This is a genomic window from Pedobacter sp. AC212, assembly GCF_979258625.1.
The window spans coordinates 57,672-519,044 of record NZ_OZ409870.1; the positions used below are offsets into that span (position 1 = coordinate 57,672).

Annotated in this window: 411 protein-coding genes, 2 tRNA genes and 1 pseudogene (2 of these 414 running past the window's edge); 182 read left to right on the forward strand and 232 right to left on the reverse strand. The window is 37.7% G+C overall.

Annotated elements, in window-relative coordinates; translation table 11 throughout:
- Nucleotides 1-741 carry the 5' portion of an exopolysaccharide biosynthesis polyprenyl glycosylphosphotransferase gene (locus ACZZZC_RS00225; protein WP_463484290.1) on the reverse strand. Its footprint begins 663 nt before the window's first position, so 741 of the gene's 1,404 nt are visible here — the first part of the coding sequence; it begins with the start codon at nt 739-741; its stop codon lies off the left edge, out of view.
- Between the two features lie 144 nt (nt 742-885).
- Nucleotides 886-1,536 (reverse strand): response regulator transcription factor, encoded by a 651-nt coding sequence (locus ACZZZC_RS00230; RefSeq protein ID WP_463484291.1) that lies wholly within the window; start codon nt 1,534-1,536, stop codon nt 886-888.
- 430 nt (nt 1,537-1,966) lie between these two features.
- Between ACZZZC_RS00230 and ACZZZC_RS00235 the strand changes: the two genes are divergently transcribed.
- Complete coding sequence (locus tag ACZZZC_RS00235) at nt 1,967-2,722, forward strand: sensor histidine kinase (RefSeq protein WP_463484292.1); 756 nt, start codon at nt 1,967-1,969, stop codon at nt 2,720-2,722.
- Here ACZZZC_RS00235 and ACZZZC_RS00240 read toward each other — a convergent pair.
- The 4 genes from ACZZZC_RS00240 to ACZZZC_RS00255 form a co-directional block, all read right to left on the reverse strand.
- Nucleotides 2,719-3,279, reverse strand: coding sequence for a serine acetyltransferase (locus ACZZZC_RS00240; protein ID WP_463484293.1), 561 nt, complete (start codon nt 3,277-3,279; stop codon nt 2,719-2,721). The genes ACZZZC_RS00235 and ACZZZC_RS00240 overlap by 4 nt on opposite strands.
- Nucleotides 3,280-4,419 (reverse strand): glycosyltransferase, encoded by a 1,140-nt coding sequence (locus ACZZZC_RS00245; protein ID WP_463484294.1) that lies wholly within the window; start codon nt 4,417-4,419, stop codon nt 3,280-3,282. It abuts the gene before it with no gap.
- Nucleotides 4,420-4,746: 327 nt separating this feature from the next.
- On the reverse strand, nt 4,747-6,354 hold the full coding sequence (locus tag ACZZZC_RS00250; RefSeq protein ID WP_463484295.1) for a gliding motility protein RemB: 1,608 nt from the start codon (nt 6,352-6,354) through the stop codon (nt 4,747-4,749).
- A gap of 90 nt (nt 6,355-6,444) precedes the next feature.
- Nucleotides 6,445-7,836, reverse strand: a complete 1,392-nt coding sequence (locus ACZZZC_RS00255; RefSeq protein ID WP_463484296.1) for an undecaprenyl-phosphate glucose phosphotransferase — start codon at nt 7,834-7,836, stop codon at nt 6,445-6,447.
- A 159-nt stretch (nt 7,837-7,995) separates the two neighbouring features.
- On the opposite strand from ACZZZC_RS00255, the gene ACZZZC_RS00260 reads away from it, so the two are divergent.
- The 9 genes from ACZZZC_RS00260 to ACZZZC_RS00300 all read left to right on the forward strand — a co-directional run bounded on the left by ACZZZC_RS00260 (nt 7,996) and on the right by ACZZZC_RS00300 (nt 19,663).
- A complete protein-coding gene (locus ACZZZC_RS00260) occupies nt 7,996-9,306 on the forward strand; it encodes an oligosaccharide flippase family protein (protein ID WP_463484297.1) in 1,311 nt (436 codons plus the stop codon).
- Entirely contained in the window at nt 9,299-10,216 is a 918-nt protein-coding gene (locus ACZZZC_RS00265) for a glycosyltransferase family 2 protein (RefSeq protein ID WP_463484298.1), read from the forward strand. Before ACZZZC_RS00260 ends, ACZZZC_RS00265 begins: the two co-directional genes overlap by 8 nt.
- Nucleotides 10,213-11,622 (forward strand): O-antigen ligase family protein, encoded by a 1,410-nt coding sequence (locus tag ACZZZC_RS00270; protein ID WP_463484299.1) that lies wholly within the window; start codon nt 10,213-10,215, stop codon nt 11,620-11,622. Before ACZZZC_RS00265 ends, ACZZZC_RS00270 begins: the two co-directional genes overlap by 4 nt.
- Nucleotides 11,615-12,721, forward strand: coding sequence for a glycosyltransferase family 4 protein (locus ACZZZC_RS00275; RefSeq protein WP_463484300.1), 1,107 nt, complete (start codon nt 11,615-11,617; stop codon nt 12,719-12,721). The genes ACZZZC_RS00270 and ACZZZC_RS00275 overlap by 8 nt, the downstream gene beginning before the upstream one ends.
- Nucleotides 12,722-12,780: 59 nt before the next feature.
- The gene (locus tag ACZZZC_RS00280; protein ID WP_463486336.1) at nt 12,781-13,719 is read left to right on the forward strand and encodes a class I SAM-dependent methyltransferase; all 939 of its coding nucleotides are present in this window, start codon (nt 12,781-12,783) and stop codon (nt 13,717-13,719) included.
- Nucleotides 13,716-14,957, forward strand: a complete 1,242-nt coding sequence (locus tag ACZZZC_RS00285; RefSeq protein ID WP_463484302.1) for a glycosyltransferase family 4 protein — start codon at nt 13,716-13,718, stop codon at nt 14,955-14,957. The genes ACZZZC_RS00280 and ACZZZC_RS00285 overlap by 4 nt, the downstream gene beginning before the upstream one ends.
- A complete protein-coding gene (locus ACZZZC_RS00290; RefSeq protein ID WP_463484303.1) occupies nt 14,958-16,064 on the forward strand; it encodes a DUF1972 domain-containing protein in 1,107 nt (368 codons plus the stop codon).
- Nucleotides 16,065-16,249: 185 nt separating this feature from the next.
- Nucleotides 16,250-18,565 carry an SLBB domain-containing protein gene (locus tag ACZZZC_RS00295; protein WP_463484304.1) on the forward strand — a complete coding sequence of 772 codons (2,316 nt, stop codon included), beginning with the start codon at nt 16,250-16,252 and terminating at the stop codon, nt 18,563-18,565.
- 3 nt (nt 18,566-18,568) lie between these two features.
- Complete coding sequence (locus ACZZZC_RS00300) at nt 18,569-19,663, forward strand: hypothetical protein (protein WP_463484305.1); 1,095 nt, start codon at nt 18,569-18,571, stop codon at nt 19,661-19,663.
- Nucleotides 19,664-20,558: 895 nt separating this feature from the next.
- Here ACZZZC_RS00300 and ACZZZC_RS00305 read toward each other — a convergent pair.
- The 40 genes from ACZZZC_RS00305 to ACZZZC_RS00500 form a co-directional block, all read right to left on the reverse strand.
- On the reverse strand, nt 20,559-22,265 hold the full coding sequence (locus ACZZZC_RS00305) for a capsule assembly Wzi family protein (RefSeq protein WP_463484306.1): 1,707 nt from the start codon (nt 22,263-22,265) through the stop codon (nt 20,559-20,561).
- Nucleotides 22,266-22,276: 11 nt separating this feature from the next.
- On the reverse strand, nt 22,277-23,962 hold the full coding sequence (locus ACZZZC_RS00310; protein ID WP_463486337.1) for a capsule assembly Wzi family protein: 1,686 nt from the start codon (nt 23,960-23,962) through the stop codon (nt 22,277-22,279).
- A complete protein-coding gene (locus ACZZZC_RS00315) occupies nt 23,959-24,609 on the reverse strand; it encodes a hypothetical protein (protein ID WP_463484308.1) in 651 nt (216 codons plus the stop codon). Before ACZZZC_RS00315 ends, ACZZZC_RS00310 begins: the two co-directional genes overlap by 4 nt.
- Nucleotides 24,610-24,620: 11 nt before the next feature.
- Nucleotides 24,621-26,555, reverse strand: a complete 1,935-nt coding sequence (locus ACZZZC_RS00320) for a polysaccharide biosynthesis protein (protein ID WP_463484309.1) — start codon at nt 26,553-26,555, stop codon at nt 24,621-24,623.
- Nucleotides 26,556-26,600: 45 nt separating this feature from the next.
- Nucleotides 26,601-27,140, reverse strand: coding sequence for a PglD-related sugar-binding protein (locus ACZZZC_RS00325; protein WP_463484310.1), 540 nt, complete (start codon nt 27,138-27,140; stop codon nt 26,601-26,603).
- 1 nt (nt 27,141) lies between these two features.
- Nucleotides 27,142-28,116: an MraY family glycosyltransferase gene (locus ACZZZC_RS00330; RefSeq protein ID WP_463484311.1), complete on the reverse strand. Its 975-nt coding sequence runs from the start codon at nt 28,114-28,116 to the stop codon at nt 27,142-27,144.
- 382 nt (nt 28,117-28,498) lie between these two features.
- Nucleotides 28,499-29,626: a mannose-1-phosphate guanylyltransferase gene (locus ACZZZC_RS00335; RefSeq protein WP_463484312.1), complete on the reverse strand. Its 1,128-nt coding sequence runs from the start codon at nt 29,624-29,626 to the stop codon at nt 28,499-28,501.
- Nucleotides 29,613-30,545 carry a GDP-L-fucose synthase gene (gene fcl / locus ACZZZC_RS00340; protein ID WP_463484313.1) on the reverse strand — a complete coding sequence of 311 codons (933 nt, stop codon included), beginning with the start codon at nt 30,543-30,545 and terminating at the stop codon, nt 29,613-29,615. Before fcl ends, ACZZZC_RS00335 begins: the two co-directional genes overlap by 14 nt.
- A 98-nt stretch (nt 30,546-30,643) precedes the next feature.
- Nucleotides 30,644-31,771, reverse strand: a complete 1,128-nt coding sequence (gmd, locus tag ACZZZC_RS00345; RefSeq protein ID WP_463484314.1) for a GDP-mannose 4,6-dehydratase — start codon at nt 31,769-31,771, stop codon at nt 30,644-30,646.
- Nucleotides 31,768-32,667 carry an NAD-dependent epimerase/dehydratase family protein gene (locus ACZZZC_RS00350; RefSeq protein ID WP_463484315.1) on the reverse strand — a complete coding sequence of 300 codons (900 nt, stop codon included), beginning with the start codon at nt 32,665-32,667 and terminating at the stop codon, nt 31,768-31,770. The genes gmd (ACZZZC_RS00345) and ACZZZC_RS00350 overlap by 4 nt, the downstream gene beginning before the upstream one ends.
- 2 nt (nt 32,668-32,669) lie before the next feature.
- Nucleotides 32,670-33,416: a glycosyltransferase family 2 protein gene (locus ACZZZC_RS00355; RefSeq protein WP_463484316.1), complete on the reverse strand. Its 747-nt coding sequence runs from the start codon at nt 33,414-33,416 to the stop codon at nt 32,670-32,672.
- On the reverse strand, nt 33,416-34,462 hold the full coding sequence (locus tag ACZZZC_RS00360; RefSeq protein WP_463484317.1) for a glycosyltransferase family 4 protein: 1,047 nt from the start codon (nt 34,460-34,462) through the stop codon (nt 33,416-33,418). Before ACZZZC_RS00360 ends, ACZZZC_RS00355 begins: the two co-directional genes overlap by 1 nt.
- Complete coding sequence (locus tag ACZZZC_RS00365; protein ID WP_463484318.1) at nt 34,459-35,613, reverse strand: oligosaccharide repeat unit polymerase; 1,155 nt, start codon at nt 35,611-35,613, stop codon at nt 34,459-34,461. The genes ACZZZC_RS00360 and ACZZZC_RS00365 overlap by 4 nt, the downstream gene beginning before the upstream one ends.
- Entirely contained in the window at nt 35,614-36,435 is an 822-nt protein-coding gene (locus ACZZZC_RS00370) for a glycosyltransferase family 2 protein (RefSeq protein WP_463484319.1), read from the reverse strand.
- Between the two features lie 2 nt (nt 36,436-36,437).
- Nucleotides 36,438-37,523, reverse strand: coding sequence for a glycosyltransferase WbsX family protein (locus ACZZZC_RS00375; protein WP_463486338.1), 1,086 nt, complete (start codon nt 37,521-37,523; stop codon nt 36,438-36,440).
- Nucleotides 37,520-38,074, reverse strand: coding sequence for an acyltransferase (locus ACZZZC_RS00380; protein WP_463486339.1), 555 nt, complete (start codon nt 38,072-38,074; stop codon nt 37,520-37,522). Before ACZZZC_RS00380 ends, ACZZZC_RS00375 begins: the two co-directional genes overlap by 4 nt.
- A gap of 284 nt (nt 38,075-38,358) precedes the next feature.
- Nucleotides 38,359-39,663: a glycosyltransferase gene (locus tag ACZZZC_RS00385; protein ID WP_463486340.1), complete on the reverse strand. Its 1,305-nt coding sequence runs from the start codon at nt 39,661-39,663 to the stop codon at nt 38,359-38,361.
- Nucleotides 39,644-41,002, reverse strand: a complete 1,359-nt coding sequence (locus ACZZZC_RS00390; protein ID WP_463486341.1) for a lipopolysaccharide biosynthesis protein — start codon at nt 41,000-41,002, stop codon at nt 39,644-39,646. Before ACZZZC_RS00390 ends, ACZZZC_RS00385 begins: the two co-directional genes overlap by 20 nt.
- Nucleotides 40,989-42,140: a dTDP-4-amino-4,6-dideoxygalactose transaminase gene (rffA, locus tag ACZZZC_RS00395; protein ID WP_463486342.1), complete on the reverse strand. Its 1,152-nt coding sequence runs from the start codon at nt 42,138-42,140 to the stop codon at nt 40,989-40,991. Before rffA ends, ACZZZC_RS00390 begins: the two co-directional genes overlap by 14 nt.
- A gap of 11 nt (nt 42,141-42,151) precedes the next feature.
- Nucleotides 42,152-42,790, reverse strand: coding sequence for an acetyltransferase (locus tag ACZZZC_RS00400; RefSeq protein ID WP_463486343.1), 639 nt, complete (start codon nt 42,788-42,790; stop codon nt 42,152-42,154).
- Complete coding sequence (locus tag ACZZZC_RS00405) at nt 42,787-43,896, reverse strand: ATP-grasp domain-containing protein (protein WP_463486344.1); 1,110 nt, start codon at nt 43,894-43,896, stop codon at nt 42,787-42,789. The genes ACZZZC_RS00400 and ACZZZC_RS00405 overlap by 4 nt, the downstream gene beginning before the upstream one ends.
- A gap of 101 nt (nt 43,897-43,997) precedes the next feature.
- A complete protein-coding gene (locus ACZZZC_RS00410; RefSeq protein WP_463486345.1) occupies nt 43,998-45,113 on the reverse strand; it encodes a Wzz/FepE/Etk N-terminal domain-containing protein in 1,116 nt (371 codons plus the stop codon).
- Between the two features lie 128 nt (nt 45,114-45,241).
- Nucleotides 45,242-47,710 (reverse strand): SLBB domain-containing protein, encoded by a 2,469-nt coding sequence (locus ACZZZC_RS00415; RefSeq protein WP_463486346.1) that lies wholly within the window; start codon nt 47,708-47,710, stop codon nt 45,242-45,244.
- 87 nt (nt 47,711-47,797) lie between these two features.
- Nucleotides 47,798-48,934, reverse strand: a complete 1,137-nt coding sequence (gene gmd, locus ACZZZC_RS00420) for a GDP-mannose 4,6-dehydratase (RefSeq protein WP_463486347.1) — start codon at nt 48,932-48,934, stop codon at nt 47,798-47,800.
- A gap of 639 nt (nt 48,935-49,573) precedes the next feature.
- Nucleotides 49,574-50,854 carry a nucleotide sugar dehydrogenase gene (locus ACZZZC_RS00425; RefSeq protein ID WP_463486348.1) on the reverse strand — a complete coding sequence of 427 codons (1,281 nt, stop codon included), beginning with the start codon at nt 50,852-50,854 and terminating at the stop codon, nt 49,574-49,576.
- 1,377 nt (nt 50,855-52,231) lie between these two features.
- Nucleotides 52,232-53,092 carry a glucose-1-phosphate thymidylyltransferase RfbA gene (rfbA, locus tag ACZZZC_RS00430; protein ID WP_463486349.1) on the reverse strand — a complete coding sequence of 287 codons (861 nt, stop codon included), beginning with the start codon at nt 53,090-53,092 and terminating at the stop codon, nt 52,232-52,234.
- Nucleotides 53,093-53,152: 60 nt separating this feature from the next.
- Nucleotides 53,153-54,016 carry a dTDP-4-dehydrorhamnose reductase gene (rfbD, locus tag ACZZZC_RS00435; RefSeq protein WP_463486350.1) on the reverse strand — a complete coding sequence of 288 codons (864 nt, stop codon included), beginning with the start codon at nt 54,014-54,016 and terminating at the stop codon, nt 53,153-53,155.
- Complete coding sequence (rfbC, locus tag ACZZZC_RS00440; protein ID WP_463486351.1) at nt 54,009-54,557, reverse strand: dTDP-4-dehydrorhamnose 3,5-epimerase; 549 nt, start codon at nt 54,555-54,557, stop codon at nt 54,009-54,011. Before rfbC ends, rfbD begins: the two co-directional genes overlap by 8 nt.
- Entirely contained in the window at nt 54,557-55,609 is a 1,053-nt protein-coding gene (gene rfbB, locus ACZZZC_RS00445; RefSeq protein WP_463486352.1) for a dTDP-glucose 4,6-dehydratase, read from the reverse strand. The genes rfbC and rfbB overlap by 1 nt, the downstream gene beginning before the upstream one ends.
- Before the next feature lie 474 nt (nt 55,610-56,083).
- Entirely contained in the window at nt 56,084-56,647 is a 564-nt protein-coding gene (locus tag ACZZZC_RS00450; protein ID WP_463486288.1) for a DUF3109 family protein, read from the reverse strand.
- A gap of 2 nt (nt 56,648-56,649) precedes the next feature.
- A complete protein-coding gene (locus tag ACZZZC_RS00455; protein ID WP_056850842.1) occupies nt 56,650-57,423 on the reverse strand; it encodes a DUF3108 domain-containing protein in 774 nt (257 codons plus the stop codon).
- Nucleotides 57,424-57,573: 150 nt separating this feature from the next.
- Nucleotides 57,574-58,104, reverse strand: a complete 531-nt coding sequence (locus ACZZZC_RS00460; RefSeq protein WP_463484337.1) for a DUF2480 family protein — start codon at nt 58,102-58,104, stop codon at nt 57,574-57,576.
- 66 nt (nt 58,105-58,170) lie between these two features.
- Nucleotides 58,171-60,258: a peptidylprolyl isomerase gene (locus tag ACZZZC_RS00465; RefSeq protein WP_463486353.1), complete on the reverse strand. Its 2,088-nt coding sequence runs from the start codon at nt 60,256-60,258 to the stop codon at nt 58,171-58,173.
- 221 nt (nt 60,259-60,479) lie between these two features.
- The gene (locus ACZZZC_RS00470) at nt 60,480-61,052 is read right to left on the reverse strand and encodes an LptA/OstA family protein (RefSeq protein WP_463484339.1); all 573 of its coding nucleotides are present in this window, start codon (nt 61,050-61,052) and stop codon (nt 60,480-60,482) included.
- A complete protein-coding gene (locus tag ACZZZC_RS00475; RefSeq protein WP_463484340.1) occupies nt 61,052-62,365 on the reverse strand; it encodes a hypothetical protein in 1,314 nt (437 codons plus the stop codon). The genes ACZZZC_RS00470 and ACZZZC_RS00475 overlap by 1 nt, the downstream gene beginning before the upstream one ends.
- A complete protein-coding gene (locus ACZZZC_RS00480; RefSeq protein ID WP_463484341.1) occupies nt 62,346-63,080 on the reverse strand; it encodes a type III pantothenate kinase in 735 nt (244 codons plus the stop codon). The genes ACZZZC_RS00475 and ACZZZC_RS00480 overlap by 20 nt, the downstream gene beginning before the upstream one ends.
- Before the next feature lie 144 nt (nt 63,081-63,224).
- The gene (locus tag ACZZZC_RS00485) at nt 63,225-64,205 is read right to left on the reverse strand and encodes a DUF6427 family protein (protein ID WP_463484342.1); all 981 of its coding nucleotides are present in this window, start codon (nt 64,203-64,205) and stop codon (nt 63,225-63,227) included.
- A gap of 182 nt (nt 64,206-64,387) precedes the next feature.
- Nucleotides 64,388-65,377: a glycosyltransferase family protein gene (locus ACZZZC_RS00490; protein ID WP_463484343.1), complete on the reverse strand. Its 990-nt coding sequence runs from the start codon at nt 65,375-65,377 to the stop codon at nt 64,388-64,390.
- A gap of 20 nt (nt 65,378-65,397) precedes the next feature.
- A complete protein-coding gene (locus ACZZZC_RS00495) occupies nt 65,398-66,252 on the reverse strand; it encodes a UDP-2,3-diacylglucosamine diphosphatase (RefSeq protein ID WP_463484344.1) in 855 nt (284 codons plus the stop codon).
- 460 nt (nt 66,253-66,712) lie between these two features.
- On the reverse strand, nt 66,713-69,223 hold the full coding sequence (locus ACZZZC_RS00500) for a YfhO family protein (protein WP_463484345.1): 2,511 nt from the start codon (nt 69,221-69,223) through the stop codon (nt 66,713-66,715).
- Nucleotides 69,224-69,352: 129 nt separating this feature from the next.
- On the opposite strand from ACZZZC_RS00500, the gene ACZZZC_RS00505 reads away from it, so the two are divergent.
- The 4 genes from ACZZZC_RS00505 to ACZZZC_RS00520 all read left to right on the forward strand — a co-directional run bounded on the left by ACZZZC_RS00505 (nt 69,353) and on the right by ACZZZC_RS00520 (nt 72,859).
- Nucleotides 69,353-70,435 (forward strand): alginate lyase family protein, encoded by a 1,083-nt coding sequence (locus ACZZZC_RS00505; RefSeq protein ID WP_463484346.1) that lies wholly within the window; start codon nt 69,353-69,355, stop codon nt 70,433-70,435.
- Nucleotides 70,436-70,500: 65 nt separating this feature from the next.
- Nucleotides 70,501-71,007, forward strand: a complete 507-nt coding sequence (locus tag ACZZZC_RS00510; protein ID WP_463484347.1) for a GbsR/MarR family transcriptional regulator — start codon at nt 70,501-70,503, stop codon at nt 71,005-71,007.
- Between the two features lie 104 nt (nt 71,008-71,111).
- A complete protein-coding gene (locus ACZZZC_RS00515; RefSeq protein WP_463484348.1) occupies nt 71,112-71,927 on the forward strand; it encodes a thiol-disulfide oxidoreductase DCC family protein in 816 nt (271 codons plus the stop codon).
- A 5-nt stretch (nt 71,928-71,932) separates the two neighbouring features.
- The gene (locus ACZZZC_RS00520; RefSeq protein WP_463484349.1) at nt 71,933-72,859 is read left to right on the forward strand and encodes a TIGR01777 family oxidoreductase; all 927 of its coding nucleotides are present in this window, start codon (nt 71,933-71,935) and stop codon (nt 72,857-72,859) included.
- A 536-nt stretch (nt 72,860-73,395) separates the two neighbouring features.
- Here ACZZZC_RS00520 and ACZZZC_RS00525 read toward each other — a convergent pair.
- From ACZZZC_RS00525 to ACZZZC_RS00545, 5 genes are all read right to left on the reverse strand, one after another.
- Nucleotides 73,396-73,650, reverse strand: coding sequence for a DUF4834 family protein (locus ACZZZC_RS00525; protein ID WP_463484350.1), 255 nt, complete (start codon nt 73,648-73,650; stop codon nt 73,396-73,398).
- Between the two features lie 115 nt (nt 73,651-73,765).
- Nucleotides 73,766-73,963, reverse strand: a complete 198-nt coding sequence (locus tag ACZZZC_RS00530) for a YwbE family protein (RefSeq protein ID WP_463484351.1) — start codon at nt 73,961-73,963, stop codon at nt 73,766-73,768.
- A gap of 54 nt (nt 73,964-74,017) precedes the next feature.
- Entirely contained in the window at nt 74,018-76,060 is a 2,043-nt protein-coding gene (uvrB, locus tag ACZZZC_RS00535; RefSeq protein WP_463484352.1) for an excinuclease ABC subunit UvrB, read from the reverse strand.
- A 339-nt stretch (nt 76,061-76,399) separates the two neighbouring features.
- Nucleotides 76,400-78,772 (reverse strand): M1 family metallopeptidase, encoded by a 2,373-nt coding sequence (locus tag ACZZZC_RS00540; RefSeq protein WP_463484353.1) that lies wholly within the window; start codon nt 78,770-78,772, stop codon nt 76,400-76,402.
- A gap of 14 nt (nt 78,773-78,786) precedes the next feature.
- Nucleotides 78,787-79,371 carry a HupE/UreJ family protein gene (locus ACZZZC_RS00545; RefSeq protein WP_463484354.1) on the reverse strand — a complete coding sequence of 195 codons (585 nt, stop codon included), beginning with the start codon at nt 79,369-79,371 and terminating at the stop codon, nt 78,787-78,789.
- A gap of 243 nt (nt 79,372-79,614) precedes the next feature.
- Between ACZZZC_RS00545 and ACZZZC_RS00550 the strand changes: the two genes are divergently transcribed.
- Complete coding sequence (locus ACZZZC_RS00550) at nt 79,615-80,121, forward strand: DUF6702 family protein (RefSeq protein ID WP_463484355.1); 507 nt, start codon at nt 79,615-79,617, stop codon at nt 80,119-80,121.
- Between the two features lie 134 nt (nt 80,122-80,255).
- Nucleotides 80,256-81,512 (forward strand): DUF7033 domain-containing protein, encoded by a 1,257-nt coding sequence (locus ACZZZC_RS00555; RefSeq protein ID WP_463484356.1) that lies wholly within the window; start codon nt 80,256-80,258, stop codon nt 81,510-81,512.
- Between the two features lie 5 nt (nt 81,513-81,517).
- Here the strand turns inward: ACZZZC_RS00555 and ACZZZC_RS00560 are convergent, their stop codons facing one another.
- Nucleotides 81,518-83,452: a glycoside hydrolase family 172 protein gene (locus ACZZZC_RS00560; RefSeq protein WP_463484357.1), complete on the reverse strand. Its 1,935-nt coding sequence runs from the start codon at nt 83,450-83,452 to the stop codon at nt 81,518-81,520.
- Between the two features lie 188 nt (nt 83,453-83,640).
- On the opposite strand from ACZZZC_RS00560, the gene upp reads away from it, so the two are divergent.
- The 5 genes from upp (at nt 83,641) to ACZZZC_RS00585 (ending at nt 86,671) form a co-directional block, all read left to right on the forward strand.
- On the forward strand, nt 83,641-84,288 hold the full coding sequence (gene upp / locus ACZZZC_RS00565) for a uracil phosphoribosyltransferase (RefSeq protein ID WP_463484358.1): 648 nt from the start codon (nt 83,641-83,643) through the stop codon (nt 84,286-84,288).
- Nucleotides 84,289-84,352: 64 nt separating this feature from the next.
- Nucleotides 84,353-84,679 carry a low molecular weight protein tyrosine phosphatase family protein gene (locus ACZZZC_RS00570; RefSeq protein ID WP_463486354.1) on the forward strand — a complete coding sequence of 109 codons (327 nt, stop codon included), beginning with the start codon at nt 84,353-84,355 and terminating at the stop codon, nt 84,677-84,679.
- 27 nt (nt 84,680-84,706) lie between these two features.
- Nucleotides 84,707-85,396, forward strand: a complete 690-nt coding sequence (locus tag ACZZZC_RS00575; RefSeq protein ID WP_463486355.1) for a YjjG family noncanonical pyrimidine nucleotidase — start codon at nt 84,707-84,709, stop codon at nt 85,394-85,396.
- 21 nt (nt 85,397-85,417) lie between these two features.
- Nucleotides 85,418-85,936, forward strand: coding sequence for a hypothetical protein (locus ACZZZC_RS00580; protein WP_463486356.1), 519 nt, complete (start codon nt 85,418-85,420; stop codon nt 85,934-85,936).
- A gap of 36 nt (nt 85,937-85,972) precedes the next feature.
- Complete coding sequence (locus tag ACZZZC_RS00585) at nt 85,973-86,671, forward strand: hypothetical protein (RefSeq protein WP_463486357.1); 699 nt, start codon at nt 85,973-85,975, stop codon at nt 86,669-86,671.
- Here ACZZZC_RS00585 and ACZZZC_RS00590 read toward each other — a convergent pair.
- On the reverse strand, nt 86,668-87,567 hold the full coding sequence (locus ACZZZC_RS00590) for a hypothetical protein (RefSeq protein WP_463486358.1): 900 nt from the start codon (nt 87,565-87,567) through the stop codon (nt 86,668-86,670). The two genes, ACZZZC_RS00585 and ACZZZC_RS00590, sit on opposite strands and share 4 nt — an antisense overlap.
- A gap of 109 nt (nt 87,568-87,676) precedes the next feature.
- Between ACZZZC_RS00590 and ACZZZC_RS00595 the strand changes: the two genes are divergently transcribed.
- The 6 genes from ACZZZC_RS00595 to ACZZZC_RS00620 all read left to right on the forward strand — a co-directional run bounded on the left by ACZZZC_RS00595 (nt 87,677) and on the right by ACZZZC_RS00620 (nt 93,404).
- Nucleotides 87,677-88,996, forward strand: a complete 1,320-nt coding sequence (locus tag ACZZZC_RS00595; protein ID WP_463486359.1) for a flippase — start codon at nt 87,677-87,679, stop codon at nt 88,994-88,996.
- Nucleotides 88,993-89,640, forward strand: coding sequence for a class I SAM-dependent methyltransferase (locus ACZZZC_RS00600; protein ID WP_463486360.1), 648 nt, complete (start codon nt 88,993-88,995; stop codon nt 89,638-89,640). The genes ACZZZC_RS00595 and ACZZZC_RS00600 overlap by 4 nt, the downstream gene beginning before the upstream one ends.
- A gap of 11 nt (nt 89,641-89,651) precedes the next feature.
- Nucleotides 89,652-90,413: a class I SAM-dependent methyltransferase gene (locus ACZZZC_RS00605; RefSeq protein WP_463486361.1), complete on the forward strand. Its 762-nt coding sequence runs from the start codon at nt 89,652-89,654 to the stop codon at nt 90,411-90,413.
- A gap of 116 nt (nt 90,414-90,529) precedes the next feature.
- Nucleotides 90,530-90,940 carry a GxxExxY protein gene (locus ACZZZC_RS00610; protein ID WP_463486362.1) on the forward strand — a complete coding sequence of 137 codons (411 nt, stop codon included), beginning with the start codon at nt 90,530-90,532 and terminating at the stop codon, nt 90,938-90,940.
- 55 nt (nt 90,941-90,995) lie between these two features.
- Entirely contained in the window at nt 90,996-91,910 is a 915-nt protein-coding gene (locus ACZZZC_RS00615; RefSeq protein WP_463486363.1) for a glycosyltransferase family protein, read from the forward strand.
- A 42-nt stretch (nt 91,911-91,952) separates the two neighbouring features.
- Complete coding sequence (locus ACZZZC_RS00620) at nt 91,953-93,404, forward strand: alpha-L-fucosidase (protein ID WP_463486364.1); 1,452 nt, start codon at nt 91,953-91,955, stop codon at nt 93,402-93,404.
- Here the strand turns inward: ACZZZC_RS00620 and ACZZZC_RS00625 are convergent.
- Complete coding sequence (locus ACZZZC_RS00625; RefSeq protein WP_463486365.1) at nt 93,399-94,151, reverse strand: class I SAM-dependent methyltransferase; 753 nt, start codon at nt 94,149-94,151, stop codon at nt 93,399-93,401. The genes ACZZZC_RS00620 and ACZZZC_RS00625 overlap by 6 nt on opposite strands.
- A gap of 138 nt (nt 94,152-94,289) precedes the next feature.
- Nucleotides 94,290-97,478: a S41 family peptidase gene (locus tag ACZZZC_RS00630; protein WP_463486366.1), complete on the reverse strand. Its 3,189-nt coding sequence runs from the start codon at nt 97,476-97,478 to the stop codon at nt 94,290-94,292.
- 74 nt (nt 97,479-97,552) lie between these two features.
- On the opposite strand from ACZZZC_RS00630, the gene ACZZZC_RS00635 reads away from it, so the two are divergent.
- The 5 genes from ACZZZC_RS00635 (at nt 97,553) to ACZZZC_RS00655 (ending at nt 102,007) form a co-directional block, all read left to right on the forward strand.
- A complete protein-coding gene (locus tag ACZZZC_RS00635) occupies nt 97,553-98,833 on the forward strand; it encodes a glycosyltransferase family 4 protein (protein ID WP_463486367.1) in 1,281 nt (426 codons plus the stop codon).
- Between the two features lies 1 nt (nt 98,834).
- Nucleotides 98,835-99,929 carry a PDDEXK nuclease domain-containing protein gene (locus ACZZZC_RS00640; protein ID WP_463486368.1) on the forward strand — a complete coding sequence of 365 codons (1,095 nt, stop codon included), beginning with the start codon at nt 98,835-98,837 and terminating at the stop codon, nt 99,927-99,929.
- A gap of 2 nt (nt 99,930-99,931) precedes the next feature.
- Nucleotides 99,932-100,678 carry a glycosyltransferase family 2 protein gene (locus tag ACZZZC_RS00645; protein WP_463486369.1) on the forward strand — a complete coding sequence of 249 codons (747 nt, stop codon included), beginning with the start codon at nt 99,932-99,934 and terminating at the stop codon, nt 100,676-100,678.
- Nucleotides 100,679-100,681: 3 nt separating this feature from the next.
- Nucleotides 100,682-101,374 carry a hypothetical protein gene (locus tag ACZZZC_RS00650; RefSeq protein WP_463486370.1) on the forward strand — a complete coding sequence of 231 codons (693 nt, stop codon included), beginning with the start codon at nt 100,682-100,684 and terminating at the stop codon, nt 101,372-101,374.
- A 72-nt stretch (nt 101,375-101,446) separates the two neighbouring features.
- Complete coding sequence (locus ACZZZC_RS00655) at nt 101,447-102,007, forward strand: type 1 glutamine amidotransferase domain-containing protein (protein ID WP_463486371.1); 561 nt, start codon at nt 101,447-101,449, stop codon at nt 102,005-102,007.
- 64 nt (nt 102,008-102,071) lie between these two features.
- Here ACZZZC_RS00655 and ACZZZC_RS00660 read toward each other — a convergent pair whose 3' ends face one another.
- The 6 genes from ACZZZC_RS00660 to ACZZZC_RS00685 all read right to left on the reverse strand — a co-directional run bounded on the left by ACZZZC_RS00660 (nt 102,072) and on the right by ACZZZC_RS00685 (nt 109,465).
- Complete coding sequence (locus ACZZZC_RS00660) at nt 102,072-103,115, reverse strand: hypothetical protein (RefSeq protein WP_463486372.1); 1,044 nt, start codon at nt 103,113-103,115, stop codon at nt 102,072-102,074.
- A 322-nt stretch (nt 103,116-103,437) separates the two neighbouring features.
- On the reverse strand, nt 103,438-104,622 hold the full coding sequence (locus ACZZZC_RS00665; protein WP_463486373.1) for a serine hydrolase domain-containing protein: 1,185 nt from the start codon (nt 104,620-104,622) through the stop codon (nt 103,438-103,440).
- A gap of 31 nt (nt 104,623-104,653) precedes the next feature.
- The gene (locus ACZZZC_RS00670; RefSeq protein ID WP_463486374.1) at nt 104,654-105,571 is read right to left on the reverse strand and encodes a lysophospholipid acyltransferase family protein; all 918 of its coding nucleotides are present in this window, start codon (nt 105,569-105,571) and stop codon (nt 104,654-104,656) included.
- Between the two features lie 79 nt (nt 105,572-105,650).
- The gene (locus ACZZZC_RS00675; RefSeq protein ID WP_463486375.1) at nt 105,651-106,577 is read right to left on the reverse strand and encodes a lysophospholipid acyltransferase family protein; all 927 of its coding nucleotides are present in this window, start codon (nt 106,575-106,577) and stop codon (nt 105,651-105,653) included.
- Between the two features lie 385 nt (nt 106,578-106,962).
- A complete protein-coding gene (typA, locus tag ACZZZC_RS00680; RefSeq protein ID WP_056850801.1) occupies nt 106,963-108,759 on the reverse strand; it encodes a translational GTPase TypA in 1,797 nt (598 codons plus the stop codon).
- Nucleotides 108,760-109,015: 256 nt separating this feature from the next.
- Nucleotides 109,016-109,465 (reverse strand): VOC family protein, encoded by a 450-nt coding sequence (locus ACZZZC_RS00685; protein WP_463486376.1) that lies wholly within the window; start codon nt 109,463-109,465, stop codon nt 109,016-109,018.
- 117 nt (nt 109,466-109,582) lie between these two features.
- Here ACZZZC_RS00685 and ACZZZC_RS00690 point away from each other — a divergent pair, with 117 nt between their 5' ends.
- Nucleotides 109,583-110,260, forward strand: coding sequence for a TIGR02117 family protein (locus ACZZZC_RS00690; RefSeq protein WP_463486377.1), 678 nt, complete (start codon nt 109,583-109,585; stop codon nt 110,258-110,260).
- A 4-nt stretch (nt 110,261-110,264) separates the two neighbouring features.
- Here the strand turns inward: ACZZZC_RS00690 and ACZZZC_RS00695 are convergent, their stop codons facing one another.
- Complete coding sequence (locus tag ACZZZC_RS00695; RefSeq protein ID WP_463486378.1) at nt 110,265-111,074, reverse strand: alpha/beta hydrolase; 810 nt, start codon at nt 111,072-111,074, stop codon at nt 110,265-110,267.
- A gap of 169 nt (nt 111,075-111,243) precedes the next feature.
- Here ACZZZC_RS00695 and ACZZZC_RS00700 point away from each other — a divergent pair, with 169 nt between their 5' ends.
- From ACZZZC_RS00700 to ACZZZC_RS00750, 11 genes are all read left to right on the forward strand, one after another.
- Nucleotides 111,244-111,951 carry an esterase family protein gene (locus ACZZZC_RS00700; RefSeq protein ID WP_463486379.1) on the forward strand — a complete coding sequence of 236 codons (708 nt, stop codon included), beginning with the start codon at nt 111,244-111,246 and terminating at the stop codon, nt 111,949-111,951.
- Nucleotides 111,952-112,029: 78 nt separating this feature from the next.
- On the forward strand, nt 112,030-113,133 hold the full coding sequence (locus tag ACZZZC_RS00705; RefSeq protein WP_463486380.1) for a hypothetical protein: 1,104 nt from the start codon (nt 112,030-112,032) through the stop codon (nt 113,131-113,133).
- A gap of 28 nt (nt 113,134-113,161) precedes the next feature.
- Nucleotides 113,162-114,262, forward strand: coding sequence for a carboxylate-amine ligase (locus ACZZZC_RS00710; RefSeq protein WP_231425443.1), 1,101 nt, complete (start codon nt 113,162-113,164; stop codon nt 114,260-114,262).
- Nucleotides 114,263-114,269: 7 nt separating this feature from the next.
- Nucleotides 114,270-115,097 (forward strand): type 1 glutamine amidotransferase, encoded by an 828-nt coding sequence (locus ACZZZC_RS00715; RefSeq protein ID WP_463486381.1) that lies wholly within the window; start codon nt 114,270-114,272, stop codon nt 115,095-115,097.
- A 10-nt stretch (nt 115,098-115,107) separates the two neighbouring features.
- Nucleotides 115,108-115,794, forward strand: coding sequence for a hypothetical protein (locus tag ACZZZC_RS00720; protein ID WP_463486382.1), 687 nt, complete (start codon nt 115,108-115,110; stop codon nt 115,792-115,794).
- A gap of 14 nt (nt 115,795-115,808) precedes the next feature.
- Nucleotides 115,809-116,996 carry a hypothetical protein gene (locus tag ACZZZC_RS00725; RefSeq protein WP_463486383.1) on the forward strand — a complete coding sequence of 396 codons (1,188 nt, stop codon included), beginning with the start codon at nt 115,809-115,811 and terminating at the stop codon, nt 116,994-116,996.
- Nucleotides 116,997-117,050: 54 nt separating this feature from the next.
- Nucleotides 117,051-117,209: a FeoB-associated Cys-rich membrane protein gene (locus ACZZZC_RS00730; protein ID WP_082455068.1), complete on the forward strand. Its 159-nt coding sequence runs from the start codon at nt 117,051-117,053 to the stop codon at nt 117,207-117,209.
- An 11-nt stretch (nt 117,210-117,220) separates the two neighbouring features.
- Nucleotides 117,221-117,811 (forward strand): Crp/Fnr family transcriptional regulator, encoded by a 591-nt coding sequence (locus ACZZZC_RS00735; protein WP_056850792.1) that lies wholly within the window; start codon nt 117,221-117,223, stop codon nt 117,809-117,811.
- A 180-nt stretch (nt 117,812-117,991) separates the two neighbouring features.
- Nucleotides 117,992-118,522 (forward strand): YceI family protein, encoded by a 531-nt coding sequence (locus ACZZZC_RS00740; protein ID WP_463484391.1) that lies wholly within the window; start codon nt 117,992-117,994, stop codon nt 118,520-118,522.
- A 63-nt stretch (nt 118,523-118,585) separates the two neighbouring features.
- A complete protein-coding gene (locus tag ACZZZC_RS00745; RefSeq protein WP_463484392.1) occupies nt 118,586-119,455 on the forward strand; it encodes a pirin family protein in 870 nt (289 codons plus the stop codon).
- A 235-nt stretch (nt 119,456-119,690) separates the two neighbouring features.
- Entirely contained in the window at nt 119,691-123,095 is a 3,405-nt protein-coding gene (locus ACZZZC_RS00750; protein ID WP_463486384.1) for a glycosyltransferase, read from the forward strand.
- Between the two features lie 687 nt (nt 123,096-123,782).
- Here ACZZZC_RS00750 and ispF read toward each other — a convergent pair.
- From ispF to ACZZZC_RS00765, 3 genes are all read right to left on the reverse strand, one after another.
- Complete coding sequence (gene ispF / locus ACZZZC_RS00755; protein WP_463484394.1) at nt 123,783-124,262, reverse strand: 2-C-methyl-D-erythritol 2,4-cyclodiphosphate synthase; 480 nt, start codon at nt 124,260-124,262, stop codon at nt 123,783-123,785.
- 50 nt (nt 124,263-124,312) lie between these two features.
- Complete coding sequence (gene porV / locus ACZZZC_RS00760) at nt 124,313-125,500, reverse strand: type IX secretion system outer membrane channel protein PorV (protein WP_463484395.1); 1,188 nt, start codon at nt 125,498-125,500, stop codon at nt 124,313-124,315.
- Nucleotides 125,501-125,694: 194 nt separating this feature from the next.
- Nucleotides 125,695-128,283, reverse strand: a complete 2,589-nt coding sequence (locus tag ACZZZC_RS00765; protein ID WP_463486385.1) for an AsmA-like C-terminal region-containing protein — start codon at nt 128,281-128,283, stop codon at nt 125,695-125,697.
- Between the two features lie 250 nt (nt 128,284-128,533).
- Between ACZZZC_RS00765 and ACZZZC_RS00770 the strand changes: the two genes are divergently transcribed.
- Nucleotides 128,534-130,213, forward strand: a complete 1,680-nt coding sequence (locus ACZZZC_RS00770; protein ID WP_463486386.1) for an SUMF1/EgtB/PvdO family nonheme iron enzyme — start codon at nt 128,534-128,536, stop codon at nt 130,211-130,213.
- 59 nt (nt 130,214-130,272) lie between these two features.
- Here the strand turns inward: ACZZZC_RS00770 and ACZZZC_RS00775 are convergent, their stop codons facing one another.
- The 29 genes from ACZZZC_RS00775 to ACZZZC_RS00915 form a co-directional block, all read right to left on the reverse strand.
- Nucleotides 130,273-130,773, reverse strand: coding sequence for an acyl-CoA carboxylase biotin carboxyl carrier protein subunit (locus ACZZZC_RS00775; protein WP_463486387.1), 501 nt, complete (start codon nt 130,771-130,773; stop codon nt 130,273-130,275).
- 4 nt (nt 130,774-130,777) lie between these two features.
- Nucleotides 130,778-131,497, reverse strand: coding sequence for a DUF4159 domain-containing protein (locus ACZZZC_RS00780; protein WP_463486388.1), 720 nt, complete (start codon nt 131,495-131,497; stop codon nt 130,778-130,780).
- Nucleotides 131,494-132,198: a 16S rRNA (uracil(1498)-N(3))-methyltransferase gene (locus ACZZZC_RS00785; RefSeq protein ID WP_463486389.1), complete on the reverse strand. Its 705-nt coding sequence runs from the start codon at nt 132,196-132,198 to the stop codon at nt 131,494-131,496. Before ACZZZC_RS00785 ends, ACZZZC_RS00780 begins: the two co-directional genes overlap by 4 nt.
- An 8-nt stretch (nt 132,199-132,206) precedes the next feature.
- The gene (locus tag ACZZZC_RS00790) at nt 132,207-133,631 is read right to left on the reverse strand and encodes a hemolysin family protein (RefSeq protein ID WP_463486390.1); all 1,425 of its coding nucleotides are present in this window, start codon (nt 133,629-133,631) and stop codon (nt 132,207-132,209) included.
- On the reverse strand, nt 133,631-134,182 hold the full coding sequence (locus ACZZZC_RS00795; RefSeq protein ID WP_056850782.1) for an inorganic diphosphatase: 552 nt from the start codon (nt 134,180-134,182) through the stop codon (nt 133,631-133,633). The genes ACZZZC_RS00790 and ACZZZC_RS00795 overlap by 1 nt, the downstream gene beginning before the upstream one ends.
- Nucleotides 134,183-134,190: 8 nt before the next feature.
- Nucleotides 134,191-134,841: a DedA family protein gene (locus tag ACZZZC_RS00800; protein WP_463486391.1), complete on the reverse strand. Its 651-nt coding sequence runs from the start codon at nt 134,839-134,841 to the stop codon at nt 134,191-134,193.
- Nucleotides 134,842-134,889: 48 nt separating this feature from the next.
- Nucleotides 134,890-136,263 (reverse strand): NADH-quinone oxidoreductase subunit N, encoded by a 1,374-nt coding sequence (locus tag ACZZZC_RS00805; RefSeq protein ID WP_463486392.1) that lies wholly within the window; start codon nt 136,261-136,263, stop codon nt 134,890-134,892.
- A 3-nt stretch (nt 136,264-136,266) separates the two neighbouring features.
- On the reverse strand, nt 136,267-137,730 hold the full coding sequence (locus ACZZZC_RS00810; RefSeq protein ID WP_463484403.1) for a complex I subunit 4 family protein: 1,464 nt from the start codon (nt 137,728-137,730) through the stop codon (nt 136,267-136,269).
- A gap of 20 nt (nt 137,731-137,750) precedes the next feature.
- Complete coding sequence (gene nuoL / locus ACZZZC_RS00815; RefSeq protein ID WP_463484404.1) at nt 137,751-139,652, reverse strand: NADH-quinone oxidoreductase subunit L; 1,902 nt, start codon at nt 139,650-139,652, stop codon at nt 137,751-137,753.
- Nucleotides 139,653-139,665: 13 nt separating this feature from the next.
- Nucleotides 139,666-139,995, reverse strand: a complete 330-nt coding sequence (nuoK, locus tag ACZZZC_RS00820) for an NADH-quinone oxidoreductase subunit NuoK (protein ID WP_010601897.1) — start codon at nt 139,993-139,995, stop codon at nt 139,666-139,668.
- Entirely contained in the window at nt 139,995-140,498 is a 504-nt protein-coding gene (locus ACZZZC_RS00825; protein WP_463484405.1) for an NADH-quinone oxidoreductase subunit J family protein, read from the reverse strand. The genes nuoK and ACZZZC_RS00825 overlap by 1 nt, the downstream gene beginning before the upstream one ends.
- Before the next feature lie 146 nt (nt 140,499-140,644).
- The gene (locus ACZZZC_RS00830) at nt 140,645-141,148 is read right to left on the reverse strand and encodes a NuoI/complex I 23 kDa subunit family protein (RefSeq protein WP_010601899.1); all 504 of its coding nucleotides are present in this window, start codon (nt 141,146-141,148) and stop codon (nt 140,645-140,647) included.
- A gap of 2 nt (nt 141,149-141,150) precedes the next feature.
- Nucleotides 141,151-142,188, reverse strand: coding sequence for an NADH-quinone oxidoreductase subunit NuoH (nuoH, locus tag ACZZZC_RS00835; RefSeq protein WP_463484406.1), 1,038 nt, complete (start codon nt 142,186-142,188; stop codon nt 141,151-141,153).
- Nucleotides 142,188-143,198: an NADH-quinone oxidoreductase subunit G gene (locus tag ACZZZC_RS00840; RefSeq protein ID WP_463484407.1), complete on the reverse strand. Its 1,011-nt coding sequence runs from the start codon at nt 143,196-143,198 to the stop codon at nt 142,188-142,190. The genes nuoH and ACZZZC_RS00840 overlap by 1 nt, the downstream gene beginning before the upstream one ends.
- A gap of 172 nt (nt 143,199-143,370) precedes the next feature.
- Nucleotides 143,371-144,738: an NADH-quinone oxidoreductase subunit NuoF gene (nuoF, locus tag ACZZZC_RS00845; protein WP_056850774.1), complete on the reverse strand. Its 1,368-nt coding sequence runs from the start codon at nt 144,736-144,738 to the stop codon at nt 143,371-143,373.
- 81 nt (nt 144,739-144,819) lie between these two features.
- On the reverse strand, nt 144,820-145,332 hold the full coding sequence (locus ACZZZC_RS00850) for an NADH-quinone oxidoreductase subunit NuoE family protein (protein ID WP_463484408.1): 513 nt from the start codon (nt 145,330-145,332) through the stop codon (nt 144,820-144,822).
- The gene (locus tag ACZZZC_RS00855) at nt 145,325-146,539 is read right to left on the reverse strand and encodes an NADH-quinone oxidoreductase subunit D (protein WP_265797363.1); all 1,215 of its coding nucleotides are present in this window, start codon (nt 146,537-146,539) and stop codon (nt 145,325-145,327) included. The genes ACZZZC_RS00850 and ACZZZC_RS00855 overlap by 8 nt, the downstream gene beginning before the upstream one ends.
- Before the next feature lie 5 nt (nt 146,540-146,544).
- Nucleotides 146,545-147,045, reverse strand: a complete 501-nt coding sequence (locus tag ACZZZC_RS00860; protein ID WP_463484409.1) for an NADH-quinone oxidoreductase subunit C — start codon at nt 147,043-147,045, stop codon at nt 146,545-146,547.
- Nucleotides 147,045-147,587, reverse strand: a complete 543-nt coding sequence (locus ACZZZC_RS00865) for an NADH-quinone oxidoreductase subunit B (RefSeq protein WP_039472971.1) — start codon at nt 147,585-147,587, stop codon at nt 147,045-147,047. The genes ACZZZC_RS00860 and ACZZZC_RS00865 overlap by 1 nt, the downstream gene beginning before the upstream one ends.
- 228 nt (nt 147,588-147,815) lie before the next feature.
- Nucleotides 147,816-148,187 (reverse strand): NADH-quinone oxidoreductase subunit A, encoded by a 372-nt coding sequence (locus ACZZZC_RS00870; RefSeq protein WP_056850770.1) that lies wholly within the window; start codon nt 148,185-148,187, stop codon nt 147,816-147,818.
- 82 nt (nt 148,188-148,269) lie between these two features.
- A complete protein-coding gene (locus ACZZZC_RS00875) occupies nt 148,270-149,991 on the reverse strand; it encodes a tetratricopeptide repeat protein (RefSeq protein WP_463486393.1) in 1,722 nt (573 codons plus the stop codon).
- A gap of 115 nt (nt 149,992-150,106) precedes the next feature.
- Nucleotides 150,107-151,009, reverse strand: a complete 903-nt coding sequence (locus ACZZZC_RS00880) for a PstS family phosphate ABC transporter substrate-binding protein (protein ID WP_463484411.1) — start codon at nt 151,007-151,009, stop codon at nt 150,107-150,109.
- A 240-nt stretch (nt 151,010-151,249) separates the two neighbouring features.
- On the reverse strand, nt 151,250-152,071 hold the full coding sequence (locus tag ACZZZC_RS00885; protein ID WP_056850766.1) for an energy transducer TonB: 822 nt from the start codon (nt 152,069-152,071) through the stop codon (nt 151,250-151,252).
- Nucleotides 152,072-152,088: 17 nt separating this feature from the next.
- Nucleotides 152,089-152,595 (reverse strand): ExbD/TolR family protein, encoded by a 507-nt coding sequence (locus ACZZZC_RS00890; RefSeq protein WP_056850765.1) that lies wholly within the window; start codon nt 152,593-152,595, stop codon nt 152,089-152,091.
- 3 nt (nt 152,596-152,598) lie between these two features.
- Nucleotides 152,599-153,213, reverse strand: a complete 615-nt coding sequence (locus ACZZZC_RS00895) for a biopolymer transporter ExbD (protein WP_056850764.1) — start codon at nt 153,211-153,213, stop codon at nt 152,599-152,601.
- Nucleotides 153,214-153,287: 74 nt separating this feature from the next.
- On the reverse strand, nt 153,288-154,118 hold the full coding sequence (locus tag ACZZZC_RS00900; protein WP_056850763.1) for a MotA/TolQ/ExbB proton channel family protein: 831 nt from the start codon (nt 154,116-154,118) through the stop codon (nt 153,288-153,290).
- Nucleotides 154,119-154,416: 298 nt separating this feature from the next.
- Complete coding sequence (gene pckA / locus ACZZZC_RS00905; RefSeq protein ID WP_463486394.1) at nt 154,417-156,012, reverse strand: phosphoenolpyruvate carboxykinase (ATP); 1,596 nt, start codon at nt 156,010-156,012, stop codon at nt 154,417-154,419.
- Nucleotides 156,013-156,310: 298 nt separating this feature from the next.
- Nucleotides 156,311-156,661 (reverse strand): translation initiation factor, encoded by a 351-nt coding sequence (locus tag ACZZZC_RS00910; protein WP_463486395.1) that lies wholly within the window; start codon nt 156,659-156,661, stop codon nt 156,311-156,313.
- A 36-nt stretch (nt 156,662-156,697) separates the two neighbouring features.
- Nucleotides 156,698-157,600 carry a diacylglycerol/lipid kinase family protein gene (locus ACZZZC_RS00915; RefSeq protein WP_463484414.1) on the reverse strand — a complete coding sequence of 301 codons (903 nt, stop codon included), beginning with the start codon at nt 157,598-157,600 and terminating at the stop codon, nt 156,698-156,700.
- A 204-nt stretch (nt 157,601-157,804) separates the two neighbouring features.
- Between ACZZZC_RS00915 and metK the strand changes: the two genes are divergently transcribed.
- Nucleotides 157,805-159,091, forward strand: coding sequence for a methionine adenosyltransferase (gene metK, locus ACZZZC_RS00920; RefSeq protein ID WP_463486396.1), 1,287 nt, complete (start codon nt 157,805-157,807; stop codon nt 159,089-159,091).
- 67 nt (nt 159,092-159,158) lie between these two features.
- Here the strand turns inward: metK and ACZZZC_RS00925 are convergent, their stop codons facing one another.
- Nucleotides 159,159-159,689, reverse strand: coding sequence for an ExbD/TolR family protein (locus ACZZZC_RS00925; RefSeq protein WP_463486397.1), 531 nt, complete (start codon nt 159,687-159,689; stop codon nt 159,159-159,161).
- 93 nt (nt 159,690-159,782) lie between these two features.
- Nucleotides 159,783-160,313, reverse strand: a complete 531-nt coding sequence (locus tag ACZZZC_RS00930; protein ID WP_463486398.1) for a superoxide dismutase family protein — start codon at nt 160,311-160,313, stop codon at nt 159,783-159,785.
- Nucleotides 160,314-160,431: 118 nt separating this feature from the next.
- Here ACZZZC_RS00930 and ACZZZC_RS00935 point away from each other — a divergent pair, with 118 nt between their 5' ends.
- From ACZZZC_RS00935 to infC, 4 genes are all read left to right on the forward strand, one after another.
- The gene (locus ACZZZC_RS00935; RefSeq protein WP_463486399.1) at nt 160,432-160,779 is read left to right on the forward strand and encodes a hypothetical protein; all 348 of its coding nucleotides are present in this window, start codon (nt 160,432-160,434) and stop codon (nt 160,777-160,779) included.
- A 128-nt stretch (nt 160,780-160,907) separates the two neighbouring features.
- Nucleotides 160,908-161,762: an EamA family transporter gene (locus ACZZZC_RS00940; protein WP_463486400.1), complete on the forward strand. Its 855-nt coding sequence runs from the start codon at nt 160,908-160,910 to the stop codon at nt 161,760-161,762.
- Nucleotides 161,763-161,919: 157 nt separating this feature from the next.
- Complete coding sequence (locus ACZZZC_RS00945; protein ID WP_463486401.1) at nt 161,920-162,225, forward strand: hypothetical protein; 306 nt, start codon at nt 161,920-161,922, stop codon at nt 162,223-162,225.
- A gap of 123 nt (nt 162,226-162,348) precedes the next feature.
- Complete coding sequence (gene infC, locus ACZZZC_RS00950; protein ID WP_463484421.1) at nt 162,349-162,918, forward strand: translation initiation factor IF-3; 570 nt, start codon at nt 162,349-162,351, stop codon at nt 162,916-162,918.
- A gap of 129 nt (nt 162,919-163,047) precedes the next feature.
- On the opposite strand, the gene ACZZZC_RS00955 is transcribed toward infC, so the two are convergent.
- The 10 genes and pseudogenes from ACZZZC_RS00955 to ACZZZC_RS01000 form a co-directional block, all read right to left on the reverse strand.
- Complete coding sequence (locus ACZZZC_RS00955) at nt 163,048-163,251, reverse strand: GIY-YIG nuclease family protein (RefSeq protein ID WP_463488224.1); 204 nt, start codon at nt 163,249-163,251, stop codon at nt 163,048-163,050.
- 225 nt (nt 163,252-163,476) lie between these two features.
- Nucleotides 163,477-163,668: pseudogene (locus ACZZZC_RS00960) on the reverse strand (GIY-YIG nuclease family protein); the annotation flags it as partial.
- 183 nt (nt 163,669-163,851) lie between these two features.
- Entirely contained in the window at nt 163,852-164,136 is a 285-nt protein-coding gene (locus ACZZZC_RS00965; RefSeq protein WP_463486402.1) for a GIY-YIG nuclease family protein, read from the reverse strand.
- Between the two features lie 58 nt (nt 164,137-164,194).
- Nucleotides 164,195-164,268 (reverse strand) — tRNA-Asp (locus ACZZZC_RS00970).
- Between the two features lie 201 nt (nt 164,269-164,469).
- Nucleotides 164,470-165,390, reverse strand: a complete 921-nt coding sequence (locus ACZZZC_RS00975) for a hypothetical protein (protein ID WP_463484427.1) — start codon at nt 165,388-165,390, stop codon at nt 164,470-164,472.
- Between the two features lie 203 nt (nt 165,391-165,593).
- On the reverse strand, nt 165,594-165,878 hold the full coding sequence (locus ACZZZC_RS00980; protein WP_463484424.1) for a GIY-YIG nuclease family protein: 285 nt from the start codon (nt 165,876-165,878) through the stop codon (nt 165,594-165,596).
- 115 nt (nt 165,879-165,993) lie between these two features.
- The gene (locus ACZZZC_RS00985) at nt 165,994-166,278 is read right to left on the reverse strand and encodes a GIY-YIG nuclease family protein (protein WP_463486403.1); all 285 of its coding nucleotides are present in this window, start codon (nt 166,276-166,278) and stop codon (nt 165,994-165,996) included.
- A gap of 58 nt (nt 166,279-166,336) precedes the next feature.
- Nucleotides 166,337-166,410, reverse strand: a tRNA-Asp gene (locus tag ACZZZC_RS00990).
- 103 nt (nt 166,411-166,513) lie between these two features.
- Nucleotides 166,514-167,587, reverse strand: coding sequence for a peptide chain release factor 1 (gene prfA, locus ACZZZC_RS00995; RefSeq protein ID WP_056850900.1), 1,074 nt, complete (start codon nt 167,585-167,587; stop codon nt 166,514-166,516).
- A 421-nt stretch (nt 167,588-168,008) separates the two neighbouring features.
- Nucleotides 168,009-168,749, reverse strand: coding sequence for a UDP-2,3-diacylglucosamine diphosphatase (locus tag ACZZZC_RS01000; protein WP_463484429.1), 741 nt, complete (start codon nt 168,747-168,749; stop codon nt 168,009-168,011).
- A 250-nt stretch (nt 168,750-168,999) separates the two neighbouring features.
- Here ACZZZC_RS01000 and ACZZZC_RS01005 point away from each other — a divergent pair, with 250 nt between their 5' ends.
- Complete coding sequence (locus ACZZZC_RS01005) at nt 169,000-171,039, forward strand: prolyl oligopeptidase family serine peptidase (RefSeq protein ID WP_463484430.1); 2,040 nt, start codon at nt 169,000-169,002, stop codon at nt 171,037-171,039.
- A 45-nt stretch (nt 171,040-171,084) separates the two neighbouring features.
- Here ACZZZC_RS01005 and ACZZZC_RS01010 read toward each other — a convergent pair whose 3' ends face one another.
- Nucleotides 171,085-171,768, reverse strand: a complete 684-nt coding sequence (locus ACZZZC_RS01010; protein ID WP_463484431.1) for a hypothetical protein — start codon at nt 171,766-171,768, stop codon at nt 171,085-171,087.
- Between the two features lie 232 nt (nt 171,769-172,000).
- On the opposite strand from ACZZZC_RS01010, the gene ACZZZC_RS01015 reads away from it, so the two are divergent.
- Nucleotides 172,001-173,011 (forward strand): NAD(P)/FAD-dependent oxidoreductase, encoded by a 1,011-nt coding sequence (locus ACZZZC_RS01015; RefSeq protein ID WP_463484432.1) that lies wholly within the window; start codon nt 172,001-172,003, stop codon nt 173,009-173,011.
- A 69-nt stretch (nt 173,012-173,080) separates the two neighbouring features.
- A complete protein-coding gene (locus ACZZZC_RS01020) occupies nt 173,081-173,407 on the forward strand; it encodes a 2Fe-2S iron-sulfur cluster-binding protein (RefSeq protein ID WP_056850742.1) in 327 nt (108 codons plus the stop codon).
- A 161-nt stretch (nt 173,408-173,568) separates the two neighbouring features.
- On the opposite strand, the gene ACZZZC_RS01025 is transcribed toward ACZZZC_RS01020, so the two are convergent.
- The 7 genes from ACZZZC_RS01025 to ACZZZC_RS01055 all read right to left on the reverse strand — a co-directional run bounded on the left by ACZZZC_RS01025 (nt 173,569) and on the right by ACZZZC_RS01055 (nt 187,347).
- The gene (locus ACZZZC_RS01025) at nt 173,569-175,086 is read right to left on the reverse strand and encodes a RagB/SusD family nutrient uptake outer membrane protein (RefSeq protein WP_463484433.1); all 1,518 of its coding nucleotides are present in this window, start codon (nt 175,084-175,086) and stop codon (nt 173,569-173,571) included.
- A gap of 9 nt (nt 175,087-175,095) precedes the next feature.
- Entirely contained in the window at nt 175,096-178,299 is a 3,204-nt protein-coding gene (locus tag ACZZZC_RS01030; protein WP_463484434.1) for a SusC/RagA family TonB-linked outer membrane protein, read from the reverse strand.
- A 391-nt stretch (nt 178,300-178,690) separates the two neighbouring features.
- Nucleotides 178,691-181,291 carry a glycoside hydrolase family 2 protein gene (locus tag ACZZZC_RS01035; protein ID WP_463484435.1) on the reverse strand — a complete coding sequence of 867 codons (2,601 nt, stop codon included), beginning with the start codon at nt 181,289-181,291 and terminating at the stop codon, nt 178,691-178,693.
- A gap of 229 nt (nt 181,292-181,520) precedes the next feature.
- Complete coding sequence (locus tag ACZZZC_RS01040; protein WP_463486404.1) at nt 181,521-183,779, reverse strand: GH92 family glycosyl hydrolase; 2,259 nt, start codon at nt 183,777-183,779, stop codon at nt 181,521-181,523.
- 160 nt (nt 183,780-183,939) lie between these two features.
- The gene (locus tag ACZZZC_RS01045; protein ID WP_463484437.1) at nt 183,940-185,265 is read right to left on the reverse strand and encodes an alpha-L-fucosidase; all 1,326 of its coding nucleotides are present in this window, start codon (nt 185,263-185,265) and stop codon (nt 183,940-183,942) included.
- A 35-nt stretch (nt 185,266-185,300) separates the two neighbouring features.
- Nucleotides 185,301-186,992 (reverse strand): S41 family peptidase, encoded by a 1,692-nt coding sequence (locus tag ACZZZC_RS01050; protein ID WP_463484438.1) that lies wholly within the window; start codon nt 186,990-186,992, stop codon nt 185,301-185,303.
- A gap of 139 nt (nt 186,993-187,131) precedes the next feature.
- Nucleotides 187,132-187,347 carry a hypothetical protein gene (locus tag ACZZZC_RS01055; RefSeq protein WP_010599278.1) on the reverse strand — a complete coding sequence of 72 codons (216 nt, stop codon included), beginning with the start codon at nt 187,345-187,347 and terminating at the stop codon, nt 187,132-187,134.
- 170 nt (nt 187,348-187,517) lie between these two features.
- On the opposite strand from ACZZZC_RS01055, the gene ACZZZC_RS01060 reads away from it, so the two are divergent.
- The gene (locus ACZZZC_RS01060; RefSeq protein ID WP_463486405.1) at nt 187,518-188,120 is read left to right on the forward strand and encodes a porin family protein; all 603 of its coding nucleotides are present in this window, start codon (nt 187,518-187,520) and stop codon (nt 188,118-188,120) included.
- A 160-nt stretch (nt 188,121-188,280) separates the two neighbouring features.
- Nucleotides 188,281-190,116, forward strand: a complete 1,836-nt coding sequence (locus tag ACZZZC_RS01065) for an outer membrane protein assembly factor BamB family protein (RefSeq protein ID WP_463486406.1) — start codon at nt 188,281-188,283, stop codon at nt 190,114-190,116.
- Between the two features lie 81 nt (nt 190,117-190,197).
- On the opposite strand, the gene ACZZZC_RS01070 is transcribed toward ACZZZC_RS01065, so the two are convergent.
- From ACZZZC_RS01070 to ACZZZC_RS01090, 5 genes are all read right to left on the reverse strand, one after another.
- Nucleotides 190,198-192,051, reverse strand: a complete 1,854-nt coding sequence (locus ACZZZC_RS01070; RefSeq protein ID WP_463486407.1) for a RagB/SusD family nutrient uptake outer membrane protein — start codon at nt 192,049-192,051, stop codon at nt 190,198-190,200.
- 2 nt (nt 192,052-192,053) lie between these two features.
- On the reverse strand, nt 192,054-195,521 hold the full coding sequence (locus ACZZZC_RS01075; protein ID WP_463486408.1) for a SusC/RagA family TonB-linked outer membrane protein: 3,468 nt from the start codon (nt 195,519-195,521) through the stop codon (nt 192,054-192,056).
- Between the two features lie 248 nt (nt 195,522-195,769).
- Nucleotides 195,770-196,534: a DUF4397 domain-containing protein gene (locus ACZZZC_RS01080; RefSeq protein ID WP_463484443.1), complete on the reverse strand. Its 765-nt coding sequence runs from the start codon at nt 196,532-196,534 to the stop codon at nt 195,770-195,772.
- Between the two features lie 15 nt (nt 196,535-196,549).
- Nucleotides 196,550-198,151 carry a SusD/RagB family nutrient-binding outer membrane lipoprotein gene (locus ACZZZC_RS01085; RefSeq protein ID WP_463484444.1) on the reverse strand — a complete coding sequence of 534 codons (1,602 nt, stop codon included), beginning with the start codon at nt 198,149-198,151 and terminating at the stop codon, nt 196,550-196,552.
- Nucleotides 198,152-198,161: 10 nt separating this feature from the next.
- Nucleotides 198,162-201,254 carry a SusC/RagA family TonB-linked outer membrane protein gene (locus ACZZZC_RS01090; RefSeq protein WP_463486409.1) on the reverse strand — a complete coding sequence of 1,031 codons (3,093 nt, stop codon included), beginning with the start codon at nt 201,252-201,254 and terminating at the stop codon, nt 198,162-198,164.
- 234 nt (nt 201,255-201,488) lie between these two features.
- Between ACZZZC_RS01090 and ACZZZC_RS01095 the strand changes: the two genes are divergently transcribed.
- Entirely contained in the window at nt 201,489-202,235 is a 747-nt protein-coding gene (locus ACZZZC_RS01095; RefSeq protein WP_463484446.1) for a DeoR/GlpR family DNA-binding transcription regulator, read from the forward strand.
- A gap of 40 nt (nt 202,236-202,275) precedes the next feature.
- Here ACZZZC_RS01095 and ACZZZC_RS01100 read toward each other — a convergent pair whose 3' ends face one another.
- From ACZZZC_RS01100 to ACZZZC_RS01110, 3 genes are all read right to left on the reverse strand, one after another.
- Nucleotides 202,276-203,574 (reverse strand): RagB/SusD family nutrient uptake outer membrane protein, encoded by a 1,299-nt coding sequence (locus ACZZZC_RS01100; RefSeq protein ID WP_463484447.1) that lies wholly within the window; start codon nt 203,572-203,574, stop codon nt 202,276-202,278.
- A 17-nt stretch (nt 203,575-203,591) separates the two neighbouring features.
- Entirely contained in the window at nt 203,592-206,741 is a 3,150-nt protein-coding gene (locus ACZZZC_RS01105; RefSeq protein ID WP_463484448.1) for a SusC/RagA family TonB-linked outer membrane protein, read from the reverse strand.
- 87 nt (nt 206,742-206,828) lie between these two features.
- Nucleotides 206,829-208,025, reverse strand: coding sequence for an anhydro-N-acetylmuramic acid kinase (locus ACZZZC_RS01110; protein WP_463484449.1), 1,197 nt, complete (start codon nt 208,023-208,025; stop codon nt 206,829-206,831).
- Nucleotides 208,026-208,164: 139 nt separating this feature from the next.
- Between ACZZZC_RS01110 and nagB the strand changes: the two genes are divergently transcribed.
- Nucleotides 208,165-210,090 carry a glucosamine-6-phosphate deaminase gene (gene nagB, locus ACZZZC_RS01115; RefSeq protein ID WP_463484450.1) on the forward strand — a complete coding sequence of 642 codons (1,926 nt, stop codon included), beginning with the start codon at nt 208,165-208,167 and terminating at the stop codon, nt 210,088-210,090.
- Nucleotides 210,091-210,199: 109 nt separating this feature from the next.
- Here the strand turns inward: nagB and ACZZZC_RS01120 are convergent, their stop codons facing one another.
- The 3 genes from ACZZZC_RS01120 to ACZZZC_RS01130 all read right to left on the reverse strand — a co-directional run bounded on the left by ACZZZC_RS01120 (nt 210,200) and on the right by ACZZZC_RS01130 (nt 214,381).
- Nucleotides 210,200-211,222 carry a LacI family DNA-binding transcriptional regulator gene (locus ACZZZC_RS01120; RefSeq protein ID WP_463486410.1) on the reverse strand — a complete coding sequence of 341 codons (1,023 nt, stop codon included), beginning with the start codon at nt 211,220-211,222 and terminating at the stop codon, nt 210,200-210,202.
- A gap of 72 nt (nt 211,223-211,294) precedes the next feature.
- Nucleotides 211,295-212,455, reverse strand: a complete 1,161-nt coding sequence (locus ACZZZC_RS01125; RefSeq protein ID WP_463486411.1) for an acyltransferase family protein — start codon at nt 212,453-212,455, stop codon at nt 211,295-211,297.
- Between the two features lie 381 nt (nt 212,456-212,836).
- Nucleotides 212,837-214,381: a glycoside hydrolase family 10 protein gene (locus ACZZZC_RS01130; RefSeq protein WP_463484453.1), complete on the reverse strand. Its 1,545-nt coding sequence runs from the start codon at nt 214,379-214,381 to the stop codon at nt 212,837-212,839.
- A gap of 206 nt (nt 214,382-214,587) precedes the next feature.
- On the opposite strand from ACZZZC_RS01130, the gene ACZZZC_RS01135 reads away from it, so the two are divergent.
- Complete coding sequence (locus ACZZZC_RS01135; RefSeq protein ID WP_463484454.1) at nt 214,588-215,490, forward strand: hypothetical protein; 903 nt, start codon at nt 214,588-214,590, stop codon at nt 215,488-215,490.
- A gap of 12 nt (nt 215,491-215,502) precedes the next feature.
- Here ACZZZC_RS01135 and ACZZZC_RS01140 read toward each other — a convergent pair whose 3' ends face one another.
- From ACZZZC_RS01140 to ACZZZC_RS01155, 4 genes are all read right to left on the reverse strand, one after another.
- Nucleotides 215,503-219,231: a sensor histidine kinase gene (locus ACZZZC_RS01140; protein WP_463486412.1), complete on the reverse strand. Its 3,729-nt coding sequence runs from the start codon at nt 219,229-219,231 to the stop codon at nt 215,503-215,505.
- A 90-nt stretch (nt 219,232-219,321) separates the two neighbouring features.
- Nucleotides 219,322-220,203, reverse strand: coding sequence for an ACP S-malonyltransferase (gene fabD / locus ACZZZC_RS01145; protein ID WP_463486413.1), 882 nt, complete (start codon nt 220,201-220,203; stop codon nt 219,322-219,324).
- A gap of 87 nt (nt 220,204-220,290) precedes the next feature.
- Complete coding sequence (folE, locus tag ACZZZC_RS01150; protein WP_463484457.1) at nt 220,291-220,926, reverse strand: GTP cyclohydrolase I FolE; 636 nt, start codon at nt 220,924-220,926, stop codon at nt 220,291-220,293.
- A gap of 14 nt (nt 220,927-220,940) precedes the next feature.
- Nucleotides 220,941-221,351, reverse strand: coding sequence for a 6-pyruvoyl trahydropterin synthase family protein (locus ACZZZC_RS01155; RefSeq protein ID WP_056850898.1), 411 nt, complete (start codon nt 221,349-221,351; stop codon nt 220,941-220,943).
- Nucleotides 221,352-221,453: 102 nt separating this feature from the next.
- On the opposite strand from ACZZZC_RS01155, the gene mqnB reads away from it, so the two are divergent.
- Nucleotides 221,454-222,080 carry a futalosine hydrolase gene (gene mqnB, locus ACZZZC_RS01160; protein ID WP_463484458.1) on the forward strand — a complete coding sequence of 209 codons (627 nt, stop codon included), beginning with the start codon at nt 221,454-221,456 and terminating at the stop codon, nt 222,078-222,080.
- A gap of 41 nt (nt 222,081-222,121) precedes the next feature.
- Complete coding sequence (locus ACZZZC_RS01165; protein WP_463484459.1) at nt 222,122-222,967, forward strand: menaquinone biosynthesis family protein; 846 nt, start codon at nt 222,122-222,124, stop codon at nt 222,965-222,967.
- A 226-nt stretch (nt 222,968-223,193) separates the two neighbouring features.
- Here the strand turns inward: ACZZZC_RS01165 and ACZZZC_RS01170 are convergent, their stop codons facing one another.
- The 3 genes from ACZZZC_RS01170 to ACZZZC_RS01180 all read right to left on the reverse strand — a co-directional run bounded on the left by ACZZZC_RS01170 (nt 223,194) and on the right by ACZZZC_RS01180 (nt 226,456).
- Nucleotides 223,194-223,889, reverse strand: a complete 696-nt coding sequence (locus ACZZZC_RS01170; RefSeq protein ID WP_056850719.1) for a response regulator transcription factor — start codon at nt 223,887-223,889, stop codon at nt 223,194-223,196.
- A 151-nt stretch (nt 223,890-224,040) separates the two neighbouring features.
- Entirely contained in the window at nt 224,041-225,870 is a 1,830-nt protein-coding gene (locus tag ACZZZC_RS01175) for a sensor histidine kinase (protein ID WP_463484460.1), read from the reverse strand.
- A gap of 217 nt (nt 225,871-226,087) precedes the next feature.
- On the reverse strand, nt 226,088-226,456 hold the full coding sequence (locus ACZZZC_RS01180; RefSeq protein WP_116168680.1) for a DUF3127 domain-containing protein: 369 nt from the start codon (nt 226,454-226,456) through the stop codon (nt 226,088-226,090).
- 71 nt (nt 226,457-226,527) lie between these two features.
- Here ACZZZC_RS01180 and ACZZZC_RS01185 point away from each other — a divergent pair, with 71 nt between their 5' ends.
- The 31 genes from ACZZZC_RS01185 to ACZZZC_RS01335 all read left to right on the forward strand — a co-directional run bounded on the left by ACZZZC_RS01185 (nt 226,528) and on the right by ACZZZC_RS01335 (nt 256,861).
- Nucleotides 226,528-227,718: a THUMP domain-containing class I SAM-dependent RNA methyltransferase gene (locus ACZZZC_RS01185; protein WP_463486289.1), complete on the forward strand. Its 1,191-nt coding sequence runs from the start codon at nt 226,528-226,530 to the stop codon at nt 227,716-227,718.
- A 453-nt stretch (nt 227,719-228,171) separates the two neighbouring features.
- Nucleotides 228,172-228,453 carry a helix-turn-helix domain-containing protein gene (locus ACZZZC_RS01190; protein ID WP_056850714.1) on the forward strand — a complete coding sequence of 94 codons (282 nt, stop codon included), beginning with the start codon at nt 228,172-228,174 and terminating at the stop codon, nt 228,451-228,453.
- 71 nt (nt 228,454-228,524) lie between these two features.
- The gene (locus ACZZZC_RS01195) at nt 228,525-229,169 is read left to right on the forward strand and encodes an HD domain-containing protein (RefSeq protein WP_463484461.1); all 645 of its coding nucleotides are present in this window, start codon (nt 228,525-228,527) and stop codon (nt 229,167-229,169) included.
- Nucleotides 229,170-229,255: 86 nt separating this feature from the next.
- On the forward strand, nt 229,256-229,795 hold the full coding sequence (locus tag ACZZZC_RS01200; RefSeq protein ID WP_463484462.1) for a hypothetical protein: 540 nt from the start codon (nt 229,256-229,258) through the stop codon (nt 229,793-229,795).
- 73 nt (nt 229,796-229,868) lie between these two features.
- The gene (locus ACZZZC_RS01205; protein ID WP_463486414.1) at nt 229,869-231,128 is read left to right on the forward strand and encodes a putative DNA modification/repair radical SAM protein; all 1,260 of its coding nucleotides are present in this window, start codon (nt 229,869-229,871) and stop codon (nt 231,126-231,128) included.
- Nucleotides 231,128-231,892, forward strand: a complete 765-nt coding sequence (locus ACZZZC_RS01210) for a TIGR03915 family putative DNA repair protein (protein ID WP_463486415.1) — start codon at nt 231,128-231,130, stop codon at nt 231,890-231,892. The genes ACZZZC_RS01205 and ACZZZC_RS01210 overlap by 1 nt, the downstream gene beginning before the upstream one ends.
- A 34-nt stretch (nt 231,893-231,926) precedes the next feature.
- Complete coding sequence (locus ACZZZC_RS01215; RefSeq protein WP_463486416.1) at nt 231,927-232,511, forward strand: hypothetical protein; 585 nt, start codon at nt 231,927-231,929, stop codon at nt 232,509-232,511.
- A 128-nt stretch (nt 232,512-232,639) separates the two neighbouring features.
- A complete protein-coding gene (locus ACZZZC_RS01220) occupies nt 232,640-233,665 on the forward strand; it encodes a sensor histidine kinase (RefSeq protein ID WP_463486417.1) in 1,026 nt (341 codons plus the stop codon).
- Between the two features lie 139 nt (nt 233,666-233,804).
- Nucleotides 233,805-235,220, forward strand: coding sequence for a tRNA (N6-isopentenyl adenosine(37)-C2)-methylthiotransferase MiaB (gene miaB, locus ACZZZC_RS01225; protein WP_463486418.1), 1,416 nt, complete (start codon nt 233,805-233,807; stop codon nt 235,218-235,220).
- A gap of 63 nt (nt 235,221-235,283) precedes the next feature.
- Nucleotides 235,284-236,537: a sigma 54-interacting transcriptional regulator gene (locus ACZZZC_RS01230; RefSeq protein ID WP_463486419.1), complete on the forward strand. Its 1,254-nt coding sequence runs from the start codon at nt 235,284-235,286 to the stop codon at nt 236,535-236,537.
- Between the two features lie 31 nt (nt 236,538-236,568).
- The gene (locus ACZZZC_RS01235; protein WP_463484467.1) at nt 236,569-237,075 is read left to right on the forward strand and encodes an LptE family protein; all 507 of its coding nucleotides are present in this window, start codon (nt 236,569-236,571) and stop codon (nt 237,073-237,075) included.
- 72 nt (nt 237,076-237,147) lie between these two features.
- On the forward strand, nt 237,148-238,182 hold the full coding sequence (locus ACZZZC_RS01240; RefSeq protein ID WP_463486420.1) for a hypothetical protein: 1,035 nt from the start codon (nt 237,148-237,150) through the stop codon (nt 238,180-238,182).
- Nucleotides 238,183-238,196: 14 nt separating this feature from the next.
- Nucleotides 238,197-238,553, forward strand: coding sequence for a preprotein translocase subunit SecG (gene secG, locus ACZZZC_RS01245; protein WP_265797288.1), 357 nt, complete (start codon nt 238,197-238,199; stop codon nt 238,551-238,553).
- Between the two features lie 275 nt (nt 238,554-238,828).
- On the forward strand, nt 238,829-239,485 hold the full coding sequence (locus tag ACZZZC_RS01250) for a hypothetical protein (protein WP_463484469.1): 657 nt from the start codon (nt 238,829-238,831) through the stop codon (nt 239,483-239,485).
- A 107-nt stretch (nt 239,486-239,592) separates the two neighbouring features.
- A complete protein-coding gene (locus ACZZZC_RS01255; RefSeq protein WP_463484470.1) occupies nt 239,593-239,718 on the forward strand; it encodes a hypothetical protein in 126 nt (41 codons plus the stop codon).
- An 85-nt stretch (nt 239,719-239,803) separates the two neighbouring features.
- Entirely contained in the window at nt 239,804-240,043 is a 240-nt protein-coding gene (locus ACZZZC_RS01260) for a hypothetical protein (RefSeq protein ID WP_463486421.1), read from the forward strand.
- A 1,227-nt stretch (nt 240,044-241,270) separates the two neighbouring features.
- Complete coding sequence (locus ACZZZC_RS01265) at nt 241,271-241,522, forward strand: hypothetical protein (RefSeq protein ID WP_463486422.1); 252 nt, start codon at nt 241,271-241,273, stop codon at nt 241,520-241,522.
- A gap of 20 nt (nt 241,523-241,542) precedes the next feature.
- Nucleotides 241,543-242,043, forward strand: coding sequence for a hypothetical protein (locus tag ACZZZC_RS01270; protein WP_463486423.1), 501 nt, complete (start codon nt 241,543-241,545; stop codon nt 242,041-242,043).
- A gap of 208 nt (nt 242,044-242,251) precedes the next feature.
- The gene (locus ACZZZC_RS01275; RefSeq protein ID WP_463486424.1) at nt 242,252-242,803 is read left to right on the forward strand and encodes an RNA polymerase sigma factor; all 552 of its coding nucleotides are present in this window, start codon (nt 242,252-242,254) and stop codon (nt 242,801-242,803) included.
- 11 nt (nt 242,804-242,814) lie between these two features.
- Nucleotides 242,815-243,159: a hypothetical protein gene (locus ACZZZC_RS01280; RefSeq protein ID WP_463484476.1), complete on the forward strand. Its 345-nt coding sequence runs from the start codon at nt 242,815-242,817 to the stop codon at nt 243,157-243,159.
- A gap of 217 nt (nt 243,160-243,376) precedes the next feature.
- Nucleotides 243,377-243,643 (forward strand): hypothetical protein, encoded by a 267-nt coding sequence (locus tag ACZZZC_RS01285; RefSeq protein WP_463486425.1) that lies wholly within the window; start codon nt 243,377-243,379, stop codon nt 243,641-243,643.
- Between the two features lie 3 nt (nt 243,644-243,646).
- Entirely contained in the window at nt 243,647-243,871 is a 225-nt protein-coding gene (locus ACZZZC_RS01290) for a hypothetical protein (RefSeq protein ID WP_463484478.1), read from the forward strand.
- A gap of 4 nt (nt 243,872-243,875) precedes the next feature.
- Nucleotides 243,876-244,259, forward strand: a complete 384-nt coding sequence (locus ACZZZC_RS01295; protein ID WP_463484479.1) for a hypothetical protein — start codon at nt 243,876-243,878, stop codon at nt 244,257-244,259.
- A 20-nt stretch (nt 244,260-244,279) separates the two neighbouring features.
- Nucleotides 244,280-244,735 carry an Hsp20/alpha crystallin family protein gene (locus tag ACZZZC_RS01300; RefSeq protein WP_463486426.1) on the forward strand — a complete coding sequence of 152 codons (456 nt, stop codon included), beginning with the start codon at nt 244,280-244,282 and terminating at the stop codon, nt 244,733-244,735.
- A gap of 179 nt (nt 244,736-244,914) precedes the next feature.
- Entirely contained in the window at nt 244,915-245,676 is a 762-nt protein-coding gene (locus ACZZZC_RS01305; protein WP_463486427.1) for a DUF4197 domain-containing protein, read from the forward strand.
- A gap of 188 nt (nt 245,677-245,864) precedes the next feature.
- The gene (locus tag ACZZZC_RS01310) at nt 245,865-246,698 is read left to right on the forward strand and encodes a TolB family protein (protein ID WP_463486428.1); all 834 of its coding nucleotides are present in this window, start codon (nt 245,865-245,867) and stop codon (nt 246,696-246,698) included.
- Nucleotides 246,699-246,927: 229 nt separating this feature from the next.
- Nucleotides 246,928-247,218, forward strand: a complete 291-nt coding sequence (locus ACZZZC_RS01315) for a co-chaperone GroES (RefSeq protein WP_056850692.1) — start codon at nt 246,928-246,930, stop codon at nt 247,216-247,218.
- An 85-nt stretch (nt 247,219-247,303) separates the two neighbouring features.
- The gene (groL, locus tag ACZZZC_RS01320; protein WP_463484483.1) at nt 247,304-248,938 is read left to right on the forward strand and encodes a chaperonin GroEL; all 1,635 of its coding nucleotides are present in this window, start codon (nt 247,304-247,306) and stop codon (nt 248,936-248,938) included.
- A gap of 305 nt (nt 248,939-249,243) precedes the next feature.
- On the forward strand, nt 249,244-255,159 hold the full coding sequence (locus ACZZZC_RS01325) for a PKD domain-containing protein (RefSeq protein WP_463484484.1): 5,916 nt from the start codon (nt 249,244-249,246) through the stop codon (nt 255,157-255,159).
- On the forward strand, nt 255,156-256,178 hold the full coding sequence (locus ACZZZC_RS01330; RefSeq protein WP_463484485.1) for a PorP/SprF family type IX secretion system membrane protein: 1,023 nt from the start codon (nt 255,156-255,158) through the stop codon (nt 256,176-256,178). Before ACZZZC_RS01325 ends, ACZZZC_RS01330 begins: the two co-directional genes overlap by 4 nt.
- 23 nt (nt 256,179-256,201) lie before the next feature.
- A complete protein-coding gene (locus tag ACZZZC_RS01335; protein WP_463484486.1) occupies nt 256,202-256,861 on the forward strand; it encodes an MgtC/SapB family protein in 660 nt (219 codons plus the stop codon).
- Nucleotides 256,862-256,864: 3 nt separating this feature from the next.
- Here the strand turns inward: ACZZZC_RS01335 and ACZZZC_RS01340 are convergent, their stop codons facing one another.
- Nucleotides 256,865-257,362, reverse strand: a complete 498-nt coding sequence (locus ACZZZC_RS01340; protein WP_463484487.1) for an RDD family protein — start codon at nt 257,360-257,362, stop codon at nt 256,865-256,867.
- Between the two features lie 110 nt (nt 257,363-257,472).
- Here ACZZZC_RS01340 and ACZZZC_RS01345 point away from each other — a divergent pair, with 110 nt between their 5' ends.
- The gene (locus tag ACZZZC_RS01345) at nt 257,473-258,900 is read left to right on the forward strand and encodes an L-serine ammonia-lyase (protein WP_463484488.1); all 1,428 of its coding nucleotides are present in this window, start codon (nt 257,473-257,475) and stop codon (nt 258,898-258,900) included.
- A gap of 184 nt (nt 258,901-259,084) precedes the next feature.
- Here ACZZZC_RS01345 and ACZZZC_RS01350 read toward each other — a convergent pair whose 3' ends face one another.
- Nucleotides 259,085-259,996 carry an AEC family transporter gene (locus tag ACZZZC_RS01350; RefSeq protein ID WP_463484489.1) on the reverse strand — a complete coding sequence of 304 codons (912 nt, stop codon included), beginning with the start codon at nt 259,994-259,996 and terminating at the stop codon, nt 259,085-259,087.
- Nucleotides 259,997-260,061: 65 nt separating this feature from the next.
- The gene (locus ACZZZC_RS01355) at nt 260,062-261,297 is read right to left on the reverse strand and encodes a DEAD/DEAH box helicase (protein WP_463484490.1); all 1,236 of its coding nucleotides are present in this window, start codon (nt 261,295-261,297) and stop codon (nt 260,062-260,064) included.
- Between the two features lie 515 nt (nt 261,298-261,812).
- Here ACZZZC_RS01355 and ACZZZC_RS01360 point away from each other — a divergent pair.
- Both ACZZZC_RS01360 and ACZZZC_RS01365 read left to right on the forward strand, forming a co-directional pair.
- Nucleotides 261,813-262,391, forward strand: a complete 579-nt coding sequence (locus ACZZZC_RS01360) for an RNA polymerase sigma factor (RefSeq protein WP_463484491.1) — start codon at nt 261,813-261,815, stop codon at nt 262,389-262,391.
- Nucleotides 262,384-263,676 (forward strand): carboxypeptidase-like regulatory domain-containing protein, encoded by a 1,293-nt coding sequence (locus tag ACZZZC_RS01365; protein WP_463486429.1) that lies wholly within the window; start codon nt 262,384-262,386, stop codon nt 263,674-263,676. The genes ACZZZC_RS01360 and ACZZZC_RS01365 overlap by 8 nt, the downstream gene beginning before the upstream one ends.
- A 650-nt stretch (nt 263,677-264,326) precedes the next feature.
- Here the strand turns inward: ACZZZC_RS01365 and ACZZZC_RS01370 are convergent.
- Entirely contained in the window at nt 264,327-265,337 is a 1,011-nt protein-coding gene (locus ACZZZC_RS01370) for an inorganic phosphate transporter (protein WP_056850681.1), read from the reverse strand.
- A 12-nt stretch (nt 265,338-265,349) separates the two neighbouring features.
- Nucleotides 265,350-265,991, reverse strand: coding sequence for a DUF47 domain-containing protein (locus ACZZZC_RS01375; protein ID WP_010599217.1), 642 nt, complete (start codon nt 265,989-265,991; stop codon nt 265,350-265,352).
- A gap of 492 nt (nt 265,992-266,483) precedes the next feature.
- On the opposite strand from ACZZZC_RS01375, the gene ACZZZC_RS01380 reads away from it, so the two are divergent.
- From ACZZZC_RS01380 to ACZZZC_RS01400, 5 genes are all read left to right on the forward strand, one after another.
- Entirely contained in the window at nt 266,484-267,491 is a 1,008-nt protein-coding gene (locus ACZZZC_RS01380; RefSeq protein WP_463483753.1) for an IS110 family RNA-guided transposase, read from the forward strand.
- Between the two features lie 126 nt (nt 267,492-267,617).
- A complete protein-coding gene (locus tag ACZZZC_RS01385; protein WP_463484493.1) occupies nt 267,618-269,405 on the forward strand; it encodes an AsmA family protein in 1,788 nt (595 codons plus the stop codon).
- A gap of 62 nt (nt 269,406-269,467) precedes the next feature.
- Nucleotides 269,468-271,303: a hypothetical protein gene (locus ACZZZC_RS01390; RefSeq protein WP_463486430.1), complete on the forward strand. Its 1,836-nt coding sequence runs from the start codon at nt 269,468-269,470 to the stop codon at nt 271,301-271,303.
- Between the two features lie 58 nt (nt 271,304-271,361).
- Nucleotides 271,362-271,916, forward strand: a complete 555-nt coding sequence (locus ACZZZC_RS01395; RefSeq protein WP_463484495.1) for a LemA family protein — start codon at nt 271,362-271,364, stop codon at nt 271,914-271,916.
- On the forward strand, nt 271,916-272,875 hold the full coding sequence (locus ACZZZC_RS01400; RefSeq protein ID WP_463484496.1) for a DUF3137 domain-containing protein: 960 nt from the start codon (nt 271,916-271,918) through the stop codon (nt 272,873-272,875). The genes ACZZZC_RS01395 and ACZZZC_RS01400 overlap by 1 nt, the downstream gene beginning before the upstream one ends.
- On the opposite strand, the gene ACZZZC_RS01405 is transcribed toward ACZZZC_RS01400, so the two are convergent.
- The 8 genes from ACZZZC_RS01405 to gltX form a co-directional block, all read right to left on the reverse strand.
- Complete coding sequence (locus ACZZZC_RS01405) at nt 272,872-273,237, reverse strand: response regulator (protein ID WP_056850676.1); 366 nt, start codon at nt 273,235-273,237, stop codon at nt 272,872-272,874. The genes ACZZZC_RS01400 and ACZZZC_RS01405 overlap by 4 nt on opposite strands.
- Before the next feature lie 26 nt (nt 273,238-273,263).
- Entirely contained in the window at nt 273,264-273,848 is a 585-nt protein-coding gene (locus tag ACZZZC_RS01410) for a chemotaxis protein CheB (RefSeq protein WP_463484497.1), read from the reverse strand.
- On the reverse strand, nt 273,833-274,651 hold the full coding sequence (locus ACZZZC_RS01415; RefSeq protein WP_463484498.1) for a CheR family methyltransferase: 819 nt from the start codon (nt 274,649-274,651) through the stop codon (nt 273,833-273,835). The genes ACZZZC_RS01410 and ACZZZC_RS01415 overlap by 16 nt, the downstream gene beginning before the upstream one ends.
- Entirely contained in the window at nt 274,652-275,023 is a 372-nt protein-coding gene (locus ACZZZC_RS01420; RefSeq protein WP_463484499.1) for a response regulator, read from the reverse strand.
- Between the two features lie 15 nt (nt 275,024-275,038).
- Entirely contained in the window at nt 275,039-278,620 is a 3,582-nt protein-coding gene (locus ACZZZC_RS01425; RefSeq protein ID WP_463484500.1) for a response regulator, read from the reverse strand.
- Between the two features lie 18 nt (nt 278,621-278,638).
- A complete protein-coding gene (locus tag ACZZZC_RS01430) occupies nt 278,639-279,772 on the reverse strand; it encodes an ATP-binding response regulator (protein WP_463484501.1) in 1,134 nt (377 codons plus the stop codon).
- Between the two features lie 259 nt (nt 279,773-280,031).
- Nucleotides 280,032-280,868 carry a KPN_02809 family neutral zinc metallopeptidase gene (ypfJ, locus tag ACZZZC_RS01435; protein ID WP_056850670.1) on the reverse strand — a complete coding sequence of 279 codons (837 nt, stop codon included), beginning with the start codon at nt 280,866-280,868 and terminating at the stop codon, nt 280,032-280,034.
- 151 nt (nt 280,869-281,019) lie between these two features.
- Nucleotides 281,020-282,528 carry a glutamate--tRNA ligase gene (gltX, locus tag ACZZZC_RS01440; protein WP_463484502.1) on the reverse strand — a complete coding sequence of 503 codons (1,509 nt, stop codon included), beginning with the start codon at nt 282,526-282,528 and terminating at the stop codon, nt 281,020-281,022.
- Between the two features lie 136 nt (nt 282,529-282,664).
- On the opposite strand from gltX, the gene ACZZZC_RS01445 reads away from it, so the two are divergent.
- Genes ACZZZC_RS01445 through ACZZZC_RS01455 form a run of 3 tightly spaced genes read left to right on the forward strand, consistent with a single transcriptional unit; the run spans nt 282,665 to nt 284,772 of the window.
- On the forward strand, nt 282,665-283,870 hold the full coding sequence (locus ACZZZC_RS01445; RefSeq protein WP_056850668.1) for a sensor histidine kinase: 1,206 nt from the start codon (nt 282,665-282,667) through the stop codon (nt 283,868-283,870).
- Nucleotides 283,851-284,360 (forward strand): DinB family protein, encoded by a 510-nt coding sequence (locus ACZZZC_RS01450; protein WP_463484503.1) that lies wholly within the window; start codon nt 283,851-283,853, stop codon nt 284,358-284,360. The genes ACZZZC_RS01445 and ACZZZC_RS01450 overlap by 20 nt, the downstream gene beginning before the upstream one ends.
- Nucleotides 284,347-284,772: a hotdog fold thioesterase gene (locus tag ACZZZC_RS01455; protein WP_463484504.1), complete on the forward strand. Its 426-nt coding sequence runs from the start codon at nt 284,347-284,349 to the stop codon at nt 284,770-284,772. Before ACZZZC_RS01450 ends, ACZZZC_RS01455 begins: the two co-directional genes overlap by 14 nt.
- Before the next feature lie 261 nt (nt 284,773-285,033).
- Here the strand turns inward: ACZZZC_RS01455 and ACZZZC_RS01460 are convergent, their stop codons facing one another.
- Nucleotides 285,034-285,399 carry a DUF6249 domain-containing protein gene (locus ACZZZC_RS01460; protein ID WP_463484505.1) on the reverse strand — a complete coding sequence of 122 codons (366 nt, stop codon included), beginning with the start codon at nt 285,397-285,399 and terminating at the stop codon, nt 285,034-285,036.
- Nucleotides 285,400-285,534: 135 nt separating this feature from the next.
- On the opposite strand from ACZZZC_RS01460, the gene ACZZZC_RS01465 reads away from it, so the two are divergent.
- From ACZZZC_RS01465 to ACZZZC_RS01480, 4 genes are all read left to right on the forward strand, one after another.
- Nucleotides 285,535-286,101: a Crp/Fnr family transcriptional regulator gene (locus ACZZZC_RS01465; RefSeq protein WP_463484506.1), complete on the forward strand. Its 567-nt coding sequence runs from the start codon at nt 285,535-285,537 to the stop codon at nt 286,099-286,101.
- Nucleotides 286,102-286,173: 72 nt separating this feature from the next.
- Nucleotides 286,174-286,494, forward strand: a complete 321-nt coding sequence (locus ACZZZC_RS01470) for a DMT family transporter (protein WP_463484507.1) — start codon at nt 286,174-286,176, stop codon at nt 286,492-286,494.
- 275 nt (nt 286,495-286,769) lie between these two features.
- Nucleotides 286,770-287,351 (forward strand): RNA polymerase sigma factor, encoded by a 582-nt coding sequence (locus tag ACZZZC_RS01475; RefSeq protein WP_463484508.1) that lies wholly within the window; start codon nt 286,770-286,772, stop codon nt 287,349-287,351.
- Nucleotides 287,348-287,830, forward strand: a complete 483-nt coding sequence (locus ACZZZC_RS01480; protein WP_463484509.1) for a hypothetical protein — start codon at nt 287,348-287,350, stop codon at nt 287,828-287,830. The genes ACZZZC_RS01475 and ACZZZC_RS01480 overlap by 4 nt, the downstream gene beginning before the upstream one ends.
- Nucleotides 287,831-287,905: 75 nt before the next feature.
- On the opposite strand, the gene ACZZZC_RS01485 is transcribed toward ACZZZC_RS01480, so the two are convergent.
- The 6 genes from ACZZZC_RS01485 to ACZZZC_RS01510 form a co-directional block, all read right to left on the reverse strand.
- On the reverse strand, nt 287,906-288,433 hold the full coding sequence (locus ACZZZC_RS01485) for an RBBP9/YdeN family alpha/beta hydrolase (RefSeq protein ID WP_463484510.1): 528 nt from the start codon (nt 288,431-288,433) through the stop codon (nt 287,906-287,908).
- 93 nt (nt 288,434-288,526) lie between these two features.
- Complete coding sequence (locus ACZZZC_RS01490; RefSeq protein WP_025141747.1) at nt 288,527-288,718, reverse strand: cold-shock protein; 192 nt, start codon at nt 288,716-288,718, stop codon at nt 288,527-288,529.
- A gap of 104 nt (nt 288,719-288,822) precedes the next feature.
- The gene (locus tag ACZZZC_RS01495) at nt 288,823-289,665 is read right to left on the reverse strand and encodes a hypothetical protein (protein WP_463484511.1); all 843 of its coding nucleotides are present in this window, start codon (nt 289,663-289,665) and stop codon (nt 288,823-288,825) included.
- 100 nt (nt 289,666-289,765) lie between these two features.
- A complete protein-coding gene (locus ACZZZC_RS01500; protein WP_463484512.1) occupies nt 289,766-290,632 on the reverse strand; it encodes a phosphodiester glycosidase family protein in 867 nt (288 codons plus the stop codon).
- A gap of 156 nt (nt 290,633-290,788) precedes the next feature.
- Nucleotides 290,789-293,302 (reverse strand): zinc-dependent metalloprotease, encoded by a 2,514-nt coding sequence (locus ACZZZC_RS01505; protein WP_463486431.1) that lies wholly within the window; start codon nt 293,300-293,302, stop codon nt 290,789-290,791.
- A 93-nt stretch (nt 293,303-293,395) separates the two neighbouring features.
- Nucleotides 293,396-294,643 carry a pepsin/retropepsin-like aspartic protease family protein gene (locus ACZZZC_RS01510; protein WP_463486432.1) on the reverse strand — a complete coding sequence of 416 codons (1,248 nt, stop codon included), beginning with the start codon at nt 294,641-294,643 and terminating at the stop codon, nt 293,396-293,398.
- A gap of 51 nt (nt 294,644-294,694) precedes the next feature.
- Here ACZZZC_RS01510 and ACZZZC_RS01515 point away from each other — a divergent pair, with 51 nt between their 5' ends.
- From ACZZZC_RS01515 to ACZZZC_RS01530, 4 genes are all read left to right on the forward strand, one after another.
- Nucleotides 294,695-296,023 carry a D-alanyl-D-alanine carboxypeptidase gene (locus ACZZZC_RS01515; protein WP_463484515.1) on the forward strand — a complete coding sequence of 443 codons (1,329 nt, stop codon included), beginning with the start codon at nt 294,695-294,697 and terminating at the stop codon, nt 296,021-296,023.
- Between the two features lie 62 nt (nt 296,024-296,085).
- Nucleotides 296,086-297,120 carry a glycosyl hydrolase family 18 protein gene (locus ACZZZC_RS01520; RefSeq protein ID WP_463486433.1) on the forward strand — a complete coding sequence of 345 codons (1,035 nt, stop codon included), beginning with the start codon at nt 296,086-296,088 and terminating at the stop codon, nt 297,118-297,120.
- A 3-nt stretch (nt 297,121-297,123) separates the two neighbouring features.
- Entirely contained in the window at nt 297,124-298,167 is a 1,044-nt protein-coding gene (locus ACZZZC_RS01525) for an aminotransferase class I/II-fold pyridoxal phosphate-dependent enzyme (protein WP_463486434.1), read from the forward strand.
- 53 nt (nt 298,168-298,220) lie between these two features.
- Complete coding sequence (locus ACZZZC_RS01530) at nt 298,221-298,721, forward strand: SixA phosphatase family protein (protein WP_463486435.1); 501 nt, start codon at nt 298,221-298,223, stop codon at nt 298,719-298,721.
- Nucleotides 298,722-298,821: 100 nt separating this feature from the next.
- On the opposite strand, the gene ACZZZC_RS01535 is transcribed toward ACZZZC_RS01530, so the two are convergent.
- The 5 genes from ACZZZC_RS01535 to porX all read right to left on the reverse strand — a co-directional run bounded on the left by ACZZZC_RS01535 (nt 298,822) and on the right by porX (nt 303,497).
- Entirely contained in the window at nt 298,822-299,499 is a 678-nt protein-coding gene (locus ACZZZC_RS01535) for a M15 family metallopeptidase (protein ID WP_463486436.1), read from the reverse strand.
- Between the two features lie 48 nt (nt 299,500-299,547).
- Nucleotides 299,548-300,774, reverse strand: a complete 1,227-nt coding sequence (locus ACZZZC_RS01540) for an alanine dehydrogenase (RefSeq protein WP_056850650.1) — start codon at nt 300,772-300,774, stop codon at nt 299,548-299,550.
- A 90-nt stretch (nt 300,775-300,864) separates the two neighbouring features.
- Nucleotides 300,865-301,323, reverse strand: coding sequence for a hypothetical protein (locus ACZZZC_RS01545; RefSeq protein WP_463486437.1), 459 nt, complete (start codon nt 301,321-301,323; stop codon nt 300,865-300,867).
- A gap of 128 nt (nt 301,324-301,451) precedes the next feature.
- Nucleotides 301,452-301,868, reverse strand: a complete 417-nt coding sequence (tsaE, locus tag ACZZZC_RS01550) for a tRNA (adenosine(37)-N6)-threonylcarbamoyltransferase complex ATPase subunit type 1 TsaE (RefSeq protein WP_463484521.1) — start codon at nt 301,866-301,868, stop codon at nt 301,452-301,454.
- A gap of 75 nt (nt 301,869-301,943) precedes the next feature.
- Nucleotides 301,944-303,497 (reverse strand): T9SS response regulator signal transducer PorX, encoded by a 1,554-nt coding sequence (gene porX / locus ACZZZC_RS01555; protein ID WP_463484522.1) that lies wholly within the window; start codon nt 303,495-303,497, stop codon nt 301,944-301,946.
- Nucleotides 303,498-303,608: 111 nt separating this feature from the next.
- On the opposite strand from porX, the gene ACZZZC_RS01560 reads away from it, so the two are divergent.
- The 10 genes from ACZZZC_RS01560 to ACZZZC_RS01605 all read left to right on the forward strand — a co-directional run bounded on the left by ACZZZC_RS01560 (nt 303,609) and on the right by ACZZZC_RS01605 (nt 312,250).
- Nucleotides 303,609-304,832, forward strand: coding sequence for an HD domain-containing protein (locus tag ACZZZC_RS01560; protein ID WP_463484523.1), 1,224 nt, complete (start codon nt 303,609-303,611; stop codon nt 304,830-304,832).
- 122 nt (nt 304,833-304,954) lie between these two features.
- Entirely contained in the window at nt 304,955-306,031 is a 1,077-nt protein-coding gene (gene lpxD, locus ACZZZC_RS01565; protein WP_463484524.1) for a UDP-3-O-(3-hydroxymyristoyl)glucosamine N-acyltransferase, read from the forward strand.
- Nucleotides 306,021-307,433, forward strand: a complete 1,413-nt coding sequence (locus ACZZZC_RS01570) for a bifunctional UDP-3-O-[3-hydroxymyristoyl] N-acetylglucosamine deacetylase/3-hydroxyacyl-ACP dehydratase (RefSeq protein ID WP_463484525.1) — start codon at nt 306,021-306,023, stop codon at nt 307,431-307,433. The genes lpxD and ACZZZC_RS01570 overlap by 11 nt, the downstream gene beginning before the upstream one ends.
- Nucleotides 307,433-308,218 carry an acyl-ACP--UDP-N-acetylglucosamine O-acyltransferase gene (gene lpxA, locus ACZZZC_RS01575; RefSeq protein WP_029274294.1) on the forward strand — a complete coding sequence of 262 codons (786 nt, stop codon included), beginning with the start codon at nt 307,433-307,435 and terminating at the stop codon, nt 308,216-308,218. The genes ACZZZC_RS01570 and lpxA overlap by 1 nt, the downstream gene beginning before the upstream one ends.
- 38 nt (nt 308,219-308,256) lie before the next feature.
- The gene (locus ACZZZC_RS01580) at nt 308,257-308,718 is read left to right on the forward strand and encodes a GNAT family N-acetyltransferase (RefSeq protein WP_463484526.1); all 462 of its coding nucleotides are present in this window, start codon (nt 308,257-308,259) and stop codon (nt 308,716-308,718) included.
- Between the two features lie 21 nt (nt 308,719-308,739).
- Nucleotides 308,740-309,354, forward strand: coding sequence for an ABC transporter ATP-binding protein (locus ACZZZC_RS01585; RefSeq protein WP_463484527.1), 615 nt, complete (start codon nt 308,740-308,742; stop codon nt 309,352-309,354).
- A gap of 590 nt (nt 309,355-309,944) precedes the next feature.
- On the forward strand, nt 309,945-310,505 hold the full coding sequence (gene efp, locus ACZZZC_RS01590; RefSeq protein ID WP_463484528.1) for an elongation factor P: 561 nt from the start codon (nt 309,945-309,947) through the stop codon (nt 310,503-310,505).
- Between the two features lie 129 nt (nt 310,506-310,634).
- Nucleotides 310,635-311,195 carry an elongation factor P gene (efp, locus tag ACZZZC_RS01595; protein ID WP_056850640.1) on the forward strand — a complete coding sequence of 187 codons (561 nt, stop codon included), beginning with the start codon at nt 310,635-310,637 and terminating at the stop codon, nt 311,193-311,195.
- A gap of 325 nt (nt 311,196-311,520) precedes the next feature.
- A complete protein-coding gene (locus tag ACZZZC_RS01600) occupies nt 311,521-312,081 on the forward strand; it encodes a 5-formyltetrahydrofolate cyclo-ligase (protein ID WP_463484529.1) in 561 nt (186 codons plus the stop codon).
- Nucleotides 312,082-312,091: 10 nt separating this feature from the next.
- Nucleotides 312,092-312,250: a hypothetical protein gene (locus tag ACZZZC_RS01605; RefSeq protein ID WP_463484530.1), complete on the forward strand. Its 159-nt coding sequence runs from the start codon at nt 312,092-312,094 to the stop codon at nt 312,248-312,250.
- Between the two features lie 150 nt (nt 312,251-312,400).
- Here ACZZZC_RS01605 and ACZZZC_RS01610 read toward each other — a convergent pair whose 3' ends face one another.
- The 4 genes from ACZZZC_RS01610 to ACZZZC_RS01625 form a co-directional block, all read right to left on the reverse strand.
- A complete protein-coding gene (locus ACZZZC_RS01610) occupies nt 312,401-313,408 on the reverse strand; it encodes a formimidoylglutamase (protein WP_463484531.1) in 1,008 nt (335 codons plus the stop codon).
- The gene (hutI, locus tag ACZZZC_RS01615) at nt 313,386-314,627 is read right to left on the reverse strand and encodes an imidazolonepropionase (protein ID WP_463486438.1); all 1,242 of its coding nucleotides are present in this window, start codon (nt 314,625-314,627) and stop codon (nt 313,386-313,388) included. Before hutI ends, ACZZZC_RS01610 begins: the two co-directional genes overlap by 23 nt.
- Nucleotides 314,628-314,696: 69 nt before the next feature.
- On the reverse strand, nt 314,697-315,464 hold the full coding sequence (locus tag ACZZZC_RS01620; protein WP_463486439.1) for an exodeoxyribonuclease III: 768 nt from the start codon (nt 315,462-315,464) through the stop codon (nt 314,697-314,699).
- Nucleotides 315,461-316,192, reverse strand: a complete 732-nt coding sequence (locus tag ACZZZC_RS01625; protein WP_463484534.1) for a peptidylprolyl isomerase — start codon at nt 316,190-316,192, stop codon at nt 315,461-315,463. Before ACZZZC_RS01625 ends, ACZZZC_RS01620 begins: the two co-directional genes overlap by 4 nt.
- A gap of 93 nt (nt 316,193-316,285) precedes the next feature.
- On the opposite strand from ACZZZC_RS01625, the gene ACZZZC_RS01630 reads away from it, so the two are divergent.
- From ACZZZC_RS01630 to ygiD, 5 genes are all read left to right on the forward strand, one after another.
- Nucleotides 316,286-316,690 (forward strand): HYC_CC_PP family protein, encoded by a 405-nt coding sequence (locus ACZZZC_RS01630; RefSeq protein ID WP_463484535.1) that lies wholly within the window; start codon nt 316,286-316,288, stop codon nt 316,688-316,690.
- 128 nt (nt 316,691-316,818) lie between these two features.
- Complete coding sequence (locus ACZZZC_RS01635) at nt 316,819-317,355, forward strand: heavy-metal-associated domain-containing protein (protein WP_463484536.1); 537 nt, start codon at nt 316,819-316,821, stop codon at nt 317,353-317,355.
- Entirely contained in the window at nt 317,356-318,171 is an 816-nt protein-coding gene (locus ACZZZC_RS01640) for a hypothetical protein (protein WP_463484537.1), read from the forward strand. It abuts the gene before it with no gap.
- An 83-nt stretch (nt 318,172-318,254) separates the two neighbouring features.
- The gene (locus tag ACZZZC_RS01645) at nt 318,255-318,758 is read left to right on the forward strand and encodes a DUF3347 domain-containing protein (protein ID WP_463484538.1); all 504 of its coding nucleotides are present in this window, start codon (nt 318,255-318,257) and stop codon (nt 318,756-318,758) included.
- A 278-nt stretch (nt 318,759-319,036) separates the two neighbouring features.
- On the forward strand, nt 319,037-319,861 hold the full coding sequence (ygiD, locus tag ACZZZC_RS01650) for a 4,5-DOPA-extradiol-dioxygenase (RefSeq protein WP_463484539.1): 825 nt from the start codon (nt 319,037-319,039) through the stop codon (nt 319,859-319,861).
- A gap of 47 nt (nt 319,862-319,908) precedes the next feature.
- Here the strand turns inward: ygiD and ACZZZC_RS01655 are convergent, their stop codons facing one another.
- Together ACZZZC_RS01655 and ACZZZC_RS01660 are read right to left on the reverse strand one after the other, a co-directional pair.
- Nucleotides 319,909-321,027, reverse strand: coding sequence for an aldehyde dehydrogenase family protein (locus tag ACZZZC_RS01655; RefSeq protein ID WP_463486440.1), 1,119 nt, complete (start codon nt 321,025-321,027; stop codon nt 319,909-319,911).
- A gap of 8 nt (nt 321,028-321,035) precedes the next feature.
- The gene (locus ACZZZC_RS01660; protein ID WP_463486441.1) at nt 321,036-321,314 is read right to left on the reverse strand and encodes a hypothetical protein; all 279 of its coding nucleotides are present in this window, start codon (nt 321,312-321,314) and stop codon (nt 321,036-321,038) included.
- A gap of 146 nt (nt 321,315-321,460) precedes the next feature.
- Here ACZZZC_RS01660 and ACZZZC_RS01665 point away from each other — a divergent pair, with 146 nt between their 5' ends.
- The 5 genes from ACZZZC_RS01665 (at nt 321,461) to ACZZZC_RS01685 (ending at nt 326,737) form a co-directional block, all read left to right on the forward strand.
- Nucleotides 321,461-322,648 (forward strand): hypothetical protein, encoded by a 1,188-nt coding sequence (locus ACZZZC_RS01665; protein WP_463484541.1) that lies wholly within the window; start codon nt 321,461-321,463, stop codon nt 322,646-322,648.
- Between the two features lie 248 nt (nt 322,649-322,896).
- Nucleotides 322,897-325,281: a S9 family peptidase gene (locus ACZZZC_RS01670; RefSeq protein ID WP_463484542.1), complete on the forward strand. Its 2,385-nt coding sequence runs from the start codon at nt 322,897-322,899 to the stop codon at nt 325,279-325,281.
- 252 nt (nt 325,282-325,533) lie between these two features.
- Complete coding sequence (locus tag ACZZZC_RS01675; RefSeq protein WP_131563058.1) at nt 325,534-326,166, forward strand: peroxiredoxin; 633 nt, start codon at nt 325,534-325,536, stop codon at nt 326,164-326,166.
- A gap of 14 nt (nt 326,167-326,180) precedes the next feature.
- Entirely contained in the window at nt 326,181-326,489 is a 309-nt protein-coding gene (locus ACZZZC_RS01680; RefSeq protein WP_010599335.1) for a thioredoxin family protein, read from the forward strand.
- Nucleotides 326,489-326,737 (forward strand): DUF6952 family protein, encoded by a 249-nt coding sequence (locus tag ACZZZC_RS01685; protein WP_010599336.1) that lies wholly within the window; start codon nt 326,489-326,491, stop codon nt 326,735-326,737. Before ACZZZC_RS01680 ends, ACZZZC_RS01685 begins: the two co-directional genes overlap by 1 nt.
- 387 nt (nt 326,738-327,124) lie before the next feature.
- Here the strand turns inward: ACZZZC_RS01685 and ACZZZC_RS01690 are convergent, their stop codons facing one another.
- The 5 genes from ACZZZC_RS01690 to ACZZZC_RS01710 form a co-directional block, all read right to left on the reverse strand.
- Entirely contained in the window at nt 327,125-329,710 is a 2,586-nt protein-coding gene (locus ACZZZC_RS01690) for a phosphoenolpyruvate carboxylase (protein WP_463484543.1), read from the reverse strand.
- Between the two features lie 262 nt (nt 329,711-329,972).
- Nucleotides 329,973-331,520: a DHA2 family efflux MFS transporter permease subunit gene (locus ACZZZC_RS01695; RefSeq protein ID WP_463484544.1), complete on the reverse strand. Its 1,548-nt coding sequence runs from the start codon at nt 331,518-331,520 to the stop codon at nt 329,973-329,975.
- Between the two features lie 7 nt (nt 331,521-331,527).
- Nucleotides 331,528-332,565 carry an HlyD family secretion protein gene (locus ACZZZC_RS01700; RefSeq protein WP_056850624.1) on the reverse strand — a complete coding sequence of 346 codons (1,038 nt, stop codon included), beginning with the start codon at nt 332,563-332,565 and terminating at the stop codon, nt 331,528-331,530.
- An 8-nt stretch (nt 332,566-332,573) separates the two neighbouring features.
- On the reverse strand, nt 332,574-333,893 hold the full coding sequence (locus ACZZZC_RS01705) for a TolC family protein (RefSeq protein WP_463486442.1): 1,320 nt from the start codon (nt 333,891-333,893) through the stop codon (nt 332,574-332,576).
- Entirely contained in the window at nt 333,890-334,516 is a 627-nt protein-coding gene (locus ACZZZC_RS01710) for a TetR/AcrR family transcriptional regulator (protein WP_265797212.1), read from the reverse strand. Before ACZZZC_RS01710 ends, ACZZZC_RS01705 begins: the two co-directional genes overlap by 4 nt.
- 110 nt (nt 334,517-334,626) lie before the next feature.
- On the opposite strand from ACZZZC_RS01710, the gene ACZZZC_RS01715 reads away from it, so the two are divergent.
- The 3 genes from ACZZZC_RS01715 to ACZZZC_RS01725 all read left to right on the forward strand — a co-directional run bounded on the left by ACZZZC_RS01715 (nt 334,627) and on the right by ACZZZC_RS01725 (nt 338,001).
- The gene (locus ACZZZC_RS01715) at nt 334,627-337,122 is read left to right on the forward strand and encodes a glycoside hydrolase family 9 protein (protein WP_463486443.1); all 2,496 of its coding nucleotides are present in this window, start codon (nt 334,627-334,629) and stop codon (nt 337,120-337,122) included.
- Nucleotides 337,123-337,196: 74 nt separating this feature from the next.
- The gene (locus tag ACZZZC_RS01720; protein ID WP_056850620.1) at nt 337,197-337,382 is read left to right on the forward strand and encodes a hypothetical protein; all 186 of its coding nucleotides are present in this window, start codon (nt 337,197-337,199) and stop codon (nt 337,380-337,382) included.
- A 55-nt stretch (nt 337,383-337,437) separates the two neighbouring features.
- On the forward strand, nt 337,438-338,001 hold the full coding sequence (locus ACZZZC_RS01725) for a DUF2911 domain-containing protein (RefSeq protein ID WP_463484546.1): 564 nt from the start codon (nt 337,438-337,440) through the stop codon (nt 337,999-338,001).
- A gap of 164 nt (nt 338,002-338,165) precedes the next feature.
- Here ACZZZC_RS01725 and ACZZZC_RS01730 read toward each other — a convergent pair whose 3' ends face one another.
- The 3 genes from ACZZZC_RS01730 to ACZZZC_RS01740 form a co-directional block, all read right to left on the reverse strand.
- Complete coding sequence (locus tag ACZZZC_RS01730) at nt 338,166-338,753, reverse strand: phospholipase domain-containing protein (protein ID WP_463486444.1); 588 nt, start codon at nt 338,751-338,753, stop codon at nt 338,166-338,168.
- A 257-nt stretch (nt 338,754-339,010) separates the two neighbouring features.
- Nucleotides 339,011-340,534, reverse strand: a complete 1,524-nt coding sequence (locus ACZZZC_RS01735) for an alkaline phosphatase family protein (RefSeq protein WP_463486445.1) — start codon at nt 340,532-340,534, stop codon at nt 339,011-339,013.
- Between the two features lie 122 nt (nt 340,535-340,656).
- Nucleotides 340,657-342,159: a glycerophosphodiester phosphodiesterase family protein gene (locus ACZZZC_RS01740; protein WP_463486446.1), complete on the reverse strand. Its 1,503-nt coding sequence runs from the start codon at nt 342,157-342,159 to the stop codon at nt 340,657-340,659.
- Nucleotides 342,160-343,066: 907 nt separating this feature from the next.
- On the opposite strand from ACZZZC_RS01740, the gene ACZZZC_RS01745 reads away from it, so the two are divergent.
- Nucleotides 343,067-346,384, forward strand: a complete 3,318-nt coding sequence (locus ACZZZC_RS01745) for a DUF4175 family protein (protein ID WP_463486447.1) — start codon at nt 343,067-343,069, stop codon at nt 346,382-346,384.
- 143 nt (nt 346,385-346,527) lie between these two features.
- Nucleotides 346,528-346,965 carry an rRNA maturation RNase YbeY gene (ybeY, locus tag ACZZZC_RS01750; RefSeq protein WP_463486448.1) on the forward strand — a complete coding sequence of 146 codons (438 nt, stop codon included), beginning with the start codon at nt 346,528-346,530 and terminating at the stop codon, nt 346,963-346,965.
- On the opposite strand, the gene ACZZZC_RS01755 is transcribed toward ybeY, so the two are convergent.
- Nucleotides 346,952-347,452, reverse strand: a complete 501-nt coding sequence (locus tag ACZZZC_RS01755; protein ID WP_463486449.1) for a hypothetical protein — start codon at nt 347,450-347,452, stop codon at nt 346,952-346,954. The genes ybeY and ACZZZC_RS01755 overlap by 14 nt on opposite strands.
- 681 nt (nt 347,453-348,133) lie before the next feature.
- On the opposite strand from ACZZZC_RS01755, the gene ACZZZC_RS01760 reads away from it, so the two are divergent.
- The 3 genes from ACZZZC_RS01760 to ACZZZC_RS01770 all read left to right on the forward strand — a co-directional run bounded on the left by ACZZZC_RS01760 (nt 348,134) and on the right by ACZZZC_RS01770 (nt 353,799).
- Nucleotides 348,134-349,996 carry an ABC-F family ATP-binding cassette domain-containing protein gene (locus tag ACZZZC_RS01760; protein WP_463486450.1) on the forward strand — a complete coding sequence of 621 codons (1,863 nt, stop codon included), beginning with the start codon at nt 348,134-348,136 and terminating at the stop codon, nt 349,994-349,996.
- A gap of 175 nt (nt 349,997-350,171) precedes the next feature.
- Nucleotides 350,172-352,034 (forward strand): tRNA uridine-5-carboxymethylaminomethyl(34) synthesis enzyme MnmG, encoded by a 1,863-nt coding sequence (gene mnmG / locus ACZZZC_RS01765; protein WP_463484553.1) that lies wholly within the window; start codon nt 350,172-350,174, stop codon nt 352,032-352,034.
- A 121-nt stretch (nt 352,035-352,155) separates the two neighbouring features.
- The gene (locus tag ACZZZC_RS01770) at nt 352,156-353,799 is read left to right on the forward strand and encodes an Ig-like domain-containing protein (protein WP_463486451.1); all 1,644 of its coding nucleotides are present in this window, start codon (nt 352,156-352,158) and stop codon (nt 353,797-353,799) included.
- On the opposite strand, the gene ACZZZC_RS01775 is transcribed toward ACZZZC_RS01770, so the two are convergent.
- Nucleotides 353,800-354,315 (reverse strand): gamma carbonic anhydrase family protein, encoded by a 516-nt coding sequence (locus tag ACZZZC_RS01775; RefSeq protein ID WP_463484555.1) that lies wholly within the window; start codon nt 354,313-354,315, stop codon nt 353,800-353,802.
- 102 nt (nt 354,316-354,417) lie between these two features.
- Nucleotides 354,418-356,004 (reverse strand): L-aspartate oxidase, encoded by a 1,587-nt coding sequence (gene nadB / locus ACZZZC_RS01780; protein ID WP_463484556.1) that lies wholly within the window; start codon nt 356,002-356,004, stop codon nt 354,418-354,420.
- A gap of 407 nt (nt 356,005-356,411) precedes the next feature.
- On the opposite strand from nadB, the gene nadA reads away from it, so the two are divergent.
- From nadA to ACZZZC_RS01810, 6 genes are all read left to right on the forward strand, one after another.
- Nucleotides 356,412-357,452, forward strand: a complete 1,041-nt coding sequence (nadA, locus tag ACZZZC_RS01785; RefSeq protein ID WP_463486290.1) for a quinolinate synthase NadA — start codon at nt 356,412-356,414, stop codon at nt 357,450-357,452.
- A gap of 149 nt (nt 357,453-357,601) precedes the next feature.
- Nucleotides 357,602-358,840, forward strand: a complete 1,239-nt coding sequence (locus ACZZZC_RS01790) for a dicarboxylate/amino acid:cation symporter (protein WP_463484557.1) — start codon at nt 357,602-357,604, stop codon at nt 358,838-358,840.
- 174 nt (nt 358,841-359,014) lie between these two features.
- The gene (thiL, locus tag ACZZZC_RS01795; RefSeq protein WP_265797196.1) at nt 359,015-360,055 is read left to right on the forward strand and encodes a thiamine-phosphate kinase; all 1,041 of its coding nucleotides are present in this window, start codon (nt 359,015-359,017) and stop codon (nt 360,053-360,055) included.
- Nucleotides 360,056-360,060: 5 nt separating this feature from the next.
- Nucleotides 360,061-360,531, forward strand: coding sequence for a DUF1016 N-terminal domain-containing protein (locus tag ACZZZC_RS01800; RefSeq protein WP_463484558.1), 471 nt, complete (start codon nt 360,061-360,063; stop codon nt 360,529-360,531).
- Between the two features lie 42 nt (nt 360,532-360,573).
- Nucleotides 360,574-361,041 carry a PDDEXK nuclease domain-containing protein gene (locus ACZZZC_RS01805; protein ID WP_463486291.1) on the forward strand — a complete coding sequence of 156 codons (468 nt, stop codon included), beginning with the start codon at nt 360,574-360,576 and terminating at the stop codon, nt 361,039-361,041.
- A 124-nt stretch (nt 361,042-361,165) separates the two neighbouring features.
- Nucleotides 361,166-361,930, forward strand: coding sequence for a hypothetical protein (locus ACZZZC_RS01810; protein WP_463484559.1), 765 nt, complete (start codon nt 361,166-361,168; stop codon nt 361,928-361,930).
- 43 nt (nt 361,931-361,973) lie between these two features.
- Here the strand turns inward: ACZZZC_RS01810 and ACZZZC_RS01815 are convergent, their stop codons facing one another.
- Entirely contained in the window at nt 361,974-363,350 is a 1,377-nt protein-coding gene (locus tag ACZZZC_RS01815) for a DNA recombination protein RmuC (protein ID WP_463486292.1), read from the reverse strand.
- A 222-nt stretch (nt 363,351-363,572) separates the two neighbouring features.
- Here ACZZZC_RS01815 and purU point away from each other — a divergent pair, with 222 nt between their 5' ends.
- Complete coding sequence (gene purU, locus ACZZZC_RS01820) at nt 363,573-364,412, forward strand: formyltetrahydrofolate deformylase (protein WP_463484560.1); 840 nt, start codon at nt 363,573-363,575, stop codon at nt 364,410-364,412.
- 17 nt (nt 364,413-364,429) lie between these two features.
- Entirely contained in the window at nt 364,430-365,269 is an 840-nt protein-coding gene (locus ACZZZC_RS01825; RefSeq protein ID WP_463484561.1) for a hypothetical protein, read from the forward strand.
- Here ACZZZC_RS01825 and ACZZZC_RS01830 read toward each other — a convergent pair.
- A complete protein-coding gene (locus ACZZZC_RS01830) occupies nt 365,266-366,405 on the reverse strand; it encodes an NAD(P)/FAD-dependent oxidoreductase (protein ID WP_463484562.1) in 1,140 nt (379 codons plus the stop codon). The two genes, ACZZZC_RS01825 and ACZZZC_RS01830, sit on opposite strands and share 4 nt — an antisense overlap.
- Nucleotides 366,406-366,490: 85 nt before the next feature.
- On the opposite strand from ACZZZC_RS01830, the gene ACZZZC_RS01835 reads away from it, so the two are divergent.
- Nucleotides 366,491-367,186 (forward strand): zinc metallopeptidase, encoded by a 696-nt coding sequence (locus ACZZZC_RS01835; protein ID WP_056850603.1) that lies wholly within the window; start codon nt 366,491-366,493, stop codon nt 367,184-367,186.
- Nucleotides 367,187-367,416: 230 nt separating this feature from the next.
- Here the strand turns inward: ACZZZC_RS01835 and apaG are convergent, their stop codons facing one another.
- Together apaG and dusB are read right to left on the reverse strand one after the other, a co-directional pair.
- Nucleotides 367,417-367,803, reverse strand: a complete 387-nt coding sequence (apaG, locus tag ACZZZC_RS01840; RefSeq protein ID WP_056850602.1) for a Co2+/Mg2+ efflux protein ApaG — start codon at nt 367,801-367,803, stop codon at nt 367,417-367,419.
- Between the two features lie 34 nt (nt 367,804-367,837).
- Nucleotides 367,838-368,845 carry a tRNA dihydrouridine synthase DusB gene (gene dusB, locus ACZZZC_RS01845; protein WP_463484563.1) on the reverse strand — a complete coding sequence of 336 codons (1,008 nt, stop codon included), beginning with the start codon at nt 368,843-368,845 and terminating at the stop codon, nt 367,838-367,840.
- 45 nt (nt 368,846-368,890) lie between these two features.
- Between dusB and ACZZZC_RS01850 the strand changes: the two genes are divergently transcribed.
- Genes ACZZZC_RS01850 through ACZZZC_RS01860 form a run of 3 tightly spaced genes read left to right on the forward strand, consistent with a single transcriptional unit; the run spans nt 368,891 to nt 370,862 of the window.
- Entirely contained in the window at nt 368,891-369,817 is a 927-nt protein-coding gene (locus tag ACZZZC_RS01850; protein WP_463484564.1) for a lysostaphin resistance A-like protein, read from the forward strand.
- Complete coding sequence (locus ACZZZC_RS01855; RefSeq protein ID WP_056850599.1) at nt 369,798-370,004, forward strand: putative signal transducing protein; 207 nt, start codon at nt 369,798-369,800, stop codon at nt 370,002-370,004. Before ACZZZC_RS01850 ends, ACZZZC_RS01855 begins: the two co-directional genes overlap by 20 nt.
- A gap of 48 nt (nt 370,005-370,052) precedes the next feature.
- Complete coding sequence (locus ACZZZC_RS01860) at nt 370,053-370,862, forward strand: phosphatidate cytidylyltransferase (protein WP_265797186.1); 810 nt, start codon at nt 370,053-370,055, stop codon at nt 370,860-370,862.
- 275 nt (nt 370,863-371,137) lie between these two features.
- Here the strand turns inward: ACZZZC_RS01860 and ACZZZC_RS01865 are convergent, their stop codons facing one another.
- The gene (locus tag ACZZZC_RS01865; RefSeq protein ID WP_463484565.1) at nt 371,138-371,797 is read right to left on the reverse strand and encodes a class I SAM-dependent methyltransferase; all 660 of its coding nucleotides are present in this window, start codon (nt 371,795-371,797) and stop codon (nt 371,138-371,140) included.
- Between the two features lie 42 nt (nt 371,798-371,839).
- Nucleotides 371,840-372,226 (reverse strand): acyl-CoA thioesterase, encoded by a 387-nt coding sequence (locus tag ACZZZC_RS01870; protein ID WP_056850596.1) that lies wholly within the window; start codon nt 372,224-372,226, stop codon nt 371,840-371,842.
- Nucleotides 372,227-372,353: 127 nt separating this feature from the next.
- Between ACZZZC_RS01870 and ACZZZC_RS01875 the strand changes: the two genes are divergently transcribed.
- Nucleotides 372,354-375,044 carry a M14 family metallopeptidase gene (locus ACZZZC_RS01875; RefSeq protein WP_463486452.1) on the forward strand — a complete coding sequence of 897 codons (2,691 nt, stop codon included), beginning with the start codon at nt 372,354-372,356 and terminating at the stop codon, nt 375,042-375,044.
- A gap of 56 nt (nt 375,045-375,100) precedes the next feature.
- On the opposite strand, the gene ACZZZC_RS01880 is transcribed toward ACZZZC_RS01875, so the two are convergent.
- A complete protein-coding gene (locus ACZZZC_RS01880; protein ID WP_463484567.1) occupies nt 375,101-377,065 on the reverse strand; it encodes an outer membrane protein assembly factor BamB family protein in 1,965 nt (654 codons plus the stop codon).
- Between the two features lie 197 nt (nt 377,066-377,262).
- Here ACZZZC_RS01880 and ACZZZC_RS01885 point away from each other — a divergent pair, with 197 nt between their 5' ends.
- On the forward strand, nt 377,263-377,979 hold the full coding sequence (locus ACZZZC_RS01885) for a DsbA family oxidoreductase (RefSeq protein WP_463484568.1): 717 nt from the start codon (nt 377,263-377,265) through the stop codon (nt 377,977-377,979).
- A gap of 134 nt (nt 377,980-378,113) precedes the next feature.
- On the opposite strand, the gene ACZZZC_RS01890 is transcribed toward ACZZZC_RS01885, so the two are convergent.
- Nucleotides 378,114-378,332 (reverse strand): DUF3820 family protein, encoded by a 219-nt coding sequence (locus ACZZZC_RS01890; protein ID WP_316754770.1) that lies wholly within the window; start codon nt 378,330-378,332, stop codon nt 378,114-378,116.
- 159 nt (nt 378,333-378,491) lie between these two features.
- Nucleotides 378,492-381,830 (reverse strand): transcription-repair coupling factor, encoded by a 3,339-nt coding sequence (mfd, locus tag ACZZZC_RS01895; protein WP_463486453.1) that lies wholly within the window; start codon nt 381,828-381,830, stop codon nt 378,492-378,494.
- A gap of 183 nt (nt 381,831-382,013) precedes the next feature.
- Between mfd and ACZZZC_RS01900 the strand changes: the two genes are divergently transcribed.
- The 5 genes from ACZZZC_RS01900 (at nt 382,014) to ACZZZC_RS01920 (ending at nt 386,512) form a co-directional block, all read left to right on the forward strand.
- The gene (locus ACZZZC_RS01900; RefSeq protein WP_463486454.1) at nt 382,014-382,316 is read left to right on the forward strand and encodes a DUF2752 domain-containing protein; all 303 of its coding nucleotides are present in this window, start codon (nt 382,014-382,016) and stop codon (nt 382,314-382,316) included.
- Nucleotides 382,317-382,321: 5 nt separating this feature from the next.
- Nucleotides 382,322-382,699: a TM2 domain-containing protein gene (locus ACZZZC_RS01905; RefSeq protein WP_463484571.1), complete on the forward strand. Its 378-nt coding sequence runs from the start codon at nt 382,322-382,324 to the stop codon at nt 382,697-382,699.
- A gap of 337 nt (nt 382,700-383,036) precedes the next feature.
- Entirely contained in the window at nt 383,037-384,134 is a 1,098-nt protein-coding gene (locus ACZZZC_RS01910) for a Nif3-like dinuclear metal center hexameric protein (RefSeq protein ID WP_463486455.1), read from the forward strand.
- A complete protein-coding gene (locus tag ACZZZC_RS01915) occupies nt 384,134-384,877 on the forward strand; it encodes a zinc ribbon domain-containing protein (protein ID WP_056850571.1) in 744 nt (247 codons plus the stop codon). The genes ACZZZC_RS01910 and ACZZZC_RS01915 overlap by 1 nt, the downstream gene beginning before the upstream one ends.
- A 150-nt stretch (nt 384,878-385,027) precedes the next feature.
- Nucleotides 385,028-386,512, forward strand: a complete 1,485-nt coding sequence (locus tag ACZZZC_RS01920; RefSeq protein WP_463486456.1) for a tetratricopeptide repeat protein — start codon at nt 385,028-385,030, stop codon at nt 386,510-386,512.
- Here ACZZZC_RS01920 and ACZZZC_RS01925 read toward each other — a convergent pair.
- From ACZZZC_RS01925 to rsfS, 4 genes are all read right to left on the reverse strand, one after another.
- Nucleotides 386,509-387,588 carry a 3-oxoacyl-ACP synthase III family protein gene (locus tag ACZZZC_RS01925; RefSeq protein ID WP_463484574.1) on the reverse strand — a complete coding sequence of 360 codons (1,080 nt, stop codon included), beginning with the start codon at nt 387,586-387,588 and terminating at the stop codon, nt 386,509-386,511. The two genes, ACZZZC_RS01920 and ACZZZC_RS01925, sit on opposite strands and share 4 nt — an antisense overlap.
- A 71-nt stretch (nt 387,589-387,659) precedes the next feature.
- On the reverse strand, nt 387,660-388,304 hold the full coding sequence (locus tag ACZZZC_RS01930) for a LutC/YkgG family protein (RefSeq protein ID WP_463486457.1): 645 nt from the start codon (nt 388,302-388,304) through the stop codon (nt 387,660-387,662).
- A 157-nt stretch (nt 388,305-388,461) separates the two neighbouring features.
- Nucleotides 388,462-390,567, reverse strand: a complete 2,106-nt coding sequence (ftsH, locus tag ACZZZC_RS01935; protein WP_056850567.1) for an ATP-dependent zinc metalloprotease FtsH — start codon at nt 390,565-390,567, stop codon at nt 388,462-388,464.
- 27 nt (nt 390,568-390,594) lie between these two features.
- Nucleotides 390,595-390,969, reverse strand: a complete 375-nt coding sequence (rsfS, locus tag ACZZZC_RS01940; RefSeq protein WP_056850566.1) for a ribosome silencing factor — start codon at nt 390,967-390,969, stop codon at nt 390,595-390,597.
- A gap of 44 nt (nt 390,970-391,013) precedes the next feature.
- Between rsfS and ACZZZC_RS01945 the strand changes: the two genes are divergently transcribed.
- From ACZZZC_RS01945 to pfkA, 4 genes are all read left to right on the forward strand, one after another.
- On the forward strand, nt 391,014-391,790 hold the full coding sequence (locus ACZZZC_RS01945; RefSeq protein WP_463484575.1) for a biotin--[acetyl-CoA-carboxylase] ligase: 777 nt from the start codon (nt 391,014-391,016) through the stop codon (nt 391,788-391,790).
- Between the two features lie 7 nt (nt 391,791-391,797).
- A complete protein-coding gene (locus ACZZZC_RS01950; protein ID WP_463484576.1) occupies nt 391,798-392,247 on the forward strand; it encodes a protein-disulfide reductase DsbD domain-containing protein in 450 nt (149 codons plus the stop codon).
- A gap of 142 nt (nt 392,248-392,389) precedes the next feature.
- Entirely contained in the window at nt 392,390-394,081 is a 1,692-nt protein-coding gene (locus ACZZZC_RS01955) for a protein-disulfide reductase DsbD family protein (RefSeq protein ID WP_463486458.1), read from the forward strand.
- Between the two features lie 4 nt (nt 394,082-394,085).
- A complete protein-coding gene (gene pfkA / locus ACZZZC_RS01960; protein WP_463484578.1) occupies nt 394,086-395,069 on the forward strand; it encodes a 6-phosphofructokinase in 984 nt (327 codons plus the stop codon).
- A gap of 81 nt (nt 395,070-395,150) precedes the next feature.
- On the opposite strand, the gene ACZZZC_RS01965 is transcribed toward pfkA, so the two are convergent.
- The gene (locus ACZZZC_RS01965) at nt 395,151-395,474 is read right to left on the reverse strand and encodes a heavy metal-binding domain-containing protein (RefSeq protein WP_265797167.1); all 324 of its coding nucleotides are present in this window, start codon (nt 395,472-395,474) and stop codon (nt 395,151-395,153) included.
- 256 nt (nt 395,475-395,730) lie between these two features.
- Here ACZZZC_RS01965 and ACZZZC_RS01970 point away from each other — a divergent pair, with 256 nt between their 5' ends.
- The gene (locus tag ACZZZC_RS01970; RefSeq protein WP_463484579.1) at nt 395,731-398,808 is read left to right on the forward strand and encodes a VIT domain-containing protein; all 3,078 of its coding nucleotides are present in this window, start codon (nt 395,731-395,733) and stop codon (nt 398,806-398,808) included.
- Between the two features lie 194 nt (nt 398,809-399,002).
- Here ACZZZC_RS01970 and ACZZZC_RS01975 read toward each other — a convergent pair whose 3' ends face one another.
- The gene (locus ACZZZC_RS01975; protein WP_463484580.1) at nt 399,003-399,521 is read right to left on the reverse strand and encodes a 5' nucleotidase, NT5C type; all 519 of its coding nucleotides are present in this window, start codon (nt 399,519-399,521) and stop codon (nt 399,003-399,005) included.
- 202 nt (nt 399,522-399,723) lie between these two features.
- Here ACZZZC_RS01975 and ACZZZC_RS01980 point away from each other — a divergent pair, with 202 nt between their 5' ends.
- From ACZZZC_RS01980 to ACZZZC_RS02005, 6 genes are all read left to right on the forward strand, one after another.
- Nucleotides 399,724-400,278, forward strand: a complete 555-nt coding sequence (locus ACZZZC_RS01980; RefSeq protein ID WP_056850560.1) for a 30S ribosomal protein S16 — start codon at nt 399,724-399,726, stop codon at nt 400,276-400,278.
- Nucleotides 400,279-400,467: 189 nt separating this feature from the next.
- Complete coding sequence (gene rimM / locus ACZZZC_RS01985; protein ID WP_265797163.1) at nt 400,468-400,995, forward strand: ribosome maturation factor RimM; 528 nt, start codon at nt 400,468-400,470, stop codon at nt 400,993-400,995.
- Nucleotides 400,996-401,040: 45 nt separating this feature from the next.
- Nucleotides 401,041-401,652 carry a hypothetical protein gene (locus ACZZZC_RS01990; protein WP_463484582.1) on the forward strand — a complete coding sequence of 204 codons (612 nt, stop codon included), beginning with the start codon at nt 401,041-401,043 and terminating at the stop codon, nt 401,650-401,652.
- Between the two features lie 175 nt (nt 401,653-401,827).
- Nucleotides 401,828-402,502 (forward strand): tRNA (guanosine(37)-N1)-methyltransferase TrmD, encoded by a 675-nt coding sequence (gene trmD, locus ACZZZC_RS01995; RefSeq protein ID WP_056850557.1) that lies wholly within the window; start codon nt 401,828-401,830, stop codon nt 402,500-402,502.
- Between the two features lie 137 nt (nt 402,503-402,639).
- Nucleotides 402,640-402,987, forward strand: coding sequence for a 50S ribosomal protein L19 (gene rplS / locus ACZZZC_RS02000; RefSeq protein ID WP_056850556.1), 348 nt, complete (start codon nt 402,640-402,642; stop codon nt 402,985-402,987).
- 71 nt (nt 402,988-403,058) lie between these two features.
- On the forward strand, nt 403,059-404,231 hold the full coding sequence (locus ACZZZC_RS02005) for a mechanosensitive ion channel family protein (protein ID WP_463484583.1): 1,173 nt from the start codon (nt 403,059-403,061) through the stop codon (nt 404,229-404,231).
- Nucleotides 404,232-404,317: 86 nt separating this feature from the next.
- Here the strand turns inward: ACZZZC_RS02005 and ACZZZC_RS02010 are convergent, their stop codons facing one another.
- From ACZZZC_RS02010 to ACZZZC_RS02020, 3 genes are all read right to left on the reverse strand, one after another.
- Nucleotides 404,318-404,977: a phosphatidylserine decarboxylase family protein gene (locus ACZZZC_RS02010; RefSeq protein ID WP_463484584.1), complete on the reverse strand. Its 660-nt coding sequence runs from the start codon at nt 404,975-404,977 to the stop codon at nt 404,318-404,320.
- Between the two features lie 54 nt (nt 404,978-405,031).
- Complete coding sequence (gene hpt / locus ACZZZC_RS02015; RefSeq protein WP_056850553.1) at nt 405,032-405,574, reverse strand: hypoxanthine phosphoribosyltransferase; 543 nt, start codon at nt 405,572-405,574, stop codon at nt 405,032-405,034.
- Between the two features lie 105 nt (nt 405,575-405,679).
- Nucleotides 405,680-407,827 carry a transglycosylase domain-containing protein gene (locus tag ACZZZC_RS02020; protein WP_463486459.1) on the reverse strand — a complete coding sequence of 716 codons (2,148 nt, stop codon included), beginning with the start codon at nt 407,825-407,827 and terminating at the stop codon, nt 405,680-405,682.
- Nucleotides 407,828-407,958: 131 nt separating this feature from the next.
- Here ACZZZC_RS02020 and ACZZZC_RS02025 point away from each other — a divergent pair, with 131 nt between their 5' ends.
- Genes ACZZZC_RS02025 through ACZZZC_RS02035 form a run of 3 tightly spaced genes read left to right on the forward strand, consistent with a single transcriptional unit; the run spans nt 407,959 to nt 410,006 of the window.
- Complete coding sequence (locus ACZZZC_RS02025) at nt 407,959-409,035, forward strand: Mrp/NBP35 family ATP-binding protein (RefSeq protein WP_463486460.1); 1,077 nt, start codon at nt 407,959-407,961, stop codon at nt 409,033-409,035.
- A gap of 34 nt (nt 409,036-409,069) precedes the next feature.
- Nucleotides 409,070-409,315: a NifU family protein gene (locus ACZZZC_RS02030; protein WP_056850550.1), complete on the forward strand. Its 246-nt coding sequence runs from the start codon at nt 409,070-409,072 to the stop codon at nt 409,313-409,315.
- A gap of 52 nt (nt 409,316-409,367) precedes the next feature.
- Nucleotides 409,368-410,006, forward strand: coding sequence for a peptidase associated/transthyretin-like domain-containing protein (locus tag ACZZZC_RS02035; RefSeq protein WP_056850549.1), 639 nt, complete (start codon nt 409,368-409,370; stop codon nt 410,004-410,006).
- Between the two features lie 109 nt (nt 410,007-410,115).
- Here the strand turns inward: ACZZZC_RS02035 and def are convergent, their stop codons facing one another.
- The 4 genes from def to ACZZZC_RS02055 form a co-directional block, all read right to left on the reverse strand.
- Complete coding sequence (gene def / locus ACZZZC_RS02040) at nt 410,116-410,676, reverse strand: peptide deformylase (RefSeq protein WP_463484587.1); 561 nt, start codon at nt 410,674-410,676, stop codon at nt 410,116-410,118.
- Nucleotides 410,677-410,811: 135 nt separating this feature from the next.
- Nucleotides 410,812-412,044 (reverse strand): M16 family metallopeptidase, encoded by a 1,233-nt coding sequence (locus ACZZZC_RS02045; protein ID WP_463486461.1) that lies wholly within the window; start codon nt 412,042-412,044, stop codon nt 410,812-410,814.
- A 26-nt stretch (nt 412,045-412,070) separates the two neighbouring features.
- Nucleotides 412,071-412,523: a hypothetical protein gene (locus tag ACZZZC_RS02050; RefSeq protein WP_463486462.1), complete on the reverse strand. Its 453-nt coding sequence runs from the start codon at nt 412,521-412,523 to the stop codon at nt 412,071-412,073.
- A gap of 103 nt (nt 412,524-412,626) precedes the next feature.
- A complete protein-coding gene (locus ACZZZC_RS02055; protein ID WP_463486463.1) occupies nt 412,627-414,705 on the reverse strand; it encodes a S9 family peptidase in 2,079 nt (692 codons plus the stop codon).
- Between the two features lie 419 nt (nt 414,706-415,124).
- Between ACZZZC_RS02055 and proB the strand changes: the two genes are divergently transcribed.
- Both proB and ACZZZC_RS02065 read left to right on the forward strand, forming a co-directional pair.
- Nucleotides 415,125-416,204: a glutamate 5-kinase gene (gene proB / locus ACZZZC_RS02060; protein ID WP_463486464.1), complete on the forward strand. Its 1,080-nt coding sequence runs from the start codon at nt 415,125-415,127 to the stop codon at nt 416,202-416,204.
- A gap of 125 nt (nt 416,205-416,329) precedes the next feature.
- Nucleotides 416,330-417,577 (forward strand): glutamate-5-semialdehyde dehydrogenase, encoded by a 1,248-nt coding sequence (locus ACZZZC_RS02065; protein WP_463486465.1) that lies wholly within the window; start codon nt 416,330-416,332, stop codon nt 417,575-417,577.
- Nucleotides 417,578-417,771: 194 nt separating this feature from the next.
- Here ACZZZC_RS02065 and ACZZZC_RS02070 read toward each other — a convergent pair whose 3' ends face one another.
- Nucleotides 417,772-419,154 carry an MBL fold metallo-hydrolase gene (locus tag ACZZZC_RS02070; RefSeq protein ID WP_463484592.1) on the reverse strand — a complete coding sequence of 461 codons (1,383 nt, stop codon included), beginning with the start codon at nt 419,152-419,154 and terminating at the stop codon, nt 417,772-417,774.
- A gap of 79 nt (nt 419,155-419,233) precedes the next feature.
- The gene (locus tag ACZZZC_RS02075) at nt 419,234-419,437 is read right to left on the reverse strand and encodes a hypothetical protein (RefSeq protein ID WP_463486466.1); all 204 of its coding nucleotides are present in this window, start codon (nt 419,435-419,437) and stop codon (nt 419,234-419,236) included.
- A gap of 198 nt (nt 419,438-419,635) precedes the next feature.
- On the opposite strand from ACZZZC_RS02075, the gene ACZZZC_RS02080 reads away from it, so the two are divergent.
- On the forward strand, nt 419,636-419,893 hold the full coding sequence (locus tag ACZZZC_RS02080) for a hypothetical protein (protein ID WP_463486467.1): 258 nt from the start codon (nt 419,636-419,638) through the stop codon (nt 419,891-419,893).
- Nucleotides 419,894-419,950: 57 nt separating this feature from the next.
- On the opposite strand, the gene ACZZZC_RS02085 is transcribed toward ACZZZC_RS02080, so the two are convergent.
- From ACZZZC_RS02085 to ACZZZC_RS02140, 12 genes are all read right to left on the reverse strand, one after another.
- The gene (locus tag ACZZZC_RS02085; RefSeq protein WP_463486468.1) at nt 419,951-420,634 is read right to left on the reverse strand and encodes a type 1 glutamine amidotransferase domain-containing protein; all 684 of its coding nucleotides are present in this window, start codon (nt 420,632-420,634) and stop codon (nt 419,951-419,953) included.
- A gap of 82 nt (nt 420,635-420,716) precedes the next feature.
- Nucleotides 420,717-421,286, reverse strand: coding sequence for a Crp/Fnr family transcriptional regulator (locus ACZZZC_RS02090; protein ID WP_463484596.1), 570 nt, complete (start codon nt 421,284-421,286; stop codon nt 420,717-420,719).
- A gap of 71 nt (nt 421,287-421,357) precedes the next feature.
- Nucleotides 421,358-421,729, reverse strand: a complete 372-nt coding sequence (locus tag ACZZZC_RS02095; protein WP_463484597.1) for a hypothetical protein — start codon at nt 421,727-421,729, stop codon at nt 421,358-421,360.
- 289 nt (nt 421,730-422,018) lie between these two features.
- On the reverse strand, nt 422,019-422,813 hold the full coding sequence (locus tag ACZZZC_RS02100) for a hypothetical protein (RefSeq protein WP_463484598.1): 795 nt from the start codon (nt 422,811-422,813) through the stop codon (nt 422,019-422,021).
- Nucleotides 422,810-423,481, reverse strand: a complete 672-nt coding sequence (locus ACZZZC_RS02105; RefSeq protein WP_463484599.1) for a SanA/YdcF family protein — start codon at nt 423,479-423,481, stop codon at nt 422,810-422,812. The genes ACZZZC_RS02100 and ACZZZC_RS02105 overlap by 4 nt, the downstream gene beginning before the upstream one ends.
- 307 nt (nt 423,482-423,788) lie before the next feature.
- The gene (locus ACZZZC_RS02110) at nt 423,789-424,598 is read right to left on the reverse strand and encodes a hypothetical protein (protein ID WP_463484600.1); all 810 of its coding nucleotides are present in this window, start codon (nt 424,596-424,598) and stop codon (nt 423,789-423,791) included.
- Nucleotides 424,599-424,629: 31 nt separating this feature from the next.
- Nucleotides 424,630-425,373 carry a PA3715 family protein gene (locus tag ACZZZC_RS02115; RefSeq protein ID WP_463484601.1) on the reverse strand — a complete coding sequence of 248 codons (744 nt, stop codon included), beginning with the start codon at nt 425,371-425,373 and terminating at the stop codon, nt 424,630-424,632.
- Nucleotides 425,374-425,385: 12 nt separating this feature from the next.
- On the reverse strand, nt 425,386-427,323 hold the full coding sequence (locus ACZZZC_RS02120; protein WP_463484602.1) for a WG repeat-containing protein: 1,938 nt from the start codon (nt 427,321-427,323) through the stop codon (nt 425,386-425,388).
- A 147-nt stretch (nt 427,324-427,470) separates the two neighbouring features.
- Nucleotides 427,471-429,423 carry a sensor histidine kinase gene (locus ACZZZC_RS02125; protein ID WP_463486469.1) on the reverse strand — a complete coding sequence of 651 codons (1,953 nt, stop codon included), beginning with the start codon at nt 429,421-429,423 and terminating at the stop codon, nt 427,471-427,473.
- Between the two features lie 262 nt (nt 429,424-429,685).
- Complete coding sequence (locus ACZZZC_RS02130; RefSeq protein WP_463486470.1) at nt 429,686-430,624, reverse strand: hypothetical protein; 939 nt, start codon at nt 430,622-430,624, stop codon at nt 429,686-429,688.
- The gene (locus ACZZZC_RS02135) at nt 430,621-431,616 is read right to left on the reverse strand and encodes a hypothetical protein (protein ID WP_463486471.1); all 996 of its coding nucleotides are present in this window, start codon (nt 431,614-431,616) and stop codon (nt 430,621-430,623) included. The genes ACZZZC_RS02130 and ACZZZC_RS02135 overlap by 4 nt, the downstream gene beginning before the upstream one ends.
- Nucleotides 431,617-431,684: 68 nt before the next feature.
- The gene (locus ACZZZC_RS02140) at nt 431,685-431,888 is read right to left on the reverse strand and encodes a hypothetical protein (protein WP_056850530.1); all 204 of its coding nucleotides are present in this window, start codon (nt 431,886-431,888) and stop codon (nt 431,685-431,687) included.
- A 252-nt stretch (nt 431,889-432,140) separates the two neighbouring features.
- On the opposite strand from ACZZZC_RS02140, the gene ACZZZC_RS02145 reads away from it, so the two are divergent.
- The gene (locus ACZZZC_RS02145) at nt 432,141-432,392 is read left to right on the forward strand and encodes a redox-active disulfide protein 2 (protein ID WP_463486472.1); all 252 of its coding nucleotides are present in this window, start codon (nt 432,141-432,143) and stop codon (nt 432,390-432,392) included.
- 7 nt (nt 432,393-432,399) lie between these two features.
- Here the strand turns inward: ACZZZC_RS02145 and ACZZZC_RS02150 are convergent, their stop codons facing one another.
- The 5 genes from ACZZZC_RS02150 to ACZZZC_RS02170 all read right to left on the reverse strand — a co-directional run bounded on the left by ACZZZC_RS02150 (nt 432,400) and on the right by ACZZZC_RS02170 (nt 435,719).
- A complete protein-coding gene (locus ACZZZC_RS02150; protein ID WP_463486473.1) occupies nt 432,400-433,209 on the reverse strand; it encodes a hypothetical protein in 810 nt (269 codons plus the stop codon).
- A gap of 33 nt (nt 433,210-433,242) precedes the next feature.
- Nucleotides 433,243-434,088 (reverse strand): hypothetical protein, encoded by an 846-nt coding sequence (locus ACZZZC_RS02155; protein WP_463486474.1) that lies wholly within the window; start codon nt 434,086-434,088, stop codon nt 433,243-433,245.
- Between the two features lie 31 nt (nt 434,089-434,119).
- The gene (locus ACZZZC_RS02160) at nt 434,120-434,620 is read right to left on the reverse strand and encodes a hypothetical protein (RefSeq protein WP_463486475.1); all 501 of its coding nucleotides are present in this window, start codon (nt 434,618-434,620) and stop codon (nt 434,120-434,122) included.
- A 183-nt stretch (nt 434,621-434,803) separates the two neighbouring features.
- The gene (locus ACZZZC_RS02165; protein ID WP_463486476.1) at nt 434,804-435,223 is read right to left on the reverse strand and encodes a VOC family protein; all 420 of its coding nucleotides are present in this window, start codon (nt 435,221-435,223) and stop codon (nt 434,804-434,806) included.
- Nucleotides 435,224-435,296: 73 nt separating this feature from the next.
- Nucleotides 435,297-435,719: a winged helix-turn-helix transcriptional regulator gene (locus ACZZZC_RS02170; RefSeq protein WP_463486477.1), complete on the reverse strand. Its 423-nt coding sequence runs from the start codon at nt 435,717-435,719 to the stop codon at nt 435,297-435,299.
- A 90-nt stretch (nt 435,720-435,809) separates the two neighbouring features.
- Between ACZZZC_RS02170 and ACZZZC_RS02175 the strand changes: the two genes are divergently transcribed.
- On the forward strand, nt 435,810-435,989 hold the full coding sequence (locus tag ACZZZC_RS02175) for an SDR family NAD(P)-dependent oxidoreductase (protein ID WP_463486478.1): 180 nt from the start codon (nt 435,810-435,812) through the stop codon (nt 435,987-435,989).
- 13 nt (nt 435,990-436,002) lie between these two features.
- The gene (locus ACZZZC_RS02180; RefSeq protein WP_463486479.1) at nt 436,003-437,004 is read left to right on the forward strand and encodes an NADP-dependent oxidoreductase; all 1,002 of its coding nucleotides are present in this window, start codon (nt 436,003-436,005) and stop codon (nt 437,002-437,004) included.
- Between the two features lie 34 nt (nt 437,005-437,038).
- On the opposite strand, the gene ACZZZC_RS02185 is transcribed toward ACZZZC_RS02180, so the two are convergent.
- From ACZZZC_RS02185 to ffh, 9 genes are all read right to left on the reverse strand, one after another.
- Nucleotides 437,039-438,268: a PQQ-binding-like beta-propeller repeat protein gene (locus ACZZZC_RS02185; RefSeq protein WP_463486480.1), complete on the reverse strand. Its 1,230-nt coding sequence runs from the start codon at nt 438,266-438,268 to the stop codon at nt 437,039-437,041.
- A 51-nt stretch (nt 438,269-438,319) separates the two neighbouring features.
- Nucleotides 438,320-438,946 carry a hypothetical protein gene (locus ACZZZC_RS02190; RefSeq protein ID WP_463484615.1) on the reverse strand — a complete coding sequence of 209 codons (627 nt, stop codon included), beginning with the start codon at nt 438,944-438,946 and terminating at the stop codon, nt 438,320-438,322.
- A gap of 322 nt (nt 438,947-439,268) precedes the next feature.
- Nucleotides 439,269-439,931 carry a hypothetical protein gene (locus ACZZZC_RS02195; protein WP_463484616.1) on the reverse strand — a complete coding sequence of 221 codons (663 nt, stop codon included), beginning with the start codon at nt 439,929-439,931 and terminating at the stop codon, nt 439,269-439,271.
- 10 nt (nt 439,932-439,941) lie between these two features.
- Nucleotides 439,942-441,741 (reverse strand): tetratricopeptide repeat protein, encoded by a 1,800-nt coding sequence (locus tag ACZZZC_RS02200; protein ID WP_463486481.1) that lies wholly within the window; start codon nt 441,739-441,741, stop codon nt 439,942-439,944.
- A gap of 418 nt (nt 441,742-442,159) precedes the next feature.
- Nucleotides 442,160-443,032, reverse strand: coding sequence for an MBL fold metallo-hydrolase (locus tag ACZZZC_RS02205; protein ID WP_463486482.1), 873 nt, complete (start codon nt 443,030-443,032; stop codon nt 442,160-442,162).
- Nucleotides 443,033-443,056: 24 nt separating this feature from the next.
- Complete coding sequence (locus ACZZZC_RS02210) at nt 443,057-443,809, reverse strand: LytR/AlgR family response regulator transcription factor (protein ID WP_463486483.1); 753 nt, start codon at nt 443,807-443,809, stop codon at nt 443,057-443,059.
- 9 nt (nt 443,810-443,818) lie between these two features.
- A complete protein-coding gene (locus ACZZZC_RS02215; RefSeq protein WP_463486484.1) occupies nt 443,819-444,229 on the reverse strand; it encodes a GxxExxY protein in 411 nt (136 codons plus the stop codon).
- Nucleotides 444,230-444,774: 545 nt separating this feature from the next.
- On the reverse strand, nt 444,775-446,313 hold the full coding sequence (locus tag ACZZZC_RS02220) for a YifB family Mg chelatase-like AAA ATPase (RefSeq protein ID WP_463486485.1): 1,539 nt from the start codon (nt 446,311-446,313) through the stop codon (nt 444,775-444,777).
- A 633-nt stretch (nt 446,314-446,946) separates the two neighbouring features.
- Nucleotides 446,947-448,287 (reverse strand): signal recognition particle protein, encoded by a 1,341-nt coding sequence (gene ffh / locus ACZZZC_RS02225; protein ID WP_463486486.1) that lies wholly within the window; start codon nt 448,285-448,287, stop codon nt 446,947-446,949.
- Nucleotides 448,288-448,709: 422 nt separating this feature from the next.
- On the opposite strand from ffh, the gene ACZZZC_RS02230 reads away from it, so the two are divergent.
- Entirely contained in the window at nt 448,710-451,133 is a 2,424-nt protein-coding gene (locus tag ACZZZC_RS02230) for a DUF5916 domain-containing protein (RefSeq protein ID WP_463486487.1), read from the forward strand.
- 4 nt (nt 451,134-451,137) lie between these two features.
- Here ACZZZC_RS02230 and ACZZZC_RS02235 read toward each other — a convergent pair whose 3' ends face one another.
- Nucleotides 451,138-452,127, reverse strand: a complete 990-nt coding sequence (locus tag ACZZZC_RS02235) for a helix-turn-helix transcriptional regulator (RefSeq protein WP_463486488.1) — start codon at nt 452,125-452,127, stop codon at nt 451,138-451,140.
- A 97-nt stretch (nt 452,128-452,224) separates the two neighbouring features.
- Between ACZZZC_RS02235 and ACZZZC_RS02240 the strand changes: the two genes are divergently transcribed.
- Nucleotides 452,225-452,956, forward strand: coding sequence for a ferredoxin reductase domain-containing protein (locus ACZZZC_RS02240; protein ID WP_463486489.1), 732 nt, complete (start codon nt 452,225-452,227; stop codon nt 452,954-452,956).
- On the opposite strand, the gene ACZZZC_RS02245 is transcribed toward ACZZZC_RS02240, so the two are convergent.
- The 7 genes from ACZZZC_RS02245 to ruvX form a co-directional block, all read right to left on the reverse strand.
- Nucleotides 452,957-453,958 carry a DUF3078 domain-containing protein gene (locus ACZZZC_RS02245; RefSeq protein WP_463486490.1) on the reverse strand — a complete coding sequence of 334 codons (1,002 nt, stop codon included), beginning with the start codon at nt 453,956-453,958 and terminating at the stop codon, nt 452,957-452,959. It abuts the gene before it with no gap.
- Between the two features lie 96 nt (nt 453,959-454,054).
- On the reverse strand, nt 454,055-454,375 hold the full coding sequence (locus ACZZZC_RS02250) for a hypothetical protein (RefSeq protein ID WP_200926416.1): 321 nt from the start codon (nt 454,373-454,375) through the stop codon (nt 454,055-454,057).
- Nucleotides 454,372-455,124 carry a hypothetical protein gene (locus ACZZZC_RS02255; RefSeq protein WP_463486491.1) on the reverse strand — a complete coding sequence of 251 codons (753 nt, stop codon included), beginning with the start codon at nt 455,122-455,124 and terminating at the stop codon, nt 454,372-454,374. The genes ACZZZC_RS02250 and ACZZZC_RS02255 overlap by 4 nt, the downstream gene beginning before the upstream one ends.
- 48 nt (nt 455,125-455,172) lie before the next feature.
- Entirely contained in the window at nt 455,173-456,015 is an 843-nt protein-coding gene (locus tag ACZZZC_RS02260) for a glucosaminidase domain-containing protein (RefSeq protein ID WP_463486492.1), read from the reverse strand.
- Nucleotides 456,016-456,080: 65 nt separating this feature from the next.
- Complete coding sequence (locus tag ACZZZC_RS02265; protein WP_463486493.1) at nt 456,081-456,752, reverse strand: glucosaminidase domain-containing protein; 672 nt, start codon at nt 456,750-456,752, stop codon at nt 456,081-456,083.
- 166 nt (nt 456,753-456,918) lie between these two features.
- On the reverse strand, nt 456,919-457,554 hold the full coding sequence (locus ACZZZC_RS02270; RefSeq protein WP_463486494.1) for an O-methyltransferase: 636 nt from the start codon (nt 457,552-457,554) through the stop codon (nt 456,919-456,921).
- Nucleotides 457,555-457,562: 8 nt separating this feature from the next.
- Nucleotides 457,563-457,979 carry a Holliday junction resolvase RuvX gene (gene ruvX / locus ACZZZC_RS02275; protein WP_463486495.1) on the reverse strand — a complete coding sequence of 139 codons (417 nt, stop codon included), beginning with the start codon at nt 457,977-457,979 and terminating at the stop codon, nt 457,563-457,565.
- A gap of 314 nt (nt 457,980-458,293) precedes the next feature.
- Here ruvX and ACZZZC_RS02280 point away from each other — a divergent pair, with 314 nt between their 5' ends.
- The 3 genes in view from ACZZZC_RS02280 to ACZZZC_RS02290 are tightly spaced (at most 3 nt apart) and all read left to right on the forward strand, a layout consistent with a single transcriptional unit that may run on beyond the window.
- The gene (locus ACZZZC_RS02280) at nt 458,294-459,442 is read left to right on the forward strand and encodes a DNA polymerase III subunit (RefSeq protein WP_463486496.1); all 1,149 of its coding nucleotides are present in this window, start codon (nt 458,294-458,296) and stop codon (nt 459,440-459,442) included.
- A 3-nt stretch (nt 459,443-459,445) separates the two neighbouring features.
- Nucleotides 459,446-460,966, forward strand: a complete 1,521-nt coding sequence (locus ACZZZC_RS02285) for a PSP1 domain-containing protein (RefSeq protein WP_463486497.1) — start codon at nt 459,446-459,448, stop codon at nt 460,964-460,966.
- Nucleotides 460,935-461,373, forward strand: partial view of a gliding motility lipoprotein GldH gene (locus ACZZZC_RS02290; RefSeq protein ID WP_463486498.1) — the 5' portion only. The gene runs 50 nt beyond the window's last position; only the first 439 of its 489 coding nucleotides appear in the window; it begins with the start codon at nt 460,935-460,937; its stop codon lies off the right edge, out of view. The genes ACZZZC_RS02285 and ACZZZC_RS02290 overlap by 32 nt, the downstream gene beginning before the upstream one ends.

The following is a 461,373-nucleotide window of genomic DNA, read 5'->3' on the forward strand; positions in this document are numbered from 1 at the left end:
ATTTGCTCTACTAAAAGCTTCCTGATCGCGTTTGTAGTGCATAAATGAAGTAACAAATCTTATTCTAACACAATTTTGTTCCGCCAAAGCTAATACCTTGTCTAAGGCAGGGCTTTGCTTCGGAAACACAGTTGTATAAACTTCATCCAATTGATTTTCTATTGCGTATTTTATTGAATTGTGCAAGTTATCTACTGGCTGATCATCAACAATACCCAATGCATTTAAATCTCTAAATGAGCCGGCAAAATTTACAGTAAGTTCATTTTTAAGAAAAAACCGCTCCAGGCGGTAACCGAGTTCATGATCTCCAATAATTGCAATTTTCCTTTTGAACAAATCCATTTTCAAAAAGTACCGGTCAGATACGTAGATCATTAAACGAATGGTGATGAGAAATAACAACTGCGCTGCAAAAAGATAGAATAACGACACGGCAGTGTTTAATTCAAAAATAGGTTGCTGAATAAGCAAAAGGGTTAAGACAATATAAACTGCGAAAGTAAAAATCCCCTTTTTATATAAAATATTTGGTTTTTGAACATTTGAAAAGGTATATGTTCCGCAAATTAAAGCCGCAATCAGATAAGAAATATTAATTGAAATTAAAACCCTGGCCGCCCCATCTATAGCGCCCTTTAAAAAACCGAAAAAATAAATAACTGCAAACGAACAATTAATCGCTAAGGCATCTAAAATAACCAGTAAAGTAATCAGCAAGAAAACGTGACGGCTCTTCATAGCGGGTGTGTGTTTTATTAATTTCTATCTCAAATGAGGTTAATGCAATCTAATTTTGTTGATGTAAATTAATGATATCCTACACTCGTAAACAATAGCCCAAAAGGGCCACCTGTCTTTAAGCCACCCTTAAAACACTATTATTTAACTAAATCTTGGCAGAGAGGAGTTTACACTGTATTGATTAAATTTATTTAAAGCTTCGACTTTGTTCTGTACATGCAACCTTTTGTAAATGTTTTTACAATGGTTCTTTACCGTGTTTGGACTGATACACAGTTGATCAGAAATTTCTTTGTAAAGCATCCCTTTACTTAATAACGATAATACTTCCAATTCTCTTTCTGATAAGCCAAAAGAGGTCGGGTTAGCTTGTTTGCCATTTAACAAGCCAATAACTCGTTTTGCAATATATGGACTCATTGGAGCACCGCCTTCATAAAGTTCAGTAATTGCACTATAAATTTCTTCCATGCTTGAGCCTTTTAAAATATAACCAGATGCTCCTGCTTTTAATGCGTTAAAAACGTTTTCATCATTTTGATAGCTGGTACACATTAAAAACTGCGTTAAAGAAAGGCTCGATTTTGCTTGATTTATAAACTCAATACCAGATTCTTTATTCAATTTGATATCTATAAGGGCAACATCAGGTTTATCAAGATGCATTTTCTTCAATGCATCTTCTGCGGTTGAATAAACACCTTTTATTTCAAAAGTTTTATTGTTTTCGATTGCTTTAACGAGCAAATTGCGGTATTGCGCATGATCTTCTAAAATAGAGATAGTAATCATATTATTCTGGGATTAGTAATTAATATGGTTTGACAACAACCTTTCCTCAAGAGCTAAGAATAACTTTTTCTAATAGGGGTAGAAAAAGCTAAATACTTATAAACCCAAGAAGTTAGGGACATACATTTTGAGTGATGATAAAGTCATTCCTCGAAATTTTTGCTAAGTTAGAGTCGCAGTATTAAAACACAAAGAAAATGTATGCCCTTTTTAATCACGTAGTTAGCAAAAATTTTGATGCATAACCCCGATATAGAATGCCACGTTTTAGATCACAATTATAATACGAAAAAAACCATCATCATTGTATATATTTGTATTATTTAACCTACTTTACGAACGAATTATTATGAATTTCTTTTTTATATTCTGCTATCTTAACTACAATCTATTGATTGGCCAGCCAGATTTGATCTGGATATTGATTATCATGATTATCTTAGTCTCAATAATCGTAGTACTCATTTTTTTTCCAAAAAATAAATTTTTACGTAAATACAAAAGTGAGTATTTAGCCCAGAGTCAAGCAATTAAATTAGAAAGACAAAGGATAAGCGAAGAACTGCACGACGAACTCGGCTCTGGCCTTTCGGCAATCAAATTATATTCAGAATTATTAAGTAAAAATCACAGTGAAATCCCTGAATTAAAAGAGATTAATATGATGATTAAAGACATTTCGGTAAAAATAAATGACATAATTTGGACAACTAGCACTGAAAATGATCAATTTGACAGTGTAATTTTCTATATTGATGAGCAGTTAGCTAAATTATTTAAACATTCAGACATAAATTTTAAATCAAAACTCCCAGAACACATTCCTTTCCTTAAAATAAAAAGTGAAAGCCGTAGAAATTTCTATCTTTTAGCAAAGGAAATAGCACATAATACCCTAAAACATTCAAACGCAAGCAAAGTTTCTTTGGAATTAATGATAGCTGAGGACATGATTACGCTGATAATTAAGGATAATGGAAAAGGATTTGATCCTATTTCTAACGGGAACGTTGGAATGGGTTTATCTAATATCAGGCTTAGGGTAAAAAGACTAAATGGAAGTTTGACTATCGAGAACTACAAAGGAAGTAAGGTAACAGTAAATATGCCTATTTCGGATAATTTCTATCAGGAGATTAAGAAAGCAAACCCAACCTTTTTTGGCAGGCTTTGGGATAAATATTAAAAAATATCGAGGGTGTTTCCTTCTATCAGATCTTTATCAAGCGGAAACTTATAGATCATTTTCAACACTACAGTTGGGTTTCCTCCGACTACACAATAACTTTTTATATTTTTTGTAACCACTGCACCGGCGCCTATAATTACATCATTACCAATATGGACGCCACCTATTATACTGGCATTAACGCCTATATCAACATTGTTCCCAATTATCGGTGATGGTCCTAACGAACCATCTTCCTTTTTTTTACTGCTTATCGTAGTAAGATGTCTGATCGTACAATTATCACCAATCCTGGCAGTTCCAGTAATTACGGAACCAAAACCATATTCCAATTTAAAATTTTTTCCAATTGCCGCCTTTGGATCAATTTCAACACCTAGCAACCATCCAATAACAACTTTATAGATGAGCAAATACCAACAAAATATAATTTTAAGTAAAATATATTTACTCACAAATGAGGCACACCTAAAGGCAATCATCACAAATCTGCCTTTAACATTGTATTGATTGCTATTCCAATCTTGGAAAACATAGCTATTGGTAATGCTCATTTATCTTGAATATAGGTACGTTTGTGAATGCTGAGGATCATGCTGATCTTCATTTTGTAAGGCATCAATATGATCCAGATATTGATGTAATACAACATTCCAATTATAAGTTTCGGTGATTTTAACCTGATTTCTACTGATCCATTCCGCATAACCTTCCGCTTTATCTTTGGTTGAAATCAGCAAGTCTGCTATTTGATTTACGTTACTAAAATAAAAAGCATCATCACCTAATATATAACGGCTGGATAGGCTATCATAAGCAGACACTAAACAGTTAGCAGCCATCGCTTCTAGTAGTAAATGAGTGGAACCATCAGCGGCATCACCATAAAAATAGAGGTTGGAGTAGTACCTTAAATGATTGAGCTTATCTGCATCATAAATACTGCCCAGGAACTTAATATGTAAATGATTGCGGTGCTTTTCTTGTAAATACCTACCAAAACGCGTGGAACAGTTGCCCACAACTAAAAATGTCTTCTCGGTTTTTGAATCAATTACCCCAGTCAAAATCATATCTGCACAACTATCTGCTTCCAGGCTGCCTATGTACATATGATAATCAAACGGAACTAATCCATATTCACCTAATGGCTCTTGGTTTTTCGGCTCGAAAGATTCTACCCCTTGGGGAATAAATCTAACCTGCTTATTGTGCTTTCTTTTCAAATACTCATTTACGTCTTGCGAATCTGAAACTATTGAATCACTATAATTAGCAGCTAATTTTTGAGCAAGCTGAAGAACTTTTGCAGCGAGGATGCTATATCGGCTACGTTTCCATTCTAAAGAATATATATGGGAAATTAGGGAAACATCCTTAGGAACCAACCAAGACCAAATGGAAGATGTTGCACCAAATTGAAGAACCAGATCACAGTGTTGAGTTCTTAACCCCCTGTAGCAATAGTAATCATATATAAAGTTACCAATCGCTCCCAGTTTAAATTCTGGATCATAAACCGGAACAAGATTGATACCTTTCCAACTTGCTTTCTGATGAGGATGATTATGCGAATTAAATACGATAACTTCATGTCCTGCCTCCACTAAACCAAGCGCAATAAATTGAGCACTCTTCTCAAATCCCCGATAAAAATCGGGTATCCCTCTTGTACCAATTATAGCAATTTTCATTATTTCCTCTGCTTGAATTTGTTAGATAATAGGGCATTACGTGATGCCAGGCTCACCTAGATTACAATCATAAAATTATCTAAAGGCATGGCGCCTATCAATAGCCCTTAAATACTAGGTTTTAGAAGGCGCTGAGAAAGAAGTGACGGTAGAAACCCAACTTTAATTGTGTTGAGCGGCATCACCTCGTTTTGGCAATGCCTGTTATCAAACTTTGAGAATATTATAATTAATAACAATCTACACCAGGTGAATCAATCACTATCAAAACAAAAACCCCACCTAATCTAAATTAAATGGGGCTCTTTTATGTTAGTAAAAACGATGTTAAAAGTCGGTATAAAGATTTCTGAATGAACTTCTTAATCCAAAAGTGATTAAGCCAGTATTGTTTTTAGCTAAGGAATTACTTTCGTTTCTATAAATGCCCCCAACCTCTAGGCGTAGATTATACTTTGGGTTGATGATATAAGCTACCCTTCCTTCGGCATAATAAAGATCTGTACGTAATCCCTGTGAAGTAAAGTTACCCGTTTGTTTGATTGCTTCGGCATATGGAATACTCAAATCCCGACCATAATCCTGACCATTCAAACTCAAACCATATTTTGCATATTGCAATTGGCCAGTAAAATCAAATCTTTTCCAGGAGTAGTTAACAATTCCTAATAACTCTCTAAAGTTTGCCCCTAAACGATGAGCGAGTGGCTCTGCGAAAGAGGTATAATTAACGATTTGGGTACGGCCGGTATAGGTATAAGGTTTAGCAGTATTGTACTCTAACAAATAATTTAAATTTTCGATTTTAAAAATGTCAGCACCTCTTATCCCCAGTTGCCATCCGTATTTATTCCGTGGACTTCCATTACTGGAAAAGAAATTGCTCGCTTCAAATTCATCTAAAGAGAACTGACCATATGCAACAACTTCTTTTGCAAATTTATATTTAGCTGTTAGGCCTATCATGGAATTATCAGGAGAACCACTTGAAGCCTCTACAGGGCGGAGGAAAATTACCGGGTTGGCATAACCCCAATCAAAACCTCTTTTATTTCCTAAATCATCAGTTTGACCCCAAATAATGGAATCGAAAAATCCAATAGATAATCGGTTATTTACATTCCAATCTAAGTAATGAAAAACTCCACCCTTCTTACGATTTCCTGCTTCGTATGATAATTTTGGAACGGAAGGATCTTGCATCGAAGCCCACAATGCCATATATTGAACATTACCTAAATTTCCGGTTAACTTTAGAAATGGATAAGGTGAAGAAACATCTGATAATAACATGGAGCGATAACCATCTCCAATAAAGTTTTTATCGTAACCTGCTGTAATATTGAGATACTTAATTGGTGTGTATGAAATTAAGGCTGTTACGTACGACCAATCAAGAGACATTTTACCTGCGTTAGATCCATAATCTCTATTGTAAGACTGCCCAGGAACAACGTTCAAAGATCGGGCGTAATCTGTATAATATTTAGCAAACCTTCCCTGGTTCTCAAAGCCGCTGGTATAAAATGAAAATTTCTTACCTACTGTTCCACCAACCTGATAACCACGTGTATTTAACCATAAATTTTGCTTTCCAGAAAAATCCTTTCCTATTTGAAAATCAGGCAGAAAATCGGCATACACGGTAAATTCTGGTTTACGAATATCAAATAAATGCTCATTGAATAACTTTCGGGATACCCATGAATGACGAGAAGAATCTATGCCGACACTTAAAAGTTGTTCACCTCTTGCAAGAAGCAAGCTGTCATCAATAAAAAAAGGCTTTAAACTGCTATGGAAGCGGGTATCTGTATTGTATACCTCTTTATTTAATTTTTGGTAAAATTGATATGAATAAGGTTGGTATTGAGATTGGGCTTGAATTCGACCAGCTAAAAATATTAATAGGAGGATGGTAAAAATTTTCTTCATTAACATAAATTTATAATTGAATGATTTTGCAAAGGACGGAAAATTATTTGATTCGCTCCTTTTTATAATTCAAATGTGGCTTAAACTTACCTAATTCGCATTTTTATGCCCGAAAATAACCTGCCAAATAGTTAGGAATGTAATTTTAAGGTCGAGTAATAACGACCAGTTTTCCAGATACCAGATATCTGATTTTACGCGTTCTTCCATCGAGCCATCCTCACGGGTTTCCCCTCTAAAACCATTCACTTGCGCCCAACCCGTAATGCCCGGCAATAAAAAATGTCTTACCATAAACTGATCAATGAGTGCAGAGTATTCTGCCGTATGCTGAAGCATATGTGGACGAGGACCAACAACAGACATTTCGCCCATTAATACGTTAAAGAACTGAGGCATCTCATCAATACTTTTTCTTCGCATAAAGGCTCCTAAGCGGGTAACCCTAGCGTCATTTGCACTGGCTTGCTTTGAGTCTGCGTCGCTGTTCACATACATGCTTCTAAATTTTAAGCAGTAAAAGGGTTGATTATCTTTACCTGATCTAAGCTGTCTAAAAAAAACGGGGCCTTTCGACTCCATTTTTATCAAAATAGCCAAAACAGGGGCTAGCCAACTCATTACAAATATGATAATGAACAGAGAGAAAACGACATCGTAAAGCCTTTTAATAATCTGGTTGCTTAGAATTTCTAGCGGCTCCGTACGCGGGCTTAAAACAGGTAAGTGCCCATATAATTGAACCATTACGTTTTTCTTGAAATAGTCTTTTACATCAGGCACAAGCTTAAAACGTATAAGTGCTTTATCTGCCTGACGCATTAACGTATCGATTTTAGCCAATGCCCTATCTGGCAAAGCGCAATAAATTTCATTGATATTGCTATCTTTCACATAGTCGATGCACTCATTCACTTTTCCAATTACATAGGTAAGGTTTTGCTTTTCTGGGGCATCGTCAAAAAAGCCAACCACTTTATATCCTAAATGGGTGTGCTTTTCCAAATAATTTTTTAGGTCCAAACCTAAAGGTCCGGCCCCAACAATAACCACCTTTTTGTAGTTAATTAATTTTGCCCTGCTCGATCGCCTTAAAAGGAGAAAAACAATTTTACCTATCAGAAACAAGGGGGCGAAAATAAGCCCTGCATAAACTATTAACCGGCTGGATACGTTAAAATCACGAAGATAGACAACCAAAACGAAGATGATAACGCCTAAAAAAACAAGGCTCCACAAAGATTGTTTGATGGTAGGAATGGCATCCTTAACAAACATGTCCTGATAAATTTTGGTGATCTGAGTAACATTAAACCAAACAAAATTAATGAGCAGGATATGGAGAAAATTAATCCCCCTTCCATCAGCAATACCGAAAGTATCATAAGCAATTGCATATCCTAGATAGCCAGCTAAATTGACTAGAAGAAGATCTATAAGGATACTTATCGTCTTAAAATAAGTACTATTACTTTCAATCATTGATGTGGTAGAAATTTTGGCAAATATAGTTAGCTTGTTTAGTTAACAGATAATTTGTTGGTTGTTTGGATAAGATAACCGTCAAACGACATCAAATTCGTAAGCTTAACAACAAAAAACAAGCCAAGCTTAGCCCTCTGGCAAAACATTTTTAATGCCATGTTCTATTTTATTTATATAAATTTGCCAAACATCTTCCAAAAAGTTTTGAAGCAAGTTCTATCAAATTTTATAAATGGTTTAAAGGAAACTAAAATAGTTTCCAATTTCTTTAATTTAAGCAGTATTCAAATTTCTAACATATTGCTCATACTGTTGATGTATCCTCTCATCACCAGAATAATTGGCATTGAAGCATTTGGCATGGTTATCCTAGCAAATACATTTTCTGGCTTATCATCAATTGTAATTAATTACGGCACCAACCAGTCTGGCGTGAGGGATGTGGCCATGTATGTGAATGAAAATACCAAATTAAGCCAGGTGGTTTCTAGTACACTTTGGGTAAGAACAATTATATTCATCCTCTACCTTATCCTTATTTTTTCTCTACAATGGGCCAACATCCGTTACTATCAATTTATTCTTTTATCCTCGCCTGTAGTTTTAGCCGAGGTTTTAAACCCATTGTTTATTTTCCTGGGCACTGAAAAGTTAAAAATTTACAATATAGCTAACCTTATATCTAAGGTTTTAGTGATTTTGGCCGTCCTGGCCTTTATTAAAGGAACAGAAGATTCAGAATGGGTAAATTTTATTATTGGTGCAGCCAGTACGCTAGCTTACGCAGTTTTGTTAATGTATGCCATGATTAAACATAAGTTAAACCTTCATTTACCCAATAAAGAAGAATTATCAAAAATTGGAAAAGATAATTTTTTCCTTACTGTTAATAATATTTCTGTCCATCTCCAGCAATCGTTGATGATCTTCTCCCTGGCAAAATGGGGAAACCCGCTGTGGTTGGGCGCATATTCCATTTGCGACAAAGTGATCGGTTCTTCCAGGATTCTTATTATATCGGTATCAAATGCCATTTATCCTAAAGCAGCTCAGCTTTATAAGGAAAACATCCATTCATGGAAAGTCTATAAAACCAAAATGGGAAAGTTAATCGCATTGATGTTCTTAACTTTATCGTTAGTATTGTTCATCATGCCCGAAATTTTCGTACACTTACTTTCAGGCGAACGAAACCAGGACGCCATCATGTATTTGAGGGTAATGGCCTTTGTTCCATTTTTAGCTGCATTAAACGTGCTTAATGTGCTCGATTTATTACTCAAGAATAACACCTTAGCTATATTCAGGATTGCACTCATATTGTTCTGCATATCGGCTTTCACTTCCTGGTTTCTCGTTACACAAGGGTTGCAAAAGTGGTTTGGTGCTTATACGCTTCTAATCGATGGAAGTGCACTAATCATGTATAACTATGTAATTAAACGTTCATCCAACAAAAATGCATAAGCCTGTAGCTATCATTATACTGAATTGGAATACCCCGGCACATACCATCAGCTGCGTATCCTCCATTACAGCATATTGTGATGAAGGCGATTACGACATTATCATTGCTGATAATGGCTCTAGTGACAATTCTTTATCAATTCTACAGCAACAGTTCCCGAATCACATTTTTATCGATAACAAAACCAATTTAGGTTTTGCAGAAGGAAATAATACAGCCTTGCGATACAGCATCGAAAAAGGTTATACCTACTCGCTTCTACTCAATAACGATACAGAAGTTGACGAAAACTTTCTTTCCCCACTAATAGCGCATTTAGAAAACAACCCAGAAACCGTCGCCGTTCAACCATCCATTTATTATTTATATCAAAAAGATAAACTTTGGAATGGAGGTTCATTTTTTAACAAAATTTTCGGTTTTACTTATTCAAAAAACAGCAAGAAAAGACAAGGTTTAAAATCTCCCGAAAGAGTAGATTGGTTAACGGGTTGTTGCATGCTGATGAGAAACGAAACGCTTAAAAAAACCGGTTTATTGAATAGCAAGTTTTTCCTCTATTACGAAGATGTAGATTTATCATTCCGTTTGAAAAATTTAGGGGATTTATACTATTTTCCAGGTACAAAAATCTATCATGAAGCAGGCGTATCTGGTCAGCAGAAAAGTAAAAATAGCGAAGGTTCTTTAAGTCCGGTTATCCATTATTACCTTTGCAGAAACAAGATCTGGTTCGTAAGGAGATATGGAAATCCCGTTTTCATCCCGATCATTTTTATTAAAGATTCGTTTTATTACGTATCGCTGTATAGCTATTTTATTATTAGGGGAAGAAAGAAAAAAGCAGCCTATCTTTACCAGGGAATAAAAGAGGGATTATTTACACCTTTAAGTTCCATCTGGCCATGATGATCATATTTCCACTTGTGTATTTATTTGCCTTTACCCTGGCCATGTCTGACATTGTTAGAGGAAAGAAGGAAGGTTTTATGCTTTTTCTCATTTTCGGCCTCTCGATATACACAACCGTATTATCAGTAACCTTTATGCTTGGTTTACGGAACATCATCATCTACCTCCAGTCTTTTAAAGAAATTTTGATTGTAGTGGTACTGAGTTTTAGTATCTGGAAATTAAAAACAAAAATAAAATTTCATTATATCGATTACCTGATTATCGGATTTTTCGGATATACTATTCTGTATGCCATTTTACCAATTGGCGAACAAGGTTTGGTAGATCGAATAATGGCTTGCAGAACTTTATCGTTCTTTGTTCTGGTATATTTCTGTGGCCGTCTTTTTAAATCAGAAGAGATCTACATTAGTAAATACTTTCACTATGTATTGGTGGTTTCCATCGCAGCAGCATTGGTAATGTTCACAGAAGTTTTGAATGACCAGCATTTACAAACGAGTACGGGTTATGCTGATTACAACTTTTACCTTTTTAACCTCGAGCCAAGTGGAAATTTTGGCTTAACGTGGACATTTGAATCTGAGGGTGGATACAAACGTTTTGCCAGTTTTTTTGCTAATCCCCTAGAATTTGCATCAGCTACAATTATTGCGCTATCCGTTCTTGCAGCGCTTTACACAGCCGAAAATTACTCCTTAAAACTCGATAAATTTGGATATATTGCGCTAGGCGCTACATTATTTTCCATCATTTTCGCGTTTTCAAGGTCAGCCTTTGCCAGCTACTTTATCTTAGTTTATGCCTATTCATTAATCACGAAAAGGAAATTTATCACCAACACCGTGCACGCCGGAGCCGCAATAGTTGCCATCTACATCACTTATTTATTAACGAAAGAACAAGACCAGAATGATGGTATTCAAATGGTGATTATCAATACCTTAAATTTCAGTAATCCTTCTAGCGTTGGTCATTTGGTGGAATGGATTCAGGGTGCTTTAGCGATCGCTTCAAACCCACTCGGACTGGGTTTGGGTTCATCAGGCAGGATTGGGGGCACATTAGGAGAAAACATTGGCGGCGAGAATCAATTCATCATTGTTGGTGTTCAAGCCGGAATTTTGGCGCTTCTACTATATCTCGTTATCTATATCTCTTTTATAAAAGAAGGAATTAAATGGTTTCACCGTCTGGAAGGCAAAGAGAAAAAAATCTGCCTTGCTTTATTATTAATTAAGATTGGCTTTATCGTTCCTTCGCTAACATCCGAAATAGAATCATCATCCTACATTTCTTATTTTACCTGGTTTCTATCCGGTTTATTTGTAAGCGTCATCTCTACCAAAGTTGCAGTTATAGAACATAAATCCACAGAAATTGAACCTGCCAATGCCTAAGCCATTAAAAATAGGAATTGACGTAAAAGATCTTCAGGTTGCACAAACAGGCACCAAAACATACCTCGAAGAATTGTGCAAAATATTTAAGCACAACACTAATCCGAGATATCAATTTTACTTCTTTGATACATTGTTTCCTCCATACCTGGGCAACCATAAACTGCTTAAACTCCTCGGACATTTGAGGTATCAATTTTGGAAACAAGTAAGCTTGCCAATTAAAGCCTGGCTTAAAGGTGTTGATGTACTTTTCTGTACGGATAATGTGGTGCCAATGTTAAAGTTAGGCTATAAAACCGTTCCGGTTTTTCACGATGCATTTTTCTTTGAAAGCCCCGAACATTTTAACAAACTTTGGCTTAAACTTACGTTGGCAACAGCAATACCTGCAGCAAGGTGCTCACCTTTAGTGATCACACCCAGTAGGTTCGCCAGACAGCAAATCCATAAATACACCAACATCGCAATAGAAAAAATGCCTGTAATTTATGAAGGACCGAAATCTCTTGGAACTTTCGTTGATTTTCCATCAAAAAATCATTTTGGAAAATATATTCTCCATGTTGGGGTAATGAATAAACGAAAAAACATTCCTGCCCTTATTCGTGCCTTTGCAAAAGTAAAACAGAGAGGCAATGACGATTTGAAGCTAGTTTTAGCCGGAAAAATAGAGAAGAAAATGTTTAGTGATGATAGCGAGGAAATTAACAAAGCGCTAGCTGAATCTCAATGTGAGCAGGATATCATTTTCCCGGGATATCTTTCAGACCAGGAACTGTCCGCAATCTACCAACATGCGCATCTATACGTTTTCCCATCTACTAACGAAGGTTTTGGCATCCCGATACTAGAAGCTTTCAAATACAGTTTGCCCGTACTTGTAGCCGATAATACCGCCCTGCCAGAAATTGGCGGCGAAGCCGTGCTCACCTTCGATCCGTTTTCCATTGACGATATAGCAGCTAAAATTGAAATGGCATTGAACAACGACTCATTGAGAGCAACGCTAATCAACAAAGGTAGGGAGCGTTTAAAGCTATTTTCCTGGGAGAAAACAGCCAAATCTTTACTCCAGGAATTTGAACGTATTCAGTAGCATATTTTTTGCTAACTTTGCCCGCTAAAATCCATATAGAAATATACTGGAGATAAATTATGATAAACATTACCTGTCCCATTTGTTTGAACGAAAAAACCCAATTAAATACCATTCTATTTAAGGTTAAAACGATTTCAGGTGAAGAATATGAGATCAGGGAATGTGACAAATGCCTTCATCATTACACCTATGTTGATCATGAAATCGATATTTCCTCTTATTATGATGAGAAAGATTATACGGTAAGAGATACCAAGGAAAGTATTTTCTTTAAAATTCAGAAAGCCGAATACAATCTGGTTCTCCACAAAATAAAACAGCATGTCCATAGCCATCCAGCAAGCTTATTAGATTTCGGCTCGGGAAAGGGACTATTTTTGCACTTCGCCAAGCAAAAGGGCTTCATTGTAAAAGGCATTGAGAGTTCTATGCCTCGTGCGAACTATGCAAAAACACATTTTGACCTGGACATTAACACAGAATACTATACATTTGGTTCCGTTTTTGGAAAACAGTTTGATGTGTTGACCATGTTTCACGTATTGGAGCACATCCATCTTTCAAATAATTTTCTAAGCAATCTTGTTAATGAAAATTTAAAAGATGACGGTTTACTCGTTATCGAAGTTCCAAATTTTGATAGCTGGCAATCGAAATGGGCAGGAAACAGATGGATGCATCTCGATGTACCGAGGCATTTAAGCCACTTCAAACCAAAAAGGATTCAGCAACTTGTAGAGGAGAATAATTGCAAAATAATAGCTACCTCCTATTTCTCGCTGCACCTCGGAATTGTTGGAATGGTGCAAACTATTTTTAGCTGGTTTGGATACAAAGGTTTCCTGATTGCTGATTTAAAACAACAAAAAACAGTGTTGTTGATGGTTAGCCTTTTGCTTGCTCTACCCTTTGCTATACTGCTCGAATTGTTCTCAGCGATGTTTAATAAAGGTGGCATTATTCGTTTATATGCAGTAAAGCAATCAAATAAATGAATATTTTAGTTGCAAACTGGACTTGGTTTCCAAGCGGAGGAGATTGGACGTACATAGAAAATGTGACCAAAATTTATGAAGATCATGGCCATACGGTTATTCCCTTTTCCATGCAGGATGAACGCAACTTTCCATCTGTTTATCAAAAATATTTTATCAGCAATATTAATTATAAAGCCTTAAACGCAGATAAAAAACTGACTGCAGGTTTTAAAATTGTATCGAATAGTATTTATTCAAAAGAGGCACAACAATGCCTGGAAAAGCTGCTTGATGAGGTAGATATCGGCCTTGCCCATCTTAACCTGATCAATCACTACCTTACGCCCAGCATCTTAAAAACTTTAAAAAAAAGAAATATCCCCATCATTTGGTCGCTACATGACTACACACCGATTTGCCCTGAAAGTACGTTTGTAAGCAATGATAAAATTTGCGAAGCTTGCAAAGGTGGCAAATTCTATCACGCTGTTATTAAAAAGTGTAAGAAAAACAGTTTACTTCCCAGCATAGCCGCATCCGTTGAGAATTATGTACATCATTTGCGTGGCTATTACAAAGATGTAGATCATTTTATTTGTCCTTCTAAATTCTCGTACGAGAAATTTAAGTCATTTAACTTCTTCAAAGAAAAGCTTCACCACCTGTATCATGGATATGATTTTTCGGAAGTGATTAACCTGAATCTATCTGATGCAGCAGCCCAAAAATATATTATTTATGTGGGGAGGCTGGAAAAAATAAAGGGTGTACATACGCTGTTAAATGCGATGAAATCTCACCCAGAAATAACGTTAAAAATCATCGGATACGGTACTCAGGAAGATGAACTAGCGCAATTTGCTCAAGACAATAACTTAATAAATGTTGAGTTTCTGGGTAAAAAAAGCAAAGAAGAAGTTTGGGCTCTACTTAAAAAATCTTCTTTTTTAGTCTGCCCATCTGAGTGGTATGAGGTTTTGGGGTTTACCATTATCGAAGCCATGTTATTGGGTAAGCCTGTAATTGGATCAAACATTGGTGCAATCCCTGAAACCGTAATTCACAATGAAACAGGGCTACTGTTTGAGCCCGCGAATGCGCTAGATTTAGCAAATAAAATCAATACATTGTTCTACAATGATGCTTTAATTACTAAATTCGCGAAAAATGCAAAAATACATGCAGAGAAATTATTTAACCAACAGCATTATTTCGAAGGGTTAACGAAAATAATTCCTGCATTACAAAATATATAAATGAGAATTGCAATTATAGGGTCTAGGGGTTATCCTTACGTGTATGGAGGCTTTGAAACCTTTGTAAAAGAGTTAAGCGAAAGATTGGTCAAGCAGGATGTTGAAGTACATATTTACTGTCAAAAAAATCTTTTTAATACCTTTCCGAAGCAAGTAAATGGAATATACCTTCATTATATCCCAACGCTTCCGCAAAAATCTTTAAACCAAATCATCCATTCCTTTTTTTCAATTATACATGCAACTTTCAGCAAAGCAGATGTATTGCTTGTAGTCAATCTTGCTGCTGGGCCTATGGGTTGGATTCCAAAGATTACCGGAAAAAAAACCATGATTAATGTAGATGGCCTGGAATGGTTAAGACCAAAATGGCAGGGCCTGGGTGCAAAATATTTCTACTGGGCAGCAAAAGCGGCTACCATTCTTTACGACAAAATCATTACCGATGCCGAAGGAATGAGACAAGTCTATCTAGAAGAATTCAATAAAGATTCTACCGTGATTGCTTACGGCGCACCGGACTATAAAAAGGCTGCATTAAATTCAATCGATCGCTTCGGCCTCAAAGCAGAAGATTATTATCTTATCGTAGGCCGCCTGGTTCCAGACAATAATGCTGATTTGATCATTAGAGGCTTCCTGGAATCTCAATCAACCAAAAAAATGGTTATTGTTGGCGATGTTCCTTATACCGATAAATACGCTTCTGATTTAAAGGCCACTCAAAATGAACGCCTCATATTTTTGGGCTATGTTAAAGACCAGGATGAACTAATGGCACTCTATCAAAATGCCTTTTCTTATATCCACGGACACAAATACGGGGGAACAAACCCGGCCATGCTAAAAGCAATGTCTAACCACTGCGCTATTTTAGCCTTAGATACCATTTTCAACCGTGAAATGTTAAATAACGGTGAATATGGGTTTTTCTTTGATGAGAATGCTGACTCAGTGGGTTGCATGCTCGAAAAGATGGAGTCTGAACCTGAAAAAATCCAGGAATTAAAAGACAAGGTGAGCTTAGGATTAACAGAAAAATACAATTGGGAAAAAATTACTCAAGCCTATAAAAACGAGATGGCGAAACTGTTGAGTAAAAAATAGTTTTGCCTACTCCTTCAAATTTTAAAGATGATTATGGCCTTTCATTCCACTGCTCGATATTGATAAGTGATATAAAATCAACGGCTTTGCACAGCGGTCTTTACCGCGAAATAACCTATTCATCATAAACGATGCATCAGTTTTTAACTTATATTTGCAGCTATATTACCATTAAAATTCAATTCATGCGCTTAAAATTTATCTACTGTGCTTTTCTATTGGTTATGTTATTGGCCACTACGTCATTATTCGCACAAATATCTGTCGATAATCTGAGTAAAGTGAGGGTTGAACAGTTATCTGATGCACAAATTCTGGAGATATCGAAAAGATTTGAGGCTTCTGGAATTTCCGAAGCTGATGCAATTAAATTACTTGTGGCAAGAGGCATGGATCCTGCAGAAGTTGACAAATACAAAGAACGACTTGCCGAACTCTCTTCCGGAGGAAAAACGGCAAAGGCGGCCGCTACCAGTACTCCGGCTGCTAAGCCTCAGGGAAATCAAAACCGCGATACCACCAGAATCACCGAAGCAAAGCCGATAAAGAAAAGCAGCCCAATATATGGTTACGAGTTTTTTAGCAACCCAAACATCAAGTTTGAACCCAATATTAGAATTGCAACACCTAAAAATTATGTCTTAGGCCCAGATGATGAATTGGCTATTTTGCTAACAGGAGTAAACGAAAGTACCACCAATGCCAAAGTGAGCCCCGAAGGAACTGTAAAAATTCCATATGCGGGTTTAGTTTATGTGAATGGCTTAAGTATTGAACAAGCAACGAGTCAAATCAGAGCGAAAATGGCCAAGGCTTATCCAGCGCTATCATCCGGACAAACCAAATTGACTGTGAATTTAGGAACAGTTAGAAGCATCAGGGTTACCATCATCGGCGACGTGGCCACACCAGGCACCTATACCGTTTCGTCTTTATCAACACTTTTTAATGCCTTGTACCAAAGTGGTGGCCCTACCTATCGCGGTTCATTGCGTAAAATTGAATTGATTAGAAATAACCGGGTTATTCAAACCGTTGACTTATACAATTTTCTTCAAAAGGGAATTCAAAGCGAAAATGTAAGTCTGCGGGATCAGGATGTGATCAGGATACCAGTATATGATACCAGAGTTGCCATAGACGGTGCGGTAAAAAGACCAGGTAGTTATGAACTTAAAAACGCAGAAACGCTGGCCGATTTAATTACTTATGCAGGAGGTTTTGCAGATCTGGCCTATAAAGGAATAGCAAAGGTTACTCAAGTTGGGCCAAAGGAAAGAAGCGTTAAAGATATTTCTTCAGATATGTTTGATCGCTATACCTTAAAAAACGCAGACTCAGTTTATATTGGCGCCATATTGGAACGCTTTGCTAATCGCGTGGTGATAGAAGGAGCCGTATATAGACCTGGTACATTTGAGTTGAATCAAGGGGTTACCCTAAAATCATTAATCGCCAAAGCCGATGGGCTTCGGGATGATGCTAACTTAGGAAATGGTTATATTAAAAGGATTACACCAAGCCTGGAAAAGGAAATGATTTCCTTTAATTTAGGAAATATAATGTCTGGAAAGATACAGGATATTGCATTAATGAGAGAAGATTCGGTATTTATCACCTCCACCAAAGATCTCAGAGATGAAACCTCCATTAGCATCGCTGGTTATGTTCGGGCACCGGGCACCTTCCAGTATAGAAAAGGGATGAGTGTTGCAGATGTAGTAAGCATGGCTAAAGGGTTCCAGAATGATGCAGCAAATCATAGAATTGAAATATCCAGATTAGTAAAAGATCTGACCGATACCTTATCCAATAAGCTGGTTAATATCATTACGCTGAATCTGGATTCGGCACTGAGTACTTCAGATGGAAATTTCCTCTTAGAACCTCTTGATTACATCTATGTGCCCCGCTTGGTCAACTATCGTTCTATTGGCAATGTAAAGGTACAAGGAGAGGTACTATTTCCGGGCGATTATGCGCAGCAAAGAAGAGATGAAACAGGAATGGAATTTATTAAACGTGCCGGTGGAATTACCCCAATGGGTTCGCTTGAAAACACTCAGGTTTACAGGAATGGCGTACGGGTAGATATGGATTTAACAGGAAAAAGAAAAAGACAGGCCAAAGATGCGACCATTTTAATGCCTGGAGATAGTCTCTTCATTCCTAAAAACCAACCTTTTGTAGAAGTGAATGGTGCAGTAAATAACCCACAACTATTGAGATACGCCAATTCAAATTTCAAATATTATGTTGATGCAGCAGGAGGTATTACCGAGAGTGCAAGGTTAAAAGGCGCCTATATTAAATATCCTAATGGCATAAACGCTCCGGTAAAGAGCTTCCTGTTTATCAAAAACTATCCAAAAGTAACAGCGGGTAGCCAAATAATTGTTCCGGAAAAGACTGGCAAAAACAAACTGGGCTTCGCAGAGATTACCACTATAGCGTCTGCATTAACTGGCATCGTAAGTTTAATTGCCATCTTATTTAAATAAATTATGTCAGTTGCTGAAAACGATAAAAAATACATCACGGCTGAGGAAGATTTTTCTTTCGCAAAAATGATCAGTGCCCGTAAAAAAGATCTTAATTACCTTTGGAAGTTCAAAATCAGAATTCTGATAATAGGATTAATCGGTGGTGCCTTAGGTGCGGTTATGGCTTACCTTTGGCCAGTTACCTATACGGCAAAGCTTACCTTTGTTGTAGAAGAGGGTAAATCGGGCGGGGGTGGATTGCTATCTTCACTTGCTGGCCAAATGGGCTTTGATATTGGCGGATTAACAGGTGGAACCAGTGGGGTACTTGCAGGAGATAATGTGCTTCAGCTCCTTACCAGTCAAAAAATGCTGAAACAAACGCTTCTGACACCTTTGGATAGTGGAGGCAAATATACTTTGGCCGATAAATATGCCGATGCTTATAAACTTAAGGCAGATTGGAAAGATTTAAAAACCAACGTCAAAAAGGAAACGATCATGTTTCCACCAGATACCAGGAATTACAGCCGGTTACAAGATAGTTTGCTACATGAAATGATCAGAAAACTTGCTGAAAAAGAACTTTCTGTCAGCAAACCGGATAAAAAACTTGGTTTCTTTGCACTTACAGCAACACTTAAAAATGAAGAACTGGCCAGTTTAATTTGTACCAGACTCATTGATGAGGCGACCAGGTTTTACATTGAAACAAAGACCAAGCGGTTACGGACTAATGTAAACAGGTTTCAAAGCCGTGCTGATAGTATCGGAAGATTGCTCAATAGAAAAACTTATGCAGCTGCCGGTGCCAATGCCATTATGCTGGATGCAAACCCGGCGTTTGCAACTTTAGGTGTAGGTGCTGAGCTTCAGGAACGCGATAAAAGAGTGCTTCAAACCATCTATTCTGAAATTATTAAAAACCTGGAAGTAAGCAGGTCTATGCTGATGCAGGAAACGCCAACTTTCCAAATAGTAGATGAACCTGAACTGCCATTAAAGAAAAACCGGATGAGGTACGCTAGCGGAATCGCGATAGGCGGCCTTGTGATTGGCGCCCTGTTTTGTTTAATTTTGTTAATAAGGAAGAAACCTGAGTTAGAGGCTCAATAGAACCCACGCCCGCCTATCGGCACCGAACCTGTCGAAACACCTTAATCCCAACTCTCCGATCTGTCATGTTGAGCCTGTGGAAACACCTTAAAGTGTATTTGAACAGGTTCTTCGAAAAGCTCAGGATGACAAGTAGATGTTTTCAGCTAATGAGCATTTGTAATCCCGTCTCTCCAGATCTGTCATGTTGAGTTTGAAACACCTTAAAGCTTATTTTAATAGATCCTTCGACAAGCTCAGGATGACAAGCAGATGTTTCCAGCTAATCAGAATTTTGTAATCCCGTCTCTCCCGAAGCTGTCATGTTGAGCCTGTCAAAACACCTCAAAGCGTATTTGAACAGGTCCTTCGACAAGCTCAGGATGACAAGTAGAGGTTTCCAGCTAATCAGGATTTTGTAATCCCGTCTCTCCCGAAGCTGTCATGTTGAGCCTGTCAAAACACCTCAAAGCGTATTTGAACAGGTCCTTCGACAAGCTCAGGATGACAAGTAGAGGTTTCCAGCTAATCAGGATTTTGTAATCCCGTCTCTCCCGAAGCTGTCATGTTGAGCCTGTCAAAACACCTCAAAGCGTATTTGAACAGGTCCTTCGACAAGCTCAGGATGACAAGTAGAGGTTTCCAGCTAATCAGGATTTTGTAATCCCGTCTCTCCCGAAGCTGTCATGTTGAGCCTGTCAAAACACCTCAAAGCGTATTTGAACAGGTCCTTCGACAAGCTCAGGATTACAAGTAGAGGTTTCCAGCTGGTCGGGATTTGTAACCCCAACCCTCCAGGATATGTTATGTTGAGTATGTCGAAACACTTTAAAGTGTATTTAAATAGGTCCTTCGACAAGCTCAGGGTGACAAAAATATCTATAGCTACAGCCTCTTTATCTGTAGATTTACAAATCTAAAACCGATAAGTAACCCCTAACTGTCCTTGAAAATTATATACAGTATTATGCGGAATATAATATTGGCTCTCCGTAAGATCCTTTTGCCTCCACTGGTAATTTAAAGATTTTATGCCCTGGAGCTTGGCGTTAAACAAAAGGTTTTTGTAATTCCATTCACCAACTGCAGCGAAAGCAAAATCTACCCAGCTTCTGCTACCACCTTTGGCGGCTGCAAAACGAGCATTGTCATAAAAATCGCGGTTGTGTTCCAAACGATCAAAAGATAAACCAAGCTTCTTGAAACCTTTAACCCAACTTAGCTCGAAGGATTGCAGATTTCCGCCTGTGCCAGATCCAGCACCTAAAACTTCTCCATTATTGGTATAGCCTTGACGGACCTCTCCATGATAGTAGAAACCTCCTGCATATCTTAGCAAAGTTCCATCAATGGTTTGAGACATCTGCGTAATCTCTGCATTAAATTGGATAAACTCTCCTTCATGCTTCTTTAATGGAACCATTTTCTTGATGCCAAAAAGATAAGCCCTGGAGTGATCGGGCGAACCTATAAAGTCTCTGAAATCATAAGAATTATCATTCAAGCCATACTCAAAATAAACTTCTGCATGTGCCTTTGGAAAAAGCCATCTGCCATAAAGCGAAGTTCGCTGATCACGGGCATTACCGTCATCACCAGCGCCTTCTCCTATTTTGGTTTTTTGAAAAGGAATAAAAAACGGGACATAATCGGCCAACTTGTTCAAGTCACTTCCATAAGACATGAAAGTTCGTGTAAATCCTAGAAATAGACCTGGAACCCATTTTGGTTGGTAACTGATGTTCAATCCCCCTAAATAACGCCAATCTTCACGGGGCTTATCATATACAACAGTTCCGCTTGATAATGTGGTATTCTCCAAAGGACTGAATCCCGAAGACTCCAATCGCCCTCCTATAATCTGACCTTCGAATGAACCAATATAAGTCTTAACTGGCCTTACTGTATTTAACGTAACATGTTTGAAACCAGAAGCGTTATTGCTCATCATTAAACTATTTCTCAAGCCTGGGCCCCACCAAATGTTTTCATTGGATAAACCTACTGAAGCCGGACCTACTGTTAAACGAATGCTACTCTGCCCCCATCCCAATTTGGAATAAGAATTATTGCCGTATCGCTCTGGGTTATCAATGTAGTTGTTGTTTCCTCCGTAATATGCGCCTAGCTCTGTATCATTCCGGTTTTCGCCATAACTTTCAAACTTTGCGTTTTGAGCAAAAACATATTCTGGTTTCAATTGAATACTCAATGGTCCTATTTTGGCAAAAAAACCTCCGGAAACTAAAGTTTGATAGCCTTTCGCTGGAATCATCGGTCCGTCATTCCAACCGAAAGGATGGTGAGAATTGAATTGTTGCTGCCAGCTGAAAGGCAAAATCTGAAATGTTCCTTTACCCTTAGCAAAATGAACGGGTCCTGATTTTTTCAGCCAGCCCTCCCTAAGCAATTGTTCTTCCGGATCAAAAATATTATCTTTCTTAATCGCTTCAGTAGTAATGGGCCTGTTGGTAAAAGAAATTGAAGAATCCAGTTGACCCAACAGCTGCAAGCGGCGGTAATAATCTTCTATTGTAGTTCCAACGGCTACCGTTTGTGCCTTCAGATTGAAACTGTAAGTCAATACCAAAGCGAGCAAGCCTATGCTAAAAATCTTCTTCATGATTATCAAAATTAAAAACGGTAGGTAAGGCCGGCTTGCACCTGCAAATTAAAAGCATCCTTTCCTGGCGTCATGTATAATTCGCCGGGGGCCTGTATCAAATACCACTGATAATTCAAAGACTGGATGCCTTGAAGCTTCGCATTAAAAATAAAATTCTTGTAATTCCATTCTCCGCTGGCCGCAACACTTAAGTCAACCCAATGCCTCCGGTAATCTTTCGAATCTACATAAGCATAATAATAGAAATCATTATTATGCACCAGCCGTTCAAAGTTGATTCCAAGTCTTTTCAATCCTTTTACCCAGCTCACTTCCAGGGATTGAATGTTTGCCCCAGGTCCAATCCCAGCACCTAAAACTTCCCCTCTGTTGGTGTAGCCGTGGCGCACACTTTTGCTGCTGTACCAACTTTCTAAATTTAACACCTTAGCGATGTCGGTTTCCTGTAATTGCGTCACTTCAGCACTCAGCATCAGTTGCTCTTCTTTTCTGGATCCGAAAGGAAACAATTTCCTAAGTCCAAATATATAAGCACGGGAAACGTTCGGTTCCAAAGCCAGATCACTGCTACTGCCCGAATAGTTATTCCTTCCATACTCGAAATAGACTTCAGCCTTTTCTTCTGTCCACAACCAACGCATAAAATAAGAATTCCGTTGGTCGCGTTTATTAATCGCCTCGGCAGCGGCTTCTTGTTTCTTCGACGAGAAAAAGGGCAAGTAATCTCCAAATTTATTTAGTCCATTGCTGTAAGTCTGCGCACTTCGGGTTAAACCCAAAAATAAACCAGGTACCCATTTAGGTTGCCAGGTAATCGCCAAACCACTAAGGTAGCGCCAATCATTCGGTTTTTCCACATAAAGCGGCTGACCAAAATATTCCCGTTCTGGTTCCAGCACACCATAACCGGAGCCTTCCAAACGGCCTGCAATAATCTGCCCTTCAAAAGAACCTATAGGAGTTGAAATTGGCTTACGTGTATTTAAAGTCAGGTGTTTAAAACCAGGGGCGGTATTGCTCATCAACAATGAGTTACGTAAGCCTGGACCCCACCACAAATTCTCAGTAGACAAACCAAAAGATAAGGCTTTATAATTTAACCGAATGCTGCTTTGCCCCCAATACGCTTTGGTAATACCCGATTTTCCGAAACGGGCGGGTAAATCTATGTTATTATAAAAATCATAGTAACGGGCGGTAATCACATCGTAATGGTCTTTATCAAAGGTATCGAAGCTACTGTTGGCCGCGAGTAACACTTCCGGCTTAAACTGAACACTCAGTATACCATATTCAGCATATATCCCCGCCGAAAGCAAAGACTGTAATCCCTTCGCAGGAATCATCGCTCCATCGTTCCAACCGTAAGGGTGATGGGAATTGGTTTGCAACTGAATACTCATCGGCAATAACTGCCACTTTAGCTTTCCATTCTTTGAAAAGCCTGAATGATCCGCATCCAAAAGATTATAACGTTGTTCGAGCGAATCAGGATAGGCAAAATCCTTTATTTTAAAAGCAGCAGACGGTATAAGTGGTCGGATGGTAAAGGATATGGTCGAATCTAATTTCCCGGCCAGCTGCGCCCTGCGATAATAATCTTCAAGGGCCTGACTCCCTACCGGAAGGCTTTGGCCATAAGCTAGATTGCCCAAACACAGCAAGGCGAGCATGAGTTGAATCGGCTTTCTCATAAATTAATTACTTTCACTGTCAGATTATCTATAGACCAGCTTTCATCACATTTTGGATCAGGCGCATTGGTTTGAATGAGTTGATCCCGGCATTGCATCAACAAATTAGCTTGCTGATGTTCAATCACCTTTTTGATTTTATAAAGCGTGGTACCACCCATTTTGCCAGCCAGATTACATACGCCAGGCAGATTGGTATTGCTCGCTCCGCTTTTAGGATTATGATAAGCATTGGGGTAATCATTCGGATAAGATTGAGGCGGACAGAAGCCGCTATTGTCGCAATCTTCATTTGAAAATGTGGTATTAATATAAAGATTACCATCCACAATCATTTTCCAGATGTCGGGTCCATCAATACCTTTGCTGGTTTTATTTCCATCCCAGCTATCATGGATATATAAATCGAAGGAAATTTCTACCAGTTTATGAGCGGGAAGGTCATTCAGAGTTAAATCGAAACCGGATGAATTATAACGGCCTAAAACGGTTGATCCGTTGTATTTTTCGGCAAGGGCATTTGAGATCCCCTTCGTGTTCTGACCTTCAAAATCGTTAAAATAAACCTCTTGTTCATTTTTAACTTCTTTAGCACAGGAGGCTAAAAAAAAAACCATAACGGCCAGTAAAATCTTATTTTTCATCATATCATTCAGGTTTAAGGCAATTGATCCAATTCTTCAAAAATTGAATTCTTACTCTTAAACTCTGGTACCAGTTTTTTCATGTTGATCACCACCTGCCTGTCGTTATCTGATTTGGCTGAAGCAATCAATTCATATATCTGACGCTCCACTTCTTCGAAAACATATTCCCTTACTTTCCCAATCATAATCTGATCGTGATGGGTGGGCAAGGTGTTCTCATTATCATTAAGTAATTCTTCGTAGAGTTTTTCTCCTGGCCTCAAACCCGAATATTCGATCATCACATCTACATTGGGCTCTAAACCGGCCAGGCGAATCATCTTTTTGGCCAGTTCCACAATCTTGACCGATTTACCCATATCGAATACAAAAATTTCCCCACCTTTCCCCATACAACCTGCCTCCAATACCAAACGGCAAGCTTCTGGAATCGTCATAAAATAACGGGTAATCTCTGGATGGGTGACCGTTAAAGGACCTCCTTTTTCAATCTGCTGCCTGAACCTTGGAATCACGGAGCCATTGGAACCCAATACATTTCCGAAACGGGTGGTGATAAATTTGGTAATGGGTTTTACATTCAGTTCATTGATATATTGCAAACCGTTACTGAAGATAAAGCCATCTGTGCTTAAAGAATTATTCAGCGATTGCACATAAATTTCGGCAATGCGTTTAGATGCGCCCATAATGTTGGTAGGGTTAACCGCCTTATCCGTGGAAATCATCACAAACTTTTGCACTCCGTATTTCACTGATTTATCTGCAATGGTTTTGGTACCCAACACATTGGCCTTAATGGCCTCTGCCGGATTGTCTTCCATTAAAGGCACATGTTTGTAGGCGGCAGCGTGATAAACGTAATGCGGTTTGTAAGTTTCAAATAACTTATCCATACGTTGCTCATCGCGAACATCCCCTACAAAAGCATGAAAGTTTTTGCTGCTATTGGTTTCTTCTAATTCTAAATAAAGCTCATGCAAAGCCGTTTCCGATTGATCGCAAAGAATAATCAAGCCCACATCAAATTTAGAAAGCTGGCGTACAATCTCACTCCCAATGGAACCTGCAGCGCCAGTGATTAAAATGCGTTTATTATTGAGCATCTGACCAATGCCTTCAATATCAATCTTAATGGATTTCCGATTTAATAAATCTTCAATATTCAGCTTTTGGATTTGTGCCGGTTTCAGCTGTCCATTCATCCACACATCTAATGGCGGAATATTAAGTACCTTGATATCGTTCTCCAGGCAAATGTCTACAATCGCATCTTTCTTTTCGATCGGAATGGTATATGAAGCAAAAATGATTTCATCCAGTTCATGTTTATCTACCAGTTGTGGCAATGTTGCTGCATCCAGAATCTTTACCCCGTCAATAGTCTTGCCCACTTTGCGCACATCATCATCCACAAAAGCGACAATCGTTTTATTAACACTCCCATCATGATCAAAAGTCCGTTTCGTGGCTAAACCGGCTTCACCTGCGCCGTAAATAATTACCTTCTTTTTGTCCAGGTTTAAGTTTTTGATGTAAAGAAAAAAGTATTTGATCAATACCCGGTAAGTCATCAGCAATAGAAAGCTGGTTAAGCCATTGGTAATTAGAATCGTTGTGGAGATAAGCGGATAGTTGAAAAAGGTGATGCCAATCAGATTCATCACAAAGAAAGTACCGTTGGCAATCACCACAGAAATGAGAATCCGAAACGAATCCTGCGCACTGGTATACCTGATGATGCCGGTAAAGGTTTTAATATGAAAGAAAACAGCCACAGTGATCATTCCCATTACGAGAAGATTCCTGGCAAGTTCCGGAATTTCCACGGCAGTTAAATCGAGATTATGCTTTAATGAATAAGCAAAAACCAAAGACAAAGACGAGATGATCAGATCCAGAATGAAAATGACCCAGCGTGGGACAATATTAAATTGAGTAAACAAAATACAATAGGCTAAATTTTAGTAAAGATAGGCATTTAAAATCAGCTAAAATAAATCTGGCTCCATAATATCAAAAACGGCATCTATAGTGGCCAAACGAGGAATAGCCGTACAAGCTTCAATCGTTACTCCTGCACCAATATTTGCTGCTCCACCAATATAACTATTCGGGTAGATGCTGCAAAAATCGCCAATAATGGCATCATGATCTACGGTTACATTGGCATTGATCACCACGTGTTTTCCAATTACAGCGCCAGATTGTATTACCGCACCCGCCAAAATCACCGTTCCTTCTCCAATCAAAACATCATCCGAAACCGTCGCATCGGGATGAATCAGCACGCCAAATTCATGTACAATATATTGTGTAATCGCTCTTCTAATTTTATTATTCCCGATCCCAATAATCATTTTGGCTTCTGGCATATGGTTTTCGTGATAGGAGACAACAGGCTTGCCAGCCATTTTTTTTAAATCTTCGTTATCATCAAAAAAGTTAGCTACCTGGTCTTGATTTAATCTAATTGCGTCTGCAATCACCCTGGCATGACCGCCTCCACCATAAATTACCCATTTATTCATATCACGACTTCAAATGAAACAATCTTTCTTTTCCCTCTGTTGCAAATCGAACAGTGAGAAATAGAAATCCAGAAGCTCCAAGCAATAACAGTGCCGACCATAGGTGATTACCGACCAAAAAGATAAGAAGTAGATTAATCAATAACTGGATCAACATGTATAGGCCCGAAACGATCAGGTGATTCCATTTGAGTTGGTTGGCTAAATATTGATAAAAGTGACTGCGATGGGCCTCAAATATGTTTTCTTTTCTAATCAGCCTGAAGGCGATGGTACTCACCGCATCTAAGCCATAAAATAACAGTAATAAAATGTAGTTGAAGTTTTCCGTTTGAATAATTAATTGGCCAATCAGGAAGACAATAATAAAAGCAATGCTCACACTGCCCACATCGCCGGCAAAACATTTGGCTTTCTTCCTGAAATTAAAAAAATTGAACACCAATAAGGATAGCGCAATGGTGATTAATAAATCTGAAGAAGTAAAACTGATGACTTTTTCATTGATGTAATATAGCGTAGCAACAGCCATTAAACTATAACCACCGGTAATGCCATTGATGCCATCCATAAAATTATAGGCATTGATCGTCCCAATCACAAAGATCAGAGCAAATGGAATCCAATACCAGGCCAGCCCGAAAAGACCCCATTGATAAAACATCAATAATACCGCAATTAAATGAATGCTGAGCCTCACCTTGTTATTTAGCGTAAAGATATCATCGAGGAAACTGATTAAACTAATCAACACCAATCCCAGTATAAAATAAGGAAACGCAAAACCGAAGCAGAAAAAAGAGATCATCGCTGCCAGACTAAAGATAATTCCGCCGCCACGAATGGTGACCGAAGTATGTGAACTGCGGTGATTGGGTTTATCAATGATATTGAATCGATCGGCGATTTGGAAATAGCCAAGCTCCAGTGCAAATAAGGCAACCAATATAATTAAAGCAGATAGATATGTAGTCATAATTTATAATGGCGAAGATAATAATTATTACACATAAGCCTACTTCATAATGTATTTTCGAACTCACCTTCACCGATTTCACATCTGTAGTATAGGGAGGAAATTTGTACAAATTAGCGATAAACCTCACCCTATCAATTTAGTGCTTGTACTAAACTAGCAACAATCCCTCTCGTTGAAGAGAGGGAAAGAAAGGATACTGGTTGTCCTACCGTTTAAACCCATTATTACCGTCTTTTCGAACGAGCATTGCGAGGAGAAATCTCATCATGTTGTCCAGAACTTGACTTTAGTATAGTGTAATTGGTTTTTATTAAATCACAATCACTCTATATTAAATAAAATTGGATTATCACCCCTCTAAAAAAGTAACACAGCACATTTACCTAAAATCATTTCCAAAATCTGCCACCATTTGTCCAGCTACTTGTTTAATTTCTTGTTCATCAGATTTTGGATAGATCAACAAAACCTTACCATCATCAACTACAATAAAATTCGTTAATCCCTTAATTACCGCAGCTTTGCCAGCAGGTAACTGAATTAAACAATCTTCCGTGGCTGTAATATTTATTTGGGCACAACTAATCGCATTGTTATTTTGATCTTTTTCGGCCACGCCATGTAAGGATGCCCAGGTGCCTAAATCCGACCAGCCAATATCGGCCGGGATCGTATAAACATTGTCTGCCTTTTCCATAATGGCGTAGTCAATAGAGATATTGGGAGCTGAAGGATAATGTTCCAGGATGAAATTGCTCTCTTCTGCTGTATTATAATAGTCATCACCTGCTTCAAATAAAGCCGCTATTTCTGGAGCATAACTTGCAAAAGCATTTTTTATTGCTTTTGCTGACCAAATAAAAATACCTGCATTCCATACGTAATCTCCACTTGTTAAATAAGCTTGCGCTTTTTCAAGCGAGGGTTTTTCCATAAAAGCAGTTACTTTTCTTATCTCCGCTCCTTGCTCCTTGCTCCCTAATCCTTGCTCCTCAGCCTTTACTTCTTGCTCTTGAATAAACTTGATATACCCATAACCTGTATCCGGCCTTGTAGGGCTAATCCCCAAAGTAATCAATGCTTCATTACTGGCCGCATAATCTAAGCCTTGCGCTACCTTCTGCAAAAACACATCTTCTTTCAAAATCAAATGATCCGAAGGTGCCACCAATATATTGGCTTGAGGATTGCTTTTTGAGATTTTGTAACTGGCGTAGGCAATACAGGGCGCTGTATTATTGCGACTTGGTTCTAATAAAATGTTTTGCTCTAAAATAGTTGGCAATTGTTCCTTTACTAAACCCGCATAATCGGAATTGGTTAAAATATAAATCTGCTCATTCGGGCAAATAGTTAAAAACCGTTCGTAGGTCAGCTGCAACAAGGATTTGCCCAAGCCTAAAATATCGATGAATTGTTTGGGAAAATGATTTCGGCTTTTGGGCCAAAAGCGTGAACCGACACCGCCGGCCATAATCAGAATATGGGTATTATTATTGCCAGTCATTATTTTTTACTTCGTTATATACTTTTTGTATGCCTTCCTTTAATGAGGTACTTGCTTTCCAGCCCATTGCATTAAGCTTACTTACATCCATCAATTTCCTTGGCGTACCGTCTGGCTTAGTTGTGTCTGTTAGAATCTCCCCCTCAAATCCCACTATCTCCTTTACCAACCTAGCTAAATCCAGGATTGATACGTCTTCACCCACACCAATATTCACCAAGCCAGGCTCATTGTAGTGATTCATTAAATACACACAGGCTTCTGCTAAATCGTCGGCGTGTAAGAACTCCCGTTTCGGTGTTCCTGTACCCCAGATGGTTACACTTTGATCTTTGTTTTGCTTAGCTACAATAAACTTACGTAACATTGCAGGCAATACATGTGAATTGTTTAAATCATAATTGTCATTTGGGCCGTAAAGATTGGTCGGCATCACAGATACAAAATTGCAGCCATACTGGTCACGATAGGCGTCGCACATTTTGATGCCCGCAATCTTCGCAATCGCATAAGGCTCATTGGTGGGTTCCAGCTCGCCAGTTAATAAATATTCTTCTTTCAATGGCTGGGGTGCCATCTTCGGATAAATGCAGGATGAACCTAAAAACATCAATTTAGAGACATTGCTAAGGTAGGCCTGATGAATCACATTATTTTGGATCATCAGGTTTTCATATAAAAAATCCGCCCGGTAGGTATTATTGGCCACAATACCACCCACCTTTGCGGCCGCCAAAAATACATAATCTGGTTTTTCGGTTTTGAAAAATTCAGCTACAGCTAAAGCGTCTCTCAAATCTAATTCTTTAGATGTGCGAGTGACAATGTTGTCAAAACCCTGGCTTTCGAGGTTACGCAAGATAGCAGAACCCACCATTCCGCGGTGGCCGGCAATATAAATTTTATCTGTTTTATTCATTCTTTGATTCTTCATTGCCAGAGCGTGCTCCGATTCATCGGAGAAGAATGACAGCACGCTCCTATTTCTCGGGAAAGCAACCTCCTTTTATAGAATTCTTACTCAAATTGGTTCTTAACACTATAGCCTGCTGCTTTTAGCATCAGTTCTTTTTTGAAATGAGTGACATCAGCAGCCATCATGTCTTCCACCAGCCCTGCTAAATCATATTGAGGTTTCCAACCTAATTTAGTTTTTGATTTGGTTGGGTCTCCAATCAATAAATCAACCTCCGTAGGCCTAAAGTAAGCAGGGTCAACAGCCACTACTTCTTTACCTATTTTAAGTTGATAATCTGCACTGGCACAAGAAATCACATAGGCTCTTTCTTCTACACCCGTTCCTTTAAACTCCAGTTCTACCCCAACCTGCTGGAAAGACATTTTTACGAAATCCCTTACTGAGGTGGTCACACCAGTAGCAATCACATAATCTTCAGGAACATCTTGTTGTAAAATCAACCACATCGCCTCTACATAATCTTTCGCATGTCCCCAATCGCGTAGCGCATCTAGATTACCTAAGAATAATTTATCCTGCAAACCTAAGGCAATTTTAGCAGTAGCTCTGGTAATTTTACGCGTAACAAAGGTTTCACCTCTTAACGGACTTTCATGGTTAAATAAAATACCATTACAGGCAAACATATTGTAAGCTTCGCGGTAGTTTTTAGTAATCCAGAAGCCATAGATCTTAGCTACTCCGTATGGAGAACGTGGATAAAATGGTGAATTTTCATCATAAAAACCTTGCGCATTTTTATTTTCAGGCATTCCGCCATACAATTCAGAAGTAGAGGCCTGATAAATTCTCGTTTTCTTTTCCAAACCTAAAATTCTAACGGCTTCCAATATCCTTAAGGTACCAATACCATCCACATTCGCCACATATTCTGGTGAATCGAAGGAAACCTTCACATGACTCATGGCGCCTAAGTTGTAGATTTCATCTGGCTGTACTTCTTGCACGATTCGAATCAGATTAGTAGAATCAGTTAAATCGCCATAATGTAATTTAAACTTCACATTATTTTCATGTGGATCCTGGTATAAATGATCGATCCGGTCTGTATTGAATAATGAACTACGGCGTTTAACCCCGTGAACCTCATATCCTTTTTTTAATAATAAATCTGCAAGGTAGGCACCATCCTGCCCCGTTATTCCTGTTATTAATGCTATTTTCATCTATTTATATTATTCCATCCAGTTAGCACTGGTTTGGGGTTCCAATTTAAGTCTTTTTTTGCTTTTGAATCATCGAAAGTGAGATCTGATATTATTTTTCCCATTTTTCTCGAATTAATTGGCGCTTTATTGCCCAATAAATCTCCAAACTTTGCCATAATATTTGCAGCCCAAAATGGGAGATTCATGCCGGCCGCCTTGCCAATCTTTTTAGCGATTGAAGATGATAATTCTGCAAATGTGGGGTGATAGCCATCTGTAAGATTAAATATACCTCCAATCTTTGCTACTTCAGGAATAATTTTAGCAACATCTTCTGCAAGCACCATGCTTTTTTTTGCGCTACCTCCAGCAATGTTAAAATAATAACCTTTTGTAATACCCTTAATCATCGCACCTAAGTTACCTGGTGGATTATTTCCAACCAAAAGGGGCAACCTCAATATGGTGCAAACTACATGTTTTTCACTGCACCAATCTTGTATTAATTTTTCCGCCTGAATTTTACTTTGTCCGTAAGGGTCGCTAGCATTTAAAGGATGATTTTCAGTGATCATCGTTCCACTTTCCTTGCCATAAACAGCAACAGTACTGATGAAAACAAAAGATCTGGGTAAGCTTGAAGCTAATTCTAACCCTTTTAATAAATTGGCAGTTCCAGTGAGATTTACCTCAAAGAAAGCTTGTTTCTCTAATTCGGTTTTAGGAACAGAGTGCGCCTTGCCTGCACAATGTACAATCAAATCAGCTGGTGGTAAATCTGGGATTGCCTTTGCTAAGTCAACATTCAAATCAGCTCCGCTCCTTGAAATCGTTATAATCTCATAATCATTAGAAAGTTCGGAATTAATATGTGTGCCTAAAAAGCCTCGAGCACCTGTTATAATAATTCTCATTATCAAAAAAATTGAGCTATTCTTTTCAACATTCTCAGTGGCATTAAAAATATTGGGATATTAAAGCCATTTTGTTGCCACGCTTTCATAATCTCTTTGTTGCCATTTATGATGTTACTGATATTTTTATTAGTAGCCCCTCCTAAACGCATTTTAACCATTAGCCTGGGATAATAGATAGATCGAAAGTTAAATTTTTTCATCACGCGAAACATGAATTCATAATCTGCAGCTAATTTAAATTTAAGATCAAATGAACCCGCCTCCTTATAAACATTCTTTTTCAGAAATAATGCTGGATGCGGGGGCACGTAACCATGCTCAAAAAATCGAGGATAATATGGTTTAGATTTCCATTTTCTTACCACTTGATTTACATTATCCTGCTTGACATAAACTAAATCTCCATATACAATATCACATGCGGTATCTCGCTTAAACATGGAAATTACGTCACTTAAAACATGTTCATCTTGGTATAAATCATCAGAGTTTAAGATGCCAATGATATCGCCGCTAGCCGCATTTATCCCCTTGTTCATGGCATCATATAAGCCCTTATCTGGCTCAGAAATAAAAACACTTATCTTTTCAGCATACTTATTTATGATAGTAGTTGTATTATCTGAAGATTTTCCGTCAATAATGACATACTCAACGTCTTCATATGTTTGAGATAAAACAGAGGTTATAGCATCCTCAATTGTAAGTTCGTTGTTATAAACGACTGTTATTATTGAAATTTTCATTAATTATATAAATCTTGATAAACCTTCAGTGTTTCTTGATAACATCGATCCCATGAAAATTTTCGTGCCTGAATAAATCCTTTTGTAATGATGTCTTCTCTTGTCAATTCAATCGTTTCAAGTGCTTCCTTAAAATCCTGAATGTTTAGTTGATCTACCAAGATACCGGCATCACCTGCTACTTCAGGGATAGCCGATTTATTTAAAGCAATAAAGGGAGTACCGCTGCGCATGGCTTCCAATATTGGAATACCGAATCCTTCGTAAGATGATGGATATAATAATGCAAATGCATTATTATAAATCCTATTGAGTACTGAATTGTCTATATTAACCTCCAGGGACCATCGACCAGGAACTTTTTTCTCTAAAAGTTCAATTTCTTTTCTATTTAAAGGAGCACCCACTATTTTTAACTGAAACTGATCTACTTTTTCGAGTAACTCTATGCAAAAATTAAAATTTTTATAATGTTCACGAGAACCAATAAATAATAAATAGGGTTTAATAGCTACATTTTTTGCTTCCTTTTCTAAGGGGAAAAACTCATCGGATGCTCCGTTATAAATTACGGTAATTTTTGAAGGATTAATATGGGGATGTAATTCCAGCAAATCTTTCTTTGTATTGTTTGATATTGCTATGATATGATTTGCCTGGTTAATTGCTTTCGTTTTTTGATATGCGTGAAGAAAGCGACGAATTCCACTATAAAATTTTTCGTGTACAAAATCGTGTACTGTACAAACTTGTAGCGCTTGTTTGTTGTTCGTAAAGGTGTTATAGCTAGAATGAAAGATAAATTTATCAGATTCATTTGAAAGAGAAACTATTTTAAATCTATCAATTAATCTTATTTTACCCCTTTGAATGATATTTTCATTTGGTATATCAAGAGTTTCTCGAACGATATTATTACTGTCAAACTCCAGAAATTTTAATTTGAAATTATTAGCTAACAACCTCACAGATAGTTCTCTCCAATATGTGGATATGCCTCCAGCTTTTTGTAGCGTGAAAACGATGTTGTCCATAACAATTTTCATACTTTAACAGATTTTATTTTAATAAATTTGGAAAGTGCTATAGTAACCACTATCAACAACCAAAATTCCATTCCTCTAATAAACGGTACAGTAATAAATGTTGCAATGCAAAATAGCAATACAAAATAAAACCCTGTGTAGAATCTATTACCTTGCTTTCTCAAGATTTCCACACAGCGCAAAAAATAACCAAAAAGTGGATAAAAGATTAAACAAAGGTAGCCAAAATCCATATAAAGATAGGAGTTGAAATATTGAGCAGGATTCCAAACCCAATTTTTAGGTTCAGTTGAACTTATCTCAACACCAAAAAATTTACCGATAAATCCTAGGGGTGATAGGAAGGTTTGAAGCCCATATGAAAATTCATTTTGACTATCAAGTACCAGCTGGTAGTTTACTAAACTTAGCTTAAAATAAACAATCAAAAAATCGCCAAATCCTGAATCGGACATCCTTGATGCAGTGATAAAACCACCCAACATCAAAATTCCTGCAAAGACGATAATAAATTTAAGAGAGACTTTGCGCTTAAGCAGATTTGTATATAACTGTACGATCAAAATCGCCATTATTGTTAATCGATCTAATGAAAACACTACTTTCACGACAGCACATAGAAGAGCAAAAGTGCTTAATCGCTTTAGCTTTTTCAACGTAATTTCATCAAATTTATAAAAACTTAGAAAAGCCGAAGTAATTAAATAAACGCCAAGCGGGCAGTAGTTCAGCATCTTAAATACTCCTCCAAGTCCTCCGTCTCCTGCTTCCTGTCTAATACCTGCAACCGCATCATCGCGGGCCGCCAACTGCATCAAATATTCCTGAGGTGAAATTATGCTTCCTACTGTTAAAATTGAGGTAATTAGGCCAATAATAGTTAATAAGCTTCCCACTATAAAAAATCCTTGCTTTAAATAGGTTATATCGCTTTCCTTTCGAACTTTTTTTTTGATTGTCAATGAAATTTTCTTTCTAAATGAATAACCAATAGACACCAACACTATTGCTAAAAAATGAAGTATTAATGCATTTTGTATATGGTAATTATCACCGATAATCTCATCTTTTTGCATAGCAAAAATAAACACAACTAATTGCGAAATAACAAAGATGCTATATAAGGCATTATTCTTTACGAAGTTTTTCATCTATCGAATTACAATTCCCATAAGTAAACCCAAAAATTCGGATAGATAATATCTACTTTTACTTCTATTTATAAAGAAAAAATATGGTATTGCCAATGCAACCATAAAAAGTCTTTTAAAATATTTTTGATAGAACTTATGCTTAAAACATAGCTTAGCAAAGCCACAACGGTAGCTAAAAACCCGTCTCACTTCTGACTCTGATGAATGATTTAAGATTTTATTGGGATGATAGAAAATGATTTTATCAGAATATACTAAATCTTTTCCATCATTCAACAATCTCAAAACTAGATCATATGCTTCTTCCGCACCATGAAATGTACCTACCCCCAAGGTTTCATCATATTTATAATCTAACATAATTTGTCGTTTTGCAAACATGGTTGCTTCAACAAACATATTCTCGTGAAATTGTAAAGTGAGTGTATGTTCTCCTTTAGCAAAAGCTATTACACTGTCCTCTCCATACTCATCAACGCATTTACCGAAAACTACATCATGCTGCTCAACTTTTTCAAGCGCAATGTCAATAGTGTTATCCATAAACTTGCAGTCATCATCAGGAAAACATAGATACTGCCCCTGTGAATGTAGTATACCAACATTTCTGGCGTTAGATGCGCCTCTTGCCTCCGTTTTGATATGGTTTATCTTTAAATCACCTTTATAATTTTTAATGACAATACTTAGTGCGTCTGACACATTTTGATCTACAATTATGATCTCAATTAGTTCTGGCTTCTCAAATCTGATTGATTCTAATAAGTCGGCTATCTCTGTTGAGCGTCCTTTTGTAGCAACGATTATGGATAATAACATCTTTAGCGAATTATATTTTTCTTTAATACTTCCAAAAATGCTTTACCCCATTTTATATCAGGCTCCATATAGTTTCCCTCAGCCCATTCATTCCATGACTTAATAAAAATAATTTTTCTCTCCTCTTCTTTATGCTCAATTACTTCTAACACATCTTTAACATGCTTATCAAAAAGTTCAGGTGTAACGTTTGTCATTACCAGCCCTTCCCTACCGCTCCGGGCAGAATGATCCCACCCAGGGATAATACTTGGAAAAACATCCTTATTACTATCTATTGATGGCTCAATAAAATATTTAGACATTATTTTATATGGATAAGCAAGAGGTACGCCCCTTAAAATCTTATTCAGCCTTCCCACTATTTTCGTAGTTAATGAACGATGATTAGCTAAATAATTATCTAATCTTACGGTATTAACTGAATCAAAACCTAAATCAAGTATCTGTTGTGCGCTATATTTATGATCGTTACAATGACCAACAAAATGTATTCCATTCAAACCGTGTTCAAGAGCAAGCGTACGCCATGTGTCCATGAAAAGAGTAACCTTTTCATCCCCAAAGGGCTTATAGATCATAAATAGCGGTTTTCCATCCACTTCAATATACCTTTTATCCTTAAACGCAGGCAGCACTTTCATAAAATGGGCCGTAAAATCATCTACGCCAGGATATTTTTGCTCTATCAGGATATTTCTATTTTTGAGGCCGTGAACAAACCCTTTCCAGGTTTCATTAGCCCAAGCAAGGCAAAATGGAAAATCTGGCTCCCCTGATTCAAGAACCTCATTAAATGGCCGTTCTATAAGCTGTTTACCTTCCCCAAACCAATAATGCCAATAACAAAAGCCTGCAACGCCATACTCTCTAGCCATATCAGCTTGCGCTTTTCTTGCTTCAGGAACGCGAAGATCATAGTAACCTAGGTCGGCGGGCAACCGTGGCTGGTAGTGCCCTTTAAATAAAGGCTTCGCTTTGGCAACGTTGCTCCACTCGGTAAAGCCTTTACCCCACCACAAGTCATTTTCTGGGATTGGGTGATATTGAGGTAAATATATTGCAATAACTCTCGCTTTTGTTATCATGTTTTTAAATATTTAATTACTTTGGCAGGTATTCCTGCAGCAACACAATCCTTAGGTATAGAACGCGTCACTACAGCATTTGCACCGATAATACTATTTTCTCCTATTGTAACACCTGCCAGTACAACGACTCCTTGTCCTAACCAAACATTGTTTTCTATAACAATTTCACCTTTGCTAAACAAGTCTCTTTTGGAGGGTACCTTTTTTATGGCTTCCATAGAAATATCACCATGAGAATGATCGGAAATAAAGACCTTACTTGCAATCAATACATTATTTCCTATTGTGATTTTGTTTATCGCTCCGATATGACAATCTTTCTGAATCGACACGTTATCCCCAATAATAATGGATGGCGAATACGTCTTTCCTAAAAAGGTGTCGTACGCATCCAATCTTAGCCTTTTATCACAATCGAAATTATTACCGACCACAATGTAATTTCCGCCATGTAAATATATTGGCCTTGATATGCTCGGCTGATGCCCCAAAGATTTGAATTCTCTTTTAATCCAACTAGAATAAAAAAAGACCATAAACTTACTCAAGCTCCTATACATTTTAAATGAATAAATAAAAGAAAAGTAATAGATAAATGATCTAAGAAGATTTTTCAAAGCTTAATAATTTGGGTAAAAAAAATCTGACATAAATAATAAAGATATATGAGTTTGGGATAAATTCCAAAATTTCGCTAGCTAAGATGTATTCCTAGTGGCTTCGAAATTACTAACTATCGAATAGATTTCTATATAATTTTAATTTTTAAAAATTCAATCTTCAACATTGGCAAATATGAAACTCCTTTAATTTTACATTTCCCGTATAGAAATCAGCTATATCTAACAAGCTCAAACCCCGTTAAGATATCATTCCTAAACGCTGAATAAGACGATGTATTTAAGGCAACTGTTCTGCAAACTTGAGACATCACAATTGATTCGGTCTTTGACATTGTTATCAGTTTTATTATTCCATTCGAAAAATCCTTACTATCTCGATATTTTGCTCGATAACCTGTCTCATTACTGATAATGTCACATGCCGTCCCAATATCAAATGCAACCGCAGGTGTACCACACATAAGTGCTTGATTTAGCATCATGGGTCCAGCATCCTGAACACTTGGACTCAGAAAAACATCAGCCATTGCATAATAAATTGCCAATTGATCAAAAGACAGATGACCAGTGTAAGCGACTTCAAATTTTTCAAGCTCACTCACCTTGCTACCACTACCAGCAACAACCAATATAATCTGAGAACTCAAATCTGGTCTGTTCCTGATTAGTAAATCAAGTGATTCAATAAGATACTTGAAACCTTTTCGAGGATCATGTACGCCCAATGAACCGAAGAACAAAACTATCTTTCCAGTGAAATTGTATTGATGTTTAAGTAATTCTTTGTCACGTGGTCTGAATACATTTTCATCAACTATTGGATAGATTTTACCATAGTTATTGAAAAGACCGGACAATTTTGCATGATTGGTCTGCCAACTATTACCCAAGAATACACTATTGATTTTTTTAAAAATACTTTGCTTGAATAAAAAGTTATGATGCGTTTTATCAACCGGATTATTAGATGTAAGGCCCGGACACATTCCACATCCATATTGCAACCTATCACAATCCCAAAAGTAACTACACCCCCCTGTCATAGGGAACATGTCTGCCGCAACCAATAAGAGAGGCTTACCTATTTTATTGTAAATCTCTTCCAATGTTTTCGAGGTAACTAACCCTTGCCAAAAAAACACAATAACAAATTCATATTCTTTTATTATTTTTCTTGTAATTCTATAGGTTGGGACAGGAGGATTTTCTTCGTTCAAACCAAAAAAATAATAAGGTAACTTATTTAAATTGTTACTGCTTTTAGTTTTAGGTCGCAAGCTCTTAATCTTAGCCTTTGCATAATTTAAAGCAGTGTGTGTAATCTTTTCAAACTTATTATAGGCTGCTTGCACATTTAACAACTCCGACGAAAATGGGTATTTAGTTAAAACATCAATGTGATAGTCATTTTTAAGCGCTTTGGAAACATCCAAAATCATTTTAGATGAATTATCATTGGACAAGAAGCTAGTTATGATCAAGATGTTCTTTTTATTATCTATTCCAGATTCCATTTGTATCGTTATTAAATAACTTTTTTAATTGTAGGGGCCCTATCCAGGATATTAAAATCGCCAGAAGTATTTGGGAAAATACCACTCCACTTAACCCCCAATATCGACAAAGCAAAATAGTTAAAGGAATGTTCAAAATTCCAACTGTCACAGAGGCAATCATCTGAACCCTAATTTTGCCAAAACCATAGATTAATGTAGAATGAAGCGAATTCCACATATTTATGATCTGCCAAATCCCCATTAATGCGGTTAATATGAACGGTATTGATACTGCATTACCAAACCAGACCGAATAAACAAATGGCGAGGCAATAACAAGGATAATAGCCCCAATTACAAAAAACAAAAAAACTTTATACAGTTTACGTGTTTCAGCTTTCATCCAATTAAAATCTTTTAGTACCCGGGCTTCGATAAATGCGCTCCAAAAGGGTGCCAGTATAATACTAAAAAACATTCCAATTATTGTCAAGTATTTATAAGCCAGATTGTAGACAGTAACATTTAGTGGATCTAATGTCTTGGTTATGATAATGTTGTTTGTTTCATAATAGATGATGGAGATCACTTGAAGAATAAAAAAGCTTAACCCTACATTCATTAAGCTTTTTGCGTGCTTGAAATTTATAAGTCCAAACTTCGGAGCATAGGTCTTCAAGGATGTGACGTATAGATAAATGGAAAACGCAATCAATACTGCTGAATTAACCACACCTGTAAGCAAACTCAAATTCAATATTGAACCCGCTGTGAATCTGGACATGATAAATATCCCTATAAGCACCATCAATTGACTTATCACATTTATTAATGATGTGATTACTGGTTTTTGAATCGCTGACAATATCGTATTGATTAAGCCTAATACGAACTGAAAGGCGAAAGTTGTAACCACAATCAACATAACATAAAAGAAATCTTTATTTTGGATTCCTTTCACATTTAAGAACTTGGCCCAATCAATAAAGTTAGAACCAACTATGGCTAACAACCAGATAATCGAGATAATAATTGCCAAAACAGCATAAATGGTACTTACATAAATTCTTGCTAATTTGTGCTTTCCATGAGTTACTGCCTCAACAAATTTATTCTTTAGTCCATTTCCAAAACCAATATCAAAAAAACTGAGCCAGCCAATTATCGAAGAAATAGTAATCCAAACCCCGTATTGATAAGGCGAAATATAGTTGATAGTCAGGGGCACAATCACCAAGCTTAGTAAAATGCTAATCCCTTTAAGCATAATAGACCCTAAAACATTGACCTGAATTTTTTTTGAACGATCATTACCTTTAAAGCCGCCGAGCAAGGAATTAATCTTATCCCTTAACATCTTCAAATGTTAGCGCTAAGCAATCAAAAATCTTATCCAGATCCTCAAAATTCAGTTCATAAAATAGGGGCAAACGTACCAGACATTCCGTAAAATTGTCTGAATTTGGGAGGGTCCTACCGGCATCATGTTTATGAGCATAATATTCACTTGAGTGCAGAGATAAATAATGAAAAACTGCATGAAATCCATTGTCCTTTAACGAACTGATTAACTTATCCCTTGTTTCTCCATTAACACACGTCAGATAAAACATGTGTCCATTTTTAGTAGCATAATCTGGGACTTGAGGCAGTGCAAACTTTTGAATATTCAATTTGCTTAAACCATCATAATAATAATTCCACAAGCTTACTCTTCTTTCCTGAATCATTGATAGATTCTCAATTTGCGCCCAGAGAAATGCGGCAATTATCTCCGAAGGTAAGAACGATGAACCTGTGTCAACCCATCCATACTTATTAACTTCGCCTCTAAAAAATTCTGCTCTATTGGTTCCTTTTTCCCAAATAATTTCCGCTCTGGATATAAATCTTTCATCATTAATTGCCAGCATCCCTCCTTCGCCCGATACTATATTTTTAGTTTCATGAAAGGAGAAGGCTGCAAAGTGGCCTATCGAACCAAGTGCTCTTTTCTCCCCTAATTTATTAATATAAAAGCTATCAATGGCTTGGGCAGCATCTTCAATTACTAATAGATTATACTTCTCTGCTAACTCCATTATTTTATCCATATCGCAAGCCACTCCTGCATAGTGAACCGGGACTATTGCTTTCGTACGACTAGTAATTAAATCCTCAATTTTGTCTGCATCAATATTTGGATTATTGGCATATGAATCAGCAAATACAATTTTAGCGCCTTGACGAACAAACGCAATTGCCGTTGAAACGAAAGTAAAACTAGGAACAATTACCTCATCACCCTCTTTAATGTTTGCCAAAATAGCTGCCATTTCAAGTGCATCAGTACAAGATGTTGTGAGCAGCACTTTTTTGAAATGATATTGTTCTTCAAAAAAAGCTTGGCATTTTTGAGTATATTTTCCATTACCTGAGATCTTGCCCGAATTTACAGCATCATAGATGTAATGAGTTTCTTTGCCTGTTAAATAAGGCTTATTAAATGGTATCATTTTACAATATATTATATATTCTCTCTAATAAATCTTACTGGGTTACCCACATATAGCCCTGCTCTTTCGATATTTTTTATAACTAGGCCAGCCCCACCAATTTGTGTCTGACTTGTAATTGACAAATTATCAATTACAGTAGAATTTATACCCAAAATGCACATGTCTCCAACATTAACAAAACCAGCTATAGCCACTCTGGGAGACAAGAAACAGTTTTCTCCAATAATACTATCATGTGAAATAGTGGTAGAAAGATTTAAAATTGTATTAGATTCTATGGTAACATTAGCATCTAATATACATCTTGGATAAATTACACATCCTGGTTTAACTATTGTTGTACTATCAAGGTATGACGACGAATGTACAATTTTTCCAAAGGGAATTAGCCCCTTGAATTTGTCAAATAAAGACTTTCTGACCTGCAGATGTTTATACCCTATTCCAATAATAAGCTCATCGAAGAGTTGAGATGAAAATGCATGAATTAAGTCGCTTGTTTTGCCAATAACGGGGTGACCATTTACTACATCATCGAATATTATATCATCGAAAAACACAATTTTGCTATAGTGCTTATCGTTAAGGGCGAGATGGGCAATTTGTTGTCCTAAGTGCCCTGCACCTATTATTGCAAGTGTTTTCATAATAGGTTTACTTTCTTGTCTGAATAATAAATCAGATAGCCTGATCGGTCATTACTATTTTTAATATACTTTAAATCTTCGTTGAGAATTTCCTTCTGGTAATCAAAATCGTTAAGTTGTCTAAAAAAAGGCAATAACGATTTGGTTTCTTCAGATAAAAAATATACTCCAGCATATCCTTTTGATTGGATATTGGGAGATTGATAATTGCCTAAACTTATATCAATTGTGGATTTTAAATAGTCATAGCCAGTTGATAGCTGCACAAGAGTAGATCCTATAAAATCGCCACCCATTCTAGCTCCTACTTCAATTGCAAAAACTTTGCCTTTGCTTGTGATTTTAAATTCAGCATGGCTTGCACCAAACTTAATATCTAAAGCATTTAAGCACTTTATAGTTTCCTCTTGTATTTGATCCAAGACTGAATTGGAAAGACTTGATGGCTGATGATGGGCCAATTCAACAAAATGTGGTGCGCCAGTTGTAACTTTGTCAGTTATAGCCAATATTTTGTGTTCTCCATGCCATGAGACTGTCTCCACGCTCACCTCAGTACCGTCAATATATTCTTCTATTATTACCTTTTTGGAAAACGATTCCTCCATGGCTGAATTTATTGCTAAACTTAATTGCTCTTCGAAATCTACTTTTGTAACTCCCCTACTTCCTGATCTATCAGTAGGTTTAATGATCAATGGAAACGAAAAATCGTCTATACAATAAGTCCCATCTGTTACTTCAACAAATTTTGGTATAGAGCATTCGCCCATTTTAAAGGCTTTCCTCATAGCTAACTTGTCAGTAGACATCAATGCCGATCTATAGCTGTTTGATATCAACCCAAGCGATTCTGCAACAAAACTGATTGTTGTGACAGCCATATCGGTAGCTATTGTCGTAATTCCATCAATCCCTATCTCGCGACATTTTTCTAGTATTCCTTCTTTATCTAAAATAGAAATAGGGTAAAAAAAATCTGAAAAGTCAGCACAAACTGCACCATCTTTCCATGCAAAACAATGCGTTTCGATACCCATTTCTTTCGCTTTGTGAACAAGTGGCAGCTGTAGGTAACTAGCTCCTATTATAGCCAATTTAATCATGTTTCATTAATAACATTTATTTCAATTTATTCAGCAAATATTTATGTCACGTAACAACAAATAAGTAATCCTAATTTGAGAGATAAGAAGTATATCTGAGACTATACCTCAACCCTAGTCTCAGATGTGATATCTCGAATAAATTTTCTGAAAATCAAAATTAAAATTATAACCACGAAGAATATAAACCCTCCCATAACTAGGCCCTTAAACTTTCCAAATGTCGAGACACTGAGTGGATAAATCGGTTGATCTATCACTTGAATTAATGGCGTTTCTTTCAAAAGGCCCATTTTGGAAAGCTCAAGGTTTTGGAGTAATGCCCCGAGTACAGATTTATTAGTTTCAGCCGAAAACTGTGCTTTTTGTGAGGGCGCAATCCTTTGTACTTGTCTTGTCGGATTTAAATTTGGCGTCGCATCAGCAACAGCAACCGCGGAATAAATTGCCCCGTTCATTACATTTCTAACAGAATCTGTTTTATGTTGCAATATTTTAACATTTTGAATTGCCTTCTTAGTTTTTGTATTGATGAAGAATTCATTTACATTTTTTACTAACGCATCATTAAATGCTTTAGCGAAAATCTCATCTGGTGCCTTTACATCAACTTGTATGATATTTAATTTTTTATCTGGCTTAGTTACATTAAGATATTTTTTATTTAAATCGTTTATAAACGATCCTAATAAACTGTCCCGCAATCTATTGGGAATCAATGTACCATTTTGATCAATTTTAAGTTGAAAGCTAACATCTATCAATTTTGGCGTCTTTTCCCATTTGCTTCTTAAATCATTTATTTCAATGTAGCGATCGACTAGCAATTGTTGTTTCCCTGAAACCTCTATGGAAGTGAGTAAGGTTTCCTGCAACATGGTTCTCGATTTATATAGACCAAGAATGTTATCACCTTGAAAAATACCCCCACCTCCACTTCCAAGATCTACTCCTGCCATGGATGCTAATCCAGCTAAATTGCCTAAGCCACCACCGCCTTTTTCATCCTCTAATACGAAAGTAGTAGTCGCCGTGTAAATTGGCTTCTTCATTATTGAATAAAGAAATCCCAGGCCGGCTCCGATTAAGATAAAGATTAAAATGATTACCCATTTTGATAACAAGTAGCGATACCATTCACGAAACTTCATGATAACCTGTTTAAGGGTAATTTCGCTGTTATCTAAATTAATATTATCCTGGCTAGATGTGGTCATTTGTATTCTGTGTTATTTTTTTTACTCAAGCGATTAGCATAAAATATGCATTACACGCATCATTAATCAGATGACTATTTTGTAGGTGGCCTATTATCTCTCAATACATGAGAAAGTTTTACAATTATCTATCTTAATAAACTCACAATTATGGCTCCTAGAGAGGCGACGGCAGTGCCTATCCCAATCCAACTCTGCGCTGTCATACGCTCACGCTCCGCACGCTTTGGCACCAATACTTCAGCTCCTGGTTTAATTTTAGGATTATTGTTAAAAAACAAAAACTTACCCACTGCAGCTGCTGAACCGTTTGGATATTTAACATATACCCCAGATTTTCGTGCACTAGAAGTATAGCCTCCAGCACCGTTGATATACTGTCTTAAACTTTTTCCCGGCATATATACAATGCTGTTTGGATTTAAGACTTCCCCAGTTACTTTAACCGTTTGTAAGGTTTTCGGTACCCGGATAATATCGCCATCTTCTACAATCAAATCCAACCTCGATAGCGAATCTTTTAATATTTTGACTAAATTGATACCTACAAGATCACTTTGAATTAATTTCTGCTCTACCTCCGCAGCTACGGTATCGCGTACTCCTGATTCTCTCGCTCTTTTCAGGTTTAGAAATTTCTTGTCCTCTTCATCCCGGTCATTGATGGCATTCTTATCATTTGGATTTACTTTTTGCGCCCCTGGTCTTTTGAGTGAAGCACCGTCAGGATAAGCGGAAGAGGTTAAGCCCCCGGCACGCCTGATCAGTTCCGAGATTCGCTCATCTTTTCTGATAATGGTGTAGGTACCCGGATATACCACCTCGCCCTCTAATTTCACTTGTTTTTGTACGGTATAACCTTCTGCATTCCTGATTGTAATAATGTCAAAAGGTTTGAGCATAAAAGGTTCACCTACCAAGCGTAAATTCTGATCTACATTCACAATAAACAACTCCGCAGTCCTTGCAGAAGGTGCAGTGGCGTCACTATTCCTTACCCTTCTTGAAATTTCAATTCGATTCGGTGTTGCGCCCTCTTTAAAACCACCCGCCAACTGAATCACTGATTCTAAGGTCATGCTATCTGCATACTCAAAGGTACTTGGCGCTCTTACTTCACCCTGAATGGTCACTTTGTATTCATCCCTTAGATCCAGTATGGAAGAAATTGTAATTTTATCCTCCCTTTGCAGTGGGATATCGGTTTCTGTTCCAGCAATAATTTTAGCCACATCGAAAGAGATCAGCGCCTGTGTATTGTCAATATTCAACCGGTTAATATATCCCCTATTTAAAAAAGCTTCTTCTCTCAAACCGTCTGCTTTGTTAATTAAAGCACGCAAAGTAAGCCCATTTGACAGCTCGTAAACGCCCGGACGGAATACCGCACCTATTATCTCCACCCTGTTAGCAAAACGGTCCAGGATCGCCTCCACCACAAATTTGTCGCCATTTTTAGGTAGATAGGCATTCAGTTCAGCAGCAGATATATCTATGATTTTGCGGTCTCGATCTGTATTCTGGAAAGCTTTAATTTTAGCAGTATAAGCCTGCGTAGTAAAACCACCCGCGAAATCGATCACATCCTTTAATGTTTCGTTTTTGGCCACCTCAAATAAGGCAGACCGTTTGACCTCACCCGTAATCTCCACTCTTTTATCAAAAACTGGAACATTAATTACATCCTGATCCTGTAAGCGGATATTGCCTTGCTGTATTCCTCTCAAAAGAAAATCATATACATCAATCGTGGCAACTACCTTATTATTCCGAATCAACTGAATATTCCGGAATGAACCATTCTGTGCCGGCCCACCTGAGGCGTAAAGCGCATTATAAACTGTAGATAATGATGACAAGGTATAGGTGCCAGGTTTTATCACCTGACCCGTCATGATAATTTTAATACTTCGAATATTACCTAAATTTACCGCTACACTTGTTCTTCCTGAACGTAAAGAAGGATAGGTAGAAGACAGTGCAGAACGAATTTTAGAAGTGGCTTGCTCAATGGTTAAGCCAGCAACCGCAATCCTGCCCACATATTGAAGGGAAATAACGCCATCAGGACTCACCGGTAAATCGTAATTGGCCTCATTGTCACCGTTCAAATCGATTAATAGCCGATCATCAGGACCAATAATGTAACTTTTCGGAGTCGCTATGCGAAGATTGGGTTCGAATGTGATGGTTCCGTTGCGAAACAATTCGGCGCCAAATATTTTCGGGGCTATTTCGTCATCAGTTTCTTTTTTTTCGTTACTGATCTCACCACCCCCTGTTGATTCGCTCATTTCGCGACCTGTAGAAACCGCCTTGGCATCGGTTTGTACGGCAGAGGCAGTGCCTTGCTTTTTCACTTTCTCTACTCGAAGCCTTAATTTCTGTACCTCATCGGATTTCATGCCTTGCGCCGCAGCTAACTGCTCTAGTTGGGCATCAGAATATCCGATAGATTCGGCTTTTTTAATCATTTGCAAGATTTGCGCATCAGAGAGTTCATCTACCTTTACATTTGCATAATTTTGTGCATAAGCACTAATGCTAAACGTAAGGAAAGAGATGGCTAGAATTAATAATTTTATACTTTGTTTCATATTGATCCGATTTGATCGGCATTCATCCGGAAATTACTTTCCTCTTTTTATTATTTGTTTGGATATATTATTTGTCGACTTTGTTGGCTACTCAAAATAATTTAAGGTATTATAGCCCGCTTGCTTTAAATGTTCATCTTTTTTCATCAAGGCTAAATCGGCTTGCATCATATCCTTAACTAGTGCTTCCAAATCATACTTCGGTTGCCATCCTAATTTTGTCTTTGATTTGGTCGGATCGCCCAATAAAAGATCTACTTCTGTTGGCCTGAAATATTTTGGATCGACTTTAACCACCGTTGTACCTAAAAACAATTTTGCGGGATCAAGGCCTAACTGGCTTACCAATTCTGTGTCTACTCCGATAATCACCCCTTTTTCATTTTCATCCTTGCCGCTGAACTCAATTTCTATGCCAAGCTCGGCAAAACTCATGCGTACGAAATCACGAACGGTAGTAGTTACCCCTGTCGCAATTACAAAATCTTCTGCTTGCTCTTGTTGGAGAATCAGCCACATTGCCTCGATATAATCTTTAGCATGGCCCCAATCGCGTTGAGCAGAAAGGTTGCCTAAGTATAAGCAGTTTTGCAAGCCTAAAGCAATCTTGGCAGCAGCCCTGGTAATTTTCCTGGTCACAAATGTTTCTCCACGCAACGGACTCTCATGATTAAACAGGATTCCATTGCAGGCAAACATATTGTAAGCTTCCCTGTAATTGACCGTGATCCAATAGGCATACATCTTTGCCACTGCATAAGGAGAACGTGGATAAAATGGGGTAGTTTCACTTTGAGGAACCGCCTGTACCAAGCCGTATAATTCGGACGTACTGGCCTGATAGATTTTGGTCTTTTTCTCTAAGCCTAAAATCCTAACCGCTTCCAGCAAACGTAAAGTACCAATTCCGTCGGCATTGGCCGTATATTCTGGCATCTCGAAACTCACCTGTACATGGCTCATCGCCGCCAGGTTATAAATCTCATCGGGCTGCGTTTCCTTAACAATCCGAATCAGATTGGTTGAATCGGTTAAATCGCCATAGTGCAACTTGAAATGAACATTGTTTTCGTGCTGATCCTGATAGAGATGATCGATTCGATCAGTGTTAAATAAAGATGAACGTCTTTTAATACCGTGAACAAAATAGCCTTTTTTGAGCAGAAACTCTGCCAGGTAAGCACCATCTTGTCCAGTAACGCCAGTAATAAGGGCAACCTTCATAAATTATTCCATAGATTTTTGAGCATGCAAACATACGGAAAATATTTATAGGTAACGAAAATGTCAATATTGATGTAGTCTTTTTTAGTAGCTAACTACAGACTGAACGATTCTATTACTAATATTCCTTCGTGAATGAAGGTTTCAAATCTTATCCCAATATCAAATAAAACTCCTAAACGATAACTTGGATTCTCTCTAGAAGGAAAGACCTCAGATACTTAATTGGAACAGAATTGGTACAAAAATAAAGTACTGGAAGATAAAAAACATTCGATAGCAAAGAGGCGAAAAGCAAATAAGCTACTTAAAAGATTGTTTCTAATGCTGTCAAGATGACGATTGGCCGAGGGGATTTATTGAACTGGAGTTTATGATAGAAGATTGTTCAAAAAGAGCAGCAATTGGATAAACCAAGCTATATGACCTATGTCAATATATAGTTTGAGAATTAAAAGAACTTTCCTGCCAATAGATCTCTCCGATACGGTCAGCATGGCGATCTATTGAATTAGGCAGGATGCTATCGCCGCCATGAGTTCCCTCTCTTTAAGGAGAGGGCGGGCGGTGAGGTTGAACCTCGCTCATACCCTTATTCCAGAAAGATCTCCCCTTTCGTTGAAAAGACGATTAGTTTATCTACAGCCTCGCATCCACCAACTCGCGGTCAATAAAAGATTTTGTATCGAAAATGATTGCGCCATCTTTTTTCATTTTGGCGTAGTCGATTGTTAAGAACTGCTGGTGAGCAACTGCAATAATCACGGCATGATATTGGTTGAAATCTTCTTTTTCGATCAGATTAATTCCATATTCCAGCCTTACCGTTTCTTTGTTTGCCCAGGGGTCGCATACATCAACATCAATTTTAAAATCCTGGAGTTCGTTGTAAATATCGATCACTTTAGTGTTCCTGATATCCGGACAGTTTTCCTTAAAGGCAAAACCTAAAATGAGGACTTTTGCTCCATTTACAATCCCACTATTTGCGATAATCAGTTTAATGACCTTATTCGCTACAAATAGCCCCATATTATCGTTCACTCGTCTGCCAGAAAGGATAACCTCTGGTTTGTAACCCATCGCTTCAGATTTATGTGCGAGGTAGTAAGGATCAACGCCAATGCAGTGACCGCCTACAAGTCCAGGTTTGTAAGTTAAAAAATTCCATTTGGTAGCAGCTGCGGCAAGAACATCTGAGGTATCGATGTTCATTTTATCGAAAATCAAGGCCAGCTCATTTACAAATGAAATATTGACATCACGTTGTGCATTCTCAATCGCTTTGGAGGCCTCGGCCACCTTGATGCTTGGTGCTAAATGCGTTCCAGCGGTAATGATGGAAGCATAAAGTTTATCTATCTCTAACGCTATTTCAGGAGTTGAACCAGAAGTAACTTTTTTTATTTTAGTGAGTGTATTAATTTTATCACCTGGATTGATGCGTTCCGGAGAATAACCACAAAAGAAATCAATATTGTATTTTAAACCTGCATACTGCTCGAGCACGGGAACGCAGTCTTCTTCTGTGCAGCCAGGGTAAACCGTTGATTCATAGATGACAATATCATTTTTCTTCAAGATTCCAGAAATCATTTTACTTGCAGACAGCAGTGGCTCAAGATTGGGCTGTTTTAACTGATCGATTGGGGTTGGAACGGTGACAATAAATACATTGCAATCTTCAATATCATCTAATGCATCGCTTAATTGCAAACCATAGTTGCCTTCGAACCCAAGAACGTTTTTTAGATCAACCAGATTCGCTTCATTGGTTGCATCTGTCAGATTTTTCAAGGATGAAACACGATCGGAATTAGTATCGAATCCAATAACCTTATATTTTTTAGCAAATTCAATGGCTAAAGGCAGGCCGACGTAACCCAGTCCAATAACGGCTATAGATTTATCATGATTCATATTAATGCGATGCCGCCAAAGATATATAAATTAACAGGTGTTCCAAATATTTAACCACTGTGATGCATATCAAAATCTAAGGACTTGAGGATAAAACACAGCAAGAATTAGCCGAAAATATAGTCCGTATTGAAATTGCCTTAGAGATTTCCTTAGAAAGATCTCTCCACTGCGGTCGAGAGGACGATTTGGCGAGGGGACTATATGGTGAAAAAGATCCCTTTAGTAATAGATCTCCAGTCAAGCTGAGGATGACGATCTCGTGAGCAGATTGATTGTGTAAACCAACCATATATGACCTATATTTTTATATGGTTCAAAATTAACGTAAAGTAAATAAACATATAGGGATATAGATCATATAGTGAGAGCAATTTCCATAAGCCTATATGTTCTATATGGTTTAATATCCGATGAGATTTCCTTGAAAAAGATCTCTCCGCTACGGTCGAGAGGACGATTGGTGGAGGGACGACTGGTCGAGGATATTTATGATACAAAATTATTTATAAAGATCAACAATCGAACAAATCAAACGATATGGCCTATATGGTTTAAAAACAAAAGGACAACTTCTCTAAAAGAGTGGATTGCAGCGGCAGGCAAGCGATGACAATTTATTGAGTTAGGCAGGATGCTATTGCCGTCATGGGCTCCATCTCTTAAAGGAGTGGGCGGGGGGGGTGAGGTTAAACCTTGCTCATACCTTGATTTCAGAAAGACCCCATCGCTTTGGAGGAGATTACGACTTGGCAAGGAAATTAAATTGTGAAAAAGATGCCTTCGCAACAGATCCCCAGTCAAGCTGAGGATGACGATCTGGTGAGCAGATTGATTGTTGAAAGATGAATGATTGTGTAAAATAAACTCTATATGGCCTATATTTCTATATGGTTTAAAAGCAAAAGGACTGCTTCTCTAGATGAGTGGATTATCGCGGCAGGCAATCAATGGCGATTTATTGAGTTAGGCAGGATGCTATTGCCGTCATGAGCTCCCTCTCTTTAAGGAGAGGGCGGGGGGTGAGGTTAAACCTTGCTCATACCTTGATTTCAGAAAGACCCCATCGCTTTGGAGGAGATTACGACTTGGCAAGGAAATTAAATTGTGAAAAAGATGCCTTCGCAACAGATCCCCAGTCAAGCTGAGGATGACGATCTGGTGAGCAGATTGATTGTTGAAAGATGAATGATTGTGTAAAATAAACTCTATATGGCCTATATTTCTATATGGTTTAAATATCCGATAAAATTTCCTTAAAAAAAGATCTCTCCACTACTGTCAAGATGACGATTAGGAAAGACGACGACTGATTGAGGTCTTAAACTTAAAAGGGCGCCGAAAAATCAGCACCCTTAAAAAATTATTTACTATCTTTTATTTAACCAATTTCAACAAATAACTACCATAACCACTTTTTACTAGCGGCGTGGCAATTGCTCTCAATTGTTCAGCAGTAATAAAGCCCATGCGATAAGCAATTTCTTCAATACATCCAATTTTTAGGCCTTGGCGTTCTTCAATAATTTGAACAAATTCACCAGCCTGCATCAAAGAGGCAAAAGTTCCGGTATCCAACCAGGCGGTACCGCGACTCAATACCCCTACCTTCAACTTACCTCGCTCCAAATAAACACGGTTTACATCGGTAATTTCATATTCTCCACGTGGAGAAGGTTTGATATTTTTAGCAATCTCTACCACTTCATTATCATAAAAATAAAGTCCTGGCACCGCATAATCAGATTTTGGCGCAACAGGTTTTTCTTCGATAGAAATAGCCTTTTTGTTTTCGTCAAATTCTACCACACCATAACGTTCTGGATCTGCAACCTGGTAAGCAAATACCACTCCCCCATCCGGATCTGAGCTGGCTTGTAAAAGTTTGGCCATACCATCACCATGGAAAATATTATCACCCAAAACCAGGGCTACCTTATCTTGGCCGATAAAATCAGCGCCAATGACAAAGGCTTGTGCCAAACCATTTGGCTCTGCCTGAACAGCGTAACTGAATTTGCATCCCAATGAAGTTCCATCACCCAAAAGTTTTTCGAAATTTGGAAGGTCATGTGGCGTAGAAATGATTAGTATTTCTTTGATTCCAGCCAACATTAAAGTAGATAGCGGATAATAGATCATCGGCTTATCATAAACCGGCATCATTTGTTTACTGCAAGCAAGTGTTAATGGGTGTAAGCGTGTTCCGCTGCCGCCAGCTAGGATTATACCTTTCATTTGATTTTAGATTTTAGACATTAGATTTTAGATTTCTCTAAACTAATCCACTCTTTGACGTTAATTATTTTCTTTTAGCTTTTCAATACATTTTACTAAACTATCTCTCCAATAAGGAATAGCCATATTAAATGTAGATTTAATTTTTGATTTATCCATCACTGAAAATGCCGGGCGAATGGCCTTAGTTGGATAAGCGGAACCTGGGATAGGATTTGCTTTAACCGATGTATTACTAATATCAAAGATGGTTTTAGCGAAATCAAACCATGAAGTTACGCCTTCGTTGCTATAATGATACACACCATATTGTGTAGAACCAGATTCAATAATATCAAAAATAGCATTAGCTAAATCAATAGCGTAAGTTGGTGTACCTACCTGGTCCGCTATGATATTAAGTTCATCCCTTTCTGCACCCAATTTCAGCATTGTTTTCACAAAATTATTGGCATATTCAGAATACAACCAGCTGGTACGAAGAATAAAATGTTCTTTCAGTAAAGCAAGCACCGCTTTCTCACCATCCAATTTGGTTTGTCCGTATACATTAATGGGGTTTGCCTCGTCGTTTTCCGACAATAGCTTCACCACATTTCCTTCAAAGACAAAATCGGTAGAGACATGAATTAAAGTGGCCTGATTGGAAGCACAAGCCAAAGCTATATTTGCCGCACCCGTTTCATTTACCGCCTTTGCCAAGTCCACCTCGTCCTCCGCTTTATCTACAGCTGTGTATGCAGCGCAGTTAATTACAAAAGCCGGTTGCTCCTTTTGCAACAAAGATTCTAATCCAGGTTGGTTCAAAATATTGGCCTCTGCCTCGGCTGGAAAAATAATATCAGTAATCCCTCTTCGTTCGGCAACGGTTTTCAGACATTGCCCCAACTGACCGCCTGCACCTATAATTAATATTTTACCCATGTTGTAAATCAGCGAAAGGTTTTAATAACAGATCTTTATCAGAAACCGAGGCCTGATCAGCGGGAATTAACCAATCGATGTTTAAATCGGTATCATTGTAAATCACGCCCGTTTCTGATGCTTTATTAAAATAATTATCACACTTATACAAAAATTCTGCAGTTTCACTTAATACAGAGAAACCATGTACAAATCCCCTAGGAATGTACAACTGCAGTTTATTCTCTGCACTTAACCTTACAGCTACGTGTTGTCCATAAGTAGGCGAACCTAGTCGGGCATCAACTGCAACATCCAAAACTTCTCCTTTAGTTACACGCACGAGTTTCGCTTGTGCAAATGCGCCTGTTTGGGCATGTAAGCCTCTGATTACCCCGTAAGAAGAAAGAGACTGATTATCCTGAACAAAATCGCCAGACAAACCTGTTTTTTCCTCGAAGGTTTCTTTATTGAAACTTTCGAAAAAGTATCCACGTGCATCTTCAAAAACTCTCGGCTTGATAATGATACAGTCCTTTAAACCTGTCTGTTCAAGTTCCATTATTTATTATTGTACTGTGATTCGTAATAAGATTGGTAATTGCCTGAAGTAACATTATTTAACCAGTCTTCATTTTGAAGATACCAGTCTACCGTTTTGGCTAAACCTTCTTCAAATTGCAAACTAGGCACCCAATCGAGTTGATTTTGTAATTTAGAAGAATCAATGGCGTAACGTAAATCGTGGCCGGCACGGTCAGTAACATAAGTAATCAGTTTTGCCGATTCACCAGCCTCACGACCTAATTTTTGATCCATAATATTGCACAACAAATTGATTAAATCAATGTTTTTCCATTCATTATGACCGCCGATATTGTAAGTGTCACCAGTTTTCGAGTTGTGAAAAATCACATCAATAGCACGGGCGTGATCTTCTACCCATAACCAATCGCGAACATTTTCTCCTTTACCATAAACAGGTACAGGTTTGTTGTTTTTGATATTATTAATGGCTAATGGAATCAGTTTTTCAGGAAAATGGTGTGAACCGTAATTGTTTGAGCAGTTAGAGATTACACAATCCATTCCATAAGTATCATGATAAGCCCTTACAAAATGATCTGAACTGGCTTTGGAAGCCGAATATGGACTATGAGGATCGTAAGCAGTAGTCTCGGTAAACATGCCTTCTTCACCCAAAGCGCCATATACCTCATCGGTGCTTACATGATAAAAACGTTTTTTATCATAATCACCTTTCCAGTATTCTCGGGCAGCATTTAGCAAGTTAACTGTTCCAATCACATTGGTCATTACAAACGCAGTAGGATCAGCAATGGAACGATCAACGTGACTTTCAGCCGCCAGGTGAATCACTGCATCGAAATTTTCATTTTTAAACAAATCCATGATCGCAGCCGCATCAGTAATATCAGCCTTTACAAATTTGTAATTGGGCTTGTTCTCAATATCAGTTAAATTAGCCAAGTTACCGGCGTAAGTTAAAGCATCAAGATTAACGATTTCGTGATTTGGATAATTGTTTACAAAGCGGCGGACTACGTGAGAGCCAATAAAGCCTGCCCCACCAGTGATTAGAATTTTTTTCACAGTTATAAAATGATTTTCAGTCGGCTAAAATAAGATAGTTATTACAATTAAACAACTTATTGGCTTTTAAAGACTAAGATCAGGAGTTAAGATCTACTGCTTCACTGTAAATATAGCTACCTGATCAGCGTTACAAATTTCTATTAACAAAACATATTGGATTGTATCAAAAAACTTGAGCTAATCTTGAAGCGATAAAAAACGAAATCTGTTTAGCTATTTGAAAAAGATAAATAATTAATTAGTTTAGCAAAACTAATAATCGTCCCGAGATTTTATGAGAAGGCTAGGCTGTTTGATTGTCATGATAGGTGGGCTCGTCTGCTTTGCTTCTTTGATATATTTAATTTTTTGGTAAAATATCCAATGAAAATACTCGTCTAGCCATACCTATCAGTCCCTGCAGATTCGCAAGTACCATAATTTAACCCTGGCTGATTGAAATGAAATCATCGCTCAGCATTCAAAAATAAATTACATCGCCGCTACCGAACTTTCCAGCTCTTTATACCAATCTTCTCCATACTTTCGGATCAGTGGCCCTTTTAAAAAACTGTATACCGGCACTTTCAATTCTCTTCCGAAAGTACAGGCATCGTGACAAATGTGCCAACGGTCATAATTAAGCACATCAAATTCAGGATACTTGGTGATGCGGATAGGATACAAATGGCAAGAGATAGGTTTCTGCCAGTCTACGATTCCCTGTTCGTAAGCTTTTTCAATGGCACATTTGGTAATGCCGCCCTCAAAAAGCACATAAGCACATTCTTTGTTTTTATCAACACAAGGCGTAGTTAAATCGCCATCTTCATCCACTACATAAACGCCCTGCTCTTCAATGGCTTGAATACCTTTTTCATTCAGCAAGTGTTTAATTTTTGGGTAGATTTCTTCCAGAACAGCAGTTTCATCATGATCCAGTGGAGCACCCGAATCTCCTTCTACACAGCAGATCCCTTTGCATTTGCTGAGGTTACAAACAAAGTTTTCCTTTAAAACGTCTTCGTGCACCAGCACTTGTTCCACTTCTATCATCATTATTCTTTTGCTAAAGCATATTTTAAGCCTGCGGCTGATTTTAATTCCATGGTTACGGCGCCAACTAGAATTTCTACCTGCGCTTTTACAGGCACCCTGTTACCATCGTCGGTAACCCACAAATACAGCCGGCTATCTTTTTTAAATATCCGGCCTGGTTTAATGGATGGACTAAATTTTAAACAACGGATGTTCCCTAGTTTACTTTTAATGGTTTCTTTACCCACATATTCAATTTCTAAAGCAGAAACTTCATCCTGCAGGAAATAGTTCAGCTTGAAACTATCGCCAACTTTAAGCTTAGAAATATCCAGACTTCTTGCGAAGTAATATGCGGAAACCAAATCAAAAGTCTGTGTAGTTGGAGTAGTAAAAGTACCCCTGTTAGATACTATCTTTTTCCCGTCCTGATTGAACCGAGCTTTATCCTGTCGCTTATAACTTGACTCCCTTATATTTTCCTGATAAAAATAAGGCAACAAATCCTTTTTATCAATGTACGAATCGTAATGATCTCTGATCTTATAAAAAACATCAAAGGTTCCTGATGTTTGCGCATCAACAGTAAGCTTGTAAGTTGGCCTATTATCAAAAACTAAATCAGAATTGGTTACTTTGATGGTTGCTTCTGCAGCCGTAATAAAGCCGTATCGCAACTTATATTGTAAGGTTTCTCCTTCCTGAAAAACCGGATCTTTCTTGAGCGGCAACTCTTGCGCCTGGAGCTTAAATGCTCCAATGGCTATCGTGAATAATAAGATTAATTTTTTCATTTGCTTGTGCGTTTCGTTTGTGTGTTATGATGATAACGATTGAGAATGTAATGCTATATCATCAATCCGAAATATATACAAAAAGCCAACCAAACTAAAATTATTTAAACGCGATAAAATACAAAGCTTTGAAGCTTTCTCTTTTGCAGGTTAGGGCTGGGCTGGGCTATCTTTCCTTTTAAACACCGGAACAGTAGAACAAGGCTCGCCAAACATAATACTTTTTACTACAGGTGTAAGCAAGTTCGTTACTTCTACATAAGCGGAAACCGGAACATCAATATCTCCACAACCTTTTACCACAACGCGTTCATCCGCATAATCTTGTGGATTAATTTTAGCCAGCGCTTTAGTAAACAATACTGCATCCAGCGTTTCCAACCCGCCAAAAACGACTTCATTGGCATAAGGCTGAAGCTTATTGGCTAAGAGCATATATGCCCAGGTAGGTACAATGGCATCTGCAGAACAGACAATTCCCACATTCTTATCTTGATACTGGGTCCAATCATGCTCTTTAATAAATGCCCTGAAATCTTTTTCCCTTAACATTAACCCGTGAAAAAGATTATCCTTGATATCATAGATTACCCTTTCTCCTTTATGATAAAAATCTTCCAGGTTTAAAGTAATTAAACCACTGCTGGCTACTTTATTAACGATATTTTCTTGAATTTCCATGGCTGTTAAATAAAAAAACCGTCCCCACTATAAGTGGAGACGGTTGCAAATTTACGGAATTTCTAATTAATAGAATTTCACGCGATTGTCTTTTATAGTAGCCTGATCAATTAAAGCCTGGAAAGCCGCCTGACCAGAACGTTGGCCTAAGCTTAACAACATACTTTCCTTCTGTTTAAACATGTTTGCAATCGGCGCTGGGTTAGTAAATCCATCCACAACAAAAACATAAACACCACGATCACCCGCTACAGGAGCAGAAACTTTACCTGGCTGTGCACCGAATACGCTACCCACCAATTTGTTTTCTTGCGCAACACCTGGAATAACAGGATTTGCGAATACGATATTTTGAACTGGATTAACCGGGGCACCCACTTTAGATGCAATTTGATCTAAACTTGCTTTACCGGCAGCGTTCAATTTATCTTTAAGCATTTTAGCTTTAACTTCATTCAATACCAACGGCTGAATCTCTTTTTTAACCGCCTCTAGCGGAAGAATACCTTTAGGGTTAACAGCGGTTAAACGAGCCACTACATATTCATTGGTCATGGTGTAGATTTCAGGTAAAACATCACCTTTATCGGCAGCATAAGCATCTTGAATGAGTTTACGTGGGTTATCCAAACCTGCAGCGAAACCTTGAGTTGCACTAATCTTATCGGCAACTGCTAATTTCAAACCTTTTTCTTGTGCATATTTAGCAAAATCTTTCCCTTTAACATCGTTTAAGAAATTGCTTGCCGCTTTATAGGCTGCTTGCTGCGTTTTGCTACTTGCGCCTAATGCTTTCTCAATATAAGCTAATTTCGCCACTTTCGAATTACCCATCTGTCTTTCAATGCTCATGATGTGGTAACCGAACTGTGATTTTACCACTTTCAAATCGCCAGCCTTGCCATCGAATGCAGCATTCTCAAACTCCGGAACCATTTGGCCACGGGTAAAAGAAGGTAAAGAACCACCTTGATCTTTCGAACCATCAACGCTATAGATTTTGGCTAACTCCGCGAAGTTACCGCCTTTGGCAATTAAGCCTTTTAACGAATCGGCTAACTTAATTGCCTTATCTTCACCGCCAACTTTAGCCGGATCAATTAGAATGTGTTTTACTTTAACCGAATCTGGAGAGAAACGGGTATCGATCACTTTTACCAACTTATAAGAATTTCCGGTTAATGTCGGACCATAATAACTTCCCGCTGGCAAAGCAAATACCGCTGAATCTAAAGCTGCATCACCCAGTTTACCTTTTGATAAATAAGTATAAGGTACTTTAACATCAGAATTGATTGCGGCGAAAAGAGAATCATTTTTAGAAGTTCTGAAATCAGCTGCAATTTTTTCAACCTGTGCTTTTACTGCTGCAGAATCTGCTGCAGTTGGGCGAATGCTGAAAGATACATAATCGAAGGAACGAGATTCTTGCGGATTATTGAAACGAGCTTTGTTCTCATCGTAATAAGCTGAATAATCTGCATCAGTTAATTTCACCGAAGCATCAGCAACAGTACTGTAATCTAAACCTACATATTTAAAGTTAGCCAGCTTATTGCGGTTGGTATATTCATCTGTCGCTTCTAGTGAAGTTACATAAACCGAATTACGGATCAAGTTTGAATATTTAGCCTGTAAAGACTGTTCTTTGATTTGCTGCTGCAACATATTTGATTGCTGCAAAGCCTGTGCATCTTTTGATTTTAAGAAATTCATCAAAGTAGCACGATCAATCTGACCTGTTTGAGGATTTGAAAAGTATTGTTTGATGATTGGGCTTGGATTTTGGCCTTGCAATAAGTCGAACAACTCATCTTCAGAAACCGTTAAACCTAAACGCTCATATTCTTTGTTCAATAAAACGCCAGCCAATTCAGCATTCCAGGCCTGATCAACAGCCATAGCTGTCATTTGAGGATTTAAGCTTCCGCCGAATTGTTGTTTGTATTGATTTAAACTCTGATCTACTTTTGGTTGAAAATCATCAATACTGATATCATTCCCATCAACCGTACCCACTACTTTTTGATTTGCCGACCAAAAAGGCTTACCCACGTTAATTGCATCGCCTACTAAAAATGCAACAATTGCAAAACCGATTGCGAAGACCAAGATATAGCCAGCACGGTTACGCAAAAATGTCATTAATCCCATATTGTAATTATAAATTTATTTAGTTTTTTTTAAGAGGGCGCAAGATACAAATTTGCCTTAAAAAAGAAAACACAAAATTTTATTTATCAAGTGTTTAATATTTAGGGAAATAGAATTGCTTAATTAGAGAATGAAAGAAGGATAAAATGAGAGAATGATATAAAAACTTGAGGTATTACCTAGCTATTCACTCATTCAAAACTCACTCATTCTGTCATCTCTTATGGCGCTATGCCTTCCTTCATATTTAGATCGCCACTTCCGGTTTCCATTGAATAGGTACTGAAATCCTGTGGAGCCTCGAAGTTGATCCCATTGCCTTCGCTACCATCGGCGCCCTTTACGTAAACACGTTGTGTAGAGTAGAAAATCTTCTTTATTTCATCCCAAATCAACTCCTGGGAAGAAAAAGTATCGCCCTTGCTATTTTTAACAACTACATTTTTTCTAAACTCCGTCTTTTTATCCTGATCCTTACGGATGGCGTAATCACAAACGAGGTTTCCATCAATGGTTCCGTTTGGATTGAAAAAGTCGATATTTACCCCTTTGGGCATTTCCTGATAGATTGCACCTTCTGATGGGGTAACCTTATCCATGATTGGGGCATTTCCTTTGGCTTTTACACGAGCAGAATCACTGTATATCACTTCTACGCCAATAGTTCTGTCTCTGGAAAAAGTGATTTTGTTGATGGCAACCGGATTTGCTTTTTTCAAGTCGTCATCGCCACAGGATGCCAAAAATAATGGCATACCCAGCATTAAACCAAAGAAAAAAGTTTGCGGTTTCATTAATCAACTCTATATCTACGGAACCAGGTATCGTTAAGTGTAAATCCTAAATGAAAGTTAATGAATTTTTCTTTTACGAGGTTATTGCTTACCGTTCCCCGCTGACCAACTTCTGTTGTGAAGTTAATTTTATAGAACGCCGAACCTGCGTTAGCACTTGGCAATGGAAATCCAAAACCTAATGAAGCGCCCATTTGTTTAATGTCCTGATTATTAATCTGAATGTAGGTTTTATCGTAATTTACGCCTAAACGATAATCAATACGTTTCATATAGCTATTATACGAAGTCGCATCTGGTGTCCACTGGCCACCCAATGATGCACCCCAGCTATCCTGTAAGCCAGAATTTACATTGTTAATACTGGTTGCAGCCCATTTGCTCATTCTAAAATCGGCCCCGATTAACCATTTATCACTTTGTTTAATGGAGATACCAAAATTGTGCGTTAATGGTAAAGTCAAGTTCGATTTCCCGTTATCTACCGAATTTAAAGTATCAAGCGCAGTACTTTCATTACCAGCAGCATCTCTGGTATACTGGGTAGCAAAAAATGTTTGGTTAGAATTTAATTTACCCGAGTTACTTCCTGAGTAGCCCAAAGTTACTGATGTTCTTTTGCCAACATTAAAATCATATTGAATACCATAGGAAACGTTTAAGCCACCTACGCTATTTTTATTTTGAAGTTTTGCATTGATTGCACCTGCAAGGGCATATTCTGTTGCTCTTGTTGTTTGAAGATTACCAAAAATGTATTCTGCATTGGCACCAATTCTTAAGTGATCGCCAATACGATAGCCATAACCGATATAGGCTTTTGACAAACCACCTTCACCTTCATAAAGTTGATCTACGCTGGTGGTATCAATTTTCACCTTGTTTCTGTAAGAATAACCTAAATCAGAATAAGGAAGGATTCCAAAACTGAATGCCGATCTTCTACTTACCGGAATGGCAAATGCCAGGTGGCTGAAAGTAGCATTGAAACTGGTTTCGCTTAAGTTATTTCGGGTTAAACTGGTTAAGCCTGCACTCATGCCTACATCAATAGTAGTTAAAGTGATGGCTGAATATGATGCAGGATTTTGCATGTTGATGTTATTAAATCCTGTAATGGAATTTACTGCAGTAGAAATACCGCCCATTGCCCTTAACTGTGGCAACAATGAACCCTTGATATTTCCAAGTCCATACCTTGAATATGGAGATGAAGTGGTAACCTGCGCCTGAGCACCTAAACCACAAACTAGAACGAGTATGGCTGCAATATAATTGATTCTTTTGTACATTTTAATCTGCAATAGCTTCATTTAATCCTTTTAATACGATATAGGGATCTTGTATAATTTGAGGCGCAAAGATGCTGTTTTGTAATTGCTTATACAAAAAATTAGCATCGCCACCTGTTATAATCACCTTTAAAGCACTTTCTTTTATATTATTTAAGGCGATAAAGCCTTCAATTTCATTTATAATTCCTTGCAAAACACCATTTTTTATGGCCGATTGCGTGTCCTTACCTTCTGGTATGGCTTCGTTTGCACTCCAATCTATCAAAGGTAATCTCCCTGTGTACTCATGTACAGCTTTAAAACGCATGGCTATCCCGGGGCTTATACTTCCGCCAAAATATTCTTTTTTGCTGGTAAGCAGATCATAAGTAATACAGGTTCCGGCATCAACCACCAGGCAAGCATCGTTTGCGAATAAACTATTTGCGCCTAAAATTCCTGCCCATCTATCCAACCCAAGGGTTATCAGTGTTTCGTATCTATTCGTAACGCCTTTAGTTAGGGTCGCAGAAAACCGGACGTATTGAGTGTGTTTTTTTAGATATTCCTCCAGCGCTCCAATCTCTTGATTTACACTGCTGATGATTGATTTTTTGGGCGAAAACTTGTCGATTAGCTGACCAAGATCTAAAATACCCAGCTTAGCCAACCGTTGATGATGAACGATTTCTTTTCCTGCAAAAACAGCCACCTTCACCGATGAATTACCTATATCAATGCTTAAACTATGCATTTATGTATTTTAACACGAAAATTTGTTTGATATACTACCTATCTCTATCAAGCGAATTACAATCCAAAAAGCATTAATCGCAAAATCCTGCCACAAAGCTATCAATCTTTGTTAAGTTTTGATCTAGTATTTTGTTAAAAAAGGTTAAACGAAAAGAAAGTATTGTATAGATAGGACAAATAAAACAAAGAGGGTTTCGTAAAACCAACGCTTTTTCGCATTGCTGAAATAATAAGCCAGCAATACTGATCCGGGCGGTACGCAGAGCAGAAAATGCCAGATCCGAAAGTTTGGTTTTAAATAGAAACTGGCACCTGCAACAATGAACATAAAAAACAGCAATTGAAATCCTTTCCGTGTGCTGATAAAGCTTCTGAAAAAGTTTTCACGCAGTTGTAAAGACGCCAGAACGATAATAATAGCGACCGGAATTAGCACCAGATAATCGTTATAGTTCACCTGAAAAACAGAAGGAAACTTATTGCCCAAAGGTTTCCAGATCTGGTAAAAAGAGGATAGGTTATCACGCCAGTAATAAAATACAGCAAGAAAGAAAAACACGGTGATAAATCCCACGAGGCCAGCAACCCACTCCCGCCAGTTAAAAGATCTAAAAAGCAAAAGCGCTAAAAAAATCATCAATAACATAGCCATGAACGGAAAATAGATCAGCGTTCCAACGCCAATGATCATTCCGATATCAAAAACTGTGGTAATGGAATTTGCGCTCTTGCCCAATTTTAAAAATTTATCAATCACCCAGATCAATAAGAAATTAGCGATCAACGCAGGACTTAAAATCATGAAGGGCATGAATAAGCTCATCCCGGTGATGTACATTAATGCAGGCAAAAAGCTTGGTTTAGCCAGCAAATTGTGGTTATTGATAACTCTATTAAAAATTAAGGCCTGTGAAAAAACGATTACTGCCGCGAAAAAGATATTGGCTGAAGCCGAAAATGCATTATCTAAATCAATGTTGATCAACAGCCTGGCGAAAGGCTCCAAAAAATCAAAATTCAGCTGACTTGGCGTCTCATAAAAAATGGCAATACGCATCAAAAATGTGTAAGCCAATAGAAACAAGAGGTTAATTGGATTTAACTGTCGAAACTGATTAATCATGCCTTTTTAAAGAGTAGGCAAAGTAAAGATAAAAAGCTGAAAGGACAAAAGGGTAAGGATGAAAGAGCAAGGAGAAAGGAATAATGAGCAAGGAGCAATGAATAAGGAGTAAGGAATAAAGAGCAAGGAGCAAACTTTAGCCCCAGACTAAGGACTTAACACTACGAACTCCATACTAAAAACTACACCCTCGCATATTTTTTCACCATATCATCAATAATCTTTTCCGTTTCATCAGGGAAATCGAATTCATGTTTCTGCGGATTATTAACCCAATCTTTAACAATAGGCAACCAATTTCTTGTGCTTCCCCAGATTACAGGCAAGCCAAATTGCTTGAGTGCATAAGCATTGCATTGTTGCTCAAACTGAAAGCGCATGGGTGCAACCAGTAATTTTTTCTTTAAATAAAGCGCCTCCGCTGGCCCTTCGAAACCCCCACCGGTAAATAAACCTTCGCAGGTAGCCAGGCTTTTGTTAAATTTTTCATTGTTTACGGGCTGTACAGAAACATTTTCGTGAGTGTAAGCTTCTTTATTATGTTTAGAGAAAACCTCCCATTTCACTTGAGGAATTTGTGAAAATAACTGAACCAACCTTTTATCATCAACAGCTGGTAAGTAAACAGTATAATGACCCAAGTTTTCACTTCTCATTGCCCTAATTTCAGCCCTGATTACTGGGGTGTGAATAAAGGTATCGTATCGATCAAAGTGAAATCCGATGTGGTATTTAGTTGGTGCATAACGGCTTAGAATCAACTTTCCCCAATCCAATGTTCTAGGTCGCGGTACTTTCTTTGATTTAAAGGCCGCTTGGTGACTAAGCGATACACAGTCAATTCCCTGCAGTTTACAAGCCCAGGCACTTACAGGCTCAAAGTCGTTCACAATCAGATCATATTCTTTCAGCGGCAATTGCTTCATGTCTTTTCTGAAACGAAAAAGATTCATGCTTAACCAGGTAGCAAAATGATCTACACCACCTTTTTTCCCAAAAATGAAGCTGAAGCCATGTAATTGATATTTCACTGGCTGGCTAAGCTTAACATCTGCCTGTGTACCGCTCACTAAAATATCGAGTTCGCCGTATTTTTGAAGCAATGGAATAATTTCCCTCGCCCGGCTAATGTGACCGTTTCCTGTTCCCTGAATTGCGTAAAGTATTTTCATTTGTGCCCGAATATCTAAAATTATTGAGCAATTTCATACTTAATATGTTGTAAAAGTATGTTTACATCGAGTTTACTTTTTAAATCTTCAGCATCTGATAAGATCCCCTCGTCTAATTCATCTTTGATAAAATCTATATGATTGTATTTAAAAATGGTCCAACTTTGATCTTGATACTCCAAAGCGGTTAAACTTTCTACCCAGTCGCCACTGTTCAAGTAGGTTACCCCGCCATCTTCAGTTGTGATATTCCTTTTTTCTGCCTGATGAATATGTCCACACACCACGTAATTGTATCCTTTCTCGATGGCCAATTCGGCAGCAGTTTGTTCAAAGCTGTTAATAAACTTTACAGCATCTTTAAACTTTGCCTTAATTTTCTTCGAGAAACTCATTTTCTCACGGCCAAAAGCGGTGAGGATCCAGTTCACGAAGCTATTAATCAGAATCAATGTATCATATCCAACGGCGCCCATTTTGGCTAACCATTTAGAATGCTGCATCGTTACATCGAAAACATCTCCATGGAAAAACCAGGCTTTTTTACCGTCGAGCTCTAAAATTAATTTATTCTGGAGGTGAAAGCTGCCCATCTCCATCCCATCAAACTTCCTTAGCATTTCATCGTGATTTCCTGTTAAATAATATACCTGAACCCCTTCAGATACAAACTTCATCAGCTTGCGGATCACCTTCATATGCGATTCGGGCCAATAGCTTTTACTAAACTGCCAGATATCGATGATGTCTCCGTTTAGGATAAGGGTTTTAGGTTTAATACTCTTCAAATATTTGAGAAGCTCTTTGGCATGACAGCCGTAGGTGCCCAAATGTACATCGGAAATTACGACTACATCAATGGTTCTTTTATCCATAACCGGGAAATTTAGGGGAGAAGAATTTATTACCGCCTGAATTAAGCAGTTTAAAAATATTGAAGATTATCCTACCACTCTTCTTCCTCATCAAGTTTAACCTCAAAAGGACTAAAGAAATAAAGTACAATAATTAACAAGCAAACGGCGAAGAATGACTCTAGCATATCATCTGATTTTACATTACAAATGTAAGACACTGTTTATCAACCAAATGTTACGAGACTGTTAAATTATTCTTCGAAATGATAAAGGATGTCAAAACCGCAGGTAAAGTTGCATATTGCAACTGCTTTAAGGATAAAAAGGGCTAATCCCTGTGAAAAATAACTTGTCAAAAACACAAAAGTCATCCAATGAACAAAGCCTTGTACTTCTATTCATCAGATGACTTTCTATCTTCTTAGCGCCTGCTTTAAACAGACTTTTAGTTCGGTTAATCGAATTATAAGCTAATCCGTTAACCTTTAACTATCTTCTTTTTCTTCTTGTTTTCTGAGTAAAACCCGAAGCCCAAACCAGCAAGCAATAAAATTGAACCTGCCAATGAAATATTTTCTCCTACATAATAAGAGGTTGGGTGAAAGATAAATTCCAATTTATGATTCCCACCTTCAAGTTGTGCAGCTCGAAGAATGTAATCTGCCCTGAAATAAGGCTTCTCAACCCCGTCGATATACATTTTCCAACCTTTGTTGTAGTAGATCTCAGAGAAAACAGCAATCACATCTTTCGCTGAAGAGTATTCATAAGTTAAATGATCAGGTGTATAATTGGTCAATTTAATAAACCCTTCTACACCTGTACCCAAACGTTTGGTATCGATTAATGATTTATACTGCTCATCAACAATTGCTTCTTTTTTCGCGTCAAAGCTGCTGATGGCTTTCATCTCTTCATCGGCATTTTTAGCATATTGAACACTTTGTACAAACCAAGCATTACCCGCAGCAGTAGCGTTACGCTGCATCTTATACGATCCGTTTTGCGGATCTTGGGTGATGATGTATTTGGTATTTAACATATCCAAAACATCTTGATTGATGCTTTTTGTTAACTGATGATCAACCAGCTCCTGGAAACGTTTTAACCTGGCTGAGTGGAATCCCCCAACCGTTTTATGAAAAAACGATGTTTCAGCACTTTTAAATGGATCGCCCAGCGATAAATCAAAAACCCTGAAGTTTGGATCCTTATCAGCAGAAATAAAGTTGTCTACATCACGTGGTTGATAATGATTTTCGAGATCTGATTTTGCAACAAAGTTTTGATTGTTTAAGTAGCGGCGATCAACCTGCCATAAATCAACCAGGATAACTACTGCCAACAAGCCAAACGCCAGTTGCATGTTCATTTTTTTGGTGATAAATGCCCAGGTTAAGCCAAAGCCGATAGCGATGAAAAGCAAAGTACGTAAAGCATCAGCACGAGCCAGGCTCACGCGGTCCTCTTTTACCGCTGCCAAAATTTGAGCAGTAAGTGAAGTATTATTTTGTGTGATTTGATTTAACCAGGTTGTTAATTGTGCTTGGGTTGAACTGGTGAAGCTGAAAAATACAGTCGGGGCTATTGCAACCAAAAGCGCAAAACCACCGGTAATACCTGCAGACCAGGTGAGGCGCTGAACCAGATATTTTTGATCGTACTTTCCATCCTGTGCTTCTTTAATGGCTAGTATGGCCAGTAGCGGAACCAATAAACCTACAACAGCCAAAATAGATTCTACTGCTCTGAATTTATTATAGCCAGGCAGGTAGTCAAAGAAAAGATCTGAAATAAAAGGAAGATTTTGTCCAAAAGAAAGGAACAATAATAGGATACTGGTTCCCAATATCCACCATTTCCAACGGTGTTTTACGACAAACAGGCCAAATACAAAAAGGAAACAAATAATCGCTCCAAAATAATATGGTCCGGAAGTACCTGGTTTATCACCCCAATAATTTGACCCTGCATTTTGAGCTATCGCATTTAATGCTTTTTCTGTATCCTGACCATATATTGGACCTAAAACATTTGATACTGTTCCATCTTGCAAGATCTTGATAAATTTACCGTCAGGATTTAATTGTCCTCCACTGGCACCCCCATATAAATTAGGGATTAAAAAGGTGAAACTCTCGCCTACACCCTGGCTCCATTGATAAGCATATTCTTTATCTAAACCGTTTGCAGGCTCCGATTTATCAGTCGTTAAATTTGATTTTCCACGAATGGTTTCTTTGCCATATTCATAAGTCGTCCAAAGTGTACCTGCGTTAACCATAACTGCTAAGATAATTCCCGCAGCTGCCCAGCCAATTGATTTACCAAAGGTGGCCAATTGGCTGGCTTTGTAGGCGTGATATAATTCAATACAAGCCAAAATAAACAAGGCTATAAAAAGATAATACGTCATTTGGATATGGTTGGAACGGATTTCCAAAGCCATAAATAGCGCCAATAAACTCGCCCCAACTAAATATCTTCCTCTTAAAACCAGGATGATTGAAGCTAAAATTGGTGCAAAGAAACCTATGGCCAATGCTTTATTACTGTGCCCGGCGGCAATAATGATAAAGTTATAGGAAGTAAACGCAAATGCAATCGCTCCTGCTGCAGCAAGCCAGGGATTAATTTTGAGTACGCAAAACAGTAAATAAGCGCCCAGCAAATATAAAAGCACTGTACCAACAGGATCAGGAAATACACCTTTAATTACATCGATACCGTAAGTGGTAATATTTAATGGATATTGTACCCATATTTGATAAGCTGGCATCCCTCCAAACATCTGGTTAGTCCAAAGCGGACCTTTTCCAGTTGCAGCCTTCACATCCATAATTTCTTTCTGCATGGCTTTTGCCTGCAAAACATCGCCTTGTTGTGGCGCTTTTCCCTGCAAAACAGGACTGAAGTAGGCAAAGGTAATGACTACAAAAAATGCAATAATGGCGAGGTGGATGCCATTTTTATTAAACCAGTTATTCATTAAGGTTTGTTTAAGTTTAAACGAACGTCAAAAATAAAAATTTGGGCGGGATAAAAAAGGAATTAATTAAATGTGAGTGGAATAAAAATTTAGTTTTGTATAATCAATTTACATTTCAACCCTTTTATTATGAGAAAGTTTGTGATTACAGTGCTGATTCTATTGGCTTCGTTTTCAGGTTTTACACAAATTGTCAGTCTTAATCAAAAGGAGATATCGACTTTGAAGTTGGAAAATTCATCAACGGAGAAGAATAAAAAGCTTTACCGTAGTTTTGAAAAACTGGTTTCTTCTTTTCTCCTGGAACAACCAAATCCGATTGATACGATCAGGACTGAAGGTCTATTAAAAGGAAATCCAAAAAAGGTAAAAACTCAGCAGGCATTGGCCGATATGAATAAAATGTATACGCTTGCGCTACAATATCGGCTTAATGGAAATAAACAATATTTAGACAAATCTTTGTCCTTCTTAATCGCATGGGCAAAAATTAACCAGCCAAATGGTAACCCGATAGATGATACCAATTTGGATAAAGCGGTTGAAGCCTATGATCTCATTAAAGATTTTATTGGTGGTAAAGACAAGGCATTGATCGAAAAATGGCTAAAGGAAACCGCCTTGGCAGAGATTAACAGCAAGCGAATGCAATCCGGCAGAGGCACCGCCATAAACAACTGGAATGCACACCGATTAAAGGTTGTTGGGGAAATTGGCTACACGCTAAACGACAAGGCATTGATCGATTGGACAATTGAAAAATTAAAGCAGCATATCAATATCAATTTGTATGCTGACGGTACCAGTTTAGATTTCAAAGAACGTGATGCTATGCACTATCATATTTATGACCTGGAACCGATGCTGGAGCTTGCCATTATGATTGATCGGGCAAAAGGCGAAAATTTTTACACCTATCAATCTGGCGCCGGCTCTTCGATACAAAAAAGTGTTGCTTGGTTAATTCCGTATATGAAAGGCGAAAAGCAGCATGAGGAATATGTGCATACAACGGTTAAGTTTGATCGCGACAGAGCGAAAAACAATGAACCCGGCTTTGCCCCCGGAACTATGTTTGAGCCAAAGCTCGCCTTGCCCGTTTTACGCCTTTCTGTTTACTTTGATCGAGGCCAAATCGATTTGCTAAATACCTTAGAGGAGAATGCTGGTTTCCAGCAATTGATAGACCAGGTTAAAAGAGATTCCAAATAACAACTTTCAAAAAAAATAAACTTTCAATAATTTTTGAAACTTTAAAAATGTTGTTATATTTGTTTATGGAATTAGCAGCAGCAAAACTAAAATTCATTGAAGCATGGGGTAAGTTGGGATCGGAATGGGGCGTTAACCGTACAATGGCTCAGGTGCATGCCTTATTATTAATTTCTCCTGAAGCATTAACTACCGAAGAGATTATGGAAACTTTGAGTATCTCCAGGGGAAATGCGAATATGACTTTGAGAGATTTAATTGGATGGGGATTGATTGAAAAGCAGCATAAAGCCGGCGAAAGAAAGGAATACTTTTTTGCAGATAAAGATGTTTGGAACATTGCCAGGCAAGTAGCCAAGGAGAGAAAAAAGAGAGAGTTGGAGCCGGTATTGAAAGTATTAAACGAGCTTTCTTCTGTTCAGGGCGATGATAAAGATCCGGAATACAAAACGTTTAAAAAATCGATCACCGATATTAATAAGCTTGCTGGAAATGTAGATAAAACACTGGAAACCATGCTAAAAGCTGAAGAAAGTTGGTTCTGGGGATCTGTTTTAAAGGTTTTTAAATAGCCCCAACTCCAACCCTCCCAGAAGTGGAGGAGTTTAAAGCCTAAGCGGCTTTATTTTTTAACCCAATCTTTCATTTTTTACTGAAAGTTTAAAATATAGAAACGATGAAAACGCTAAACAACCACGTCATTTTATTTGATGAAGAATGTCCAATGTGCCACTTTTATACCAAGGGATTTGTAAAAGCTGGCATGTTGGATTTAAACGGAAGAGCAGCCTACCAGCATACGCCGGCACATCTTTGTCCGCTGGTTGACAGGCAACGGGCGGCTAATGAAATTGCATTAGTTAATACGGAAAATGGCGAAGTAACTTATGGTATAAAAAGTTTGTTTAAAATCATTGGTCATGCCATGCCGGTATTTAAGCCGCTATTTGCATTTGGGCCATTCCTTTTCATTATGGCTAAGTTTTACGCTTTCGTTTCCTACAACAGAAAAATTATTATTCCTGCAAATACCAAAGCCGATAGTGTTCAACCTACTTTTAAAATTCACTATCGTATTGCCTACCTCCTGTTTACCTGGTTTTTAACGGCATACATTTTAACGGCTTACGCCCATTTATTAAGCGATTATGTTCCACTGGGAAGTGCTTATCGGGAGTATTTTATTTGTGGCGGACAAATATTTTTTCAAGGTTTAATTATTAGTTTTTACCGCAAAGAGAAGCTTTGGGATTATTTAGGCAATATGATGACGATTTCTTTTGCTGGCTCACTTCTCTTGACCGTAGGTTTGCTGGTTCATCAGCTTTTTAATATCCATCCCGCACTTTATGTTTTATACTTTTTAGTTGTAGCCGGCCTAATGTTTCTAGAACATATTCGAAGAAGTAACATTTTGAAACTGGGTTTGGTAATGAGTATTACCTGGGCAGTTTATCGTCTAATTATTTTAGGTTTAATTTTTAACTTTTAGCAGTCATGATTTACAATAAAATAGTGTTAGCTGGTGGAAATGGGTATTTGGGTGGCTTGTTAGCCAAGCACTTTAGTGGCTTAGCAAACGAAGTAATCATTTTGAGTAGAAAGGAAAAAGCGCAAAATGGAAATGTAAGAACAATTTTATGGAATGGGAAAACGGAAGGTAATTGGACCGAAGCTATTGACAGCGCTGATTTATTGGTAAACCTGTGCGGCAAAAACGTAAACTGTAGGTATACCAAACAAAATCAGCAGGAAATAATAGATTCAAGGGTTATTCCTACTCGCCTGTTAAATACTGTGATACAGACTTTGCTCAATCCGCCTAAGCTTTGGATTAATATTACTTCCGCTACTATTTATCGCCATGCCGAAGATCGCCCACAAGATGAATATACGGGAGAAATTGGCTACGGCTTTTCTATTGATGTATGCAAAGCCTGGGAAAGTTGTTTTTTCGAGACAGAAACGCCTGGAACGAGAAAAATAGCGCTAAGAATGGGAATTGTATTGGGCCGCAGCGATGGCGCATTTCCAAGATTGCTTAACCTGGTAAAATTTGGTTTAGGTGGCAAACAAGGTGATGGCAATCAGTTTGTGAATTGGGTACATGAACAAGATGCGATTCACAGCATTCAATGGTTACTAGAAAACGAAGCCATTAGCGGTGTAGTAAATTGTACTTCTCCAGATGCCGTGACCAATAACACGCTCATGAAAACCATTAGAAAAACCTACGGAATTCCGTTTGGTTTACCCACGCCAGCCTGGTTGCTTAGTATTGGTGCGGCAATTATTGGTACCGAAACCGAATTAATTTTAAAAAGCAGGTGGGTAAAACCAGCTGTATTACTCGATAATGGGTTTGAATTCCAATATGGAAAAATTGAGGAGGCTGTACATGATATTGTGAGTTTGCGAATTTGAGAATCGGATATTAAACTCTGAATAGAGGTTGAACTTTACGAGATTGTCATGAAATGCTTAAGAAGCATTTCTCGCAATTGCGAGGCACGAAGCAAACTTACAATTATGGTTTTGTATTCTATCGCACTGGGATTGCTTCGTGCCTCGCAATGACGTGGAGGCGAGAGATTAACCCGCGGATTAAAATGATTTACGCAGATAAGATAGCGATCTGCGTAAATCTCCGCAATCAGCGGGAAAGGAATTAAGCGAAAATTGGTTATAGTTTAAGGCGGTCGTCATTGCCTGTCTGCGGAAGGCAGGCGAGGTACGAAGCAATCTCATTCTTGGTTTGTGCTATCAAATGAGATTGCTTCTCCCGATAAAATCGGAATCGCAATGACGAAAAACAAAGACATCAATGGTAGATTGCCACGAAATGATGAAAAATCATTCCTCGTCGACCAACAGTTGTGGATACCTATCTTATCTTTCGAAGGAAGTCATCGTTGTAGCTAAAGCAAAAAAAAGTCCCGATTTTCATCAGGACTTGAATTCTATTTAACTTCTTCGTAATCTACAAAGTCGCCGAGTTTATCCGTTTTACTTTGATCGGGTTTAGGCGGCATATAATCTATAGATATTGCGCCTTCCGGTTTCGATCTTCGTTGTTGCTGCTGCCCCTGTCCGCTTGCTTGTTGTTGCATTTTGCTGGCCAGGTTATTAAACAGCATCGGCAATATCAATCGAATCAACATTCTGATGATCCAAAGAACTAATATTGCGATGAATATAAATTTAATAAATGCCATTCTTTAATTTACTGTTGTTACAAATATAGACGTACCAAAATTTATTTTGTTACGTCTCAATTCTTTAATTGCATTCCCATTACAAACCTAAAAGGCGAAAATATGAAAGAAAGTTTTATTCTTCTACAATTTCTGCCACTCTCCCAACCTGCCCATCTTCCAACTTTACTTTGATTCCACGTGAGTGAAAAGCCGCTGAGGTAAGTAGCGCTTGAACCACCCCATAAGTAATATTTCCTGAGCGCTGATCCTTTTTTAAGATGATGCCAACTTCTAAACCTGGGTAAATATCTTTTCTGTTCTGACCGTTCATTTGCTTCAAAATTCTGAATAAATTTCGATTTTTAGCAATATGGAAGTAAAAACGTTACTTAGCAAACTTTTCGTTATACATTTTTTCCAGGGCAAACATTTCATCACGCAATTTTGCAGCCTGTAAAAAGTCCATATCTTTTGCGGCTTTCTGCATGTCCTTTTTGGTATTATCTATCGCTTTTTGCAACTCAGCTTTACCCATATATTGTACAATTGGATCAGCAGCAATGCTAATTTCTGCATTTTCTACATAAGCTCTTGCTTTATTATCACTGGCTTTCTGAGAGAAATCAAGTACTGAAGTCTGCTCTAAAATCGCTTCGCGAGATTTACCAACTGTTTTAGGGGTAATGCCATGCTCGAGATTGTAAGCAATTTGTATATCGCGACGACGGTTGGTTTCAGAAATTGTCTTTTCCATGCTCTCGGTGATTCCGTCTGCATACATAATTACCCTGCCCCGATCGTTACGGGCGGCACGTCCAATGGTTTGAATGAGTGATTTCTCTGACCGTAAAAAGCCTTCTTTATCAGCATCCAAAATGGCTACCAAAGTTACCTCTGGTAAATCCAGTCCCTCACGCAGCAAGTTAATACCCACTAAAACATCGAATTCCCCTAAACGTAAACCACGAAGAATTTCTACCCTTTCTAAAGTTTTTATCTCCGAGTGGATGTATCTTGTTTTAATGTTTAAACGATCCAGATATTTGGTCAATTCTTCGGCCATGCGTTTGGTTAAAGTTGTTACCAAAATACGTCCGCCATCTTTTATGGTTAAATCGATTTCATCCAGCAAATCATCTACCTGATTAATTGCAGGCCTGATTTCGATTACCGGATCAAGTAAACCCGTCGGACGAATCACTTGCTCTACCACCACACCTTCCGATTTCTCCAGTTCATATTCGGCAGGCGTTGCGCTTACATATATGGTTTGCGGTGCCAAAGCCTCAAACTCGTTAAAATTTAGCGGTCTGTTATCCAGCGCAGCTGGCAAACGAAATCCATACTCTACGAGTGATAGTTTTCGTGACCTATCGCCACCATACATGGCCCTGATCTGCGGCACCGTAACGTGGCTTTCGTCAATCACCATCAGATAATCATCTGGAAAATAATCTAACAAACAGAAAGGACGCATACCAGGCTGGCGACCATCGAAGAAACGTGAATAATTTTCAATTCCTGAGCAATAACCCAACTCCTTCATCATTTCGATATCGAAGTTAGTGCGTTCTTCCAATCTTTTTGCTTCCAATAAATGCCTGTCGGCGATCAACTGGTTTTTGCGGATTTCCAGTTCTTCCTGAATTCCCCAGATCGATTGATTAAACCGATCTTTTGGGGTAACAAAGAGGTTGGCCGGGTAAATGGCCATATCTTCCAACTTTTCCAATGTTTTACCCGATACCGGATCGATGGCAGAAAGTTCTTCAATATCATCGCCGAAAAAAGAAATGCGATAGGCATGATCTAAATATGCCGGGTAAATATCTACGGTATCACCCTTAACCCTAAAAGTTCCCCGTTTAAACTCAGTTGTGGTGCGAGAGTATAAGATTTCTACCAAACTATGTAAAAAAGCATTTCTAGAAATCCTTAAACCTACGCCAAATCGGAAAACCATCCGGGAAAAATCTTCAGGATTTCCCATACCGTAAATGCAGGAGATGGAGGAAACCACAATAATATCTCTTCGACCGCTCATTAAAGACGATGTGGTGCGCAAACGGAGTTTTTCAATCTCCTCGTTAATGCTTAAATCTTTTTCAATATAGGTATTGCTCGAAGCTATAAAAGCCTCTGGCTGATAGTAATCGTAATAGGAAACGAAGTAATTAACCGAATTCTCAGGAAAGAAATTCTTGAACTCGCCATAAAGCTGAGCGGCCAAAGTTTTGTTATGACTTAAAATTAGCGTGGGCTTCTGGGTTTGCTCAATTACGTTGGCTATGGTAAATGTTTTTCCAGAGCCTGTAACACCCAATAATGTTTGATAATGTTCGTTGGCGTTTACACCATCAACCAATTGCTTAATTGCATTTGGCTGATCTCCGGTAGGTTTATATTCTGAAGTAATATTGAATTCCATTGTTAACCAAATTTAGTCAAAATTGATGTGATAAGCAATTTTGATGAGCTCTCTTCCTCGTGTAAAACCTTAAAACAGTTAGGGGGATTCGGAATTACAGGATAAACAAGAAACAGGCAGAAAAGTTAGAAATAGTTGGAATAAAATGAAGAGATTCCAACCGAAGTTCAAAACGATTTAAAACCGTTGGTTTTTTATTTCATAATTTCCTAATCCTATCTCATTGACTTTAAATTAGCATCAACCTAGTAAATCTAAAGTTGAACTTTTGATTTACTAAGTAAAAAAAATCCTCGCTGAAATTATTCAACGAGGATTTCTAATCAAACAGTAAAATATCTATTTACTTCCTGCCACTTTCATTGGGTTTGAGCCAACCGACTGGCCTCTAACCGCGGTTGCAGCTTTCATTTTAAATGCTCTGAATTTACTTTCTTTTGCTTTGCCGCCCCAAGTGTTATTACTTGTATCAATATCAGCTGTTTCACGTAATGGATCAACTAAAATTGAAGCTACTTCTTTATCCTTAACATAAAACTTAGATGTTTTCAACTCATTGTGCCTCCAGATTTGTGCAGGGATACGATCAATTTCCTTGCTTCCATCTTTATACGCGAATTCTACAATAATTGGCATAACCAAACCGCCCTTATTACTAAAACTCAGCTCGTACAAAAATTTATTCGCATACTTGGCCTGGTCTCCTTCCGGGACAACTTCGTAAGGCATTGCCGTTTCTTGTTTTGTTGTAGCAGTGGTATCAACGGTAACCATACCTCTATCATACTTATAATAGAAATCTTGTGCGCCTGTATTTTTATCAACGTAGAAATTAATTTTCTTATCCTCACGGTTTCTGATTTTCGAAATATCTTCGAAAGCATTTAAAGCAGGCTTGTCCACTTTAACCATTCTAGATCTTGCCGCCGGCACCTCTTTCGGAAAATCAGCTTTGGCAAATTTCACGCTATCCAAAGAGATATCACAAGGATCTGTTCCATAAAACCAACCTCTCCAAAACCAGTCTAAATCTTCGCCGCTGGCATCTTCCATGGTACGAAACAAATCAGCAGGTTCAGGATGTTTAAATGCCCACCTTCTCGAATATTCTTTGAAAGCATAGTCAAATAATTCCCTTCCCATAATGGTTTCGCGAAGGATATTTAAACCTGTAGCCGGCTTTGAGTAAGCATTCGGACCAAAGCGAACAATATTTTCAGAGTTAGTCATGATTGGCTCGAGCTCATCCTTCGGCAATTTCATATAATCAACAATGGTATAAGCCGGGCCTTTCTTGCTCGGAAATTTATTGTCCCAAAGTTCTTCCGTTAAGTATTCAACAAATGAATTTAAACCCTCATCCATCCAGGTCCACTGGCGCTCATCACTGTTTACAATCATTGGGAAAAAGTTATGCCCAACCTCGTGAATAATTACGCCCAACATTCCGTTTTTGGTGCTTTCGCTGTACGTTCCGTCTGCATCGGTACGGCCGTAGTTGAAACATATCATTGGATATTCCATTCCGTTGGCGGCTTCAATACTTTGTGCTACCGGGTAAGGATATGGGATGGTAAAATCAGAATAAGTTTTAATGGTGTGCGCTACCGCTCTTGTAGAGAATTTGCTGTATAAATTGTAAGCTTCCTTACCATAAAAACTCATACACATTACGGTGTTGTTGTTAGCCTCAATTTTTTGTGGCATAGCATCCCAAACAAATTTCCTGGAAGAAGTCCATGCGAAATCACGAACGTTGTTGGCATTAAATACCCAGGTTTTTTTAGCAGTAGATTTTTTACCCTCAGCAGCTTTTGCTTCGGCTAAGGTCTGGATTTCTACCGGAGCTGTAGCTGTTTTTGCGGTGTTGTATCTGCTCAACTGGGTTGGTGTTAACACTGCGCTGTAGTTGATACATTCACCAGTTGATCCAACCAGGTGATCAGCTGGAACGGTCATTTGAACTTTAAAGTCGCCGAAAGTTAAGGCAAACTCACCTCTGCCTGTAAACTGGTGGTTTTGCCAACCCTGAAAATCGCTGTACACACATAAACGGGGATACCACTGCGTCATGGTGAAAAGATAATTCCCATCTGCAGGGAAAAACTCATATCCACCTCTGCCGCCAACGCTCATCCTGTCAGTAATTTTGTAATTCCAATTGATATTGAAAATATACTTCTGTCCGGTTTTTAAAGCTACGGGCAAATCAACCCTCATCATGGTTTTATTCACCGTGTATTTTAAACTCTTGCCTGTTGCATCTGTCAGTTTGGTAATGTTGATCCCGTTGCCATTATCGCCTTTGGCACTCAATTGATCAAGTGTTTGCGTAGTTCCGCCGGCAGGCATTTTCGTTGCATCCTGGTAATTTGCACTTTTAGAAGTACTGTGTTCATTTTCATCCAGTTGCAACCAAATGTAAGTTAAAGGATCAGGAGAATTATTGGTATAGGTAATAGTTTCAGAACCTGTCAACATCAGGTTTTTTTCATCCAATTCGCACTTAATGTTATAGTCCGCTCGTTGTTGCCAATACTTTACGCCTGGCGCACCACTTGCTGTACGCTGCTCATTTGGGGTAGGCAAAATAGTACCCAACTGCTCAAATTTATTTCCATGGTTGCTACCAGGATTGTTCTGAATGTTTTGAGCCGTAGCCATGCTACCAGAAATAAGAAGCAGGCCAGTTAATGTAAACAATTTATTCATGATGTTTTCTAATGCTAAAAGGGTATTCTTTCTAAAGCCATTTTTAAAGCCAGGCTAAATACGGCTGCCGATATAAACAAAACCCAGCTAAAGCGCCTAATTCTGGTGTAATTAAAAATAATAAACGTAATTAATAAAATGATTAAAACCATAAAAACCTGCCCTGCTTCTAAACCAACATTAAAGCCGAACAAACCCCAGCCTATATTCTGGTCTTTCGCAAGCATCATTCTAATAGAGTTTGCAAAACCCATCCCGTGTACCAATCCAAAACCAAGCGCCAAAAAATAATTTATCTTGATCGATTTTAAGGAAAAATTCTTTCTAAATAGATTACTCACTGCAGTAATGACAATAGTGCAGGGAATTAAAAACTCTACCCATTTGCTATCAAAACGAATAATATCGAGCACACTCAAAAGTAAAGTTAGCGAATGCCCTACTGTAAATGCAGTTACCAAAATCAATACTTGCTTTAGGTTAGTGTAGCTGTAAATTGCAACCAGGGCCAATATAAACAGCTGGTGATCCAAAGCATCGGCACTGATGATATGGCTCCAACCTAACTTAAAGTAGAAAATAAAATCTTGTAACGGCATGAATAATTCGATAACTAACGGGATGTGATAGTTTTAAAGCTTAAAATTAAGTTAATAATTCTGAAAAGTTAACATTTTCGCAAAACAACAGATAAGTTTACCTAAAATGTTACTGACATAGGGGTTGATAGAGGAACATATATTCCTTTTGATCAAAATTTCGAATCGAGAGAAACAAGTCTCTCTATTGAATCACAACATCGTAGCGATAATTTCGTAAATTCGCATTTCATCGGTTCAATCATGAGTAAGATAAAATTCTTTTTTGCCATTCTGATATGCGGTTACGTTTGCCTTGCATTTAATGTGAAACATCCATTACATGTAAGCACAACTGAGTTAAACTACAATCAGCAAGAAAAAACGATTGAGGTAAGCTGCAGAATTTTTACTGATGATTTTGAATCGATACTGGCCAAAAACTACAAGCAAAAAATAGACTTAACTAATCCTGCAATTAAAGGTAAAATGGATGAGGTGATTAAAAAATATATCATTTCCCATTTACAAATTAAGGCGAACGGAAAGCAGATTAACATGCAATATGTAGGTTTTGAGATCGATCATGAAGCCACCAATATTTATCTGGAAGTTGAAAAAGTTAACAGTTTTAAATCAGCAGAAGTTACCAATATTATCTTATACGATTTGTTTGATGATCAGATGAGTATCGTTCATATTGTGAAAGGCAAAATCAGAAAAAGTACCAAGATTTTGTATCCAGACAAAAAGTTTACGGCAAACTTTTAAGTGTCATTTTTGTATTAAATATTAAATTACTGTTAAAATAACACTATTTTTAGTATCCCGTTAACATCAAAATCATACCTGCGGGAAGAATTATTTATAATCTTAATTTATACACGGCACTGTTAAAATAAGTTATGCATTTAATCATCTTCTCATCTGTTTTAACACCCCGGATAAAGTACATTTTCAATTTTATCTTTAAGGAAATACTCAGAGCCGAAATAGAATTCACCGGAAACAGCCAATATTTTTTACAGAGCCAGCACGTTAAAATTAGCTATGGAGAACAACCATTCGGAGACGAGATTTTTTTTAAAAGCACTGCCATTCTCTTCTCCAACAAGGTTAATGAACTAAATATCAAAACTACTCCTTTTGGCGAATACCAGGTGCCATTTCCGGTAGAAAGTTCTGCACTTCCTTTTGATGTTTTCGCTGCATCTTTTTTTATTGTAACGAGATATGAGGAATATTTGCATCAGCAAAAAAACGATGAGGAATTTAAGGCCATAAGTAGCTACCAATATAAATGGAAGGTTTTAGACCGACCCATTATCGATGAATGGGCACTGCTGATTAAAAATATTATCCGCAAAAAGCACCCCACTGTAAATTTCGCAGATAAAAATTTTAGCAGTCAGCCTTGTATTAACTTTAGTATTACACCAAATGCTCCTGAGGGTTTTTTAAGGAAGACACGATTTATATTTAGCACTTTATTCAGCAAAGAAAACAGTTATTTAAGTTCAAAATTTGATCAACTAACCGGCTTTGGCATTAACAATGAAACGGCCTTAACTGCACTTGAAACGATAATTGAAAAGCAAAAAATCAAGCCCGTATTTTTTATAAATTTTCCAAAAGTAGCAATTGAATACATTCAGGAGAATGGAGTCTCCCAAATGCTAACTAACAAAAGCGTTGGCTTATTACGACCTTGCGCAAGTGATAAGGAAAAAATAAATGAAATTAAAGACGGCATATTCAAGCTAAAAAAGATTTTACCTAATCAAATCAATTTAAGCAGTCAACAATTAGAAACCTTAAAATTCCCGATTTGCTACCTTAACCTATTGAACTCCGGCATTACTACAGATTACTCTATGGGTTATCCAGAAGTTTCGGGTTTTAGGGCCGGAACTTGTACACCATTTAACTGGTACGATTTGCAGCTGGAAAAGGTGACAGCACTATTGGTTAAGTCTTATTGCCTAAATGACTCGGTTCTACAAAATATGAGCTTGGATGATATTAAAAAAACGCTAAAAGACTATATCGATGGCGTAAAATTTGTTAATGGCCAGTTTTTAAGCAACTGGGAATTACGTAGTATCTCCAACCATTTGAAATATAAAAAACTGCAGGCTGCTTTTAATGAGATGAACAGCTAGGCAGGTCACAAATTCTTTGTTTTTATCAAAATTAGTCGGTCAATATTTAGCCTGTTTCTCTCTTTATCGTTTTTGAAATGAAGCGTTACCGTATTTTGAAATTCACTGATTTCTACATCGCATAAAAACATTTTCTTTTTGGTTTCTTTTTGACTGCTGTAAAAGGAAATGGGTTGGCTCACCTGTGTTTGCCGTTGCCAGAAAGTAATTTCTGCACCATCGGGTGCAGTTTCAACATCGGCAAAAAGTTTATATTTCCCGTTGGGAATTTCCTGTAAATCTATTCTGATTTGTGCCCCTGTGGTAGAAATAAAATTGTTTCCATTGATAGTGGCTTGCCCGTTAAAACTAACATTCATCAATTGTGGATACACCATCATGGTATCCGGAAGGTAAACCAAAGTGTTTTCATTTATAGGTTTAGCTGATGTGGAGATGGCTTTATCGGCATAATAAAATGCTACGGATGTATAGTCGACAGGTTTATTATTTTGCTCCGGACCATGTTCAATGGTATGGAGAATACTTTTTTCGAAGGGCATTTTATCTGTTAAAAACAGGCGGTAGCCCCCGGTTCGGCTGAAGGGCAAGGAATAATCCAGCGAACCATGTAGAGGCAGGCTCATTTTCCGGTCCCACCGATCGAGCAAAGCATACCAACCTCCATTAAAATAATCTTCAGAACCAGTTCCATGCATGGTCATTTTCCCATCAATTGAAGTGTAGTCATCTCCTTCAAAAAATAGCGTCATCCCTGGATTTAAACCTTGCGCCTGCAAAATAGTGCCTACATATTGCCCTCTACCCTCTCCCTGCAAAAAAACATGTGGCTTACCCATTGCTGCATTTTTATCGTGGTTCCAATAAGTGTAAAATTTCCCTTCCGTATTTGAGTTCCGTGGCAGGGGTAAATAATACCATTTTGCTTTAATTCTTAGCGGCTCTGCCTTTTCAGCCGATGTGGCTTTTCGGTACATTAATTCCACCTTCGCATTTTTATCAAAGGGCATTGGAAAATAATTGTAGTTGATGTTGTTGGCGGTCCCTGCTAACAGACTTTGCATGGATACCCGACCAAAAGCATAGCCAAAAAAGTCGGCCAGCGGCATGTAAACGGCAGGCTGGCTTTCATTATCCCAGGTAATTTTAATATCGATAAGTTTGCTTAATCCTTCAAATAGAAGGGCATTTTCCATTTCAAAACCAACAAAGCGACCGGGCTTATCTACACTTAATAAGGTAACGCTTTCACCGGGATTAAGGATTTTATCGACTGCAAATGCTTCGGCGTTTTTTACCGAAAGATTTTGTCCCTTGATATCTGCCCAAGTTGTAGAAATTTTCTCCAAAGCTGTTTTCTCATCAGCAGATAAAGCTGGATTAAATGTTTTTACAGTAGCTGACTTGCCAAAATTGCGATATTGAATTTGGTAAAACTCAAGTTTCTTACCTCTAAAAACTACCTTACATCCATTTTTGTAGGGGATTGGGAAGTAGCAAAAATAACCTCCAATCTGGTTGCCACACAGGGGAAGATTGAAGGGCGAAACTTTGCCAGAAAACAGGTCTGCAAAACGGATGGAATAAGAAGGCTTTTTACTTCCGTCAAAATAAAAATCGAGTGTATCATTGGTGGGCGTTGGTGTCCAAATCCGATTGATGACCCCAGCCCCCTTATCTTCGAAAATAACCGAGCTTCCATCTGCATTTTTTCTAATAAAGGAATACTTCCCGCTAAAACCATCATCGTTATTCCCTGTTGTATCATAAGATGAAAATTGCTTGACCACCGCATCGGTATATTTTGGCAAATCAGAAAGATTAATCATCGCTCCGAGCTCAGATTGAATGCTGATGATTTTGCGCTGAGCAAAAACATGCACGGAAGATAGAACTATAAAAGTAAGGGTAAAGATTTTACGAAGCTTAGCTAAATTCATAAACTGAGGTTAAGAAAATACTTGGTTATCGCCTAACTAATACGTTTTAGTGATGCGATGAGTAAATTAAAAATTATTCTCTGGCTAAGCAATATAAAATGCCATTTTGATTAATTAGCCATAAAGATGTTACCCATTTACCAATCAAAAACAATAAATTAGCCATACCCTTACCCAAAACCTGCAAAATGACAACTTTCGATTTAAGCAAGACAAAATCCATAGCAAACACGTTCATCGCCGAGCTTCGTGATGAAAACATTCAAAAAGATTCGATGCGTTTTAGAAAAAACCTCGAACGTATTGGAGAGTTCTTCGCCTATGAAATTAGTAAATCGATGAAATATGTTACTAAAGATGTTACTACGCCTTTAGGGGTTTCGCAATGCGAAGTTTTGGAGCAACAACCTGTTCTGGCTACCATTTTAAGAGCGGGCTTACCCTTGCAGCAAGGACTATTGAACACCTTTGATAAATCGGAATGTTGCTTCATTTCCGCTTATAGAAAAGTTAAAAAAAGCGGCGACTTCGTGATCCAAATGGATTACATCTCTACTCCGGATTTGGATGGTAAAATATTAATTATGGCCGACCCGATGTTAGCCACCGGACAAAGCATGGTGATGTGCTGCAAAGAATTAATGAATAGATATCGTATTGCCGAGCTGCACATTGTAGCCGCTATTGCCAGTACCGAAGGCGTAACTCACGTAAAAGCCAACCTCCCAAAGGCTAAACTTTGGCTGGGAGCCATTGATGAGGAGATGACCAGCAAATCTTACATTGTTCCAGGCCTAGGCGATGCCGGAGATTTGGCTTATGGAGAGAAAGTGTAATCAAGATTACAAGGATTTAAGGATAAAGCAGGATGTAGCAAGAAAATAAACAGGGCTAAAAAACATGAACATTCTTTTTGTTTGCAGTAGAAATAAGTGGCGTAGTGCAACTGCGGAGACAATTTTTAAAAACCACAGTCAACACCAGATTCGCTCTGCAGGCACTGCGCCATCTGCCAGAATCAAATTAAACTCAGGCCATATATTATGGGCAGATCTCATCTTCGTAATGGAAAAAAAACATAAACAAAGAATAGCTGAAAAGTTTAATGATGAGATTGTAAATAAGCGGATTATCATTCTGGACATTCCAGATGATTATCAATACATGGATGAGAATTTAATTGAAGAATTACACACTAAAACGAAAAGCTATCTATTACTAACATAGATAATCTACTTTTGTAAAAACATTTTAATGAAGAAACATATCTTTTTCGACCTCGATCATACCATCTGGGATTTTGATCGGAATGCCGAAGAAACCCTGAACGAACTTTACCATACCCATAAATTACAGGAGCTTGGCCTACAATCGTGCTCCGATTTCATTTTAAAATATACGGAGAACAACCATCAGCTTTGGGCAGATTATCACCTTGGAAAAATTACCAAAGAATTCTTACGGGCAGAACGTTTTAGCAAAACCTTTATTCAATTGGGGATTCACCCCGATTCGGTACCGCAACAATTTGAAGATGATTACGTCAGTATTTCTCCGACCAAGACTAATCTTTTTGAGGCTGCTGAAGAAGTTTTGGCTTATCTACAACAAAAATATTCTTTGCATATTATTTCCAATGGATTTAAGGAAACGACATTGACCAAAATGAATTTATCCAATTTAAATCCTTATTTCGAAAACGTAATTATTTCTGAAGATGTGGGCGTTAATAAACCAAACCCACAAATTTTTGAATATGCACTGGATAAGGCCAAAGCGACAAAAGCAGAGAGCATCATGATTGGAGATAGTTTGGAAGCCGATATATATGGCGCTTTAGATTTTGGTATGGAAGCTATTTTCTTCAATCCGTTAGAAAAGGAAAAACCTGCCGATGTAGCCAAACAAATTACTCATTTGAAAGAATTAATGCTGCTTTTCTAATTGTTATTTTATCTTTATTAAATGACAAGCTCCAAAGTGAATACCTCAATACATAAAATTGTTAATGCTTACAAAAGCAAGCTAGCACATTATGATGATGAAGTTTTTCAGGTAACCCCACCCATAAATGGTTGGAGTTATAGCGAGGTGTATTCGCATATATTCGATGCCAGTTTATTATCACTAATCGCTTTAGAGAATAGTGCTCAAGGCAAAGGTGAAAAGGAAGCGACTCATTTTGCAGTTAAGGTTATTTTGTTTCTCGGCGCCTTCCCTCCGTCGCAAAAATATAAAGTGCCTAAACGGTTGATAGATCGGGTAAAAAAAATAACGAAAGCCGAAGCTTTAGACTTCATTCTGGAATTTGAGGAATCGCTAAGTAAAATTTACCCTCTGGTTGCAACAGCCGATAGAACGATCAAAACCAAGCATCCTCGTTTAGAATATTTAAATGCAAAACAATGGCTTCGTTTTATCGAAATTCATCTCAAGCACCATTTAAAACAGTTGGTTAGAATTGAAGACAGTTTTAAACGATAAAAATATTGCTCATATTTGATTAAATCCTTGAGTTTTATGAAACACCTATTTTATTTATTCGCCTTAACGATTTTATGTTCGTGCAATAGCGAAAAAAAAGATGAGAAAAACGCAGTTGTTGCTACTCCCGGTGGGCTGGAAGGATTGCAGAAAGGTACTAATACTGCCGCGGCTACAGCGCAGAACACGGGCAAAACATTGATATTTAATCCTAAACATGGGGAACCAGGCCATACTTGTGCTTTGGCAGAAGGAGCACCGTTGAATCAAGCCGCAACGGCTCAAGCTCAACAACCCGTTACGCAAGCACAGCCCGTAGCAGTTAGCGTACCAGCAACAGCTACCGAGAATAGCAGTGGAAAAAACTTAAATCCTAAACATGGAGAACCAGGGCACAGATGCGATATTGCTGTCGGTGCGCCGTTAGATTCGAAACCTGTTCAAGCAGCACAAGCAACTACAGGTAAACCAGTGGTGACACAAACTATAAATACCAAAGTGGCTAAAGGAATGAATCCTCCGCATGGCCAACCAAACCACAGATGTGATATTGCTGTTGGTGCGCCATTGACTTCTAAACCGGTTCAACCTGCAACGACAGTTAGCTCACCTCCAACTACTATTGCACCAGCAACTGTAAAAACTGCGGAAAACCAGACCGGTGCTAAACTAAATCCAAAACATGGCGAAGCAGGACACCGATGCGATATTGCCGTTGGTGCGCCGTTGAGTTAATATTTTATGTTTGGAAAATCAGTTTTGGCTTTATTAAATTGATTTTCCATATCACTTGTCCAGCCAAAGGCGGTAGTAGCCTGAGCTTTCAAATTTACACCTGCAGCGCCACTCCAAAAATGAACAAACTCTCCCCAGTTCATATCCCTTGAGTACTCGCTTCCGTTTGCCGGGAAATTTTGGGACAACAACACAAAAAACTTATTTAAGGTAGCAGTTCCTCCGTTATTGGCATATATTGGATAGAACCAATTTTTAAACCATTGCGTATTTGCCCGCGGGAAATTATCAACTGTAGCGATACATTTATTATACCAACGATCGGCATCAGCAGTCATCCCCAGCTTTTTGTAAACATCGTACTGATAAATTTCCATCCACTTACTATCGCCCCAAATTTTGAAAGCTGGAGAGTTATGTTTTCCTTTTGATGCAAACTCTACAATATGACCAACTTCGTGAGTTACAATGTCTTTTTCGCCAGCGGTAAAACCAACCCAGGCATTCGCATCTGATAAGCCCACATCAATCAAATTTCGATTGTCATGACTGGCTTCGAAATAATTTGAAGGATGACCGCCACTATATTTCGCGGAATGGAAAATGGCAAACAAGCGTTTATCCTGACCAAAATCGCCATAAACATTTCGGGTATATTGCCATACTTTGGTTAGGTAATCGTTTGGCCAGGTAATGGATTTATTCACATCTTTATCAAAATAAACTGCTAAATCATCATTGAAAAATACCCGATTAACCACTTGGTTATGTTCAAACCAATGTTCTTGCCAGGTTAAAGGTGGCTCATTTGCCGAAACTGGGTTTTCATTACTCTTTTTACAAGACGCAAAAACAACAAGAATAATAAAGCAGGAAATAATTTTGATCTGTTTCATCTTATTTGGTTATTAATGTATAATGTTAACGCTCATATTTATCAAATGTTTTTCACTGACTTTTGGATACTTCATCTGGCGATAAACATTTTTTTACATCTTTGCGCTAATGAAGTTACCTACTATAAAAGGATTTGACGAAGAAGCATTTAACAAGTATTTAAAAAATACGGGTTGGCTGATGTTTGGCCGCATCCTGAGTATGATTGTTGGCTTCGTGGTCGCGAGATTTCTGGGGCCGATTTCATTTGGAGATTTAAGCTTTGCCGATGCTTTTACTGCGATCGCTGCTGCAATTGGAGCCTTAGGATTGGACACCTTCGTGATTCGGGAAATAATAAATGATCCTACAAAAAAAGATGAAATACTCGGGACTTCTCTATTATTAAGGTTAACAGTTAACTTGCTCTTGATCCCTGTTTCAATAGGTTTGTATTTATTGTTCCATCATTTTTCTGATAAGCCTGGAGAACCCTTAACGTATGTAGTGGCATTGCTTTCATTTGCAGCTTTTTTTAAATCTTTCAACGTAATCGATTCTTATTTTCAATCGCAGGTGCAATCAAAATATGTTGTTCAGGTTCAAAATATTTGCGTAATCGCTTCTGCTGTTTTTAAAATTATCCTAGTGTATTTAAAGGTGCCAGTGATATGGTTTGCCTGGGCACTCGTTTTCGATGGTTTTATTCTGGCATTGGGATTAACAATCAGGTATCATTCCAAGGGATTTAGCATCTTCAAATGGCATTTTAAAAAAGAACGGGCGAAATCCTTATTGAAACAATCAGCACCGTTAATATTATCAGCGGTAATGGTTTCTATTTACATGAAGATCGATCAGGTCATGTTAAAAAGTGAAGGAAGTGCCGCCGTCGGGATATATAGTGCTGTAGCAAAAATTAGCGAAGCCTGGTATTTCATTCCGGTTGCAATTGTAACTTCAGTTTTTCCGGCTTTAATTCATGCCAGGAAAACCGATCATGCCCGCTATATTAAACGACTGCAAAATTTATATGATTTACTGGTGGCGATAAGCCTACCTGTTGCACTCATAATCACTTTCATCTCCAATATTATTATCGATATCATTTATGATAATCGCTTTGCAGGAGCAGAAAATATGTTACCCATTCATATCTGGTCTGGCGTGTTTGTTTTTTTAGGAAGTGCCAGCTCACAATTTCTTCTTGCTGAAGGTTTTACTAAAATCTCCTTTTACCGAACTGCAGTTGGCGCAATAATCAATATACTTCTTAATCTATGGTTAATCCCGCTATATGCAGGCGTTGGCGCATCAATTGCAACATTAATTGCCTGTGCAAGCTCCGCATTTTATATCTTACTCATCCCTAAAACCCGTCAACAAGGAATAATGATGTTAAAATCATTATTTTTGATCACAGCATTTCAAAAAATATTAAAACGTTGAGCACTTTAAAAGCACTTTCTACATTAATTGCAAAACCTAACAGGCTAAAAGCATTATTATCATACGGACATAAAGGTTATCTGAACAGCATTGGCTGGTTCACGGCCTTTGATAAAAAACAAGCGGTTGATGGGAATGGCAAAGCACTCCCTTGGGTAACCTATTCCTTTATTGATTTTATTAAAGAACGGATCAACAAATCTCAACATATCTTCGAATATGGATCTGGAAATTCTACCATTTTTTACGCAGAGAAAGCCGGATCTGTAACCTCTGTTGAGCATGACAAAGGCTGGTTTGATAAGGTAAAAGGAACAAGCCCGGCAAATGCAGAAATGATCTTTTGCGAGCTTCAACGCGATGGGGAATATGCAAAAAAGGCCGCTTTGTTAGGCAAAAAATTTGATATCATTATTGTTGATGGCCGCGATCGGGTACGATGCTGCCGATACAGTTTAGAGGCTTTAACCCCAACGGGCGTAGTTGTTTTAGATGATAGCGAACGCGAAGTTTATGACCTTGCCCGTATTTTTTTAAAAGAACAAGGCTTTAAAGAGCTTAGTTTTAGCGGAATTTCTCCGGGCTTATTTTATGAAAAAGCAACATCGGTTTTTTATAAAGCCGATAATTGTTTGGGCATTTAATCTCCAATGTTATGTTAAGCGAAGAAGTTAAAACAGCCTACGATAATTTTTACACGAACAGCGATGTAGCCTGGCGCATGCTTGGTGCTAAATATAAAGCAAAAAACATTGTTGATGTTTGTAAAGGCATTCGACCGAAAAAGGTTTTGGAGGTTGGTGCTGGCGATGGTAGTATCTTGCATTTTTTAAATGATTGGAATTTTGCGCCAGAGCTCTATGCCCTGGAAATCGCTCAAAGTGGTGTCGATATCATTAACGATAGAAAATTATCTCATTTAAAAGAAGCGCAGACTTTCGATGGATACAAAATTCCCTATGCAGACGATAGCTTTGATTTGATTATTCTCGCTCACGTTTTGGAACATGTAGAGCATGAGCGTATTCTGCTTCGCGAACTGAAAAGGGTAGCCAAATATATTGTGGTTGAAGTACCAAAAGATTACCGTTTTGGCGTGGATACCCGCATGAAACACTTTTTGGATTATGGCCACATTAATATGTACACGCCAACCTCATTGAGGTTTTTATTGCAAAGCGAAGGGCTCGAAATTTTGGAAGATAAGGTTTCAATGACAGCGCCAGAAACCGTGAAGTTTAATGAATTCATCAACAGGAAGGCCCCTAAAACCTTTACTAAAAATTTAAAGATCGAGCTGGAGTACAAAATTAAAAAAACCCTTGGCAATTTATTGGGCAGAAAGAAGCAGGAGCAATTTGCAAATGCCTATACAGTTTTGACGCAAAAGTCAGATCAAAATCTGCATATATTTTAAAGTATTTAGAAAAATTGACCATATAAGGAATATAAGAAAATATAAGTTTTTGTACCAGCATTAATTAAATCTCCCTTTTCAAATACATCCATACTCATTTTAATGAATTAGGAATTATGTTTTTAACAAGAGATTATTTGAAGGATTTGGTTTACAAAGTTAATGGCGCTGCAATTGAAGTTCATAAAGCGCTAGGGCCAGGGTTACTAGAATGCACCTATCATAAATGTATGACGCATGAATTACAAATAAAGGGCCTAAGTTTTGAAACCGAATTGAGCATTCCTATAGAATACAAAGGGCTCCAACTTGAAGCTGAATTAAGATGTGATTTATTAATCGAAAACACATTAGTCGTAGAACTCAAATCAGTAAATACAGTTGCGCCTATACATATTGCGCAACTTTTGACTTATATGAAACTGTTAAACCAACCCATGGGACTAATGATTAATTTCAATTGCACCCACATTTTTAAAGAGGGCCAAAAAACCTATGTAAACGAATTATACGAGAGAATTTTTTAATGCCTTTTGGCTTAAATGAAGCTTACATCCCTTAAATGGTGAAAAAACAACATCAATGCAAAACCTAGCACCAATAGCCCTTTTTGTTTACAATCGTCCGCAGCATACCGAACGTACGATAAAATTTTTGCAGGAAAATGATTTAGCCAGCAAAAGCAATTTGTTTATTTTTTCAGATGGCGCAAAATCAAAATCAGAAGAGGAAAATGTTGCAGAAGTAAGAGCGCTAATTAAAAAAGTTGACTGTTTTAAATCTGTAAAAGTATTTGAGCGAAAAGAAAATGCTGGTTTAGCAAATTCTGTTATAGAAGGCGTAACCAAACTGATTAAGGATTACGATCAAGTAATCGTTTTGGAGGATGATTTGGTTACCTCACCGCATACACTAAGCTATTTTAACGATGCCCTAAATCGCTATCGCGATGAAGAAAAAGTAATGCATATCGGCGCCTACATGTATCCTTTAAAGGTAGAGGATTTACCGCAATCATTTTTTTACAGAGCCGCTACCAGTTGGGGATGGGCTACCTGGGGAAGAGCTTGGAAGAATTTCGAGCCAAACATTGATACGCTCATCAAACAATTTGATAAGAAGAAAAAATCGGCATTTTCGATAGAAAACAAAATGAATTTCTGGAAACAGATGCTAGAATTTAAAAAAGGCAAAAACAACAGTTGGGCCATTCGCTGGTATGCTTCCATATTTTTGAAAGGTGGATTAACCCTAAACCCATCCCAATCTCTGGTAAATAATATTGGGCATGATGGAACTGGTGTGCACTCGGGAATCAACGATATTTATAACGTGGTAATCAACCCAAAACCCATTACTGAATTTCCAGAGGTGATAGAAGAAGACAAAAAAGCCTATCAAGTCATCAAGCGCTTTCTATCTACCAGAAAAGGAAATATGGTTTTGAGGGTGAAACGTTTTGTAAGAGAAAAGTTAGCGCAATATTTTTCCAAATAATCAAATTTATTCTTATTAATTTGGCTTACCGAAGCTAATAATATGAAAATAATATCCCTGTTTTTAATATTCCTTTCAGTAACTACCTGTGCTCAAAATGCGCCTGAACCTTATGGCGCTCTTCCATCAAAAAGGCAGCTTGGCTGGCATGATGTAGAAATGTACGGCTTAATTCATTTTACACCTACTACCTTCGAGAATAAAGAATGGGGCTTTGGTGATGCGGACCCAAAGACGTTTAATCCAGCTAACTTCGATGCTGAACAAATTATTGCCGCCGCTAAGGCAGGTGGATTAAAAGGAATTATTCTGGTAGCCAAGCATCACGATGGTTTTGCATTATGGCCAACCAAAACAACAGATTATAACATCACTAAAAGTCCGTTTCGAAATGGAAAGGGAGACTTGGTAAGAGAAGTGGAGCAGGCGGTAAGAAAAGCTGGCTTAAAATTCGGCATTTATTGCTCGCCCTGGGACAGGAATAATCCGCTTTATGGCACCGATAAATATTTAGCAATCTATCAAGCGCAGCTTAAAGAATTATACGGCAACTACGGAGAATTATTTATGAGCTGGCATGACGGTGCAAATGGTGGTGATGGTTATTATGGTGGAGCCCGAGAAAAACGGTCTATTGATAACACAACCTATTATGACTGGGCAAATACCTGGGGCATTACCAGAAAAATGCAACCTATGGCAAATATTTTTAGTGACATCGGACTAGACATCAGGTGGGTAGGAAACGAGGATGGACATGCTGCGGAAACCAGTTGGGCTACTTTTACGCCCATGCCACCGAAAGGAAAAAATGTTGCAGTACCTGGTCAGGCAAACTATCCTGAGAGCCCTGAAGGAATAAGAAATGGTAAATTTTGGATGCCTGCAGAATGTGATGTTCCTTTGCGAAAAGGCTGGTTCTATCATCCTACCGAAAAACCAAAAACTCCTGACATGCTTTTCGACTTGTATTTAAAAAGCGTTGGACGAGGCGCCGGCTTGGATTTAGGCCTAGCGCCAGATACACGGGGACAGTTACATGATGATGATGTGTTAGCACTAAAAACGTTTGGGGAAATGGTTAAAAAAACGTTCGCAAATAACTTTGCCAAAAATGCAAATATCACGGCTAATAATACACGCGGAAAAAGTTATTCCGTAAATAAGTTGATTGATAATAATAAGGAAACTTATTGGGCCACAACAGATAATAACCATACTGCAAGCCTGGAGATTAATTTGAAATCGCCTAAAACATTTGATATTGTTAGCCTGCAAGAATACATCCCGCTTGGGCAAAGAATAGAAGCTTACAATATTGAGATATTGGAGAATAACAGCTGGAAAAAGATTTACGATGGAACCAGTATTGGCGCCAAAAGATTAATCAAATTTGATCAGCCTGTAACCACAAACAAAGTGAAGATCAACATTACTCAATCTCCAGTTTGTATCACTTTGAGCGAAATAGGATTGTATAAAAAAAGCTTATAAGGGCTTTTTTGCCTGCAAGATAATGTAGGGGGATAAGGCCTGGCTCTCAAAAGGAATAATTTTAGTAAAAACTTTACCGCTTAACCATACGGCTTTCTTGAAAAGCTTAACACCAGCAGATTTTTGGCTTTCGTTTTCGAGCCAAACACTAAACCTGCCAAAGTAGCCTGATTTAACTTCGTTCATTCCTGCTTTTTCGCAAATAGATTTAAGTAATTGGGGATTCATGCTATCGATGTTATGCTTATCGTAATTTTCTTTATCGAAGTTTTTTTGGAACCAGCCGTTTACCGCTTTAAAGTTTGGAAGAGTGATGAAAAGTGTTCCACCTGGCTTTACAAAGGCAATGTGGCGGTTTATAATATCGGCAGTATCGTTAAAATGCTCAATTAAACCGCAACTTAAAACTAAATCATATTGCTGATCTGGGTGATAATTGAATAAGTCGGTTTCGATAATATGAATATCTTTTTCTTTCAAGCCATTCTTTTCCAATAAATCGACTACCACTGGAGGATGAATAAAATAATCCAATAGCGTTACCTCTAGCTTGAGATATTTCTTCAAAAAAACGGCATAATAACCTGGAAACCCGCCAAGTTCAATAGCTGTTTTAACATTATTTTGAGCTACAATTTCTCCGAGCTGGCGATGGAATACATAATTTGCTGGAATTTGGACTGCAAGTCCTTTTTTACTCTCCCAATAATTTACCCAAAAATCCCTGTCAGTTAATAAATTCGCCATATCTTAAAATAATTCCAAAGGCCAAAGAAACGGAAAAGAATATTAAAATAGAAAGGTGATATTGCCAAATTGCTATATGACTAAATTGTTTGTTACGAATTGCAGACAATAAAACAATTTAGCCATATAACAATCTAATTACTTCAAATCTTTCAAAATCTCCGCAACAGCTTTTTCCAACTGCGGATCTTTATCGGCCAGTCGATCTTCGAAGGTATTTTTTACAAAAATATCTGGCTTAACACCTTCGCTTTCGAGGTTCTTACCATCCATCGTATAACATCCCCATGAAGGCAAACGATAAGATGATCCATCAACCAAACTTTTAGCTGAAGTAAAAATAATCCAACGGTAGGTTTCGGTTCCAATGATTTTACCCAATTTCAATTGCTTGAAGCCGGCAGCAGTCATTTCTGCATCACTAAGCGATTGTTCATTTATCAGCAATACAATAGGTTTTGCTGCCGGACCGAAGTTGCTTTGCGGTGCCAATTTACCGCCCCGGTATTTCCACTGCAAATACGGACGTTGAGAAAGAAACTTCAACACTTCATCATGCACATTCCCCCCTGTATTATAACGTAAATCTAAAATGATGGCATCTTTATTTTCTTCCTGAGCGACCATATCCAAGAGAAAAGTTTCCAATTCACCTCCACCCATATTTTTCATATAAGAATAGGCAATGCGATTATTCCCCCATTTATCTACATTCTTACGGTTGTTCGAGATCCACTCATCGTAAAGATTTCCACGTAAAGTTCCCGCACTTTCAGGATGGATGTTTACATAAATCTGTTTGCCTTTTCTATCAAAGGTCAAAGTCATCTCTTTATCTAATGATGGCTTGCTGAAGTAGTAATCGCGATCAATATTTTTATCCACCTTAACGCCATTTACCTCGGTTAAAATATCTCCTGGTAAAATATTGGTTCCTGTACGTGCGGCATTGCTTTTTGCTGCAACTCGCTCTACTTTCAAAGGGTTTTCATTGTCGAAAATAATCCCGGTTTCGTTAGTGGTATAAGTTAAATTCTTCCTTTCCTCGGCACCTGCACTATTAAAGCCCATGTGCGATGAATTCAATTCTCCCAGCATGTCGTTCAGTAAAATCCTTAAATCGCTGCGGTTATTTACATAGGGAAGATAGGCCGCATAACGGGTTTTCATCTTCTCCCAATCTACACCATGAAATTTTTCATCGTAGAAATTTTCATCCAAACCCACCCAGGTTTCATAAAACATTTGGTTAAATTCAGCATTTAGATTCCTTGTAAATTTATAGCCATGATCGATCTTATCAAGCTTATTCCCTTCTAAAGTATATTTATTGATCACACCTCTGGAAAGCACAAAAAACTTATCTCCAGCTTGAACCATTGAATAATCACCCCCATCTGCAACTTTTTCCGTTTTATTGGCTTCAAAAGGTTCAATAGTTGTTCTGTAAATACCAGGTGCGCCACCCTCATGATTCGATGAATAAAAAACGTAGGTTTTATCACCCTTGGCGAAAGCATCTGTACCAAATTGCCCACCAAAAGCAGGACCAACCAGTTCAATTCTGTCCAGAATATCTTGCGTATTGATGGTAATTACGGCGGCAGGTTTAGGCGTTGGCTTTACTTCGGTTTTCTTTTTAGTGGTATCCGCCTTTCCTTTTTTGGCTTTGGTTTCAACAATTGCTGGCTTAACTTCGGCAGGTTTGGTTTCCTTAAATAAATCATCAAATTTATCCGAACGATAAGGCTCATCGTAATTGTTCAAAGCCATGCGGTAAATGTGCGCATTCGACATCCCTGTTGGATAAGAGGGTTTCGTGCGGGCACTGGTAAAGAAAATGTATTTTCCATCTGGCGACCACGAAGGCCCAGTTTCTGTTACGCCTGTATTGGTGAGGTTGATTGTCCTATTGTTTTTTAAATGATGAACCACGATGTCCTGCTCAAAATTTCGATAGACGGTAAATAAAACATATTCATCATTTGGAGAAAAACTTGGCGCTGAATTTTGAAAAGCCCAAAACTCATCGGTTACCAGGGTTTTGCTATCAAAAGTTTTCAAGTCCATTAACCTCAACTCGTTTCTCCCACTTAAGTAAACCGCCATCGTTTTGGCTTTATTTAGGGTGATATCTCTATTGTTCGCTTTATCTTTTGTAAGTTGTTTAATCGTACCTTTTCCATCGCCGGTAATGGTAAACCAGTTTTGAAAACCATTTGCTGTTTGACTAAAAAGAATAGTTTTATTATCAGCAAGCCACTTACATTCCATAGCTCTTTCGCCGCTATTGGTAATTTTCCTAACGAACTTGCCATCAGCATCGCTTACAAAAACTTCACCACGAGAAATGAAAGCTATTTTTTTCCCATCTGTTGAGGCATCAAAAGCTGAGATATTTGCCCTCACATCATACTCTTGCTCTTTGCTCAACACCTGGTTTCTTGATGTACTGATGCTTACTTTTTCTGTTTTCTTAGCAGCAACATCATAGGTGTAGAGCTGATAATCCTTTTCAAAAACTACAATCGTTCCGTTTGCAGCAACAAATGGACGCTTGATAGAAGTTTCGAATTTGGTTAAGCCAGTTTTCTGTCCGCCAATAAAGGTGTAAAGATTGTATTCTTCATTACCTTCATCAGATACGAAAAATACGTTGCCTTTGCGATCAACGCTGGTCCAAAAATCTTTTCCGATGTAATCGGTATAGCGCTTATAAGTTTTGGTTTTAGGATTGTAAGATTGAATATCAGGATTGTAGGCGCCTTTATAATGCTTGCGGTTAGGAAATCGCATACTTTCCCAGGTATCATTAAAAAACAATTCTCCTGTAGGCGACTCTGCAATATGGTGCGTAGTATTGAAATAGTTATTGAATAAACGTGTTGCCGTACCTCCATTAATACCCACCTTATAGCTTGAGAAAGAATTGTATCTACCTGAAGTGAAGTAGATTGTTTTTGAATCCCAACTCCAGTTATCCACTTCATCAGATGCATCATTAAAGGTAATTTGTTTAATCTCTCCCCCATTTATTGGCATCACATAAACATCATTATTTCCAAATTGGTTGGAAGAAAATGCCAGCCATTTCCCATCAGGAGAAACTTTTGGATTAATCTCCTCCCCTTGCATCGCCGTAACCCGATCGGCAACCCCACCTTTTACCGGCACTTTCCAAATGTCGCCATCATAACTGAATACTATGGTTTGCGCATCGGGCGTTAAAGCTGGATAAGATGCAAAATATGTTTGATTTTGAGCAAATGAATGGCAAGGCAACAAAAACGCCATTGCTGTGAGCGATTTTAATAGGGATTTGATCATGATTTTGTTAGTTTGGCTTTGGTAGGATGAAATTACACAACAGATTTTATATTCGTAAACAATAAAATGTATTTTTGATTGATTTGAAAGTTGTACACCTAAATACTTATGATGGAAATGGCGGAGCTGGCAGAGCCTGTTTACGCTTAAGCGATGCACTAAAAGCCAGCGGAATTGATTCAAAGGTTTTGGTTTACTATAAATTTGGGCAAAATCCAAAAATTGATACTTTCAGCAAAACACCGATTCAGAATGCGATGGCCGTTTATAACATCTTATCAGAAAGATATTATGCAAAATGGTTAAGCAAATCGGTTAAAACGCCGTTTAGTTTGCAGTGGTTTGGTAAATCTATTAAAAACCACCCCGAGGTTAAAAATGCAGATATTATTCATTTGCATTGGATAAACCACGGTTTTCTTACGCCTAAGTTTTTAGCAGAGCTTGATGAATTGGAAAAACCAATCGTTTGGACTTTTCACGACAGCAATGCTTTTACAGGCGGTTGCCATGTAAGGTATGGCTGTGAAAATTTTCATCATCAATGCGGAAACTGCCCTATCTTGAAAATAAGTGGCGATAATGATATCTCTCATAAAACCTGGTTGCGCAAACAAAAAGCTTATGGCGAATTAAACTTCCATATTGTAGCGCCCAGCAATTGGATGGCAAAATCTGTAAAGTTTAGCAGCTTGTTGGGTACCCGGAAAACTTCGGTGATACCGAACACCATCGAAACGAACGTGTTCAAGCCCTATGTGAAATCGGAGGCAAAAAAAATATTAAAAATTAACCCTGATAAATTTGTATTAATGAGTGGTTTTATGCCCTCAAAAAACGACAAACATAAAGGAACGCCTTATTTAATCGAGGCGCTCGAAATTTTATCCCGGCGCACAGGCATTCAAAAATCAAACATCGAACTGGTTATTTTTGGAAACAAAGAGAACGCAGAAATGCCTGAGTTCCCCTTCAAAACGACTTTCCTTGGCACCATTAATAAAGATGATCATTTGGCCAAATGTTATTCAGCCGCTGATGCCTTTATCACGCCATCTTTGGAAGATAATTTACCTAATACGGTGATGGAAAGTTTGGCTTGCGCCACGCCAGTAATCGCTTTTACTACAGGCGGCATCCCAGATATGGTAAAGCACATGCAAAACGGTTACCTGGCCGAATATGAAAATGCGGAAGATTTAGCCAATGGGATCGAGTGGTTGTATCATCGCCCAAATAAAGAAGAGATACAAAAGGCTGCAAGGTTAAGCATATTATCCGATTTCTCTGAAGAGGTAATTGCAGCTGAACACATTCACTTGTATGAAACCCTGATCAATTTACAGCCGAAATAATATGGAACTCGCTAAAAGCCATCTTGATAATATTAAGGCCTTAAAATCGGCAATTCTGCAGAGCCGTTACAGGGCAGCCGCTCTTGTTAATAAAGAACTTTTATCCCTTTATTTTGCAGTAGGTAAATTCATTTCCCAAAAAATTGAAGAGGAAAAATGGGGTGCAAAAGTTATCGAAAATCTATCAGCCGATTTACAACTTGAGCTACCAGGTTTAAGAGGATTTTCGGCAACCAATATGAAACGGATGAGACTCTTTTTTGAGTCGTGGCAAGAACATTTATTAATTAGTCCGTCAGTGACGGCCAAATTAAAAACCATTGATTTACAAGAGATTACATTTATTAGTCCGTCACTGACGGCCAAATTAGAAAATAGTTTTTCAAATGTAAGTTTCACACATCACGTTGAGCTATTACAAAGTACAAAATCGTTAGAAGAAAGAATCTTTTATATTCAAAAAACTGCTACAGAATTTTGGAGTCTAAGCACTCTGAAAAACCATTTAAAAAATCAAACTTTTCAAAAAACTGGCAGCTTACCCAATAATTTTTCCAAAACAATTACAAATGATGAAGCTAGGCAAAAAGCACTGCAATCATTTAAAGATGAGTATCTATTAGATTTCATTAATATCGAAGATAGCGATGAGAAAGATGAACGGGTTTTAGAAAGTGAAATCGTTCAAAATATCAAGAAATTCTTAATGTCATTGGGATCAGATTTTGCTTTTATTGGCAATCAATATCGATTAATTGTAGAAGATGAGGAATACTTTTTAGACCTTCTATTTTTTAATCGGCGTTTACAATGTTTGGTGGTTTTTGAGCTGAAAACCGGCAAATTTAAGCCTGAATATATGGGCAAAATGAATTTTTATTTATCAGCTTTAGATGAATATGTAAAGCAACCTCACGAACAACCATCAATTGGAATTATTCTCTGTAAAGAAAAGAAAAATAAGATCGTAGAGTTTTCTTTTAGAGATTTTAGTAAGGCAATGGGTGTTTCTACTTATAAAACCAGTCATGTTTTGCCGGCAGCATATAAAGGCGTTTTGCCAGATGTTGAAACCCTTAAAAAATTAATGGACTAACAATGCCAAAACTAACTGTCATCACCATCGTATACAATAATGTTCGGGATATTGAGCGAACAATCAACTCTGTGATCAATCAAACCTATACACAAATAGAATACATTATTATCGATGGTAAATCTACAGACGGCACATTAGCAATTATTGAAAAATACAAAAGCAATATTTCCAAAATCGTTTCAGAACCTGACAAAGGGATTTATGATGCGATGAATAAAGGCCTGGCTTTGGCTACCGGCGATTATGTTTTGTTTATGAATTCGGGCGATGAAATATATGATGAACAAACTGTAGAGGATGTTTTTGCTTCGGCCCCTGGTGCTGATATTTATTATGGCGAAACGGAAATGTACAATGATAATTGGGAAAGCCTGGGGCGAAGAAGACATGAGGCGCCGGAAAAATTTGATTGGACGAGCTTTAAATATGGAATGAACATTAGCCATCAGGCTATTTATATTCGCCGGAATATTATAGCCCCATATGATTTAACTTACAAATACAGTTCAGATATCGATTGGATTATTAAGGCTGCCAAAAAAGCTTCAAGCATTGTAAATGTACATCGCTATGTTGCCAAATATTTGGTTGGAGGAATGAGTAAGAAGAAACACCGCGAAAGCTTGAAAGAGCGGTTTAATATCTTTACTAAATATTATGGTTTGATTCCGAATATTTTTAATCACTTGGTTATTGCAGGTAATCTGGCTTTTTATTTTGTTAAGCATAGAAGAACGAATGATTAGCATATGAATGAAGAACTTAAAGAGCTACTCACCTATTATGACGAGGAAAAAGCACTACTAGACTCATTAATTAAGGAAGATCTTATAGATTATGATTATAAGTCTGCTGGGTTACATTCTAACGCTCTTTTTAAAATCGAAAATCAAATAAGATTACTAAAATTATTAATAGACCCGCTGGCGGATGAAAAGAAGAGCCTAAGTCGTCAAATTGAATTCTTCTCAACACAAGCCGATCTAAGTGGATCTAATGAGTATAGGATATTTATGCTTGCACAAATTGATAAAAAGCTCGACAATTTAAATAAACAAAAACCTGAATATTTTAATGATGCACAAGAATTTGACGATGTCATTTTTGACCTGCTTGAAAAACGGATCAAAGGTTTCACTTTCCACTTAAAAAAATCAGCAAATCTCTATTTGGATTTCTCCATTAAAGATAGTTATTTGAGGATAAAATTAACCCCATTTTCAAAGCTTCGTGATTATCTTAGCATAGATAAATCAGAAGTAATCAATTTAAAGCAGATTGGATTCAGGAAAAACAAATCTAAGAAATACCTTCGGTACAAATATCCTTCTGTACAATTTAGAGATTCGATTTTTATAAAAACAATTGTTAGCAGAGTTATATATGAAGTATTTTTCTATCACGGTCTGGATACAGCAACAACCTTAGAAATTAAGACTTAATCATAAATTTAAAAAAACAAAAATTCCTATAAAGCTGTATTTAATACATCACCTATTAAAAACAGAAAGATTATGGGACAATTAAGTAACCGCACAATAGCTGTACTTTCAGAAAGCGGATTTGAAGAAGTTGAATTAACCGAACCAGTAAAAAGGTTAAAAGAAGAGGGGGCAACCGTTCACATCATCTCCTCTAAAAGTGGAAAAATTAAAGCATGGGATCAGGATCACTGGTCGATAGAAGTTGACGTAGATAAAACCATCTCGGAAGCGAATGCTGATGATTACAATGGCCTGCTTTTACCAGGTGGTGTAATCAATCCAGATGAATTGCGTGTAAATGAAGATGCAATTGCCTTCGTGAAATCATTTTTTGCAGCTGGAAAACCTGTTGCAGCCATTTGCCACGGTCCGCAAACATTAATTAATGCTAATGTTGTGGAAGGCAGAAAATTAACATCAGTTAAAAATATTTCGCAGGATTTAATAAACGCTGGAGCAATTTGGAGCGACGAAGAAGTGGTGGTTGACCAGGGCTTGGTAACCAGCCGAACTCCAAAAGATTTGCCAGCATTTAACGATAAAGTTGTAGAGGAATTTGCCGAAGGCGTACATGAAGGACAGCACGCCTAAATGTTTTCGACGCTCTTTCTAGATTCACTCAAAAAACGGTTGGCAATTTGTCAACCGTTTTTATTTATAACTTAACCTGGCGGATGATATTTTTGATATTCAATTCAATAATATCCGTCATGTTTTTGCACCTTAAATAGTTCGTGTCCTTAAAATATTCGCTCATGCTTTGTTTCAAAATGGCGATATTTTCTGGCGTAGTTAACTCTTCCTTGTTCGAAACATCACGCAGATCAGTCAAGCGATGGCGCTCACTGCGTACACGGTGTACAATAGAAGAACGTTCTTCCTGCTGATATTGAAGTACGGTTTTTTCGGTCAGCTGCTCCATACTCATTTTAACATAGGGCAAATTTTCCTTAAAAAACTGAGGCAGGTAAACTTTCAAATTTCCTTCGTAAAATTGCTGATCAAAGTCGATTGCCCGAATGCGAAATTGAATATCATCAAAGTCGGGTGTAATTTGAACTACAAAATTATACGCCCGCATATCGCCCAACAGCATAATTAAACAACGCTCATTAAATTTGACGAATTCTTTTGCAATTCGCGTCGGATTGAATTCTGGAGTATACAATTGTCCTTTGGTAAAAACATCACCTGGAATGCCTGCAATGTGTTCTTCTACCAAAGTATCGCCATCAACTAAATAATTCACTTGGTTTGGAGAAAGAATTTCCTCCATTTCAAGACCATAAATTCGCGAGGCATCGGCTTTTTTAATGTAAAAATAATCGTAAACATCATTTAAGCGATTAACGATTCTGATCCGGAAAGGATGTGTGTTGCCGAAAGTACAGTACTCAATCTTATCAATGTATTTATGTTCAACGATGCGAAGATTTCCAGAAGCTTTGAGGTTGGCATATATTTCTTTTAAACCGTTATGCAAGGTTTCGATTAGATCTTGTGCATAAATTGGTCCCTCCCAAAGGGAATCTTTCCCAAATTTATCCATCAATGGAAATGCCTCATTAAACTGCATCAAATCGTTATAACCGATAGGCAATCTAGCTTCACGCTGATAAGTACGAAGGTACTTTTGCAATGATTGTGTAACCGGAAAAATTGGTTTCTTTTTCAGGATTTTTACGTCGTCATTTTCCATTGAAAAGCAATGTAGGATTTTAAAATTAAACGCAAAGAATTTAAAGCAAGCGCAGAGAAAGTAAAGCTTATAATCAAGCTTGATTAACAAATTTCCCAATTTCTGATTATATGGCCCGTTAACATGAACGGTCGTCATCCTCAGCTTGACTGGGGATCGTAATGCAAAAAATAGTAAAATGTTTTGGGGTTCTTAACTGCGAGCTAAAGATATTAGCTTGGTAGTACAATTGCTAAAGCATTGCAATATTAATAGAATGAATGTTAAATCCAAACCTTGTTTCTTTGCGAAAAATTTTGCACCCTTTGCGGCTAAATAATTTTTAAGGATAACTAAAAGGCATTCCCACCAAATACCTGCTTATTTTCCGATATGGATAATCGCCAGCACCACCCGCAGCAAACTGAACAATAATGGTATTCGTTTTAGGATCGATATAAAGTCGCTGCCCCAACATCCCTTCAGCAGCATAATCTCCATTTTCGCCCGTTTGCGGAACCCACCACAAATAATGATGAGCAGATTTTTGCCAGCCTTTTGCCGATGCCGGTTGCTCAGCGCCTATATTAATAGATTTTTTTACCCATTCTTCTGGAATGACTTGACGATTATTATACTTTCCGTCATTGAGATATAGTCGACCAATTTTAGCTAAATCGATAGCGGTAACCTGAAATCTGCTTGCAGTGTTGGCTAAACCCTTAATGTGGTCTAATCCGAAAGAGGCATTGTATTCAGCTCCTATTTTTCGCCAGATATTTTCTTCAAAAAATTGAGCCACAGATTTACCCGTGGCCCTTTCTAAAACCCAGCCCAATAATATCGGGTCAATACTTTTGTATTTCCAAACCGTACCAGGTTTATTTACCAGCTTCACTTTCATCAGTTCAGCTTTCATATCATGGGTGTAATAATATTTGGCTTCATCAGAAAAAAATGCTTGCAGAACCCCACCAAATGCATCCCGAAACTCCAATTCCGATTTCATATCCAGCAGATTTTTAATGGTGATATGATCAAATGCCTGATTGGATTTCAATTCCGGAAGATAATCGGTAACCTTATCGTTTAAACTTTTGATATCGCCATTGGCCAAAGCCACACCAAGCAAAACAGAAACCATACTTTTAGCGCCAGAAAATATAGAAGTTAAAGTGCTGTCGCTATAACCCGCAGCATATTTCTGATAGAGAATGCTATCATTCCGAATGACGATAAAGGCTTTTAATTTCCCCTTTTGGAAATAATCAGGAAAAGAAACAAACTGTTTATTGCCATCCCGAACTTTCAAAGTATCAAGATCATTTCTCATTTTCGAGGCAGAAAAGAAACGAAACACAGAATCGCTTTTATGTACAATTTCTTGTGGAAAAGCCTTATAAGTATTGGCATCAGGCGTACGATACCATAAAACCCGCATCAAATACGGATGCCAGATAAATAGACCTGCGAAAATGAGAAGTACGACAAGGAAGAAGTAAAATAATGCCTTTTTGAAGATTTTCATCAATATAGATTCCAGCGACAAATATAAAAGATTATGATTGTTGCTGAACTTCTTTGTACGAAAAACTCGCCGCTTTCTCTTTTGGTTTATATTTCCACCGGCGGTGACTCCATAGCCAATAAGCAGGCTCCTCCATGATAATTTCTTCCAAAAAACGAGTATGTAATTCTGTAATTTCGAATTCCTCAGTTTCTGCAGGATTTAGACAAAGCGGTACACAATCCACCTCATAATATCCCCGTTTTAAAACCTTAACCTTGAAATAAAAAATGGGTTGATTGGTTTTCCTAGCAATTTTTTCGATGCCAAGCTGAATAGAGGCTTGCTGGTGCAAAAAGCTTGTCCAATAATGCGATTCATCTTTTGATGGCGCTTGGTCGTTTCCAAAACTAAAGATACTGGCGGCACCTTTGCTGGCTGCAAGCGCCCGCATGGTTTGGCGCATTGGCACTAACCTATTTCCAAATCGGCTACGCACTTTCTTAAACCATTTATCGAAAGTTTTATTACTTAAAGGCTTGTAAATAGGATGATGATCTGCATTGAAATTTAAGCCTATTCCCAAAGTGCCCCACTCCCAATTACCATAATGTGCTGAACATACCAGAATACTTTGGCCCCGATCGAGATAGGCCTGTATGATTTCTTTATTCCTGAAAACAAATCGTTTTTCGATCTCCTTTTTCGAAATACTGGCCATCTTAACAATTTCGAAAATAAGTGTAGACAGGTATTTGAAAAAACGTTTCTCAATATGCTGAATTTCGCTTAAAGTTTTATTTGGAAGGGCATGGGTTAAGTTAGTTCTAACTACTTTTTTACGGTAACCGAAAACTCGGTAAATGAGTACATAGCTCATATCAGCTAATGCATACAAGATGGGTAATGGCAGTAAAGATAATACGCCTAAAAAAAATATCCCCAAATGGGAAATCCCCTTTTTAATCATATCAGATTAATTAATTCAAAAACTGAAAACACGATAAAAACTCAAAAAGATTTATGTGTTTGCCATTCTTATCAAAAACTTAAGCCAAACTAGCAGAAATGCCTCCCTCATTCTCTAATAAACTAATTGGTTTAGGCTGTGGTTTATATTTCCATCTGCGATGGCTCCACAACCAATAAGCCGGCTTTTCCTCAATCATTTCTTCCAGGAAACGAGTATGCATTTCTGTGATTTCAAATTCTTGAGTTTGATTGGGATGTAAGCAGATTGGAACACAATCCACTTCATAGTAGCCTCTTTTCAAATAGTTGATTTTTAAATAAAACACTGGTCTATTTGTTTTTTTAGCAATCTTTTCTATGCCCAACTGAACAGAAGTTTCCTGATGTAAAAAGTTGGTCCAATAAATAGATTCGTCTTTTGATGGCGCTTGATCACTTCCGAAAGTGAACATACTGGCTGAATTTTTACTAGCCTGAATGGCCCTCAAAGTTTGACGCATGGCAACCATGTTATTGCCAAATTTACTCCGCATGGCTAAAAACCAATGATCGAAACTTTCACTGCTTAGAGGCTTATAAATGGGATAGTGTTGCCCCGAAAAATTTAAACCAATTGCCATACACACCCATTCGTAATTACCATAGTGCGACGAGCAAAAAAGTACGCTTTCATTATTCTGAAGGTAAGCTTCAACTAAATCGGCATTTTTAAATTTTACACGTTTACTAAGCTCCTTTTTCGAGATGCTTTTCATTTTGATAATCTCGATAAACAGCGAGGATAAAAACTTGTAATATTCTTTTTCTATGGCTCTAAGTTCCAATGCGCTTTTATCTGGAAAAGCATTGTATAAATTCTCCCTCACCACTTTTCTACGATATTTAACAACGTAGAAAATCAATAAATAAAAAGCATCAGCTAATCTATAAAGTAGAAATAGTGGTAAAAGAGAAAGTGCGTTTAATAAAAATATCCCCAGAAAGGATAGGCTCTTATTAATCATAAATGGGATTGATTAGTTTGGTAATGCCAGCAAAATTAAAAGGACAGTTAAACCCATCTGCCATGGAAATGTTAGTTTTTTATTCCGTGAGGTTGTTTGAAAATTGGATGACAGAAAATCAATCGAGCGATTGACTTTTGAGGATTGGCGGGCAGAAATTTTATGGCACGAGCTTAGGTTTTCTTAAACCTAAAATACCTCACCCTGTCTAAGATTGTGCTTTGGCAAAATGGTAGCCATTCATCTCGTTGAGGAGAGGGAAAGGAAAAACTGACTGCGCACTGTTTATTAATTGTTCTTACATTCCTTATATGGTTAAAACCCATCAATACCAAAAAAGCCCCGATTGACATCGAGGCTTTAAATTTATAATGGTTTTAGCGAACTATCTACCGTTGTTTTTACGTTGTTGCTCTGTTAAGAGGATTTTACGTAAACGCATGCTTTGTGGCGTAACTTCGATATACTCATCAGCCTGGATATACTCCATAGATTCTTCTAAAGAGAATTTAATCGCAGGTGCAATACGAGCATTATCATCTGTACCAGAAGCACGCATGTTGGTTAACGCTTTTCCTTTAACAATGTTGATTACTAAATCGTTATCGCGGATGTGCTCACCCAAAATCTGTCCTTCGTAAATATCAGTTCCTGGATCTACAAAGAAACGACCTCTATCCTGTAATTTATCAATAGAATAAGCAGTAGTTGTACCTTTATCCATAGAAATCAATACACCATTTAAACGACCTGGAATTGCACCTTTCCAAGGCTCGTAAGCTTTGAAACGGTGTGCCATAATCGCTTCACCAGCAGTAGCTGTTAATACGTTATTACGTAAACCGATAATACCACGAGAAGGAATTTCGAATTCTAAGTGTTGTAAATCGCCTTTTGGCTCCATAATTAACAACTCACCTTTACGCTGAGTTACCAATTCAATTACTTTACCAGCAACATCACCCGGAACATCAACAATTAAAGTCTCAACCGGCTCATGTTTTTTACCATCAATTTCTTTAACAATAACCTGTGGCTGACCAACCTGTAACTCATAACCTTCACGACGCATCGTTTCGATTAATACAGATAAGTGAAGAATACCACGGCCATAAACCAACCATGAATCAGCACCTTCAGTTTCAACAACTTTTAATGCCAGGTTTTTCTCCATTTCCTTCATCAAACGATCTTTGATACGTTGAGAAGTAACCAATTTACCTTCTTTACCGAAGAAAGGAGAGTTATTGATGGTGAACAACATGTTCATTGTTGGCTCATCAATGCTGATTACTGGTAATTGCTCTGGCGCTTCGAAATCAGCGATTGTATCACCAATATCAAAACCATCAATACCTACAACTGCACAAATATCACCAGAACTAACTTCTTGAGTACGGATTTTTCCTAAACCTTCGAAAGTATAAAGTTCTTTAACTCTTGTTTTAACAATTTTGCCATCACGTTTAATTAAAGTAACCGGTTGGTTTTCTTTAATCGTACCACGGTGAACACGACCGATTGCAATACGACCTACGAAAGATGAATAATCTAACGAAGTAATTTGCATTTGTAAAGTTCCATCGTTAATTGGTGCAGGTGGAATGTTCGCCACAACAGCATCTAACAATGCGAAAATATCTGTAGTTGGTTTTTGCCAGTCAGTACTCATCCATCCTTGTTTAGATGAACCATAAATTACCGGGAAATCCAATTGATCTTCAGTTGCCTCAAGGTTAAAGAACAATTCGAAAATTTGCTCATAAACCTCTTCAGGGCGACAATTTTCTTTATCCACTTTGTTTACCACCACAATTGGTTTTAAACCCAATGCCAAAGCTTTTTGCGTTACGAAACGTGTTTGAGGCATTGCACCTTCAAAAGCGTCGCAAAGTAAAAGTACACCATCAGCCATTTTTAATACACGCTCTACCTCACCGCCGAAATCCGCGTGACCAGGTGTATCGATAATGTTGATTTTTACATCTTTATATTGTACTGATACGTTTTTAGATACGATAGTGATCCCACGTTCACGCTCTAAATCGTTGTTATCTAATATCAATTCTCCCTTTTGTTCGTTATCACGAAAAACAGAACAAGAGTGTAAAATTTTATCAACCAAAGTGGTTTTACCGTGGTCAACGTGTGCTATAATAGCTATATTTCTAATCTTTTGCATAAAATGCGCCTATAAATTTGGCGCAAAGATAGTGTTTAAAAATGGGAATTCTACTATAAGAGCCACTATTTAATCCTATGATAATGTTGTAATTATCTCATCTTTAATCAGAAAAGCAAATTGAAGTAGCACTTAGGTTTGCTCCGGTCCCGCTGTACACTATAGTCCTCATAAAAATTCGGAGCTGCCGTTGCCATCGGGTTTAAATCGCTACGCTGTTCCAACTATTAATGTTATAAAAGCAAGCGCCAACAGCTTATCGAGCGTTCAACCATTCCGGATAAGAAATCACCCCTAATTCCGGTTTAGCATCTCCTTCCAAAATCGCAATAAATTCCAAAGCATGGCCATCAGGATCGTTAAAATAAACCGCGATAGCGGGCATCCATGCAAAAACCATGGGTTGGCTATCACTAGACTTAAGGAAATTGTAGGGCTGCAATCCTCTCGTTTTTAAAAAATCTACTGATTTTTCCAATACATCTTCAACATCACATGTGAATGCAAAATGACGGATATCAATTTCTTCTTTTGGTTTTTCCCAAATGCCCAACATCGCTTCATTCGGTTTACCTACCCAGAAAAAAGCAATTTTGCGCTCCGCCTCGTAATGGCATTGAGTGAGTCCTAAAACATTACTATAGAAATCGATAGATCTTTCTAAATTTTCTACATAAATATGCGTTTCAAATAGTCCTTTAATCATGTAGTGAAGGTATGGTTTTATAAAAGCCATTGAAAATCACCTTTGTTGATGTGCCTATAAGAAATATCGATGCAAAATTTATGGGTTACCGAACAATGATTTCTGGCATTAACAGTAATGAATAAAAGATTTTTAAGATATGCAGCACGGGTAATGGTGGTATTTCTATCGCTTATAGCCTTTTATTTTCTTGCTGCTTTTATATTGTCGCGGATTACGGTGAACGGGAAACCAGTACCGAGCAATGACGTTTCCATTTATATCATAAGTAATGGCATTCACACAGATATCGCGGTACCAGCAACGCATTTGCTAAAAGATTGGACGAAAGAAATTAAGTACAGCCATACTGTACATGCAGACAGGACCTACAATTACCTGGCTTTTGGCTGGGGCGATGAGAAGTTTTACCTTGAAACCCCGGAAATTTCAGACCTTAAACTGAGCACCGGCCTTCGGGCAATTACTGGCTTAAGTACTTCAGCAATGCATACCAGCTACTATCATACTCCCGTTGAGGATCAGCATTGTAAAAAGATTATCATTAGCAACAAACAGTATCAGGAGTTAATCAACTACATTACGGCTAGCTTCCTTGCTGATGAAAATGGAAACTTCATAAACATTGGTTCGGAAATCCATTACGATGATACCGACGCTTTTTATAAAGCGAAAGGAAGTTACAGCATTTTTAAAACCTGCAACACGTGGGCAAATAGCGCATTAAAAAGCTGCGACCAAAAGGCCTGCCTTTGGACAATTTTCGATACGCCAATTCTTAATAAATATCAGTAGACTACTAAACTTCAAATGCCCAATCTAAAAAGGCAGGCATCACGCTTTCCCAGGTAGGCACATCATGTTTACCGCCAACTTTTTCATAGTAAAATATATTTTCAGGGCGCTTGTAGCCCTTCCTTAAAAGAGATTTCACTACATCGATGGTATCATCAATAGAATCGATTATTAAGTTTTTGTTGCGATCTGCTTTTTCATCTTCAGTTCCAGTCATTAACCAGAACTTCATATCAGGCTTTGTAGAAGTAGAATCAATAAGTGAATGCATGATCCGATCTGCGTCCGTATAGCCTTCGGTTAAATCTTTTTTTCTCCACCAAAAAGCCCCCGAAAAAACACCAATCACATCGAAAACCGATGGGTTATTCCACGCAATATCAAAAGCTGATAAACCACCTAAAGAAAACCCCGCAAAACCAACTCTTCCAGTAATAGGCATGGCAATTTTCTTTTTCACAAAAGGCAAAAGCTCCTTAATCACAAAGTCGGTATACAAACTTGCTTTGGCTCCACGGCCTTTAAAATCAGCAACGCCTGCAACCCCATACTCCATTAATCGTTCGGTAGATGCCCTAATGGCAACAACGATTAACCTGTGATTTCTTTTATTATGATGTGCTTCTTGCAAAATTTTACTGAAATTCATCTTTGCTACATCCTGGCCATCGTTTAGCAAAAGAAGTTCTATTTTCTCATTGCCTAAAATGCCTTCAGGTGCATATATATCTATTTCAACCTCCCGCTTCAGATAAGCAGATGGTATCTTAAAATTACTGGTATTAACTTTTACTGATAAAATTGTTGTGTACATAATATTCTAACCCCCAATCGCTCGGCACAGTTTGATAAAAAGTACAAATGTACAAATCTTGATAAACTATCAATTAAAGGCGGGCATTTTTTACAAAATCCTTTATTTTAAAACGATTACATTCTTTTTGTTGAATTAAATTTCTATCTTAAAACATTCAATTTTATATATGGTTAAAGAAGAACATAAAAAGTGGTACAGCCCGAATTTAAGTGCTGAAATCGACATGCTCATCTTCGGTCACGGTGGTATCCCTATTCTACTATTCCCAACGAGCATGGGGCGATATTTCGAAAACAAAGACTTCAAATTGATAGATTCGGTTGAGGGTTTTATCAATGAAGGAAAAATTAAGATTTATTGCCCTGATGGCATTGATAAATTAAGCTGGTACAACAAAAGCATACATCCCGCAGATAGAGTAAAAAATCACATTTGGTACGACAAGTATCTACTGGAGGAAGTTGCACCTTTAGCCAGACATGAAACCGGGCACAGCAAAATTATCACTGCTGGCTGTAGTTTTGGTGGGTACCATGCCGCCAATTTTGCTTTCAGGCATCCCTGGCTGGTGAGCCATATGTTTAGCATGAGTGGCGCATTTGATATCAGTGGTCAGTTAGATGGATTTTATAATGATGATGTTTATTTCAACAATCCGGTTGATAATTTGATGAACAACAGCAATCCTGAACTTCATTACATGAAAATTGTTTTGGGTACTACCGATAGAGATATGTGCCGGCCAGACAACGAACGGTTATCGGGCATACTTGCACAGAAAGGCATCAATCACTGGCTTGATATCCGCCAAAATGCCGACCATGACTGGCCAATTTGGAGAGAAATGTTTCCCAATTATATTGCGCAATTATAACTGCGGCAGTCAAACAATTTAGCGATAAAAACAATTAATCAGTTATACTGATTACACACCTAAACATAAAAAGTACCAATGAAAAAAATAGGGATATTATTTGGCCAGGAACGCTCTTTTCCTGAAGCCGTTGTAGAGAGAATTAACCAAAAAGCAGAAAAAGGCATTAGTGCCGAACCAGTTAAAATAGAGAAAATACTGCAAAATAATCCCTTGGATTATGCCGTAATTATTGACCGCATTTCGCAGGATGTTCCTTTTTACAGGGCTTCGTTAAAAAATGCAGCCATTACAGGTACCGCAGTAATTAATAATCCATTTTGGTGGAGTGCCGACGAGAAATTTTTCAATAATGCATTGGCCGAACAAATTGGAGTTCCGGTTCCGAAAACAGCTTTGATTCCATCACGTCAACACCCTACCGGGACAACAGGCGAATCTTTCTCAAACTTAACTATGCCTTTAAACTGGGATGCGATTTTCGATTATGTGGGTTTCCCCGCTTACATGAAACCCTATGATGGTGGCGGCTGGCGAGACGTTTATAAATTACATGATAAAGAAGATTTTTTTGATAAACATGCAGGAACTGAACAGTTGGTGATGCTTTTGCAGGAAGAAATCATTTTTGATGAGTATTTCAGATGTTATTGCATCGGCGGAAAACATGTACGCATTATGCAGTACGAACCTCGCAACCCGCATCATTTGCGTTATGCTGTTGATGGAAAAACACCAGATCCAAAATTATTGAAAACAGTAGAAGAATATACGCTGAAATTGTGCCAATATCTAGGTTACGATTTTAATACTGTAGAATTTGCGGTGCGTGATGGGGTGCCTATCGCCATCGATTTCTGTAATCCAGCACCCGATGCCGACATTAAAAGTGTTGGACAGGAAAACTTTGATTGGGTAGTAGAAACCACTGCTAATTATGCTATCGAAAGAGCAAAAGCACAAAAACCTGGTCAGGATAATTTAACCTGGGGCGAATACATTAAAACTTCTGTTGCAGGCAAACCATTAATGGCAAAAGCTACTGCTAAACCTGCAGTGCCAAAAGCAGAGGCACCGGCAGCAAAAGTAGAGAAAGTAAAAGCCGAAAAAGCGCCTGCCAAACCAAAAGCTGAGCCTAAAACAGAAGCAAAACCTGTGGCTAAGAAAAAGCCAATAAAATAACGGGATTATATAACCAAATATTAATAGGATGAACGAATTTACGCTGGGCATAGAGGAAGAGTACATGGTAGTTGATCCCGTTACCAGGGAACTTACCTCGCATGACCAAAAAATTGTAGAAGCTGCCCAAAAAATACACAAAGACCAGGTTAAGGCAGAAATGCACCAGGCCGTAGTAGAGGTTGGAACAGGAATTTGCAAAACAACTGAAGAAGCCCGTAAAGAAATTTCTCAATTGAGATACACGGTTTCTCAGCTTGCCGGTGAGCAGGGTTTAAGAATCGGCGCAGCCGGAACCCACCCATTCTCCCACTGGGAAAAACAACTCATTACAGAACATCCCCGTTATAATGAAATTGTAAACGAGCTGCAGGAAGCAGCTCGTTCAAATTTAATTTTTGGCTTACACGTTCACGTCGGTTTTCAATCTCGTGAGTTGGCTATTCATATAGCAAATCAGGTCAGGTATTTCCTGCCCCACGTATTTGCTTTGTCAACCAATTCTCCTTTTTGGGAATCGAGAAATACGGGCTATAAGTCATTCAGAACTAAGATTTTTGATAAATTTCCACGCACAGGCATTCCAGATATTTTCAATAGCATTGAAGATTACGATAACTATGTAAAGCTCCTGATTAAAACCAATTGCATGGATAACGCCAAGAAGATCTGGTGGGATATCCGCGTACATCCTTTCTTCGATACCGTTGAGTTTCGCATTTGCGATTGCCCGATGTTAATTGATGAAACAATGGCTTTTACGGCTCTATTCCAGGCTTTATGTGCTAAATTGTATAAACTGCGTTTGCAGAATATGGAATTTATCAGTTATTCCAGAGCCTTAATTAACGAAAACAAATGGCGTGCTGCCCGCTACGGAATCGACGGAAATTTAATCGATTTTGGCAAAGAAATGGAAGTAAATTGTCGCAACCTCGTGCTTGAGTTACTTGATTTTGTAGATGATGTGGTGGATGATTTGGGTTGCCGAAACGATTTAAACTACGTTCATAAAATACTTGAGCATGGCACAGGTGCAGACAGGCAGTTGGCAGTTTACCAACAAACCGGTAACTTTGAATCGGTGGTAGACTACATTACTACTCAAACACTTATAGGCGCAAAGTAATTTTAAAATGGATAAAAGAGACTTAAAGGTCGCCGTTATTGACATGAATAACGGCGCACCTAATCAAGGTATGCGGGGTATTCAGGAAATTTTATCCCGATTTAGAAACGATAACAACATTAACCTTTCTTTTGATATTTTCGATTTAAGACAGAAAGGTGAAATACCAGGTATTGAATACGATGCCTATATCTCGAGCGGTGGTCCGGGTAGCCCGATTGAAAGTAAGGGTGAAAAATGGGAAAACGATTTTTTTAACCTATTAGATCAGATTGAAGCTTTTAATGCATCGAATGAGGAAGAAAAAAAATATGCTTTTTTAATTTGTCATTCTTTCCAACTGGCTTGTAGAAAGTTCGGCTTGGGAAATGTAACGGAAAGACGATCAAATGCTTTCGGAATCTTTCCCATCACTTTAACTGAGGATGGCGAACAAGATGAAATTTTCAGTGGCATCACAAATCCGTTTTTCTCAGTTGACAGTAGAGATTGGCAGGTAATCGAGCCAGATTTCGCTGCTTTTGAGGCCAAAGGAGCTAAACTGCTGGCCATAGAAAAAGAACGTAAACATGTTGATTTGGAAAGATGTATGATGTCCATCCGTTTTTCTGATGAAATTATTGGCACTCAATTCCACCCTGAGGCAGATCCCATTGGGATGAAAATGTACTTGCTACAAGATGAAAAGAAAAAGGCTATTGTTGATATGCATGGGGAGCAAAAATATTTGGACATGCTTAACAGCCTTGATGATCCTGCCAGAATTATGTTAACCCAAAGCATTATCCTTCCTAATTTCTTAAAAAAAGCGATCGGGAATTTACAGGAGGCGTAAAACCAACATCATGAAAGCGGTAGAAGAATATAAGCTCGAAGATGTAGAATTACAGGATGTAGAGGATACATTGGGCTATCTAGACAAGGCTTTCGATCTGAATTTGAAATCTAATGCTTTTTCAACAGCAAAAACATTTGGAGATATCTGCCAGGTTTTCCAGAACAACATTCCTTATCAGAATGAAGAAAGTTGTACTTCTCAACAAGCTTTTTATAAAATCCGTGAAGCAATTTTCTTTTCACAAAAAATTGATAAGGGAACAATCAAACCAGATACTCTAATTGATGAAATTTTCCCTAAAACTGGACGCAGAAAAAAAATAAAAGCCTTTCAAAAAGCATTAGGCGTACCAATTGACATATTAAGTATGAAACCTTGGTTGGGGCTATTTATTGCTGTAGGATTTTTACTGTCATTTCTAGCTTTCTTCTTTAGTTGGAAACTTGCTTTAATTGGAATTTTGACTTTCTTGATTTCTAACTGGGCAGCAAGGAAGCTGAGTCGGGAGATTGAATATATTTCAATTGGAGAGCTGACCATGAGAATTACAAGAGACCATTACATGAAAATGAGAAGAAATCCGAACACAATAAATCGGAATGAAATCATTAAATTAATTCAATGCAGTTTTATGTCAAATTTGGATTTAGAATTGGCTGACCTACATAAAGATGCCTTACTTGGCAAAATCTAAATAACACATTATATATGATACCAGCTCAACGCCGAAAATATAACGAACAGTTTACGGAAGAAAAATACAAAAACTTCATAACTGAGTTGGAAAGCGACTATTTCGAAATTCCCTTTCGAGTTGCCGAAACGCCAATTTTTGTACCCAAAGCATTAAAAGAAAAGCTGATTGCGGCAGGTGAAGAAATCGTTAATTTAATAAAACAGCCGAACTTTAAGGAATTAACGCAAAAATCGATTCCTGCAGATTGGAATGTTCCGAATGAGAATGAACAGCCCCATTTTTTAACTTTTGATTTCGGAATTTGCAAAAACGAAGCTGGCGAATTAACCCCAATGCTGATCGAAATGCAAGGTTTCCCCTCACTGTATGGCTTTCAAATTCATTTGGCAAACACCTTTAGGAAGTGTTTTGACATCGATAACTCCGTGAATCATTTCTTAAACGGTTTTGACGAAGAAAAATACATCAAACTTTTTAAAGAAGTAATTATAGGCAAACATCAACCGCATGAAGTTGCTTTGATGGATGTAGATGCCCCAAACCAAAAAACTGCTATTGATTTTTTCGTAACCCAAAAGATGCTCGGCATTAAAATCCTGGCTTTAGAGGATATCAAGAAAAATGGTAAACAGTTATTTTACGAAGAAAATGGTCAGCAAATCCAATTGAAACGAATTTATAATCGGTTAATATTCGATGAAGTAGCCAACAATACCGAAATATTTAAAAACAGTTTCGACCCACGGGAAGAACTGGACATTGAATGGGTGACGCACCCAAACTGGTTTTACAGAATAAGTAAGTATACCATGCCATTTTTAAAAAGTGAATTTGTTCCTGAAACCCGTTTTTTAAATGAGTTGTCTACAACACCGACTGACCTGGAAAATTATGTTCTAAAACCACTTTTCTCTTTTGCGGGAATGGGGGTGATTATAGATGTTACCGAAGCTGATATTACTAAAATCGCTGATCCGGAAAATTGGATTTTACAACGGAAAGTTACTTACGAACCTGCTGTTCAATCTCCCGATGGTGGCGTAAAGGCAGAAATTAGAATGATGTATTTATGGCCTGATGGAGGTGAGCCGCAACTTTGCACAAATTTAGGTCGGCTAAGTAAAGGTAAAATGATCGGTGTTCGTTACAATGCAGATTTCGATTGGGTTGGCGGAACAGTCGGTTTTATGGAAGAATAACCTTTTTTACACTCTTCTGAACTCAAAACCGCTAAATCAGCTTATATTTGTTTTATGAATACTCAAACGATTTTAGTCTTTCTACTTTTTGCGGTTGCATTGGTATACGTTGGCCGTTTGGTTTATAAATCTTTACAGGTTAAAAAAGATGGATGTGGTGGTAATTGCAAGTGTGGCGTAGATTTTTCTGATATTAAGCCTGCGAAAAAGTAATTTCAGCACTTATGATTGATCAGTTTAAAAATTACCTTAAAGAAAAAATTCAAATAACTGATGAGCAATTCGACAGTATTTCCACTGGTTTAAAAATAAAGAAATTCGATAAAACCGAAATCGTTCAATACACTGGCGACATCACGAAACACGGCTTTTTTGTTTGTAAAGGTCTGCTTCGTGCTTACTCTATTGATGCAAAAGGCAAAGAACATATCCTTCAGTTTGCTCCCGAGAACTGGTTAATATCTGATCGCAATAGCATGAACAATGAAGCATCTGTTTTTTTTATAGATGCTATTGAAGCGACAGAAGTAGTGATTATGCCAAACGACTTCATGGAACAAGCCGCTATACAAGTTCCATGTTTGCAGCCCATGCACACAAGATTACTTAATAATTCTATCCGGTTTATGCAAAAAAGGATTAATATGCTTTTAAGTGCAACAGCTGAAGAACGTTACCTCGATTTTATAAAACTTTACCCAAACCTCACGCTCCGCGTTCCGCAGTGGATGATTGCATCTTACCTGGGAATAACGCCAGAATCTTTAAGTCGTGTGAGAAAAGAACTGGCCAATAAACACTTTAGACCATCGTAGAAATTTTGAGTGTTGAATTTCCAAATTGTAAACATTTTCTAATCAATCCTTTTCGTAATTCGTTCGAATCAATCTATCATTCTCTAATTCACTCATTTAATTAACATACATCAATTTCTATTTCAGGCCCATGCTGTAATTTTGTAGTGTAAATATTAAACACCTCAAAAACAAAAAGATATGGCAACTACTAAATGGACATTAGATCCAACACACAGCGAATTACAATTTAAAGTAAAACACTTAATGATTACTACCGTTACAGGTAGCTTAAAATCTTTTTCAGCCGAACTAACTTCAGAAGGCGACGAGTTTGAAAACAGTGAGATCTCTTTCAAAGGCGATATTAATTCGTTAGATACAGGAAATACAGATCGTGATAACCACTTAAAAAGCGGAGATTTCTTTGACGCTGAAAAATTTGCACACATCGAATTTAAATCTACTTCAGTAGAGAAAGATGGCGACGATTACATTGTTAAAGGTGACTTAACCATTAAAGGAGAAACTAAACCTGTAAAATTAACTGCTGAATTCGGTGGTATTGCAACTGACCCATGGGGAAATACTAAGGCTGGTTTTACCTTAAGTGGAAAAATTAACCGTTCTGATTTTGGTTTAACCTGGAATGCTGCATTGGAAACAGGTGGTGTTATGGTGAGTGAAGAAGTACGCCTTCTTGGAGAATTGCAGTTTGTAAAACAAGCTTAAGTGTATAGGCGTTAAGCGTTGTTCAAATCGCCTACATCCAAACGCTGAACCAAATCTCCAAGTATGGAAACTAAACAAATAGCCAATATTCTAAAAGCACCTGCACCACACATGGTTGGAGATGGCTTTAGAGTGCATAAGTTCTTTCCGAGCGGTTATGAAATTAATATGAGCCCTTTTTTCTTAATGGATTATGGCTCAAAGATTGAATTTTCTGCCAGGAAAGAGCCTCGGGGCGTTGGCGTACACCCCCATCGCGGTTTCGAAACCGTTACTATTGCTTACCATGGAGCAGTGGCGCATCATGATAGTTCGGGCAATAGCGGCGTTATTTATCCAGGCGATGTGCAATGGATGACAGCAGCAAGCGGTATTTTACATAAAGAATATCACGAAGAGAACTACAGCTTGGCGGGTGGCCCTTTTCAAATGGTCCAACTTTGGGTTAATCTTCCGGCAAAATTCAAAATGAATAAGCCAAAATATCAGGCTATTCAGCAAAGTGAAATGGCCCATTATAATTTAAGCGATGATGGCGGAAAAATTGAAATCATTGCAGGAAGCTATCATGGAATTAAGGGCAACGCCAGTACTTTCACACCTATAGAATTGTACAATGCAAGGTTAAACAAAGGCGGAAAAACCGAATTTAGTTTTCCCGCAAACTTTAACACCGGATTTATGGTGATTGAAGGTTCAATTCAGGTAAATAACAATGAAATCGTTTCTGCCGATAATTTCATCTACTTCAAAAATGAAGGAGAAGAAATTAAAATTGAAGCGCTTGAAAATTCCGTTGTATTAATCTTAAGCGGTGAACCAATTGATGAGCCAATTGTTCAATACGGTCCATTCTTGATGAACACGGAGGCTGAGATTACTCAGGCAATTTCAGACTACAATCAAGGCAGATTTGGTTATTTAGAAGAATAATACAGGTTTATAATTTATATTTTGAGCCGGCTTTTTTATTAAAGATTGCCGGCTTTTTTGTGCCTATGTAAGTACTTAGCCCTGATTGCAGCGGTATCTCCCGATTCTTTTTTCATCGGGAATATAGCGTAAAGCAGGAGGAACGTTAAGAAATATTGCAGGCATTGCGCTCCAAATCATTTTCATACAATCTTCATATTCGTTAGTGACATTTGATTATTAAATCAGAAGAAAAATGTCCGGAAAACAAATATTTCAAACTGAGAACAAAAGACGCTGGAATACTTTTACCTGGGTTAGCCGATCGTTTTTTTTAGTTTTCATCATCGCGATTGTTTGCGTTGCGTTTACTTTATCGTCGGTTCAGGCGCCAAAATTGCCTTTTATTAATACCAATACGCCGCTTACGGCTAAGCAGCTAGATAAATTAAAAAAATCGCAACAATACAAAGCTTTCTCTATAGCGAAATCGAAGCTGCAAAAAATAAAAAAGGACCGTGAGAATAGAGTGCTTCATAGACGTGGCAATCACAAACGCATTAATATGGCTTTTTATGTAAGTTGGGCAGGTACAAAAAACGAATCCTTATCAGACGTTAAGCGAAATATTGGCCACCTTGATATGGTTGCTACAGAATCCTTTTTCCTAAATGGCGATTCTATTGTTGATAAGGCCGACACTGCCGCATTGAAAGTTATTCACGACAGTAAAAAATCAGCCATTGCAGTAGTTTCTAATTTTAATAAAGACCATTGGGATGGCAATGCTGTGAAACGATTACTGAATGATCTACCCGCTCAACAAAAGTTAATTTCTAACTTGATATCAATCGTTCAAAAATATGGATACAAAGGAATAAATGTTGATTTTGAAGAGTTGAATCTTGAAAACAGCAATAGTTTCAATTCCTTTATGAAAAATCTGTACAATCAGTTTCATGCAAAAAATCTAATTGTATCTCAAGATATTTCTCCTGAAAATGATGATTATCAACCCGATATTTTGCAGAAATACAATGATTACATTGTGATTATGGCTTATGATCAGCATACAGATTTAAGCAATTCTGGCGATGTATCAAACCAAGAATGGGTAGAAGAGAAGCTTGATCATATTTGCACTAAAGTTGATGCGGATAAAGTAATATTAGCATTGGCTTGTTATGGTTATGATTGGCCAAAAAATAGTGTTGGCAAATCTGTAACCTATGAAGAAGCGATCACTTCTGCTGTCAATTACAAAAGTGCAGTAACCTACAATCCTTCCTCCGCAAATTTGAATTATAGTTATAAAGATGGAAGCGGCATTCAACATGATGTATATTTTACAGATGCGGCAACCTATTTCAACATCATACGCAAAGCTGATGATTGGGGAATCGCAGGTATTGCCCTGTGGCGTTTAGGATCAGAAGATAAAAGGTTATGGTCTTTCATTTCTGAAGATTTGAGCTTGAATGCTTTAGAGAAAAAGCCATTCGATCTACGCAAGATTTCTACTTTGAACATGACTGGCATCTCTTACATTGGCGACGGAGAGATATTGGATTTGGTTTCTACGCCCAAACCTGGTGCCGTTCAGTTTACGCTTAATAAAACTGATTTCAGCATCGCAAACCAAAAGTACATTCTTTTGCCAGAAAAATATGTGATTAAACGGTTTGGGGAAGCCGACAAAAAAATTGCGCTTACATTTGATGATGGTCCTGATCCTGTTTACACGCCACAGGTTCTTCAAATTTTAAAACAGGAAAAAGTGCCGGGTTGTTTCTTTGTTGTAGGCATCATGGCCGAAAAAAACATGGAATTGTTGAGAAGAGAATATGATGAAGGTTATGAAATTGGAAATCACACCTTTTTTCATCCTGATATGTCAGCCATTGGCCCTCGAAGGGTAAAATTTGAGCTTAATGCCACCAGAAGATTGATTGAGGCGGTTACTGGCCATAGTACTATTTTATTTCGTGCGCCTTTCAATGCAGATGCCGAGCCGCAAAATATATCAGAAATTTTGCCTGTGGCACAAAGTCGTAAAGAAAACTACATTAACATTGGTGAGTATATCGATCCTGAAGATTGGGAGCCTGGCAAAACAGCAGATCAGATTTTCAACGAGGTGGTAAAACAAAAAGATAACGGAAACATTCTGCTTTTACACGATGCTGGCGGGAATCGCGAAGCAACCGTTGCAGCCTTGCCGCGAATTATTAAATTTTTCAAATCTCAGGGTTATACTTTCACCACCGTTGGCGATTTAATGGGCAAAAAAAGAGCAGAGCTGATGCCCGCTGTAAATTCCGAAGCGAATAGCGGATTTACCGGATCGGGAGATTATTTTTTCATAAACTTCTTTTATTACGGTAATATCATCTTGAACGCGGTATTTTCCGTGGCTATTGTTTTAGCTATTCTAAGGACGATTTTTATTGCCTACCTGGCAATTAAACAGCGTAAACTGGCAAAACTGAATGCGGCTGAACTTGTTCAAAATCCTAACCAAATGGTAAGTATTATCATTCCGGCTTACAATGAAGAAATCACCGCTGTACAAACTATCCAAAGTCTGCTGAAAATTGATTATCCGAATTTCGAATTGATTTTTGTTGATGATGGGTCGAAAGACAACACCTTCCAGGTTATCGATACCCACTTCGGCAATCATGCACAGGTTAAAGTTTATAAAAAAGAAAATGGCGGTAAGGCTTCTGCGCTGAATTATGGAATTGCCAGAGCCAATGCTGACTTTATCATTTGTATTGATGCTGACACGCAACTGAAAGCAAATGCAGTAACAGAAATGATGCGTTATTTCTATAAGGAAGACATTGCTGCTGTTGCCGGTACGGTTAAGGTTGGAAATACGCGAAACCTCATCACCAGATGGCAATCGATAGAGTATATCACCTCGCAAAACATGGATCGCAGAGCGTTCGATTTATTAAACACGATAACAGTTGTACCTGGTGCTATTGGAGCATTTAGAAAAGCGGTAGTGTTAGAAGTTGGGGGTTTCACCATCGATACGCTAGCTGAAGATTGCGATTTAACCATGCGGATTTTAAAAGCAGGCTATAAAGTAAAAAACTGTGATTCAGCTATAGCCTATACCGAAGCGCCAGAAACTGTAAATATGCTTTTAAAGCAACGTTTTCGCTGGAGCTTTGGTGTGATGCAGAGTTTTTGGAAAAACCGCAAAACACTACTAAATAAAAAATACGGCTATTTTGGAATGATAGGCATGCCTAATATTCTAATCTATCAAATTATTTTGCCCCTGTTTTCCCCTTTGGCAGATTTGTTTATGCTGATTTCATTGGTAAGTGGTCTGTTTTCTTTGAGTACCATTAACAATTTAACGTTAACTGGTATCTCCGGAATTTTAAGCTTACACAATGGCTTCGGTCAAGTGCTGTTTTATTATTTGATCTTCATTTTTGTTGATATCATTTTTGCAGCCATTGCATTTAAAATGGAGAAAGAGAAGCTAAAAAACCTGATTTACCTTTTTCCTCAGCGGTTTTTTTGGCGGCAGCTGATGTACCTGGTTCTTTTTAGATCGATGAGAAAAGCCATCAAAGGAGAACTGGAATCTTGGGGAACGCTAAAAAGAACAGGAAATGTGAAGGAAGCTGTTGTTTGATGCAATGAACAATCAATTTGATAGATTTCCAATTGACTTTATTGTTATCATAAAACGTTCCTACGGAACGAGGGCATAACGTTATAATGTGCTACCGATGAATCGTTCCTACGGAACGAAATTTATACGGGTAGCAATTGGCGGTTTGGTATTTGAAAAGAATGTTACGCATGTAATCAGGTCCTCAAATAAAATCATAGCGACGATCGGTTATAAAATGAACGCTTAGTACTTTCCATATTTATGCTACATATAAGCTAACAATTTCGTTCATTACAAACTTATTTCAGCACCTTTCATGCTATTAATGCTAGAAGAACAGTTTCCCGTCCCGTAGGGACGAATCCTGGGTAGACGAAAGATAAAATTTCAATTTCGTTCCGTAGGAACGTTTCATGACCTTCAGTTGAATTAATAGAAGCCTGCAATTCGTCATCTTTGTGAGATCAATTATGGAAACCATCGCTCAGCAATTCTGTTAGACAGAACCTTTGCAATAAGAGTCAGCACCTTGCAAACTATGAAAATGAATACTGTTGCTGCTTTGTAGTCCCGGTTGAATCGTTACCCTGCAGTGAAGAAGCATGACGAGCGAAGCCTGCCAACCGTAGGCAGGTATAAAAGCGCAAAACGAGCATAAATTTAATGTTTTAAACTGGTTTTGCGCTTCAAAATATTTATTGGAATTTATACTTTTTCGATTAAACAAACGGCGTAGGCGACAACGCCCTCTTCCCTACCTACAAAACCCATCGTTTCATTTGTGGTAGCTTTAATCGAAATATCTTCTGTGCTAATTCCGATTGCTTCAGCGATATTTTCTTGCATGGCCGGAATGTGAGGATTGATTTTTGGAGCTTCCAAACAAAGCATAGCATCGATGTTTCCCACTTGCCAGCCTTTATCAGCCAATAATTTAACTGTTTCTTTTAGCAGGATAATGCTGCTTATTCCTTTCCAGCGATCATCGGTATTTTTAAAATGAAAACCAATATCGCGAAGGTTAGCAGCGCCTAGTAAAGCATCGCAAATGGCGTGAAGCAAAACATCAGCATCCGAATGGCCAAAAGCGCCCTTATGATGATCTAACGTTACACCACCAACTACAAACGGATGTTGATCTTTTAGTTGATGCACATCGAAACCAAAGCCTACTCTAATTTTCATTGGAAAAAGATTAAATGTTTAACTGAATATTGGAAAACTTTATGAAAATCTTATCTAATGATTTTCTTATCGCCAAAGTTAAACAAAAGACCGAAACGGAGCGTGTTGGCCAGTGGACTTGTTTGTGCGTTTGCTAACAAATACGAGAAATCAATATTGAAAACGTTGTATTTCAAACCTAAACCCAGGGTAAAATATCTACTATCACCTTTTAATGGACTTTGATAATTATATCCTGCCCGCAAAGCAAACTGCTGGTTGTACCAATATTCTAAACCCGTCGAAATTCCAACCTCTCTGAGTTCTTCGCTAAAACCACCTGGCGCATCAGAGAACGAGCCAAAAATACCAGCAGGAACAGAACGATTTGGATCTCTACCACTAATAATATTGTTGTTCGAATCGTAAATAGGCTGGGTTGGAACCAACAATTTATTAAAATCGAGCGCTAAGGTAAAGGTGCTATAATCATCAACAACAATAGTCGAGGCCCCGCCAAGTTTAAAATTGGTAGGTAAGAAAAAATTCTCACCGCCGTCAGAATAGCTCATTTTTGTACCAATGTTTGAGATATTGGCACCTGCAGATAACACAGCCTGCTTTCCGAACATGGTTGTTGCTGTTTTATATAATCCAGAAACATCTACTGCTACTGATTTACCTCCGCGTACCTGGCCTGAAGAAGATAACTGACCAGAGGCTAAATTTGAATAAATATATCTAACGGACGAACCTAATGAAAATTCCTCGCCAAAGCTTCTGGCGAATGAAACATCAAATGCCAGTTCGTTAGGGTTTGCAATACCTAAATCTTGCTGATTAAGATCTGTTAATTGAATAGTACCTAACGAAAAATAGCGTAGTGAAGCACCAATAGTATTTCGATCATCAAGTTTGTAAAAGCCACTTAAATATGCAAGATTAATATCAGGCACCAAACTTTTCAACCACGGACTATAAGAAACTGAAAAACCGTAGGGTCTATCGATAAATGCCAATTTAGAAGCATTTATACTCGCCGAATTTACATCGCCTGAAACGGCAACACCTGCATCACCCATTGCACCGGAACGAGCATCCGGGGTAATCAATAAAAAAGGAACCGCTGTTACAATGTTGTTCGATTCGCTACCGTTGGTTTGAGTTGTACCTATAACCACTTGTGCATTTGTTTTACCAAATACCAAGGCCAAAGAGAGTGCAGAAAAAGCAAGTTTAATGATGTACTTGAAATTCATCCTTTAAAGGTACGTAATTTTAGATCTTCGGGACATTGTTATTCTGCAGATTAGTCTGATAACGCAAAACCAAAAATTATATTTTACCAAATTACGAAATATGTGATTATTTAATCACTTAAGCTGCGATTTTTACAGTTTCGTGAAACCATAAAAATCGTAACTATTAACTAACTAGGCGCTTACGTATTTAATTATTTGTTCTTCTTTTTAAATAAATTATTCAATTTATCAGCAATAGCATCTTTAACCTTTTCTGTAGCTTTAGCTTTAACGGTATCAATTTTAGCCTGTGCCTTTGTTTGTAATTCGGCCTTTTTCTCTGCGATAACAGAGTTTACAGCATCTTTTGCAGCTAACTTTGCATCTCCAGCACCATATTTTAAGCCAATAGTTGGTTTCAAAATTGTTCCGCCTAAAACTGCGTTTACTTTTATTGTTTCACTCATGGATACATTTGAACCCACTTTACTGTTTAATTTTGCAATCATCGCATTTGCAGTTTCATTTGCCTTAGCACCAAGCATTGCCCGAGGTACGTTTAAGGCTAAATCGTAAGCCATCGTTTGGTCCAATCCGTTTGAACCTTGAACATTCATAACAATGCCATCCTTTTTAATATCGAAAGGAGCAACATTTAACCGGCCATCTTTAATTTTAAATTTGGTAATCACATTGTTCAGCTCCAGCTTCTTTAATTTATCAGAACTCAATGCCGAAGCCAACTTATTTAACGGTTCGAAACCCGCAACGGTAGCTTGAATAATATCTGCCAAACCATCGGCATTTATACTGGAATATACGGGCATCATGTTTTGATCCAAATCTGAATTGAACTTTAGGTTGGTAGAAAATACCCCTTGTGCAAATTTGGCTACCGGCGCTAGCAACTTTATTGTATTGAAAGCACCAAATGCCTTTTGAATACTCATCTTCTCGATACCAAAATCAACATCAACTTTTGGTTTTTTCGGATCCAAAGTAGCATAATATCCGTTCATTTTCACAGTACCATCAAGCATATTCATGCCCATGTTTTGAAAGGTAATTGTTTTATTTTTTACTAAGAGTGCTCCCTGAGCATTTGTAATATTGTAGGTATCGTACAGCACTCTTCCAGCCTTCGCGGCAACTTTAAAATCGATATTTCCTGGAACTTCAAACACTGATAACTTGGAAGTGCTTTTTTTAGCATCACTTTCTGCTGTTGCCGATTTGGGTCCCATTAACTCATTTACATCAATTAAGTTTGATGACAAATTGAAGTTACCCTGTAGCGCTTGGTTCTTTTTGAAAAAATAACTGAGGTAATTATTTACAGATCCGTTAGCGGCGAAATCACTTTTGCCCACTTTCGCAGTTAAATTACTCAACGTTATGTTTTTAGGGCTAAAAGTCATTTTTGCTGTCGGCACACTAACGGGCATCGGTACATTTTTACCTGAATAAGTAAAGTTGCTTGCCAACATTTGTCCGGATGCCTTGAAAGCTTCATATTGCCCTTTATCGATTGAAGATTTGCGGCCTGCTGCCTGAACATCAGCATCCAAAATCCCTGTTAAAGTCATATCCTTCATCGGGAATATTGCAGTCAATTGTTTCAAATCCAATTTACCCTTCAATGCCATATCTACAAATGGGTCTGTTGTTGGATTTTTCAAAAGCAATCTTCCATCAACAGGCACATTGCCAAACTCCAAATGGAAGGCCGGCACATTTACTACAGTATGATCCATTACGCCATCTGGGTTACTGATGTTACATTTAACTTGAATATTATTGATTGCTGAAGGTAGCGTTGGGTATTTTATTTTTCCATTTTCAATGGAGAGATTAACGTCAAATGCGGGCAGCGACTGCTCGTTGTAAGTGCCTTTTGCAGTTCCATTCATAGTAAATTTTCCAGTCGCTTCCATATCCTTAAAGTTCGAAGCATAAATAGCCGGAATTAATGAAAGGAAATTTTTAAGTTCCGATTGTTTAGCATCAAATTTCAAATCCATGGTAATATCATTCTCATTTGGCATAGCCAGATAACCAACAGCAGATAGAACAAGCTCATTTAATTTGATTTTATTTTCAGCAAAAGTGAACTTCATATTTTTCATATCAATATCAATCGGCAACTCTGCATCCAGCTTTACTTTATTCAAATAAGGAATTCCACCGTATTTGACAGTCAGTTTTTCAATATCAGATTGTGTTTTTAGCGTAAACAAATCTTGTGTGAAATCTCCTTTACCGTTATGATTAAGGGTTTTCAATTCCATAAAGAAACCAAGAGAAGCATCATCATAGGTAATATTGCCATTCACAATAGCATATTTTTGCAAGGCAACATTAAATGCTGTTTTAGCTGTATCATTGTTATTTGCAGCCGAATCTTTTTTCATGATATCCCAATTCGTCTTTCCACTTTTTAAAACCTTGGCATAAATTGTAGGTTCATACAGATCTACGGATTTGATTTGATAGGTTTCGCCTTTAATTACGCTCAATAAGTTAACATTTAATTGCAATTGTTTAACATTTGCAAGTGTATCTTTAGCAAAGCTGTCGACACCGATGATAGTCAAATCGTTGATTTTTATCCCCAAGTTGGGGAAAGAAGTAATCAAACTTAAATCCAGGTCTTTAAAATCTACCTTGGCATTTATACTTTTATTAATGGTTGATTTCAGTTTAGCATCAATCTCTTTTCTAAAAAATGTTGGAATGGCAGCAGCAGCGGCAAGTAGAATTACAATGAGGGCAACAATTACTATGGAAATTTTCTTAAACATGGGTTAATCCTTTAAAAATATAATGTTTGGGCATATAGCTTGTCAATAAACGAACCAAATTAATAAAGCTTATCTGCAACTTAATCTCAAATAAATCGACGAAAAATTTAAAAGACACAATACTTCATAAAATAATACGTTATGGGATAAAAATATAATCGGTATTTTATTGTCACAATATTTATATATTCACTAAAATTGCTTAATTTTATCAGTTGAATCGTCATTTGGCGATTGTCCCCTGTACTATATGAAAAAACTTATACTTTATTCTTTTACTTGTTTGTCATTAGCGGCATTGCTAAGTGCTTGTAGCTCCAAGGGAGGCAACAGTTCTAGCAAAACAGGTGTTCCTTATGCAGATCGGAAAAGCAAAACGAACCAATCGGGTGCTTTTGCTGTGGCTACTCAATACAAAAGAGCACCAGGACCTGGATTAATTCCTATTGAAGGTGGTGTTCTGGTGGTAGGCGGAAGTGCTATCGAAGTTCCTGGTGTCGAACCAAACATTTACAACTACAAAAGACAGGTAACTGTGCCTTCGTTTTACATGGATGAAACTGAAGTATCAAATACCGACTGGTTGGAATATCTGCACTGGATTAGATATAACTTTCCAGAAGATCAAGAATTTTATTACAATGAGTTGCCTGATACTTTGGTTTGGCGTAGTGCATTATCATATAACGAGCCTTATGTAGACAATTATTTGCGTCACCCGGCTTACCGCGATTATCCAGTTGTTGGAGTTTCATGGGAGCAAGCTTCTCGTTATTGTCAGTGGAGAACCTCACGAGCCAATGAGTTTATTTTACGCGAAAAAGGTATTTTAACAGATTATAAAACTTTAGCTGGCGGAAACACAGGCAAGAATGGTGCAGCAACTGCAGCCGCAACGCCAAGACCAGATAAACCTTTTAACACCGATGCTTATATTAATGGCCAGTACGATGATAAAGGTAAAAATGCGCCAATAGATTACAATACAAAAGCTGGTGCCGCTACGGGTACAGCTGGCGCTACAGCCGGTGGCAAAGGAAATAATCAACCAAGAAGAACGGCAACGTTGGAAGACGGCGTAATTATGCAGCCTTATCGCTTGCCTACAGAGGCGGAATGGGAATATGCTGCGTTAGGCTTAATTGGTAATACTGAGTACGAAAACATCAATCAAAATAAAATTTATCCTTGGAACGGATTAGGTGTGAGTTCTGCAGCTAAAAAAACCAGGGGTATGATACAAGCCAACTTTAAAAGAGCACCCGGCGATTATATGGGTGTTGGCGGATCATTGAATGATAAGGGAGATTTAACAGTGCCGGTAATTCAATATACACCTAACGATTTCGGTTTATATAATATGGCTGGGAATGTGAATGAGTGGGTAAATGATGTTTACAGAACAGGTACCTTCACTGATGCAGATGCCTTTAATCCTTATCGCGGTAACTATTTCGAAAACAAAAAGTTGGATAATGCGCAAACTGGCAAAATTGCCTTGGATAAATATGGGAATCCGATAAAAGAAAATGCTTATTCAGGTAGAAAACAGACCTGGGCAGAAAAACAAGCACAGGCAAAACGTGTAGATTCAATTTCGAAATCGACTGATCCGCAAAGCGCAACTGCAGCTACAAGCTACCAGGCCGATCAAAGGGGTTATAGAGATAAACAGAACCTGCTTTTAAATGAAGAAGGTGTAACGTTGATCAATGATAAATCCAGGGTATACAAAGGCGGTTCATGGAACGATATGGCTTACTGGTTAAATCCAGCAACCAGACGTTTCTTGTCACAAGATGAATCATCAGCAGAGATAGGTTTCCGTTGCGCTATGACCATGTTAGGCGCTCCAGAAATTAGCACCTCAGGAAAAAGAAGTTTTAAAACCCCTCCTCCACGACCATACCGGGTGAGTAGAGGTAAATAACAGAAAAGTCCTAATTCGTAATGAGTTGGGACTTTTTTTTATAGCTTATAATTCTTGGTTTATTTAAATTGGATCAGTACCTGATTTTTCTCTACCTTATCACCCTTATTGATCAGCACTTTTTTAACCACTCCATCAGCTGAAGATTTTAAGATATTTTCCATCTTCATAGCTTCCAAAACCAATAGGTTGTCACCCTTTTTAACTTCTACATTTTCCTCAACCATTACATTTAATACCAAACCTGGCATTGGCGCCTTTATCTCTGAAATTTTAGTTCCAACTAAATTATCCATACCCATTTGTTTCAGCAACTGATCAAACTGATCTTCAACCTTAATTTGATAGGTTGCGCCATTTACTTTAATGGCACAGGTTTTATTAGCGCTGTCAACTGATATGACTTCAGCGTTGTACGATTTCTTTTGATAAAGAAGATGCGAAGAACTGTTACTTAGTTTAATGGAATCCAAAGGAACTTCTTCTCCATTTAATTTAAAAACGTTATGGTTAATTTCAATATCATACTGAAACTGATCGTTAACTTTTACTTTATACATAGCATTATTGTGTTAAAGCATACTGAACTAAATTAGCGCCCATTTTAAGCGCCTTGTTGCGGGTTTCCTGACTATCCTCAGGGTATGTACCAAAATCTTCCCAGCCATTCCCCAAATCGCATTCAAATGTATAGTAGCAAACCACTCTCCCTTTATAGATCAAAGCGAAACCTTGTGGCCTCTTGTTATCATGCTCATGAATTTTGGGCAAGCCACCCGGAAACTTGAACTTTTGGTTGTAAATGGCGTGGTTCGACGGTAACTCAACGAAATTCAGTTCTGGGAAAACTTTTTTCATTTGAGGTCTAATGAATTTATCCAATCCATAATTATCATCAATATGCAGAAACCCTCCACCTGTTAAATACTGTCTTAGATTTTTAACATCCTGATCACTGAACACCACGTTTCCATGGCCCGTCATATACACGAATGGGTAATTGAAAAGTTCTTTCGAGCCTACTTCTACAATACTTTCTTCAGGGTAAAAATTAGTTTTTAGATTGATATTACAGAATGAAATTAAATTTGGAAGTGCGGTACGGTCGGCATACCAATCACCACCGCCACTGTACTTCAGCTTCCCCATTCGGTAGGAAGGAACCATGAAAGAAGTAAGAATAAAGAGTAAAAAGCAAGGAATAAGGATAAACGAGCAAAAGAGCAAACGCTTCAACGATAATAAACCTTTAACTTTCAACTGATAACTTTCAACTCCTTTCATCGGTTAAGGTAATTGATTTCAAAACAAACAGAAAGTGCAGCCGTTTCGGTGCGCAACCTGTTATCTCCTAAAGTTAACGGTTTAAAGCCTTTATTCAAAGCTAAATTAACTTCTTCGGGGCTGAAATCTCCTTCCGGGCCAATAAGAATTAAATATTTTTGGTGCGGTGTAACGAGCTCTGAAATATATTTCTTGTCGTTTTCATCAATGCAATGCGCTATTAGCTTATTTCCTTCAGAAGGAAGGTTAAGAAAAGCATTATAGGAAATCGCTTCATTTAGTTTTGGATGATAGGCTTTGATGGATTGCTTGACCGCAGAAGTAATAACCTTGTTTAATCGATCTTCTTTAACAATACGTCTTTCAGATCGATCGGTAATAATTGGGGTTATTTCATCTATACCAAGTTCAGTGGCCTTCTCTAAAAACCATTCCATACGATCGATATTTTTTGTAGGTGCGACCGCGATGTGTAAATAGTGATTTCTTTTATGAAATTCGGTTTCTACTTTAAGAATGGATAAACTTACTTTTTTGGGATTATCAGAAATGATTTCGGCGGTGTAAAAACCACCTCTTCCATCTACTAAGTTTACTACAGTTCCAACTGATAGTCGCAATACCCTAACGCAATGTTTGCTTTCCTCTTCATTAAGCGTATAGGTATCGTGAGTAATATCTGGCGTATAAAAAATATGCATTGTTGAATTTAATGATTATCAACTTGATCTTCTTCATTAATCACCAATTCCAGTTTAATAGTTTCAATGTTTTGTTCTGTTTTCTTTAAGATAGTAAACAGATAACCATAAGATTCATTGCTTTCGCCAACCTCCGGAATCCGTTCAAAAACATGCGAAACCAGACCACCAACGGTATCAAAATCTTCATCCTCTGGCAAATCATGTGGCAAATGCTCATTCACATCATAAACCGTTGCAAAAGCATTTACAATAAATTCGTTATCAGATACTTTTTCTACTAAAGGTTTTTCTTCATCGTATTCATCCTGAATTTCACCTACCAGCTCCTCCACAATATCCTCTAAGGTAACCATCCCGGCTGTACCGCCAAACTCATCTAAAACAATGGAAATTTGAATGCGGTTGCTTTGCAGTTCGCTCATTAAATCGTTAATTTTCTTTGTTTCTGTAACGAAATAAGGTTTGCGAATGATATCATTCAGTGTCCAATGTTGATTCCCGGAAGCAACTAATGGCAGAATATCCTTGGCGTGAATAATCCCGACAATTTTATCCATTATCTCATCATAAACGGGAAGGCGGGAATAGCCTTCAGCAATGATTTTATTGATTACTTCTTCTTTCGAGGATGACAATTCGATACCTGAAATCTTGGTACGCGGAACCATAATGTTCTTTACTACACGCTCATTAAAATCAAATACGTTTTTAATAAGTTCGTGCTCATTATTATCCAATGCACCACTTTCCTTACCCTGATCTAACAAGTATTGAAGTTCTTCTGTACTGTGCAACGATTCGTGACCTGCAGAAGTATCGATACCAAATGGCTTCAGAATTACTGCAGCTAGGCTATTTAAAGTCCAGATGAATGGCTTAAAAACCACATAAAAAATCTGCAATGGAACGGAAACAAACAAAGTAGTGGCCACTGGTCTTTGTATTGCAAAAGATTTAGGCGCCAACTCACCAAATACGATGTGCATTACGGTGATTAAAGAAAAAGCTACTATTGTTGATGCGGTATGTATGGTGGCATCACTAAAACCCCATTCGAGGCTATCAAAAAGATTTTTGAAAATAGTATGCATAACGCCTTCACCTACCCAACCTAGGCCAAGTGATGCAAGCGTTATACCTAGCTGCGTGGCTGCTAAATAACCATCTAAATTATGGATGATTGTTTTAGCCATTTTACCAACCCGGCTACCTGTTTTTGCTTTTATTTCAATTTGAGAGGCCCGGACCTTTACAATTGCAAATTCTGCTGCAACAAAGAATCCGTTTAGTAAAACTAAAAATAATGCTAGAAATAACCTCCAACCTACAGATGTAGTATCAGGTTCTTCTAAAGCAACCAAAATGGTATTGGTGGGCAATATTGCACTTAACTCTAAATTTAAAAACAAGCAGGCCGTGGGTAAATCCATTATGCTAATTCTCTAAATGTTGTGTTGTAAAGTTCTATACTTTCTTTAATAACTTTATGAGCATAGCGAACACCTAACAAATGTTCGATAGTAACATTTTTCTCTTCCAGTGCTTTATAATCTTGAAAGAAACGAACAATTTCTTTCATTTGATGTGGTGGCAATTCATCCAAATCGTTGATGTAGTTTACAGACATATCATGTGCTGCAACCGCAATAATTTTATCGTCCTGCTCTCCATTGTCAACCATGTGCATTACGCCAACAACTTTGGCTTCAATTAATGTCATAGGGTAAACATCAACAGAACAAAGTACAAGAATATCTAGTGGATCTTTATCATCACAATAAGTTTGTGGGATAAAGCCATAGTTAGCCGGATACATTACTGATGAAAAAAGAACCCTGTCTAACTTGATTAGTCCGGATTCTTTATCTATTTCATACTTGGCTTTTGAGCCTTTAGGAATTTCAATGATTGCGTTTACAATTTCTGGAACGTTTTTACCAGGAGATACGCTATGCCATGCGTGATGATCGTCTTTTGCCATTTTTTAATTTAATCTTTCTTTTCCCCATCGGGGATTTTAACTTTACTTTTTACAAAGGTAATCAATAAAGGTATAGTTGTGATAACGATAAAGCCAATAATAATATATAATAAGTAATCGTTTATCTCTTTTTCAAATCTTTTGCCTAAAAAGTAGCCTAACAAAGTGAGCGAGCAGATCCATAAAATTCCACCAACAATATTATAGAAGGCAAACTTTTTAAAGTCTAATTTTACTACTCCAGCAAAAATCGGTGCAAAAGTTCTTACAATTGGAACAAATCTACCCATGATCAATGCGAAGGCACCTTGTTTGTTATAATATTCTTCTGCTGCTTTTAAATATTTCTTTTTGAAAAAGAAACTGTCTTTTCTGGTATACAGTAGTGGGCCAGTTCTGCGCCCAAACCAATAACCCGTAAAATTTCCAGAAATTGCGGCTACACATAAGCCTGCTAAAAGCACTGCAATATTAACATCAAGTTTTCCGGTAGCTACGAACATTCCGGCAAGAAACAGCAGATAATCGCCAGGAAGGAAGAAACCAAAGAATAGGCCAGTTTCTGCAAAGATGACAAATACTACAAGATAGAAACCGCCCTCCCTCAATAATTTTTCGGGGTCAATTAAATGTTGTAGGTGGTTCCAGAAATCCTGCATATTTCAATTATTCGTAAAACTACAAATAATTATCTAACAAGTGCATACCTATATCAGGTTTAAAACGATTGCAGGATAAATACCCAAAATTAGCGTAATCGCCACTGATACTGCTAAAACAATCTTGTATTGTGCAGGTGTAGAAAGCTCTGTTTCAACTCCATCTTTAAACCATACTGCCACAATAACCTTGAAATAGTAATAAAAACCTACCAAAGCATTTAATATCGCGAAAGCAACCAATAGCATCTTGTACTCGCCCATTACATTAAGAAACATTAAATATTTCCCAATAAAACCTGCGGTTAAAGGAATACCTGCTAATGATAACATGGCAATCGTTAGTGATAAAGCAACTAAAGGATTCTTCTTTCCTAAGCCATTGAAGCTTTCAAAGCTATCGCTACCGGTTTTTTGTTTCACTAATATTAATACCGCAAAAGCGATAATTGATGCAAAAGTATAGGCAGCTGCATAAACCAAAACATTGTTTTGAGAGTGCGGACCGATTACAACCAAAGAGAATAACAAGTATCCTGCGTGAGAAATGCTCGAATAGGCCAACATCCGTTTGAAATTCTTTTGGAATAACGCAGTAACGTTCCCAATAAATAAGGTTATACAAACAATTACGATAAGTGGTGCAACCCAGAAATCGTGAAGTGGTGCAAAAGCATCAGCAAATAATCTTAAAAAAGCAGCAAAACCTGCCGTTTTAACCACTGTACTCATAAACGTAGTGATCAAAGTTGGCGAACCTTCGTAAACGTCTGGAGTCCAGAAGTGGAAAGGCGCCGCTCCTACTTTAAAGCACAAGCCAATCATCATCAAAATTACCCCTGGATAGAAGATTGGAGAAACTGCTTTGCTATTGTCAACTAAGTAAGCTTGAATTTTATCTAAATCGAATGAGCCGGTGGCACCGTAAATTAATGTGATCCCAAACAACAAGAAACCTGTTGAAAAAGCGCCCATCAGGAAATATTTCAATGAGGCTTCGTTTGATGCAAAATCCTTTTTACGAATACCCGCAAGGATGTACAAACTTACCGACATGATTTCCAGTCCTACAAATAACATCGCCATATTTTTGTACGACACCATCATAATCATCCCCGCAAGGGCGAAAAGAATTAAGGTATAATATTCTGCTATGTTATCGCTTTTTGAATGAAAATAATTTTGAGTCAACAAGAAAATTAAAAGTGTGCCAACGATACAAACAGCCGAAAATGCCAAAGCGAAATTATCAGTTTGCATCATTCCGAAATGAACAGCATTGCCATCCCATGCAGCAGCAGTGAAGCCTAATGCAGTAAGTAAGCCAACAACGGTAAGCGGCAATAATGCTTTCTTTGCTTTAAACAAACCTGCGTAAAGTACAATAAAAGCGGTTATACTAATGGTTATAATAATATTCATTGCTTATTTTACTGATGTTAATTTTTGATTTACCTGTTCTAATAAATGTTGTACAGATGCCTCTGTTAAGTGCAATAGTGGTTTTGGGTATACACCGAAAAAGATAATTAAAGCACAGATAATATAAAGAACCAATTTCTCAGTCCCTTGAATGTCGGTAAACGTGATGGTTAATTCGTTTGTTTTTCCAAGCATTACATTTTGGTACATGCGCAACATATAAACTGCTCCGAAAATGATGGTTAAGCCTGCAACTGCAGCTGCCCAAATGCCGTAGTTATAAACGCCCATCAACAATAAGAATTCTCCAATAAAACCATTTGTTCCTGGCAAAGCGACTGTACCTAAAACGATGATTAAGAAAACAATTGCCAGTTGTGGTGCTGATTTGGCAATACCACCCAATTCTTCAAGTTTATTGGTTTTGGTTCGAGAAAAGATAATATCCAAAACGAAAAATAAACCTACCACGTTAATTCCGTGACTTAACATTTGCACCATCGCTCCTTGCAGACCCTGCTGGTTTAAGGCGAAAATACCGGCAGAAATAAGTCCAACGTGAGCAATAGATGAGTAAGCAACTAGACGTTTAGCATCTTTCTGCGTAAAAGCAATTAGTGAAGCATAAACAATACCAATGATAGATAAAACCATCACCAGGCCAGACCAATCCTGAACGCCTGCAGGTACAATTGGTAATAACCATCTGATTACACCATAAATACCCATTTTTAACATGATACCAGATAATAACATGGTTCCCTGAGTTGGAGCTACTGTGTAAGTATCCGGTTGCCAGGTGTGAAAAGGGAAAATCGGCATCTTAATCGCGAAAGCAATAAAGAACGCCCAGAAGATCCAGCCTTGTTGTGCGCTATCTAAGTTTAAAGCATAAAATGCCTGAATATCGAAGTTCTGTGCAGGATTCTGCAAATACAAATAAATAATCCCCATTAACATAAACAATGATCCTGCAATCGTATAAACGAAGAATTTCATGTTGATGCGTACCCTATCTTTACCTCCCCAGAATGCACAGATGAAGTAAATTGGAATTAATGCAGCTTCCCATCCAATGTAAAATAAGAAAGCATCCATAGCAGTAAAAACCAATAACAATCCTGACTGCATGAATAAAATCAATGCATAAAAAGCGGCTGGGTTTTTATAATCATGTCTGTAGCTAGATAAAATGATAATTGGAATTAACAAATTGGTAAGCAATACCACCAATATGCTGATCCCATCGATACCGGCATGAAAACGAATGCCTAAATCTGAAATCCACGGCAGGTTCGCTTCAAACTGCGTACTGGCATTTGGAATAAAGTTACAGGCGATGAACAAGGCCAAGCCTAAAGAAGCGACCGAAATTACCGTCGATACTATTTTGGCAGATTGACCCGCAAATGCCGTAATGATAGCACCCGCAAGCGGAAGAAATATAAGTAGTAAAAGTTGTTCCATTATTTATTTTTGAACCCTTTTTATATGTAATAAAATGTATAAGCAAGCAATGCGATGATACCAGCTACCATCATAAATATATAGAAACCAACGTTTCCACTTTGTAATAAACGAACTCCTTTACTTGCCTCGTTTGTACTCCAGCCTAGTCCATTCACAATCCCATCAATAAATTTCGTGTCGATAATTCTGTAGAAAAATCTCGAGAAAGCATCTAAAGGTTTGGTGATGATGAAATCGTAAATCTCATCTAAATAAAATTTATTGTAAGATAATTTTGCCAAAGCAGAACGCGGTGCTGCATCAGCCACAGGAACACGAGCACCTTTAACATATCTGGTGTAAGCGTAAAGCAAAGCGATGATCGCGGCTACCACTGAAACACCCATTAAGGTAAATTCCGTTGAATGACTTAATTCTAATTCATGTTGTGCAACGCCGGCACCGCTTAACCAATGTGCCAACCATTCGTTTCCGCCGAAAACGTGAGGAATGTTGATCGCTCCACCAATTGCAGCTAATATTGCCAGGATGATTAATGGAATAGTCATCGCTTTTGGCGACTCATGTACATGACTTTCTTCGTGATGTGTACCTCTGTATTTTCCAGAGAAAGTAAGGAACATCATTCTGAACATGTAAAAAGAAGTTAAGAATGCGGTTAACACACCAACTCCCCAAAGGATTGGGCTTGCCTGGTACGCATTTGCCAAGATTTCATCTTTAGAGAAAAATCCTGAAAATGGTGGTAAACCTGCAATCGCAATCGTACCAATCATCATCGTTAAGAAAGTAACAGGAAGTTTTTTCCTTAATCCACCCATGTGGCGCATATCTTGCTCGTGGTGCATGGCATGAATTACTGACCCAGCGCCTAAGAATAGTAATGCTTTGAAGAATGCGTGTGTTAATACATGGAAAAATGAACCCGTATAAGCGCCAACGCCTAAGCCTAAAAACATGTAGCCCAATTGAGATACCGTTGAATAAGCCAATACTTTTTTAATATCTGTTTGTGTTAACGCAATAATTGCGGCAACTAAAGCAGTTGTAATACCTACGATGGCAATGATGTTTTGTGTAAGCGGTGCTAAATCGAACAATACGCTAGAACGGGCAATCATGTAAATACCTGCAGTTACCATCGTTGCTGCGTGGATTAAGGCTGAAACTGGCGTTGGGCCTGCCATTGCATCTGGCAACCAGGTAAATAATGGCAACTGAGCTGATTTACCGCAAGCTCCAATAAACAATAGAATTGTGATTAAGAACAAAGTATTTTGTCCAGGTAACATGTTCGCCGCCTGAGGAAAAACTTTTGCAAATTCTACACTTCCGAAAGTGGTAAAAATTAAGAATACCCCTAACAAAAAGCCCAAATCACCAATACGGTTCATTACGAAAGCTTTTTTAGCTGCTGATGCATAAGCGCTGTTTGTATACCAGAAACCGATTAATAGGTAAGAGCATAAACCTACACCCTCCCAACCGATAAACATCACGATATAGTTTGAACCCAATACCAATAAAAGCATGAAGAACACAAACAGGTTCAGATAAGAGAAAAATTTTCCGAATCCTTCATCATCATGCATGTAGCTGGTAGAATATAAATGGATCAAGAAACCAATTCCAGTGATAATCAAAAGCATGATTGAACTTAATGGGTCAACCAGAAATGATAATGGAATATGTAATGTTCCTGCGGTAATCCAATCGAATAAAAATACTTCGTGAGATTTTTGTGTATCGCCTTGTAAACTAAAGAAAATAACTACGCTGATAATGAAAGAGGCCAAAATTACTCCACTTCCAATAATACCAACAAGTCCTTTAGATAAAGATTTTCTGCCCAGTCCGTTGATTACAAATCCTAAAAAAGGAAGTAACGGAACTAACCAAATCAATTGTTCTATTGTCATTCTTAATATATATTTACCACTTAAGGCGATTTAAAACATTAATATCTATCGATTTTGTATTTCTGTAAACCATTACGATAATCGCCAAACCAACTGCAACTTCTGCAGCGGCAAGCGCCATAATAAAAAATACGAAAACCTGCCCTGATGGGTCATTGCTATGTACAGAGAAAGCTGTTAAAAGCAGGTTAACTGCGTTTAACATCAACTCAACAGACATAAAAATTACGATTGCGTTTCTACGGGTTAATACGCCAATTACACCAATTGTGAAAATAATTGCACATAAATAGATGTAATGATTTAGCGGAACGCCTGCCATTTGTGTAGTTAAATTTTCCATTATGCCTCTACCTCATCTCTTTTAGATAATAAAACTGCTCCAACCATTGCTGCCAATAGTAATAGAGATGATAATTCGAATGGCAATAAGAATGGTCCAAAAAGCTCTTTTCCTAAATTCTCTACCAAACCTAATCCTTGATTTTTCAAAATTAAAGGGCTATTGATCGTTGCCGCTTTAAAAGACCCAACTAAGGTTACCACAAGGCAACACCCTGCAATTACACCTACAATTTTAATCAATGGTGATTTCACGGGCTCGGTTTCGTTATTCAGGTTGAGGAGCATCAGTACAAATAAGAATAATACCATGATGGCCCCCATGTAAACGATGAAGTTTACAACGGCCAAAAATTGTGCGTTCAATAGTACATAATGTACCGTGAAGGTAAAAAAGGTAAGGATTAAGTATAAAACGCTATGAATTGGATTTTTTGCAAAAATCACCATCAGCGAAAAGATGATACTTAATGTGGCTACGAAATAGAATACTTGTGTACTCATTAATTTGTTATTTGTTTGTACTCCTCGTCATTGCGAGGCACGAAGCAATCTCATTTTTATTGCCATTGCTTTAGGATTGCTTCGTTCCTCGCAATGACGGATTAGGTTATTTGTTTGGTCCTTCGACGAGCTCAGGATGACAACTATTATTTTTTCATCTCTAACGGAGCCTCAACCAATTTGTCTTTTCCGTAAATAAAATCCTTACGTAAATAATCAGCTGGTACAATTGGTCCGTCTAAATAAATTGCCTCTTTCGGACAAGCCTCTTCACATAATCCACAAAAAATGCAACGCAACATGTTGATTTCATAAGTCGCTGCATATTTTTCCTCACGGTACAAATGTTTTTCTTCTGGCTTGCGTTCGGCCGCAATCATGGTAATTGCTTCCGCAGGGCAAGACAGTGCACATAAACCACAAGCTGTACAACGTTCTTTTCCATTCTCATCACGCTTCAGGGAATGCATTCCTCGGAAGTTTGCAGAAAATTCGCGTTCTACTTCCGGATATCTTACTGTAGCCTCTTTTTTGAATAAGTGGCTGATGGTGATGCCCATACCCTTTGCAATTGCAGGTAGGTACATACGTTCCATGAAGCTTAAAGGCTTCTGTTCCAGTACTTTTTTCTTGTTACTTAATGATTCCATAATTAAAACTTCTCTATAATCGCAATCACAACCCCAGTTATTATAATGTTGGCAATGGCCAAAGGTATTAAACCTTTCCAACCTAAATTCATCAATTGATCGTAACGGAAGCGAGGGATTGTCCACCGTACCCACATAAAGAAAAAGATGAAGAAAACGATTTTCACAAAGAATACTCCAACACCAAATAATGGCGCCCAAGTCGGACCAAGCAAAGTTGCCATGTAATCCATTCCAGGATAGTTGTAGCCACCGAAATATAAAGTTGCCATTACTGCCGACGAAACAAACATATTAATGTATTCGGCAAAAAGGTAAAAACCTAACTTCATTGACGAGTATTCGGTATGATAACCACCAATTAGCTCAGTTTCACACTCTGGCAAATCGAAAGGCGCACGATTGGTTTCAGCAAAAGAACATACCATAAAGATCAAAAATCCAAGTGGCTGATATAAAACATTCCAACGCCAGCCATGCTGCTGATCAACAATTTCTTTAAGACTTAAAGTGTTTGTCATCAAAAGCAAAGCGATGATAGATAACCCCATTGCAATTTCATAACTGATATTTTGCGATGCGGCACGAATAGCACTTAACAAGGAATATTTGTTGTTTGATGCCCAGCCGCCAATCATTACGCCATAAACGCCCAAAGAAACCACGCCGAAAATGTATAAAACACCAACGTTGATATCGGCAACTTGAAGCGGCACAACTTTACCGCCAATTTCCATTGGGCTACCCCATGGAATAACCGCTGTACCAATACAAGCACAAAGTAAGGCCAAACCTGGCCCAACAATAAATAGCCATTTGTTTGATGTTGTTGGAATAATTTCTTCCTTCATAAACATCTTCACACCATCGGCTAAAGGTTGCAGAATACCAAAAGGACCAGCTCTATCCGGACCTAAACGATCTTGAAGATATGCAGCCACCTTACGCTCTGCATAGGTAGAATACATGGCAATTACCAAACTGATACCGAAAATTACGGCAACCAGAATAAATTTTTCAATGATAAAACCTGTATCCATTAGTATTTAACTGTTTTATGTAATTCAATTTCATTTGCAGCTTGTAACGCCTGATTTGGCTGAATAACATGCAAAGGTTTCAATGTTTCGTAATGGTTTGATGCAATTACCGAAGTATCATCAATGTGAGTAGGTTGTTCGATAACCCAATCTGATGTTGCTTTTTTATCGAAACGACATGTGTTGCAGATAAACTCTTCCACTTCGCCAAATTTGTCTTTACGGGCAGTAACACGTAAAACATCTTCTCCTTTGTACCAAAGCGTTACTTTACCATTGCACTTTTCATGGTCGCAATCGCGATGCGCATCAACTGGTTTAGTAAACCAAACACGGTTTTTGAAACGGAAGGTTTTATCAGTTAAAGCGCCCACAGGGCAAACATCGATGACATTCCCCGAGAAATCGTTATCAACCGCATGCTGAATATAGGTAGAAATTTCTGAATGGTCGCCACGGTTTAAAATTCCATGAACGCGTTTATTTGTAATTTGATCAGCAGTAAAAACACAACGATAACACAGAATACAACGATTCATATGCAACTGGATTTTATCACCAATATCGATACGTTCGAAAGTGCGACGCTCAAACTCGTAACGTGTTTTCTGCAATCCGTGCTCGTAACCTAAATTTTGTAAATCACATTCTCCAGCCTGATCGCAAACCGGGCAATCTAAAGGGTGGTTTATCAATAAAATTTCCACCACACCTGCACGTGCTTCTAGAACTTCTGGTGAAGTAATATTAAGCACTTCCATACCATCCATTACTGTTGTACGGCAAGATGCAACCAATTTAGGCATTGGGCGCGGGTCTTTTTCCGAACCTTTTGTTACCTTAACAATACAGGTACGGCATTTACCACCACTGCCTTCTAACTTAGAATAATAGCACATTGCTGGCGGAACAATATCACCTCCAATTTGCCTTGCAGCATTTAGGATAGTGGTTCCGTTATCAACCTCTACTGTTATCCCGTCTATCGTAACCTTAACTTTTTCACTCATGGTTAATGATAATCTTTATTTTTTTTGCTTTATGCCGTCATTGCGAGGCACGAAGCAATCTTTCCTATTTTGTACGCATTGCATTAGGATTGCTTCGTTTCTCGCAACAACGCGGTGCTTAAAATATCGCATTAATTCTCGTCTCCAAGAATCAATCTCCTCACTTGTCTGTCTACTTTTCTTCCGTTACCGGAGCTTTTTCTATCGGGGTAGCGTAGTTTGCTAAACCATAATTTTGCTGCTGACTCTTAACCGGCTCTTTAATGTGCCATTCAAACTCATCTCTGAAATGACGGATGGCACTCGCCACTGGCCAGGCTGCCGCATCTCCTAATGGACAAATCGTATTTCCTTCAATTTTACGTTGAATATCCCAAAGTAAATCTACATCATCCATTGAACCATGGCCATGCTCGATTTTGTGCAATACCTTCTCCATCCATCCAGTACCTTCACGGCAAGGCGAACATTGTCCGCAACTTTCGTGATGATAGAAACGAGTGAAATTCCAGGTATTGCGAACGATACATTGATCTTCATCAAAAGCGATAAAACCGCCCGAACCCATCATGGTTCCGGTAGCAAATCCGCCCTCTGATAAAGATTCGTAACTCATTAAACGAGGTTCGCCATTGGCTAACTTCAAAGTTAAATTAGCAGGCAAAACCGGAACAGATGAACCACCTGCAACCGTTGCTTTTAACTTCTTGCCATTTGCAATACCACCGCAGTATTCATCAGAATAAATAAATTCTTCAACTGGTAAGCCTAATTCGATTTCATAAACACCTGGTTTAACTAAGTTACCAGACGCTGATATTAATTTTGTACCTGTACTTCTACCGATACCTATTTTTGCATACTCATCACCACCATCATTGATAATTGGTACCACTGCAGCAATCGACTCTACGTTATTTACTACCGTTGGACAACCATATAAACCTGCAATTGCAGGGAATGGTGGTTTAATTCTTGGATTACCTCTTTTTCCTTCAAGTGATTCTAACAATGCAGTTTCTTCACCACAAATGTAAGCGCCACCACCCGGCTGAACATATAATTCTAAATCGTAACCTGTTCCTAAAATGTTTTTACCTAACAATCCAGCAGCTTTTGCCTCCGCAATTGCCTTTTCCAAAATACGGATCTGAGGCATCATTTCTCCACGAACGTAGATGTATGAAACTTTTGCCCCCAAGGCAAAACTAGATACAATCATTCCCTCAATTAAAGCATGAGGAATATAAGTCATTAGATAACGGTCTTTGAAAGTTCCTGGCTCAGACTCATCGGCGTTGCAAACCAAATAACGGGCAACACCTTCTGGTTTAGCCAAAAAGCTCCATTTCATTCCCGTTGGGAAACCCGCACCACCACGACCACGTAAGCCTGATTTCTTTACTTCTTCAACAATCTCTTCAGGTGTTAAAGTTTTAAGGGCTTTTTCCACAGCACGGTACCCGCCTTTTTGGCGATAGACCTCAAGTGTATTGATGCCTGGTACGTTTATATGCTCAAGTAATAATTTGCGACTCATTGTTTTTTAGATGTGAGATGTGAGACTTGAGATTTTAGACTAATTGCCAATTCTCATATCTCATATCTAGTTTCTCAAATCTTATTTATTTTTCAAATCTTCAATCAGTTTATCTACACTTTCAATAGTTAAGTTTTCGTAGAAAGTATATTCCGGGCTAATTTGCAGTACCGGACCAAAACCACAGGCAGCTAAACACTCAACTCCTCTAAAGCTGAATAAACCATCTGCGGTAACTTCACCTTCTTTAACGCCCAACTTATTTTCTAAGTGGTCTAATATTTTTTCGGCGCCAACTAAACAACAAGGACCAGTACGGCAAACATCCAAAGCATATTTGCCTTGAGGTTTTAAGAAATACATGGTGTAAAAAGTTGCTACCTCGTAAACTTCAATCGGTTGAATGTTTAAATATTCAGCAACTTGATCCATCGCAGATGTAGGAACCCAAAGAAATTCTGCTTGTACTAAATGCAATAATGGCAGCAAAGCTGATTTTTCCTTACCCACAGGATAACGACTTTTAACATCATCAAATTTGGCAAGCAATTCTGATGAGAACACTACAGGTGTTTGTTCTTCTACTTTAAGCATCTAATTCTCCTGCAATAATATTCATACTACTCATGTTGATAATGGCATCAGACAATAACATGCCTTCGCTCATTGGTGCAAACATTTGGTAATTTATAAAACTTGGCCTGCGGAAGTGTAAACGATATGGTGTACGGCCTCCATCATTAATTAAATAGAAACCTAATTCACCATTTCCACCTTCTACAGCATGATAAACTTCTGCTTTTGGTGCATCAATTTCTCCCATCACAATTTTGAAATGGTAAATTAATGCCTCCATATTGTTATAAACTTCTTGTTTCGGAGGAAGATAAAATTCAGGAACGTCGGCATGAAAAATACCTTTTGGCTCTGTTTTCAGCTTCACAATGGCTTGTTCGATGATGCGCAAACTTTGCCACATTTCTTCGTTACGAACCAAATATCTGTCATAAATATCACCACTTGTTCCAACCGGAACCTCAAAATCGAAGTCTTGATACGAAGAATACGGGTCGCTTACACGAACATCATAATCTATACCCGTCGCACGTAAAAGTGGGCCAGTCCAGCTATACTCCAAAGCAGCCTCTTGAGTTACTTCCGCAACACCAGCTGTTCTATCAATGAAAATCCGGTTACGGGTTAAAAGATTTTCGAACTCTTTCAAAGCAACTGGAAACTCTTTTAAAAATTTATTAATCTTCGCAAAGGCCACTTCATTGAAATCTCTTTCGAAACCACCAATACGGCCAATGTTAGTTGTTAAGCGGGCACCGCATACCTCTTCGAAAATTTCGTAAATATGCTCACGGAATTGGAAAAGGTAAAGGAAAGTAGTTGTTGCTCCGGTATCCTGACCGATAATCGTATTACAGATAATGTGATCGGCAATACGCGAAAGCTCCATCACAATCACGCGAAGATAATCTACGCGTTTAGGCATCTGGATATTTAACAACTTTTCAACCGTCATGTGCCATCCCATATTGTTAATTGGCGATGAGCAATAATTTAAACGGTCGGTTAATGGTGTAATTTGATAGAAAGGGCGATGCTCGGCAATCTTTTCGAAAGCACGGTGGATATACCCAATTGTAGAAACTCCGCTTACAATACGCTCGCCATCTAACTGCAAAACGTTTTGAAAAACACCATGTGTTGCAGGGTGTGTTGGACCTAAGTTTAAGGTCACCAGCTCACTTTGCGGGTCGTTATCTGTATATACCGGATGGTTATGATTCATATAAATTACCTTCCAAAAAATTCATCTTTTTTATCAACTCGGTTCGGGTCTTCCAATGGATATTGCTTCAACATTGGGTGCACGCCCAAATCATCCATATTCAAAATACGGCGTAAATCGGGATGACCTTCAAACTTAACCCCGAATAAATCGTAGGTTTCTCGTTCCATCCAGTTCGCACCTTTCCAAATTTTTGTCGCCGTTGGTATGGTAGGATTTTGCTCAGAAATGAAAACTTTAATTCTAATCCGCACTTTTTCTACCATGTTATGCAGATGATAGACAACAGCAATACCATGGTCTTTACCAGGATAATGAACAGCTGTAATATCAGTAAGGAAATTGAATTTTAACTCTTCTTTAAGATGTGAAAGTACATTTACGATAACATCTTTGTAGGTTACGAAGGTTAATAAACCATAAGGCTCAGAAACGGCGGTAATTTTCTCACCAAACTTTTCGGTTAGCTTAACGTGGATGTCGTTATTCAGCGTCGTTTCTTCCATTATTTAATGCCGTATTGACCTAAAAGTTCTTTGTAATAATCAGAATTTCTTCTTCTTCCAGATTCATTTTTTACTAAATCCTGGATGCGTTGGAAACCGTCTAAAATAGCTTCTGGTCTTGGTGGGCAACCCGGAACGTAAACATCCACAGGGATTACTTCATCAATACCTTGCAAAACAGAATAAGTATCGAAAATACCCCCACTACTTGCACAAGCTCCAACTGCCATTACCCAACGTGGCTCAGCCATTTGGATATAAACTTGCTTTAACACCGGCGCCATCTTTTTAGCGATGGTACCCATAACCATTAAAACATCGGCTTGACGAGGAGAAAAACTCAAACGTTCTGCACCGAAACGACCTAAATCGTAGTGAGAACCCATGGTTGCCATAAACTCAATTCCGCAACACGAAGTGGCGAACGGTAAAGGCCATAATGAATTTGAACGAGCCAAACCTATCACTTTATCTAACGAAGTGGCAAAGTACCCAGGTCCTTCGGTTCCTGGAGGCGCATCAACTATATTAATTTCACTCATGTTTATAAACAAAAAATGCTCATCCCTTTGCAGAATGAGCAACAAATTTACAATATTTTAAAGGCAATCAAACTAGCTTAACTTGATTTAGAACCTTTCTAAATAATTAAAATTCCTATTGGTTAGTGTGAGTGATACACATTCAGTTTTGCAATTAGCAACTTTCAATTTATAGTTTTTAAATCGAGGACTATTAACTGCAATTTTCTGCTGGTAACTGCGAACCGACTAGTTCCAGTCTAATACTTTCTTTTTGATCACGTAGATGAAACCCAATAACAAGGTGCCCATAAAGATGAACATCTCAATCATTCCGTCCATTCTTAGCGCTCTAAAATTCACTGCCCAAGGATACATAAAGATAACTTCAATATCAAAAAGCACAAATAAGATTGCCACAACAAAATATTTAATCGAAAACGGTTGACGAGCATTACCCACAGATTTAACACCTGCTTCGAATGTTTCCAATTTATCAAGCGTTTTACGTTTTGGACCTAAAAAGTGTGTTGCCACCAAGGTGGTAACCACAAAACCCAGGGCTACGATTACTTGAAATATTATCGGTAAAAAATCTATCGAGGTACTTTGCGCTTGCATAATCTTTATTTTCTGATGCAAAAGTAAAAGAAAAAGGCAGAGTAACCAAACTCTGCCTTTTCTAAATTATTTAACTTGTTAATTACTTACCTTTTCCTTTTGGTGCTGCTGCTCCACTTAATTCCTTTAGTTTCGCACTTGCATATGTATCTGCAGGATCCAATGCTAAACACTTGTTAAGATAATCAATTGCTTTTGGCTTGTCTTTATCAGCATACCATGCACCTAATAATCTGTATGATTCAATTAAGTTAGTTTTCGCAGAAGCTTGTTCTTCTGGCTTAACTAACGTAACATATTTTTCATAATAAGGAATCATCAAGCCTTTTGTTGATTCGCCATTTTTAGTCTGATCGATATAGTCGTTGATTCTAGCTCGGTAAAAATATGCTAAAGCAAAATCAGGTGAAGCTTTTGATAATTGACCCAACGCCGTATCAGCTCTAACTAAACCTTCGATATTCAATGGCTTTTTATCTTTTTTCAAATAATAAGATTCTAAGAATCTGTTTATACCGATATATAAATAGTTATAAAGAGACCCTTTACCATTTGGATTATATTTAGCGGCTAATTCGTAAACATCTGCCGATTTAGCATATTTCTTTGCTTTATATAATGCAGCAGCAGCTTCTGATAGCGCATCAGCGTTAGCTGAATCTACTCTTGTCGCTTTGATGATATTGTTTAAAGCTAAACTATCTTGGCCAGCTTGTAACTGTGCTTTACCTAAATAAAGATAATCGTTACCTAAAATTTTGGTTGTGTCTTTTTCCTTGGCAAAGAAAGATGTCATGCTAGTTAAAGCTGCAGGGTAGTTCTTATTCTCATAAGCCGCCCAACCTTTCATTCTATCAACAACAGCTGCTTTTGCACTTCCTGCAGGCGCCTGAATAGATGAGGCAACTTGCTCTAAAGTAGGATAATCTTTAGCATAAAATAAGAACTGAGCATAACGCAACTGAGATTCTAAAGATTTATCAGTTAAATCCATGTATTTTTTATAGTTCTCAATTCCTTTTTTTGCTTTTTCCTGATCGGTACCAAAGCTACTCCATTGTAGGTAAAGCTCGCCTAATTCACGGTAAGCAGGACCATAATTTGGATCAGCAGCAATTACATCCTGTAATTCTTTTTCACCTTCTGGAAATGCTCTCGATTCTTTATACATTTTACCAATCTGAGTTTTTGCTCTACGATTGGTCGGATCGATGTCATTTACACGGAAGTATGGACCTAATGCTTCAGAATTCTTTTTCTGCAATGCATAAGCATCACCTTGCGCTAAAAAGATTTCAGCATCTTTATCTTTCGAATCCAATTCATCAGCTTTGTTGATATTGGCCAATGCATTAGTATAATCTGGTTTAGATATATCATCACTCGGTTTATCTTGAGCTAAATAAGCTTTACCGATATACAAATAAGTTTTGTAATCTTTTGGGGCTAAAACAACCGCTTTATCAAAATTACTTTTTGCAGAAGACGGATTGTTTGATAACATATCTGCCTCGCCTAAACCAATTAAGTTTAAATTATTTTTTGGATCTGCTGTAACACCCTTGGTAAATACCGCACGAGCCGAATCTATGTAACCAGTTTTTAAATAAACCAAACCGAGATTATAATAATTTTCACCGTTTGATGCTTGTGAGCTCACCAATGATTTTAACATTGATGATGCTTTCTGGTACTGTTCAGCGTCAATGGCTTTTTTCGCGTCATTTAAATTTTGAGCAAAAACTGCAGAACCCATCAACACCAAACCTAGATTTAAGGTTATTGCTTTCTTTGAAATTTTCATAGTTCTTTATTGTTTTTTAATAGTGATATATAAGCTTGTTAAATGTCTTATATATCGGATATTCCATTTTAGTTAAATGAAGTGTTTTTACAACTTCGTGGTTCAATTTATTAGTTTATTTTCCGTTTGTCAGATTAATTTGTCTTGGCATTAACTTGTGCGGACCGAGTCCTGATTTAAGTACAATCAATTGACCTCTCTGACTTCTTAACCACGTTGCAAATCCTGTGCCTAAACCATCTCTTCCCTCACAATCTATTATGTTCACATTTCTCAAGAATGGATAAACACCATTAATAAGATTATCCTGAGTGGGTTGATAAAACTTATCATCACCTGGCTTACCTTTAAGGTTTTTAACACCTAGCATTTTTACCTTAGATAGATATTGTACTAATTGCGTATTCTTATCAGAAACCCAATCAACGCCTAAAATACCAATAAAAGTTTTATCTTCTGCAATAAGTTTAATCACGTCTGCGCTAGAACTTTTTGAGTAAACACCTTGAGCTGGGAACTGACTTATATTAGCCAACTGCTTAAGGTATTGAAAGGTACTTGAATAAGCGTTATCAAAGACCAATTTTTTTCCAGAACCCTTACCTTGTAAAATATCAACAACTTCTTTAACGGTAATTGTGCTATCAATATTGTCTTTATTTGTAATTAATGCTATTCCATCAACTGCAAATCTTGTAGAATTAATTCTTATTCCTCTTTGTGTATAGTATTTTTCTTCCGCTTTAGTGAGTAACCTAGGCATCACAATTACCCGAACACTATCGTTTAGAAATGCAGGGATGATTTTCTCCTCGGGTTTTACGGTTAGCTCAAATTTTGCATCTGGATAATCCAAACTAAAAATATTAATCTGCTCCTTTATAATTGGGCTAACACTTTCGTCTACAAGAATTCTTAATGTACCGCTTGTACGTGTTTCCTTCACGTCGGCTGGTTTATCTTTTCTCTTGCAAGAAAGTAAACCCAGTACAATAAATAGATAAAGAATGTTTTTCATGTGTCTTAGTCTCGTCTCCCCAAACTTAAAAGCCTGATGAAAGCATAAAAGATTAAAAAGATACCAATGGCTATTCTTCCCCAGGCTGGAATAAAATTAAACCTGATTGCCAGTGGCTCCCAGAAGATAAATGCTAGACCCATCACTACATAAAGCACGAAGGTGACTAGGCCTAAAATGAGCAAAAACCGCTGTTTAGGCGATTTTTGCTTAAAAATATCAAAATTTAACATTTACTAATTAGTTCAATGTAAAGTTAACGTTGATGTTGTATTTTACCCTTACAGGCTTACCATTTTGAATACCTGGGTTCCAACGCGGACTTGCCTTTAGTACACGGATAGCTTCTTCATCAGTACCACTACCCAAACCGCGGGTAACTGTAATATCAGTTAACTTACCGTCCTTCTCTACAACGAAAGATAAAAATACTTTACCCTGAACGTTGTTTTCTTGTGCCATTGGCGGGTATTTAATTGCTTTACTTAAATAACCGTAAAACTTAGAAATACCTCCCGGGAATTCTGGTTGTTTCTCTATACTAACGAAGTCATAAACTTTGTTATCATCAACCGCAACAGCAGCTTCTCTTTTCGGGCCCTCACCTACTGGCTCAGCAATTACGATATCAGCAGTTGGATCACCTTTGATATCACGCTGACCTGGATCAGCTTCTTTTAATTTCTCAACCGTTGGTGGTTCCTCATCACGTACTTGCTCATCTGGCTTTACGATTGGAGGTGGCATTTTTACCTGATCCACTTTTGGTGGCGGTGGCTCTACCGGTGGCGGCGGTGGTGTTTCTGGATTTACTGGGGGCGGTGGAGCAATAATTACCTCTTTTGCTTTTTCAACTTTCTCTTCCGTATCCATTGAACCTTTGATAAGGCCGTAGATTTTAGGAGCGAAGAATAATGCAAGAAATACTATTGAACCAATAATCAATGCCCGAGTGGTATTGGACCCGTTGGTTTTACGCAACTGGTAAGCGCCGTAGTTTTTGTTTTTACCTTCAAAAACCACTTCAATCCACTGACTTCTTAAAATATCTAACTTTGACATGGTTACTGATTTAACAATTATAAAATACCTTGAGCTTTCATAGCTTCTTTTTCGTTATCTAAGATATTGTCATCATCAATCTGACGAACTTTTACCTTCAATATTTCTAATTCATCCATGATATCAACAAAGTTTTTGAAGTTAGAACCGCTGGTTGGTTTAACCAATACCACAAATTCTCCTTTTACACCAGATGCATCTGCTGTTTTTCTGTTGTCGATAATCGATTTTTCAACTTGTGATAAATTTTCAAAAGTTGGAGCTGTTGCACCAGCTTCTCCCATATACCAAGCTACCTTATCGTTTTTACCTAATAAAATAGTCATGGTTTTAGAAGCTTTCAGTTCCAATCTATTGTCCTTATTGTTATCATCTTTATCTGGCTTCACAATATCCATTGCCTGTGGCGTAGAAATTGAAGTTGTCAAGATAAAGAATGTCACCAAAAGGAACATCAAATCTACCATCGGCGTCATATCGACTCTTGGCGTGGCTTTCTTCCCGCCTGTGTTTAATTCTGCCATTTCTTATTTTCTTCTAGCTTCAGCGTTTGTAACCAATAAGAATTTGTTTACCTTTTGCTTCTGCAATACATCCACAATTTTTTTAACTACCGGATATTCTTCTTTTGAATCTCCTTTGATACTTACACGCATTGGTTGAGAATTAACCTCTGCAGTTGCAGTACGGGCTTGTAGTACCCATGAGTTTAACTGATTATCAGTTGAATCTGTCGGAATTCCATTTTGTACTCCCGGCTTCATACGCTCACCTCCATCAAGTGCAAGAAACGATTTTAGACTTGATACAGGAACACCGAATGATGCAACTAAAGAAAACTTTTTAATTTCTTCAGGAGAAAATGTAATGTTATACTGTTGACCAATCAACTCTAAGGTTCTAGCCTTAACTTTCTGACCTGCAACCTCGAAAAAAACCTTACCCTGACCAATGGTTAAAATTGCATTGTTCTCAGCGGGTACCTTAAATTCATACGTTGATGAAGGAGTGGATACCGCTAATGGTTCAGGTTGTTTCGCCGTAGCAGTTAATATGAAGAACGTAAGTAACAGTGCAGCTACGTCGCACATGGCGGTCATATCTGTTACTGTACTGGTTCTTTTAACTTTAATTCTAGGCATAATATTTTTACTTTTTAATAATGATGATCTTTTTTCCGGTTTTCCATAAAGCCGGTAAAAATATTTTCAAAATATTATTTATGCGAGCTAGCGTAAGTTTGAACGATGCTGAAACCAGCCTCATCAATAGCATACGTTAACTTATCAATTTTTGAAGTTAACACGTTGTACATGATAATCGCTAATGTAGATACACCGATACCAGTCATTGTGTTGATTAGTGCCTCAGAGATACCTACCGCTAATGCTGATTGATCTGGAGCACCAGAGTTTGCTAAACCGGCGAATGCACGGATCATACCTGTTACTGTACCTAATAAACCGATCAAAGTACCGATTGATACCAAAGTAGCAATGATGGTTAAGTTTTGCTCTAACATTGGCATTTCTAAAGCTGTAGCTTCTTCAACTTCTTTTTGGATGGCAACAATTGATTGCTCAACATCTAAGTTAGTGTCAGCTTCAACTTCGCTATATTTTTTCAAACCAGATTTGATTACGTTAGCAACAGATCCTTGTTGTTTATCACATTCTGCTTTTGCAGCTTCGATGTTACCAGCGTTTAATAAACCTTTAACTTTAATGATAAAAGTATCTAAGCTTGATTTACCGCTTGCTTTACCAATAACGATTAAACGCTCGATAGAGAAAACGATCGTAGTTAATAATAAACCGATTAAGATCGCTACGATTGGACCACCTTTATAAGCTGTACCTGGATAGTTGTTTGGTAATGGTAAATTTTCGTTGTTATTGTCGATAAAGTTTGATGGATCTCCTAATACAAATCTCCAAATGATAAAGCCGATTACAATACAAATTGGAATTACTAATGTTGCAAAAACATTTGAAGCACTTGAAGAGCTCTCTTTTTTAACAGTTGTTGGTTTTGGTGCGTTTGCCATTTTTTTTTAATTTTTAGTTTTAGTTCTTGTTTTTAATTTTTTGCTGTTTTTACTTTTGTACTACACACAACGATTGTTATCTGATTTTGTTGCGAAAAACAAATTTATAAATTGATTTTAAATTACAAATTAATAAATCAATAAACAATTAAATCGTTACTTAAGATTTAGTTTACGGTAACCATCATAGGCGTATAACAAAAGAATTGCCCCAGCTAGAGGCAATTCTTTCACAATAAAAACTAAAAAAAAACCTAATTGCAAATTTTTTGCCCAAAAAATGTATTTTAAACACAAATTAGCACACTTTTAACTCTTCTTGGTGTAGTTTTGACACTTTGGGTTGTTCAAACTGCTTAAAATTATCTGCAAAAGCATTTGCGAGTTCATAAGCTTTTAAAAAGTATTCTTCCTGGTTGCTCCATGTTTTTGATGGATCTAATATTTCATCGGGAATGTTAGGGCAATGTAAAGGAATCATTAATTTAAAAACATGGTGCGTTTTGTAGTGGTTATGATCTAAACCTCCGTTCAAAGCAGCAGAAATCATTGCTCTGGTATAACTTAATTTAATTCGCTTTCCAACGCCATACGGTCCGCCGCTCCAACCCGTGTTCACTAGCCAAACGTTCACTTTATGGGCTTTCATTTTTTCGCCCAATAACGCGGCATATTTTGAAGGGTGCAATGGAAGAAAAGCCTTACCAAAACAAGCTGAAAATGTGAGTTGGGGCTCGGTAATACCCGCCTCCGTTCCTGCCACCTTAGCTGTGTAGCCGCTCATAAAATGAAACATGGCCTGTTCAACATTCAACTTCGAGATTGGTGGCAAAACGCCAAAAGCATCAGCTGTTAAGAAAAATATATTTTTAGGACCAGATGCGATTGATGGCAAAATTGCATTATCAATAAAATCAATCGGATAGGCCACCCTCGTATTTTCTGTTTTCTGAATATTTGAAAAATCTACCTCTTTGGTATTACTAAAGAAGTTTATATTCTCTAAAAGTGCGCCGAATTTTATCGCTTTATATATTTGCGGTTCTTTCTCTTCTGTTAAATCTACACATTTAGCATAACAACCTCCTTCAAAGTTGAAGACGGAATCATTTCCCCAGCCATGCTCATCATCGCCTATCAGTCCTCTCTCAGGATCAGCCGATAAAGTAGTTTTACCCGTTCCGGAAAGGCCGAAAAATATTGCGGTATCGCCATCCTTACCCACATTTGCCGAGCAATGCATTGGAAGTGTATTTCTATAGATTGGGAGGATGAAGTTTAAAACAGAGAAAATTCCTTTTTTAATCTCTCCAGTATATCCACTTCCGCCAACTAAAATCATCTTTTTAGTAAAATTGATAATGGAGAAATTTTCTTGCCGCGTGCCATCTACCATTGGATCTGCTATGAAGCCAGGCGCTGCAATAATTGTCCATTCAGGGGTAGATCCTAAATCATCAATTTCTGGTCTTAAAAAAAGGTTGTTCGCAAAAAGATTTTGATAAGCTGTTTCTGTCACTACCCTAATAGAAATGGAGTAATCAGGGTCGGCACATGCGGAAGCATCACGAACGTAGATTTTTTTATCTTTCAGATAGCTTGTGATTTTGGCAAACAATTGATCAAAATTCGCGGGACTAATTTTGATATTTACGTCACCCCACCAAACCGTGCTTCCAGTGATATCGTCGTTCACGATAAATCTGTCTTTGGGAGAACGCCCGGTAAACTTGCCAGTATCAACAGCTAATGCGCCAGATGATGCCAATTCGCCCTCTTTATTTAATAAGGCTTCATCAATTAATTCCATTGGAGATAATTGGTACTTTACAGCATTGTTTTCGCCTAGATTTAAATAGCTTAAATCTGGCGCATGCAGTTTCTTTTTGCTCATAACAATAAGTTAGTTAGTGAGGCAAAGGTAAAGACTAATTGATGAAATAAACTAGTATTTTTAAGTAATTATTTACATATTGTAGCAATTACACTATTAGTTAACTGTCTTATCTACAATGTTTTAAATTCAATTTTTAAGCATCAAAAAAAATGAAAAAATACACTAAGATGTAAGTTTGCACACAGGAATGGATGATTCAGATTGCTTCGCTGGGAGAAATTCAAGACGACGGATTAACTGAACGATTTAAATGATATTTATGTTCCAGTTTTAGTAGTTAGGGTTTTCTACTAAATTAACCACCAGCTTTTTTTACCTTGTAACCGTCCTTTTGAAGAATAGCCATTATCTTATCTCGCACGTCGCCCTGGATCATAATTTCACCATCTTTTACAGATCCACCGACACCGCATTTGGTTTTCAGCATTTTTCCTAAAACCTCCAGATCTTCTGTTTTACCTTTAAAACCGGTGACAAGCGTTACTGCCTTTCCTCCCCTATTTTTCTTATCGAGCATTACGCGTAAATCTTGCTGTTTATTTGGTGAGGTTACTGTATCATCTACTTCCTCTTCATATTCGAATTCCGGATTTGTAGAATACATGATTCCACCAAGATCACTCAGGCTATTTTTTTTTGGTTTCATTATACAAAGGTAGAAAGTAATGGAAATTTTGTAAAGCTAAGGAACGATAACTTTTAAAGAAAGTGGGTTTATACTCACTTCAATATCCGCGTTCATTTGTAGGGGTTCGCCATCAACATGAACTGGCCCGGCGTGTTCTCTTGTAATTTTGATGTTCTTTCCGCGTATAATCTCGATCATATCAGAAGTTTCTGCCGTACCTTTTAGCATGATGTAGCTTAACATGGGTAGTTTCAAGATTGAAAAAGGCTTAATAATGCAAACATCGAGCAAACCATCTTTTACTGACGCATTGGGCGATATGTAAACGTCGTTACCATATTGCGAAGAATTTGCGATACTAACGGCAAATGCTTTTCTGCTATATTTCTTGCCATCAATATCAATTAAATATTGTTCTGGCTTGTAGTTGAAAACCTCTTGAAACCCCAGTTTAACATATCCTGCAAGACCACGTTTTTTATCTCGCGAGAAAGCTGAGCTCAAATGTGCGTCAAAACCCATCCCTGCTAAATTAAAGAAACATTTGTTATTGAATTCAGCAGTATCGATTTTATCTACTTTAAATGCATTAATTGCCAGTATTGCGTGGCGCAGGTTTTTAGGAATATTTAGAAAGCGAGCCAATCCATTTCCAGAACCAAGCGGCAGAACGCCCAATGTGATGTTATGCTTTAGAACTTTAGTGGCCACTTCATTAATGGTACCATCGCCGCCAGCGGCAACAATCACGTCGAAATTTTTGGAGGCGGCTTCATCTGCCAGTTCCGAGGCATGACCTACATATTCTGTGAATACGAAATTTGCATTAAACTTTTCTTTATCAAGATACTTATCGATAAAATCAGGAATACGCAGCTTTCCCTTTCCACCAGAAATAGGGTTAATGATGAAAAGTATATTGTTCTTTGTGTGCAAAGTGTAAGAATGAGCGTACAAAATAATCTATAATTTTTGAAATAAAGAAAATATGCTAATTTTGCAGGCATTAAAAGTGGATTGATTTGCTATCCCGATCGTCGGGACCGGATTGCAACCACTTAAAAAAATTGCTAATGCCTCCTTCCAATCATAACAAACCTGTTTTCAAGGGGTTTTGGCAATTATTAATTTTGTTTATTTTTCACTAATAATATTTAATAAATGTCGTATTTATTTACATCAGAATCTGTATCTGAAGGTCATCCAGATAAAATTGCCGATCAAATTTCGGATGCACTAATTGATAATTTCTTAGCATTCGACGCAGAATCTAAAGTAGCTTGTGAAACTTTAGTAACTACCGGACAAGTAATTTTAGCTGGAGAGGTAAAATCAAAAACCTATTTAGATGTTCAACAGATTGCCCGTGATGTGATCAAAAAAATTGGTTATACAAAAAGTGAATACATGTTTGAAGCGAATTCATGCGGTATTCTATCTGCCATTCACGAACAATCGCAAGATATTAACCAAGGGGTAGACAGAAGTAGTAAAGAAGAGCAGGGTGCAGGCGACCAGGGAATGATGTTTGGTTATGCTACAAACGAAACTGAAAATTATATGCCATTGGCGCTTGATTTATCTCACGCTTTATTGAGAGAATTAGCCAATTTAAGAAGAGAGAATTCTGAAATCAGCTACTTACGCCCGGATGCAAAATCGCAGGTTACGTTAGAATATTCTGACGATAACCAGCCTCAGCGTATTGACGCCATTGTGATTTCTACACAGCATGACGATTTTGTGAAGCCTAACTCTGAATCCAAAGCTGATAAAGACGCTGCCAACGAAGAAATGTTGACCAAAATTAAAAGTGATTTGGTTTCCATTTTAATTCCGCGAATCAAAGCTAAATATCCTCAATACGCTCATTTATTTAATGATGATATCACTTACCACATCAATCCGACTGGAGTGTTTGTAATTGGCGGTCCACACGGTGATACAGGGTTAACTGGCCGAAAAATTATTGTAGATACTTATGGTGGTAAAGGTGCTCACGGTGGTGGCGCTTTTTCTGGCAAAGACCCAAGTAAGGTAGATAGAAGTGCTGCTTATGCTACACGTCATATTGCAAAAAATCTTGTTGCTGCTGGTTTATGCGATGAAGTGTTGGTTCAGGTTTCTTACGCTATCGGTGTTGCAAAACCAACTTCAATTAACGTAGTAACTTACGGAACTGCAAAAATTGGCCTAACTGATGGCGAAATAAGCAAGAAAGTAGAAGAAATTTTTGATATGCGTCCTTATTTCATTGAGCAACGTTTGAAATTAAGAAACCCGATTTATAGCGAAACAGCTGCTTACGGGCACATGGGCAGAACCCCGGAAACTGTAAGTAAAACTTTCAAAAACCCTTACGGTGAAGAAAAAACCGTTAGTGTTGAACTGTTTACCTGGGAGAAATTGGATTATGTAGATCAGGTTAAAACTGCATTCGGAATTTAATTTGACAGAAATATAAACAAAAGCTTCCCGTAATCATCAACGGGAAGCTTTTTTGCTTTGAGACTTACTATAAACCTTTCGATTTTAAAAAATCTGCTTCTTGTTTTAATATATTTTTATCGTCGATACTGTAAGACTTAATATCAGCGATCTTCATTTCGTCAATTGCATCAACAAAATCTTGAAATTTCGCAGTTTTAGTTGGCTTGATAATCACAATCATGTATTTTGATGGATCATCTCCATGCACTTTGGCCACTTTAAATTTATTCGCCACTATTTCTTTCTGAAGATCATCAACAGACGAAGTTGTCATGATTGATGCTTCAGCTGTGCCAAGATAACTTACTGCCTGATTGTTTTTGCCAAGTAAAACCGTCATCGTTCGTGAAGCAGGATAATCCATTGTACAGCCAGCACACTCATCCGGTTTGGCTACATCTGCAGCATTCAATGTACCCAACGACGTGGTTAACATAAAAAATGTGGTTAGCAAAAACATGAGATCGACCATTGCAGTTAAATCGACTCTCGGTGCTGCTTTTTTGGCTCTTCCTTTAGCAGGCTTGCCATTTGTTGTTTCGTTTAAAGTTGCCATAAGTTTAGGTTTTTAATGATGATGACAACCGGATAAAGATTACATAAAAAAAGCGATTAAAAATTAATCGCTTTAAAGAACTGGTGAAGCGTATTACTTAACTGCTTCAATTACACCACAACCCACTCTCGGTCCGGAATTACCTGTAGGCTGTGTTTTATAATCGTCTGTTCCTCCATGAACAATAATACCTCTTCCTATAATATTTTTAACATCGCCATCTTGCACACTCCAACGATCTGTAGTGATCGAAATCTTTGCTTCACCTTTCGAATCCAATTTTATGTTGCCTATATCACCACTGTGGAATGCACCTGAATCCCACTTGCCGTGGTTTTCCTTGGTTGGATTCCAGTGCCCGTGAGTATTCTCTCCCATATCGCCACAATCTCCATGCTCATGAAAATGCACCGCAACGTTACTGTCTGCTCTTGAAGCAAATTTCAACTCTAAATCCATTTTAATTTTTCCATCGCTTAACCCGTAAAAGGTAGCGGTGCCGATGCTTTTTGACGGATCTGCAGTTTCGGCTAAGCTTGCTATGGCAAGTTTGCTTTCTTTCTGACCACAAGCACTCAATAATGCGATACTAGCAATCGCTAATCCTAAGAAATATTTTTTCATCCTTTTAAATTTAGTTTTATATGAAACAGATTGGCAATCATTTGGTTTGATTAAAAAACTGAACACATTAAAACCATTTAGGAAGCCACATGTTTAACAAGTATAAAATCATATAATTATGGAACGGCCAATTGCAATGAATACTTTGAGTCAAATTTTAGAAAAGTTGAGGCTGAAAGGAAAAGATAACGAGTTAAAGATGTCTGATCATGGTAAAATGCAAAGCAAATCGCTGGGCAAGATTTATAAACCAGAAGATCTGACAATAGTTAAAACTTATAGATTTGAGGGAGACTCCGATCCAGGAGACAATTCTGTACTTTATTTATTAGAAGATAAGGATAAAAATATAGGATACATTTTAGATGCTTATGGTACCTATTCCGATAATTCAGGTCCAGGTTTTGATGATTTTCTTAAGAAAATTCCCACTGAAAACAGGGATGAGCAAGAGTTGTTAAGCTAAAAAGCTATTTTAAATTACTTGACTAGGCACGAATGATATCATTCGTGCCTTTTTATTAATATGCTTTTAAGCATGATGTAATTTCTCTTTCTATAATATGTATTTTTGCCGCTTATTTATCATTTCTGATGAAAAGCAAATTTATCATTCCGCCGATTCCTGCAGTTTTATTGGCCATAATTAGTGTACAATGTGGTGCGGCGATAGCAAAAGGACTTTTTCCGGAAATCGGAGCTGCTGCAACTGCTTCACTGAGAATAGGTCTATCTGCCATTATTTTACTTGTTGCTTTTCGTCCAAAACTGAGTGAGCTGAATGCTAAGCAATGGAAATATGTAATTTTATATGGCCTTTCTCTTGGTGCAATGAATATGGTATTTTACTTTGCTATAGAGCGCATTCCAATTGGCCTTGGCGTAACACTAGAGTTTGTTGGCCCATTAGTTTTAGCAATATTTAGCTCCAAAAAAGCTGTCGATTTTATCTGGGTTATTTTAGCGGCAGTGGGGATTGCCCTGATTGCACCTTGGACTGATAAAGGATTAGATTTAATCGGTGTATTACTTGCGCTACTTGCAGGCGCTTTCTGGGCGGCCTATATTTTATTAGGTGGTAGAGTTTCAAAGATAATGAAAGGTGGTGAAGCCGTAGCCGTAGGCATGTTATTTGCAACTGTTCTTATCCTGCCATTTGGATTTGCTGGAGGAGGTCTAAATCACCTCAACCCTAAATTATTGGCGCTGGGCGCTGCACTTGCTTTACTTTCAAGCGCTATACCTTTTACGCTTGAAATTACTGCCCTAAAGCAATTACCTCCGAGAACTTTTAGTATATTGATGAGCTTGGAGCCAGCAATGGCTTCGCTTGCAGCTTTTGTCTTTTTACAAGAATACCTAACGGTGGTAGAATGTGCAGCAGTTGCCTGCGTTGTTATCGCTTCAGCGGGATCTTCACTTACCGCAAAAAAAACAGCGGAAATATAAATTACCTACGAGCGTATTGCAAATTAACATTCATAAACTTAACAAAGTCGATAAATGTGGAGTAATTTGCGTATGCTAAGTAGCCTAAGTTTCCCCTTGTAAACATAAGATTTGCTATAAAATTTAAACTTTTTCTATCAGAGTGTGTCTATTATGTATGGTTAACACGCAAGAAGCATATCATTTTATTACGATGCCTCTGATTATGGGTATCGTATTATTTATTTTCGGAACCGCATTATTTATCATTGCGGTTAAACGTAAGTATCAAAGAAAACAAGTTGCAGGCCTGGCAGAATTTACCTGTTCGGATAGAATGGTTAATACTAAAAAAATGGAAAAAGCGATTCGATATATCGCTTTGGTTTTACTACTATCTGGCTTTGTTATTATTACTTACGAAGCTTTACGAATGGAGAGCTCGCCTTCGAATCAAACCGACACGGCTATAAATCTCTTATAATTAAAGTCGCGTCAACGTCATCATTAAGCTTGAAGTCGTTTTTGCTCTCAAATTATCGTATCTTAAAGAAGATCCTAAAATTGGGAACTCAAATAATTAATTTTAAACTAAAAATTTTCAAATTTGGCATTAAAAAAAGCAGGATTTTACAGGGGGCCACGCTTGCCCTTCAGAAAAAAAGAAGCAGAACACAAAATTAACCAATATATCACTTCGCCTGAAGTAAGGTTAACGGGAGATAATGTTGAAACAAACATTTATCCATTGGAAACAGCTTTAGCATTAGCTAAAGAGCAGGATCTAGATCTGGTTGAAATATCACCTAACGCCAGTCCACCAGTTTGCCGCATTATTGATTATAGCAAGTTTCTTTACGAACAAAAGAAAAAGCAAAAAGAAATCAAGGCCAAAGCAAAACAAACCATTATCAAAGACATCAGATTCGGTCCTAATACAGATGACCATGATTTTCAGTTTAAACTAAAGCATGCCATTTCATTTCTAGAAAGCGGCGAAAAGGTTCGGGCCTTTGTTCATTTTAAAGGTCGATCTATTGTTTATAAAGATCAAGGTGAAATATTATTACTAAAATTTGCGCAGGGACTTGAAGATGTTGGAAAAGTAGAATTGCTACCGAAACTGGAGGGCAAGAGAATGTTTTTAACACTGGCTCCAAAAGCTGGGAAGAAATAGAGAGTTCGCTCTTCTCTACAATATCTAGGAAACAATAAAGCCTTAACTTGAAAAAGTTAAGGCTTCTGTTGCGGAATGGACGGGACTCGGACCCGTCCCCAATCTTTTTGGGGATGACAGGCAGGCATTCTAACCAGCTGAACCACCCAAAATCTTCAACAGTTCATTTTTCGGAGAGTTAATAAACTGATTGATTTGAAGGTGACTATATTTTTTCAGACCTATTTCTCGAATCAATGCCTCTCGTTTTTTGGGCATTTCCTCCAGATAGACAAAATGCCAAGGAGTTTTTGAGCTGGTGTATTTTGATTCTCCATTATTATGCGCTATGATTCTTGAATTGGTATTTTAAGTAAATCCTTTATAAAAAGAATTATTTTTCAAGCTTTGGATAATGTAAATATAGAAAGCCATAGGAGCATATTGGTGTGGAAACAAAAAAGCCTTAACTTTTTCAAGTTAAGGCTTTTTTTGCGGAATGGACGGGACTCGAACCCGTCCCCAATCTTTTTGGGGATGACAGGCTGGCATTCTAACCAGCTTAACTACCCAAAATCTTCAACAGTTCATTTTTCGGAGAGTTAATAAGCTGATTGATTTGAAGGTGACTATATTTTTCAGACCTCTTTCTCGAATCAATGCCTCTCGTTTTGAGGGCATTTCCTTCAGATAGACAAAATGCCAATGAGTTTTTGAGCTGGTGTATTTTGATTCTCCATTATTATGCGCTATGATTCTGGAATTGGGATTTTCAGTTAATCCTTTAAAAAAGAATTATCTTTCAAGCTTTGGATAATGTAAATATAGAAAGCCATAGGAGCATATTGGTGTGGAAACAAAAAAGCCTCAACTTTTTCAAGTTAAGGCTTTTGTTGCGGAATGGACGGGACTCGAACCCGTCCCCAATCTTTTTGGGGATGACAGGCAGGCATTCTAACCAGCTGAACTACCCAAAATCTTCAACAGTTCATTTTTCGGAGAGTTAATAAGTTGACTGATTTGAATGTGACTATATTTTTTCAGACTTGTTTCTCGAATCAATGCCGCTCGTTTTGAGGGCATTTCCTCCAGATAGACAAAACGCCAAGGAGTTTTTAAGCTGGTGTATTTTGATTCTCCATTATTATGCGCTATGATTCTGGAATTAGGGTTTTCAGTAAATCCTTTATAAAAAGAATTATCTTTCAAGCTTTGGATAGTGTGAATATAGAAAGCCATAGAGCATAGTGGTGTAAAACAAAAAAGCCTCAACTTTTTCAAGTTAAGGCTTTTGCTGCGGAATGGACGGGACTCGAACCCGCGACCTCCTGCGTGACAGGCAGGCATTCTAACCAGCTGAACTACCACTCCTTTTGTCCCTCTTTAAAGTTAGAACCTCTTTCCCTTGCGGGAATGCAAATATAGGCACTATATTTACTTAATCGTTATTTTAAACGAAATTTTGCAAGTCAAATCTGTAACCTACTGAATTTCATTTGATATATTTTCATTTTCTTCATTCAGAACCACATTATTCCTCTGCAAGAGGAATTCTTAATAATTAGTTTAATGCTAATTCAGTGACTTAATCCTTTTATAATATTCTATTTGCCTGTCTAAAAACTGCTGAATAATATTGTAGCCATTTTCTCTGGCAAAAAAAGCATCCGCTATCGTTAGCGTAAATTCTTTTTCGTATTTATTTTCAGTCTTTCCAGCTGAAACTGGAATAGTCTTATTCATTTCATTTAAAAATGCGAATACAAGCTTATCATTAACCACAGCGCCCCACATAAATATGTTCGCTGCAGTTCTTTCCGGATTATCGTATATAAAAAGATCAATACCAATAGGTTGATCTGAAATAGATGAAATTTCTATAAAATTCTCTTTCAAATGTCTATTTGGTATAATCAACCTAGCAACTTTATTATAGTAATCTACGATACCGATCAAATTTTTATAATTAAATGCCAAAAATGTCTTTCTGTTTGTTTGTAAATTAAAATACTTAGCAATGTTTTCTCCTTGCTTAAAATTGTAAATGTTGGCTGTTAAATAATATACTGGTATTTGCTCGAATCTTAATTTTTGTAACTCTAAGCTATTACGAAAAACAACGGACATTCGTTTTTGTGCCAAAGGATTTTTATTTGCCTGAAGAAGACTCTTTTTAATCTCTTTTATTGTTTCATCTTTATTTTCGAACAAGGATTTTAACTTATCGCTATTTCTATCTAAGGGGCTATTAATGTCAGGAATAAAATGAGGCTTCAAATTAGCTTCATCAAACGCGATGGCCTTATACGAATTAATATATTCTTTACTGTATGACAGCTCCCTAACCCGAGTAACAACGGAATCTACTGTTACAGAATTTCTGTCATGAGCTTTATTGAGTAATCTATCACCCGTATTTTTCTCTTGTGCATAAACAAAGCGAATATTGGTCAGGATAATTGCTAAAAACAATACTTCTTTCAACTTTTTCATATTAATAAGTTATACAACTTACGAATTTCTTATGAAATCAGCCATTGGCAAATTAATACAATTACTCGCATTGTCTTGCGAAATAATAATTTGGTGTTTCCAGAAACAAAAAAGCCTCAACTTTTTCAAGTTAAGGCTTTTGTCGCGGAATGGACGGGACTCGAACCCGTCCCCAATCTTTTTGGGGATGACAGGCAGGCATTCTAACCAGCTGAACTACCCAAAATCTTCAACAGTTCATTTTTCGGAGAGTTAATAAGTTGATTGATTTGAAGGTGACTATATTTTTTCAGACCTCTTTCTCGAATCAATGCCTCTCGTTTTGAGGGCATTTCCTCCAGATAGACAAAATGCCAAGGAGTTTTTGAGCTGGTGTATTTTGATTCTCTATTATTGTGCGCTATGATTCTAGACTTGGGATTTTCAGTGAATCCTCTATAAAAAGATTTATCTTTCAAGCTTTGGATAATGTAAATATAGAAAGCCATAGGAGCATATTGGTGTGGAAACAAAAAAGCCTTAACTTTTTAAGTTAAGGCTTTTTTGCGGAATGGACGGGACTCGAACCCGTCCCCAATCTTATGGGGATGACAGGCAGGCATTCTAACCAGCTGAACTACCCAAAATCTCCAACAATTCATTTTTCGGAGAGTTAATAAGTTGATTGATTTGAATGTGACTATATTTTTTCAGACTTGTTTCTCGAATCAATGCCGCTCGTTTTGAGGGCATTTCCTCCAGATAGACAAAACGCCAAGGAGTTTTTAAGCTGGTGTATTTTGATTCTCCATTATTATGCGCTATGATTCTGGAATTAGGGTTTTCAGTAAATCCTTTATAAAAAGAATTATCTTTCAAGCTTTGGATAGTGTGAATATAGAAAGCCATAGAGCATAGTGGTGTAAAACAAAAAAGCCTCAACTTTTTCAAGTTAAGGCTTTTGCTGCGGAATGGACGGGACTCGAACCCGCGACCTCCTGCGTGACAGGCAGGCATTCTAACCAGCTGAACTACCACTCCTTTTGTTCTTCTTTAAAGCTAGAACCTCTTTCCTCTTTCGAGGTTGCAAATATAGAGACTATATCTTTATTTGCAAATTTTATTTCAAAATAATTTTAATCGCCTAGTTTCCAGCACCTTCCTGCATTTTCTCAGCATTTTCAGCAAACTGTAACGCATCGATAATTTCTTGAATATCTCCATCCATAATGGTCGGTAGATTATACATGGTTAAGCCAATACGGTGTTCGGTTACACGTCCCTGAGGGTAGTTATAAGTTCTGATCTTGGCAGAACGGTCTCCTGTAGACACCATCGTTTTACGTTTAGCAGCAATATCACCGTTCTTTTTCTGCAATTCAATGTCGTACAACTTACTACGCAACATCTCCATCGCAATCACCCGGTTACCCAACTGAGAACGCTCTTGCTGGCAAACCACCACAATGCCCGAAGGCTTGTGCGTTAACTGCACTTTGGTTTCTACTTTGTTTACATTTTGTCCACCAGCACCACCCGAACGAGAAGTCTGCAACTCAATATCAGCTGGATTAATGTAAAGATCAATTTCTTCAGCCTCTGGCAAAACAGCTACCGAAGCGGCTGAAGTATGCACACGTCCCTGCGTTTCAGTATCTGGCACACGTTGAACGCGGTGTACACCACTCTCATACTTTAGCTGACCATACACATCATCACCGCTCACTTTCAAAATCACCTCTTTATAACCGCCAGCGGTTCCTTCAGTTACATCAACCGTTTCTACTTTCCATCCTTTAGTTTCAAAAAAGCGGGTATACATGCGGTATAAATCACCAGCAAATAAAGCTGCCTCATCGCCACCAGTTCCGCCACGAATTTCAAAAACTGCATTTTTAGCATCTTCCGGATCTTTAGGAATCAACATCAAACGGATATTACTTTCCATTTCTTCCTGTTGTTTCAACAACAAATCGAGCTCCTCTTTGGCCATTTCCCGCATTTCAGGGTCTTTTTCAACCGCTAAAATTTCCTTATTGGCATCAATATTACTCATCACGTTTTTGTAGATTTTATACTCATCTACAATTTTGCCCAAGTCTTTATATTCTTTATTTAAAGCCGCAAAACGTTTCATATCCTGAATCACATCTGGATTACTCAACGATTCTTCTACATCTTCCCAACGTAGTTTTATGGCCTCTAACTTATCTAACATAGTATTATTCGAATTGAAATGCTCCTGATTTGGTGTTAGCCAAAAATTTAGGAAATGCAAAAATAAGCAAAAAAGCTGAATTTGTTTGGAACAGGCTGATACAGTTTTTAAAGGATTTGGAAATGAATGGTTCTGAAAATATGGCGGTCAGCAGTCCCGCTAACGTTTCAAGCACCGAGAAAATCGGTGGCTTTACACTTATATCAGGTTTAGAAACGAAGGTAATCACCTTTTTAAACTTTACGTTTCTAAAATAGCAGCAGGGACCTGATTAATTAAACGGGATTGAAATGGCAGCTCCCGATTTCCTTCTAATCGGGACTATAATGAAAAGCCCGACGGACGCTGTAGATTCTACAGATTTTGCTTTCCAAAACTTAAAAAATCTTTCTGATCAGCAATATAAACGAGACTGTAAATTTTATCTGTAGTATTCTAGTTTTAATTCTGCCCCGTCGAAAACTGCGTAAGAATTGTAAGTGAGCCACTCACCAAGATTTATATAGCGGCTTCCATTACCCAAACTAATATTTAAAGGCAAATGCCTATGCCCGAAAATAAAATAATCGAAGTGCTCTTTTTGTAATTGCTCTTTGGCGTAAATGGCCAGCCATTCCTCATCTTCACCTAAAAAAACCTCCTTTTCGGTCTGAGCCGCCCTACTTCCCTGGCTCCAGGCGTTTGCAATGCCAATTCCAAAGTTAGGATGTAAACGAGCGAATAACCACTGGCAAAGTTTACTTCTAAATATTTTACGCAAGAATTTATATTTATGATCGCCTGGCCCTAACCCATCGCCATGATGGAGGTAAAACTTTTTACCATTGCGTTCAATAATTTTCTCATCGCCAATAATTTCCATGCCAATTTCCTGGCTAAAATAATCGCGAACCCACATATCATGGTTGCCTTTAAAAAAGTAGATTTTAATTCCAGCATCGGCCATTGTGGCCAACTTACCTTGCAAACGAATAAATCCCTTTGGGATAACTTTTGCATATTCGAACCAGAAATCGAAAATGTCGCCCATTAAAAACAATTCGCTGCAGGTTGGCTCAATAAAATTTAGCCAATTTACAATACGATTCTCACGGGCACGGCTTTCGCTGTAACTCGGCGTACCTAAATGAAAGTCAGAAGCGAAATAAATGTTCTTGCTCATGTAAGGCTTCAAAGGTAGTGGAAAAAGTCCGAAGGAAAAAGTTTGGAGTCCTTAGTCGGGAGTCCAAAGTCCGAATGCAAAAAACCACATAAGAGAAAAAAATCTTTGTCATCCAAGCATCTGTGCAATCATCCCGAGGGAAAAACATTTAACAGTAAATAAATCCGTTTCGAGATGAAAAAGCAATTTGTATTTGGCTACTTTGCAGTGGTCCTGTTAGCTTGCAAGGCTAAAAAAAAAAATGATTTCAATGAAATATCCCGCAACAAAAAAAGACAGCATAGTTGATCATTATTTCGGAACCGAAGTTGCCGACCCCTACCGTTGGCTGGAGGATGATACATCAGCTGAAACTGCAGCATGGGTAAGCGCTGAAAATAAAGTGACGCAACAATATTTATCTCAAATTCTTTACCGCGATGAGATTAAAAAGAAGCTAACCGAAATATGGAATTACCCTAAAGAAGGAGCTCTGTTTAAAGTTGGCGAGTATTACTTTTCCACCAAAAACAACGGGCTTCAAAACCAAAGTATCTGGTATATTAAAAAAGGTTTCGACGGAGAAGAGGAAGTCTTTTTAGACCCAAATAAGTTAACTGCTGATGGTACCGCAGCTGTTTCTCTAATCGGTTTTTCTCATAACAAACAATATGTTGCTTATTCCGTTGCTCAGGCTGGATCTGATTGGAGCAATATTTACGTCAGAGAAGTTGCTTCAAAAAAGGAATTAGCAGACGAGCTGAAATGGACAAAATTTTCTGGTGCGGCCTGGAAAGGTGATGGTTTCTATTACAGTAAATTCGATAAGCCTGAAAAGGGTACGGATTTATCTGCCGCCAATAAATTTCAAAAAATCTACTATCACAAATTAGGCGATTCACAAGAGGATGATCAACTTGTTTTCGAAGATGCAACCAATCCCAACCTATATTTTGGAGCTGTTGTTACAGAAGATGAGCGCTTCTTAATTATTTATGCAAGTGCCGGAACATCTGGTAATGCTTTATATTATCAAGATTTGACGATACCTAACGGCAGAATTTCTCTTTTGGTTGAAGGTTATGAAAACAACCACAGTATTGTAGCCAATGTTGGCGACAAGCTTTTATTGAATACTGATCTGGATGCAGAAAATAAACGCGTAGTGCTCGTAGATCCGGAAAACAGTGCTCCAGCCCATTGGGAAACCATCATTCCGGAATCAAACCTGGCGCTGGAAGGCGTAGATACGGGAGGTGGCTTTTTGTGGGCTTCGTACCTCAAAGATGCCAGTACAAATTTCGTTCAATATAATTTAGCCGGAAAAAAAATCAGGGAAGTAGACTTGCCGGACATTGGTACCGCCACCGGTTTCGGCGCTTACAAGGAGGATAAAGAATTCTTTTATACCTTCTCAAATTTCACTACGCCTGGCACTATCTATCGCTATGATATCGCAAAAGCAACTTCCTCACTATACAAAAAACCTGACCTAAAGTTTAACACTGACAACTATGAAACTAAACAAGTATTTTATTCTTCAAAAGATGGAACTAAAGTGCCGATGTTCATCGTTCATAAAAAAGGAATTGAACTAGATGGCAACAATCCAGTTTTCCTTTATGCTTATGGCGGATTTCAGGTAAGCTTAACACCAGGGTTTAGTTTATCAAGAATGCTATTCCTGGAAAAGGGCGGTATTTACGTTCAGCCGAGTTTACGAGGTGGAAGCGAATATGGCGAAGCCTGGCACAAAGGCGGGATGCTGGAGAAGAAACAAAATGTTTTTGACGATTTTATTGCGGCAGCCGAATTTTTGATCAAACAAAACTATACCAATGCATCTAAAATCGCTATTTCGGGCGGATCGAACGGCGGACTCTTAGTAGGTGCTTGCATGACCCAAAGACCAGAACTTTTTAAAGTTGCATTACCTGCAGTTGGCGTGTTGGATATGTTACGCTATCATAAATTTACTGTCGGTTGGGGTTGGGTAGTTGAATACGGCAGCAGCGATAAAAAAGAAGATTTTGATTATCTGATCAAATATTCGCCATTACATAATATTAAGGCTGGCGTAAAGTATCCGGCAACATTGATTACAACTGCCGATCATGATGACCGTGTGGTACCTGCACATTCATTTAAGTTTGCAGCTACGCTTCAGGAAAAATATCAAGGAGAGAATCCAATATTGATCAGGGTAGATACCAATGCTGGCCACGGAGCAGGGAAACCGACTACAAAAATTATTGAGGAGGCAGCTGATGTTTGGAGTTTTGTATTTCAGAACCTTGGAATGGAGTGGTGAGGATCTCTTAAGCTGATCAGCACATCTTAAAGCTGTTTAGGTTATTTAAGTTCTTGATATAAGCATGGGAAAACCAGAAATAAACTCAGTGCCTAAACACCCTGTTTTTAATTTTATCCTCACCTTATCATAAGGGCTTATATTTTTAAGGCCGACATATAAATAGAAAAATCCTGAGGTTTCAACAGTGCCCAAACCACCTATTGTTATATGGAAAGTTCTCGTTTTACCCACACCCTTGATGAACCGATTTACAATAGTTGTTTCGAAATTCCTACTTTCTTTTGTGTAGAGTTGATTAATCAAAAGTAGAATAACATCCGATAGCCAAAATTTCGAGACGTAAATTAATAAGGCAAGGATCCCCATACCGGCGAAAATAGTTCTCAAAAGGCTATCATCTTTAAAGAGATACCGGAAGTTAACAAGGTATAAAATTACTACGGGCAAAAGCAGGATGTAATTTAAATAACTTACCCAACCTCTAAATTTCGGCTTACTCAATACAGCACTAACATTAAAAACGAGAGCGGAAAGCAAAGGCAAAAGCATTAGCCAATTCCACGGATGATGCTCCAGGTAAATATAGGCACCTAAACCTACAGGCATAAACGCAGTAGGAAGTTGCCATGTTTCACTATAAACGATAAAGGTTATCGCCCAAACCACAAACAGCAGTCCTAAAATTGGCAGAAGAATTCCCAAGTCCATCGCTATTGAAGATACCATTTTTGGCTAACATATAAATTAATCTCAAAATATAAAAATTAGTAAAATCTATTAAATCTATAGACCAATTATAATTCGCTTTGAAGGGGCTAAAACTTTTATCTTTTTAATTTAATCACTTCAAAGCATATAAAATACTGAATAAGATAAGATTACAGAATTATCTAGAATATTTCTAAATAGGGAAATTGATAAAAGTTTATTTTGTAACTTTGCATCAAATTTTTTTTGAATGATCTCTACTGATATAGCCGTAATTGGCGCTGGTCCGGTTGGTTTATTTGCCATTTTTGAAGCCGGTTTATTAAAAATGCGTTGCCATTTAATTGATTACCTGCCTCAGGTTGGTGGTCAGCTTTCTGAAATTTACCCAAAGAAACCAATTTACGATATTCCAGGTTATCCTTCGGTATTGGCGCAAGAGCTTATTGATAATTTAATGGAGCAGGCAAAGCCTTTTCATCCAACTTTCACCTTGGGTGAACGTATTGAAGGATTGGAAAAACGTGGCGAAGCTGATTTCGTTTTAACCACGAACATGGGAACCGTTATCGAAGCTAAAGTGGTGGTTATTGCTGGCGGATTAGGTTGTTTTGAGCCACGTAAACCTGCTGTTGAAAACCTTGTAAATTTCGAAAACGGTAAAGGTGTTAACTATATGATTCTTGATCCGGAAAAATACCGTGATCAGAAAATGGTTATTGCTGGCGGTGGCGACTCTGCTTTGGACTGGACGATTTACCTTGCTGAAGTTTGTTCTGAATTAACGTTGGTGCATAGAAGTGAGAGCTTCCGTGGTGCTCCGGATTCTGTTGCTAAAGTAATGGCATTGGCAGAAAGCGGGAAAATTAACTTGATTTTAAACAGTAATTTACAAGCTGTTCATGGATCAGATAAGTTGGAGCAAGTAGAAATTGTACAGAATCGTACCATGGAAAAAACGGTTGTAGAAGCAGATCATTTGATTCCTTTGTTTGGTTTAAGTCCAAAATTAGGCCCAATTGAAGCCTGGAATTTAAACATCAGCAAAAGTGCTATTGAGGTTAATACCGACGATTATTCTACAAACATTCCCGGTATTTATGCCATTGGCGATATCAATACTTACGCTAATAAGTTAAAGTTGATACTTTGTGGTTTCCACGAGGCCGCTTTGATGAGTCATAGTGCTTATTCGTACATGAACCCCGGGGTAAAATACACGATGAAATATACCACCGTAAACGGCGTTTCAGAATTTTAGGCTTTGCGTTAATATTGTTTCAATAAAAAACTATTTTAAGTAAGTTTGCGCTAATAAGCGAGCAGAAAAATGGAAAACAACATTACGATATACATGCAAGAACCGGATGGTTCTGTTACCCCTCACGAGGCACCAACCGATATGGGCTTGAGTTTGATGGAATTTTTAAAAGCATCAGAATACGATATTTTAGCTACCTGTGGCGGGATGGCTTTGTGTGCCACTTGTTGCGTTGATGTGTTAGAAGGCGAAGAGAAATTAAACGAAATGAGTGATGATGAATATGCAATGTTGGATACCTTGCCTGATTTGTTACCCAACTCTCGTTTAGCTTGCCAGCTACAGTTAAACAATAATATGGATGGCCTAAAAGTGAAATTACACGGAGTAAGTTAATTTTATAAAATAGATAAAAGTAAAGGGCGATGTTTTTCAACATCGCCCTTTGTTGTTATGAGTGGATTCATTTAAAATATCCATTTATACAGATTGAGAACAATAAAAAAGAGCTTCTTCCTTAAATGAAGAAGCTCTTTAGAACTTTTTAAAATGCTATTTTAAGGGTTTTGTCCACCTGGCCCAATTGCTGGATTCGCATCAATTTCAGACTGAGGAATTGCCCATTGCCATTCTGGCCCACCCGCAGGTACCGATAAAACACCAGATAATGCGATAGTATGGTTGCTACCTGTTCTATCCAATGGAAGATCTTGGCGTTTTAAGTCGAAGAATCTAAATCCTTCACCCCATAAATCAATTCTACGTTGAATAAGAATCTCATTTAATAAAGCCGTACCTGTATTTGTGGTTAGCACATAACTTGGATTACGGTTTTTAGCAAATGTAAATAATACATTCTGCGCAGCAGTTGTTTCAGCAGCAGAACCAGCTATTCCTAAACGAGCTCTTGCTTCAGCTTCAATCAAGAACATTTCGCCGACTCTCATGTTAACCACATCACCAACGCTGGTAGATCCAGCATTTCTAAATTTTCCTTGTTTATAACTTGCTGTTGAGCCAGACACTACTCCTGCTGGTTGATTGAAAGCTATAAATGTAGGTGTGTTACCAGCTGGATCCCAAAGTGCTTTACGTACATCAGTTGCAGGAATTTGGTTGTAAAGAATTGAATTCATTCTTTTAGGAATGGTTCTGTTTGCCGTGGAATTAAATGTACCTAAATAAGCAAAAAACGAATAAAAATAGGTCGTTTGATCTTCCTGTTGTTTGCTTCCCCACATCCATTCCTGATTCTCATAACTATTGAACCCAGCTAGGTATTCAGCGTTAGTCATCAAATTCAACCCTGTTCTTGCCTCAAGTGCGTTTTGAGCAGCAATAGCCCATTTACCTTGGGTTAATGCAACTCTTGCTTTAATCCCTTTAGCAACATTGATATTGAAATGCGATTTATTTGGTCGAGCAGTTGCCCCAGCAAACGTGGTAATCGCTAAATCAAGATCGGTGTTAATCTGACCATACACGGCTTCAACGCTTGCTCTTGGTTTTCCTGGATTTCCGTCTACAATGGAAGTATTCATAATTGGAACACCAGCCTGGGTATTATTTCCAGCCGCATCATATCGTTTTCCAAACACCTGAACCAATACAAAATGTGCCCAAGCTCTATATGTTAAGGCCTCTGCTTTAATCATTTTCTTATCAGCTACACTTCCTTCAGCATTATCAATGTTATCAATGATCAAATTTGCATTTGCGATGATCCTGTAATAGAACGTATATATAAAAGAGTTATTTAGCGTTGATGCACTTCTATGTGTTACCCATTTATGCACACCAAAAGCTGTTGTACTAACTGTATTTACAATATCATCACCCATATAATCAATATTAAGGTTTACAGCACCTTGGCCACCTTCTTCTTGTCTAGAATACTGAATATACAATGATCTATTGATACCGTTTAATGCTGCTAAAGCATTTGTTGTTGTAGTAAATACTGCATTTTTATCAACTGAATCTGTTGGATTAGTTAATAAATAATCTTTTTTACAAGCACCCATCAATAGCACAACGGCCATTAATGGAAAAATAAATTTATTTATGGTTTTCATAATTTCCTTTTAAAATGATGCATTAAGTCCTAAACTTACTATACGGGTTGGTGTATAGTTATTAGTATTTACACCGGTAAAACTTTCTGATGGATCTAATCCTTTACGCTTCGAAAGCATGAAAAGATTTTCGCCAGAAGCATACACATTAACCCTACTTAAACCCACCTTCTTGATAAAAGTAGTTGGAAGGTTATAAGCTAAAATCGCTGATCTCATGTTTAAATACGATGCATCAATCAAGAATCTCGACGATGTAGCATTGTTGAAAGTTGATCTACCAACGTCAAGTCTTGGAATTGAAGCGGCATCGCCAATTTGTTGCCACGAATTTAGGGCATCAATATGCAACGAGCCTCCGTAACCTGCATATGACATTAATGATTGATATGTTGCATCATAAGCTTTACCACCAACTTGATAATTCATAATTACTGATAAAGAGAATGCTTTATAAGTAAAGGTGTTGGTGAAACTTCCAAAAAAGTCAGGAATAGAAGATCCTGAATAGGCATATAATGCGTTATTTGGGTTAATAGTAAAGTTTTGCCCATTAACTGTTCTGGTATCTGCGGCACTACCCGGATTAAGAGGATTAATTTCATATAAACCCGCTCCGTCAGCAGGGTTAACGCCAGCCCATTGGCGTAACCAATATTGATATCTGGATTGACCTACCGCTAATTGTTTTGTTCCATCAATAATTGTTGGCGTTTCATCTGGCATTTTCGTAATTCTGTTTCTAATTAATGACCAGTTGATATTCATATCCCATTTAAAATCACGGGATTTAATAATATCACCAGCTAAATTAATTTCGACACCTCTATTCCACATTTTACCAATGTTTTTTGCAAAGGTTCCAGTTCCGCTACCAATACCTAAACCTGTGGATAATGGAAGTGGAACATTGAATAACAAATCAGATGATTGTTTGCTGAAAACCTCAGCACTACCATGTAATCTATTTTTGAAAAAACCGAATTCTACAGCTGCATCAATTTGAGTTTGCGTTTCCCAGGTAATGTTAGGGTTTGCTAAACTTTGAAATAATATCCCTGGCTCTGCAGCATTGTTATTGTCCAAGCTATATAGAGATCTATCCAGATTGTAAATTCTAGCGCCACCCGGGGTTAATAAGTCGTCATTACCTAGTGAACCGTAAGAAGATCTAAATTTCAAATAATTAATCCAGGTTTTATCTTTCAAGAAATTTTCCTCACTTATCAACCAGCCTAAACTAGCTGAATAAAAGTTACCCCATTGCTTACCAGGACCCCATTTAGATGATCCGTCACGACGGTAAGATCCTGTAAGAAAATATTTCGCTTTGTAATCATAATTCAACCTTGTGAATACAGCTTCCTTTCTATAATCTTGCAAGTATGATTGTAAATCTGAAGTTGTTGAAAAATTGATTAATTCGCTATTTCCATCCAAGATTTGGGTATTGCGAGCACCCGTTAAATATTTATAGGCATAATCATAGTTGTTATGCCCAACCAACACACCAATAGTATGATCACCAAGTACCTTATTATAATTCAATAACTGCTCAATAGTGTAAGTAGTGGTTGTCGTAGATGTATTTCTTGCTCTACCGCCTGGTGCACCATCACCTACGATTTTATTTTGATAGTCGCCAAGCATATAGTTGTTTATATCAACTCCTAAATTCTGAGTGAATTTAAAATCTTTAAGAAAAGTTATTTCACCGTAAGTTCTGGCACTTAATGCATTCCTTTTTATTAATGTCGAGTTTAATAATGTCTCCTGCAATATATGTCTTCCGGCGTAAGCTCCAGACGGACGATTTGCAATGCCAAGACTACCTTGTAAATTACCAGTATCATAAATTTTACCTCCACTAGCATCTAACAAATATTCGCCAGTGGTTTGGTTATGAGCATACAATGGGTAAATTGGGCCAATGTAACGGGAAAAGTTAAATGGATTCACAATACTTCCGCTGCCATCAGCGTCGGCTTGATTTGATTTTGTGATGTTTGCATTAACATTTAAGCCAGTTCTAAACCACGAAAGAGGTTTGGTGTTTATATTTACACGACCGTTAATTCTATTGAAATCAGATCTGATAATGTAACCTTTTTCATTCAAGTAACCTAATGATGCATAATAATCAGATTTCTCCGTTGCACCGCTATATGACATTGAATAGTCACTTCTCTGACCAGTTCTTTCTAAAGGTTCTCTCCAGTTAAGATCATCTGGATATAATAACGTTGCATTAGGATTTAACTTTCCATCAGTCCCTACAATTTCATTGTTCGGTACATTGAACGGGTTATTTAATAATAATCCTCTAATTCCATTAGTTGCAGCAGTATTTGCTGCTGCCAACGTACTACCAGTACCTGTAGCTGGATAAACTAAACTATTTCTGTAGGCCTGCCATGCTAATGGATAGTACTGATAAGCATCTACTGTTTCGTATTCAGGAATACCTCTTGAAGTTAAACCTTGAATAATTCTGAAATCAAGTTGTTCTTTTCCTTTTCTACCCTTTTTTGTGGTGATTAAAACTACACCATTACCAGCGCTTGAGCCATAAAGTGCAGAAGATGCCGCATCTTTTAATAATGAAATGGTTTCAATATCATCAACACTAATGTTACTGATATTTCCAGAATACTGGATTCCATCAACGATATACAAAGGATCATTCGATGCAGAAATTGAGCCAAACCCACGAACACGAATTGTTGGACCAGAACCTGGTTGACCATTACCAGCATTTACCTGCACACCTGGGGCAGCGCCGGCGAGCGCACTATTTAAGTTTGTTACAGGTCTTTGCGCAATATCGTCAGCACCAACTGTTGATATTGAACCTGTGTTTTTACCCTTTGTCGTGGTACCATACGCAGTGGTAATCACTACTTCCTGTAAAGACTTCGCATCAGTTTCTAAACCTACATTGATTGAGTTTGATGAAGTAAGCGTAATTGTTTTAGATGCAAAACCTACGAAAGAAAACTGTAGACTTTTAGTTGCTGAGGTAACTCTAATGCTGAATTTACCATCATTTCCTGTCGTTGTAGTCGCTGGTGAACCAAGCGCTTTAATACTAACGCCGGGAAGCGGGAAACCATCCTCTGTCGACGTTACTGTTCCAGTAATTGTTCGCTCTTGAGCCATTGCATTAAATGCAAAAAACAAAAGCACGAACAAACTTTGTAGAAGTTTTTTCATGAATTTAAATTAGTTGTTTGATTTATTAGTTAAGCCGCCTAATTTAAGGGATACGAAAAAGTAATTCAAACTTTAACCCAAAATTTGCATGAAATTCGACAAATTAAAGTTGTTATGACATTAATATTACCTTAAGGTTAAAATAATATTAATACTAACTTTTTAGTTATAATTTCATTGAAGCAATATTATAAAGAACATCTAAAATATTATTTAGTTATAGAAAAATTAGCTAAAACCGATATACAATGAGCAAAGTTTATATATAGTCTAACAATTCGAATTAAATTCCTTGTAAAAAGAACGTTTGATAATAGAATACAAAGACAAAAGATTAAATCTTTGCATATTCAGACCATTGAAGTTAATAAACTAAGGATAGAACCAAGTATTACTGAACAGTTACTTTTTGTCTCTCTACATTCCAGCCGTAAACTTCAATAGCAGTTTTTTGAACTCCATTATATTCAACTGTTATCAACCTGCTTTCTCCAGGCAGTATGCTCACGTAGTTATCATCATAAAAGGCTGGTAAAATCCGCTTGCCTGTTTGGCTATCGATCAACGCCACGCGGTTGAAAAAAGCTACAGGATTGCCACCCGGATTAGTTAATGTTACTTCCACCTTGTCGTCAGATTTTTTAACGGCATTCACCTTTAAAGCCGCTGGTTTTAAATTTTGCAAACCTTTATAATTGCCATCCTTATCAGCCAGCCAGTAAATATTTTCACTTAAAACCTCCTGTTTTTCATTCAACAGTTTGAGTGAGACAAACACACCATCTTTCTGGTCAAGTTTTTTCAGAAAATCATTCAATGGAAAAAAGCGACGAACGGAAGATGCACCAATGGAATTGAAAACCTGCGAATAGAAATAATCTTTTCCATCCATATCGTGAAGCTTGGCTTGCACCATTAAATTATTACGATCTGTAAAACCGTTATTCACTACCGTTACCATGCTATCCAGTGGATTCATCATGATATGAAGGGGCTCACTTCCTTTGCGCAAACCATAAAGGCAAGCATTTGGGTCGAGGTAGTAATCGTACATTTGACCACGAAGCGCCGTCCATGGGTTTTGTGTTTTCCAAATAATAGAACCCGTGTACCAATCCCACATTTTATTAGAGAAGCCTTCCATCAAAGCACGATATTGATCATAGTTGACGAGCTGTGCCTTCATTGCAAAATCCTTTGCATCTTTAGTTTTGCCATAAGGATTAATATACTGATCGTAACCAATGTATTTATGATAATCCCAAACCGAATCTGGCTTGCTTTTAAATTGTGGTGCAACCATATTTTCTTTTGGGATAAAACGCTCCAATGATTCGTAATCTCCTACGCCAACTGAACCCACTTCGGAGTTGTAAGGAAATGTTTTTACCGCCCAAAAGCTTTTTGGATCTTGAATACCATAAGGCCCATCGCCATTACCACCGATTGAATTGTACGACATCTCATCACTATTAGAAAAATCGAAAAACTTCCGCGTGCCATCCAATCGTGGCAGAATATCATTTTTAATCGGATTTAGAATATCCTCTGGCGGCGTAATTTCATTTCCGCCGCACCAGAAAGCAAGTGAAGCATGGTTACGAATCATTTTTACCTGATCTTCAATCGCTGTTAAAACCAGTGGATGATTGTCGGGATAATTCCTTCTCGTCCACTGATCTTCTTTTTTTAAGGGATCTACCCAACGGCCATTGCAATCGCCACTGAACCAAAAATCCTGAAAAACGAGCAAGCCATACTTATCGCAGGCATTATAAAACTCAGGCCTTTCTAAAATGGCACCGCCCCAAATCCTGATCAGGTTTAGGTTCATATCCTTGTGGTAACGAACTTCGGCATCGTAACGGGCATCGGAGAAACGCAGCATCGCATCAGAAATGATCCAGTTACCGCCTTTGATGAAAATCTTTTGGCCATTTACATAAGCGCCCATACTTTGGGTACGGTCATTCCAAATATTATCAATCTGGCGGATGCCAACTTTCAAATTTTCCTGATCCAAAACCTGGCTTCCATTTAAAAATTTGATGTTAACCGGATATAAATCCTGCTTTCCATAACCACTAGGCCACCAAAGTTTAGGGTTTTCCAAAGCTAAATCCGCAAATATTATTTCTGTAGTTTTATTCGCAGCGATAGAAACTGTTTTGCTAACTGTTTTGCCAGCAATTTGGTATTGCAAAATACCTGCAACGGCTTTAGCTGTTGGATTTTCTACCTCAACCGAAACTTTGATGGTAGCTGGTTGTTGTTTGGCATTCGGTACTCTTTTGCCAGGAACCAGCGTAACTACATGCGGGTTTTTTACATTGATAGACCTTGTTTTTTCGATAATCACTTTATCCCAAATCCCTGTGTTTCGATCACGAGTGGGCTGAATCCAATCCCAGCCAGCCGTATATTGCGTGGTTAATCCTTTGGCAATTGTTCCGTCGCCACCTTGCCCGCCGTTTGGATTGCCGGGAAAATCTGGTGGATAAACGATTACGGCCAAGCGGTTTTTGCCTGTGGCAGAAAGAAATTTTGTGATGTTGTAGTTGGCACGAATATGCATGCCTTCATGCGTTTTCGCATTGATCTTCTTTCCGTTGAGAAAAAAATCAGCTTTATAATTTATCCCACGAAATTGTATCCATACCTGTTCGTTGCCGATAGCTTTTTCATCAAAGTCCTTCACAAACCAATAAGTATAATGCTCGTTCCCCGTTTTATAGATATCGGCAATTTTCTCGTTGTTCATTCCATAAAATGGATCAGGAACTTTTTTGTTATCAAGCAAAGTGGTTAAAACCGTCCCTGGAACTGTAGCAGGCAACCAATTATTTAGCCCGAAGTTCGAGCTGGAAATCTGGCTTCCGGTAGCATTAGCGTCTTTAATGTTGGCACAAAGCCAGCCAGAATTAAGTTCGTAGCGTTGGGCTTGCGTGTTTAAAGCAGCTAAAAACAAAAGCGAAAAGAGCAATTTCCTCATAAATGAGTTTTTTAATTAAATATTTTTTAAACTATTGGCTTGGTCTTTCCGAAGAATTACCAACCGTTAATAATAAACCTGATAGAACGGAAATACTTTTTATTTGTTTTCAAGAGTTGACAACTTTATGGCAACCGAGAAAGAAAGTTGTCAACTCTACAAATTAAAAAGATTTTAGTGATAGCAGGGCTACCCTAGCCAAAACGATCTCCCGTAAATTTCCAACTCACTATTTCCCTGAAACTGGTCGATCTGCAGCATTAATGCCCCATAATTTTGATGGCGTATTGCCCATGTAAATTTCCATGGAACCGCCATTTACTATGGTTTTATGCTCAATAAACGACTTATTATAAGGTTTGCCATTAATTAAAATGCGTTGTATGTACTTATTTGCCACAGAATTTCCTAGCACTTTAATGTCGAAGTTCTTGTTTCCTTCCAATTTAATGGTTGCCGAATTAATTAAAGGCGTACCAAAAACATAGGTACCATTGGCGGGATTTACAGGATAAAAACCAAGCGCAGAAAAAACGTACCAGGCGCTCATTTGGCCTACATCTTCGTTTCCACACAAACCATCAGGCTTCGCAGTAAAGAAATCGTTGTCAATTTTGCGAATCAATTCGGCTGTTTTCCAGGGCTGACCGGCATAAGCATATAAATAAGGAATGTGGTGACCGGGCTCATTTCCCTGAGCGTAATTGCCGATCAAACCAGAGATATCAGGTGAGCTGTTTTCACCTAAATCGGCAGGAACGATAAATAAAGAATCGAGTTTGTTTACAAAAGGTTTATCGCCACCGAAAAGATTGGTCAAACCCTCCACATCCTGAGGAACCAACCAGGTATATTGCCAGGCATTACCCTCTGTATAATCATCTTCACGGTGCTTGGCCTTAACCGGACTAAACGGCGTACGCCATTTCCCATCGGCCATTTTACCACGCATAAACTGAACATCCTGATCAAAATATTGGCGGTAAAGCTGTGCCCTTTTGCTAAAATATCGATAATCTTCAGTTTTATTAAGCGCCTTTGCAAACATGGCTATACAGTAATCGTCGATCGCATATTCCAGGGCTTTGGCAACAGATTCGTTAACTTTATCGGCTGGAATGTACTTAAGTTGCTGAATGTAATCGATGCCTTCCGTTTTTTGCATGGCAGATTGTTTTACTGCTTCATAAGCAAGATTTTCATCAAAACCGCGGTAGCCTTTCAAATAAGCATCTACTATAACCGGAACAGCATGATAGCCCACCATGGTATTGGTTTCGTTGCCCATTAAATGCCAAACCGGAAGTTTGCCCTGCTCCTTGTAAATGGCCAACATGGTGTTCACTACATCACTCACCCGATCCTGATGTAAGATAGTGTATAAAGGATGCGCCGCCCTGTAAGTATCCCAAAGTGAAAAAGTAGTGTAGTTGGTGAAATTAGCCTGTTTATATACTTTTTTGTCGGTGCCTAGATAATCGTTGTTCACATCATTAAAAAGTGATGGTGCCGTCATGGTATGAAACAAAGCGGTATAGAATATTTTTTTTGTATTGGCTGAAGCATTGATTTTAACCTTCGACAATTCTTTTTCCCATTTCGCATCAGCTTTCTTCGTCGTGGATGCAAAATCCCACCCAGGCAGTTCAGTTGAAAGGTTTAAGATGGCATTTTCAATGCTTACCGGAGATAAGGCCACTTTTATCTGAAGTTTATTATTGTTAATTGCTGCAAAACTGGCTACTGCTTTCAGCTTTTTGCCATTAACATCTTTGCTTTCTTTCAGCTGATTATCTTCATAAATATCGAAGCTTCTTAGGGGTTGAGAAAACTTGATGACGAAATACAAGCGCTGATCATTTGCCCAGCCTTTAGAATTTCTATTCCCGACAATAGTATTGGCGTCGATTTGTTTAAAAGATGCATTTGTTGGTGCATCCCAACCGATGCCTTCCACCAAATCGATCATAACATGTGGCGTTGGGGCATTTTTCGGAAAGGTGTATTGATGAAAACCTACACGTTCGGTAGCCGTTAGTTCTGCCTTAATTTTGTATTTATCGAGTAAAACACTGTAATAACCAGCTTTGGCATTTTCATTTTGGTGCGAAAATGTCGACAGGTAGCCTTTATCCTCTTCTCCCTTTTTACCTTTCTCTAAAACAGTTGCGCCTGTTACGGGCATAATTGAAATGTCGCCCAAATCGCCAATGCCGGTTCCACTTAGGTGGGTATGCGAAAAACCAGTGATGGTCTTGCTTACGTAGTTGTAACCGCTGCACCAATCCCAGCCTTCCATAATATTGTTTGGACCAAGTTGTACCGCTCCGAAAGGAACATTTGCGCCAACAAAAACATGCCCGTGTTTTGCAGAACCAATAATGGGATCTACAAACTGAGTTAGTTTCGAATTTTGCTGAGCGTTGATTCCATTGGTGAATAATATGGCCGAAGCAAAAACGATTAATTTTGCACTAAAAATTTTCATAGTCTAAATAGGATAAGCTAAATCGATTTACAAATTAATAAATTATAAATGGACTTAGAGAATTATTCGGGAAAAGTTGATCACGACTACTCAATTGATTGTGCTTCTTTTACTGAAGAAGCCTGTCATCACTAAAAATTTTGCAGTAATTCAACAATGTTTACTTCTTGATTTCAAGCACAATTACCTCATCATTTTTATTGATATTTCCAGTAATAGGAATATGGAGCGAACCGTTTTTTAAAGTTGCGCTTACCGCTTTCTTATCTTTTAAATAATAAGCTTTTTGTATTTTCTTAAATGGGAAGCCTTTCAACAAAATTTCAGGCTGTGCTTTAAAAATATGAATAAATAGTTTGTCGCTTTTTTGCGTAATGCATCCCCAATCTTGCGGTTTTAAGTAACCTGAGTTGGAACCATAAATACTTTCTCCATATATTTTTAACCAATCGCCCATACTATTTAGTCGCTCAGTAAACTCAGGCTGGATTTCTCCGTTTGGCATAGGGCCTATATTTAACAATAAGTTAGCCCCTAAAGCTGCTGCCTTCACCAGGGTTTGAATAAGTTTGGTTTCACTTTTATAGGAAGTATCAGTGAGGCTAAATCCCCAGGAACCGTTTATAGTCTGACAAGCTTCTAAAGGAATTTGGGCACTTGCTTCCTGAAAGCTTAAACCAGATTTATTCTCTCCAGGTAAATCTTGTTCAAACATTTGGAAATCTTCTCCTGGCAATGGGGAAAGATGGTGGTTATTACCGATCATGCATTGAGGCTGAAGCTTGTGTATTAAACCATAAATTTCGTCATACTTCCAATCGAGTCTAGATGTTCGGTCTTTCTCTCCTTCGGGAGCGGTTTGATCCCAATGACCATCGAACCAAATACCACCAATTTCACCATAGTTGGTGAGCAACTCGGTGAGTTGGTTTTTCATAAACTGAAGATAACTTGCGTAGTTTCCATGTCCTTTTCTCCCGCTAAACTGGCCAGTTCTGCCCGTTTCATGTGGATAATCTTCGCGGCGCCAATCGAGTATGGAGTAATAAAGAAAGAGTTTAATGCCTTGTTTTTTACACTCGTCTGCCATCATCTTCACAATATCCTTCTTGTAAGGGGTGTTCATGATATTGAAACCCGAATATTTGGTATCCCACATGCTAAAACCATCATGATGCCTTGTGATTAGGGTAATGTATTTCATCCCGGCATTTTTAGCCGTTGCGACCCATTTTTGCGCATCAAAATCGATGGGGTTAAAGAACTTTTCCAAACGGGTGTAGTTCTCCACGGTAACTTTCCGCTCGTTCATTACCCACTCGCCACTTCCAGGAATGCTAAATGGACCCCAGTGAATAAACAGCCCGAAGCGAGCATCGGCAAACCAATTGCGTGCTTCGATATTAGATGGGGCAGGCACATAATTTTGTGCACCAGCAAACAAACCATTTACAATAAAAGCAATGATCAGGCATAATTTTTTCATAACTGATGTTTAAATTTGGTTGAAGAAAGGATGGTCTAATCTATACTTGTCGGTTCCTTAACGGGCTTGCCAATTACTTTATAATTGCCATCTCCTTTTAAAATAGCCAACATTTGAGTTTGATTGGCAAACAGGGTTTTTGCTGCCGCCAGTTCTTTATCGTATTGGAAACTCTGCTCTATTCTACCTTTCTCGTAAAAATATCTGCTTATAATTTGTGCTTCTAAAACCCTTTTTATTTCTGCCTTATGTGTAGCCAAATCATTCTTTTTTGATGAAGTAAGCTTGTATTTCAAATTTTCTAAATCAGCTTTCACCTCCGCTGATTTATTTTCTTTTTCTGCCTCAACACGTAAATCAGATAATAATCTTTCTGTTCTGCTTTGATAGGTGAGGTCTTTATCAGCCAAGGTGCTTACAAATGCAGCATAATCTGCATCTGAAACCTGGAATGTTTTCGCTGATTCTAATTTTGTAGTTTTTTTCGAAAAGATATTGGCATAGTTAAAGAATAAACTTTTGTTAATCATGGTAATGGTAACCGGACTAAGTTTATCTGCGTTGACTACCAAATCGGGGTAAACGCCATTTCCACTGTAAACATTTCTGCCCGCTTTCGTTTGATACATCGCAATAGTAGAATCGGCAAATCGCTCAGCCATTCCATTGACATCCTTATGGGTATAATCGAGTTTTTGAATGCATCGGCCTGATGGTGTGTAATACTTGGCTACAGTAACTTTAACCAAACTGTTATACGGAAGATTAAATGTTTGCTGCACCAATCCCTTTCCATAACTGCGTTGGCCAACTACAATAGCCCGATCTAAATCCTGTAACGAACCGGCCACAATTTCGGAAGCCGATGCAGAATTGCCGTTTACTAAAACCACCAATGGAACTGAGGGAGATACTGGCATCATCTGCGTTTTATAGGTGATGGTTTTTTCGGCATTTTTACCTTTTTGAATTACCACTAACTGATCTTTATCTACAAATAGATTTACAATTTTAACAGCCTCCTGCAAAATACCCCCACCATTATTTCTTAAATCCAAAACAATGCCTTTAGGGTTTTCTTTGTTAAGGTTAACTAAAGCATCCCTCACTTCCTGACCAGAATTTTCTAAGAATTTATCCAACCTAATGTAACCAATGCCATCGCCAATCATACCCGAGTAAGATACGTTAGGTTGCTTAATTTCATCACGGTTTAATTTTTTGGAAATCTCTTTACCGTCTCTCATCAAGGTCAAATCGACTGGTGTACCTTTTGGGCCACGCAACAACTGACTAATTTGAGTGCGATCTTTACCTTTGATTTCGATTCCATTTATTTTTAAGATCTGGTCGCCGGCTTTCACATCACCTTTGTTAGCCGGATAGCCCTCACTTACATCATTTACAAAAAGTTTTCCGTCAATAAGTACCGTTGCTGCGCCAATTCCACCGTATTGGGTGCTAATATATTTTAGTTTGTAATCTTCGATTTCCGATTCGGGAACATATTCTGTATAAGGATCGAGTGTTTCCAACATGGCATCAATCCCTGTTTTCATTAACTGAGGCGCATTGGTTTCATCAACATAATTGATATTGATTTCTTTATACAGCGATGCGAAAATGTCTAAGTTTTTCGATACCAGAAATAGATCTTCCCTAAATGAAAAAGAGAAAACAGCTAAAGTCAAACCTGCTGCTAAAACATAATATTTTAGTTTCTTCATACCTTAAATTCTGGAATCCAAAACAGCAAGCTGATGGATGATTTGTTTTTTATAAAGGTAAATGTACGAAAAGGCCCAAATATTAAAAATAAGATATTTGAAAGTGCTTTATGCAGAAAAGAAAGAGATGGATTTTAACTTAAAGTCTGTTGCCTTTAGTATCGGCTAATGCTTTTTGAATGGTGAATTCGATGTAAGTTCGGTCGCGTTTTACCAAACGCATTAAATCTTCAACCAATTGATCTTCCTTGCCAGGCGTAAACTCTAAAGGCTCGTTCGCTAAATCGCGGTATTTCCTTAAAAATTTAGTTTTTACTTTAAAAGCAGTTTCAGAAGTAAGTTGAAAGTTAGCCATAGCAGATTTTATTTGATGCAAAAGTAAAAAATATTTGCTCACATCGCCATTTTTTTGTGAGGGCTTTGAAAAAAATAGAGTTAACAGGAATGTTTTGCACGATAATTGTGCTGAAATGCGGATTATAAAATCCAATTGATTAAACACACAAACATTAAACATTCAAAAAAATGAAAAGAATCATCCTTTCTATTGTTTTCCTAACCGCCGGTTGGGTAACATCTCAGGCACAAACCTTCAATTTAGGTATTAAAGCAGGTGTTAACCTGGCCAAACTCAATGCAGATTTCGCCAGCGAAGAAAACCGATTAGGTTATCAAGTTGGTGCATGGGCACGTATTGGCGGTGCAAGTTTTTATGTACAGCCAGAGGTCTACATTGGCAGCAAAGGCAATAAGTTCATCAGCTTTACCAATAATAACAATACGGAAGTTGCTGCAGAAGGTAAAGTAAAATTTACCACTTTGGATATTCCTGTTTTACTGGGAACGAAATTCGGTGCAAAAAACTTAAATTTCAGACTAATGGCCGGACCAGTGGTATCATTTGTGCTGGATGAAAATTCTAGCTTTAGCAGTGCCTACGATCAAGCTACAGATTTCGACAATTACAAAAATCAAGCTATTGGAATCCAAGCTGGTGCGGGGGTAGATGTAGGCTCTATTTCTGTGGATCTGCGTTATGAAGCCGGATTATCAAACATTAGTAAAAGTGAAAAGTATACTCAGAAACCTAACTTATTTCAGTTAAGTTTAGGCTTTAAGATATTGTAGTTGATATAAGCGCCAGAATATTTTTCTGGCGCTTTAACTATTTAAATGGTTAAGCTTCCGGTAAGCCTCCCTTTATCTGGACCTCTGTAAAATTGGCATTACAGCAAGTAGTTAGATTAAAAAAACACGATTTTTATATCTGCATTTTAAACTAACAACAATGAAAACCCCCATTTTTTTATTATTTGCGTTGCTGGTGTCTTTTGGACTTCAGGCCCAAGACTTCAAATACGCATTTGTGACTGACACACATGTCGGATCATCAACAGGAGAAGAAGATCTTCGCCGAACGGTAGCCGATATCAATGAATTATCTGACATCGACTTTATTATTGTTACTGGCGACATTACCGAAATGGGCACCAATAATGAATTGAGTTTAGCCAAACAAATCCTTTCAGGCTTAAAAAAGCCCTACCATATTATTCCTGGCAATCATGATACAGGATGGTCGGAATCTGGGGGAGTAAGATTTATCAAAGAATTTGGAAATGATAAATTTACTTTTGATCATAATGGATATCGTTTTATCGCTTGTGCTTCTGGTCCTTATGTAAGAATGAGTGACGGACATATTCCAAGAGATGCGACTGTTTGGCTGGATAGTGTTTTAAAAGCAACTCCTAAAAACATGCCCATTGTTTTTGCCAATCATTATCCGCTAGATAACAGCTTGGATAATTGGTACGAAGCAACTGATCGTTTGAAAAAATACAACATTCAATATGCCATTTGCGGCCATGGGCATAGCAATAAACCGTATAATTTTGAAGGTATAGAGGCAACCATGGGTCGCTCGAACTTAAGGACGAAAGATAGCATTGGCGGTTATAACATAGTAAATATGACCAAGGATAGTGTTTTCTTTCAAACTAAAAAACCGACTCAGCTCATTGCTCCAGCCTGGAGGAAAATAGCATTGAAAACGTTTCAGGATGATCAAAAGAAATATTATAGACCAGATTTCGCCATCAACAATAAATATGCGAATACGAAAGAATTGTGGTCTTATCATTCGAATGCCAATGTAGTAAACACACCAGCCTATTCTGCCAATCGGGTTATTTTTGGGAATAGTTTGGGTTTGGTTGAGGCACTAAATAAAAAGACCGGAAAGAAAGAATGGACCTTTCATAGCAAGGGTGCCATTTATTCTTCGCCTGTGATTGTTGAAAATTTAGTGATTTTCGGATCTGGCGACGGAAACATTTATGCCCTAAATGAAAAAACAGGGAAAGAGGTTTGGAAAAAAGAAACTCCAAACTCCGTTTTAGGATCGCCTGTTGTTAGTGGAAAAAACATTTATATTGGAGGTAGTGATAATACTTTCAGGGCATTAGAAGCTAAAACTGGTAAAGAAATTTGGGCATTTACAGAAGTTGAAGGTACAATAGTAGGTAAGCCACTTATCTATCAAGGTAAAATTATTTTCGGTTCATGGGGCAGGCATTTATATGCGCTTAACATCAATTCGGGTAGCCTGGTTTGGAAATGGAACAATGGCCAGGGCAACAGAATGTTTTCTCCGGCAATGGTTACCCCTGTAGCGGCAAAGGGTAATGTGTACATTTCTGCACCAGATAGATATTTGACAGCAATTGATGCGAGTAATGGCACTACGCTTTGGAGAAATAAAGAAGCCACCGTTCGTGAATCGATTGGTTTATCAACTGATAGCACAACCATTTACGGCAAAACGATGCAGGATGAAATTGTGGCATATAAGGCTCAGCCTCAAGACCCTGGTGTGCTTTGGCGATATAATGCAGGCTTCGGTTATGAGCATGTTCCTTCTATGCTGATTGAGAAAGATGGCAATGTATTTTTTGGAACCAAAAATGGTGTTGTTTATGCTATTGATCCAAAAAAGCAATCGACAACATGGGCACATAAAATAGATAACTCGATGATTAATACCGTAAATGTAGTTGACGGAAAAAATCTTGTGGTGAGTACTATGGACGGAAAAGTGGTTTGGATAAATGCGAAGAAATAATACTTAAATTTTTAATCAACAAAAAAGGGAGCCAATTTGCAAAGGCTCCCTTTTTTGTTGCTGATTTATATTATTACCTAGTTACCAACCTGTGGTTTGGGTAAGTTTAAAACCCTTCTCTTGGTATTGAATAATCTGTGCCTGACCAACTGGCGCCAAATAAGCTCTGTCAGTAAATGCGTTTCTGTTTGTTGCATTTGTAACCATCCAATAACCCACCATTGCCGCAGCATTGGTTCCATTGTAAGTTACAATTGAACCATCAGCTTTCTTTACTTTAACGTTGCCTGCTGTTGCATTGGCTGAAGTTAAATAGGCTGGCGCTTCTGTTTGTACATTTACCCATGGTCCTAAGAAGTAATCTGAGTTGGTACTAAAATTCATGTTGTTCAATTTCTTCCAGCGTTTTAAATCCAACAGCCTGGTGTGTTCAAAAACGAATTCCATACGTCTTTCTCTACGAATTTCCCATATTAAATCCGGAACATCCGTATCGCGGGCAGGATCTACTGGCAATGCACCGATAGTTAAAGGAGCAGTTTTCAAAACCCCTTTCGCAATTGCAGCAGCATCTAACGGACGGCTTCTAATCGCATTTACCGATTTATTTAAATCTGCCTGAGTAACTGCCGCCGCACCATAATACTGAGCCAAAACGGCTTTTGCTTCCACCCAATTTAACACCACTTCTGCCAAACGGATTACTGGCGCATCACTGGTATTGGTATTACTTCCCCAAGCTGCCGGATACGTTTTACCAATATAAGTAAGCGCATCTCTTGAAGCAAATTTAAAGCCGTATAACAAGGTGGCCGATGGAATGAGTGCTTTATCATAAAATGAGGCTTCAAACCGTGGATCTCTCGTTTTAACCAAATCGGCTATCGTAAATGAGTTTGCTCCAGCCACCGCAGAATTTTGCCAAACTCTCCCATCGTTTAACAAGAAAGATTTAACTAAGACCAAGTTCGCATCTACACCAACTACTTCTGTTCCGTTTTGGTACGAGCCAATACTATGGGTTACCGCTAGCGCAGCATCATAAGTTCTGTATAATAGCACCTCTGGATGACCAGCCAGGTTATCACTCGAGAAAATAGATTTAAAATCGCGGGTAAAATTGTATTTATTGCTATTGATTACATAATCTCCAGCTTCTACTGCAAATTCAAGATATTTTTTAGCTCTTGCAGCATCTAAACCGTGATAGTGTTCATAAGTTCCTTCAAAGAGCATAAATCTGGAGATAAATGCCGCAGCGATATACTTGTTCAAATATTGTGCACCATCGTTCTCACGCATGTTGGCCATTACAAATTTAAAATCATCATAAACCTTATCCATCACCACTCCTCTAGCATCTCTATCTTTATATAAAGTAGCTAAATCAGTGTCCGAAACTTCTTTATCAAAATAAGGAACATCACCAAATACACTTACCAATCTACTGTATTCAAAACCTCTAAAAAACCTTGCCACAGCCGACCAATGGTTGTAGGCCTCTGCAGAAATTTTAGGTTTAGCCACATTGTCTAATCTATTGATCATAACATTTGACTTACGGACCCAGGCAAAATCCCAGGTGGGACCAGCATAAGTACCTAACCAATCTGCCGATTCAAGAGTTGATCCTCGGCTGGTTGGTACACTGCTTTCAAAATTGGTTTGAACATTTTTCCCTGTTACATCATCAGAAAAAGTATAACCTCTAACAGGAGTATAATCTACTCCAAACCCAGAGTTGTAACCATTAAAATAATTTGGATAGTAAGCATTTGCATACATCCGAATATCATCCTCACCCCGCCAAAATTGGCCATCGACATAATCTGTTAATGGTGGACGATCCAAAACATCTTTTTTACAAGAAGTAATTAATAGACTTGCCAAAAGAGGCAGGCCGTATATATATTTGAAATATTTCATCATCATCATTTTTAAAATGTTAACTGTAAACCAAAAGAAACACTCTTGAAAGCTGGGATTCCTGTTCCGGTACGACCGCCATTGTAGTTAGACTGATCCCAAACTGAGTATCCACTTATACTCTCCGGATCGATCGGTAAATCGCCTAAATGATCCCAGGTAAAGAAATTTTCTAACGCAGTGTATACTCTAAGTGAACTTATACCCACTTTTTTAGTTAACAATTGTGGGAACGTATAACCTACCGTTAAATTTTTAAGCCTGATGTAAGCCATATTTAACAAGTATCGATCTTGAACCTGCATGTTATTTGTTGTACCGCTTGCTGCATTGTTATACGCAGCCGGATAGAAAGCATCAGGTGTTTGTGGTGTCCAATAATTACTTGCAATTGCTTCTGGCATTGCGCCATCGGCAGAGTTGAAACCTGGAATAGCCAAAAAGCCAGCTCCCCAAATTTTACGGCTACCCACACCCTGGAAAAAAGCACTGATATCAACACCTTTAAAATCGGCACCTAATCTAAACCCGTATTCGTAACTAGGGTTTGAGTTTCCAATCACTTCCAAATCGCCGTGGTTAGCTAAAGTTCCATCGCCGTTGCTGATTTCACCATCGCCGTTAACATCCTGAAATTTTACGTCACCGGGACCAAAACGGAAGTTGGCAGAATTTTGCAAGAAAGGTTGATAAACAGGTTTTTCGCCATTAGGCCCAGCTTTCAATTTATAAGTTTGTTTCCCTGCATTCAGTTTGCTTTCGGCAGCGGTTAAAGTAATTAGAATTGGTTTTCCAGCACCATCTAGTTCAAAATCATTTAACTGATATAATCTATCTGTGCGATAACCCCAAATTTCACCGATGTCCTTACCATTATAGTTACCGGTTACCTGTGTACCCGAGCCATATGCCGTTAATCTTGTTTTGGCATCAGAAATATTTCCTCTGAAATTAATGCCCAAACCATTTTTGAATCTATGGTTAAAGTCAACCGTTAACTCCCAACCTCTAGTTTGCAATGAACCATAGTTTCCTTGTGGTGCGCCTGCTCCAAATGTTAATGGAATCCCCTCTGCAGGGACAATCATATTATTTGTATTTCTTTGGAAGACATCAAATGAAACATTCATTTTATTCTTCAATAAAGTAGCGTCGACACCGATGTTTGTAGTCACGATATCTTGCCATTGAATATCGGCAGCTACCGCTGCAGGTGTACCTACAAAATTTACTTTTGCACCATTGGCTCCAATCCATGTCGATTGGCCGCTAGGCATTGTTGCAATATACAATCCATTAGGAACAGTTTGATCACCAATAGATCCCCATGAACCTCTGAATTTTAATTGGTCCAAAACCGGCTTAGTCCACGCCATGAAACTCTCTTCGCTGGCTACCCAACCTGCAGAGAATGATGGAAACCATCTCCACTGTAAATCTGTCGGGAATTTTGAAGAACCATCATAACGCAGGTTACCTTCAATTAGATACTTATTTTTGAAAGCATAATTTACACGACCAAAATACCCCAACTGTGCTTCCCATCTTTTGTCAGAACCTGGAATGCTTACTCCACCCGGAATAGTACCCATTATTGTTGAGGAAGGAATAACTGTTTGTACACCCGTACCGAATCTGAACTGTGGATTGATAATATCAGCAAGATTGGTGATCATACCAAATTGCGATTCGGTAGTTGAAGCCACGCGATTCAAACCTAAAATAAATTTGAAGTCGTGATCTTGTTTAATATTCCAGTTATAAGTAGTGAATGCATTAATGGTATGCATAAAAAAGTTTGTTGCTGTTCTGGCAAAATGATCCGGACTTGAACCTGGTGTGGTGTACATATCAAGCGATAAATCATAAGCTGCAATAGCGCCAGCTGTGGTGCTAGATACCACTTGCCCCATATCATTCACGTAAACCGGTGCACCACTTGCATCTAAACGAGCTTTCGGTGCTACCCATGAATTTCTTGCCGTAAATCTGGTTCCTGGACGCTTCCAATCTTCATTTTGATTGGTGAAGGTATAATCAAAATCAACCTTCCAGTTTTTCATGATGTTTACTGTTGTTCCCAAATTTACGTTAGCGTAATTGAGTAAAATATTTGCAGTGTTCGCAGCCGCCACTTCACTTTCCGGACTACGAATCATATCGCCATTTTCATCTTTTCCTAATGGATACAATGAGCTCCAGCGGTAAAGATATAACCATGGATCGGCAGTTGTAGAGTTAGTTGCGTAGGCATATTGTTTATTCCTCCGTGAATATAATGCACCTCCACGAATGGTTAAATACTTATTAATTTCACTCGAAATTTTTAACGAAGCATTATATCTCGTAAAGCGATCTTCCTTTGCAGGTTTCAACATTCCGCTTTGATCCAGTAAAGCTAAACCTAAGTTATACGAGGTTTTTCCAGTGGTTCCACCAACAGATAAATTATGTTGCTGAGTAGGCGCCCATTCCTTAATCATGTAATCGTATGGATCATAAGTTCTTACACCCATTTTTTGATTTGCACCCTGAACATACCAATCTCTTCCAAACACAGTAGGATCATCAGGCCCTATAGTGCTGCCATATTTTTCTTTCCAGGCTACAGCTTTTTCATAACTTGCTCTATCAACATAATAGAATGCCCCGGTTGGTGTAGTAACCCCAACACGTTCAGAAGCATCGACTGTATATTTCAAACCATTTACATCAGCCATTTTTAAATCCTTCCACACATTTTGGAATGAGAAGTTGTTTGAATAATTGATAGAGGGTTTATCACTTCCTGAACCTTGTTTAGTGGTAATTAACACCACGCCAAAGGCCGCCTTAGCACCATAAATGGATGCAGCCGCAGCATCTTTCAGAATGGTTATCGATGCAATATCGTTGGGATTAACCAATTGAATACTTGGAATCTCCACGTTATCAACCAAAATTAATGGCGAACTACCACCTGCAAAAGATGCCAGTTGTCCACGGATTTTAATTACTGGATCAGATCCAATCTCACCACTTGGAACCACCACGCTTAAGCCAGAAGCCGCCCCTTGTAATGCTCTTCCAACATCAGCGATTGGTCTCCCTTCTAAGGTTTTTTTAACATCAATGGTAGATACAGCGCCGGTTAAGTTACCCTTACGTTGAGTTCCGTAACCCACTACCACCACGTCGTCTAAGCCTTGAGCATCTGTTTTTAAGCTTACATTTACTGTGGCGCTTGTACCAACTGGTTTTTCGGCCGTTACATATCCAATGTAAGAAAAAACCAGAATATCACCACTTGCAGCTTTGATAGAATAGCTTCCGTCGGCATTAGTTTGTGCAACTGAAGAGCCTCCTTTAATTCGAATAGAAACTCCAGGTATCGGTCCATCTTCTGATGTGACTTTACCGGTAACAGTTATCTGCTGCGCTATGGCATGAGCCAGCAACAAAAACGTACCAAGAAAAATTAATAGTAACTTTTTTCTCATAAACGTAAGTTTAGAATGTTGTTTGAATGATTAGCTTTTTTTAATACTGCACAAAACGGCAATATTTAAGTAAATATCATGAAATATTTTTTGAAATACACAAATATTAGTTGTCAATATTTCTGTACCCTGCACAAAAACGCAAAAAAGCGCAAAAGCACCCATGTCAACTCGTTGTAGAATGGTAATTTTACGAACACAAAAAGGCCAACCCGGATGGGTTGGCCTGTATACTAAATAATCAAAAGCTAACGGGTAAGAAAAAACCCAACATAAGGCTTTCGAACCGCATCAGCTCGGCCAGAATAACCTGTTGCAAATACCGTATAAATTCTTCTATTTAGAAAGGTACTAGCACTTGTATAAGTTGCCAATGCCGTAGTACCGCCACTTGCTCTAATCGTCCACGCAAGTGCAGTACCAGTTAAAACTGGTCTAATAAAAAAATCGCTTTCTTTTAAATAAGCGATATTCGCAACTACCAAAGTTGTTCCATAATACAAATCCACTGAAGGGACATTTGGCATCAGGTTCACAAATTTGTATTTCACAAAACCAGAATCTTGCAATACAAAATTATCTACAGCCAATAAGCTTTTCGTATTTGCAGCAGTATCTGTTAAATGGAGAGTGTATGATTTACCTGCTTCAGTAGAAATTGGTGTTTTATATAGTACGACAGAATCAATACTCGTCCCTTTTTTAGGAATAGAGATCGAAACTTCGGATGCGCCAGGCTCGATCACCAAATAATCTGGCCTCGAATCGCCCAATGTACCGTAGCCACCTCCAGGGTATGGATATCTCGTTTTGATAAGTGTGCTAACCCGTTTACCATTCACATTGATTTGCACATTAGGATCAGAACCATAAGCAATGTTGTAGTTAACTTTTAACATAGCCTGATCATCCCTTAAAATTTCAAACTCACCGTAATTGATTTCATTTTTGCCGCAAGAAATTGCAAAGGCTGCAATACTAACAACTGCTAAATATTTTATAATTGACTTCATTTTTTTAAGTTTTAATTATGGAAGGTTAGACCATGTTTCTATCGTGTGATAATCGGTAGCTAAGCCACCCCATTTTGCTAACTCCTCTTGATTCCAAATGTATTCAGATGCATATCTTGGTCTTAATCTATAAGCATATTTACCATTGTTTCTCTCAAAGAAATCGCCCACTTCAAGTTGTCTGTAGGTTTTGTACACTAAAGGATCATAATGGTATTTACGCAAATCGCTCCACTGCTCCATACCTGCCCAACCCCATTGCGAAATATACTTTTGTTGCATAATATCAGCAATTGTTAGCGCAGCGGCATTTTGCGCAACTTCGGTACTTGCCAAATAGGCATTAACTTCTGTAGCGGATATGGTTGCGGCAGCTGGTGATCCGTTTCGCCCGTAAAGATTTACAAATTCCATATGCCCCCTTATACCATTGATATATGCAGTAAACGCTAACGCTGGAGTTCCCTTCCTAAATTGCGCTTCTGCTTTTGCGAATTGAAGTTGAGCATAGCTCATGATCGGATATCTTGCGGTATTAGAATAAATGTATTTTCCTGGAAATGGCAAAACTGATGTTCCGGTTAAAGCACCCAAAATATGAGGAGTAGTTGCGGTACCATTAAAAGGTAATGCACCTCTATAAACCCCCGTCACAGGAATTGGATTCATCATTCTGGTTAGTCTTGGATCAACACCAGGAACAACAGGATCTACTGCAGCAGTACCTCTAACGCCACCAGTTAATAAGCTGACAATTGGTTGGCCAATTCTACCATAAGTTGGCGCTGCAGTTGATGTTGCGGTATAAATCCCAAAGTTCTGACTAAATGGATTCGAATCTGCAGCATTTGTGCCTCCAAAACTTATAGTCGCATCATCGGCTGCTGAAGAGAACGATAAATCGACATATTTGGTTACACTATCTGCATACTGCGTATTAAATTCAGGTTTATTAATTAGATGGCTATATTGCTGTGCAAGCAGACCGTAAACAAATTTTTTCCATTTTACGCGATCTCCTTTATACATCTGATCTCCTGAAACCCCTGCAAGTAAACCTGCTGTACCAGCAGCATCTGTTTTATTAAAACACTCTAATGCCTTTTGGCTCCACAGCCTTACCTTGGCGTAAACCTCTGGTTGATCCTGGTATTTAAACTTCAATTGATTGGCAAAAGCCTCATCTAAAATAACAGGCCCGTGCGCATCTGTCAAAAGTTGATAACTCCACGCTTTAATGGCGTACCCTATACCAGCGTAAGTCCATTTATCAGTTGCTTCGGCATCTTTAATCATCGCTTCTAAATTAAGCCCGAGATTGATGTAAACCATTCTCCACATCGATCCGCCCAAATCACTCGCTGATTGATAGCCATGTTTCTCCCAAGCAATAGTAAAACTCGTAACATCTTGACCAAACATATCTTGGGTGTATTTAAATATTAATCGATTATCTGTAGCGGTATTGTTCGCCATTTGAAACATGATTGGCGCTAACAGATATTCTGCTTTAGTAGTTTGAGGTGTTGCCGGGTCAACGTTGATGTCGAGCCATTTTTTACAGCTTGTAAAACCGATTACAATGACTGTGAATATTATTATTTTTAAAGATTTCATTTTCTTATCATTATAATTTTAAACGAAGACCAATGTTCACGCCCAGAGGCCTACCCATGTTTCCATAATCTATCCCATAACCGCCTGCACCACCTAACGATGGATTATTGGAGTTTGCATCAGGGTCCGTTCCAGAATAATTTGTGATTAGGAATACATCTGTTAGTGTTACAAATGCACTTAAATTCTGGATAAAATTGGTTCTTGATAACATTTTTGTTGGGAAATCATAAGCAACAGTAACATCTCTTAACCTTAGAGATTTGATGTTTTTTTCCACAAACATTTCTGGTGCAATACCACTTGTTGTCGAACTATAATAATTGGTATTTGCAGATGGCGTTACTAAGATTGTATTTACCGTTGGGTTGTTTGTATTTTCTAAACCATCCTTTAAAACTCCAGTTACTACTCGTGGAACATCTCTATCTAGTGTTTTAACACTCAACCCTCTTCTGTACAATTCGTATTGAGTTTGGTTGTAAACGTCACCCCCAACTCTCAAGTCAAGTAAGAAGGAAACATTGAAATTTTTAAAAGTAAGGTTGTTAACGAATCCTAGATTGTACTTAGGCGTTCTATCTCCAATTACTGGAAAATCCTGATCGCTTCCTAATATTGGTAATCCTGTAGCTGGGTTGATTAACAAATCTCCTCTATTATTTCTTTGGTTAACCCAACCTGCAATTGCCAAGGTGCTTGCGCCTGGAAAAACAGCTCCACGTAAACCATTCGCTACCCAAGTATCAGAATCATAAAGCTCCGGAAGCTCATCGGCAATAGACAACACCGTTCCCTTATTTTTGGTGTAATTTAATGTCATATCCCAACTAAATCCCGCAGACCTGAATGGCGAACCTTTTAGCTGAACCTCAATACCTTTGTTCACTACATCACCGCCATTCATTAATCTTATTACTGAACCAGTACCATAACTAATTCGCGGTGCAATAATTTGTCTATGGCTATTTAGTTTGTAATAGGTAAAATCTACGCTAATTCTATCTTTTAAAAATCCTAATTCGATGCCAGTTTCAAAATTTCTGGTTTGCTCAGGAACCAAATCCGGATTTCCTCCATTTGCAGCATCGTAATTAAAACCTCCACCAGTAGAGTTAACAGTAAGCAGCCGAGTAGCTAAGGCATATTGTTTGTAAGGTTCTTTACCTGTTATACCGTAAGAACCTCTTAATTTTCCACTGCTCAACCAAGTTAATTTTTTTACATCTTCAAGTTCCGTAAAATTAAAGGCCAAACTGGCTGACGGATATGCAAAGTACGGATTGTTAGGCATTAATCTCGAAGCGGCGTCTACCCGCCCAGAAACTGTAAGGAAAAGTAACGACTGGTAGCCTAAAACGGCTTGCCCGAAAACACCTGCATTCCTATATCTGCCTATAAAAAGCCTTGCAGATTGAGTTGATGGAAGGGTATTATTGATACTGTAAAAGTTAGGATCGAACATGTTCTGCCCTCTAGCCGAGTTTGTAGTATTATTTACATCAGAAAAGTTGGCGCCAACAATGTAAGTATTATTGAATTTACCAAATTTATGAGTAGCACTAGCCGTGATTGATCCGTCTAATCGTTTATTTTGCTGCTGGTAAGTATTGACGGTACCACCCGTTGGGGTTGCTGCACTACCCGAGCCAGAATAAGACTGAGTATGGTAAACAGTGATGCCATTAGTGTTCGACAAATTAGTACCTAAAATACCCGTAATGGATAACCATTTTGTAGGCTTATAAGATAGGTTAGCATTTCCGACAATTGCATTTGTTTTATCTTCAGATAAGTTTTTGTTCACGTCCCAAAATGGATTGTCACTCTCCAAAAATATGGTTCCTGTAGTAGTTATTCTGTTACCTACCGGATCAATCCAGTTGTTAACATCAAATCTTGAGGGAAACCGCAATAAGCCCATTAAGTAACCCTGAGCGCCTTTATTTGCTTTCTTATTGTAAGCATTAGTATAACTAAATCTGGTAGTCACTTTTATTTTATCAGAAACCGGTATCACACCAACTACAGAAGAAACAAATCGTTGATATCTAGTTGTTGGAATAGTCCCTTTATTGTCTGTATACTCGTTAGACCACCTGTATGTTAAACTTTCTTTTCCGCCTTCTACAACAACATTATGTTTTTGCGCTGATCCTGTTCTGAAAAAAGAGCCTACATTATCATAAACGGGTAGGCCTTCAGCATATTTAGGCCCGAAGAAATTAAATGATCCTCCGTTAAAAATGCCATTGGCATCACCTTGGCCATATACCTGCTGTACCTCTGGTGCATTATTAACGGTTTCTATTCTGTAAGATCCATTATATGAAACGCTTGATTTCCCTGCCTTTGCCTTTTTTGTAGTAATTACAATTGCACCACTTGCACCTAAATTTCCATAAAGTGCTGTGGCTTCTGGTCCTTTTAAAATGGTATAACTTTCGATATCTGCAGGGTTAATGTCTGACGCACGGTTGGTATAATCTTGGCTTCGATTATTCCCATTCATTGCAGTATTGCCTTGGTTTAACACCGAATTATCAATAGGCACACCATCGAGCACTATTAATGGCGAATTGTCTCCAGTCATGGACACTATTCCTCTCAAAATAATCTGTGAAGATGCACCCGGATCTCCCGAAGTTTGATTGACAAAAAGACCAGGCACCCTACCTGCAAGGCCATTGATAAAGTTTTCTCTACCTGTTTGCGTTACTTCATCGCCTTTTACAGTTGGGGTAGAGTAACCTAAACTCGCTTTGTTCCTATCAATCCCATACGCTGTAACTACCACTTCATTGAGGTTACTTGCATCAGCTTGCATGGAAACATTGATTGTTGTATTATTACCTACAGTTCTTTCAACGGTTTTATAACCAATGTAAGAAAAAGTAAGTACATCTGTTTTCAGTGCTTTTATAGTAAAGTTTCCATCACTATTACTCTGCGATACTATTGAGGTTCCTTTTACACGAATTGATGCTCCAGGAATGGGTCCGTCACTAGATGTGACCTTACCAGTAATGGTGGCTTGTTGCGCAAATACTTGAGCAAGCAGCATAACCATACCGATAAAACTAAAAAGTAGTTTTTTCATCATAATTAGTTAGTAAGAAGTTTTAAAAGGTTGTAGTTGTTTGTTTTCCGGCTTAACTAAACATGCAGATTAACGCATGTTTAGTAATAGTTATGTAAATATGCTGATTGTTTTCTAATAAAGAAACAAAATAACAAAGATTTTCCTACAACTATTACAATATATAATTGCACAAAAACGCACAAACACGCAAATTATTAAAAAGTATTTTTACTTTAGTGCAAACCAAACATCAACATGCTCAAAAAAGAACGCCATGATTTTATTATGCGCCAAATCAATTTACACAACCGTGTACTCACTTCCGATTTGGTTCAATTACTTAATGTATCTGAAGATACCATAAGAAGAGATTTACAGGAATTGGTAGATGAAGACCTTCTTTTCAAAGTTCATGGGGGTGCATTGTCTAAATCATACCACAGTTCTTTTGATGACAGTACGGTTTATGCCAGAGACATCAAAATAGTCATTGCGAAAAAAGCGACCTCACTTTTTAAAGATGGAATGGTGGTTTTAACCGGTGGCGGAACTACTATTCTAGAACTGGTCAAACAACTTCCGCAAAATATTGCCGGAACATTTTTTACCATCAGTCCCTTGGTAGCCGTTGAGCTGGCAAAATATGATAACCTGGAAGTGATTTTGATTGGTGGGTTGTTTTCTAAAAATTCGCAGATCACCTACGGCGGACAAGTAATTACACAGCTTTCTGAAATCAAAGCGGATTTATGTGTGATGGGTACCAGTGCTATCCACCCGGTAGATGGTTTAACAGATACTTACTGGGAAATTAATCAATTAAAAAAGGCGATGATTGCCTGCTCCAAAAAAACTGCGGTTTTGTGTATATCTGAAAAACTGGATATCTCTTTGAGGCTACGGGTTTGCCCGATTGAAAGCATCAGTTATTTAATAACAGAATTAGATCAAGAAAACGAAGCTTTGGCAGACTATCGAACAAAAGACTTAAATATATTGTAACAAAAAATGGGTTCCAAAATTTGGAACCCATTTTTTGTTTTTAGAAAGTAGGATCTCCTGGAGTATTTGGATTATTATCCCGCTCTTGGAAAGGATAAGGGAAAAAATTCCTTTTCCGATCTGTCAGTGGCTGATTAAATCTTCTCATGTCTTCAAGCTTTAGGCCAGACGCAAATAACTCAATTGACCGATGTTTGTAAATCAAATCAAGCAACTGCTGTTGGGTATAAGTACCAGTTAAAGGAGGCAGAGCAGCCGTAACACCAAATAAATCTGATGTTTTGGTAACCACTTTGTTTAACTCAATTAACGCGTTCGGCAAATCTGGCTGTCTTGCAAAAGCTTCAGCTTTGATCAAAGTAATTTCCCCGGGTAAATAAATTGGAAACGCTGTTGAAGTTGCCGTGGCAAACCCACCCATACGAATTGTTGCCGTTGGTGTTCCTGTAAAGAATGTATAGAATGGAATTCTCTTATCTCCGGCATCTGGTACGTTAGCGCCAGTTAAACCTAAGTTAACATTTAACGGCTGAAAAACATTGTTTGAAGAAATAATAGAAAATAAAATGTTTGGTGAGGCTGGATCGAAAGCAAAAGCAGATGATTTTGTCAAATCTACTGCGTTAGCTTCGGTTAACGCCAATGGATAATTACCCGAGAACAGCGCATATCTTGCTTTTAGTGCATGTAAAGTATTCACAATATTAACAGCAGGAGGTACATTGCTATTAAAACCTGCAGAAATTGGGTTTGCTGCAATAACAGTTAGCGCATTATCTAAAACGCCAATTGCCTTTGTAAATCCTGCAGCTCTAGCGATAAACTGAACATTCTTACCTGTTCCATCCGGGATTTTTTCCCAATACTGCGCCATATTTCCAATAGCAAGTGCCTTAAAAATACTTGAATAAGCAATTAATCCCGAAGCGTAACCTTTATCTCCAAGATTACCGGCGTTAGCAATAACTAAGTCTGCATCATAGATAATCTTGTTGGCGCTTGTCCAAAGATTAAATAAAATGGTGTTGGTTCCATCTACAGCATTACCACCAGTGCTTAGCTGCAACTCTGGAATATTTCCTGAATTGAGCAGTGAAAACTCATTGGTTACAAAGCCGTTTGCTGCAATAGAATTGAACATTACGCCAGTTCTGCCCAAAGTATAAACACGCTGTAAGCCTATAGAAACGGCTGTTAATCCTTGTTGACTTGTTAATGCAACATCGGTTTTAGCTCTTGATGGGTCTAAATATTCTTTTGTACATGATGCCGAAAACAACATGCACGAGAAAGCGAAACAGGTAATATATTTTGAGGTATTATTTCTTAAATTTTTCATAAAACTTCCTTTAACGATTAAAATTTAACTTGTAAACCTAAACTAAAGGTTCTTGGAATTGGAACAGCTCCAAAATCGATATTTCTTAATATTGTCGACTGGCCGCCTGAGTTTAATTCTGGATCATATCCTTTATAATTGTCCCATGAAATCAGATTTCTTCCGCTTAACGTAACGGTTAAATCTCTTAAATACTTCACTTTTCCAATGTTGTAGCTCAGTGAAATTTCTCGAAGCTTAACAAAAGATCCGTCATCAATTCTCCATTCTTCTGTAGCATAAACCCCTGCAACATAACCCCTAGGCAGTTGACCTAATTGTTCCGCTTCGGCTACCTTTCCATTACCAACTCCTTGGCGGGTTCTCCAATCTGCATTCCAAACATCACCTCCTTGAACAGCATCTAACTGAACATGAAGATTAAATTTTTTGTAAGAGAAATCGTTCACGAAAGAAGCAGTATAATCTGGGTTTGGATCTCCTAAAACCTTCCTTAGCGTTGTTCCGGTTGGTAAACCATTTGCATCACGTTGCGGTGTAAATGTGGTTGCCGATGTTTGGATGCCCCGCTCCAATAATGGAATTCCAGCAGCATTTGTTAGCAAACTACCATCCGCTTTGCGGGCAAAAAATGTTCCGTAAAAAACACCAATTGCCTCTCCATTAATGATGGCCACGGGAGCGCCTGGGTTAGTGCTAAACAATCTTAAACCGCCAACATCCAAGGCTTTATTTCTATTTCTGTTGAACACGATTGATGTGTTCCAGCTAAAGTCTTTCGCTTTTAGAGGAGTTCCATTCAAAACCAATTCAATACCTTTATTTCTTAATGAGCCAATATTATCTAAAAAGCTCGAGAAACCGATGGTTGGAGCAGTAACACTTGCTATTAGCAAATCGCTAACTTTTTTATTATACCAGTTAAACTGAAGTCCTAACCTGTTTTTGAAAAACGACATGTCGGTACCTAATTCGAGTTCGCGTTGACGTTCTGGTTTCACATTTTCATTTGCCAATTGCGCACTTGAGAATAGCGACGCTCGCCCTAAAAATGATTGTGTAGAATAAGCATTGATTCGATCGTAAGCGCCAATTCCAGTTAAGTTTCCAGATTCGCCATAAGCAGCTCTGATTTTAAAAGTATCCCACCACGATGAAACGCCTAGATCTTTCCAATAGTCAGCTGATGACAAAACATAACTGGCATTTCCTTTAAAATAAGTCTGTGTTCTATTTTCGGCTCCAAATACAGTAGATTGATCTACCCTTACTGCGCCCGTTAAGAAGAAATGATCTTTATATTTAAATGTTTGTTGCAGGTAACCACCAGTTACAGAAAGTTGCGTCCGGCCATCAACACTTGGCAACTGGGTAGCAGCGGCATTTACGGTTTCGATTAAAGGGGCTAAGCCGCGACCATTAAGTAATTGATAACGGGTTTGTTCATACTGAAATGAGTAGCCTAATTGTGTTGTAGAAGTTATCAGATCAGATATTTTGGCCTGATAATTTGCATTGATTTCATTATTAAACTGAAAAGCAGCGTTACTTGCAGAACTGGCGTATCCGTTTAAAGTACCATCCAGTCCGGCGCCACCACCAAAGAAATCTGGATTAACATTATAAGCAAATGGGGGAATATAAGTTGACCCATTTGCACCAGAATTATCAGCTCCAATTAAGAAGTTTAATGTTAAATTTTTAACCGGATTCAATTTTAGATTTGCACTAGCAATAATTCTATTCGTTTGCTGCCGTTGTTTAATATCCTCTATCACTGATACGGGATTAACCCTTCCCCGTTCTCCAACAGCCAATAAGTTTCCGTTTGCATCTCTGGCAAATATATCGTGGAAATTACCAATAATAGTAACCGAATTCATTGGAGAAAAGAAGGAGTTTCCATCTGGTTTTTCGTTTGCTGCACTGCGGATGTAGTTCATACCCACGCTCAACGAAGCCCAATCTGTTATTCTCTGATCTACATTTGCCCTTAAATTGTAACGGGTAAAATCGGTATTTTTAATAATTCCCTGGTTAGTAAAATAGCTGGCAGAGGTATAAAATTTTGTGTTGTCATTACCACCACTTATCGAAACCGTATTATCAGTTCCGTAACCGGTTTGGAAAATATAATCCTGATAATTATACCTGTTAACTGCAGTAGTATTGGTAAGCAATGCGGCTGTGGTAGCAGGAGGAGTAATCACCGTTTGAATAACATCTTGCGTAAACGAGTTTACCGAACCACCAAATTTAGTTGGCGATTGATTTACTTCTACTTGTTTTCTCAACTCGCTAATGGTCAAACTGGTATTAAAGCTTACCTGAGTTTTCCCGCTTGCCCCTTTTTTGGTAAAAATTTGAATTACACCAGAGTTTGCACGAGATCCATAAATAGCCGCAGCTGCAGCACCATTTAAAACCTCAATGCGATCAATGTCGGCCGGATTAATATCAACCATTCTATTCTGGCCAATACTTCCTACAAAATTACCACCATCATAATTTGCTGACGTATTGGTAACCCGAGTGGTAGAATTATTTACAATTACTCCATCAATAATATATAAGGGTTCAGAGGATGAATTTACTGAACTTATTCCTCTTAGGCGCACTGACATGCCACCTGCTGGGTCACCAGAATTCTGGCTAATTTGGGCACCTGCAGTTTTTCCCTGAAGAGAAGAAAGTACATTTCCGCTTGGTGCTTTATTTAAATCATCGCCCTTAACCGTACTTACATAACTTCCAAGTTCCTTCCGAGTAGTACCAGCTGATGTTCCTGTTACAATTACCTCATCCAACCCAACTGCATCAGCACTTAAGGTGGCATTTACCTGAACCTGATCGCCCGTGGCTAAGCTTACCGGTTGGATTTTACTTTTGTAGCCCACGAACGAAAATTGAATTTGGGCAGTTCCTGCAGCTAAATCAACAGAAAATGAATAGCCTCCGTTGGCGTTGGTACTTGTTGCTAAATTTGTGTTTAAGATTTTAACAACAACACCCGGAATCGGGTCATTGTTGGCGGCATCGGTAACTTTACCACTGATGGTATAGCGTTTCGTTTGTGCCTGTGCCATTTCTGTAAATAAAAGCAGCAGCAATGGGATCATCAAAATTGCAAAAAATCTTGTTGACCATTTTAGGTAACTTTTTTCCATAAATATTGGTTTTGTAGTGAAGATTAGGGTTTGAGCAAATGTAACGAAATTGTTGAAAATGCAAATTTTTCTTGGAGGCAAAAAAGTTTATTCCGGCAAACTTATTTTCCCCATGCAAACAGAAGGAACACCTTTTCTATCGCCGAAATTTAGGGGCGAACCACATACCGTTTCATTGGCTAAGACAGCAAATAAAACAGCTTCCTTTGCATCAGGATTAATGTTTAAGTCATCGGTCGTGAAGAAATTACAATGAAGAAGCTTTCCTTTTAATAATTCTACTAAAAGTGGATTATGCATCCCTCCGCCGCTCATAAAAATTTGTGCATTGGGTTCCTTGCCAAAGCATCGTTTCACCGCATTCGAAATGTTTTCTGCCGAGAAATGGCATAATGTGGCCATCACATCTTCAGTTGCGATATCCAATGTTGAAGATCGATTCTGCGCAGCCTGTAAGTAATCCAGATTAAACAATTCAGGCCCTGTAGTTTTAGGAAAATCCAACTCAAAAAAATCGCATTTCAATAATTCGCTTAACAGCGCTTCATTTAATTTACCAGATTTTGCAACAGCACCATTTTGATCGTAAAATTGATGGTAGTGGTGTTGCATAAATTGATCCATTAGGGTATTTCCCGGACCAACATCAGTCGAAAAAATTTCTGATGCATTTAGATTTCCAGGCAAATAAGTAAAGTTAGCGATGCCTCCAATATTAAGCATCACCCGATCTTCTCCCCTCTTCGAGAAAATTAAATAGTCGCCATAAACAGCTAATGGTGCACCTTCGCCGCCAGCGGCTAAATGTTTTTGCCGAAAATCGGATAAAGTGATAATGCCTGTTTTTACAGCAATGTGATCGCCATCTCCAATTTGTAGCGTTCCGTTTGGATAATCTACAAGTTGATGAAGAGATTTTGGCGCATGAAAAATGGTTTGCCCATGGCTGGCAATAAAATCAATCTGATCATTTGTATAACCCCATTCTTTCAAAGCCTGATTAATCAACTCAGCATGTGTATTGGCAATGTGTTCATTCATCAAACAAACCAATTCTAAATCCACTTGCTTTTTAGAAAAAATAGCTTTGATCTTTGCTCTGAAATCATCTGAATATTCCCCGGTTTTAAATTCAAGTATGTTAATATCCGTTTCGGCGCCACTTCCCTTTACCGCACATAAAGCAATATCCAAACCATCCATTGATGTCCCGCTCATTAACCCGATAATTAAGCGTTCGTCTTTTTGCGCCTTGTGATAAAGATTTTGAATTTGGATGTTCATGATAATTTTGATCAAACGTTTGTTTATAGCCTCAATCGAATTTTAAGGAAATACTTGCAATAAAAGTAAATAACCTTTGTTAGAAATTGGGCATAACTCTCTATATTTACTGCTCCGTACATTAAAAACCATAAATAAAATGGCTAGATTAAATCTACTGGAGGAGACACGTTTCGAGAAACTCCCTGTGAGCGTGTTCGAAAATCCAAAAATTGCTTCCGTTAATGTGGCGCACAGAATTGCCAACCTCATTAAATCAAAACAAGCAAATAACGCACCTGCAGTACTGGGCTTAGCAACAGGTGTTACCCCAATTGCAGTTTATGCCGAACTGGTTAGACTGCACAAGGAAGAGGGCTTAAGTTTTAAAAACGTAATTACTTTCAATTTGGATGAATACTATCCAATGCAGCCTAACGCCGCACAGAGTTACGTTACTTTTATGAACGAAAATCTTTTCGATCATATCGACATTGATAAAAACAATGTTCACATCCCTGATGGAACGCTTCCCTTGGAAGATATTCCTGCATTCTGTTTAGATTACGAGAAAAAAATCGGAGATCTTGGTGGCCTCGATATCCAGATCTTGGGTATTGGTCGTACGGGTCACATCGGTTTTAATGAACCTGGTTCGGCACCAAATTCCGGAACACGCTTGGTTACTCTTGATGATTTAACCCGCCGTGATGCAGCCAGGGATTTCGGTGGAAAAACCTTTGTACCAACCAAAGCCATCACCATGGGGATTGGTACTATTTTTAAAGCCAGAGAAATTATTTTGATGGCCTGGAGCCGCAAAAAAGCTTCGATTATTAAAAAAGCGGTTGAAGGTGAAATTTCTGGCGATGTTCCGGCTACTTATCTTCAACTTTCAGAGCATGTTGAATTTATTTTAGACACTCCGGCGGCAGCAGAACTGACCCGTTTTGACACCCCATGGTTAGTTAAAGATTGCGTTTGGACAGAAGACTTGATTCGTAAAGCAGTAATTTGGCTAGCCAATACATTGAAGAAACCAGTTTTAAAATTAACTGAAGACGATTATAACAACAATGGTATGGCACAACTGGCGACTGAAAAAGGACCGGTTTACAATATCAACATCCATATTTTTAACAAATTACAACATACCATTACTGGCTGGCCAGGTGGAAAACCAAATGCTGATGATTCTCAACGGCCAGAACGGGCAGAACCAGCTAAAAAACGGGTAATTATCTTTTCACCGCATCCGGATGATGACGTGATTTCAATGGGTGGAACCTTTATTCGTTTGGTGGATCAGAAGCACGATGTTCATGTGGCTTACCAAACCTCTGGCAATACTGCAGTTTGGGACGATGATGCCCTTCGTTTTGTAGAATTTAATGTAGATTTTACAGAAAAGATGGGGATGGACAATTCGCACTTGAAGGAATTGTACAATAAAATGAGAACCTTTATTGATCAGAAGAAACCCAACCAGGTTGATACCCCAGAAATACAAACGGTTAAAGGTTTGATCAGAAAGGGTGAAGCGATTGCCGGTGCCCGTTATTGTGGTTTGGAAGATGACCATATCCATTTTCAGGCGCTACCGTTTTACGAAAGTGGGAAAAACCAAAAAAATCCGGTTACCGATGCTGATATCGACTTAACAATTGATCTCTTGCAGCAAGTAAAACCACAACAGGTTTTTGCAGCCGGAGATTTTGAAGATCCGCATGGAACACATATTGTATGTTTTAATATTATTTTAGCTGCATTAACACGTCTTCGCAAAACAGAAGCCTGGGCGCAAGATTGCTGGTTATGGATGTATAGGGGTGCATGGCATGAATTTGAAACCCACGAAATTGAAATGGCTGTACCTATTTCTCCCCAAGAATTGGAGCGCAAAAGAAACGCAATATTTAAACACCAAAGTCAGAAAGACAAAGCTGTTTTTCCTGGCGATGATGCAAGAGAATTTTGGCAACGTGCTGAAGACAGAAACCGTGAAACTGCAAAAGCTTATGATGAATTAGGTTTGGCAGAATACGAAGCGATGGAAGCTTTTGTAAGGTGGAAGTTTGTTGACTAGCAAAATTTTTAAAATACAAATCCTCACTTTAAAAAGTGGGGATTTTTTGTTTACGAACGTCTTGATTATCAAGATCCGAAGCATCGCCACTCTCGAAGAGGTTTCCTGGCTAATCTACGTCTTTATCAGTTGATTGCCGTTCAACAACGGTTGGATTAAGTACAATGTGTTCAATATTATTGTAAGGATTGGGCTGACTCACCATCTTCAAAAACATCTTGGCACATTCTTTTCCTATTTTCGCTGGATGCTGATCGATGGTGGATAAATTCGGGGTGATGTAAGCTGAAAAAGCTTCATTGGCAAATCCAATCACTCCAATTTCAGGCGGTGTTTTATCAATTTCCTTAAGTTTTTTAATAACCCCAAGAGCCGTAAAGTCGTCTCCGGCAACAATTGCATCAGGCTTATTCTTGCTACGCATCAACTTGCCAGCGCCAAACCTTCCATCTTTGATTGATAAACCACCAAAAATTATATGTTCATCCAGAACGGGCAAACCATTATCGCTTAAAGCAGCTTTATAACCTTTCAACCGATCATCAAAAATTTTAATTTGATGCACGGTAGTTACAAAAGCTATCTTTTTATAGCCATGATCAATCAAATGTTGCGTGGCCATATACCCCGCTCGAAAATCATCAAGGGTAATGGTTGGCACCACTAAATCCTCGTGAACCCGATCGAAAAGAATCAGCGGCTTGTTTTGTTTAACAATTTCTGCGAAATGAGAAACATCCTGTGTTTCAAGCGACATGGAAGCCATAATGCCATCTACCTGTGCTTCCAACAACGTCCTCACACCATTAATTTCATTCTCAACCGATTCATTTGATTGATAAATGATGACTCGATAGCCGCTATCCTTCAACCCATCTTCGATACAATGAATAATAGAAGCGAAGAAATGGGCCTGGACACTTGGAACGATTACGCCGATAATGTAGGTCTTACCCGACTTAAGTGCAGAGGCTAATTTATTTGGACTGTAATTTAGTTTTTTAGCGGTTTCTACAACAGCTTTTTTAGTGGCATCACTTATTGCGGGGAAACCACTCAATGCTCTCGAAACGGTAGAAACTGTAATATTGAGCGCTTTCGCAATATCGTATATGGTCGTCTTCTTCTTCAATTTTGGTTAGCTAATTTTAACAACCGCAAATTGGATGAATCAGTTCAATCGATTGTTCTGCCAATTTAGTCATTATACCTTAATGATTATATTCTTTTTATACATGATGTAAAGCAGCACGTAAAAGCCAAGTACATAGCTTATCGCCCATACTAAGGATGCGTTAATGGGCGAAAAGTAGGGCGTATAGAAAGTGGTATAAAATTTTTCAAGCAAGGCCGTTTTTGACCCATCAGCATTTGTTATTTTAATCAAGTTTAGGACCCTCGGCATCAATCCTGCCAGGAAGAAAACGGTGATTGCATTTACGCCATATACTACAAAAGGTGTGGTAATTCTCTTGTAGCCTTGAACATCGATGAGCCAATAACATAGCGCAAGACCGATGGAAGCTAAGCCTCCTGCGTACAAAACATAAGAACTTGTCCACAATGCTTTGTTTATTGGAAACTGAAGATCCCATAACAGGCCCAATATCAACGCCCCAACTCCTGCAGTAAACAGCCAAGCTACTTTTGTTGGGCTATCGAGGTCTTTTCTCCTCATCCAAATACCAACCAATACCCCAAATAAACAAGTTCCCACAGCTGGTAAGGTACTCAACACACCTTCGGGATCCCAGGTTTTAGCAGACGCCCAGGTATGTGCTTCAGTGAGGATGCCTCTATCAATCCAGGCGGCCAAATTGGTTTCCTTTTCCATATTTGGGTAGCCGATACCTGGAACAGGAACAAACGTCATCAAAGCCCAATAGATGGCCAGAATCAAGATGAAAATTTTGAAGATCGTTTTATTTGAGAATTTAAGGAAGATAATACTGCTAATGATGAATACAATTCCGATGCGCTGCAGAACACCTAATAATCTAACGGTTTGAAAGGCTTCGATTAAACTTTTGCCATCGATAACTACCGCCATCAATTTTCCGAAAATAGCCAGAAAAAAACCCAGAAAGTACAAAATCACTCCCCGCTTAATGGCTTTGACAATAGTTTTCCCATGAGTTGATGGATTGGCCTTGCTGCTGCTCATTGCAAAGGCTATTGAAACACCCACAATCCAGAGGAAAAATGGAAAAATTAAATCTGTAGGTGTACAGCCATTCCATTCTGCATGCTCTAAAGGCGCATAAATATGCCCCCAGCTACCTGGGTTGTTAACCAAGATCATGGCTGCTACGGTTAATCCTCTAAAAAAATCAAGAGATAGCAAGCGTTGTTTCGGTTCAGTCATGATTTAAGCTTTGGTTTAGGCAAACTAAATTAAGGCTTTGTTTTTGGATAGAGAAATAATTGACTGATGAAGTTTAGCCGGCCGCTGATAACTAGTAAAACTGCCCGAGTTTCGATAACGATTAAGAGCACAGCTTTAACTTTGAAACCTGGCTTATTCTTTAGCGTCTGTACTTTGCAAATTATTAGTTAATAAGGTCAATTTTCCCATAGCTCGCTCGTGCCGAATACTTATGCGTTAATTTCCTAAGCTTATCGTTTCCTGAATATCATTTTTCTAGAAGTTGTTGAATCTGACTAGAAATCTATGCCTGGTTTATACTCTATAAAAAATATTTATAGTGATACAGAAGACATTAATTCCAGAAGATTGCTAACTATTTTATTCCTTAGCTATTGGAATTTCTACACCTATTGGTCCGCTTGGTTCGCTCTCGTTTTTCAATCGGTCAAGTGCCGTAACCAAATAACTGTACCTTTTACCCGCTTCGGCAGAAGTATCAATAAATGTAAGATAATCTTCAAAGCTAACTTTGAGAATATTTTTTGGGTCGAGCACTCCTATTTTCTCTCCTTCTGCGAAGCGATAAATCACAAATCCAGAGGCCGTTTCTCCATCCTTTGCCTTTAATGGGTTTTGCCATTTTAAATGTACGCCATCCTTCATGGCATCGGCCGTTAATGATTGTGGCTCATTTGGAGGGGTTTCATCCAACCAAGGCATTTGCGGCGGTAAGGCCGGATACTTATAAAAATCATTTTTTAAAGAGTCACCTACCGATCGTGCCACTGTACTCAATGATTTTGAGCTGAAAAACACGCTTCCCTGGATGCGGTTATGCTCCCTGATATATCGTATCTGCCGGGGTATTTCCGTTAAATTTTTCCACGCAGCTTCGGCTCTGGAATTTACCAAATACGCCCCCTGACCAATGTAAACATGCCTGCCATAACTATTATTGCTCCACCAATCGAGCAAGGTACCGAACGGAGCAACTCGCCTGGTAAAAGTAAAATAGATTTGAGGATTGATATAATCTACCCATCCTTCTTTAACCCATTTTCTACTATCAGCAAAAAGCTCTGCATAATTGGATAAACCACTGGTTGCCGAGCCTTCCGGATCTTCATATTTATTACGCCAAATACCGAAAGGACTGACGCCAAATTTTACCCACTTTTTGTAATGGTGAATACTATCATCTAATTGTTTAATGAGTTGATCTACGTTATTTCTACGCCAATCTCTAACATCAGTAAAATTGTTTGGATACTTGCTAAAGGTTGCAGCGTCATTAATCGTTTGCCCCTCAATCTTGTAAGGATAGAAATAGTCATCAAAATGGATTCCATCAACATCGTATCCTTTGACAACATCTAATATTACCTGCACAATATATTCTCTAACCTCCGGAATGCCCGGATCAAATTGTTTTTTGCCTCCATAGGTAAAAAACCAATCTGGATGTTTCCTAAATGCGTGATCTTCATGAAAAACAGTACTGCTGCTCATGCTTGCACGATAAGGATTAAACCACGCATGTAATTCCATACCCCGAAAATGCGCTTCTTTGATAGCGAAGGCCAACGGATCGTAACCAGGTGCAGGCGCTAAACCTTGCTTACCCATTAACCATTGGCTCCAAGGCTCACGAGATTTAGCATAAAATGCATCTCCAGCGGGCCTCACCTGCAAAATGATGGCATTCATGCCTTGAGTTTTATGTCTTTCCAGAATACCAATCAGCTCTTGCTTTTGCTGATCAATGGTTAATCCGGGACGAGAAGGCCAATCGATATTGGTTACAGTAGCTACCCAAACCCCTCTAAACTCTCTTTTTGGTGCAATTTTTGTTAAAGGTTGAGCATTTAATATATAAGGTAATACGGTTAAAGATAAAAGTGCGTATAGAAAGTTTTTAAGCATTATTCTTGTCTTGTTTTTGATTCGGGATGCGTACTTGTGTTAATTTGAATACAAACGAACATTAGCAATTAAACGATTTTTTTTAAAATCTCTTATAATTTTTATTAAAAATTATAATTTGCGCCCTGCTAAAATTAATTGTGTACTCCATTTACCTATGGAACAACAAAAGTATATTAATTTAAGAAGATACAGCATTATTAAAAATGGAACCACAAAAGATTAATAAAGGCGATAGAAACAAAATTTACTTCCTCGTTATAGTTATAGCTGCACTTATTGGAACAAATGCTTACCTGTTTTTTAAAGATCGACAGCAGAGCGAACGATTTGTTACGGTGAGTACCGAGAAGGATAAGTTGAGATTAGAAGTAGAAAAAATCGAGGTTGAGCTTGATAAGGTGGAGGCGCTAAATCTGGATTTAAATGAAAAACTAGTTGAAGAACAAAAGTTAGCTAGAGAAAAAATTGCAGAGCTAAAGGTGGCCTTAGAGAAAGGAGAAATTACTCAAGGCGAATTAGATAAAGCAAATAGCCAAATTAACGAGCTAAAAACTTTTGTAAAAAACTATAACGACCAGGTTATCCAGCTTCAAAAAGACAATATTTTTCTCAAAAACAGCCGTGATAGTTTAGAGAATACGCTCAAAAACATGAGCAACAAAGCTTCGGGTTTAGAAAGTGAAAACGCTAACCTTAATGCAAAAGTTAAAACCGCAGCGGCATTAAAACTTCAAAGTGCTGATATTGTAGCTTTCAGAACAAAATCAAGCGGCAAAAAAGTTGAGGTTACCAAATCATCAACTGCCGAAAAACTAAGCGTTCGCTTTAATATTATTGCCAACGAATTGGCAGAAAAAGGTCACCACAATATCTATTTAAGAGTTTTCGACCCAGCGGGAAATTTACTTGCCGACGAAGGCAATAGGTTTGAAGCCGATGGACAAGAAATGCAATTCAGTCACTCTATCTACATTAATTATAATAATGATGATAGCACTTATGTGATAGATTGGGCCAATCCAAAACCTTTTATCAAAGGAATTTACACCGTTATTTTATATGCTGATGGCAATACGATGGGTAAAGCTCAGGTAGATCTCCGTTAATATCCCTACAGTCTAAGCCAGAGGAAACGCTAAATAAAATGTGGTTCCTACATTAATCACAGAGGTAAAACTAATTGTTCCGCCTGCATTTTCTACCGCTTGCTTTACAAACGCCAAGCCTAAGCCAGTTCCAGAGGTTTTGGTAGTAAAGTTAGGGACAAAGATCTTGTCATGTAACACCGCCGGAATTCCTTTTCCGTTATCCTTAATTTCAATATAGGCGTATTCATCATCATGGTAAAGCACAGCAGTAATGCAACAGTGAGATTCATCATCAATAGCCTCAATTGCATTTTTGAAAAGATTATTAAACGTTCTTAATAATTGATCATGATCTGCCAGAATCCGGATACTATTTTCCGATTTATTAAGCACATTTATTTCTACATTATCGCTGTTTTTATATACCTGACGAGCCTGTTCTATTACCGGCATCACATCCAATTTCTCTAAATTGGTATCGGGCATTTTAGCAAAATTCGAAAACTCTGATGCAATTTTAGATAGGCTATCGATTTGCTCAATGAAAGATTTGCTGAATTTATTAAACTTATGCTCAAAATTCGGATCATTCTCCTTCCATGATTTTTCGAGCAATTGAACACCCAGTTTTAAAGGCGTAAGTGGGTTTTTAATTTCATGGGCTACCTGTTTGGCCATTTCCCTCCAGGCACTTTCCCGTTCCGATCGTGCCAACTTAGCTGCACTGGCCTCAAGTGCGGCAATCATTCCATTATATTCCTTTATTAAAGAGCCGATCTCATCGTGCCTACGCCAAACAATGGGTTCATTGCGCTGCCCAATCCGCGTTCTACTAATACTCTCTTGAATAAAAGTTAGCGGACTGGTAATCTGGTTAGCTAAAAACACTGCTAAAACTCCAACCGCCACAAAAACCAAAGCATAGATGTTGATAAGATTACTTACAAACAGCGCTATTTTGTCTGAGTACTCCTCTTCGTTTGAATAATTTGGCAAACCGATATAAGCAATTGTTTTGTTCTGTGCATTTCTAATCGGTGCGTAGGCTGCTGCATAAGTTAAATCGCCAATTTTTTCATCGGGATTAATATATTCAGATCGTTTTAATTTATCCAGGTAGGTATAAGCCATAGGCCCCATCTTTCGACCTATCACTTTCGAGTTATAAAGTTTAGGGTAAGTGGTCATCAGCAGGTTTCCTTGCGTACTGTATAAATTAAGATCCACATTGTTTACATCAGCAAAATTTACAAAATCAGCAACTGCATCTTCATCTTCCACAATCCCTTTGCTAAAAACCTGTTTCTCGTAATTCTGCTGTACCTTTCTAATTTTATCTTTTATGGAAATGGTTTGTTGCCCACGGTATTCATTATTCATATAATAATAGGTTACCCAGCCCACAATTAATAAAGTAGCCACAACCGATAGCACAATAGAAACCTGAATGCGTGTTTTGTAAAGAATTTTATTGGCATTAATCATTAACGATCTATTGATGCTGAACCAGCCCACACGTTCATCATCCAGATTTTTAATTAACCAGATTAAGCCATATAATACCAACGAGAAAATGATAAACACCAAAAAGAAAAAGGATAACGCTGCCAATCGCTCTACATAGCCCACCTTTTGCTTACTTATTACCACCATTTTGCTTTCAGTGGGCTTATAAATTAAATGGCTATAATTTAAATCATTATCATTGCTGGTAATAAAATCATCCTTTTTGCCATTAAAAATTTTACCGTCCAGTGGGTAAGTATAACTTCCGGATTGATTTAATAAGCGGTTATTACTGTATAACGCGATGGAGTATCCCTTAAAGTCTTCGTCTCTGATCAGTTTTTGATCCCCGAGTAAATCGGGTAATCTATTATTGTAATTGTATGGTTTTGAGCGGAGTTCGATAACCAAAGTACCCAATAAACTCCCCTTGTTTACTATCGATATGATGCCGAAGTAATCCTGATAGCCGAAAGTGTTATTCACCTGATAGAAATAATTCGAACCATCAATTTTAACTGAGCCAGATTCTACCAGTCCTTTATACTTCCTAAAAGGCTGCCCATTCGGATTGCTGATATCTATTCCGCCTTTATCGTAAGGATAAATCTGATAATCGTAGCGGCTTAAATAACCATCCAGATAATTTTTTAGGTGGTTTTTCAATACAGCATAGTTAGACTTTCCGCTTTCAGCAAAATATCTAACCAAAAATTGATCATTTAGTAATTGTCCTTCCAGACCGCCTAAAGCTACAATCGCATTTGGATCTTCTGATGACTGTACCTTCCGGGCAAGCGGCTCGCGAAGGCTGCGCTCCGTAATATCTTTGTATTTGATGTATTTAATAGAACTATTAAAGGCAAGGCAAAAAAATACTATGGCGAATAAGCCGATAGAAAACTTTGCCTTTTCGACATAAATACTTCTACAAACAATTAAAAGGATAAGTGCAAAAACAATAAAAAAAGCAGTAAAATCTGTAGATAATTTATAAATGAAAACAATTGCAAAACCTGTTAAAAAGATGATTAATCTTTCCTTATTACTTACGTTTAATTGCTTGCTAACGGTTGCAGAAATGGTAGTGATTAAGTAAATCTGAAACCAAACCAGGCATAGGATTACAATACTTACCCAGCTAGAACCACTTAGTTTTAGAATATTAATAATTTCAAAATTGATTTTTGAATTGTAAATCAATCCGAAAAAAACCTCATCGCTAAAATAAGCTATGGTGGCAATAAAAGCCAAAAACAGAATGTGAATAACAATGCCTAAAATTTTGCTTTTCCTGATCCATTCGGCGAATTTATATTGCTCTTTGTGGTTGTACATAAAGAGCAGTAACCAGGTAAGCGTAATTACATTCAATAAAAAATCGCCCAATGATGGCATGAGGAAACTTTCGGAATAGATCCTTGGATCGAATAGATCGAGTGGAAACCGATGGTTAAACCATCCATAATACAAATCGGAAAGCCTAAACGTTAAAAAGAATACCATCAGTAACAAGGTACCCCAAACAATATGGCCTCTTCTTGCAATTAATGAACTTAATGAATTGAAAAACATGCAGATGCTTATCAATCCTGCCACGAAAAGCCATAACTGGGTAACAGAATAATAATCTTCTATATAGCCCGGTTTTACCTTTAGGCCGAACAAAAACTTATTGTCGATACTTTTGATACTGTAAACTTCTTTATCAGTAAACGATGCCAGTGTAAGTAATTTCGAATTAGATAACAGCGGATCTAAATCATTTTTAAAATACTGCGTTTCTTTAAATGGATATTGAGATTGTATCGCGATGAGGAAAACCAAACTAAATTTGCCCTTCGTACTCTTAATTACCTCGTACCATCCATTGGAAAAAAAAAGCACGGAGCTTCCTTCTTTTATCGTCCGTGGATCGATATCGGTAACGCGGTAGGTACTCCAGAATTTTAATTGATTGTTTTGAAAAGTGAGGAGGTTAATTCCTTTTATCTTTCGATAAGTATTTAAAAAATCTATAGCATCATTTGGATTTACATGGAGCTGTTTTGCTTTTGCTACCTCTGCTTTATTGGCTAAAAATGCAGCAACTTCCCTTTCCTTAACCAATAAGTTCTGTTGAACCTCATGAGCATCGCGTTCCAACAAATCACTTTTGGTAGTAAATCTGCTCAACGAAATAGATGTTGCAATGAGACAGCAACCTAAAACCAGCAGTAGAAATCTAATTTTTACACCAAAGCTCAATTTCATCGATTTTGATAAAGATATTAAATATTGACAAAAAACAACGCCATAAACGGTTTGTTTATGGCGCTGAAAATAATTTATAGGATAAGGGTTTTAAACAATAGCAGCACTACTGGTTTGTACCTCACGACTAACCTTTTTAACTAAACCTTGCAAAACATTACCTGGTCCAACTTCTACAAATTCAGTTGCACCATCGGCCAGCATATTCTCAACAGTTTGAGTCCAACGTACCGCACCCGTTAATTGTTTAATTAAATTTTCTTTTATCTGGGCTGGATCAGTATAAGGCTTGGCATCTACGTTTTGATAAACGGGGCATATTGGCGCCGAGATAGCTGTAGCCTCAATTGCTGCCTGCAATTCAATTTTTGCTGGCTCCATTAAAGGGGAGTGAAATGCACCACCTACATTTAACTTTAAGGCTCTTTTTGCACCCGCCTCTGTTAGTTTAGCACAGGCCAAATCAATTCCTTCAATACTACCAGAAATAACCAATTGGCCCGGGCAGTTATAATTTGCCGGAACTACTACTGCATCAACTTCAGCACAAATTCTTTCTACTACATCATCAGCTAGGCCTAAAATAGCCGCCATAGTAGAAGGTTGCGCTTCACAAGCTTTTTGCATCGCGTTTGCACGAGCGATAACTAATTTCAAGCCATCTTCAAAACTCAAAGCATTGGCAGCTACCAATGATGAAAATTCGCCTAAAGAGTGACCAGCAACCATATCAGGTTTGAAATCATCGCCTAAAACCTTTGCCAAAATAACCGAGTGTAAGAAAATTGCCGGCTGGGTTACATTGGTTTGTTTCAATTCCTCATCTGTTCCACCAAACATGATATCGCTGATGCGGAAACCAATAATTTCGTTTGCTTTTTCAAATAATGCTGCAGCCTGTGGGTTTTCATAAAGATCTTTACCCATGCCTACAAATTGTGCTCCTTGTCCAGGAAAAATATATGCTTTCATAATAATTCATTTGGTATTAAGCGCCTGGCGATTAGCGCATTTATAGCCCGCTTATCTTGATACCAGGTACTTTCTACTTGATACTTTCTAATCTAAACTTGCCGTAATTAATCTTAAAAATTCAGCCCTGGTTTTATCATTGCTTAAAAAACTACCGGTAAAAGCTGATGTGGTGGTTACAGAATTTTGTTTCTGTACGCCACGCATGGCCATGCAAAGATGTTTACATTCAATTACAACAGCAACACCTTTCGGGTTTAAAGTATTTTGAATGCAATCTCTAATTTCGTTTGTTAAACGCTCCTGCACTTGTAAACGGCGGGCAAAAGCATCAACCACTCTCGGGATTTTGCTTAACCCAACAATATGCCCGTTTGGAATGTAAGCAATGTGAGCTTTTCCAAAGAAAGGCAACATGTGGTGTTCGCACATTGAATATACTTCAATGTCTTTAACCACTACCATTTGGCTATAATCTTCTTCAAACATTGCCGATTTCAGAATTTCGTCGGGCTTTAAATCATAACCATGAGTTAAATACTGAAGTGCTTTAGCCACTCGCTCAGGCGTTTTTATCAAACCTTCACGCTCCGGGTTTTCACCTAGTTGACCAAGAATATCTTTGTAATGTGTAGCGACAGCTTCGATTTTCTCGTCGTTATAACGGTCTATTTTTACATAGCCATCAATCGATTCGTCTTTTAATACGTTTTTAGTGCTCATTAATTTAGGTGGTTTTAACCAAAGTATTCAACAAAATTATTTTCGGTTTCGTAAATTTTTACACAATGTAAAATGGCTCCGCTTTCTGCAATAGGCGCTTCCAATTGCTTCCAAATTTCGATAGCTAAATTTTCTGTAGAAGCTAGTTTTCCTTTCATAAAATCTACATCAAGATTTAAGTTTTTATGGTCAACTTTATCTACTACGTAAATATTCATTACATCCTTAAGCCACTTCAAATCAACAAGAAAACCCGTTTCTGGATTTACTTCGCCCTTAACCGTTACATATAACCAATAGTTATGACCATGCCAATTTGGGTTGGCACATTTGCCATAAACTTCGGCATTTTTATCATCATCCCAATCAGGTCTGGCAAGTTTGTGTGCCGCATTAAATGATGCTTTTCTCGTTATATAAATCATTACAATAAAATAAAAGGTCAAATATACTGATAAAGCTTTAAGCCAAAGGGCCAAAGCTTAAAGAAAGACATTTTAATGAAAAGAATGCCTTAAATTTACCTCATGAAAACTCTTGTAGTGGCCGCTACCAAAGCCGAGGTTACATTTTTTTATCAGCATTTCAATTTGCCCGAAGGGGATTTTATCGAAAGTAAAAACTTCGATTTATTGATAACGGGAGTTGGAATGGTTGCTACCGCTTTTTCTTTAGGACAGTTTCTAAATGCCAACAAATACCGTTTAGTTTTAAATGTGGGCATTGCTGGCTGTTTTGATCGGAGTGTGGAGCTGGGGAGTATTTTAAATGTAACCGAAGACATTTTCGCTGAACTTGGAGCTGAAAACGGTGATGAATTTTTAACGATTACTGATCTCGGTTTCGGCGAAAATCATTTTAAATCGAGGTATAAAAAAAATATTGACTTACCACCCGTAACCGGAATTACTGTAAACTGTGTTACTGGAAATGAAAAAAGCATTAAAAACCTTAAAAAGAGGCTTAATCCAACCACCGAAAGCATGGAGGGTGCAGCAGTTTTCTATGCCTGTAAACAAGAAAGTATTGATTGTTTGCAAGTGAGAAGTGTATCAAATTATGTAGAGCCCCGAAACAAAGACAACTGGAAAATGGGTTTAGCCGTTAAAAACTTAAATGATTGGCTTATCTCTTTTATATCAGAAATGAACTGATTATGACGGATTAGTTTTTTGCAGTAGTTAATTTTGAAAACATGAAGCTTACACTTGGTTTTTCGCCCTGCCCGAACGATACATTTATTTTTGATGCGCTAATTCACCATAAAATTGATACCGAAGGTTTAGAATTTGAAGTGACCTATGATGATGTGGAAACGCTTAACCAGAAGGCGTTGAAAGGACAGCTCGACATCACTAAATTAAGTTTTCATGCTTTTGCTTATGTAGCTAACCAATATGCTTTATTGGATGCCGGAAGCGCTTTGGGCTTTGGTGTCGGACCGCTTTTAATTAGTAAAAATCCTTTCGATGAAAAAGATTCCCGTCTTCAAATTCCAAATTCGGAGTTAAGAATTGGCATTCCTGGAAAGTACACCACTGCGAACTTCCTGCTTGGAATTGCCTATCCGCAATTGCAAAATAAGCAGGAAATGGTATTCTCTGAAATTGAATCAGCTCTGCTGGAAGACCAAATAGATTTGGGTTTGATTATCCATGAAAACAGATTTACCTATCAAGATAAAGGCTTGAATAAAATTGTTGATTTGGGTGATTATTGGGAAAAACTGACAGGCTGCGCTATTCCTTTAGGCGGCATCGTAATCAACAGAAATCTGGATAGAGAGGTTCAGCTTAAGGTCAACCGCTTGATTCGTCAATCGGTAGAATTTGCATTTGCGCACCCTAAATCGGGTATCGATTTTATCCGAGAACATGCGCAAGCTATGGATGAAGCCGTGATGTACAAACACATTGAGCTTTACGTAAACAAATACAGCATAAATTTGGGTGAAGAAGGCAGAAAAGCGGTTGATACTTTGTTTAAGTTAGCGCAAGAAAGAAATATCATTCCGCCAATTCAAGAAAATTTGTATTTGTAAACTGATCAAAGCAATACTCCAATCACTTTTTATGCTAGTATTTGGTGTCCACACCGACCATTGAAAATTGGGCAATAAAACTAAATAATCTTCTACATAGATTTCGGTTGGTGAGACACCAACCGATAGGTCAAAGCTACTTCAGCAACAAACATTTATTCTAGTGGCTGGTGTCCACACCGATCACATAAGAATATTCCAACAATCCAGCGTTTGAACGCGCTACCTAGCTCACCAACAATTTATAGCCCTTGCCATGAACGTTAATAATTTCAACGCTCGAATCTCCCCGAAGGTATTTACGTAATTTGCTCAAAAATACATCCATACTTCTTCCATTGAAGTAGTTATCGTCGTGCCAAATGCTCAATAATGCCTCTTCTCTGGTTAAAACTGTATTTTTTTTCAAGCAAAGCAACCGGAGTAACTCTGCTTCTTTGGTAGAAAGTTTTTGCTGCTGATCGCCGTTTGTAATGATTTGAGTAGTATAATCGAAAATATAACTTCCAATATTAAACTGTGTTTCAGGTGCCTCTTCTGCCCCATCGCTCTTGCTCGATATGCGTTTAAACATCGCATTAATACGCAGTAATAGTTCTTCTATACGGAAAGGTTTGGTAATATAATCATCGCCGCCTAAATCGTAAGCGGCAGATTTATCTTCAAGCATTGTTTTTGCCGTTGCAAAAATGATAGGCACTTGTGCATTCACTTTGCGAATGTCTTTACCCAAAGTAAATCCATCTTTTTTAGGCATCATCACATCCAAAATACACAGGTCGAAGTTTTGTTTATTAAAAGCCCGCAAACCTTCTTCTCCGTCTGTACAAAGCACCACATCAAATTTGCCTTTTAGCTGCAAATAATCTTGTAGTAATAAACCTAAATTTGGATCGTCCTCTACCAGAAGTATTTTTTTCATTTTCGTTATTTTATTGACATAGGTAGCACACTACCGTAAATGTTTGATTCTGTACTTGGACAACGGTTTAATTGTTAAGTTATCCGCTATAATAACTCTAGTTTAACGCATTTATACAAAGTGTCGAGCCCTGATATTTTTCTGCCGATGTTTAGCTTTGATATAAAGGTAACGATATTTCAAACTTTGTTCCTTTATCTTTTTCGCTATTCACTTTGATGCTGCCATTCACCTGTTTTATAATATCCTGAACATAATTTAAACCAAGACCAAATCCCTTAACATCATGCAAGTTACCAGTTGGCACCCGGTAAAACTGATCAAAGATTCGTTTAGATTGTTCTTTGGTCATCCCGATGCCTCTATCAGCAATTTCTATGATCAATTTATTATTGGCATTTCTGGTTGTGATTGTAATTTCCGGTGTTTCGGAGCTATACTTATTGGCGTTATCGATTAGGTTATAAAGCACATTGGATAAATGCAGTTCATCGCCAAAAACGGTAGATTTTTCGGCATCCGTGTGGATATTCAAAATCGCATTTCTTTTTTGCAATTGAAGACTCATGCTGTCCAGAACAATTACAATCAAGTCGTTCATATCCACTTCGGTATTCTCCATTTTCAGCTCCCCTTTTTCTAACCGGGCGATACTCAAAACACGTTCAATATGGCTGCCCAAACGAACGTTTTCATCATAAATAATATTAGCCAGGCGTTTCAATCGGGTTTTATCTTCAGTAACCTCTGGATCTTTTAATGCCTCGCTTGCGATCATAATGGTTGCAACCGGAGTTTTAAATTCATGCGTCATGTTATTAATGAAGTCCGTTTTCATTTCAGAAATTTTCTTCTGCTTTAAAATGGCATAAAGCGTGTAAGAAAAAATAAAAACCAACACCAGTAACAAACCCACAGATGTAGCCAGGGTAAAACTCAAATTGGCTAAAATTGCCGAATTTTTATTGGGGAAAGTGACGATTAAAGTACCAGGATCGCGAAATAAATCGTTTCCAAAAAGGGGTGTTTTATAGGTGTTTTCGGGCAAGAACTCTCCTTTGGTATTCGAGGCTTCTATAAACAAAACCGAATCTTTTTTTGCCAGCGAAACTTTATAATAAGGTTTTTGAGTAATATTATGTGTTAACAATTCAGCTTTTAAAACATCGCCCAGCGCCTCGAAGTTTATCCGTTTATAAATCGGAATATTCGATTCTTCCAGCTCTTTGGAAACATCTTCTACCAAACTCATTCTAGAATAAGGCAAAGTATCTTTGCCCAAAGCAGCAATTTTTACTTCCAGTTTTTTCCTGGCAATTTCATCCTCACGTTTAAATTTTTTCTCCAGTTCATCAGAAACCTTTGGTACACTTACGGTAAGTGGCTTGGCATTTATAGGATCATAAACCAAATAACGTAAAGTATCTGGCAAACTTTGCAAACTTTTAAATTCGAAGGTCTTGGGTGCTGGAGCATAGGGCTTAGTTCGCATGCTATAGCCCTTTAAAATTAAGCTTCGCATATCCACAAAAGCGTCCATCTGTAAATCAAGGCTCTTTCCATTCAGAGATGATAAGGAAACGAAGTCGCGTTCAGATATTACATTTGGCGCCCGAAAAGATGCCCTAATAATGCTATCCTGTTGATTTAGATAATTTTCGATTAAATTTTCACGTTCGGCAAATCTTAATTCCGATTCCTGAACATATTGCTGTCTTAAATCTTTAATATCCAGCGCTCTTTGGCGAGCGTCCTGAATACGCTTTAATTTGTTTTCAGCATCTTTCCGAGTAATGTGGTTGGCAACATTTAGTCGTTCTACCTTTTTAACTACAGTAGCTAAAGTTTGGTTAACCTGTTCGTCAAACAGTTGAGATTTTAAGTTATAGGCTTCTTTGATGTAATACAACTGCATCACAAAAACGCCGAGCAAAGCCAACGTCATCAGCACCGTAATAAACCAAAAACTCCTTTTTTTCATTGATGTGATTTTGTGCCGAGTTATTTTCAGGCACCCCAATATAACCTAAACCAGAAGCAAAAATACTGAATAGCTAAGTTAACAGCATGTTTTTAACATAATTTAACATGGCTTATCTGATTGTAAATGAAGATTTAAGCAGAGGTGGGGACAAAAAAAATGCCGAGACAAAAGCCTCGGCATGGTTCAAAATTGTTTGCTTAAAAAGATTCTTTATTTAGAAAGGCAAATCATCATCTTCACCTGGTGTATTGCTCACATCAACCGGAGCTGCATAAGCTGGAGTAGCTGCTGCCGGAGCGCCTGCTGCAATCGCATTGATTCTCCAAATCACCAAACTATTAAAATATGATGTTTTTCCTGTTTTATCTGTCCAAGGGCGGCCACGTAAATTAAAGAAAACCTCAACCTCATCACCCGCTTTAAATGTATCTAATAATGCAGTTTTATCTTGTAAAGCCTCAAAACGGATATATTCTGGGTATGTTGGATTTTCTGCGTATTCTACTATTAAATCACGTTTTTTAAACGTTTCACTTACCTGCTGCGTTGCACCTACTTCGTGTACTTTTCCTTTAATTTCCATAACTAATACTAATATTGTACCTTAAAGAATCAAATCTCTATAATTTTATTGATAACTTCGCATATATTATGATGCAAGTTTTCCACAATAAAAGCAAGGTAATTATTACCTGCAATAAGCGCCTTTCTCCGTATTTACAAGATGAAGTTACGGCGCTTGGTTATAAAATAGAAAGAGCCTTTCCAACTGGTGTTGAGCTAAATATCACCCTTACAGAGTGTATCAAGCTAAATTTAAACTTGCGTTGCGCCAGTCAGATTTTATATGCAATTAAAAGTTTTAAGGCCATTACTCCTGATGACCTTTACAACGAAATTAAGAATATTGAATGGGAAGAATTAATCGATTTTGCAGGATATTTTTCCGTAACCTCCAATGTAGATAATCCAAATATCACTACACCATTATTTGCGAATTTAAAAGTTAAAGATGCGATTGTCGATCGCATGAAAGAGAAAAAAGGCATCCGTCCTAACTCTGGCTCTGATGCCAATAAAGCAGTTGTGCATTTGTACTGGAAAGATGCTGATGCCGACGTTTTTATGGATACCTCCGGAGAAACTTTAGCCAAACATGGTTACCGTAAAATTCCGGGGAAAGCGCCAATGCTTGAAGCCCTGGCTGCTGGAGCAATTTACGCCACTAAATGGGATCGAAAATCACCTTTCATTAACCCGATGTGTGGTTCAGGAACACTGGCTATCGAAGCTGCATTAATTGCAACAAACCGTGCTCCCGGCTTATACCGGATGAATTATGGCTTTATGCACATTTTAGGCTATGATGAACAGGAATTTTTCGCCGAAAGAAGAATTTTGAAAGATCAGGTCATTAAAAATATAGATTTAAAAATTGTTGCTTCTGATATTTCGGAAGATGCCGTTGAGGTTACCCGTAGAAACGCCCAGACAGCCGGTGTTGATACTTTAATCGAATTTGAAGTTTGCGATTTCGAGCTTACTCCAGTGCCAGAAGGCGGACAAGGCGTGGTGGTTTTCAACCCTGAATATGGCGAACGTTTGGGCGTTCACAGCAAATTGGAATTAACCTATAAACGCATGGGCGATTTTATGAAAACCAAATGCAAAGGTTATTCAGGATATATTTTCACTGGAAATCCAGATTTAGCTAAAAAAATCGGATTAAAAGCTTCTCGGAAAATCGAATTCTATAATGGAAAATTAGACTGTAGAATGCTTGAATATGAGTTGTATGATGGATCTCGCAGAGCACCCTTAATTCAGACTGAAGAAGCAAATTAATTCAATATTTATTGGAGCCTGGTAAGCTGTTGGTTAATTGCCAGGTTCCTCTGCCATCCCTTCTATTTACATTAATAAACAAAAGATTTATCCCAAAGACTGGTGTAAATTCTGCAGCGTTTCATTAATCCTACATCTCCTCCCTTAAATTTAACGTTTGATTTTGCAATGGTATAATTCCCTCATGCCTTCCGTTACTTGAGATTTTCGCCGACGGTTTTATTAGCCTTGGGCGATATCAATAGACAATCACAGCCTAATAATAACATTCTTCCTCATCAAGCCAACCATCAACGGCAAACCGGAATTCCTTAAACTTTTAGGTTACTGGCTTGTTAGTACATAGTTATGTTTCTCGGTGCTTGCATGATTTGAAGAAGAATAATTCCTATAAAATCTAAGCCGTTCAGAATTTCGTAAATAATTCAAACATTAAAAAATTATCCCTTTTTTATGGAAGATGTATTAGCTTTAAAGACAAAGAATGTTGCCGGGAATATCAGAAAAATTAGAGAATACAGAGATTATACTCAGGATTATTTGGCAGCAAAATTAAAAATTTCTCAAAACGCCTACAGTAAAATTGAGTTAGGTTATAGTAAATTGACTGTTGATCGTTTATTTCAGATCTCTACAATTCTAGAAGTTGAGGTAACTCACTTACTTACTTTAAATCACAATGATTTAATAAAAATTATTGCTGAAGATGAAAGCAGAACAGCAGCGGTAAGTTAAAAACTTCCGCTGTTGAAATCATTTCTGCCCGCCTGCATAAATTTCCAATATCTTTGAGAAAAATTCTTTTTATGCATTCATCCATTCAAAAAACAATCGATTTTGTAAAGAAAACATTAGCTAATGCCGAAGCTGGGCACGATTGGTTTCATATAGAGCGGGTTTATAAAACTGCTCAAAACATCAACAAAAAAGAAAATGGCGATGAGTTAGTTGTAGCTTTTGCAGCACTCCTTCACGATATTGCAGATCCAAAATTTAACAATGGTGATGAAACGCTGGGACCAAAAATGGCTGCAGCATTTCTGCAATCCATTCATGTCGAACAGGCTATTATTGATCATGTAAAATTGATTATTGAAAATATGTCTTTCAAAAATAGCTTTGACCAAAATGCATTTACATCTAAAGAAATGCAAATAGTTCAAGATGCTGATAGATTAGATGCAATTGGAGCCATTGGAATTGCAAGAGCATTTACTTATGGAGGTTTTAAAAATCGCGTGCTTTATGATCCTTCTATCAAACCTGAACAACATTTATCAAAAGAAACCTATAAAAATACAACTGCTCCTACCATTAATCATTTTTACGAGAAACTACTGATGTTAAAAGATTTGATGAATACCGCAGCAGGAAAAACTATTGCAGAGGAACGCCACCAGTTTATGCTACTTTACTTAAAGCATTTTTACAGCGAGTGGGAAGGCAACTAGCCTTTTGATTTAAATACCGTCAAATTACTCATATTTCGGTATTGGATAGAAAGACATTCTGCGATAACTTAGTAAAAGTATATGTAATGAATGTCTTTCAGCTTCAATATCATAAGAGCAGCGTGCTCGTCACTACACTTGCTGGCGTACCCACAATCGGTGCCCTATTAATGTTTATCATGCTCTACCATTTGCCAATTAACACCTCTTTTTGGCTTATTTCTATGCTGATCACCACTTTCTTATTAATCATGATTTTTGTTCTACGATGGGTAATAAAAACACAGATTTTTGTTCCATGTACCGTAAGTATAGAGCAAGAGCAGATGAAGCTGGAGATTACTGAAAACAACTTATTCTATAACAAAAGAAATTTTTCAGCGCCATGGGAAAACATTTTATCCATCGAAGAAAAGTTTAGTATTCAGCATGGAAATTACTCTTATACTGTAATTTTTACTGCCCCCTACTTTAAAGCAAATTTTAGTATGAAAGAGAATTATGAAGATGAGGCGGAGAACTTTTTCAGCCTATTGCGTTCTTATCAGGAGAATAAAAAAATCTCCAACATTCATCAGCAAAAGCAAATTACCAAAAATTTTCACGATCGCTTGGCTAGCAATTAATATTCTCTAGAAGAGTAAGTTTTTACTAATATTTTTAGTTTTTAAAGCTATATTTGTTAGTAAAACATTTCCTATGTCATTCGATCGTATTCGTGAAAAATTAAATATTCTTGCTGATGCTGCTAAATATGATGTGTCTTGTTCATCTAGTGGTGGCACCAGAAAAAACAATAATAAAGGACTAGGTGATAGTCATTCGTCAGGCATATGCCATACCTATACGGAAGACGGCCGGTGCGTTTCGTTACTTAAAATTTTGTTAACCAATCATTGCATTTACGATTGTCTTTTTTGTGTATCGCGGAAAAGTAACGATGTAAAACGTGCTGCATTTACTGTAGATGAAGTAGTCGAACTAACCATGAATTTTTACCGCCGCAATTATATAGAAGGCCTGTTTTTAAGTTCAGGGATTTTCAAAAATGCAGATTTTACCATGGAACGATTGCTTTTGGTTTGCAAGAAACTCCGGCTAGAACAAAATTACAATGGTTATATTCATTTGAAAACTATTCCCGGTGCGAGCGATGAACTCATTAAAGAAGCAGGTTTATATGCAGATCGGATGAGTATAAACCTTGAAATGCCGACTGAAGCAGGTTTAAAACTTTTAGCGCCAGAGAAAAGCCATGCCGATGTGATTAAGCCTTTGGATTTTGTACAGAAAAACATTGCTCAATTTTCCGCCGATAAAAAGTTAATCAAGCATGTTCCAAAATTTGTTCCGGCAGGACAAAGTACTCAAATGGTAATTGGAGCAACGCCAGAAAGCGACAAAGACATTATGTATACCGCCAATACATTTTATAAAAATTTTTCGCTAAAAAGGGTTTATTATTCTGGCTATGTACCCATTAGTGATGATACACGAATGCCTGTACTTGGCACTCAACCTCCACTTTTAAGAGAAAACAGGCTGTATCAGACTGATTGGCTGATGCGATTTTATGGTTTCAAAGTACAGGAAATTCTAAGTGACGCTAATCCAAATTTGGATATTGATATTGACCCAAAACTTAGCTGGGCGATCAGAAACATGCAGCATTTTCCAGTTGACATCAACAAGGCGGACTATAAAATGATTTTGCGCATCCCCGGCATCGGTGTTATGTCGGCTCAGAAAATAGTACAAGCAAGGAAGTTTGGAAAATTGAGGATTGACCAGCTTAAAAAGATGGGCGTGGCCTATAACCGAGCGAAGCATTTTATCACCTGTGTGGATACGCCTTATCAAATAAAAGACTATCAGGGCACACAAATTAAAGCGTTTATCTTAGCTGAAAGTCAGAGCAAATACTTAAAAACCGATAGCAATCAATTGATTTTATTTTAATGATTTACGTTTTCGATGGATCCTTGCCCGGACTTTTAACTGCTGTTTTTGAATGGTTTGAACGAAAACCAGGCTTCGTTTCGTTAAAATCAATGGAGATTTTCCAGCCGGAAGCTTTTACAGAAGTAATGGTTATAGATACCAATGCCGAGAAAGCAGATCGCGTTTGGGCTGGACTTCAGAAAAAGATAAAAAAAACCTGGTTGCGTAATTTCTATTGCAGCTATTTATCAGAAATTCCTGAGGCCTATCAACACCTGTTTCAATTCATAATTTATATATTTCAAAATCCGGTTGGTGCGGAAACGAATTATGGTAACGAGCATGTAATGGCACTATCTAAATATGCCAAAAGCGTAGAACGGGAGAAGCATAGAATGGAAGCTTTTATTCGCTTTCAAAAAACTGGCGATGGTATGTTTTACGCCTCTATTGATCCAGACTTTAATGTGCTTCCACTCATTAATAACCATTTTAAAAATAGATATGCCGATCAGCAATGGATTATTTACGATCTAAAAAGAAAATATGGCCTTCATTATGACTTAAACACAGTTGAAGAAATCACAATCGATTTTACAACAGAAGCAAATAAGAAAAACCCACCGGCCATATTGATGGATGAAAAGGAGGAGCTTTACTCCCTTCTTTGGAAAGATTACTTTAAAAGCGCCAATATTGTAGCCCGAAAAAACACAAAACTTCATGTTAAACATGTACCGAAAAGATATTGGAAATATTTAACTGAAAAGCAATTGGGTTAAAAATATTTCATTAATTTGGTAAGAAAAAGCTGAAATGTCTTTAAGGTACGTCCTGATTCTTTTACTCTCACTTCCCATAAGTAGTTCCATTGCTCAAATCACAGGCAAATATGTTTATTCGGCTGGAGTAGATGCCGGAAGCAGAACACTAACATTCAAGGGTTCAAATTTTTCCGATCAATCTACAGGGCATGTGAGCGACGAATATGGTCAAGGAAGCTTCTCGTTAAAAAACAATGAATTATACTTAAATTATCATTCCTTGAATGATAGGGATTCATCAGCTTATAAAATCTCTGCTCAAAATGACCCCTCTAATTTAACACGGCTCTACGTTCAAATATTTGATAACAAAACACCTGTTAATGGTGCTTTGGTGGCCATGAGAGATAAAAACTTCGAAATATTATTTTCTGTTACGACATTAGTAAATGGAACTGCAGCGCTAACGATCAGAAAACTGTTAGACATACACTACATTACGTTTGATTTCATTGGATTTAATTCCGTTACCATTCCATTTGATCGGCTTAAAAATAAAGCGAACGAAATATTTGTTGATTTCAAGCCTCAAAAAACAATGATAATGCCGAAAAAAAAGATATATACAAGGTTTTAAAGTCAGACTCAAACACACTAATCCTATCCGACTCAAACGGAACCACACTATTATTTGAAAGCACAAAATAGATGGTTCAAAAATAGCTTGTTAACATTCCTTTAACATAAAAAGCTTTAAATTGCACCATGAAATTAAGTGTGCTGGTTTTAATTACTGCGCTTGCAGTTGCGCTTTCCATCGGGATGGTTAACTTCTATTTTGAGCGCAGCTGGTATTATTTCGGAATATCTTTCGGCGTTTCATTTCTCTCCAGCTTTCTGGTTTTTTACTATTTACTGGAGAAATACATTTACAACAAAATCAAACTCATTTATAAACTCATTCATAACTTAAAACTGGGTAAAGATTTAAAAGATGCGCTTGGCGAATATGTAAGCTCCGATCCAATTAACGATGTAGAACAGGAAGTTAAGGAATGGGCAGGGGCTAAAAAAAGGGAAATTGATTTACTTAAAAAGCAGGAACAATTTCGCCGCGAATTTTTATCAAACGTTTCTCACGAATTTAAGACGCCACTTTTTGCCATCCAGGGATACATCGAAACGCTGCAAGACTGCATCGTAGACGATCCCGACATGGCCGTTAAATTCCTGAAAAAAGCTGAAAATAATGTGGAACGTTTGAGTTACCTCATTAATGATTTAGATGCCATTTCCAAGCTCGAAACTGGTGAGTCACCTATAAATTATCAAAAATTTGATTTTGTTACCCTGGCGAAGGAGGTAATGGAAAATCTGGATGACCGGGCCAAAGCCAAACATATTAAACTGTTTTTCAAAGATAAATATACTGCGGCTACCTTAGTGAATGCTGATCGGGAGAAAATCAGGCAGGTGCTCATCAATCTCATTGTAAACAGCATTAAATATGGCGTAGAAAACGGGGAAACAGCCATTAAAATATTTGAACTGCATGATCAGTTTTTGATCGAAGTCACCGATAACGGCATCGGAATAGAAGAAAAACACCTCCTTCGTCTGTTTGAGCGTTTTTATAGAATCGACACCCATAGGGCTAGAGAAGTTGGAGGAACAGGTTTAGGCCTGGCCATTGTAAAACACATTCTGGAAGCCCATCAGCAAACCATTTCGGTAAGAAGCACGCCAGGAATAGGAACTACTTTTGCTTTCACGCTTCAAAAAATTGGCTAAGAATTGAGGCCGATATTATTAAACACTAAGCTCGAATCACCATTTCCAATTCTTTTGTAAACATTCAAACTAAACGTGCCAATTTGTCACTTTTAAATATATTTGTGTATTTTTGCAATCCCCAAAATCTTTTTAAAGAATGATCGATTTACAAATACCAGATAAAACGCATGACGAAGCACGACAAGGAGAAGCACTAATTTTAGATGTTCCTGTAAAAGCCGACGCACGCAAATTATACATTGAAAGCTATGGTTGTGCCATGAACTTCGCCGATAGCGAAATTGTTGCTTCCATTCTTTCAGAAACCGGATTTGAAACCACTGGCGATTATCATCAAGCTGACGTTATTTTTATAAATACATGTTCTATTCGTGAAAACGCAGAAACCAGAGTTAGAAATCGTCTTTCGCAGTTTGGGGTAGAAAAACGCCGCAATCCAAAATTAATTGTTGGTGTTTTAGGCTGCATGGCCGAGCGTTTAAAATCTAAATTTTTAGAAGAGGAGCGTTTGGTAGATGTAGTGGTTGGGCCAGATGCTTACCGTGATTTGCCGAATTTAATTGAGCAGGTAGAAAGTGGCCACAAAGCTGTTAATGTACTTTTATCTCGTGAGGAAACTTATGCAGATATTAGTCCGGTGCGCCTGAACAGCAACGGAATAACCGCCTTTATTTCCATTACCCGGGGCTGTAACAATATGTGTTCGTTTTGCGTTGTGCCTTTTACCCGTGGCCGAGAACGTAGCCGCGATGCACACTCCATTATCGAAGAAGCAAAATCATTATTTGAGGCTGGCTATCGCGAGGTAACACTTCTAGGTCAAAACGTAGATTCTTACACCTGGACTTCAGAGGATGGGACTGAAACGGTAAACTTTGCTCAACTTTTAGAACAAACTGCTCTGGTAAATCCTGACTTAAGGGTTCGGTTTTCTACTTCTCACCCAAAAGATATTACCGACGAAGTACTATATACTATTGCCAAATACGACAACATTTGCAATTACATCCACTTGCCTGTTCAATCGGGCAATACACGTGTGTTAGAATTGATGAATAGAACCTACACCCGCGAATGGTACATTAATCGTATTGATGCGATTAAAAAAATTATTCCAGGTTGTGCAATTTCAACTGATATCATTGCGGGTTTCTGTACAGAAACAGAGGAAGAGCATCAGCAAACATTAAGCATGATGGATTACGTGGAGTATGACTTTGCATACAACTTTACCTACTCGGAACGACCAGGAACTTTAGCTGCCCGTAAGCTAGCAGACGATATTCCGGAAGAAGTAAAAAAACGCAGGTTAGCAGAAATTTTAGCCAAACAGCAGGCACACTCATTAATGCGTTTACAGGCATGGGTGGGAAAAACGATCCGGGTTTTGATCGAAGGAACTTCTAAGAAATCTGACCTAGATTACTGCGGACGTGGCGATAGCGGTGCAATGGCTATTTTTCCAGCTATTGAAGGTGTAAAATCTGGGCAATATGCAAACGTTTATATCGAAAGATGTACTTCAGCTACGCTGATTGGAAGAATTGTTTAATAGAATAAGGATAAAGGAACAAAGACGATGTCTAACTACTTTATACTAACTACTAAGTACTAAATGGATACACAAAATATTAAACAACGATTTGGCATTATAGGTAATTCGCCTTTGCTTAATCGTGCTATAGATATTGCAAGCCAGGTGGCGCCAACAGATATGTCGGTATTAATTACGGGCGAAAGTGGAAGCGGTAAAGAGGTTTTTTCGCAGATTATCCATCAAATGAGCGCCCGCAAACATGGTGCATTCATTGCTGTAAACTGTGGTGCCATTCCCGAAGGCACTATTGATTCAGAACTTTTTGGCCATGAAAAGGGATCGTTTACAGGAGCACATGAGGCCCGCAAAGGTTATTTCGAAGTAGCCAATGGCGGAACCATTTTTCTGGATGAAGTTGCTGAATTGCCACTGGGTACTCAAGCCCGCTTATTAAGAATTTTAGAGAGTGGCGAATACCTGCGTGTAGGTTCATCGAAAGTACAAAAAACTGATGTTCGAATTATTGCCGCCACCAACGTTGATGTTTACAATCGTGTAAAAAACGGCAAATTCCGTGAGGATTTGTACTACCGTTTAAACACTGTGCCTTTGCGTATTCCTGCGCTGCAAGAGCGTAAAGAAGATATTTATCTTTTATTTAGAAAGTTCGCTGCCGATTTTAGTGATAAATACCGCAGTCCGGCGTTACATTTAGAGCCTGATGCTGTACAGATTTTAACCAATTACAGTTGGCCAGGAAATGTTCGCCAGCTGAAAAATATTGCAGAGCAAATTTGCGTTTTAGAGAAGGACAGAAATGTAACCGGACAAGCCATTTTAAACTATATCCCAAATGAGGCCGGAAGCAATTTACCAATGGCGATCAATTCTCAATCGAAAGAAGATTTTACAGAAAGAGATATTCTGTACAAAGTGCTTTTCGATATGAAAAAAGATATGGTAGAACTTAAAAAATTAGTGGCCGAAATTATTCAGCATGGTGGCAATACGGCAACCGTTTTAGCTGATAATCCTCAGTACATCAACCAACTTTATAGAGATGTGGAGCTTCCATCGGGACAGGAACATGGCTTTACCATCCAGCAACCTACTCAAAGTAATAACAACAACGGCAGCAACAACAATAATAACGGCGATTATTTTGCCCACGAAGCGGAGGAAGTTGAAGAATCCTTATCCCTGGTTGATAAAGAATCTGATTTGATCAAGAAAGCGTTGAAGAAACATAAAGGCAAGCGCAAGTTCGCCGCCCAGGAGTTAGGCATATCAGAGAGAACCTTATACAGAAAAATTAAAGAGTTGAACTTATAAAAAGCTTGCAACAACCTAAATCTTCAATTTAATGAAAATCAAAATATTTGCCATCCTTCTCATTGCTGCTTTAAGCTCTTGCACCTACAAGTTTAGTGGAGCGTCAACCGAAGGTTTAAAAACGGTTATTGTGCGTACTTTCGAAAATAATGCGCCACTTGTTGTTCCAAATCTAAATAATCAGCTTACTGAAGCGCTAAAAACAAGAATCAGGAACCAAACAAACCTGAGTGTTTCTACTACTGAAGCTGATGCTGTTTTTGAAGGACGAATTACAGGTTACGATATTAAGCCGGTTGCATTGCAATCGAGTTCTACACCTACTGCAGGCGCTAACCGATTAACCGTAACGGTATCTGTCAAATATGTAAATAACGTAGCTGGAAAAGAAAAAGAAAGTTTTGAGGAAAGCTTTACTAAATTTTTCGATTTTCCTTTAAATGGGGCTTCCATTCAGGCGGCATTGCCAAATGCGCTTGATCAGATTAACAAACAATTGACCGAAGATATTTTTAACAGGGCTTTTGCGCAGTGGTAAATATCCAATTACACAATACAATCTTTTCTTAAAAACCGCTTACATTTTTTAACTTAGCGACAAACCTCAACAATGGATAACAAACAACTACTGGCAGATTTACTTGCTCAACCTGGAAAGGTTGGGTTAGCGCATGTGCCAATGTTGAAAGAAATGGCAGCACAGTTTCCCTATGCACAGCCCGTCCACTTGTTACTGGCGAAGGCAGAGGCATCGTTTGTCCCTAAAGCGGCTCTGTATACTAAAGGGCACACCTTATTTCATATATTAAACATAGTACCAATTACCGAAGCGGAAGAAGAGACCATTGGGAAAGAAATTGTTGAAGAAGAATTAATTTCTGAAGAGATTAAAGATGAAAATACAGCAGCAACTGAGATTGCTCCACCTTCGGAAATAGAAACGCCGAAAAATTTACCAGGAATAGATAGCCATTTACTAGACTTGCCTGCAGATGAAAACAACTTTATTGAAAGCGTAGCTGCAACTGATTTCTTTGCTTTTGAACAAAAACTAAGTACTGATGTTGTTCCAGAGCCGCCACAAATCGAAACTGTCACTCCTGATGAACCGGAAATTCACCGTGTTTCTAAGTACGATGATGACCAACTTCCTTATACGTTTCTATGGTGGTTGGCCAAAACAAGAAAAGAGCACGAACAGATATTTCAGCCTTATGCGCAACCTCGGCCAGGTTTAGCTCAAAAACAGCAACAAACTAATCAGCAGCAGGAAAGAGCAGAATTTCAGCAGCAATATGTAGAGCACATCTTTCACATTCAAACTCCTTTCGAAGTAGCAGATCATTTAGCTGAATACCCTACTCCAGAAGTTAAAGATGCCAAAGGCGCTGAAATTATTGAGAAATTTTTGAAGGAAGATCCTACAATTAAACCGCCTAAGCCAGAACAAATCGATAACGAAAATAAGGCAAAAAAGAGCGCAGAAGATCAATACGACCTTGTTTCGGAAACTTTGGCGAAAATTTATATTGAGCAAATGCTTTATCACAAAGCCATAGATACTTATAAAAAATTAAGTTTGAAATATCCAGAAAAAAGCCGTTACTTTGCCGACCTTATCCAATCTATAGAAAAGAAATTTTAAAATATAATATTACCATGGTAACCTTTTTAATCATTTTATTAATTGTTGTGTGTATAGCTTTAGGCTTATTTGTATTGATACAAAACCCTAAAGGTGGTGGTTTAGCAACAGGCGGTGGCACAAGCAACATGTTTGGCGTTCAACGTACGGGCGATGTTTTAGAAAAAGGATCGTGGGTTTTATTAGCTGCCATTGTGATTTTAACCTTAGGCATTACTACGATTACTAAAAATGGCGGTGGTGCTACAGCTGTAGGAAACTCTGCTATTCAAGAGCGTTTGGATAAAACACCTGCTCCATCTCCACTTGGTGGATCATTAAACAACACTGCTCCGGCAAAACCAGCTACTACTGATACGACTAAAAAATAGTTTAGACTATAAAAATTTCAAAAAGCTTTCCTCAAAAGGGAAAGCTTTTTTTTGTCTTGTATTTATATTTGGATTGGAACTAAAGGAGGCATATGCCTTAGCATGGAGTGGCGTTCCTGATTCTATAGCATATAAATCTGCTATTGGCACTACATTATAAAAAATGAATAATGGAAATTTCATAACGAAAGATGAAATTGATAATTTGGCATTGCCATATAAGGATAGTGGAGATAAACCAGAGTTCAAAAAGGGTATACCAATCTGTAATTAATATGAAAATAGATTTTAAATATTTTTTATTGTTGATTTTTAATCATGTTGCAATAGCTGTTTTTGCTCAAAAAATTAATGCTGTGCCTCAGGTGGACATTACGCCAATGCATAAATATTTACAAAAAAATGCAGATAGCACCATTCTTTTTGAAAGGATGAACTACCGCATTAATAGACCCGAATATTTTATAATAAGTAAGGTAGGAGATACAATATCTATTTATCAATATCAGCAGCTTAAAGAAATAGATAAAAGAATTTTGTTACCTAAGGCAATTGGATATAGACTTTATAAAAGAAATAGATTAGATTACTTGAACGCACCAGCAGATGTTAATATTTATTTTAATCCCCTTTATTTAAATAGGGATAGTAGTAAAACTTTTTGGCAGTCTTTGTTAAAGCAACAACCTTGGCAGATTAATGATGATTCAATTGATGGTGAAGGTTGTCCGAACGCTAAAGATGGACATGATAGAAATGTTTACGATGGAGGAGGTATTAGTTTATATTTAATAACAAAAAGTACTATAAAATGCTTGTGTTTTTACGCACCTCGATTTTATGAAGAAGAGGTTTGTCCAGGTAGAAAAGGGCGTAAGACTATAATTGAGATTGAAAAATTATTTAAAACCTATTTCTCAAATGAGTGGTAATTAAATGTATTTATTTACCAGTACCACAACAGTTTGTAATGGTGGTGATGGAGGAACTACCCCCATGCCCACCTCCCAGTTATAATTCCTGCCCTAAAACTATCCCGATGGTAAATTTTCACGGTGTGAGAGAAGAAAGATTGGCTGATGCTGCTATTAGGCACGACATTGGATTTGCCACCCTTGCTGCTAGCGCAACGTATGCGCCAAATACCCTACTATTGCGAAGATAATTGACGGATTATATGAAAAGGTAAAGAATCACCCTAAACTAATGGCGACTTTAAAAAATACTCAAACTTATCCGAACAAGAAATTTTGAATAATTTGAAAGCTGGAAATGGACCAGGTATTGTTGTTAAAGACCTTTTAGCGGCAAGTGGGCAGTACGACAAAAATTTAAATGTTATTACACTAGATTCAGACCTTGCAAATGACCCAAATTTACTTAGACTAGGGCAAGCTTCTGCGTTTAAATTCTATCTAACCGCAATAATACTTCACGAATTCGTCCATTTTGGTAATGGTTTAACAAGTAAACACCCTAATGATTCATAATGGAAATGATGCTGGGTTTCAATTTGAGTTAAGTATTATGGCGGAAAGGTTCAATTCGATAATCAATTCCAATTTCATATGGTTTAAAAGATTAAGTGATCCTGATTAATAAATATTTTTTAAAAGCTATTTATATGAATAGATTAATCTACTGTGTTTTGCTTATCAAAATAGTATCTTGCCTGAGGAACAAAGAAACTGACACCACTAAAAATTCACAAACTAAGGAGTTTATCAACTTTTTTATAAAGGATGTATTAAAAAAGGATACAATTATTTTGATGGACAAGGAGATTAAAATCAGCGCTTAATCAAGTTGCCTGATTGAACATGTAAAAAACGAAACAAAAGCTAAATTTTCGATGGAAAATCTATTGAATGATACTACAATAATATGGTCGAAAACGATAATTCCAAATTCTATTATCATTTCAGAAGATGTGAGCCCAATCAATAAGAAAGTAAAATGGCCTAACTTTAAATAACAAATCGGAAAAGACTTTTTCATACTGTCAAGACCAATTTTTAGTGCCGATAACAATTACGTATTTATTTATTCAGCTTATTATTGCGGCGATAGATGTGGAAATGAAAGTCAAACTTTATAAAAGGCAAGCTAATGGACGGCTATTAGTTCAAACATATTGTGAACTGAAAGCTAACAAAAAGACTAAGTTTAAGTAAATACTAGGTAAACAATATGAAATCATTTTATTGGTTTATAGCATATATTTTCCTTTTTTGTTCATGTAACAAGGAAAATAAAGTTTTGAAGGATAGTGAGGTAAAATTGATTATCAGGTCAGCTTTATCAAATAAAAAATTTTATTCTCTACTACAGTCAACGACTATCGATAGTTTCAATCTAAGAGTTAATAGCACAATTAAGGATTGATACATATTAAAAAGATTGTTGTTTTTATAAATTTCAACAAAAACCGCTTGAGCAGTGAAAAAGTTATTTTGGCCCATTTAGATTCTGTTGTATCCAGAGAAAGAATTCTTAAATTAATATGTGGCAATTTTGAGCCGCCAAGCAGCAAGATTTATGGCGAATTTAAAATAACATTTTCAAATAATAGATGGATCGTAACACCCTTGGATATTGGAATAAATGTTTATCGATAATTCCTTTATACGATATATAATAATTTAATTGGTAGCTTGAATTTATTACTACGTTAATCTTCTCATTTCTCAAAAAAATCTTAAATATAAATTAAACAAATGAGGAAAAACAACCCAATGGATCTCTTTGCTTTTATTTTGCCCTTTTTTATTATTATTCCGTGCAAAAAGGGCAGCGAACCAATATTGACAAACCAGAAAGCACTTGAGGAATGGTATAAACAAAATATTCCTATTAAAAGCATTCCTTTTAATGATCTCCAGCCAATATGGAAAATAGTTATTATTAAAGAAGATATTAATAAGATAATTATTTACGAAGTTGATAAAAGAGGCTCATTAAAAAGTTAATCATTCAAGTCATTGAAACTATGAAAAAAATAAATATTTGTTTTCTAAGTCTCATTTTCCCTTTTATTTTAGTACAATGCTGGACTAGTGATGACGATAAGTTTCCTTTATTAATAATGCTATTTATTGTATCTTTTTTTGCTTATTTAATCATTTTTGTTATCGGCGTCCTGCAGAAAAAAAAAGATTTAATTCTAGGATTGATATTCTATGTGTTAGGCATGATTTTAACCATAACTGTGCGAAATTTTCAAACTAAACTAAATGAAAACAATGCTACTGTAGTGATACATGCCCTTGAAAATTTCAATAAAGATAATGGGCATTATCCAGATTCCTTACATACTTTGATCCCAAAGCATTTCAAATCTCTACCAAAAGTCTGGTTCGGAATAATTTATAAGAATTATATTTATTTCAACGATAAAAAAAATAATGGTTACGCTTTTTATATTCAGACTGGGACTAAACCATACAAACTTTGGACTAGTGGCATCAAGGAATGGCAATTTTTAGACTAAAACTTTATTAATGCAGCATAATAATAGGTTAATTATGTAAGCAACAATTGACTGTAACAGATTTTGAATAAACCAAATTCAAAAGTATAAGCTCTTTTAAACCTTCCTTTTCGGAAGGTTTTTTTGCCTGATTTTTTTTAAAAAAAATGAGCGTAATTTAAAGTAATATGGAATCTCATCCGTTTACAGGTTTATAACCCCCATAATTTTGCCCACAAACGAATCTCAAAATATTATTTCTACGGTTTCCGACTATGGGAAACGCTTATTCAGTTTCATCCGGGGGCGGGTGAATACTGATGAGGACGCGGAAGATATTTTGCAGGATGTTTGGTACCAGTTAAGCAATCAGCCTGAAGCTGGTGCCATAGAGCAAATTAGTGGCTGGCTTTATCGCGTTGCCCGAAACAAGATCACTGATAAATACCGAAAGCAGAAGGAAGATCATTTGGAGGATTTTACTTTCGAAGGGGACGATGGGGAAATCAACTTTAAGGAGATTTTATTGGCTGACGCCTATTCTCCTGAGCAGGAAGGCTTGAAAAAGCTTTTCTGGGATCAGCTATTTTTGGCACTCGAAGAATTACCGGAAAACCAGCGTTATGTTTTTGTTCAGAATGAATTGGAAGAACGTACTTTTCAAGAATTGGCTGATGAAAGTGGCGAAAACATTAAGACTTTAATATCAAGAAAGGGTTATGCAGTAAAACATTTGCGTAGCCGTTTGCAAAATTTATATCAAGAATTTATTAACTATTAATTGAATAGGAAATGAGAAATAGAAAGTTTAGTAAAGGCAAGAAATTCATTTTCTTTATCCCTGTTGTAGCGCTAATTGCAGCTGCTCTAGGCTTCGTTGTCATGTTTTTATGGAACTGGATTTTACCGGAAGTAGTCCACGCCGGTAAATTAAATTTCTGGCAAGCATTGGGGTTGCTGGTACTTTGCCGCTTGTTGTTTGGCAATTTCAACAAAGGTGGGGGCAACAACCGCTTTCGCGAAAAAGCCAGAGAAATGCGCTCGAAGTGGGATGGCATGAATGAGGAAGAAAGGGCCAAGTTTAAAGAAGAATACCGCCGCCGTTGTGGAGGATGGGGACATCGAAACAAAGAATAATATGAAGCCAGCTGAAAAGCTGGCTTTTTTTGTTTTAACCACTTGCCCGTCTTTGTCTCAAAGGGATTGCTATGCAGTGAGGAGCACTCCATTGTTCATTAACGACCGTCTTTGGTATTGTTTAGACAAGCCAGCACAAATCATGGCATAAAATAATTTTTCAAATTATTTAAAGTAAAAATAAATCACCGCCGTCTACCCTATTAAATAATAAAAAATGAAACAAATATTTAAAGCTATAGCATTCGGAATTTTACTTGGCGCAGCCGTATTTTTCGTGCCCTTCCTATTCAAGTTTATATTAGGATTAATGGTTATCGGTCTATTCTTAAAAATGATCTTCGGTCGCCGTCGTCGTTATTTCGCAAATCGATTCGAAGAGTTTAATTCAAATTACTCGCCAATTGTACCCATTGATAATCAATGGTACAAACCAAACATTCAGGGAAACGGCCCAACAAATCACATCAATATCAATTACTAAGCCATGAAAGCATTTAGAATATTATTAGCCATAGCTGTAGCAGGCGCAACCTTTTACAGCTTGAATGTGTTGGCCATTCAAAACGGATATCCGGATCGGTTAGATTTCAAGAACAAGAATTATCGGGAAAACGATTGCGAATCACACCGCAAAAACCACGATTTTAGCCACCACAACTGGAAAGCAGTTGATAGCGTGGTCACTCCAATTGATAGTTTAAATAAGTAAGCAGATGTCGCAGGTTTTAGTTTTAAGCAGTCCTTCGCAAAATGATGTCAATCCTATTCTTGGTTTTGCAAGCGAGTTGATTACCAAGGGAGAAAAAGTTACTTTTTTCGGTAATCAGGAATTTAAGTCGCCAATTGAAAATATTGGAGCAGATTTTAAAGCCTATAATGAGGAGTTAAATACATTCAGACCAAATTCGGAAGATGAAAAACCTAAATCGGGTTTGATAAGTGCATTGCTTGAGCCAATGAAATTTATTGATGACATCGTGGTGCAGATACGCGGACTAAAATTCGATTACGCCGTTTTTTCTTCATCCTATCCTTATGCCAACATCATTACACAATTACTGGGTATTTCGAGAACCCAGCAAATGATCTCGAACTAATCACAATTAATTTTAATAAAATGTACAACGAAAATAGATGCCACACTGGCAAAATGAATAACAACTGCGGAACAAGACACGCAAGATTTGGCAGACACCACCATGGAAGGTTTGCCCACCATGCACACGAAATGTTTGGGAACGGTTTCAGACGTGTACCGGCGAACATTGAAGAAACTGATGATAAGTTCACTATCCACGTTTTTGCTCCTGCCTTGGAAAAAGAATACCTGAAAGTATTAACCAAAGACGATGTTTTAACCATTTCTTACACCCCGAAAGAACAACCGGCAGAAAGCGAAAAAAAATTCAGCAGAAGAGAATTTAGCAATGGTGCTTTTGAAAGAGCATTTGCTTTAAATGGCAAAGCCATTGTCGATCAGATCACAGCGAAATATGCCGATGGCATTTTGACAATTATTCTGCCTAAAAATCCCGAAACGAATGTGCCTGCAAAAGATATCGCAGTAAACTAAGTTTCGTCTATTATAATTTCGAAAACCCTGATTGTTTTTACAATCGGGGTTTGTTTTTTTAAGGATTTTTCGCCTCCATAAATTTAACATGTTTGCTAGGATCAAACCTTTATCTTCTCAACAATTAAGTTGCTAAAATTTGTGGCAGCCATTTTGCTTTAAAAAGCCAAACACACACGATGAAAAGAATCAATATTTTAACTGCATCCCTAGCATTAATATTATTTTCAAATTTTAACGCCAAAGCACAGATCAAGTTAAGCGACATTTTTAAAAAAATTACCGAAAAACAAGCAAATACAACAAGCGCAACGGGCACGCCAAGTACGTTCGAAATTGGACAGGGCATTAAAGAAGCTTTGCAAATTGGGGTTTCTGCGGGTGCCGATAGATTATCTGTGAAGGATGGTTTCTTAGGAAATTTAGCGGTAAAAATTCTAATGCCTCCCGAAGCACAAAAGGTAGAGAAAACCTTGCGTGGAATTGGCCTGAACAAACTTTGTGATAACGTAATCACCAGCTTAAATCGTGCTGCTGAAGATGCTGCTACTGAAGCAAAACCAATTTTTATATCTGCTATAAAACAAATGACATTGGCAGATGCCACTAATATTTTATTAGGAAACAACGACGCGGCGACCACTTATTTCAAACGTGTGACCACAGCGCAATTGATGCAAAAATTTAGTCCGATAGTAACCACGAGCTTAAACAAGGTTAATGCTACTAAATACTATTCTGATTTAACCTCGCAATATAACCGACTTCCTTTAGTAAAACCGGTAAATACAAACCTCACAGAATACGTTACGCAAAAAGCGATTGACGGTTTATTCATTGAAGTTGCAAAAGAAGAACTTAAAATAAGAGGTAATTTAAGCTCACGTAGCACAACTTTACTACAAAAGGTATTTGGATACGCTGATAAAAAGAAGATTTAAGTCTAAATAAAATCATAAAAGGCAGCAGGCCTGGGTTTTGAAAAAACTCGGGCCTGCTTTATTTAAAACAATTCGTAAAATTGTACATGATAACATTCAAATCGCGTTTTGCAGCCGTTACTATCTTTTGTCTAGCTATTTTTGCGTCATGCAACTCAAATAAAAATGAAGAGTCAAAATCAACAGCAATGTTGGATAGCATTTCTTTAAGCGGTAAAAATTTTGCTTTGGCTTACCAGGATGGAGAAAAAATTGTTGCCACAAGTATTGATACGATGAAACAAATCTCCTTTGGGGGCGCTGTGGACCCAGCTATTTCGCCAGATGGAAACAAGTTAGCTTACACGGCGAATGACACAACAGGCAACCGTACGATTTGGGTGGCCGATTTAGAAAACAAAAGTCAGCTGCAGTTGCATGTGAATAGTAGCAATTATTACCAAGCCATGTGGTCGCCGAGTGGCAATGCAATTGCTTTTAACATTTTTAATGGCAAAAACCTTTGGAAAGTTGGGGTAATCAAAGCAGATAATACGGGTTATGTAATGTTGGATAGCGCTTCGACGATAAACGTTTATTCTCCAACATGGAAAAATGAAAAGGAGTTGGTAGCACATGATTTAAAAAACCTTTATACGTTTAATGTTGCTGGAAAATTAGTCGAATCCAGGGTGATTGCGGATTTGATTGGAAAGGATTTTATAATCGCCAGCAGCAATCACTTCTTTTATTCTGAAGATGGCACAAAACTCATTTTCAACGCAGGAAACTCAGACGCTCTTGATGGCCTAACGGGACCAAGCGAAGCGGCTTACATCCTGGATACTGCCAGCAAAAAAATTGAGCGACTTTCGCCAAAAGGACTTAATGTTCCCTATATTTTCGTAACTGCAGATGACCGGATTTTTTATAGCGGTAGCGAAAAGCCCTATACCCAAAGCAAAATTTACGTTTCGGATTTGAAAGGAAACATCAAAACTATAGTAGATAAGGGTTCGAATCCGACAGGAGCTTTGAAATAGATTTTCTTAATTTAAGCGTATAGCAGACCGCGGCTAGATGCAGCTTATAAAACATTTTGAACGTGACTGGTATTCTTCCTCCCTGCCAAGCTGACACCAAATATTCTCAATTTGTTTATATTTTGACAGGACGAGTGAAAATTTGTCCCTCAAAGCCACTTGGCATAAAAAGTGTTAATTGTATGCTTAGTTAAAAAACTCAAATCAAAATAAAAAATAATAAAAAGTTATGGCGTTAAACCTTAAACCAATTGCTGGCAGTTCGAACAGAGTAATTGTAGAACCAGCTGCCGCAGAAGAGAAAACTGCATCGGGTTTGTATATCCCTGATACCGCTAAAGAAAAACCATCTAAAGGAACTGTAGTATCTGTTTCTGAAGAAGATGCTGAAGGTAAAAAAGCAACCGTAAAAGTTGGAGATGTTGTTATTTATGGTAAATACGGCGGTACTGAACTTCCTTACGAAGGTAAAGACTATCTGATTATGCGTGAAACTGATATCTACGCTGTAGTAGGGTAATTTAAGTTAAAAGTAGAAAGTTAAAAGTCATAAGTAAATGCGATTTAATAGATCGTAAATCGTAATTCTAAAATCTTAAATCAAAATGTCAAAACAAGTAAAATATAACGTAGAAGCTCGTGATGCCCTGAAAAGAGGCGTTGATATTCTAGCGAATGCAGTAAAAGTGACGTTAGGCCCGAAAGGACGTAACGTAATTATCGATAAAAAATTCGGTTCTCCAGCGATCACTAAAGATGGTGTTACAGTTGCTAAAGAAATCGAATTGAAAGATGCGGTTGAAAACATGGGCGCTCAAATGGTTAAAGAAGTAGCCTCTAAAACAGCTGATATTGCTGGTGATGGAACAACTACTGCTACTGTTTTAGCTCAGGCAATTATTACTACTGGTATTAAAAACGTTGCTGCTGGTGCAAATCCAATGGATTTGAAACGTGGTATTGATAAAGCTGTTGCTGCTGTTGTAGCTAACTTAAGAGAGCAATCTCAAACTGTTGGTGAAGACAATAACAAAATTAAACAAGTTGCATCTATCTCAGCTAATAATGATGAGGTGATCGGCGCTCTAATTGCTGAGGCAATGGGCAAAGTTGGTAAAGATGGTGTAATTACTGTTGAAGAAGCAAAAGGTACTGAAACTGAAGTTAAAACAGTGGAAGGTATGCAGTTTGATAGAGGTTATTTATCTCCATACTTTGTTACCAATGCAGATAAAATGGAAGCTGAATTAGATAATCCTTACATTTTAATCTACGACAAAAAAATCAGCAACATGAAAGAATTGTTGCCTGTTTTAGAAAAAACTGTTCAAACTGGTAAACCGTTGGTGATCATTTCTGAGGATTTAGATGGTGAAGCTTTAGCTACTTTGGTAGTAAACAAAATCCGTGGTTCGTTAAAAGTTGTAGCAGTTAAAGCTCCAGGTTTTGGCGATAGAAGAAAAGCAATGTTAGAAGACATCGCAATTTTAACTGGCGGTATTGTTGTTTCAGAAGAAAGAGGTTACAAATTAGAAAATGCTGATTTAACTTACTTAGGTTCTGCTGAAAAAGTGGTAGTGGATAAAGACAACACTACTGTGATTAACGGTGCTGGTAACTCTGAAGATATTAAATCTCGCGTAAGCCAGATTAAAGCTCAAATTGAGACCACTACATCAGATTACGATAAAGAAAAATTACAAGAGCGTTTAGCTAAACTAGCTGGCGGTGTTGCTGTTCTTTACGTTGGTGCTGCAAGTGAAGTAGAAATGAAGGAGAAAAAAGACCGTGTTGATGATGCTTTACATGCAACCCGTGCGGCTGTAGAAGAAGGTATTGTTGCAGGTGGTGGTGTTGCTTTCATTCGTGCAGTTGCTTCTTTGGCAGATTTAAAAGGTGCTAACGAAGATGAAAACACTGGAATCCAGATCATCCGTCGTGCTATCGAGGAGCCATTACGTCAGATTTGCGAAAATGCAGGTATAGAAGGTTCTATTGTTGTACAAAAAGTTAAAGAAGGTACAGGCGATTTTGGTTACAATGCCCGTACTGATGTTTATGAAAACTTAATTGGTGCTGGTGTTATCGATCCAACTAAAGTTTCTCGTGTAGCATTAGAAAATGCAGCATCAATCGCAGCAATGCTATTAACAACCGAAGTTGTATTGGCAGACGAACCTGAAGAAGGTGGTGCTCCAATGCCTCCTATGGGTGGTGGTGGCATGGGTGGCATGATGTAATCATAAACCCATATCACGAAAAGTTTTCGTGTAAAAATATGCCCTCAAGGTTTTCATACCTTGAGGGTTTTTTTATGCCCTCATGATATCAAAAAAGGCATTTTTACTTCCATAAATCACTCTTCCGAAGCTGTTTGGTGTAAATATTTGTGAGTGTAACTTAGAATTTACCTTATTTGTACTTGAATATTTATGAAAGCGTAGCATTACTTATTACACAAATGTAAGTAAGACAATCAGGCCAGACACTGATTACCGCAACTAAATCATTCCCCCGTGTTAGAGATTTCTTAATGTAGACCTGTTTGAAAAGGAAATGGCTTTTGTATGCCCTTATTTTAGGGTTATTATTTATTACTAAAATAACATTTGCTCAAATCACTATTGGGCCAGTAAATCCAGGACCATATACGCCTGGAAGTACTATTGCTGCAACATTTAAATTGCCCGCAGATTGCTTTGGGCAAAACAATGTTTTTCAGCTTTACCTATCTGATGAAAATGGAAATTTCGGAACCGAAAAATTAATTGGCAGCTATACTGCTTTTTACAGCACCTATGTAAATGGTATAATCCCCACAACAGGAATCCTTCCGGGAACAAATTATAAATTGAGGGTTAAGTCTACCAATCCTGCTATTACTAGTGCCGAATCAACAGTTTTCGAAATAAAAGCCGGAGCAGCCACTGAAGCGAAGTTAATCTCAAACTATCTCAACCCAAACAATACCGAAACGTTTGGCACCTGCACCAGCCGACCTAATAATCCATTTATTATTTCAAATGAATCTACTGCCGCTTCTGTAGTTACAGCAACTATTACCAATGAGCTAACCGGCAATGTATCGCCATTAAATTTCACCACAAAGCTGCAACAGTTTACTGCCGACCAGGCGCACTACACCATATTAACTAAGGCGGTAAATCCAGATGGAACCGTGGCCACCAAAGCATATTTCCTAATCAATAACAAAACGGTTACGGCCTTTGGTAATTCTGGCAATAACATCGTTTGTTTGCCTTTGGGCGCTTTAGAGTTTAGCGTAGATTACACCTCGCCTGGTGGAATTCAAAACAATTTTCCGGGCGACAAATACACCATCACCTGGGGTGATAACTCGACATCTGTTTACACTTTCTGCGATATTGCCGCATTGCAGGGTAAGGTAAAACATAATTATCTCCGCTCATCTTGTGGAAGCACTTCTGTATCAAGCGCTGGTACTATTTTCAATGCTTTTGATGTAACCATAAAAGTCTCGAACGTATTTTGTGGCGATTTGGGAACACCAGTTTCTTCATCGGCAAAGGTTGTAGCTCAGCCTGTAAATAATTTCACTTTCACCAATCCTGGCTGTACCAACACCAATATCACTTTTATCAATACCTCAACCGCGGGAGAAAATCCGAATACCAACTCCTCCGGCTGTACAGAAAATGTAGTCACTTATAACTGGTATGTTGATGGAGTTCCGGTGGAGGCAAACAAACCTCGTTCGTATGATCTTGTATATAAATTCTTAACACATGGTGAACACAAGATCAGACTGGAGTCGAACAGTTCGGGTGCTTGCCAGGCTGAGGTTGTAGAAAAAATTATCTGTATTCAGGATCCTCCGAAACCAGATTTTATTCTAGCTAATAAAACAATATGTGCAGGTGGATCGATAAAAGTTACTGATAAATCGGTCATCGATCAGATCTGTAATGCAGCCAATTCTTACTCCTGGGTAATATCGCCAGCGGCAAACTTTATTAGTGGCACAAATGCACAAAGTAAAGAGCCAGAATTTTTGTTCAATACTGCCGGCGTTTATACCATTACCCTAAACATTACAACACCATCTTGTGGTTTGGTTTCATCTACACCGCAAACCGTTGTGGTTAATAAATCGCCAATTGTTACTTTATCTCCAAACATTACCCTTTGTAACCTCGCCACTTACGATTTTAACCCGACAACCGTTGGGCCCACAAAAACCTTGATTGATGGAACACTGATCGATGAAGCTGATACGTATACCTGGACGGTAACCGCTACCGGTGCCGGAACATATAGTTTTGCAAACGGAACTACGGCAAATACCAAGTATCCATCTATTAAATTTGATAATTACGATGAATATACCATTAGCGTAACTCAGAAAAATAATTGTGGTACCATCACCAAAACTCAAAAAATTACTTTTTCTACTGCTCCGGTAATCAATGCAGGTACCGATCAAAGTATTTGTTACAACGAACCTTCTTTTCCCTTGGCAGGAACGATCACCGGATCCACAACTTCTCAATCCTGGATTGGTGGAAATGGTTTTTTCACGCCAAACAGAAATGCTTTGAACGCAGTATATACGCCAACGGCTGCCGAAAAAAATAGCGGCAGCGTGACCTTGCGCCTGAGAGTAACAACCGCTTTGGCCGCTCCATGTAATCAAATTGATGATGATGTAGTGCTCACGATTAAACCGAATATTGATATCACAAGTGCAGCAACCAAAGTAATTTGTACAGGCAAAAATGTGGATTATACCCCGACTTCGGCTGCTGCTGGAACCGTTTTTAACTGGACGGCAACTGGTAGCGCAAATGCAACAGGCTTTGCAGCAAGCGGAAGTGGAAAGATAGATGATGTTTTAACCAATACCGATTTGACCACTGATGCGATTGTTACCTATGTAATTACTCCAACTTTGGACGGCTGTTTTGGTACTCCCTTTACATTTAAAGTAACGGTAAATCCAAGTCCTTTGGTAACCGCAACCGCTTCAAACCTTAATATCTGCAATAAAACCAGTGCAGCTATAAGTTTATCATCGGTAATGACCAACGTAAAATACATTTACAACAGCGTGATTAGTGGAGAAATTACAGGGAATACCAATCAAAGTGTTGCATCATCGAGCACCGCAATTAATGATATTTTAACTAATTCAGGCTCAACGCCTGCAACAGTAACTTATACCATAACCCCAGTTTCGGCAGGTAATTGTGCCGGTGCACCAACCACAATTACCATTACCGTTAACCCGAGTGCAACATTGCCAAATGCCGGTGCAGATGCAGCCCTTTGTAATGTAAACACCTATACGCTTCAAGCTAATGAAGCTTTGGTTGGTTCAGGTAAATGGACAATTGTATCTGCCCCTACTACAGTTTCTTTTGCTGATGACACCAAACACAACACCGAACTCTCTGGCTTGCAGGCTGGCAATACTTATGCTTTAAAGTGGACAATAAGTGATAGTGCTTGTTCGACAACAAGTGATGAGGTGCAAATTACTGTAAGCCCGGAAAGTATTGGCGGGACCACTTCTGGCAGCAATACTTTGTGTGCGGGTACTAATGGAGGAGATATTACGCTATCTGGGCAGGTTGGCAGCATCATCAGATGGGAACGCTCTATTGATAATGGCCAAAACTGGTCGGTGATAAATTCCACTGCAAATCCGTTGGTTTATTCTAATTTGGGCATAACAACACGATACCGGGCGATTGTTAAAAGTGGAAGTTGTGCCGAAGCCATTTCATCGGTTTCTACCATTACCGTTAATCCTTTAACAGTTACCGCCAATGCAGGTATCGATCAAAATTTATGTAGTGGAAATGGAGTAACTTTAAATGGAAATAATCCAGCCCCGAATAATGGCTTGTGGACACTCAGTTCCAATCAAACAGGAGTAACAATAGCTGATCCTACTTTATTTAACACAAATGTAACTGGCTTAATTCCCGGAGAAGTTTACAAGTTTAAATGGACAATTACCGGATTTACTGGCTGTCCGCCATCCTCATCGGAGGTAACAATAACTTACTTCTCCCCTATTTCGAATAACATTAATAGCGCCGCGACATCAATTTGTTCTGGTCAGCAGGTTACTATTCTAGGCAATGTTCCAACAGGTGGTTCAGGAAGTTTCAATTATCAATGGCAAAGCAGTACTGATGGAAGCACCTGGGTAAATATTCCTTCGTCAATTGATAAGGATTTGACGGTTAGTCCGGCCGCTTCATTATTTTACAGAAGATTGGTTAACAGTACCATCTGCACTTCGGTAAGTAATGTAGTAGAAATAAATGTATTGCCAGATCTGGCAAACAACACCATTTCTGCAGATCAACAACTGTGTATAGGTTCAGCAGCAGCTCCATTAACTGGATCTACGCCAACGGGCGGAGATGGTAATTTTAGTTATCAGTGGCAGTCAAGTTTAAATGGAACAGTTTGGAGCGATGTAATTGGGGCAAATACGTCAAATTTTACACCACCATCGCCAACGGTAACCATTTACTACCGCCGTAAAGTGACCAGCGGTTCGTGCTCGATTAACATGAGTAACTCAATAAAACTCACTGTAAATCTTCCTGCGAAAGCAGAAATTACTTTTAATGAAGACAAAGGTTGCGCTCCGTTTAAACTTACAAGTACAAATGTGTCAGCTGTTTTGTATCCCGATCGAAATGCTACTTACACCTGGTTTGCAAACGGAGTAGAAATTGGCACAGGCGCAACTTTTCCTGATTATACCATCCTCAATCAAAATGAAAGCGTAATTATTAAACTTGCGGTAACCAGTAGTAATGGTTGTAATAACGATGAGATTACACATACGTTTACCACCCGGCAAGATGTTACTGCAGCGTTTACACAGAATACAACAAGCGGCTGTGGGCCGTTGAACGTCACGTTTACCAATACCTCTACGTCACTAACTGCAGCTACTTTCAAATGGGATTTCGGGAATGGAACAACTTCAGATTTGCCACAACCCGCAGCGGTAACCTATCAGGCTGACCCAACAGGAAAAGACCTTACTTACATTATTACACTCACTGCTACTACACCTTGCGGCACAACCACCAAAACTGCTGAAGTTTTAGTAAAAGCCAAACCAGTTTCTATATTTTCACCAGATAAAACAGCCGGCTGCTCGCCATTCAAAGTAACTTTTAGCAATACATCACCCGGCAATTCTACCAGTTATACTTATGATTTTGGTGATGGAGAAACGGTTACTACTACCGACAAAGCCAGTGTTTCTCACACTTACAACACTCTTGTAGTTAAAGATTACGTAGTAAAAATGCTTGCTACAAATGAATGTGGTTCAACTGAATCTCAATACACTATCCGGGTTTCGCCAAATTCTATTGTTCCGGAATTGGTTGTCAACAGCAACCAACTTAGGGGTTGTGCACCATTTAAGGTAGATTTTTACAACAATACAAAAGGGGCAAGTACATTTGTTTACGACTTTGCCGATGGAAGCACAGCCATTACCCATTCTGCTCCAGAGGTAGTTTCGCATACTTTTACCAAACCAGGCAAATACAAGATAACACTTTACGCTTCCAATGGATGTTCCGATGCCTCAACCACAGAGGAGATTGAAGTTTTAGAACAACCTACAGTAAGTTTCACGGCAGACAAAACTACTGGATGCGATGGTGTAGTGGTAAAGTTTAAAAACAATAGTCAGGATGCCATTGGTTATGTTTGGGATTTTGGCGATGGCACTACTTCAACCAATGTTGAACCAACACATACTTTTACCGGTTCGGGCAAAAGCTTTACCATAACCCTTACCGCAACAAATATTTTGGGATGTAACAATACAGTCAGCATTCCGGGATATATCACAACAGCAAATCCACCTGTGGCCGCATTTACTGTTAGCCCTGGCAATGAATTATCCATTCCAAACTACACTTTCGGCTTTAAAGATGTTAGCAACGACGCGGTTAGTTGGGAATGGCTTTTTGGAGATGGATCAAGATCAACACTACAAAATCCAACTCACACTTATGCAAATGAAGGGGTGTATCCCGTTACGCTAAAAGTTTTAAATAAAGAAGGTTGTCCGGCTACGATCACTCAATCGGTTAGAATTATCGGCGTACCAGGAAACTTAAATTTACCCAATTCATTTATGCCTGCAAGCGCCAAAAACGAAATTAAAACTTTCAGGGCAAAGGGCCAGGGGATTCAAGACTGGAAAATGAGCGTGTTTAATAAATGGGGGCAACTGATCTGGGAAACCACAAAATTGGATGATGGTGCGCCAGCAGAAGGATGGGACGGTACCTTTAAAGGGCAAGACCAACCACAGGGCGTTTATTATTGGAAAATAGAGGTGAAATTTATAAATGGAAGTGACTGGAAAGGGATGACTTATGATTCAGCACCGCCACGGAAAACAGGCGTAATATATTTAATAAGATGATGGAGAGAAAGATACTATTATTGATGCTTGCTTTGTTGTTGCCGATCTTGATGATGGCTCAAGATCATATTTATTCACAGTTTTATAATTCGCCAATTTACCTCAACCCTGCACTCACTGGGCAGTTTGAAGGCGATATTCGGTTTAATGCGTTGTACAGAAATCAATGGTCGGGATTGGCCAGCGATTATTCTTACATGAGCGCTTCGGGCGATTTAAACCTGGAAAGGATAAATAGTGGTGTGGGCATAATTTTTAACAGAAGTACAGAAGGAACTGCCTATTTGGTTAAAAACAATATCGCAGCCAGTTATTCATATATCATAAATGGCGATGATTTTGCACTTTCTTTTGGCTTGCAAGCCGGAATAACCAACCAAAAATTAAATTGGGACAAATTGGTTTTTGGCGATCAGATTGGTATTGGAACGGGCTACATACCGGGTAGTATTTCTGGTGCTGAAAGGCCAAGTATTGATAGCCGCTTTTATCTTGATGCCAACGCAGGAACTAATCTGGTTTACGGTAAATTTATGCTTGGTGTAGCAGCTCACCACATCAATCGCCCCGATGAATCTCTATCTGGCTTTCAGGCTAAATTGCCCATGCGCATTTCAGGAAATATGAGTTATAAACTCACGCTAATTCCCGATCAATACGATCGTGATGGAAGTTATCTTATTCCTTCCATCGTGGTTTACAAGCAGCAAAATATCACTTCGTATAGCGCAGGGATGCAATACAAATATGCTGGCATAAATGCTGGAATTTGGTACCGTGGTGGAAGCAATGCCGGAGGAAACGATGCGATTGTATTATCAGTAATCTTTGACATTTTTAATCGAAGAACCAATGGTGAAAAATTTAGGGTTGGTATTAGTCACGATGCTACTTCTTCGAAAATTAATTATTCCAACACCAGTGGAACATCAGAAATTGGTTTAGGTTACGAAAAGTATTTTCAAAATAGTTCAAATGGTGGGCGGGCGAATGGCTTAAGATGTTACGATTTTTATTAATTTGGCTTTGTTAATTCAAAGCGATGAACGAGATTTTAGATAATAGCCATTTCATTACGCAAAGTGAGGTTAATAAATTTTTATTGGCCACTTTGTTATGTGGCTTAATTGGTGCAGAACGCGAATACAGAAGTAAATCTGCAGGTTTAAAAACCATGATGATGATCGGCTTAGGTGCCACGCTATTCACCATATTATCCGTTAAAATCGGACCAACAAGTCAGGACAGAATTGCCTCTAATATTGTTACCGGTATTGGTTTTCTAGGTGCTGGCGTAATTTTTAAGGAAGAAAACAGAGTTAAAGGATTAACTACCGCTTGTATTATCTGGATCGTAGCCGCCATTGGGATGGCTATTGGTGGCGGGTATTATGAACAGGCCATCGGCGTAACAGGTGTTGTACTGTTGGCTTTAATTATTTTTCCCTTTTTAGAAGAAATTGGCGACCGCAGGTTTACGAAAAGAATTTATCGCATCGTTAAAAAGCAACATACCCAAGGTGATTTGGAGAGTTATGAGGAAGTTTTTAGAGAAAACAAACTCAAGCCACAACGTGGAAAACATCAGTTAGCAAATAATATCATCACCGGGAACTGGACAGCCACTGGCACGCCAAAAAACCACCGGAAATTTGTAGAGCAAATGTTAAAGGATAAAGATATTATTGAGTTCGATTTTTAGGGTTTATTCCAACGCTTTAACTGAGTTGAATAGGCTTACGCTTTCCTGTTGTAACGCTACTTTTCTTTCCTCGACAACCATCGTATCAGACCATGCATCATGCCAAGGCGTTGATGGAGTTCCTAGTGCACTTAACGCATCAAATGGAATTACCCTTATCAGGTTTCTGGTAAATGCTTTTTCAAAAGTAATATCTGTTCCATCCAAATTTACTGCCCTTGTCTTTGTGATGTACTTACCAATTGATTTACCATTTAACATGGCTTCAGTAAATGCCATCATTACACCATAAAATACCATACCAACTATGCGGCTAATAATTCCGTTATCCAAATGGTCGATAATTTTAGGATCGATGAATGCGATAATTATCCCGAGAATAATCAATAGTAAATAAATCACAATGGTATCAATAAGATAATTGGCCAACCTTAAGCCAGATGAAGCTCGACAATAGCGGTAATCTACCTGGTCATACGGATTTTGAGGAGTAAAGTTCATTGGAGGGCATTAATTTTATATTACAAGATAAGTAATTTTGACTCTGCATCAAAAAATTAGCATCAAAAGTTCTAAAAACAAATCATAGCTTTGTATAACTAACTATCTTCATGATTAAGGAACAGATTTCAGTTTTCGATATTTTTAAAATAGGCATTGGCCCATCGAGTTCGCATACACTTGGCCCGTGGAGAGCTGCCCAACAGTTTACGGCATCGCTAACACAACACGGTTTACTTGCTGATGTAGAAATGGTAAAAATATTGCTTTATGGCTCTCTTGCCAAAACTGGCAAAGGTCATGGAACTGATGTTGCCATTTTGCTAGGCTTAACAGGTGCAGATCCAGTAACTTTTGATGTCGATGCCGTTACGCCAACCTTTGAAACTATCCAGAAAGAAAAAAAACTTAATCTTGCTGGCCAAGCCATAATTGATTTTGATTACAACAATGATCTATTGTTTCTCATTGCAGAAAGCCTCCCCTTTCACCCCAACGCGGTTACCTTCCAGGCTTTTTTAAAAAATGGCAAAGCTTTTTCCGAGACCTACTATTCCATTGGTGGGGGGTTTGTAGTAAAAGAGGGTGAAGACAATAGTAAAAAACCACAAGTCGATTTACCCTTTCCTGTAGAAAAAGCGAAAGAACTTTTACACTGGTGTTTATCAACCGGACTAAAAGTAAGTGAAATTGTAATGGAAAATGAACTGGCCTGGCGACCAGAAGCGGCTACCAAAGCGGGCATTCTTCAGCATTTTGCGGTAATGAGAGATTGTATTTATCGTGGCTGCCACACTACGGGTTTTTTACCTGGCGGATTGGATGTTGCCCGAAGAGCATTCCCATTGAACAAACGATTAATTGGCAAAGCCGAATATACCGACTATAACTCCTGGCTAGAAGCCATTAAAAAGGGAGGTAACGGTTTCAATTATATATTAGATTGGGTAAGTTGCTTTGCTTTGGCGGTAAACGAGGAGAACGCATCATTCGGACGAGTAGTAACTGCACCAACAAATGGTGCAGCTGGCGTTATTCCGGCAGTTTTACAATATTTCATCACCTTTTGCGACGGTTACTCGGAAGAGAAAATTATGCAATTCATTGCCTGCGCATCTGAAATAGGAAGCATTTTCAAGAAAGGCGCTACCATTTCCGCAGCGATGGGTGGTTGTCAGGCAGAAATTGGGGTTTCATCGGCAATGGCAGCAGCAGCACTTACAGAATGTTTAGGTGGTTCGCAAAGGCAGGTTTTGATGGCCGCAGAAATTGCGATGGAACATCATTTGGGCTTAACCTGCGACCCAATCGGTGGATTGGTTCAAATTCCTTGCATTGAAAGAAACACAATGGGTGCAATTAAGGCCATTACAGCAAGTCAGCTGGCCCTACAAAGTAATCCTGATAAGGCAAAAGTAAGTTTAGATGCCGTTGTAAATACCATGTGGGAAACTGCTCTTGATATGAACGCCAAATACAAAGAAACATCAGATGGTGGCCTGGCTACCAATATTCCAATTAGTTTGCCCGAGTGTTAAAACCTCACCTTGTCAAAGTTAGAGGTTTGGGTTATTTTTGTGCTTTCTCTCTCCTTTAAGAAAGGGATATAAAGTACCGCAAAATAAACTTGTGATTTAAGTCTTGGGGTTAAAACCTCTGCATCCACTTATATTTTCTTACATACCTTATATGGCAAAAAAAACCTTACTTGTTTGCAATTACCTAAACCAAGCCTGAATAGTGAAGCGCCAGCCACCAAATACCCGTGGTAATAAACGACAGCAATATCCCTATACCCACCACCAAATTAGAAACTTTGGGATTCAGATTATATTGATCTGCCACCACGCCGGCGGTTAGTAAGGTTGGCATGGCCATTTCGAAGATCGTTATTTTTGCTATCATCCCGCTCATTCCCAATAGCAAAGCAATAACTAAAACAACAAGCGGCGCCAATATTAACTTATATAGCAACGCGAAGCTGATGTGTTTTATTTCGCTAAACCAACCACCAAATTTCAGCTGAAGGCCAATGGAAAATAACGCTAGCGGACCAACAGTTCCGGCTAGTTTATTGAATAGAATATCCAATGATGATAAATCTAAATAATGGGGTAAAATTAATGCCAGAATACAACCGATCAATGGCGGAAACGTGAGCACATTCTTGAGCACAAGTTTTGCACTTAGTTTTTGTTGCTGAGAAGAACGAATGGCAACAATAATCCCAATGGTGGATAATAAAGTAAAAGTAATCTGATCGCAAATAATAGCAATTGCCAATTCCTTTTCGCTGAAGTAGGCAATAATTAACGGAAAGCCAATAAATGAAGTATTACTTAACGAACTCACCAGTTTTAAGCCACCAGAAGTTGCCCGGCTTGCATGGGTAATTTTTGCGTAAAAGGTGATAAACACCCATCCAATAAGCCAGACACAAATTGGTGCCAGTGCAGGAAATAGCAAATCTTTTGTCCACACGATGTGCGGAAGGTACTTGAAAGAAACTGCCGGCAATGCAATATAGATAATCCATGCATTAATGCCTTTATGTGCATCTTTAGGGAGTGATTTACTTTTTCTAAAAAGAATACCTGCAATAATACACAAGCCGATTAGAATGAAATTTGCCATGATTAGCGCAAATATAAGATAAAAGAAAACGCCAAAAAGTTTTGTCTAAATGGCGTTCTTGATATTTATGTTGCAGGATTACTGGGCTTCGGCTTTTTCTTATGCCAAACCTTTTTCTTCCCATTATTTCTTGGGTGTTGTGGGCGCTTTTCTTCCACATGCGTAATATCCATTGTTGAAATGTGTTCCGGTAAAGGCATACGTGGAACTTCTTTTTCAATTAGTTTTTCGATATTATCAAATTTGCGCTTATCTCTACCGTTCACTAAAGTTATTGCAGTACCTTTTGTAGCTGCACGAGCAGTTCTTCCAATTCGGTGAACGTAATCGGCCGGATCGCCCGGAACATCGTAATTGATTACCAAATCAATTCCTTCTACATCGATACCACGAGATAAAACATCGGTACCAATTAAAATTGGAAGCCTTCTGTTTTTGAAAGCAAGCAAAATATCCTCCCGCTCCGTTTGAGTTAAATCAGAGTGAAAAGCGGCTGCCTTAATGCCCAAACCTTTAAATGCTTTGTATAAAGCCTTAACCTTCTCTTTGGTTGAAGCGAAAATAATGCTGCTTTTGTAAGTGCCGTCTTTAAAAAGATCGGTTAACAAAGCCTGCTTCTGTTGATCGTGAATGTTATAAGCTTGCTGATCGATGCCTTCTGCTGGTTTAGCAATAGAAATGGTAATTTGTTGAGGATCATTTAAGATGCTGCCTGCCATTTTTCTAATTTTCGGCGCCATGGTGGCTGAAAAAAGAAGTGTTTGTCTTTTCTTCGGCAAGTAACTTACAATGCGCATAATATCATCATAAAAGCCCATATCAAGCATTCTATCTGCCTCATCTAAAATTAAATGCTGCAAATGTTCCAATTTCAACAAACCTGATGACAAGTGTGCCATTAACCTGCCCGGTGTGGCAATAATAATATCTACTCCTTCACGCATGGAGCGTTTTTGCTGTTCATAGGCAATGCCATCGCCACCACCGTAAACCGCCAGCGAACTGATGTTGGTAAAGTAAGCCAAAGCTTCTACCTGCAAATCTATTTGTTGAGCAAGCTCTCTTGTTGGCGCTAAAATGAGGGTATTATTGTGCCTGTCTTTAGCACGGGCAATTTTATCCATTACCGGTAAAAGATAACTAGCCGTTTTTCCGGTACCCGTTTGCGCACATGCAATCAGATCATGATCGGCTAAAATTACCGGAATTGCTTGTTGTTGTATTGGAGTAGCGCTTTTATACCCCATAGCCATTAGGCCTTCGTGTAAATCGGGGTTAAAGTTAAAGTCGTTAAAATTCAATCTGTTGTGTTTATGTATTTTAGCAAAAGTACCTCAAATTAAAACGAATAGCAAACGCCAATGCCGCTTGAACTTTTAAAAAATAAGTCGTCTGTTTTTTTATACTTTAATTAATTTGAAAATGAACGTTTCTGAAGCTCTTGGCTACAGCAGTCCCGCCCTTTGCTGTAGCCCTCGCCAAAAAGCTCGGGGCTGTCGCTTCGGTCTGGTTTAATTACACTAGTTACTACATTAAGGGTGAAACGCTAATGTTACACCATGGTCAGAAAACTTTAAAAAAAGCACCAAATTCTCATTAATAGCCCCGGTTGAAGCGGTTACCCTGCAGCGAAGGAAGCCTGCCTACTGCAAGCAGGCGTAAAAGCGGAAAACGGGAACAAACTTTAATATTAGTTCTGTCTTTGCGCTTCAAAAAAAGATGATGAACTATAAACTGAAAAGCATTTTACCTTATTGGCGCCCTTACTGAAAAATATTTTTTATACTTGAAAGATATTTAAATAGCTACCCATTTTTTGAAGTTTATAAAAAACATAGCTGGTATTAACCAGAAAGATGATGCAGATTTAATTGCTGAGTATAAAAGTACTGGCGATTTAGATGCGTTGGGTACGCTATACAATAAATATATGCACCTGGTTTTCGGGGTTTGCCTCAACTATTTTAAAGATGAAGAGCTAAGCAAAGATGCCGTGATGCAGATTTTCGAAGAGCTGGTTAAGAAGCTTAAAATTCATGAAGTACAGAATTTTAAAAGCTGGCTTCACGTACTCACCCGAAACCATTGTTTAATGGCATTGAGGAAATCTTCGAAGCAAAATAATGTATCTATTGATGATACTTTTGTGGAAAACAGCGAATTTGTGCATCTGGATATTGACGACACAAAAGAAACGCAGCTTACCATAATGGAAAAGTGCATGGAAACCTTGCCCGAAGAACAGCGGAAAAGCGTAGATTTATTTTACTTACAGGAAAAATGTTATAAGGAGGTTTCTGATCTAACAGGCTACGACATGTTGAAGGTGAAAAGCTACATCCAAAATGGTAAGCGGAATTTAAAGATTTGTATAGAAAAAAATAGTAGTGAATAACGATTGGTTAGATATTGATGTTTTGGAAAATTACCTTGATGGTAAACTTGATGCTAAAGCGATGCACTTTGTAGAGCGCCAGGCATTGGAAGATCCATTCGTAGCTGAAGCTTTGGAAGGCTTGAAACAATCGCCAAAACGCAAGCAAACGCTATCTATTTTACAGAAACAACTTTACGACCGGATTTCGGAGAAGCCGGCTAAACGTAAAATGTGGGGCATAACCACACATCGTTTAAGTATAGCAGCAACAGCAACTGTAGCTTTTATTGCTGTGAGCATTTTATTTTTTATGCGTGAAACCAGCCGTAAAAATGCTGAAATTGCTGCCAGGAAAGAAAACGGCATTATTGTTAATTTAGATACTACAACATCACTTGCCACTACAAAACCAGCCAAAAGCGATACCATTAATACCAATACAACATCAGCCTTAATTGATAAAGCAACCGTAGATGCTAAGACAGGCGATTTAGCAAAAAACACTAAAAGAACGCCAGATCTTGCTAAGGATGAGCCAGCTTTAATAGCCGAGCAGAAAAAAGCGGTAATGGCTTCAGCTAGAGAAAAAACAGAGGTTGCACCTGCACTGAGCAAAGCCAAACAGGCTTATGCTGCTAGCGAAGTGGCCATTGCAGCGGCACCAAATGTGGGTGCCAATCATGTTGTTTTTAGTGGCAACGTAATCAACCAAAGTAATGGCAAACCCGTTGAAGGTGCTGTGGTTAAGCTTGCAGGATCGAAGAACGTAACAGCTACAGATGCTAAAGGTTATTTTGCACTACCGGCAGACAGTGTTCCAAAAGACAAAGATTTGATCATTAATGCTGTTGGTTTCAGAGAACGTCCAATTACCAATGTAAACGACCCTAATGCAATTAGAAATGCGATGACGGGCGATAAATCAATTAATGAAATTGCTATCATAATGGGCTCAAATGGTCGTAAAAAGGAGAATATTCCTGCGCCAAAAATTATGTTGAAAGCAGAGCAAAATCTCGACGGCAAGACATTAACAGAAATCACGAAACCTGTTCCTGTATCGATAATTAATTATAGCCAATATTTAGAAACCAATAACAAACTATACAACGCAAAAGGTCCTGAACAATTTGTTATTGTAAGTTTTAAGGTTAAGAAAAACGGTCGCCCGACAAATGTTAAAGTTATTAAGTCGTTAAACCCTAAAGCCGATACCGAGGCAAAGCGCCTCATTCAAACCGGACCAGACTGGGTTTTACCTAAGAACGGTAACGACATGGTAGAAATGAGTGTAAGGTTTTAATGCGGGTATTGAGTCTATTCATTCCAATAAAATATAGAAAATCACAAATCATCTTACAAGCCCTATAATCTATATGGTTCATAGCAAATTGCAATATTCAACCATATAGACATAGAGAAAATATAGAAAACCGTAAATACTATATGTTCTATATCCCTATATGGTTCAGCAACTCCCAATTATCAATCATATAGACTTAGAAAAAATATAGAAAGCTGTAAATACTATATGTTTTATATACCTATATGGTTCATAACGAATCGCAATTATTTTAACAATATAGAAATAGTGAAAATATAGAAAGCTATAAATACTATATGCTCTATATCTCTATATGGTTCATAGCGATTCCCGATTATTCAACCACATAGACATAGAGAAAATATAGAAATCCATAAATACTATATGTTCTATATCCCTATATGGTTCATAGCAACTCCCGAGTATTCAATCAGATAGACATAGAAAAAAAATAGAAAGACATAAATACTATATGTTCTATATCCCTATATGGTTCACAGCTAATTCACAAGTAGATACTTATATAAAAGCCTCCCCTATCGTCTTAGATCACAAACTCTCTACAAAAGCCTATCAAACAAAAAAGACCAAAGCAAATGCTTTAGTCTCTTCAAAATATCTTTTTAATACTATTTGAAATAATAAATCGCTCCGTAAATAAGAGCGGCTAAGGTTGCTGAAACCGGAATAGTTAACACCCAAGCCCAAATCAGGTTAATGGTTACACCCCAACGCACTGCAGAAACGCTTTTTACAACACCTACACCTACAATTGAACCTGTAATAGTATGCGTTGTAGAAACCGGGATACCAAAGTGCTCAGTAATACCCAAGGTAATGGCACCTGCACCCTCAGCGGCAACACCTTCCAATGCTGTAACTTTGGTGATTTTCGATCCCATTGTTTTAACAATTTTCCAACCACCACTCATAGTTCCCAATGAAATTGCCGAATAACAAGCAATTGGAACCCAAGCTGGCATAGAATCAAAATCAGGAATCACTTTAGCAGCGATTAATGCAGTAGCAATAATACCCATTACCTTTTGCGCATCGTTACCACCATGAAAGAAACTTAAAGCAGCGGATGATAATAACTGCAAACGTTTAAACCACTTTTCTGCTGTTGAAGGCTTAGCGTAGCGACAAATATTAATGATAATTAAGGTTAATACTACTGAAATGACCAAACCAATTATTGGAGCAAGTACAATGAAGGATACAATTTTAATTACATAACCCATGTTCACTGCATCCATCGGACTAGCGCCGATAAGCAAAGCATGCGTCATACCAGCACCAGCAAAACCACCGATTAAAGTATGCGATGAACTCGAAGGGATACCGTACCACCAGGTTAGCAAATTCCAAATAATGGCAGCTACTAAACCGGCCAAAATTACCTCTAATGTAATATAATTTTCAATTACCGTTTTAGCAACCGTATTGGCAACCTTATGATCGGTAAAATAAAAGTAAGCTGCGAAATTAAAAAGTGCAGCCCATAAAACCGCCTGAAAAGGCGTAAGAACTTTTGTAGAAACAACTGTTGCAATCGAATTAGCGGCATCGTGAAAACCGTTAATGTAATCGAAAGCAATAGCCAGAATTACAACAACAACCAATAAGGTAGTTACCATGTTTGTTTATTATTAAGCGTTTTTAACTAAGATAGTTTCAAGCACATTTGCTACATCCTCACACTTATCTGTCGCTTTTTCTATCGTTTGTAAAACCTCTTTTTGTTTAATTAATTCAATTGCATTGGTTTCGTATTCAAATAAACGGGCAACCGCCAATGTAAATACATAATCTGCCTGGTTTTCGCCGCTATTAATACGGATACAAGCATCAGCAATTACACGGATGTTTTTGAAACTGCGTAACTCTTTAATGGCTTTATCAATATCAGTACACATTTCTACTAAAAGTTCTGCAATTTTAACAATTGGCTCGCTAATCGTATTCATGTTATACATTTGCATGCGGTTGGCTGTACCGTAAATATAATCGGCAACGTCATCAACAGCTGTGGCCAATTGGTGAATATCTTCCCTATCAAACGGTGTAATGAAGTTCCTGCTCAATTCAAGAAAAATCGAATGCGTAATATCGTCTCCTACATGCTCTAAGCGTTCAATTTCCTTAAAAATTGTTTTTCTGCTTTCAGCATCAGCAGTGCTAACCATCTCTAATAATGCTTCAGCAATTTTTAATGCGTTGCTACCAGCTTGCTCAAAAAGAGGATGAAATTTTCTGTCTTGAGGCGTAAAGAACTTAAAAATATTGTTCATGTTAATTTCTAATATGTTGCAAAGCTACAAGCCCAATGTTAAGTTAATGTTAATTCACTAATTATATTAAGGAATTGTTTCTTATTGAAGCCCTATTCTAAACAATTAGAAGTGATGATGTTAGCCGAAACGTTGCTCGTTATCATTTAGTAAAGCAATGGGTGTGAATCTTCGGTAACACCTGCCCCGCTTTGTGCTACAATCTTTTTAATGTTCAAAACCAATGGGAACATCAAAATAACTGCAATTAAAAAGTATTTACGCGTCAATCCCTTAGGTTTGAATATTCTTAGAAATATTTGAGATTTGAATAAAACCTTAACGGCAGTGCTGCACTTTGGCTCGATCTAGGTTAAAGACCTAAAACCCGTATCAGAGCACTGCCGTTTGTTGAACAAGAACCATATAGAATTTTAGTCTTCGCTGGACCGTTAAGGGATTTAGTTTTATTCAACATTAAGGTTTGTTTTTTCCACTTAACAACCCAAAGTTATGAATTACAGATTATTTGCGGGCATCGATGTTTCAAAAATGAAAACAGATGTAGTGTTTTTTCTTACTGAAAATCCTGATGAGCAGTTTCATGGCACCTTTAGCAACAATGAGGAAGGCTGTAAGGAAATGGTGGCCTGGATGCAGGAGCTTACCGGCCTTTCGATTGCTGAGATGCTTTTTTGCGCAGAGGATACCGGACTCTACACACTTCCTATCTGCACCTATTTTGACGGACAGGGCGGAAATCTCTGGGTTGAGAACGCCCTGAGGCTTAAGCGCTCCCTTGGTCTAAAACGTGGCAAATCTGATAAGGCAGATGCTGCCGAAATAGCCAACTATGGTTTTTTACATAGGCGCAAAGCTGTTCTTTTTAAACTTCCGAGCAAAACCATAAGCAAGCTAAAGCATTTATTGAGCTGTAGAAAGCAGCTTGTGAAGCAACAGACGGCATTAAAAAACGCAAGTGGAGAGCTGGAAGCTTTCGATGGAGATTCAGCGGATTTTACATTGGAGATCAGGAAGTCACTGATCAAAGAATATGACAAGAAAATTGACATGATTGAAGCGGAACTTATAAGATGTGTAAAAGCGGACAAACTACTTGAAAAGCAATATCGTCTGGTCAACTCCGTATACTGTATAGGGCCTCAGACAGCGATGTTTATCGTGGTCCTTACGCAAGGATTCAGTCTGTTCGAGGATCCCAGGAAGTTTGCCTGTTATTGTGGTATTGCCCCTTTCGGAAATACCTCTGGAACAACACTAAAGGGGAAACCAAAGGTTAGCCACCTGGCAAATAAAAGAATAAAAACACTACTTACCATGTGTGCGCTCAACACAATCAAAAAGGATAATGAGTTCAAAAGGTATTATGACAGAAAGATACAAGAAGGAAAGCATCATTCAGCTGTTCTAAACGTATTGAGAAACAAACTGGTCAGCAGAGCTTTTGCAGCAGTATTGAAAGACAGACCCTATAAGAAAGATCTTTATAATGCTGCCTAAATATTTTAAAATTTATTTGCAAAAACCATAGAATACGGGTTTATTACCTAGGGTCGGTGCAATCGCAAAACGCAGCAAAACAAACCTTTCTACGAATCAACTGTTCTATAGCGATAAACCAAAAAAATGACAGCTCAAAACAGAAACAAACTTTGGATTTGGATAGGTAGTATTGCTGGTGGATTAATCCTCATTTTAGCCTTTGGGGCAATGTTTATTAGTGCCCGCTGGAAGCCAATTTTAACCGAAAAAATTAAAGAAGGGGTTTATAATGGATCTAGCCATCTTTATAAAATAGATTTCAAAAGTATTAATTTAAACGTGTTTACGGGGAGTTTAGCACTCCGCGATGTAACCCTTAAGGCAGACTCTTCGGTTTTCGATTCCTTAAAGCAACAAAGATTAGCCCCAGCCCATACTTTCGAAATAAAGCTTAAAAAACTTCAAATCACAAGGGTAAGCATTTTGACTGCATATTTCAAAAAACGATTGAACATTAACGAAATCCTGCTCGATCGGCCATCCATCAATGTAACTTTTAATAAGGTTCCGAAAAAAATAGACACCAGTAAGGTTCAAAAGTCACTTTACGATCAAATTTCAAAACTCTTTAAATCTGCAGCTATAAAATCTATTAAAATCATAGATGCCGATTTCGATTATATCAACAAGAGCACCTCTATCAAAACGAAAAACAGCGTTAAACACCTCGACGTTACGGTAAAAGATTTTCTTTTAGATTCATTATCCGGAAACGATACTTCCAGATTTTATTATACAAAAGATATTTCGTTTCAGGTTGCCGGCTATAAATCCAATACAAAGGATAGGATGTACACCATGAAAATTGATACGATTAATGGCTCCTATTCATCAAAAAAACTCAGTATTAAAGGATTTACTTTGAAGCCGCTTTATCCTGAACTGGAGTTTTCAAGAAAATACAAGGTCCAAAAGGATCGGTATGATTTAAGTTTTAGCAACATAGAATTTAACGGAATAGACTTTATAAAACTGAATACCGATCAAAAAATCGAAGCAAATTCCATTAAAGTCGGACCCGCCAATGTTGCTGTATTTATGAGCAGAGAATCGCCACCTCCACCAGGCCTGGATAAAGGAAAAAACTATCCGCACCTGGCGTTGAAGCGGCTAAACATTCCAATTATTATCGACACTGTAAAGCTAAGAGATGTAAATGTTAAGTATTCAGAGTATAACCCTGCAAGTAAAAAAACCGGCTCAGTTGAATTTAAATCGTTGAAAGGAAATATATACAACATTACCAATGATAGTTTACGTTTGATTAAAAAAAATCATGCAATTGCCGATTTGAATACCATGTTAATGGGCACAGGAAAATTGAATGTAAAAATTGATTTCAATCTCACCGCTGATAATGGTGCATTCAGCTATAGCGGTAGCCTGGGGAAATTCGATTTGAAAAATCTCAATTCATTATCAAAAAACTTAGGTTTAATTGAGGTGGAAAGCGGAAATATCCAAAATATAACATTTAAAGCAAATGGAAACCTACGAGCCGCCTCTGGCTCGATGACCATGTTGTATAATAATTTAAAAGTTAAGTTACTTTCTGATAATATTGACGGCGAAGGCACAAAAGAAAAAGGATTGTTGTCGTTTCTCGCCAACACAATTTTAGTTAAAGATGCGAACCCAAGTAAGGGCGACCCTGCACGAACCGCTAACATGAGTACAACGAGAATCAATTCGGGATCGTTTTTCAATTTGATGTGGAAAACCCTATTTGTGGGTATAAAAGATATTGTTGGTGTAGGTATTGTGCCTGAAAAAAATCCTGTTCAACAGCAAAAAGTAATCGCAAAGAAAATAAGAGAACAGAAAAGAGCAGATAGAAAAGAAGCACGGAAAGCCAGAAGGGAGAAAAATTAGGCAACATTTTTTACAATACGATTATAAATGTATATTGCTATGAAAACAAGTCCCTTCGTTCAATGCCTGATACAAAATCAAACAGATATAAGCTTTTAAAATGGATTGCCGCAATACTTCTGATTATCCTTATCCTACTTGCAGGATTAGCCTGGTTTTTAAATGTCAAATCGCAACCGATGCTTTCCAGCCGCATCAAAACCCTTTTATATAAATCGACGGATAGCCTTTATACCATTAGTTTTTCTAAAGTTACCACCAATATTTTAACTGGTAGTGCTACCCTTTACAATGTAAAAATTACGCCCGATACCAACCGTTTCAACCAACTGATCACTTTAAAAAGAGCGCCAAACAATCTTTACACCGTTACGCTCAAAAAACTTCAGGTTAAACATTTTCATCCTATTACGCTTTACAGGCATCAGAAACTCCAACTCGAAGAGGTGATTTTCGACAAACCCGAGGTTAGTATGATGAACCGTCAATTTGAATTTAATGAGAACCGGCCGCCCAGACCTATAAAATCTCCTTATGCGATGATTTCGCAAAACTTAAAGGAGTTCCGTATCGATAACATTCTTTTCAGAGATGCAAGCTTTAAATACGTTAATAAGAATATACCAAATTCAGTACCTTTTATTATTGATGATTTGAATATCACGCTTAAGGATTTGTTGGTCGATTCAACCTCCACGGAAGATCCCGATCGCTTTTACCTGCTAAAGGATGTAATCATCAACCTAAAAGATTATACTTATCCCACTCCTGATCGGATGTATGATATCAAACTGAACCAACTTGATTTCAAAGCATCTACTGGAAGTTTAAGGATAAATAAATTTGAGGTTAAACCGCTTCATGATGAAATGAAATTTGCGAAAGTTGCAGGTTATTCTAAAGATCGGTTTCATGTAGAAATGAGCAATATTTCAATCAAAGGAATCGACTTACCGGTATACATTAGTAAACAAGAATTCAGAGCCAAGGAAATGAATATAGCAAATGGTTTTGTTTCCGTTTTTAACGATAATAGCATGGGCAGCAACCGAAACCCGGCAGATAGTGTTCAAAAACGAGTAGGAAGGTTTCCTCATCAACTGTTGCAATCAATGGGCGTCCCTGTACTTGTTCAAAAAATCAACTTAAAAGATGTTGATGTAAGTTATGCCATTTATAATGCAGAGAGCCAACAGCGGGGTAAAATTTCTTTCGAGAAAACAGCGGGAACTTTCAAAAATGTAACTAATCTCGATAGAATAAAAGCGATAAACCCGAACATGGAAGTGAAGCTCAAAACTTATCTGCTCGGCCAGGGAGAACTCGATTTGGATTTCAACTTCGATCTGATTGCCAAAAATGGGGCTTTTACATATAAAGGGGAACTACAGACCTTTAATGCCAGAGTTTTAAACCAGATTACAAAACCTTTAGGACTTGTGCGCATCAACAGAGGAATTGTAGATAAGCTTAACTTTAATTTTAAAGCGAATAATGATGGCGCAAAGGGCAATGTTAATTTCTACTACTATGATTTGTCAGTAGCGCTAATGAAAAATGATCCTTCTAAAGATCATTTGGTTACCCGTGGGTTACTTTCTATTTTAGCCAATGCGTTGGTTATCAACTCAGAAAACCCGGATAGGAATGGAAAATTTACCGCGGCAAAAGTAGATTATGAGAGGGTAGAAAACACTTCATTTTTTAACATGATTTGGAAAAGCCTTTTTTTAGGCATTAAAAACAGCGTTGGAATTACCGAAGAAAAGCAACAGGAAATTAAGAAACACATCAAGAATTTTAACGAGATGCGAGAAAATCATCGCATTAGAAAACAAAAAAGGTTACAACGAAGGCAACAAAGGGAAAAGGAAGCCGCTAAAAAGGAAAAGCGCTAAATAGAAAAATGTCGAACGTTTTTATATCTTTAAATATCTAAACCCAAAAAACTAAATCATGATTATCGCAATTATTCTCGTTATCTTAATCATTATAGGCATTTTCTTTTACAACTCACTAATCGGTAAAAAGAATCAGGTTACTAATGCTTTTTCTGCAATCGATGTAATGCTCAAAAAACGGTTCGACCTGATTCCCAACTTAGTAGAGGTAGTAAAGCAATACACCAATTACGAGTCAGAAACCCTTTCGAAAATTGTAGAACTTAGAACTCGGGCTGCTGCCGGTAATATAAGCGATGCTGAAAAGGCACAAATTGACAGTCAGCTGAGCACAAGCGTTAAGGGATTGATGGTTAATGTAGAAAATTATCCTGATCTGAAGGCCAATACCAACTTCATAAATCTTCAAAGTACCTGGACGGAAAGTGAAGAACAAATTGCGGCTGCCAGAAGATCTTATAATTCTGCTGTTACCGATTACAACAATTCTATAATGATGTTTCCAGGAAGTTTATTTGCCGGGATGCTAAACTTTCATCCCGTTCCTGTGCTTGAAACTGCCGTGGAAGAACGAAAAAATATCAGCGCAAAAGATCTATTCAACAATTAATGCAATTTTCTAGTTTAGCAGGAAATGTAGCCCTTCAAAACATTTTGGCTACCATGGAAGTGGAGCGCAAGAAAATTGCTTCCACCCAAAAAAAAGGCTATTACTTTATTGGAGGCGGCATTTTATTAGGCATAATCGGTTCGGTTTTAGGCTTTCCTATGCCTTCAATAATAGCGGGTTTGGCTCCCATTATTTACGGTGGAATTGTGCTTTTTAAAATTAATGATGAATTACAGGCTTATAAACATGCCTATAAACGTGATGTAATTGGTGAAGCACTTCGGTTTCTAGATTCGAGCCTGACTATTGCTCCACAAAATGGAATTGTAGCACATGAGTTTATCCATTCTCAGCTTTTTACAACTGAACCCGATCGATACAAAACTGAAGATTTAGTAAGTGGAAGAGCGGAAAAAACTGCCTTTTATTTTGCAGAAGTTCATGCTGAATATAAAACCGTTACCCAAACCAAAAACGGAACAAAAACAGAATGGCATGATATCTTTAAAGGAATCATCTTTGTAGCCGATTTTAATAAAAATTTTAATGGCTCAACCATCGTTCGGCCTAAAGATTTTGGTAGTGCAATCGGTGCCTGGTTTTCTACAAATTTATTTTCTTTTAGTGATCAGGATGTGATCAAACTCGAAAACGTAGACTTTGATAAGGCATTTATTACGTATGGCACAGATCAGGTTGAATCTCGTTATTTGTTAACACCAGCGATGATGGAACGCATTTTAAAACTAAATAGTAACTCCAAATACTCCATTTCGCTGTCGTTTATTCAATCTAGAATGTACATCGGTTTTCCTTTGGATCGAAACTATTTTGAGGCGCCCATCTTTAAATCTCTGCTTAATCCGGATTTATTAAATGATGATATCTCTACGATCAAATTCATGTATGATATTGTAAAAGAGCTGGATTTGAATACGAGAATTTGGGGGAAAAATTAGCTCAAATGTTTTTTTACAATCCCTTCTAAAGCTTCGATATCAAAAGGTTTGGAGAGATAGCTATCTGCACCAGCTTCATCAGCCAAGGCTGAAATATCGTTGTTTGCCGAAAAATAAATTACAGGAATGTGTTTCAAATCAGGATTATTCTTGATGGCCTTTGTTGCCTGTATGCCCCCTAAATCGGGCAGCCAATTATCCATAAAAATAATATCTGGCATGTAAGAGGCCACTTGGCTTTCAATATCATTTGCCGTTTCGGAAGTTTTAATTTCATAGCCCGCATCTTCCAAAATGAAGGTACAGAGATCTAAAATATCTCTGTTATCATCAAACACGAACACTTTTTTTGCATCAGCCATAAGTTATCTCCTAAAGGCAGTTAATTTTAATTATTTAGTTTGTTTATAAACGCAGCCATCTCAAAACTATTCAAAACAAGAGCTGTTTTTATCTCGTTTAAAGCTTGCTGTGGCATATACGGCATTATAGCGGTATCCGGATTTTGGATAATCACTCTTCCACCCCATTTTTCTACTATCTTTAATCCTTCTACCCCATCTGCATTCGATCCTGACAGTAAAATGCACACCAATTCATCTTTGAAAACTTCAGCTGCCGATTGAAAAGTAACGTCAATCGATGGTCGTGAATAGTTCACTTTTTCTGAATAATCTAAAGAAATCGTAATGTCTTCTTCAATTAGCAGATGATAATCGCCAGGCGTAATGTATACGTTTCCTCTCAGAATTGGCTGTTTTTCTTCCGCCTCATTTACAATCAAATGTGTTCTGCTTTTCAATAAATCCGTTAGCAGTGAATCGTTCCCCGATTTTCGGTGTGTGACCAAAATAATAGGAAAACTCAAATTACTTTTTAAATCAGGAAAAATTTCCAATAATACATCCAAACTGCCTGCAGAACCACCAATAACCAAAGCACCACACTTTCTCTCTGCTATAATTTGCGCCATATTTTTTCCAATTTAACGCGTTTATACTCTTTTGCCTTGGGCCAAAAATCTAAACTTTCTTTACTGCCCAAAGCCAAATATCCCAGCTTTTCTAAACTGTTATCAAAAAGTTGAAACACTTTATGCTGCAATTCTTTATCAAAATAAATGAGTACGTTTCTACATAAAATAAGCTGAAACTCATTAAACGAATGATCAGAAACCAGATTATGTGTACTAAAAATCATTTTACTGCTTAAAGATTCATCAAACTTTGCCAAAGAATAATTAGCGGTATAGTACGAAGAAAAATCCTTGGTGCCATCAGAGGCCACATAATTCTCTGAATAACCCTTCAAATAATTCAAAGGAAACATTCCTTTTTTGGCCTTTTCCAAAACTGAGGGATTGATATCGGTAGCATAGATCAGCGATTTTTGCAACAAATTTAATTCTTTCAGCAGAATTGCCAGCGAATAGGCTTCTTCGCCTGTAGAACAGCCCGCTACCCAGATTCTAATAAACGGATACGTGCCTAAAACAGGTAACACATCATGTCTCAGCGATCTGTAAAAGCCGGGATCACGGAACATTTCAGTAACATTTACCGTAATTTCCTCTAAAAATCGTTTGAAATATTGCTTATCACTTTTAACGGCATACCTAAACTCGGCGAAGCTTACAAAATTATCAAGGGTATACAACCTGGTTATTCTCCGCTTGATTGATGCATGGGAATACTCCAAAAAATCGTAGCCATGAACTTCCAATACATCGCTTAACAATGCATCAATTTGTTCATTATCTATCGCCTCGGTGATCACTTATTGTGTTACTTTTTCTATTTGAGTTAATAATTCGTCTACGTTTATAGGTTTAGATACATAGCCAGCTGCACCGGCAGCGAGGCACCGTTCTTTGTCGCCTACCATTGCCTGTGCAGTAACCGCTAACACGGGTATGTTTTGCATTTTCTCTGATTTTTTGATCACAGATATGGCCTGATAACCATCCATTTCTGGCATCATCATGTCCATTAATACCACAGCTACGTTTTCATTTTCTTCCATAATGGAAAAACCTTCCTGGGCACTTGTGGCAGACAAACAATCGAAACCTTTGGCCTTTAAAACAGCTTTTAAAGCGAAAATGTTTCTATTATCATCATCAATAATGAGAATTAATTTCTGAGGCATATTTATTAAAAAGGTTTAAGCTTTGTGATGATTTTCGTATAACCAAACTCGTAAAAGAGATACCAACTGATCCATATCTACAGGTTTGCTTATATAATCTGAAGCGCCTGCAGCTATACATTTTTCTCTATCGCCCATCATGGCTTTTGCTGTAACCGCTAAAATTGGCAGATTACGGTATTTTATATCTTGCCGAATGGCCGTTGTAGTTTCGTAACCGTCTAACTCGGGCATCATCATATCCATTAAAACAACATCTACTTTGGGGTTTTCCTGAAGCAACTTTAAGGCTTCCTTACCATCTATCGCCGCTAAAACTTTCATTTGATGTTGTTCCAATACTTTTGTTAAAGAGAAAATGTTCCTTACATCATCATCGGCAACCAACACCGTTTTGTCTTTCAGTACATCCTGAAGTTCGGTAAATGCTTTTGGTGTTTTAGTTTTTTCGCGGCTTTTTTCTTCCACCAAATGCAAAAATAATCCCGCTTCATCTAAAATTCTTTGGTAAGAATGTGCCGTTTTCACCACGATCGAATCGGCATATTGCTTGATCCTGTTTTCTTCACCTTTAGACAAGTTTTTGCCCGTAAAAATGATAATAGGTAAATTTTCTAATCCAGGTGTTTTCTTGACCACTTCCAGTGTATCATAGGCATGTTTATCAGGGATACCCATATCTAAAATTACGCAATTTACATCTGATTTGTGCAAGGCAGAAACACCTTCGCTCACCTGGTTAACAATTTCCGTTTGAATACTAAAATTGCTTAAAAAGTAGCTCAATGCTTTGGCATGTTGTTCATTCTCCTCAACGATTAACACTTTCTTTGGATGTCTGCTTAACGCATGTTCCAATTTAGAAAATATCTCCTGCATATGCTCGAAAGCGAAAGGCTTGTTAATAAAATCGACAGCGCCTTTTAATAAGCTTTCCTTTTTAACCTGCAGCGATGACATAATATGCACTGGAATAGGTCTCGTCGTTGGGTCGGATTTTAACTCTTCCATCACTTGCCAACCATCTTTAACTGGCAATTGAATATCCAATAAAATAGCTTGTGGCTTATACGCTTTTGCCATTTCAATTCCAACATCGCCGCGTACGGCCACCAATCCTTTATAGTTTCGCTTGCGGGTAAAATCAAGCAAGGTTTTAGCAAATGGCGTATCATCTTCTACAATTAAAATCACCTTATCGTCAGGCGTAATATTATCCCGATCATCCTCAATTTCCTGAGGAATATTACTTACCGTTAAGTGCTGAATTTTCGGTGCTTCCGGCAAAACAGTAACAGGTTTTTTCCACGGATCTTTTAAATCTTCAAAACCCTTGTTCTTATCAATAGGTAAAACCAAAATGAACTCACTTCCTTCATTTTCTTTACTTTTCAATTCAATGTAACCACCCAAAAGCTTAGCCAGTTCGCGACTAATCGATAAACCCAAACCCGTGCCGCCAAACTTACGTCGGGTAGAACCATCGGCTTGCTGAAAGGCTTCGAACACCATGCCCTGCTTTTCAGGCGCTATGCCCACACCGGTATCTTTAACTTTGAAAATAAGTGCGTTTAAATGTTCGTCTTTTTCGATATTAAATTTAACCGAACCTATTGAGGTAAACTTTATGGCGTTTGACAATAAATTCTTTAAAATCTGCTCCAAACGCATTTTATCGGTATTGAAAAATTCGGGTAGATTGCTAGCCTTTTCAATAACAAGTTCTAAAGCTTTATCTTTCGCTAGTGGATTAAAGAGTGATTGCATGTTCTGTGCAATCTCCTCAATCTTCACATTTGAACGGTCGAGCTCCATTTTTCCGGCCTCGATTTTTGAAAGATCTAAAATTTCATCTATCAAACTCAATAAACCTTGCCCTGAGCTTTGGATTACAGAAGCATATTCCTGATGTTCTTTGTCCATCGCATCATTTTCTGCCATTAATCTTGACAATAATAAAATGGAATTTAATGGCGTCCGCAGCTCATGAGACATATTTGCCAAAAACTCCGATTTATATCTTGTGCTCAGTTCTAAAGCCTCGGCCTTTTGCTGGATTTCTGCATTCCTCTCTTCAATCAGTTCATTCTTCTCTTCCAGCAAACTGCTTCGTTCTTCTAATTCCTGGTTGCTTTGAAGCAATTCTTCTTGCTGTACCCTAAGTTCTTCTTCTGATGCCTGAAGCTTCTGTGCCTGTGCTTCCAATTCAGCATTCATACCTTCCAACTCTCCATGCTGAACTTGTAACTCTTCAGATTGAGCCTGAGTTTCTTCTAATAATTGCTGTAGTTTTTGCCTGTTTTGAGCACCCAACAATGCTGTACCAATATCAGAAAGTACTGAATTTAGAAATTGCAGTTGTAAATTGCTAAATGCTGTAATGGTACCCAGCTCTAACCCACCTATTGAAATTCCGTTTCTAACAATAGGCAAAACCAACAATTGGGCGGGTTTAATATTTCCTGTGGCGTGTGTAATGGTTAATTCACTTTGTGGTACATCTTCCAACAAAATGCTTTTGCCCGATTTTACAGCTTGTCCGATCAACCCTTGTCCAAGCTCTAAAACTTCAACGAGGTTTTGTCCTTCTAACGCATATTTTCCCTTTAAATGAAGATAACCATCATCTTTAAATAAATAAATTGCACCGATTTGGCTTTTGGTATAAGAAGCCAATAGCTCAATAATATCATCAGCCAAATGGAAAACATCCTTTTCACCAACCATTTTGACATTTAGGTTAGCAACGCCAGTTTGCAGCCATTCGTTTTCTGCCAATGTATCGAACGATTTTTTCAGCGATGAAGACATCGTATTGAGCGATTCGGAGAGTTCTCCGATATCATCCTGACTTTGGCTATCAAGCTTAACGCCATAATTGCCATTTGATATTTGAGAAGCAATTTCTTTGATAGCTGCAATACGTTTCTCCATCTCGTATTTTTTGCTTTCGATTTCCTCTTGCAACTTCACCCGCTCATCAAAATCAACTGATACTTTTCTATAGAAAAATAAGGTGATTAAAATGGCCAAAGCGGCGGCTATCAAAATCAAAATAGGAGTGTAAGAAGTGAGTTTATTGAGCTCTACAGTGCGTTCCTCTAGTAATCTGCGTTCTTCTTTAACCATGGCGTTCACAGTTTCCCGTGCCTCATCCATGTAAACTTTTCCTTGAAACAAAACTGTAGGATCTACCGCTCCACCAAGTCCTTTAATTTCAATGGTAGATTTAATAATCCCCATTCTTTTGGTTAAAATATTGCGAAGTCCGGCAACATTTTTCTGCTGTACAGGGTTATCTTCGGTTGCGCTTTCTACCTTTTTAAGTATCGCCGCTGCAGAATCGCTGGCACCATAATAAGGTGTTAAAAAAACCTTGTTCCCGGTAAGTAAATATCCTCTTTGCCCGGTTTCAGCATCTTTTAAGTAAGAAATAATATTTTCAGCATCCAATATCACCTGATCACTATGCTTCACCAACTCGGTGCTTTTTATCAGGTTGCTAATGCTTACATATGAAGCCAAAGAACTGATAAAAAGAATAATAAGCGACAAGCCAAGACCTAAACGTAAATTATTTTTAAGGGTAGTTTTCATTCTATAATTTGGAGATGATTAGATTTGATTTTGCAGAATTTCTTCTTCAGTTATTGGAATAATGAAATAGAATTCAGAGCCCTCATCTGGCACACTATTTACCCCAATAGTACCACCATGGCGCTTAATGATTTCTGCACAAATGTACAAGCCAATACCTAAGCCGTTAAAACGATGGCTATTTTCTTCAACTCGATAAAATTTATCAAAAATCTTTTCTTGTTGCTCGCTGGAGATTCCTATTCCAAAATCTTTAACTGCCAGGTAAAGCTTCCCATCTCTAATATTAATGGTTACGTTTACCTGGTTAGTGCCTGGCGCATATTTAATGGCGTTGGTTATAAAATTGATAACCACCTGTTCCAACCGCATTTCATCGCCAAAAATATTCTCGCTGGTTTGGCCAAGCTTGGTAATTTTAAAATCAGGATTAGATTGTTGCAACATTTCAATGGCATTGTTAACCATATTATCGGCACAGAAGCTTTGCATGTTAAACTTCATTTTGCCACTTTCAATCTTCGAAATATCTAATAAATCAACAATCAATTCGTTTAGCTTTTCGAGCTGAACACTGGCTTTTTCCAAATGGTTTTGAGCCATTTCTTTGTTATCTTTATTCAAGCTCCGTTGCAAAAGTTGTATATAACCTTTAACGCTGGTGAGCGGGGTTTTTAACTCATGGCTGGCAATACTGATAAATTCGTCCTTTTTCTGTTCAGCTTGCTTTCTAAATTCTATCTCTTTCAATAATTCTTCCTGAACCTCGTTTAGCTTTCTGCTTTGCTCATAAATGCGGTAAAAAGTTTTTATCTTAAGTAAAAGAATATTGATATCAACCGGCTTGATGATGTAATCTAATCCTCCGCTTAAATATCCCTTAGTTATGAATTTAAGTTCGGTGTTTACTGCCGATAAGAAAATGATTGCGGTATCTTTTGCCTTGCTAAACCCCGAAATGGCTTCGGCGACTTCAAAACCATCCATATCTGGCATTTGAACATCCAGAATGATGAGCACATAATTGTTTTTTAAAACCTTTTTTAATGCTTCTTCTCCAGATGACGCCGTGTCTACCTCAAAATTATGAGCTTGTAGTACTTTCTGTAACGAAATGAGGTTTTCTGGTCTGTCATCAACTATAAGGATCATCTTTATTAAAACAAATAGGAAGCTAGGATAATTATGTTTGGTTCGGAGACAACATCTCCTTAACTAGGTACAAACAGCAAAGTTTTAAAAAGGTTTTGGGTTTTGAAATTTTTTTTTCGAAAACTTTTTGAAGTACTATAATTAACGCTTAGTCCTGCTCTCCATTTCAAGTCCTGGTTGAAAAAACCGGGTGCTTTTTATTACGATCAGGTTTAGGTGGCCAATAATTTAACTATTAAAGTTTCCTTTGCCAATAGCCTTAGAGCTGACTAAAAGTATCGCCTTGCTTAAAATCGCCTGTTTCGAAACCTTTTTTAAACCAGAACATACGTTGTTGTGAAGTACCATGAGTAAAAGAATCTGGCTGAACATCTCCAGTGGCTTGCTTCTGTAATTTATCGTCGCCGATAGCATTTGCTGCTGTAAGCGCTTCTTCAATATCACCTTCTTCCAGCTTAAAATCTTTAAGATTTTGAGCATGATGTGCCCACAATCCAGCAAAGAAATCGGCCTGTAGTTCTAATTTTACTGATAAACGGTTATATTCTTTTTCACTAACCTGACCGCGGGCTTCATCAAGCTTTGCAGAAATGCCCAACAAATTTTGAACGTGATGGCCCACCTCATGTGCAATTACATATGCTTGAGCGAAATCGCCTGCCGCACCGAAACGGTTTTTTAAATCATCATAAAATGATAAATCGATATACACTTTCTGATCACCAGGACAGTAAAACGGACCTACGTTCGAACTTGCATTTCCACATGCAGTTTGCACACCCTCTCTAAACAACCTCAGTTTTGGATATTCGTATTGTTTGCCCATGGCCTGAAATTCTTTATCCCATACCTGCTCGGTAGATTCTAAAACACCAGAAACAAAAACCGCCTGTGGATCATTTGCCGGAACGCCTTGCTTAACTTCTTCTGTACCTTGTGAAGTTGGAAGCTGGCTCACTACACCGCTTAAGTCCTTCCCGAAAATTAAACCGAGTATAACCACAACGATACCGATACCTCCGCCAAGAATGGTTTTACCACCACCTCCGCTTCTACCATCTTCCATGTTGCTGCTACCTTTTCCGAACCACTGCATATTTTTAAATTTTTTGATTTAATGAATAACCGTAAACCGTAGTTAATTGTTATACTAAAGTAGAAATTATTTTCCTGATTTATTCTTTTAGGTTTTGATGGAATAAAAAAGCCAGAAATTTCTTCCTGGCTTACACATCGTATCTTTTAATCTAGTTACTAAACACAGCAATTGCTTTTGCAATTCTGGCCTTAGTTTCTTCTACACCTAACAATACAGCAATATCAAAAACACCAGGCCCAAATTTACCACCAACCAACATCACACGGAATGGCAACATCAGTTCGCCAGGCTTAAAACCTTTTTCTTCAGCCAATGCTTTAAAAGCTGCTTCTTCACTAGCAGCATCAGTTAAAGCCAATTTTTCTGCAAAAGCATTAAAGAATTCGGCCTTTTCTGGAGTCCATTTTGGTTTAACTGCTTGCTCATCGTATTGGCTAGGGGAGGCAAAAAAGTATCCGCTTTGCGCCACAAAATCAGGCAAAAGTGTACAACGATCTTTAATTAAATCGATAATCGTATTTAGAAAAAAATCATCTGCAACTTCAATACCCGCTTTTTGTAGTTCTGCTTTAATGGGCAACTGTAAACTGGTAACCGGCGACTGCTTAATCCATTCATGATTGTACCATTTGGCCTTTTCGAAATCGAACTTCGCTCCTGCTTTACTTATTCTCTCTATCGAGAACTTTTCCTCCAATTCTTTTAACGAGAAAAGTTCCTGATCTGTGCCATCATTCCAGCCTAATAAAGCCAGCATATTAACGAAAGCCTCAGGCAGGAAGCCCATCTCTTTAAAACCTTTGGTAACATCGCCAGTTTTAGGATCCGTCCAGTTCATCGCATACACCGGGAAACCTAAACGGTCGCCGTCGCGTTTGCTTAATTTTCCATGTCCATCTGGCTTAAGGATTAAAGGTAAATGGGCCCATGCTGGCATATCAGCTTCCCAACCTAAATATTTCCACAGCAAAATATGAATTGGTGCCGATGGCAACCATTCTTCGCCTCGGAAAGCATGAGAAATTTCCATCGCCTTATCATCTACAACAACTGCCAAATGATACGTCGGCATGCCATCTGCTTTTAATAATACTTTATCATCAACCAATGAAGTTTCAAAACTTACATCGCCACGAATTAAATCATTAAAATGAACAATTTCATCTTCAGGCACTTTTAGTCTGATCACGTGAGGCGTTTTTGAAGCCAATAGATCTTCAACCTCACTAATGGTTAAGGTTAATGAATTGCGCATTTGCATCCGGGTAGCCTGGCCGTATTGAAAGTTTGGAAGTTCTTTCCTTTTCGCATCCAGTTCTTCAGGAGTATCAAAGGCGTAATAGGCATAGCCATCGCTAATCAATTGTTCGGCAAACTTCCTATAGCTTGGTTTGCGCTCACTCTGGCGGTAAGGCCCATAAACTCCAGGATTCTGTGGACTTTCATCTGGGGCAATGCCACACCAGTTCAAACAATCTACAATATACTGTTCTGCACCTTCTACAAAACGATTTTGATCGGTATCTTCTACCCGAAGTACGAAGGTTCCATTATTCTTTTTTGCGAACAAATAATTAAACAACGCCGTACGTACACCGCCTAAATGCAGTCCTCCGGTTGGGCTTGGGGCAAATCTTACTCTAACTTTCTTATCCATAATTGGCTTGTTGAGCGGTTGGCGTTAAGCGATTAGCGGTTCAAACGCCTATCGCTATGCGCAAAACGCAAGACGGTACAAAGATATAGTTTTTATGATTTTTTCGTTTTGTTATTGTAATTTGCCCATCTAAAGCATGAACCCTTATCAAAAGAAACGCCGCTGGAAGTTTTTCCTCCTCATATTTGCCATTCTAATTGGCATTGCTTCAGTGTTTTATACGGATTCTTTTGTGAAAAAAATGGAACGTGAGGAAGCGGCACAGTTTCAGCTTTGGGTGAAGATTACAGAAAGATCGATGCTTTTGTATGATAATGACAACTTCACTAGTGTTGTAGAAGATGTTAGGGAAAACACTAAAATGCCTGTTATTGTAGTGAATGATGATGGCACAATCCTTTCTTCGAGTGGGTTAGATAGCACCAAAACCTGGTACCCCGACAATGAAAAATTGGTTTACGATAGCCTTTATTTTGTACGTGAACTCTCTACAATGAAAAAGCAACATCGCCCTGTGGTGATGAATATTATGGGGCAGGAAAAACTTGCCTACTACAAAGATTCGTTTATCCTTACCCAACTTCGATATTTTCCGTACATCCAAATGGGTGTAATTTTTCTTTTTCTGTTAACCGCTTACACCGCCTTTAGTTCTGCCCGAAAAGATGAACAAGATCATGTTTGGGTGGGTTTGGCCAAAGAAACAGCGCATCAACTCGGTACCCCCATATCTTCGCTCATGGCCTGGGTCGAGCTGATGAAATCTAAATTTGACGCGGAAGACGACCCGCTCATTGCCGAGATGGAAAACGATATCAAACGATTGGAAATTATTACCGATCGTTTCTCTAAAATTGGATCGAAACCGATACTAGAAGACCATACCGTTTACATTGTAATCAGCGATTTTATTAGGTATTTCAAAGTCAGAACATCAGATAAAGTGAAATTTAGCATTACCGGCGATGAACAGGTAAGAGCCTTATTGAATGTGCCACTGTTTGATTGGGTGATTGAAAACCTCTTGAAAAATGCAGCTAATGCCATTGAAAATGAAGGATCGATTTCAGTAAATATAATTGAGAACCTGGCAAAAGAACAAGTTTTTATCGATGTTACAGATAGTGGAAAAGGCATCCCACGTTCGAAATTTGATGCCGTTTTCCAACCGGGTTATACTACTCGTAAACGTGGCTGGGGACTTGGTTTATCACTTACTAAAAGGATTGTTGAGAATTACCATAGCGGCGAAATTTTCGTAAAAGAATCTGAGCTAGGCAAAGGAACAACCTTCAGAATTATTTTAAAAAGCAGCTTAAGATATGAACCGACCACAACCTAACGAATACCCTGCCTGGGGCGAAACCTATATCAGCAAAGTGAATGGCGATATTATTGACGTTTTAGAAGAACAGGTTTTCACCATACCAGCTTTGTTCGAAAGAAATAAAAACAAGGAAAATTACGCTTACGCCGATGGCAAGTGGACGGTAAAAGAAATGCTTGGTCATATTATAGATTGCGAAAGGATTTTTGCTTACCGGATGACCGCTTTCGCCAGAAATGAACCGCAGCAATTACCGGGTTTTGACGAAGATGAATACGTAGCAAATGCCCGCTTCGATGAACGCAACTATGAAGACATGATCGAAGAGTTTTCTGCTTTAAGAAAAGCGAATCTTTACTTTTTCAAAAGCTTAAACGATACCGAATTGAACAGAAAGGGAATAGCCTCCAACAGAGAAATTAGTGTAAAATCGATCTTATTTATAGCTGCCGGTCATATTATTCATCATGTTGGAGTTTTAGCAGAACGTTATGAAGTGGTTTAAAGATTTTACCGTTGAGGAACTGAATGGCCGACCAAAAAACCATATTGGTGCATTGTTGGGTATCGAATTTACCAAAATAGGTGATGATTTTATTGAGGGCACGATGCCTGTTGATAAACGCACACATCAGCCTGCAGGAATTTTACATGGTGGAGCATCGGTTGTTTTGGCCGAAACATTAGGGAGCATTGCATCTTTCATGCTTATTGATCCTGAAAAGTACGTTGCCGTGGGGTTGGAAGTAAACGCAAATCACTTGCGCCCTGTTAAAAGCGGTTTGGTTAAAGGTATTTGTACACCCATACACATCGGTGCCAAAACCCACATCTGGGATATTAAACTTTTTAACGATCGCGGTAAAATGAGCTGTATCAGCAGACTCACTGTTGCGGTAATAAATAAACCAACTTAGTTAATCAGTTTTCTGTAAATAAACACTTGGAAACAGGTTTCAGCAGCTTCGATTTATGCAGTTTGCTATAAATAGATTTGTAGTAATTCCTCGGAAATTATTGCAAGAAAAATCAGCGAAAATCCGTGTAATCTGCGGGAGAAAAAAATATGGCTTAAGATATTGCTGCAAAAAAAAAGCTCCCGCTGATCTCACAGATTCACGCAGAACAAAATCTGCAAAAGTCAGCGTATCTGCGGGAGAAAAACTTTTAGCAATAAATTACTTCGTAGCTTCCTGATCTAACCATTTCTTCTCAATAACGTATGAAATGATTAAACCTAAGCCGCCGAAGATTCCGATGCAACCAAAATAAACGGCTACCGACTGGCTGATTTCAGCGTTTGTCATATCGCTGCCGAAAACACCTCTAACGGTGAACAAAGCAACTAATAATCCTACACCTAAACCCATAAAAAGCAAACCAAATTTTAAACTCAAAAATGGTTTTGGGGTGGCTCGTTGTACGCCTGGATCGATTCCTCTTTCGATCATGGCCATTTTTTCTTTGTTTGATAAATAGCGGATTCCGAATATCATCGCGAATGCGCCTAAAAAAAGTGAAATTGGAACTAATATACCTAGCATGGTGTTGTATTTTAAATGTTAATAATTTATTTATCTCTTTCTGAACCGTGTTCTGTGTATTATGACTACATAAATTTTAGTCAGGTTACAGGCTTGCTCAAAAAAAATTATAGCTTTATTTAATTACTTCACGATTTGCAAGAGAAATTAAAAAATATCGAGTTATTTGGTGCATTGGGTGATGATGCTTTATCCTTGCTGGCTAATCATTTCAGGGTAGTCAATTATAAAAAAGGCACTATTTTAATCCATGCAGAAAAAGTTGAACCTTATTTTTACATTTTAGAAACTGGAATTGCCAGAGCATATTCTGATGGGGAAAACCAACAAATTACTTTCTGGTTTGGGCAAGCTGGCGATGTGTTGCTTTCTTACAATAGTTACATCAACAATAAACCTGGCTATGAAAATATCGAACTTTTAGAGGATTCGGTTTTATATCAAATTCATCTCCGCGATTTATTTGAGCTTTATAACCAACATTTAGCGCTTGCTAATTGGGGTAGAAAAATTGCTGAAATGGAATTAATTGCTACTGAGAAAAGATTAATCGATCGGTCGTTTAAGGATGCCACAGAAAGATATCGTGATTTTATTGTTCAATCTCCCGATCTGATTAAAAGAGTAGCCTTGAAACATATTGCTTCTTATTTAGGCGTAACACAAGTTACTTTAAGCAGAATTAGAGCAGCCTGCAAATAAATCTATTTTTTAACATTTGTAAAATGTGGGCGAAGCAAGGTATTGTACTTTTGCCGAAACAATCATTACGTTATGAACTGGATCATTTTAATTATTGCCGGCCTTTTCGAAGTTGGCTTCACTACCTGCTTAAAGCTTTCTAATAATTTTTCGAATATTAAATGGAGTATCGCTTTCTTCGTTTGTATTACTTTAAGTTTTGTTTTACTTAATAAAGCCACTCAAACGCTACCTATGGGTACGGCGTATGCGGTTTGGACCGGAATTGGAGCAGTTGGAACGGTAATTATCGGTATCGCGTATTTTAACGAGCCCGCTACTTTTTGGCGCATATTTTTCATTTGCACACTAATCGGATCTATTGCAGGCTTAAAGTTTTTTGCATCGCATTAAATGGGTTACGGGTTACCTGAGTTACCGGGCTGGGTGGTTATGAGTTCAAAGTTGAATGTTAAAAGTTACAAGGCTGGGTACATAGTTGGGTGGTTATGCGTTGAGCGTTGCATGTTAAAAGTTATACGGCTGGATGCAAAGACTTTTATAAGCAATAACCTTTGCGCCCAAACTTGCAACCCACAACTTATAACTGGCAACTGATAACCGGTAACTGATAACTTTTTCTGCAACCCTGTAACCTCCTTACTTTGTATGTAGTCTTACATTCAAATATGGAGCAAACACTTACAGATTTGGTGCTGATTCAAAATGTGTTGAACGGAGATTCCGCTCAATATGCTTTGTTGGTCAAACGGCACCAACGATTTGTGTTTACGCTTGCTTTACGATTTGCAAAAAACAGGGAAGATGCAGAAGAAATTGCCCAAGATTGTTTTATTAAAGCCTATAAAGCACTTGGAACCTTTAAGCAAACGGCAAAATTTAGCACCTGGCTGTACACTATTACTTATACCACAGCCATGACTTTCTTGCGCAAAAAGCGATTGGATACTTCATCTATTAACGATGAAGAAACCTTTCTGCAATTGGAAAACCATATCTCAAGCTTCAATGCAAATGGATATGAAAAGCAAGACAGTCATAAATTTTTGAACCAGGCCATACAGTTGCTGCTGCCGGATGATGCTGCGATTATAACGATGTTTTACCAGGGAGAACAAAGTTTGGAGGAAATTGGCGAAGCTTTAAATATGGAGGCCAATACAATCAAAGTGAAATTGCATCGGGCGAGGCAAAGGCTTAAAGAAAAATTACAATATTTGTTACATGATGAAGTAAAGGAGTTACTATGAACACAATAGAACAACAGCTTTGGGATTACATTGATGGGAATTTGGATGCTACCGAAGCCAAATCCCTCGAAGAAAAGATTAGTAAAAATGTCAAAATTAAACTTCAGTATGAGGAATTATTAAGTTTGAATATAGCTTTCGGTAAAATTGAGTTGGACGAACCTTCCATGTCGTTTACCAGAAACGTGATGGAAAGTGTATCCATAGCGCCGGCACCAGTTGCTTTAAAAACGAAAGTAAACGCCCGTATTATTTATGGCATCGGTGGGTTTTTTATCCTTTCATTGGTAGCACTTTTTGGCTACGCCCTTTTTAACCTAGACTTTAAAACTACTGACTTCGACTTGCAATTAAATGCTGATTTTAACTGGGAGAAGTACATTAGTCAAACAGTACTATATAGTTTTCTCTTTGCTGATTTAGTTATCGGGTTGGTGTTTGTGGATTATTTGTTGAGGAAAAAGATGACTCATAAATAATTTCTGCTTCGCAGAAATCGAATGTTTTAAGCAGCAATATGCTGGCTGGATCTGTAGAAACCTGCGAGAGCTCCGTTACGCTAATCTTTTCAAAATCTTTAATCCTTCGGGCCATTCGCCAAAGCCAGAAACCGCGTTGATATGACCAGCTTCTCCGATATTGATAAATTCGCTTCCCCAATGCGCCGCAAAAAACTGAGCCCTTTCCAAGCTTACCCATTCGTCATTTGAACTGGCCACCACAATGGTTTTGAAATTTATTTTATCTAAAGGAACATAATCAAAACCCACCGTTGGAAAATTGTAGCGTGGTGCCTCAAGATCGCTCGGCCCAACCAGCAAAGCTCCTTTAATTACTTTTTTATATTCCTTAGACCAATTGGCAATGGCGGTACAACCAAGACTATGACCAATTAAAACCACTGTAGATACATCGTATTCTGATAGAGTCGATTCAATTTTTTCAATCCAGTCTTTCGAAGCCGGCGCATCCCATTCTTCCTGGTTAATCCGACAAAAGTTACTGCCCGAATTTTCGAAGTGTGTTTGCCAGTGATCAGGGCCAGAATTGCCCAAACCGGGGATAATAAAGTAATTCGTCATTATGGATATTAGTCAGAAAGAAATCCTAAATTTTCAAAATAAAAAAAGCCCCGATTTATGCAATCAGGGCTTCATTGTAAATATGATAGTTAATTAAATTACTTTCACATTAACGGCATTTAAGCCTTTTTTACCGTTAGCAACTTCGTACTGTACTTTGTCGTTTTCACGGATTTCGTCGATAAGACCTGTTGAATGAACAAAAATTTCGCTATCGCCATTCGCAGGTACGATAAAGCCAAAACCTTTAGTTACATTGAAGAATTTTACTGTGCCTTCTTGCATTGTATTAAATATTAAAATTAAGTCTGCAAGGTAAGTTTTAATTTTTAAAATCAAAATAAATTTTAACATTTTTTTAACGTTAAAATTTTGTAAACAGCAGATTACTAAGGCTTTTTAATTGCCTTCCCAACAATCATCACCGTAATTTCGCTATTATGCGGAATTCCAAGCGTTGTTCCCGGAGCCACATCAAACAGATTTCTGATGTAGATATCTGCCACACCTTGCATCATTCTTTTCTTAGGTTCTGCCGCTTCGGGTAGCACGCCGTTTACCGACAAAATTTTTAGGGTTCCGGTATAATCCACCAGTGCCAAACACTCATAAGCAAAATCCTTATAAGCCCGATTGATCTCTATCCGATATCTCGGAAAAATATAATCATAAGCAGAAGTTCTCTTTTGTAATTTATCTACGCTGCTAAACTTTTCTACCGTAACAATTTTACTTTTGGGCAGAAACTGAACTGGCTCTGTCGCTGCGAATGCAGTTGTATCGGTGCGATTTACTTCTGCAGCTCTTTTTTCGATATAAATGGTATCTGCCTTTATAGGCCGTTGCAGAATTTCTGCGGTGGTTTTAAGCTTATTTTTGATGTAATTCTGCGCATAAAAAGTCATGTTTACATCCGATCGAATATCATCAGCGATTACCTTTCCATCTACCTGTACGCGTTGAAACACCAAACTATCTTTACTGATGTGTTTTACTTTGAAAAATTCTTCTGCGAAGTTGTACACATTGCCATGATCGTATTGCAGGTAAAAGTTTTGCATCCGCTGTTTTTGCGGGCTCCAGGCCGACATCGTATCTTCAGAAACTACTTCAATAATCCAGGAAGGTTTTTGCATAAATCCCTGCTCATTAAACGATAACCCGTTACTAAAACGGCGTTTTACTTCCTCATAACGAATTCCCTTTACGGGTGCAAATTCAAAATCCCTCAAGCTGGCATCATTTTTTTTATTTTTATTGCTACAAGCAGAGAGTAACAATATTAAAAAAAAGACTTGTATCGTGTTCTTAATCATGTAAAGGCTAAAATAACTATTTCTTTTTTACTAAAACCACGTTGGCTACCTTACGCTGGCCTTCATGGTCCCACTTCTTATTATCAGTTGGATAATTGATCACACCGCCATCAGGCATTCCAGCTACCCATAAAGTTGTAGAACCTCCACCATCAAAATTGATGGCACTTTTGCAACCCAACCATTTCATTAATTTACCTAACTCGTGCAAACTCATGCCGGCCGATTTTTCGTTACGCCCATCTACTGTTAACAAAATTATTCTTCCGTTCGGTTTAACACCCAAACAGGTCCGTGGGTGGCGCAAACGGGTAAACGAAGTCGTATCTAAAAGCTCATCAACATCATTGTAAGTTAATAACGGCCCGTTGAGCATGATGTTTTGTTCCATTAATTTTGTTTCCCAATCTGCTGTTCCATCCCATTTTTTTATTGAAATTTTCCCGTTATCAATCACAACAGCTGCTTGCTGATGCCTTGCCCTCTTCCCATCTTTATCTAAACGATTGGTGTTGATAATGTTACCGTTTACCTTAACAAAATCTACTGAACCTCCGTTTTTCACATCGAAAAAATTTCCGTTCAATGCTGCAATCGCGGTATCACGAATGCCAAAATTACTGGTGGTAATTAATTCTTTTTCTTCAGCACCTAAAGCAAAAACGGCCTTTCTGCCTGTATTTTTAATTTCTAGAAATGAAATATTTTCATTTGCTGCAAACAGATTTTTTTGATCAAAATGATGGCGAAACAGTCGAACCTGTTTGGTAACACGTGTTTTTTGCCATTTGGTTTTTACAACTGTTATCGAATCGAGATTTTGTGCGTAACTAAAAGATGCAATTGATGTGATCAGGATGAGAGAAAATATTTTTTTAAGCATGGGTTTTGGATTTGCTATAAAATTAAAAAAAACGGAGTAAACCTTAATAGGCTTACTCCGTTTTTAAATTTAGCGAATGGTTTGAATCATTAAGTGCTCAGATGATCGGCTTGAAACCTTTCAACTTTTAACATTTTAAACTCCAACCCTTCTATTTTATTTCTTCGGATCTAAAATATCTTTAATTCTAACCGTAAGATCATCGTAATGCGCTTTTGCAATAGCATCTCCAGCTACTGAGCGGGCTTTTGTTGTAGCCTGTAAGGCTTTCAATTCTGCTCTCACTAAGGGGCGAATATCTGATAAACTCACATTGATTGGCGTTAACCCATAACTTGCAGCAGATTCAACTGGGAAACCTGGCGGAAGTTCCGATTCAGTTGTCATTAAATAGCCTAAACGGTCTACATATGCTCTTTGTAAATTACGTTTAAACGCATCTGGTCTGCCTGCGGCGAAAACAGAAGTTTTAATATCCTTAAATAATTCTGGCAAAGTATAAGCTTTTACAGTGCCATTTTTAGTTTCGTTATCTAATAAACGGGCAATTCGTGGTGCCGCTAAAAGATTAACCAAAGTGTTGGCCTGCACTGCTTTGATTCTATTTAAAAGTGTACCGTTATCGAATTTACTCAATTGATCATTGTTAATTAACCAAAGCGGGGTAGTAAACAACTGCTGATTAAAAAATGAAACGGCTTCTTTTTGTTTTGCTTTTGATAAGTAACTATAAACCGGACCAGTTTGATCATAGGTTTTAAAGTTTTCGCTCATCCCACCTACATTGGTAAGTACGTGGCCCATGTAGCGGTTATATTGACCAACAATTTCAGTATAGATTTCTTTCAAATCGCTGTAGTCTTTACCTTTTTGGTAGGTCCATTTTTCTACGTTTGGAAGAATGCGCTTTAAGTTTGCAATACCATAAGTACTTGCTTTCATCGCATTATCGCCCAAATCTTCACTTTGCAAACGAGGATCCAGCGATGTACCTTGTCGACCATAAAAATAAAGCGGGTTACCAGCATTTTTTAAAGTCCATTGGTTTAAGATTTCCTTTTCCTGCTCGGCAGTTTTGTTTCCAGGAATCCAAGAGTAACCCCATTTAATTGACCATTTATCGTATTCACCAATTTGAGGGTGCATTTTGGTAACACCATCGCCAGGTTGTGCAATGTAATTGAAACGGGCATAATCCATAATAGAAGGTGCTGTTCCATGTTTATCGGTAAACGCTTTGGAACGTAATGAATCTACCGGATAGGCATAGCTAGAACCGAAGTTATGTGGCAAACCTAGTGTATGGCCAATTTCATGTGAAGAAACGAAGCGGATCAGCTCACCCATTTGAGCATCCGTAAATTTTGCTTTACGCACTTCAGGGTTAATGGCTGCCGTTTGAACGAAGTACCAGTTGCGCAATAAATTCATCACGTTGTGATACCAACCAATGTGTGTTTCTAAAATTTGGCCAGTACGCGGATCGCTTACATGCGGCCCATAAGCATTTGCAATATCAGAAGCAAAGTAACGAACTACCGAATAACGGGAGTCTTCTACACTAAACTGCGGATCTTCTTGAGGTGTTGGTGCTTGTTTACCAAAAATGGCGTTTTTGAAACCTGCTGCTTCAAAAGCCACTTGCCAATCGTTAATTCCCTGGATTAAAAATGGAACCCATTTTTTCGGCGTAGCCGGATCGATATAAATGATAATAGGTTTAACAGGCTCCACTAATTCGCCTCTTTTATAAGCTGCGGTATCCTTCGGAACCAAATTCCAACGGTGAATGTAAGCCGTACGTTCTGCCTTTTGGGCATCGGTACCATAGTCAATTTGAGATTGACCAAAGTAGCCCACCCGATTATCCATGATTCTAGCTTTCACAGGCATTTTCGGCAACAATAACATCGAAGTATTAAATTCGAAAGTTACGGCTCCGTTGCTGTTATCAGTTGGAGATTCTGCAGCACGATAAGTTTTTGCGGTTTTAACTTCGATATTTATCGGAAAAGTTTTTATGGTATCGATATAAGAACGAGTGGCATCATAAGTAATCACTTTATAGGCTTTACGGATTTGATCGGTAGCACCGATCGCCATAATATCGCCGTTATAAAAGTCAGTTACATCGATTACGATACCCGTAGTATCTTTATTATAGGCTTTGATTTCGAAGCTTGCAAGAATTTGCGCCAAGTTTGAGTTTTGCACCGACTCGTACATATCACTAGTAGAATCTGCTTTTGTAGCATAACTTGGTACACGGATGTAAACCTGTTTGCCTCTACGTTCCCATTTCCAAACCTGCTCGTTTAATTCTTCACCACCATATTGCTGGTTGCCTACTTTAATACCCACAGGCGCTTTTGCCAATCGCGTAACTACCAGCATTTCACGGTTGATAATGGAATCTGGTATTTCGAAATACCATTTATCATCCACTTTGTGTGTTTTGAATAATCCGTTAGTCGTTCTGGCTTTTGATGTAATCACCTCTGAGTAGGGCTTAATTCCTTCTTTTTTTGGTGCCGCCGCAGCTGCTGCTGCTGGAGTTGCAGGGCTAGTTGTGCCCTTTTTTGGTTTTTTTTGTGCTTGTGCTGAATCAATACCAGCTAAACCAAGCACCATAATACCAGCTAATGCCAGTACTTTCACTTGTTTCTTCATTTATATGTTTATAAGATCTTTATGATAATAAGAGCCCGAAGTTATAGCGTTGTTACCTGATTAACATTGTGTAACTATAAAATTACTAATAGGTTAAATCCTTTTTTCAAGCCTGACCACTTTAAAGAAAACTTTGCTGTCGCGATAAACCTCCAATATGACTGTTTTATCAGCTTTAGATTTGAACATCTCCGTCAGATCATTTAAAGTATAGGCACTGATAGATTTGAAATTTACGCCAATAATTTCATCGTACGGGCATAATCCTGCTTTTTCGGCTGGCGACCCTTCGTCAATTTCGCCAACAATTACCCGTTTATACTCTGCCTGATCCAGATAAATTACCATGCCCACCATGTCATGCTGGAAAGGAACTCTAGCCAGGCTATTTGGTTTAAGGTACATAAACTTATCCTGGTAATTTAGCTGGACATCAAATTTCCGTAGCATTTCGGCGCCTAGGTTTCCATTGCGAAAAGTTAAGTCAATCTTTTTTGAAATGGATTCGAAATCCGGGAAACCCGATACTACGTCATTAAAAATATGTCCCCCCAAATAAAAAGTGCTAATCCTGCCCATATAACCCTTTATTTGTCCGCTCAGGCTCATCCCTAAGTTCGCCTTTATTGTTTTCTCAGGCAGCGGAAAAGCACCTCCGTTTAACATTTCCATTGATAAAGCATGGCTGGCCCCGGTATCCATCAGTAACCGTGTGCTTACTTTCCCCTTATCAGGAATGTCTACCTGAACATCCACATAAGGCTTTAAGTTTTCAATAAATATCGGCACCTTGGTTCCTCGATATTTTATCCTCCTGCTTACATCGCTAAATATGATTCTATTCTCGCTGTAGCGAATATCAACAATAAAACTATTGAAGAAACTAAAGCCAATTAAACCGTAAATTTTAATCCCTAAATGACCAGATAGATTGAACAGATCTTCTTTAAGTATAGCTGTGGGGATATGATTAACTTTGGCGCTTCCTATTTTAGCCGAAATATTTTGCGATACATAAGCGTCAACCGTTTCCAAGCCCAAGCCCGATAATTTAATTTTTCGCATTAAGCCAAAATTTAACGTATCAATAATTGATGGATCTGTGATGATCATCGGCCCTACACCTGTATCCAGCACGAAATTATAGGGTCCTTTCTCATTTACAAAAACCGGAATGATCATTAAGTTTTTGATACACTTAAACTGAATAGATTGCTTTTGTTTATTTCCTGGAAAGGTAAATTCTTGCGCCTGTGAATGCAAACCGAACAAAATAAATGCTACACAAATGGTGAATTTGCGGATATCAAAATAGATAACAGAAGCATATTTGGTTAACATTAAATTAAATTTAATAAATTAGTTGGTAATTATCATTTCTAAACTTTCAGCATGCCTATTTATAAAATCCATTCTCAGCTCCTTACACTTTCTCTTGCGTGTGTATTGGTAATTTCCAGTTGCTCTACCAATAAAATGATTTCCAAAAAGGTAGCTAAAGAATTCAAAAATTCGACGGTGATAAAGCAGTACCAAGTGGGCTTTGCGCTTTATAACATGGACGATAAAAAGATGATTTATGAGAAAGATGCAGATAAGTACTTCTCGCCAGCATCTAATACCAAGCTTTATACCTTTTTTGCAAGTTTAAAAATGTTGCCAGAGCAAATGCCAGCTTTGAAATACATTGAACGTAACGACTCTTTAATTTTCTGGGGCACCGGCGACCCATCGTTTCTACAATTTGCGGTCAAAGATAAGTCGGCCTATAATTTTCTTCAAGCATCAAACAGAAAACTATTTTTTGCACCTGGAAGGTATTTAGGTGCGTTTTTTGGCGATGGCTGGAGTTGGGATGATTACGATTATTATTATCAACCCGAAATTACCGAGATGCCGATAATGGATAATATGGTTACTTCCACCTATCAATCTCCCGGTAAAATTAATATTTCACCAAAGGTTTTTGCACATTGCTTCGAGGTAGATTCGAGCAAAACAACTGGCGGGTTCCAGGTAACCAGAGATTTTTTAACCAATCATTTTCGCTATCCTTTGGTTGAAGTGAAGCCCAATTACAATCAGCAAAACCCTTACAAAACCAGCATTCAAACAACTTTGGAGGTACTTTCGGATACACTACATAAAAGTGTTGGCGTTATAAAAATGAAAATCCCTGCCAATGCGAAAACACTTCCAGGTGCCAAACGCGATTCCGTTTTAAAACACATGATGTTGCCAAGCGATAATTTTATTGCCGAACATTTATTATTGGTTTGCTCCAATCAAATTAGCGACACTTTAAGCACTACAAAAGCCATTCAGCATATCACTAAAAACTATTTATCTTTTTTGCCTGATAAGGTAAAATGGGCTGATGGATCTGGCCTTTCCCGTCAGAATTTATTTACCCCACGAGATAATATTTATTTACTCGATTCCATTTATCACCTGGTAAGTAATAGAGAAAAACTTTTTGATATGCTCCCGGCTGGAGGAAAAAGCGGAACGCTCAGAAACGCCTATCCTAAAACTGATCAGCCATTTGTTTATGGCAAAACCGGATCGTTAGGTGGCGTTCACAATCAAAGCGGTTATGTACTTACTAAAAAAGGTAAAACGTATATATATTCCTTTATGAATAATAATTTCATTAATCCTACAAGTGAAGTAAGAGCAGAAATGGTCAGAATAATGACTTATATCCATGAAAATTTTTAGTGCAAAGCCTCAGAAAATTCAATTGGTGCAGAATAGATAAGCCTTAATAAACCGCTAACCCTATGAGAAAAATCTACTTATTGCTGGGCGTCGCATTGTCGCTTGGAATCAGCTCCTGCAAAAAAAGTGAGGGTGGCGTTGAACCCCCTACACCGATAGACCCAACAATACCCACAACACCTTATATTGCTGACAATAGTTTTAAGGTTGTAGCTTATTTTCCAAGTTACCGCGATCCAAATGGAGTTGCCGATGCAAAATATAAAATGATTACGCATTTGTTTTATGCTTTCCTAAATCCAAATACGGATGGATCTTTAGCCAACCTCGAACAACCCTCACGGTTTTCGTTGGTAATGCAGAAAGCGAAAGCAAATGGTGTTAAAACAGGAATTTCGGTTTCGGGCACCCGCAGCATTTTCATTGAAATGGCTGCTTCAGTAACAGCAAGAAAGCTTTTTGTAAAGAACGTTGTAGCTTTTGCCCGGACCAATAACCTTGATGGCGTAGATATGGATTGGGAATATCCAAGTACCGCAGATGGATCGGCAGATAATTATGTGCTCCTGATGAAAGAACTTTCTGATTCGCTGCACAAATATCACAAGTTTTTAAGTGCTGCCATAACTCCCGGAGTTTATGCCGGTAGCATTCGCGATGGATTAAAAAGCGAGGTTTTTCCTGCTGTTGATTTCTTTAATATCATGGTTTATGACGGTATTGGCTGGGATAAGAATGAACCCATCCAGCATGCTTCTTACAATATGGCAGTGGCCAGCTTGAATTATTGGATGGGCACACGTGGTATGCCAAAAGAAAAGGCGGTTTTAGGAATTCCTGCTTATGGAAAAAATGCTTCGAATGCTTCTAAAGCATATCGCGATTTTGTAGCCGCCAATGCTGATGTTAATTTGGATTACGCCACAATTGATGGTGTTCAGTATTATTATAACGGCATACTAACAACGAAGAAAAAAGCTAAACTTGCAAAAGAAACTGCCAATGGCATCATGTTTTGGGAATTCTATCACGATGATAACGGCAACAAATCAATCATTAGGGCAGCCAATGATGAATTGGGCAGAAATTACAATTAATAAATGAATACCAATTTCAGATCGGTTAGGGGGCCATTCTCTAATAAAATTACCATTGATGGAGAATCCTATCTTTATTTCGGCGGAACGGCTTATCTCGGGATTCCACAAGATCAGGATTTGATCGATTTATATATCGAGGGCATTAAGAAATTCGGTTTGAATAACGGCACCAGCAGGAGTAATAACATTCAATTGGGCATTTATGATGAAGGCGAATGTGAAGCTGCCCGGCGATTTTCTGCTGAGGATGCCTTAATTACATCCAGCGGTTATTTGGCGGCACAACTTACCGTTAGAACTTTAGCCACGTTTGGAAACGTTGTTTATGCTCCTTCCACTCATCCTGCATTGTGGTTAAACGAATCTCCTGAAGTATTGTCGTCGTCTTTTTTGGAATGGAAAACTGAGGTTGTTGCATTAATTAATAAGGCTGAGCAGCAAAACTGGGTGCTGATTAGCAATTCGATGAACAACCTTTTCCCTGAAATTTATGATTTCGACTTTCTGAAAGAAATCTCATCTGATAAAAATATAATACTGATTGTTGATGATTCTCATGGAATTGGGGTAAACAACAAGGCATTAGGCGCCTTTGCTAACTTACCGAAATTTAAAAACTTAACTTGCGTGGTTGTTGCATCTATGGCAAAAGCACTTGGGGTAGACGCAGGAATAGTGCTCGGCGATAAAAAAATAATCAGGCAACTTAAAAGCAGCAACATATTTGTAGGCGCTTCTCCCCCTGCCGCAGCTGGAATTTATGCATTTATCCATGCTGAAGAAATTTATCGTCGTGCTTGGAAGAAGCTTCAGGAGAATATATCCAGGTTTAGAAATTCCTTAAATCCAACCTGGAAGTTTGAGCAAGATTTTCCAGCTTACTTTCTCAATTACCCAGCTTTAAGCGATGATTTATTAAGAAAAAAAATCCTAATCTCTTCTTTTCCTTACCCAAACGCAGATAGTGACACCATACACAGGATTGTACTGAGTAGCTGGCATGAGCCAGAGGATATTGAAACTTTAATAAGAGCCCTGGTTTAAGTCTAAGTAAGACAAGTATGGCACAAACCAATAAATTTTCTAATCTTTATAAAATGAAACGATTGATTTTTTTCTTCTCGCTATGTCTGCTATTGTCAACTGCTGTTTTAGCGCAAAATACCGAAGTTTGGGTTGTTCGCCATGCTGAAAAAGACAAATCGAACCCTGAAGATAAAGATCCAAACCTTTCGGATGAAGGCAAAATTAGAGCGGGTGACTTAGCTACGTTTTTGAAAAAGGTGAAGTTTGATGTAGGATACAGCACAGCCTATAAAAGAACGCATCAAACATTAGATTCGTTAATTATCCCGAAGGTTATTAATTACACTGACCCGAAATCATTGGTAGACTCCGTTAAAAAAAATTATAGCGGTAAAACCGTAATTGTTGCTGCTCACTCGAATACTGTTTTAGAAATTATTGAAGCTTTTGGTGGAAAACGACCAATGGAAATGCTAACCGACGATGATTACGATTATATTTTTCGATTAACGGTGAAAGATGATAAAGCCAAGGTGAAAAAAGATCAATACGGAAGACCGCATCATCTGTAGTTGGGAGTTGAGGGCTTGGAGTTGAGAGCTTGTTTACAAACTTTTTAAAACGAATCGCAATCGCATAAATGACTAATGAACCAATGAACCAGCGAACTTGCTATAGTTTCTCAAAAGGAATATCCATCAAATCATATTGTTGCCAGCCAGAAAAATCATAATGCCACCATTCGTTATCTAACACATTCAATTGATATTTCTTCATGGTGTTAATTAACAAATCGCGGTTCTTTTTAACTGCTGCTGACACCGGCTCATAGTTAGCTGCAGCTGCAGCTGAAAAACTATCGTAAGGTGTTGCCATTGCCACTTCTTTTCCCGTTTTTAAATCAATTAACGTTAAATCTACGGCACAACCTCTGTTGTGTTTTGAACCTTTCGCTGGGTTAGCCACAAAGTTTTTATCGCTGGCCTTTTTATAAAACTCAACAGTGATAGCGTAAGGGCGGTAGCCGTCGAAAATCTTTAGTCCGTAACCTTTTTTATTTAATTCCCTCTGGATTTTTTTTAGCGATTCTACAACTGGTTTGCGAGCAAAAGCCTTCGCCTGTTTGTACATCACCTGTTTCATAAAATTATTCTTCGTAGCATAACGAATATCTAATTTGATGTTAGGAATTGCTTTTTTAATCTCTATCAATTCATTATTCGGATTGGTTTTTATAGATGCCAGATATTGGTTGTACGAACTCACCACCACGAGTTTTGCCGGCGAACTGTTTTGAGCGAAAGTTGAGAATGAAAAGATCAGAAATAAAAAGAGGAGTTTGATTTTCATGTTAATGGGTATTTCACTTAGGTCGTCGTTGCTGAGGCACGAATATGATTACTGATTCGAAACCACGAGCAACTCCAAATCTTTAAATGGCAAATTAAACATATCGGCAAGATCTTTATTTGTACAATTTCCCTGGTAAATGTAAAGTGCTTCGCGAATGCCTGGATTATTCCAAACCATATTCATCAATCCTCCAAACTCACCAATATCCAGTAAAATTGGCGCAAAAATATTCGTCAATGCGTAAGATGCTGTTCTGGGAACCCGAGATGCGATATTCGGAACACAATAATGAATCACATCATACTTTCTAAAAATTGGATTGGTGTGGTTAGTTACTTCCGAAGTTTCAAAACAACCGCCCTGATCAATGCTAATGTCGATCACCACCGAATGTGGTTTCATTTTAGCCACCGTTTCTTCCATCACCACACAAGGACTTCTGCCATGACTGGCACGGATAGCACCAATTACTACATCGCAAGTTACAATAGCTTTATTTAAAACAATCGGCTGCATCACTGATGTAAAAACTCGGCTCCCTAAATTGTTTTGTAAACGGCGCAACCGATAAATCGAGCTATCAAAAACCTTTACTTCAGCACCAAGTGCCAATGCTGTTCTGGCGGCATATTCTCCTACCGTTCCAGCGCCTAAAATTACAATCTCTGTCGGCGGAACCCCTGTAAAACCACCTAACATCAACCCTTTTCCACCGGTAACATTGCTTAAATATTCGGCAGCAATTAAAATTGAAGTAGAGCCTACAATTTCACTCATTGCCCGCACTACACTCAACACATTCCCCTCATCACGCAAGTTTTCAAAACACAAAGCATTAATCTTTTTCTGCATTAATGCTTTCAAATAATCTTGCTTTAAAGTTCCGGTTTGCAACGAAGAAATCAAGGTCTGCCCTTTGTGCATCATCTCAATTTCTTCCAGCATGGGTGGTGCAATTTTCACCAGGATATCCGAATCGAAAACCTCTTTTTTATCATAAGCGATTTTTGCACCTTGCTCAGCATATTCTGAATCAGAAAAATTTGCAGCTGTTCCTGCGCCACTTTCTAATATTACCCTATGGCCATTGTTAACCAACAACGCAACCGAAAGTGGTGTTAGCGCAATTCGATTTTCCTGAAAAGAAATTTCTTTTGGTATTCCGATGTTCAGGCTATTTTTCCTGTTTCTGGTTTCTAGTGTCGCCTCTTGTGTTTGCAATAAACCCTGACGAGCGATATCGGCCATTCCTTCGCGTAATCCTGTAGCCATGCTGCTTAAAAATATGTTAGTTTTAGGTTGTTCAAGGTACGGAAAATGTAATAAATATCAGTCTCTTAAAAGTAAGAACACTCCAAATTGTTATTTCCACACTACAGCAACATCATTAAAGATAAAGGTACCTTTCTCAAATAGCCCCGTTCTATAATAACTTAGCCCAATCAATTTTATCATTTGCGTGGAGGGCAATACGTTCTTGATAATAATTTTCGTTTCTAAAGGAGTTTCAGTATATAGCATATTTCTCGAATTCGCATCGCCAATTTTAACGTCGAAGGTTGAAAAATTATTACCCTGAATATCTGTTAAACTAACTTTTTCAAATTGGAATTCACTGTTAGCCTTGTGGTTGATTATAAAACAAGTGACTGTCATAGTTTGCTCTTTTATGTTGCCTTCACATTTAGTGAAGTTAAAGGTTAGGCCACCTTGCTCAACACTTTTAACAGGAGTTAAAATATTTAAAGACTTTCGAAAATATTCGTTCTCTTTAGACAGCGCTTTAATGCTTTCAGCGAGCTGATCATTTTTCTTTTTCAAAGAATCACACTGTAAATTTTGTGAAAACCCGTTATAGACAAAACTGATACACACGAGGATAAGGCGAGATTTTTCATATTGCTTTTTTAAATGAATATAGCAATAAGTTGTAAGATTACATTAGTGAATTATACCTTACTGAAACTGAATACTCTCCGATTCTCGTCGACAATAGCTATCTCAACTTTTACAAGATGATCTGGCAATAACTCGGCTACTCTTTCAGGCCATTCAATCAAACAAATGCCTCCACCATAAAAGTACTCTTCGTAGCCTAAATCGTATGCTTCCTGAATATCTTTGATGCGATAAAAATCAAAATGAAATACCGAACCGTTAGGACTTTCATATTCATTTACGATAGAATAAGTTGGGCTCGAGACCACATCCTCTATGCCTAACGTTTTGCAAAAAGTTTTAATAAAAGTGGTTTTGCCTGCGCCCATTTCTCCATCGAAAATGAAAATTTTTTCCCCCTTAGAAAATTCTAAAAGTTGTTGCGCTACCTGAGGCAAATCTGATAAACCATTAATTGCTATCTCCATTTTAAATTAATAAAGGCAAAAGTAATACATAAATGCATTACTTTTGCCTTCTTGTTCCGCTTTAGGATTTGGATATTATCTCGGCGAATACGTTACCACCGGGATAATCATTTCTTCCAATGAAATTCCTCCATGCTGGAAAGTTTCATTATAGTAATTTACAAACTGGTTATAGTTATTCGGGTAAACAAAATAGCTGTCCTCGCGGGCAAAAATATAACTGCTGCTAATGTTGATTTTTGGCAACAAAGCATCATGAGGGTTTTTAATTAGAAAAACCTCTTTAGCATTAAAATTCAGGTTTCTCCCTTGTTTGTACCTTAAATTTGTGTTCGTTGCCCTGTCGCCAATAACCTTAACCGGTTTTTTAACGCGAATGGTTCCATGATCGGTGGTGATGATTACTTTCACTTGTTTCTGTGAAATTTTCTTTAACAAATCCCAAAGTGGAGAATGCTCAAACCAAGATAAGGTTAGCGAACGATAAGCGGCATCGTCGTTTGCCAATTCACGGATCATCTGCATGTCGGTACGGGCGTGACTTAACATATCAACAAAGTTGAAAACAATTGCATTGAAATCATTCTGAAGCAAGTTATTGGTTTGCTCAACCAAATCTTTCCCTTGCTCAAATGTTAAAATTTTATTGTAACTAAATTTGCAATCCTTTCTTAAGCTACGCTTGATGTTGTCGGCCAGGAAAGTCTCTTCATGCATATTTTTGCCACCTTCATCATCATCATTTTGCCAAAGCTGTGGGAAACGTTTTTCCATATCTAAAGGCATCAAACCAGAAAAAATTGCATTACGGGCATATTGGGTTGCTGTTGGCAAAATACTGGTGTACATATCTTCCTCATCAATTCTAAAATATTCAGAAATTAATGGGTTAATAATTTTCCATTGATCATAACGCAAATTATCGATCAGAATAAAAAATACTGGCGTGGTATCATTAATATGTGGGAAAGCTTTTTTCTTCAGCAATTCATTAGAAAGTAACGGCGCCTGATCTTTGTTTTTAATCCAGTCGAGATAGTTTTCTTCAATAAATTTGGTAAACTGAGTATTTGCTTCCTGTTTCTGCATGGTTAAAATCTCATGCATCTGCGGGTCGTCAAGCTTCTCCAGCTCCAGTTCCCAAAAAACTATCTTTTTGTAAACATCTACCCACTCTTCATAATTCAATCTATCGCCAAGCGTCATCCCCAAACGGCGAAAATCCTGCTGGTAAGCCATTGATGTTTTTTCGCTTACTAAACGTTTGTTATCAATCAGCTTTTTAATCGTTAATAAAACCTGTTTTGGGTTCACCGGTTTAATTAAATAATCATCAATTTTACTTCCAATTGCATCCTCCATCAAGTTTTCTTCTTCACTTTTGGTGATGAGTACAACAGGCACATCCGGATTTAGATTTTTGATGGCAGAAAGGGTTTCAATGCCACTCATTCCGGGCATATTTTCATCTAAAAAAACAAGGTCGAAATGGGTTTTACCGAAAGCTTCGAGCGCATCGTTACCATTGGTAAAAGTGGTTACTGCGTAACCTTTATCATTTAATAAAAGTATATGAGGTTTTAACAGGTCGATTTCGTCATCGGCCCACAATATTTTAGTTTCTTGCATGTTTTTGTAAAAATAGGTACGTATTGCCTTTTTATTTTGGCGGGTAAATCAATCTATAAATAAAAATAGCAATTTTTGTACCGTATCTATCTATTTAACTATTTTTAACGATTGAATAAGAAGAAAATAATAAACGATCCGGTTTACGGTTTCATCAACATTCCCTCAGAACTGGTTTACGATGTCATTTCGCATCCCTATTTCCAGCGTTTACGTTACATAAAACAACTAGGAATGACGCATTTGGTATATCCAGGTGCTTTACATACCCGTTTTCATCATGCTTTGGGCGCCATGCACCTCATGGGTTTGGCTATCGAAGTTTTAAGAAGTAAAGGCCATACAATAACCGAGGGCGAAGAAGAAGCGGCTATACTGGCTATTTTACTACACGATATTGGGCACGGACCATTTTCGCATGCCCTGGAACACTCGCTGGTTACGGGCATTAAGCACGAAGATATTTCAGCAAAGCTGATGCATGATTTGAATGATCATTTTGGCGGCAAACTAACACATGCAATAGAGGTATTCAACGGCACTTACCCGAAACGATTTCTTCATCAATTGATTTCCGGACAGCTGGATTTAGACAGGATGGATTACCTGAACCGCGATAGCTTTTTTACCGGTGTGAGTGAAGGGGTAATCAGTTTCGATCGGATTATCAAAATGTTTAATGTATTTGATGATGATTTGGTGATCGAAGAAAAAGGAATTTATTCAATTGAAAAATTTCTGATTGCTCGCCGTTTAATGTATTGGCAGGTTTATTTGCACAAAACGGTTATCGCCGGGGAGATGATTCTGGTGAAATTACTGGAACGGGCAAAGGAATTATCCGCCACAGGCGAAGATTTATTTGCAGCGCCTTCATTAAAATATTTTTTCGATCACGATATCAGCGAAACTAACTTTTTTTCGCAACATGAAAATCTCGAGCATTTCACTAATCTGGATGATCAGGATATATATGCGGCAGTGAAGGTTTGGGTAAAACATCCTGATAAAATACTATCAACGCTTTGCCAGATGCTTACCTCAAGAAATTTATATAAAGTAGAAATGAGCAATGAAAGGGCACCTGTAGATCGCGTTAATTTCTTGAAAGACGCTACCGTTGCTTTACTTGGAATTAAGCCTGAAGAAGCGAGATATTTCGTGTTTACCGATGCGATACAAAACCGGGCTTACAATGCCGGGGTTGGAAACATCAAGATTTTAATGAAAAATAACGATATTGTTGATATTGCCAAAGCTTCGGATTTATCGAACCTGGAATCCTTACAGAAAACAGTAGAGAAATATATTCTCTGCTACCCAAGAGGGATTTAAGATTAATTAACAAAATATTTAACTTTTACTGCCGTTTTAAGTCTTACTATTGTGTAAAATATACACGGTTTAACCTTGATAGGTTTTTTTGTTCATATCAATTTAACATATACCTTTGTACGATGCAATTTACTGCAAAGCAGATAAGCGAGTTTTTAAACGGTTCCATCGATGGTAACCCCGATGCAGCTGTTACCGAACTTTCTAAAATAGAAGATGGTAAAGAAGGCTCCTTGTCTTTCCTTTCTAACCCGAAGTATGAAAACTTCCTGTATTCCACGCAGGCTTCGGTAGTGATCGTATCAAAGGATTTCGCCCCTACACAACCCTATACCAGCACATTAATTCGTGTTGATAATCCATATAGTTCATTTACGGTTTTATTGGATAAATACAACGAAGCGGTAAACGCACAAGCTGCTCAATCTGGTATTGATAAGTTAGCTTTTGTACATCCAACAGCTAAAATTGGCAAAAATGTTTTTATTGATGCCTTTGCCTATGTTGCCGAAAATGTGGTAATAGGCGATGGAAGCAGATTAAATGCACAAACATTTGTTGGAGCAAATTCCAAAGTTGGCGAAAACAGCACTTTTTTCCCCGGTGTAAAAATTTATCACAACTCAATTGTTGGCGATCGTGTAATTATTCATTCCAATACCGTAATTGGAAGTGATGGTTTTGGCTTCGCTCCGCAGAAAGACGGAACGTACAATAAGATTCCTCAAATTGGAAATGTTATTATAGAAGATGATGTCGAAATCGGTGCAAATACAACTGTAGATCGTGCTACAATGGGTTCGACTATTGTAAAAAAAGGTGCGAAAATCGACAACCTAATTCAGATTGCCCACAATGTTGAAATTGGCGAAAACACGGTTTTAGCCGCTCAATCTGGTATATCCGGAAGCACGAAAATCGGCCCCAACAGTGTTGTTGGCGGTCAGGTTGGTATTGCAGGGCATTTAACTTTAGCTAAGGGCACCCAAATTGGTGCACAGGCCGGAATTAATTTCAACATCACCGAAGAAAATAAACAATGGCATGGTAGTCCGGCGCAACCCTTGCGCAACTGGATGCGTGCCTCGGTAATTTTTAAGCATCTACCCGATGTGGAAAAAAGAATAAACGCTCTAGAAAAAGAATTGGAAAGGCTTACCGCCGAATTGGAAAAGAATACAATACACAATGAACGTTAGACAAAAGACGATTAAACAAGAAATATCAGCCGCAGGTGTTGGTTTACACACAGGCGCTAATGTTACCCTTACTTTTTGCCCTGCGCCTGAAAATCATGGCTTCAAATTTCAACGTATTGATTTAGATGGACAACCGATTATTGATGCAGATGCAGATAATGTAACCGATACTTCTCGTGGAACAACTATTACACAAAATGGTGCAAGCGTGAGTACTGTTGAACATGTAATGGCCTCGCTTGTAGGAATGGACTTAGATAACGTTTTAATTAAACTTGATGGTCCGGAAACCCCGATTATGGATGGCAGCTCCATTCAGTTTATTGATTTATTGGAACAAGTTGGGCTGGTTGAACAAAATGCCGATCGTGAATATTTTACCATTCCTCATAACATCACCTATACAGAAGAAGATAGAAAAGTAGAAATCGTGGCTATGCCTCTAGATGACTACCGCTTTACTTGTATGATTGATTATAACTCGCCGGTTTTGGGCAGCCAACACGCTGGAATCAACACCATTGCCGAGTTTAAAAAAGAAATTGCTTCTTGCCGTACCTTCTGTTTCTTACATGAATTAGAGTATCAGCTTTCTCACAACTTAATTAAAGGTGGAGATTTAAATAACGCTATAGTTATTGTGGATAAAGAAGTTACTAAAGACGAATTAAGCCATTTAGCTAAACTTTTTAACCGTGCTGATATTGATGTGGCTCCGCAAGGTATTTTGAATAATATGGAGTTGCGCTATCAAAACGAGCCTGCCCGTCACAAATTATTAGATATGATTGGCGATTTAGCTTTAGTTGGTATGCACCTAAAAGGCCATATTATGGCAGCTCGTCCGGGCCATGCCGCTAACGTTGCTTTTGCCAAAAAAATAAAAGCCGCTATTAAAAAGGAAAAGAATAAAAAAATTCAGAAAGTGTACGATCCAAGTGCTAAGCCATTGTACGATGTTGTACAGATTATGGAAATTTTGCCTCATCGGCAGCCATTTTTATTTGTAGATAAAATTCTGGAGCTTTCTAAAAACCATGTTGTGGGCGTTAAAAACGTAACCATGAATGAAGAGTTTTTTAAAGGGCATTTCCCTGGCGCACCTGTATTTCCTGGTGTAATTCAAATTGAGGCGATGGCACAAGTGGGTGGTATTTTAGTTTTAAGTACCGTTCCAGACCCGAGTAATTACCTTACCTATTTTTTAAAAATCGATAACGTTCGCTTCAGAGCTCAGGTTCTTCCAGGCGATACGATAATTTTCCGCTGCGACTTGCTTGAACCGATCAGAAGAGGTATTGCTCAGATGAAAGGTGTTGGTATGGTTGGCGAAAAAATCGTTGTAGAAGCCGAGATGATGGCTCAAATTTCAAAAGTTAAACAAGCAGAACCAACCCAATAATGATACAACCTTTAGCATACATACATCCTCAAGCCAAAATTGCCGAAAATGTGGTAATTGAACCTTTTGTAGTGATACATAAAGACGTTGTTATTGGAGAAGGAACCTGGATTGGCTCGAACGTAACGATTATGGACGGTGCCCGTATTGGCAAAAACTGCCGTATTTTTCCAGGAGCAGTAATTTCTGGCGAACCGCAGGATTTGAAATTCGCCGGTGAGGTTACTACCGCCGAAATTGGTGATAATACCACCATTCGGGAGTGCGTAACCATAAACCGGGGCACAAAAGACAAATGGAAAACAACCATTGGCAGCAACTGTTTAATCCAGGCTTATTCGCACATCGCACATGATTGCGAGGTAGGCAATAATTGTATTTTCTCAAACAGCACGACTCTGGCCGGGCACATTACCATTGGAAACAATGTTGTTCTTGCTGGCTTGGTGGCTATTCACCAATTTGTTAAAGTGGGTTCTTACGCATTTGTAACTGGCGGATCGTTGGTTCGTAAAGATGTTCCTCCATATGTTAAGGCTGCCCGGGAGCCACTTTCTTATGCTGGTATTAACTCTGTTGGTTTGCGCAGAAGAGGTTTTACCAACGAACAGATAGATGAAATTCAGGAAATTTACCGTGTTCTTTTTGTAAAACATAATAACGTAACCAAGGCTTTAGATATGATCGAGGCCGAATTCAAACCAACAGAAATTCGTGATGAAATTGTAGATTTCATTCGCAATTCTAACCGTGGTGTAATGAAAGGTTTCGGAATGGGCAGCTAAGCCTCGAGCAGAAAGACCAAAGCTTAAAGCAATTATTCATGAGCAATTTAACACTAATCAGAACCAATTCAGACAATCCTGATTTTCGACAACTGGTTATTTTGTTAGATAAAGATTTAGCGGTTAGAGATGGTGATGAACATGCTTTTTATGCTCAATTTAATAAAGTAGATGCGATTAAGGAAGTTGTTATTGCTTTTGAAAACGAAATCACAGTTGCTTGCGGCGCAATAAAACTTTTCTCTGGAACAGCAGCCGAAGTCAAATGCATGTTTGTTCATCCTGATTACAGAAAGCAAGGTATTGCAGCCAAAGTTTTATCTGAACTGGAAAATTGGGCTGCAGAATTAGGCTTTAGTCGAACGGTTTTAGAAACTGGCAAAAAGCAACCAGAAGCCATTGCTTTATACCAGAAAAGCGGCTACAAGATTACACCGAACTATGGTCAGTATATTGGTGTAGACAATAGTGTTTGCATGGCCAAATCGCTAAATGTTTAATCACTAATCGCCAAACGCTTAATGAAAATCGTTTTAAATAATGTTGGCAGAAGGTTTAATAAGGAATGGATTTTTAGAAATCTCAGCACCGAATTCAGCACTGGCAACAGTTATGCTATTTTAGGCCCCAACGGTTCAGGGAAATCTACTTTATTGAGTGTTATAACTGGAAGTTTAACACCATCGGAGGGAACACTCTCATTTTCTGATGATAAAGAAATTGCCATAGAAGATATTTACAAACACATTAGTTTAGCTGCACCTTATTTAGAACTGGTAGAAACCTTTACTTTGAAAGAAATAATTAATTTTCATTTCAAGTTTAAGAATTTCGCGGCCGGCGTTGATGCTAAATCTTTGATTTCCATCTTGGGTTTAGAAAAATCAGCTAACAAAGAAATTAAGTACTTTTCATCGGGAATGAAACAACGAACTAAACTGGCTTTGGCCTGCTGCTCTAACTCGCCAATATTATTTTTGGATGAGCCCACGAGTAATTTAGACGTTCAGGGGATAAGTTGGTATCGAGAATTGATTGAAAAATTCACAAAAGACAGGTTAACAATAATTGGTTCAAACCAAATTCAAGAATACGATTTCTGCACAAAACAGATTCAAATAACTGATTTTAAATAGTATACACCCGCAACTCATTTAGAAGAAAACACTTCTTTTGTCATCATTTTGTATTATAAATTAATTTTAATAAAAATATTTTTTAATTGATAAATAGTTCTTACCTTTGCACCACCAAAAAGAGAAAGAAATTTTTTATTTATCTCTTTCAGGAAAACGATCATATTGTCCGTTTAACGGAAACAAAATATAAGGCTTTAAAAAGCGAAAAATTTTTTCATAGTTTAGTTTGAGGTTTAGGTTGATTATGCCTTTGGAGTGGTTCCCAAAGGCATTTCTTTTATACGGAAGTTTTTTTATCGAAAAAATCGTCACTGTGAGGCACGAAGCAATCTCTCCGTCAACATATTGCTTCGTACTTCGCAATGACGGAAATGGCGCATTACAGGAGTAAGCTTTTGTTTCTTGTAAAAATTGAAGTTCTCTAAACCCGATTGCACGACAATACTTTTTTGATAAACCTACTAGGTTTATTCTTACAAAAAAGATTGAAGTAAAAGCGGGACTACCGCAACCGATTATTACAGGTTTTGCTTTCCAATCAATAATCGTTTATTTAACTTTGATGCTCGAAAAAATCATAACATATAATGGCAAAGGCATCAGAAGTAAAAAGCGGAAACGTGCTTCGTTTTAACGGTGAGTTAACAAGTGTAGAAGAATATATTCATCGTACGCCAGGCAATTTAAGGGCGTTTTATCAAGCTCGCATGCGCAACGTTAAAACCGGAAAAATTGTTGAATACCGTTTCCGTACCGATGAAGAAGTGACCATTTGCCGTGTTGAAACCAATGATTATCAGTATTTATATGAAGATGGCGATTATCTTGTAGTAATGGATAATAATACTTTTGAGCAGTATAACATCCCAAAATTACTTTTCGGAAGCTCAATTAAATTTTTGAAAGAAGGTATGAATGTCACCATCGCTTTTGAAAGTGACGAGCCGATTGTTGCGCAATTGCCGAACAGTGTGGAGCTGGAAGTCACCTACACAGAGCCAGCCGTTAAAGGTGACACATCTACGAGTGCTCAGAAATATGCTACAGTAGAAACCGGTGCCGAAATAAGGGTTCCATTGTTTATAAACCAAGGCGACAAAGTGAAAGTAGACACCAAAACAGGCGACTACATGGAGCGGGTGAAGTAGAAAATTTAAGCTCTAAATTTCCTTAAACCTTAAGCCTTATCACTTAATCGTTTATAGGTTTTTACTAAAATAATTTTACCTTTGCCGACACAAAAAACTGAAATATAAATCCAATTAGGATCACATCATATGGCTAAAGCATCAGAAATTAAAAACGGTAACATCTTACGTGTAAATGGCGAGTTAGTTACTGTTGACGAATGGAATCACCGTACACCAGGTAAAGGCGGCGCTTTTTACACCGGTAAATTCCGTAATATTAAATCGGGCAGAATTGTTGAGGCTCGTATGGGTACAGACGAGGCTGTTGAAATTTGCCGTGTTGAAACTAGCGATTATCAATATCTTTACGAAGATGGCGATTATTTGGTAGTAATGGACAATAACACTTACGAGCAATACAACGTAGAGAAAACGCTGTTTGGTTCTGCAATCAAATTTTTAAAAGAAGGCATGAGTGTTATCGTTTCAATGGAAAGCGATGAAGCGATTATGGGTCAATTGCCAAACTTTGCAGAATTCGAAATTACCTATTCTGAGCCTGCGGTTAAAGGCGATACTTCAACCAACGCATTAAAAGCGGCAACACTTGAAAATGGCGTTGAGGTTAAAGTACCTATGTTCGTAAACCAAGGCGATAAAATTAAAGTTGATACGCGTACAGGTGAGTATGTAGAGCGTGTAAAATAAATTATAAAATCTTAAAACGAGCCCTTGGATTTATTTTCAAGGGCTTTTTTGTTTTAAAAAGACATCGATTAAAAGAAGTTAAATATTTTGAATGTGTGTTTTTCTTTTGCTTTAAGATCCCCAGTCAAGCTGAGGATGACGACGGTTCATAGTTGGTGTTTTATATATGATCTCATACATGACATTTTATCCTATCTCCTTACAAATCCGTCATTCCCACGCAGGTGGGAATCTTAAAGCGTTCGCTAATTCAACTCGTGTATCTTTCCTTTTTATCGAAAACACCCGAAATTTCTAATTGTTATATTTGTCTAAACGTGAAGCCATGTTAAAATCCGAAATCAGAAAACAAGCTTTAAAAGATAGATTAGCGATTAGCGATACGGAATATGAATCGCTAAATATTGGATTGCTAAATCAATTCGTTAAGCTGGATTTTAGTGCAGTGAAAACGCTGCATATATTTTTACCCATCATCGAAAAAAGAGAACCAAATACTTTTCTGCTCATCGAATGGCTGGCAGAACATCATCCTGAAATCAAAATCATTGTTCCGAAGGCTGATTTTGAAACCGCTTTAATGACCAATCACGAATACCTGGGTGTGGATGATTTGAAGAACAATTTGTATAACATTTTAGAACCGCAAAAAGGCATGATCCATAATGGTGAAGTAGATATGGTTTTAATCCCATTACTTGCTTTTGATAGCCAGGGTTATCGTGTAGGCTATGGTAAAGGCTTTTACGACCGTTTTCTTCAAAATATAAATGCTCAAAAAATAGGGCTATCTTTGTCGCCTGCAATTGATAAAGTTGATGATGTGAATGAACACGACATCGCTTTAGATTTTTGCATCACACCAACAGAAACTATCAAATTTTAAGCTTTTAATCATGGCACAGGAAATCGTTATCAAAACCGAAAAACAGTATGAAGAGAACATGATTGCGGTATTTGAATTGCAGGAAAAAGAAGAGCTTACCGCCGATGATTTAAAGCAAATTGAGCTGATGTTGAAGGCTGGTGAGAAATACGAGGAAGAGCATTTGTAAGATATTCTCCTAAAGATTATATCGACTTTTTTAGACCCTAACCCCTTCAAAGATTTCTCCCCTTCGGTCGAAATGACGGTCGGATTAACCCTTTCTTAGAATTTTACCTGCATAATATCAGCGTGAAACCTCAAAATCTGCGGGAACAAGTTAGGCTTGTGCCTTAACAAAATCACTGATCAAATAAGCAATCAGTTTCGATGTTAATTTACTAACTCTGCCATCAAGCAACCTGGTAGCTCCCTCGCTGATATGCATATAGGAAAAATGAGTTCTAGTGGTTAAAATCAATTTCCTAATCTCATTTACTGTAAATCCCGAGGGTGTTTCCGCACTGGAAAGCACGTTTTGAATGCAATCTAAATCTATCTCTAAACCTGCGACAGAGTCAATCTTCGCAATGAAATCTTGATCATCGGTGCCTTTCAAAATATCATCAAAAAAAACCGCGTTAAGCTTAAAATTGGTTTCAATTTCATTTACTGTCGCCTCATTATTATAGTTTTGATGCAGGCCATACATATAATAATTGGCTAAATAATCTTCTGCCAGAGCATAAGTAAATCCGTTGCCACTATGCCTCCCCTCCTGCTTACGCAGATCGGCATGAGCATCGATATTCAAAACATCAATCGCTTGATTCTTTGCTAAAGAGGTTCCTTTAATAATTGGATAAGCATTGTTATGTCCACCACCAATCACAATAGGAATTTTTCCGGCAGATACAATTTTTTCAATGATAGGATAAACCAAATGATCAATCTCGGCAACTTTATTCCTCAATCCGATGATTGATAAATCATTGGGTTCTTCGATTTCAAAATGCCCGAGCACCAAAACATCTTCTCCAGATAAAAAGCGATTGCTTTGGATATTTAAGAAGGCCATCAACGCTGACTTCCATGTTGTGGAGGCACCTGCAATTCCTGCATTCGCCCTAACACCAATATCTTCTGGGATACCTAAGAGCACAAACTTGGCTTTGCTTTTCGCTAACCCATCAATAGAAATTGCCACGTTCGGAAAAAAATCCTCCTCTCCGTCAAGATATACCTCAACCTTTTCGCCAATTTTGGTTTCACCGTCACGATAAATAATCAGCTTATCTATATCACTTTGTGAATATATTTTCAGGCTATCCATTATAAATTTCTCCATTTAAAATGATGGTTTTTATTTGCGTTTCGCCGAAACTATAAGGCAGGTAGGCGATTGAAGGCATCGGTTTAGTGATGAAAAAATTGGCTCGTTTACCAATAGCAATACTTCCATAATCGCTACTTATTTCCATGGCTGCCGCTCCGTTTAAAGTTGCTGCGTTAATAGCCTGCTCCGGTTGCATTTTCAATTTTATGCAGCCCAACGAAACCACAAAGTTCATATTTCCTGATGGTGTCGAACCTGGATTGAAATCACTGGCCAGTGCAACTGCTACATCGGCATCAACTAAACTTTTAGCATTGGCAAATGGAATCCCCAGGTAAAATGAACACGATGGCAATAGCGTTGCGATGGTTGATGATGATTTTAAATTCTCTATTGTTTCTTCATTAGTTTCTTCGAGATGGTCGACAGAAATGGCATTGTTTTTAACCGCAATTTCGACAGCACCCGAAATGGAAAGTTGGTTAGCATGGACTTTAGGTTTTAATCCGTATTTGGCTCCAGCCACTAAAATTTGTTCGGTTTCATCGACAGAGAAAAATCCTCTTTCGCAAAAAACATCAATATAGTCGGCTAGTTTTTCTGCGGCAATTTGGGGCAGCATTTCGTTGATGATTAAATCAATATAACCTTGATGATTGTCTTTAAATTCATTCGGATAGGCATGAGCAGCCAAAAATGTCGCTTTAATAGGAATTGGAAAAACACTTTTCAACCTTTGAATTACCCGCAGCATTTTAATTTCGCTCTCTACGGTTAAGCCGTAACCACTTTTAATTTCTACAGCACCAGTTCCTTGTAAAATCATTTGTTTCAACCTTATGGATGCACTTTTGAATAGTTCATCTTCAGTAGTATTTTGAAGTTTAGCGGCAGAGTTCAAAATTCCTCCTCCTGCTGCGGCAATTTCTTCATAACTTCTACCCTGAATTTTTAATGCGAATTCTTCCTCACGCGAAGCGGCAAAAACAATATGTGTATGACTATCGCACCACGATGGAAAAACATATTTGTCTTTTGCGGAGAGTTGTGGAGATAATTGAGAGACGGGAGATGGCATTTCGCTCATCTTACCAAAATCTTTAATCAAATTATCTTCTATTAAAAGCCACGCGTTCTCCAAAACAGGCAAATTGCTCATCTCGCTTCCACGAAGAACCAACTTATCTTTCGGATGTAAACCCACAAGGCCTTTAATGTTTGTAATGAGCATATGGTTGACTGGTTAGAAGTTGGAAGTTACAGGTTTATGATGATAAGCCCTAACTTGCGGCCGACAGATTTATTCTAATTCCAATAAAACAGGGCAGTGATCAGAGTGGATGGCATCAGGCAAGATTCTCACATTTTTCAGCCTATTTTCCAGCGACTTTGTGGCCAGGTGATAATCAATGCGCCAACCCAGATTCTTCCCTCTCGAACCCGCACGGTAACTCCACCAAGTGTAATGATGCGGATCTTTATTAAAATGACGGAAAGTATCTATGAAACCATTTTCGAGAAATAACTGCATCCATTCGCGTTCCTCAGGCAAGAAGCCTGATGAATTGGCATTCGATTTTGGATTATGAATATCAATCGAAGTATGGCAAATGTTATAATCGCCACTCACAATTAAATTAGGGATTTGGTTCCGCAATTCGCCAATGTATCCATCAAAAAAGCGCATGAAATCATATTTTTTTACTTGCCGTTCGTCGCCGCTCGAGCCCGATGGCATATACAAACTCATTAGGGAAAAATCATCAAAATCAGCTCTTATAATTCGACCTTCTTTATCAATCCATTCCTCTCCACATCCATACTCTACATGGCTAGGCTTTATTTTGGTTAGAATCGCCACACCACTATATCCTTTTTTCTCAGCCGGATACCAATAGTGATGGTAACCAAGTTGCTCAATCAAAGCTATAATTTCTGGAATTTGTACAGGCAATGCTTTTACTTCCTGTAGGCAAACCATATCAGCATTGGTAGCTTGCAACCAGCCGAAGAAGTTTTTGGTACTTGCCGCTCGAATTCCGTTGACGTTATAAGAGATGATTTTCATGAATGTTTTATTATCATTCTATCTTTCAAAGAATCCTGCAACAGCTGTTTTTCCAATTTCTTCGCTTCCCTCTTTTTCAAAATGCTAATATCCATTTTAACATCTTGTTTAGGGCGATTATTTTTATCAGTTTGTAGCATAGCTATTTTATCCACCATATCTAAGCCGACCACAATTTCGCCGTAAACGGTGTAGTTTCTATCTAAATGCGGTGTACCGCCGATGGTTTTATAAACCTGCCTCTGATATTCTGGTAATTTAAACTTCAATCGTTTTTCTTCGATAGAATTCAACTGCTCATCAGTAAAAACCTTGCCTTGCACTAAATAAAACTGACTTCCGCTAGATTCTTTTTTGGGGTTAACCATATCGCCCTCTCTTGCAGCAGCCAGAACGCCTTTCTTATGAAATAAACTGTCTCTAAATTCGGCTGGAATGGTATATTTCGGGCCGCCTTCTCCAAGCAAAGAGTCTGGTTTAGCAGTTTTAGAATCCGGATCACCACCCTGAATCATGAAATCCTTTATCACTCTGTGAAATAATGTTCCGTTGTAATAACCATCTTTTGCAAGTTTCAAAAAATTTTCCCGATGTAAAGGGGTTTCATTATAAAGTTTTACAATGCATTCTCCAAACTCCGTTTTTATTCTGATATATTGATTTTTAGGCTTCGCAGCAAAGGCCGAAAACATCGAAAAAGCGCAAACGAACAATAATAATTTCTTCATTTATTTGTGTTTGAGGCTAAATTAAACTAAAAAATGAATTTCAATAAATAATGAGTGTCATTATTCAATTTTTTTTGCCATATCTTTGTACAAATGAAGTTGAAACAAAAAATAGCACTTTCTTTGGCCGTATTGTATGCGGTTAGTGTTATGGGTTTGGCTTTAAGTTTGCATTTTTGCGGCGGCAAACTAGAGAATGTTAAGTTGTTTAGCAACGAAATTTCTTGTAAGTTTTGTGCAGATATTCCTGCTGAAAAAATTAAGGATGATGGCTGTTGTAAAAACACGCAGGTAACCGTTAAAGTTAAGGACAGTCACCAAACTGAGGCACAAACACAAATGCCAAAGTTATTTTCTATTCAACTGTTTCTACACCCGCCAGTTTTAGAATTTCTTTCAAATATTACCCCCGCATATTTTAGCAAAATCAGCAATAAAGCACCTCCACTTTCTTTAGGGGTTGCCTTGCATGTTTTCAATTGCATTTTCAGGAATTAGGATTATTCTTCATGTCTGTTACCTCGAAAGAAGTGTAACGGAATGAGAGATCTGTATTAATTAGATTTCTCCATCGTGAATCACTCAGTCGAAATGACGAGTAATTAAATATTCTAATTCCAAAAATCATGAAAACAATAAAATTATTCAGCATTATTATGCTATTCTTCGCCGCACAGGTTTCGGCACAACAAATATCAACAGCCGATTTACAGGTAACTGGTTTAACCTGTTCAATGTGTTCGAACGCTACTCAAAAATCTTTAGAAACTTTGGGTTTCATCAACTCTGTTAAACCAGATTTAAACAAAAACATCTTTGTTTTAAATTTCAAGAAAGGCGCTGATATCAACTTAGATATGGTGCGCAAAAAAGTACAGGATGCTGGCTTTTCGGTTGGTGGTTTAACCGCCGATTTCACTTTTAATCAGGTAAAAGTAGATGATAAAGGTCAGGCAATTGTTGATGGCAACGTTTATCGTTTTGTAAACGCCAAAAACAAAACTTTAAACGGAACGGTAAAAGCCTCGGTTATTGATAAGAATTTCATTTCTGGTTCTGCATTTAAAAAACAATCGGCTACCGTAAATTCTGATGCGTATGCAAACGGAACTGCTGTTGTAAACGGTAAAAAAATGCGTGTCTATCACCTGGTTCTTTCTTAAATGAGAAGGATGTTTTTAACGGCGCTGATCTTGATTGGCGCTGCTGGTATGGCTTTTAGTCAGGAGTTGTACGTTTTCACTGAGCCAGCAAGCAACATGCCCACCAAATCTATTGGTGTTCGTATTACCAATGAGGGCATGTTTAATAATCCTGGTTTTGTGAGCAGAACTATTCCAGAAGTCATGTTTGGTTTCAACAAAAACCTGATGATGCATGCGCAAGGTTTTCTGTCAGATTTCGACGGTCGTTTTCGTGTGGAGGGTGGAAGTCTATATGCGAAATATCGTTTTTTATCAATTGATGAAAGCCAAAGTCATTTCAGGGCTGCTGCGTTTGGTAGAATAAGTACAAGCAAAAGGCCGGGATTTAGCAGGGATATTAATTTAGAAGGGGATAATAGTGGTTGGCAAGCGGGATTAATATTTACTCAGCTGTTGCATAAACTGGCCATTTCAGCAACATTAGGTTATTCAAATGCTTTTGAAAAAAACGACAAGGTGCTCAGATTGAATACGCCACAACCTGATCAGATGCTTTCTTACAGTTTATCCTCCGGATATCTGGTTTTGCCTTTCGTATACAAAGACTATAAGCAACCTAATTTTAATTTGTATTTTGAAATATTGGGAAAAACAGATCCAAACTCAGGCGAATCGTATTTGGATTTAGCCCCTGCCTTTCAGGTTATTTTGAATAGCACAACCAGGATCGATTTGGGCTACCGGTTTCAGGCGACAGGAAATATGGCCAATAGATATACCAAAAACATGTATCTGCTGAGAGCAGAATTTAACTTTTTTAATGCTTTAAAATAAATTAAAGTTGAACGTGAAGTATGCAACTAAAATTAATATGTTGATTATACAAGCTTCAGCGAAAACAAAACAATATACTCAAGATGAAAAAAATAATGATCATGATGGCTATTATTGCCATTGCAATAACGAAATTAACTTTCGCACAAAGTAAAACTGATGCTGCTTTTAACCAGGTATTAACAGCTTATTATGATGTGAAGAATGCTTTAGCAACTGATAAGAAAGATGTAGCAGCCGAAAAAGTGAAAGCATTATCAGCAAAAGTAGAGGCTATACCCCACAAAGATTTGCCAGCCGCACAACACACAATGTGGATGGAACAGGCAAAAATAATTAAAGCAAAAGCAACTGAATTGGCTGCAGGAAAAGATATCAAAGCACAAAGAAAATCTTTTGAAGGAATTTCTTCAGCGATGATTAAAACCGTACGTAACATCAAATTTAACAATACTACGGTTTACGTTCAACACTGCCCAATGGCGAAAGCAAGCTGGTTAAATGAAAAAGAAAGCATCGAAAACCCGTATTATGGAAGCATGATGTTTGAGTGTGGCGATGTTTCTGAAACGATAAAATCAAACTAGTGAAACTGCATATCGTAAACATGATGTGCACCGTTTGCAATACGCAGTAAAAGCCGAGCTCAAAAAGCCCGGCTTTTACTTTTTAAATAGGAATTTTTATCTCTCGCTTAGACCGTTCGGCCACCATAAACCACAGTAGCTTGTCAGGCGCCTTTGTTTTCATTGTCTGCGACCTCGGTTGCTGTATCAAATGAAAATCGTTAGCTAACTTTTTTTCCTAACATACATCAAGCTGTAGGAAGATGGAATAAAGTAACTTTAAAGATAATTTAAACATCATGTCAACATTATCACAATTTAGAAGCTTTACCCAACGTTTGCCACAAACCGATTTAATGCCAACGATTTTTATTGGACATGGCTCGCCGATGAACGGCATTGAAAACAATGAGTTTAGCCAAAGTTGGGCAGATTTGGCAAAAAATATTCCGGTACCAAAAGCGGTATTGGTGGTTTCTGCACATTGGTATACCCATGGAACTTTTGTTACCGCGATGGATTTTCCTTCAACCATTCATGATTTTGGGGGATTTCCGCAAGCACTTTTCGATGTTCAATATCCTGCACCTGGCGATGCTAAACTGGCTACTGAAATTCCAACTTTAGTTCATTCTACACCTATTGGCTTAGACCACGATTGGGGTTTGGACCATGGCACCTGGACCGTTGTAAAACACATGTATCCCGAAGCCAACATTCCTGTTCTTCAGTTGAGTATCGATTATACAAAATCTCCAGAGCAACATTATGAAATCGCTAAAGAAATTTATGCGCTACGCAAGAAGGGCGTTTTGGTGATCGGCAGCGGAAACATGGTGCATAATCTCCGCATGATAAGTTGGGAAATGATTAATGGCGGCGGATACGATTGGGCAAATGAGATGAATGACAAATTCAAAAATCTTATCGCAAATGGCGATCACCAACCACTCATCAATTACAGAAACTTAGGCACCGATGCCATGTTGGCTATTCCTACGCCAGAGCATTATCTACCATTGATCTATAATTTAGGATTGAAACATGATAAAGAAGAGGTGTCTTTCTTTAACGATAAAGCGGTTGGTGGTTCATTAACCATGACCTCTGTTTTAGTGGGATAAACCCCTGTGATGTTGAAATGGAAAGCATCCGCATGTAAAGTCCTAGTCTACATCAGTCTTTTTAACCATTTCAACAATCCCATTTTATACGGCGGATAAATCATGTTAGTCATTCCAAATTTCGATTGAAAAACCACTGCCCTTTCGTGTGAAAAGTTTTTGAAGCCAAAAATGCCATGACAACTTCCGACTCCGCTACTGTTTACACCTCCAAAAGGCAAATTCGGGTTGCTAATATGAATCAATACATCATTTACACAAGTTCCCCCTGATGTTGTTTCATTGATAATTTTGTGTTGGTTGCCTGCGTTATCAGAAAAGATGTAAAGTGCCAGTGGTTTATCTTTGGCATTAACAACATCAATGGCTTGCTGCAAATTTTTGTAGGTAACAATGGGTAAAATTGGACCGAAAATTTCTTCCTTCATAATGGTGTTTTCCAAATTTACAGCAGTTAAAACTGTCGGGTTTATCGTTTGAGTACTTTCATCAGTCTCCCCTCCCCAAGCCAGTTTAGCGCCGTCTTTCTGGGCGGTTTCGATCAGTTCGCCTAATCTATTAAATTGCTTTTCATTAATGATTTTTCCAAAAACCGTTTTATTGATTTCTCCATCTACAAAAAACATAGCTTGAGCCGCCGCTTTGTAATGCTCAACAAACGCTGTTTCTAGTTTCTCATCAATTAAAACGTAATCAGGCGCAATACAAGTCTGCCCGGTATTAACCAGCTTGCCCCATGCAATTTTTTCTGCAGCCTTTTTTAAATTGCAAGTATCATCAATTATAGCAGGAGATTTACCACCCAGTTCTAAGGTAACCGATGTTAAGTTTTTAGCTGCGGCTTCCATTACTGCCTTTCCAATAGCGGTGCTTCCGGTAAAAAATATATGGTCGAACGGGAGTTTGAGTAGAATCGTAGATACATCGGCGTCTCCCTCAAAACAGGCTACTTCCCTTTCATCAAAAGTTGAGGAAATTATTCTTCCAATAACTGCTGCTGTATTTGAGCTTAACTCTGATGGTTTTAAAATCACACAATTACCGGCGGCGATTGCCGAAATCAGCGGACTCATGATTAGTTGCAAAGGATAATTCCATGGCGCAATTATTAAACAAACACCTTTGGGTTCATAGTAAATTTTGTTGCTTGCAAAGAGATTACTCAACGTTTTACTTACCGATTTGGTTTCATCCAATTTGCAAGTTTCTTAACGGCGTGGTCTATTTCGGAATAAGTAAAAAACAGTTCGGTTACGGCAGTCTCAAATCTACTTTTACGTAAATCCTTTTCCAATGCCAGATAGATTTCTTCCTCAGCATTTTCTAAAGCTTGCTTAAGTATTTTCAACTTAGCAATTCTTGTTTTAGCGTTGGCTTTACGCAGGTCGAATTTGTGCCGCTGTTGTAAATCGAAAACTGATTTTATTTTTTCTTCCATATTCTGTATTGTCATCTTGAGCTTGTCGAAAGACATCATAAGTCTTCGATAAACTCAGACTGACATCGCTTGAGTAGTTAGCTAAATTTAGTTAAAATCAATTCATTTCATTAAAAATTCATTCATTTAAAGCATATTGCAATTAATTTTAGACACCACCAATGAAGAAGTTGTTTTTTGCCTTTGCATTTTTAATTCCCTTAATTATTCGTGCTCAAACCATTAAAACAGATGTGCTTATTTTAGGTAATTCGAATGCTGCTTTTGCCGCAGGCGTTCAAGCTACGGAGTCGGGTGTAAATGCAATTGTTTTAACACAGCGTGATGGTTTCAACTTAAGCGGTTTTAAAAATTTATCTCCAAATGGCGTTGTGAGGGCCTTCGAAAAGAGAGCCAGAAAATCCTTAAAACTTGCCGATAGTGTTTCGTTACCCGAAATGACCACCCAAATTGTAAACGCAGTAATCAAAAATTGGGCTGATAGCTCAAAACTTCTTGATATCATTAACAACACGCCATACTATGATATTAAACGTTCTGGAAGTGGTTGGGAAGCGAAATTAACCAAAGAAAAAAGTATTAAAGCAAAGGTATTGGTTGTAACTGACCAGGTGGAAAAGATCCTTCCAGCTTTGAAAATAGAAGCTTTAAAACCAGCAGAAGCAAATACTATTAATTATGCTGAAAACTTATATCGTACAACAATTGCTGGCATAAACGGAACATCTAATTATCTTTCACTTTATAATTTGCTGATTCCAAACCAAGAAAACATTTTATACATCAAACCTGATAATTTTGAAATCGGACAGGCAGCTGGTGCCACCGCAGCGTATGCCGCATTTTACAAAACCAAAACCAGCTTATCAAACTTAAAAAGAATTCAAGGTGAATTACTATCTTACAAATTATCGTTAATGCCTTTTGATGATGTTAAAATTGTTGATTCAAATTGGCTGGCAATCCAAAAAGTGGGCATTACCGGAATTTTAAAAGCGGATATAGAAAAGGGAAAGGTTTATTTTCAACCTGAAAAAGCAGTTACTTACGATGAAATAAAGCAACCCCTAAAAGATTATTATTACAAAGCTCAAATTTGGTTTGATGATCATCAAAATATTCCAATCGATCTGGATAATACCATTTCAATGGTCTGTTATGTTGGGAATAAAGCGGTTGATGCCACCAGAACTGAAATTGAGAAGAAGTGGAACAAGACTTATAAGTTTTCTTCAAAATACGATCTGAAAAAGGTTTTAACACGACGGGAGTTTTCAGTAATCATCAACGAATTTTTAAAGCCTTTTGATTTGATTAATGTGGATAGAACAGGGCGAGTGATTCGATAAGCCTCACCCTGTGAAAGTTTGTAGCTGTAGCCTAGGCACTGCATCCCTCTCCTGAAAGAAAGGGAAACTTCGTTTGTGTTTTAAACCCATCGACTTTACTCACATCAAAAAAATCCCTCTCTTTCAGGAGAGGGAGCGCACAATAGAAGGCAAAGCAAAAACTTTAACAGGGTGAGGTTGTAACATTTCCATTTCCTTACCACTTTAATTCGAGCATTCTCTAAATTGCGCCATCCAAACAAAAATTCATGAAGAAATATATACTTTTCCTATTGCTCTGCTCAAGCGGGTACACTTTCGCACAACAAATTGGTCCATTAACGGTAGAAAAAATTATGCGAGACCCAAAATGGATGGGAAGTTCGCCTACAAATTTCCGCTGGACGGCAGATAGCAAAACTTTATACTTTAACTGGAATCCTGAAAACAAAGCAAAAGAAGCATTATATAAAATATCAACTTCGAATTCCAAGCCCATTAAAGCCGTTGATCAGGAAGATGAAAAATTGCTCAGCTTAAATTATGTTCACAACAAAGATAAATCGTTAGGTTTGGTAGAAAAGAGCGGTGATATTTATCTTCAAAATTTAAAAACAAAGAAAGAAACTCGGTTAACCAATACGCTGGAGAGGGAAAGTAGCCCTGTTTTTTTAAGCAATGGAGATGTAGTTTACCAATTAGGTGAGAATTTATTTCAGCTTAATCGGGCTACAGCTGAAACTAAGCAAATAACCAATTTCGTAAAGGGTAAAGCTCCTGGAAAAACAAGTTCCAAGCCTGCTACCGAACAAGATGGCTGGCTAAAGGCACAGCAAACAGAGTTGTTCGATATCATTAAAAAAAGAAATGCAGAAACTCGGGGTACTGGTCGTGGAGGTAGAAGTCGCTTCGGAGCACAATCTGGCGATACAAAATCTTTAAAACCGCTTTACACTGATGATCGGTTTTTAAACAATGTCGTCATTAGCCCTAATGGCCGTTTTGTAACCTACAAATTAACGTCTCTGGCTCAAAATAACCATAACACCGTCGTACCAAATTATGTAACAGCATCTGGCTATACAGAAGATATTCCCGGCAGAACCAAAGTTGGTGAAAACGAAAGTGTATCTCAAGGATTTATTTACGATACGCAAAGGGATTCGGTGTATGCGATTCAAACTTCTAATATTCCAGGTATTAAAGATATTCCTGATTTTTATAAGGAATATCCAAAGCTACTGGATTCGTTAAAAAAGAAAAATGCTGACAGGTTGGTTAACTTTTTCGGTCCGTTGTGGAATGAGAATGGAAGTGCTGCAATTATGGTAGCAACTTCTACCGACAATAAGGACCGCTGGATTTTAAACTTAGATGCTTCGACAGGCAAATTTAATTCAATAGATCGTCAGCATGATGAGGCTTGGATTGGTGGCCCCGGCATTAGCGGTTTTTTTCAAGGAAGCACGGGTTGGATAGATAACAACCATTTTTATTATCAAAGTGAGGCGACCGGTTATTCACACCTTTATGTTGCGGATATTTCAACCGGCGCTAAAAAGCAACTCACCTCTGGTAAATGGGAAGTTCAGTCGGTTCAGTTAGCGAAAGACAAACGAAACTTCTATCTTAAAGCGAACAAGGAACATCCAGGTATTACAAATTTCTTTAGCATTGGTGTAAATGGTGGTGAGCTGGTTCAAATTACAACCATGAAAGGCTTGAATGACATCACACTCTCGCCTGACGAAAAGTATCTTGCCATCAATTATTCTTATCTAAACAAACCAGGTGAGCTATATATTCAACCGAACAAAATTGGGGCTAAAGCAGCAAAAGTTACTGAGTCTGCCACAAAGGAATTTAATTCTTATAAATGGCGTGAACCCGATATGGTTTCGTTCAAAAACCGCTACGGTGCTGATGTTTACGCAAGAGTTTATAAATCTGATAAGCCGCATCCAAACCATCCCGCAGTCGTTTTCGTTCATGGAGCTGGTTATCTACAAAATGTACACTTCGGTTGGAGTACCTATTTTAGGGAGTTTATGTTCAACAATTTGCTGGCCGACAACGGTTACACGGTAATCGACATAGATTACACTGCAAGTTCGGGTTACGGTCGCGATCACAGAACAGGCATTTACCGCCACATGGGTGGAAAAGATTTAACAGACCAGGTTGATGGTGTTAAGTTTTTGGTAGAAAATTATGGTGTTAATCCTAAACATGTGGGTTTATATGGTGGTTCTTACGGAGGCTTTATTACGCTAATGGCGATGTTTAATGAACCGGACGTTTTTGCCAGCGGTGCAGCTTTGCGTTCGGTTACCGATTGGGCACATTACAATCATGGCTACACTTCCAATATTTTAAACGAACCTTTTAATGACCCGATTGCCTACAAACAAAGCTCGCCAATTTACTTTGCTGATAAATTGAAAGGCAATTTATTAATGGCACATGGAATGGTTGATGTGAATGTTCATTTTCAGGATATTGTTAGGATTACACAGCGCTTTATCGAACTTGGAAAACACAATTGGGAACTGGCTGTTTATCCAGTTGAAGACCACGGCTTCATAGAGCCAAGCAGCTGGACGGATGAATATAAAAGGATATTCAAATTGTATGAAAATACATTGAAGAAATAATTTTAAGCGCCACGTCATTGCGAGGCACGAAGCAATCCTACAACAATCGCTATTAATCCAGCGCTTTAAGACTGCTTCGTGCCTCGCAATGACGACACATTGAAGCCAGATATTCAAAATTTATATATATTTTAATCATTATAGTTTTTGACTATATCGCCATCAATAAATACAATTAACAAATACCAGATCTGGGTTGATTTGGACTTGTTTTCGCCGTACCTTTGCGCTATAAAATTAAAGACAAAAATTATGGCAATAGTAGGTAAAAAATTTCCGAGTGTTAGTATTGATGCAATGTCAGACATGGGTGATGACTTGAAAATCAATGTATTTGAAGAGGCTGTAAATAAGAATAGCAAAGTGTTATTGTTCTGGTATCCAAAAGATTTTACTTTTGTTTGCCCTACAGAATTACATGCTTTTCAAGCTGCTTTACCTGAGTTTGAACAAAGAAATACAATTGTTATCGGTGCATCTTGCGATACTAACGAAGTTCACTTCGCATGGTTAAACACTCCAAAAGATAATGGCGGAATTGAAGGTGTTACTTACCCGATTTTAGCTGATACACACAGACAATTATCTGGAATTTTAGATATTTTAGATCAAGAAGTTAACTACGATGAAGAAGGAAATGAATCATTCTCTGGTTCAAATGTTTCTTTCAGAGCAACTTACTTAATTGATGAAACTGGTAAAGTTTTCCACGAAAGTGTTAACGACATGCCGCTAGGCAGAAACGTGAAAGAATATTTGCGTTTAATTGATGCATACACTCACGTTCAAAAACACGGTGAAGTTTGTCCTGCAAACTGGGAAGAAGGAAAAGAAGCAATGAACGCAAACAGAACCGGCGTTGCTGAATATTTAGCTGCTAACTAATTAAATAAAACGTTATGTTTTTAGAATTAACAGAAGATAATCTTCAACAGTATTTGGCCGATAACTCTAAAGTTATGGTTCAGTACGCTGCATCATGGTGCGGTAACTGCAGAATCATGAAACCGAAGTTTAAAAAACTGGCTGCTGAAAATGAAGACGTAGCTTTCTTAATTGTTGATGCCGAAAAACTTCCAAATTCACGCAAATTTGCAAACGTTGATAATTTACCAACTTTTGCAGCTTTCGAAGGCGGTAATTTGGTAGATCAGGTGCAAACCAACAAAGCGGAAGGTTTAATTGAACTTTTTAACAAGATTAAATAATGAAAATTCCGGTTATAAGACAATTATTTCAAAACACCACTCCTGCTCAATTGGAAACAACTTTAGAAGTTTTAGAGGCTTTCTGTGAGTTTAGAGGGGTTAGCGAGCACGAAGTTGATGTTGCTGGCGAAATGATTACCAATATTTGTGGTGCGCTTGAAGTACACCAGATGGTAAGCGAAGGTGCGGCTGAAAAAGATGCACTTAACGCTTTCGGTCAGAAAGTAATGGGCTCGATTGATAGATAGTTTTCTTAATCAGGCTCTTTAAAATATCAAACCCTTTGTGTTTTCGCAAAGGGTTTTTTGTTTTTCAGGCACCACGTCCTTGCTTGATTTTCTTCGCCTACTCCGTCATGCTGTCCCGAACATTCGGGATCAGCATCTTTCCTACTTGGCTGCCTTGTCATTAAGACCCTAAAATAAATTCAGTGTGACGACCGTTTTAATTAACGCCTAAAAAAGTTCTGTGAGGACACAGACCTTGGGTATAGATTCTTCACTGCGTTCAGAATGACAAGTGCAAAAAAAAGGTCTGTGAAAGACACAGACCTTGCTAACTAAAACTTATATTTCCTTAAATGCCTTATATGTTAAGCAAATTTGCTTCAAAATCTACGAGGTTTACAAAATCCCTTAAGCCAAATTCCTGCCTGCATTTACAATACCGAAAACCGTTCTAACCGCTAATTTTTCCAAAGCTGTTTGATCCTTTTCATTTTGATCATGCTGCAGTTTCTCTAAAGCAAAATGTTGAATTAAAACTAGTGGTAAAATGATCTTCTCGCGGGTAGCGATTGATTTTTTATCTACCGGGTAGTTTGCCATTAAAGTTTCTTGCCCTGATAGTTTTAAAAGCATCTCTTTAGTTAATTCAAATTCATCATGTAGCTGAGTCCAAAAAGCGCCAAAAGTTTTATCATTGGCCAAATGAGCCGTAATCACGAAGTCTGACTTGCTCATGCTCATCATGCAGTTATCCACGATGGTTTTTAAATAGTCAGAATCTTCATAAACCTTAACTACTTTGCTCCAATTGCCCGCTTTCTCCTGGTTCTTCATAGCCGTTCCCATTCCGTAAAAACCGGGAACATTTTGCTTCAGCATACTCCAGGCGGTAACAAAACTAATCGCTCTCAAATCTTCGAGTTTCATTTCCCCGCCACCGTTTCTTTTAACTGGTCGGCTGCTAATATTTGCCTGAGAAAGTAGTTTCAAAGGAGAAAGTTTTTCTAGATAACTCACAAAAAGTGGATGCTCACGTAGATCGACGAAGGCCTTGTATCCATCATCGGCCATTTCATCGAGCAAGGCTTTATTTTCAGGATCTAACAAAACATTGTGTTTCTCTTTTAACCCAGACGAAATGCCCGCATTGATTAATTGTTCGATATTAAATTCTGCACTTTCAATTGAACCATATTGCGAACTGATGGTTTGGCCTTGAACGGTTAACTGAATGTTTTTATTGGCAATTTCTTTCCCCATTGAAGCATAGAAACGGTGTGTTTTACCTCCACCACGAGAAGGCGGACCACCACGACCATCGAAGAATGCCAGCTGAATATTATGTTTTTTAGAAACCTCAGACAGGGAGGTTTTACCATTGAAAATTGACCAATTGGCCATTAAATAACCACCATCTTTGGTACTGTCTGAGTAGCCCAGCATAATGTCTTGCTTATTTCCACGGCTAGCCAAATGCGCTTTGTAAAACGGGTTGCTATATAACGTATCCATAATTACCGCAGCACCTTTCAAATCGTTAACGGTTTCAAAGAGTGGCACAAAATCAATGGTTAGGTTATCTTTGCTCCAGCCATTCCAAAGGAAAAGCTCAATCAATTGTAAAATATCGCTTGCTTGCTGGCAATTACTAATGATAAATCGATGGCAAGCTTTTTCTCCGTTACGTCTCTGGATCCCCTTAATTTCTTTGATGGTTTGAATGGTATCTTCAATCAAAGCATCTCCTTCACTAGCGTAAACAGGCTTGGCTTCTTTAAAAGAGATCAGTTTTAGTTTTTCGGCCTCTGACAATTGATCATAATCTTCAGGGTATAGAGATGATATTGGTTTATTTTGACGGCAGTAAGCATGAACACTCCTCAAAACGCGACTGTCCTGACGAATGTCTAATGAAGCAAGATAATTGCCGTATAAATCAATTTTGCGGATTAAATCGTTAACTAAATCAACAAATAAACCTTCGTGCTCTTGCAAAAGCGTATCCTTAATTTTATTTAGATTTTCACGTAACTCATCCGAAATATCATGTAGTTCGCAGCTTTGATCAAAAGCATTCTGATAAAGCACATCATGCAATTTCGAAATATTTTCTTCTACACCTCTAAAGGTAATGCGGCGTTTAATTACTCTAAAATCACGATAGTAACAACGGAACAGGATTTGTCGCAACATCTTGGAAACCTCCAGCGTAGTATCAGCATGGATGTTTGGATTGCCATCTCTATCGCCGCCTGGCCAGAACCCTAGCTCTAAAATCTTCTTCGTTTCAAGATTATATTCGTCTAAATTCTGGTCGATTTCCTCCTGAATGTTAGCCGCAGCGAAGTAAAAGGTATTCTCTAAAAACCAGGCAAGATTTAAAGCTTCATCAACCGGAGTTGGCGATTTTTTATTAAAAAATGGTGTTTTACCGAGTTGTTGCAACAAAGAATTCATTGCCGTGATATCGTTATCACGAATAGCTTTGGTTAAATCAGTAATAATGGCCAGAACATTACCAGGATAAAATTGAGTGGGGTGAGCCGTTAAAACCAAACGGAGAGATAACTCATCAATTAAGTTTTCGATTTTAGCCAACATGGGCTTATTATCCGCATTCTTTTTTAAAATGAAAGCGAGCGTACTCTGCTCATCTGTAGTGTTTAACTTCGTAAATGAAGCATCTTCAACAGCATCAAAAAGCACAACCTGGCGCTCTATGTATTGAATAAAGCGGAATAGCAAATCGATAATGTCTTTCCTATCTGTATAACTCGTAAACTTGGCAAAAAACTCTTCGATAATTTGAGCTGGCTTCTGGCCGTTTGCTATCCCTTCTTCGCAACTCTTAAAAAACAGGGGCAATAATGTTCCGGTATCCTTTATTTTATAAAATGGAAGGGTTAAAAACAGACTATTAAAGAGTTCGAATTTTGAGATAACCTCATTATTAAAAATTGATTCTCGTTGTGTTGTTAAACGAAGTTTTGGCATAGCTTAAACAATAGTTTTGTATACGGTAATACTACAAAAAATGCATAAGGTATTAAAATTCTAGGGCTTACAATTTGGATAATTATAGAATAATTTTTAATTTTAGAATCTTATTTGGCTACTATGTAGCTATGTAAGAACATTTGCAATGTTTAAGGGCATTGCATTGATTGTTAATTTTTTGGGTTAAAACAGCCGATGTAATAAAATACACCGGCTGTTTTTGTTTTCTGACATTTTTTACGCCAATTGTTTGCCAATTTTAGTGTGCATCGGTAACAATATTTGCGTTTTTCTTAAATTTCTGCAGATATAAGAGAGGGATTGAGAACAACATAATTAATCCTGCAACCCAATAAGCATCATTATAAGTGAGCAACATCGTCTGTTTAATAACAGTTCCTTCAATTGCTTTCATTGCCATCAGTTTAGCATCAATAAAGGATGAACCTTTGGCCATAAAACCACTCGTTAGGGCATTCAATTTTTGAATAAATGCAGGGTTATACTCGTTAATGTTGGCAAGTAAACTACTTCTATGGAAACCAGAACGAATGTGGATTAATGTTGTTAACGCCGCAATACCAAATGATCCTCCCAATTGCCTGCTCATGTTATTCAAACCAGATCCCTGACCAATTTCAGCACCAGATAAATCCTGCATCGCCAGAGTGGTTAATGGAACGAATAACAGGGCCATTCCGAATCCTCTGATTACCAGTGGCCAGAAAAAATCTCCTGTTCCTGATGCCAGGGTAGAATTGCTCAACATCCAGCAGAAAACGAAGAATAAAAACATTCCTCCTGTTGCCATAAATTGTGCTGGTACGCCCTTTTTAAGCATAATACCAATAAAAGGCATCATAGCAATGGTACAAATACCGCCTGCAATAAAAAGCTTTCCAGTTTGTAATGGGGTAAATCCTAGCAAGTTTTGGGCGAAAACCGGGAACACGAAAACGGAACCATATAATCCAAATCCTAAAATAAAGGAGGTGAACATCCCGATGGAGAAACTTCGCTTTTTCATAATCCGAAGGTTTACAATCGGGTGATCGGTGGCAGTTTCTCGCCAGATGAATAATAATAATCCAAAAACTGATACTACTGCTAATGCTGTAATGTAGGGAGTAGAAAACCAATCTTCACTTTCGCCTTTTTCCAATACGGTTTGTAAACTACCTACCGCTATGGCCAGTAAGGCTATTCCCCACCAATCGACTGGTTTACCCTGTCCATCTTTCGGCGTCTCTCGAATAAATGTGTAGGTACAGTAGGCGGCGAGTATCCCGACGGGAATATTTACATAGAAGATCCAAGGCCAATCAGCAATTTCCAAAATATAACCACCAATGGTTGGGCCAACGGTTGGGCCAACAACAGCTCCTAAACCAAACAATGCAGTTGCAATACCCACATCTTCACGTGGCCAGGTTTCTATCAAAATAGCTTGTGCGGTTGAAATTAAACCTCCCCCGGCTACACCCTGTAAAATCCTAAATAAAATTAGTTCATTTAATGATGTGGCATTACCGCACAAAAATGAAACGAGGGTAAAAACAATAATGGAGGTTAAGAAATAATTTTTACGCCCGAAACGACTTCCCAACCAACCCGACATGGGCAGTATGATTACATTCGCAACAGCATAACCAGTAGATAGCCAGGCGATATCCTCCAGGGTAGCGCCCAGGTTTCCCTGTATTTGTGGGATGGCCACATTCACAATGGTCGTATCAATCAGCTCCAGTAAAGAAGCGGTGATCACTGTAAATGTGATAATCCATTTTTTTAAACCTACTTCGGCCATTTTGATATTAATTAGTAGAAACCGAAGCTTTAACGCTCATTCCAGGGCGTAGTTTAGCTAACATTTCTTTTGATGGATGAATTTTAATTTTTACCGGAATACGCTGAACAACTTTTACGAAGTTACCCGTAGCATTATCAGGAGGCAATAACGAACCTTTTGCGCCAGTAATTGGTGAAAAATTATAGACCTCTCCTTCAATTTTCTCTTCTGGATAAGCATCTACCTCAATCTCAACTTTTGATCCTGTTTTGATTTTCTCCAACTGCGTTTCTTTAAAGTTTGCCGTTACATAAATACTTCCATCGTTTACTACAGCAAATAACGACTGCCCTGGCTGAATAAGCTGTCCTTTTTGAACATTCTTTTTAGATACAATACCGCTTGCAGGCGCTTTGATATCCGTATATGATAGCTGTAGTTTTGCAAAATCGATATCGCTTTGGCGCTGACTAATTACATTGCTGCTTACCGCTAATTGAGATTGAGTAGTTCCAACCTGTTTAACCGCAGCCTGATATTGATCTACCGCAGCACGATAAGCTGCCTGAGCAGATTCTTGAGTCGCTTTAGCCTGATCAAATGCCTGTTGCGTAATGGAACCATCTTTTACCAAATTTGCATAACGGGCAAAATCTTTGTTTGCTAAGTTCAATTTCACTTTCGCTGCATCAACATTTGCTTTTGCAGTACTTGTATTTGCTTGTGTTGCAATAATTTGCGATTGGGCCACACCTACCCCTGCATTAGCACCTTTCTGTCCCGCTTGTGCCTGTTCTAATTTAACTTTGTAATCGGCATCATCAAGTTTAACCAGAATTTGCCCTTCTGTAACATGAGTATTTTCTTCAAAATTGATATCCTTTACATAACCGCCAACGCGGGCAACAACAGGACTGATATCTCCGTCTATTTGGGCATCGTCGGTATCTACGTGTTTGCTAAAATAAGTCCATTCTTTGATACCAAATATGATACCTATAACTAGTAAAACACCTAAAATAATAGGTACTACTAAATTCTTTTTTTTCTTCTCAGTTGTCATTGCTGTATTTATTGCGTTATTTTTCCTGTTGATTTTAGTAAAGTATAGTAAGCCAAACCAGCGTCGGCTTTTGCTATTTCTAAATTTATTTTTGCCTGATATAATAAAGTTTCAGCATCAATTCTATCCGTAACTGAAGCCACATTATTTTTATATTTCGAGGCCAATAATTTGTCATTTTCAGTAGCCTGAGCAATAGAAGTTTCCAACACCTGGATCTTGTTCATTGCTACCTGATAGTTTTGAAAGTTTTTATTAATGTCTGTTTTTACATTGTCCGATAAAATATCTTTCTGGATCGAAATTTCGCTCTGCTGAATTTTAGCTTCGCTCACTTTATTTCTGTTTGTCCATAGGCTACCAATATTCCACGAAACGGTTGCGCCCACAGTTACTGGTAACAAATATTGATTTACCGGAGGGATAAAACTTCCGCTTGGATTGATGTAATACAAATTAGCACCTACACCAACGGTTGGTAAAGTATTGGCTTTAATGGTTTTGATGTTATAATCAGCAACTTTATTCTGAACATCAAGCTGTTTCAACTCCTGGCGATTTGCCATAGCCAGATTAATGTAATCGGCCAGCGAACTTGCTGTTTTCAAACCTGCTGACGGATCTACAATTTTAACTTCGGTATCTTCAGGCAAGCCTAACAAAATATCGAGATTATAGTTAATTACCTTGCGATTGCTTTCTATGTCCATTTGCGTAAGCGTTACATTGGCCTGTTGCAACTGGAATCGCAATACATCGTTTTTAGTCACAATGCCCTGCTCAAAGAACCGTTGCGCCTGTTTAATTTGTGCAGCAATTGATTCTAAATTTTGCTGAACCACTTTTTTGCTTTGCTCAATTTTGTACAGGTTATAGTAAGTGTTAATTACCGCATAAGTGATCTCCTCTTTGCTTTTATCCGCATCCAAACGGGCAACATCGGCTAATAACTTGGTCGATTCTTTTGCGTATTTTAACTTTCCGCCTCCATAAACCAGCTCCTGTACGGCTGCAGTACCTACAAACGCATCGGCTCTGCGTGGTAAATTAAAGGCAGTCGTACCTTCGCCTAAACTAAAAGTATGCGTTGGTATTTCGGCATGGTTATACATAAAGCTGGCATTGGCCGTAGGAAGAACATTGTCTTTTACCACTTCCAATTGCGCTATCGCCTGGTCTATTTTGTTTTGGGAAAGTTTTAGGTTTTTACTATTGGCAATGCCAAGTTCAATAGCTTGATTGATGGTTAACTCCTTTGAGCTTTGAGCAAATAAGGCTGCAGGAATTAATGATGCCGCAAGCATTAATCTAATCGATTTGGGTATCATTTTTTTGATGTTAAATAAACTGTTACAAGGTTTTGCAAATGGGCGACTACTCGCTCTTTAATAATTTTGTTCTCTTTCGGGTTAGATAAGTCGATGGCTTTATCGTTAGAAATTTTATGTGGTGCAATAACAACGTTTGTCAAGGTTCCCATAATAGTTGCAATAATCATCCTTACATCAACATTGCCGAAACTTCCATCCTCAATTCCATCTATAATAATCCTATCAAGGAGCGACATGTTTCTACTCATCGCATTTTTAATCTTATCATACATATCTGGCCGTTGGGTAAGGGAAAGCTCTCTATGCATCATTTTGTGAAATGCTATGTTCGAAAATATTCTGTTTGCATAACCTTCAATCACTTTGTGCAATTTTTCTAAGGACGATATTTTATCTTCATTAATAATCTTTAATTGAGAGGCGAAACCCTCAATGCGATTATTCATTATTTCTATAAAAACTCCTTCTTTCGACCCGAAATAATAATTGATCATTGCCATGTTGGCTCCAGATTCCTTTGAAATCTGCCTGGTTGACGTGCCCTCATATCCTGTTTCGCAAAACAGTTTTTCGGCTGCATCCAGAATGGCTTGTTTTTTATCTACTTTTTCTGTCTTCATCTTTTGATAGCACAAAATTAATCAATCGTTTGATTAACTTCCAAATGAAATACTACTTCTTTTACATTATCTTGATAAAAGCCTAATTTTAAGGCTAGAAAAATTTTGCTATGATGAAAAAGGCTTCTCTATTAATGTTAGTGCTCTTATGTATTCTTTCATTATTCTCCTTTCGGGATAAAAATCCGGAGCAAAGCTGGATCAGGATTAACCTGCTCGGCTATCCGGTAAACGGATCAAAGGTGGCGGTTTGGGCTAGTAAATCCGATCAAACTCCTGCCTTGTTTGAGTTGATAGATGAAAAAACTAAAAAGGTTGTTTACACCTCGCTCAACGTTAAACCATTTGGCGCCTATGGTCCTTTCAAACAAACGGCACGAATTAATTTTTCTGGCTTCAATAAATCAGGGCGGTTTTACATCAAGGCCGATGGCATTTTATCGCCGCTGGTTATTATTAATGATGATGTTTATAAGGGTGCGGCCGATTTTTGTCTTCGTTACATGCGCCAGCAAAGGAGTGGTTTTAACCCCTATTTAAAAGATAGTTGCCATACCCATGATGGTTTTTCGTTATACGGCGCTAAAGCTGGAATAAATGATAGTACCCATTTCGATGCTTCTGGCGGCTGGCATGATGCGAGTGATTACCTCCAATATTCCACCACTTCTGCCAATGCTACATATCATTTACTCATGGCCTATCGGGATTTTCCTGCTGTTTTTACCGATGAAAAACAGGCAAACGGTTTGGATGGAAAAAATGGAAAGGCCGATGTTTTGGACGAGGCAAAATGGGGATTGGATTGGCTGTTGAAAATGCATCCAAAGAAAAAAGTGATGTTTAACCAGTTGGCTGATGATCGTGACCATATTTCGATGAGAATTCCGAAAGAAGATAGCCAATATGGCAAGGGCTTCGAACGACCGTTATATTTCATCAACGGTGAACCGCAGCAACGTGGCAAATTTTTGAATGCCACAACGGGAACAAGTTCTACCGCAGCAAAGTTTGCCAGTGCTTTTAATTTAGGCGCAAAGTTATTCAAGAGTACCGATCAGAAATATTCGGTTCTGCTTGACAGAAAGGGAAACTCTGCACTGAGTTTCGCATTGCAAAAACCGGGCGTTACACAAACTGCATCTGTTAAATCGCCCTATATTTATGCGGAAGACAATTGGGTTGATGATATGGAACTGGCTATGGCTTCAGTTGGCTTCGCAAAGACAGATTCAAAAGCATCTAAGTCGGCCTTAGCTTACGCAGACCAGGAAAAAGTAACACCTTGGTTAGCTAAAGATACCGCAGCACATTATCAATATTATCCCTTCATCAACCTCGGTCATTATGAACTTGCGAAACAACTCACCGGAGCGGAAAGAAAGAAAATTGAAAGCTATTATAAGGAAGGAATCGAGCAAGTTTGGGCTCGGGCAAAAACAAATGCCTTTTATCGGGGCGTCCCTTTTATCTGGTGTAGCAACAATTTAACCGTGGCCTTTGCCATGCAATGTAAATGGTATGAAGAACTAACAGGAGATAATCAGTTTAACGCACTGGAGCAAGCTAACTTCGATTGGATTTTCGGTTGTAATCCATGGGGAACAAGCATGGTTTATGGTTTGCCCAACTGGGGTGATACCCCTGCCGACCCACATTCGGCGTTTACCCATTTAAAAAATTATCCTATCGACGGAGGTTTAGTTGATGGCCCGGTTTACACCAACATCTACAATAGTTTAATTGGCATCAAATTATCAGAGGCTGATGAATACGCCGAATTTCAAAGTGATCTGGCTGTTTACCACGATGATTATGGTGATTACAGCACCAATGAACCCACCATGGATGGTACGGCTTCGTTAATTTACTTGCTGGCGGCAAAAGAAACTCAGGCGAAAACAGCCAGCAAAAAAACCTACAGCTTAGGTGCAAATATTCGTGGAGATTCGACTTTGAAAAAGGTTTCGCTCGTTTTTACAGGTGATGAATTTGCTGATGGCGGAGAGAAAATACTCCAAACACTAAAAGATGAAAATGTAAAAGCATCTTTCTTTCTGACCGGAAATTTTTATAGAAACCCAAGGTTTAAATCACTGATAAAAAGATTAAAGTCGGCCGGGCATTACCTGGGAGCGCATTCAGATAAACATCTGCTTTATTGCGATTGGAAAAATCGCGACAGCCTACTTGTTACCCAAAAACAATTTGATGAAGATCTGGATGCAAATTATGCAGCCATGGCCAGTTTTGGAATTAAGAAGCGGGATGCATCGTACTTTCTTCCTCCATACGAATGGTACAACGAAAAAATAACCAGCTGGACCCGTTTAAAAGGCTTGCAGCTTATCAACTTTACTCCAGGAACCCGATCCAATGCAGATTATACCTTTCCTGAAATGGGCTCAAGTTATCGTACAACAGACGAGATCTATAAATCCATTACCAACTTCAATGAACAAAAAGCCAATGGATTAAACGGATCTTATTTGTTGTTACACATCGGCACTGATGCTAAAAGGAAGGAGAAGTTTTACGACCGCCTGCCCGACTTAATCCGCTATTTGAAAAAAGATGGCTACCAGTTAAGTAGAATTGATAATTAATTATGAATATTGATAATCATTGAAGAACCAAATTTTAAAATAAATATTAACTTTGCCTCCAAATAACAAAAAACATGAGTGTACAAGAAAACAGCAGCAATAATTTCAACTGGTTATATTATGCTTTAGGTTTATTCTTCGGGATTTTAACTGGAGCTGTAATTACGCAGAACTATATTTTCGCATTATTAGGTGGCGTTTTGGGTTTGTTAACTGCAGGCTTATTTTTAAATGCTATAGTAAAAGGCAGAAAATACTAATCCATCCCGAATTAGTTTAACATTCCTTTTTTAACATAACTAACTCATACAGCAAATGAAAAGAATATTCATTGTTGTTTTCGCTCTTTTGTGCTTCGGAGTAAAAGCTCAAGAAACTTCCTCAAATGAGGTTAAGTTTCCGGCGGCAGATCCGAGTCCGGCAGATATAGTTTACTTTCCTTTAAATGCTCCAAAAGCGAAGGATGCCACTAAACCGGTAATCAAAATCGTTTATTCTCGCCCGCAGCGAAAAGGTCGTGATATTTTTGGCGTTTTAGAGCAGTACGGAAAGGTTTGGCGCTTCGGGGCTAATGAAAATACCGAAGTTCAATTTTTTAAAAAAGTAACTATTGGAGGTAAAAAAATAAAAGCTGGCACGTATAGTTTGTTTGCGATTCCAAATAAAGACAGCTGGACAATCATTGTAAATAGCCAAACAGATAAATGGGGCGCTTTTTCTTATGATGAAACCAAGGATGTTGTGAGAACAAATGTACCTGTTAAGGCATTAGCAAAACCAATAGAATACTTTTCGTTAACTTTTATTGCAAAGGAAGGTGGCGCAAATCTAATTATCGGCTGGGATAAAACCCAGGCAGAGCTGCCAATAACGTTTTAGGATAAATATTGATAAAATATTAAAGCCTCGACTAAAATCGGGGCTTTTTTTTTACCGAGCTAAATTTTAAACATTTCATCTTTTTGAGAAACAGATTGCTGCACATCTAAATAAGATGAATATAATTCCTTTCCAAAACCCTTAACTCTAAATGGGCGCTGTTTTTACGCATTACCCATATAAGGATCACTTGTTGTAATTTCCCCGGTTTCTATCTTGCCTGCATAACGATGTTTAAAAGTCGAATTGCCTGTATTTATGATGCTGAAATCGTACCAATTACCAGTTTTTGAAAGGTTTGATAGCAAATTGGTGGTGGTTTTTGGCTTAAGCAAAATAGTTCTGGTGGCCGATTTATATTTGTTGTCTAGAATTTGAATGCTTATGGCGCTTGAACTGCTGTTTTCGATAGAAAAAATCAAATTACCAGTTAACTTTTTGCTCACTAGCCCACTTTGTTCAGGCGTTGCCTTTATCACTATCTGCGGGTTTTGTTTATTACCTATAAAGTGCCTGTAAAAACCATTGGGACCAGTAATTCGGAAATCGTAAACACCATTATCAAAGTCTTCAATATAAATTTTTTCTGATAGTTTATCTCCAGCTTTAACGGCGTAAGCCCAAACTTTGCCTTTGACGCCCTTGAAACTTTCGCTAGTAATCATTGTAAAAGGTACACCAACAGTTTCGGTTTCATTTCCAAAAAGCGATTTTGCAGATTGGAAAGTAAGCTCTACCTCACTGTTTACCAAAGAAGCATCTACATTTATTTGATAAGGAAGTGCGCAAGCTGGTTTTGTTCCCTGTTCTTGCTTTGGCGCATGTATTGAAGTCTGGCTTGAAAAAGCTTCGAACTTGTTAATCTTAGCAACCTCATTTTTGTTTAAAGCAGTTGGCCCAACTTGTGCCGGTTTATTTTTTGCATTACCAATACTTGCGACTACGGTTTCGCGATTTAATGGTTCTGGCGATTTAATTTCCTCTCCATTATAGCGCCGAAAAGCCGACGTTAAATCGCCACAAATGTTTCTCCTCCAATCGCTAATATTATGCTTTTGATGTTTTTCCCTGTCTTTTTACTTAACCACTTCTCCATAAACATTAAAGAAGAGGTATGATCAAAAACCTGCGAATTTACAAATCCGCCTTTGCTCCAGGGTGAGGCAATAACCATGGGCACACGGTAACCCAAGCCAATAGGACTGCCTTTTCTTCCCTCAAAATCTGTAGCATAATCAATCCCTTCAGATACTTTTCCACTTGACTTGTCATCTGGATTTGGCACCACGAATGGAGGTTGATGATCAAAATAACCATCATTCTCATCATAGGTTAAAACGAAAATAGTTTTTTTCCACACTTCAGGGTTTTTGGTTAAAATATCCAGCGCTTCGCTTACATACCAGGTGCCATAAAGGGGCGAACTCGTATGGTCTGAAAAACGCTGTGGCGCCACCAACCACGAAACTGCCGGAAGTTTTCCGCTATCAACATCTTTTCTAAACTGATGAAAAATATCGCCTTTCGGAATATTTATTGTTTCGGATTTTCCTTCATCGTTAGTGAATGTGAATGGCGCTAATTCCAAATAATCTTTCTCGCTAATGTTTGTTTGGAAAGCTTTATCTATCAGGTTTTTTTCCCGCGGGGATAATTTATCATATTTAGCCTGAACTTCTTCGGGAGTTAATGCCGGTGTAACAGTCTTATCGCCATTTTTTCTGAAATAAGCAGAAAGCTTAACATTATGTCTTTTTACATATTCAACAGGGTTATCGCCATAATTGCCCAACCAATCATCAACCTCACCCTCCGGAAGTTTTGAAGTCCAAAGTTCATTTTGATAGATCCGCCAATCAACCCCGTTATCTTCTAAAGTTTCCTGAAAGGTTGGCCAGTCTACAAAAACATTGTTCTGCGACTCCGCCTGGTCATTATTTACTACTGCCACGCGGTTTGCGCTCTTCTCTCCCCTAATTGTCCCTGTAAAAAAGAATAATCTATTAGGTGTTGTTCCTGTTAAGGATGAACAAAAATGTTGGTCGCAAACAGTAAATGCATCAGCCAAAGCATAATAAAACGGGACATCATTTCGATCGTAGTAAGATAATGTCATCGCCGATTTAACAGGAAACCACTTATCATAACGTCCTCCGTTTCGGGCTGCAACCTGATCGTTCCAGGAGTGAGGTAAACCGCCTTGCCAAGTGATTTTCGTTTTATTGATATCTACGTGAAAAGGCGCATAAGTATAACCTTGACCGTCCTTTTGCAGCCAGACTTTGTTACCATCGGGCTGAATATGCGGATGCGGATCATTAAAGCCCCGTACCCCTTTCATCTTACCAAACATGTGGTCGAAGGAACGGTTTTCCTGCATTAAAAATACGATGTGCTCGGCATCGTAAAAAGTACTACCGGGTTCGGCATTTATTGCCATAGCCTTTAATACCGAGCTGGGCAAGGTGTTAGCCATACCAGTAGCCCCGGCGAACAGTGCCGCCTTTTTTAAGAATTCTCTACGTGAGTCCATAAATTATACAATATAGCTTAGATACTACAAGTTATGAATAAGTAGCGAGTCTGTTAGCAGGTGTCTTAATTCTTGATGTAAAAAACTTGTGAACGGAATTCGTGTAGTTATTACCGAAAACCCTATTTCTGGTAAACCCTCACATAATCCACTTTCATCGTTGCTGGAAAAATAGCATCATCAACTCCGTTTTTTCCTCCCCAATTTCCGCCAACAGCTAAATTCAAAATCACATGAAAGTTTTGATCAAATGGCCAATCGGCAGGACCTTTACCTGTATTTTTAAAGGTTAAATATTTTTGATCATCTACAAAAAATTCAATTCTGTCTTTAAACCACTCTACGGCGTAAATATGATAAGCATTGTAAGGATTTATCTTTACGCCTTTGCCTACCTGAGTTTTAAGTACGTGATTGAATTTCTCAGTGTGTACAGTTCCATAAACACTATCAGGCTCATAACCTACATGCTCCATAATGTCTATTTCACCACTTTTAGGCCAGCCGCCGTATTTCCAATCGGTAGGAAGTGCCCAAATTGCCGGCCACAAACCCCTTCCTTTTGGCAACATCGCCCGCACTTCTACCCTGCCATATTTGAAATCAAATTTATTTTTACTTACCAATCTAGCTGATGTGTATTTATTAGTTTCTTTATCGGCTTTAACTGCAGTGATGTTCAAACTTCCTTTAACATTTTTGGCGTTGGCAGTATCAGCCTCGGTATAGTATTGAAGCTCATTATTTCCCCATCCTTTTCCACCAACATCGTAACCCCAATTTTTGCTTAGCGGCAAGCCTTTGTCATCAAATTCATCTGCCCATTTTAATTTCCAACCTAAAGCAACTGGTGCTTTTTTTATTTCTTTAAAAGTCAATTCTGGCTCGTTTGTAGTTATGTAATCAACATTGTGCGCCAATAACCATTGCATTTCTGGCGCAGTGTTTACTGTCCAGGCATTTACTGTTAAGCCTAATTTGTGTGCATTTTCTATCCAGCCATCTTTTTGATAGATGCTATAATGGTAATCAACGCCAGTTAGCTTGTCTGCCTTCATTTGTTCAGCACTGATCTCTCCTCTCAGGTAAGCTACTTTCGCTTTTGGAAGAACCTCCAGAATCCGTTTGCAATAATCATAGTCGAAACTAATATATTCTGTCCAATCTAAAACCCCTACTTTTTTAACCATATCGATACAGGCATTTGTAAGCTCAATACCACGTTCTTTGCTAACTAGCGATGGTTTTATTTCTAAAATCAATTTGGTTGTTTTTTGTTTCTTACCTTCTTTTAGGTAAGCTTCTAAAGTTGGAATTTTCTCGCCATTGCTCATGGTTTTGGTTAAAAGTTCTTCGTATTTAACCTTCTCGATGGTTAAGCCTTGAAATTCAGCATCGTGATTTACAACAAGCACTTTATCGGCGGTCATCCATACATCGAATTCCGAACCATAACAACCTAACCTTACCGCTTCATTCAGGGATGCGATGGAGTTTTCAGGAAATTTATTTTTTTTCCATGCGCCGCGATGTGCAATCACCTGATTTTTATTCCAGTTAAATTTTTGGGCAAATGAAGTGGTAAAAATAAATACCATGCTTGTTAAAATAAGTGCTCGTTTCATATTTGGGGTGATTGTACAAAAAATCAAAAGTAGATTTTTATTGGAATACCAGTTTAAAATCTATGTAACCTTTGTATTAATTATCCAAGATAAATATTTTTAGATTAATTGTGCCGTTGGCTGAAGCCGAACGGCAATGAAAAACCACCCCTTGCCCCTCCTTGAAATAAGGAGGGGAGTTGGATTGTGCTTGTTGAATATTGAAACCAATATTCAAGTTGGTGGGTTGAACCATAAAGCCAATGATAGATGCAAAATTTGTCTTTGCAGATCCCGCTCCCCTCTTTGAAATAAGAAAGGGAGTTGAACTATGCTTGTTGGATATTGAAACAAATATTTAAGTTGGTGGGTTGACCCATAAAGCCAATGATAGATACAGAAAATCTGCCTTTGCAGATACCGCTCCCCTCCTTGAAATAGAGAAGGGAGTTGAACTATGCTTGTTGAATATTGAAACCAATATTTAAGTTGGTGCGTTGACCCATAAAGCCAATGATAGATGCAAAAATTTGCCTTTGCAGATACCGCCCCCCCTTGCAATAGACAAGGGAGTTGAACTATGCTTGTTGGGTATTGAAACAAATATTTAAGTTGGTGGGTTGACCCATAAAGCCAATGATATATGCAAAAATTTGCCCACGCCGGTACTGCTCCCCTCCTAAATTAGGAGGGGTTGGGGGTGGTTTGATACGGCAAAAGCAACAAACTTTGTTAAATAAACCCGATTGCCGCGAATCCCGATTTTTCATCGGGAGCAGCAAAAAGCGGGACTGAAAACCTCCATGAAACACTAAACATTGTTTTCCAAACCTTTATTCTATCTTTCAAATAAACAATTTGAAATAAACGCGTTACCTTAACAGGGTTTCTTTTAATTGATGGGAACAATTTTTACATTTACGTTGATATGGTAAGCAATAATTACAACGATTTGTTGAGGAAGATAGATGAGTTTATCCGTAAATTTTATTTAAACAAGATTTTACGTGGTGCCATTTATGCCGCCGCAATATTACTCGGTTTGTATTTGCTTGTTTTCTTAAGTCTATATTATTTAAACCCAACGGCAGGCTTAAAAACTTTTATTTTCTTCGCTTACTTATTACTTGGCTTACTATTGATAGGTTTTTTAATTATAAAACCTCTGCTCTCGATGTTGAAATTAGGCAAGCATCTGTCTTTCGATGAAGCTTCGGTAATTATTGGAAACCACTTTTCTGATATTAAGGATAAGCTTTTGAATACTTTACAGCTCCATAAACTTTCAGAAAATTTGCCAGAAAATAATCAGTTGATTATGGCGAGCATCGATCAGAAAATTCTGGAGTTGAAACCCGTACCATTTTATACCGCCGTTCGGATAAACGATAATCGGAAATACTTGAAATACCTGTTCGTTCCGCTTTCCATTATTCTATTAATTGCCCTGATTGCACCTGCCATTCTTCGCGAAGGAACCAATAGTTTCTTCAAATATGATGAATACATCGCTCCGAAAGCACCTTTTAGCTTTACTGTTTTGAACAAAAATCTAGCTGTTACGCAGGGCGATGATGTAATGATAAATTTAAAATTGACTGGTGATGAATTGCCTGCCGAAGTATATGTTGAAGATGGAAAAAACACTTATAAACTTGAGAAGGAGAACATCAGCAAGTTTAATTACGACATTAAAAACATTCAGAGTGATAAAAAACTGATTTTTAAAGGCGGCGGATTTGGTTCCGAAACATTTACAGTTAGCGTTAAGCCTCGTCCGGAGTTATTGAATGCATCGGCAACTTTAAATTATCCATCTTACTTAGGTAAAAAACCTGAGGTGATTGCTAACGTTGGCGATATCCTTCTACCCGAAGGGACGCGTGTGACCTGGAGTTTCAAAACCGGCCAAAGCAATTCGCTGCTATTTACGCTAAATGGTAAAGAAATTGTATTGAAGGTGGATGATAACGAATCAGCATTTAATGCCACGATCCGCAATAATTCAAAATATAGCATTAGCCCAAAAAATGATTTTGTAACGCTTTCGGATTCTCTATCTCATCAAATTACGGTAATTAAAGATCAATCTCCAGCTATTCAAATCGAGGAAAAGCCCGATTCAATTAGCAATAAAGCCATTTATTTCAGTGGACAGGTTACGGATGACTATGGTTTTAGTAGATTGAGTTTTAAGTATAACATTAGGGAAAACAATAAGGTAATTAGTACGGTCAGCAAAAATATCTCTATCAAAACCAATATAACTGAAAATAGATTTTTCTTCTTCTGGGATTTAAAATCGGCATTGGCAAAGCCTGGCCAAGAAATAGAATATTATTTTGAAGTAGCTGATAATGATGGTGTTAATGGCTCAAAAATTACCCGTTCGGAGATTAAAACATTTAAGCAGCCTACAAAAAAAGAAACAGCTGAGCAAGTAAGCACTAACAGCCAGGCGTTAAAGCAAAAAGTACAATCGGCTATTCGTTTAGCCAACACTGTCGAAAAAGAGAGTAAAAAAGTTGCCGAAAGCTTAATCGATAAAAAGCAGATTTCTTTCGAAGACAAAAAACAAATTGAGGCTTTGCTGGATAAACAAAAACAACTGGATGAGGCGGTAAAACAAATTAAAGAGCAAAACGATAAAAATATTCAGCAGCAGGAAGACCAATTGCAAACAGAAGAGCTTTTGGAGAAGCAAAAGCAGATTAAGGATTTGTTTGATCATGTATTGGATGAAAAAACAAAGGAGCTTTTGCAGAAACTTCAAAACCTGATGAATGAGAAAAATAAAGACCAAACGCAAAATGAACTTTCAAAGATGCAATTGGATAATAAAACGCTCAAAAATGAACTCGACAGAATTTTAGAACTTTACAAACAGCTAGAATTTGAGCAAAACTTGCAAAACGACATCGATCGTTTAAATGAATTGGCTAAAGAGCAAAAGGCCCTTAGCAAAGAAACGGCTGATAAAAAGCAGGATAACGAATCGCTTAAACAAAAGCAGGATGCCTTGAATAAGGAAATGAAAGATTTAAAGGATGATTTGAAGAAACTGGAAGACAAAAATCAGTCGTTAGAAAAACCTAATCCCTTCGAAAACCCTGAAAAAGAGCTGCAGGATATTCAAAAAGAACAACAAGATAGTAAGGATGCGCTTAATAAAAAAGATTCTAAAGGCGCTAGTCAGAAGCAACAAAAAGCTGGTGAGCAGATGGAAAAGCTTTCGAAAAAAATGAGCGAAATGCAGCAGCAAGGTGAGGAAATGGAAAACAACCTGAATGCGAAAGAGTTGCGTAAGCTCCTTGAAAACTTGTTGAATACATCTTTTGAGCAAGAAAAGGTGATGTTAACGTTAAAAAAAATGACTTCAGCTGATCCATCCTATATTGGCAACGTTCAAAAGCAACGCAGCATTAAAGATAACCTGAAAACCATCGCTGACAGTTTGTACGCTTTAAGTAAGCGTGTTCCTCAAATTGAATCGACGGTGAACGAAGAGATGAATAAGATTAATTTCAATCTCGATAAAAGTTTGGAAAGTCTTGGCGAGCGAAGAACGCCAGAAGCCAATCGTTATCAGCAGTATACCATGACATCAGTTAACAATTTGAGTTTGATGTTGAGTGAGGCTTTGAATCAATTGCAGAACATGCAAAAAAACGCTAAACCTGGAAGTGGAAAAAAACAGAAACAGGGTATGAAGCAGCTCTCCCAAATGCAGGAACAACTGAATAAAAGTATGCAAAAGGCCCGTGAGCAGATGCAGAAATCTGGTGGCAACCAAGGTAAGGTGGGCAAAGGCGAAATGAGCCAGGAGTTTGGAAAAATGGCACAGCAGCAGCAGATGATTCGCCAGGCTTTGGAAAAAATCAACCGTGAAGAAAATAAAAATGGTTCGGGTAAAATGGGCAATCTTAATGAGGCCATTAAGGAGATGAAGCAAACAGAAAGCGACTTGGTAAATAAGCGTTTACAGCAAGAAACCTTAAATAGACAGAAAGAGTTGTTAACCAAGCTTTTGGAGGCAGAAAAAGCAGAACGCGACCAGGAAGAAGATGCAAAACGAGAGAGTAAAGCAGCCAAGGAATTTCCACCATCTTACCAAAAAATGGTTGATGACTTTAAAAAGCAACAACAGAATGGAAACGATATGTTGCAGAAATTGCCTCCTGGTTTGAATTATTATTATAAAAATAAAATCGCCGAATATTTAAAATCTTTGAATATGGTGAGGTAGGATAAATCTATTCTTAATGTTGAATCATTTCAGCATGGATATTCAACTATTAACTGAAATGAATTCAGTATGACGGCCTCATGCATAACTTCTACTCTCCCCTAACTTTTATTTCTTAAATTTGCGGCTTTAAACCTATCCACATGCCTGCAATTTCATTTTTTACAGAATCGGTTACTTACAATCTTCCTCAAAAACTTAAGGTTAAAAAATGGATTAAAGCAACAATTGAAAAGGAGGGCTTTGAATTACAGGAACTCAATTTCATTTTCTGCAGCGATGAATATTTACTGGGTATTAATCAACAGTATTTAAATCACGATACTTACACCGATATTATTACTTTCGACAATTCTGATGAGGAAAAGTTGATTGTCAGTGATATTTTCATCAGCATTGAACGTGTAAAAGAAAATGCAAAAACCTTCAAAACAACAGAATTTGATGAAGTTTGCCGCATCATGATCCATGGAACCTTGCACTTACTGGGCTACAAAGACAAGGGTAAAGCAGCAAAAACTCTAATGACGCAAAAAGAAAATGAATATTTAAGCTTCAGAGTAGATTTCAATTTTCTGTAAATAAAAATACCAAAGGAGAATCACTTTTTTGTACCAGGATTTTGGCAGAGTTTCCTTCATATTTATTGATGCTAACTCCTATACAATCCACGCCAAATGATTTACCTTTCCAGGCTCTTGATGTAACCTTGTAATAGCTCGAACTTGCATCTTCTATTAAATACGGAAATATGGTCCACGACCATTTAGTGCCATTAAATACCAAATATTTTGTTGGTTGAGGTAGATCTACCATATCGATCATTTGATAAATTTTATCTTGAAACTTTGTAGCCGTGTAAATTTTATCAACTTGAGCATGTTGAAGGTATGCTGTATCAAGGCTAAGATTTTTATAGTCGAATGATTTCAGTTTTATAATCTGACCAACAACTGATTTACTAAGCACAAACCTATATACTTTATTCCCGTCTCCATCCGCGTCAAAAATTAGCGTATTATTTTTTAAATTTACTGGATATGCCCTTCTTCCTTGAACGTTATCCATTGTGGCAAATACTTGCGAGCCATTTTTGACAAAATATAATATTCTAAGGCTATTACTTTCATTAATTATGATTGTAAAATAAACTCGTAAAAGCTCTTCGGGCTTTATAAATTTCGATGGTCGGTTCATAATATGATAGTTGTTGGTTTTTACAATTTACCGAAAATTTAGAATAAAAATAAACATCTACTGTTTGCTCAGGAAATAACCGTGAAGATGCTCTCCCTTTGTTGATCGCAACCATTTTCAAATAATTTTATTCTGTTCGTCTGACGGTTAACAGTGTTGGTCGATAAATTACCCATGCTGGTATATTTCTGCCTATTCAGCTGCAACAATACAACCATTACTCGGTCTTATAATTAAAATAAAAGCTTAGTCTCTTCGATATAAAATATAAGATAAGGATTGAATCCTTTCAAAAGATAAAGTTTAGTTTTAGTTAATGATTGAAGCAGCGGCGGAGCGATTCCAGTCGCTGTTTTCGTTTTTTTAAATTGATGAATCAACTCATTCAGGATCTCTTATTTCATCAGTTTGCAATTCACCAGCTAATTACATATCAATATTTTGCCATTTTTGATTGATACATAGCTGCTTTGAGATATCTATACAACCTACCAAATATTTTATCCTTACTTTTGCACTAATTTTCCTTTATAAAACCGAAATACAAAAAAATTGAGCACACTAATTGCGGCAGAAGGCTTAGGTCATGGTTATCATGATGAATGGCTATTTAAAAATTTAACCCTAGGTATTAACTCTGGTCAGCGGGTAGCGTTGGTTGGAATTAATGGCGCTGGTAAGAGTACACTTTTAAAATTATTAGCAGAAAGGTTTCCTCCGCTCGAAGGTAAGATTGTTAAAAATAAAGCAGTTAAAATCGGCTTTTTGGATCAGGAACCACAATTTACAGAAGGTTTCTCTATAAGCGACCATATCTTTTCTTTAGAAAATAAACAGCAACAACTGATTAAGGAGTATGAGGAATTAATTGAGGATCCAAATCCCGATGAGAAAACGCTCAATCGTTTGTATGAAGAACTGAGCGAACACAATGCCTGGGAATATGAACATGAAATAAAAACCATATTGAATAGGATGGGGATTACTCATCTTCAACAAAAAATAGCTACCCTTTCTGGCGGACAAAAGAAGCGTTTAGCCTTAGCAAAGCTATTAATTGAAGATCCGGAGATTTTAGTGTTAGATGAGCCTACCAATCATTTGGACATTGATACAATAGAATGGTTAGAAAAGCTACTCACGACAGGACAAAAAACCATCCTCCTGGTTACACACGATAGGTACTTTTTAGATAATGTTTGTAATACTATAGTTGAATTAGATCGAGGAAAGATTTTTAATTATAATGGAAATTATGCTTACTATCTGGAAAAGAAATCAGAAAGAGAAGCGCTTGATGCGACTGTTCAACATAAGAATCAGCAGCTATTAAAGAAAGAATTAGAGTGGATGAGACGTATGCCACAGGCTCGTGCGACGAAATCTAATGCCAGGATCAATGCTTTCTACGATCTGGAAGAAAAAACAAAGAAAAAGTCTGATAATCAGACTATTAACCTCCAAATGAAAATGTCTCGCCAGGGAGGTAAAATTATCGAGATCGATCACATAGCAAAGTCTTTCGATGGTCGTCCAATTATTAATGATTTTAGCTACACCTTTAAAAAGGGAGATAGAATTGGTTTGGCAGGTAAAAATGGTACTGGCAAATCTACTTTATTAAATATCATTACTAGCCAACTAGCGCCAGATGGAGGGACAGTTGATACTGGTGAAACGACAGTTTTTGGTTATTACAAACAAGGAGGTTTAACTTTCGATCCTAAAGAACGGGTAATTGATATTGTGAAATCAGACGCTGAGTATATTAAGATGGCTGATGGCTCTGTAATTACTGCTTCTGCCCTACTAACACTTTTTCTTTTCCCGCCTAAGAAACAACATGGCATGGTAGAAAAATTAAGTGGTGGTGAAAAGAAGCGTTTGAACTTGATGAAGGTTTTGATGCAAAATCCTAACTTTTTAATTTTGGATGAGCCAACTAACGATCTGGATATTGACACATTAAATGTACTGGAAGAATTTTTGGAAAACTTCCCTGGCATTTTAATGCTGGTTTCTCACGATAGATACTTACTTGATAAAATGAGTGATCAGCTATTTATTATGGAAGGCGAAGGGGTAGTAAAAATATATAATGGCAATTATTCAGAGTATCGTTTAAGTTTAGAACAACCGAAAGTTAAACCCGAAGCCAAAAAAACTTCCACGCCTATAGCTGCTGAAGCTCCGACAAAAAATGCAAAAAAATTAAGTTTTAAAGAACAAAAGGAACTTGATGAATGCGAAGAAGGGATGGCAGATACAGAAACTAAAATAGTCGAATTGACAAAAAGTTTATCAGCGATAGCTGCTTCAGATTATGTAAAGATTCAAGAAATTTCGGATGAAATTGAAAAGTTAAAAGTTAAGCATGATGATTATACAATGCGTTGGCTAGAATTATCAGAATAAATTTAAATAACTTTTCATATGTTTCGGCGTTATGTTTCACGTGGAACATTTAGGTTCAGTTGTGATGCATGGCTCAAATCAAACTTTCTCAACGGAGAAAATAAGTGCTTGAATCGGTTTAACATACCAAATAAATAATACAATTGTTCCACGTGGAACATAATAGAAAAAGAAAATGTTTTCAAAATACGATTTGATTGTTGTTGGTGCTGGACATGCAGGATGCGAAGCTGCTGCCGCTGCCGCCAACCTGGGCTCATCAGTTTTATTGATCACAATGAATATGGGTACCATAGCTCAGATGAGTTGTAACCCAGCAATGGGTGGCGTAGCGAAAGGACAGATTGTTCGCGAGGTAGATGCGATGGGTGGCTATTCAGGAATTATATCTGATAAGTCAACCATTCAATTTCGAATGTTAAACAAATCAAAAGGCCCAGCAATGTGGAGCCCGAGAGCTCAAATTGACAGAATGCGCTTCGCTGAAGAATGGCGGTTAGCTTTAGAAAGAACTCCTAATGTCGACTTATGGCAAGATAGTGTTGTTGGCTTATTAGTTAAAGATAATACTGTGTATGGCGTAAAAACATCTTTAGGAATAGAGATTGAAAGTACAGCAGTAGTACTTACAAATGGGACTTTCTTAAATGGGGTAATGCACATTGGAGAAAAGAAATTTGGTGGAGGCAGAACAGCAGAAAGAGCATCAACTGGAATTACAGAACAATTGGTGGAACTGGGTATGGAAGCTGGAAGAATGAAGACCGGCACTCCCCCTCGAGTAGATGGTAGAAGTTTAGACTATACCAAAATGGAAGAACAATGGGGAGATGAAAACCCCAGTAAATTTTCTTTCACAGATACCGAAGTCTCAGCAGATCAACGTTGCTGCTGGATTACTTATACCAATGGGGATGTACACGAAACCTTGAAAGAAGGCTTCGAAAAATCGCCAATGTTTACAGGCAGAATTAAAGGTTTGGGTCCAAGATATTGTCCTTCCATTGAAGACAAAATTAACCGTTTTGCAGAACGCGACAGACACCAAATTTTTGTAGAACCTGAAGGATGGAACACATGCGAAATTTACGTGAATGGTTTCTCAACTTCTCTTCCAGAAGATGTACAACAAAGAGCGCTTCGATTAATTCCAGGTTTTGAGAATGCAAAAATGTTCAGACCCGGTTATGCTATCGAATACGATTTCTTCCCTCCTACTCAATTATCACTTACTCTAGAAACTAAATTAATTAATAATCTATTTCTAGCTGGTCAGATAAATGGAACTACAGGTTATGAAGAAGCAGCTTGCCAAGGTTTCATGGCTGGTATCAATGCACATCAAAAAATTAATGACAAGCACGAGCTGATTATGAAAAGATCGGACAGTTATATTGGTGTTTTAATTGACGATTTAGTAACCAAAGGAACTGACGAACCTTATCGAATGTTTACCTCAAGAGCAGAACATCGTTTATTATTGAGACAGGATAATGCAGACATTCGCTTATCTCCTATCGGACATGAATTAGGTTTGATATCTGATGAACGTTTAGAAAAGGTTAAACATAAAGTTGAAGCAGCAGAAGCTTTAGTTAAATTTACCAGAAGCCAAGGCATAGAAATGGTTGATGCTAATCCTATGTTAGAAAGTTTAGGTTCGAGTATTTTAAATCAAAATGTAAAAATTCATAGTTTAGCTGGTCGTCCTCATGTGGGCTTACAAGATCTTATAAAAGTAAGTAAACCATTGGCTGAAGCCACCAAGGATTTAGATAATGAAACAATAGAACAAGCGGAAATCAAAATTAAATATGAGAGTTATTTTGAAAAAGAAAATGAGATAGTAGCTAAAATGTTGAAAATGGAAGACAAAGAAATCAAACCTGATTTCGACTATAATAAAATTGTTTCCATCTCAAAAGAAGCCCGTGAAAAGTTATTCAAAATAAAACCACGTACTTTAGGCCAGGCATCAAGAATTTCTGGCGTATCACCATCAGATATCTCAGTTTTAATGGTCTATATTGGTAAGTGATTGATTATCAACAATTTAAACATACATATATCGACTTAAAATAAAGCGATATAAAAGCATAAAAACTTTTTTTAATATCAGATTTCCAAAAACATCAAAAATTCGTCATAACGTTTAAAATATGCCAAATTTAAAAGCTCAGTATTTTAACAAAATAATTTTAGCAGTTGTTATCATCTCTCTCCTATTTATGGGTTGTGCAAGTATGCAAACACCACAGGGAGGACCGAAAGACTCAACTCCACCTAAAATTTTAAATATGACTCCGAAAAATCAAACCCGTAATTTTAATGCAAAAAAAATTACAATTGAGTTTGATGAATATTTTAAGCTTGTGGATGAATCGAAAGAATTTAGTATTTCACCAGAGCAGGAACGAGCACCTATTTTAAAAATTCGTTCTAAGCGACTGGAAATTGAACTTCAGGATACATTAGAGAAAAATACAACATACACCCTAAATTTTGGAAAGGCAGTTGCCGATATCAATGAGAGTAATGTGGTCAAAAATTTATCTTATGTGTTTTCTACCGGAAATGAAATTGATTCCTTATCTGTGAGTGGAAATGTAAAAAGCTCGCTAAATGATGAATTTGAGAAAGACGTTACTGTTTTCATCTTACCATTAGCACGTGACACCCTGTTTGGAAAGAAAAGGCCATCAATATATACCTTGACTGACAGTTCTGGAAATTATAAGCTTAACAATCTAAGAGCTGGTCAATATAAAATTTATGCACTTAAGGAAGGCAGTGGTGGTGGAGATAAAATATATCAACAAGTATCTGATGAAGTTGGTTTTCTGAAAGATCCAATCACTATTGATAAGAACCTCGATAATATCAATCTCCAGGTGTTCAAAGAACTGGCGACAGATTTTCGTGTTACAGATCGTAAACTTGCTAATGATGGAATCATCACCATTACAACAAACAAACAACTTAAGGATCCGAAAATTACTATTACGGATCCACCGAAAGTAGATGTAGGTAAGTTTGTTCACTTTAATAAAACTAACGATACCGCCAAAGTATGGCTTACTGATTTAAGCTTCGACTCTGTTAAGGTAGCCATTCAGGATGAAGGCAAGGTTTTACAAACACTTAATTTTAGCAAAGGAAAAAAGGATAATTACGTTCGCGATGTAAATATTAATGATAACGCAAGTGGTGGTAAACTAAATCCCTACCAAACTTATACCTTAACTTTTCCTTTCCCAATAACAGCAGCAGATGCTTCAAAGATTACTTTATTAGAAGATTCAGTTAAAAGAACAACCTTTCAACTGATAAAAGATAGTACCGATTTCTTAAAATACTACATCAGATATCCCTGGAAACAAAAACGAACCTATGATATAAAATATGCTGCAGGAGCTTTCACAGCAATTTTTAATGCCAAAAATAAGGAAATCAATAAGACCTTTAAACTAGATCCAACAGATAATTATACCACATTAATATATAATGTAACTGTACCAGATTCAAGTAAAAACTATATCGTTCAATTTTTGACAGAGAAAAAGGATCTGATCAAATCATTTCCGATAAAAGGAAATACGAAGCTTCGTTTCGCAAATTATCCCGCCGGAAAATATATGATTCGAGTAATTTATGACGAAAATAGAAACGCAATTTGGGATACTGGAAATGTAAAAGCAGGTACTCAACCAGAGAAAGTATGGTACCTCAAAGCACTTTTAGACCTAAAACCGAATTGGGAAAGAGAAGATCCCTTAGCTATCCCACCCCCACCGAAAGATTGATTATGGATTTGTAAACCAGTTGGAATACATGATATAATTATCTGGTAACTTATTTAATAAAGCCCTTTGCTCATCAGTAATGGGCTTTATTTTTTTTGCTGGGGTGCCAGCGTATAAATAACCGGTTTCACAAACCATGTTCTCCAACACCACTGATCCAGCGGCGATGATACAATATTCTTCAATAACGGCATGATCCATTACAATTGCACCCATACCTACCAAAACGTGATCTTGAACTGTACAACCATGAACGATTGCATTGTGACCAACAGATACCCTATTTCCAATGTGTGTTGAAGCTTTTAAATACGTAGCATGAATTACAGCGCCATCCTGGATATTGGATTCATTTCCAATTGTAATGGCGTTTACATCGCCTCTAATCACCGCATTAAACCAAACCGAACAATTGTTTCCTATAGTGACATCACCCACAATTGTAGCGTTTTCAGCGATGAAATTATCATTTCCTATTTCAGGATATTTGTTTTTTACTGGAAGTATTAATGGCATAGCTTTATTTTCACATACTCCTGAATCTAAATCAGGTTTTTAGGGTAATCGTTTATTTCTTTTCTATATACTGAAATAGATCAGCAAGCTTGCAGCATCAGTTTAAAAAACAGTATCAATTAGTTCTTTAGCGTGATCAGGGTAATCAGTGGTAAAATGCAAACCTCTGCTTTCTTTACGCTTCATAGCTGATTTTATGACCAAATAAGCAGTCTGAATTACATTCCTCAGTTCACAAAGCTTCACCGAAACCTTGTTCTTTTTATAGAATTCCTCTGTTTCCTGGTAAATTAAAAACAGTCTTCGGTGCGCCCTTTCTAAACGAAAATCAGAACGAACTATACCAACGTAATCACCCATCACTTTCTGCAATTCTCTTAAATTGTGGGTAACCAGAACGTCTTCATTGCTTTGTGTAACCCCTTGTGAATCCCATTCTGGAATATTTTCAGGAATTACATTATTTTTGAAGTTTTCAACCGCATCCTGATAAATACGATGTGCAAAAACAGTCGCCTCAAGTAAGGAGTTAGAAGCCAATCGATTAGCACCATGCAAACCAGTTGAAGAAACCTCACCACAGGCATAAAGGTTTTTGATAGAAGATCGCCCATATTCATCTACTAAAATGCCACCACACATATAATGAGATGCCGGCGTTACTGGTATATAATCTTTTGTCATATCGATACCAATAGATAAACACTTGGCAAATATATTTGGAAAATGTTTTAAAATATCTGCCTTCTTACGCATCGTGATGTCTAAATAAACAAATTCATCACCCGATTTTTTCATTTCATTATCAACTGCCCTAGCAACAATATCTCGAGGTGCTAATGATTTACGCTCATCGTATTCATGCATAAACTCTTCACCATTTTTACGGCGAAGAACACCGCCAAAACCACGAACTGCTTCAGAAATTAGGAAGGAAGGATACTCTCCAGGATGGTATAAAGCGGTTGGGTGGAACTGAATAAACTCCATATTCCTTACTTTTCCTTTAGCTCGGTAAACCATTGCCATACCATCACCTGTTGCAATTACAGGGTTTGTTGTAGCAGAATATACATGTCCGGCACCACCTGAAGCCATAACCGTAACGTTTGCCACAATCTTTTCCACATCGTTAAGCTCTGTGTTAAAGGCATATATCCCATAACAGTTGATATCTTCAGTACGTTTATCAACAAACTCACCGAGGTGATGCTGAGTGATTAACTCGAGTGCAAAGTAATGTGTTAATATCTCTATGTTCGGATTCTCATGAATTTCCTTTAAAAGTACCCGCTCAATTTCATATCCGGTGATGTCTTTATAGTGTAGAACACGGTGTTCGGAGTGTCCGCCCTCCTTGGCTAAATCATAGAAGCCCGAGTTATCTTTATCGAAATTTATACCATAGTCAATAATCTCCTGAATGCGCTGAGGCCCCTCTTTTACAACGATTTCTACAATTTTTTCATCGCATAAACCGTCGCCGGCAATCAAGGTATCGTGTATATGTTTTTCGAAAGAATCATCTTTATCAACAACAACTGCGACACCACCTTGCGCATATTTTGTATTCGATTCGTCTTCATTTGATTTAGTAACAATTAAAACCTTACCAAATTTGGCCGCCTTAAGTGCAAAACTTAAACCCGCTATCCCTGAACCAATTACCAGAAAATCTACTTTTCTCATCTAAAAAACATTTACTTTATCAACGCTGTTGATAACTATAGAACAACTGTTAGCTTTATGTAGAAATAAGACTAACAAATAAATTTGAATGTTTAAAGCTACTCTAAAAAGACAATTTGCCACAATCTTTTACTCAATTTTTAAGCACCTTTGTACAAGTAATTAACTTTTCACACACTTATAAACAATTAACATTCCAATATGGAGAAAAATTAACCGGTTTTTCGATAGTGCTGAAAATCAATCTTATCATATTACAAAAATGTAATCTAAATGTTAGTAAACGATTAACAACTTACATTGAAGAACGTTTTTAATAAACTTACCAACGTTACCAACACACTAATAAACAAACAAGATTTATTTATTTAAAATAACTTATTAATTATTGAGACGTGGAAAGCTTTATCTTTGACCAACGTCAAAATTCAAAAAAGGAAAATTTAAAAATGAACATAGATGTCTTAGAAGAAATAAACAAAAAAGGTTACGTAGAAGAAGAAATTGACCCTACGCTTGACCTCTTTGTTGAAATCGAAAAACTGAAGAAGGAAAAGAATGCAATTATATTAGCACACTATTACCAAGAACCTGATATACAAGATATTGCAGATTATATTGGTGACAGTTTAGGTTTATCTCAGGAAGCAGCAAAAACTGATGCTGAGGTAATTGTTTTTGCAGGAGTACACTTTATGGCCGAAACTGCCAAGATTTTATCTCCGACAAAAAAAGTTTTATTACCAGATGTAAAAGCAGGCTGTTCTTTGGCTGATAGCTGTCCACCACATTTGTTTAGAAAATTTAAGGAGAAGTATCCTGATCATTTGGTCATCACTTATGTGAATTGCACAGCTGAGTTGAAAGCCTTGAGTGACATTGTTTGTACCTCTACAAATGCTGTTCAAATTGTAGAAAGTTTACCAAAAGATCAGAAAATAATCTTCGGTCCGGATAGGAATTTAGGCGCTTGGGTTGCCAAAAAGACCGGTAGAGATTTGGTGCTTTGGAATGGCGCCTGTATGGTACATGAGATTTTTTCGAAAGAAAAAATTACGAAACTTAAAGAACGCCACCCTAACGCCAGGTTTATTGCACATCCGGAATGTGAAGAAGCCGTTTTACAAATGGCCGATTATATTGGCTCTACTACCGGACTTTTGAAATATGCTATATCCAATCCGGCCACAGAATTTATTGTAGCTACAGAAAGTGGAATTATCCATCAAATGGAAAAAGCTTGTCCGGAGAAAACATTTATTCCGGCGCCACCGAATAATAGTTGCGCTTGCAATGATTGTCCATACATGAAGAGAAATACTTTAGAAAAACTATATTTATGTCTTAAAAATAGTTCGCCAGAAGTAACTGTACCAGAGCATATTATTGAGCAGGCACGTAAACCTATTCAAAGAATGTTGGATATTTCTGCAGAGCTAGGATTGTAGTAAAATATTGAGTAGTAAAATAAGACACTCGTCATTGCGAGCCACGAAGCAATCTTAAAGCGTTGGGTTTTCAATTACGAAAGTAATGAGATTGCTTTCCCGAAAAGTCGGGACAGGCTGTACCTCCCAATGACGGATAAATGATAAAAATGAAAACAACTAATATCTTAAAAAATTACTCAGGCTTGCTTTGGCTACTAGCAGGGATTACCGCTGGAAGCATCATTGGGTTAATTTTTGGACAAAAAGTTGAAAGTATAAAACCTCTGGGTGATATATTTTTGAATTTGTTGTTTACTGCCGTTATTCCTTTGGTATTTTTTGCAGTTTCTTCTGCCATTGCAAATATAGATCGTACTAAAAAGTTGGGGAAACTATTAACCATTATGGTATTGGTTTTTTTATCAACTATTCTTATTGCAGCAATTCTAACTCTGGCTGCCACATGGGTTTTTCCTATTCACCAGGCATTGGGCAATAATCCAATTCCAACCGAACCAGAAAAAATTCAATCGTTCGGAGAGCAAATGACACAGCTCTTAACCGTTGGAGAATTTTACGAGATTGGCAGTAGAAAAAATATGCTGGCGCTCATTATTTTTTCCGTTTTAGTGGGATTTTCTACCCTATACTCGGGAAAAGAAGGTGATGGTTTTAAAAACTTTTTGGTGTCGGGTAATGAAGTGATGAAAAAACTCATCATCTTAATTATGAAACTTGGGCCGATAGGTTTGGGTGCCTATTTTGCTTATCAGGTTGGTGTGTTCGGGCCGCAACTTTTTGGTACTTATGCCAAAGCATTGGGATTATATTATGGAGTCGGGGCATTCTATTTCATTGTATTTTTTACGTTATATGCCTTTATTGCCGGCGGTTTTAAAGCGATAAAAGTATTCTGGAAAAATAATATTGTACCGTCCTTAACCTCTATTGGCACTTGTAGCAGCATAGCAACAATCCCTGCGAATTTAGAAGGAACAAATAAAATGGGTGTTCCGGCTTACATTACCAATGTGACTATTCCATTGGGTTCAACATTACACAAGGATGGCTCGAGCATTAGTTCTATAATTAAAATCGCAGTAGTATTTGCTATTTTTGGAAAGGATTTGGTTCATGTAGATACCATCATTTTGGCATTGGGCATCACTGTTTTAGTCAGTATAGTAGAGGGTGGAATTCCCAATGGAGGTTATATTGGAGAGTTATTAATGATTTCAGCTTATCAATTGCCACCAGAAGCTTTACCTCCGGCGATGATTATAGGAACTTTGGTAGATCCAATGGCGACACTTCTAAATGCGACCGGAGATAATGTTGCGGCGATGCTGATTTCCAGGTTTACTGAAGGCAAAAATTGGATGGAAAGTAAGGGTTTGTCATCCTGAGCATGCTGTCATCCTGACGAAGGAAGGATCTGTTTTGCTAATAAGTACTGGCCTGAGTAAATGATTCTTCTCTATACTCAGCATGACAAATAATTTTAAAAATAGAAAATAAGGGCTTAACCCCTTAGAAATGTATAATTATTAATAAAAGCCCCTTAATGGGTTTGGGTGAATATGTTTGAAAATAAAGAGCGTACAGATATTAACGAATTAGGTGAGTTTGGTTTAATCAAACACTTAACAACCAATTTTAAAATTAGAAACGATTACTCGGTAAAAGGTGTTGGTGATGATGCTGCTGTTTTGGATGCAAAAGGCAAACAAATATTGGTTTCTACCGATTTGCTTTTGGAGGGAATTCACTTCGATTTAGCTTATGTGCCTTTGATGCATTTGGGTTACAAAGCAGTTCAGGTTAATTTGAGTGATATTTATGCCATGAATGGTAAGGCTAGTCAGATTACCGTTTCATTAGGATTGTCGAGCAAATTTCCGCTGGAAGCTGTAGAAGAAATCTATAAGGGAATTGAACTGGCTTGCAACAAGTTTAATATTGACCTGATTGGTGGGGATACTTCATCAAGCAAGCAAGGTTTGGTGATTAGCATTACGAGTATTGGCTACGCTGATGCAGATAAAGTTACTTATAGAAATGGCGCTCAGGAAAATGATTTACTTTGTGTTTCGGGCGATTTGGGTGGCGCTTATGTTGGTCTTCAGATTTTAGAGAGAGAGAAGCTAATTTATTTGGAGAATCCACAAATTCAACCGGATTTGGAAGGAAAAGATTATATCATCGAAAGACAATTGAAACCTGAAGCACGCATGGATATCGTGGCGCTTTTGGAAGATATGGATATTAAACCAACATCAATGATCGATGTTTCGGACGGATTGGCTTCTGAAATTCTTCATCTTGCTGAACAATCTGATAAGGGAATTACCATTTATGAGGAGAAAATCCCATTAGATCCAATGACTTATGAAACAGCTCGTGAGTTGGGTATTGATCCAACGGTTTGTGCTTTGAGTGGGGGTGAAGATTATGAGTTATTGTTTACAATCAGCCAGGAAGATTATAAGAAACTAAAACACGACGTAGATATTACCGTTATTGGTCACGTTACTGACAAAAATTCTGGTTGTAAAATGGTTTCAAAATCCAACAATGTTCATGAGTTGAAAGCACAAGGTTGGAACGCTTTTAATAAATAAATGCTATGAATAGCAATTTATCACACCAAAATTTTATTGAGCGTATTGCAGATTTGCTAAATAAGGCTCGCAATAAAATTGTAAATACAGTTAACCAAACAATGGTTTTAACGTATTATGAAATTGGTAGGATGATTGTTGAGGAGGAACAAAATGGCAAAGATAGGGCAGATTATGGAAAGGAAGTTATAAAAAGACTTTCTATTAAGCTAATTGCCGATTTCGGAAAAGGCTTTTCCATTCGAAATATTGAACAGATGAGGCAGTTTTATAAGGTTTACGCAAAAACGCAAACACTGTCTGCGGAATTCAAATTAAGCTGGTCTCACTATCTAAAGCTCATGAGAATTGATGATGATAAGGAAAGAAATTTTTATGAAATAGAATCATCTAAAAATAATTGGAGTTTAAGAGAACTACAAAGACAGTATGATATAGCCTCATATACCCGCTTATCGTTAAGTAGAAATCTTTGAATTATCAATAAAAGGGCAGTATTAGAAAAGCCAAAAGATGCCATTAAAGATCCATATATTTTAGAGTTTTTAGGTTTGCCAGATGAAAAAAGCTATTCTGAAAATGAATTAGAACAAAAGCTTATTGATAAACTAGAACACTTTCTTTTGGAGCTTGGAACTGGCTTTACGTTTGTTGCCAGGCAGAATAGAATATCTTTTGAAGAAAAGCACTTTAAAATAGATTTGATTTTTTATAATCGAATTTTGAAATGTTTTGTACTAATCGATTTAAAAATTGGAGAGTTAAGCCATCAGGATATTGGACAAATTCAGATGTATGTAAATTATTATGATAGAGAAGTTAAACTATCTGATGAAAATAAAACCATCGGAATAATACTTTGGCAGGATAAGAGCGAGGCCGTTGTACAATTCACATTACCAGAAAATAATGAACAAATTTTTGCAAGTAAATACTCTACAGTTTTACCAAGTAAAGAGAAATTAAAACAACTTATCCAAGAGTAAATGGTTTCAAAATCTAACAATGTTCATGAATTGAAAGCACAAGGTTGGAACGCTTTTAATAAGTAGATTTAGAGAAAAAATAGTAATTTTAAAATAAATCATCCTATTATATAAACTTATATTAATGGGAAATTACCTGAGAACACTAAAAACAATTGATGTATTCAAATCAAGATCTGATAAATCACCTATCACAAAAATACTCGCTGCCAATCAATACCGAACCATTGTATCGGAAAAATTGAGAAATGGAATAATTTGGTTTGAAATTATTTTATATGAAAAAACAACTGGCTTTGTTAAGAAAGACAATGAAAGTATTTTTTTTTGTAAACATTGCGAACTTAATGATGATAAGTTAATAGGGTTTAACTATAAATCAAAAAGTAGTGATAAGCTATCTTTTTATGATATTTTTAGTACAAGCAAAGTTTTTGACTTAAACGAAATAGGTTTTGTTAAAGTCGAAAGAATATTACAAATTGATAAAGGAACAAAGGAACATATTGAATTTCAATATAATAAAAAATTGGTTGAGGTTTATCCATATATTCTAGATAAAGGTGATGAATTCTATATTGTGAATAATAAGATTGAGGGTGCTAGTGGTCTGATAGAAATCGATAATTTTGAAGGACTGAAAGGAGTTGCTCCAGTAAGTATTAACTATTTGGAAATTAAAGATAAGTGGGAAACAAATTTTGTAATCGGCTTTGGCATTATAACCATCTTCATAATTATTCTTATATTTTTAAATGCCGGTTTGCTTGTCTTAAGCTCATTTATGATAATTCCAGGTATAATCGTAGGCTCAATTATATTATATATGTTTAAATTTATTTTGAGGCCATTAAAATTCATTTTTTATCAAATTAAGATACGGATTTGATTAAAATATGTTTTTTCTGTTGGTGTCATACCAACCGATAAACCTACTCCCCATCCAAATACTTCATATCAATCTGTTTATTATTTTTTACTTTGGCACCTAATTTTTTAAGGTTCTCAATTTTAGAAATCATATTTCCCGAACCCTCTTTTAGTTTATTGAAAGCGCCATCATAAGCCTTTTGTGTAGAGCCAATATGCCTTCCAATATCTTCCATATCCTTAAGAAAACCAACAAATTTTTCGTAAAGAAAGCCTGCTTGCTCAGCGATTTCAAATACATTTCGGTTTTGCCTTTCCTGTTTCCACATGCTGGCAATGGTGCGCAAAGTGGCTAATAATGTTGATGGACTAACGATTACTACTCGCCTATCCCAGGCAAAGTTAAACAGCTCCGCATCTTTTTGTACAGCAATGCTAAATGATGATTCTATCGGCACAAACAATAAAACGAAGTCTGGGGAATTGATTTTATATAAATCCTGATAGTTTTTTGCGGATAGTTCCTGAATATGATTTTTTATGGAGGCCAAATGCGCTTTTACATAGCCCTCACGCTCTTCTTCTGTTTCTGCCGATACTGAGCGTTCGTAAGCTACTAAACTTACCTTAGCGTCGACCACAAGATGTTTATCATCCGGTAAATCAATTACCACATCGGGTTGAAATCGACCGCCTTCGGCGGATACTAGCGAGGCCTGAATGCGATATTCCTGATCTCGAACCAAACCAGAACGCTCTAAAACTTTTTCTAAAATAACTTCCCCCCAATTTCCTTGTTTTTTACTGTCGCCTTTTAGCGCTTTTGTAAGGTTGTTAGCATCTTCCTGAATCATTTTACTTTGGATCTGTAATTCAGAAATTACCCCTTTCAAAATATTCCGTTCATCAGATTCTGCCTTGTAAACCTTTTCTACTTTATCCTCAAAAGCCTTGATATTCTCTTTTAAAGGATTTAAAATCAAATCGAGGTTTGTTCTGTTCTGTTCTACAAACCGAGTAGATTTTTCTTCCAAAATCTTATTCGCAATCAATTCAAAATCTTTGTTTAATTTCTCCTGAGATTGTTCGTAGCTTAATTTCTGTTCGGCTAATTTTTCTTTTTCTGCAAGATAAAAGGAGCGTGTACTTTCCAATTCACGATTAGCATCAGCAAGGCGATCGCGTTCAGCCTGAAGCTCGTCTATTAAACGTTGTTGCTCTTGTTGTAGCAATATTGTGATGTGCTCTTTTTCCGTAGATAAGTTAGCAGCCCTTTCCTCAACTCTCGCCAGTAGAATTTTTAGTGAATCGTTTTCCGCTTTGGTTTTCTCAAAATCTTCTATTGAAATTAATGCAACAGATTGTTGCGGCTTTTTAAAGAAAAGTAATACCAAAACCAATAAAATAATAACGAGAAGGCCAATTGCAGCGTATTCCATCATGATAAAAATTTTAGTAAAAATCGGCATTAAAAAGAGATTTACCAAAATAGTTTGCTTTTTATAGCTGCTAGAGTTTTGCCCAGAGGGTTTAAGCAAGAAATGGTGAATCTATTTAATATGAGACTCTGCAGCTCACTTTTTTAAAAGATAGTCGGAATTGCAATTTATTCTACCCATCTGCAAATCAAATTTCTTATCATTGAACTTTAAATACAATCAATGAACGAATTAACAATTCTCATCTCCTGTCCCGATCAAGTTGGTTTGGTAACCAACATTACGCGTGTTTTAGCCAGTCAACAGCTTAATATTGTTGCGATGAGGGAATTTGTGGATGAAGCCAATAAGGCTTTTTTTACCCGAATAGCATGTACGGGAAACATTGATAACAAGAATCAACTGGAGCAAAAACTATTGGAAACGTTGCCCAACGATGCTGAAGTAAATGTGATTGCTCAGCAAAAAAAGCAGATTGCAGTTTTGGTGACAAAGGAATATCATTGTCTGGCCGAAATTCTTATCAAAAATCAGTTTAAAACACTTGGGGCTAATGTTAAATGTGTCATTGGCAACTATGAATCGCTTCGCGATTTTAGTGAAAAACTAGGTATTCCATATTTCTTTGTTGATCATGTTGGAAAAGAGAAGGCACAATTTGAAGCAGAAATAAAAGATGTTTTAAATCAATTTGATTTAGATTATTTGGTTTTGGCCAAATTTATGCGAATTCTTTCTGCCGATTTTGTTAAGGACTATGCCGGTAGAGTAATTAACATACATCATTCATTTTTACCCGCTTTTATTGGTGCCAATCCTTATCGGCAAGCCTTTGAGCGAGGCGTGAAAATTATTGGTGCAACCGCTCATTTTGTAACTGATAACCTTGACGAAGGACCAATTATTACGCAACACACTACTCATATCGACCATAACTTTGGCGTAAAAGAAATGGTGCGGGCCGGAAAAGAAATAGAGAAAAAAGTGTTATTGGAAGCGCTTGAGTTGATTTTTGAAGATCGTGTTTTTGTAAGTGGCAATAAAACTGTTATCTTTAAATAACACACGAAATTCCTATTATGAAACTATTATTGTGCCTCCTTATGCTCTGTTCATTTGGAGCAAAGGCTCAAACTGATCTCAAATTCGATAAGTTTTTGGTCGATTGTGAAGACAAATGGATCGCTATCCAAATTGACTCTTTGCAATATTATTACGGTTATGTTTATATGGATAATTCAGCTGGATTAACATTCAATCTCGATGGTGCATTTTCCATTAATTCTGCATCCAATTACGTAAAAATGAAAGTTAATAAGCTTAAAGTTAGGATAGCACCAAATAAGGTGATGGCAGCAGAAATCCCAAAAGATAGATATAAAGAGTTGGCAATTACACCGGTACCGGATTGGTTGAAGTTTTATAGAACCGACGATCAAAATATAGATCGCTTATTTAGGTGGGGACATACATACAACAAGTGGGGCAATGCAGAAAAAGCTTTGAAATTTCTAAAAATGGTGAAAAGCAAAGATAAAAAGTACCCGGGTTTAGATCGTGAATTCTACTATGCTTATAATGGCAAAAAACGTGAACTCCTGGCTAGTTTTTATCTAGGCGAAGCCCTTGCGGATGTATCTGAAGCCAGACAAACCAATTGTGAGTTATATAAATCTTTAGTATTTAAACAAACCAATGCAAACGAATTAAAACAGGCTGAAGAAATGTATTACTATGCGATAAAGGAATGTACAGATGAAACGGCGAAGGCGGATATGGCCTACAACATTGCTTTTAAATACTATAAACTTTTGAATAAAGAAAAGCTCCAGCAGTGGAAAAATGAAGTTTTTAGATGGATTGTTCCGAATGACAGTTATGCGGAAAGAGTAGAAAAAATGATGAGCTCCTTAAATTAAATCCCAGATTGAAGCAGTAGTTCTGCGACATCTTCTCCAGTTTGCGATCCGATGGCGATGCCCATGCCGTTACACCTTGTCGCATAGAAAATATTTTCGGTTTCCTGTTTAATTAATGGTTCAAGCTGTTCGCCAAAAGCCATTATCCCGCTCCACCTTAAATCGATTTCAAAATGTTGATTGGGTAAAATAACGGTTTTTAGCAATTCTTCCAAAGCGTTTTGAACAACTTTCGTTTCTCCAAATACCGTGGTTTCTTCCGTCTTGAAGTCAATATTTCTTCCACCACCAAGCAAAACACGATCGCCAATATTTCTGAAATAATAATATCCTTTATCATAATGAAAAGTTCCATTTATTTTTAGGCCGACAATTGGTTTAGTTACTAAAACCTGTCCTCGTCCGGGTAATAAATTAACCGTTGGTATTAATGATTTGATAAATGCATTAGTCGCAACAATCAGTTTTTTACAATGGAAACTACCATGAGGCGTTAGAAGAACATTACCATTGCTTTCTTGTTGAATAGCATTTACACTGCAATTATTAAAAATCATAATACCCAAACCGTGTGCATATTTTATTAAGCCAACCATCATCTTGCCGGTATCAATTTGCGCTTCATATCGGTTTGATATGAGGTTACTTATTCCTTCAAGGCCAAATGCATCGATTTTATTATTACTTAGCGAAAATGCGTTCTTTCCTACAATGTCGCCTACCAAAATGTTAAAATGTTCAATTTTTGATACACAGCTATTGACCAACTCATAGTCAGTACTTTTAAATAATTCGTAGCCACCCAAAGGCCTAAAATCAACTGCATTATCACCCAATAACGAACGCATTTTCAGTAATCCTTTCCAGCGTTTTTCTATAATATGTTGAAGGCCTTCTGTGGTACTTGTTTTTTCTTGTTCAATCAGTTCGGAAACGCTTCCAAAACATGCAAAACCAGCATTTTTGGTACTGGCGCCAGATGGTAGAAATCCACGCTCTAAAACGGCAATATTCAAATTTGGAGATGATTTTTTTAGGTGAATGGCTGCATTTAAGCCAACGATTCCGCTACCAATAATAATTGCATCATAATCAAAAAAACTGCTTTGCTCCCAATAAGAAAAGTTATTTGCCATACCATAAATGTACTATAAAATGTATTGCAAATATTATGGGAACGCTTTTTGATATACTGCGAATTGAAAAACATACAGAAAAGAAATGGGAGTTTATTTAGTAATAATCATCCCGGTATTATTGCTGAGCATGTTTGTACAGTGGCGTTTCAGAAACAAGTTTTCTCGATATGCAGAAATGCAACTTAGCTCAGGTTTATCGGGCAAAGAGGTAGCAGAAAGAATGCTACATGATAACGGAATATACGATGTGAAAGTGATGAGCACAGAAGGACAATTAACAGATCATTACAATCCAACAGATAGAACCGTAAATTTAAGTACAGATGTATATTACAGTAGAAGTGTAGCCGCGGCGGCAGTGGCTGCGCATGAATGCGGGCATGCTGTACAACATGCAAAATCGTACTCATGGCTTAATCTTCGAAGCACTATGGTGCCTGTAGTAAGCATTTCGTCAAATCTCCTGCAGTGGGTTTTACTCATTGGAGTGATGTTATTGGTTTTCGCCGTAACGCCGATTGTTTTAGCTATTGGTGTAGTCGGACTAGCTTTGGTTACCATCTTTAGCATCATCACGTTACCAGTAGAATTTGATGCCAGTAACAGAGCATTGGCCTGGTTAAAAAATAACCCGGGTGTAATGCAAACGCAAGAAGAAAATAGCCAGGCTAAAGATGCACTTTGGTGGGCTGCAATGACCTATGTAGTAGCTGCGGTTGGTGCATTGGCAAACTTGCTTTACTACGCATCAATGCTATTTGGAAGAGGCAGAGATTAAAATACTTACCTAAGAAAAAAAACGGTTCAGGATTTTCCTGACCGCTTTTTTTTTAAATGAGTGTGAAGATTGACGTCGAAGATTAATTCCCGCAGATTAAAATAGCTAAGAACAGCAGACATTTTTATGTATCAATCAGAGAATAAAACCATCCTAAATCTGCGATATTTATTTGCGTGATCAGCGGGGAAAATGATTGCCTTCTTGACACGCTAAGAATTAAGAGGAGATTAATTCAATTTATATGGTGCCACCAATTGAAACTGCGGAATATCAACCTCAAATTCAGCTTCATCCATTAAACGTTTCATTAAATAAGCACCTCTCATACTGCCCATGTCAGTTTTAAGATTACAACCAGAAACATAAACATGTGTTTCACCAGGTTGGATAATGGGTTGTAAACCTACAACACCTTCGCCTTCAACTTCTCTTCGGCTACTGTTAGAATCAAAAATAAACCATTGACGGCGCATCAACTGCACAGCATAATCAGAAAGATTAGAAATCTCTACGCGATAAGCAAACATAAAATGCTCATTAACCGGATTTGAATATTCTGGCTGGTAAACAGTTTCAACTGAAACTTTAACCCCATCTGTAATTGCAGTAACCATGATCGTGACGAATGTATAAAAATCAATTCAAAAATCAAGCCATTACTTTTGTAGCGTCGTAGCTGGCAAATTTTTCTGCCACTTCTTCCAAAATGCTATAAATGTTATTGATATCTGGCTCTGCCACTAAACGCATTCTGTATGGCTTAAAATCTGGTAGGCCTTTAAAGTAGTTGGCATAATGTCTCCGCATTTCGAAAATACCAGTTTTAGGTCCCTTCCATTCCAACGATTTATCCAAATGGGTGCGGCAAACATTTATGCGCTCTTCAATAGTTGGTCCGGGTAAATGTTCACCGGTTTTAAAGAAGTGCTTTACCTCTCTAAAAATCCAAGGGTAGCCTATTGCCGCTCTTCCAATCATAATGCCATCAACTTCATATTCCATGCGCCAGTTGGCAGCTTTTTCCGGACTATCAACGTCGCCATTTCCAAAAATTGGGATTTTAATGCGGGGGTTGCGCTTAATTTCTCGAATTAAACTCCAATCAGCTTCGCCTTTATATAATTGTGCCCTTGTTCTGCCGTGGATTGTTAAAGCTTGAATTCCAACATCCTGCAGCCTTTCGGCTACTTCATAAACATTTTTACTATCGTCATCCCAACCTAGGCGGGTTTTTACTGTCACTGGCAAAGGTGAAGCTTTAACAACCGCTTCTGTCATTTTTACCATTTTATCAATATCACGAAGTAAACTAGAGCCAGCACCTTTACAAACTACGTTTTTTACGGGGCAGCCGTAGTTAATATCAACTAAATCTGGTCCGGCAGCAGATGCAATTTCAGATGCTTCACGCATATGCTCGATATCTCCCCCAAAAATCTGGATGCCTATCGGTCTTTCGTATTCAAAAATATCTAGCTTTTGAAGACTTTTCGCTGCGTCGCGAATCAACCCTTCAGATGAAATAAATTCGGTGTACATTAAATCGGCCCCATTCTGTTTACAAACGTAACGGAACGGCGGATCGCTCACATCTTCCATCGGGGCAAGCAACAACGGGAACTCACCTAAATCTATATTTCCTATCTTTACAGACATTCTTTATCTTCAAACAATTTATAAAAACACACAAAGGTACAAATAATGATTTTTGTAAAACCTAACAAGGAGGAAATCAATCCTTTCTTACAACTACTTTTACTTTTATTTTACGCTTTGCTCGGTGGTTTTGTGTTCGGTCTTTTGGCTATCGTAATTATTTTAATAATTAATGGTTTAGGGATGGTTAGCAATTTGGAGCTACTTTTATCAGGCGATCCCAAATTTATTACCGAATTCAAAATCATCCAGATTCTGAGTTCGATAGGCACATTTATTTTACCTCCTATCGCCTTGGCGCTTACTGAAGGTAAAAAAGTTACTCAGTTCTACAGCTTTAAAAAGCCTCAAACTTTATTAATTTTTCTGGTTTTAACGATTATGATCGTGAGCATGCCGTTTATGGAATGGACGGTGCTGATTAACCAGAAAATGGTATTGCCAGATTATTTGAAGGGCGTAGAGCAATGGATGAAAGAAAAAGAAGACGCGGCAATGAAAATTACCATTCAGCTCATTACGGTTCGCAGCAACTTCGATTTTATTATAAACTTGATTATGATTGCTGTTTTACCAGCAATTGGCGAAGAGCTTATGTTTCGTGGTAGCGTGCAACGGTCGCTAACGAAAGCCTTCAATAGCCCTCATTTAGCCATTTGGCTTACTGCCATTATATTCAGTGCCATCCACGTTCAGTTTTACGGCTTTATACCACGTATGCTTTTAGGCGCTGGTTTTGGTTACTTATATTTTTACAGCGGAAGCCTTTGGTACGCCATGTTGGCTCATTTTATTAATAATGCCTATGCCGTTTGTGCGGCGTTCTACATGCAAAAACATAACATGCCTCTAAATAAAGCAGATGAGCCAATTGGTTTTCCATGGTATGGCTATTTAATTAGTGCAATAATTACCATAGCTTTGTTTAAATTTTTTAAAGATAGCGCAGAACGTGAGCGAAAATTGGATTAAAGTATACACCACGAGCAACCCATTTGCTGCAGAGGTTTTAAAGCAGGGTTTAACAGAAGCTGGAATTCCTGCGGTTACTATGAATAAGCAATTATCGGCTTACAACATTGGCGAAATAAATGTTCTGGTAAATAAATCAGATTTCGATAAAGCCATAGAATACATTGTAGAAAATGAAATTGAATAATAGGTTTTCGATTTTCCAGACTTCATTTTCCCACTTACCTTTTTCAATATGAAAACCAGGGCAATAACCGCTTTCTTTTTTACCATTGTGATGCTGGGTTCCATTTTTTTGGGAAGCTATGCTTTTACTATATTTTATCTCGTATTAAGCATTTTATCGCTTTTTGAGTTTTACAAACTGATCAAAAATTCAGGCATCCGGCCCCACCGTAACATAGGTTTGGTAGCCGGGGCACTTATCTTTTTGATGGCTGCTGGCTTGCATTATTTGCAGTATGATGTTAAATATCTACTGCTTTGTATCCCCTTAATTTTTTCGGTTTTTATTACCGAGTTATATAAGAAAAACAAAATTCCTTTTGCCAACATCTCCTACACGTTTGTCGGCTTTGTTTATGTAACTATTCCATTTTGCTTTTTCCATGCCTTAGGCTTTTTAAGAGACTGGAACGAATATAACTTCCATTTACCGCTTGCTTTTTTATTGATGCTTTGGGCTAATGACACCGGTGCTTATCTATTCGGCGTAAAGTATGGCAAGCGTAAACTTTTTGAGCGCCATTCGCCAAAGAAAAGTTGGGAAGGCTTTTTTGGAGGGATGTTCACCAGCGTTTTGGTTTCATTTGGATTATCGTTTATTTTTAAGGAAAACCAAGCCTGGGTTTGGGCCGGAATGGCCGTGCTTATTGCCTGTTTCGGCACATTGGGCGATTTGGTAGAGTCGATGTTGAAACGTAGTTTGGATACAAAAGACAGCGGCGGCCTATTGCCTGGGCATGGTGGCCTACTCGACCGTTTTGATGGTTTGTTGCTGGCAGCTCCTGTTGTTTACGCTTACCTGTACCTCATCTTGTCGTAGGTATTTTCGGTAATTACCCGACAGCAAAATCGAAGAAATAAATTTCAAATTTTTTGTAGCGCAACGCCTGTACGCATCACACAATTACTTCCCGTGTTACGCTAATACGCTTCGCATCGTCGGTTCCCTCCTTGCTGCAGGGTATCGCTTCACCCGGGGCTAGTTGGCCAGAAATGGTGCTGGTATTTAATGTTGTGTCGTCAGTAATAAACTATCCTATACTACAATCCTGCTTATTCAACGAGAACTTACTCTTCCCTTAGTCGTAGCGTATTCTATCTACTTGCCGAAACCACATAATAATCTCGTTCTACCATAAACCCCGCACTACTTTTTATTTGCTCTGTTTTTTTAATCGATTCGCCATTGTTGAATCCAGCTTCTTGCAACAAATCAATAATCGCATCCAAATCATACAGGGTAAAACCATATTTAGTAAAAGGGAGTTTTTCCATGAAACTTTTATCAGCGAAACACAAAACCAAACTTCCGCCAGGTTTTAATACACGTTTTATTTCCAAAAGGTAGGCGCCAGGATTTTCCCAAAAGTAGATAGTGTTTACCGAAAAAATTTTGTCGAATTGGGCGTCTGAAAAGGGTAAACGAAGGCCATCTGTTAATTTAAAATCTATCTGACCAATAAAGTCCGTATTGATTCTCTTAGCTTCAGTAATGATGGTTTCCGAAATATCGGCGCCAGCATATTTTAAATCCAGTGCTTTGCTAAGTAAATTTGCAATGTGCCCTCCGTTTCCATGGCCAATTTCCAGTACGGTTTCTCCGTCGCATAGATTTAAAGCTTCAATAGCAGAATTAGTCATTCCGATATTGCTCACATTCATCATTTCTCCGGTTTTTATGCCTTGCTCGCCTTCAGGCTGACGCAATTGCCTAGCAATATTTCGTAATTCCTCTTCAGAAGGTTGATGTGACATAAATCGAAGTAAAAATGATTGACCTAAAATAAACGCTAACAACTATTTGATCACCTGAATTGGCTTTTTATTTTCATCGATGGCAACAAAAGTAAAATCGCCATGAACTGCAAGCGCCCTGCCTTCGGCATACATTTGCTCTATATAAATTTCCACATTAACCTTTAAACTCGTATTACCCACGTGGCTTACTTTGCCAATCAACTCCACAATAGTTCCTGCAGGAATGGGTTTTTTAAAATCAATTCTATCGGTGCTAACGGTTACCATAATTTGCCTGCTAAAACGCGTAGCGGTAATAAAAGCCACTTCATCCATCATGTGCATGGCGGTTCCGCCGAATAAAGTATCGTAATGGTTGGTTGTATTTGGAAAAACAGCTTTAAAAATACTGGTGGTCGAATTCTGAATTCTTTCGTCTAAGGTCATGATGATGATTTAATCGGCAAATTTAGTTAAGCATGTTCGAAAAGCCTAGCTTGTAACAAATTTAGAGCATGCAAAAAACCGATAAGTTTCTACATTATATTTGATTATCCAACAAATAACCTTAACTATGACTAAATTTTACTTTAAAAAGTTCTGTTTTGCCTTTTTGATATTGAGCAGTAGTGCTTTGGCACAAGATGTTCCTACACCAAAATCTCATTTTGGCTTCACTATCGGCGATGATTATCAACTAGCCAATTACACGCAAACGGAAGCTTATTTTAAAAAGCTTGCAGAAACATCCAAGCGGGTCAAACTTGTAGATATTGGTAAAACTGAGGAGGGACGATCACAATACATGTTAATTGTTTCATCTCCGGCCAACCTTGAAAAATTAGCGAGATACAAAGAAATTTCACAACAACTGGCTCATGCAGAGCTTTCGCCTGCGCAAGCAAAAGCTTTGTCGCAAGAAGGTAAAGCTGTGGTTTGGATTGATGGTGGATTACACGCCAATGAAACCGTAGGCGCACATCAGTTAATTCAGACCGCCTATGAATTTGCTTCGAAAACAGATCCGGAAACGATGAAGATTTTGGACAACGTGATTATTCTATTTACCCACGCCAATCCAGATGGGCAAGAGCTGGTGGCTAATTGGTATATGCGGGAAAAAGATCCTAAAAAACGAGTGCTTTCGGGTTGGCCAACCTTATATGAAAAGTACGCCGGGCATGATAACAACCGCGACTTTTTTATGTTGAACCTGAAAGAAACACAAAACATGGGTCGCCAGCTTTTTGTAGAGTGGATTCCTCAAATCATGTACAACCACCATCAGGCTGGTCCGGCAGGAACGGTGGTTGCAGGCCCGCCCTATCGCGATCCGTTTAACTACGTTTTCGATCCCACACTATTAACCAGTTTAGATGCTGTTGGTGCCGCAATGCACACCAGATTGAATGTTGAAGCAAAGCCAGGATATACCCATAGAGGCGGTTCAGTATTTTCTACCTGGTACAATGGCGGATTGAGAACGACCACCTATTTTCATAACATGATTGGTCTACTTACGGAAATTGTAGGTAGCCCAACTCCATCAGAAATTCCGTTGGTACCATCGCGGTTGTTGCCAAATAGCGATTCGCCAAATCCCGTTACGCCACGCAAATGGTATTTCAAAAATTCGATCGATTATTCTGTATCACTGAATTATGCGGTTTTGAACTACGCACAGCGCCATGCTGATGAGTTGCTGTTTAACATTTATCAAATGGGAAAAAACTCCATCGATAGAGGTAAAAAAGATACCTGGTCTTTCTCCCCAAAGAAAATTGAGGCCATTAACGCGGCTGCAAAAAAAGGAGGCTCAGGTGCTGCTGATGTGGGTGATAATGAGTTTGATGCCAGAAGGGCAATGAACGTAAAGTATTTTGATACGGTGATGAATGCACCGGTAAATCGAGATCCCCGTGGTTATATTTTATCGGCAGATCAGCCGGATTTCAATTCTGCTATCAAGTTTTTAAATGCATTAATCAGAACAGGAATAGTGGTGCATAAGGCTACCGCCACTTTTACGGTAGCAGGCAAAAAATATCCGGCAGGAAGTTATGTGGTTAAAACAGATCAAGCATTCCGGCCACATGTTTTGGATATGTTCGAGCCACAGGATCACCCGAATGACTTTAAATACGAAGGCGGTGCACCTATTCCTCCTTACGATGCTGCGGGTTGGACATTGGCTTATTTAATGGACGTGAAATTTGACCGCATTCAAGATGATTTCACCGGACCGTTTGAGAAAAATCCTTATGGAAACTTATTGGTTCCGGAGAATAAAATTGCAGGTTCTAATTATGTTTTAAGTGCCGCACAGAACGATTCTTACACAGCTGTTAACGATTTATTGAAGAACAAAGTAGAAGTTTACCGCTCGAATGAGAATGGTGATTTTTATGTTTCTTCCGCAGGGAAATCAATACTAGAAAAGGCGAATGTTAAATTAAAAACGGGTGTAGCCCCTAAAGAGAAATCTAAAGTTTCTGCCGCAAGAATCGCTCTTTGGGATACTTATGGCGGGTCAATGGCTTCTGGCTGGATGCGGTTTATTATGGAGCAGTATCATTATAACGCCACGGTAATTTATCCTCAAGATATTGATGCCGGGAATTTAAAGTCGAAATATGATGTGATTATTTTTGTTGGCGGCGCCATTCCTTCTGTTCAGGCTGGTGGTTTTGGCTCAAGAAACTTTGGACCAAAAGCCGAAGATATTCCCGAAGAGTTTAGAAATCGATTGGGTAGAATATCAGCAGATAAATCCATTCCACAGTTGAAGAAATTTTTAGAAGATGGAGGAAACATTGTAACGATTGGCAGCAGTACAAATTTAGCCTATCACTTAAAACTTCCTGTACGCAATGCGATGATGGAAATTGTAAACGGAGAGGAAAAAAGATTACCTGCAGAAAAATATTATGTGCCAGGTAGTGTTTTAAATGTGGCTGTCGATACCAAACAACCGGCAGTTTGGGGAATGGAAAAGGAAGCTGACATCTATTTTGATAACAGTCCTGTTTTTAAATTAACTGGCGATGCAATTACTGCAGGAAAAATTAAACCTTTAATGTGGTTTGAATCTGCTACGCCTTTACGCAGCGGTTGGGCATGGGGACAAGCTTATTTGCAAGATGGCGTAACTGCTTTCGAAGCAAATGTTGGCAAAGGCAAATTATTTGCTTTTGGGCCAGAGATTGCTTTTAGAGCGCAAACCCACGGAACTTTTAAAATGATATTTAACCAATTGTATAAATAAAAACAACAGGAAAGCGAATTCGGGCTGAAGTCGCTTTCCTGTTGTTCGTTTGAGTTTTATTTCTTTGAAAATATCCTCAGCTCATTATTATTTACATAGTAAAGATTGTCTGTTACAAAATCTACTTCATAAATCGGTTTCGTATTATCAATTGCGATTTTATCAACTTCAACGCCTGTAGCTTTATTTACTTTAACTAGGAAATTTGTTTCATCTGTTTCTCCACGGGCAAATATAAACGCAAAATCATTGTTCTGTTTCAAGGCCTTAAACCTCGAATCGACACGGTTTAAAACTGTTGAACCAATAGCTTGAGAAATACCGTTATTGAGAGCAGCCTTAGTTTTTAATCGTTCCCTCGAAGATTCTGAAAGTAAATAGTCTTCTTTTACGTTGCCGTTAGCATCCCGTGAAACATATGTTGCTTCTGAAAAACCCTGTTGTAAGCCAGATCTTAATCCTAAATACGACATTCCAATAATACTGCCTGTTTTAAGTAGTCTTCTTGCTGCAGCTCCTGGTTCTTTGTAAACTTTTTGAAATTTTACTGAGCCATCTTTATTTACTCCAATTACTTCGTTCTCTCCACTTAAAGATACGCCCCAATCAAATAAACCTAAGGTTGACAAAGCTTTATCATTTTTAACCTTGATTTTAGCAAAAGCTTCTGGCTTATCTGCTGCTGACGGATCGAACTTATAAATCTTTTCATCGTTAAAAACCAAAAATGATTCAGTGGGCTCGTCAAATGCGTATAGAAGTGGCAGTTTCGGCTCAAACTTGATGTTTCCTTTCCAAATCTTTTTGCCTGTGGTATAATCTACCATATTGCCATAAGTACCGGTTAAATAGAAAACCTTATTGTTAGCTATTTTATTTAAAAAGTACACAGGATCGGTTTTATCATCACTAATTTCTATAAAATTTTTCCACTTTTGTTTTCCGTCGCGGTCGATTAAACTCATTTCATTGTCGGCAATGTACAAGTAGTCGTTATCTATTGGTATAACTTTCTTAATGTCATCTCCTTTTGCATCCTTTTTCCATATTTTTTGGCCGGTGTTATAATCAAAAAAATTGAATCCATTTGAATGAGCTACAAGGAATTTATTGCCCCAATCTTCGATATAAGAAACATATTTTGTAGTAATATCTTCTTTAAAAGTAGGTGTTCCATTTTCAGTATTAAGGGCATTTAACGCTCTTTTAGCAGAAATTAAACTTCCGGCATTGCGCATGGTAATGATATGCTTGTTATCGTTAGAAAGGTAGAAACGATGTACATCATCCTTGGCCGACCATTGGATTTTCCCGCTCGCCTTATCCAGCTTAAAAAGGTGATTGTTTATCGTTGCATAAATTGCATCTCCAGTAGCTACCACCTCATCTTTGGTTGCAAGTTTCGAAAGACCTAAGCCCAGGCTGTTGGCTGCGGCATTTGCCAGCAAACTTTTAAGCATTCCTTCTTTGGTGCCCACTACTGTCGCCCATTCATCTTTTCCGGTTTTAGGATCGAAAAGAACGCATTTAAAATCTTTACCTGATGTAGCTAAGAATAAAAATTTCTCATCACCAGCTACATATTGACTTAGGATGACCCGGTAAGAGGTTGTACCAGAGTTAAACAAAATTTTTCCATCAAGTGAGTTAATAATTACATCTTTTGAGTTAATATTCGCTTTAATAAATGGGGTATTGGGTAAAAAATTTAATTGATCTGAAGATTGAAAAATCTTCAGTAAATCAGGGTCGCTTAGCGCATCGTTTATTTTTGTTGCCTGGTTTAGCGCACTCATTTTTCCTATTTGTTCATCGGTGACGGTCCACTCAATCTGGTTACTTGTTGGATTAAAAGCAGAAACCTTATTGGCTTCTTTAACGATAATGTTGCCAGTAAGGTTATCAAGAGTGATGGATTGAATTTTGGAGTCAAATTTCGATACATTGTCCGGTTGGCGTTGTGCAAAAGCACCGAAGAACAGGCCCGTTAAAAGCAAGCCTGTGTAAAGCGTTTTCTTCATGATTATTTTAATGTGATTTAGGTAGCTTAATACAAAATGATGCCATGCTCATAATTCGTTGGTTAACAAACTATTGTATATTTATTGAGGTTTTAGATGGGAAATATTTTTCCCTTATTGAGCAATGCATTTCTACTATCGGGAATTATTGACTTTGTACTTACCGTCTTTTAATAACGACCGCTTATTTTTACATCATGAAAGTAGAAATCTGGTCGGATGTGATGTGTCCGTTTTGCTATATTGGTAAGCGTCATTTTGAACAAGCAATTGAAAAACTGCCTTTTAAAGCGGAAGTTGAGGTTAATTGGAAAAGCTACCAGCTTAATCCCGATTACCATAATACCAATAATGAGACAATTTACGATTACCTAGGCCGAAGCAAGGGCATGCCTATTGAACAAGCCAAACAAATGACGCAACAAGTGGTAGATATGGCTTCGAATGCTGGTTTAAAAATCGATTTCGACACCAACATACCAGCAAATACTTTTAATGCACACCGTTTAATTCATTTAGCTGCGAAGCATAATTTACAAGATTTGGCAGAAGAAAAGCTCTTTGAAGCGCATTTCGTAAACAGCCGCAATATTGGTGACAATGGTGTTTTGATTGATCTTGCTGTAGAAATTGGTTTAAATCGAGTAGAGGCTGAAGAAGTTTTAAGCGGAGATCAATTTGCTGAGGCTGTTCGTTATGATATTTACGAAAGTCAGAATTTAGGGATTCGAGGCGTTCCCTATTTTGTAATGGATAGAAAGTATGGCGTTTCTGGAGCACAACCTGTACAAGCTTTTACTGATGCGTTAACGCAAAGCTTTACAGAGTGGAAAGCAAACCAGCCGAAATCAACTTTAACTTCGTTAAATAAAAATGATGATGCCATTTGCGATGAAAATGGTTGTGAGATTTAAGCTGTTTCCCGCAGATTATGCTATGAGTGCAAATTTTTCTCTGCATAAATCATCCTAATCTACGGGAGCTGTTTTGAAAAATCGAATATTGAATAGTTACCTGTTATCTAAATCCTGAATCAGTTTTAGCATTTTTACCTATTCTGATTTTTCAATGGCGTTAACAAATATTCCAATCCGTTAACGCGAATCTCAAACATGGTAGCCATTAAATCGCCCAATTTACCCTTCGGGAAGCCTTTATCTTTATACCAAAGCAAATAGCTTTCAGGGATATTGCAAATTAAGTAGCCCTTATACTTTCCATAAGGCATTTGCATTTTCACTAAATCGAGTAATAAGGTTGGGTCCATTAATTATATTATTTAAGCAAGTATCGAAGTAATAGGCACAAGAGAAAAGCAATGAGTGGCCTGTGGAGACACAGACCACGGCTAAAGTCATTTCTGCATTTGATATTATGCGCCTCGGTCTGTGTCCACACACACCGAAATAAACAAATCTGTACTTAGCTAATCAATCAGCTCTAAAGTTTGAATAGCTTCTTCAACAGTGGTTACATTATCAAAAGCGATGCGCAAGGTATTTTTAACTTCCTTTAAATTGCACATCCGGGGATGATTTTGTGCGAAAGTTAAAATCTTCGTAAAAGTATTCGAATCGAAATAAGCAGATTGTTTATCGCTCAGGAAATATCCGCGTAAACTATTTTTCTTAAAGCTGATCTTCTCGAAACCCAACTTTTTGCCTAACCATTGCAACCTGACCACACTTAACATCGTTTTTACCTGTGGCGGAACCGGACCAAAGCGATCGGCTAAATGTTTTTCAAAAACAGCCAGCTCGGTTTCATTTTCCAGCTTCGAAAGTTCGGTATATAAATTATAACGTTCGGTGATGTTGGTAATGTAGGCATCAGGAATGTAAAGTTCCAAATCGGTATCAACCTGTGTAAAACCTACGAAAGCCCTTGCGGGTTCATTTTCAAATAAACCTTTAAATTCTGCTTCTTTCAGTTCTTGAATAGCCTCATCTAAAATTTTGTGGTACATTTCAAAGCCAATTTCAGCGATAAAACCACTTTGCTCTGCTCCCAATAAATTCCCGCTTCCGCGGATGTCTAAATCCCGCATCGCCACATTGAAGCCGCTTCCTAAATCAGAAAATTCTTCGATGGCACTCAAGCGTTTTCTAGCCTCAGAAGTTAACGTAGAAAGTGGTGGCGACAATAAATAACAGAAGGCTTTTTTGTTGCTTCGCCCAACACGTCCACGCATTTGATGTAAATCGCTCAGGCCGAACATATGTGCGTGATTGATGATGATTGTATTGGCATTCGGAATATCCAAGCCAGCCTCGATAATGGTAGTGGAAACCAAAACATCCTTTTCACCATTGATAAAATCAAGCATTACATCCTCTAGCTGATCACCATCTAACTGGCCATGAGCAATTCCGATTCGGGCTTTAGGAACCAATTTCTGAATCAATCCACCCAATTGCATTAAATCATTCACACGGTTGTGGATGAAGAAAACCTGTCCGCCGCGATCCAATTCGAATTGAACAGCTTCCTGAATCAGTTTATCATTAAAAACATGCAATTCAGTACTTACTGGTTGGCGATTTGGCGGGGGCGTACTGATGATTGATAAATCCCGGGCACCCATTAATGAAAAATGCAACGTTCTTGGAATCGGCGTCGCAGTAAGCGTTAACGTATCTACATTTACACGAACAGCTTTAAGCCTTTCTTTTGCCGTTACGCCAAACTTCTGTTCCTCATCAATAATCATGATGCCCAGATCTTTAAACTTCACATCTTTACTCAACAAACGATGTGTACCGATGAGAATATCAACTTTTCCGGCAGCAGCTTCAGCTAAAGTATCTTTTATCTGCTTGTTGGTTTTAAAGCGATTAATATAATCTACCGTAACCGGGAAATCTTTTAAACGTGAAGAAAATGTTTTGAAATGCTGTAAAGCTAAAATGGTAGTCGGAACCAGAATTGCAGCCTGTTTTCCTTCAGCAACGGCTTTAAAAGCAGCACGAACAGCAATTTCTGTTTTACCAAAACCAACATCACCACAAACCAAACGATCCATTGGGTGTGGTGCTTCCATATCCCTTTTCACATCCTGCGTTGCTTTCAACTGATCTGGCGTATCTTCATAAATGAAAGATGCTTCGAGTTCGGTCTGTAAATAGCCATCAGGAGAAAAAGCCGTTCCTGCTTGTGTTTTGCGTAAAGCATAAAGCTTAATCAAATCGCGGGCAATGTCTTTAACTTTTTTTTTTGTGGTTTTTTTGAGTTTATCCCAGGCGTCGGTACCTAGTTTATTCATTTTCGGTACGCCGCTTTCTTTACCACTGTATTTCGCAATGCGATTTAGAGAGTTGATGTTTACATAAAGCAAATCATTATCGGCATAAATCAAGCGGATCATTTCCTGCGTCTTGCCGTTTACTTCAACCTTTTCCAATCCGGCATATTTTCCAATACCATGATCAATGTGGGTTACATAATCGCCAGATTTTAGCTCACGGAGATCTTTCAGCGTAATCGCCTGACTTTTTTGATAACCTTTCTTTAGCTTGTATTTATAGTAACGATCAAATATCTGATGGTCGGTATAAAAGGCAGTTTGAATTTTTGGATCTACAAAACCTTCCCGCAACATGCTGTTGATAGGCGTAAATTTGGCGGTTTTGTCAATATCTTCTAAAATGGCGTATAAACGCTCAATTTGTTTCGGCGAATCGGTAAAAATAAAATTTACAATTCCCTCTTTTTCATTTTCTTTTAAATTGTGAATTAAGAGATTAAAATCTTTATTGAACGATGGTTGCGGTTTGGTTTCAAATTCGAAACGATCGTCGGTTTTATAAAAGAATTGTTTTCCAAATTCAACTAAAGGAAAATCATGTAAATGATCACCTAATAATTTTTCATCACTGAAAGCAAATTTCGGATCAATCCAATCCGGGTTTTTGTTTTTATCATCAAGAGATAGTGCTTTCCATAATTCGACAGCTTTTTTGTATCCTGCTTTAACAATGTCAAGGGTAAATTCTACATCCTTAAACCACAGCTGCGTATCCTGATCAATATAATCAAGAATGCTGATGTTACTTTCGGTTAAGAACTTGGCTTGTACATTGGGTACGATTGTAAGCGTTTTTACATCGGCCACCGAAAGCTGACTTTCAATTTCAAAACTTCTGATGCTTTCTACTTCATCGCCAAAAAATTCGATGCGGTAAGGTAAATCAGAAGAGAAAGAAAATATATCTACAATACCACCACGAATGGAGAACTGACCTGGCTCATAAACAAAATCCCGTCTATCGAAATCATAATCAATTAAAAACTCATTAATAAAATCGATACCCAGTTTAGCGCCGAGGCTAATTTCCAAGGTGTTTTTTTCCAACGCAGAGCGATCAATTACCTTTTCTGCAATCGCTTCGGGGTAGGAAACTACGATTTTACCATATTCCGAATCGTGGTTGAGCTCATTTAAAACTTCTGCCCTGGCCAGTACATTTGCGGTATCAACCTGCGTGAAATCAAATGATTTGCGGTAGGAAGAAGGAAAAAGCAACACCTGTTTATCTAAAACGCTTTCCAAATCTGATTGAAAATAGGCAGCTTCTTCCCTATCTGGAAGTACAAAAAGTAAAGGTTTATGGAGTAAAAAATAAGAGGAAAGTGCTACAATAGCATCGGCAGAACCCACCAATCCCTTCAATTGTATCTTTGGGTTTTTAGTAGAGTTTAACGCTTTGGTAAATTCAGTTACCCTTTCGTCGTTTTTGTAACGGGTTATTAAATCACGAATGTTCAAGGCACAAAAATAAGCTTATCTTTTATATTTAACCGCAAACTTTGTTAAAGGTTTTTTAAGTTTGTTCGTTATTCTTCGGGTGTTAATCGTAATTCGTCGGTTTATATTTACGGTTGGTCGAATAAACGGCTATCCCTGTAACAAAGCACGGCTCAAATCCTCTAAAATATATAAATTGAAAGCATGAAACACATTAAAAACTTTCCACTGGAACTTGTGTTCTGGCTGACAGCTTTAGTGTTATTGGCAACAGCTAATGGTCATGAGCATCACTTTACACTTTGTCCGCTGGCAAATTTAGGCTACGAAGGTTGGTGTCCGGGATGCGGTTTAGGAAGGTCGATAAGCCATATTTTTCATGGCGAGTTTACCGAAAGCTTTTCCCAGCATTGGTTTGGCTTTCCAGCGCTTTTGATTATACTTTATAGAGTTTACACATTAATAAAAAATAGAAATAAATTTAAAATTCAAACAACAAATACATAGAAACCATGGATATATATCAATCACCTTTAATGTCGTTACCAGGTATAACGCCAGAAGAATATGCTTACTTACAACAAGCAACAACAGGTTTAAACGAGCAGCAATTACGTAACTTCTTAATGATTTATGGTAGCCGCAGAAAACAACCATCAGAAATTTTATTACTAGCCTTAATCGGTTTCCTTGGCTTCGCCGGAATACACAGGTTTGTAATTGGCCAGATTGGAATGGGTATTTTATACTTTTTCACCGGCGGGTTATGTATGATCGGAACCATAGTCGACGTGATCAATCATAAAAGTCTTGCTTTTGAATACAACCAGAAAGCGGTTTTTGAAAGTTTGCAAATGGTAAGAATGGGTGGTGGATTTCAGCAAGCATAATTGAACTTACGAAGTTTAATGGAGCTTAAGCATTAGGAGAACTTCGTAAGTTTTAAAAACAGATCTTTTTAAAATCAAGGACAGAATCATTTTTAAATGTTCGTCCCGTTCCAAAAGGAACTCCTGTGGAACGATACCCTACAAGTCCGCACCCGAAGAAAATCGGGTTTGCGGGCTTTTTGTTTCTATCGGGTTTAGAAGGGAAAGATTTATACGTTTTTTCCACTATACAACTCCCCTCCTTATTTTCAAGGAGGGTTGGTGGTGGTTTCTAATAAAAGTGGTTTTTATGATAATTCTCCTCAGACAAAAACCTCAAAATATATATCTTTATACCATGAGATTATCAGAATTAACAAATTATCTGGAAAACATTGCGCCATTGAATTATCAGGAAGACTATGACAATTCCGGTTTAATTGTTGGCGATCCGAAAATGGAAATCAGGGCGGCGTTGGTTGCTTTAGATTGTATTGAATCAGTTGTTGATGAAGCCATTTCTACTGGCTGTAACCTCATTATCACGCATCACCCCATTGTTTTTAAAGGATTAAAAAAACTCAATGGTAAAAACTATGTAGAACGCGTAGTGCTGAAAGCCATAAAAAACAACATCGCTTTGTACGCCATACATACTAATCTGGATAGTGTTCATACTGGCGTAAATGCCAAAATCTGCGAAAGGTTGGGTTTAACGGGTACAAAAGTATTGGTTCCAAAACCAGGCTTATTGAAAAAGCTGGTTACTTATTGTCCTCAGGCGCAAGCAGAGCAGTTACGTTCGGCTTTGTTTTATGCTGGCGCAGGCAATATTGGCAACTATAGCGAGTGTAGTTTCAATGCTGAAGGTTTTGGTACTTTTAAAGGCAATGAAGATTCTGATCCTTTTGTTGGTGAAAAAGGTGTTCGGCATAGAGAATCTGAAGTACGGATTGAAATGGTTTATCCTACCCAGGCAGAACGGAAAATTTTAGTGGCCTTGTTCGAAAACCATCCTTATGAAGAAGTAGCTTATGATATTTATAAATTGGAAAATAAGCATCAACTGGTTGGATCGGGCATGATGGGCTGGCTGGAATATGATATGGATGCTTATGATTTTTTACACCTGGTAAAAGATAGAATGCAGGCCAAGGTGGTAAGGCATACGGGCGTGATTGCAAAAAGGATAAAAAAAGTAGCCGTTTGTGGAGGTTCTGGTAGTTTTTTATTGAAAGATGCAATTGCCGCAGGAGCAGATGCTTTTATTACCGCAGATTTTAAGTATCACGAGTTTTTCGATGCGGAAGAAAAAATCATCATTGCCGACATCGGACACTTTGAAACTGAACAATTTACATCTAATTTATTGCTTGAAATTATTCAGAAAAAATTTACTAACTTTGCAATCCGTTTAACGGAGCAAAATACAAACCCCATAAATTACTTGTTTTAATGGAACAAACCGTAGAACAAAAGCTAAAGGCTTTATACGAATTACAAAATATCCACACCAAAATTGATAAAATTCGCCAGGTACGTGGTGAGTTACCAATGGAAGTTGCCGATTTAGAAGACGATGTTTTAGGATTAGAAACTAGAATTTCAAAAATTAAAGGTGAACTTGATGATCTTGAGGATTCGATCGTAAACCGTAAAAATACAATCAAAGATGCTCAGGCAGCAATCAAAAGATACGATACTCAATTAAAAGAAGTTAAAAACAACCGTGAATACGATGCTTTAACTAAAGAAATTGAGATTCAGGGATTAGACATTCAGGTTTCTGAAAAGAAAATTAAAGAGCATGGTTTCGAAATCACTTCTAAAACCGAAATCTATGAAGCTGCTAAAGCTGAATTAGAAGGTAGAAAGAAAGATTTAGATATTAAAAAAGGCGAGTTAGATGTAATTACTGCTGAAACTGAAAAGGAAGAGCAAGATTTGCAAAAGAAAGCTGATAAAGCAGAGCCAACTATTGATGAGAGATTATTGATCGCTTATAAACGTTTGCGCAAAAACGCTATTAACGGTTTAGCTGTTGTAACTATCGATCGTGATTCTTGTTCAGGTTGTTTTAACCAGATTCCACCTCAACGTCAATTAGATATTCGTCAGCGAAAAAAAATTATCGTTTGCGAGCACTGTGGTCGTATTTTGGTTGATGAGGCTTTAACTCACGAAGTGGCAGAAGCTTAATTCTTCTTCAAAAAAATTTTAAGAACGTCTTGATGAAAATCAGGACGTTTTTTGTTTCTACACAAAACAAGAATGATATTTATGCGTTAACTTAAATATTTGTTTTCAATTGAAATTCCTTTGCTGTGCAATAAAACAAGACTATCCCAAATGATTAAATTTTTGCGCTTACTTACCCTATCAACTTTACTGGTTTTTCCACTTTCGCTCTTCGCCAATTTTGATTTTAATGCGAATTGCTTAAATGCCTACAAAAGTATATTTGAACTTAAGCTGGGCAATGCAAGAGCTTATATCTCTACAGAAAAAAAGCAACATCCAAATAATTCCATCATTCCCCTTTTGGAAAACTATATTGATTATTTTACCATTTTAACATCCGAAAGCAAAGCAGATTTCGATCGTTTAAAAGGAAATAAATCATCACGGTTGGATCAGATAAGTGATGATGATAAAAACTCTCCGTACTATTTATACGCACAGGCTGAAATCAATTTACAATGGGCTTTAATTCGCGGTCGCTTTGGGGAGTATTTCAACGCCGCCATGGAAATTAAAAAGGCCAATGGATTGCTTCAGGATAATAGCAAAAAGTTCCCCAACTTCCACCTGAACATGAAAGGTTTAGGCTTAATTAATGCTGTTCTGGGAAATCTTCCCGATGGCGCACTCAAAAGTACTTTATCGACTTTTGGAATAAAAGGAAATCTTCAAACCGGCTTAAATATGTTCGAAAAGCTTGCTGATAATTTGCCAAAGTCATCTTATGAACCGTTTTATGAAGAAGTGGTTTTTTACTATGCTTATGTATTAACTGATGTTGCCCATAGCAGTTCGGCCTATTCAAAGACAATGAAATATACGGATCGGATAGCGGATACAAGCCTATTAAAAAGCTATTTACGAAGCTATGTTTGCATCAAAAACGCACACAATGATGAAGCGATTGCCATTCTCGCAAAAAAACCGGAGGGCTCGCTTTACCAACCCTTTCCCTATTTGGATTATTTAGAAGGTTTAGCACACTTAAATAAGCTAGATCTATCTGCAGCTACCTATTTCAATCGCTTTTTAAGCAGCAATAAGGGCGTAAATTATATTAAAGATACCTATTTACATTTGGGCTGGATTGCGTTATTAAAAGGTGACAAAAATGGTTACTCCGCGTTTGTGACTAAAGCTATTAACAATGGTTACACCTATAATGAGAAAGATAAGCAAGCAAAAAATGAAGCGTCATCTCCACAACCGCCCATCGATTTGTTAAAAGCAAGGTTGTTATTTGATGGTGGCTACTTAGCCAGGGCATTACAAATTTTAGGCGACAAAAAAACTGCGGATTTTTCTTCAGAGAAGGATAAAACAGAATTTAATTACCGTTTGGGAAGAATTTATGATGATTTAGGAAAAGATGAAGATGCCTTAAATGCTTATCAGGCCACAATCAACCTGGGTAAAAATTCAAAATATTATTTTGCTGCAAATGCTGCTTTGCAAATGGGCAAAGTTTATGAAAAACGTAAGAATAACTCGAAAGCAAAAGAGGCTTTCAATAATGCCATTTCCATGAAAAACCATGAATATGAAAGCAGTATTGAAAGCCAGGCTAAAGCGGGTTTGAAAAGACTTAATTAGAAACGGTAAACAAAGGCGTTGATGTGCATTCCAGCGCCAACTGAAGCAAAAACGGCCACATCACCAGGCTTAACTTTGTAACCTTTCACTTGCTCTTTCAATACCAGATCTAACAAAGTTGGTACTGTTGCAACCGAACTATTACCCAGCCAGGAGATCGTCATCGGTACCAGATTTTCTGGAACAGTATCTTTACCGTAGAGCTTAAATAATCGTTTCATAATTGCCGTATCCATTTTACCATTAGCCTGGTGAACAAAAACGATATTAACATCTTCTACACTTAGTTCGGCCTTATCGAGTGCTTTTTTAATTACCTGAGGCACTTGTACCACGGCAAACTCATAGAGCTTACGCCCATTCATTTTAAGGTAATAGTTGCCACTGGTTTCTTCAGGGTGTGAACCTTTACCCATAATGAGTAAATTTCCATAATTTACCGCATGGGTTTCAGTTTTGTGGGCTAAAATCCCTTTCTGCTCCGACTCTTCTTCTTTTGCCTCATAAATTACTGCACCTGCTCCATCAGAAAATATCATGCTATCACGATCATGCGGATCAATAATTCGGCTTAAGGTTTCGGCTCCAATCACCATCACCCTTTTAGCATCACCACTCTTAATGTAGTAATCTGCCTGGATTGAACCCTGAACCCAGCCTGGACAACCAAAAATAATGTCATAAGCCACGCAATCGGGATTTAAAATGCCCAACTGCTGCTTAACTTTTGCGGCCAGTGAAGGTAAAATATCTGTACGATTACTTCCCAAGGGGATGTCTCCAAAATTATGACAGAAGATGATATAATCTAACGTTTCTTTATCAATACCAGCATCTTCGATTGCTTTTTCAGCTGCTTTGGCGCCAATATGGTTACTCAATTGTTCCGGACAAGCATACCGTCTTTCTACAATTTCGGTTATTTCAGAAAACTTGTGTATAATTTCGGAATTCTCCTTTTCTAGTCGATTCCCATTCTCAAAAAATGTTGAATTTAGGAATTCGTTACCAGATATAATATTTTCAGGAATATAACTTCCAGTGCCGGCGATAACCGTATTTATTACTTTGCTCATAATTATAATACCGCATACTAAAACGGTATGTAGTATAAAAATATGGTTAATAAATAAGAAATAGAAATTTTTTAACTAAAATCGTCAATTAGAAACACAAACAATTCCTTCGGCCCATGCGCACCTAGTACCAGTGTTTTCTCAATATCCGCCGTTCTGCTTGGTCCGGTAATGTTGCTGATCATCGATGGAATTTGATTTCCGTATTTGTTTTTAAGCAACTGAAAGGCATCTTTCAAATCTAAAACCAGCTGACTCGTTCTGGCAATTACGATGTGGTGATGCGGGAAAATACTTAACCTTCTGCCGGCTGCACTTTGGTTGGTAACCATTACGCTTCCGTTTCTGGCAACCACTGCTTCGCACAAGGTGATGCCCACTTCAGCTTGTTCAAAATCTTTATCTGTTTGGTAAAAAGGAAATTCGTATTTAGCCAGAAACTCCTGAAGTTCAGGTTCCCAGCAGTAAATTTTGCGCCATTTAAACTTATCTGCCAATTGAAGCATGTTTTCAAAAAAATCGATGCCATCTTCACAAAAGATAAAATTTCCGGAAATAGCCGTCAACTGCTCGGCAAATAGTACCTCAAGTTCTTGCGTATTTTTTTTGTAAAGAGGACTTTCCTCCGCATTAGGATATGGATTTTCTCGCTTCTCTAAAAGCGCTTTCCTTATCTTTTTTAGTATTTGTTCTTTAGCGGTGGTGTTATCCTTCATTTTTTTGTACTTGCTTTTGTTAAGATGCGAAACAAGTTCGGTGTCTTGTATTTGATTTGTTAATCAATGTATCTAAACAAATGAAACCCTGAACTTTTAAGGTTCAAGGTTTCAAACTTATGTATAATTGTGTTTATATGCAATGGAGCATATCTATTTACTCTTTCTCAGAAGAGGGATTTAAACCAGATACTTCTTTGTTAATATCTGTATCGCTAACGCCATCGTGAAGCAATCCTTCTGCTGCCGGAGTTTGATCGCCCGTTCCATTTACGAATTCATCGTATGTAGTTCTGGTATCAAAAGGACGTTTGCCTAAAATTTCCTCTAAATCTGCCTGGAATAAAATTTCTTTTTCCAATAATTTTTGAGCTAATTTTTCTAAACCATCTTGTTTATCTAACAACAGTTGTTTGGTTTTGATGTACACATCGCCAATCAGTTTACGAACTTCAACATCAATTAATTCAGATGTTTTTTCAGAATATGGCTTGTTAAAATTGTATTCGTTCTGCGGATCATGAAAAGAAACATTACCTACCGCTTCGTTCATACCATAAATACTCACCATGGCATAAGAAAGTTTGGTAATTCGCTCCAAATCATTCTGGGCACCGGTCGAAATTTTACCGAAAGTAATGTCTTCAGCTACACGTCCGCCCATCGTCATACACATTCCGTCGATTAACTGCTCCGTTGTATATAAAAACTGTTCTTTTGGTAAGTATTGGGCATAACCCAAGGCTGCAACACCACGTGGAACAATAGAAACTTTAACCAATGGATCTGCGTGTTCCAAAAACCAACCTGCAATAGCGTGACCAGCTTCATGATAAGCAACGATTCGTTTTTCTTCTGGCGAAATGATTTTGTTTTTCTTTTCTAAACCACCAATTACACGGTCAATTGCATCCTGGAAATCTTGCATATCAACCTGCTCTTTGTTTCTACGTGCTGCGATTAATGCTGCTTCGTTACAAACATTGGCAATTTCTGCACCTGCAAAGCCTGGGGTTTGAGCAGATAGTTTTTTCGCATCAACTTCCTGAGCTGTTTTAATAGGTTTTAAGTGAACATTAAAAATATGCTCACGGCCTACTAAATCTGGTTTATCAATAGAAATTTGTCTATCGAAACGACCGGGACGTAATAAAGCAGAATCCAACACATCAGGACGGTTTGTTGCCGCTAAAATGATAATGCCTGAATCTGTTCCGAAACCATCCATTTCTACCAATAATTGGTTTAATGTGTTTTCACGCTCATCGTTTCCACCCATTACGCTGTTCTTTCCACGAGCACGACCAATTGCATCCACCTCATCAATAAAGATGATACATGGCGCTTTATCTTTTGCTTGCTTAAACAAATCCCTCACACGTGATGCACCTACCCCTACAAACATCTCCACAAAATCAGAACCTGATAAAGAGAAGAATGGAACTTGTGCTTCACCAGCAACAGCTTTAGCCAACAAAGTTTTACCCGTACCTGGCGAACCTACAAGCAATGCACCTTTTGGAATTTTACCTCCAAGGTTGGTATATTTTTTAGGGTTTTTAAGGAAATCTACAATCTCCATTACCTCTTGTTTTGCTTCTTCTAAGCCCGCAACATCATTAAACGTAATGTTAACCTGACTTTCTTTATCAAAAAGTGTTGCTTTTGATTTACCGATGCTGAAAATTTGACCGCCACCTGCGCCACCACCGCCCATTCTGCGCATCATAAAAATCCAGAAACCGATTAATAAAAGCAATGGCAAACCAATGTTCACTAACAAACCTAAGAATGGATTACTACGGCTATCTTTTTCAGCCAAAATTCTGGGTTGATCAGCAGGAAGGTTTTTTTGCGACTCTGCCAACTGCTTATCCAAGCCATCCATTGTACCAGCATTAAAGTATACAATTGGGCCACTATTGGCAGTAGAAAACTTGCTTGTGCTTTTATATTTCTCGTATTCTGGTTTATCTAAAGCAGATTTTTTAATATAAACCTCCACTTTAACTAAATCTTCGCTTTTATAAGCGACCAATTTTTCAACGTCTCCAGTCAAAAGCATTTTGCTTTCGAATTCTGGATAATCAACTTTCTTACCGCCATCTCCAGAGAATAAAACCTGAGCAGCTATGATAGCAACAATAATTGCAGCATAAACCCAGAAAATATTAAACTTTGGTCCTTTTTGCGGTTTTTTCGGGATATTAGGAATTCTCTTTCCCGGTTTTTTGTTTTCGTTTGTATTTTGATTATCGTTCATTTGTCTTGTTCAAAATGGTTCTAGAGGTTATGCGCTTTTGTAATTTGTACTCTCAGCATCTCCCCACAATTCTTCTATGCCATAAAAATGGCGTTTTTCAGTTTTAAAAATGTGCACAACCACATCAAAATAATCAAGAATAATCCAATCTGCCGATTCGAAACCTTCCTTATGTCTTGGGTCGGTTTGAGTCGCTTTATAGATTTCTTTTTCTACACTATCGGCAATTGCTTTCACCTGAGTACTGGAATTTGCACTCGTTATTATAAAATAATCTGCTACAGATGTATGAATATTTTTTAGATCTAACCGCACTATATCTTCTCCTTTTTTCTCTTGAATGCCATGAACGGCCAACTCAGAAAGGTATGTAGAAAGGGCTACTATTTTCTTTTTTACCATTAAAATGCTTTAATTTTGGAATTACAATATTATAAATTCAACCCTTGCAAAATAACACTTTTTCGACACTATTTGTTGGTCAAAATTTAATCAAATTAAAAGAGGTTGATTCTACGAATAACTTTTTGAAAGAACTGGTGTCAAAATCCGAGCCATTACCCGAAGGAACTGTAATTATGGCAGATAATCAATTCGCTGGTAGAGGGCAACAGAATAGCGTTTGGCAAACGCAGGTGGGTAAAAACATCAGTTTGAGTATCTATCTTAAACCCTCATTCTTGCCTCTCGATAAACAGTTTTATCTCAATATGGCGGTTAGTTTGGCCATTAGTGAAACTTTATCATATTTTATCGCAAGCGGAATAAGTATTAAATGGCCAAATGATATGTACTATTTAGATAAGAAACTAGGTGGCGTTTTAATAGAAAACTCACTGACAGGTACAATCATAAAATCATCCGTTATTGGCATTGGTTTAAATATCAATCAAACAGATTTTCCTAATGAGATAGTGCATCGTGCCACCTCTGTCATTCAGATTTTACAAAAAGAGTTTCAGCTGGAAGTAATTATCGAGAAATTATTCGTCTTTATGGAGAAATACTACCTAGTTTTGAAATCAGGAAAATTTGAAAGCCTTAAAAGTCAATACCTCAAAAAGTTATACGCCATAAATAAACTGGCATATTATAAAGAAGATGGACGGGTTTTTGAAGGTGAGATTATAGGAGTTGAAGATGAGGGGCGATTAATGATGAAGATAGGTAATCATCAAAAATCTTTTAACTTTAAACAAATTGAATTTACACACACAAAATAAACACACAATGAAAAAAATCACTCTGGCGTTATCAATGGTATTGTTTACTGTTGTTGCGGCATTTGCTCAAATCGAAAAGCCAGTTACCTGGTCTTATGCAGCAAAAAAAGTTAGTAAAACTGAAGCTGTTTTATATTTAAAAGCAACAATTGATGATAGATGGCACATTTACTCTCAAAATGTTAAAGACGGAGGTCCGGTAAAAACAACTTTTGCCTTCTCACCCTCGAAAGATTTTTCATTAGTGGGTAAAACTGCTGAGCCAAAAGCCATTACGAAATACGAAGACACATTTAAAATGAATGTAAGTTACTTTGAAAAATCGGTAATCTTCACGCAAAAAGTTAAATTGAATAAAGCCGCAACAACTGTAAAAGGTAAAGTAGAGTTTATGGTTTGTAACGATAGACAATGCTTGCCGCCGGAAGAAGTTGAGTTTAGTATCCCGGTTAAATAATTGATATTAAAAGTATTACCTAGCAGTCCCGAATTTTTCGGGACTGTTTCTTTTTAAAGTAAAATCTGAGGTCCATTCGGCATTAGCAGGATGTCTTTATGAAATTATTCTTAATTTCACGCCTCAAACACAAAACACACAAATGAAAAAGGTTTTTTTATTTTTATTAATAGCATTAACGTTTCTGGCGTTACCTGCTGTTAAAAGTTACGCTGCTGTAACACAAGATACTACGAGCACTGCTCCACCCGACGATATCGTTTTTACAGAGGTAGGCTCTGCAAAAGATAGCGCAGCAAATAAAATTGTTGCGGATACCGTTAAAAAAGATAAACCAGTTAGCCAAAATAACGTCGAGAAGCCTTCATCTTCAACTGATGGAGCCGAGAAATTAACCCTTTGGCAAACCTTTATTAAAGGTCTTTTCGGTGGCTTTCTAGCTTTTTTAATGCCCTGCATCTTCCCAATGGTACCACTAACAATTAGTTATTTTACTAAAAAGGCGGGCAGTAGAAAAAAAGGCATCGGGCAGGCCATTATCTATGGAATTTCGATCATTGTTATTTATGTGGTATTTGGCTTACTCATTACCGTTCTTTTCGGTTCAAGTAAGCTAAATGAATTAAGCAGTAGTGGCTGGTTCAATTTTGCTTTCTTTATTTTACTGGTTGTATTCGCCATTTCTTTCTTTGGCGCTTTCGAAATTACCTTGCCTAGTTCTTTTGTAAACAAGATCGATCAGAAAGCAGATACCAGTAAAGGTTTAGGAGGCATATTTTTTATGGCGGCGTCTTTAGCTTTAGTTTCATTTTCGTGTACAGGGCCAATAATTGGAACCTTGTTGGTAGAAGCGAGTTCAAAAGGTAATGTGCTTGGTCCGGCAGTAGGCATGTTCGGTTTCGCCCTTGCCCTGGCTCTGCCTTTTACTTTATCTGCTATTTTTCCGGGCTTTTTAAACAGCATGCCTAAATCTGGCGGATGGTTGAACAGCGTAAAAGTATGTTTAGGCTTTCTTGAATTGGCTTTAGCACTTAAATTTTTATCAGCTGCAGATTTGGTATGGCATTGGGAATGGTTCGACAGAGAAGTTTTTCTTTGCCTTTGGATTGTGATTTTCGTGTTGATGGGAATATATCTTTTAGGGAAAATCAAATTTTCACATGACAGTGATTTACCTTATGTTTCTGTACCTAGGTTGTTTTTAGCTATTCTTTCCTTTTCATTTGCAGTATATATTTTACCTGGATTATGGGGTGCTCCGGTAAGCACATTAAGCGGTTTAGCCCCGCCAATGAATACTCAGGATTTTGTTTTAGGAGGAAATGTTCAAGCTTCAACGCCGCCTACAGGTTTTCCTGCCAAAGTGAAATACGCTGAGAAATTACACCCACCCCGTGGCTTTAATGCGTTTTTCGACTTAAATGAAGGACTTGCTTATGCTAAAGAAGTTAAAAAACCTTTATTAATTGATTTTACTGGCCATGCTTGTGTAAACTGCAGGAGAATGGAAGATCAGGTATGGATTGATCCGGAAGTTGGCCGATTGATTAGAGAAGAATTTGTTCTTATTCAGCTTTATGTTGATGAGCGATCAATAGAAGTGCCAGCTAATCAGGTGCATTATTCAGAAATCCTTCGTAAACAAACTAAAGATTTAGGCGCCTGGAATGCAGATTTTCAGGCAACTACCTACAACTCCAATTCTCAGCCATTTTATGTATTGGCTGGTCATGATTTGAAAACCCTTGTGGCACCTCAAGGCGCAATATTCGATGCAAAAGAATATGCGCTATATTTGCAGAGTGCCTTGGATATTTTCAATGGAAAGAAATAATTAAATGAAAAAGATAAAGAACATTGGCGTTTTAACCTCTGGCGGAGATTCGCCAGGCATGAACGCTGCCATTAGGGCCGTAGTTAGGGCCTCAATTTATTATGATATTCAAGTAACTGGCTTCATCCGTGGCTACGAAGGTTTAATTAACAATGATTTCATCGCCATGGAGCGGAAATCTGTTGCGAACATCATTCAGCGTGGCGGAACGATTTTAAAAACCGCCAGAAGTGAGGCTTTTAGAACCAAAGAAGGCCGACAGATTGCCTACAATAATTTAAAAGAAAAAAATATAGATGCCCTGATTGTGATTGGTGGAGATGGAACCTTTACGGGAGCAAATATTTTTGCACAGGAGTTCGATTTTCCGATCATTGGCCTGCCAGGAACAATAGATAACGATCTTGCTGGTACCGATTTTACCATTGGTTATGATTCTGCGATTAACACCGTTATTGATGCGGTTGACAAAATTAGAGACACTGCAGAATCTCACGACAGACTTTTTATTGTTGAAGTAATGGGCCGCGATTCTGGTCTGATTGCTTTGCGAAGCGGTATTGGTGTAGGTGCTGAAGCGATAATGATACCTGAAGCGAACATGAACGCTGATGACATTTTACATAAATTAGAGCATAGCAGAAAAGATAAGGCATCGAAAATTATCATTGTTGCAGAAGGCGATGATACCGGAGGCGCATTTAAAGTAGGTGAAATTCTGCAGGAAAAATACCCGCATTATGATACCAAAGTTTCTGTTTTAGGGCACATTCAACGTGGCGGAAAACCCACCTGTATGGATCGCGTATTGGCGAGTCAGTTGGGGGTTGCTGCGGTAGAAGGTTTAATTAATGGTGAAAACCGCGTAATGGCCGGTCAGGTTAACCGGGAAATTACCTTTACCCCTTTCGATCATGCCATTAAGCACATCGATGCAGAAAAAGTAAGCTCTAAATGGCTAAAATTGATTGATATTTTATCTTTCTAAAGATTTTGAATAAAATAGAAAAGTCTTTCCCGCACCGGAAAGACTTTCTTTTTTTGCTTAGTTTTCGCCTTAAGCAATATTTTAATCCTCTAAAATAACTGCGGTACCATTAGCGCTAACCATCAGCATGCTACCGCCGCTACCCACCGTTTCATAATCCAAATCAATTCCAACTATTGCATTTGCCCCTAAAGCAGCTGCATATTGCTGCATTTCATTTAAAGCAGTATCTTTTCCTTCTCTCAAAACACGTTCGTAAGAGCTCGATCTGCCACCTACAATATCTGTTATCCCGGCAAATAAATCTTTAAAAATATTTGCACCGATAATGGTCTCTCCAGTAACCAGACCAACATATTTTACAATTTTTCTGCCCTCAACCGAAGGCGTTGTGGTTAATAACATAGTTTCAGTTTTTATAATTAGAAGCAAATTTTATTTAATTGTTACATTTTTCTGGAAAAGCATCGCCTGTATCCTTTTGGTTGCTGCAGTCCCGCTTTCACTTCAATCTTTTAATTGAAAAATTAAAAGTATTTATGCTCAATCTGGTTTATTTCCAGCGGGTTTCTGCTCCTATTTTCGGAGCGCCGGCCTGGGGTCGAAAAAATAAATTTATGTAATAGCGAAATATTCTGCATCACTATTAAAAATCAAAGTCATGCAAATATCTAAACAACTACTCATCGTCCCTCTATTCTTCATTGCCATTTTTGTAAAAGCACAAATGCCTGTTTTAAAGGTTCAGCAATCCAATAGCGATGCTGAAAAATCGGCGGTAAAAATGAGCAAACTTAATATCGATGTCCAGATTACGGGAAACATTGCCACCACGGTAATGACAATGACTTTCCATAATAATACCAACAGAATATTAGAGGGAGAACTTACTTTTCCAATGCCTGAAGGCATTACGGTGAGCCGCTACGCATTAGATATTAATGGCAAAATGCGTGAAGCTGTTCCGGTTGAAAAAGCAAAGGCAACGGAGGTTTTCGAGAGTATTGAGCGGAGACGTGTAGATCCTGGTTTGTTAGAGAAAGTAGAAGGAAATAACTTCCGTACCAGAATTTACCCATTGCCAGCTAACGGAAGTAGAACAATCATCGTAGGTTATGAGGAAGAGCTGAGTTTTAACAAAGGAGCCTCACTCAAATATCATCTACCTCTCGATTATAATGAAAAGATTGAAGATTTTTCTCTTAAAACCACAGTTTTTGAAAGTGTGCTCAAACCAGAATTAAGCGAACAGCCAGATGGCAATTTCGACATGCAGGCAAATGGCAATACTTATGTTGGCGAAATTAAAAAAACAAACTATCTACCTAAAAACGGCTTAACCATTAACCTTCCAAAACGAAATGATTTGCCTGAAGTGCAAATGCAAAAAGCTTCAAATGGATATTATTTCTTGGTGAACGTTTTTCCAAAAATTGAAAGCAGGCCGAGGAAATGGGCAAATCAAATTGGTTTGATTTGGGATGTTTCTTTGAGCGGATTACAGCGGGATACTAAAAAAGAGATTGAGCTTTTAGGTTTAATCATCGCCCAAAAACAAAATTTGACAGTTCAATTGGGCTTGCTGAATAACGAATTTAAAAAGGAAGGCTCATATGTAATTGTGGATGGTAACTGGTCTGCCTTAAAGGCAAAACTCGAAAGCCTGGTTTATGATGGCGGCACAAACTTCAGCGCAGTAAACTCGAGATTGCTTCCTGCTGAGGAATATCTTCTTTTCACCGACGGCTTATCAACTTTCGGGAAAAATACTGTTGCATTAAATAAACCTGTTCATGGTATCAATAGTGCTTTGAAAGCAGACTACAGCACTTTAAAATACATTAGTTTAAAAACCGGCGGGCAATTTATTAATCTGAATGCAACAACTGTAACAGATGCATTTAAACAATTAGGTCAGGAAAATCTGCAGTTTTTAGGAATTAAAAACGCAACGGATATTCGTCAAACCTATCCATCAATGCATGTAAATGTAAACGGGCATTTATCTGTAGCCGGAATTTTGAACGGTTTGAATACCGAATTTGTATTGCAATTTGGCTATGGAAATACAGTGGTAGCAGAGCAAGCAGTTCGTTTAAATGCAACTGAACACGCCCTGAGCAGCATAGATGTTAGCAGGGTTTGGGCACAAAAGAAAATTGCCGAAATGGATATTCAGTACGATGCAAACAAAGAAGATATCGGGTTATTAAGCAAACAGTTTGGTATTGTAACACGAAACACCAGCTTAATTGTGTTGGAAAATTTAGATGATTATTTGCGTTATGATATTGCACCCCCAGCAGAATTGCGTCAGGCTTACGATGCCGTTTTAAAACAACGTAGAATGGATATTCAGGAACGTAAAACAAATTTGTTAAACGCTGCGGTAGTGATGACAAAAGATTTAAAGGCCTGGTGGAATACCGATTTCTATTACAAAGAACCGGCAAAACAAAAGGAGCAATATCCAACACCAGAAAACAGAATAGTTCGAGGTGCGCCAGCTCCACCTGTAGTTGTTGCTACTCAAGTTGGAGATGCACAGAGATCGAGACCACAAGCTACTCAAGCAGCGCCACCAAGAGTTGATGCGGTAAGAATGCCGCCGCCTCCGGTTGTAGCACAGCGGGAAGCAAAGGCAGATGATCGTCAGGCTTTACAAGAAATAATGGTTGTTGGTAATGCGGCACAAGCTAAGCGAATGGAAACGGCGAGTGCAACCACAATAGTCAGATCTCAGACAACTGCAAGCTCCTCTTTACAAGGCCGGGTTGCTGGGGTAAATGTAACGAACAGTACAAGTAGGGTTGTAGAAACACAGCCTGCAATCGTTATCCCAGAATTTAAAAGTGATAAAGATTACATGAAAAAATTGATTGGCAAACCAGATAGCGCTTATCAATCTTATTTGAAAATGCGCCCAGATTACATCACTACACCTATGTTTTATTTCGATGTGGCCAATTGGTTTTACCAGCAAAAAGACAGCGTTAGGGCTTTAACAATTTTAAGCAGCATTGCCGATCTGGATCTGGAAAATGCTGATTTATATAAAACCCTTGCCTACAAATTGAAGCAAACCGGCAATTATCAGGAAGAAATTTTTATTACCAGTAAGGTTTTGCAATGGCGCCCGATGGATGCACAAAGTTACCGCGATTACGCATTGGCTTTGGCGGATGCTGGTCAATATCAGATGGCTTTGGATAATTTGTACAAAGTTTTAACGCAAAGTTATAATTCACAAATAGCCGATCGCGACCAGGGCATTGAAGAAATAATCATTTCGGAAATCAATAACCTAATCAGCAAACACGGAGATAAATTAAATATTAGAAAAATAGACAAGCGTTTAATTTCGGCGTTGCCAGTTGATGTTCGTGTCGTATTAAATTGGAATAAAAATGATACCGATATAGATTTGTGGTTAACAGATCCGACTGGAGAAAAGGGTTATTACGGAAACAACCGGACAAAAATTGGCGGCAGAATTAGTAACGATTTTACATCAGGATATGGCCCAGAGCAGTTTATGATCAAAAAGGCTATAAAAGGGAAATATAAAATAGAAGTGAATTATTATGGCGATAGGCAGATCAACATCAGCGGACCTACAACCGTAACCGCGGAGATTTACACCCGTTATGCCACAGGCAAGCAGCAAAGAAAAGTAATTGTGCTACCAATGGCCGCCGATAATCGAAATGGCAACCTTGTTGGGGAGTTTAATTTTTAAAATAGCATTACGGTAGAATTGACCATATAAGGCATTTAAGATTTCATATAAGCTCAATTGTCTTATGTTTTCTTAAATTTCTTATATGGTTTTTTGGGCTTTCTTCATTCGAACGCAGTGGAGAAATCTTTAAAAAGAGTGGAGAAAGATCTCTCCGCTTCGCTGTGCTTTGGTAGTGATGACGGTTTAACTTATTAAAGTAATAAGCCCGCAACTTCTTCCCAGGTATTTACGCGTTCGTATTCAGTAACTAATAAATTATGTGGCGAAGTAAATAACAACGGCCTACCAGGAAAATTCACAAAGTTTTTAATCCTATCGTCAATCATAATATCGGTACTCACAATTTTTTGTCCACAAAAAATAATGTGTTGCCAGTCAATGAAAGGGAAATGTTCTGTTAGCCAATCGTATTTATCTTTTAAGCAATTTGGAAATTCCATTGCGGCAGAAACAATAAATACATCGTACTTTTCTTGCAACGCTTTAAGTACCCTTTGGCTATCTGGAATAACTTCCAGGTCGCGGAAAAAACCAGGTTCGTTGATGTATTCAAACCATTTTCGTTCCACGTCTTTCGGCACATGGTGATAAATTTCATTGCCGGCATCAATTTTCAAATCCAATGGAACATTATAATCGCGGTTGTAAAGCTGAATAAATTTCTTAATCGGATCGGCAATTACCTCATCCATATCAATGGCTATTTTCATAAAGGTAAAGATAAATGAACAAGGATGAAGGAGCAAGGATAAAAGATCAAATCCTATTTTTAAGCCACCTATTATCTTCAAGACTTTACTCCTTGTTCATTAATCCTTTTTCAATTTGCAAAGTATCAATTCATTACTTATCTTTGCAGCCCCGCAGCATGTAGCTCCGGGAACTATGTTGAATACATAAATACGAAAAGAAATGGCAACTAAAATCAGATTGCAAAGATTCGGTAAAAAAGGAAAACCTTTTTTCCACGTTGTGGTAGCAGATTCTCGCTCTCCACGTGATGGTAAATTTATTGAGCGTTTAGGTTCTTACAACCCAAATACCAATCCTGCTACTATCGAAATTAACTTCGAAAAAACTTTAGCTTGGGTTAACAGTGGTGCACAACCAACTGATACAGCTCGTGCTATTCTATCTTACAAAGGCGTTTTATACAAAAAACACTTAGAAGGTGGTGTTAAAAAAGGTGCTTTAACACAAGAACAAGCTGACGAAAAATTCACTGCTTGGGTTGATGCTAAAGCTGGTAAAATCTCTGGTAAAACAGAAGGTTTAGCTACTTCTAAAGCAGATGTGCGTAAAGCAGCATTAGCGGCAGAAGCTAAGAAAAAAGAAGACAGAGCAGCAGCAATCGCAGCTAAAAATGCACCAGTTGCAGAAGAAGTTGTTGAAGAAGAAACTCCAGCTGCTGAGGCAACTGAAGAAGCTCCTGCAGCAGAAGCTACTAAAGAAGAAGGAGCAGAATAATTTTAATTGTTTTGTTCAAAGAAATAGCGTTTCGAGTTTCGGAACGCTATTTTTATATAAAGAGATTTTTAACACAATCGTCATGCCGTCCCGAACGTTCTGGATCAGCATCTGTCTAGCATTAAAGACCCTGAAATAAATTCAGGGTGACGATAGCATTTAGAAGCCCCTTTAGGGGTTTGGGGTGATATGAAACACGAAGAAGCATTTTACGTAGGTTACGTTACAAAAACGAGGGGTTTAAAAGGAGAAGTTCAAATCTTTTTTGAATTTGATGAATACGAGCAGCTCGCATTTGATGTGATGTTTGCGGATATGAATGGAAAACTCGTGCCTTACTTCGTGGCCGATGCGAAGCTACAGGCAAATAAAACGGGTTACTTTAATTTCGATGACGTTGATCATATCGATAAGGCGCAACCATTGTTAAAGAAAAAGTTATATCTGCCATTAAACCTCATGCCAGAACGTGATGAGAACGAATTCTTCTATACAGACCTAAAGGGTTTTACTGCAGTTGACAAAAGCCTTGGTGAGCTTGGTGAAATCCTCGAGGTAAATGAATACCCACAACAATTTATTGCCACCGTTTTATACCAGCAAACTGAAATTCTTTTTCCGCTCAATGAAGATTTCATTGTGGAGATAGACGATGAGGAAAAGATTTTGACCCTGGATTTGCCGGAAGGCTTACTTGATATTTATCTGGAGAATTAATCTCTCTCTGATAAACCTTTCTTGTGAGTTTTTCGTTTAACAATCATGAGACGTTTATTCATTTCTTTTGTGGCATTGCTGCTTTTAGCGAGTTGTAATGAAACCAAAAAACCTGAAAATAAGTCAGCAGGGGCGGAAGTTATCAAGCAAAAATTCCAGCAAGATTCTATCAATGTCGTTGCTGTTAAAGCACTCAAAGCTTTAAAAGAAAAGAACTACCAGGCATTTGCGTCATACTTTCACCCCATTGATGGCGTTCGTTTTTCTCCTTATGGGTTCATCGATCCTACACACAAACATGTTTTAGCCAAAGATTTTTTAGAAGCCATCGATAAAAACTGGACACTCACCTGGGGCCACTTTGATGGTAGTGGCGAGGCAATAAAGATGAAGGTTAAGCCTTATATTGAAAGGTTTGTTTACAATGCAGACTATTTAAATGCAGATCGGAAAAGCTATGACGAGTTTATCGGCCAAGGCAATACGATCAATAATTTAAAGGAAAGTTACCCGCAGCTCCATTTTACGGAATACTATTTTAAAGGAAATAACGAGAAATATAAAGGGCTTGATTGGAATAGCCTTCGTTTCGTTTTCAAAAAGCACGAGCAAGCCTATTATCTGGTAGCAGTAATTCACGATCAATGGACGATTTGATTCTCTCTTTCTCCAAAATATTACCTGGATTAGTTTTGTTGAAATAGCAGACTATAAATTGCGATTAGCAGAATTTTTATAGAAAATGCTGATTGTGCTACTGGCGATGTATTTCTGTTAAGCCATTGAACACAATGCTTATCACCAAACGCCAAACTATTCTTACCTTTGCTCCATGCGTTTTGATATTATAACGGTTCTTCCGGCTTTGTTAGAAAGCCCTTTTGCACATTCCATTTTGCAGCGTGCTCAAAAAAAAGGTATTGCGGAAATTGTGGTTCATAATCTTCGTGATTATGCAACTAACAAACAAAAGAGTGTAGATGACTATCAGTACGGTGGAGGAAGCGGGATGGTAATGAGTATTGAACCCTTTGCGGCCTGTATCGAAAAGCTTCAGGCAGAACGGGAATATGACGAGATCATTTTCATGAGTCCGGATGGAGTTACGCTAAATCAAAGCACAGCCAACGAACTTTCCATTAAAAAAAACATCATTATTCTGTGTGGCCACTATAAGGGAATAGATCAACGGATTCGCGATATTTTTGTTACCCGTGAGATCTCCGTAGGCGATTACGTACTAAGCGGGGGAGAATTGCCTGCGGCGATTGTAGTTGATGCCGTTGTGCGGCTAATTCCCGGTGTTTTGAATGATGAAACTTCTGCCCTTTCTGATAGCTTTCAGGGAGAGCTGCTGGATGCACCTGTTTACACCCGGCCGGCTGATTGGAGAGGCCATAAAGTGCCTGATGTTTTATTGAGCGGACATGAAGCAAAAGTGAATGAATGGAGGCATGAACAGGCATTGGAGCGTACTAAAACCCGTCGGCCTGATCTTTTGGAATAGAAGCATTTAACGCGTAACAATGTGGATTTCTAAAAGATTGTGGAAAAAATAAAATTAGTTTTTATAATTGAAAAAAAATCCCTAATATTGCAATCCGAATTTCACGGGTTGAAATATCGATTTAATAGCTTAAAATCATGGATTTAGTAAAATTTGTTGAAGAGCAGGCCATCGCGAAAAAAGATTTTCCTGCGTTCAAGTCTGGCGATACAGTGAGCGTACACTATAAAATTCGCGAAGGTAATAAAGAACGTATTCAAATTTACCAAGGTGTTGTAATTCAACGCAACAGTGCAGGTGCTAACGAAACTTTCACAGTTCGTAAAATTAGTAACAGTATTGGTGTTGAGCGTATTTTCCCTGTTAATTCTCCAAACATCGAGAAGATAGAAGTAAATAGCTATGGTAAAGTTCGTAGAGCGAAATTATTCTACTTACGTGCTTTAACTGGTAAAGCTGCTCGTATCAAATCTTTGAGAAAATAATATTCTTTATTAAAAGATATAGCCTTCACGATTAATTTCGTGGAGGTTTTTTTGTTTATACCTTTACCTATATGTTAGATTCTGCATTTTTCGAACAGGTTCTTTGGGGCAATACCGTAAAAGCATATTGCCTTTTCGGCGGAATACTTTTGTTCGGTTTGATTTTCAAGCGCATATTTTCCAAACTGTTGAGCAAACTTTTGTTTAGATTGTTCAGAAGTTTCTCTCAGCAATCGCACGATGCAGCTTTTGTTTCCCTGCTGGTGAAGCCGATCGAAACCTTCATCCTGCTCGCTACACTTTATCTTTCCATTAATCAGCTTAAACACCCACTAGAGGTGGCCATTTTCCATTACAGCAAATTGGTAGGCAAAACGAAAGAAGCTATTCCGGTAAGCATTGGCGATTGTGTAGACAGGATATTCCTCTTCATGATTATCCTGTCAGTGTTCTGGATCATCCTGAGGATTATCGATTTCATCAGTCATGTTTTATTATTTAAAGCCTCATTAACCCATAATAAATCGGATGATCAATTGGTTCCGTTTCTTAAGGAACTTTTTAAAACGCTGGTGATTTTTATCGGCTTTTTTACTTTGCTTGGCTTTGTTTTCGAGGTGAATGTATTAACACTGATTACCGGTTTAGGTATTGGTGGTATTGCTATTGCGCTGGCTGCTAAGGAGAGTTTGGAAAATTTGATTGGTTCTTTTACCATCTTTTTAGATAAGCCTTTTGTAGTTGGCGATTTGGTTAAGGTTGATGGTGTTGAAGGTACTATAGAGAAAGTGGGCTTTAGAAGCACCAGAATTCGTACGGCCGAAAAAACGATGGCCACTATCCCTAACCGCGGTATGATTGATGGCGTTTTGGAAAACCTTTCGTTACGTGATTCAAGAAAGGTGAATTTTATAATTGGATTAACTTACGAAACAACGGCAGAATCTGTTAAAAATATTATATCAGAAATTGAGGCATATATCAACCAAAGGCCAGGAACGGTTGATGTACATGCATCTTTTAAAAGCTTTGGTGATTCAGCTTTAAATATTGAAATTAACTATTTCATTACCAACCTTGATTTTAATGAATTTTTAAGAATCAGGCAGGAAATAAATCTTGAAATTATGGATATCGTGATGCGAAATAAATCTGATTTTGCCTATCCTACGCAACGCTTAATTAGCGACAGACCGATTAATAATGATCATGAAAAGGAAGTTGGAAATGATGCAATTGATTAAGCACTGAAATCCAAATAAAACATCTGGTTAAAAGAAAAGCCAATTTGGAAATCCCAAATCGGCTTTTTAATGCGGTATCATGGTGCTTAACTTAAAGTTGCCAGAGTAGTAATTCCTCCTTTTACCACCTGATTAAGCTCTACGTTTACTTTTGTTCCAACAGGTAAAAAAACGTCTACTCTTGAGCCGAATTTAATAAACCCGAACTGTTCGGTTTGTTTTACCTGATCTCCTTCTTTAACATACCATACAATTCTACGGGCTAAAGCACCTGCAATTTGGCGGAACAATACAGGCGTTCCATTTGCATGTTCAACTACAGTAGTGGTACGCTCATTTTCAGTAGATGATTTCGGGTTCCAGGCTGCTAAATATTTTCCAGGGTGATATTTGAAAAATTTAACTACACCAGAAATTGGATTACGGTTGATGTGAACGTTTACCGGCGACATAAATATAGAAACCTGTAAGCGCTTGTCTTTAAAATATTCACCTTCTTCTGTTTCTTCAATTACAACTACTTTACCATCTGCAGGGCAAATTACCAGGTCTTCTCCGGCAGAAAAACTGCGGCTGGGATTACGGAAAAACTGAAGTACAATGATGAATAACGCCGCCGAGAAGATATAAATGAACCAACGCAACCAGGTCATGTCGTAATATTTATAATCCACAACAGCGTTGATCACGAAAATAAGTAAAATAGTTATTGCTATGGTGGTATAGCCTTCTTTGTGTATGGTCATTACGTTAAAATTATTGCACAAAGGTGCGAAAAATAAATTAATCAGTCCGAAAAATTATCCTTCAGTCGCCCTGTAAATATCGTTTAAGTTTCTGCCCAGGCCATTGTAATCTAAGCCATAGCCAACTACAAATTCATTTGGTATTTCAAAACCAACATAGGCTAACTCTTCCACATCGTATTGCAAAGCGCTTGGTTTTACCAGGAGCGAACTAACTTTAACCGAAGCCGGATTTTTCTCTTTTAACGTTTTAATGATGTGGTTAATCGTTAATCCCGTATCAACAATGTCTTCTACAATAATGATGTCTCTGCCTTCTATATCATCAGGTAAGCCAATAAGTTCTTTTACCTTACCGCTGCTAGATGTTCCTTCATATGAAGCCACACGCATAAAAGCGACTTCGCAAGGCACATCAATCTCTTTAATCAAATCAGCCATAAAAAGAAAACTTCCATTCAGCACGCCAATAAAAAGTGGACATTTTCCTTCATAATCCAAATTAATCTGGATGCCCAGCAGGCGAATCCTTTTATTCAGGTTGTCGTTCTCTAGAAAAATCTCGAATTCCTTATCGTCTACCTTAATTTTGTGCATTTATATTATTCGTTGAAATGTTGTAATGTTTGATAGGCTTTGGTATACAATTATTTGATTCTAAAGAGATAAAACATTAATTGTAAACCGCAAACTGACGACTGACTACCCGCCTTCTTCCTGCTCTTTTTCCCTTCGCCGTTGTTCTCTCCGTTCCTGTCTGAGCTGTTTTTTACTTTTTGTAGTATCGGCTGGTTTAGCGGTTACGGTATCTTTTTTATTTCCGCCACCAAAAATCCTGTCGAATAAATTTTTGTTTTTGTCCTGCATCATTACAGGCGGCATTCCCTCTTCATCATCTTCAAAAGCGTTGGTGTCAATTTCTACAGTGTCTGGTGCAAGATAACGGCGCAAACCTTCACGCAAACGAACATTATAAAAACCATAACCCGACGTATCTCCAGGAGTTAAGCCTCTTCTCGCCATAATGTTTCCCATAAACCTGAAATAGTTGAACATATAAGGTTTCAAGCTTCCATCGGCCATAAACTTGTACATCGATGCCTTAGGTTTTGGAACAATACTGGCCAGGAACAAGCCATCGCCAATGGTTAAATCTGCTGGCTGCTTTCCGAAATAATATCTCGATGCTTCGCCGATGCCATAGATGTTTTGACCAAGCTCCATAATATTAAAATATACCTCCAGCATACGTTGTTTGCTCACTAAATGATTGTGTTCAATGAGCCACACAATTAATATTTCTTCCGCTTTGCGGGCTAAAGTTTTCTGGCGACTTAAATATATATTTTTAACCAGCTGCATGCTGATCGTGCTGCCGCCCCGTTTAAATTTCTTCTCCTTGTAATTTACTGCAATCGATTTTCTGATCGATTCTTCCACAAAACCATTGTGGGTATAAAATGATGGATCTTCGGCAGTTAAAACCGCGTTGATGAAATTTTTAGAAATTGCACTTAATGGAGTAAAATTTGGGTTTGATGGGCCAATGGTGATATCACGCATCGGTTTTCCATACTCGTATGGCGTATAAATAAATGGAGCATTAATTTTTTGAAGATTGGTTTTTCCCCATCTTAATATTTTGAAATTTACTGGAGTTAAGGTAGAGCTGAATTTTACACTGTCTGGCACTTTAGTATCCAGATAGAAATTAAGATTGTATTTTACTTTTCCTTCCACTTTCAAACCATCTAAAGATTCAAATAAACCTTGAGGGAAACCATCTAAAATCGCCTGCGCATCTTGTTCTTCGGCATTTATTTTAAGCTCGTAAATTTTGTTTTTACCCAACGTGTATTTAACGTATGGATGAATTTGGGCATTTTTAAGATAAGCAGTCGATGAACTGTCCAAAGCAACAAAATTGGGCCCAACTAAAACATCAGCATCAAGTTTTGCACTTTGAACAATAATATCGTTACTCGCTATCCTCGCCTGGTTAAGTAACATATTTTTAACCGACCACGAACCCGATATTTTGTAATCATCGCCACTGTATCCCGCATCTTTAAGCTCGGTTTCAAGCGTATCGAAACTTACCTTTGCATGGAGCTTATTATTCAAATAAGGCAATTCCAGTTTTTTTCCATCAGCATAGGCCATAAATTTTAAGCGCTTACTACCAGGATTTACCAAACCGTCAATGTGCCAGGTAGATTCACCTTCATTTACATTGATAGTAGATTTTAAATCACCATCATCTATTGTGGCTGTAGTAGCAAAACTCAATTTTGCCGTATCATGATCATTGAACTTGAAAACCATATTTTTCATGTCCATATCATCAGGAATTTTATACAAAACCTGGTTCAATAAATTATTGGCAATTTCGGGTAAGTTGGCCTTCCCTTTATTCTCGGTACTATCTTTTTTCTTTCTTTTAAGGATGAAATCGATATTACTGGTTGAGTCTTTAAATACCACATTTATAAAACCATCGCTTAGTTCTACTTCAGCTAGCTTAACGTTTCCGAAAATCAATGGAAATAACTTAACGCCAACACTCAATTCACCGATATTGGAAAGCGTGTCTCTATCTTTTGGGACCACCGAAATATTGGTCATTTTTACGGTGCTCATCCCTGCAAAGCCTGCAGATCCAATTTTCACCTCTAAACCATAATCTTTATCCGCTTTTGCAATGGCTTTGGCCACCATTTTTTTCAGAAGCGCCTCCCTTTTACTATAAGCATAAGCCCCGATAGCAAGAAAAGCAATTAAAAAAACACCTAAAATCCACGCTCCAATTTTTAAATATTTTTTAGGGATTTTAATTTTCGGTATGCGCATATAGTCGTTAAAATGGTTAATTGCTTAAACGTAACAATTAAATGTTTATTTCGTGTTAAAATTACAGTTTAAAACCCTAAATAAAAGTATTTATGGCTATGTTTTGTTAATTTTGAATTTAAATTAATACGATGCCAATTAGCCCGCAACAAGTTTTAGATGCTTTAAAAAATGTAGAGGATCCTGATCTTAAAAAAGATTTAGTGACCTTAAACATGATTAAGGATTTACATATAGATAACAACCAGGTAAACTTTACATTAGAGCTTACTACGCCAGCTTGTCCGATGAAGGACATGCTGAAAAATGCCTGTACAAATGCAGTTAAGCATTTTGTATCTGCAGATGCTGAAGTAAATATCAATGTAACTTCCAGGGTAACTCAACCAACAAATTCATCTTCACTAGATAACATTAAGAACATCATTTTGGTTTCATCTGGAAAAGGTGGTGTGGGCAAATCTACCGTATCGAGCAATTTGGCAGTAACCCTGGCGAAGGATGGTGCAAAAGTAGGTTTAATAGATGCAGATATTTATGGTCCTTCGGTACCTACCATGTTTGATTTGGTTGATGCTAAACCTGGTGCAGAAGAAACAGCTGATGGAAAAACTAAGATTATCCCGATTGAAAAGTACGGGATAAAGTTGTTATCGCTTGGCTTTTTTGCAGATCCTGGTCAGCCAGTGCCGTGGCGTGGGCCAATGGCTTCAAACGCGGTGAAACAATTATTTAACGACACTAATTGGGGTGAACTGGATTATCTAATTGTCGATCTTCCACCGGGCACCGGCGATATTCACATCACCATTACCCAAAGCTTCCCAATTTCTGGGGCAGTTGTAGTGACTACTCCGCAACAGGTAGCCTTGGCTGATACCCATAAAGGTTTGGCCATGTTCCGTATGCCGGGAATTAATATCCCGATTTTAGGAGTGGTAGAAAACATGTCGTACTTTACACCAGCAGAATTGCCTGATAACAAGTATTATATTTTTGGAAAAGGCGGAGGAACTATTTTAGCAGAGCGGTTTGATGTTCCATTTTTGGGTGAAATTCCGATAATACAGAGCATTGCAGAGGCTGGAGACAATGGTAAGCCGGTAGTGCTAAACCAAAATCCGCTTTTGGAAGTTATCTTTGGAGATATCGCAAGCAAAATTGCGCAGCAGATATCCATTAATAATGCACAAATGGCTAATTGCTAAAAAATTACTATTTTTATATTTTAAAATACACATAATGAATTTAACAGAGCAAGTAGAACAGGCATTAGAAACTATCAGACCCTATTTGAAGGCTGATGGAGGGGATGTTTCTGTTGAAGAAATTACATCAGAAGGAATGGTAAAGCTTAAACTTTTAGGCAGCTGCGGTTCTTGTCCGATGAGTTTCATGACTATGAAATCGGGCATTGAACAGGCAATTATGAAAGCCGTACCTCAAATTACTTCAGTTGTGGCCGTCAACATGGCAGAGCAAGTTTAGCTTTAACAATATTTAACAAGGAAGTTTTATTTTTAAAATTACTTTTGTCTTAATGAGATATTGTATTGCCCTAATTTGCCTTCTTTTTTCTACCGCTGCTTTTTCACAACAAAGATCAGCAGAAGAAAAACTTATACAATTTTCTGGGATCATTACTGATATCGATAGTACAAACGTAATTCCTTACGTTACCATCACCAATCTTTCTGCAAATGGTAAACGTGTAGCAGCCGATTACAGGGGTTATTTTACCTTTATTGTAAATCCGGGTGATACCATTCTTTTTACGGCCATAGGTTATAAAAAATTCTCCACTGTTATACCAACCGGAACACCTGATAGTAAATACACGATTATGGTTAAGCTGAAAGCCAATGTAATCGATTTGCCTTCGGTAAGGGTTTTCCCATGGGCTACTACGGAAGAGTTTACCCGGGAGTTTCTATCCATGAAATTAGCGGATGATGATATGGCCATAGCAAAGAAAAACCTCTCCAGATCATCTATCAATGGCTTAATTCAAACGCTACCGCGTGATGGGCAGGAAATCGGAAGTCAGAATTATCGTTATAATTTCGATAGGATGATTAACAAGAACATGGTGCAAACCAACCCTCTTTTAAATCCTTTCGCATGGGGTAAGCTGATGCAACAGATCTTCGATGGGGATAAGAAAAGAAATGAAAATTAAGTCGGGAGTCTTTAGTCTCTGAGTCAAAAGTCTTGGATGCCTGACTTAGCCATGGGCACAAAAAAAGGGATAACGTTTCCGTTTTCCCTCCAAAATCTTAAATAAAAACCTATCGTTTTTTACTTTTATTCGGAAACTTCATTTTATAGTCTGTTTTGATGTTTCCTTTTGAAATGGCATCTAACTTACTCTTTAGCATTGTTTTACGCAAAATGCTAACCTTATCGGTAAAGAGTTTACCTTCGATATGATCGTACTCATGTTGAATTACCCGAGCAGGTAAGCCATCAACATCTTCAGTATGTTCTACCCAGTTTTCATCAAAATAATTCACTTTGATGTTGGGTTTGCGCATAATGTTTTCCCGAATATCCGGAATGCTTAAACAACCTTCATTAAAGCTCCAGGGTTCTCCGGTTTCTTCTACAATCCGGGCATTGATAAATACTCTTTTATAGCCTGGCGTTCCATCTTCCTCTTCCCCGGTATCCACTATAAATAAACGAATGGGTAAGCCAATTTGCGGTGCCGCCAAACCAACGCCATTTGCATAGTACATGGTATCAAACATGTTTGCAATCAACTCTTTTAATTCAGGGTAATTTTCATCAATATCCGTTCCTACCTTTTTTAAAACAGGATCTCCGTAAGCTACTATTGGTAATTTCATTGTGTAATATATTTTTTCAGACAATAAGCCTGAGACTAAATTCCAAAGGTTTGTCAGTCTGAGCCTGTCGAAGACTCTCCGATTGCTCCTTCGACAAGCTCAGGATGACAATCTACCACTTTACAAAAATAGCAATTATTCCAGTATCGGACTGAATGTAAAAATATTCAATTGCTCTGGTGCTAAAACCTCATCTACAATTTGGGCCATTTCTGTCGTGCTCACTTTATTAATCCTTTCAAAAACTTGCGCCAACGAATCAATTCTATCATGATCAATCAGGCTTTTTGCCATTGAAATAATTAAGCCGATCCTATTCTCTTCACTTAAAGCAATCTGGCCTATAAATTTATTTTTTGCTTTTTGTAACTGCAACTCATTCAAAGGATGATCCTTTAACTTTTTCATCTCTTTAAAAATTAAAGTTAATGCCTTCATGTGTTTTTCTTTATCCGTACCGAAATAGATCGAAAAAATTCCGGTATCGCTTAGCGGCGAAAAATTAGATTCGATGGTATAGGCAATGCCGTATTTTTCTCTGATTTGAAGATTCAACACCGAACTCATTCCGTTGCCCCCGAAATAATTATTCAGTAACATTAAACCTGCCTTATTTTTGTGGTGAGTGGAATACGTTTGCCCACCAACAATGCAATGCGATTGCATAATAGGCTTATAAATGTCGGTCGAAGTTGGATTTAAAACAGCAGGTTTTTTTCGGTTTAGCGAAGGGGAGTTTTCTTCTACATAACTAAAATGTTTTGTGCCCTTTTTTACCACGCTATTAAAACTGTAATCTCCTAAAACAGCTATTACAATTTCATTGGTTCGATAATTAGCTTTGCGGAAATTGATCACATCCTCACGGGTGAAATTGCTTACGCTTTCTACAGTGCCGAGGATGTTATTACCCAAAGCATTTCCTGCAAAAAGCATGTCTTCAAAATCATCATTAATGGCTTCTTCCGGTTGGTCGAGATAAGAAGCAATTTCATCAAGGATTACGCTTTTTTCTTTATCCATTTCTTCCTCGGGGAAAGTAGAATGGAAAATGATATCGTTAAAAAGATCTAGGGTTCGATCTAAATAAGGATTCAAAAACGAAGCATGGATGCAGGTATATTCTTTGGTTGTATAGGCATTTAAATCTGCGCCCACACTTTCCAAACGGTTTAAAATCTGATTTGTACTGCGTTTCTCTGTTCGCTTAAAAATTAAATGTTCGATAAAATGAGCTAAACCTGCTTTGCCTTCGGGTTCATCACGAGAACCGGTATTGATAATGATGCAAGCATGAGATATAGTAGAAGCCGAGGGCACATGCAACAAGCGGATGCCGTTCGGTAAAGTATGAACATTGTATTCCATTGGAAGGCAAAGATACGGCTATTTGATTACAAAGCCTCGGTATCTGGGTATTGCAATTGTAAAGCAGAAATCAATTTATCTTTAGTAGGATGCTTTAAGGCCAGAAAAATAAAATTTGCAGCGGCGAACAGCAGGAAAAAAGAATTGTGCGTAATGAAGAAGCCGACAACATTAAAAAGTGCCCCTCCTTCTAAAAGCGCAGCGCTAATGATAAAGGCACTTTGGTATAAATTGACTTTTGTCTCGGCTGTTTCTGATTTGTCAATTTTAGCGATCAAGTTTTTAAAGAAAAATATGCTGGCCGAAATAGTGATTAAACCCATAATTGGGAAAATCGGGTTGAATGGTGCGGTAGTTGCCGGGTTAGCATCAAAAAACATGATTTCGCGGTTTAAAAAAATAGTTACTAAAGCGAAAAGTAAAACGCCGCTGCATAAAGCAAGATGAATAATTTGGAGTGTTTTTAATTTGGTGTTCATTATTGATTTATAATATGTAGGATTGGATAGATTGTCATATTGAGCCTGTCGAAACACGATCAGAATGTTCTTTGACAGGCTCAGAATGACAACGAAAGTGAAATTATTTAGTGATACCCTCTAACGAAAATAAAAATGCCCATCTCAAAGCTACATCTTTCAAATAATCGAACCGGCCTGATGCGCCTCCATGGCCAAATTCCATATTGGTTTTTAGCAAAAGAACGTTTTTATCCGTTTTATTTGCCCTAAGCTTGGCCACCCACTTAGCAGGCTCAAAATATTGAACCTGGCTATCGTGTAAACCCGTGGTAACAAGCATATTTGGGTAGGCTTTTTTCTCTACATTTTCATACGGTGAGTAGCTTTTCATATAATCGTAGGCGTCCTTTTTCTTTGGATTTCCCCATTCATCGAATTCGTTCGTAGTTAATGGAATGCTTTCATCGAGCATAGTATTTACCACGTCAACAAAAGGAACATCTGCAATAACACCGTTCCATAAATCTGGAGCCAAATTTACAACTGCTCCCATTAATAACCCACCAGCACTGCCACCATTGGCATACAAATGCGCTTTCGAAGTGTAGTTTTGTTCTACCAGGTATTCTCCGGCAGCAATAAAATCAGTAAAAGTATTTTTCTTTTTCATCAATTTGCCATCCTCATACCATTGACGCCCCATTTCCTGTCCGCCACGAATATTTGCAATAGCAAATGCGAAACCACGATCAAGCAAACTTAAACGCTGCGAAGAAAACGATGCTTCGGTACTCGAACCGTAAGAGCCGTAAGAATAGAGGAGCAATGGTGCTTTCCCGATTTTATCAAAGCCTTTCTTATAAACGATGGCAATAGGAATTTTGGTTCCGTCTTTAGCCTTGGCAAACAAACGTTCGGTAACATAATTTTTCGGATCGTAGCCACCCACAACCTCCTGTTGCTTCATTAACTTTTTGTCTTTTTTCTGCAAATCGTAATCATAAACCGAATTCGGCGTAGTTAAAGAAGTGTAGTTGTATCGAAGTGTTTTGCCAGTATATTCGGGGTTCGATCCAATGCCTGCTGCATAAACTGGCTCGTCAAATTTGATGTAATAATCTTTGCCATCCGTCTTCAACACATGCATTTCGGTTAAACCGTTTTTGCGTTCAGATAGCACTAAGAAATCCTTAAATTCATCACCATATTCCAACAAAACATCTTTCCGGTTCGGAATCACTTCTTTCCAGTTTTCTTTTTCCGTCTTATTCAAATCGCATTCCATCAAGCAAAAATTCTTTGCATTCCAATTGGTGATGATGTAGAACTTATCATCAACAGGTAGAACATCGTATAGCACATCTTTAGATCGTGGCGAGAAAATTTTAAAAGCAGCCTCTGGATGATCAGCATCAATCATTCTAAATTCATTCGTCAGTGTCCCTGCAGATGAAATCATAATGTAACGACCATTTTTCGATTTTCCTACGCCAATATAATTGGTGTTATCTTTCTCGTCGTAAACCACAACATCAGCCTTTGCATCCGTTCCAAGCACATGTTTTTTGATTTTTTCGCTCAGCAACGTAACCGCATTTTTCGAAGTATAAAACAATGTTTTATTATCATTAGCCCAGGCTACCCCACCTTCCGTATTTGTAATCGCATCCTTATAAATTTCTCCGGTTTCGAGATTTTTAACCTGAATGGTGTATTGCCTACGCGAAACCTTATCTACCCCAAAAGCCAGTAATTTGTTATCGGGACTTACACTAAAACCAGTTGCGCTATAATAAGAGTGCCCTTTTGCCAATGCATCAACATCTAGTAAAACCTCTTCAGCTGCGCTTAAACTTCCCTTCTTCCTGCAATATTTATAATACTGCAGGCCATCTTCAGTCCGCGTATAGTAGAAATACCCATTCCTAAAAACCGGAACAGATTCGTCTTTTTCCTTAATCCTACCCTTCATTTCCTTAAACAAATCGGCCTGAAACTTTTCTGTACCCTTCATCATGGTTTCCAGATAAGCATTCTCGGCCTTCAAATAATCGACAACCTTGGTACTGTCTGGTCCTTTCTTAAAATAATCAATCATCCAGTAGTAATTATCTACTACAGTATCGCCATGAATAACTCTTTTATGTGGAATAATTTCTGCAACAGGCGGTTTGGCATCAGGCCATTTTATAGGTTTCATTTCTTTTTGTTTGGGATTGTTGCATGCTACAACTGTACTCAGTAAAAGCATGCCGGGTAAAATACGTTTCATCATTTTGGTTTGGTTCAGGTTGATGCAATTTAACAATTTTTTAGGTTAGATTTTGATCTGGAAAAGAACGGTCTGGTTTTTCATGGAGGAATGTAGTCCCGCCATCCGCTCTTTGGTTAGATTGATTAACCACAGATAAAAAGGATACACACAGATAAAAGCAGTTTAAAAACCAAAATCTGTGTTTATCTGTGTGCATCTGTGGTTAAAAATCCACCCAACTATTATCATTTTCGCAAAAATTTGCCCTGATCTTAATATTCATTCCAATTGAAAAAAATAGATGTTAAATTGCCGCATTAATTTTCTAAAATGCCTTCCCTCCAGGGGAGGGTTGGGAGGGGCTAATGAAATTAGGGTACAAAAAAATTATTGTTAAAGTAGGTTCCAATGTCATCACGCAGGCGAATGGCTTACCTGATGAATCTCGAATTCAGCATTTGGTAAACCAATTGGCCGAGATAAAACAACAGGGAATCGAAGTTATTCTGGTTTCATCGGGTGCAGTGGCTTCTGGCAGAAGTTTAATTAAGGTTTCAGAGAAACAAGACGCCGTTACTACCCGCCAACTTTTAGCGGCCATTGGCCAAGTAAAACTGATCAATACTTATGCTAATTTCTTCGATCCGCATAAAATAAAATGTGCCCAGGTTTTAGTAACCAAAGAAGATTTTAGAGATAGGGCACATTACCTCAACATGAAAAACTGCCTGCAAATTTTGCTGCAGAATGATGTGATTCCTGTTGTAAATGAGAATGATGTGGTTTCGGTTACCGAACTTATGTTCACAGATAATGATGAATTGGCAGGTTTAATTGCCTCAATGCTAAATGCCGATGCCTTGATTATTCTTTCGAATGTAAATGGAATTTATAATGGCGACCCGAAACTTGCAGGATCAGAAGTGATAGAAGAAATTTCTGGTTCGGTTTCAAATTTGGCCTCGTTTATTCAAACTGGCAAGTCGCAGTTTGGCCGTGGCGGAATGGTTACTAAATCGACCATGGCACAAAAAGTGGCGAAACTCGGTATTGCGGTTCACATTGCAAACGGAACAACTGATCATGTTTTAACAGGCCTACTTAACAATGAAATTGTACATACCCGATTCGTTCCAGAGAAGACAAAATCAGGAAAGAAAAAATGGATTGCACATTCTGAAACTGCTGCAAAAGGAGTAGTTAAATTAAATGATGGGGCAAAAAATGTGTTAACCTCAGGCAAAGCCACAAGCTTGTTGCCTATCGGGATTATGGAAATACAAACCGATTTTTTAAAGGGCGATATTATTAAAATTATCGATGAACAAAATCAGCTCATCGGTTTAGGAATTGCAGAATACGGATCGGATAAGGCCAAAGAAAGAATCGGACAGAAAAAACAAAAGCCGCTGGTGCATTACGATTATTTTTACTCTTCAATATAAAGATTTTACCGCAAAGAACACGAAGAGGAGGCGCAAAGAAACGCTAAGCTAATTGTGTTTATAGGCCCTTAACTTTGCGTTTCTTTGCGAAAAACTCAGTGTACTTAGCGGTTAATTAAAACAAAATGGACTACAAACATTACTTCGAAAAGGCAAAACACGCAACCCGTACAATGGTAGGATTGAGTAAAGAAATCATTAATGAAGTGTTGGCCGATTTAGCAGAGGCATTGATTTTAAATACGGTTGAAATAATTGCTGAAAACGCAAAAGATTTGGCCCGGATGCCTGCTGAAGATCCTAAATATGACAGACTAAAACTGACTGATCAGCGCATCGCAGATATCGCAAATGATATTAAAAATGTTGTCGCATTAAGGAGCCCGCTCGGTGAAATTCTTTCAGATAAGACTTTAGAAAATAAACTTCAAATTCAAAAAGTTCGGGTGGCCCTTGGCGTGGTCGGCGTAATTTACGAGGCTCGGCCGAACGTTACCGCCGATGTATTTTCGCTTTGCTTTAAAACGGGTAACGTAGCTGTTTTAAAAGGAGGAAGTGATGCGGAATTTTCCAATTTAGCCATTGCTAAAATAATTCATAGCGTTTTAGCCAAGCATGAAATAAACACCGATGTATTGACCTTATTGCCTGCTGAACGAACTGCAACCGAAGCGTTGCTCAATGCCAGAGGTTTCGTTGATGTACTCATTCCACGTGGAAGCCAGTCGCTGATTAATTACGTTCGCGAAAACAGTAAAATTCCAGTTATAGAAACTGGCGCAGGGATTGTGCATACCTATTTTGATGAATCGGGCGATTTAGATAAAGGCAAAGCCATTATTTTCAACGCTAAAACAAGACGGGTTAGCGTTTGCAATTCGTTAGATTGTGTGTTAATCAACCAAAATAGATTAGCAGATTTACCAGCACTTTTATCGCCTTTGGCCGATGGGCAAGTGGAAATTTTTGCTGATGAGCAAAGCTATGAAATCCTTAAATCTACTTATCCTGAAGCACTTTTAAACCAAGCCACCGAAGAACATTTCGGAACGGAGTTTCTGTCTTTAAAAATGGCAGTTAAAACGGTTGATGATTTCGATGCGGCATTAAATCACATTGCCGATTACAGTTCAAAACATAGCGAAGCGATTATCTCTGAAGATGCTAAAAACATCACTAGATTTTTAAACGAAGTAGACGCGGCTGCCGTTTATGCCAATGCTTCAACAGGGTTTACAGATGGTGGGCAATTTGGTTTAGGCGCCGAAATTGGCATCAGTACACAAAAACTTCATGCCCGTGGACCAATGGGATTGGAGGAATTGACGAGTTATAAATGGGTGGTTCGTGGTGATGGGCAAGTGAGGAAGTAAGCTCATTTGCTGTCATTCTGAGCGCAGCGAAGAATCTGCAAGCGATTGAAAACTGACACAGCATGTTTCCTCGGGCAAGAAGAAATCCTGCAACAACGGGTTTATGCAAGCGCATTAAGATTGCTTCGTGCTTCGCAACGACATGATGTTTAGAATTATTCGTCCGCTGAACCAATGACTATTGGACCAATGAGCTAAATCTCAAAAACTTCTCCTCTTTCTGGGGCAACCACATTAAAACCATCTTCCAGCAAAGTAGCAGCCAGTGTTTTTAAGCTTTTATCTTCGCCATGCACCAGAAAAACCTGTTTAGGATGGCCGGTTTGCTTTACCGTTCGTACTAAATCATCGTGATCTCCGTGGCCACTCAACAAATCGGTTTGGCGGATGGTCGCGTAAACCATCATTTCGCGGTCTTTAATTCTAACGATCGGCGCACCACTTAAAAGTTTATAGCCAAGCGTTCCTTTGGCGCAGTAGCCAATAAAAAGAATGGTGCAATAATAATTTTGAATATTGTAGTAGAGGTGATCTTGAATACGTCCCCCCTCCAACATCCCAGCCGACGAAATGATGATGCAGGGATCGAAATAATTGGAAACATCCTTGCTTTCTTTCATGGTTTGAACGTAAGCCAAATGCTCAAATTCAAATTCATCACCCATGGTTTTATAAAAATCTTTTGCCTCTTGGTTAACTAAATTATGGTGTTTCCGATAAACATCTGTAGCCTGTATCGCCATTGGGCTATCTACAAAAATTTGCACCGGTGGTAACAGTTTTTTTGTGAAAATTTGATTCAAGGCAAAAACCAGCGATTGCGTTCTGCCGATGCTAAAGGCAGGAATAATTAATCGCCCGGGGGTTTTAATACAGGCCTCTTCAATTTCCTTTACCAATCGCTCTTCCAATGTTTGGTCTTTGGTGTGGTAGCGCCCGCCATAAGTAGACTCGCAAACAAAATAATCAACTTCGGGGATGGGCTCGGGCTTTACCAAAACAGGATAATTATCTCGACCGATGTCGCCAGAAAAGGCAATTTTTTTCTCTTCCCCGTTATCATTTATGGTTAAAACTGCTGCAGCGGCACCCAACAAATGGCCAACGGGAATAAAAGTTAAACTGATATCGCCATTTATTTTAAATGGTTTGTTAAATGCAATGGTTACAAAACGGTCAATCGTATCCATTACGTGTTTATGCAGGTATAAGGGTTTTGGTCCGCTAAAATTTCCCCTTTTGGTGCGGGGCTTCCGACTTTGTTTTCTTAAAAAAAGCTCAACAGAATCGAACAATAAAATGGAAGCTAAATCTGCTGTTGGTGGTGTACAAAGCACTTGGCCATCAAAACCAAGGCGTACTAAAGTGGGCAAATTACCCGAATGATCGATGTGAGCATGGGTTAAAATAACCAGATTGATATCAGCCGGATCGAAGGGAAATTGTTGGTTGTCTTCCTGATAAGTTTCCTTTTCGTAATCTAAACCACAATCTATCAGTATTTTATAATGCCCAACCTCGAGCAGGTGCATACTTCCTGTAACTTGTTGTGCAGCACCCCAAAACGTTAACTTCATCTTCTATTCTCTCTGTAATTGTTTGGTGTAAAGTAGTACAATTGATGCAATTTTTAAACAATAGGAAGTAATTTTTTGGTTAGCGGATTTTTTTGGAAAGCAATTGTAGTAGATTTTTCGTTAAACCTCTCCCGCCTTTTGCTGTAGCCCCGATAGAAACCTGTGAAACAACCAAGCATAGTGTAAAAAATGAAAGAAAGATGCTTAAATCGGGGGCTGCCGCTACAGTCGAGTTTAGGTGGCTTTGGTTGGCGGTACTATTTTCTGCTATGTGCTTAACCATAGTTTATAAACCCCAGCCTGCGGCGGGCAGGCTATTGCAGTGGAAACCAAAAGCTTTTTCTGCTTTTGTTGAAGCACCTGCCAGCCGGTTAGCCAGGAAAAGCGGGGCTGCTAACCTCCGTAAAAACCGAAGTTTTCATTTCCAAATCTTAAATAAAAAATCCTTTAAACCGTTATCTTTGCAGAAAAAACATCAACAATGCAAGAACCGTTTGATATAGAAATAGGGAAGACAAATTATTCTGTTTTTCCTGAAGGAAATGATTCATATACCATTTTTAAAGATGGCAAAGAGTATATCCAGATACAGAAAGATACCTCATCAATTTGGTTAAAATTGGATTATAAAACTGAACTTCCAATTTTTGAGGAGGATGAAGAAGTTAACGCAATTGGACAGGCCATTGAGAAATATGTGCCTGAAGAAGAGGAAGACGACGATGCCTTTATCGTTTAAATAGCAAACTGCAAGACGCATGGAGCATTGAAACTTTTTGCATCTTGCAGTTTAACTTTATTTGATTAGTTTCAGCAGTTCTTCTGCAACTTTTTCTGATGAAGCTGGGTTTTGTCCTGTAATCAGTAATCCATCTACCACCGCATAAGGGTTCCAATCTTCGATTTTTGTGTAAAGCCCGCCATTTCTTTTAAGCACATCTTCTACTAAAAAAGGTACCACATTGGTAAGCTGAACGGCTTCTTCTTCGGTGTTGGTAAACCCGGTAACGTTTTTCCCTTTTACCAAATATTCTCCATTTATTTTTACGTCTTTTAAAACGCCTGGTGCATGGCATACAAATGCAACAGGTTTATTGGCTTCATAAAAGTCTACAATTAACTTTTGCGAGGCACCACTTTCTGCTAAATCCCATAACGGACCATGACCGCCTGGATAAAATACAGCATCATAGTCTTCCATTTTTACTTCCGCTAAGGGACTTGTATTTTTCAATTTTTCTAAAAGAACAGTGTCTTTGTCCATTCTTCTGGTGGTATCAGTTTGAAAAGATGGGTCTTCGCTTTTCGGATCAATTGGCGGTTGGCCTCCTTTTGAAGATGCCAATACTACCTCAACATTTTTGTCTGTCAAAGCGTAATATGGAGCGGCCAATTCTTCCGACCAAAAACCTGTTTTTAAACCTGTATTTCCTAATTCGTCGTGGCTCGTAAGCACGAATAAAACTTTCTTGTTCATCATCTATTATTTAATTGTAGAACAAATTTAGCTGAATGCTTAAGCCCGTTAAAGGACCAGAATCACAAATTTTATGTGCGTTGAATCACAATTTGCCTGAAAGTCTGCTTAATGTTTCGCGGGAAATACCCAAATAAGCGGCAATAATGGTTTTAGAAACTCGTTGTAAAAGCTGCGGATATTGCTTTGTAAATTGTTCGAATCTTTCTTTTGGACTGGTGGTGAGCAGTGATAAAATTCTTTGTTGTAAAGCGACATAGCCAGAGCTGTTTTTTACTCTGAAAAAATGCTCCATTTTATGACTTTCGCTACAAATATTATCCAGGTTTTCTTTGGTAATGGAGAGTAATTCTACGTTCTCTAAACAGCTGACGTTGGTGATTGACTGTGCGTTATTATAAAAGGCCTGGAAGTCGGAAATCCACCAGTTTTCCATTGCAAATTGAATGATATATTCTTTTCCATTAATATCGGTGTAGGTTGCTTTGAGCAATCCTTTTACAACAAAATAGATGTTTTTAACAGCCTCATCTTCCTGAATTAGATATTGGTGTTTTTTTAAGCTTTTGGATCTAAAATAGCTGTTGATGATTTCAAATTCCTGATCGTTAAGGGTTACGATCTCTTCAATATGTTTTCTTAACTCAACACTCATTTGGTAAAGCTAACTAAAAACAAAGGGCAAAAAAAATCCTGGCCGAAACCAGGATTTATGTCTTTCTGTAATTATCTGGTGGCGTTTGCCGTCCAGGTACCATTTGAATTGGCCACGCCGATCTTCAAAGTGCTGGCATCTATTGTAATCCCAATAACCCCTGTACCCACACTAATGTAGGTATTTCCGCTCTCCTGGAATTTAACTCCAGTGATATCTGGAATGTTGTTGCCAAAGAAGAAACTGTAGGTATCATCCACTTTTGTAACGGTTACTTTGCCATCTGTGCTGGTTATTTGTGTATCGCCTTTACTGTAGGTAACAGTTCCTCTATAGGTACCTACAAAAAAATCTCTATCTGCCGGATCGGTATCCTTTTTACACGAAACCATCACTGTTAATGCTATTAAAAGCATACTGAAAATTTGAACTGTCTTTTTCATAATTATGTTTTTCAAGTTTGAATTTGCCGCGGTAGACAACAAATTCGGTTAGTAAAATGTAACAGCAGGTTTACAAGGGTTGTGCCAAAATGCTAAAAGCTTAATCAAAAAACAGCGTGATGAGCAATTTTTTGTAAAAAACTTACCCTTGTAAAGTGTTGATTAATAGATTTTTAGTTGTTTTTCGGAAAGAAATTCAATGTGTTGGCAAATTGATGTTCACGAAAATGAAACAGATGGGGCTAAAATCTAAGATAGTATACATCTTTCAGGATATGCCTCCGAAAATTTACAGAATTTGATATAAGCCGTCGCTCGGTAAGTGTAGGTATTTTTTGCCCGCAATTTCTACTGTTTTGGGGTGAGTCATATCATCGCATTTGAATTTTAGATCGCCAAATTGGTAATAAGCCAAATAATCCGGGCTTGGCAGTTTCCCATTTTTCCAGCCGATTAAGACATCTTCATCAAATTTTGGCACGGATGTTTTAGTTTTTTCAAATTCATTTTTAAAAAGCGCTGTTTGTCTTACAACCAATGTATTATTGATGATCTTGAAAACATTGCATCCAGCTGTATTTGCAATCGAATTTTCACATTGGTGTAAGCCATACTGTTTCAATAAACTGATTTCGTATTTGTCAACGGCTTTCCATCTTAACGAATCTGTTAGGTTTTGCAAATCCTCCGATTTTTTATCCAAACTGTCTTGCACAACAACAGTTTTAAATGGCTCCGATTTATTATAGTCTGGGAAATAATATTTCGCTCTATCAAAATATAAATTTCCTGCTCTATCAACATAGAAAGGAAGTTTCCAATCAAACTTTTTCTCTATTACTAACTTATTGTTAACATCAATTATTTTAAAAGGAAGATTACTATTGTTAGGTGTGAGAAGCAAGCGATCACTTTTTAAAACGAGAATTTCACTTAATCCATCCATGCCCACAATTTTCTTAAACTTCGTTTTGTCTTTTAACAGATTACTAAGCAGCGGCACTTCAGGATGTGCATCTTTTTTTGGAAATGGATTACATCCAAGTAGGCAAATAAAGCAAACGAAAATTAAATATCTCATCATTTATCTTTTGTATAATTAGATTTCCCATTAATATCAACAATTTGTCCTAAATACTTGGGTTTTCGGTGGCGCAACACATCAAATGTGGCTTTGGCAATGGAAAAGTTTTCTCTAAAAGCATAATATTTATAGCCTTGATAGATTCCTGTGTTTGCACTAAAACCATAACATTGCACACCGAGTTTCTCCCCTAAGTAGATGCAACGATTTAAATGATATTGCTGTGTAACTAAAATTGCTGTATCCACCTTAAAAATATGCTTCGCTCGATACATAGTTGAGTAGCTATCAAAACCCGCATAATCGATGTAAATTTTATTGGTATCAACGCCATTTTCGTAGCAATATAATTTCATCACCGTTAGTTCATCATATTCATCTCTGCCATTATCGCCTGAGAGCAAAATTTTATCAACTTTATTATTTTTGTATAAGGAAATGCCGGCATCCAGCCTATCTTTTAAATACTTACTAGGTTTGTTATTGCGTACGCCGGCACCAAAAATAATGGCCACTTTCGTTTTGGGAATAGCATTTAAGTCCGAGTAAATTTTATCTTCGGTTTTATTCTTCACTAAATAACTAGAGGCAACGACAAACACAATCCCGATTAGAGTAGCAATTAATATCAACTTTAAAATGGTTTTAATTTTGAGTAGCCTCATCATAATTTAAAAGATAAAAAAAGTGATACCAAAACAAGCACGACTCCGATAAATAGCATCACCAAAGCAGATTTTTTTAGTTTTGCCTTTTGGCTTTTGTTAAATTTTAGGTATTCGAAAAAAATGAAAGCACTGAAAAACAAGGTAAATGCAAGGCTCAAACCAACGATTAAGTCTAATTCACCAACAAAAGAAAACTGATCTTCCTGAATATTTTTTGGCAGTAAGTAAAAAGCGAAATGATACACAAGCCAAAGCCCAACTGCTAAAAACAGCAACCTTATGAGAAGATATTTGGAGATTTGATTTTTCATTTATCGAACGGATAATTTGTATATCTCTTAATCTTGCCTGTTTCGGTGTTAATTTTAACAATATCAATGTGATCTCTTTTTGATTCCCTCTCTTCACCGAAAATATAATAGCTAGCTTCTGGTCCAACTTCAATTCCGTACGAAAGCATAGAGTAAAGATGTTCGTTTTTTCGATTGTTAATGAAGATCTGTTCAGCCTCTTTTAACTTAATTTTACACTTGGCAGCGAAGGCTTTATATTCTGCGGCAACAGGTTGAATTCTACGGATATGCTTTGATTTTTCGGGATCTAACCAACCATCAAATTTCTCTATTATTCCAGTTGATGCCACATTGTTTATTACACAATTTTCTGAAAAACGGCAATCGCTTGAACCTACATAGCCAAACATTCCATAGTGCAGATAGGCGTAGTGGCCATAACCAGATATGTAGTATTTGAGCTGGTTTTGTAGCGTTAAAATGATCGTGTCGGTTTTTAAAAATTTCTTATATGGAATGTTGACCTTTAAATTCTTGTTGTCTTTAAATGCTGTTTCAACCAAAGTATCATTACTTATTTTCCCATCTCTTAAAATTTGAAACTGTAGGGTTTGAAGCTCTTTTGGCGTAAATTTTAAGAATGTTAGTTGTGGATTTTCGGTGATGTATTTAGCCGTATCACAAGCTTTTGATAGCGCTTCGGCATCGCTTTCTGCATTTGCCTTACTACGCTGCATAGACCACCAAACTAAACCAACAAATATAGCTGCTAATAGTGCTATTACACCAACCGCTATGAGGCATCCTTTAAAAAATCGTTTCATTTCTTAAATTTTCCCTTCTGTTTTAAATAGCCTATTTATATTCCATTCCATTGTATTTCAGTTTTCTTGTCTTAATTGAAACGGTTTTTTTCTCTTCGCATTCGTCATTAACTACCTTGCCTATGGTTTTGGTAATCTTATCCTTAACGATTAAGCCATTAAAGTTTTTGCTTTTATTCTTGTTGTCGATAATAATTGTGGAGTTCACTTCCTCAAATTCTCCTACGCACTTCATATCCCACTCCCCACCAAATTTTTGTGTAGTAAAATTGTTAAGCACTTTTTTTAACGACTTATTGTTTTTGATAAATAGCGACAAATCGGTATGATGGTGTGGGTTTGGTTGGCTGCTGCCCGAATAATATGCCTCAATGCCGAAAGCACGGGTTTCGTTGTTCAAAGTGAAAATTCCTGTATCTATATTGATGCTCGTTAGCCGAATGGCATCAGATATAAGGGCTTCTTCTTCGAAATATTTATAGAAGATTTTGCCCGTTGTATTGTTAACAATTAACACATAAACATCATACTCTGAATAGAAATTGCCATAGCCATCGGGTTCATTTTTATGGTATTTAGCCACCACCACTGCCGATTGTGTTTTAGCATTTGGTAAAACTTTCTCTGCATATAATTGCGTGTTAATATCTTCAGTCTTTAGGCCCAATTGCTGTAATACCTTAGGCAGCAAAATACTATCATCGGCTTGGCTTTCTTGTGAGAAAAGCTTACCAAAAGAACAAACTAACAAGGTGATAAAAAGTAGTGCTTTCATCTTTAGCATAATTTAATGTCCATATTTTTTTAAAAATAATTTAAAATCCATCGATTGATGTTTATCCTCTAAACAGAAGCTAAATTTTCTGTTTTTATTTGGTTCATCATCGATGTTACAAAATATAAATGGCACCACTTCTTTACCATTATTATCAATTATTCCGTATAAATAGTTACTGCCATCTGCAGTTCTTATTCCGGCTATATAATATCCGTTTATTTCAAAAAAAGGATCAATAAATTCGTATTTAAAAGGGGTTAATATCTGAATATCTTCATTAACTAAAGCCTTTTTCTTATTTCCATCTTCAGCCACAAAAAGCTTAGGATATTTTAAATCAGATGCAATAAACTCATCAATTGCAGTAATTTGTTTAATGCCTTTATTTGGCAGTTTTTTTAGATTAAGGTCATAGAGTTCATCTTCTCCATTATGTTTGTGGGCAATGATGAACTTGTCATACTTTTGAAATCGCGAATATTCAAAAGGCAAAATTACCTTACCTCGATTAAGCACAACACCATAGGCTGTTCTATCTCCAACTGTTTTTTCAAAAACATCGTAACCAGGTTTCAGTGTTTGATCAAAACCTTGAAATTGCTTCAAAGAGACCATTTTTTTATCATTGACATTTAGCCAGAATAATTTCTCATCGATTAGAAAATAAGTATTGCTTAACTGTTGGAGTTGTTCATATCGAGCTTCGATTATTTTATCTCCATTTTGATTAGATATGCCATATTTGCGCCCTTCTCCTGCTGTAAAAGCTGTATAAATGATGTTGGGGTTTGCAGGGTCGAAAAATTTTCTGTCGAGACGATGATTATTGAATTTTATTATCTTTTTATTTTTGAGGTCACGGTATTTCGTCGCCACAAATATTTCAACGGTTTTGATGTCATCGGGAAATTCAAGAATCACAAATTGATGTGCAGGCTCAATCACCTTTCGACCGATTTCTGCAATCTTGTTATATAAATCAATATCGCCCATCGCTTGGTTTTGCTCTTTGTTTTGAGCGAGCCCAGTGACGAAACTCTTAAATTCAATCATGTCGGTTCTTGCATCCAAATGATTTTGATTGATATTATTGAGCACCCCTTTGGCTTTCCTCTCATCACCCTCTTTAAGTGCCTTGGTAAAAATATCCAACAAATCATTTAAACCGTTTTTCACCCCGGTTTTTATTTCAAGGATTGGGTTGGAACTAAAGGCACTGGTATTCATCCGAATATTTTGAGCGTTGAAAGCTTGATATCCGATAATATTACTGTACAATGTTGATGGAATTTTTAACTCGGCGACGTTACTTTTAACACGTTCCACAATAATATTTTCATCTTGAAAAACGAAATTTTTATCTGATTTTGAAAATTTAAATTTCTCAAATTCCAATGGTATTTTTAAGCTGATATCCGTTTCGATGCTATCAACCCGTTTCAAGCCAATTTGCTTTTTAGGGATACTTTTTCCATTAAAATAGTATGCTTTTTCTGCTATAGCTATATTTGAAGTATAGGGCTTAAACAGACTATCTTTTTGTTCTAGAAGATGATTATCTTCGGTTAAGTTGTAGCGACTTTCGAATTCAAATTCCGCTTGGGTATCGTCGCTAAAATCTTGATTAAAAAATAGTTGTTTGCAATAATCATTAAATAGCTGCGCAACTTTGTCCGCATCAGTGTTTACTGAAAATTCGGTTACAGGTTTTTCTGCTTTTGATTTTTGACCAGGTGAGATATGTGAAGTTAATTGCGTTTCGAATGTTGCCGTTTTGATAAGTTGGTTAAGTTCGGCAGTATCTGCTTTTAATTGATGTTTTAACTCATCAAAGTTCATGGCCTGTAATTTGGCAACGAACTTTTTTGCCGATTCGCTTTGCGGTACCTTTTGACCATTACAGGCGCATAAAAAAAATGCAAAAAACAGTAGGAGATTTATCTTCATCTAAGGGTTATAAACGGTATTCCACTTAAATATAGAAAGGAATTACTTTAAATATCCAGATGATTATCATTCGTAGGGTTTGAATTATTATTCGCAGTAGATATGAAATTATCTAACAAACATGAATGCTATTGCTGTTTTGCAGAATTAATATTTACCCATAGATTCATTTTGGCTAATCGGAATGTTTAAGGATACAACTGTGCCGCCAGTGGTTGTTTTATTTTGAGTAATTCCGGCATTTTGATTGCGTTCCTTGCCTAAGAGTTGCAATCTTTCCTTGCTAATGATACCTGAAAGCGATTGATGATTCTGAGGTTTGTTTTCACTAATAGTTTTACCGCTATCGGTGATGGTGACGGTTAAATTTTGGTCAGCAATGGAGAAATTCACATTTACAAAGCCATCTTTATCGTTCAAATTAATGCCATGTAAAATCGAATTTTCTACAAAAGGCTGTATGAGCATCGGCGGAAGCATAATCATTTCCAAATCTTCATTTTCCGGGATATTAATCTCGAAATTGAAAATGTTATTGTAGCGCATTTGCTGTAAACTCAAATAATTCTCTAGCGTTTCTATCTCCTGGCTTAATGGAACCAATTTTTCTCTACTCAACTCAAGGCTACTTCTCAATAACCTGCTAAATTGGTTGAGGTATTTAATTGCTTCGTCCTTCTCATCCAATCGAATAAAACTTTGCAATGCAGATAAGGTATTGAAAATAAAATGCGGTTCCATTTGCGTCCGCAGTAACTGTTGCTGCAACTGTACATTTTCTTTCTCCTGTTTTAGCTTTCGTTGTTTATAAATGCTATAGAACAAGAAGATAACAATGAGCAAAATCAAAATGATGAGGGCTGTAATTACCAAGGTTAATTTATTGCGCTCTAGTTTCAAGGTATTTATTTTGATGTCTTCGTTCAATCGTTCAATCGAATTATCCTTCGCTTGAATTTGATATAAAGCACCCATTTCGGCCACTGCCTGCGTATTTTCTATCTCGTAATTCTCTTTTTGAAGTGCTATGACTTCTGTTGCGGTTTGGAGCGCCTTATCTTTTTGACCAATTGCAGCATAATAACTTGAGCTTGCCTCGCCTCCTCTTATCAAATCTTCGTACTCTAATAGCCTGCCACTTTGCTTAAACACTTCGTTTGCTTTTTTCAGGTAGCGTGCTGCATCGGGGTAATTTTTAGCCTTTACATAATTAGTTACAATATTGGTATAGGTAGTGTAAATGTTACCCGCAGCGGTAGGCTCAGTTGGGTTTTGCCCATAAATTTGTTCATCAATTTCTGCATTTAGCAAAGAGTATTTTAAAACAGAATCGACGTTACTGGCCTTATCGAAATAAAGCAATTTACTATCATATAAAAACCTGGGGTTAAAATCATCAGGATACGTAGCTTGCAATTTTTCTAGTTTTGCGAGGTAGGTTTCCACATTCTTTCTTGGAAAGTTTGCAGTATAAATTAATGAAATTAACTGAGTTAGAACCCGCTGCTGGTTGGTAATATTTGGAGGCAGCTGTGGCATTAATTTTAATGCAGCCAAATTCATTTTTAATGCCAAACTGTACTGCTGTAAACTTTTGTTGCTTTGTGCTGCGGCCAGTAAAATAATAGCCTTGGCCATCGGTTTCAGGGTTAAAGTCGTATCTGAAAGCACAATCATGGCCGCTTTGTTGTAATAATAATTGGCCTGGTGTTCAGAGGGTTCTGCATTGGCTAGATTTCCCATCCCGTTATAGAGATTAGCTTTAATTTCTAAAAACTTGTTACCTGGCTCAACCAAATCAAGGCCTTGCTGTAAAAACATTTTAGAACTATCGGGATTTTTTCGGGCGAACATTTTACCCAGGTTGTATTTGGTTTTGGTATTTAAATCGGTGTCGGCCAGTACAATTGGGTTACTATTGTACTGCTTCCATGCCTGAACAATAGAATCGGCATTTGTTTTATTTGGCTGTTTTGCCGAGAGTAATGAAATCTCTTCTTTGTACTTTAAAAGTTGCTCATTTTTATCACCAGTTGGTTTTTGCCTGCATGAAACAATAAGCAAGATTGCCAGGCAAAAATAAAGAAAAGGTTGTTTCATTTGATGACGGGTAGAGCAGTAAGCATTGATTTCAAGTAAACAGATATAATGTTACATTTTTTTAAAGAAATAAGCTTAAGTTTTGAGAAATATTTAAAATTTTCGGCTTAGTTTCTGTACTCTTATTTTAAACATTTCAGGCTCAATCGACTGCATTTTTAGCCATGCTTTGGTTGCTTATTCTTTAACAGTTTCGACCAGCGATTAACATGGAAGGCAATCACGGTCTCTAGTACAAATAATTAATATTTAACCCTATCCTTTACTTCCCAAAATTAGTGATCGCATACGCATCGAACCGCGTTAATTCTAAATCGGTTTTATTGTTTGGAATATGAAAATATAAATTCAAAACCTGAAAGGTTTTGCCATGCTTAGATCTCGGATTTGATGAAATTGCTGATGCTGAAATGATCGAACCGTCTTTTTTAACTAAGGTGGCAATTTTTCCATCACCGTAAAGTTTTAGTTTACAGCTATCTTTTGGCAGCAACTTCCAGGTATTGGAAAATAACGCTTCCCGCTCCTCTAAAATCCACTCCTTTTTAGCGCCTCTCAGTTGAGCAGTTTCGTATTCAGCAACTTTCATTTTTTCAATGGCATTGCCTTTGTCCGAAGCATTTAAATCTGATTGCAGCTCTTCGTATGCTTCATATAGCTGATTGAAAAGCGCATCATTGGCCGTTAATTTTTTTGAATTTTTCCAGCTATCTAAGTCAGTACGAACTTCTTTTGCTTCAAAAGAAAAGGTTTTGGTGATGTAACCATTTTTAATATCCTGGGCACTTACGTCTTTTCCAGTCAGTACATAGTGCACCAGTACATCTTCTTCATCGTTTATTGATGGCATTGAAATATCACCACTGTAATAAATAGCCACGAAAAGTATAGGCTGATCACTGTCTGTAGGTTTAAAATTCTTCAAATCCAAAGTGACTTTAGCCGTTTGGCGGCCTTTCTTCTGTAAACCAATATCCGCAACGTAATACATTTGATGGCCAAAAAAGGCGAGGCCTCTTCCTGCTGGATAGTCGTTGATGGTAATCTCTACAGGATACAGGTTCGTTCCTGCAATTTGATACATCTCCTTATTCGGATCGTATTTCAAGTTATCAAGCAATTCGGCATGATCATTTATTTGCGATTTGCAAGAAGATAAACTAAACATCATCAGAATGAGCAAGGCGTAAATTTTCATCATTTTATTCTGTTAAACGGCAGCGTGTAGATGTCGTTAGTGAGTATAGTTTTAAGCACGTTTTCTGGTGAAGAGTAAATGTTGGCATCGCTGGTTTGAAAAATGAAGTTCTTTTCCCCAGAAATTTTTGCAATTCGCTCCTGTTCGTTTTTGCTCAATCCTAAGAAAAAAACCGATTTAAACCCTTTCGGATACATATAGCCATTTTCCTTACCCTCTTGGTTTTCAGAAAATTGAACATTTTTGATAAGCTTTTCAAAGTTATCTCCCTTATTTTGGTCAGCAAGTAGCAAATCCTGATGTTTGCTTATATAGGCTCTGGGAAAGCTCCAGGCCAGTATCGGGCTTACGATTATTTTACTAAAAATTTTGCTCAAGAAAAACCGACTGCTTAAATCCGGGTCGAATAAAAAAACTTTTGAAAACGAAAGACTCTCATATAAATATGCCTGCAACCCCGCCATGCCTCCACTGCCATCAGCAACAATTCTTACCTCTTCCATGTATTGGCCTTCAGCATTTAAAATTTCTTTTACGGCTGTGCCTGATGCATATTCAGCCATTTTACCGAACTCTTTTTCTTCTTGCTGAAACAGGGAATTTTTTTGTTCAGATTTCTTGAAGCTTGTGTTCCCAAAACCGATCCGATCTACCGCAATGATATGGAATCTATTATTAAGTGCTTTACTCTTAAAATAATCTAGAAAATACGCTGCATTTTTATCACTGTTATGTAGCAAAACCAAATAGGGTTTCTCCTTGCCAAATTGATCACCTTTTTCGCTATAATTCTTTTTATTGCTAATATATTTTATGCTGTAGCCACGAATGTAAATCGAATCATATAGCGGTGCTTCCATTTTTAAAACTGCAAATTCTTTATTTATTTCTTCCTGGCTAATCGCCTTGTTAAAGAAATGGAATTTGCACCAAATGAAAATGTACCAGCCAATTACTAATACAACGACAAGAAATAAAGCTTTTTTTCTTTTCAAATTAAAACAGTTAAACTAAAACAGTTAAACTAAAACAGTGAATTATTGATAAAGACAAATGCTAAGACCTACCTAATAAAAGGTACAATGGTATTAAATGGCTGGTTGGTAACGCTCCCGTAAAGTGATAATAAAAACAACAAACCAATGATAAGTAAGAAGATAGGTTTATATCTAAACTCTGTGCCTTTTTTTACAGTGTGTCTATAATAAAAATAAGTTCCGGCCAGGTAAATTGTAGTAAAGGCCAACATCATGTAAGTAACTGTCATTTTTAAAATATTTAGGTTTAACTTAAACTGAAAGACCCGTTCAAAATTATTTGAGGGCTTTTTTAATGCTATATTAATCATTATTGTAGAATTGATTAATGCCCAATTGATAAACGCAGTTAATGATTTATAATTCGCTGAACTCTAATTATAATTCGCTTTTTTAAATAGGAAATGAGGATTGCAAAAACGCTGGTCTTTATTATTTTTGAGCAAAAGAAATAATTCCTATTAATACATTAATTATCTCCCTTGAAATTGAGTGAAAATAAGTTTGCGGAAATGAGCAATGAGCAGTTACAGAAAAGCGAAAAGGTAGCTAAAGCATCCACCTATACTCTTGTTGTAATGTTAGTGCTTCTGTTTGCGCTGAGCATGTATTTGAATTTCAAAAAAGGATTTACCCCCTTAACTGTAATTCCAATCTCTTTATTGCCTATTGTTATTTCAAACCTTGGCAACATTAAAAAGATGCAGAAAGAGCTTAAATCGCGAAATTTATAACACCTTTTTATTGCTCCGAAATAGCGGTTGTATCTGGCTCATGTGCTTCTTCTGGTTCTCCCTCGTCTGTTTCTTCATTTGCACCTTTTATATCTTCATCGGTGTATTGATAGTATTCATCAAAGGTTTTAGTTTGCCGATTGTAGATGAGCACATATTTAGAACTTTTTGTTTGTTTAATTATTCCATCACTTGGAGCGGGTGTAAGGTCCATTTTATCCATGAAAATTAGCGCCCCTTTTTTAAAGCTTTTTATGGTGGGTAATTCTCCACTTAGTGCTTTCCAGTACAATATATTTCCTTTTTGGGGGATGATGTAAATTGCGCTACTGGCAAAATCTGATTTCTCGAGCAGAAACGCCATTTCTTTTTCCCCCTGCCCGGTAAAATCGCCATAAGCAATAACACGATAAGCACGATCTTTAATTTTGGTGAAAAAGTATAATTCGTTGTTCTCTTTGCTGAAATAGTTATTATCCATAAAGATTTTAACAATTCCCCGTTGAAAAGCAACTGGTATATCATCGTACTGCGGGATCGTAAATGTAGCATTTCTCCATGTGGCGAAATCTTCAGGTGATGCCCAACCATCAACAAAAACACTGTCTGCCGGATAAGTGGTATCATCACCATCGACATTATAAATATCTTGTCGCATTCTATAGCCACCATATAAATAGGCAAAACCGGTTGCGCCAGCAATAACAATTATAGCCACGATCACCCAAATAATGGTTTTAGCTTTATTTTTACGCTTTGGCTGAGGGATAATCTCTGCTTGTTGGATCGGCTCGATATTAAAATTAGAATTTTCCATGGTAAAATAATTTAAGTAGATAGTATGCTTAATTTATTCAGCCTCTTCCCGGCTAATATCATATTGACCAGTTGGATCGTTAAAGTATTTTTTATCTGTAGAGTTTAATAGAAACACATCTTTAAATGTCGATTTTTTATCAAGCTGCAACTCTTCCAGTGTAAGATATTTGCCATTGTACAATACTTTATCGCCAAATTCATATATGTGTGCATTATGAACTTGCTCTTTTTTATCATTGGCAATAATGAGTAAATCAAAGCGAAGGTATTCTCCTGATTTTGCATCACTATCAGTGCTAAAGTTGGCGCTAAAACCCTTAGAAGTTTCCAATTGGATGGTGCGATCTTTTAAGATCCACTCGTACGAAGATTGACTAAAATGATGAGAAATGAAAATGGAATATTTTGGAGCTCCATACTTTTCTTTCATTTTAGCAAGAAAAGCTTTTTTGGCTTTAAGGTCGTAAATTTCGCCCTCGGCATGATAAGCTAAGGGTTTTTTATTTTTGTCGGTGAGGATATTCAGGTTACTAAAATAATAGCCATTATATTTGGCCAAACTATCTGAAGTATGGCTTTGATATAAATAGCCAAAATCTTTTTGAGGAACCGTAATTTTCATCGCATCCAGCATCGAATTACTGATCTTATATTTTAGCAATTCATCGGTAAGTTTCCCGTTTTCGGCACTGTCGTAACGCATACCATCGCTAAGAATTACATTGTTTCCGTAAAGCTTAGCAACGTCCTCTTTAAAATCGACTTTTTCAAGATCAAAGCCTCCCTTTGCTTCGAGTATTTCGGGTTGCTTATCTTTGGTATTGCAAGAAAAAAATGTTACCAACGCTATTAAATAGATAAAAGTTAAGTTCTTCATGAGATTTTTAAGGGTAGATTTCGGTTTAATATTATTGTGTTGAATCTTCTGTACTGTCTTGTTGGCAATACAACATGGTTTTTGTAGCTCCGCTTGATTTTGTGGAAACACTTTTTGCGGGTGCTTCAAAAACATAGTCAATTTTAACCTCGTTTACCGTAGCAGTTTTGTTAGGAAAAATAACTAAATCACGGTGGTCATCTTCTTTTTGATCGCTGCCGTAATATAAATATTCGAAGCCAAGGGTTTGTTTAGAATGGTTGAATATATAGTTTTTTCTTCCGTACGACATTGATATCCCCTCTTTTTCTGCAGGAAACAATACCACTTCTTTGGTAAATTGATTACAATCTGTAACCGTTAAAATAGTTGGCGTATACCAATTAATAGGCAATAGGAGTATAATCAATAAAAACATCCAATCGTCTTTTTTGCCTTGCTTCTTTACCAACTTGGTGTAAAGTGGTTTTAAGGAAATCAAGACAAGAATTGCAACGAGTATTATCGTGTAGGTTTGAGCTGTAACAATCATTTTTATCGATTTTTATTTAAAAATAAGACTGTTACAACTAATAGATGGGCTGGTTTATTATTCGTTAAAATTCAATTCTTATTTGTTGAGAATGAATTATTATTTGAAAAAAATCCTCGCCTACATGTGCGAGGATTGGAATTTTGCATATCGAACGCGATTTATATAAGTTTGAGTAAGCAATTATGCAGCATATTCAATCATCCATTCGATACCGAATTTATCTCTAAACATTCCAAAGTATGATCCCCAAGGACTATCGCCTAGCGGAAATTCTAAAGTTCCACCAGCTGATAAAATGCTGAATATTTTATCGGCTTCTTCTTTGCTTTCTGCGCTAATAGAAATTTTTGATCGATTTTCATTTTCATTTACCTGTCCAAGGTAAGTGGGCACATCATTACCCATCAGCGTATTTGGGCCAATTGGCAAAGCAATGTGCATAATTTTTTCTGCGTCGTTTTCTTCAACAGGAAATTCGTCGCTTGCCATGTCTTTCATGCGCACTATTGATGTAAAAGCTCCACCGAATGCCGATTTGTAAAAATTGAAAGCTTCTTCGGCATTGCCGTTGAAATTAATGTGTGGGTTAATAAGTGCCATAGCTGGTTGTTTATAGGTTTTATTTGGTTATTTACTAGGGACTTTATTTTTGATAAAGCCGATCGAATCTTTGTTAGATTAAATTGCTGTTGCGCTGTAACTCTCTTGTGGTTGCTTTAATAAACCCCTCTTTATCTTTTTTCACCTCCCTTATTATAGCCAGGCGATCTTCGGGTAGGCTAAAATATTTCTCGGCCCATAAATTTATTTCAACCATCAGCGGAAGCAAGTCAATTCCTTTCTGTGTGAGTTTATACAATACTTTTGCCTTGCTATCCGGATGTTCTAATTTCGTAATTATTCCGTTCTCTTCCAACATCTGAAGTCTGGAGGCCAATATATTGGTCGCGATTTTTTCTGCTGATTTTAAAAAGTCGCCATAAGTGCATTGCTTGGCAAACATTAAATCTCTAACAATGAGTAACGACCACTTATCACCCCAAATATCAAGAGATGAACTTACCGGACAACTGGATCTTTTTTTTAGCTCTGACATAAAATAAAATTAATTCACTTGCATTTTGCAAGTTTATTATATATTTGCACTTGCAATTTGAAAGCGAAAATACAAAATTCAATATAGAAAATGGAATTGAGAGGAAAAACAATACTGATTACTGGAGGCAGTGCAGGCATAGGGCTTGAAGCAGCAAAACAGTTTTTGGCTTTAGGTGCAAAAGTGCTTTACGTGATGAATCGTTTTTTCCCTAGACTGGCCTTTAAATTGGTTAGTCCAAAAAAAGCAGAATCCTTTTTACAGCAATAATCACCCTAAAATAATGAAAGCATACACCATAAATAGTTATAGTAAAACAGAAAAGCTAAAGGTTGTTGAAATATCCATCCCCGAGCCAAAAGCAGATGAAGTTTTAGTAGAAATCTATGCCACTAGCATTAACCAGCTGGATAACAAGATTAAAAATGGAGAATTTAAGTTGTTAATGCCTTACAAATTGCCATTAATTTTGGGGCATGATGTAGCTGGGGTGGTGGTAAAAATAGGATCGAAGGTTACGCGATTTAAAATAGGCGATGAAGTATTTGCCCGTCCGGCTGATTTTAGCATAGGAACATTTGCCGAATACATTGCAATGAATGAAAGAGATGTAGCCCTGAAACCAAAAAACATTTCGATGGAAGAAGCAGCCTCTATACCGCTTGTTGCCTTAACAGCTTGGCAAGCTTTTGTTGAAAAGGCGAAACTTAAAAAAGGCCAACGTGTGTTTATTCAAGCAGGTTCAGGCGGCGTAGGCACAATTGCTATTCAATTGGCTAAACATCTGGGGACCACTGTGGCTACTACTACAAGTGCGCAAAATGCAGATTTAGTAAAAAAATTGGGCGCTGATTTAGTGATTGATTACAAAACTCAAGATTTTGAAACTATCCTAAACCAATATGATTTGGTACTAAACAGCCAGGATGAAAAAACGCTCAGCAAATCCCTAAAAATACTCAGTCGGGGAGGTAAAGTAATCTCTATTTCCGGTCCTCCAGATCCAGCCTTTGCGAAGGAAAGTGGCTTATCATGGTTCATGAAATTAGCCATATACTTTTTGAGTAGAAAAACCATTAATCAAGCCAAGAAGCTCGGTGTTGATTATTCGTTTCTATTTATGAAAGCCAGTGGCAAACAGTTAGCGGAAATAGGAAAATTAATTGATCAAGGTATAATAACTCCCGTATTGGATACAGTTTTCCCTTTCGAAGAGCTGAACCAGGCAATGGATTACGTTAATAGTGGAAGGGCGAAAGGCAAAGTTGTGGTTAAAATCAAATAATAAATTGGTTGCCTCAGGTTAGGCAGATCTTAAATTAATTCTTTGAAACTTTCAGCAGCTTGATGAATGCATCGTTTTTATTATTGTCATCAAGCTTTTGATGTGCAAGCAAAATTGATTCTTCTTTGGTTTTCAAATTCAGTTTAACGAGCCCAGCTTTACTATAAAATAAAACTTCATTTTTGCTCAAAAACTCGAGGTTAGAAAGGGGGAGATTAGCTAATTGTACCTCACTCCTTTTATCACCAGTTTTGAGATCTAATTCAAAAAGTAGTCCTTTTTCGGTGTAACCCCAAATGGCATCGGCTTTATCAAGCAAATAAGCGATAGACGCATTGAAGTTGGTTTTCCAAAGTTTGTCGCCATTCGCTGTGCTCAATGCGTATACAGATGCTTCAGTGGATGAGGTTGTGCCGAAGTAAATTTTACTGTCTTTTGTAAATATTTTTTCCTTGATATTGTATTGTCCTTTTTCCAGCTTGAACTCCCATAAAATGGATAGATTGTCTGGATTTAGCGCAAACAATGTTTCACTTTCATCGGGGATAAAAACGTTTTTGCCATCGGTAACCGGTCTTCCGTACATAGCCTTTTTGAAACCTCTTTTATAAAGTGCCTGGCCTGTTTTAGCATCAAAACTTAAAAGGTAGGGAGCATTCTGTGCGAATACTTTATTTCCGAAAGTAAGGGTTGGAAGGTGGTTGTAAGGATAATCCAATTTATAGTTCCAAATCAGTTTACCGTTTTTGGCGTCTATTGAATAGATATTTTGATTCCTGCTTTGAGCACTCAATGAAATTGCGCCATTAACCACTTGTGCCGATTGCCCTTTAAGTACTATTTCGTCTTTTATAATTCCCAGCCTCGATTTCCAATATATTTTACCATTCTGGTTATTTAAAGCAAAGATTTCGCCATTGATAAAAGGAATGTATACCGTTCCGTTTTCTATATAGAGTTTATTATTTCCGCTAATGTGCCGGTCAGCATCCGATGCTTTTACTTCCCAGTTTATTTTTTTGGTTTTCAAGTTCATCGATTTTAGAATGCCATCTGTGTTGTATATCAGGATGCTGTTTGTATCTAAAGTGGTAGCTTTAATCGGTGTAATCAATTGGTCGAAAACCATATCATTCATAGTAAGGATGTTATTGTTAGAGAAACTCTTGTCTTTGTTTTTTGGTACTGATATGGTAGGAGGCTGTGCGACTGCTACTTTTATGACGCAACATAAAATGATGGCCAATTGAAGTGTTAATTTCATATTTTAGAAAGGATATTTTAAACGAAAAAATAACTTAATACACTGTAAAACCTATTTTCTTTGCTTGTTCTCTACCTTTTTATCCATTAAGTTTTCACCAGAAATGGTCATTTTAAAAGCATACAAAATAATTCCCTGGTTACCTGTACTCATCGCATACATCCAGGTATCGTTGCCACGTACAAAGGTAGTTGCATAAGCCTCTTTTACAATTTGCTCCGTTTTATTAGACGTATAAGTGCCATCAGTTTCTGGCGCATTATAAATCATCTTTTTAAATATTTTGGTATTACCCAACTGATTAAAGTCTTCGATATACGTTTTAACGTACTCCCGCATATCATCACTCGGTTTTTTGGTGTTTTTATCTCGCAAAGCGGATAAATTTATCTTGTCATTTTCGAAGGTGTAGCGGGCCGGGAAAATATCCAATTCAGGATTTTGGTTTGATAGAAATATCGCAATTCCCAGATTGTCTTTTGTGAGATAGTCGGGGTTTAATTTTTTCGCACTTTCGAAAGCAGTAACTAATTTTTTTAGAACTGGATAGTTAGCATTTTGTGCCGAATAACTCAAAACCGCTGCTTTAACATCCTTTTGAATTTCCGAATAACTTGATTGCGAAAATGCGATTGTTCCACTCGCCAGACAGAACACTAAAATGAGTATCTTTTTCATTCTTTGAGTATTAGTATGATTAAATAAAGGAAATTAAAGAGTTTGATGAGGAGGCGTAAAACACAGTACATACTGGATATATATACTGAAATTTTACGCCGCCAATACCATCAAATGAGAGACGTTACATTCCTAAAACCAAACAGCTGTTAACAGAACCAAAAACTATAAATTCAACATTTATTCCCTATAGATTAAGGATGTTTTTGTTTAACAATGCTAAGCTAAGCAAACTGCGCTATCAAATTAGACCCGTTTATTATTCGTTAATACTCATCCATTATTTGTTGCAAATAAACAATTATCTGACTTGCCAGTAGGGTTAATAATAGAAGAATTGCTTAGAATTAGGGATTTTGATTTCAGTTCTTCCGGGTGTGAATCCATCCATTTTCGGAACGGATTTAAAAGGATATTTAAATAATTTGTCTGTAGCTGGGTATAATTGGACAGAATCTTCGCAATCTTCGTTATCATAACTAACATGTACTTGCTTTGTCGAAAAATTGATGTCGTAAGTATGATGAAAGCCGCAATTATAATCGTCGTTGTAAGTTGATCCAATTAAAAACCAATCATTATTCTGGTAACGATAAATGTTTTTGTGCTTGCTGGTATGCCTTGTATTATGCCAAAAGGTTTGCTCGATAATGAGGGTATTATTCTTTACTTTAATAGATAAATCAATCCCGTTATCGGTACAAAAACCACAATCTTCGCTGTTCCATAATACAGATGTGTTTTTCTTCCAAAGTTTTAAAGTACCATCAATTACTTTACATATAAATAGTTCTCTGGTGTACCCTGTTCGGTCTATTTTTTTTGTGGTATTGAAAGCCAATATCACCTCATCAATGCCATCTTTATCTAAGTCGCCCTTAGTTTCAAAAACCTTTGTTCGTCCGGCTGGTACTACGAAGTTTGGCAAAACTTGTGCTGTAGATTCTAATGATAGTAAAACGAAAAACAAAAATAAATATCTCATATTTAGGTAGTTATTGATTGCAAATCTTCAACATGTGTTCATCAATTTCAAAGCCCATTTTGTTAGCGGTAAGTATATCAATACAAAAATCTTTCTGCCCCAAAATTTCTTTAATAGATCCTCTAACGTAGTAGGCAAAACCTAAACTTTTATCCAATTCGATAGCCTTATTGCAGTCTGTTAAAGCAAGAAGTAGTTCGTTCTGAGATTTCTTAATGGAAGCGTTATCGTTCACTATCCAACCAAAACTTGCCGGTTGATTGGCTATTTTTGCAGCTACACGATAAGTAGATTTTTTTACATTATCAGTGAGGCTTACGCGAGCTATAGCCCGATTGACGTAAGCAAGTGCATAATCATTTTTTAACTCAATACTTTTATTAAAATCGATCCATGCAAGGTTATATTTTTCGGTAGCTAAGTAGATATTTCCACGTCGGTTGAAATAAGTTTCTTTCTCAAAATCCTTAACATCTGGCGCTAAAGATAATGCGGTATTTATAGCATTAAGTGCCTCTTCCAAGGCTCCGCTACTCGAATAGCAATCAGATAAACCTGAAAAAATGGATGCTAAGGACGAATTGTAATAGCGATTGATGTCAGCGTTCGTTCCTGTCGCAAAACGAGGGTTTATTTCGATTTCATGAAGAAGGTTTTCCTTGTTCTCTAATGATGCTTTGTAATTTGCAGTAGCGTTTTTATAGTCGGCCAACGCCAGATAAGCATTGCCTTTAAAGGATAACATCATGGCGTTTTTAGGGAATTTTTCCAATCCCTTAGCGTATTGGGCTAAAGCTTTATCATACTGTTTTAGGTTATACTGGGCGATGCCCCTTTGGTAATAATAGCTTGGCTTGGTTTCATCGCAGAAATCGGCGGAAGATTCGGAAATCGTTTTTAGTAATTCAGGATCGTAATTTTTTTTACTGATTACTATTGCCTTAGCGGCTGAATAATCTGTACAGGCAGCATCTAAATCTTCTAATTCATAATAAATTTTTGCCCTATTTAAATATCCAGTGTAGGTTAAGGGATCTAATTTTATGGATTTGGTGTAATCATCTAGTGCTTTGTCGAATTGCCCTAGGTTTGAATAAATTGATGCTCTTCCATTGTAGAAATGTGCTTGCTTGTCATTTAAAACAATGGCTTTATTGATGTCGTTTAAAGCATTCTCCACTTGGTTTTGATTGTAATAGACGCCTCCACGGTAAAAATAGGCGTCGTAGCCTTCAGGTGACAGAGCAATTGCTTTATTAAGATCGGTAAGGGCTAAAGCATGATAACCATTGTCGGCGTTGTAGGCACCACGGGCGGTATAGTATTCAGCATTATCGGGCGCCAGTTCAATTGCCTTGTTATAGTCTGCAAGGGCACCAAATTTATCGTTAAATTGAGCCTTAGTGTTTGCTCTTGTCAAAAATAGTAATGCATCTTTTGGGTCGAGCGAAATAGCTTTATCTATTGATGACAAAGCTTCTGCTCCATCATTTTTTATGGCTTGTATACGGCCAATGTTTAAATAACATCTGGCGCATTTAGGATTGATTAATAATGCATTTCGATAATACTTTTCACCAACTACTAAATTATTGTTTCGGAGATGGTAAAATCCCAATAATCGCAAAAGCGGCTCACTTTTGGGTGCGAGTTTTAATTCCCTCTCCAAGTAAGGAATCACCTTTTGTTCCTGACCAATTTTAGTTAGCGAATCTGCCTTTTTTTCAAAATAAGTTTTTGATTGTGCAACCGTGAAATTTGCAACAAACAGACTTATTAGAATTAATGGAATAATTAACTTCAATCTCATACAATAAAGCAATACCAACTACTTAAAATTTTTAATGTTCCTTAATATACTCAAGAACCAGAAAACAGTTTTAAAACTTTATTAATTGCCGACCGAAAAAAACGGTATTGTAGCGGTTGCATTATTATTCGTTATAATGATGCCACGGCCTTAATTGCTACTTTATGCCAATCCACCAAGGCTTAAAAATTTGGTTGGGTTTTTTAAGGTAAACAAACTCGCCAATCATTGGCATTACCAATGGGATTTTGGTGACTTTATTTAGTTCTGTAATTTTTACTAAAGGTTCATCCCAAGGATGATTTGCAAGTACAAATTTTGATGAATGCACAGGGAAAAGACGTTTTGCATTTAAATCTTGCGCTGCTTTTAATACCTCTGCAGGCTGTAAGTGAATGTATTTCCATTTAACATCATATTACCCGTCTTCTAAAATTGCTAAATCTATTGGGCCGAACTTCTTGCCGATGTTGGCAAAGTGGGTGTCGTAGCCACTATCGCCACCTATGTAAATTTTCATAGTCGGGCTTTGAAAAACATACGACATCCACAGCGTATTATTTCTTGTGAAACCCCTGCCAGAAAAGTGCCTTGTAGGTGTAGTGTGTATAAAAAAACCATCCCCCAAATCAATAGTTTCATCCCAATCTTTCTCGTAGATATCTTCAACATTGTAGCCCCAATCTTCAAAATCGGCTCCTACTCCCAAACCGCAGAACACTTTTTTAATTTTCGATTTGAGCTTGATTAACGTTTCATAATCTGTATGGTCGTAATGATCATGTGAAATGATTAAATAGTCGATGTTCGGCAAATCTTCTACTTTGTAACGATCGGTGCCTTTAAATGCTACAACTGTACCTGGAATTGGCGAAGCATTTCCACTAAAAACAGGATCAACTAATATGCGCTTCCCATCCAGCTGAATAAAATAAGAGGAATGACCAAACCAAATTAAAATGTTCGAATCAATGGGTAAATGCAGCAAATCTACCTTCGTCGATGGAATACTATCTACGGGAGTTAATCGCGGGTGATCTCCAAAAAGTTTATCATAAATAATGCCTATGGTACTATAACCTTCTGTAAGCTCAGGTGTACGATTGAGGTTATGGAACACACCATCTTTAAAATGAGGCGATTTTTTCATTCGTTCAAGCCTTACACCTTCGGCAGTCTTACCAAAAAGTGGCTTTTTCATGTATAAATAAGTAACAGCTGATAGTATCAAAATCAATGAAACTAAAACAATGAATATCCATTTAAAGATTTTTAATATTTTCTGTTTCATGACTGAGAGACTTATTGAACTTCTTTATTCGATGTGGTTGATGTGCTGCAAAATGTAATCTTTTCTACGCCCTGAAACCGGAATTTCGGTTTTATCTTTCAATACAATTGTACCGGATTTTAGAAATTTATCAACGTATAATACATTTACTAAATAAGATTGATGGGGACGTAAAAACCACTTCTCGGGCAGAAGTTCATCATAAAATTTGAGTGGTTTTGAGATCATAATCCTTCGGCCTTCGGTTAGGAAAAAGTTGGTGTAACCCCCTTCACTCTGGCAATAGATAATTTCACGAAGCTGTAAAACTTGCAAAAATTCTAAGGTGTGTAATACAATTCTACTGTCTAAATTACTTTCTCCATGGCCGGATTGTGATTTTAAAATAGAAATCTGTTGCTTTTGCTGTGTAATATTGGTTTCATCATTCGTAGCAATTTTAGCTAACGCAGCTTTAAACTCTGCATCATCCAATGGCTTTAAAAGGTAATCCAGGGCACCAAATTTTATTGCCTTAACAGCAAAGTGATTATATGCGGTGATGAATATAATACGAAAAGGTATTTCATCCAACTGGTCTAAGATATCGAAAGCTGTGCCGTCAGTAAGCTGGATATCCATTAAAATTAATTCGGGATTTGTTGCTTTAATGAGCACTAAACTTTCAGCTACGCTTGTTGCATAACCAATCAAATTAAACTGTGTTTCTTGTTGCAAAAGCCATTCAATTTCCTTGCGGATGGCAGGTTCGTCTTCAATTATAAGCGTTCTAATCATTCGGGGCGTTTAATCTTCTAAAAATCGGTAAAAATCATTGATATATGTCTTTTGTCCATCACTAAAAATATTAACACAGTTAAAATTAATGATCAAACCCTGCGGGGCTTCCAATAATTTCATGTAGGTTAGTATCTGGGCTTCGAAAATGGGTTCTATCGTTTTGGAGGCCTTTATTTCAACAGCTAAGCAATTTTCTACGAATAGGTCACATCTTAAATTGGTTGCTACTTCTATTTCTTTGTATCGAACTGGCATCGAAATTTCTGTTAGAAAATATATTTTCCGGAGGCTAAGCTCATGTTTCATACATTCATGGTAGACACTTTCTAACAAACCAGGCCCAAGAGATTTGTGTATTTCTATAGCGGCGCCAATTACATTGTAAGTAATTTCCTTTAGATATTTTTTGGTTGTCATCTCCATTTCTCCATTTTAACTTTTTCTATTCATTTTGAACCATTTAGAAATATAGAACATATAGGGATATGGTATTGCTCCTAACTATATGATCTATATCCCTATATGGTTATTACTTTACGATTAATTTTGAACCATATAGAAATATAGGACATATAGGCTCTATGGTGTTTGCTCCTCGCTATATAATCTATATCCTTATAAGGTTAATCACTTTTCTATTCATTTTGAACCATATAGAAATATAGGACATATAGGCTTTATGGTTTTTACTTTTCACTATATAATCTATATCCCTATATGGTTATTTACTTTGCGATTGATTTTGAACCATATAGAAACATAGAACATATAGACTTATGGTATTTGCTCCTCACTATATAATCTATATCCTTATATGGTTATTTACTTTGCGATTAATTTTGAACCGTATAGAAACATAGAACATATAGGCTTATGGTATTTGCTCCTCACTATATAATCTATATCCCTATATGGTTGATTACTTTTTAATTAATTTTGAACCATATAAAGTATTATTTAAATTATCCTGCCCAACCATCTCTGTCTAAACTTCTATAGTTGATTGATTCAGCTAAATGTTCCAATTCTACATTTTCACTCCCATCTAAATCTGCAATGGTTCTAGCCACCTTTAAAATTCGGTCGTAAGCCCTGGCGGATAATCCCAACCGCTCCATCGCCGATTTAAGGAGCGTGGTACCGGCCTCGCTTATCGCACAAACTTTCCGTACCATTTTTGGGCTCATTTGTGCGTTATAATGTAAATCTGCTTTATCCGCAAAGCGATGATCTTGAATTTCTCTCGCTTTAATCACACGTGCTCTAATCAGTTCGCTTTTTTCCGCTTCGCGGGATGAAGCCAGCTCCGAAAAATTAACAGGTGTAACTTCTACATGTAAATCAATCCGATCTAAAAGTGGTCCCGATATTTTGCTCAAATACTTTTGAACCACACCAGGTGCACAAACGCATTCCTTTTCCGGGTGGTTGTAAAAGCCGCAAGGACAAGGATTCATTGAGGCCACCAACATAAAACTAGCCGGATATTCAACAGAGAAACGAGCCCTGGAAATAGCCACCTTCCGATCTTCCAAAGGCTGGCGCATTACCTCCAAAACCGTTCTTTTAAATTCTGGCAATTCATCCAAAAACAATACCCCGTTATGCGCTAAAGAAATTTCTCCTGGAGCAGGATTCATTCCGCCGCCAACCAAAGCAACATCCGAAATGGTGTGGTGCGGCGATCTATATGGTCGAACGGTCATTAATGCATCTGCAGCAGATAATTTGCCTGCAACGGAATGGATTTTGGTCGTTTCTAAAGCCTCATATAAATTTAATGGAGGCAAAATGGTAGGTAAACGTTTTGCCAGCATGGTTTTGCCTGCACCTGGCGGACCAATTAAAATTACATTATGCCCGCCTGCGGCAGCAATTTCCAAAGCTCTTTTTATGTTTTCCTGTCCTTTCACATCAGCGAAATCATGTTCGTAATTGCCAATATTTTTAAGAAATTCTTCTTTTGTATTTACTTTAACCTGTTGAAGCGCTTCGCTTTTGTTAAAGAAGGCAATCACCTGTGCCAAAGTTTCTACACCGTAAGCAATTAAACCATCAACAATTGCCGCTTCACGAACGTTTTGTTTCGGTAGAATGAAACCTTTAAAGCCATCTTCCTGTGCTTGGATGGCGATGGGTAAGGCACCTTTAATGGGCTGAATACTTCCATCCAATGAAAGTTCGCCCATAATAAAATAGTTTGCTAAATCCTCACTGGGAATTTGTCCGGATGCAGCGAGTATGCCAATCGCAATAGGCAAATCATAAGATGAACCCTCTTTTTTAATGTCGGCCGGGGCCAGATTTACTACAATTTTCTGTTTAGGCATCCTGAAACCCGCTACATTTATGGCGCTTGCCACACGTTGCAGGCTTTCCTTTACGGCATTATCAGGCAGGCCAACCATGTAATATTTTGTACCGGCACTTATGCTTACCTCAATAGTAATGGTTAAGGCATTTACACCATAAACGGCGCTCCCGTATGTTTTTACAAGCATTAATAAATCTTGAAATTGAAAGGGATGTTATGTTTTTAGGGGATGGAGATTGTTATTCTAATATATAAAGAATTATCTAATTCCATTGGTTAAAAACGATGGCAATGAAATGTAAAATGCTTTGTTATGACTAGTTAAAATGAAGGATGGATACTACTGCCTTGTGTCGATTTCATTGCAGTCTGCTTTAGCTGACTGTTCTTAATTAAGCAATTAGGGCTAAAGCCAAACGGATGAAAGAACCATTGTTCGTTGGTTAAAACCGAGGGCAATGAAATGTAAAACTGGGTAATGTTATGGCCAGTTGAAACAGAGGAAGGATATTAATGCCTTGTGTCGATTTCATTTCTGTCTGCTTTAGTTCACTGTACTCAATTAAGGCTTTAGCCAAAAGGAATGAGAGAACCCCTCTTCGTAGGTTGAAACCGACGGCAATGAAATGGATAGGTTTCAAATGCTGATTATCTTCATTTCATTGCAGTCTGCTTTAGCTGACTGTTCTTAATTAAGCAATTAGGGCTTTAGCCAAAAAGAAACAATACAACAAAAAATCCCAACCATTTCTGATTGGGATTTACATATTAAGCCTCGCTATTTTGACTTTTAACTTTCTACTTTTAACTTTTGAAAACCCTACCTTCTGCCCATTGGCATTTTAGGCATACCTTTCATCATCGCTGCTGCGGCTGCCGGATTCGAAAACTGTTTCATCATTTTACGCATATCCTCAAACTGTTTAATCAGCTTGGTTACCTCTTCTACTTTGCTACCCGAACCTTTGGCAATACGTAAACGGCGGCTTTGTTGAATTGAATCTGGATTTTCTTTTTCAAACGGCGTCATCGAATTAATAATTGCCTCGATCGATTTAAATGCGTCATCCTGAATATCCACATTCTTCATCATCTTACCCACACCCGGAATCATGCCCATCAAATCTTTCATATTCCCCATCTTCTTAATTTGTTGAATCTGGCTATAGAAATCGTTGAAATCAAATTTATTTTTGCGGATTTTCTTTTGCAATTCTGCGGCTTCTTTCTCATCAAACTGCATCTGAGCACGTTCAACAAGCGAAACCACATCACCCATGCCTAAAATACGCGATGCCATACGGTCTGGATAGAAGACATCCAAAGCCTCCATTTTCTCACCGGTACCAATAAATTTAATCGGCTTGTTCACTACCGATTTAATCGAAAGTGCCGCTCCACCACGAGTATCACCATCTAATTTGGTTAAAACTACACCCGTAAAATCAAGGCGATCGTTAAAAACTTTAGCCGTGTTTACCGCATCCTGACCCGTCATCGAATCCACAACGAATAAAATTTCGTGTGGCTGTGTTTTGGCTTTAACCTCCGAAATTTCGTTCATCAATGATTCGTCGATCGCTAAACGACCTGCTGTATCGATAATGATGACGTTATTTCCGTTTTGTTTACCATGGGCAATACCTTCAAGGGCAATGCCAACAGGATCGTTCGATTCGCGGTTTGCATAAACCGATACACCAACCGAAGTTCCTAAAACTTCCAGCTGATCTACCGCCGCAGGGCGATACATATCACCGGCAACCAATAAAGGCTTTTTGCCTTTACCTTTTAAGTGTAAAGCCAGTTTACCAGCGAAAGTAGTTTTACCCGCACCGTTTAAACCCGCAATCAAAATAATGGTGGGGTTGGCTTTAGTTTCCAATTCCGTAATCTCGCCGCCCATTAAGGCCGCAAGCTCATCATTCATGATTTTGGTTAGCAATTGACCTGGTGAAACCGAAGTTAAAACGTTCTGGCCCAATGCTTTTTGCCTTACCTCATCCGTAAATGTTTTGGCTGTTTTATAGTTAACATCGGCATCTAATAATGCTTTACGAATCTCTTTCATGGTTTCTGCCACGTTGATTTCCGTAATGCTGCCTTGTCCTTTTAATACTTTAAATGCTCTGTCTAGCTTGTCCTGTAAATTATCAAACATGTTTTTTTAAGCTAAAAAGCTAATCGTAGTTAACGAAAAGCCACTGTTTTTAATAAAAGGCAAATGTATCAAATTTTGATTGTAAATCGCTGCACCACAAAGTCAAAAATCTTTTTTTGGAAATGAAAGTTCAGTATTATTTAGGAGACATCAGTCCTGCCATACACTTCGATCTTTTTAATTTAAACCTACGAGGTTTATAAAAAGTATCTCCGTTTCTGTCACGTTTAGAAACAATGGCTTGCTACCCAAACATTATCACAAAATACAAACCCAGCCCCTTAAATCCTGGATTAATCGCTATCCAAATGTGTTTCAAAACCATTGCGCTTCAATTTGTTAGTCAATATTAATTCGATATTTTCCTTTCATGTGCAACATTTCTAACATTAGCTAGTCTTATACATAACTAACCTAAACAAATGAAACGCTGGGCAACTCTTATCTTTATATTCCTGTATTCGTATTGTGCTGCCCAAGATCCTGCTAAACAAAAGGAACTTAAAGCGGTAAGAACTTTGGAAATCCCTAAAATTGACGGTGTTTTAGATGATGCCTGCTGGTTAAATGTGCCAATTGCTACTGATTTTTTCGAAATAAGACCCGTACCTGGAAGAGTGGAAACGAAAGATCGACGCACGGAAATGAGAGTGCTGTATGATGACGTGGCCATTTACGTTTATGCCCGGATGTACGATGATAAGGATAGCGTTTCGCACGAGTTGGTTTCGAGGGACAACATCGGTAATGCCGATTTTATTTCAATCATTGTCGACCCGTTTTACGATAAAATGAATGGTAATGGTTTTTTTGTTACTGCTGCAGGCGTTCAGTTTGATGCTAAATACTCGCAAGTTGGTGATGAAGACCCGAATTGGAACGCTGTTTGGGAAAGTGCCGTAAAACTAGATGATTTAGGCTGGACCTGCGAAATGAAAATTCCTTATTCTGCATTACGTTTTTCCGGCAAGGAACTTCAAAATTGGGGTTTGAATTTTAGTCGCCGAATTCAACGAACCAATATCCAAACCTTTTGGAATTTTGTTGATCCAAAGGTTAATGGTTTCATCAATCAGGAAGGGCTTTTTACAGGTTTAAAAGACATTAAACCACCACTTCGTTTGTCATTTTCACCCTACGTTTCTGCTTACGTAAATCACTATCCAGCCAATATTCCGGGAGTAAAAAACACCACCTCTCGCTTTAATGGTGGTATGGATGTAAAATATGGCATCAACAACAGCTTTACGTTGGATATGACTTTAGTACCAGATTTTGGGCAGGTACAATCCGATAACCGCATTTTAAACCTCACGCCGTTTGAGGTAAAATTTAACGAAAACCGGCAATTTTTTACCGAAGGAACAGAACTTTTTAATAAGGGCGATCTATTTTATTCCAAACGAATTGGCTCTATTCCCGCCTACTCTAACTACTCTGGCGTAGCAGAAAGCGACAAAATTATTAGAGATCAAACCGAAGCAAAAGTATTAAACGCAACTAAAATATCTGGGCGTACGGCAAAGGGTTTAGGCATTGGTATTTTTAATGCTATTACTAACAGCATGCAAACCGAAGTAGAAGATGCAGCAGGAAATGTTCGGAACGTAGAAACACAACCACTCACCAACTATAATATTTTGGTTTTCGATCAATCTTTAAAAAATAACAGTTCAGCAACATTTATTAATACGAATGTATTGCGCCAGGGCAGTGCTTATGATGCCAATGTGAGTGCTTTGCTTTTTAACTTAAACAATACAAACAACAAATATTTTATTAATGGCGGGGCTAAAATGAGCTACTTACGAGGCGAGGAAAGCAGCACCGGCTATAGTTATACTTTGCGTTTGGGAAAACAAAGCGGCAATTTTACCTGGAATTATAACCAGGTTTATGCCGACAATCAATTTGATCCTTCAGATCTGGGTTTCTTTACCAATAATAATTTTTTAGATCAAAAAATAGGGCTTGGATACAATATTTTTAAGCCGAGCAAGTGGTTTAATGAAATGCAAAGTTGGCTAAATGTTACCTATTCAAGAAGGGTAAATCCTGGCGATTACCAAAATACGCTAGCAAATGGAGGCGCTTATGTCCGTTTCAAAAATCTATGGTCTGCAGAGCTAGATATGAGCTACAATGCGAAAGGAAATGATTTTTACGAAGCACGAAATGGACAAATTTATAAAGCACCAGAAAGTTATGGTATTGGGCTTTACATTAATCCAAATCGGGCTAAAGCGTATAATTTTGGTGGAAATGTTCGCTTTTTCGAACAACAACTTTTTGGGGGCAAAGAATATAATTTCTACCTGTTTCAAAATTTCCGCCTAAATGATAAGGTCGCTTTTGGTTTGGATTTGAATTTCAACCCAAATTATAACTATGTAAACTGGGTAACATCACAAGGAAGCCAGGCAATTTTTTCTAAATATGACAGACGTACGGTAGAAAACTCTTTTGATGCAAAGTACACCTTTACCAACTTAATGGGGGTGACCGTGGTGTTAAGGCATTATTGGAGCGACAGAAGAAACAAAGAGTTTTACTTATTAAAGCCAGATGGTAATTTAACCGATTACCAGGGCTCCGCTTTAACTGGAACAGATAGAAACTATAATGTTTTTAATATCGATTTAATTTATACATGGCAGTTCGCCCCAGGCAGTACATTATCACTTTCGTATAAAGATGCAGCCGAAACCTACGATTCCTATTTTACGCAGCGTTACAACCGCAATTTGGGCGGTATTCTTGCTGCACCTCAAAACAATAGTTTATCTGTTAAAGTATTGTATTTTGTAGATTATTTGGATCTTAAGAAAAAAAGAAAAAAGGTTTAATATATTATCTCGCCTTGCCTGGGCTTACGCCAAATTTTTTACTAAAAGCGTTACTGAAATGTTGAACTGAAGAGTAACCAAGATCATTTGCAATGTGCTTAATATCTTTTGATTTATCCGATAAAAGATCTTTTGCTTTTGATAACCGATAATCGCTTAAATGGCCAAATACAGTATCATTAAATACTTCTTTAAAGCCCTGCTTCAATTTAAATTCATTTATTCCGGCAACTTTCGCAAGTTCGGGTAGCGATGGGGGGCAATTGGCATGCTGAATCAAATATTCTCTTGCATAGTAAATCCGATCCTGATCATAAACTGTCTTTAATTTTGGTTTCTCTACTTTCTTCGCCGCAATTTCAAATGCTTGTGCCTGCATAGCCAGCAGTTCCACACATTTAGATTGTAAAAACAGCAATTTCAATCCTCCGGAAAACTGGCAGTTCATGATATCGTTAATACAATTGTGCATGGCAAAACTGATTGGTAAATGTTCTTCCGATAACTCTACAGATTTATTGTTCATAATATTCTCTGCAAAGTTTTTCAATAAAGTACTGCTGTCGCTAGTCAAATCTACAAAGCGTTCTTTCTGAAAATGAATTTCAAAAAACTTATACTTACCTGTTTCATCGAAGTCGGCTGTTCCATCAAAATTAGGAGTGTAAAGGATGTTATGATGATTTGATTTTATGCTGATGCTCCTATTTGTAATGTGGTTATTCATAATGCCATTACCACTTATCGAAAAGTGTAATTCTACCAAATCCGGTTCATCCAACGATTTAATCTTTATTCGATTTTCTTTCATCACCATATCACCATAAACAATTGATATCCCAGAAAAAATGATCTGTACCATTTCTGCATCGCCAAATGGAAAACTTAACTTTTCGCGGGTTTCTCTAACTAAGGGTTGGTTGAATTCAATTTCATTGAAGATGTTACCTACAATGTAATGACGATCTGAGCTATCATAAATGTTTAAGGCCATAAAAATCCTTTTGATATAAATTTTTCTCCTTTTGATGTAAAAGGAAGCATTTCTTAGACCATTACTTTTGCTCAAAGTTACTAAACAAATTTAAACAATGCCGAAGTTACCATCATGGCTGGCTAATACAGTAGAGAAATTAATCAGCAATAAAATATTTCAGGTTGAGGTTTTAGAAGCCAAAATGTTAAGCCATAATATCAAAAGCGTAACCTTTAAAGGAGATTTTTATGAAACTAAATTTATTCCGGGAATGGAAATTCTTTTCAGGGTAAATGCCAACGAATACAGGCATTATACGGCCTCAAGATTTAACAGGGAAGATCAAACCTGTGAAGTGATTTTTTATTTAAACAGGCGTGGACCAGGCAATACCTTTGCTGAAAATATACAGTGCGGAGATCAGTTAAAACTAATTATAGATAAAGCGAGGGTGAAGTATAATAATAGTTCAAGTCAGCATTTCTTTTTTGGTGATGAAACCAGCATTGGTTTATATGAATCGCTCGGAAAAAAAGCAGTTGAAATGGATGAAGAATATTTTGGGATCCTGGAACTTGATGAAGAAAACTTCGAAGCCTTGAATTGCATCAAGCTTTTGATAGACGCTGTACCAGTAGATAAAAATACCCCTGCCGAAAGAGCCATTCAATGGATGGAAAACATGCATCCGAAATGTTGGGAAATGTGGCAGTATGCAACTTTTTATTTAACTGGCCGGGCAAAATCGGTTCAGCAGTTTAAAAAGTACCTGAAACAAAGAGGCGTAGGTTTCAATCAGATTATTACCATGCCCTACTGGGAAATGGGTAAAATAGGGGGTGCTTAATTATCTGGGGAAAACAAAAGCAAAACCCAGCGCTAAAGTTTGGCTGGCCTGAACTTTAGCGTCCGTATCAGTGTCATACAAAATTACACCTGTTAAACTGGTATTCATAAAACGGTTAATTTTTGCGGTTAAAGCTACATCTAATCTATGGTCGATGCGTTTTACTGCAATATCCTCGTAAGGAATAAACATGGCATAACGTGCTTTTAAGTTGGTGTTTTTGAAAATGTCTTTATCAAAGGCACTTACTACTTGGAAAGCAAGTTCGTTTCTAAAATGTTTGCCTTTATCTACCCCGAAAACGTTCGCCTTGTTATCATATACGGCAGTATCTAAAACAAATGTTTGGCGGGCGGTACCCGTACCAATTCTGGTTGAAAAATATTTGTTTGGCTTGTACTCAAAACCGATTGATTCAGTTAAATATCCTGGCGACATAAATCTGGAGATTAACACTTGCTGTTCTTCGCCATTTCCATCTCTGAAGTAACGGTAGCCACTATCAAATTGCGATTCAAAGTTAACAGATCCGAAAAAGAACCAGTTTTTTGATAATTGAAATGAAGCCTTGTTATCCCAGAAAATACGGTCGTTAGTTTTCTTTTGCAGCTGATCTTTATTTTTAATTTTACCGTACTGCAAAATCACCTCACTCACATAACTGTAATTGTTTTTGTTGTATTCGGCTTTCCAGTTCAGTAATCCGCCTACGGCTACAGAATTTACACCCCCACCTTTCCAGTTGTCGCTAAATTGCGCCTGATTCACATTAATGCCTATCGATGTTTTTGTTTTCCAATAATTAACCTTTGCATTCACAATAAATGGAGGAATTTTTACTGGCTCGAAATTTAACGGTCCTTGTCTGCTAGGTAGCGGACTACGCTTAAGCTTAATGTTCAGGTCTTTGGTATTGATCGGGACGGTATCAATTACCTGTGCAAATAATTTTGTAGAGCAGATACTTAGAATAAGGATTAGGGCGGCTAAACAATTCTTCATGGGTTACAAAGAAAAACAAAAATTCTATAGATAAAAAGGTTTTACCAAAATGAATGTCTGGTAGACAATTATGAAACGATTAAAAATGAAGCGTTATTACCATTTAATCCAGCCATACCAGCTATTGTTTTTAAGGTATTTTAAATCTGCATCATGCCGGTAGGCTTCCTGTTCAAATATGATTTTGCGGTAAGCCAAATCATGCTTTTTATAAATAATTAAATTAAACAGGTAATTGATTAAATAAAGAATGTAAAACGGTAAAATCAATAGTTCCAGCTGTTGCCTTAAATGAATTTTCTCATGGTTGATGATTTCCATATCGGACTTAAGTTTTTCCGACTTCAGCAAAATGAAGGGAAAAATTGCCATTCCTGCTGCAGGTAAATGCTTAACAATCAAGATTGGAGCTTTCACAACTTCTCTATGGTTAGTTTAGGCAACGCAGGCAATTGCAAAGCTTTTGGGTTAAGCCGGTAGCTGCGATAAGCATTTTTGATAAATACATTAAAAGCATAGTCATCCGCATCGAGTACAAATTGATAAGTTGGGCGATATTGTTGCATAAAATCTTCCAGTTCAGTATCCTTTATGCCTAGAACTTGCTGAACCAATGAAGCTTTAAAACGATAATCTATTAAATCTTCCCGATAATCTTTTTCCAGTATTTTTTGTAGATGGCGGGCATTTCTTCCTTGTCGGCTCAACAAATTATAGATCGCATCTATACCGAGGCCAACACCGCCTGTACCCAGATTTAATAAATCTTTACTGCTGCCTTTCATGGTTTGGTAGCGGAATTCTTTTATCGATTTTTCGTATTGCTGCTGAGGGGTTAATCTCTTTTGGGCAATTACCACATCGCGAAGTCTGATTCCCAAGGATTTTAATTGAAAGTAAGCTGCGGTTTGCCCTTTGAAAATAATCGTATCTACGCCGTATCCAGAAAGTGCAGCAACCAGTGTATCGCCGGGAATGGCATAAGTGCTGAATTCACCTTTTGTGTTGTTATACAAACCATCTTTACTGCGCACATTATAGATGTAAACTTTGGCTAATCGCTGCTTGGTTTCCTTATCAATAACAATACCCTGCACCGGTTTAGTTTGTGCATGTAGTGCCATTGTAAAGCAAAAAAGAAAAGCAAGCGTTGCAAAAAGTTTCATGTGTTTACAAAACTACAAATATCTGTTGCGCAATGTTTAGTATTAACATTATTTAACCTTAAGCACCTGACCAAGTTTAATGCCATCTGTAGTCATTTCGTTCAGCATTTTCAGTTCATCAACTGATAGGTTGAAACGTTTGGCAATATTGTAAAGCGTATCGCCTTTTACAACCGTGTAAGTTCCGTCGGCAATAATAGGTTTCGCTCCTGGCGGCGGGGTATCAACTGGCGTAAATTTCTTTTTTTCCTGCGGGATATTTTCGTTAATTTCTGCGAAAACACGATCCTCACGAGCTATTTTCTGTTTCTCGCTTTCTGATTGATCGTATTGATAAAGCTGATATTTTTCGATCATGTTAATCAGCAGGTCAGGATATTTTGGATTGGTGGCGTAGCCAGCAGTCTTTAAACCTTGAGCCCAGCTTTTGTAATCGTTTTTATCCAGTTGGAACAAGAAACTATAACGCTTACGCTTCAAAAATTCCGAGTGATCTCGGAAAGATTCACGGGCATCTTTATAAACTCTGAAACAATCATTTTTTTGATCGTCATCACGGAAATAATTTTTTCCTTTCCAGTCTGAAGTGCATTTAATCCCGAAGTGATTATTTGCATATTTTGCTAAATCGCTGTTTCCGCTACCCGATTCCAGAATTCCCTGTGCTAAAGTAATACTCGCTGGAATACCATCCGAATTCATTTCCTCAATGGCTACTGCTTTAAACTCATCGATATAGCTTAAAGTGTTGTAGCTTTTATAACTGTTGTTGTTGGCTTTGTTAGCCGCTTTTTCAATTTGCTTGTTATTTTTCGAAAACTTCCGTGAACTGCAAGAACTGGCCAAAACGATGAGGAGAAATAGAAACGATAAGCGATAGGATGAATGCATTATATGGTAAATTGTAGAAATTATTTAATCGATTAATTGAAATGGAATTATTGGCTTATAAATATTTAAAACTTAATTCGCTGCCCAGGTTTTAAGTTCGCTCTTTTCATCCCATTCTTTTTCATCAGTGTTTTTACTGTTGTACCTTTCTTTTTTGCAATGGCACCGAGGTTGTCGCCGGCTTTTACAGTATAAATTCTTGTTGTAGATCTTTTTTTGCGGTGATAAACAGGTGCTTTATATACAGGCGCTACATAATCTTCAGGTCGTTCATCATATTGATAAAGATCGTATTTATCTACCATGGCAATAACCTGGCTTGCCCAAGTTCGGCTTTGGGCATAGCCCGATCTCTGTATTCCTCTAGCCCAACCTTTATAATCGTATTGATCGTATTTTCCAAATAGACCGTTAAAAGGCGCTCGGGTTTCCATCAATTCTACAAAGTGATTATAAGATTCTTCATCGCTTTCATAATCGCGGTAAGCAGAACGGATATCAGCGTTATTATTTGGCCCTTTAACGCCAAAATGGTTATTTAAATGCTGAGCAATACGGCTGTTTCCAGCCGCCGATTCGTGTATTGCAACCGCTAAAATAATGCTCGCCGGAATTTTATGATCACGCATTAACTCCTGCGCAACTTCCACATGTTCGGCAATATAATCTTCCGTGTCTTGTGCTTTGGTGGTAATTACACTTAGAAGTAAAAGGCAAAAAGTAAGTATATTTTTCATCAGTGTATAATTTGTTTTTATGGGCGATGAAGCTATCATGATTTTATTCATTTTGGTCTGATTTGGAAAAATCATAATGGTTTCATTTTTTATTCATTTTATCGTCATTGCGAGGCACGAAGCAATCTCATCCAACAGATTGCTTCGTGCCTCGCAACGAAGAATTTTATTTTTTCCTAATCACAAACAATCCATCTCTAACGGGTAAAATTAATTTTTCAACCCGTTCATCTTCAGCAATTTTATCATTAAAACTAGTAATATTCCTGGTGTCTTTGTCTTGTTTCTCTTGAAGTACTTTTCCACTCCATAGCACATTATCAACAATGATAATTCCACCCTGGCGAACGCGATCGAAAATCAAATCGTAATAGGTACCGTTGTTTTTCTTATCCGCATCAATAAAAACGATATCAAAAACTTCATCCAATAGATTTACTGTTGCGGTTGCATCACCTATAATATATTGGATCTTATCATTTAGCGGCGATTTGGCAAAATTATTTCTAACCAGATCTTCCAGTTCGGCATTAATATCAAGGGTGTAAATCAACCCGTCGGGCATTAATCCTTCTGCCAAACAAAGCGTAGCATAACCCGTAAAAGTTCCTATTTCTAAAATTCTTTTTGGAGATACCATTTTACTCAACATACTCAAAACCCGGCCTTGGTAGTGGCCAGAAAGCATTCTTGGCATTAAAACTTTAATGTTGGTTTCGCGATCGATATGTTGAAGCAACTCAGTTTCGGGTTCGCAATAATGAAGAAGTAGTTGTTGTAAATCGTCGTTTATTAAGCTCATGTATTCGGTTATAAACGGTTTGTTTCCATAAAATATTGTAAAATAATGGTGGCGGCGATCGTATCCACCCGATCCTTATCTCTCCGATCCATCTTTTTTAAACCGCTTTGCATAATGGCCTGCTGTGCCATTTTGGATGTAAAACGTTCATCAACCCAATGCTGTGGTACGGTTGGAAATGATTTTTTAAGTAATGTAGAAAAACCTTTAACATGTTGTTTTGATTCAGAATCTGACCCGTCCATTTGCTTCGGATCGCCCAAAACAAATGCCTCCACTTGCTCTGTTAACATATATTTTTTGATATAGTCGATAATGTCTTTTGGATGAACGGTGTCCAGGCCCGTTGCAATGATCTGCAAGGGATCGGTTACGGCAATGCCGATACGTTTGGTTCCATAATCAAAAGCGAGAATTCTTGCCATATAGTGTTTTGCCTGTGGCGCAATGCTTTGACCATTGCGAAAATTAAAAGCCCCAAAGGTAAGGTTTTTTGGTAAATGGGTTTTTGGGGCGAAAAAGCGACCTCACTTGTTCTCTAAACCCTATTGCAACGGCATCCCCAAATGGGTACAATTTGGGAGAAAGCGGAAAGAGGGACCGAACGGAACAAAAGCATTACCGGAGCTTGCTTTTCTAATCAATAAAAATGTCGTTTTAATTTAAAAAATGCAGCTCCTGAAAGAAGATCAGAATAACAAAGCTTCAATTCTCATATCTATTTCTTATTTTGCACCAAATGCAGTTTAAAGAAATCATCGGACAAGGCAAAATTAAGCAACAATTGGTGCAAACGGTTAAGGAAAACCGGGTGAGCCATGCGCAGCTTTTTTTATCGCCGGTGGGTTCGGGTGCGGTGCCATTGGCAATTGCCTATGCACAATACATTAACTGCCAAAATAAAATGGAAAATGATAGCTGCGGAGAATGCTCAAGCTGCAGAAAGTATGAGCGGCTCATTCATCCCGACTTACATTTTTCTTATCCATTTTTTGCATCTGCCAGTACAAAAACTGCGGTAGATGTGCTGGAAGAATGGCGCAGTATGGTGATGCATGATCCGTATTTTGATATGGATATCTGGCGATCGAAACTCGATGCTGCCAACAAACAAGCCAACATTCCAATTGCTGAATGCCACGATATTATTAAAAAATTAAGCTACAAAGCTTTCGAAGCCGAAACAAAGGTTTTGATTATGTGGCTGCCCGAGTATTTGGATAAAGCTGGAAATGCTTTGCTGAAACTCATTGAAGAACCGCCTGCAAATACACTGTTTATTTTGATTGCACAAAGTCAGGATCAAATTTTAACGACCATATTATCGAGAACGCAAATTGTTAAAATACCAAAACTTACCGGGACAGAGGTTACTGGTTATTTGCTGAATTCAGGAAGTTTAACTGAACATCAGGCAATAGATTATGCTTTTCTGGCCGATGGAAATTTAATTGAGGCGAAGGCACTTGCCGCCGATACTCAGAGTGACAGCTCGGGTACTTTTACCAGTTGGCTTAGAAATGGTTTTAGCAATAAAGTGCCCGAATTGATAGATTTTACCGATGAAGCGGCAAAGTGGGGAAGGGAAAATCAAAAGAATTTTTTAAAGTACGGTGTAAATTATTTACGCGAATGTTGTCTAATTTTAAGTGGAGCGGAAGACCTGGTAAAACTGCCTCCGTTAACGCTTGAAACCGCAAAAAAGCTTAGCACACATGTACTCACGTTGCCAATGGCCGAGGCAATAATTGGTGAGTTGGAGAAAGCACATTACCATATCGAAAGGAATGCAAATCCTAAAATTCTGTTTTTAGATGTATCTTTACAGTTGGTAAAAATTATAAAGTTTAAAACGCTCCCTCAGGGGACTCAATATATATACAATTAGATTATGGGATGTGGAAGTTGTTCAACAGGTGGTGGTTGCACCCCTAATGGATGCAAAAGTAATGGCTCATGCGGTACCGGTGGGTGCCAGACAATGGAAGTTCACGATTGGCTATCCAACTTGGATATGCCCTCAAGTTATAAACCTTTTCAGGTTACAGAAATAAAATTCAAAGGTTCTAGAAAAGAATTTTTCCTTAATACGGATAACATTTATTTGGAAATTGGCGAGCTGGTTGCCGTTGAAGGACCGACCGGAGGTTTTGATGTTGGCCATGTTTCATTAACAGGCGAATTGGTTCGCGTCCAAATGAAACGACGCAAAACTTCTTTAGATCAGGTAGTTAAGAAAATCTATCGCAAAGCTACCGAAGCGGATGTAGAAAAATGGAATGCCGCCAAAGAAATGGAATGGGAAACCATGCACAAAGCCCGTAAACTGGCTTTAGATCTACGTTTGCAAATGAAAATTAGTGATGTGGATTACCAAGCGGATAAAACAAAAGCAACTTTCTTTTATACTGCTGATGGCCGTGTTGATTTTAGAGAGCTGATTAAAAAAATGGCCGAAAGTTTCCGGATCCGGATTGAAATGCGCCAAATTGGAATGCGCCAGGAAGCGGGCCGCTTAGGTGGAATTGGTTCATGTGGACGCGAATTGTGCTGTTCTACCTGGTTAACCAATTTTAAAACGGTTTCTACAGCTGCTGCCCGTTATCAAAACCTTTCTTTAAATACGTTGAAACTTGCCGGCCAGTGCGGGAAATTGAAATGTTGTTTAAATTATGAGCTGGATACTTATTTAGATGCGCTGAAGGATATTCCTGATCGCATTGAAAATTTAGATACTGAAGCGGGTTATGCCCGTCACCAGAAAACCGATATTTTCAAAAAAATAATGTGGTTTAGTTATCAGGGTGATGAAAACTGGATTCCGGTTAAAGCCGCTCGTGTTAAAGAAATCATGGTGATGAATAAGGCTGGTAAAAAAGCGCCAAACCTTAAAGAAGAAGCTGTTCAGATTGCTGCTCCGGTAGTGGTTGAAAAATCATTCGATTACGAAAACGTGGTTGGCCAGGATAGTTTAACCCGTTTGGATGAACGTTCGAGAGGAAAAAACAATCAAAACAGGAATTCGAAAAACCGCAACAATAAAAACGATAACAGAAGAGATCGTGTTCCTGTTGGCGAAAAAAGCAATGAGCCTAACAATAGGTCGCAGCAGAATCCTCAAAAGCCTCAGCAAGGTGCGAAGCCTCAAAATGCGGGCGCAAAACCTCAGAATGCCAATCAAAAAAACCAGCAGCAGGTGGTGCCAAAACCTGCTCATGTTAACGGACCAAAACCGCAAAATGCCGGACCGAAACCTCAGCAGCAGAAACCCGTAGTGAAGGCAGAAGGACCTCAAAGTGTTGAAGGTGCGAAGCCTGAACAAAGTAAAAACAAGAACAGAAATAACCGTAGAAAAAATAATAACCGCCGAAACAATACAAATGGCTCAGAGAATAAACCTGCTTCTGAATAAAACAGCTTTTTTATTGAGCTTTCTGTTGGTTGCATCGTTTTTTACAGGATGTAAATCGAGTATTATTGATAGCAATGTGGAAATTCCTGAACGCAAATGGACTTATCGCAATCATATTACTACAGCATTTGAAATAAAAGACAATACAAAAGCCTATAATGTTTATTTTAAGTTGAGGCATACCGCTGAGTATAAATATTCAAACATTTTTATTTTGGCTCATTTTAAAGATGGAAAAGCAATGGCTAATCAACGGTTCGAGTTTCAATTGGCTAAAAAAGATGGCGAATGGTTAGGTAGTGGATCGGGAAATCTATTTAATTATACTTTACCATTGCTGGAAAACCATCGATTTCCTAGAAATGGAAAATTTGAAATTGAAATTGAGCAAAATATGCGTGATAATC

Excerpts from the sequence above, each read along its gene's own strand:
- ACZZZC_RS00485 (WP_463484342.1), bottom strand. The coding sequence starts at position 64,205 with ATGATTAATCAGTTTCGACAGTTAAATCCAATTAACCTCTTGTTTCTA.
- ACZZZC_RS00855 (WP_265797363.1), bottom strand. The coding sequence starts at position 146,539 with ATGAATCATAACCATCCGGTATATACAGATAACGACCCGCAAAGTGAG.
- ACZZZC_RS01045 (WP_463484437.1), bottom strand. The coding sequence starts at position 185,265 with ATGAAAAAATTATGCCTGATCATTGCTTTTATTGTAAATGGTTTGTTT.
- ACZZZC_RS01705 (WP_463486442.1), bottom strand. The coding sequence starts at position 333,893 with ATGATACCCAAATCGATTAGATTAATGCTTGCGGCATCATTAATTCCT.
- ACZZZC_RS02010 (WP_463484584.1), bottom strand. The coding sequence starts at position 404,977 with ATGACCATACACAAAGAAGGCTATACCACCATAGCAATAACTATTTTA.
- ACZZZC_RS01610 (WP_463484531.1), bottom strand. The coding sequence starts at position 313,408 with ATGGAGAAATTTATAATGGATAGCCTGAAAATATATTCACAAAGTGAT.
- ACZZZC_RS01205 (WP_463486414.1), top strand. The coding sequence starts at position 229,869 with ATGTCATTCGATCGTATTCGTGAAAAATTAAATATTCTTGCTGATGCT.
- ACZZZC_RS01080 (WP_463484443.1), bottom strand. The coding sequence starts at position 196,534 with ATGAAGTCAATTATAAAATATTTAGCAGTTGTTAGTATTGCAGCCTTT.
- ACZZZC_RS00720 (WP_463486382.1), top strand. The coding sequence starts at position 115,108 with ATGAAAGCGGTAGAAGAATATAAGCTCGAAGATGTAGAATTACAGGAT.
- ACZZZC_RS00925 (WP_463486397.1), bottom strand. The coding sequence starts at position 159,689 with ATGGCAACTTTAAACGAAACAACAAATGGCAAGCCTGCTAAAGGAAGA.
- ACZZZC_RS00450 (WP_463486288.1), bottom strand. The coding sequence starts at position 56,647 with ATGATAGAAGTGGAACAAGTGCTGGTGCACGAAGACGTTTTAAAGGAA.
- gmd (WP_463484314.1), bottom strand. The coding sequence starts at position 31,771 with ATGAAAATAGCATTAATAACAGGAATAACGGGGCAGGATGGTGCCTAC.
- ACZZZC_RS00620 (WP_463486364.1), top strand. The coding sequence starts at position 91,953 with ATGAAAATAATATCCCTGTTTTTAATATTCCTTTCAGTAACTACCTGT.
- ACZZZC_RS00665 (WP_463486373.1), bottom strand. The coding sequence starts at position 104,622 with ATGAAAATCTTCAAAAAGGCATTATTTTACTTCTTCCTTGTCGTACTT.
- ACZZZC_RS01250 (WP_463484469.1), top strand. The coding sequence starts at position 238,829 with ATGAAAATAGATTTTAAATATTTTTTATTGTTGATTTTTAATCATGTT.
- ACZZZC_RS00580 (WP_463486356.1), top strand. The coding sequence starts at position 85,418 with ATGACAAGCTCCAAAGTGAATACCTCAATACATAAAATTGTTAATGCT.
- ypfJ (WP_056850670.1), bottom strand. The coding sequence starts at position 280,868 with ATGCAGTGGTTCGGAAAAGGTAGCAGCAACATGGAAGATGGTAGAAGC.
- ACZZZC_RS01830 (WP_463484562.1), bottom strand. The coding sequence starts at position 366,405 with ATGGCAAATAACTTTTCTTATTGGGAGCAAAGCAGTTTTTTTGATTAT.
- porX (WP_463484522.1), bottom strand. The coding sequence starts at position 303,497 with ATGCAAGAAACTAAAATATTGTGGGCCGATGACGAAATCGACCTGTTA.
- ACZZZC_RS00700 (WP_463486379.1), top strand. The coding sequence starts at position 111,244 with ATGGTTAAAGAAGAACATAAAAAGTGGTACAGCCCGAATTTAAGTGCT.
- ACZZZC_RS00460 (WP_463484337.1), bottom strand. The coding sequence starts at position 58,104 with ATGGAAATTCAAGAAAATATCGTTAATAAAGTAGCCAGCAGTGGTTTA.
- ACZZZC_RS01740 (WP_463486446.1), bottom strand. The coding sequence starts at position 342,159 with ATGAAACGAGCACTTATTTTAACAAGCATGGTATTTATTTTTACCACT.
- ACZZZC_RS01450 (WP_463484503.1), top strand. The coding sequence starts at position 283,851 with ATGAACCGACCACAACCTAACGAATACCCTGCCTGGGGCGAAACCTAT.
- ACZZZC_RS00490 (WP_463484343.1), bottom strand. The coding sequence starts at position 65,377 with ATGAAAATACTTTACGCAATTCAGGGAACAGGAAACGGTCACATTAGC.
- ACZZZC_RS01600 (WP_463484529.1), top strand. The coding sequence starts at position 311,521 with ATGTTAAAATCCGAAATCAGAAAACAAGCTTTAAAAGATAGATTAGCG.
- ACZZZC_RS01065 (WP_463486406.1), top strand. The coding sequence starts at position 188,281 with ATGAAAACCCCCATTTTTTTATTATTTGCGTTGCTGGTGTCTTTTGGA.
- ispF (WP_463484394.1), bottom strand. The coding sequence starts at position 124,262 with ATGAAAATTAGAGTAGGCTTTGGTTTCGATGTGCATCAACTAAAAGAT.
- ACZZZC_RS00230 (WP_463484291.1), bottom strand. The coding sequence starts at position 1,536 with ATGATTACTATCTCTATTTTAGAAGATCATGCGCAATACCGCAATTTG.
- lpxA (WP_029274294.1), top strand. The coding sequence starts at position 307,433 with ATGATACAACCTTTAGCATACATACATCCTCAAGCCAAAATTGCCGAA.
- ACZZZC_RS00840 (WP_463484407.1), bottom strand. The coding sequence starts at position 143,198 with ATGAGTGAAAAAGTTAAGGTTACGATAGACGGGATAACAGTAGAGGTT.
- ACZZZC_RS00285 (WP_463484302.1), top strand. The coding sequence starts at position 13,716 with ATGAATATTTTAGTTGCAAACTGGACTTGGTTTCCAAGCGGAGGAGAT.
- ACZZZC_RS01530 (WP_463486435.1), top strand. The coding sequence starts at position 298,221 with ATGAAACGATTGATTTTTTTCTTCTCGCTATGTCTGCTATTGTCAACT.
- ACZZZC_RS01310 (WP_463486428.1), top strand. The coding sequence starts at position 245,865 with ATGTTGGATAGCATTTCTTTAAGCGGTAAAAATTTTGCTTTGGCTTAC.
- ACZZZC_RS02120 (WP_463484602.1), bottom strand. The coding sequence starts at position 427,323 with ATGAAGATAAATCTCCTACTGTTTTTTGCATTTTTTTTATGCGCCTGT.
- ACZZZC_RS01060 (WP_463486405.1), top strand. The coding sequence starts at position 187,518 with ATGAAAAGAATCATCCTTTCTATTGTTTTCCTAACCGCCGGTTGGGTA.
- ACZZZC_RS00350 (WP_463484315.1), bottom strand. The coding sequence starts at position 32,667 with ATGAGAATTATTATAACAGGTGCTCGAGGCTTTTTAGGCACACATATT.
- hutI (WP_463486438.1), bottom strand. The coding sequence starts at position 314,627 with ATGCTCATTACAAACATTAAAGGCCTTGTGGGTTTACATCCGAAAGAT.
- ACZZZC_RS01210 (WP_463486415.1), top strand. The coding sequence starts at position 231,128 with ATGATTTACGTTTTCGATGGATCCTTGCCCGGACTTTTAACTGCTGTT.
- ACZZZC_RS00895 (WP_056850764.1), bottom strand. The coding sequence starts at position 153,213 with ATGCCTAGAATTAAAGTTAAAAGAACCAGTACAGTAACAGATATGACC.
- ACZZZC_RS01605 (WP_463484530.1), top strand. The coding sequence starts at position 312,092 with ATGGCACAGGAAATCGTTATCAAAACCGAAAAACAGTATGAAGAGAAC.
- ACZZZC_RS02045 (WP_463486461.1), bottom strand. The coding sequence starts at position 412,044 with ATGGAATACAATGTTCATACTTTACCGAACGGCATCCGCTTGTTGCAT.
- ACZZZC_RS01625 (WP_463484534.1), bottom strand. The coding sequence starts at position 316,192 with ATGAAGAAATTATTATTGTTCGTTTGCGCTTTTTCGATGTTTTCGGCC.
- ACZZZC_RS00250 (WP_463484295.1), bottom strand. The coding sequence starts at position 6,354 with ATGAAGAAAATTTTTACCATCCTCCTATTAATATTTTTAGCTGGTCGA.
- ACZZZC_RS01405 (WP_056850676.1), bottom strand. The coding sequence starts at position 273,237 with ATGGCTGATGCAAAAAAAGTGTTCGTGTTTGATGATAACAGAGATATT.
- ACZZZC_RS01235 (WP_463484467.1), top strand. The coding sequence starts at position 236,569 with ATGAAAATCAAAATATTTGCCATCCTTCTCATTGCTGCTTTAAGCTCT.
- ACZZZC_RS01005 (WP_463484430.1), top strand. The coding sequence starts at position 169,000 with ATGAAATATCCCGCAACAAAAAAAGACAGCATAGTTGATCATTATTTC.
- ACZZZC_RS01510 (WP_463486432.1), bottom strand. The coding sequence starts at position 294,643 with ATGTTAACCAAATATGCTTCTGTTATCTATTTTGATATCCGCAAATTC.
- ACZZZC_RS01485 (WP_463484510.1), bottom strand. The coding sequence starts at position 288,433 with ATGACGAATTACTTTATTATCCCCGGTTTGGGCAATTCTGGCCCTGAT.
- ACZZZC_RS00315 (WP_463484308.1), bottom strand. The coding sequence starts at position 24,609 with ATGATGAAAAATAAGATTTTACTGGCCGTTATGGTTTTTTTTTTAGCC.
- ACZZZC_RS01850 (WP_463484564.1), top strand. The coding sequence starts at position 368,891 with ATGATTTTTGTAAAACCTAACAAGGAGGAAATCAATCCTTTCTTACAA.
- ACZZZC_RS02025 (WP_463486460.1), top strand. The coding sequence starts at position 407,959 with ATGCCAATTAGCCCGCAACAAGTTTTAGATGCTTTAAAAAATGTAGAG.
- ACZZZC_RS00245 (WP_463484294.1), bottom strand. The coding sequence starts at position 4,419 with ATGAAAATTGCTATAATTGGTACAAGAGGGATACCCGATTTTTATCGG.
- ACZZZC_RS01090 (WP_463486409.1), bottom strand. The coding sequence starts at position 201,254 with ATGATGAAAAAACTACTTTTTAGTTTTATCGGTATGGTTATGCTGCTT.
- ACZZZC_RS01040 (WP_463486404.1), bottom strand. The coding sequence starts at position 183,779 with ATGAAAATTTTTAGTGCAAAATTAATCGTTTTTGCTTCGGCCATATTA.
- ACZZZC_RS01000 (WP_463484429.1), bottom strand. The coding sequence starts at position 168,749 with ATGAGCAAGAACATTTATTTCGCTTCTGACTTTCATTTAGGTACGCCG.
- ACZZZC_RS01520 (WP_463486433.1), top strand. The coding sequence starts at position 296,086 with ATGAGAAAAATCTACTTATTGCTGGGCGTCGCATTGTCGCTTGGAATC.
- ACZZZC_RS00975 (WP_463484427.1), bottom strand. The coding sequence starts at position 165,390 with ATGAAAAAGTTGAAAGAAGTATTGTTTTTAGCAATTATCCTGACCAAT.
- proB (WP_463486464.1), top strand. The coding sequence starts at position 415,125 with ATGAAATTAGGGTACAAAAAAATTATTGTTAAAGTAGGTTCCAATGTC.
- ACZZZC_RS01505 (WP_463486431.1), bottom strand. The coding sequence starts at position 293,302 with ATGAAGAAACAAGTGAAAGTACTGGCATTAGCTGGTATTATGGTGCTT.
- rfbD (WP_463486350.1), bottom strand. The coding sequence starts at position 54,016 with ATGGGTAAAATATTAATTATAGGTGCAGGCGGTCAGTTGGGGCAATGT.
- ACZZZC_RS00260 (WP_463484297.1), top strand. The coding sequence starts at position 7,996 with ATGTTCTATTTTATTTATATAAATTTGCCAAACATCTTCCAAAAAGTT.
- ACZZZC_RS01425 (WP_463484500.1), bottom strand. The coding sequence starts at position 278,620 with ATGAAAACTACCCTTAAAAATAATTTACGTTTAGGTCTTGGCTTGTCG.
- trmD (WP_056850557.1), top strand. The coding sequence starts at position 401,828 with ATGCGTTTTGATATTATAACGGTTCTTCCGGCTTTGTTAGAAAGCCCT.
- ACZZZC_RS01475 (WP_463484508.1), top strand. The coding sequence starts at position 286,770 with ATGGAGCAAACACTTACAGATTTGGTGCTGATTCAAAATGTGTTGAAC.
- ACZZZC_RS01170 (WP_056850719.1), bottom strand. The coding sequence starts at position 223,889 with ATGAAAAAAATACTTCTGGTAGAGGACGATCCAAATTTAGGTTTATTA.
- ACZZZC_RS00650 (WP_463486370.1), top strand. The coding sequence starts at position 100,682 with ATGAATGAAGAACTTAAAGAGCTACTCACCTATTATGACGAGGAAAAA.
- ACZZZC_RS01885 (WP_463484568.1), top strand. The coding sequence starts at position 377,263 with ATGAAAGTAGAAATCTGGTCGGATGTGATGTGTCCGTTTTGCTATATT.
- ACZZZC_RS00570 (WP_463486354.1), top strand. The coding sequence starts at position 84,353 with ATGAACATTCTTTTTGTTTGCAGTAGAAATAAGTGGCGTAGTGCAACT.
- nuoF (WP_056850774.1), bottom strand. The coding sequence starts at position 144,738 with ATGAGTCGCAAATTATTACTTGAGCATATAAACGTACCAGGCATCAAT.
- porV (WP_463484395.1), bottom strand. The coding sequence starts at position 125,500 with ATGAATTTCAAGTACATCATTAAACTTGCTTTTTCTGCACTCTCTTTG.
- ACZZZC_RS01020 (WP_056850742.1), top strand. The coding sequence starts at position 173,081 with ATGGAAAACAACATTACGATATACATGCAAGAACCGGATGGTTCTGTT.
- folE (WP_463484457.1), bottom strand. The coding sequence starts at position 220,926 with ATGAGCACTAAAAACGTATTAAAAGACGAATCGATTGATGGCTATGTA.
- ACZZZC_RS01300 (WP_463486426.1), top strand. The coding sequence starts at position 244,280 with ATGTACAACGAAAATAGATGCCACACTGGCAAAATGAATAACAACTGC.
- ACZZZC_RS00830 (WP_010601899.1), bottom strand. The coding sequence starts at position 141,148 with ATGGAATCATTAAGTAACAAGAAAAAAGTACTGGAACAGAAGCCTTTA.
- ACZZZC_RS01200 (WP_463484462.1), top strand. The coding sequence starts at position 229,256 with ATGAATGTCTTTCAGCTTCAATATCATAAGAGCAGCGTGCTCGTCACT.
- ACZZZC_RS00625 (WP_463486365.1), bottom strand. The coding sequence starts at position 94,151 with ATGGCGAATTTATTAACTGACAGGGATTTTTGGGTAAATTATTGGGAG.
- ACZZZC_RS00265 (WP_463484298.1), top strand. The coding sequence starts at position 9,299 with ATGCATAAGCCTGTAGCTATCATTATACTGAATTGGAATACCCCGGCA.
- ygiD (WP_463484539.1), top strand. The coding sequence starts at position 319,037 with ATGTCAACATTATCACAATTTAGAAGCTTTACCCAACGTTTGCCACAA.
- ACZZZC_RS01635 (WP_463484536.1), top strand. The coding sequence starts at position 316,819 with ATGAAAACAATAAAATTATTCAGCATTATTATGCTATTCTTCGCCGCA.
- ACZZZC_RS02030 (WP_056850550.1), top strand. The coding sequence starts at position 409,070 with ATGAATTTAACAGAGCAAGTAGAACAGGCATTAGAAACTATCAGACCC.
- ACZZZC_RS01925 (WP_463484574.1), bottom strand. The coding sequence starts at position 387,588 with ATGAGCAAAGTAATAAATACGGTTATCGCCGGCACTGGAAGTTATATT.
- ACZZZC_RS02130 (WP_463486470.1), bottom strand. The coding sequence starts at position 430,624 with ATGATGAAAATTTACGCCTTGCTCATTCTGATGATGTTTAGTTTATCT.
- ACZZZC_RS01920 (WP_463486456.1), top strand. The coding sequence starts at position 385,028 with ATGATTAAATTTTTGCGCTTACTTACCCTATCAACTTTACTGGTTTTT.
- ACZZZC_RS01640 (WP_463484537.1), top strand. The coding sequence starts at position 317,356 with ATGAGAAGGATGTTTTTAACGGCGCTGATCTTGATTGGCGCTGCTGGT.
- ACZZZC_RS01280 (WP_463484476.1), top strand. The coding sequence starts at position 242,815 with ATGAGAAATAGAAAGTTTAGTAAAGGCAAGAAATTCATTTTCTTTATC.
- ACZZZC_RS00865 (WP_039472971.1), bottom strand. The coding sequence starts at position 147,587 with ATGAGTGAAATTAATATAGTTGATGCGCCTCCAGGAACCGAAGGACCT.
- ACZZZC_RS01240 (WP_463486420.1), top strand. The coding sequence starts at position 237,148 with ATGGATAACAAACAACTACTGGCAGATTTACTTGCTCAACCTGGAAAG.
- ACZZZC_RS01135 (WP_463484454.1), top strand. The coding sequence starts at position 214,588 with ATGGAACCACAAAAGATTAATAAAGGCGATAGAAACAAAATTTACTTC.
- ACZZZC_RS00325 (WP_463484310.1), bottom strand. The coding sequence starts at position 27,140 with ATGAATAAATGGGTAATTTATGGTGGAGGCGGTCATGCCAGGGTGATT.
- ACZZZC_RS00710 (WP_231425443.1), top strand. The coding sequence starts at position 113,162 with ATGAACGAATTTACGCTGGGCATAGAGGAAGAGTACATGGTAGTTGAT.
- ACZZZC_RS00540 (WP_463484353.1), bottom strand. The coding sequence starts at position 78,772 with ATGAATAAATTGTTTACATTAACTGGCCTGCTTCTTATTTCTGGTAGC.
- ACZZZC_RS02180 (WP_463486479.1), top strand. The coding sequence starts at position 436,003 with ATGAAAGCATACACCATAAATAGTTATAGTAAAACAGAAAAGCTAAAG.
- ACZZZC_RS00735 (WP_056850792.1), top strand. The coding sequence starts at position 117,221 with ATGATTGATCAGTTTAAAAATTACCTTAAAGAAAAAATTCAAATAACT.
- ACZZZC_RS02230 (WP_463486487.1), top strand. The coding sequence starts at position 448,710 with ATGAAACGCTGGGCAACTCTTATCTTTATATTCCTGTATTCGTATTGT.
- ACZZZC_RS01265 (WP_463486422.1), top strand. The coding sequence starts at position 241,271 with ATGAGGAAAAACAACCCAATGGATCTCTTTGCTTTTATTTTGCCCTTT.
- ACZZZC_RS01295 (WP_463484479.1), top strand. The coding sequence starts at position 243,876 with ATGTCGCAGGTTTTAGTTTTAAGCAGTCCTTCGCAAAATGATGTCAAT.
- ACZZZC_RS01905 (WP_463484571.1), top strand. The coding sequence starts at position 382,322 with ATGGATATATATCAATCACCTTTAATGTCGTTACCAGGTATAACGCCA.
- mnmG (WP_463484553.1), top strand. The coding sequence starts at position 350,172 with ATGTTTTCAAAATACGATTTGATTGTTGTTGGTGCTGGACATGCAGGA.
- ACZZZC_RS01100 (WP_463484447.1), bottom strand. The coding sequence starts at position 203,574 with ATGAAAAATTTAAGAAATAATACCTCAAAATATATTACCTGTTTCGCT.
- ACZZZC_RS01460 (WP_463484505.1), bottom strand. The coding sequence starts at position 285,399 with ATGCTAGGTATATTAGTTCCAATTTCACTTTTTTTAGGCGCATTCGCG.
- ACZZZC_RS02090 (WP_463484596.1), bottom strand. The coding sequence starts at position 421,286 with ATGAGTGTTGAGTTAAGAAAACATATTGAAGAGATCGTAACCCTTAAC.
- ftsH (WP_056850567.1), bottom strand. The coding sequence starts at position 390,567 with ATGAACGATAATCAAAATACAAACGAAAACAAAAAACCGGGAAAGAGA.
- ACZZZC_RS01330 (WP_463484485.1), top strand. The coding sequence starts at position 255,156 with ATGATGGAGAGAAAGATACTATTATTGATGCTTGCTTTGTTGTTGCCG.
- ACZZZC_RS00685 (WP_463486376.1), bottom strand. The coding sequence starts at position 109,465 with ATGATTAAAGGACTATTTGAAACGCATATTTATGTAGAAAATTTAGAA.
- ACZZZC_RS01965 (WP_265797167.1), bottom strand. The coding sequence starts at position 395,474 with ATGTTATTAACCACAACGCCTTCGGTTGAGGGCAGAAAAATTGTAAAA.
- ACZZZC_RS01285 (WP_463486425.1), top strand. The coding sequence starts at position 243,377 with ATGAAACAAATATTTAAAGCTATAGCATTCGGAATTTTACTTGGCGCA.
- ACZZZC_RS02205 (WP_463486482.1), bottom strand. The coding sequence starts at position 443,032 with ATGAAACAGAAAATATTAAAAATCTTTAAATGGATATTCATTGTTTTA.
- ACZZZC_RS01735 (WP_463486445.1), bottom strand. The coding sequence starts at position 340,534 with ATGGACTCACGTAGAGAATTCTTAAAAAAGGCGGCACTGTTCGCCGGG.
- ACZZZC_RS00630 (WP_463486366.1), bottom strand. The coding sequence starts at position 97,478 with ATGATCAAATCCCTATTAAAATCGCTCACAGCAATGGCGTTTTTGTTG.
- ACZZZC_RS01755 (WP_463486449.1), bottom strand. The coding sequence starts at position 347,452 with ATGGATAACGTTCAAGGAAGAAGGGCATATCCAGTAAATTTAAAAAAT.
- ACZZZC_RS01975 (WP_463484580.1), bottom strand. The coding sequence starts at position 399,521 with ATGAAAATAGCCATTGATATGGATGAGGTAATTGCCGATCCGATTAAG.
- ACZZZC_RS00235 (WP_463484292.1), top strand. The coding sequence starts at position 1,967 with ATGATTATCTTAGTCTCAATAATCGTAGTACTCATTTTTTTTCCAAAA.
- ACZZZC_RS01075 (WP_463486408.1), bottom strand. The coding sequence starts at position 195,521 with ATGAGAAAAAAGTTACTATTAATTTTTCTTGGTACGTTTTTGTTGCTG.
- ACZZZC_RS01345 (WP_463484488.1), top strand. The coding sequence starts at position 257,473 with ATGATTAAGGAACAGATTTCAGTTTTCGATATTTTTAAAATAGGCATT.
- ACZZZC_RS01955 (WP_463486458.1), top strand. The coding sequence starts at position 392,390 with ATGAAAAAGGTTTTTTTATTTTTATTAATAGCATTAACGTTTCTGGCG.
- ACZZZC_RS02255 (WP_463486491.1), bottom strand. The coding sequence starts at position 455,124 with ATGAAACTTTTTGCAACGCTTGCTTTTCTTTTTTGCTTTACAATGGCA.
- ACZZZC_RS02200 (WP_463486481.1), bottom strand. The coding sequence starts at position 441,741 with ATGAGATTGAAGTTAATTATTCCATTAATTCTAATAAGTCTGTTTGTT.
- ACZZZC_RS00940 (WP_463486400.1), top strand. The coding sequence starts at position 160,908 with ATGAAAAGCAAATTTATCATTCCGCCGATTCCTGCAGTTTTATTGGCC.
- ACZZZC_RS01535 (WP_463486436.1), bottom strand. The coding sequence starts at position 299,499 with ATGAAAATCAAACTCCTCTTTTTATTTCTGATCTTTTCATTCTCAACT.
- ACZZZC_RS00660 (WP_463486372.1), bottom strand. The coding sequence starts at position 103,115 with ATGGAAAATGACGACGTAAAAATCCTGAAAAAGAAACCAATTTTTCCG.
- ACZZZC_RS00795 (WP_056850782.1), bottom strand. The coding sequence starts at position 134,182 with ATGGCAAAAGACGATCATCACGCATGGCATAGCGTATCTCCTGGTAAA.
- ACZZZC_RS01685 (WP_010599336.1), top strand. The coding sequence starts at position 326,489 with ATGAAAATTCCGGTTATAAGACAATTATTTCAAAACACCACTCCTGCT.
- ACZZZC_RS00790 (WP_463486390.1), bottom strand. The coding sequence starts at position 133,631 with ATGGATTTACCCACGGCCTGCTTGTTTTTAAATTTAGAGTTAAGTGCA.
- ACZZZC_RS00360 (WP_463484317.1), bottom strand. The coding sequence starts at position 34,462 with ATGAAAATTGTTATGGACAACATCGTTTTCACGCTACAAAAAGCTGGA.
- ACZZZC_RS00545 (WP_463484354.1), bottom strand. The coding sequence starts at position 79,371 with ATGCCGTTACAAGATTTTATTTTCTACTTTAAGTTAGGTTGGAGCCAT.
- ACZZZC_RS00240 (WP_463484293.1), bottom strand. The coding sequence starts at position 3,279 with ATGAGCATTACCAATAGCTATGTTTTCCAAGATTGGAATAGCAATCAA.
- ACZZZC_RS00590 (WP_463486358.1), bottom strand. The coding sequence starts at position 87,567 with ATGAAACAGATCAAAATTATTTCCTGCTTTATTATTCTTGTTGTTTTT.
- ACZZZC_RS00295 (WP_463484304.1), top strand. The coding sequence starts at position 16,250 with ATGCGCTTAAAATTTATCTACTGTGCTTTTCTATTGGTTATGTTATTG.
- ACZZZC_RS00610 (WP_463486362.1), top strand. The coding sequence starts at position 90,530 with ATGTTTTTAACAAGAGATTATTTGAAGGATTTGGTTTACAAAGTTAAT.
- ACZZZC_RS01810 (WP_463484559.1), top strand. The coding sequence starts at position 361,166 with ATGGGAAATTACCTGAGAACACTAAAAACAATTGATGTATTCAAATCA.
- ACZZZC_RS00520 (WP_463484349.1), top strand. The coding sequence starts at position 71,933 with ATGATTTACAATAAAATAGTGTTAGCTGGTGGAAATGGGTATTTGGGT.
- upp (WP_463484358.1), top strand. The coding sequence starts at position 83,641 with ATGACAACTTTCGATTTAAGCAAGACAAAATCCATAGCAAACACGTTC.
- ACZZZC_RS01665 (WP_463484541.1), top strand. The coding sequence starts at position 321,461 with ATGAAGAAGTTGTTTTTTGCCTTTGCATTTTTAATTCCCTTAATTATT.
- fcl (WP_463484313.1), bottom strand. The coding sequence starts at position 30,545 with ATGAATAAAACAGATAAAATTTATATTGCCGGCCACCGCGGAATGGTG.
- apaG (WP_056850602.1), bottom strand. The coding sequence starts at position 367,803 with ATGGTTACTGCAATTACAGATGGGGTTAAAGTTTCAGTTGAAACTGTT.
- ACZZZC_RS00875 (WP_463486393.1), bottom strand. The coding sequence starts at position 149,991 with ATGAAAATTTCAAAGAAAGCAATAACCTTAAATCTAGGTTTGGTGTTG.
- ACZZZC_RS01570 (WP_463484525.1), top strand. The coding sequence starts at position 306,021 with ATGAACGTTAGACAAAAGACGATTAAACAAGAAATATCAGCCGCAGGT.
- ACZZZC_RS01980 (WP_056850560.1), top strand. The coding sequence starts at position 399,724 with ATGGCAACTAAAATCAGATTGCAAAGATTCGGTAAAAAAGGAAAACCT.
- ACZZZC_RS01385 (WP_463484493.1), top strand. The coding sequence starts at position 267,618 with ATGACAGCTCAAAACAGAAACAAACTTTGGATTTGGATAGGTAGTATT.
- uvrB (WP_463484352.1), bottom strand. The coding sequence starts at position 76,060 with ATGGAATTCAATATTACTTCAGAATATAAACCTACCGGAGATCAGCCA.
- ACZZZC_RS01970 (WP_463484579.1), top strand. The coding sequence starts at position 395,731 with ATGCAAATATCTAAACAACTACTCATCGTCCCTCTATTCTTCATTGCC.
- ACZZZC_RS02005 (WP_463484583.1), top strand. The coding sequence starts at position 403,059 with ATGTTAGATTCTGCATTTTTCGAACAGGTTCTTTGGGGCAATACCGTA.
- ACZZZC_RS02265 (WP_463486493.1), bottom strand. The coding sequence starts at position 456,752 with ATGAAAAATATACTTACTTTTTGCCTTTTACTTCTAAGTGTAATTACC.
- ACZZZC_RS01950 (WP_463484576.1), top strand. The coding sequence starts at position 391,798 with ATGAAAAAAATCACTCTGGCGTTATCAATGGTATTGTTTACTGTTGTT.
- ACZZZC_RS01690 (WP_463484543.1), bottom strand. The coding sequence starts at position 329,710 with ATGCCAAAACTTCGTTTAACAACACAACGAGAATCAATTTTTAATAAT.
- ACZZZC_RS01815 (WP_463486292.1), bottom strand. The coding sequence starts at position 363,350 with ATGGAATACGCTGCAATTGGCCTTCTCGTTATTATTTTATTGGTTTTG.
- ACZZZC_RS01490 (WP_025141747.1), bottom strand. The coding sequence starts at position 288,718 with ATGCAAGAAGGCACAGTAAAATTCTTCAATGTAACTAAAGGTTTTGGC.
- ACZZZC_RS00810 (WP_463484403.1), bottom strand. The coding sequence starts at position 137,730 with ATGGAACAACTTTTACTACTTATATTTCTTCCGCTTGCGGGTGCTATC.
- ACZZZC_RS00505 (WP_463484346.1), top strand. The coding sequence starts at position 69,353 with ATGAGAAAGTTTGTGATTACAGTGCTGATTCTATTGGCTTCGTTTTCA.
- ACZZZC_RS01420 (WP_463484499.1), bottom strand. The coding sequence starts at position 275,023 with ATGCCTCAGAAATTAATTCTCATTATTGATGATGATAATAGAAACATT.
- miaB (WP_463486418.1), top strand. The coding sequence starts at position 233,805 with ATGATCGATTTACAAATACCAGATAAAACGCATGACGAAGCACGACAA.
- ACZZZC_RS02050 (WP_463486462.1), bottom strand. The coding sequence starts at position 412,523 with ATGAACACCAAATTAAAAACACTCCAAATTATTCATCTTGCTTTATGC.
- ACZZZC_RS01130 (WP_463484453.1), bottom strand. The coding sequence starts at position 214,381 with ATGCTTAAAAACTTTCTATACGCACTTTTATCTTTAACCGTATTACCT.
- nuoL (WP_463484404.1), bottom strand. The coding sequence starts at position 139,652 with ATGACAATAGAACAATTGATTTGGTTAGTTCCGTTACTTCCTTTTTTA.
- ACZZZC_RS00550 (WP_463484355.1), top strand. The coding sequence starts at position 79,615 with ATGAGTAAGATAAAATTCTTTTTTGCCATTCTGATATGCGGTTACGTT.
- ACZZZC_RS00885 (WP_056850766.1), bottom strand. The coding sequence starts at position 152,071 with ATGTCAAAGTTAGATATTTTAAGAAGTCAGTGGATTGAAGTGGTTTTT.
- ACZZZC_RS01800 (WP_463484558.1), top strand. The coding sequence starts at position 360,061 with ATGAATAGCAATTTATCACACCAAAATTTTATTGAGCGTATTGCAGAT.
- ACZZZC_RS01860 (WP_265797186.1), top strand. The coding sequence starts at position 370,053 with ATGAAAACCAGGGCAATAACCGCTTTCTTTTTTACCATTGTGATGCTG.
- nuoK (WP_010601897.1), bottom strand. The coding sequence starts at position 139,995 with ATGGAAAATTTAACTACACAAATGGCAGGCGTTCCGCTAAATCATTAC.
- ACZZZC_RS01910 (WP_463486455.1), top strand. The coding sequence starts at position 383,037 with ATGAGATTATCAGAATTAACAAATTATCTGGAAAACATTGCGCCATTG.
- ACZZZC_RS02215 (WP_463486484.1), bottom strand. The coding sequence starts at position 444,229 with ATGACAACCAAAAAATATCTAAAGGAAATTACTTACAATGTAATTGGC.
- ACZZZC_RS00365 (WP_463484318.1), bottom strand. The coding sequence starts at position 35,613 with ATGAAAAACTTCGTAAAGAATAATGCCTTATATAGCATCTTTGTTATT.
- rplS (WP_056850556.1), top strand. The coding sequence starts at position 402,640 with ATGGATTTAGTAAAATTTGTTGAAGAGCAGGCCATCGCGAAAAAAGAT.
- ACZZZC_RS01180 (WP_116168680.1), bottom strand. The coding sequence starts at position 226,456 with ATGGAAATTAAAGGAAAAGTACACGAAGTAGGTGCAACGCAGCAGGTA.
- ACZZZC_RS01725 (WP_463484546.1), top strand. The coding sequence starts at position 337,438 with ATGAAAAGAATATTCATTGTTGTTTTCGCTCTTTTGTGCTTCGGAGTA.
- ACZZZC_RS01370 (WP_056850681.1), bottom strand. The coding sequence starts at position 265,337 with ATGGTAACTACCTTATTGGTTGTTGTTGTAATTCTGGCTATTGCTTTC.
- ACZZZC_RS02115 (WP_463484601.1), bottom strand. The coding sequence starts at position 425,373 with ATGAAAGCACTACTTTTTATCACCTTGTTAGTTTGTTCTTTTGGTAAG.
- ACZZZC_RS00525 (WP_463484350.1), bottom strand. The coding sequence starts at position 73,650 with ATGGCATTTATTAAATTTATATTCATCGCAATATTAGTTCTTTGGATC.
- ACZZZC_RS00655 (WP_463486371.1), top strand. The coding sequence starts at position 101,447 with ATGGGACAATTAAGTAACCGCACAATAGCTGTACTTTCAGAAAGCGGA.
- ACZZZC_RS00860 (WP_463484409.1), bottom strand. The coding sequence starts at position 147,045 with ATGGAAGAAACGACGCTGAATAACGACATCCACGTTAAGCTAACCGAA.
- ACZZZC_RS02075 (WP_463486466.1), bottom strand. The coding sequence starts at position 419,437 with ATGGTTAAGCACATAGCAGAAAATAGTACCGCCAACCAAAGCCACCTA.
- ACZZZC_RS01790 (WP_463484557.1), top strand. The coding sequence starts at position 357,602 with ATGAAAACAACTAATATCTTAAAAAATTACTCAGGCTTGCTTTGGCTA.
- rfbA (WP_463486349.1), bottom strand. The coding sequence starts at position 53,092 with ATGAAAGGTATAATCCTAGCTGGCGGCAGCGGAACACGCTTACACCCA.
- ACZZZC_RS01480 (WP_463484509.1), top strand. The coding sequence starts at position 287,348 with ATGAACACAATAGAACAACAGCTTTGGGATTACATTGATGGGAATTTG.
- ACZZZC_RS01630 (WP_463484535.1), top strand. The coding sequence starts at position 316,286 with ATGAAGTTGAAACAAAAAATAGCACTTTCTTTGGCCGTATTGTATGCG.
- ACZZZC_RS00890 (WP_056850765.1), bottom strand. The coding sequence starts at position 152,595 with ATGGCAGAATTAAACACAGGCGGGAAGAAAGCCACGCCAAGAGTCGAT.
- ACZZZC_RS00745 (WP_463484392.1), top strand. The coding sequence starts at position 118,586 with ATGGAAACTAAACAAATAGCCAATATTCTAAAAGCACCTGCACCACAC.
- ACZZZC_RS01025 (WP_463484433.1), bottom strand. The coding sequence starts at position 175,086 with ATGAAAACCATAAATAAATTTATTTTTCCATTAATGGCCGTTGTGCTA.
- ACZZZC_RS00775 (WP_463486387.1), bottom strand. The coding sequence starts at position 130,773 with ATGTATAAAGTAAAAGTTAACGATCAGTTTCAGTATGATATTGAAATT.
- ACZZZC_RS01515 (WP_463484515.1), top strand. The coding sequence starts at position 294,695 with ATGCCTATTTATAAAATCCATTCTCAGCTCCTTACACTTTCTCTTGCG.
- ACZZZC_RS00305 (WP_463484306.1), bottom strand. The coding sequence starts at position 22,265 with ATGAAGAAGATTTTTAGCATAGGCTTGCTCGCTTTGGTATTGACTTAC.
- gltX (WP_463484502.1), bottom strand. The coding sequence starts at position 282,528 with ATGGATAAGAAAGTTAGAGTAAGATTTGCCCCAAGCCCAACCGGAGGA.
- ACZZZC_RS02080 (WP_463486467.1), top strand. The coding sequence starts at position 419,636 with ATGCAAGAACCGTTTGATATAGAAATAGGGAAGACAAATTATTCTGTT.
- ACZZZC_RS02270 (WP_463486494.1), bottom strand. The coding sequence starts at position 457,554 with ATGAGCTTAATAAACGACGATTTACAACAACTACTTCTTCATTATTGC.
- ACZZZC_RS00370 (WP_463484319.1), bottom strand. The coding sequence starts at position 36,435 with ATGTTATTATCCATAATCGTTGCTACAAAAGGACGCTCAACAGAGATA.
- ACZZZC_RS01185 (WP_463486289.1), top strand. The coding sequence starts at position 226,528 with ATGCAAGTTTTCCACAATAAAAGCAAGGTAATTATTACCTGCAATAAG.
- ACZZZC_RS02195 (WP_463484616.1), bottom strand. The coding sequence starts at position 439,931 with ATGAGATATTTATTTTTGTTTTTCGTTTTACTATCATTAGAATCTACA.
- ACZZZC_RS00465 (WP_463486353.1), bottom strand. The coding sequence starts at position 60,258 with ATGGGATTAATGACATTTTTGCGTAACCGTGCTGGCTATATCTTGGTC.
- ACZZZC_RS00750 (WP_463486384.1), top strand. The coding sequence starts at position 119,691 with ATGTCCGGAAAACAAATATTTCAAACTGAGAACAAAAGACGCTGGAAT.
- ACZZZC_RS01930 (WP_463486457.1), bottom strand. The coding sequence starts at position 388,304 with ATGAAGGATAACACCACCGCTAAAGAACAAATACTAAAAAAGATAAGG.
- ACZZZC_RS00585 (WP_463486357.1), top strand. The coding sequence starts at position 85,973 with ATGAAACACCTATTTTATTTATTCGCCTTAACGATTTTATGTTCGTGC.
- ACZZZC_RS00475 (WP_463484340.1), bottom strand. The coding sequence starts at position 62,365 with ATGAAGCTATTGCAGATTAAAATGTACAAAAGAATCAATTATATTGCA.
- ACZZZC_RS01695 (WP_463484544.1), bottom strand. The coding sequence starts at position 331,520 with ATGGCCGAAGTAGGTTTAAAAAAATGGATTATCACATTTACAGTGATC.
- ACZZZC_RS00910 (WP_463486395.1), bottom strand. The coding sequence starts at position 156,661 with ATGAAACCAAAAAAAAATAGCCTGAGTGATCTTGGTGGAATCATGTAT.
- ACZZZC_RS00785 (WP_463486389.1), bottom strand. The coding sequence starts at position 132,198 with ATGCATATTTTTTATACGCCAGATATTACTCACGATACCTATACGCTT.
- ACZZZC_RS01660 (WP_463486441.1), bottom strand. The coding sequence starts at position 321,314 with ATGACAATACAGAATATGGAAGAAAAAATAAAATCAGTTTTCGATTTA.
- efp (WP_463484528.1), top strand. The coding sequence starts at position 309,945 with ATGGCAAAGGCATCAGAAGTAAAAAGCGGAAACGTGCTTCGTTTTAAC.
- ACZZZC_RS01455 (WP_463484504.1), top strand. The coding sequence starts at position 284,347 with ATGAAGTGGTTTAAAGATTTTACCGTTGAGGAACTGAATGGCCGACCA.
- ACZZZC_RS00945 (WP_463486401.1), top strand. The coding sequence starts at position 161,920 with ATGGTTAACACGCAAGAAGCATATCATTTTATTACGATGCCTCTGATT.
- ACZZZC_RS00850 (WP_463484408.1), bottom strand. The coding sequence starts at position 145,332 with ATGCTTAAAGTAGAAGAACAAACACCTGTAGTGTTCTCATCAGAATTG.
- ACZZZC_RS00355 (WP_463484316.1), bottom strand. The coding sequence starts at position 33,416 with ATGAAAATTTCAATAATAACAGTCGTTTATAACAACGAACTTACAATT.
- prfA (WP_056850900.1), bottom strand. The coding sequence starts at position 167,587 with ATGTTAGATAAGTTAGAGGCCATAAAACTACGTTGGGAAGATGTAGAA.
- ACZZZC_RS01350 (WP_463484489.1), bottom strand. The coding sequence starts at position 259,996 with ATGGCAAATTTCATTCTAATCGGCTTGTGTATTATTGCAGGTATTCTT.
- ACZZZC_RS01335 (WP_463484486.1), top strand. The coding sequence starts at position 256,202 with ATGAACGAGATTTTAGATAATAGCCATTTCATTACGCAAAGTGAGGTT.
- ACZZZC_RS02035 (WP_056850549.1), top strand. The coding sequence starts at position 409,368 with ATGAGATATTGTATTGCCCTAATTTGCCTTCTTTTTTCTACCGCTGCT.
- ACZZZC_RS00690 (WP_463486377.1), top strand. The coding sequence starts at position 109,583 with ATGAATAAAAGATTTTTAAGATATGCAGCACGGGTAATGGTGGTATTT.
- ACZZZC_RS00615 (WP_463486363.1), top strand. The coding sequence starts at position 90,996 with ATGCAAAACCTAGCACCAATAGCCCTTTTTGTTTACAATCGTCCGCAG.
- ACZZZC_RS01010 (WP_463484431.1), bottom strand. The coding sequence starts at position 171,768 with ATGGTATCTTCAATAGCGATGGACTTGGGAATTCTTCTGCCAATTTTA.
- ACZZZC_RS02140 (WP_056850530.1), bottom strand. The coding sequence starts at position 431,888 with ATGACAGTTACTTACATGATGTTGGCCTTTACTACAATTTACCTGGCC.
- tsaE (WP_463484521.1), bottom strand. The coding sequence starts at position 301,868 with ATGGAGATAGCAATTAATGGTTTATCAGATTTGCCTCAGGTAGCGCAA.
- ACZZZC_RS01215 (WP_463486416.1), top strand. The coding sequence starts at position 231,927 with ATGTCTTTAAGGTACGTCCTGATTCTTTTACTCTCACTTCCCATAAGT.
- ACZZZC_RS02210 (WP_463486483.1), bottom strand. The coding sequence starts at position 443,809 with ATGATTAGAACGCTTATAATTGAAGACGAACCTGCCATCCGCAAGGAA.
- ACZZZC_RS01380 (WP_463483753.1), top strand. The coding sequence starts at position 266,484 with ATGAATTACAGATTATTTGCGGGCATCGATGTTTCAAAAATGAAAACA.
- ACZZZC_RS00730 (WP_082455068.1), top strand. The coding sequence starts at position 117,051 with ATGAATACTCAAACGATTTTAGTCTTTCTACTTTTTGCGGTTGCATTG.
- fabD (WP_463486413.1), bottom strand. The coding sequence starts at position 220,203 with ATGAAAGCATATATTTTTCCTGGACAAGGAGCACAATTTGTAGGCATG.
- ACZZZC_RS00985 (WP_463486403.1), bottom strand. The coding sequence starts at position 166,278 with ATGGCTTTCTATATTCACACTATCCAAAGCTTGAAAGATAATTCTTTT.
- rfbC (WP_463486351.1), bottom strand. The coding sequence starts at position 54,557 with ATGGAACTTGAACAGACAGGTTTAAAGGACTGTATCATTATCAAGCCG.
- ACZZZC_RS02160 (WP_463486475.1), bottom strand. The coding sequence starts at position 434,620 with ATGATTGTTACAGCTCAAACCTACACGATAATACTCGTTGCAATTCTT.
- ACZZZC_RS00255 (WP_463484296.1), bottom strand. The coding sequence starts at position 7,836 with ATGATTGAAAGTAATAGTACTTATTTTAAGACGATAAGTATCCTTATA.
- ACZZZC_RS00280 (WP_463486336.1), top strand. The coding sequence starts at position 12,781 with ATGATAAACATTACCTGTCCCATTTGTTTGAACGAAAAAACCCAATTA.
- dusB (WP_463484563.1), bottom strand. The coding sequence starts at position 368,845 with ATGTCTGTAAAGATAGGAAATATAGATTTAGGTGAGTTCCCGTTGTTG.
- ACZZZC_RS01915 (WP_056850571.1), top strand. The coding sequence starts at position 384,134 with ATGGAACAAACCGTAGAACAAAAGCTAAAGGCTTTATACGAATTACAA.
- ACZZZC_RS01050 (WP_463484438.1), bottom strand. The coding sequence starts at position 186,992 with ATGAAGAAACTAAAATATTATGTTTTAGCAGCAGGTTTGACTTTAGCT.
- ACZZZC_RS01315 (WP_056850692.1), top strand. The coding sequence starts at position 246,928 with ATGGCGTTAAACCTTAAACCAATTGCTGGCAGTTCGAACAGAGTAATT.
- secG (WP_265797288.1), top strand. The coding sequence starts at position 238,197 with ATGGTAACCTTTTTAATCATTTTATTAATTGTTGTGTGTATAGCTTTA.
- ACZZZC_RS01580 (WP_463484526.1), top strand. The coding sequence starts at position 308,257 with ATGAGCAATTTAACACTAATCAGAACCAATTCAGACAATCCTGATTTT.
- ACZZZC_RS01095 (WP_463484446.1), top strand. The coding sequence starts at position 201,489 with ATGCTCAAAAAAGAACGCCATGATTTTATTATGCGCCAAATCAATTTA.
- ACZZZC_RS00410 (WP_463486345.1), bottom strand. The coding sequence starts at position 45,113 with ATGACCACATCTAGCCAGGATAATATTAATTTAGATAACAGCGAAATT.
- ACZZZC_RS00300 (WP_463484305.1), top strand. The coding sequence starts at position 18,569 with ATGTCAGTTGCTGAAAACGATAAAAAATACATCACGGCTGAGGAAGAT.
- ACZZZC_RS01715 (WP_463486443.1), top strand. The coding sequence starts at position 334,627 with ATGATGAAAAAGGCTTCTCTATTAATGTTAGTGCTCTTATGTATTCTT.
- ACZZZC_RS02085 (WP_463486468.1), bottom strand. The coding sequence starts at position 420,634 with ATGATGAACAAGAAAGTTTTATTCGTGCTTACGAGCCACGACGAATTA.
- ACZZZC_RS01875 (WP_463486452.1), top strand. The coding sequence starts at position 372,354 with ATGACTAAATTTTACTTTAAAAAGTTCTGTTTTGCCTTTTTGATATTG.
- ACZZZC_RS01645 (WP_463484538.1), top strand. The coding sequence starts at position 318,255 with ATGAAAAAAATAATGATCATGATGGCTATTATTGCCATTGCAATAACG.
- ACZZZC_RS00605 (WP_463486361.1), top strand. The coding sequence starts at position 89,652 with ATGTTAAGCGAAGAAGTTAAAACAGCCTACGATAATTTTTACACGAAC.
- ACZZZC_RS01620 (WP_463486439.1), bottom strand. The coding sequence starts at position 315,464 with ATGAAAATCATCTCTTATAACGTCAACGGAATTCGAGCGGCAAGTACC.
- ACZZZC_RS01190 (WP_056850714.1), top strand. The coding sequence starts at position 228,172 with ATGGAAGATGTATTAGCTTTAAAGACAAAGAATGTTGCCGGGAATATC.
- def (WP_463484587.1), bottom strand. The coding sequence starts at position 410,676 with ATGAAATTACCAATAGTAGCTTACGGAGATCCTGTTTTAAAAAAGGTA.
- ACZZZC_RS00965 (WP_463486402.1), bottom strand. The coding sequence starts at position 164,136 with ATGGCTTTCTATATTCACACTATCCAAAGCTTGAAAGATAATTCTTTT.
- ACZZZC_RS00645 (WP_463486369.1), top strand. The coding sequence starts at position 99,932 with ATGCCAAAACTAACTGTCATCACCATCGTATACAATAATGTTCGGGAT.
- ACZZZC_RS01070 (WP_463486407.1), bottom strand. The coding sequence starts at position 192,051 with ATGATGATGATGAAATATTTCAAATATATATACGGCCTGCCTCTTTTG.
- ACZZZC_RS00765 (WP_463486385.1), bottom strand. The coding sequence starts at position 128,283 with ATGTTTAAGAAAATTTCCATAGTAATTGTTGCCCTCATTGTAATTCTA.
- ACZZZC_RS01835 (WP_056850603.1), top strand. The coding sequence starts at position 366,491 with ATGGGAGTTTATTTAGTAATAATCATCCCGGTATTATTGCTGAGCATG.
- ACZZZC_RS00670 (WP_463486374.1), bottom strand. The coding sequence starts at position 105,571 with ATGATTAAAAAGGGGATTTCCCATTTGGGGATATTTTTTTTAGGCGTA.
- ACZZZC_RS00725 (WP_463486383.1), top strand. The coding sequence starts at position 115,809 with ATGATACCAGCTCAACGCCGAAAATATAACGAACAGTTTACGGAAGAA.
- ACZZZC_RS02240 (WP_463486489.1), top strand. The coding sequence starts at position 452,225 with ATGCCGAAGTTACCATCATGGCTGGCTAATACAGTAGAGAAATTAATC.
- ACZZZC_RS02105 (WP_463484599.1), bottom strand. The coding sequence starts at position 423,481 with ATGATGAGGCTACTCAAAATTAAAACCATTTTAAAGTTGATATTAATT.
- ACZZZC_RS00270 (WP_463484299.1), top strand. The coding sequence starts at position 10,213 with ATGATGATCATATTTCCACTTGTGTATTTATTTGCCTTTACCCTGGCC.
- ACZZZC_RS01470 (WP_463484507.1), top strand. The coding sequence starts at position 286,174 with ATGAACTGGATCATTTTAATTATTGCCGGCCTTTTCGAAGTTGGCTTC.
- ACZZZC_RS00575 (WP_463486355.1), top strand. The coding sequence starts at position 84,707 with ATGAAGAAACATATCTTTTTCGACCTCGATCATACCATCTGGGATTTT.
- ACZZZC_RS00390 (WP_463486341.1), bottom strand. The coding sequence starts at position 41,002 with ATGTTAAGGGATAAGATTAATTCCTTGCTCGGCGGCTTTAAAGGTAAT.
- rsfS (WP_056850566.1), bottom strand. The coding sequence starts at position 390,969 with ATGGTAAAAAAGAAAATAGTAGCCCTTTCTACATACCTTTCTGAGTTG.
- ACZZZC_RS00560 (WP_463484357.1), bottom strand. The coding sequence starts at position 83,452 with ATGAATTTAGCTAAGCTTCGTAAAATCTTTACCCTTACTTTTATAGTT.
- ACZZZC_RS01710 (WP_265797212.1), bottom strand. The coding sequence starts at position 334,516 with ATGAAGACAGAAAAAGTAGATAAAAAACAAGCCATTCTGGATGCAGCC.
- ACZZZC_RS01230 (WP_463486419.1), top strand. The coding sequence starts at position 235,284 with ATGGATACACAAAATATTAAACAACGATTTGGCATTATAGGTAATTCG.
- ACZZZC_RS01390 (WP_463486430.1), top strand. The coding sequence starts at position 269,468 with ATGCCTGATACAAAATCAAACAGATATAAGCTTTTAAAATGGATTGCC.
- ACZZZC_RS00500 (WP_463484345.1), bottom strand. The coding sequence starts at position 69,223 with ATGAATAACTGGTTTAATAAAAATGGCATCCACCTCGCCATTATTGCA.
- ACZZZC_RS00675 (WP_463486375.1), bottom strand. The coding sequence starts at position 106,577 with ATGATTAATAAGAGCCTATCCTTTCTGGGGATATTTTTATTAAACGCA.
- ACZZZC_RS00705 (WP_463486380.1), top strand. The coding sequence starts at position 112,030 with ATGAAAAAAATAGGGATATTATTTGGCCAGGAACGCTCTTTTCCTGAA.
- metK (WP_463486396.1), top strand. The coding sequence starts at position 157,805 with ATGTCGTATTTATTTACATCAGAATCTGTATCTGAAGGTCATCCAGAT.
- ACZZZC_RS01775 (WP_463484555.1), bottom strand. The coding sequence starts at position 354,315 with ATGCCATTAATACTTCCAGTAAAAAACAAATATCCTGAAATAGGAAAT.
- ybeY (WP_463486448.1), top strand. The coding sequence starts at position 346,528 with ATGCCTGCAATTTCATTTTTTACAGAATCGGTTACTTACAATCTTCCT.
- typA (WP_056850801.1), bottom strand. The coding sequence starts at position 108,759 with ATGCAAAAGATTAGAAATATAGCTATTATAGCACACGTTGACCACGGT.
- ACZZZC_RS01825 (WP_463484561.1), top strand. The coding sequence starts at position 364,430 with ATGAAACTATTATTGTGCCTCCTTATGCTCTGTTCATTTGGAGCAAAG.
- ruvX (WP_463486495.1), bottom strand. The coding sequence starts at position 457,979 with ATGGCAAGAATTCTCGCTTTTGATTATGGAACCAAACGTATCGGCATT.
- ACZZZC_RS01700 (WP_056850624.1), bottom strand. The coding sequence starts at position 332,565 with ATGACAACTGAGAAGAAAAAAAAGAATTTAGTAGTACCTATTATTTTA.
- ACZZZC_RS00310 (WP_463486337.1), bottom strand. The coding sequence starts at position 23,962 with ATGAGAAAGCCGATTCAACTCATGCTCGCCTTGCTGTGTTTGGGCAAT.
- ACZZZC_RS00880 (WP_463484411.1), bottom strand. The coding sequence starts at position 151,009 with ATGAAAAACATTCTTTATCTATTTATTGTACTGGGTTTACTTTCTTGC.
- ACZZZC_RS02095 (WP_463484597.1), bottom strand. The coding sequence starts at position 421,729 with ATGAAAAAGACAGTTCAAATTTTCAGTATGCTTTTAATAGCATTAACA.
- ACZZZC_RS00275 (WP_463484300.1), top strand. The coding sequence starts at position 11,615 with ATGCCTAAGCCATTAAAAATAGGAATTGACGTAAAAGATCTTCAGGTT.
- ffh (WP_463486486.1), bottom strand. The coding sequence starts at position 448,287 with ATGTTTGATAATTTACAGGACAAGCTAGACAGAGCATTTAAAGTATTA.
- ACZZZC_RS01340 (WP_463484487.1), bottom strand. The coding sequence starts at position 257,362 with ATGAACTTTACTCCTCAAAATCCGTATGACCAGGTAGATTACCGCTAT.
- ACZZZC_RS01880 (WP_463484567.1), bottom strand. The coding sequence starts at position 377,065 with ATGAAGAAAACGCTTTACACAGGCTTGCTTTTAACGGGCCTGTTCTTC.
- ACZZZC_RS02175 (WP_463486478.1), top strand. The coding sequence starts at position 435,810 with ATGGAATTGAGAGGAAAAACAATACTGATTACTGGAGGCAGTGCAGGC.
- ACZZZC_RS01270 (WP_463486423.1), top strand. The coding sequence starts at position 241,543 with ATGAAAAAAATAAATATTTGTTTTCTAAGTCTCATTTTCCCTTTTATT.
- ACZZZC_RS02190 (WP_463484615.1), bottom strand. The coding sequence starts at position 438,946 with ATGAAAAAGATACTCATTTTAGTGTTCTGTCTGGCGAGTGGAACAATC.
- ACZZZC_RS01110 (WP_463484449.1), bottom strand. The coding sequence starts at position 208,025 with ATGAACATCCAAATTCAAAATCTTTATCACAAGGCGCAAAAAGACGAA.
- ACZZZC_RS01195 (WP_463484461.1), top strand. The coding sequence starts at position 228,525 with ATGCATTCATCCATTCAAAAAACAATCGATTTTGTAAAGAAAACATTA.
- ACZZZC_RS00515 (WP_463484348.1), top strand. The coding sequence starts at position 71,112 with ATGAAAACGCTAAACAACCACGTCATTTTATTTGATGAAGAATGTCCA.
- ACZZZC_RS01030 (WP_463484434.1), bottom strand. The coding sequence starts at position 178,299 with ATGAAAAAACTTCTACAAAGTTTGTTCGTGCTTTTGTTTTTTGCATTT.
- pckA (WP_463486394.1), bottom strand. The coding sequence starts at position 156,012 with ATGAGCAAAAAGAAACTGCATGCGCCAGATTTAAGCTATTTAAATCTA.
- ACZZZC_RS01395 (WP_463484495.1), top strand. The coding sequence starts at position 271,362 with ATGATTATCGCAATTATTCTCGTTATCTTAATCATTATAGGCATTTTC.
- ACZZZC_RS02055 (WP_463486463.1), bottom strand. The coding sequence starts at position 414,705 with ATGAAACCTATAAAATGGCCTGATGCCAAACCGCCTGTTGCAGAAATT.
- ACZZZC_RS00740 (WP_463484391.1), top strand. The coding sequence starts at position 117,992 with ATGGCAACTACTAAATGGACATTAGATCCAACACACAGCGAATTACAA.
- ACZZZC_RS02280 (WP_463486496.1), top strand. The coding sequence starts at position 458,294 with ATGCAGTTTAAAGAAATCATCGGACAAGGCAAAATTAAGCAACAATTG.
- ACZZZC_RS02245 (WP_463486490.1), bottom strand. The coding sequence starts at position 453,958 with ATGAAGAATTGTTTAGCCGCCCTAATCCTTATTCTAAGTATCTGCTCT.
- ACZZZC_RS02235 (WP_463486488.1), bottom strand. The coding sequence starts at position 452,127 with ATGGCCTTAAACATTTATGATAGCTCAGATCGTCATTACATTGTAGGT.
- ACZZZC_RS01220 (WP_463486417.1), top strand. The coding sequence starts at position 232,640 with ATGAAATTAAGTGTGCTGGTTTTAATTACTGCGCTTGCAGTTGCGCTT.
- ACZZZC_RS00385 (WP_463486340.1), bottom strand. The coding sequence starts at position 39,663 with ATGGAATCTGGAATAGATAATAAAAAGAACATCTTGATCATAACTAGC.
- pfkA (WP_463484578.1), top strand. The coding sequence starts at position 394,086 with ATGAAAAAGATAAAGAACATTGGCGTTTTAACCTCTGGCGGAGATTCG.
- gmd (WP_463486347.1), bottom strand. The coding sequence starts at position 48,934 with ATGAAGGTTGCCCTTATTACTGGCGTTACTGGACAAGATGGTGCTTAC.
- ACZZZC_RS01105 (WP_463484448.1), bottom strand. The coding sequence starts at position 206,741 with ATGGAAAAAAGTTACCTAAAATGGTCAACAAGATTTTTTGCAATTTTG.
- rimM (WP_265797163.1), top strand. The coding sequence starts at position 400,468 with ATGAAACACGAAGAAGCATTTTACGTAGGTTACGTTACAAAAACGAGG.
- ACZZZC_RS00825 (WP_463484405.1), bottom strand. The coding sequence starts at position 140,498 with ATGAGTACACAAGTATTCTATTTCGTAGCCACATTAAGTATCATCTTT.
- ACZZZC_RS01675 (WP_131563058.1), top strand. The coding sequence starts at position 325,534 with ATGGCAATAGTAGGTAAAAAATTTCCGAGTGTTAGTATTGATGCAATG.
- ACZZZC_RS01500 (WP_463484512.1), bottom strand. The coding sequence starts at position 290,632 with ATGCTTAAAAAAATATTTTCTCTCATCCTGATCACATCAATTGCATCT.
- ACZZZC_RS00425 (WP_463486348.1), bottom strand. The coding sequence starts at position 50,854 with ATGAATCATGATAAATCTATAGCCGTTATTGGACTGGGTTACGTCGGC.
- ACZZZC_RS02150 (WP_463486473.1), bottom strand. The coding sequence starts at position 433,209 with ATGGAAAATTCTAATTTTAATATCGAGCCGATCCAACAAGCAGAGATT.
- ACZZZC_RS01035 (WP_463484435.1), bottom strand. The coding sequence starts at position 181,291 with ATGAGGAAATTGCTCTTTTCGCTTTTGTTTTTAGCTGCTTTAAACACG.
- ACZZZC_RS00870 (WP_056850770.1), bottom strand. The coding sequence starts at position 148,187 with ATGCAAGCGCAAAGTACCTCGATAGATTTTTTACCGATAATATTTCAA.
- ACZZZC_RS00640 (WP_463486368.1), top strand. The coding sequence starts at position 98,835 with ATGGAACTCGCTAAAAGCCATCTTGATAATATTAAGGCCTTAAAATCG.
- rffA (WP_463486342.1), bottom strand. The coding sequence starts at position 42,140 with ATGATACCATTTAATAAGCCTTATTTAACAGGCAAAGAAACTCATTAC.
- ACZZZC_RS01430 (WP_463484501.1), bottom strand. The coding sequence starts at position 279,772 with ATGATCCTTATAGTTGATGACAGACCAGAAAACCTCATTTCGTTACAG.
- ACZZZC_RS01375 (WP_010599217.1), bottom strand. The coding sequence starts at position 265,991 with ATGAACAATATTTTTAAGTTCTTTACGCCTCAAGACAGAAAATTTCAT.
- ACZZZC_RS00780 (WP_463486388.1), bottom strand. The coding sequence starts at position 131,497 with ATGAAAGGAGTTGAAAGTTATCAGTTGAAAGTTAAAGGTTTATTATCG.
- ACZZZC_RS00455 (WP_056850842.1), bottom strand. The coding sequence starts at position 57,423 with ATGAAAAAATTAATCTTATTATTCACGATAGCCATTGGAGCATTTAAG.
- ACZZZC_RS01155 (WP_056850898.1), bottom strand. The coding sequence starts at position 221,351 with ATGATTTATATAACGAGAAAAGCATCATTTAATGCGGCACACAAACTT.
- ACZZZC_RS01720 (WP_056850620.1), top strand. The coding sequence starts at position 337,197 with ATGAGTGTACAAGAAAACAGCAGCAATAATTTCAACTGGTTATATTAT.
- ACZZZC_RS01680 (WP_010599335.1), top strand. The coding sequence starts at position 326,181 with ATGTTTTTAGAATTAACAGAAGATAATCTTCAACAGTATTTGGCCGAT.
- ACZZZC_RS01400 (WP_463484496.1), top strand. The coding sequence starts at position 271,916 with ATGCAATTTTCTAGTTTAGCAGGAAATGTAGCCCTTCAAAACATTTTG.
- ACZZZC_RS00510 (WP_463484347.1), top strand. The coding sequence starts at position 70,501 with ATGGAATTAGCAGCAGCAAAACTAAAATTCATTGAAGCATGGGGTAAG.
- ACZZZC_RS00480 (WP_463484341.1), bottom strand. The coding sequence starts at position 63,080 with ATGCATAGTTTAAGCATTGATATAGGTAATTCATCGGTGAAGGTGGCT.
- ACZZZC_RS01255 (WP_463484470.1), top strand. The coding sequence starts at position 239,593 with ATGGTAAATTTTCACGGTGTGAGAGAAGAAAGATTGGCTGATGCTGCT.
- ACZZZC_RS00470 (WP_463484339.1), bottom strand. The coding sequence starts at position 61,052 with ATGAAACCGCAAACTTTTTTCTTTGGTTTAATGCTGGGTATGCCATTA.
- thiL (WP_265797196.1), top strand. The coding sequence starts at position 359,015 with ATGTTTGAAAATAAAGAGCGTACAGATATTAACGAATTAGGTGAGTTT.
- ACZZZC_RS00800 (WP_463486391.1), bottom strand. The coding sequence starts at position 134,841 with ATGCAGGATTTCTGGAACCACCTACAACATTTAATTGACCCCGAAAAA.
- purU (WP_463484560.1), top strand. The coding sequence starts at position 363,573 with ATGAACGAATTAACAATTCTCATCTCCTGTCCCGATCAAGTTGGTTTG.
- ACZZZC_RS01085 (WP_463484444.1), bottom strand. The coding sequence starts at position 198,151 with ATGAAATCTTTAAAAATAATAATATTCACAGTCATTGTAATCGGTTTT.
- ACZZZC_RS00555 (WP_463484356.1), top strand. The coding sequence starts at position 80,256 with ATGCATTTAATCATCTTCTCATCTGTTTTAACACCCCGGATAAAGTAC.
- ACZZZC_RS00695 (WP_463486378.1), bottom strand. The coding sequence starts at position 111,074 with ATGTACACAACAATTTTATCAGTAAAAGTTAATACCAGTAATTTTAAG.
- nagB (WP_463484450.1), top strand. The coding sequence starts at position 208,165 with ATGGCTAGATTAAATCTACTGGAGGAGACACGTTTCGAGAAACTCCCT.
- ACZZZC_RS01890 (WP_316754770.1), bottom strand. The coding sequence starts at position 378,332 with ATGGACCCAACCTTATTACTCGATTTAGTGAAAATGCAAATGCCTTAT.
- ACZZZC_RS02020 (WP_463486459.1), bottom strand. The coding sequence starts at position 407,827 with ATGCGCATACCGAAAATTAAAATCCCTAAAAAATATTTAAAAATTGGA.
- ACZZZC_RS02125 (WP_463486469.1), bottom strand. The coding sequence starts at position 429,423 with ATGAAACAACCTTTTCTTTATTTTTGCCTGGCAATCTTGCTTATTGTT.
- ACZZZC_RS02260 (WP_463486492.1), bottom strand. The coding sequence starts at position 456,015 with ATGCATTCATCCTATCGCTTATCGTTTCTATTTCTCCTCATCGTTTTG.
- ACZZZC_RS00415 (WP_463486346.1), bottom strand. The coding sequence starts at position 47,710 with ATGAAACAAAGTATAAAATTATTAATTCTAGCCATCTCTTTCCTTACG.
- ACZZZC_RS01540 (WP_056850650.1), bottom strand. The coding sequence starts at position 300,774 with ATGGCTACAGGATTACGCGAAGGAATGGCCGATATCGCTCGTCAGGGT.
- ACZZZC_RS00770 (WP_463486386.1), top strand. The coding sequence starts at position 128,534 with ATGAAAAAACTTATACTTTATTCTTTTACTTGTTTGTCATTAGCGGCA.
- ACZZZC_RS02220 (WP_463486485.1), bottom strand. The coding sequence starts at position 446,313 with ATGCTTGTAAAAACATACGGGAGCGCCGTTTATGGTGTAAATGCCTTA.
- ACZZZC_RS00495 (WP_463484344.1), bottom strand. The coding sequence starts at position 66,252 with ATGGATAAAAGAACCATTGATGTAGTCGTAATTTCCGATGTACATTTG.
- ACZZZC_RS00375 (WP_463486338.1), bottom strand. The coding sequence starts at position 37,523 with ATGATAACAAAAGCGAGAGTTATTGCAATATATTTACCTCAATATCAC.
- ACZZZC_RS00595 (WP_463486359.1), top strand. The coding sequence starts at position 87,677 with ATGAAGTTACCTACTATAAAAGGATTTGACGAAGAAGCATTTAACAAG.
- ACZZZC_RS02155 (WP_463486474.1), bottom strand. The coding sequence starts at position 434,088 with ATGAAGAACTTAACTTTTATCTATTTAATAGCGTTGGTAACATTTTTT.
- ACZZZC_RS01410 (WP_463484497.1), bottom strand. The coding sequence starts at position 273,848 with ATGGCGCAAATTATAGCAGAGAGAAAGTGTGGTGCTTTGGTTATTGGT.
- ACZZZC_RS00930 (WP_463486398.1), bottom strand. The coding sequence starts at position 160,313 with ATGAAAAAATATTTCTTAGGATTAGCGATTGCTAGTATCGCATTATTG.
- ACZZZC_RS01770 (WP_463486451.1), top strand. The coding sequence starts at position 352,156 with ATGCCAAATTTAAAAGCTCAGTATTTTAACAAAATAATTTTAGCAGTT.
- ACZZZC_RS00335 (WP_463484312.1), bottom strand. The coding sequence starts at position 29,626 with ATGACTGGCAATAATAATACCCATATTCTGATTATGGCCGGCGGTGTC.
- ACZZZC_RS02285 (WP_463486497.1), top strand. The coding sequence starts at position 459,446 with ATGGGATGTGGAAGTTGTTCAACAGGTGGTGGTTGCACCCCTAATGGA.
- ACZZZC_RS01015 (WP_463484432.1), top strand. The coding sequence starts at position 172,001 with ATGATCTCTACTGATATAGCCGTAATTGGCGCTGGTCCGGTTGGTTTA.
- ACZZZC_RS01290 (WP_463484478.1), top strand. The coding sequence starts at position 243,647 with ATGAAAGCATTTAGAATATTATTAGCCATAGCTGTAGCAGGCGCAACC.
- ACZZZC_RS01670 (WP_463484542.1), top strand. The coding sequence starts at position 322,897 with ATGAAGAAATATATACTTTTCCTATTGCTCTGCTCAAGCGGGTACACT.
- ACZZZC_RS00805 (WP_463486392.1), bottom strand. The coding sequence starts at position 136,263 with ATGAATATTATTATAACCATTAGTATAACCGCTTTTATTGTACTTTAC.
- groL (WP_463484483.1), top strand. The coding sequence starts at position 247,304 with ATGTCAAAACAAGTAAAATATAACGTAGAAGCTCGTGATGCCCTGAAA.
- ACZZZC_RS01865 (WP_463484565.1), bottom strand. The coding sequence starts at position 371,797 with ATGTCACATCAACCTTCTGAAGAGGAATTACGAAATATTGCTAGGCAA.
- ACZZZC_RS00935 (WP_463486399.1), top strand. The coding sequence starts at position 160,432 with ATGGAACGGCCAATTGCAATGAATACTTTGAGTCAAATTTTAGAAAAG.
- ACZZZC_RS01175 (WP_463484460.1), bottom strand. The coding sequence starts at position 225,870 with ATGAAAAAAAGGAGTTTTTGGTTTATTACGGTGCTGATGACGTTGGCT.
- ACZZZC_RS02100 (WP_463484598.1), bottom strand. The coding sequence starts at position 422,813 with ATGATGAGATATTTAATTTTCGTTTGCTTTATTTGCCTACTTGGATGT.
- ACZZZC_RS00405 (WP_463486344.1), bottom strand. The coding sequence starts at position 43,896 with ATGATTAAATTGGCTATAATAGGAGCTAGTTACCTACAGCTGCCACTT.
- lpxD (WP_463484524.1), top strand. The coding sequence starts at position 304,955 with ATGCAATTTACTGCAAAGCAGATAAGCGAGTTTTTAAACGGTTCCATC.
- ACZZZC_RS00400 (WP_463486343.1), bottom strand. The coding sequence starts at position 42,790 with ATGAAAACACTTGCAATAATAGGTGCAGGGCACTTAGGACAACAAATT.
- ACZZZC_RS02065 (WP_463486465.1), top strand. The coding sequence starts at position 416,330 with ATGGACTACAAACATTACTTCGAAAAGGCAAAACACGCAACCCGTACA.
- mqnB (WP_463484458.1), top strand. The coding sequence starts at position 221,454 with ATGAAAACTCTTGTAGTGGCCGCTACCAAAGCCGAGGTTACATTTTTT.
- ACZZZC_RS01445 (WP_056850668.1), top strand. The coding sequence starts at position 282,665 with ATGAACCCTTATCAAAAGAAACGCCGCTGGAAGTTTTTCCTCCTCATA.
- ACZZZC_RS00715 (WP_463486381.1), top strand. The coding sequence starts at position 114,270 with ATGGATAAAAGAGACTTAAAGGTCGCCGTTATTGACATGAATAACGGC.
- nuoH (WP_463484406.1), bottom strand. The coding sequence starts at position 142,188 with ATGGATACAGGTTTTATCATTGAAAAATTTATTCTGGTTGCCGTAATT.
- ACZZZC_RS02070 (WP_463484592.1), bottom strand. The coding sequence starts at position 419,154 with ATGAAGTTAACGTTTTGGGGTGCTGCACAACAAGTTACAGGAAGTATG.
- ACZZZC_RS01165 (WP_463484459.1), top strand. The coding sequence starts at position 222,122 with ATGAAGCTTACACTTGGTTTTTCGCCCTGCCCGAACGATACATTTATT.
- ACZZZC_RS01140 (WP_463486412.1), bottom strand. The coding sequence starts at position 219,231 with ATGAAATTGAGCTTTGGTGTAAAAATTAGATTTCTACTGCTGGTTTTA.
- ACZZZC_RS01990 (WP_463484582.1), top strand. The coding sequence starts at position 401,041 with ATGAGACGTTTATTCATTTCTTTTGTGGCATTGCTGCTTTTAGCGAGT.
- ACZZZC_RS00330 (WP_463484311.1), bottom strand. The coding sequence starts at position 28,116 with ATGACTACATATCTATCTGCTTTAATTATATTGGTTGCCTTATTTGCA.
- ACZZZC_RS02165 (WP_463486476.1), bottom strand. The coding sequence starts at position 435,223 with ATGGCACTTATTAACCCACACATTAATTTCAACGGCAATGCCGAAGAA.
- ACZZZC_RS01745 (WP_463486447.1), top strand. The coding sequence starts at position 343,067 with ATGGTAAGCAATAATTACAACGATTTGTTGAGGAAGATAGATGAGTTT.
- ACZZZC_RS01870 (WP_056850596.1), bottom strand. The coding sequence starts at position 372,226 with ATGACCTTAGACGAAAGAATTCAGAATTCGACCACCAGTATTTTTAAA.
- ACZZZC_RS01585 (WP_463484527.1), top strand. The coding sequence starts at position 308,740 with ATGAAAATCGTTTTAAATAATGTTGGCAGAAGGTTTAATAAGGAATGG.
- hpt (WP_056850553.1), bottom strand. The coding sequence starts at position 405,574 with ATGCACAAAATTAAGGTAGACGATAAGGAATTCGAGATTTTTCTAGAG.
- ACZZZC_RS01900 (WP_463486454.1), top strand. The coding sequence starts at position 382,014 with ATGAAACACATTAAAAACTTTCCACTGGAACTTGTGTTCTGGCTGACA.
- ACZZZC_RS02110 (WP_463484600.1), bottom strand. The coding sequence starts at position 424,598 with ATGAAACGATTTTTTAAAGGATGCCTCATAGCGGTTGGTGTAATAGCA.
- efp (WP_056850640.1), top strand. The coding sequence starts at position 310,635 with ATGGCTAAAGCATCAGAAATTAAAAACGGTAACATCTTACGTGTAAAT.
- ACZZZC_RS01055 (WP_010599278.1), bottom strand. The coding sequence starts at position 187,347 with ATGGCTAACTTTCAACTTACTTCTGAAACTGCTTTTAAAGTAAAAACT.
- nadB (WP_463484556.1), bottom strand. The coding sequence starts at position 356,004 with ATGAGAAAAGTAGATTTTCTGGTAATTGGTTCAGGGATAGCGGGTTTA.
- ACZZZC_RS00980 (WP_463484424.1), bottom strand. The coding sequence starts at position 165,878 with ATGGCTTTCTATATTTACATTATCCAAAGCTTGAAAGATAAATCTTTT.
- ACZZZC_RS02170 (WP_463486477.1), bottom strand. The coding sequence starts at position 435,719 with ATGTCAGAGCTAAAAAAAAGATCCAGTTGTCCGGTAAGTTCATCTCTT.
- ACZZZC_RS00290 (WP_463484303.1), top strand. The coding sequence starts at position 14,958 with ATGAGAATTGCAATTATAGGGTCTAGGGGTTATCCTTACGTGTATGGA.
- ACZZZC_RS02185 (WP_463486480.1), bottom strand. The coding sequence starts at position 438,268 with ATGAAATTAACACTTCAATTGGCCATCATTTTATGTTGCGTCATAAAA.
- ACZZZC_RS01125 (WP_463486411.1), bottom strand. The coding sequence starts at position 212,455 with ATGACTGAACCGAAACAACGCTTGCTATCTCTTGATTTTTTTAGAGGA.
- ACZZZC_RS00900 (WP_056850763.1), bottom strand. The coding sequence starts at position 154,118 with ATGGCAAACGCACCAAAACCAACAACTGTTAAAAAAGAGAGCTCTTCA.
- ACZZZC_RS00530 (WP_463484351.1), bottom strand. The coding sequence starts at position 73,963 with ATGAACGGTCAGAACAGAAAAGATATTTACCCAGGTTTAGAAGTTGGC.
- ACZZZC_RS01305 (WP_463486427.1), top strand. The coding sequence starts at position 244,915 with ATGAAAAGAATCAATATTTTAACTGCATCCCTAGCATTAATATTATTT.
- ACZZZC_RS01525 (WP_463486434.1), top strand. The coding sequence starts at position 297,124 with ATGAATACCAATTTCAGATCGGTTAGGGGGCCATTCTCTAATAAAATT.